409 protein-coding genes, 5 tRNA genes and 2 riboswitches (2 of these 416 running past the window's edge) are annotated in these 461,373 nt (G+C 38.5%); of the genes, 177 read left to right on the forward strand and 237 right to left on the reverse strand.

The window, feature by feature from the left end; translation table 11 throughout:
• From dnaG to OQ268_RS02125, 7 genes are all read right to left on the reverse strand, one after another.
• Window positions 1-1,152, reverse strand: partial view of a DNA primase gene (dnaG, locus tag OQ268_RS02095; protein ID WP_265854406.1) — the 5' portion only. 834 nt of this gene lie to the left of the window's left edge; only the first 1,152 of its 1,986 coding nucleotides appear in the window; it begins with the start codon at window positions 1,150-1,152; its stop codon lies beyond the left edge, outside the window.
• Window positions 1,153-1,264: 112 nt separating this feature from the next.
• Window positions 1,265-1,924, reverse strand: coding sequence for an SGNH/GDSL hydrolase family protein (locus OQ268_RS02100; RefSeq protein WP_265854407.1), 660 nt, complete (start codon window positions 1,922-1,924; stop codon window positions 1,265-1,267).
• A 4-nt stretch (window positions 1,925-1,928) separates the two neighbouring features.
• A complete protein-coding gene (locus OQ268_RS02105; RefSeq protein ID WP_265854408.1) occupies window positions 1,929-3,506 on the reverse strand; it encodes a serine hydrolase in 1,578 nt (525 codons plus the stop codon).
• 56 nt (window positions 3,507-3,562) lie between these two features.
• Window positions 3,563-4,504, reverse strand: a complete 942-nt coding sequence (locus OQ268_RS02110; protein WP_265854409.1) for a hypothetical protein — start codon at window positions 4,502-4,504, stop codon at window positions 3,563-3,565.
• A 78-nt stretch (window positions 4,505-4,582) separates the two neighbouring features.
• The gene (locus tag OQ268_RS02115; RefSeq protein WP_265854410.1) at window positions 4,583-5,767 is read right to left on the reverse strand and encodes a M20 metallopeptidase family protein; all 1,185 of its coding nucleotides are present in this window, start codon (window positions 5,765-5,767) and stop codon (window positions 4,583-4,585) included.
• A complete protein-coding gene (locus tag OQ268_RS02120) occupies window positions 5,754-6,191 on the reverse strand; it encodes an SPOR domain-containing protein (protein ID WP_265854411.1) in 438 nt (145 codons plus the stop codon). Before OQ268_RS02120 ends, OQ268_RS02115 begins: the two co-directional genes overlap by 14 nt.
• Before the next feature lie 190 nt (window positions 6,192-6,381).
• Window positions 6,382-9,855 (reverse strand): preprotein translocase subunit SecA, encoded by a 3,474-nt coding sequence (locus OQ268_RS02125; RefSeq protein WP_265854412.1) that lies wholly within the window; start codon window positions 9,853-9,855, stop codon window positions 6,382-6,384.
• 552 nt (window positions 9,856-10,407) lie between these two features.
• Here OQ268_RS02125 and OQ268_RS02130 point away from each other — a divergent pair.
• The 6 genes from OQ268_RS02130 to OQ268_RS02155 all read left to right on the forward strand — a co-directional run bounded on the left by OQ268_RS02130 (window position 10,408) and on the right by OQ268_RS02155 (window position 16,312).
• Window positions 10,408-10,911, forward strand: coding sequence for an RNA polymerase sigma factor (locus tag OQ268_RS02130; protein WP_265854413.1), 504 nt, complete (start codon window positions 10,408-10,410; stop codon window positions 10,909-10,911).
• Window positions 10,912-10,923: 12 nt separating this feature from the next.
• Window positions 10,924-11,127, forward strand: coding sequence for a hypothetical protein (locus OQ268_RS02135; RefSeq protein ID WP_265854414.1), 204 nt, complete (start codon window positions 10,924-10,926; stop codon window positions 11,125-11,127).
• A gap of 244 nt (window positions 11,128-11,371) precedes the next feature.
• A complete protein-coding gene (locus OQ268_RS02140) occupies window positions 11,372-12,061 on the forward strand; it encodes a pirin family protein (protein WP_265854415.1) in 690 nt (229 codons plus the stop codon).
• A 253-nt stretch (window positions 12,062-12,314) separates the two neighbouring features.
• Window positions 12,315-13,412 carry a vWA domain-containing protein gene (locus tag OQ268_RS02145; protein WP_265854416.1) on the forward strand — a complete coding sequence of 366 codons (1,098 nt, stop codon included), beginning with the start codon at window positions 12,315-12,317 and terminating at the stop codon, window positions 13,410-13,412.
• A 77-nt stretch (window positions 13,413-13,489) separates the two neighbouring features.
• Window positions 13,490-14,977, forward strand: coding sequence for a sigma 54-interacting transcriptional regulator (locus tag OQ268_RS02150; RefSeq protein ID WP_265854417.1), 1,488 nt, complete (start codon window positions 13,490-13,492; stop codon window positions 14,975-14,977).
• A gap of 90 nt (window positions 14,978-15,067) precedes the next feature.
• Window positions 15,068-16,312 carry a metallophosphoesterase gene (locus OQ268_RS02155; RefSeq protein ID WP_265854418.1) on the forward strand — a complete coding sequence of 415 codons (1,245 nt, stop codon included), beginning with the start codon at window positions 15,068-15,070 and terminating at the stop codon, window positions 16,310-16,312.
• Between the two features lie 80 nt (window positions 16,313-16,392).
• On the opposite strand, the gene OQ268_RS02160 is transcribed toward OQ268_RS02155, so the two are convergent.
• From OQ268_RS02160 to OQ268_RS02170, 3 genes are all read right to left on the reverse strand, one after another.
• A complete protein-coding gene (locus OQ268_RS02160; protein WP_265854419.1) occupies window positions 16,393-17,082 on the reverse strand; it encodes a response regulator transcription factor in 690 nt (229 codons plus the stop codon).
• A gap of 82 nt (window positions 17,083-17,164) precedes the next feature.
• A complete protein-coding gene (locus tag OQ268_RS02165; RefSeq protein ID WP_265854420.1) occupies window positions 17,165-18,832 on the reverse strand; it encodes a sensor histidine kinase in 1,668 nt (555 codons plus the stop codon).
• A gap of 3 nt (window positions 18,833-18,835) precedes the next feature.
• The gene (locus OQ268_RS02170; protein WP_265854421.1) at window positions 18,836-20,722 is read right to left on the reverse strand and encodes a S9 family peptidase; all 1,887 of its coding nucleotides are present in this window, start codon (window positions 20,720-20,722) and stop codon (window positions 18,836-18,838) included.
• Window positions 20,723-20,992: 270 nt separating this feature from the next.
• On the opposite strand from OQ268_RS02170, the gene OQ268_RS02175 reads away from it, so the two are divergent.
• Complete coding sequence (locus tag OQ268_RS02175; RefSeq protein WP_265854422.1) at window positions 20,993-22,819, forward strand: tetratricopeptide repeat protein; 1,827 nt, start codon at window positions 20,993-20,995, stop codon at window positions 22,817-22,819.
• 60 nt (window positions 22,820-22,879) lie between these two features.
• Complete coding sequence (locus OQ268_RS02180) at window positions 22,880-23,179, forward strand: DUF4286 family protein (RefSeq protein WP_265854423.1); 300 nt, start codon at window positions 22,880-22,882, stop codon at window positions 23,177-23,179.
• Between the two features lie 15 nt (window positions 23,180-23,194).
• Here OQ268_RS02180 and OQ268_RS02185 read toward each other — a convergent pair whose 3' ends face one another.
• Genes OQ268_RS02185 through OQ268_RS02195 form a run of 3 tightly spaced genes read right to left on the reverse strand, consistent with a single transcriptional unit; the run spans window position 23,195 to window position 25,058 of the window.
• Window positions 23,195-23,524 carry a nucleotide pyrophosphohydrolase gene (locus OQ268_RS02185; RefSeq protein WP_265854424.1) on the reverse strand — a complete coding sequence of 110 codons (330 nt, stop codon included), beginning with the start codon at window positions 23,522-23,524 and terminating at the stop codon, window positions 23,195-23,197.
• Complete coding sequence (dtd, locus tag OQ268_RS02190; RefSeq protein ID WP_265854425.1) at window positions 23,524-23,976, reverse strand: D-aminoacyl-tRNA deacylase; 453 nt, start codon at window positions 23,974-23,976, stop codon at window positions 23,524-23,526. Before dtd ends, OQ268_RS02185 begins: the two co-directional genes overlap by 1 nt.
• Before the next feature lie 35 nt (window positions 23,977-24,011).
• Window positions 24,012-25,058, reverse strand: a complete 1,047-nt coding sequence (locus tag OQ268_RS02195; protein WP_265854426.1) for a 3-oxoacyl-ACP synthase III family protein — start codon at window positions 25,056-25,058, stop codon at window positions 24,012-24,014.
• Window positions 25,059-25,228: 170 nt separating this feature from the next.
• Here OQ268_RS02195 and OQ268_RS02200 point away from each other — a divergent pair, with 170 nt between their 5' ends.
• Window positions 25,229-25,510 (forward strand): ATP-dependent Clp protease adaptor ClpS, encoded by a 282-nt coding sequence (locus tag OQ268_RS02200; protein ID WP_265854427.1) that lies wholly within the window; start codon window positions 25,229-25,231, stop codon window positions 25,508-25,510.
• A 60-nt stretch (window positions 25,511-25,570) separates the two neighbouring features.
• Here OQ268_RS02200 and OQ268_RS02205 read toward each other — a convergent pair whose 3' ends face one another.
• Window positions 25,571-26,179 carry a thioredoxin family protein gene (locus tag OQ268_RS02205; RefSeq protein ID WP_265854428.1) on the reverse strand — a complete coding sequence of 203 codons (609 nt, stop codon included), beginning with the start codon at window positions 26,177-26,179 and terminating at the stop codon, window positions 25,571-25,573.
• 63 nt (window positions 26,180-26,242) lie between these two features.
• Here OQ268_RS02205 and OQ268_RS02210 point away from each other — a divergent pair, with 63 nt between their 5' ends.
• The gene (locus OQ268_RS02210) at window positions 26,243-26,443 is read left to right on the forward strand and encodes a MerR family transcriptional regulator (protein ID WP_265854429.1); all 201 of its coding nucleotides are present in this window, start codon (window positions 26,243-26,245) and stop codon (window positions 26,441-26,443) included.
• A gap of 579 nt (window positions 26,444-27,022) precedes the next feature.
• Here the strand turns inward: OQ268_RS02210 and OQ268_RS02215 are convergent.
• The 8 genes from OQ268_RS02215 to OQ268_RS02250 all read right to left on the reverse strand — a co-directional run bounded on the left by OQ268_RS02215 (window position 27,023) and on the right by OQ268_RS02250 (window position 33,310).
• Window positions 27,023-28,090 carry a DNA adenine methylase gene (locus OQ268_RS02215; protein WP_265854430.1) on the reverse strand — a complete coding sequence of 356 codons (1,068 nt, stop codon included), beginning with the start codon at window positions 28,088-28,090 and terminating at the stop codon, window positions 27,023-27,025.
• Entirely contained in the window at window positions 28,078-29,763 is a 1,686-nt protein-coding gene (locus tag OQ268_RS02220; RefSeq protein ID WP_265854431.1) for a hypothetical protein, read from the reverse strand. Before OQ268_RS02220 ends, OQ268_RS02215 begins: the two co-directional genes overlap by 13 nt.
• A 53-nt stretch (window positions 29,764-29,816) precedes the next feature.
• Window positions 29,817-31,331, reverse strand: a complete 1,515-nt coding sequence (locus tag OQ268_RS02225; protein ID WP_265854432.1) for a BREX system ATP-binding domain-containing protein — start codon at window positions 31,329-31,331, stop codon at window positions 29,817-29,819.
• Complete coding sequence (locus OQ268_RS02230) at window positions 31,325-32,278, reverse strand: hypothetical protein (protein ID WP_265854433.1); 954 nt, start codon at window positions 32,276-32,278, stop codon at window positions 31,325-31,327. Before OQ268_RS02230 ends, OQ268_RS02225 begins: the two co-directional genes overlap by 7 nt.
• 514 nt (window positions 32,279-32,792) lie before the next feature.
• Window positions 32,793-32,864, reverse strand: a tRNA-Glu gene (locus OQ268_RS02235).
• A gap of 83 nt (window positions 32,865-32,947) precedes the next feature.
• Window positions 32,948-33,020: transfer RNA gene (locus tag OQ268_RS02240), tRNA-Met, on the reverse strand.
• Window positions 33,021-33,083: 63 nt separating this feature from the next.
• Window positions 33,084-33,155 (reverse strand) — tRNA-Glu (locus tag OQ268_RS02245).
• An 82-nt stretch (window positions 33,156-33,237) separates the two neighbouring features.
• Window positions 33,238-33,310: transfer RNA gene (locus OQ268_RS02250), tRNA-Met, on the reverse strand.
• A 114-nt stretch (window positions 33,311-33,424) separates the two neighbouring features.
• Here OQ268_RS02250 and era point away from each other — a divergent pair.
• The 3 genes from era (at window position 33,425) to OQ268_RS02265 (ending at window position 36,552) form a co-directional block, all read left to right on the forward strand.
• Window positions 33,425-34,318, forward strand: a complete 894-nt coding sequence (gene era / locus OQ268_RS02255) for a GTPase Era (RefSeq protein WP_265854434.1) — start codon at window positions 33,425-33,427, stop codon at window positions 34,316-34,318.
• A gap of 131 nt (window positions 34,319-34,449) precedes the next feature.
• Window positions 34,450-35,751 (forward strand): ribosome biogenesis GTPase Der, encoded by a 1,302-nt coding sequence (gene der / locus OQ268_RS02260; RefSeq protein WP_265854435.1) that lies wholly within the window; start codon window positions 34,450-34,452, stop codon window positions 35,749-35,751.
• A 291-nt stretch (window positions 35,752-36,042) separates the two neighbouring features.
• Window positions 36,043-36,552, forward strand: coding sequence for a GNAT family N-acetyltransferase (locus OQ268_RS02265; protein WP_265854436.1), 510 nt, complete (start codon window positions 36,043-36,045; stop codon window positions 36,550-36,552).
• A gap of 82 nt (window positions 36,553-36,634) precedes the next feature.
• Here OQ268_RS02265 and OQ268_RS02270 read toward each other — a convergent pair whose 3' ends face one another.
• The 4 genes from OQ268_RS02270 to OQ268_RS02285 form a co-directional block, all read right to left on the reverse strand.
• Complete coding sequence (locus tag OQ268_RS02270; RefSeq protein ID WP_265854437.1) at window positions 36,635-37,051, reverse strand: hypothetical protein; 417 nt, start codon at window positions 37,049-37,051, stop codon at window positions 36,635-36,637.
• A gap of 385 nt (window positions 37,052-37,436) precedes the next feature.
• Window positions 37,437-38,150, reverse strand: coding sequence for a BlaB/IND/MUS family subclass B1 metallo-beta-lactamase (gene bla, locus OQ268_RS02275; RefSeq protein ID WP_265854438.1), 714 nt, complete (start codon window positions 38,148-38,150; stop codon window positions 37,437-37,439).
• Between the two features lie 48 nt (window positions 38,151-38,198).
• Complete coding sequence (locus tag OQ268_RS02280) at window positions 38,199-38,705, reverse strand: GNAT family N-acetyltransferase (protein ID WP_265854439.1); 507 nt, start codon at window positions 38,703-38,705, stop codon at window positions 38,199-38,201.
• A gap of 157 nt (window positions 38,706-38,862) precedes the next feature.
• The gene (locus tag OQ268_RS02285; RefSeq protein WP_265854440.1) at window positions 38,863-40,470 is read right to left on the reverse strand and encodes a S41 family peptidase; all 1,608 of its coding nucleotides are present in this window, start codon (window positions 40,468-40,470) and stop codon (window positions 38,863-38,865) included.
• 190 nt (window positions 40,471-40,660) lie between these two features.
• On the opposite strand from OQ268_RS02285, the gene murQ reads away from it, so the two are divergent.
• The 7 genes from murQ (at window position 40,661) to OQ268_RS02320 (ending at window position 48,971) form a co-directional block, all read left to right on the forward strand.
• Window positions 40,661-41,476, forward strand: coding sequence for an N-acetylmuramic acid 6-phosphate etherase (murQ, locus tag OQ268_RS02290; RefSeq protein ID WP_265854441.1), 816 nt, complete (start codon window positions 40,661-40,663; stop codon window positions 41,474-41,476).
• 83 nt (window positions 41,477-41,559) lie between these two features.
• The gene (locus OQ268_RS02295) at window positions 41,560-42,126 is read left to right on the forward strand and encodes a hypothetical protein (protein WP_265854442.1); all 567 of its coding nucleotides are present in this window, start codon (window positions 41,560-41,562) and stop codon (window positions 42,124-42,126) included.
• Window positions 42,127-42,163: 37 nt separating this feature from the next.
• Window positions 42,164-42,901, forward strand: coding sequence for a Bax inhibitor-1/YccA family protein (locus OQ268_RS02300; protein ID WP_265854443.1), 738 nt, complete (start codon window positions 42,164-42,166; stop codon window positions 42,899-42,901).
• Between the two features lie 155 nt (window positions 42,902-43,056).
• A riboswitch (SAM riboswitch) is annotated at window positions 43,057-43,160 on the forward strand.
• Window positions 43,161-43,333: 173 nt separating this feature from the next.
• Window positions 43,334-47,020 carry a methionine synthase gene (gene metH / locus OQ268_RS02305; protein ID WP_265854444.1) on the forward strand — a complete coding sequence of 1,229 codons (3,687 nt, stop codon included), beginning with the start codon at window positions 43,334-43,336 and terminating at the stop codon, window positions 47,018-47,020.
• A 73-nt stretch (window positions 47,021-47,093) separates the two neighbouring features.
• Window positions 47,094-48,047, forward strand: a complete 954-nt coding sequence (gene metF / locus OQ268_RS02310) for a methylenetetrahydrofolate reductase [NAD(P)H] (protein ID WP_265854445.1) — start codon at window positions 47,094-47,096, stop codon at window positions 48,045-48,047.
• Window positions 48,048-48,168: 121 nt separating this feature from the next.
• Window positions 48,169-48,471, forward strand: a complete 303-nt coding sequence (locus OQ268_RS02315) for a hypothetical protein (protein WP_265854446.1) — start codon at window positions 48,169-48,171, stop codon at window positions 48,469-48,471.
• An 80-nt stretch (window positions 48,472-48,551) separates the two neighbouring features.
• Window positions 48,552-48,971: a tail fiber domain-containing protein gene (locus tag OQ268_RS02320; RefSeq protein ID WP_265854447.1), complete on the forward strand. Its 420-nt coding sequence runs from the start codon at window positions 48,552-48,554 to the stop codon at window positions 48,969-48,971.
• Between the two features lie 43 nt (window positions 48,972-49,014).
• On the opposite strand, the gene thrC is transcribed toward OQ268_RS02320, so the two are convergent.
• From thrC to OQ268_RS02340, 4 genes are all read right to left on the reverse strand, one after another.
• Window positions 49,015-50,322 (reverse strand): threonine synthase, encoded by a 1,308-nt coding sequence (gene thrC, locus OQ268_RS02325; protein ID WP_265854448.1) that lies wholly within the window; start codon window positions 50,320-50,322, stop codon window positions 49,015-49,017.
• Between the two features lie 94 nt (window positions 50,323-50,416).
• Window positions 50,417-51,427: a homoserine kinase gene (locus OQ268_RS02330; RefSeq protein WP_265854449.1), complete on the reverse strand. Its 1,011-nt coding sequence runs from the start codon at window positions 51,425-51,427 to the stop codon at window positions 50,417-50,419.
• A gap of 127 nt (window positions 51,428-51,554) precedes the next feature.
• Window positions 51,555-54,005, reverse strand: a complete 2,451-nt coding sequence (thrA, locus tag OQ268_RS02335) for a bifunctional aspartate kinase/homoserine dehydrogenase I (RefSeq protein ID WP_265854450.1) — start codon at window positions 54,003-54,005, stop codon at window positions 51,555-51,557.
• A gap of 636 nt (window positions 54,006-54,641) precedes the next feature.
• Window positions 54,642-55,091, reverse strand: coding sequence for a GyrI-like domain-containing protein (locus OQ268_RS02340; protein ID WP_265854451.1), 450 nt, complete (start codon window positions 55,089-55,091; stop codon window positions 54,642-54,644).
• A 458-nt stretch (window positions 55,092-55,549) separates the two neighbouring features.
• Here OQ268_RS02340 and OQ268_RS02345 point away from each other — a divergent pair, with 458 nt between their 5' ends.
• The 3 genes from OQ268_RS02345 (at window position 55,550) to OQ268_RS02355 (ending at window position 60,634) form a co-directional block, all read left to right on the forward strand.
• Window positions 55,550-57,820 carry a helix-turn-helix domain-containing protein gene (locus OQ268_RS02345; protein WP_265854452.1) on the forward strand — a complete coding sequence of 757 codons (2,271 nt, stop codon included), beginning with the start codon at window positions 55,550-55,552 and terminating at the stop codon, window positions 57,818-57,820.
• 1,102 nt (window positions 57,821-58,922) lie between these two features.
• Window positions 58,923-59,336 (forward strand): GxxExxY protein, encoded by a 414-nt coding sequence (locus tag OQ268_RS02350; protein WP_265854453.1) that lies wholly within the window; start codon window positions 58,923-58,925, stop codon window positions 59,334-59,336.
• Window positions 59,337-60,025: 689 nt separating this feature from the next.
• Window positions 60,026-60,634 carry a SprT-like domain-containing protein gene (locus tag OQ268_RS02355; RefSeq protein ID WP_265854454.1) on the forward strand — a complete coding sequence of 203 codons (609 nt, stop codon included), beginning with the start codon at window positions 60,026-60,028 and terminating at the stop codon, window positions 60,632-60,634.
• A gap of 64 nt (window positions 60,635-60,698) precedes the next feature.
• Here the strand turns inward: OQ268_RS02355 and ade are convergent, their stop codons facing one another.
• From ade to OQ268_RS02430, 15 genes are all read right to left on the reverse strand, one after another.
• On the reverse strand, window positions 60,699-62,339 hold the full coding sequence (gene ade, locus OQ268_RS02360) for an adenine deaminase (protein WP_265854455.1): 1,641 nt from the start codon (window positions 62,337-62,339) through the stop codon (window positions 60,699-60,701).
• 106 nt (window positions 62,340-62,445) lie between these two features.
• Window positions 62,446-64,422 (reverse strand): alpha-ketoacid dehydrogenase subunit alpha/beta, encoded by a 1,977-nt coding sequence (locus OQ268_RS02365; RefSeq protein WP_265854456.1) that lies wholly within the window; start codon window positions 64,420-64,422, stop codon window positions 62,446-62,448.
• Between the two features lie 137 nt (window positions 64,423-64,559).
• On the reverse strand, window positions 64,560-65,948 hold the full coding sequence (locus OQ268_RS02370) for a LutB/LldF family L-lactate oxidation iron-sulfur protein (protein WP_265854457.1): 1,389 nt from the start codon (window positions 65,946-65,948) through the stop codon (window positions 64,560-64,562).
• Window positions 65,949-66,040: 92 nt separating this feature from the next.
• Window positions 66,041-67,678, reverse strand: a complete 1,638-nt coding sequence (locus OQ268_RS02375; RefSeq protein ID WP_265854458.1) for a M28 family peptidase — start codon at window positions 67,676-67,678, stop codon at window positions 66,041-66,043.
• Between the two features lie 31 nt (window positions 67,679-67,709).
• Entirely contained in the window at window positions 67,710-68,147 is a 438-nt protein-coding gene (gene rpiB, locus OQ268_RS02380) for a ribose 5-phosphate isomerase B (RefSeq protein WP_265854459.1), read from the reverse strand.
• 45 nt (window positions 68,148-68,192) lie between these two features.
• Window positions 68,193-69,074 (reverse strand): twin-arginine translocase subunit TatC, encoded by an 882-nt coding sequence (tatC, locus tag OQ268_RS02385; protein ID WP_265854460.1) that lies wholly within the window; start codon window positions 69,072-69,074, stop codon window positions 68,193-68,195.
• Window positions 69,075-69,178: 104 nt separating this feature from the next.
• On the reverse strand, window positions 69,179-70,390 hold the full coding sequence (locus OQ268_RS02390) for an LVIVD repeat-containing protein (RefSeq protein ID WP_265854461.1): 1,212 nt from the start codon (window positions 70,388-70,390) through the stop codon (window positions 69,179-69,181).
• Window positions 70,391-70,564: 174 nt separating this feature from the next.
• Entirely contained in the window at window positions 70,565-71,908 is a 1,344-nt protein-coding gene (gene accC, locus OQ268_RS02395; protein ID WP_265854462.1) for an acetyl-CoA carboxylase biotin carboxylase subunit, read from the reverse strand.
• A gap of 108 nt (window positions 71,909-72,016) precedes the next feature.
• Window positions 72,017-72,493 (reverse strand): acetyl-CoA carboxylase biotin carboxyl carrier protein, encoded by a 477-nt coding sequence (accB, locus tag OQ268_RS02400; RefSeq protein ID WP_265854463.1) that lies wholly within the window; start codon window positions 72,491-72,493, stop codon window positions 72,017-72,019.
• A gap of 142 nt (window positions 72,494-72,635) precedes the next feature.
• Entirely contained in the window at window positions 72,636-73,637 is a 1,002-nt protein-coding gene (locus tag OQ268_RS02405; RefSeq protein ID WP_265854464.1) for a beta-ketoacyl-ACP synthase III, read from the reverse strand.
• A gap of 7 nt (window positions 73,638-73,644) precedes the next feature.
• Window positions 73,645-74,583 (reverse strand): phosphate acyltransferase PlsX, encoded by a 939-nt coding sequence (gene plsX, locus OQ268_RS02410; protein WP_265854465.1) that lies wholly within the window; start codon window positions 74,581-74,583, stop codon window positions 73,645-73,647.
• A 102-nt stretch (window positions 74,584-74,685) separates the two neighbouring features.
• Window positions 74,686-74,877, reverse strand: a complete 192-nt coding sequence (rpmF, locus tag OQ268_RS02415) for a 50S ribosomal protein L32 (RefSeq protein WP_025143959.1) — start codon at window positions 74,875-74,877, stop codon at window positions 74,686-74,688.
• 15 nt (window positions 74,878-74,892) lie between these two features.
• Window positions 74,893-75,423, reverse strand: coding sequence for a YceD family protein (locus OQ268_RS02420; protein ID WP_265854466.1), 531 nt, complete (start codon window positions 75,421-75,423; stop codon window positions 74,893-74,895).
• Window positions 75,424-75,535: 112 nt separating this feature from the next.
• Window positions 75,536-76,378, reverse strand: coding sequence for a sulfurtransferase (locus OQ268_RS02425; protein WP_265854467.1), 843 nt, complete (start codon window positions 76,376-76,378; stop codon window positions 75,536-75,538).
• A 188-nt stretch (window positions 76,379-76,566) separates the two neighbouring features.
• Window positions 76,567-77,751, reverse strand: coding sequence for an MFS transporter (locus OQ268_RS02430; protein ID WP_265854468.1), 1,185 nt, complete (start codon window positions 77,749-77,751; stop codon window positions 76,567-76,569).
• 43 nt (window positions 77,752-77,794) lie between these two features.
• Here OQ268_RS02430 and OQ268_RS02435 point away from each other — a divergent pair, with 43 nt between their 5' ends.
• Window positions 77,795-77,932: a hypothetical protein gene (locus OQ268_RS02435; protein WP_265854469.1), complete on the forward strand. Its 138-nt coding sequence runs from the start codon at window positions 77,795-77,797 to the stop codon at window positions 77,930-77,932.
• A 129-nt stretch (window positions 77,933-78,061) separates the two neighbouring features.
• Here OQ268_RS02435 and OQ268_RS02440 read toward each other — a convergent pair whose 3' ends face one another.
• Both OQ268_RS02440 and pdxA read right to left on the reverse strand, forming a co-directional pair.
• A complete protein-coding gene (locus tag OQ268_RS02440) occupies window positions 78,062-80,368 on the reverse strand; it encodes a T9SS type B sorting domain-containing protein (protein ID WP_265854470.1) in 2,307 nt (768 codons plus the stop codon).
• A 134-nt stretch (window positions 80,369-80,502) separates the two neighbouring features.
• Window positions 80,503-81,582 carry a 4-hydroxythreonine-4-phosphate dehydrogenase PdxA gene (pdxA, locus tag OQ268_RS02445; protein WP_265854471.1) on the reverse strand — a complete coding sequence of 360 codons (1,080 nt, stop codon included), beginning with the start codon at window positions 81,580-81,582 and terminating at the stop codon, window positions 80,503-80,505.
• 173 nt (window positions 81,583-81,755) lie between these two features.
• Between pdxA and rsmA the strand changes: the two genes are divergently transcribed.
• The 3 genes from rsmA to OQ268_RS02460 all read left to right on the forward strand — a co-directional run bounded on the left by rsmA (window position 81,756) and on the right by OQ268_RS02460 (window position 83,417).
• Window positions 81,756-82,541 (forward strand): 16S rRNA (adenine(1518)-N(6)/adenine(1519)-N(6))-dimethyltransferase RsmA, encoded by a 786-nt coding sequence (rsmA, locus tag OQ268_RS02450; RefSeq protein ID WP_265854472.1) that lies wholly within the window; start codon window positions 81,756-81,758, stop codon window positions 82,539-82,541.
• A gap of 75 nt (window positions 82,542-82,616) precedes the next feature.
• Window positions 82,617-82,826 carry a hypothetical protein gene (locus OQ268_RS02455; protein WP_265854473.1) on the forward strand — a complete coding sequence of 70 codons (210 nt, stop codon included), beginning with the start codon at window positions 82,617-82,619 and terminating at the stop codon, window positions 82,824-82,826.
• A 75-nt stretch (window positions 82,827-82,901) separates the two neighbouring features.
• Window positions 82,902-83,417, forward strand: a complete 516-nt coding sequence (locus tag OQ268_RS02460) for a hypothetical protein (RefSeq protein WP_265854474.1) — start codon at window positions 82,902-82,904, stop codon at window positions 83,415-83,417.
• Window positions 83,418-83,613: 196 nt separating this feature from the next.
• On the opposite strand, the gene OQ268_RS02465 is transcribed toward OQ268_RS02460, so the two are convergent.
• The 6 genes from OQ268_RS02465 to OQ268_RS02490 form a co-directional block, all read right to left on the reverse strand.
• A complete protein-coding gene (locus OQ268_RS02465) occupies window positions 83,614-84,498 on the reverse strand; it encodes a glycoside hydrolase family 16 protein (RefSeq protein ID WP_265854475.1) in 885 nt (294 codons plus the stop codon).
• Between the two features lie 60 nt (window positions 84,499-84,558).
• Window positions 84,559-85,962, reverse strand: coding sequence for a PKD domain-containing protein (locus tag OQ268_RS02470; protein ID WP_265854476.1), 1,404 nt, complete (start codon window positions 85,960-85,962; stop codon window positions 84,559-84,561).
• Window positions 85,963-85,975: 13 nt separating this feature from the next.
• The gene (locus OQ268_RS02475; RefSeq protein WP_265854477.1) at window positions 85,976-87,484 is read right to left on the reverse strand and encodes a RagB/SusD family nutrient uptake outer membrane protein; all 1,509 of its coding nucleotides are present in this window, start codon (window positions 87,482-87,484) and stop codon (window positions 85,976-85,978) included.
• A gap of 10 nt (window positions 87,485-87,494) precedes the next feature.
• A complete protein-coding gene (locus tag OQ268_RS02480; RefSeq protein ID WP_265854478.1) occupies window positions 87,495-90,851 on the reverse strand; it encodes a TonB-dependent receptor in 3,357 nt (1,118 codons plus the stop codon).
• A 207-nt stretch (window positions 90,852-91,058) separates the two neighbouring features.
• Window positions 91,059-92,234, reverse strand: a complete 1,176-nt coding sequence (locus OQ268_RS02485; RefSeq protein WP_265854479.1) for a FecR family protein — start codon at window positions 92,232-92,234, stop codon at window positions 91,059-91,061.
• 173 nt (window positions 92,235-92,407) lie between these two features.
• Window positions 92,408-92,992, reverse strand: a complete 585-nt coding sequence (locus OQ268_RS02490; RefSeq protein WP_265854480.1) for an RNA polymerase sigma factor — start codon at window positions 92,990-92,992, stop codon at window positions 92,408-92,410.
• Window positions 92,993-93,165: 173 nt separating this feature from the next.
• Here OQ268_RS02490 and OQ268_RS02495 point away from each other — a divergent pair, with 173 nt between their 5' ends.
• From OQ268_RS02495 to OQ268_RS02505, 3 genes are all read left to right on the forward strand, one after another.
• Window positions 93,166-93,468, forward strand: coding sequence for an ArsR/SmtB family transcription factor (locus OQ268_RS02495; protein ID WP_265854482.1), 303 nt, complete (start codon window positions 93,166-93,168; stop codon window positions 93,466-93,468).
• A 12-nt stretch (window positions 93,469-93,480) separates the two neighbouring features.
• Window positions 93,481-94,581 (forward strand): NADH:flavin oxidoreductase, encoded by a 1,101-nt coding sequence (locus OQ268_RS02500; RefSeq protein WP_265854483.1) that lies wholly within the window; start codon window positions 93,481-93,483, stop codon window positions 94,579-94,581.
• A gap of 235 nt (window positions 94,582-94,816) precedes the next feature.
• A complete protein-coding gene (locus tag OQ268_RS02505; RefSeq protein ID WP_265854484.1) occupies window positions 94,817-95,707 on the forward strand; it encodes a pirin family protein in 891 nt (296 codons plus the stop codon).
• A 31-nt stretch (window positions 95,708-95,738) separates the two neighbouring features.
• On the opposite strand, the gene OQ268_RS02510 is transcribed toward OQ268_RS02505, so the two are convergent.
• Together OQ268_RS02510 and OQ268_RS02515 are read right to left on the reverse strand one after the other, a co-directional pair.
• Complete coding sequence (locus tag OQ268_RS02510; protein WP_265854485.1) at window positions 95,739-96,899, reverse strand: hypothetical protein; 1,161 nt, start codon at window positions 96,897-96,899, stop codon at window positions 95,739-95,741.
• Window positions 96,896-97,531, reverse strand: a complete 636-nt coding sequence (locus OQ268_RS02515; protein ID WP_265854486.1) for an RNA polymerase sigma factor — start codon at window positions 97,529-97,531, stop codon at window positions 96,896-96,898. Before OQ268_RS02515 ends, OQ268_RS02510 begins: the two co-directional genes overlap by 4 nt.
• A gap of 146 nt (window positions 97,532-97,677) precedes the next feature.
• Between OQ268_RS02515 and OQ268_RS02520 the strand changes: the two genes are divergently transcribed.
• Window positions 97,678-98,523, forward strand: coding sequence for a hypothetical protein (locus OQ268_RS02520; RefSeq protein ID WP_265854487.1), 846 nt, complete (start codon window positions 97,678-97,680; stop codon window positions 98,521-98,523).
• Window positions 98,524-98,577: 54 nt separating this feature from the next.
• Here the strand turns inward: OQ268_RS02520 and OQ268_RS02525 are convergent, their stop codons facing one another.
• Together OQ268_RS02525 and greA are read right to left on the reverse strand one after the other, a co-directional pair.
• On the reverse strand, window positions 98,578-98,979 hold the full coding sequence (locus OQ268_RS02525; protein WP_265855155.1) for an HIT family protein: 402 nt from the start codon (window positions 98,977-98,979) through the stop codon (window positions 98,578-98,580).
• Window positions 98,980-99,042: 63 nt separating this feature from the next.
• Window positions 99,043-99,516: a transcription elongation factor GreA gene (gene greA / locus OQ268_RS02530; RefSeq protein ID WP_010603520.1), complete on the reverse strand. Its 474-nt coding sequence runs from the start codon at window positions 99,514-99,516 to the stop codon at window positions 99,043-99,045.
• A gap of 279 nt (window positions 99,517-99,795) precedes the next feature.
• Between greA and OQ268_RS02535 the strand changes: the two genes are divergently transcribed.
• The gene (locus OQ268_RS02535; RefSeq protein ID WP_265854488.1) at window positions 99,796-101,676 is read left to right on the forward strand and encodes a M1 family metallopeptidase; all 1,881 of its coding nucleotides are present in this window, start codon (window positions 99,796-99,798) and stop codon (window positions 101,674-101,676) included.
• A gap of 50 nt (window positions 101,677-101,726) precedes the next feature.
• Here the strand turns inward: OQ268_RS02535 and OQ268_RS02540 are convergent, their stop codons facing one another.
• Complete coding sequence (locus tag OQ268_RS02540; protein WP_265854489.1) at window positions 101,727-102,203, reverse strand: OsmC family protein; 477 nt, start codon at window positions 102,201-102,203, stop codon at window positions 101,727-101,729.
• A 212-nt stretch (window positions 102,204-102,415) separates the two neighbouring features.
• On the opposite strand from OQ268_RS02540, the gene OQ268_RS02545 reads away from it, so the two are divergent.
• Complete coding sequence (locus OQ268_RS02545; RefSeq protein WP_265854490.1) at window positions 102,416-102,877, forward strand: GNAT family N-acetyltransferase; 462 nt, start codon at window positions 102,416-102,418, stop codon at window positions 102,875-102,877.
• A gap of 3 nt (window positions 102,878-102,880) precedes the next feature.
• On the opposite strand, the gene OQ268_RS02550 is transcribed toward OQ268_RS02545, so the two are convergent.
• The gene (locus tag OQ268_RS02550) at window positions 102,881-103,801 is read right to left on the reverse strand and encodes an NAD(P)-dependent oxidoreductase (RefSeq protein ID WP_265854491.1); all 921 of its coding nucleotides are present in this window, start codon (window positions 103,799-103,801) and stop codon (window positions 102,881-102,883) included.
• A gap of 225 nt (window positions 103,802-104,026) precedes the next feature.
• Between OQ268_RS02550 and OQ268_RS02555 the strand changes: the two genes are divergently transcribed.
• The 4 genes from OQ268_RS02555 (at window position 104,027) to OQ268_RS02570 (ending at window position 110,488) form a co-directional block, all read left to right on the forward strand.
• The gene (locus OQ268_RS02555; protein ID WP_265854492.1) at window positions 104,027-106,519 is read left to right on the forward strand and encodes a TonB-dependent receptor domain-containing protein; all 2,493 of its coding nucleotides are present in this window, start codon (window positions 104,027-104,029) and stop codon (window positions 106,517-106,519) included.
• A 66-nt stretch (window positions 106,520-106,585) separates the two neighbouring features.
• Window positions 106,586-109,000 carry an outer membrane beta-barrel protein gene (locus OQ268_RS02560; protein ID WP_265854493.1) on the forward strand — a complete coding sequence of 805 codons (2,415 nt, stop codon included), beginning with the start codon at window positions 106,586-106,588 and terminating at the stop codon, window positions 108,998-109,000.
• A 34-nt stretch (window positions 109,001-109,034) separates the two neighbouring features.
• Window positions 109,035-109,589, forward strand: a complete 555-nt coding sequence (locus tag OQ268_RS02565) for an NUDIX domain-containing protein (RefSeq protein ID WP_265854494.1) — start codon at window positions 109,035-109,037, stop codon at window positions 109,587-109,589.
• A gap of 164 nt (window positions 109,590-109,753) precedes the next feature.
• Complete coding sequence (locus OQ268_RS02570; protein ID WP_265854495.1) at window positions 109,754-110,488, forward strand: lysophospholipid acyltransferase family protein; 735 nt, start codon at window positions 109,754-109,756, stop codon at window positions 110,486-110,488.
• A 46-nt stretch (window positions 110,489-110,534) separates the two neighbouring features.
• Here OQ268_RS02570 and OQ268_RS02575 read toward each other — a convergent pair whose 3' ends face one another.
• Both OQ268_RS02575 and OQ268_RS02580 read right to left on the reverse strand, forming a co-directional pair.
• Complete coding sequence (locus OQ268_RS02575) at window positions 110,535-111,284, reverse strand: LytR/AlgR family response regulator transcription factor (RefSeq protein ID WP_265854496.1); 750 nt, start codon at window positions 111,282-111,284, stop codon at window positions 110,535-110,537.
• A 47-nt stretch (window positions 111,285-111,331) separates the two neighbouring features.
• Window positions 111,332-112,363: a sensor histidine kinase gene (locus OQ268_RS02580; protein ID WP_265854497.1), complete on the reverse strand. Its 1,032-nt coding sequence runs from the start codon at window positions 112,361-112,363 to the stop codon at window positions 111,332-111,334.
• Between the two features lie 275 nt (window positions 112,364-112,638).
• Here OQ268_RS02580 and OQ268_RS02585 point away from each other — a divergent pair, with 275 nt between their 5' ends.
• Genes OQ268_RS02585 through OQ268_RS02595 form a run of 3 tightly spaced genes read left to right on the forward strand, consistent with a single transcriptional unit; the run spans window position 112,639 to window position 114,528 of the window.
• Entirely contained in the window at window positions 112,639-112,812 is a 174-nt protein-coding gene (locus tag OQ268_RS02585; protein ID WP_265854498.1) for a hypothetical protein, read from the forward strand.
• A gap of 5 nt (window positions 112,813-112,817) precedes the next feature.
• Window positions 112,818-113,726 (forward strand): ABC transporter ATP-binding protein, encoded by a 909-nt coding sequence (locus OQ268_RS02590; RefSeq protein ID WP_265854499.1) that lies wholly within the window; start codon window positions 112,818-112,820, stop codon window positions 113,724-113,726.
• 1 nt (window position 113,727) lies between these two features.
• Complete coding sequence (locus tag OQ268_RS02595) at window positions 113,728-114,528, forward strand: ABC transporter permease (RefSeq protein WP_265854500.1); 801 nt, start codon at window positions 113,728-113,730, stop codon at window positions 114,526-114,528.
• 97 nt (window positions 114,529-114,625) lie between these two features.
• Here OQ268_RS02595 and OQ268_RS02600 read toward each other — a convergent pair whose 3' ends face one another.
• On the reverse strand, window positions 114,626-114,844 hold the full coding sequence (locus OQ268_RS02600; protein ID WP_265854501.1) for a response regulator transcription factor: 219 nt from the start codon (window positions 114,842-114,844) through the stop codon (window positions 114,626-114,628).
• A gap of 311 nt (window positions 114,845-115,155) precedes the next feature.
• Here OQ268_RS02600 and OQ268_RS02605 point away from each other — a divergent pair, with 311 nt between their 5' ends.
• The 8 genes from OQ268_RS02605 (at window position 115,156) to OQ268_RS02640 (ending at window position 121,124) form a co-directional block, all read left to right on the forward strand.
• Entirely contained in the window at window positions 115,156-115,542 is a 387-nt protein-coding gene (locus OQ268_RS02605; RefSeq protein ID WP_265854502.1) for a hypothetical protein, read from the forward strand.
• Between the two features lie 3 nt (window positions 115,543-115,545).
• Window positions 115,546-116,193 carry a hypothetical protein gene (locus tag OQ268_RS02610; RefSeq protein WP_265854503.1) on the forward strand — a complete coding sequence of 216 codons (648 nt, stop codon included), beginning with the start codon at window positions 115,546-115,548 and terminating at the stop codon, window positions 116,191-116,193.
• Between the two features lie 29 nt (window positions 116,194-116,222).
• Window positions 116,223-116,951: a sensor histidine kinase gene (locus OQ268_RS02615; RefSeq protein ID WP_265854504.1), complete on the forward strand. Its 729-nt coding sequence runs from the start codon at window positions 116,223-116,225 to the stop codon at window positions 116,949-116,951.
• Between the two features lie 3 nt (window positions 116,952-116,954).
• Window positions 116,955-117,596 carry a response regulator transcription factor gene (locus OQ268_RS02620; RefSeq protein WP_265854505.1) on the forward strand — a complete coding sequence of 214 codons (642 nt, stop codon included), beginning with the start codon at window positions 116,955-116,957 and terminating at the stop codon, window positions 117,594-117,596.
• A gap of 113 nt (window positions 117,597-117,709) precedes the next feature.
• Window positions 117,710-118,087 (forward strand): BlaI/MecI/CopY family transcriptional regulator, encoded by a 378-nt coding sequence (locus OQ268_RS02625; protein WP_265854506.1) that lies wholly within the window; start codon window positions 117,710-117,712, stop codon window positions 118,085-118,087.
• A complete protein-coding gene (locus OQ268_RS02630; protein WP_265854507.1) occupies window positions 118,084-120,069 on the forward strand; it encodes a M56 family metallopeptidase protein in 1,986 nt (661 codons plus the stop codon). Before OQ268_RS02625 ends, OQ268_RS02630 begins: the two co-directional genes overlap by 4 nt.
• Window positions 120,070-120,081: 12 nt before the next feature.
• Window positions 120,082-120,705, forward strand: coding sequence for a TonB-dependent receptor (locus OQ268_RS02635; RefSeq protein WP_265854508.1), 624 nt, complete (start codon window positions 120,082-120,084; stop codon window positions 120,703-120,705).
• A 35-nt stretch (window positions 120,706-120,740) separates the two neighbouring features.
• Window positions 120,741-121,124: an energy transducer TonB gene (locus OQ268_RS02640; protein WP_265854509.1), complete on the forward strand. Its 384-nt coding sequence runs from the start codon at window positions 120,741-120,743 to the stop codon at window positions 121,122-121,124.
• Between the two features lie 409 nt (window positions 121,125-121,533).
• Here the strand turns inward: OQ268_RS02640 and OQ268_RS02645 are convergent, their stop codons facing one another.
• From OQ268_RS02645 to meaB, 6 genes are all read right to left on the reverse strand, one after another.
• On the reverse strand, window positions 121,534-122,304 hold the full coding sequence (locus OQ268_RS02645; RefSeq protein ID WP_265854510.1) for a succinate dehydrogenase/fumarate reductase iron-sulfur subunit: 771 nt from the start codon (window positions 122,302-122,304) through the stop codon (window positions 121,534-121,536).
• Window positions 122,305-122,388: 84 nt separating this feature from the next.
• Window positions 122,389-124,368: a fumarate reductase/succinate dehydrogenase flavoprotein subunit gene (locus tag OQ268_RS02650; RefSeq protein ID WP_265854511.1), complete on the reverse strand. Its 1,980-nt coding sequence runs from the start codon at window positions 124,366-124,368 to the stop codon at window positions 122,389-122,391.
• Between the two features lie 19 nt (window positions 124,369-124,387).
• A complete protein-coding gene (locus OQ268_RS02655; RefSeq protein WP_265854512.1) occupies window positions 124,388-125,068 on the reverse strand; it encodes a succinate dehydrogenase cytochrome b subunit in 681 nt (226 codons plus the stop codon).
• Between the two features lie 351 nt (window positions 125,069-125,419).
• The gene (locus OQ268_RS02660; protein ID WP_010599638.1) at window positions 125,420-125,611 is read right to left on the reverse strand and encodes a cold-shock protein; all 192 of its coding nucleotides are present in this window, start codon (window positions 125,609-125,611) and stop codon (window positions 125,420-125,422) included.
• 348 nt (window positions 125,612-125,959) lie between these two features.
• A complete protein-coding gene (locus OQ268_RS02665; protein WP_265854513.1) occupies window positions 125,960-126,466 on the reverse strand; it encodes a hypothetical protein in 507 nt (168 codons plus the stop codon).
• A gap of 220 nt (window positions 126,467-126,686) precedes the next feature.
• Window positions 126,687-127,583: a methylmalonyl Co-A mutase-associated GTPase MeaB gene (meaB, locus tag OQ268_RS02670; RefSeq protein ID WP_265854514.1), complete on the reverse strand. Its 897-nt coding sequence runs from the start codon at window positions 127,581-127,583 to the stop codon at window positions 126,687-126,689.
• Window positions 127,584-127,650: 67 nt separating this feature from the next.
• On the opposite strand from meaB, the gene OQ268_RS02675 reads away from it, so the two are divergent.
• The 7 genes from OQ268_RS02675 (at window position 127,651) to OQ268_RS02705 (ending at window position 135,122) form a co-directional block, all read left to right on the forward strand.
• Window positions 127,651-128,526, forward strand: coding sequence for a glycosyltransferase family 2 protein (locus tag OQ268_RS02675; RefSeq protein ID WP_265854515.1), 876 nt, complete (start codon window positions 127,651-127,653; stop codon window positions 128,524-128,526).
• A 74-nt stretch (window positions 128,527-128,600) separates the two neighbouring features.
• Window positions 128,601-129,656, forward strand: coding sequence for a glycosyltransferase family 4 protein (locus OQ268_RS02680; protein WP_265854516.1), 1,056 nt, complete (start codon window positions 128,601-128,603; stop codon window positions 129,654-129,656).
• 42 nt (window positions 129,657-129,698) lie between these two features.
• Window positions 129,699-130,499, forward strand: coding sequence for a DUF5672 family protein (locus OQ268_RS02685; RefSeq protein ID WP_265854517.1), 801 nt, complete (start codon window positions 129,699-129,701; stop codon window positions 130,497-130,499).
• 168 nt (window positions 130,500-130,667) lie between these two features.
• Window positions 130,668-132,485, forward strand: a complete 1,818-nt coding sequence (locus OQ268_RS02690) for an ABC transporter ATP-binding protein (protein WP_265854518.1) — start codon at window positions 130,668-130,670, stop codon at window positions 132,483-132,485.
• A 2-nt stretch (window positions 132,486-132,487) separates the two neighbouring features.
• Entirely contained in the window at window positions 132,488-133,417 is a 930-nt protein-coding gene (locus tag OQ268_RS02695) for a glycosyltransferase (protein WP_265854519.1), read from the forward strand.
• Between the two features lie 24 nt (window positions 133,418-133,441).
• Window positions 133,442-134,350: a glycosyltransferase gene (locus OQ268_RS02700; RefSeq protein WP_265854520.1), complete on the forward strand. Its 909-nt coding sequence runs from the start codon at window positions 133,442-133,444 to the stop codon at window positions 134,348-134,350.
• 4 nt (window positions 134,351-134,354) lie between these two features.
• Window positions 134,355-135,122, forward strand: a complete 768-nt coding sequence (locus tag OQ268_RS02705; RefSeq protein WP_265854521.1) for a glycosyltransferase family 2 protein — start codon at window positions 134,355-134,357, stop codon at window positions 135,120-135,122.
• Here the strand turns inward: OQ268_RS02705 and OQ268_RS02710 are convergent.
• Entirely contained in the window at window positions 135,119-136,009 is an 891-nt protein-coding gene (locus OQ268_RS02710; protein WP_265854522.1) for a glycosyltransferase, read from the reverse strand. The genes OQ268_RS02705 and OQ268_RS02710 overlap by 4 nt on opposite strands.
• 77 nt (window positions 136,010-136,086) lie before the next feature.
• Between OQ268_RS02710 and OQ268_RS02715 the strand changes: the two genes are divergently transcribed.
• A complete protein-coding gene (locus OQ268_RS02715) occupies window positions 136,087-137,157 on the forward strand; it encodes an acyltransferase family protein (RefSeq protein WP_265854523.1) in 1,071 nt (356 codons plus the stop codon).
• Window positions 137,158-137,349: 192 nt separating this feature from the next.
• Here OQ268_RS02715 and infB read toward each other — a convergent pair whose 3' ends face one another.
• From infB to OQ268_RS02735, 4 genes are all read right to left on the reverse strand, one after another.
• Window positions 137,350-140,400 (reverse strand): translation initiation factor IF-2, encoded by a 3,051-nt coding sequence (gene infB / locus OQ268_RS02720; protein WP_265854524.1) that lies wholly within the window; start codon window positions 140,398-140,400, stop codon window positions 137,350-137,352.
• A gap of 60 nt (window positions 140,401-140,460) precedes the next feature.
• Window positions 140,461-141,705, reverse strand: a complete 1,245-nt coding sequence (gene nusA, locus OQ268_RS02725; protein WP_265854525.1) for a transcription termination factor NusA — start codon at window positions 141,703-141,705, stop codon at window positions 140,461-140,463.
• Window positions 141,706-141,708: 3 nt separating this feature from the next.
• Window positions 141,709-142,173 (reverse strand): ribosome assembly cofactor RimP, encoded by a 465-nt coding sequence (gene rimP / locus OQ268_RS02730; protein WP_265854526.1) that lies wholly within the window; start codon window positions 142,171-142,173, stop codon window positions 141,709-141,711.
• 120 nt (window positions 142,174-142,293) lie between these two features.
• Complete coding sequence (locus tag OQ268_RS02735; protein ID WP_265854527.1) at window positions 142,294-142,722, reverse strand: hypothetical protein; 429 nt, start codon at window positions 142,720-142,722, stop codon at window positions 142,294-142,296.
• A gap of 18 nt (window positions 142,723-142,740) precedes the next feature.
• Here OQ268_RS02735 and OQ268_RS02740 point away from each other — a divergent pair, with 18 nt between their 5' ends.
• Window positions 142,741-143,085 carry a phage holin family protein gene (locus tag OQ268_RS02740; protein WP_265854528.1) on the forward strand — a complete coding sequence of 115 codons (345 nt, stop codon included), beginning with the start codon at window positions 142,741-142,743 and terminating at the stop codon, window positions 143,083-143,085.
• A 38-nt stretch (window positions 143,086-143,123) separates the two neighbouring features.
• Here OQ268_RS02740 and OQ268_RS02745 read toward each other — a convergent pair whose 3' ends face one another.
• From OQ268_RS02745 to panC, 4 genes are all read right to left on the reverse strand, one after another.
• Window positions 143,124-144,263 carry an acyl-CoA dehydrogenase gene (locus tag OQ268_RS02745; protein WP_265854529.1) on the reverse strand — a complete coding sequence of 380 codons (1,140 nt, stop codon included), beginning with the start codon at window positions 144,261-144,263 and terminating at the stop codon, window positions 143,124-143,126.
• A 146-nt stretch (window positions 144,264-144,409) separates the two neighbouring features.
• The gene (locus tag OQ268_RS02750) at window positions 144,410-145,390 is read right to left on the reverse strand and encodes a lysylphosphatidylglycerol synthase transmembrane domain-containing protein (RefSeq protein WP_265854530.1); all 981 of its coding nucleotides are present in this window, start codon (window positions 145,388-145,390) and stop codon (window positions 144,410-144,412) included.
• A 4-nt stretch (window positions 145,391-145,394) separates the two neighbouring features.
• Entirely contained in the window at window positions 145,395-145,745 is a 351-nt protein-coding gene (panD, locus tag OQ268_RS02755) for an aspartate 1-decarboxylase (RefSeq protein WP_265854531.1), read from the reverse strand.
• A gap of 83 nt (window positions 145,746-145,828) precedes the next feature.
• Window positions 145,829-146,674 (reverse strand): pantoate--beta-alanine ligase, encoded by an 846-nt coding sequence (gene panC / locus OQ268_RS02760; RefSeq protein WP_265854532.1) that lies wholly within the window; start codon window positions 146,672-146,674, stop codon window positions 145,829-145,831.
• A 149-nt stretch (window positions 146,675-146,823) separates the two neighbouring features.
• Between panC and OQ268_RS02765 the strand changes: the two genes are divergently transcribed.
• Window positions 146,824-147,648 carry a glycogen/starch synthase gene (locus tag OQ268_RS02765; protein ID WP_265854533.1) on the forward strand — a complete coding sequence of 275 codons (825 nt, stop codon included), beginning with the start codon at window positions 146,824-146,826 and terminating at the stop codon, window positions 147,646-147,648.
• Between the two features lie 21 nt (window positions 147,649-147,669).
• Window positions 147,670-149,046, forward strand: a complete 1,377-nt coding sequence (locus OQ268_RS02770) for a DUF4270 domain-containing protein (protein ID WP_265854534.1) — start codon at window positions 147,670-147,672, stop codon at window positions 149,044-149,046.
• Between the two features lie 67 nt (window positions 149,047-149,113).
• Here the strand turns inward: OQ268_RS02770 and OQ268_RS02775 are convergent, their stop codons facing one another.
• Window positions 149,114-149,554: a single-stranded DNA-binding protein gene (locus OQ268_RS02775; protein WP_265854535.1), complete on the reverse strand. Its 441-nt coding sequence runs from the start codon at window positions 149,552-149,554 to the stop codon at window positions 149,114-149,116.
• 68 nt (window positions 149,555-149,622) lie between these two features.
• Window positions 149,623-150,669, reverse strand: coding sequence for an A/G-specific adenine glycosylase (gene mutY, locus OQ268_RS02780; protein ID WP_265854536.1), 1,047 nt, complete (start codon window positions 150,667-150,669; stop codon window positions 149,623-149,625).
• A gap of 168 nt (window positions 150,670-150,837) precedes the next feature.
• Between mutY and OQ268_RS02785 the strand changes: the two genes are divergently transcribed.
• The 5 genes from OQ268_RS02785 (at window position 150,838) to OQ268_RS02810 (ending at window position 156,184) form a co-directional block, all read left to right on the forward strand.
• Complete coding sequence (locus OQ268_RS02785) at window positions 150,838-151,140, forward strand: HU family DNA-binding protein (RefSeq protein WP_055909222.1); 303 nt, start codon at window positions 150,838-150,840, stop codon at window positions 151,138-151,140.
• 9 nt (window positions 151,141-151,149) lie between these two features.
• A complete protein-coding gene (locus OQ268_RS02790; RefSeq protein WP_265854537.1) occupies window positions 151,150-152,028 on the forward strand; it encodes a tetratricopeptide repeat protein in 879 nt (292 codons plus the stop codon).
• A 286-nt stretch (window positions 152,029-152,314) separates the two neighbouring features.
• Window positions 152,315-153,865: an Rne/Rng family ribonuclease gene (locus OQ268_RS02800; RefSeq protein ID WP_265854538.1), complete on the forward strand. Its 1,551-nt coding sequence runs from the start codon at window positions 152,315-152,317 to the stop codon at window positions 153,863-153,865.
• 150 nt (window positions 153,866-154,015) lie between these two features.
• Window positions 154,016-155,392, forward strand: coding sequence for a DNA repair protein RadA (radA, locus tag OQ268_RS02805; protein WP_265854539.1), 1,377 nt, complete (start codon window positions 154,016-154,018; stop codon window positions 155,390-155,392).
• 396 nt (window positions 155,393-155,788) lie between these two features.
• A complete protein-coding gene (locus OQ268_RS02810) occupies window positions 155,789-156,184 on the forward strand; it encodes a DUF4920 domain-containing protein (RefSeq protein ID WP_265854540.1) in 396 nt (131 codons plus the stop codon).
• Between the two features lie 94 nt (window positions 156,185-156,278).
• Here the strand turns inward: OQ268_RS02810 and OQ268_RS02815 are convergent, their stop codons facing one another.
• A complete protein-coding gene (locus OQ268_RS02815) occupies window positions 156,279-157,343 on the reverse strand; it encodes a branched-chain amino acid aminotransferase (protein WP_265854541.1) in 1,065 nt (354 codons plus the stop codon).
• A gap of 143 nt (window positions 157,344-157,486) precedes the next feature.
• Window positions 157,487-158,452: a tryptophan 2,3-dioxygenase family protein gene (locus OQ268_RS02820; RefSeq protein ID WP_265854542.1), complete on the reverse strand. Its 966-nt coding sequence runs from the start codon at window positions 158,450-158,452 to the stop codon at window positions 157,487-157,489.
• 65 nt (window positions 158,453-158,517) lie between these two features.
• Window positions 158,518-158,580: riboswitch (Fluoride riboswitch) on the forward strand.
• Window positions 158,581-158,598: 18 nt separating this feature from the next.
• Between OQ268_RS02820 and OQ268_RS02825 the strand changes: the two genes are divergently transcribed.
• Window positions 158,599-159,882: a voltage-gated chloride channel family protein gene (locus OQ268_RS02825; RefSeq protein ID WP_265854543.1), complete on the forward strand. Its 1,284-nt coding sequence runs from the start codon at window positions 158,599-158,601 to the stop codon at window positions 159,880-159,882.
• Between the two features lie 74 nt (window positions 159,883-159,956).
• Here OQ268_RS02825 and OQ268_RS02830 read toward each other — a convergent pair whose 3' ends face one another.
• Both OQ268_RS02830 and OQ268_RS02835 read right to left on the reverse strand, forming a co-directional pair.
• Window positions 159,957-161,258, reverse strand: a complete 1,302-nt coding sequence (locus OQ268_RS02830) for an HAD-IB family phosphatase (protein WP_265854544.1) — start codon at window positions 161,256-161,258, stop codon at window positions 159,957-159,959.
• Window positions 161,258-162,223 carry an NAD-dependent epimerase/dehydratase family protein gene (locus OQ268_RS02835; protein ID WP_265854545.1) on the reverse strand — a complete coding sequence of 322 codons (966 nt, stop codon included), beginning with the start codon at window positions 162,221-162,223 and terminating at the stop codon, window positions 161,258-161,260. The genes OQ268_RS02830 and OQ268_RS02835 overlap by 1 nt, the downstream gene beginning before the upstream one ends.
• Window positions 162,224-162,294: 71 nt before the next feature.
• Between OQ268_RS02835 and OQ268_RS02840 the strand changes: the two genes are divergently transcribed.
• Together OQ268_RS02840 and OQ268_RS02845 are read left to right on the forward strand one after the other, a co-directional pair.
• Window positions 162,295-163,476, forward strand: coding sequence for a formimidoylglutamase (locus OQ268_RS02840; protein ID WP_265854546.1), 1,182 nt, complete (start codon window positions 162,295-162,297; stop codon window positions 163,474-163,476).
• Between the two features lie 136 nt (window positions 163,477-163,612).
• On the forward strand, window positions 163,613-164,767 hold the full coding sequence (locus OQ268_RS02845; protein ID WP_265854547.1) for a TlpA disulfide reductase family protein: 1,155 nt from the start codon (window positions 163,613-163,615) through the stop codon (window positions 164,765-164,767).
• Between the two features lie 85 nt (window positions 164,768-164,852).
• On the opposite strand, the gene purD is transcribed toward OQ268_RS02845, so the two are convergent.
• The 5 genes from purD to dcd form a co-directional block, all read right to left on the reverse strand.
• Window positions 164,853-166,124 carry a phosphoribosylamine--glycine ligase gene (purD, locus tag OQ268_RS02850; RefSeq protein ID WP_265854548.1) on the reverse strand — a complete coding sequence of 424 codons (1,272 nt, stop codon included), beginning with the start codon at window positions 166,122-166,124 and terminating at the stop codon, window positions 164,853-164,855.
• A 116-nt stretch (window positions 166,125-166,240) separates the two neighbouring features.
• Window positions 166,241-167,116, reverse strand: coding sequence for an SDR family oxidoreductase (locus OQ268_RS02855; RefSeq protein ID WP_265854550.1), 876 nt, complete (start codon window positions 167,114-167,116; stop codon window positions 166,241-166,243).
• Window positions 167,117-167,152: 36 nt separating this feature from the next.
• Entirely contained in the window at window positions 167,153-167,914 is a 762-nt protein-coding gene (locus OQ268_RS02860) for an enoyl-CoA hydratase/isomerase family protein (RefSeq protein WP_265854551.1), read from the reverse strand.
• A 65-nt stretch (window positions 167,915-167,979) separates the two neighbouring features.
• A complete protein-coding gene (locus OQ268_RS02865; protein ID WP_265854552.1) occupies window positions 167,980-170,682 on the reverse strand; it encodes a TonB-dependent receptor plug domain-containing protein in 2,703 nt (900 codons plus the stop codon).
• Window positions 170,683-170,763: 81 nt separating this feature from the next.
• Window positions 170,764-171,300 (reverse strand): dCTP deaminase, encoded by a 537-nt coding sequence (gene dcd / locus OQ268_RS02870; protein ID WP_265854553.1) that lies wholly within the window; start codon window positions 171,298-171,300, stop codon window positions 170,764-170,766.
• A gap of 72 nt (window positions 171,301-171,372) precedes the next feature.
• Here dcd and OQ268_RS02875 point away from each other — a divergent pair, with 72 nt between their 5' ends.
• From OQ268_RS02875 to OQ268_RS02885, 3 genes are all read left to right on the forward strand, one after another.
• Window positions 171,373-172,014, forward strand: a complete 642-nt coding sequence (locus OQ268_RS02875; RefSeq protein WP_265854554.1) for a 4'-phosphopantetheinyl transferase family protein — start codon at window positions 171,373-171,375, stop codon at window positions 172,012-172,014.
• Between the two features lie 9 nt (window positions 172,015-172,023).
• Window positions 172,024-172,743, forward strand: a complete 720-nt coding sequence (lipB, locus tag OQ268_RS02880) for a lipoyl(octanoyl) transferase LipB (RefSeq protein WP_265854556.1) — start codon at window positions 172,024-172,026, stop codon at window positions 172,741-172,743.
• Window positions 172,744-172,842: 99 nt separating this feature from the next.
• A complete protein-coding gene (locus tag OQ268_RS02885; protein ID WP_265854557.1) occupies window positions 172,843-173,502 on the forward strand; it encodes an SGNH/GDSL hydrolase family protein in 660 nt (219 codons plus the stop codon).
• An 81-nt stretch (window positions 173,503-173,583) separates the two neighbouring features.
• Here OQ268_RS02885 and OQ268_RS02890 read toward each other — a convergent pair whose 3' ends face one another.
• Window positions 173,584-174,321, reverse strand: coding sequence for an RDD family protein (locus tag OQ268_RS02890; RefSeq protein ID WP_265854558.1), 738 nt, complete (start codon window positions 174,319-174,321; stop codon window positions 173,584-173,586).
• A gap of 141 nt (window positions 174,322-174,462) precedes the next feature.
• Here OQ268_RS02890 and OQ268_RS02895 point away from each other — a divergent pair, with 141 nt between their 5' ends.
• Genes OQ268_RS02895 through OQ268_RS02920 form a run of 6 tightly spaced genes read left to right on the forward strand, consistent with a single transcriptional unit; the run spans window position 174,463 to window position 180,559 of the window.
• On the forward strand, window positions 174,463-175,407 hold the full coding sequence (locus OQ268_RS02895) for a stage II sporulation protein M (protein WP_265854559.1): 945 nt from the start codon (window positions 174,463-174,465) through the stop codon (window positions 175,405-175,407).
• A gap of 10 nt (window positions 175,408-175,417) precedes the next feature.
• Window positions 175,418-176,299, forward strand: coding sequence for a hypothetical protein (locus tag OQ268_RS02900; protein WP_265854560.1), 882 nt, complete (start codon window positions 175,418-175,420; stop codon window positions 176,297-176,299).
• Between the two features lies 1 nt (window position 176,300).
• A complete protein-coding gene (locus tag OQ268_RS02905) occupies window positions 176,301-177,044 on the forward strand; it encodes a DUF4129 domain-containing protein (protein ID WP_265854561.1) in 744 nt (247 codons plus the stop codon).
• The gene (locus OQ268_RS02910) at window positions 177,031-178,218 is read left to right on the forward strand and encodes a DUF4350 domain-containing protein (protein ID WP_265854563.1); all 1,188 of its coding nucleotides are present in this window, start codon (window positions 177,031-177,033) and stop codon (window positions 178,216-178,218) included. Before OQ268_RS02905 ends, OQ268_RS02910 begins: the two co-directional genes overlap by 14 nt.
• On the forward strand, window positions 178,199-179,176 hold the full coding sequence (locus tag OQ268_RS02915; RefSeq protein WP_265854564.1) for an AAA family ATPase: 978 nt from the start codon (window positions 178,199-178,201) through the stop codon (window positions 179,174-179,176). The genes OQ268_RS02910 and OQ268_RS02915 overlap by 20 nt, the downstream gene beginning before the upstream one ends.
• Before the next feature lie 36 nt (window positions 179,177-179,212).
• Window positions 179,213-180,559, forward strand: coding sequence for a DUF58 domain-containing protein (locus OQ268_RS02920; protein WP_265854565.1), 1,347 nt, complete (start codon window positions 179,213-179,215; stop codon window positions 180,557-180,559).
• A gap of 19 nt (window positions 180,560-180,578) precedes the next feature.
• Here OQ268_RS02920 and OQ268_RS02925 read toward each other — a convergent pair whose 3' ends face one another.
• Complete coding sequence (locus OQ268_RS02925) at window positions 180,579-181,637, reverse strand: nucleoid-associated protein (protein WP_265854566.1); 1,059 nt, start codon at window positions 181,635-181,637, stop codon at window positions 180,579-180,581.
• 199 nt (window positions 181,638-181,836) lie between these two features.
• The gene (locus OQ268_RS02930; protein WP_265854567.1) at window positions 181,837-182,409 is read right to left on the reverse strand and encodes a TlpA family protein disulfide reductase; all 573 of its coding nucleotides are present in this window, start codon (window positions 182,407-182,409) and stop codon (window positions 181,837-181,839) included.
• Window positions 182,410-182,478: 69 nt separating this feature from the next.
• Here OQ268_RS02930 and OQ268_RS02935 point away from each other — a divergent pair, with 69 nt between their 5' ends.
• Both OQ268_RS02935 and OQ268_RS02940 read left to right on the forward strand, forming a co-directional pair.
• Window positions 182,479-182,811, forward strand: a complete 333-nt coding sequence (locus tag OQ268_RS02935; RefSeq protein WP_265854568.1) for a hypothetical protein — start codon at window positions 182,479-182,481, stop codon at window positions 182,809-182,811.
• Between the two features lie 102 nt (window positions 182,812-182,913).
• Window positions 182,914-185,232 carry a TonB-dependent receptor gene (locus OQ268_RS02940; RefSeq protein WP_265854569.1) on the forward strand — a complete coding sequence of 773 codons (2,319 nt, stop codon included), beginning with the start codon at window positions 182,914-182,916 and terminating at the stop codon, window positions 185,230-185,232.
• A gap of 88 nt (window positions 185,233-185,320) precedes the next feature.
• Here the strand turns inward: OQ268_RS02940 and namA are convergent, their stop codons facing one another.
• Entirely contained in the window at window positions 185,321-186,391 is a 1,071-nt protein-coding gene (namA, locus tag OQ268_RS02945; protein WP_265854571.1) for an NADPH dehydrogenase NamA, read from the reverse strand.
• 84 nt (window positions 186,392-186,475) lie between these two features.
• Window positions 186,476-187,465, reverse strand: a complete 990-nt coding sequence (locus OQ268_RS02950) for an aldo/keto reductase (protein WP_265854572.1) — start codon at window positions 187,463-187,465, stop codon at window positions 186,476-186,478.
• Window positions 187,466-187,753: 288 nt separating this feature from the next.
• Here OQ268_RS02950 and OQ268_RS02955 point away from each other — a divergent pair, with 288 nt between their 5' ends.
• The 5 genes from OQ268_RS02955 (at window position 187,754) to OQ268_RS02975 (ending at window position 191,832) form a co-directional block, all read left to right on the forward strand.
• Window positions 187,754-188,581: an ABC transporter ATP-binding protein gene (locus OQ268_RS02955; protein ID WP_265854573.1), complete on the forward strand. Its 828-nt coding sequence runs from the start codon at window positions 187,754-187,756 to the stop codon at window positions 188,579-188,581.
• Between the two features lie 3 nt (window positions 188,582-188,584).
• A complete protein-coding gene (locus tag OQ268_RS02960) occupies window positions 188,585-189,400 on the forward strand; it encodes a hypothetical protein (RefSeq protein WP_265854574.1) in 816 nt (271 codons plus the stop codon).
• Window positions 189,401-189,418: 18 nt separating this feature from the next.
• Window positions 189,419-189,793, forward strand: a complete 375-nt coding sequence (locus OQ268_RS02965; protein ID WP_265854575.1) for a GntR family transcriptional regulator — start codon at window positions 189,419-189,421, stop codon at window positions 189,791-189,793.
• Window positions 189,794-189,797: 4 nt separating this feature from the next.
• Window positions 189,798-190,649: a hypothetical protein gene (locus OQ268_RS02970; RefSeq protein ID WP_265854576.1), complete on the forward strand. Its 852-nt coding sequence runs from the start codon at window positions 189,798-189,800 to the stop codon at window positions 190,647-190,649.
• Between the two features lie 196 nt (window positions 190,650-190,845).
• Window positions 190,846-191,832 (forward strand): alpha/beta fold hydrolase, encoded by a 987-nt coding sequence (locus OQ268_RS02975; protein WP_265854577.1) that lies wholly within the window; start codon window positions 190,846-190,848, stop codon window positions 191,830-191,832.
• Between the two features lie 22 nt (window positions 191,833-191,854).
• Here OQ268_RS02975 and OQ268_RS02980 read toward each other — a convergent pair whose 3' ends face one another.
• The 3 genes from OQ268_RS02980 to OQ268_RS02990 are packed head-to-tail and all read right to left on the reverse strand — an operon-like array spanning window position 191,855 to window position 194,628.
• The gene (locus tag OQ268_RS02980) at window positions 191,855-192,775 is read right to left on the reverse strand and encodes a DUF6263 family protein (RefSeq protein WP_265854578.1); all 921 of its coding nucleotides are present in this window, start codon (window positions 192,773-192,775) and stop codon (window positions 191,855-191,857) included.
• 1 nt (window position 192,776) lies between these two features.
• On the reverse strand, window positions 192,777-193,553 hold the full coding sequence (locus OQ268_RS02985; protein ID WP_265854579.1) for a M90 family metallopeptidase: 777 nt from the start codon (window positions 193,551-193,553) through the stop codon (window positions 192,777-192,779).
• A 49-nt stretch (window positions 193,554-193,602) separates the two neighbouring features.
• Window positions 193,603-194,628 (reverse strand): Gfo/Idh/MocA family oxidoreductase, encoded by a 1,026-nt coding sequence (locus tag OQ268_RS02990; RefSeq protein ID WP_265854580.1) that lies wholly within the window; start codon window positions 194,626-194,628, stop codon window positions 193,603-193,605.
• 135 nt (window positions 194,629-194,763) lie between these two features.
• Between OQ268_RS02990 and OQ268_RS02995 the strand changes: the two genes are divergently transcribed.
• Window positions 194,764-195,108 (forward strand): hypothetical protein, encoded by a 345-nt coding sequence (locus OQ268_RS02995; RefSeq protein ID WP_265854581.1) that lies wholly within the window; start codon window positions 194,764-194,766, stop codon window positions 195,106-195,108.
• A gap of 24 nt (window positions 195,109-195,132) precedes the next feature.
• Here OQ268_RS02995 and OQ268_RS03000 read toward each other — a convergent pair whose 3' ends face one another.
• The 9 genes from OQ268_RS03000 to amaB all read right to left on the reverse strand — a co-directional run bounded on the left by OQ268_RS03000 (window position 195,133) and on the right by amaB (window position 209,059).
• The gene (locus tag OQ268_RS03000; RefSeq protein ID WP_265854582.1) at window positions 195,133-196,317 is read right to left on the reverse strand and encodes a class I SAM-dependent rRNA methyltransferase; all 1,185 of its coding nucleotides are present in this window, start codon (window positions 196,315-196,317) and stop codon (window positions 195,133-195,135) included.
• A 134-nt stretch (window positions 196,318-196,451) separates the two neighbouring features.
• On the reverse strand, window positions 196,452-197,891 hold the full coding sequence (locus OQ268_RS03005) for an MFS transporter (RefSeq protein WP_265854583.1): 1,440 nt from the start codon (window positions 197,889-197,891) through the stop codon (window positions 196,452-196,454).
• 21 nt (window positions 197,892-197,912) lie between these two features.
• A complete protein-coding gene (locus OQ268_RS03010) occupies window positions 197,913-198,575 on the reverse strand; it encodes a bifunctional 4-hydroxy-2-oxoglutarate aldolase/2-dehydro-3-deoxy-phosphogluconate aldolase (protein WP_265854584.1) in 663 nt (220 codons plus the stop codon).
• Window positions 198,568-199,623 (reverse strand): sugar kinase, encoded by a 1,056-nt coding sequence (locus OQ268_RS03015; protein WP_265854585.1) that lies wholly within the window; start codon window positions 199,621-199,623, stop codon window positions 198,568-198,570. The genes OQ268_RS03010 and OQ268_RS03015 overlap by 8 nt, the downstream gene beginning before the upstream one ends.
• 72 nt (window positions 199,624-199,695) lie before the next feature.
• Entirely contained in the window at window positions 199,696-201,096 is a 1,401-nt protein-coding gene (uxaC, locus tag OQ268_RS03020; RefSeq protein WP_265854586.1) for a glucuronate isomerase, read from the reverse strand.
• 42 nt (window positions 201,097-201,138) lie between these two features.
• Window positions 201,139-203,058, reverse strand: coding sequence for a glycoside hydrolase family 88 protein (locus OQ268_RS03025; RefSeq protein ID WP_265854587.1), 1,920 nt, complete (start codon window positions 203,056-203,058; stop codon window positions 201,139-201,141).
• Between the two features lie 656 nt (window positions 203,059-203,714).
• Window positions 203,715-204,494 (reverse strand): GLPGLI family protein, encoded by a 780-nt coding sequence (locus OQ268_RS03030; protein ID WP_265854588.1) that lies wholly within the window; start codon window positions 204,492-204,494, stop codon window positions 203,715-203,717.
• 6 nt (window positions 204,495-204,500) lie between these two features.
• Complete coding sequence (locus OQ268_RS03035) at window positions 204,501-207,296, reverse strand: outer membrane beta-barrel family protein (protein ID WP_265854589.1); 2,796 nt, start codon at window positions 207,294-207,296, stop codon at window positions 204,501-204,503.
• A 221-nt stretch (window positions 207,297-207,517) separates the two neighbouring features.
• Window positions 207,518-209,059 (reverse strand): L-piperidine-6-carboxylate dehydrogenase, encoded by a 1,542-nt coding sequence (gene amaB, locus OQ268_RS03040; protein WP_265854590.1) that lies wholly within the window; start codon window positions 209,057-209,059, stop codon window positions 207,518-207,520.
• A 124-nt stretch (window positions 209,060-209,183) separates the two neighbouring features.
• Between amaB and OQ268_RS03045 the strand changes: the two genes are divergently transcribed.
• Window positions 209,184-211,694, forward strand: coding sequence for a M1 family metallopeptidase (locus OQ268_RS03045; RefSeq protein ID WP_265854591.1), 2,511 nt, complete (start codon window positions 209,184-209,186; stop codon window positions 211,692-211,694).
• A gap of 72 nt (window positions 211,695-211,766) precedes the next feature.
• On the opposite strand, the gene OQ268_RS03050 is transcribed toward OQ268_RS03045, so the two are convergent.
• Window positions 211,767-212,222, reverse strand: a complete 456-nt coding sequence (locus tag OQ268_RS03050) for a nuclear transport factor 2 family protein (RefSeq protein WP_265854592.1) — start codon at window positions 212,220-212,222, stop codon at window positions 211,767-211,769.
• Window positions 212,223-212,471: 249 nt separating this feature from the next.
• Between OQ268_RS03050 and OQ268_RS03055 the strand changes: the two genes are divergently transcribed.
• From OQ268_RS03055 to OQ268_RS03085, 7 genes are all read left to right on the forward strand, one after another.
• The gene (locus OQ268_RS03055) at window positions 212,472-213,875 is read left to right on the forward strand and encodes a tetratricopeptide repeat protein (protein WP_265854593.1); all 1,404 of its coding nucleotides are present in this window, start codon (window positions 212,472-212,474) and stop codon (window positions 213,873-213,875) included.
• Window positions 213,876-213,935: 60 nt separating this feature from the next.
• Window positions 213,936-214,703 (forward strand): phosphosulfolactate synthase, encoded by a 768-nt coding sequence (locus OQ268_RS03060; RefSeq protein WP_265854594.1) that lies wholly within the window; start codon window positions 213,936-213,938, stop codon window positions 214,701-214,703.
• A gap of 77 nt (window positions 214,704-214,780) precedes the next feature.
• Complete coding sequence (locus tag OQ268_RS03065; protein WP_265854595.1) at window positions 214,781-215,524, forward strand: shikimate dehydrogenase family protein; 744 nt, start codon at window positions 214,781-214,783, stop codon at window positions 215,522-215,524.
• Between the two features lie 61 nt (window positions 215,525-215,585).
• Window positions 215,586-216,173 (forward strand): gliding motility lipoprotein GldD, encoded by a 588-nt coding sequence (gene gldD / locus OQ268_RS03070; RefSeq protein WP_265854596.1) that lies wholly within the window; start codon window positions 215,586-215,588, stop codon window positions 216,171-216,173.
• A 6-nt stretch (window positions 216,174-216,179) separates the two neighbouring features.
• On the forward strand, window positions 216,180-216,818 hold the full coding sequence (locus OQ268_RS03075) for an MBL fold metallo-hydrolase (protein WP_265854597.1): 639 nt from the start codon (window positions 216,180-216,182) through the stop codon (window positions 216,816-216,818).
• A 94-nt stretch (window positions 216,819-216,912) separates the two neighbouring features.
• Window positions 216,913-218,139, forward strand: coding sequence for an ABC transporter permease (locus tag OQ268_RS03080; RefSeq protein WP_265854598.1), 1,227 nt, complete (start codon window positions 216,913-216,915; stop codon window positions 218,137-218,139).
• Between the two features lie 4 nt (window positions 218,140-218,143).
• Complete coding sequence (locus OQ268_RS03085) at window positions 218,144-218,527, forward strand: hypothetical protein (RefSeq protein WP_265854599.1); 384 nt, start codon at window positions 218,144-218,146, stop codon at window positions 218,525-218,527.
• Window positions 218,528-218,681: 154 nt separating this feature from the next.
• On the opposite strand, the gene OQ268_RS03090 is transcribed toward OQ268_RS03085, so the two are convergent.
• Window positions 218,682-220,349 (reverse strand): sodium/sugar symporter, encoded by a 1,668-nt coding sequence (locus OQ268_RS03090; RefSeq protein ID WP_265854600.1) that lies wholly within the window; start codon window positions 220,347-220,349, stop codon window positions 218,682-218,684.
• A gap of 238 nt (window positions 220,350-220,587) precedes the next feature.
• Between OQ268_RS03090 and OQ268_RS03095 the strand changes: the two genes are divergently transcribed.
• From OQ268_RS03095 to OQ268_RS03115, 5 genes are all read left to right on the forward strand, one after another.
• Window positions 220,588-220,923 carry a tRNA-binding protein gene (locus OQ268_RS03095; protein WP_265854601.1) on the forward strand — a complete coding sequence of 112 codons (336 nt, stop codon included), beginning with the start codon at window positions 220,588-220,590 and terminating at the stop codon, window positions 220,921-220,923.
• A gap of 186 nt (window positions 220,924-221,109) precedes the next feature.
• Entirely contained in the window at window positions 221,110-221,577 is a 468-nt protein-coding gene (locus OQ268_RS03100) for a nucleoside deaminase (protein WP_265854602.1), read from the forward strand.
• Window positions 221,578-221,683: 106 nt separating this feature from the next.
• Entirely contained in the window at window positions 221,684-222,292 is a 609-nt protein-coding gene (locus OQ268_RS03105; protein ID WP_265854603.1) for a superoxide dismutase, read from the forward strand.
• Window positions 222,293-222,391: 99 nt separating this feature from the next.
• The gene (locus tag OQ268_RS03110) at window positions 222,392-222,853 is read left to right on the forward strand and encodes a hypothetical protein (RefSeq protein ID WP_265854604.1); all 462 of its coding nucleotides are present in this window, start codon (window positions 222,392-222,394) and stop codon (window positions 222,851-222,853) included.
• A gap of 10 nt (window positions 222,854-222,863) precedes the next feature.
• Window positions 222,864-223,088 (forward strand): hypothetical protein, encoded by a 225-nt coding sequence (locus tag OQ268_RS03115; RefSeq protein WP_265854605.1) that lies wholly within the window; start codon window positions 222,864-222,866, stop codon window positions 223,086-223,088.
• Here the strand turns inward: OQ268_RS03115 and OQ268_RS03120 are convergent.
• Complete coding sequence (locus tag OQ268_RS03120) at window positions 223,085-224,017, reverse strand: hydrogen peroxide-inducible genes activator (protein ID WP_265854606.1); 933 nt, start codon at window positions 224,015-224,017, stop codon at window positions 223,085-223,087. The two genes, OQ268_RS03115 and OQ268_RS03120, sit on opposite strands and share 4 nt — an antisense overlap.
• A gap of 216 nt (window positions 224,018-224,233) precedes the next feature.
• On the opposite strand from OQ268_RS03120, the gene trmB reads away from it, so the two are divergent.
• Complete coding sequence (gene trmB / locus OQ268_RS03125) at window positions 224,234-224,884, forward strand: tRNA (guanosine(46)-N7)-methyltransferase TrmB (RefSeq protein ID WP_265854607.1); 651 nt, start codon at window positions 224,234-224,236, stop codon at window positions 224,882-224,884.
• Window positions 224,884-225,216 carry an MGMT family protein gene (locus tag OQ268_RS03130; protein WP_265854608.1) on the forward strand — a complete coding sequence of 111 codons (333 nt, stop codon included), beginning with the start codon at window positions 224,884-224,886 and terminating at the stop codon, window positions 225,214-225,216. Before trmB ends, OQ268_RS03130 begins: the two co-directional genes overlap by 1 nt.
• On the opposite strand, the gene OQ268_RS03135 is transcribed toward OQ268_RS03130, so the two are convergent.
• The gene (locus tag OQ268_RS03135) at window positions 225,206-225,565 is read right to left on the reverse strand and encodes a hypothetical protein (RefSeq protein ID WP_265854609.1); all 360 of its coding nucleotides are present in this window, start codon (window positions 225,563-225,565) and stop codon (window positions 225,206-225,208) included. The two genes, OQ268_RS03130 and OQ268_RS03135, sit on opposite strands and share 11 nt — an antisense overlap.
• Before the next feature lie 49 nt (window positions 225,566-225,614).
• On the opposite strand from OQ268_RS03135, the gene OQ268_RS03140 reads away from it, so the two are divergent.
• The 3 genes from OQ268_RS03140 to OQ268_RS03150 all read left to right on the forward strand — a co-directional run bounded on the left by OQ268_RS03140 (window position 225,615) and on the right by OQ268_RS03150 (window position 227,524).
• Window positions 225,615-225,959 (forward strand): carboxymuconolactone decarboxylase family protein, encoded by a 345-nt coding sequence (locus OQ268_RS03140; RefSeq protein ID WP_265854610.1) that lies wholly within the window; start codon window positions 225,615-225,617, stop codon window positions 225,957-225,959.
• An 87-nt stretch (window positions 225,960-226,046) separates the two neighbouring features.
• On the forward strand, window positions 226,047-226,883 hold the full coding sequence (locus OQ268_RS03145) for a YwqG family protein (protein ID WP_265854611.1): 837 nt from the start codon (window positions 226,047-226,049) through the stop codon (window positions 226,881-226,883).
• A 62-nt stretch (window positions 226,884-226,945) separates the two neighbouring features.
• Window positions 226,946-227,524 (forward strand): DNA-3-methyladenine glycosylase I, encoded by a 579-nt coding sequence (locus OQ268_RS03150; protein WP_265854612.1) that lies wholly within the window; start codon window positions 226,946-226,948, stop codon window positions 227,522-227,524.
• Window positions 227,525-227,533: 9 nt separating this feature from the next.
• On the opposite strand, the gene OQ268_RS03155 is transcribed toward OQ268_RS03150, so the two are convergent.
• Both OQ268_RS03155 and OQ268_RS03160 read right to left on the reverse strand, forming a co-directional pair.
• Window positions 227,534-228,214, reverse strand: a complete 681-nt coding sequence (locus OQ268_RS03155) for a hypothetical protein (RefSeq protein WP_265854613.1) — start codon at window positions 228,212-228,214, stop codon at window positions 227,534-227,536.
• 47 nt (window positions 228,215-228,261) lie between these two features.
• Entirely contained in the window at window positions 228,262-229,032 is a 771-nt protein-coding gene (locus OQ268_RS03160; RefSeq protein ID WP_265854614.1) for a hypothetical protein, read from the reverse strand.
• A 154-nt stretch (window positions 229,033-229,186) separates the two neighbouring features.
• Here OQ268_RS03160 and polA point away from each other — a divergent pair, with 154 nt between their 5' ends.
• Window positions 229,187-231,994, forward strand: a complete 2,808-nt coding sequence (polA, locus tag OQ268_RS03165) for a DNA polymerase I (RefSeq protein ID WP_265854615.1) — start codon at window positions 229,187-229,189, stop codon at window positions 231,992-231,994.
• Between the two features lie 88 nt (window positions 231,995-232,082).
• A complete protein-coding gene (locus OQ268_RS03170) occupies window positions 232,083-232,418 on the forward strand; it encodes a hypothetical protein (protein WP_265854616.1) in 336 nt (111 codons plus the stop codon).
• Between the two features lie 55 nt (window positions 232,419-232,473).
• On the opposite strand, the gene OQ268_RS03175 is transcribed toward OQ268_RS03170, so the two are convergent.
• From OQ268_RS03175 to OQ268_RS03190, 4 genes are all read right to left on the reverse strand, one after another.
• The gene (locus OQ268_RS03175; RefSeq protein ID WP_265854617.1) at window positions 232,474-233,151 is read right to left on the reverse strand and encodes a metal-dependent hydrolase; all 678 of its coding nucleotides are present in this window, start codon (window positions 233,149-233,151) and stop codon (window positions 232,474-232,476) included.
• Window positions 233,152-233,192: 41 nt separating this feature from the next.
• Complete coding sequence (locus tag OQ268_RS03180; RefSeq protein WP_265854618.1) at window positions 233,193-233,498, reverse strand: YbaB/EbfC family nucleoid-associated protein; 306 nt, start codon at window positions 233,496-233,498, stop codon at window positions 233,193-233,195.
• 66 nt (window positions 233,499-233,564) lie between these two features.
• Window positions 233,565-234,794, reverse strand: coding sequence for a serine hydrolase domain-containing protein (locus OQ268_RS03185; RefSeq protein WP_265854619.1), 1,230 nt, complete (start codon window positions 234,792-234,794; stop codon window positions 233,565-233,567).
• Between the two features lie 68 nt (window positions 234,795-234,862).
• Window positions 234,863-235,414: a cupin domain-containing protein gene (locus OQ268_RS03190; RefSeq protein WP_265854620.1), complete on the reverse strand. Its 552-nt coding sequence runs from the start codon at window positions 235,412-235,414 to the stop codon at window positions 234,863-234,865.
• Window positions 235,415-236,567: 1,153 nt separating this feature from the next.
• Between OQ268_RS03190 and OQ268_RS03195 the strand changes: the two genes are divergently transcribed.
• Window positions 236,568-236,945 carry a GxxExxY protein gene (locus OQ268_RS03195; RefSeq protein WP_265854621.1) on the forward strand — a complete coding sequence of 126 codons (378 nt, stop codon included), beginning with the start codon at window positions 236,568-236,570 and terminating at the stop codon, window positions 236,943-236,945.
• A gap of 132 nt (window positions 236,946-237,077) precedes the next feature.
• On the opposite strand, the gene OQ268_RS03200 is transcribed toward OQ268_RS03195, so the two are convergent.
• Entirely contained in the window at window positions 237,078-238,742 is a 1,665-nt protein-coding gene (locus OQ268_RS03200; RefSeq protein ID WP_265854622.1) for a pyruvate dehydrogenase complex dihydrolipoamide acetyltransferase, read from the reverse strand.
• A 31-nt stretch (window positions 238,743-238,773) separates the two neighbouring features.
• Entirely contained in the window at window positions 238,774-239,769 is a 996-nt protein-coding gene (pdhA, locus tag OQ268_RS03205; protein ID WP_265854623.1) for a pyruvate dehydrogenase (acetyl-transferring) E1 component subunit alpha, read from the reverse strand.
• A 763-nt stretch (window positions 239,770-240,532) separates the two neighbouring features.
• On the opposite strand from pdhA, the gene OQ268_RS03210 reads away from it, so the two are divergent.
• From OQ268_RS03210 to OQ268_RS03220, 3 genes are all read left to right on the forward strand, one after another.
• Window positions 240,533-241,090, forward strand: coding sequence for a C40 family peptidase (locus OQ268_RS03210; protein WP_265854624.1), 558 nt, complete (start codon window positions 240,533-240,535; stop codon window positions 241,088-241,090).
• An 81-nt stretch (window positions 241,091-241,171) separates the two neighbouring features.
• Complete coding sequence (locus tag OQ268_RS03215; protein ID WP_265854625.1) at window positions 241,172-242,269, forward strand: CapA family protein; 1,098 nt, start codon at window positions 241,172-241,174, stop codon at window positions 242,267-242,269.
• 56 nt (window positions 242,270-242,325) lie between these two features.
• Window positions 242,326-242,508 carry a hypothetical protein gene (locus OQ268_RS03220; protein ID WP_265854626.1) on the forward strand — a complete coding sequence of 61 codons (183 nt, stop codon included), beginning with the start codon at window positions 242,326-242,328 and terminating at the stop codon, window positions 242,506-242,508.
• 11 nt (window positions 242,509-242,519) lie between these two features.
• Here the strand turns inward: OQ268_RS03220 and OQ268_RS03225 are convergent, their stop codons facing one another.
• Window positions 242,520-242,705 (reverse strand): hypothetical protein, encoded by a 186-nt coding sequence (locus OQ268_RS03225; RefSeq protein ID WP_265854627.1) that lies wholly within the window; start codon window positions 242,703-242,705, stop codon window positions 242,520-242,522.
• Window positions 242,706-242,821: 116 nt separating this feature from the next.
• Between OQ268_RS03225 and OQ268_RS03230 the strand changes: the two genes are divergently transcribed.
• On the forward strand, window positions 242,822-243,757 hold the full coding sequence (locus tag OQ268_RS03230) for an SPFH domain-containing protein (RefSeq protein WP_265854629.1): 936 nt from the start codon (window positions 242,822-242,824) through the stop codon (window positions 243,755-243,757).
• Between the two features lie 270 nt (window positions 243,758-244,027).
• Here the strand turns inward: OQ268_RS03230 and OQ268_RS03235 are convergent, their stop codons facing one another.
• The 4 genes from OQ268_RS03235 to OQ268_RS03250 form a co-directional block, all read right to left on the reverse strand.
• The gene (locus tag OQ268_RS03235) at window positions 244,028-246,193 is read right to left on the reverse strand and encodes a carboxy terminal-processing peptidase (RefSeq protein ID WP_322973927.1); all 2,166 of its coding nucleotides are present in this window, start codon (window positions 246,191-246,193) and stop codon (window positions 244,028-244,030) included.
• A gap of 221 nt (window positions 246,194-246,414) precedes the next feature.
• Window positions 246,415-247,101, reverse strand: coding sequence for a hypothetical protein (locus OQ268_RS03240; RefSeq protein WP_265854631.1), 687 nt, complete (start codon window positions 247,099-247,101; stop codon window positions 246,415-246,417).
• Between the two features lie 29 nt (window positions 247,102-247,130).
• Window positions 247,131-247,973 carry an isoaspartyl peptidase/L-asparaginase gene (locus OQ268_RS03245; RefSeq protein ID WP_265854633.1) on the reverse strand — a complete coding sequence of 281 codons (843 nt, stop codon included), beginning with the start codon at window positions 247,971-247,973 and terminating at the stop codon, window positions 247,131-247,133.
• Between the two features lie 20 nt (window positions 247,974-247,993).
• The gene (locus tag OQ268_RS03250) at window positions 247,994-248,869 is read right to left on the reverse strand and encodes a cyanophycinase (RefSeq protein WP_265854635.1); all 876 of its coding nucleotides are present in this window, start codon (window positions 248,867-248,869) and stop codon (window positions 247,994-247,996) included.
• A 285-nt stretch (window positions 248,870-249,154) separates the two neighbouring features.
• Between OQ268_RS03250 and cphA the strand changes: the two genes are divergently transcribed.
• Complete coding sequence (gene cphA, locus OQ268_RS03255; protein ID WP_265854636.1) at window positions 249,155-251,770, forward strand: cyanophycin synthetase; 2,616 nt, start codon at window positions 249,155-249,157, stop codon at window positions 251,768-251,770.
• Window positions 251,771-251,824: 54 nt separating this feature from the next.
• On the opposite strand, the gene OQ268_RS03260 is transcribed toward cphA, so the two are convergent.
• Entirely contained in the window at window positions 251,825-252,280 is a 456-nt protein-coding gene (locus tag OQ268_RS03260; RefSeq protein ID WP_265854637.1) for a PA2169 family four-helix-bundle protein, read from the reverse strand.
• Between the two features lie 273 nt (window positions 252,281-252,553).
• On the opposite strand from OQ268_RS03260, the gene OQ268_RS03265 reads away from it, so the two are divergent.
• The gene (locus OQ268_RS03265) at window positions 252,554-253,237 is read left to right on the forward strand and encodes a hypothetical protein (RefSeq protein ID WP_265854639.1); all 684 of its coding nucleotides are present in this window, start codon (window positions 252,554-252,556) and stop codon (window positions 253,235-253,237) included.
• Window positions 253,238-253,256: 19 nt separating this feature from the next.
• Here OQ268_RS03265 and OQ268_RS03270 read toward each other — a convergent pair whose 3' ends face one another.
• From OQ268_RS03270 to OQ268_RS03300, 7 genes are all read right to left on the reverse strand, one after another.
• On the reverse strand, window positions 253,257-253,991 hold the full coding sequence (locus OQ268_RS03270) for a ThuA domain-containing protein (protein WP_265854641.1): 735 nt from the start codon (window positions 253,989-253,991) through the stop codon (window positions 253,257-253,259).
• Window positions 253,992-254,026: 35 nt separating this feature from the next.
• On the reverse strand, window positions 254,027-254,461 hold the full coding sequence (locus tag OQ268_RS03275; protein WP_265854643.1) for a low molecular weight protein-tyrosine-phosphatase: 435 nt from the start codon (window positions 254,459-254,461) through the stop codon (window positions 254,027-254,029).
• Window positions 254,462-254,887 (reverse strand): hypothetical protein, encoded by a 426-nt coding sequence (locus OQ268_RS03280; RefSeq protein WP_265854644.1) that lies wholly within the window; start codon window positions 254,885-254,887, stop codon window positions 254,462-254,464. It lies immediately after the preceding gene.
• Between the two features lie 53 nt (window positions 254,888-254,940).
• Complete coding sequence (locus OQ268_RS03285; RefSeq protein WP_265854645.1) at window positions 254,941-255,747, reverse strand: S1/P1 nuclease; 807 nt, start codon at window positions 255,745-255,747, stop codon at window positions 254,941-254,943.
• 1 nt (window position 255,748) lies between these two features.
• The gene (locus OQ268_RS03290; RefSeq protein WP_265854646.1) at window positions 255,749-256,255 is read right to left on the reverse strand and encodes a fumarate hydratase; all 507 of its coding nucleotides are present in this window, start codon (window positions 256,253-256,255) and stop codon (window positions 255,749-255,751) included.
• Between the two features lie 246 nt (window positions 256,256-256,501).
• Window positions 256,502-257,899, reverse strand: a complete 1,398-nt coding sequence (fumC, locus tag OQ268_RS03295; RefSeq protein ID WP_265854648.1) for a class II fumarate hydratase — start codon at window positions 257,897-257,899, stop codon at window positions 256,502-256,504.
• A 422-nt stretch (window positions 257,900-258,321) separates the two neighbouring features.
• Entirely contained in the window at window positions 258,322-259,068 is a 747-nt protein-coding gene (locus tag OQ268_RS03300) for a UDP-2,3-diacylglucosamine diphosphatase (protein WP_265854649.1), read from the reverse strand.
• A gap of 158 nt (window positions 259,069-259,226) precedes the next feature.
• On the opposite strand from OQ268_RS03300, the gene OQ268_RS03305 reads away from it, so the two are divergent.
• From OQ268_RS03305 to OQ268_RS03320, 4 genes are all read left to right on the forward strand, one after another.
• A complete protein-coding gene (locus tag OQ268_RS03305) occupies window positions 259,227-261,353 on the forward strand; it encodes a prolyl oligopeptidase family serine peptidase (protein WP_265854651.1) in 2,127 nt (708 codons plus the stop codon).
• Between the two features lie 206 nt (window positions 261,354-261,559).
• Window positions 261,560-262,024 (forward strand): hypothetical protein, encoded by a 465-nt coding sequence (locus OQ268_RS03310; protein WP_265854652.1) that lies wholly within the window; start codon window positions 261,560-261,562, stop codon window positions 262,022-262,024.
• Window positions 262,025-262,181: 157 nt separating this feature from the next.
• Window positions 262,182-263,192 carry an NAD(P)/FAD-dependent oxidoreductase gene (locus OQ268_RS03315; protein WP_265854654.1) on the forward strand — a complete coding sequence of 337 codons (1,011 nt, stop codon included), beginning with the start codon at window positions 262,182-262,184 and terminating at the stop codon, window positions 263,190-263,192.
• Between the two features lie 42 nt (window positions 263,193-263,234).
• Window positions 263,235-263,561: a 2Fe-2S iron-sulfur cluster-binding protein gene (locus OQ268_RS03320; protein ID WP_265854656.1), complete on the forward strand. Its 327-nt coding sequence runs from the start codon at window positions 263,235-263,237 to the stop codon at window positions 263,559-263,561.
• A 125-nt stretch (window positions 263,562-263,686) separates the two neighbouring features.
• On the opposite strand, the gene OQ268_RS03325 is transcribed toward OQ268_RS03320, so the two are convergent.
• The 5 genes from OQ268_RS03325 to OQ268_RS03345 all read right to left on the reverse strand — a co-directional run bounded on the left by OQ268_RS03325 (window position 263,687) and on the right by OQ268_RS03345 (window position 272,289).
• Window positions 263,687-266,293 carry a glycoside hydrolase family 2 protein gene (locus tag OQ268_RS03325; protein ID WP_265854658.1) on the reverse strand — a complete coding sequence of 869 codons (2,607 nt, stop codon included), beginning with the start codon at window positions 266,291-266,293 and terminating at the stop codon, window positions 263,687-263,689.
• 198 nt (window positions 266,294-266,491) lie between these two features.
• Window positions 266,492-268,750 (reverse strand): GH92 family glycosyl hydrolase, encoded by a 2,259-nt coding sequence (locus tag OQ268_RS03330; protein ID WP_265854659.1) that lies wholly within the window; start codon window positions 268,748-268,750, stop codon window positions 266,492-266,494.
• A 68-nt stretch (window positions 268,751-268,818) separates the two neighbouring features.
• Window positions 268,819-270,144 carry an alpha-L-fucosidase gene (locus tag OQ268_RS03335; RefSeq protein WP_265854660.1) on the reverse strand — a complete coding sequence of 442 codons (1,326 nt, stop codon included), beginning with the start codon at window positions 270,142-270,144 and terminating at the stop codon, window positions 268,819-268,821.
• Window positions 270,145-270,166: 22 nt separating this feature from the next.
• Window positions 270,167-271,858: a S41 family peptidase gene (locus tag OQ268_RS03340; RefSeq protein ID WP_265854662.1), complete on the reverse strand. Its 1,692-nt coding sequence runs from the start codon at window positions 271,856-271,858 to the stop codon at window positions 270,167-270,169.
• A 215-nt stretch (window positions 271,859-272,073) separates the two neighbouring features.
• Window positions 272,074-272,289, reverse strand: a complete 216-nt coding sequence (locus OQ268_RS03345; RefSeq protein WP_265854663.1) for a hypothetical protein — start codon at window positions 272,287-272,289, stop codon at window positions 272,074-272,076.
• A gap of 157 nt (window positions 272,290-272,446) precedes the next feature.
• Between OQ268_RS03345 and OQ268_RS03350 the strand changes: the two genes are divergently transcribed.
• The gene (locus OQ268_RS03350; RefSeq protein WP_265854664.1) at window positions 272,447-273,049 is read left to right on the forward strand and encodes a porin family protein; all 603 of its coding nucleotides are present in this window, start codon (window positions 272,447-272,449) and stop codon (window positions 273,047-273,049) included.
• A gap of 72 nt (window positions 273,050-273,121) precedes the next feature.
• On the opposite strand, the gene OQ268_RS03355 is transcribed toward OQ268_RS03350, so the two are convergent.
• The 4 genes from OQ268_RS03355 to OQ268_RS03370 all read right to left on the reverse strand — a co-directional run bounded on the left by OQ268_RS03355 (window position 273,122) and on the right by OQ268_RS03370 (window position 281,252).
• Entirely contained in the window at window positions 273,122-275,743 is a 2,622-nt protein-coding gene (locus OQ268_RS03355) for a gliding motility-associated C-terminal domain-containing protein (protein ID WP_265854666.1), read from the reverse strand.
• 66 nt (window positions 275,744-275,809) lie between these two features.
• Window positions 275,810-276,598 carry a DUF4397 domain-containing protein gene (locus OQ268_RS03360; RefSeq protein WP_265854668.1) on the reverse strand — a complete coding sequence of 263 codons (789 nt, stop codon included), beginning with the start codon at window positions 276,596-276,598 and terminating at the stop codon, window positions 275,810-275,812.
• Window positions 276,599-276,609: 11 nt separating this feature from the next.
• Complete coding sequence (locus OQ268_RS03365; RefSeq protein ID WP_265854670.1) at window positions 276,610-278,160, reverse strand: SusD/RagB family nutrient-binding outer membrane lipoprotein; 1,551 nt, start codon at window positions 278,158-278,160, stop codon at window positions 276,610-276,612.
• A gap of 11 nt (window positions 278,161-278,171) precedes the next feature.
• Window positions 278,172-281,252 (reverse strand): SusC/RagA family TonB-linked outer membrane protein, encoded by a 3,081-nt coding sequence (locus tag OQ268_RS03370; RefSeq protein ID WP_265854672.1) that lies wholly within the window; start codon window positions 281,250-281,252, stop codon window positions 278,172-278,174.
• Window positions 281,253-281,486: 234 nt separating this feature from the next.
• Between OQ268_RS03370 and OQ268_RS03375 the strand changes: the two genes are divergently transcribed.
• A complete protein-coding gene (locus tag OQ268_RS03375) occupies window positions 281,487-282,233 on the forward strand; it encodes a DeoR/GlpR family DNA-binding transcription regulator (RefSeq protein WP_265854674.1) in 747 nt (248 codons plus the stop codon).
• Between the two features lie 44 nt (window positions 282,234-282,277).
• On the opposite strand, the gene OQ268_RS03380 is transcribed toward OQ268_RS03375, so the two are convergent.
• The 3 genes from OQ268_RS03380 to OQ268_RS03390 form a co-directional block, all read right to left on the reverse strand.
• Window positions 282,278-283,573, reverse strand: coding sequence for a RagB/SusD family nutrient uptake outer membrane protein (locus tag OQ268_RS03380; RefSeq protein ID WP_265854676.1), 1,296 nt, complete (start codon window positions 283,571-283,573; stop codon window positions 282,278-282,280).
• Window positions 283,574-283,628: 55 nt separating this feature from the next.
• A complete protein-coding gene (locus OQ268_RS03385; protein ID WP_265854678.1) occupies window positions 283,629-286,757 on the reverse strand; it encodes a SusC/RagA family TonB-linked outer membrane protein in 3,129 nt (1,042 codons plus the stop codon).
• A gap of 111 nt (window positions 286,758-286,868) precedes the next feature.
• Window positions 286,869-288,062: an anhydro-N-acetylmuramic acid kinase gene (locus OQ268_RS03390; protein WP_265854679.1), complete on the reverse strand. Its 1,194-nt coding sequence runs from the start codon at window positions 288,060-288,062 to the stop codon at window positions 286,869-286,871.
• 149 nt (window positions 288,063-288,211) lie between these two features.
• Between OQ268_RS03390 and nagB the strand changes: the two genes are divergently transcribed.
• Window positions 288,212-290,137 (forward strand): glucosamine-6-phosphate deaminase, encoded by a 1,926-nt coding sequence (nagB, locus tag OQ268_RS03395; protein ID WP_265854680.1) that lies wholly within the window; start codon window positions 288,212-288,214, stop codon window positions 290,135-290,137.
• A gap of 79 nt (window positions 290,138-290,216) precedes the next feature.
• Here the strand turns inward: nagB and OQ268_RS03400 are convergent, their stop codons facing one another.
• The 3 genes from OQ268_RS03400 to OQ268_RS03410 form a co-directional block, all read right to left on the reverse strand.
• Window positions 290,217-291,245: a LacI family DNA-binding transcriptional regulator gene (locus OQ268_RS03400; RefSeq protein WP_265854681.1), complete on the reverse strand. Its 1,029-nt coding sequence runs from the start codon at window positions 291,243-291,245 to the stop codon at window positions 290,217-290,219.
• A 62-nt stretch (window positions 291,246-291,307) separates the two neighbouring features.
• Window positions 291,308-292,468, reverse strand: coding sequence for an acyltransferase family protein (locus OQ268_RS03405; protein WP_265854682.1), 1,161 nt, complete (start codon window positions 292,466-292,468; stop codon window positions 291,308-291,310).
• 103 nt (window positions 292,469-292,571) lie between these two features.
• Complete coding sequence (locus tag OQ268_RS03410; protein WP_265854683.1) at window positions 292,572-294,116, reverse strand: glycoside hydrolase family 10 protein; 1,545 nt, start codon at window positions 294,114-294,116, stop codon at window positions 292,572-292,574.
• 211 nt (window positions 294,117-294,327) lie between these two features.
• Between OQ268_RS03410 and OQ268_RS03415 the strand changes: the two genes are divergently transcribed.
• Window positions 294,328-295,230, forward strand: a complete 903-nt coding sequence (locus tag OQ268_RS03415; protein ID WP_265854684.1) for a coiled-coil domain-containing protein — start codon at window positions 294,328-294,330, stop codon at window positions 295,228-295,230.
• 15 nt (window positions 295,231-295,245) lie between these two features.
• Here OQ268_RS03415 and OQ268_RS03420 read toward each other — a convergent pair whose 3' ends face one another.
• From OQ268_RS03420 to OQ268_RS03435, 4 genes are all read right to left on the reverse strand, one after another.
• A complete protein-coding gene (locus OQ268_RS03420; RefSeq protein WP_265854685.1) occupies window positions 295,246-298,974 on the reverse strand; it encodes a sensor histidine kinase in 3,729 nt (1,242 codons plus the stop codon).
• Between the two features lie 89 nt (window positions 298,975-299,063).
• Window positions 299,064-299,945: an ACP S-malonyltransferase gene (gene fabD, locus OQ268_RS03425; RefSeq protein ID WP_265854687.1), complete on the reverse strand. Its 882-nt coding sequence runs from the start codon at window positions 299,943-299,945 to the stop codon at window positions 299,064-299,066.
• A gap of 54 nt (window positions 299,946-299,999) precedes the next feature.
• Entirely contained in the window at window positions 300,000-300,635 is a 636-nt protein-coding gene (folE, locus tag OQ268_RS03430) for a GTP cyclohydrolase I FolE (RefSeq protein WP_265854688.1), read from the reverse strand.
• A 10-nt stretch (window positions 300,636-300,645) separates the two neighbouring features.
• Complete coding sequence (locus OQ268_RS03435; protein WP_265854689.1) at window positions 300,646-301,056, reverse strand: 6-pyruvoyl trahydropterin synthase family protein; 411 nt, start codon at window positions 301,054-301,056, stop codon at window positions 300,646-300,648.
• Window positions 301,057-301,157: 101 nt separating this feature from the next.
• Here OQ268_RS03435 and mqnB point away from each other — a divergent pair, with 101 nt between their 5' ends.
• The gene (mqnB, locus tag OQ268_RS03440; RefSeq protein ID WP_265854690.1) at window positions 301,158-301,781 is read left to right on the forward strand and encodes a futalosine hydrolase; all 624 of its coding nucleotides are present in this window, start codon (window positions 301,158-301,160) and stop codon (window positions 301,779-301,781) included.
• A gap of 40 nt (window positions 301,782-301,821) precedes the next feature.
• A complete protein-coding gene (locus OQ268_RS03445; protein ID WP_265854692.1) occupies window positions 301,822-302,670 on the forward strand; it encodes a menaquinone biosynthesis family protein in 849 nt (282 codons plus the stop codon).
• 66 nt (window positions 302,671-302,736) lie between these two features.
• Here OQ268_RS03445 and OQ268_RS03450 read toward each other — a convergent pair whose 3' ends face one another.
• The 18 genes from OQ268_RS03450 to OQ268_RS03535 form a co-directional block, all read right to left on the reverse strand.
• Entirely contained in the window at window positions 302,737-303,432 is a 696-nt protein-coding gene (locus tag OQ268_RS03450) for a response regulator transcription factor (RefSeq protein ID WP_265854694.1), read from the reverse strand.
• Between the two features lie 175 nt (window positions 303,433-303,607).
• Window positions 303,608-305,440 (reverse strand): sensor histidine kinase, encoded by a 1,833-nt coding sequence (locus OQ268_RS03455; protein WP_265854695.1) that lies wholly within the window; start codon window positions 305,438-305,440, stop codon window positions 303,608-303,610.
• Between the two features lie 220 nt (window positions 305,441-305,660).
• Window positions 305,661-305,921 (reverse strand): hypothetical protein, encoded by a 261-nt coding sequence (locus OQ268_RS03460; RefSeq protein WP_265854696.1) that lies wholly within the window; start codon window positions 305,919-305,921, stop codon window positions 305,661-305,663.
• Between the two features lie 59 nt (window positions 305,922-305,980).
• Window positions 305,981-306,283, reverse strand: a complete 303-nt coding sequence (locus OQ268_RS03465) for a hypothetical protein (protein ID WP_265854697.1) — start codon at window positions 306,281-306,283, stop codon at window positions 305,981-305,983.
• Window positions 306,284-306,292: 9 nt separating this feature from the next.
• Window positions 306,293-306,850, reverse strand: coding sequence for a hypothetical protein (locus OQ268_RS03470; RefSeq protein ID WP_265854699.1), 558 nt, complete (start codon window positions 306,848-306,850; stop codon window positions 306,293-306,295).
• A 21-nt stretch (window positions 306,851-306,871) separates the two neighbouring features.
• On the reverse strand, window positions 306,872-308,125 hold the full coding sequence (locus OQ268_RS03475; protein WP_265854701.1) for a hypothetical protein: 1,254 nt from the start codon (window positions 308,123-308,125) through the stop codon (window positions 306,872-306,874).
• A 161-nt stretch (window positions 308,126-308,286) separates the two neighbouring features.
• Complete coding sequence (locus OQ268_RS03480; RefSeq protein WP_265854703.1) at window positions 308,287-308,757, reverse strand: leucine-rich repeat domain-containing protein; 471 nt, start codon at window positions 308,755-308,757, stop codon at window positions 308,287-308,289.
• A 53-nt stretch (window positions 308,758-308,810) separates the two neighbouring features.
• Window positions 308,811-309,080 (reverse strand): hypothetical protein, encoded by a 270-nt coding sequence (locus OQ268_RS03485; protein ID WP_265854704.1) that lies wholly within the window; start codon window positions 309,078-309,080, stop codon window positions 308,811-308,813.
• A gap of 6 nt (window positions 309,081-309,086) precedes the next feature.
• Window positions 309,087-309,854 (reverse strand): hypothetical protein, encoded by a 768-nt coding sequence (locus OQ268_RS03490; protein ID WP_265854705.1) that lies wholly within the window; start codon window positions 309,852-309,854, stop codon window positions 309,087-309,089.
• A gap of 4 nt (window positions 309,855-309,858) precedes the next feature.
• The gene (locus tag OQ268_RS03495) at window positions 309,859-310,566 is read right to left on the reverse strand and encodes a hypothetical protein (RefSeq protein WP_265854706.1); all 708 of its coding nucleotides are present in this window, start codon (window positions 310,564-310,566) and stop codon (window positions 309,859-309,861) included.
• A gap of 28 nt (window positions 310,567-310,594) precedes the next feature.
• On the reverse strand, window positions 310,595-311,050 hold the full coding sequence (locus OQ268_RS03500; protein ID WP_265854707.1) for a hypothetical protein: 456 nt from the start codon (window positions 311,048-311,050) through the stop codon (window positions 310,595-310,597).
• A gap of 8 nt (window positions 311,051-311,058) precedes the next feature.
• Entirely contained in the window at window positions 311,059-311,802 is a 744-nt protein-coding gene (locus OQ268_RS03505) for a hypothetical protein (protein WP_265854708.1), read from the reverse strand.
• A 276-nt stretch (window positions 311,803-312,078) separates the two neighbouring features.
• Window positions 312,079-312,453, reverse strand: a complete 375-nt coding sequence (locus OQ268_RS03510) for an AHH domain-containing protein (RefSeq protein WP_265854709.1) — start codon at window positions 312,451-312,453, stop codon at window positions 312,079-312,081.
• A 6-nt stretch (window positions 312,454-312,459) separates the two neighbouring features.
• Window positions 312,460-313,089, reverse strand: a complete 630-nt coding sequence (locus OQ268_RS03515; protein ID WP_265854710.1) for a hypothetical protein — start codon at window positions 313,087-313,089, stop codon at window positions 312,460-312,462.
• Window positions 313,090-314,898: an AHH domain-containing protein gene (locus OQ268_RS03520; protein ID WP_265854711.1), complete on the reverse strand. Its 1,809-nt coding sequence runs from the start codon at window positions 314,896-314,898 to the stop codon at window positions 313,090-313,092.
• Between the two features lie 13 nt (window positions 314,899-314,911).
• Window positions 314,912-315,166 (reverse strand): hypothetical protein, encoded by a 255-nt coding sequence (locus OQ268_RS03525; RefSeq protein WP_265854712.1) that lies wholly within the window; start codon window positions 315,164-315,166, stop codon window positions 314,912-314,914.
• A gap of 158 nt (window positions 315,167-315,324) precedes the next feature.
• Window positions 315,325-316,545, reverse strand: coding sequence for a carboxypeptidase-like regulatory domain-containing protein (locus OQ268_RS03530; protein WP_265854713.1), 1,221 nt, complete (start codon window positions 316,543-316,545; stop codon window positions 315,325-315,327).
• A 150-nt stretch (window positions 316,546-316,695) separates the two neighbouring features.
• Complete coding sequence (locus tag OQ268_RS03535) at window positions 316,696-317,064, reverse strand: DUF3127 domain-containing protein (RefSeq protein WP_265854714.1); 369 nt, start codon at window positions 317,062-317,064, stop codon at window positions 316,696-316,698.
• A 70-nt stretch (window positions 317,065-317,134) separates the two neighbouring features.
• Here OQ268_RS03535 and OQ268_RS03540 point away from each other — a divergent pair, with 70 nt between their 5' ends.
• Window positions 317,135-318,322 carry a THUMP domain-containing class I SAM-dependent RNA methyltransferase gene (locus tag OQ268_RS03540; protein WP_265855156.1) on the forward strand — a complete coding sequence of 396 codons (1,188 nt, stop codon included), beginning with the start codon at window positions 317,135-317,137 and terminating at the stop codon, window positions 318,320-318,322.
• Window positions 318,323-318,441: 119 nt separating this feature from the next.
• On the opposite strand, the gene OQ268_RS03545 is transcribed toward OQ268_RS03540, so the two are convergent.
• From OQ268_RS03545 to OQ268_RS03560, 4 genes are all read right to left on the reverse strand, one after another.
• Window positions 318,442-320,694, reverse strand: coding sequence for a peptidase domain-containing ABC transporter (locus OQ268_RS03545; protein ID WP_265854715.1), 2,253 nt, complete (start codon window positions 320,692-320,694; stop codon window positions 318,442-318,444).
• Window positions 320,691-321,896 (reverse strand): HlyD family secretion protein, encoded by a 1,206-nt coding sequence (locus OQ268_RS03550; RefSeq protein ID WP_265854716.1) that lies wholly within the window; start codon window positions 321,894-321,896, stop codon window positions 320,691-320,693. Before OQ268_RS03550 ends, OQ268_RS03545 begins: the two co-directional genes overlap by 4 nt.
• Before the next feature lie 91 nt (window positions 321,897-321,987).
• Entirely contained in the window at window positions 321,988-322,200 is a 213-nt protein-coding gene (locus tag OQ268_RS03555) for a hypothetical protein (protein WP_265854717.1), read from the reverse strand.
• Window positions 322,201-322,337: 137 nt separating this feature from the next.
• On the reverse strand, window positions 322,338-322,571 hold the full coding sequence (locus OQ268_RS03560; protein ID WP_265854718.1) for a hypothetical protein: 234 nt from the start codon (window positions 322,569-322,571) through the stop codon (window positions 322,338-322,340).
• A gap of 313 nt (window positions 322,572-322,884) precedes the next feature.
• Between OQ268_RS03560 and OQ268_RS03565 the strand changes: the two genes are divergently transcribed.
• The 17 genes from OQ268_RS03565 to OQ268_RS03645 all read left to right on the forward strand — a co-directional run bounded on the left by OQ268_RS03565 (window position 322,885) and on the right by OQ268_RS03645 (window position 338,408).
• Window positions 322,885-323,166 (forward strand): helix-turn-helix domain-containing protein, encoded by a 282-nt coding sequence (locus OQ268_RS03565; RefSeq protein WP_265854719.1) that lies wholly within the window; start codon window positions 322,885-322,887, stop codon window positions 323,164-323,166.
• A 66-nt stretch (window positions 323,167-323,232) separates the two neighbouring features.
• Complete coding sequence (locus OQ268_RS03570; RefSeq protein ID WP_265854720.1) at window positions 323,233-323,877, forward strand: HD domain-containing protein; 645 nt, start codon at window positions 323,233-323,235, stop codon at window positions 323,875-323,877.
• A 117-nt stretch (window positions 323,878-323,994) separates the two neighbouring features.
• A complete protein-coding gene (locus OQ268_RS03575) occupies window positions 323,995-325,251 on the forward strand; it encodes a putative DNA modification/repair radical SAM protein (protein ID WP_265854721.1) in 1,257 nt (418 codons plus the stop codon).
• 12 nt (window positions 325,252-325,263) lie between these two features.
• Window positions 325,264-326,025: a TIGR03915 family putative DNA repair protein gene (locus OQ268_RS03580; protein WP_265854722.1), complete on the forward strand. Its 762-nt coding sequence runs from the start codon at window positions 325,264-325,266 to the stop codon at window positions 326,023-326,025.
• A 126-nt stretch (window positions 326,026-326,151) separates the two neighbouring features.
• On the forward strand, window positions 326,152-327,177 hold the full coding sequence (locus OQ268_RS03585; RefSeq protein WP_265854723.1) for a sensor histidine kinase: 1,026 nt from the start codon (window positions 326,152-326,154) through the stop codon (window positions 327,175-327,177).
• Between the two features lie 140 nt (window positions 327,178-327,317).
• The gene (gene miaB / locus OQ268_RS03590) at window positions 327,318-328,733 is read left to right on the forward strand and encodes a tRNA (N6-isopentenyl adenosine(37)-C2)-methylthiotransferase MiaB (RefSeq protein ID WP_265854725.1); all 1,416 of its coding nucleotides are present in this window, start codon (window positions 327,318-327,320) and stop codon (window positions 328,731-328,733) included.
• Window positions 328,734-328,792: 59 nt separating this feature from the next.
• Window positions 328,793-330,034: a sigma-54 interaction domain-containing protein gene (locus OQ268_RS03595; RefSeq protein WP_265854726.1), complete on the forward strand. Its 1,242-nt coding sequence runs from the start codon at window positions 328,793-328,795 to the stop codon at window positions 330,032-330,034.
• A gap of 62 nt (window positions 330,035-330,096) precedes the next feature.
• Entirely contained in the window at window positions 330,097-330,603 is a 507-nt protein-coding gene (locus OQ268_RS03600) for an LptE family protein (RefSeq protein WP_265854727.1), read from the forward strand.
• Between the two features lie 78 nt (window positions 330,604-330,681).
• Window positions 330,682-331,704, forward strand: a complete 1,023-nt coding sequence (locus OQ268_RS03605; protein ID WP_265854728.1) for a hypothetical protein — start codon at window positions 330,682-330,684, stop codon at window positions 331,702-331,704.
• Window positions 331,705-331,718: 14 nt separating this feature from the next.
• Window positions 331,719-332,075, forward strand: coding sequence for a preprotein translocase subunit SecG (secG, locus tag OQ268_RS03610; protein ID WP_265854729.1), 357 nt, complete (start codon window positions 331,719-331,721; stop codon window positions 332,073-332,075).
• 177 nt (window positions 332,076-332,252) lie between these two features.
• Window positions 332,253-332,816 (forward strand): RNA polymerase sigma factor, encoded by a 564-nt coding sequence (locus OQ268_RS03615; protein ID WP_265854730.1) that lies wholly within the window; start codon window positions 332,253-332,255, stop codon window positions 332,814-332,816.
• 11 nt (window positions 332,817-332,827) lie between these two features.
• Window positions 332,828-333,166, forward strand: coding sequence for a hypothetical protein (locus OQ268_RS03620; protein ID WP_265854731.1), 339 nt, complete (start codon window positions 332,828-332,830; stop codon window positions 333,164-333,166).
• 97 nt (window positions 333,167-333,263) lie between these two features.
• Window positions 333,264-333,650, forward strand: a complete 387-nt coding sequence (locus OQ268_RS03625; RefSeq protein WP_265854732.1) for a glycosyltransferase — start codon at window positions 333,264-333,266, stop codon at window positions 333,648-333,650.
• Window positions 333,651-334,130: 480 nt separating this feature from the next.
• Window positions 334,131-336,512 carry a TonB-dependent receptor gene (locus tag OQ268_RS03630; protein ID WP_322973930.1) on the forward strand — a complete coding sequence of 794 codons (2,382 nt, stop codon included), beginning with the start codon at window positions 334,131-334,133 and terminating at the stop codon, window positions 336,510-336,512.
• Window positions 336,513-336,647: 135 nt separating this feature from the next.
• Window positions 336,648-337,280 carry a thiamine phosphate synthase gene (locus OQ268_RS03635; RefSeq protein WP_265854733.1) on the forward strand — a complete coding sequence of 211 codons (633 nt, stop codon included), beginning with the start codon at window positions 336,648-336,650 and terminating at the stop codon, window positions 337,278-337,280.
• Window positions 337,281-337,356: 76 nt separating this feature from the next.
• Complete coding sequence (locus tag OQ268_RS03640; RefSeq protein ID WP_265854734.1) at window positions 337,357-337,917, forward strand: thiamine pyrophosphokinase; 561 nt, start codon at window positions 337,357-337,359, stop codon at window positions 337,915-337,917.
• Window positions 337,914-338,408, forward strand: coding sequence for a GNAT family N-acetyltransferase (locus OQ268_RS03645; protein WP_265854735.1), 495 nt, complete (start codon window positions 337,914-337,916; stop codon window positions 338,406-338,408). The genes OQ268_RS03640 and OQ268_RS03645 overlap by 4 nt, the downstream gene beginning before the upstream one ends.
• A gap of 64 nt (window positions 338,409-338,472) precedes the next feature.
• Here OQ268_RS03645 and OQ268_RS03650 read toward each other — a convergent pair whose 3' ends face one another.
• On the reverse strand, window positions 338,473-339,777 hold the full coding sequence (locus tag OQ268_RS03650; protein WP_265854736.1) for a M20/M25/M40 family metallo-hydrolase: 1,305 nt from the start codon (window positions 339,775-339,777) through the stop codon (window positions 338,473-338,475).
• 143 nt (window positions 339,778-339,920) lie between these two features.
• Window positions 339,921-341,048, reverse strand: a complete 1,128-nt coding sequence (locus OQ268_RS03655) for a DUF4407 domain-containing protein (protein WP_265854737.1) — start codon at window positions 341,046-341,048, stop codon at window positions 339,921-339,923.
• Between the two features lie 126 nt (window positions 341,049-341,174).
• Here OQ268_RS03655 and OQ268_RS03660 point away from each other — a divergent pair, with 126 nt between their 5' ends.
• Window positions 341,175-341,492, forward strand: coding sequence for a rhodanese-like domain-containing protein (locus tag OQ268_RS03660; protein WP_265854738.1), 318 nt, complete (start codon window positions 341,175-341,177; stop codon window positions 341,490-341,492).
• Between the two features lie 83 nt (window positions 341,493-341,575).
• Window positions 341,576-341,773 carry a DUF6358 family protein gene (locus OQ268_RS17865; RefSeq protein ID WP_265854739.1) on the forward strand — a complete coding sequence of 66 codons (198 nt, stop codon included), beginning with the start codon at window positions 341,576-341,578 and terminating at the stop codon, window positions 341,771-341,773.
• Here the strand turns inward: OQ268_RS17865 and OQ268_RS03670 are convergent.
• A complete protein-coding gene (locus OQ268_RS03670; protein ID WP_265854740.1) occupies window positions 341,751-342,782 on the reverse strand; it encodes a dipeptide epimerase in 1,032 nt (343 codons plus the stop codon). The two genes, OQ268_RS17865 and OQ268_RS03670, sit on opposite strands and share 23 nt — an antisense overlap.
• Before the next feature lie 81 nt (window positions 342,783-342,863).
• On the opposite strand from OQ268_RS03670, the gene OQ268_RS03675 reads away from it, so the two are divergent.
• The gene (locus OQ268_RS03675) at window positions 342,864-344,000 is read left to right on the forward strand and encodes a hypothetical protein (RefSeq protein ID WP_265854741.1); all 1,137 of its coding nucleotides are present in this window, start codon (window positions 342,864-342,866) and stop codon (window positions 343,998-344,000) included.
• A 130-nt stretch (window positions 344,001-344,130) separates the two neighbouring features.
• Window positions 344,131-345,096 carry a hypothetical protein gene (locus tag OQ268_RS03680; RefSeq protein ID WP_265854742.1) on the forward strand — a complete coding sequence of 322 codons (966 nt, stop codon included), beginning with the start codon at window positions 344,131-344,133 and terminating at the stop codon, window positions 345,094-345,096.
• On the opposite strand, the gene OQ268_RS03685 is transcribed toward OQ268_RS03680, so the two are convergent.
• Genes OQ268_RS03685 through OQ268_RS03695 form a run of 3 tightly spaced genes read right to left on the reverse strand, consistent with a single transcriptional unit; the run spans window position 345,079 to window position 348,192 of the window.
• Window positions 345,079-345,693: a rhomboid family intramembrane serine protease gene (locus OQ268_RS03685; protein WP_265854743.1), complete on the reverse strand. Its 615-nt coding sequence runs from the start codon at window positions 345,691-345,693 to the stop codon at window positions 345,079-345,081. The genes OQ268_RS03680 and OQ268_RS03685 overlap by 18 nt on opposite strands.
• A 4-nt stretch (window positions 345,694-345,697) precedes the next feature.
• On the reverse strand, window positions 345,698-347,437 hold the full coding sequence (locus tag OQ268_RS03690; protein ID WP_265854744.1) for a M14 family metallopeptidase: 1,740 nt from the start codon (window positions 347,435-347,437) through the stop codon (window positions 345,698-345,700).
• 23 nt (window positions 347,438-347,460) lie between these two features.
• Window positions 347,461-348,192, reverse strand: a complete 732-nt coding sequence (locus OQ268_RS03695) for a hypothetical protein (RefSeq protein WP_265854745.1) — start codon at window positions 348,190-348,192, stop codon at window positions 347,461-347,463.
• A 60-nt stretch (window positions 348,193-348,252) separates the two neighbouring features.
• Here OQ268_RS03695 and pepT point away from each other — a divergent pair, with 60 nt between their 5' ends.
• The 3 genes from pepT (at window position 348,253) to OQ268_RS03710 (ending at window position 351,022) form a co-directional block, all read left to right on the forward strand.
• Window positions 348,253-349,506 (forward strand): peptidase T, encoded by a 1,254-nt coding sequence (gene pepT, locus OQ268_RS03700; RefSeq protein WP_265854746.1) that lies wholly within the window; start codon window positions 348,253-348,255, stop codon window positions 349,504-349,506.
• A gap of 78 nt (window positions 349,507-349,584) precedes the next feature.
• A complete protein-coding gene (locus OQ268_RS03705) occupies window positions 349,585-350,451 on the forward strand; it encodes an aldose 1-epimerase family protein (RefSeq protein ID WP_265854747.1) in 867 nt (288 codons plus the stop codon).
• 148 nt (window positions 350,452-350,599) lie between these two features.
• On the forward strand, window positions 350,600-351,022 hold the full coding sequence (locus OQ268_RS03710; protein ID WP_265854748.1) for an ester cyclase: 423 nt from the start codon (window positions 350,600-350,602) through the stop codon (window positions 351,020-351,022).
• 94 nt (window positions 351,023-351,116) lie between these two features.
• Here the strand turns inward: OQ268_RS03710 and cysM are convergent, their stop codons facing one another.
• Entirely contained in the window at window positions 351,117-351,989 is an 873-nt protein-coding gene (gene cysM / locus OQ268_RS03715) for a cysteine synthase CysM (protein ID WP_265854749.1), read from the reverse strand.
• Window positions 351,990-351,995: 6 nt separating this feature from the next.
• Window positions 351,996-352,808, reverse strand: coding sequence for a serine O-acetyltransferase (locus OQ268_RS03720; RefSeq protein ID WP_265854750.1), 813 nt, complete (start codon window positions 352,806-352,808; stop codon window positions 351,996-351,998).
• A gap of 245 nt (window positions 352,809-353,053) precedes the next feature.
• On the opposite strand from OQ268_RS03720, the gene OQ268_RS03725 reads away from it, so the two are divergent.
• Together OQ268_RS03725 and OQ268_RS03730 are read left to right on the forward strand one after the other, a co-directional pair.
• Window positions 353,054-353,797: an SDR family NAD(P)-dependent oxidoreductase gene (locus OQ268_RS03725; protein WP_265854751.1), complete on the forward strand. Its 744-nt coding sequence runs from the start codon at window positions 353,054-353,056 to the stop codon at window positions 353,795-353,797.
• Between the two features lie 356 nt (window positions 353,798-354,153).
• Window positions 354,154-354,804, forward strand: a complete 651-nt coding sequence (locus tag OQ268_RS03730) for a hypothetical protein (protein ID WP_265854752.1) — start codon at window positions 354,154-354,156, stop codon at window positions 354,802-354,804.
• Window positions 354,805-355,247: 443 nt separating this feature from the next.
• Here OQ268_RS03730 and OQ268_RS03735 read toward each other — a convergent pair whose 3' ends face one another.
• The gene (locus tag OQ268_RS03735; protein WP_265854753.1) at window positions 355,248-356,579 is read right to left on the reverse strand and encodes a paraquat-inducible protein A; all 1,332 of its coding nucleotides are present in this window, start codon (window positions 356,577-356,579) and stop codon (window positions 355,248-355,250) included.
• Window positions 356,580-356,606: 27 nt separating this feature from the next.
• Window positions 356,607-357,932 carry a paraquat-inducible protein A gene (locus OQ268_RS03740; RefSeq protein ID WP_265854754.1) on the reverse strand — a complete coding sequence of 442 codons (1,326 nt, stop codon included), beginning with the start codon at window positions 357,930-357,932 and terminating at the stop codon, window positions 356,607-356,609.
• 273 nt (window positions 357,933-358,205) lie between these two features.
• On the opposite strand from OQ268_RS03740, the gene OQ268_RS03745 reads away from it, so the two are divergent.
• On the forward strand, window positions 358,206-358,466 hold the full coding sequence (locus OQ268_RS03745) for a hypothetical protein (RefSeq protein WP_265854755.1): 261 nt from the start codon (window positions 358,206-358,208) through the stop codon (window positions 358,464-358,466).
• Window positions 358,467-358,529: 63 nt separating this feature from the next.
• On the opposite strand, the gene OQ268_RS03750 is transcribed toward OQ268_RS03745, so the two are convergent.
• Window positions 358,530-359,141, reverse strand: a complete 612-nt coding sequence (locus tag OQ268_RS03750) for a GIN domain-containing protein (RefSeq protein ID WP_265854756.1) — start codon at window positions 359,139-359,141, stop codon at window positions 358,530-358,532.
• Between the two features lie 360 nt (window positions 359,142-359,501).
• Here OQ268_RS03750 and OQ268_RS03755 point away from each other — a divergent pair, with 360 nt between their 5' ends.
• The gene (locus OQ268_RS03755) at window positions 359,502-360,473 is read left to right on the forward strand and encodes an aldo/keto reductase (RefSeq protein ID WP_265854757.1); all 972 of its coding nucleotides are present in this window, start codon (window positions 359,502-359,504) and stop codon (window positions 360,471-360,473) included.
• Complete coding sequence (locus OQ268_RS03760; RefSeq protein WP_265854758.1) at window positions 360,474-361,295, forward strand: helix-turn-helix domain-containing protein; 822 nt, start codon at window positions 360,474-360,476, stop codon at window positions 361,293-361,295.
• 245 nt (window positions 361,296-361,540) lie between these two features.
• Here the strand turns inward: OQ268_RS03760 and OQ268_RS03765 are convergent, their stop codons facing one another.
• The 3 genes from OQ268_RS03765 to OQ268_RS03775 form a co-directional block, all read right to left on the reverse strand.
• The gene (locus OQ268_RS03765; RefSeq protein ID WP_265854759.1) at window positions 361,541-362,152 is read right to left on the reverse strand and encodes a GIN domain-containing protein; all 612 of its coding nucleotides are present in this window, start codon (window positions 362,150-362,152) and stop codon (window positions 361,541-361,543) included.
• 249 nt (window positions 362,153-362,401) lie between these two features.
• Window positions 362,402-363,337, reverse strand: coding sequence for a hypothetical protein (locus OQ268_RS03770; RefSeq protein ID WP_265854760.1), 936 nt, complete (start codon window positions 363,335-363,337; stop codon window positions 362,402-362,404).
• Window positions 363,338-363,617: 280 nt separating this feature from the next.
• Complete coding sequence (locus tag OQ268_RS03775; RefSeq protein WP_265854761.1) at window positions 363,618-364,091, reverse strand: HNH endonuclease; 474 nt, start codon at window positions 364,089-364,091, stop codon at window positions 363,618-363,620.
• Window positions 364,092-364,338: 247 nt separating this feature from the next.
• Here OQ268_RS03775 and OQ268_RS03780 point away from each other — a divergent pair, with 247 nt between their 5' ends.
• Window positions 364,339-365,454 (forward strand): tyrosine-type recombinase/integrase, encoded by a 1,116-nt coding sequence (locus tag OQ268_RS03780; RefSeq protein ID WP_265854762.1) that lies wholly within the window; start codon window positions 364,339-364,341, stop codon window positions 365,452-365,454.
• A 56-nt stretch (window positions 365,455-365,510) separates the two neighbouring features.
• Here OQ268_RS03780 and OQ268_RS03785 read toward each other — a convergent pair whose 3' ends face one another.
• The 23 genes from OQ268_RS03785 to metG form a co-directional block, all read right to left on the reverse strand.
• Entirely contained in the window at window positions 365,511-365,936 is a 426-nt protein-coding gene (locus tag OQ268_RS03785; protein WP_322973931.1) for a JAB domain-containing protein, read from the reverse strand.
• Window positions 365,937-366,349: 413 nt separating this feature from the next.
• Entirely contained in the window at window positions 366,350-367,423 is a 1,074-nt protein-coding gene (locus OQ268_RS03790; protein ID WP_265854764.1) for a DUF4268 domain-containing protein, read from the reverse strand.
• Between the two features lie 107 nt (window positions 367,424-367,530).
• The gene (locus OQ268_RS03795; RefSeq protein WP_265854765.1) at window positions 367,531-368,511 is read right to left on the reverse strand and encodes a PD-(D/E)XK motif protein; all 981 of its coding nucleotides are present in this window, start codon (window positions 368,509-368,511) and stop codon (window positions 367,531-367,533) included.
• Window positions 368,508-370,820 (reverse strand): Z1 domain-containing protein, encoded by a 2,313-nt coding sequence (locus OQ268_RS03800; RefSeq protein ID WP_265854766.1) that lies wholly within the window; start codon window positions 370,818-370,820, stop codon window positions 368,508-368,510. Before OQ268_RS03800 ends, OQ268_RS03795 begins: the two co-directional genes overlap by 4 nt.
• Before the next feature lie 2 nt (window positions 370,821-370,822).
• On the reverse strand, window positions 370,823-372,361 hold the full coding sequence (locus tag OQ268_RS03805; RefSeq protein ID WP_265854767.1) for an ATP-binding protein: 1,539 nt from the start codon (window positions 372,359-372,361) through the stop codon (window positions 370,823-370,825).
• On the reverse strand, window positions 372,354-373,703 hold the full coding sequence (locus OQ268_RS03810; RefSeq protein ID WP_265854768.1) for a DNA cytosine methyltransferase: 1,350 nt from the start codon (window positions 373,701-373,703) through the stop codon (window positions 372,354-372,356). The genes OQ268_RS03805 and OQ268_RS03810 overlap by 8 nt, the downstream gene beginning before the upstream one ends.
• Window positions 373,704-373,771: 68 nt before the next feature.
• Window positions 373,772-373,975, reverse strand: a complete 204-nt coding sequence (locus OQ268_RS03815; RefSeq protein ID WP_265854769.1) for a hypothetical protein — start codon at window positions 373,973-373,975, stop codon at window positions 373,772-373,774.
• Complete coding sequence (locus OQ268_RS03820) at window positions 373,972-374,496, reverse strand: hypothetical protein (RefSeq protein ID WP_265854770.1); 525 nt, start codon at window positions 374,494-374,496, stop codon at window positions 373,972-373,974. The genes OQ268_RS03815 and OQ268_RS03820 overlap by 4 nt, the downstream gene beginning before the upstream one ends.
• 296 nt (window positions 374,497-374,792) lie before the next feature.
• On the reverse strand, window positions 374,793-375,281 hold the full coding sequence (locus tag OQ268_RS03825; protein WP_265854771.1) for a hypothetical protein: 489 nt from the start codon (window positions 375,279-375,281) through the stop codon (window positions 374,793-374,795).
• 3 nt (window positions 375,282-375,284) lie between these two features.
• Entirely contained in the window at window positions 375,285-375,650 is a 366-nt protein-coding gene (locus OQ268_RS03830) for a hypothetical protein (protein ID WP_265854772.1), read from the reverse strand.
• A 559-nt stretch (window positions 375,651-376,209) separates the two neighbouring features.
• On the reverse strand, window positions 376,210-377,253 hold the full coding sequence (locus OQ268_RS03835; RefSeq protein ID WP_265854773.1) for a serine/threonine-protein kinase: 1,044 nt from the start codon (window positions 377,251-377,253) through the stop codon (window positions 376,210-376,212).
• A 3-nt stretch (window positions 377,254-377,256) separates the two neighbouring features.
• A complete protein-coding gene (locus tag OQ268_RS03840; protein WP_265854774.1) occupies window positions 377,257-377,742 on the reverse strand; it encodes a hypothetical protein in 486 nt (161 codons plus the stop codon).
• Window positions 377,743-378,872: 1,130 nt separating this feature from the next.
• Window positions 378,873-379,352, reverse strand: a complete 480-nt coding sequence (locus tag OQ268_RS03845; RefSeq protein ID WP_265854775.1) for a hypothetical protein — start codon at window positions 379,350-379,352, stop codon at window positions 378,873-378,875.
• 362 nt (window positions 379,353-379,714) lie between these two features.
• Entirely contained in the window at window positions 379,715-380,137 is a 423-nt protein-coding gene (locus OQ268_RS03850) for a hypothetical protein (RefSeq protein WP_265854776.1), read from the reverse strand.
• 76 nt (window positions 380,138-380,213) lie between these two features.
• Window positions 380,214-380,711 (reverse strand): hypothetical protein, encoded by a 498-nt coding sequence (locus OQ268_RS03855; protein ID WP_265854777.1) that lies wholly within the window; start codon window positions 380,709-380,711, stop codon window positions 380,214-380,216.
• A 4-nt stretch (window positions 380,712-380,715) separates the two neighbouring features.
• The gene (locus OQ268_RS03860) at window positions 380,716-381,093 is read right to left on the reverse strand and encodes a hypothetical protein (protein ID WP_265854778.1); all 378 of its coding nucleotides are present in this window, start codon (window positions 381,091-381,093) and stop codon (window positions 380,716-380,718) included.
• A gap of 309 nt (window positions 381,094-381,402) precedes the next feature.
• A complete protein-coding gene (locus OQ268_RS03865) occupies window positions 381,403-381,915 on the reverse strand; it encodes a hypothetical protein (RefSeq protein ID WP_265854779.1) in 513 nt (170 codons plus the stop codon).
• A 110-nt stretch (window positions 381,916-382,025) separates the two neighbouring features.
• Window positions 382,026-382,520, reverse strand: a complete 495-nt coding sequence (locus OQ268_RS03870) for a hypothetical protein (RefSeq protein ID WP_265854780.1) — start codon at window positions 382,518-382,520, stop codon at window positions 382,026-382,028.
• A gap of 516 nt (window positions 382,521-383,036) precedes the next feature.
• On the reverse strand, window positions 383,037-384,848 hold the full coding sequence (locus tag OQ268_RS03875; protein WP_265854781.1) for a hypothetical protein: 1,812 nt from the start codon (window positions 384,846-384,848) through the stop codon (window positions 383,037-383,039).
• 46 nt (window positions 384,849-384,894) lie between these two features.
• Window positions 384,895-385,314, reverse strand: a complete 420-nt coding sequence (locus tag OQ268_RS03880) for a hypothetical protein (protein ID WP_265854782.1) — start codon at window positions 385,312-385,314, stop codon at window positions 384,895-384,897.
• A gap of 186 nt (window positions 385,315-385,500) precedes the next feature.
• Window positions 385,501-386,568, reverse strand: a complete 1,068-nt coding sequence (locus OQ268_RS03885) for a hypothetical protein (RefSeq protein ID WP_265854783.1) — start codon at window positions 386,566-386,568, stop codon at window positions 385,501-385,503.
• A 389-nt stretch (window positions 386,569-386,957) separates the two neighbouring features.
• Window positions 386,958-387,032: transfer RNA gene (locus OQ268_RS03890), tRNA-Arg, on the reverse strand.
• Between the two features lie 152 nt (window positions 387,033-387,184).
• Window positions 387,185-389,293: a methionine--tRNA ligase gene (metG, locus tag OQ268_RS03895; RefSeq protein WP_265854784.1), complete on the reverse strand. Its 2,109-nt coding sequence runs from the start codon at window positions 389,291-389,293 to the stop codon at window positions 387,185-387,187.
• Window positions 389,294-389,333: 40 nt separating this feature from the next.
• On the opposite strand from metG, the gene OQ268_RS03900 reads away from it, so the two are divergent.
• Both OQ268_RS03900 and OQ268_RS03905 read left to right on the forward strand, forming a co-directional pair.
• Entirely contained in the window at window positions 389,334-390,233 is a 900-nt protein-coding gene (locus OQ268_RS03900) for a S66 peptidase family protein (protein WP_265854785.1), read from the forward strand.
• A gap of 1 nt (window position 390,234) precedes the next feature.
• Window positions 390,235-390,642 (forward strand): DoxX family protein, encoded by a 408-nt coding sequence (locus OQ268_RS03905; RefSeq protein WP_265854786.1) that lies wholly within the window; start codon window positions 390,235-390,237, stop codon window positions 390,640-390,642.
• A 65-nt stretch (window positions 390,643-390,707) separates the two neighbouring features.
• On the opposite strand, the gene OQ268_RS03910 is transcribed toward OQ268_RS03905, so the two are convergent.
• The 11 genes from OQ268_RS03910 to OQ268_RS03960 form a co-directional block, all read right to left on the reverse strand.
• Window positions 390,708-392,177 carry a RagB/SusD family nutrient uptake outer membrane protein gene (locus OQ268_RS03910; RefSeq protein WP_265854787.1) on the reverse strand — a complete coding sequence of 490 codons (1,470 nt, stop codon included), beginning with the start codon at window positions 392,175-392,177 and terminating at the stop codon, window positions 390,708-390,710.
• A gap of 11 nt (window positions 392,178-392,188) precedes the next feature.
• Window positions 392,189-395,332 carry a SusC/RagA family TonB-linked outer membrane protein gene (locus OQ268_RS03915; RefSeq protein ID WP_265854788.1) on the reverse strand — a complete coding sequence of 1,048 codons (3,144 nt, stop codon included), beginning with the start codon at window positions 395,330-395,332 and terminating at the stop codon, window positions 392,189-392,191.
• A 344-nt stretch (window positions 395,333-395,676) separates the two neighbouring features.
• Window positions 395,677-397,182, reverse strand: coding sequence for a RagB/SusD family nutrient uptake outer membrane protein (locus tag OQ268_RS03920; protein ID WP_265854789.1), 1,506 nt, complete (start codon window positions 397,180-397,182; stop codon window positions 395,677-395,679).
• A gap of 25 nt (window positions 397,183-397,207) precedes the next feature.
• Window positions 397,208-400,366 (reverse strand): SusC/RagA family TonB-linked outer membrane protein, encoded by a 3,159-nt coding sequence (locus OQ268_RS03925; protein ID WP_265854790.1) that lies wholly within the window; start codon window positions 400,364-400,366, stop codon window positions 397,208-397,210.
• 814 nt (window positions 400,367-401,180) lie between these two features.
• Window positions 401,181-401,858 carry a hypothetical protein gene (locus OQ268_RS03930; RefSeq protein ID WP_265854791.1) on the reverse strand — a complete coding sequence of 226 codons (678 nt, stop codon included), beginning with the start codon at window positions 401,856-401,858 and terminating at the stop codon, window positions 401,181-401,183.
• Between the two features lie 92 nt (window positions 401,859-401,950).
• Window positions 401,951-402,916, reverse strand: coding sequence for a DUF1735 domain-containing protein (locus OQ268_RS03935; protein WP_265854792.1), 966 nt, complete (start codon window positions 402,914-402,916; stop codon window positions 401,951-401,953).
• Window positions 402,917-402,923: 7 nt separating this feature from the next.
• Window positions 402,924-404,501 (reverse strand): SusD/RagB family nutrient-binding outer membrane lipoprotein, encoded by a 1,578-nt coding sequence (locus OQ268_RS03940; RefSeq protein WP_265854793.1) that lies wholly within the window; start codon window positions 404,499-404,501, stop codon window positions 402,924-402,926.
• A 10-nt stretch (window positions 404,502-404,511) separates the two neighbouring features.
• A complete protein-coding gene (locus OQ268_RS03945) occupies window positions 404,512-407,631 on the reverse strand; it encodes a SusC/RagA family TonB-linked outer membrane protein (RefSeq protein WP_265854794.1) in 3,120 nt (1,039 codons plus the stop codon).
• Between the two features lie 759 nt (window positions 407,632-408,390).
• Window positions 408,391-409,881: a SusD/RagB family nutrient-binding outer membrane lipoprotein gene (locus tag OQ268_RS03950; RefSeq protein ID WP_265854795.1), complete on the reverse strand. Its 1,491-nt coding sequence runs from the start codon at window positions 409,879-409,881 to the stop codon at window positions 408,391-408,393.
• A gap of 11 nt (window positions 409,882-409,892) precedes the next feature.
• Window positions 409,893-413,063, reverse strand: a complete 3,171-nt coding sequence (locus tag OQ268_RS03955; RefSeq protein WP_265854796.1) for a SusC/RagA family TonB-linked outer membrane protein — start codon at window positions 413,061-413,063, stop codon at window positions 409,893-409,895.
• 175 nt (window positions 413,064-413,238) lie between these two features.
• Window positions 413,239-415,734, reverse strand: a complete 2,496-nt coding sequence (locus tag OQ268_RS03960) for a M14 family metallopeptidase (protein ID WP_265854797.1) — start codon at window positions 415,732-415,734, stop codon at window positions 413,239-413,241.
• A gap of 85 nt (window positions 415,735-415,819) precedes the next feature.
• Between OQ268_RS03960 and OQ268_RS03965 the strand changes: the two genes are divergently transcribed.
• On the forward strand, window positions 415,820-417,118 hold the full coding sequence (locus OQ268_RS03965) for a UDP-N-acetylmuramoyl-tripeptide--D-alanyl-D-alanine ligase (RefSeq protein ID WP_265854798.1): 1,299 nt from the start codon (window positions 415,820-415,822) through the stop codon (window positions 417,116-417,118).
• A gap of 71 nt (window positions 417,119-417,189) precedes the next feature.
• On the opposite strand, the gene OQ268_RS03970 is transcribed toward OQ268_RS03965, so the two are convergent.
• The 5 genes from OQ268_RS03970 to OQ268_RS03990 form a co-directional block, all read right to left on the reverse strand.
• Window positions 417,190-420,024 (reverse strand): TonB-dependent receptor, encoded by a 2,835-nt coding sequence (locus OQ268_RS03970; protein WP_265854799.1) that lies wholly within the window; start codon window positions 420,022-420,024, stop codon window positions 417,190-417,192.
• Between the two features lie 141 nt (window positions 420,025-420,165).
• A complete protein-coding gene (locus tag OQ268_RS03975) occupies window positions 420,166-420,609 on the reverse strand; it encodes a gliding motility lipoprotein GldH (RefSeq protein WP_265854800.1) in 444 nt (147 codons plus the stop codon).
• Between the two features lie 13 nt (window positions 420,610-420,622).
• Window positions 420,623-422,155: a PSP1 domain-containing protein gene (locus OQ268_RS03980; protein WP_265854801.1), complete on the reverse strand. Its 1,533-nt coding sequence runs from the start codon at window positions 422,153-422,155 to the stop codon at window positions 420,623-420,625.
• Window positions 422,156-422,157: 2 nt separating this feature from the next.
• Complete coding sequence (locus OQ268_RS03985) at window positions 422,158-423,306, reverse strand: DNA polymerase III subunit (protein WP_265854802.1); 1,149 nt, start codon at window positions 423,304-423,306, stop codon at window positions 422,158-422,160.
• Between the two features lie 157 nt (window positions 423,307-423,463).
• Complete coding sequence (locus tag OQ268_RS03990; RefSeq protein ID WP_265855158.1) at window positions 423,464-424,195, reverse strand: DUF3575 domain-containing protein; 732 nt, start codon at window positions 424,193-424,195, stop codon at window positions 423,464-423,466.
• 195 nt (window positions 424,196-424,390) lie between these two features.
• Here OQ268_RS03990 and ruvX point away from each other — a divergent pair, with 195 nt between their 5' ends.
• From ruvX to OQ268_RS04025, 7 genes are all read left to right on the forward strand, one after another.
• On the forward strand, window positions 424,391-424,807 hold the full coding sequence (gene ruvX, locus OQ268_RS03995; protein WP_265854803.1) for a Holliday junction resolvase RuvX: 417 nt from the start codon (window positions 424,391-424,393) through the stop codon (window positions 424,805-424,807).
• Between the two features lie 9 nt (window positions 424,808-424,816).
• Window positions 424,817-425,452 (forward strand): O-methyltransferase, encoded by a 636-nt coding sequence (locus OQ268_RS04000; RefSeq protein ID WP_265854804.1) that lies wholly within the window; start codon window positions 424,817-424,819, stop codon window positions 425,450-425,452.
• 28 nt (window positions 425,453-425,480) lie between these two features.
• Window positions 425,481-426,149 carry a glucosaminidase domain-containing protein gene (locus tag OQ268_RS04005; RefSeq protein WP_265854805.1) on the forward strand — a complete coding sequence of 223 codons (669 nt, stop codon included), beginning with the start codon at window positions 425,481-425,483 and terminating at the stop codon, window positions 426,147-426,149.
• A 30-nt stretch (window positions 426,150-426,179) separates the two neighbouring features.
• Entirely contained in the window at window positions 426,180-427,016 is an 837-nt protein-coding gene (locus tag OQ268_RS04010; RefSeq protein ID WP_265854806.1) for a glucosaminidase domain-containing protein, read from the forward strand.
• Between the two features lie 93 nt (window positions 427,017-427,109).
• Window positions 427,110-427,820, forward strand: a complete 711-nt coding sequence (locus OQ268_RS04015) for a hypothetical protein (RefSeq protein WP_265854808.1) — start codon at window positions 427,110-427,112, stop codon at window positions 427,818-427,820.
• Complete coding sequence (locus tag OQ268_RS04020) at window positions 427,817-428,140, forward strand: hypothetical protein (protein WP_265854809.1); 324 nt, start codon at window positions 427,817-427,819, stop codon at window positions 428,138-428,140. The genes OQ268_RS04015 and OQ268_RS04020 overlap by 4 nt, the downstream gene beginning before the upstream one ends.
• A 92-nt stretch (window positions 428,141-428,232) precedes the next feature.
• Window positions 428,233-429,234 carry a DUF3078 domain-containing protein gene (locus OQ268_RS04025; protein WP_265854810.1) on the forward strand — a complete coding sequence of 334 codons (1,002 nt, stop codon included), beginning with the start codon at window positions 428,233-428,235 and terminating at the stop codon, window positions 429,232-429,234.
• A gap of 19 nt (window positions 429,235-429,253) precedes the next feature.
• Here the strand turns inward: OQ268_RS04025 and OQ268_RS04030 are convergent, their stop codons facing one another.
• The gene (locus OQ268_RS04030; protein WP_265854811.1) at window positions 429,254-431,674 is read right to left on the reverse strand and encodes a DUF5916 domain-containing protein; all 2,421 of its coding nucleotides are present in this window, start codon (window positions 431,672-431,674) and stop codon (window positions 429,254-429,256) included.
• Between the two features lie 428 nt (window positions 431,675-432,102).
• Between OQ268_RS04030 and ffh the strand changes: the two genes are divergently transcribed.
• The 3 genes from ffh to OQ268_RS04045 all read left to right on the forward strand — a co-directional run bounded on the left by ffh (window position 432,103) and on the right by OQ268_RS04045 (window position 435,849).
• Window positions 432,103-433,443, forward strand: coding sequence for a signal recognition particle protein (ffh, locus tag OQ268_RS04035; protein WP_265854812.1), 1,341 nt, complete (start codon window positions 432,103-432,105; stop codon window positions 433,441-433,443).
• A gap of 207 nt (window positions 433,444-433,650) precedes the next feature.
• Window positions 433,651-435,189 (forward strand): YifB family Mg chelatase-like AAA ATPase, encoded by a 1,539-nt coding sequence (locus tag OQ268_RS04040; protein WP_265854813.1) that lies wholly within the window; start codon window positions 433,651-433,653, stop codon window positions 435,187-435,189.
• Between the two features lie 285 nt (window positions 435,190-435,474).
• On the forward strand, window positions 435,475-435,849 hold the full coding sequence (locus OQ268_RS04045; protein ID WP_265854814.1) for a hypothetical protein: 375 nt from the start codon (window positions 435,475-435,477) through the stop codon (window positions 435,847-435,849).
• 71 nt (window positions 435,850-435,920) lie between these two features.
• On the opposite strand, the gene OQ268_RS04050 is transcribed toward OQ268_RS04045, so the two are convergent.
• A complete protein-coding gene (locus OQ268_RS04050; RefSeq protein WP_265854815.1) occupies window positions 435,921-436,169 on the reverse strand; it encodes a hypothetical protein in 249 nt (82 codons plus the stop codon).
• A gap of 671 nt (window positions 436,170-436,840) precedes the next feature.
• On the opposite strand from OQ268_RS04050, the gene OQ268_RS04055 reads away from it, so the two are divergent.
• Window positions 436,841-438,223: an MBL fold metallo-hydrolase RNA specificity domain-containing protein gene (locus OQ268_RS04055; RefSeq protein WP_265854816.1), complete on the forward strand. Its 1,383-nt coding sequence runs from the start codon at window positions 436,841-436,843 to the stop codon at window positions 438,221-438,223.
• Between the two features lie 51 nt (window positions 438,224-438,274).
• Here the strand turns inward: OQ268_RS04055 and OQ268_RS04060 are convergent, their stop codons facing one another.
• Together OQ268_RS04060 and proB are read right to left on the reverse strand one after the other, a co-directional pair.
• Window positions 438,275-439,522, reverse strand: coding sequence for a glutamate-5-semialdehyde dehydrogenase (locus tag OQ268_RS04060; RefSeq protein WP_265854817.1), 1,248 nt, complete (start codon window positions 439,520-439,522; stop codon window positions 438,275-438,277).
• A 48-nt stretch (window positions 439,523-439,570) separates the two neighbouring features.
• Window positions 439,571-440,647, reverse strand: a complete 1,077-nt coding sequence (proB, locus tag OQ268_RS04065) for a glutamate 5-kinase (protein WP_265854818.1) — start codon at window positions 440,645-440,647, stop codon at window positions 439,571-439,573.
• Window positions 440,648-440,981: 334 nt separating this feature from the next.
• On the opposite strand from proB, the gene OQ268_RS04070 reads away from it, so the two are divergent.
• The 4 genes from OQ268_RS04070 to def all read left to right on the forward strand — a co-directional run bounded on the left by OQ268_RS04070 (window position 440,982) and on the right by def (window position 445,628).
• Window positions 440,982-443,135, forward strand: a complete 2,154-nt coding sequence (locus tag OQ268_RS04070) for a S9 family peptidase (protein ID WP_265854819.1) — start codon at window positions 440,982-440,984, stop codon at window positions 443,133-443,135.
• Window positions 443,136-443,219: 84 nt separating this feature from the next.
• Window positions 443,220-443,672, forward strand: a complete 453-nt coding sequence (locus OQ268_RS04075; protein ID WP_265854820.1) for a hypothetical protein — start codon at window positions 443,220-443,222, stop codon at window positions 443,670-443,672.
• A 25-nt stretch (window positions 443,673-443,697) separates the two neighbouring features.
• The gene (locus OQ268_RS04080; protein WP_265854821.1) at window positions 443,698-444,930 is read left to right on the forward strand and encodes a M16 family metallopeptidase; all 1,233 of its coding nucleotides are present in this window, start codon (window positions 443,698-443,700) and stop codon (window positions 444,928-444,930) included.
• A gap of 137 nt (window positions 444,931-445,067) precedes the next feature.
• Window positions 445,068-445,628 (forward strand): peptide deformylase, encoded by a 561-nt coding sequence (gene def / locus OQ268_RS04085; RefSeq protein WP_265854822.1) that lies wholly within the window; start codon window positions 445,068-445,070, stop codon window positions 445,626-445,628.
• A gap of 1,311 nt (window positions 445,629-446,939) precedes the next feature.
• Here def and OQ268_RS04090 read toward each other — a convergent pair.
• From OQ268_RS04090 to OQ268_RS04100, 3 genes are read right to left on the reverse strand one after another with little or no spacing between them, the layout of a single operon-like run.
• Window positions 446,940-447,578: a peptidase associated/transthyretin-like domain-containing protein gene (locus OQ268_RS04090; protein WP_265854823.1), complete on the reverse strand. Its 639-nt coding sequence runs from the start codon at window positions 447,576-447,578 to the stop codon at window positions 446,940-446,942.
• 52 nt (window positions 447,579-447,630) lie between these two features.
• Entirely contained in the window at window positions 447,631-447,876 is a 246-nt protein-coding gene (locus OQ268_RS04095; protein WP_265854824.1) for a NifU family protein, read from the reverse strand.
• 35 nt (window positions 447,877-447,911) lie between these two features.
• Window positions 447,912-448,988 carry an Mrp/NBP35 family ATP-binding protein gene (locus OQ268_RS04100; protein WP_265854825.1) on the reverse strand — a complete coding sequence of 359 codons (1,077 nt, stop codon included), beginning with the start codon at window positions 448,986-448,988 and terminating at the stop codon, window positions 447,912-447,914.
• A 130-nt stretch (window positions 448,989-449,118) separates the two neighbouring features.
• Between OQ268_RS04100 and OQ268_RS04105 the strand changes: the two genes are divergently transcribed.
• From OQ268_RS04105 to OQ268_RS04115, 3 genes are read left to right on the forward strand one after another with little or no spacing between them, the layout of a single operon-like run.
• Complete coding sequence (locus tag OQ268_RS04105; RefSeq protein ID WP_265854826.1) at window positions 449,119-451,263, forward strand: transglycosylase domain-containing protein; 2,145 nt, start codon at window positions 449,119-449,121, stop codon at window positions 451,261-451,263.
• A gap of 33 nt (window positions 451,264-451,296) precedes the next feature.
• Window positions 451,297-451,839: a hypoxanthine phosphoribosyltransferase gene (gene hpt, locus OQ268_RS04110; protein ID WP_265854827.1), complete on the forward strand. Its 543-nt coding sequence runs from the start codon at window positions 451,297-451,299 to the stop codon at window positions 451,837-451,839.
• 54 nt (window positions 451,840-451,893) lie between these two features.
• A complete protein-coding gene (locus OQ268_RS04115) occupies window positions 451,894-452,553 on the forward strand; it encodes a phosphatidylserine decarboxylase family protein (protein WP_265854828.1) in 660 nt (219 codons plus the stop codon).
• A 263-nt stretch (window positions 452,554-452,816) separates the two neighbouring features.
• Here OQ268_RS04115 and OQ268_RS04120 read toward each other — a convergent pair whose 3' ends face one another.
• The 6 genes from OQ268_RS04120 to OQ268_RS04145 all read right to left on the reverse strand — a co-directional run bounded on the left by OQ268_RS04120 (window position 452,817) and on the right by OQ268_RS04145 (window position 457,075).
• On the reverse strand, window positions 452,817-453,992 hold the full coding sequence (locus OQ268_RS04120) for a mechanosensitive ion channel family protein (protein WP_265854829.1): 1,176 nt from the start codon (window positions 453,990-453,992) through the stop codon (window positions 452,817-452,819).
• 111 nt (window positions 453,993-454,103) lie between these two features.
• Window positions 454,104-454,451 carry a 50S ribosomal protein L19 gene (gene rplS, locus OQ268_RS04125; RefSeq protein ID WP_322973933.1) on the reverse strand — a complete coding sequence of 116 codons (348 nt, stop codon included), beginning with the start codon at window positions 454,449-454,451 and terminating at the stop codon, window positions 454,104-454,106.
• Between the two features lie 137 nt (window positions 454,452-454,588).
• On the reverse strand, window positions 454,589-455,263 hold the full coding sequence (gene trmD, locus OQ268_RS04130; protein ID WP_265854830.1) for a tRNA (guanosine(37)-N1)-methyltransferase TrmD: 675 nt from the start codon (window positions 455,261-455,263) through the stop codon (window positions 454,589-454,591).
• An 81-nt stretch (window positions 455,264-455,344) separates the two neighbouring features.
• The gene (locus OQ268_RS04135) at window positions 455,345-455,776 is read right to left on the reverse strand and encodes a hypothetical protein (protein ID WP_265854831.1); all 432 of its coding nucleotides are present in this window, start codon (window positions 455,774-455,776) and stop codon (window positions 455,345-455,347) included.
• 51 nt (window positions 455,777-455,827) lie between these two features.
• Window positions 455,828-456,355, reverse strand: coding sequence for a ribosome maturation factor RimM (rimM, locus tag OQ268_RS04140; RefSeq protein ID WP_265854832.1), 528 nt, complete (start codon window positions 456,353-456,355; stop codon window positions 455,828-455,830).
• A 159-nt stretch (window positions 456,356-456,514) separates the two neighbouring features.
• Window positions 456,515-457,075, reverse strand: a complete 561-nt coding sequence (locus OQ268_RS04145; RefSeq protein ID WP_265854833.1) for a 30S ribosomal protein S16 — start codon at window positions 457,073-457,075, stop codon at window positions 456,515-456,517.
• A gap of 143 nt (window positions 457,076-457,218) precedes the next feature.
• On the opposite strand from OQ268_RS04145, the gene OQ268_RS04150 reads away from it, so the two are divergent.
• The 4 genes from OQ268_RS04150 to OQ268_RS04165 form a co-directional block, all read left to right on the forward strand.
• Window positions 457,219-457,740: a 5' nucleotidase, NT5C type gene (locus OQ268_RS04150; RefSeq protein ID WP_265854834.1), complete on the forward strand. Its 522-nt coding sequence runs from the start codon at window positions 457,219-457,221 to the stop codon at window positions 457,738-457,740.
• 194 nt (window positions 457,741-457,934) lie between these two features.
• Window positions 457,935-459,032: a Nif3-like dinuclear metal center hexameric protein gene (locus OQ268_RS04155; RefSeq protein ID WP_265854835.1), complete on the forward strand. Its 1,098-nt coding sequence runs from the start codon at window positions 457,935-457,937 to the stop codon at window positions 459,030-459,032.
• On the forward strand, window positions 459,032-459,775 hold the full coding sequence (locus OQ268_RS04160; protein ID WP_265854836.1) for a zinc ribbon domain-containing protein: 744 nt from the start codon (window positions 459,032-459,034) through the stop codon (window positions 459,773-459,775). Before OQ268_RS04155 ends, OQ268_RS04160 begins: the two co-directional genes overlap by 1 nt.
• Before the next feature lie 147 nt (window positions 459,776-459,922).
• A protein-coding gene (locus OQ268_RS04165; RefSeq protein ID WP_265854837.1) for a tetratricopeptide repeat protein crosses the window boundary here: on the forward strand, window positions 459,923-461,373 show its 5' portion. It continues 37 nt past the right edge of the window; 1,451 of the gene's 1,488 nt are visible here — the first part of the coding sequence; the start codon lies at window positions 459,923-459,925; its stop codon lies beyond the right edge, outside the window.

The following is a 461,373-nucleotide window of genomic DNA, read 5'->3' on the forward strand; positions in this document are numbered from 1 at the left end:
TATGGGATCATCTCCGGCATCTTTTAAAAGAACATTGGCTTTATAGAGAATAAAATCCTTGCGATTGTTTTCAAGGTAGGTTTTAAAAGCCCCTGCACCAACGTGATGCATGTATGAATCCGGATCATGCCCATCTGGAAAAGATACGATCTTTACGTTCAAACCTTCTTCCAGAATCATATCTAATCCTCTTAACGAAGCTTTAATACCCGCTGCATCTCCATCAAACAGAATGGTAATGTTTTGTGTAAAACGACTGATGAGTTTAATTTGCTCTACCGTTAATGAAGTGCCCGATGATGCTACGACATTCTCTATCCCCGCCTGGTGCACGGACAATACATCGGCATAACCCTCTGCCAGATAGCAATTATCCAAATCTCTAATGGCTTTCTTCGCATGGAATAAGCCATAAAGTACATTTGATTTATGGTAAATATCACTCTCCGGAGAGTTTACATATTTCGGTACATTTTTATCTGTTTTTAAAGTTCTTCCTCCAAAACCAATAACCCTGCCGGTAAAGTTATGGATCGGGAACATCACCCTACCCCGGAAGCGATCGTAAATTTTGCCATTTTCGTTCTTAATGGACAAACCTGTAGCTTCTAAAAATTCTAATTTATGTCCGCCGCCGGTGGCGCTCTGTGTTAAAGCATCCCACACATCGGGCGAGTAGCCAACCTCGAACTTCTTTAAAATGTCTTCCCTAAAACCGCGTTCTTTAAAATAGCTTAAACCTATTCCTCGTCCTTCCTCGGTATCCCAAAGTTGTTTTACAAAAAAGGCAACTGCATATTGCGAAACGATGTACAAACTCTCTTTAGCACTTTGCGCTTCAGCAGCTTCGGCAGAAATTTCAGTTTCCTCTACTTCTATATTGTACTTATTAGCTAAGAACTTGAGTGCTTCGGGATAAGAATATTTCTCGTGGTCCATAACGAACCGCACCGAATCTCCGCCTTTACCACAACCGAAGCATTTATAAATTCCTTTAGTAACCGAAACATGAAATGATGGTGTTTTTTCTCCATGGAATGGGCAATTTCCAATTAAACTGGTACCGCGTTTTTTAAGATGTACGAAATCCCCAACAACCTCCTCAATACGGGCGGTATCCATTATCTTATCTATCGTTTCACGGTTGATCATATTTCAAACCCCTAAAGATTGCTTGCTTGCTATCGTTAACCTTAATATTTTGGTAAATATGCTTCTATCGGCTATTGCATCTAATTTTCCACTTAAGCCAAATAGTTATCTTCTATTTTACCAACGGCAATAACTGGTCGGCAACTAATTTATTGCCTGTTTCATTTAAGTGAACCCGGTCTACTGTTAAAACGCCTTTCTCACTATCATCAGTATTGTGTACAGCTTCATATTCAGTAAAAGTTTTCCTTAAATCACAAAGTGGAAGATTATTTTTCTGAGCCAATTCTCTAATTCCGGCAGCGTATTTGTTTAGGTCGGCATCTAGCTCATTAGTGCCATCTTTCTTTTCGCCTACAACTGATGGTGTACACAATACCACTTTGCTACCTACACCTTGTATTTTATTAATCAATGCCTGATAGAATTTTAGGTACTTGTCGTAATCTGTTCCGGTATGCGATGATTGTTTATGCCATACATCATTTATGCCTACATAGATCACTACTAGATCTGGTTTTTTATTGAGCACATCGTCTTCTAAACGCAAGTATAAATCGTAGACTTTGTTACCGCCAATGCCTGCACCAATAATGTCATATTTGGTAGAGTCTAATGATTTCCTGATTAGGGAAACGTACCCATTTTTAGACACACCCTGTTGTGTAATGGAATCTCCAAAGAAAATAATGCGTTTAGGTTTAATTGTCATTGATGTAAAAATGATAAGGCAAACACCTAAGAATAAGCTGATTCTGATTAATTTTTTCATGTTTTTATTTGGTTGATTGTTTTTCACTTTTATTAAAATTAAGATCCTGGAAGTCGAAGCTAAAATCTGTTAACGGAGATATGGCTTGCATTTTAAAACCGTTGGCGTTACCCTCATGATTTAAACTAAAATTGACAAATGCATCAGCATCCAAACTTCTATCGTACCATTTCACAATGAAGGTATTACCCTTATAAAATGTAAGGTCGCCTTTCAGTTTTGGTGAGTTCTTGGCTTGGAAATGCATTCTGCCATTATTAGCGGTAATGTTTACCTCGCCAAACCATTGATCTTGATAAGTACCAACGTAATTTTTGGCATCAGGTTGTGCAGTGCTTAACTTTTGTTGCGCCGTGATATCTGCCCAAACTTTCGCAACCATTTCATCGGCATCACGCTCATTTTTCAATCGGTTATCATTATACAATTTAATTCTATCTACACCTTTTATCCCTAGATAGCCATCTTTGATACTGTTAGTAATAGAATTAAATGCGGCACCAGACTGCTGGTTGGTTAGTACGATGATTCCCAGTTTCAGTTCTGGTAAGACGGTTACCTGGGTAACAATGCCCGATAAACCACCGGTATGTGTAGCCTGGAATTTACCATTTACATTACTTAAGAACCATCCCAGTCCGTAACTGCTAAAACTTACAGGATTTCCTCCGGCAATGATGGTTTGTGGTGTCCACAATTCCTTTGCAACAGCAGCACTAAAAAGTTTTTTCTCCAGATTTTCACCGTATTTGCCACCATTAATCATGGCTAACACCCATTTGCTCATATCGGTCACACTCGAGTAAATACCTCCGGCTGCATTGGCCACTTCGCCAAAACTCAACCCCACAGGTAGCAGCTTGCCTTGGTAAGGCGCATGTCCGTCTATTACATTTGATTTATCTTTCAAGCGATACCAGGATGCTGCTGTTGTAGACATCGCTAATGGCTTAAAAAACCTGCTTTCAATAAAATCTTCATATGGCATTTTCGAGACCCTGGAAATCACATCGCCCGCAACAATGTAAAGCAGGTTATCGTAATCGTACTTGGTACGGAAAGACGACACAGGCTTTAAATAGCGTAAATTGTGGATTAACTGGTTTTTGGTAACAGTTGATGAATCTGGCCAGATCATTAAATCTCCCGCCCCAAGGCCTAACCCACTGCGGTGTGTTAATAAATCGCGGATGGTAAATTCGTTGGTTACAAATGGATCGTACATCTTAAATTCGGGGATAATATCAGTAACCTTCGTATCCCAGGTAATTTTATTTTCATCCACTAACATTCCCAATGCCGCTGCTGTAAATGCTTTCGTATTGGAAGCTACACCAAAAAGCGTGTTTTCATCCACCTTTTGGTTTGTCTTTATCGAACGTACCCCATACCCTTTTGCATGGATTACTTTTCCATCTTTAATTACAGCGACAGCAATACCGGGTACATTAAACGTTTGGAGTGTTTTCGCTGCTACACTATCAATCTGCTGACTGGTAAGCACTTGCGCCTGGGTGTTTATGCTGGTAAAAAACAGCACAGCGCAAATTGTTTTTATCGTGAAACGAATTAAAAGATGCATGGATTAGTTTTTAAAAGATCGTTTAAAGATAACAATTCTTTCAAAACCATACAGGCTTATTTGCCCTTTTCGAGCTTGTAATCTTTGTGTACAATCAGGAAACTGGCACGTTCTTCCTTTTTAAACGGATAATCCCAATTACCCTGATAGGTTATTTTTGTAGGAAGTTTATCTTCACCAAAATACCCCATTTCAATATTCATCTGCACATCAAAATCGAATAGCAAATTGCCATATTTCATATCGATGTAACGACCTAGAATATTGAAATTGCGTTTATCAAAAATGGTTACCAATTCCTTGATCATAATTCCATCCTTTGTATAACTACTTAAATCTGGCTTTACTGAAACTTTAAAACGGTATACGGGGATAGAATCCAGATAAGTGCCGCTGGTGAAGCCATAGTCGTAATATTGACGCATGTTTGCGGTAAAAATCTCTGTCTTGCTACCAATAAATGGAACCTTAATTGGCCTTCCGGGGTTAAAAATTAAAGTTTTCAGCTTATCTTTATAACTTTCGTTGGTACCTCCCTTGCCATCGCCAGCCGATGCATTTGGCACAAAATCGGTATTATAGGCGTTCATAAAAATGTAGTCGAACATTTCTACCGTATAAAGCTGATACTTGCCATTTTTCTTATAGATCTTTCCTGTATCCTGCTTTACCAGGTATTCCATTTTATACGGACCGCTGTTATTGTGCCTTATTTTACGATAGACCTTTCCATCAACTTTATTGTTTTTATCATAGCTAAAAATGCGGTTCTCAGCAATAAAGCTATATCGTTTCATATCTCTGAACGATTGATAAAACGAAGTATCGTTGATAACCTTATTGATGAAAGTTTCTATGTTTAGCTTTTCCGCTTTAATATTGACCGTAGAATCAAGGGTAATGGTTTTGATTGTATCTGGATTAAAACGCGGTATTTCCTGGGCAAAACCATTATAAAAGAACGTTATAAGGGTACAAACAAATAGGATTTTTTTCATGCTCTGAATAATTGGCAAAAACAATGCCGTTATAACCCGATGTGGATCAATTAGATGTTTGCGAAACAATGTCGAGGATTAATTACCCAATTGTTTCAAGGCAATATAAGCCATTAGGCCGGTGGATAGTTTCAGCGCATCTTCGTCGATATCAAACCTTGGCGTGTGTACCGAGTGTCTGGTGTCTTTTTCCGCATTTCCTGTGCCTAAGCGATAAAAACAGGCATCAGTAACCTGAGAATAGAAGGAGAAATCTTCAGCAGCCATCCAAATATCTAAATCTACCACATTCTCTTTGCCTAAAAAGTCTTCAGCAAAAGATCTTGCATTCGTGGTTAGCTTTTCCTCATTAATTAGAAATGGATAACCTCTATGAATATCAAAGTTGCAGCTACCCCCCATGCTTTCTGCAATCCCTTCAGCCATTTTTTTCATGCGCTTATGAGCTTCTGCCCGCCACTCTTCATCAAGAGTTCTAAAGGTGCCTTCAATTTTTACTTCATTAGGAATTACGTTGGTAGCACCGTTGGCAGTTACCTTGCCGAAAGATAGTACAGAAGGGGTGCGTGGATCGGCATTGCGACTTACAATTTGTTGTAAAGCAATTATAATATGCGATGCAATAACCACTGGATCGATGTTTTGATGAGGCTGTGCACCATGGCCACCCTTCCCGGTAACAGTAACATATAACTCATCTGTTGAAGCCATGTATATGCCCGACCTGAAACCTACTTTACCTGCATCTATCAATGGCATAACATGCTGCCCAACGATATAATCGGGCTTAGGGTTTTCCAGTACACCTTCTTTAATCATGATACTGGCTCCTCCAGGAAGTAGTTCTTCAGCAGGCTGAAAAATAAGCTTAATGGTTCCACCAAAATCATCTTTCATTTGATTTAAAATATATGCAGAACCCAATAGTGATGAAGTATGTACGTCGTGTCCGCATGCATGCATCACACCATTATTGTTAGAACGGTAAGGCTTATCGTTTTCTTCTTGAATAGGCAATGCATCCATATCGCCACGCAGCGCAATAACCTGGTTCGATGGCAATTTGCCTTTGATTATACCTACCACACCTGTGTTAGCGCAGCTTGTAAACTCAATTCCCCATTTGGTAAGTTTATCTTTAACGAATTTTGAAGTTTCAAATTCATGGTAAGATAATTCCGGGTTGGCGTGTAAATGCTGGCGGAAGGCTACAACATCGTTAAAAATATCTTCGGCTAGTGCTTTTACTCTATCTTTGATCATCGGTGATATCTAATTGCGGTGCATTAATTTTTTCTCTAAAAATAAACAAAGTTGGGAATGTAGGCCTGATTTCGCTCATCAATCGTTGTGCCTCAAGCCGTGTTCTAAAATCGCCTACCCGAACATAGTAATTCGGTTCTTTGTAAACCAGGTAAGTATTTAGTCGTGGATACAAGGTTTTAAAGCGTGCTTGCTGGTTAAAAACCTCCCGCCTGTCTGATCCATAAAAAATTTGTACGCGGTAACCATAGGCAGATACAATCGGCTTCCCTGGCTTAACCTCACCTGTTGTTTTATACACAGCTGCTCGTTTGGCAATCAGACTATCTATTAACGGGTCTTTGATAACCGTTACTTCACCCCGTTGTGCTAAAGAAATTTTAAATAGCAATATAAAGAATACGAATGCGTAAAGTTTTCTCATGGTGGTATTACATTGGCGAGCTAAAATTGTTTAGGCAAGCAGCACAAAGATTTTTGCAAAAATCGGTATTCTTTATGGGTTAAGCAAATGGTAGTTTCTCTCGCTCTAGAATATGACCAACTGCGTTGGTGCACTGCATAAAAAAGGCCGCATCATCGATGCAGCCTGTATTATTATTTATTGGCACAATTTAGTTAGCGCCGTGGCAATTCTTATATTTTTTGCCACTTCCACATGGGCAAGGTTCGTTACGCCCAACAGTTGCCTCTTTACGTATAGGCTGCTGTGGAACGGCTTCCCGGGTGTCGCCAAAATCAAATCCTGGCTCTTCTCCACCAAATTCCTGCTTTGTGGTTTGTAATTTTGGCTGCCTAACAGGAGCTGGCGCTTCTCTTAAGTCTTCGGCCTCTTGTTGTACCGGAATACCACCTTTGTACAAGAAACTTACCACTTCTTTATTAACAGCGTTGAGCATATTCTTAAACAAGTTAAAAGCTTCCATTTTATAAATTACCAATGGATCCTTCTGCTCGTAAACTGCGTTTTGAACAGATTGTTTCAGATCATCCATTTCACGTAAATGCTCTTTCCAGCTATCATCGATCAAGGCCAATACAATGGTTTTTTCGAATGCACGAACAACCTCCTTACCTTTATTATCGATCGCTTTTTTCAAATCTACCGCTACTTGAATGCCACGGATCCCATCAGTAAATGGCACCACAATTTGCTCAATATGCTGACCGCGTTCTTCGTAAACCTGGGTTAAAACAGGCAGTGATTGCTGTATAATTGCATCTGATTTGCGGGCATAGAAAGTTTCAGCTTCATCAAATAATCGCTCTGTTAATCCGGCAATATTAGTAGATGCAAACTCTTTCTCGGTGATGGCGGTATCAAAAGAGAAATTTTTAATTACTTCTAACTTAAAGCCATCAAAATTTGCCTCTTCTTTATATTCTGTTACAATGTCTTCAGCAACATCGTAAACCATGTTGTTCATATCTACGTCTAAACGTTCGCCGAACAAGGCATTTTTACGTTTAGCATAAATTACGGTACGCTGAGAGTTCATTACATCATCATACTCTAGCAAACGTTTACGAATACCGAAGTTATTTTCTTCTACTTTCTTTTGTGCACGTTCAATGGATTTGGTAATCATTGAATGTTGAATTACCTCACCATCCTCAATACCCATCCGCACCATGATACCAGAAATTCTTTCTGAACCGAACAAACGCATCAGGTTATCTTCTAACGATACAAAGAACTGCGATGAACCCGGGTCGCCCTGACGACCTGCACGACCACGCAACTGCCTGTCAACACGACGAGATTCGTGACGCTCGGTACCCACAATGGCTAAACCACCCGCCTCTTTAACACCTGCGCCCAACTTAATATCCGTACCACGACCGGCCATGTTGGTTGCAATGGTAACCGTACCTGGTTGACCAGCTTCGGCAACGATATCAGCCTCTCTCTGGTGCATTTTAGCATTCAATACGTTGTGTTTAATTCCACGAAGCTTAAGCATACGGCTTAACAATTCGGAAATTTCAACAGATGTAGTTCCCACCAATACCGGTCTTCCCGCCTTTGGCTCTAGCTGCCCTGTTTGTGGATTAACTGCCGGAATTAAAGCACCTTTAGCATCTAGCTTAGGAACCATTCTACCGGTGGCATCATATTTTGGAATGGGCTTGCCATCCTTCTGTTTAACATTACCTTCTTTATCAAGCTCATATTCTGCCTCATAGTGTGAGTAAGGAAAAACTAAAAATTGAATTTCAGCTGCTACCGCATTGTATTTCTCGCGAACGGTGCGGTACACATAGTCCTGATGATCCAACCTAGAAATATTTCTATTGGTTGGTATTTCCACCACATCGAGTTTATAAATAGACCAGAATTCACCAGCTTCAGTAGTTGCAGTACCCGTCATACCACATAATTTGTGGTACATACGGAAATAGTTTTGCAAAGTTACCGTAGCATAGGTTTGGGTGGCATCTTCAACCTTTACATTTTCTTTAGCCTCAATTGCCTGGTGTAAGCCATCAGAGTAACGGCGACCATCCATAATACGGCCTGTTTGCTCATCAACAATTTTAATCTTTCCTTCATCGATGATGTATTCAACATCAATTTCGAACAAAGTGTAGGCTTTTAACAATTGGTTAACTGAGTGGATACGTTCTGCTTTTACAGAATAATCTCTCATTAAAGCATCTTTCGTGGCCACCTTTTCTTCCAGGGGAAGATCAGATTTTTCAAGCTCTGCTACTTCGGTTCCTACATCTGGTAAAACGAAGAAGTGCGGATCTTCTCCAGACTGGGTAATTAACTCAATACCTTTTTCGGTAAGCTCTACCTGATTATTTTTTTCATCAATATAGAAGAACAATTCAGAATCTACCTTTGGCATATTCTTAGATTGATCTGCCATGTAGTAGTTTTCAGTTTTTAACAGCAAACCCCGTACACCACTCTCACTTAAAAATTTAATTAAAGCTTTGTTTTTTGGCAAACCACGGAAAGCTCTCAATAAAGCCAAACCACCTTCACCTTCTTCGGTTCCAGAGTTGCCTGCATTAATTAACTTCTTGGCTTCGTTCAAAGCCTGTGTTACATAGGCTTTTTGTGCATTAACCAAGCGCTCAATGCGGGGTTTAAGCTCGTAAAATTCATGTTGATCGCCATGCGGAATAGGGCCTGAAATAATTAATGGGGTACGAGCATCATCAATTAAAACCGAATCGACCTCATCTACCATTGCAAAGTGTAACTTACGCTGCACCAGTTGGTCGGGCGTTTGCGACATATTGTCACGCAGGTAATCGAAACCGAATTCGTTATTGGTTCCATAAGTTATATCTGCGGCATAGGCTTTTCTTCTTTCTTCAGAGTTCGGCTCGTGCTTATCAATACAATCTACACTTAAGCCATGGAACTCGAACAAAGGTCCATTCCATTCACTATCACGTCTGGCCAAATAATCGTTCACGGTAACAATGTGCACCCCTTGGCCTGCAAGTGCATTTAAATAAGCTGGCAATGTAGATACCAAGGTTTTACCCTCACCCGTTGCCATCTCTGCAATTTTACCATTGTGCAATACCATACCGCCAATCAACTGAACATCGTAATGAACCATGTTCCATTTCACTTCGGTACCGGCCGCATCCCAGGTATTGGCCCATTGGGCTTTATCGCCAACAATTTTTACATTGCTTTTGCGGGCAGCGTAGTCGCGATCAAATGGTGTGGCGGTAACCTCTAAATAATCGTTTTCGCTTAATCTTCTCGAAGTTTCTTTCACTACTGCGAAGGCTTCGGGTAGTATCTCCAAAAGCACTTTTTCCAATTCAGCATCACGCTCTTTTCCAAGGGCATCAACCTGATCATAAAGCGCAGTTTTCTGGTGCAGATCTAATTCTTCACCCTCGGCTTCAGTCTTTAAAGCAGCAATTTTCCCATCAATCTCAGTTAAAAAAGCCGAAATCCGACCTTTAAACTCGATTGTCTTCGCCCTCAACTCGTCATGATTTAATGCCGATAGCTTGGCATATTCTTCATTTATTTTTACAACCAAAGGCTGTATACTTTTTATATCTCTTTCTGATTTACTTCCGAAAATCTTCGCTAAAAATCCTAACATTATATTTTAAATCGTATTTAGTATTAAAAAACTGCATTATTACAACAACCAAGCCATTGTATTGGTTAAGTCAGTTTGGCAGTTATAAGGGGCTAAAATTAAGTATATATTCTAAATTATCTGTTATTTACCTCGCGATTATTTCTTTGCTAACACAATTGTTAGCATTTAATAGCAGCTATTTAGAAAAGCAAATGCAGTTTAAGGATTAAATGTTAGTCGGGCTGTTTGCTAAATCTTTTTGTTTTGTTGGCAAAGAAGCAAAACACCAGGCATAGCAAACAAAAAGGATATCGCTGCCATCCCGTTTAATAACAAAATACTGTGCGGCTATCTCAAGCAAAATAAGCGATTACCAAATGGACATTTCGCAGCAGTAACCAACGCATCTTTAATTTTAGCAAGCATTTATTAAAAGCATCTGTTCCGTACTTTTTATGTTAGTTATACGCAATTAGGTAATTCACAAAAACCATTTCCCTATTCTCGTGTTGTTTTTAAACATATTAAGAATAATTCCTTAAATTCTCACCTAACCATAATCATTCAGTTATGAATTACAACGAATTCACATCCGCCATTAATGAACACACCACACAGTTAATGAACCATGCCTTAAAATTTACTAAAGACGAGGATGACGCGAAAGATTTGCTTCAGGAGACGCTAATTAAAGGCGTAAGATTTAAAGATAAATTTGACGATGGGACAAACTTGAAAGGCTGGCTTTATGTGATCATGAAAAACACCTACATAAATGATTTTAACCGAAATGCAAGGCGAAATCAGGTAATTAGTGTGCAGGAAGATCTTAACAGTTCGCACCTACTTAAGAGTGCTACGAGAAATAACGGCGAGTCTACATTCGCGTTAGAAGATATTAGAAAGGCTATGTCATCCATTAAAGACGATTATAGAGTTCCTTTTCAAAGGTATTTCGAGGGGTATAAATATGAGGAAATTGCAGTGGAACTGAATATCCCAATTGGCACGGTAAAAACCTATATTCACCAGGCCAGACTGGGACTAAAAAAATATTTGAAAATGTATAGATAAATCTAAAAACCTATGAAAAGTAAATTATTAATATTAAGTGTTGCCTTGGGTCTGGGCTTAGCATCTTGCTCTGGCAACAAGGCAGATAGCGAGAACGCAGACAGTATGAACAACTATACTGATACCAATGCGGTGGTAGATACAAACGTAACCGATACCAGCCAAACTTTAATGGCAGACTCAACCACTAACGCCCCTGCAGATACAAGAAATTAATTTAAAAACCAACTTTTATAGAAACGCGTTGCCAAATGGTAGCGCGTTCTTTTTTTGTCCGTTAATTTGGAAAGTATACAGTAGATTTCTTTCCACTTGCTGTATGAGCTATGCTGGGATTATTTATTTGCGCTGATAGGTTAGATCAGGTACTTTTGGATGCATAAACTTGATATGCGTTACAGGCTGCTTGTTGGGAGCCACATCAATTCAAGCGCATTTAGGTAATAAAGACCATTCGCAAATGACATTTAATACGGGAAAAATATACCTGGCCGACCAAAGGGGTATTGCTGAAACAAGCGTTTCTAAAAGGTTGAGTACACTTAGCTTTGAAAAGTACCAAAGCGAAGATAAAACCCCGATAGGCGATCTATTTTTATGCAATGATGAATTTATTGCGGGTGGAAAAATGTGCTTCTTTCTATCAAAGGTAGATTCTTACCAGATTTTTATACCAATCAATGGTAAAATAAATTTAGTGCAAGACAGTAAACTTTTTGAGGTGGAAGCAGGACAGGTACAGGTGCTGAACCTAAGTAGAGGCGAAGTACTCGAAGTTAGCAATCCTTATGCGAATGAGTATGTAAATTACCTTCAACTTGGGCTCAACACAGATTTGTTCTTAGTTAAGGCCAGTGAAATGTGTTACGACATTGATTATGATGACGCACCAAACCAGCTTTTAGAAATCATTGCGAATGTAAAACTCCCTTTCCTGCTCCATGCAGGTAGATTCGACGGCGAGAACGAAATGGCCTGCAATATTAAAGAGCGTACAAATAACTGTTTTTGTTTTATTGTTAATGGTAATTTTGAGTATCTGGGCAAGCCATTGCGGAGGGGAGATGCAATTTCATTAAAGGGCGTAAATACAGTAGAATTGAAGAGTTCACAGGATGGAGGAACCATTGTAGTTCTGGAGCACCAGTAAGCAAGTAAGGTTAGCTATTTGGTTTTTAAATTTTGGGTTTTGCGTTAGGGATTGGAAGGGTTTAGTACCGATTTTTCATCGGTACCGGAGCGAAGCGGAGCCCTGCAAAGCCCGACCCTTGCGCAGCTTGGGAAACGTCCAAATTATTATGGGGCACAAGCTGTTCTGCTCGGCCTGTTAACAAATTATGACATCCTGCTTAAATTAATGCAAATCGAAACTTTTACCTTCGATAAATCGTTAATACAAGCACATGAGAGGTTTTCGTTTTTCTGATTATAAGCCTGGCGATGCGCCAAAAGGTGGGTTTGATGAGTTGCTGAAATTATTTAGCGAGTTGCTGAACTATACAGCTGGAGATGCAGCAGAGGCATTAAGTTGGCTAAATGAGCTAGACAAGCAATATAAGCTGACAAATAACGAGTATGGGATTGGCAATTTCATAGACGATTTAAAAGATAAGGGTTACCTAACCGAAGATAACCAATCTGGAGAATTTAAGATTACGGCCAAAACGGAGCAAACGATTCGTAAATCTGCTTTGGATGAGATTTTCGGCAAGCTTAAGAAATCTGGTCGCGGTAACCACAACAGCAACCAATCTGGCATAGGTGAAGAAAAGAATGCCGATAGACGAGAGTATAATTTTGGCGATAGCCTGGATCAAATTGACATGACGGCCTCGATACAAAACGCCCAGATAAACCATGGAATTAGTGATTTTACATTAACCGACAGGGATTTGGAGGTGGAAGAGAAAGATTTTAAGACGCTTACTTCTACCGTGTTGATGATTGATATTTCGCACTCTATGATTCTATATGGCGAAGACAGAATTACGCCAGCTAAAAAAGTTGCAATGGCATTGGCCGAATTGATTAAAACAAAATACCCCAAAGATACCTTGGACATTGTGGTGTTTGGTAACGATGCGTGGCCCATTACCGTAAAAGATTTACCTTATTTGCAGGTTGGCCCCTACCATACCAATACTTTTGCGGGCTTGGAATTGGCCACCGACTTGCTACGTCGCCGTAAAACGCACAACAAGCAAATTTTTATGATTACAGACGGCAAGCCAACCTGCCTGAAAGAAAATGGTAAGTATTACAAAAACAGTATGGGCCTGGATAGAAAGGTGATTAATAAAACCTTAAACATGGCCGCCCAATGCAAGCGCCTGAAAATACCTATTACCACTTTTATGATTGCTAAAGACCCTTATTTACAACAGTTTGTACGCCAATTTACCGAAATTAATGGAGGTAGGGCATTTTACAGTTCATTAAATGGCTTAGGCGAATACATTTTTGAAGATTATATAAAAAACAGGCGTAAAACAGTTAAATAAGGTAGCGGGCCGAACGTAAAAGCCGCAAGGCTTTAAACCATACACCCTATACCCTAACCTTATACCATATAACATATATGCAAAACACAACTTTAGGCGAACTAAAAACCAAAGGATACGAACCAAGATCAGTTAAAGAGGAACTTAGAGAGAACCTAATTAAAGTTTTTAGCGGTAAAAAAACAGAATTTGAAGGCATTATAGGTTACGACGAAACCGTAATACCGGAGTTGCAAACGGCAATTCTTTCTCGCCATAATATTTTATTGTTAGGCTTACGCGGACAGGCAAAAACCCGAATTGCCCGTTTGATGGTAAACTTACTAGATGAATATGTACCTTATGTTGCTGGCAGTGAAATTTTCGACGACCCGATGAATCCTATTTCGTGGTACGCTAAAAACGAAATTGCTACTAAAGGCGATGCGACCGAAATTGCCTGGCTACACCGCAGCGAACGCTATACAGAAAAATTAGCAACGCCAGATGTTACTGTTGCCGATTTAATTGGCGATGTTGACCCAATTAAAGCCGCAACTTTAAAACTAACCTATAATGATGAAAGAGTTATTCATTTTGGGTTAATTCCAAGAGCCCATAGAAGCATTTTTGTAATTAACGAATTGCCTGATTTACAGGCTCGGATTCAGGTAGCGTTATTTAATATGCTGCAAGAAAAAGATATTCAAATCCGTGGTTTTAAATTGCGTTTACCGCTTGATGTTCAATTTGTGTTTACTGCAAACCCTGAAGATTATACCAACCGTGGAAGTATTGTAACACCGCTGAAAGATCGGATTGAGAGTCAGATTTTGACGCACTACCCAAAAAGCATTGAAATTTCCCGGAAAATTACTTTCCAGGAAGCAAAACTGACAAATGCCCAAAGAGAGCGAATTGAGGCAGATGGCTTAGTAAAAGATTTGGTGGAGCAGATTGCTTTCGAGGCTCGTAAAAGCGAATATATCGATCAGAAATCTGGTGTTTCTGCCAGGCTGACCATTTCGGCATACGAAAATTTAATTAGCACGGCAGAGCGTAGGATGTTAATTGCTGGTGAAAAAAATACCTTCGTTCGCTTATCAGACCTAGCAGGAATTATTCCGGCAATAACAGGTAAGATCGAATTGGTTTACGAAGGGGAACTGGAAGGGCCTGCCCATGTGGCAACAACCTTGATCGGTAAAGCGGTAAAGACCTTGTTTGCCCGCTACTTCCCAGATCCCGAAAAGGCTAAGAAAACTAAAACAGCCAATCCGTACGCCGAAATTACTGAATGGTTTACAGAAGGTAATAATGTTGACGTGACCGATGTATTAACCAATGCACAATATAAAAAAGCACTAATGCTGGTGCCTAGCTTATTCGATACGGTTAAAAAGTTTCATCCTAAGTTAAGTGAAAACCAAACCTTGTTATTGATGGAGTTTGTATTGCATGGTCTGGCAGAATACTCTCAGCTAAGCAAAAATTACCTTAACGGCGGATTTGGATTTTCGGATATGTTTGGCAGTTTGTTTAATGCCGAGTTTGATGAGGAAGAAGATGAAGACGATTTCAGGTAAAAATTAAAAATTCATTTTATTAGCTTTGATGCTTCTATTCATTTTTGAAAGGAATATCAAAGCTTTTTTTTTAACATATAACCCTTAAATATGGGCAGACTACCCTTTATTATTGCCGCTTGTGTTTTTATTGTTGCTTTCGATATCTACTGTTTTAAAGCCCTTATCGCAGTATTTAAGAGCTGGAAACCCCGCACCAGGAAAATCTTCAGCGTTTTATACTGGAGTTACAGCTTCCTTTTAATCATTGGTGTTTTCGCCGGGATTTACCTCAATCTCTTCCTTACTTTACGTGCAATTATTTTAGTTGCATTTTTCTTAACTGTTGCCTGCAAAATGGCTATGTTGCCTTTTTTGGTTCTTGATGACTTAAGAAGGCTATTTATCAAAATATTCCGTAAGAAAGAAGTAATAAAAGATCAACCGATTGCAGAGGCTGAAACGATTTCGCGTTCAGAATTTCTAGTAAAGGCCGGTTTGGTTGCGGCAGCAGTTCCCTTAACTTCTTTAAGCTGGGGCATTATTTCCGGCGCTTACGATTACCAGGTTAGAAGGGTAAATTTAATCCTCCCCAATCTTCCGAAAGCTTTCGATGGCATAACAATGGGTCAAATTTCTGATATCCATTCTGGTAGTTTCTATAATAAAACGGCAGTAAAAGGTGGTGTAGAATTGCTGCTGGGCGAAAAACCAGATTTCGTGTTTTTTACCGGAGATTTGGTTAATAACCTTACCAATGAAGTGAAAGATTATCAAGATATTTTTGCGAAAGTAAAAGCGCCGCTTGGGGTGTATTCTACCTTGGGAAACCATGATTATGGCGACTACTACTTTGGTAAAACATCATCGCCAGCGAAGGTAAAAAACCTTAAAGACATGGTAGATGTGCACAAGGTGATGGGCTATGATTTACTGATGAACGAGAATCGGCGTTTAAAAGTAGATGGTGAAGAAATCGGCATCTTAGGTATAGAAAACTGGGGCATGGGTCGCTTTCCGAAATATGGAAAAATGGAACTGGCCGTACAAAATACTGATGACTTGCCTGTGAAGCTACTCTTAAGCCACGATCCGTCGCATTGGCGTGGTGAGATATTGGAAAAATATCCGCAGATTGACGCCATGTTTAGCGGACATACGCACGGAATGCAATTTGGTGTCAGGCTAAAAGAATATCAGTGGAGCCCTGTGCAATACATTTACAAGGAGTGGGCTGGCCTTTATCAGGAACAGAAACAACAACTTTACGTTAATGTGGGTTATGGTTTCTTAGGCTACCCTGGCAGGGTTGGTGTGTTACCTGAAATAACCATTTTTACACTAAAAAGGGCATAGCGATAAAATTAAAGGATTGAACCTGTTATGCTATAGGGCCTAACGGGTTCGATCCTTTTTATTTTGTTAAAGCTTAGTACCTAACCCGCATTAAAGCGATAACCTACGCCTCTAACCGTCTGCAGCAATTGCGGATTATCTGGATTTAACTCTATCTTCTTTCTTAAGCGCACAATGTGCATGTCTAAAGTCCGGGTGTTTACATCAGAATTGTAACCCCAAACCACTAACATCAGCTCATCGCGGTTTATTACTTTACCTGGGTTGCGTAAGAAATAAAGCAAAATGCGGTTTTCTAAAATGGTAAGCTCAATCTTTTTTCCCTCTCTAAATAACGTGTGGATATTGGGGTGATGCTCCATGTTGCCGAAACGGTGAATTTCCGCGGTATCTTTATTTACGATGAACTTTACCTTACTCTCTAACATGGCTACCAGTACATCCATGTTAAATGGTTTAGTAATATAATCTGATGCGCCAAAGTTATATGCATCAATTTTATCTACATCCTGCGCCTTGGCGGTCATCATAATTACCAGGTTCTCGAACCCTTGCTTACGCACTTCTTCGCAAACTTCGGCACCTTGCTTTCCAGGCATCATCCAGTCTAAAAGCACTATATCCGGTTGGTCTGCCATAATCATTCGCTCACCAGATTCTCCATCATTTGCCTCTAGTACATTATAACCTTCTGTTTTTAAGCGGTGGGCTACTAAAAAGCGAAGATTTTCATCATCCTCTACAATTAATATTTTTACTTCTTTAGACATTATTGGTGTGTTTTATATCGCTTTGTGTGATTATTGGTTTGTGTAGTATTAGACTACTAACAACGCCATCACCCTAAATTAATTAACTATTGTAAGGAAGCACTATTTTAAAGGCTGTGCCACTACCCACTTTGCTTTTTACAGAGATTTCTCCCTGCATAAAGTTAACCAGTTCTTTGCAGAAAGCCAAACCCAGCCCAACACTGCCCATTTGGTTGTATTCATTTTGGATCCTGAAGAACTTTTTAAAAATATTATTCAGCTCACTTGCGGCAATACCAATTCCTTTATCGGTAAAACGGAACACAAGCACTCCTTTTATCAGCTTTGCGCTAATGTGCAGGTTTTTATTTTCTGGCTTAGAATATTTATACGCATTCTCGGCCAAATTATCGAACAAGCTACCCAATAACACCGGATCGGTGATGAAAGTTTTAAAACCGACTACCTCATAGGTCATTTTAAAATCGGGATGTTTGAGGGTATGGGATTCGATGGTGCTTTCAATAAAATCGCGGATATTTACTTCTTCCTGGTTAAGCTTGATGCTTTTGTTTTCGATCTGGGTAAATGCCAGGAGTTTGTTCATCAAACCATTAAGCTTATCGGCTTCCTCATCTAAAATTTTTCCGTAGAGTTGCTGTTCTTTCTGGCTTAGCGAAGTAGCACTTTTAATGTTATTTCCGGCAATCTTAATTACGCTAACAGGTGTTTTAAACTCGTGTGTAAGATTGTTTACAAAATCGTATTGCAGTTTGAACATCTTACTGTTGATGTTAAGATTTCGGTAAATAAGGAAAGCAACCAGGAGCAAGACCCCATAAACCAATAACAACACCAGTGCAATAGGCATAAAATAGATAAAAGTCTCTTTCTTAATATATGATTTTGAACTGGTGAAGTAGAGTTTAAAATCAGAAAAGGCCCCCGGCAATGCAATCTCGGTGGTCATGTTTTCTTCAGAAGTATCAATCGGATCGTAAGTTAAAGGCTCTACCTGGATTTTTTGGTACAACAATGGTCTGGTGTTAACCACTTTGATTTTATTCGGATCAAGTTGAAACACCAGCATATCTTGCTGGTAAACTGGTAATGGGCTTAACTTACGCCGCATCATATTTCGGTAAATCTTAAGGTCTTCCCTTCTGGGAATATTGAGGTAAGTAATTTTATTAGACTTTACCACCGAGAAATTGGTGAAAAGATCTTCCTGAGTGGGTACCGCGGCCGTATCCAACTGATCGACAAAAGTAACCAATTTGTATGCCATGGCATTGAAATCATCGCCGACTTTAAAAGATTGCCTGTTGGATTCGGAAAATAGTCTGATGGAATCCCGAGCCACGTTTTTGCCGAATTGAAAAATTGATTTTGGTCCGATGGATAGGTTGCCAACGTTCATTCCATCTTTAACGGGAACATTTTTAACTTCGGTATCGTAGAAAGTAACTTTAGCAACGAAAGGATATTTGAGGTTGATGGTATCGACAAATTTAGATGCAGTAGCGGAATCCAAAAAACCATTGTAATAGGATATTTCGGGCATCTTGTTCTGAAAAAAATCATTGTACGGCTTAAGGCTTTGTTCCAAAACATTTACCTTCTCTGATACGAACTCATTTTCGATAGACTTTTTACTGAAATTAAAAGCCAGGAAAAGTGAGAGCACGAACAGAATTGAAATGAGGGTGATGAACGTTACACCAAGTGAGAAATTTTTACGGTAGCCACTTTTTTTATCTAAGGCCATAACCTATTTTTTGCTGATATTGGTTTGCAAAAACTCTTCTAAAGCTTTGTAAAGCGCTGTTCTGCCTTGTTGCCGCATTACCGGATTTGGGCCTTCTTCTTTTTCGATATAAGTTACCGGTACATCTCTTTTCTTCAACTCTTTAATGAACTGAACACCTTCGGCCACGTTAACCCTGGGATCTTTAGGGTTTTGCGCAATAAAAACTGGTGATTTAAACCGATCTGCATGGAACACCGGCGATGCAAAGCGCAAATAATCTGTATCCGTTACCGGGTCGCCAATAATTTCGTAATACATCTGTAGGTTAGATTTTAAAAACGGCGGAATGGTTTTCAAATAACTAAATAAATTAATTACGCCAGAATTTGATCCGCCACAACTGTAAAGATCGGAATTTTTATACAAACAATTCAACGCAATATAACCGCCAAATCCATTTCCATAGATGGCAATTTTTTTGGGGTTAGCAATTTTCTGTGCAATTAGCCAACGCACGCCATCATTTACATCTTCCTGTATTTTATCGCTCCACTGTTTAAAACCTGCGGCATAAAAAGATTTCCCATAACCAGAAGAACCACGATAATTTACTTGCAACACCGCATACCCCCTATTTGCCAGAAATTGAACTTCGGCATTATAACCCCAAACATTTCTACCACCAGGACCATTATGCGGCAACACCACAACAGGTAAGTTTGTGGCTTTTTTGCCTATTGGCAGGGTTAAGTATCCATTAATGGTTAAACTATCTCTACTTTTAAAGCTAATGGGTTTCATATCACTCATCAGCTCCTCTTTAATGCTCGAATTGATATCAGTTAACTTTTTTAACTTGTTATCGCTGGCGGTATATAGGTAATAAGAACCGGGATTTTTGTCAGTAAAAGTCCTCACTACAAAAACATTGTCCATTTTATCTTTATCCATAATGCGCCACTCCGTACCAGGCAATAACCTATCAATTTTGCTGTAGGTAGACCTGGTGCTGTCATCGAGGTAGTATTTTTGTTTCTTCCAGGTTTCGCAGGTTACAAACATAATGCGGTTCTGGGTACGCGAATACCTGGCATCTACCACATTTAACGTATCGTTGGCAAAAAGTACCCGTTTTTCTTTACCTGTTTTTAAGTCGAGCGCCACCAGTGCATTTTTATCGCGATTTACGTTAGAAATGGCGTATAATACATTTGGCTCATTCTCTGGGAAAGCTACAGGCTGAAGGGTTGTTTCAAAGTTGTTTGTAATTACGGGCGTAAAGGGTTTGCTTTCACTTTCACGATAGAGCAAGGTCTCATTTACTCCATCGCTGGCTACAGCAATCTTCAACACACCTTTATTATCAGTAACCCAATCGGTAATGTTTCCCGGATTTTTGGCTGCAATTTCCATTTTGCCATCCCTTACGTTCAAACGGTATACATCAAAAACCGTCGAATCGCGTTTGTTGGAAGCCACAATGATGTATTTATCATCAATCAGCTGATCTTCAATAACCCGAAGTTTCGTTTTCTCATTGGCGCTAAGTTGTACCTGCTTACTTCCATCTTTATTAATGACGAAAATATCTGACTTACTGTCTTTTGAATCTTCTTCCGTATAGTAGATTAATTCGTTATTACTTGTCCAAAAATAAAAGCTAATGGTTTTTTCGGTTAAGCGTGTAAGCTGAACACTTTTTCCTGAGGCCAGGTCTTCGACAAATAAATCGAGTTTTTTATCTTGTAATTTTAGGTAAGAAAGGCTCTTGCCATCTGGCGATAAACGGTAGTACGCCTTATCCTGGGTTTTAAAGAAATCATCCACAGGTATAACCTGCCCATTATTGGCACCCTTACAGGACCAAAGCGCAGCAATTATTACCAGCAAGACAATTCGCTTCAACATATATATCAATCTCAAAATGGGATTACAAAAATAACCATCACAAACCCTTAACTACGCTTTACACCAACAATGTTACTTGTGTAAAACACCTTTCAGATTGGGCTCAATTTAGTATTTATAAGATTTAGTCAAAATAAAAGGGAGGTAACATTCTTATTAGGTTTTAAGCCTGTGTTGATCTGGCACCAACTAAAACAATTTAGTGAACTGTTGTGGCATAATGCTTTTAGCTTTCAAGCGTTTTTATTACATTTAAACCTTAAAAAAAGGATGATGAATAGGATATTTGTTTTGCTCTTTCTACTTTTTGCAAGTGGTGCTGCAGCACAGATCTCACTTCAGCGCAGCGCCATAGATGTGGATGATACTGCGCTCATTATCCAATATTACCGCGATGGCGAATATGAGAAGGCAGCTGTTTTGCTCGAAAAGCTTGTTGATGGTTCTACCGGGGAAAATTATTTCGACCTATACTTTAATACCCTACTAAAACTTAAACGCTATGATGTTGCCGAAAAACTGGTAAAGAAACAAATCAAGAAAAATCCACAAGGTGATGCTTATCTAATTGCGCTGGGAAAATTATACCAGGAAAAAGGCGATGCCAATGCCGCAAATAAGGTTTTTAATGATGTGATTGCGAAACTGCCGAAAGATGAATTTAGGATTAGGGATTTGGCAAACAATTTTTACCGCTTTGAAAATTACGAATTAACCATACAAACTTTTAAGCAGGGCAGAAAACTTTTAAACAACGATCAGCTTTTCACCTACGAATTACTTAACATTTACCGGTTTAAAAAAGATAAACCAATGTTGATGCAGGAATACCTGGATGCCTTGCCGACTAATCCGCAGCTGCTTCCCCAGGCGCAAGCTGTGCTATCTATGGTTTTTGATGATAAAAATGATTACCTAACTTTTCAGGCTGCCATCTTAAAGAAAATCCAACAAGAACCAGATGCAGCTGTCTACGTTCAGTTGCTCACGTGGAATTATATTCAGCAACAGGAATTTGATATGGCCCTACGCCAGTTAATTGCTTATGATAAAAGAACAAAAGGCGATGGCGGAACGCTTTATAGTGCAGTTAATATTTTCGCCGACAATAACGCTTACGAAACAGCCATCAAGGCCTACGAGTATTTGCTCACGAAAGGGAAAGATAATCCCTATTATTTATCATCGAAGATTGAGTTATTAAACACCAAGTATAATCTGCAAACCACAGGAAAGTTTTCTGTAGCTAATCTTGATCTCCTTGCCAAAGATTACCAGTCCTTAATCGATGAGAATGGCAAAAATAAAAACACCCTTTTTGCCATTAAAAAGTTAGCCAATTTGCAAGCATATTACCTTAACCAGGCATCGAAAGCAGAAAAAGGTTTAGAAGAGGCGATACAAATGCCGGGCTTAGCTGCACAGGAACTTAGCATAATCAAATTAGATTTAGGCGATGTATATATTCTTACCAACCAACCATGGGAAGCTTTCTTGGTATACGAGCAGGTAAGTAAGCAATTTGAAGGGCAACCTATTGGCAACGAGGCCAGGTTCAGGAGTGCAAAGCTTTCTTTTTACCAGGGAAATTTCGACTATAGCAACGGACAATGCATGGTTTTGAAAACGGCAACATCGCAGCTTATTGCCAATGATGCCCTGAACTTAAGCTTGCTTATTTCTGATAACATCCAAACGCCTACAGACAGCAATGCATTAAAAATGTATGCCGATGCAGAGATGCTTATTTTTAGAAATCTTACTGAACAAGCTATTAAAAAATTAGATAGCATTTCGGTTGTGTATCCAGATAATGGATTGAAAGATGCTGTATTAATGACAAAAGCCAGAATCCTGATCAAAGCAAATGAGCACATGCAAGCAGTGGCAATACTCAAAACCGTAACAGAAAATTTTAAAGACGGCATTTGGACAGACGATGCATTATTTATGTTAGGCGATTTGTATGAAAAGAAGCTGAACGATATTGAGCAGGCGAAAATCTATTTTCAGAAACTGATTACCGATTACCCGGGCAGCATGTTTAGCGCCGAGGCAAGGAAAAGATTTAGAACCTTGCGAGGCGATGGCGTTTAATATTACCCTTTTAGAAAAACTTCAAATCATTTAATACGGCACAATGCTTATCTTTGTGCCATGTATTTATATAATGTTACCCTAATTTTAGAGGATGCAGCTGCTGCAGAATGGTTACAATGGATGCAGGAAGTACATTTGCCTGAGGTAATGGCAACGGGGCTTTTCGTATCAAACCGTTTATTAAAGGTAGTAGATTCGCCAAATGAAGGCACCACTTATTGTGCGCAATACGTGGCCGAAAGCCTCGAAAATTATAATACTTATAAGGAGGTACATGCACCTGCACTTCAGGAAAAACTAAACGCAAAGTTTCAGAATCGCTTTGTTGCGTACCGAACTCTAATGGAATTTATATAAGCAGGTTATAAACCATTAAGGTTTCAATTTCTCGTTATTTTGGTGTCTGTCTGCATCGCGAATGGATTTTTTCTCCAGATTTTTTGCTAAAGCATCTGTTAGATCAATACCCGTTTGGTTGGCCAGGCAAATAAGTACGAAAAGCACATCGGCCATTTCATCTGCCAGGTTTACAGCCTCATCGCTCTTTTTAAACGATTGTTCACCATATTGGCGGGCCATAATCCGGGCTACTTCGCCAACTTCTTCCATTAACATGGCAGTGTTGGTAAGCTCATTAAAATAACGAACGCCTGTAGTTTTAATCCACTTATCTACGGTTTCCTGTGCTTCGCTTATCGTCATTATTCTTTATTTTTTGTATCGATGATGATGGTAACCGGTCCGTCGTTGAGCAGGTTTATTTTCATGTCGGCCCCAAAAATACCCGTTGCAATTTTTTTTCCCAGCAAAGCTGATAACTTGTCTATCATCTTTTCATAAAGCGGAATGGCTACATCAGGCCTGGCTGCTCGGGTAAAACCCGGCCTGTTTCCTTTTTTGGTTGTTGCAAATAATGTAAATTGGCTAATCAGCAAAATTTCTCCATTTACATCAGCAAGCGCTTTATTCATCAAATCGTTTTCATCGGCAAAAACCCGCATACCTACAATTTTCTGAGCCAGCCAATCTAAATCTTCCATCGTATCTGCATCTTCTATCCCTAAAAGCACCAAAAAACCGGTAGCTATTTTCCCTGTTACTTGTCCATCAACCTGGCAACTGGCTTCGGTAACGCGTTGTAAAACTGCTCGCATTGCTTAATCTGTATAAACTGAAATACAATTATAATTTACCACCTGATTAGTGCACTAGCCCAGGTAAAACCCGAACCAAAGGCTGCTAAACAAACCAAATCGCCATCTTTTATTTTTCCAGCTTCCCAAGCCTCGCATAATGCAATGGGCACAGATGCAGCAGTGGTATTCCCATATTTTTGAATGTTATTAAAAACCTGGTCATCGCGTAAGCCCAGTAGTTGTTGCACATACTGGCTAATGCGCAAATTGGCCTGGTGCGGAACCAATAGATCAATATCTTTTTCGGTAAGGTGATTTGCTGCCAAAGCTTCTTTTATCACTTCTGGAAACTTCACTACTGCCTTTTTAAACACCGCCGGGCCATCCATATAAGGGAGCGCAGCACCACTTTCTAAAATTTCGGGCGTCATGAATAAGCCACCCAACTCCTGCTCGGGAAATGCAGGCTTATCTTTCATCCATTTATTGGCATGCGAACCCGGGTAATACATGGCCAGAATTTCTGCATCGGCACCATCGCTGTGCAAGTGCGTACTCAAAATACCCTTGCCCTGTTCGTTAGTGGGCTGCAAAACTACCGCACCAGCGCCATCACCAAAAATAACCGATACATTCCTGCTTCGGGTTTCAAAATCCATGGCAAAGGAATGTTTTTCACTTCCCACTACCAACACATTCTTGTACATGCCTGTTTTCACAAACTGATCGGCAACCGAGAGCGCATAAACAAAACCCGAACATTGATTGCGGATATCTAAAGCACCAATCTCACCCATCCCCATTTCGCGTTGCAGTAACACACCGCAGCCCGGAAAGTAATAATCTGGACTTAAAGTGGCGAAAACAATAAAGTCTACATCATTGGCGGTAATTCCCGCACGTTCGATTGCGATTTTGGCCGCCTCAATTCCCATGGTGGTGGTGGTTTCTTCGTTTCTGTCGGCAAAACGACGCTCTTTAATTCCCGTGCGTTCCTGGATCCACTCATCGTTGGTATCCATAAACTTACTTAAATCGGTGTTGGTGTACACATTCTTTGGAACGTAGTAACCTATTCCTGCTATTTTAGATTGATGCATGCTCGAATTAAAATTGGATTAACAAATGTATTAAAAGAGATGGAAGAACAAGCAATATGCAATCGCTTAGGTTGTAAGGTTGATATCTTTCTTCCAGCGAATGATTTTGAGAATTTCCAGATGCGATTTTCCGTATCACATCTTCCATAAAAATAGTTATTTTTGCAGGCATGTCTACAGAAACTAAAGAAGAGACCTTTACGCTCGAAGAAATTCTAACTTCTCTTAAAACCGTACACCGCCTCATTCTGTGGAATGATGATGTAAATACTTTCGATCATGTGATTTATTGCATGATGAAGTACCTGGATTATAACGAATCGCAAGCTGAGAAAATTGCCCTTAAAGTGCATAATGAAGGCAAATGCCCAGTTCTCGAAGGTTCGTTTACTGAAATGGAAGTTTACCGTAAAATTTTACAGCAAGAAGGCTTAACCGTTTCTGTTGATTAAAATTCACAATCATCAGGCACAGCCGATACCAAATGGGCTACAGTTGTTAAATCAATAAAACTATTTATTCGCTAGACTTTTTAATAATTCATCCAGCTCTGCTTGTGTGCTTTGGGTTTTATCTTTTGCATACCAACCATGTAATTTCTCGGCGATTACAAGCATTTCGGTAGTTTCTTTCTTCCACTCAGCCAAAAGTTTTTGCAACACTTGCGGACGAGGAGCCCAGGTGGCCAGCACTTGGTCGGCCGTTTCATTTAGAATAATAAGCACCGGGATGGCTCTTCCTCCATTGGTAAGGTGAGCATCAATAAGCGGCAAGTTTTGATCTCGCAATACCAGTTTCAATTCGATTTTGCCTAAAGAGGCTGAAGCAATTTTTTGAATCACAGGAACAATCTGCGCCGCATCACCACACCAACCTTCGGTAATTACTAAGAACTTATATTTTGCTGGCAATGCAGAAATGGTTGCACTTAGCGCTTCAGTTAAATTCGCCGTTTTATCTACGCGACTCATGCGTTGCACATTCATCTTGCTATAGTGCAACATGTCTGCCGAATGATCAGGCCCGGTGGTTTTACCTTCTAAAAGTAACTGATCTACCAAGGCACGGTAGCTTAAATAATCCATGCCTTCTTTGCTGAAAATCTCGCTGTAGTTAAACATGTGTTTAAAGTTATGGCGCAAAGGAAAGCAGAAATTCGAAAAAAATAATCATGGTTTTGCAAGATGTTAGGGTGGAGGGAGATGGTGTTGGGGATTAAGGATAAAAATGGATTTAAGTTGGTTTGGGAGGCTTTTGGAACTTTGAAAATAAGTAAAATGGCCTTAAGGAGAAGAATGGCGGAAGGGATGCCTTTCGTTAAGTTTGGTAGTCAGCTTAGATTTTTCCCGAAAGCCGTCGATGAGTGGTTGATCGCTCAGAATTAATTCGTTCTCGGCAATTTTATTGTCGCGAGCGGGAAGATTTAAGGGAGAGATGGGTAAATGCCTATTTCTCCTTTTTTATTTAGCTCGCTAAAGACTTTTGCATTAGAGTAATTAACACATAAGATTATGAAACAAACATGTCCGATATGCAAACGATATGTTAAATCCTAGAACAGATATCCAAACTACTTATGCAATAGATGTGTATTGCTAGTAAAAGACAAGGATGGAGTAGATGTCGAATTCTGCAATACAGACTTTTCAGGTCATGGTTGCGTTGGTAGATACAAAAAAGGTAAAAAGAAATACCCATTTGATATTTGTTATATTAGAAATAAAGCATGCAGAGCTGAAGGAGGATATTTTGGAGGAATAGTAATTTTATTAGCTAAAAATTGATAATAGTAGTGACGAATTGTAAGTTTCATCGAACCTTCATCATTCTTCTGCATAAGGAAATTTTTAGATGATATTTTCACATTTTTTGCTAAACCGACTAAAATTCAGTCACAGATTTGCTTGCGCATAAGATATTGGACGCTTCTCTTTGCGATCAATTTTAATCACCTTAATTGTTTCCTATTCTTTCAAATGATTAGTTCCAATAACCAAAAATTCACTGTTTGTTAAATTACTCTTACTTAATGCATATCCATACATCCCTAAATTAATAGTATAAACTTCATAATTCGGCTTGCATTTAACCATGAGATATTCTATATCCTTAATTGACGGCTTGCCATTATTTCGGTATGAAATCACGATATGTGAATGTTGGTGCATTAAAATTAGTTTCTCGAGTTGTGGAAGAAATGTCGCCCCCTTTTCGAATTCATCACTATTATTAATTTCTATCTGCTTATTTTTCTTTTGACTATTTATATGGGCTTCAATATCTTCATAATGAGCTAATCCTTCTAAAAAATGATATTTAGAATGATAAGTGGTATGACTACCATTTAAGCTAAAATAGGGTGGATCAATATAAACCAAATCTGCAACCTCAGTACAATTCAATGCAGAATCATTAGTTACGAGATTGTTGCGGCCGTTATCAAATGTAAACTCGTCTAATTCTTCAATAAATCTTAAGAAAAGATCTTCAAAACTCCGTTCCCAAGTCGTTTTATTACCAAAACCTCCACCCGTGTAACCAGTACGCATGTTCAGGTTGTTCCTATGGAAAAGATTGTAAGGCCGCTTAATTATGCATGATTGGAAAAGTATATAGTACGCACTTAGTTTTTTATTCGGATCAATTAGCCTGTTGGTATTCTGGATAAAAATATCAATTTGTTGATTTTCGGAGTCAGTAAAATATATACCTGAGAAGTTTCTTTGAATTACATTGTCGTAAATAATACCAGGCTGTGGCAAAAGAAGCTCAACAGCTTCATTGTAAGTTAAATTATTTGTAACATTCTCAATGAGTTTTTTGCCAATTAGCGAATTAAAAAGAAAGATGTCATTATATATCACCCTCTTGCCCTTGATTTTTGAATAATATGAAAATATCCCTGTTCCGCCAAAAACATCTAGAACAGAATCAAATTCTAGCCCTAACCTTTCTATCTCATTCCATATTCTATCTACTAATTTTCTTTTTGATCCATAGTATCTAGTAATGGGTAAGTTTATTTCAGGCATATTTTCTTTATTATGTTCTTCAAGTTAGTATAATTCGGCTCCGCAATACAAGAAATCTGTCTACTGCTGTTTTCTATAGGTACATTAAATAAATATGGACGTACCGCTAAATCTGGGTTATCGCTATTATACCTTTTCATCCCTTTATGCGAGTTATCTATGTAAACACGTAAATCCTCGACCGTAGTATTACTATAAGCCCCAACGATAAGAAATTCAAGCTCGACATCTATGTCTGAAAATGCTCTGATAATTTTCTGACATTTTTTTTGATAGTCTTTTATATAGAATTTCGTAAGTGTAGTTTTGGCTTCAACAAAAAAGAATTTATTTTTATGTTTAATTAAAAAGTCAAATTCTCCTAAATCCGTAGAACCTTGGCGAAGATGAAAATTACTAATGAATTGAAAATCCATTTCTGTAAAAAGAGTATCTAAGAAATCCTCAAAGTATTTTGTGATAAAATAAAAAGACAATTCTGGCTGTAAAGCACTTACTGAAAGAGCGTCATTTTTTTCAACCCTACCTGGACCAGAATTATCTCTATAACGCTTTTGTTGGCCAGCTGTCTTATCGTACCAGTGCAAAAGGTTAAAATGAGTTGCGTCCTCGCCAATTTTCTCAAAAGAATATATCCCTAAAGCCGCAGAGTCTTCCGAATCTGAGATAAAAAAATTGTACTGTTTCAAGTATTTTATTTGACTAATTTTAAGGGTATTAGTGAAATATTTTTTGTAGGATGGCTTTCCTGTTAGCAAAGATGTTTCAAGGTATAAATTCTCTTTCAGATTGGACAATAAGGCCGTAAAATCTTTGCGCTTGATCTTAGTTTTGAACTCATTAATCAATGAGGATTGGTAATGGTTCTTATTAATGTCATTAAGCTTAAATACCTCTTTTACTTGTATCCAATGAAATTCTATCTTAGAAGGTGTATCAATGTAAAGATCAAGTTTCTGTAATATTGGGAAAAAGTAATCATTATATTTAATTCCAATCTCAGAACTATCTGCAACCAAATTAACCGCGGAGATATTTTGTTCTTCACCTATTTCAATTCCAAACGCACTTTTAAATCTATCCTTATTAACCCATATATCTGTAATATCAATAATATCCTCCTTTATCAAATGTGGGTCAAGGTAAGAGAACGACAAGTAAGGAACTTGTAGAGGTACTGCGTCATTAATTATCACACAGTTTTGATAAATTTCTTCAAATTCAATCGAAATAGATTTCAGAATACACTCTCTAATTGTTACATTCTGAATTCGATCTATTATTTGGCGGACAATTCTTTGATCTTTTATCGCTGAAATTAATGCATTTTTGGTGTTTGTTTTTTTATTCTCCTCTTCGCTTCTTTCTTTTGCGGAAATAACTCTCTTGCTTTTATTCAGGACATAAATTAATCTTGAAGGTTGATGTAACAAAAGAATTTGGCTTCTTGATAAATCAAGCCTTGTTATAATTCCACGATTGTGAAATGTAGCGATTTCATTAGCAATCCATGCAATCTTATCTTGTTCGCCAATGTTTTCTGAAAGTAAACTAAAGTCGATATTAATTTCATCTACAAAGGCTGGATCAAATAGTGTTACTAAATCAAATGTAGAATCGCTAATTCTAGAGATATCAAAAGCCAATTGACAGACAAATTGAACAGGCTTCAATAGGTTTATGTCATATCTGAAATATTCAATAATACTATTATTATTCAGCATACCTAAAGATTGTCATTTGTATATGCAGCAATTACTTTTGACAAGCCCGTTTGGTGTTCGAAGTTATCACGGTACATATTCAATAGGATGAAAAGTTCCTGTGGTTCAATATCAACAATCTCAATATTGCAATTTTCTACTACTACCATTCCATTTTTTAGCTCCAATTTAACTGGAGCATAAATAATGATATCTCGTTGAAAAGCTTCGAAGATGTCCTCAACTTTATATTGAATAACGTCGATAGCGGTGTTTTCATTTAATATAAAATAATGAACTTTGTTGCCAACATTGTCAATAAATGATTGGTAATCGCGGCTTTTTATTTCGCTCCCGTTTTCAAGAAGTGAACTTCCCTCTAAATAAGTTTCAAGTGGGTCGAAAAACTTAGTGCTTAAAGATCTTAAAAGTCCTTCAAATTCCAGTTCATTTTTAGTGTTCTCATATAAATTTCTTAGATTGAACTGGTCTAACAAATAATTCCAAGAGGGTTTATCAATAGCATTTAGTAAATGAGTGGCTTCTCTTATAAGATCTCGATTTTGACCAATCTTTTGTTTTACCAGATTTTTAACGATTGCTTCCTCCTCAGAAGTAGACTTGTTCAAGCCAAATAGTTTTTTCAAGTTTGATACCAATACTGAAATTTGCTCCTTGCCGCTTATATTGGGCAACATTAAAATATGAGGCTCTATCCTTGTGTAAAATGCCTCATTAAGTTGACGGATAAAATCTGGGTCTGAATTTGCATCAGTTTGGCTACACATTAAATAATGACCCTTTACAAAACTAAATAAATCAAATATTTCTCGGTATGAAGTAAAGAATGCATTTAGTCTCAGCTTAGATTTCTCATAGATTTTTTCCAGCTCGTCTATCTGGAAAATTAAAAAAATATTACTTAGCGCAAGTATATTTAAAAAAATTACTAATATCTCTTTACGTTCAAAGTTGGATAATTGTTCGAGTTCAAATCTCCCAAACTCCGCCTTGGTGTATAATCTACCTGTACCCAAATAAATGAGGCGTTTTATGTCTTCTTCCGAAGTTGTTGGAGCAAACAATTTATTAACATACTCTTCAACAGACCTAAAACTTTCTGGAAAACCATTTGTTAATACTTCAAAATTATATGTTGATCTAAGAGCAATGACTTGGTTTACAAGAGTTTCGGTGAAATGATCCTGTATCTCCTTTAGTAGAAATAAACCAATATCTGGCTGATCAATATTTGCTCGTTTATATAGAACCCTAACTTGTGTATGGTTTTCAAAAAATAACTCCAAATATTTAAGAAGATTTGTTTTGCCGTTCCCGTATCGAGCAATAATAAAATTGCTTACCATCCTACCTCCATCAATTGCTTCAATCTTTTCTTGAACTTGAGATTTAATATCATCTAAGCCTACTACAAAATACGGTAATTGAGGTACTTTTCCCTCGGACAAGTCTTTAATTAAATTTGCTTTCGTTTCGTCCTTAATTGCAAGGTTTTGCCAAAGATTTGATATTACCATTTATATTTTATTTTTAAGACAGACACACCCCTCACTCTAAACCGCTTTCTCCTGTCAATTGAAGAAACAATATTACTAAAAAATATATGACTCTTGGCTTTTTCAAGTTCATAAAACGTATTTAAGAAGAGCTCATAATTGGCATGTGAAATCTTCAGATTATCTTTTATGTCATAAAGATTAACAAATCCCAAAACATCTTTTTTTTGTGTAATACAAAGCTTGTAGCTACTAGTAAATCGTTCTTTTAATGATTCATAGTCCCTTTTGCTTTTAAAACTTTCTGTCTCATAAAGTTTCAGATTATTGGTAATTTCATTGAACCATGTGTCTAATCGCATGTCAGATTGAATGATTCTCATGAATCTATTCCTGATGATATTCCTTGCATTTAGAATATCCATGGATTCAATCCAAGAGCTTCTTACTTTATTATAATTTGAAAGGCTTTGGTTGTTGTAAATGAAATGCTTAATCCGATACATTTTTTTTATAAAATCAAAATAGCGGTTATCAGAGTCAGTAAATTTATATTTAAATTCAAGCCTCTTAAATAAGCATAAAGCGATCAGTAAGAGAAAATCGTTTTCAAGAAGCCGTTTAAAAAAGAATTCACTTTCTTTTTTAGTGAGATGAGCAGGATGGGCTTTTGATTTTATGGAAAGTAGTTGTTTGCCAAAATCTGTTAAGCAATTTTGATCGTCAATAAGTTTTAACTTATCTTTAGAAAGATTAACGTAATAGGACGCAGCCTTATAAGTCGAATAAATTTGTTTGTCAACATCTTCATAGCGTTCCATTCTCATAATATTCATAATCAGCTCCTTTTTCTTTGTTTTAGGCAAGCCATTTAAGCGTGAAGTTACACTACTAACAGCATGCCTACTTACCAAGCCTGGATACTCCAAATAGGGACTCTTTGCATATATTTTGTGAAGTTTATTCATTAGATGTAGATAAAATTCTATATTTAATGAGGAACTCGCCATTTTTAACTTGGTATTTTGAATGAACTCGCATACCCATCTCGTTGTCTTCAGCGGTTGATGAAATGGTCGGTGGAGGCTTTCAAAAAAAGGGGGTAATTCGGTATTCATTAAATTGATGAGTAAATTGAACTTTAAAGTTAAAAATATTATCCAATTGCTTGTTCTCTTTACTCAGATTACTATTATTACACGCTTTGGTACACAAAATAGTATTTGGTAATAAATCGCCACTTGATTCTGAGCTATCTTAACCACCCTCAGATAGTTAGAAATTGAACTCGAATTATGTAGTTTAACATGACTTTCCTAAATTTTTAGGTGCTGAAGCACTCTAGAAACTGTGTCTTTTATTGGGAAAAATCAAAAGACATAGCTGTAATATTATGTAAAAGTACAAAGAGTTGGGAAAAGTATCCAGGCATAAAAAAAGCGCTGACTCAGTTGTAATTAACTGTTGTTCAGCGCTTTCCAGTAGCCCGTAGGGGAATCGAACCCCTGTTTCCAGAATGAAAATCTGGCGTCCTAACCCCTAGACGAACGGGCCATATTGGTTTACGCTTTAAGATTTTTGATTTACACTTTGGATAAAATCTAAATTCGTCAATCTACAATCGTAACTCAATTTTGTAGCGGGGACACGACTCGAACGTGCGACCTTCGGGTTATGAGCCCGACGAGCTACCAACTGCTCCACCCCGCATTATGTAACGAATTAAGGCTCGTTAACCTTTGATAAAAAAACCGCTCTATAATTAAGCGGTCGTAGCCCGTAGGGGAATCGAACCCCTGTTTCCAGAATGAAAATCTGGCGTCCTCACCCCTAGACGAACGGGCCATATTGGTTTACGCTTTAAGATTCTTAATTTACATTTTAATAAAATCTAAATTCGTCGATCTACAATCGTAACTCAATTTTGTAGCGGGGACACGACTCGAACGTGCGACCTTCGGGTTATGAGCCCGACGAGCTACCAACTGCTCCACCCCGCATTATATACAACTCGTTTTTTGTCCAGAATTAAATCCTTAACACTGTTTCCGAATTGGAATGCAAAGATATAATTCGTTTCTTTGTACTGCAAATTTATTTTAAAAAATATTTTAATGGCGCATAAAGCAGGTTTTGTTAGTATAATAGGTAAACCAAACGTAGGAAAATCAACCCTCATGAATGTGCTTGTAGGCGAGCGACTTAGCATTATTACGCCTAAGGCACAAACCACCAGGCACCGTATTTTAGGCATTGTAAACGAAGAAGATTATCAGATCGTTTTCTCCGATACCCCAGGTATTATTAAGCCAAAATATAGCCTACAAGAGAGTATGATGAGTTTTGTAAACGGATCTTTAACCGATGCAGACGTACTTTTATTTGTTACCGACATCAACGAGGAGCACGATGAAGATGATGTTTTAAATAAGATTTTAGATCGTAATATTCCCACCATCGTACTCATCAATAAAATAGATAAAGCCCTGCAAGAACAGGTTGATGAAAAAATTGCTTACTGGCAGGAAAAACTAAATCCGGTAGCCATTTATGCCATATCGGCTTTACATAACCACAATGTTGATGGTTTATTAGACCGCGTTTTAGAAATGTTGCCAGAACATCCGGCTTATTACGATAAAGAAGAACTCACCGATCGCTCGGAACGTTTCTTCGTCTCAGAAATCGTACGCGAGAAGATTTTCCTCAATTACCAGAAAGAAATTCCATACAGTACCGAGGTGGTTGTAAAAAGTTTTAAGCATGAAGAACTGAAAACAAAAGGACAAATGATCAGGATTAGTGCCGAGATTGTGGTAGAACGCGATTCGCAAAAAAACATCCTTATTGGTACCGGCGGCAGCATGCTTAAGAAAGTGGGCACAGAAGCACGAATCGAAATTGAAAAGTTTCTAGACTCGAAAGTGTTTCTCGAACTGTTTGTAAAAGTAATTCCAGACTGGAGAAGTAAAAAGAACTACCTAAAAAGTTTCGGTTACGATAATTAACCGTACCTTTGCAGCCCGAAATAGATCGGTTAGTAGTTGATAGTCAATGGCTGATAGCCAGATCGTTTAAGCAGCTTGCTTAAGCACTTACGACCATTAACTATAAGCATTAACTATCAAAAGAACACCCAATGAGTAATATTATCGCCATCGTAGGCAGGCCAAACGTAGGCAAAAGCACCCTTTTTAATAGATTAACCGAAAGTCGCAAAGCCATTGTAGATGATATGAGCGGCGTAACCCGCGATAGGCACTACGGCGTTGGCGAATGGACCGACAGGCAGTTTACCGTAATTGATACCGGAGGTTATGTAGCCAATTCGGAGGATGTTTACGAAGCTGCCATCCGCGAACAAGTGATGATTGCCATTGAAGAGGCAAGCGTACTCATCTTTATGGTCGATGTAACTACAGGTATTACCGATTTAGACGATGACATTGCACAGGTTCTTCGCCGCAGTAAAAAACCAGTTTATGTGTGTGCCAACAAGGTAGACAATACGGCCCTTTACAGCGAAATCAGTACTTTCTATGGTTTCGGCCTTGGCGAGGTTTATCCCCTATCTTCTATGACAGGCTCTGGAACCGGCGAACTGTTGGATGAAGTAGTAAAAAACTTCGAAGATATTCCTGAAGAAGAAAACCAGTTGCCTAAAATCACCATTGCAGGCCGACCCAACGTTGGCAAATCATCATTAGTTAATGCCCTAATTGGTAAAGAAAGAAATATTGTTACCGCCAATGCCGGCACCACCCGCGATTCGATTAAAATTCATTACAACCAATTCGGCCATGAATTTATGCTTATCGATACCGCAGGTTTGCGTAAAAAAACCAAGGTTAAAGAAAACCTCGAGTTTTATTCGGTAATGCGTACCATCAAGGCTTTAGAAGAAGCCGATGTGGTGGTGCTTATGATCGATGCGCAAGAAGGCATCGAAAGCCAAGACATCAACATCTTCCACCTGGCCGAGAAAAATAAAAAAGGCATTGTTATCCTGGTAAACAAGTGGGATTTGATCGAAAAAAATACCCAAACCATGAAAGCGTTTGAAGAGCAAATTCAAGAACGCATTCGCCCATTTACCGATGTGCCAATTATTTTCACCTCGGTTTTAAACAAGCAACGTATTTTTAAAGCCATTGAGGCGGCCTTAGAGGTCTACCAAAATCGCGGTAAGAAAATCCCGACTTCTAAATTAAACGATGTAATGTTGCCATTAATCGAGAAGTTTCCACCGCCGGCACTTAAGGGCAAGCACATTAAAATTAAGTACATCACGCAAATTAACGGTAGCTCGCCCATGTTCGCGTTCTTCTGTAATTTGCCGCAGTACATTAAAGATCCATACAAACGTTTTATAGAAAACAAACTGAGAGAAAACTTTAACTTTTCGGGTTCGCCGATTCAAATTTTCTTCAGGCAGAAGTAAAAACGGCATTTTTTTAAATTAAGAAATTATAAAAATAAGTAAAGCAGGGCTTGCATTTCATCGCGAAAAGCAGCCCTGCTTTTCGTTGCAACCTTTTTTGCAGATGGGTATCACAAAGTAATCAAGCCAGCGGTTATTTGTCTTACAACGCATCTATCCAAATCTGTTTAACAAAAAAGGGTTTCCACTACAATCACGTTTATTACAGTAAATGCATTACTCGTCGCAAAATACAGCCTCTCTAGTGCCTATTTTTTCTCTACTGTAATTCCATTCTGCTATCTTTGGCGCATGCAAATCGAAGTGCTCAATAGCTTACCAACCGATCTCCAGACCATTTTCGAGTTTTACGAAATGGCTGTAGCACACCAGAAAAAAGTTTTCCATAAACACTGGCAGGGTTTCGATCAACATTTAATCGAAAACGAAATAGCCGAAAATCGTCAGTACAAAATTCTCGTCGGTGGAGAAGTGGCTTGCATTTTTGCCGTTACCTTTTCCGATCAACTCATCTGGGGCGATCGCGACTACGATTCTATTTACATACACCGCATTGTTACCCATCCTAATTTTCGGGGCTATGCTTTTGTTAAAGAAATTATCACCTGGGCAAAAGCGTATGCATCCAAAAACCACCTTCAATTTATACGCATGGATACCTGGGCCGATAACGAAAAATTGTTAGCCTATTACACCAGCTGTGGTTTCAATTACGTGGGTATAGCCAATATGGACAAAACCGAAGGCCTGCCCAAACATTACGAAGGTATAAGCCTTAGCCTTTTCGAAATTAAAGTTTAGCGGAAATAATATCCATAACTTAACATTGATGCCTTAAGCTCATGGTAGGTTAGCGATCTTTTTAAAGGATTGGTTACTAAAACTATTTTGTTGTTAGTACCACCAGGCCAGTTGGATATTGAATGGCCGCACTATTTTCTGCAGTAATAAATACGTACTCCGGTTTAAATGGGGTTACTGTTGATAACGAACCTTCAAGCGAACTGCTAAAATATCCGCTACTGCTGTTTAGCCTGCCCAAATTTTTGGTAACATTACCTGCTGTAACCATCCAAACCACATACATTGTTTTTTTAGGTGTCAACCGTGAAGGCTCAGCAAGATTGTCCACTTTCAGCGCAAGTTTAAAATTACCATTATTATCCTTACTTACATTCACCGATCCTTTAGCTGCCGGAACAACAGTAGAATTTAAAAACTTTAGATTAGTGGAACAAGATGATAGACACAGTAAAATTAATAAAGCAATTGATGTGAAAGAATATAGCTGATTTTTCAAAATGTATAGGGTTTTAATGATTTATTGTTGGCTTGGGTACGCTTTGTACACTTGTAGATGTTATTAAAGTAACAGCAATATCTCGATTTGGTTTCGGCTTTCTTTTAAGGAGGCCATTCGGGAAACAGCAAATGGCCAACATTAGGCGCTAAACAATGATACGTAAACAAGTGGTGAAATTGCTATCCAAATTTAATCTGCAAATTCTATCCGTTTCGTTTTAGTCTCCTTTAACAATCATTCTACCGCTTGAAACGAAAAAATAGAAAATAGCAATTGAGCGATGAACGTAAATAAGCAACAGTTAAAAGAGATTAATAATGTTATGTTATCCTAAAAAGAGCTAAACTGCCTTAAGATAACATGGTAGCTAATTGAATGTCGATTAATCTTTATTCTCTAACAACGTTAAGGTATGATATAAACTTTCTTTACCACCCCAAGCCTGATGACCAGTTACCAAAGCTTTAATCACTGGATATTTGATATCAAGTTGCTTAAGCGTTTTCGGCCATTCTGCCAAGTTAGCTTCTGCAATATTGCCCAAATCTGAAGCTTGAACACTCTTAATTAAACACCCGCCAAACAGCACTTTCTGCTTTTCAAACCAAATAACGATATTATCACTCGTATGGCCGCTGCCTGCATAATAGGTGCTTATTTTTCTACCGCCTATACTAAATGTAGTGTCATTACTAAATGTAAACTGTGCTCGTGGTTTGTGGTTGGCTTTTAGAATGGCATCGGTTTTTTTACTAGTATACGTTTTAATCCCATTGGCTTTGAAGAAAGCAATACCCCCGGCCCGGTCTTCGTGAGCATGTGTGGCAATGTTAAGCATAATCTTTTCTTGATGTTTGGCACTCAAGCTATCCATAAAAGGTTGCAGATCTTCTTTCTCCCAAGGAGCATCTATAACCACAATCCCCTTTTGGGTTACCAAGTACATGCCGTTCGCATCAGTAACATTCCCATCGTAGGTGCTGTATGTTGTAAATACATAGAGGTTTTCGGTTATGGGTTTAATTTTTATTCGAGGTGTTTGTGCCGAGGCCAAAAAACCACTTAAAATAATGCAAACAATAAAAATGTGGCGCATGGTAATAAATTAACTGAATTTGGGTTTCATTTAATAACGATCAGCTAGTTATTTTAGTTTAATTTTCCAGCTTAGCATGTCGCCAACCTCGCCTACCTGCTCAAATCGATTTTTTCTTAGAATAGCATACGATGAGATATTTGCTTTGGAAGTGGTAGCAAAAATAGACTTTACACCGGGTTGCATCTTTGCCCAGTCTATTACACCTGCAATGGCTTCCGTCATTATTCCCCGCCCACGAAAAGACTCATACGTTCCATAACCAATTTCGATTTCACCACATGCATCAGGCTCATCTACAAAGGTAATATCACCTACAATACTGTTATCAGGTTTTGAAATAATAATCCACAAGGTGTGGTACTTGTAATTTTTGTCATCATCCAAAACCGTGGGCAGTACCGAATTTTCTAACGCTTTACCCAAAGCTGGCGAAATATCTTTCTTGGTAGGCAACACATTCAATTCTTTAGGAAGCGAATCGTCATCCTGGATGTACTTTACCAGCTGGCCATGGGTTAGTGGCATCAGAATAAGGCTGTCGGTTTCTATCATTGTTTATATTTTTGTTTGCGCTTTGCAACCTGCCTATGGTGCAGTTTAGTAATGTATAAACCTGATGGTAGTGGCAGCGGGAGCCGAAGGCGGGAGCTATAACGTACAGCAGGAACAAACCTTAACATGAAATGCTGCCAGTGCTTTCCTAAAAAAATTATTGCAGGTTAATTAAGGCTTGTTTAACAGCATTGTCGTTTTGGTTAGCAGATTTATAGTAACCCACATCGCCAAGGTAGTAACGGCAAAGCAATGCTTTTAAATCGTTTAAAATAACTGTTTTGGAATTGTAAAGTTGCGTGCGGTCTATAGTGATATTTTTCCGTTGAATGTAACCGATAAAATCTTTAAAATCGTTATCGCTAAGGGCGAAATTATTTATATTCTGTTCGATAAAGCTTGCGTTGTAACGGGTGGTTAGCGCATTGAAGACATAATCTGAAAGCACTTTTTTGCTCACAAGATTGGCGTAAAAGCGATTGTATCCAGCTGTATCTAATTTCACAAATACATCTGGCTGTATGCCACCTAAACCTTTTGGTTTCCGGTTGGGCGCTGGAGTTACACCCTCCCCTTTTTCAATAGAATCTTGAAAAGATGTGCGATCGCCTGTGAGTTCGCCATCCATCATACGTTCATCTAATTCATGTTTATATGCATCGTAACCTTTTTTGTAAGATTTCTGGATGCTGCGTCCAGATGGCGTGTAGTAACGGGCAATGGTTAAGTTCAGTGCAGATCCATCGCCAAAGGCAAATTGCTCCTGTACCAGGCCTTTGCCAAAAGAGCGTCGCCCAACAATGATGCCCCTACCCAAATCTTGGATGGCGCCAGCAACAATTTCGCTCGCAGAAGCCGTGTTTTCGTTAATAAGAATGGCCAGCTTACCATTTTGAAACGCACCTGTTCCGGTAGAAAAGTAATCGGTACGGGGTTCGTGCTTGCCCTGGGTGTAAACAATTAATTTATTTTCTGGTAAAAACTGGTCGGCTAAACCCGTTGCGGCAGAGAAGTAGCCCCCTCCGTTATCTCGTAGATCTAACACCAGCTTTTTCATTCCTTTAGCCTTTAAACTTGCTGCAGCCGCAGCAAAATCGTTATCGGTATGGGCGCCAAACTTGCTTATTCTAACGTAACCGGTTTCGGCGTTCATCATATAAGCAGCATCTATACTGCTAATATTTACCTTGCCCCGGGTAACCATTAACCTACTCTGAACATTGGTGCCGTTACGCATTAAAACAACGCTAACCCCGCTTCCCGCCTTCCCTCTAAACCTACCTGTAAGTTGTTCTTTAGGCAAGTTTCTGCCACTAACCATTGTAGAATCTATTGTGAGAATTTTATCACCAAGTTTAATGCCCGCCTGAGATGCTGGTCCGTCCTTTACAACGCCAGTAACCATCATGGTATCATTTAGCATATAGTACTCAATACCAACCCCTTCGAAATTACCTTCCAGGTTTTCGCTCATGTCTTGCGCATCAGTTGGTGGTAAATAAACACTATGCGGATCCAGCTGATGTAAAACACTGTCTATCGGTAAATTCTGGAGTGAATCGGTATTAATTTCGTCAACATAATTGCGGTTGATGATATGGAGAATTTCATCAAGCTTTTCGTTACTATTTGTGGCAAGTTGACTACTTTTTTTCACGCCATAGCCTTGTTCTTTGATAAACTTAATACCCAAAACCATACCGACTATTAAAATTACAGAATAGCTGATGGCAATTAGTAAATTATTACGGGTATTCTTTTTCATTAGCGTTGATGCAAATTTATGAAAATTAGCGGGTTGATATATTTTTTAACTTCATTTTCGTGTCTTTTGTTTCTAATATTTGATATAATATCATGAGCCAAAATGATGATAAGGTTTAGTTTGCTACATTTTTTCGATTTTTTGGACAGATTTTAAAAAGAATTTACCGATTTTTATCAAAATTAAATTTATGAATAGAGTTACCGAGCAGGAATCAAACTACAACGACATCGATAAGATGTCGGTATTGGAAGTTTTGCAGGGGATTAATAACGAAGATAAAACCGTTGCCTTTGCTGTAGAAAAATGTTTGCCTCAAATAGAAAAATTGACCTCTGCAGTGGCAGAGCGGATGAAAAAAGGTGGTCGCTTATTTTACATTGGTGCAGGCACCAGTGGCCGCTTAGGTGTGGTAGATGCCTCTGAATGCCCACCTACCTATGGTGTACCATTTGATTGGGTTGTTGGAATTATTGCCGGTGGCGATACGGCCATTAGAAAAGCTGTAGAGTTCGCCGAAGATGATGCAGAACAGGCTTGGAAAGATTTGCAGGAATTTAACATTAACGAGAAAGATTGCTTAGTAGGTTTAGCGGCATCAGGCACCACGCCATATGTTATTGGCGGATTAAATACTGCCAGAAAACTTGGCATTTTAACAGGATGTATTGTTTGTAATACTGGAGGACCCATTGCTGCAGAATCTGATTTCCCCGTTGAGGTTGTAGTAGGGCCAGAATTTATCACGGGTTCCACCAGGATGAAATCGGGAACAGCGCAAAAGCTCGTTTTAAATATGCTAAGTACCACGGTAATGGTGCAACTTGGACGTGTAGTTGGAAATAAAATGGTAGACATGCAGCTTACTAACCATAAACTGGTCGATCGTGGCACACAAATGGTAGCCGACGAGTTAAATATTGGTTATGATGAAGCTGCAAATTTACTCACCCAGTACGGAAGTGTAAGAAAAGCGGTTGAGGCCGGACACCTAAACCTTGGTTAATATTAGGTTTACCTTGCTACTTAGCTGGATATAATTTGTTGACGATGAAGATGGAAGCGGCACAAGAAAAATTTTAAGAGAACATGCACGAGATAGAGCCGTATTACCAGTGGAGAGATGATTATATCTCGGCAGAAGATGAACGTTCGCCGTTTTACAATACCGAATATTCTGAGTTATATTTTGATAAGCAAATTTATAACTTTCTGCTCCACCCGCAGTGGGATGAATTTGGATCGAATACTTTGTATTTGAAAGTACTATACGCCGATTACGACAGAAGCTATGCAATTATAGAGTTTATCGGAGAATGGAACGATGCTATCAATAACGACATTATGCTCTTAAAACGCGATATTTTAGAGCTTATGATGGATGAAGGCATCAATAAATTTATACTCATTGGCGAGAATGTATTAAACTTCCACGCATCAGACGATAGCTACTATGAAGAGTGGTTTCAGGAAGTTGATGATGGCTGGATTGTTGGTGTAAACTTTCAAAATCACGTAGTTACGGAGTTCAGAGATAACAATATAGATTATTACATCAATTTTGGTGGTGCATTTGATGAACTGCCCTGGCGTACCTTGAAACCTTTGCAGCTCTTTAAAAAAGTTGAAGAATTGCTGACAAAAAGATTGAACTAAATTATTATTTTTAAGATTATTAAATTCACACATAACAATGGAACAACAAAATTATCAATATCAGGAAAATAGTGTTTTCGTACAAGAAAACTCGGTTTCCAAAAAATTCTTTGCAAACGTTTTTTTATGGATGTTTGTTGCATTATTAGTATCAAGCGTTTCTGCGTTTGTATTAGCCAACTCACCAGGAATTTTATCTTATCTGGTAGCCGAAAAAGGATTTACCATTTTTGGATACATCGCTATTTTTGCACCACTCGGCTTAGTAATGCTTATGGGTGCGGCAATGCAGAGATTATCTTTCTCGGCATTGGTGGGTATTTTTCTTCTTTATTCCGTTCTAACAGGAGTTATGTTAGGGTTTATCCTTTTAATTTACACATCTGCATCTATTGCAATCTGTTTTGTTGCTGCAGCAGTTATTTTTGCTGTTATGGCAATAATGGGATACACAACAGATGTTGATTTAAGTAAATTCGGGCCAATCCTTATGGCTGGTGTTATTGGGTTGGTTATAGTAAGTTTAATCAACTTTTTCATCGGCAGCGAAACTTTAAACTATATTTTAGGCTTTGTTGGTGTGGCTATCTTTACTGCACTTACTGCTTACAAGGTCCAAGAAATCAAAAGAATTGGCGAAGGTTTGGATGAAAGTGGAAATGAAATTGCATTGGCCGACAGCAAAAAGTTAGCAATAATGGCTGCATTATCACTTTATGTAACATTCATTAACTTATTTGTTTCTTTACTTCGCCTATTTGGCAACAGGAGATAAAAATTTGTAAAATCTGAATCAATCACATTTACAATTTTACCCACAAATACAAAACAATATTCTTAAGGCCGTGCAGTTTTGCACGGCCTTTGTAATTTTATTTGGGCACCACGCGATAATTTTTGGAAATGATGTTGCTTTGTTGCATTTTTGTGTGCTTATTAAGAAAGACGGAGGGATTAGACCCAACGATGTCTTAGCAACCTGTGCCAACAAGGTGCTAAATTCTAATCTCAGCAGTGGCGAGAGAAGATAAGTTTAGGAAGTACAATCATGTGCCAACTTTTTAAATAAGCTATTTAAGTATCAACATTAAGTATTGGGTTTTAAACACCTGGGTTGCGTATACTCAGTTCCATTTTTACATTTCCTATTAAACTAGGGAAGTCTTAATAATGGATTCTTGCTACTTGATACTAACCATCAACGACAATGAGTATTAGAGAAGAACTAGAAAAACGTATTTTGGTAATCGATGGTGCAATGGGCACCATGATTCAGCGATATACTTTAACGGAAGAAGATTTTAGGGGCGAACGATTTAAGGATCATCCTTGCGATGTAAAAGGAAATAATGATTTGCTTAACATCACCCGTCCTGACATTATAAAAGCCATCCATTTAGAATACTTAAAATGCGGTGCTGATATTATAGAAACAAATACCTTCAGTACACAGCGGATTTCCATGGCCGATTATCAAATGGAAGATCTTTCTTATGAACTTAGCTTTGAAGGGGCACGTATAGCCAAAGCTGCTGCTAGCGAGTTTATGGCAGCCAACCCAGATCGCAAATGCTTTGTAGCGGGTGCTGTTGGCCCAACCAATCGTACGCTTTCCATGTCGCCAAACGTAAACGATCCAGGTTACCGGGCAGTTTATTTTGATGAATTAGAAGCAGCTTACTACGAACAGGTTAGGGGTTTGGTAGATGGCGGGTCAGACGTGTTGCTTATAGAAACCATTTTCGATACTTTAAACGCAAAAGTGGCTATTGTTGCCATTAAAAAATACGAAGAAGTTATTGGTCGGAAACTGGAAATTATGATTTCCGGAACCATAACTGACGCATCTGGCAGAACCTTATCTGGCCAAACCGCCGAGGCCTTTTTGAACTCGGTAATACATGCCAAACCCCTAAGTATCGGGTTTAATTGCGCTTTGGGTGCTAAGGAAATGCGCCCACATATTGAAGAACTGGCTGCAAAAGCAGGTTGTTACATTTCAGCTTACCCTAATGCAGGTTTACCTAACGAATTTGGCGCATACGATGAGCAACCCCATGAAACTGCACATTTAGTCGATGATTTTATCGCATCAGGTTTCGTTAATATTGTTGGGGGTTGTTGTGGTACTACACCAGAACACATTGGTTGCATTGCTGCAAATGCCCGCAAAGCTGTCCCAAGGAAGATTCCCAGCATTGCACCACATATGCGCTTGAGTGGTCTGGAGCCCGTTACCATTACACCCGAAAGCATCTTTGTAAATGTTGGTGAAAGAACCAACATTACCGGTTCACCAAAATTTTCGAAACTTATTTTAGGTGGCGATTACGAGGCTGCCTTAGCCGTTGCGTTGCAACAGGTAGAAGGTGGAGCACAGATAATCGATGTAAATATGGATGAAGGTATGCTTGATTCGGAGGCGGCAATGACCAAATTCTTAAACCTTATTGCATCCGAACCTGACATTGCAAAGCTACCTATCATGGTCGATTCTTCGAAATGGTCGGTGATAGAATGTGGCTTGAAATGTTTGCAAGGAAAGGGAATTGTAAATTCTATTTCCCTTAAAGAAGGTGAAGATAAATTTCGCGAAAGCGCCCGGAAAATTATGCAATATGGTGCTGCAGTTGTGGTAATGGCTTTTGATGAACAGGGCCAGGCAGATAACTATGAGCGAAGAATAGAAATTTGCAAAAGGAGCTATGATATTCTTGTAAACGAAATCGGCTTCCCGGCGCAAGACATTATTTTTGACCCAAATATTTTAACCGTGGCAACCGGTTTAGAAGAGCATAACAATTATGCTGTAGATTTTATAAATGCCACAAGGTGGATTAAACAAAACCTTCCACATGCCAAGGTAAGCGGTGGGGTATCTAACATTTCCTTCTCATTTAGGGGAAACAACGTAGTTCGCGAAGCCATGCACTCGGCATTTCTCTACCATGCTATCCAGGCAGGTTTAGATATGGGAATCGTAAATGCCGGTATGCTCGAGGTGTACCAGGAAATTCCACCTGAACTTTTAGAACGTGTAGAAGATGTATTACTAAACCGTAGAGATGACGCAACCGAGCGATTGGTAGAATATGCCGAAACCGTAAAATCAAAAGGCAAGGAAATTGTGAAAGATGAGGAATGGAGAAAAGGTACGGTTGAAGAAAGGCTTTCTCATTCTTTAGTTAAAGGAATAGTAGAGTATTTAGATGATGATGTTGAAGAAGCCCGACAAAGATACACACGACCTATCCAGGTGATAGAAGGCCCGTTAATGGATGGTATGAACATCGTAGGCGATTTATTTGGAGCCGGAAAAATGTTCCTGCCCCAGGTAGTTAAATCGGCACGGGTAATGAAAAAAGCGGTAGCTTACCTCCTGCCTTTTATTGAGCAGGAAAAATTAGACAATCCTGATCAGGACCAGAATTCTTCAGCTGGAAAAGTATTGATGGCTACTGTTAAAGGCGATGTACATGATATTGGGAAGAATATTGTTGGTGTAGTTTTGGCTTGCAATAACTTCGAAGTGGTAGACATGGGGGTAATGGTTCCTGCACAGGATATCATTAAAAAAGCAAAAGAAATTAATGCTGATATTATTGGATTAAGTGGTCTGATTACTCCTTCGCTGGATGAAATGGTTCACTTTGCGAAGGAAATGGAGCGTGAGGGTTTTACCATCCCATTAATTTTAGGTGGTGCTACTACTTCCAGAATTCATGCTGCAGTAAAAGTTGCACCAAATTATTCTGGCCCGGCCATCCATGTTTTAGATGCATCGCGAAGCGTAACCGTTTGCAGCACGCTGATGAATTCGGAAACGAAAGGCGCATACATTGATGGCATTCGGGAAGAATACGATAAAGCACGGGAAGCGCACCTGAATAAACGTTCAGATAAGCGTTTCAAATCTTTGGAGGAAGCCAGGGCAAATCAATTTAAAATAGACTTTAAAAGCGACCTTCCGATACCAGCGTTTACTGGCACACGCGTATTCGACAATTACCCGCTTGAAGAACTGGTACCTTACATTGACTGGACACCATTTTTTCATACATGGGAACTTCGAGGCAGCTACCCCAAAATATTCGACGATAAAGTTGTTGGCACCGAAGCAAAAAAACTTTTCGATGATGCACAGACGCTATTGAAAAGAATTTTAGATGAAAAATTGCTTACCGCAAAAGGAGTCATCGGTTTTTGGCCGGCAAATGCTGTGGGAGACGATATTGTGTTGAGCTCAACTGACGCTAACACTCCTCTGTTTAAAGAAAACGAAACAGTTACCATTCATACCTTACGCCAACAAGCCGAGAAGGTAGATGGGCAACCGTATTATGCATTGTCAGATTTTATCGCACCGAAAGAAACAGGCATTCAGGACTATTTCGGGGGTTTCGCCGTAACCACAGGTATCGGCATCGACGAGCTAGTGGCTGAATTCGAATCTAACCATGACGACTACAATAGCATTATGGCTAAAGCACTTGCCGATCGTTTGGCAGAGGCTTTTGCAGAACGCATGCACGAGCGTGTTCGCAAAGAGTACTGGGGATACGCGAAAGATGAAAATTTAAGTAATCAGGAATTAATTAAGGAAGAGTATGCAGGTATTCGTCCGGCACCTGGCTACCCTGCCTGCCCCGAACATACAGAAAAAGGCACCCTATTTGCACTCTTAGATGCCGAAAAAGAAATTGGATTACGGCTAACCGAGAGCTATGCCATGTACCCGACAGCTGCTGTTAGTGGGTTTTACTTTGCTCATCCAGAGTCGAGGTATTTTGGATTGGGAAAAATTACAAAAGATCAAATTGAAGATTATGCGCAGCGCAAAAACATGTCGATTGATGAGGTGGAACGTTGGCTGAGCCCGAATTTGGCTTACTAAACCCGCTTGAGAATTCTAGTGGATAAAATTTATTACCAGATTAACTTTAAAAGCCCCTTTGAGGGTTTAGAATATGAAGATTACAGAACACATTAACAATGCCAAGGGCAAAACCTTGTTTTCTTTCGAGTTACTACCACCAATTAAAGGACAAAGCATTCAATGGATTTACGATGCGATAGATCCGCTTTTAGAATTTAATCCACCATTTATAGATGTGACATCGCTCCGTGAAGATTATATTTACAAAGAGCAGGAAAACGGGCTGTTACAGAAAGTATCTTACCGTAAGCGCCCGGGAACCATTGCCATATGTGCGGCAATCATCCACAAGTATAAGATTGACGCTGTTCCGCATTTAATTTGTGGTGGTTTTACCAAAGAAGAAACCGAAAATGCACTGATTGACCTGCAATTCTTAGGCATTGATAATGTATTGGCCCTACGCGGAGACGCCCGTGCAGCTGATAATGCTTTTGTGCCTACCAAAGGTGGCCATGCTTATGCAACTGATCTTATTGAGCATATTAAAAATCATAATGAAGGAAAATTTCTCCATGAAGATGTTGAGACCTTCAAAAGCGATTTTTGCATCGGCGTGGCCGGATATCCGGAAAAACATTTTGAAGCACCAAACTTAAACGCCGACTTCAAGTTCTTAAAGAAAAAGGTAGATATGGGTGCCGAGTTTATCGTAACGCAAATGTTTTTCGATAACCAGAGGTATTTTGATTTTGTAAACAAATGCAGGGAGAATGATATCAATGTGCCAATAATACCTGGCTTAAAGCCAATTAGCACATTAACGCAATTAAACATTCTCCCTAAAATATTCCATATTGATTTGCCCGAAGATTTGACAGACGCGTTATCGCATGCAAAAAATAATGCAGAAGCTAAAGAAATCGGCACCGATGCGATGATTAAACAATGTAAAGAACTGATAGATTTTGGCGTACCAGTTTTACATTTTTACACCATGGGCCGGCCGGAACAAACTAAGCAAATTGCAAGGGCTATCTTTTAATTTCCCTTATTGATATTATCCCTTGGAAAAATTCTTCCCATATTTTTTACTAAGATTTAATTTTCTAAGAACATTACGTTTCAATTACCTATTTTAACTGGTACAACTTATATTTGTACCAATGAAGTTTGAGCCACTTAAATATGTGCTGCTGTTTTTCCTAACTTTTGCAATTTTGTTCAAGGTAGGCCAGGCTATGTCGTATTTAAAATCTTCAACCGAAATAGTCGCGAATAACGCTGCTGGAGATGATGCTCCAGAAAAAGAGGAGAAAAAGGCTGAAACAGAATTCCTATTTGCAGCTTATTTACCCACTACAGTTGCTGGCATTTATAAATCTTTAGCACAGAAGATAATCACACCTGATCAATCTTACCTGATGCGCCATTTCCTTGAGGTTCTAACCCCTCCTCCATCCGTTTAAATGCTCTAATAAACATTTTATGCTTCGCCAATTCATGGTGATGGCACTTAATTTTCTTAACATTTTAGATCAAAATAACTATGAAACGAGCAATTTCATTCTCATTTGCGGCAATTTTAATGACCGTATCATCGCAGATTCATGCGCAAGAAGTAGCGCAAAAAAACATTAAACCCGTTAGCAATGCTTTGCAAATGCTAGCCAAATTAGAACCTGTTACCTTTAGTTACGATGAAGCCTGGGCACAAAAACTTAGACTGCCCTTAACAACCCAATATGGCTTTGTGGGTGTTGACGCTAAATCAGCCCTACCTGATTTAGTAACTGTCAGGGCTAAAAATTATGGTGTCGGTAAAAACGCCTCTCGCTCGGCTACATTAACAAAAGTAGATTACGAAAGTCTAATCCCGTTGTTAGTGGGAAGTATCAAAGAGCAGCAACAACAGATTGATGCACTAAAGCGGGAATTGAATATGCTAAAAGGGCAAAACGCGAAATAACACAATAAAGGCTGCTTCTAAAATATAGAAACAGCCTTTCATTTTATTTACTCAATAGATATTGCTTAAATCCTTCGAAATCGGTACCTAACACATCTGCGTATTTAACCTTGGTTTCTAGCTGCATAACCTGATATGGGACTTCAATTTTTGCTGCAATTTCTGCGGGAAAAATATCTGGAAACTTGCAAGCATGTGCGGTTGATAAGAACACAGCAGTGCTGTGATCTGCGGGATTTTCTTTCCTAAACTGTGCAATGGCCAGGTAGGCAATTGCGGTATGCGGACAAGCCACATAACCGAATGCACTATATATGTTCTTGATTCCCTCGAGCGTTTCTTCATCGTCAAAACGGTAAGCGGTTACCATTTCCTTTACCATGGTTACATCGTTTTCAAACAAATCCATGATACGTACCCAATTGCTGGGAGCACCTACATCCATGGCGTTGGCGTAAGTTTGTGTAGAGGGTCGGGTTTCGTAAACACCGCTGTTTAAAAAACGTGGCACAGTATCGTTGATATTGGTTGCAGCAATGAACTGTTTTACTGGGAGGCCCATCTTATAAGCAAGTAATCCTGCACCTATGTTACCAAAATTACCACTTGGCACTGAGAAAATTACCTCGTTATTGCCCTGTCTTTTTAATTGTGCGTAAGTATTGAAGTAGTAGAATGTTTGGGGAATTAACCGGGAGATATTGATTGAATTGGCTGAAGTGAGGCGAAACTTACTATTCAGTTCTTCATCGGCAAATGCCTGTTTCACCAAAGCCTGGCAATCGTCGAAAGTTCCATCTACCTCTATTGCTCTAATGTTCTCGCCATTGGTGGTTAGCTGCAGCTCTTGGATTAAACTAACTTTTCCCTTTGGATAAAGGATAGTTACCCGCGTGTTGGGCACCCCTAGGAAACCCAAGGCAACTGCGCCACCGGTATCGCCAGAGGTTGCAACCAACACATCTAACAACTGCTCTCCATCTTGAAGGAAATAGGCCATTACCCGGCTCATAAAGCGAGCACCAAAATCTTTGAAAGCCAGGGAAGGACCATGAAAAAGCTCTAGAACGAAGGTTGCTTTATCAATTTTTACCACAGGCGCTTCGAAATTAATCGCATCATCGATAATCGCTTTCAAATCCTTTGCCGGAATTTCATCTTTTAACAAAGTGGCTGCCACTTTGTAAGCTATTTCCGGCAAGCTGTATTGCTCAATATTTGCTATAAAATCGTTATCTAACTTTGGAATGTCTACGGGCATATACAAGCCTTTATCTTGCGGCATGCTATTAAATACGGCATCTTTGAAAGAAACCTGTAAGTTTTTATTGTTAGTAGAATATAGTTTCATTATGAGGTTCGTGGTTCTGTGCAGTCAAGCGAAATTTCTTGCATGACTTGCATTTTTAGCTTAAATATTTAGTGATATGTGTTGATCAAAAAAATTAAATCACTCGTGGTCCTTCGGCATTAACAGCAGAAACGTAAGACTTACTATTGATATTAATCTTGTGCAAATGCTGTTGCTGGGATTTCGTTATTTTCCTGGCGGTTTCCTCGTCTTTAGCCAATGCAAAAACAGAGGGGCCAGACCCGGAAATACCAAAACCGATGGCACCGTTTTCCATGGCAATGTTTCTCATTTCTTCAAACCCGGGAATTAAAATAGAGCGGGTCGGCTCTACCAAAACATCTTGCATGCTGCGGCCTATCAAATCAAAATCATTCATAAAAAGCCCACTTACTAAACCGCCTACATTTCCCCATTGGGTTACGGCATCTTTCAACAATACCTTACTTCTAATCATTTGCCGGGCATCTTTTGTGGGCACATCTACCTCCGGGTAAACAATTGCTGCATACATACCCGAAGGGGTAGGCAGAGAAATTACATCCAACGGATCGTAGCTTCTAACTAAAACAAATCCCCCTAAAATTGCTGGCGCTACATTATCAGCATGGCCATAACCACAGGCCAGTTCTTCGCCTTTCATGGCAAAAGGCACCAATTCTTTAGGGCTTAATAAATCGCCCATTAATTTATTAATAGCAAATAAGCCGGCAACTGTACTTGCAGCGCTAGAGCCTAGACCGCTACCAATAGGCATTTTTTTATGTAAGGTAATCTCAACGCCAATATCGGTTCTGTTAATGTGCTGCAAGTAATGCTGCACGCTTGCACTTACTGTATTTTTTCCTGCGTCTAAAGGTAGTTTGCCACCATCGCCTGTAATGTTCTTTACCACCACGCCCGGCGTTTTAGTGATACGCATCTCTACTTCATCTCCTGGTTCGTTAACGGCAAAGCCCAAAACATCAAACCCACAAACTACATTGGCAACGGTTGCCGGGGCAAAAACACGAATAAAATCTTTGTCACTAACGGCGTTCGTGACACTTTTGGCGGGTGCAGCTAGATCATCAAGTTCCGCACCACTATTTGAAATGTTTGACATGCTTTATATCTTTTTATTTCCAAGGTTAGCGCCTTGGGTCTAGGTATTGTTTTTATTCAAAACTGAACTTAAACAGCCCATACAAAGGCTGCATTTTCCAAGTACAGTGTTTAGTAATTTTACTTAGTTACGGATGCTGACCTACATTGATGATATCTGCAAAAACCCCTGCCGCAGTAACTTCGGCGCCGGCACCTGGCCCCTTCACTACCAGTGGCCGCGATTTGTAACGATCTGTTGTAAACGAGATAATGTTATCACTACCTGAAAGCATGTAGAACGGATGACTATCATCAACCATCTGCAAGCTAATTTCCACATTGCCGTCTTCGAGTTTACCGATGTAGCGCAACACCTTACCATCATTTGCGGCCTTGTTTTTCAGGTCTTCGAAGTAAGCTGCATTTTTTTGCAACTCAGCGTAGAAGTCATCTACAGAAGTAGCATTTAAACATGCTTCCGGTAAGATATTATCAATTTTCACATCTTCTGCTTCCAGCGGATAACCCGCATCTCTCGCAAGAATCAACATCTTACGCATAAAATCTTTTCCATTCAAATCATCGCGTGGGTCTGGCTCTGTATAACCAAGTTCCTGGGCCTCCTTCACTGTTTCATAGAAACCGGCATCTCCTTTGAAATTGTTAAAAATATAGGAAATGGTTCCAGATAATATCGCTTCGATCCGAGCTACTTTATCTCCGCTCATCATCAATTCCCTAAGCGTACGTATAATAGGCAAACCCGCACCCACGTTGGTTTCGTAATAAAAATCTACGCCAAATTTCCGGGCGGTATCCTTGAAAGATTTGTATTGGGCAAAATCGGCAGAATTTCCTTTTTTATTACAGGTAACAACCGAAATGCTACTCTCGAAAATTCCCTGGTAAAATGCAATAGGCGTTTCGGCAGCTGTGTTATCTACGAATACACAGTTTGGTAAGTTTAGCGATTTCATACGGGCAACAAAACCAGCTAAATTTGCCGTTTCGCCATTGGCATCTAAAGTATGTCCCCAATCTTCAAGCGATAAGCCATCAACATCGAAAACCATTTTACGGGTATTGCTAATGCCCGCAACCTTCACTTGCAAATCGTTATTGGCTGCCAAAAAAGGCATTTGTTCTTTAAGCTGGTTAAACAACGTTTTGCCAATATTACCAGTGCCCAGGCAAAAGATATTTAGCGTACGCTTTAGATCCGTGAAAAAAGCATCGTGTACAGCATTTACTGCCTTCGATAAATCTAGTGCACTAATAATCACCGAGATATTGTACTCTGATGAACCTTGTGCAATAGCCCTTACATTTATGCCATTTCTACCCAAGGCATTAAATAACCTTCCGCTCATTCCGGGTGTGCGTTTCATGTTTTCGCCAACAATGGCCAACACTGCCAAATTGTTTTCAACCTCTGGTAGGGCCAATTTGTTGGCATCAAGTTCAAGCTCGAATTCTTTTTTGATAAGGGCAATGGCCTGACCGGCATCAGTAGGTTTAACCGCAAAGGTAATGCTATGCTCTGACGATGATTGGGTAATAAGTACCACATTGATTTGTTCGCGGGAAAGTAATGAGAACAACCTACCACTGAACCCAGCTTTACCCACCATCCCGCTGCCAGTTAGGTTGATAATACTAATCTGGTCGATAGAGGAAATCCCCTTAATCGGCAGCGTAGATGTTTTCACATCGCTTTTTATGTATGTGCCTGCAAAGTCTGGCTGGAAAGTATTTTTAATTACGATAGGAATTTTCTTCATAAAAGCCGGAATCATTGTTGGCGGGTAAATTACCTTTGCACCAAAATAACTCAATTCCATAGCTTCGGTGTAGCTTAATTCCGGGAGCGAAAACGCTTTCTTAACTATCCGGGGGTCGGCGGTCATCATTCCGTTTACATCCGTCCAGATTTCTATCTCCTCGGCATGTAAGGCCGCCCCCCAAACTGCTGCCGTATAATCTGAACCACCTCTACCTAAAGTAGTTACCCTGCCCGCCGCATTGCTTGCAATAAAACCAGTAACAAATAACACTTTATCTTTATTGGCACCGTAAAATTCGTTAATCAACATTTCTGTTAATTCGGTATCAACCTTGGCCTGCCCAAAATTACTGTCTGTCTTTATAAATTCTGAGCCGTTTACATACATCGCATCAGCAAACTGCTGGGCGGCGATGTGTGCAATCATGAATGTAGAACAGCGTTCGCCATAGCTTAAAATCTGATCTTTAGTTTGCAGGCTTAGCTCCTTTAGGTTCGAGACTGCTTGTAACAAGTCTTCGAGCTCATTAAAGAAAATTTTCAACCTTGTAAACACTGGGTTTTGCGCTGCCGCCGGCAATAGCGAACGGATAACTGCAAAGTGCTTGGCCTCAATTTCTTTAAGGCCGGTGTCGAAATCTTGACCCCTTTCGGCCTTCTCGGCCATCTCAGTAAGCAAGTTGGTTACACCACTCATTGCCGATAATACAACTACCGGCTTATTCTGTTGTTTTTCTTGGGCTACAATGCTCAGTAGCGTTTTAATGTTCTCGGCCGAACCTACGGATGTGCCGCCGAATTTAAGTACTTTCATCAGTTTATTGGTTTTAACTAAGTTTTCAAGGCTATTTGCACCTTGGTGGTTCCTTTTAGTTTGGTTTAAAAAAAAAGCGCCCCGATTTGTGTCGGGACGCTTTCTATGTTTTTATGTAATTCAATTTACAACAAATTAGCCCCGCTGGTTTATACCGGTGGTAATAATAATCGTTGTAATAATTGAGGTATTAAAAATCATTTCTCTTGGTGTATTTTGTACACCGTAAAGTAGCAGATAATTTTTCATAATTGCAAACATTATTTATTTTTTCTTATAAATATTTTAATAAAACATTTAAACAGATGAAATGAAGACATTTTCTGAACTGAAAACCCATACGGATAATATTATTTTATTGAAGGAAAAAAGATAGATGATACCATCATTCCCATTTATAGAAAAGGTACTTTAGTAATGCTTCGCCTACCGCAGCCCCGCCATCTACTACAATCTTTTTGTGTTCTTATGCCAGGTAAACAGTGGCAATGTAGTAGGCAAGCAAATGCTTTTTCTCTTGGTCGTTGCAACAAAAAGTATTTTCGTGCCTGTCTGGTTTAATTTAATTTAGGCAGTTATACTATTGGCGTAGCAAACTCGCTTGGCAACGTAAATGTCTGCGAAGATGTGCAGGTGCTATCGCCTCACGCCAATATAAATTTCAACTTCAGCATCTGCGCCCATTTGCGATTGGCGTCCGTATACCTCAAAATCTGCCTGGTAGGTGCGGTAAAGTGCAATATCATTTCTCCAAATTTCTTGCCATGTAGCAACCACAGCACCAGGAATTTCGCCCTTAGCAGTAAACCTGATCAACTTTTCGTTTACGATTACTCTACCCACAAACCCTTCAGGAATTTCGCTTAGTGTACTTACTGAATGCCCGATAATGGCTGTATAGCTACCGTTATAATCGCTTTCGTAATCGGTATAAATGGCATAAATATCGTTGCTTAACCTGTTCGGTATCTGGCTAGAGATGCCCTCATTCAAAAACCGTTCCCATAACAAGCTTAAATCTGTAGCGGCTTGGTTGTTTTGATTGGTGGTTTCTATGGCAATACCAATTACCTTAAAGTGTTCCATTGAGATCGTTTTCTCGAAGATATTGTTTTCCCGCCAATTTTGAGGGATATTTCGTTACAGACTTCCTTTAGTAGCGAATAAGAAAATATATTTAACATTTCTAGATGGACAAGGCAGCAACTAAGCAAAATTTGCATTTTTAATATTAGCAGTTTTGCCACCATGTAGGCACCAGGCATTTCTAAACAACTGAACGGCAATGGAAGTGAAACGTTACCAGCGCAAGTTTATAAACCTGATTGCCGCAGCATCCTTTTGGTGTGATAGAGGAAAGAGCCGCGGGAGCCAAAAGATAGCGCAAAAAGCAGGGCTGGTGTTACCAATTGTTCAGTAACTTGGTTTTTCAAATTCAAGGGATAACTAAATCGCTATTTCTTATAAATGATAGTTACTTTTGTGCTAAAATTGTTAGCTTTAAATTATCCCTCCAAAAGAAAAGCAAAAAAATTTTATTACCAATGCCACAACAAGAAGAAACTTCAAGGGCTGCAGAAATTGCGGCTAAGTTTGTTAATTATACCTCGAAACATGTTTTCTTAACGGGAAAAGCCGGAACAGGTAAAACCACCTTTTTGCGAAAGCTGATTCATCTTACACATAAAAAAGCTATCATTTGCGCACCTACCGGCATTGCCGCCATTAACGCTGCAGGGGTTACCATTCATTCGCTTTTTCAGCTTCCTTTTGGTGCCTTTTTTCCGGATATGGCTGCCAGCATGGGTCAACAGAATATTAATTTTAATTTCAATACGCCCAGAACGATTGTAAAACACCTAAACATGCAAAGCAACAAGCGGCGATTGTTACAGGAGTTGGAACTACTGGTAATTGATGAGGTGAGTATGCTTCGAGCCGACATGCTCGATGCCATTGACTTTTCGCTGCGTTACATTCGCAGAAATAGAAATGTGCCTTTCGGTGGGGTTCAACTCTTATTTATAGGCGATTTACACCAGTTGCCGCCAGTAGTTAAAAATGATGAGTGGCGAGTGATGGCTGGATTTTACAAGAGTATTTATTTTTTTGATGCCTTGGCGCTTAGGCTAAACCCACCGATCTATATCGAACTTGATAAAATTTACCGCCAGGATGATGCGACTTTTATTAATTTATTAAACAACCTACGTAACAATCAAATTAATGCGGATGATACGACACTTTTAAGATCGCATTATCAACAGGATTTTAAGCCCACGGCCGACGAAAATTACATTACGCTTACTACGCACAACAACAAGGCTGATACCATAAACCGAGAACGATTAACCCAGTTAAATGGCAAATCGTACTTTTTCGAGGCTAAAACCACGGGAGAGTTTAATGAATATGCTTACCCAAACGATAAGCGTTTGGAGCTTAAAGTTGGGGCGCAAATTATGTTTATAAAAAACGATATGAGCGCCGAAAAACGGTATTATAATGGTAAAATAGGAGTAATACATCATATTGAGAAAGATACCATTGAAGTTGAATTACCAGAAGAAAAGAAGGTAATTGAGCTTTCGCCGTATACGTGGGAAAATGTGAAATACAAGCTTAACGAGGCCACAAACGAAATTGATGAAACCGTAGCCGGATCTTTTATACAGTATCCGATTAAACTGGCCTGGGCGATTACTGTACATAAAAGTCAGGGTTTAACTTTTGATAAGGCCATTATCGATATCGGCGATGCTTTTGCCCCAGGGCAGGCTTATGTGGCACTATCGCGACTCCGCTCGCTAAATGGCTTGGTTCTGACTTCGCACTTACGGGAAAGTGGGCTGCAGCTCGATCAGAATATCCATTATTTTGCTAAAACAAAACAGTCTGCTGAGGTTTTACATGACCAAATTAGTGTGGAGAGCTACGATTTTATAAAGACATATTTAATCGCTGCTTTCGATTTGAACCTAACACGATATTATCTTAAAGAGCATGTAGAAACGTTCGACAAAAGCGAGGCGAAATCTACCAAACAACGTTATGACGGATGGACAATGCAGCTGTATAAAGACTTTCAGCAAATTGCTGCTACGGCAGATACTTTTGTAAATCAGCTTAAGAACATGTTTGCTGATAGAAACGAACACACGCTGTCTAATATTTCTAAGCGGGTTGGCGCAGCGCTGAAATATTTTAATCCATTAATTAAAGAAATTTCTGACAGGCTGCTGGCTCAAATCGAAGCTATAAAAGAGGAGAAAGGTGTAAAGACTTACCTCACCGAATTGCTCGAGCTGGAGATACTGGTTTATGAGCAGTTAAAGAAAATACACAAAAGCAAAGCACTTTTGCTGGCCATAATAGATGGCAAGGAGTTTAGTAAAGCAGATACCGAAGCGTTGTTGAATACTGCCGAAAGGAATGAGCAGCTACAAAAAGCGCTACAATTGAAAGGTGCTACCTTGAAGGTAAAAAGTGCAACGGAGAAAAAGAAAAAAGAGCCGAAAGTTGATACAAAGCTGGTAAGTTTTGAGCTGTACGAACAGGGAAAAACAGTCGCTGAAATAGCGAAAGAACGTGGTTTTTCAGTGGCTACAATTGAAGGTCATTTGGCTTATTATGTTGCAAACCAGCAGTTGGATGTTAGCAAACTGGTTAAACCAAATAAGATTAGAAACATTAGCGATGCTATTGAAAGCTTAAAGACAAAATCAATGTCGAACATTAGAGATTTTTTGGGTAAGGATTATTCTTTCGGTGAGATTAAACTGGTGCTGGCATCGTTGTTTCCGTCTGAAGAATAGGGCTTTAGATTAATTTCATTAACTTTTAGGAAGTGAGAGCTTGGTGTCGATGAAGACTCTTTCGATCTAATTATGTTGCGTTAATTAGGTTTTGTGGCTATTGTTATATACAATATTTTTCAACCATATACGACATGTAAGAACATATGAGCTTAGTGTCGATGAAAGCTCTGTCGATGTCATTATGTTGCGTTGATTGGGATTTGTATATTGTTATGTGCAATATTTTTGAATCATATAAGACATGCAAGAACATATATGAGCTTAGTGTCGATGAATGCTCTGTCGATATCATTATGTTGCGTTGATTGGGATTTGTGGATTGTTATGCGCAATATTTTTGAACCATATAAGACATATAAGAACATATGAGCTTGGTGTCGATGAAAGCTCTGTCGATCTAATTATGTTGCGTTGATTGGGATTTGTGTATTGTTATGTGCAATATTTTTGAACCATATACGACATGTAAGAACATATGAGCTTAGTGTCGATGAAAGCTCTTTCGATCTAATCATGTTGCGTTAATAAGGATTTGTGGCTATTGTTATGTACAATATTTTTGAACCATATAAGACATATAAGGACATATGAGCTTAGTGTCGATGAATGGCGTTGATTGGGATTTGTGGATTGTTATGCGCAATATTTTTGAACCATATACGACATGTAAGAACATATGAGCTTGGTGTCGATGAAAGCTCTGTCGATATAATTATGTTGCGTTGATTGGGATTTGTGGATTGTTATGTGCAATATTTTTGAACCATATACGACATGTAAGAACATATGAGCTTAGTGTCGATGAAAGCTCTGTCGATCTAATCATGTTGCGTTGATTGGGATTTGTGGATTGTTATGCGCAATATTTTTGAACCATATAAGACATATAAGAACATATGAGCTTGGTGTCGATGAAAGCTCTGTCGATACAATTATGTTGCGTTGATTGGGATTTGTGGATTGTTATGTGCAATATTTTTGAACCATATACGACATGTAAGAACATATGAGCTTAGTGTCGATGAAGACTTTGATGGCCTATTGTGTCAATAAAGTATGCTTTTAAAAATAGATCTTTTAATTATAAATATAATATTGTATGAGCTTGATGAATAAGGAGGCACTGAAAAATCTAGTGTATAAAATCAATGGGGCCGCAATTGAAGTTCATAAAGCCCTCGGTCCTGGGCTTTTGGAAAGCGTTTATCAGAAATGCTTGAATCATGAATTAACATTAATAGGATTGAACTATAAATCTGAAATGTTATTAACTATTGAGTACAAAGGCATGGAGGTCCACACGGAATTGCGTTGCGATCTATTTGTAGAGGACAGCATCGTTGTCGAACTAAAATCGGTGGAAAAAGTATTGCCGATACATGAGGCCCAAATTCTTACTTATATGAAAATGCTTGAGGTACCTATGGGACTGATTATTAACTTTAATTGTATAAATATATTTTCGGGAGGACAAAAAACTTATGTCAATGACTTATATAGATTGCTTCCATAAAATATTTCGATTTAGACTTATATGTTCTTATATGTCTTACATGGTGAAAATAGAAAACATATCCATGAGCCATAGCCTTATATGTACTATACTGTAAAAAAATAAACTTATCCACCAGCGATAGACTTATATGTTCTTATATGTCTTACATGGTGAAAATAGAAAACTTATCCGTGAGCCCTAGACTGATAAGTCTTACACGATAAAATAAAAAACTTATCCATGAGCCCTAGACTGATAAGTCTTACACGGTAAAATGAAAAACTTATCAATGAGCCATAGACTGATAAGTCTTACACGATAAAATAAAAAACTTATCAAAGAGCCATAGACTTATATTTACTATACTGTAAAAAAATAAACTTATCCATGAGCGATAGACTTATATGTTCTTATATGTCTTACATGGTGAAAGTAAAAAACTTGTCAATGAGCCCTAGACTTATATGTACTATACAGTTAAAAAAAATAAACTTATCCACGAGCGATAGATTTATATGTTCTTACATGGTGAAAGAAGAAGCTTATTAACTATGTAACTAGGCAAATCTGATTTTTAGAGTCTGAACTAAATACATTCCAAAGGGGATAGAAACTTCGACTTGAGGAAGTCATATACAAAAACCATATGATCGAGTGAGTGAGACTTATCTGTTTGATATCTTCAAAATACTTACCTTTGAGGTTGAATGGAAAAAGTTGATGTTTTAGCGCAATACCTGCCCACGAAAGCCGCTCCATTGATTGCAAGGTGGATAGACTATTTTCAGTGCGAATTTAAAATTTCCAAAACACGCACGACCAAATTGGGCGATTACCGCCATCCCTATGGTGGTAAAGGACATCGCATCTCGGTAAATTTCAATCTGAATCAATTTGCATTCTTAGTTACAACCGTGCACGAATTTGCACACTTACTGACTTGGAACGACTTTAAAAACAAAGTTAAACCGCATGGTGCAGAGTGGAAAAAGAACTTCCAACGGATGATGATACCTTTTTTTGAAATGAATATCTTCCCAGATGATATCCATCGGGCGATAGACAACTATATGGCCAACCCGGCAGCTTCCAGTTGCGCTGATTTAGGTTTATCAAGAGCATTAAAAAAATACGACAGCAACCGGGCAGAAACGCTACACCTGGAGCAGTTGCCACTAAATACCAAGTTTAAAATACCAGATGGACGCCAGTTTACCAAAGGCGAACGTATAAGAAAACGCTACCGTTGTGTATGTTTAAACGATAAGCGAATCTATCTGTTCAACCCGCTTGCTACTGTTTTCCCTGTCGACTGATTAACCCCAAACTGAGCTCTTTAACCACCCTGACTCCTGCAAAAACTAGACACAAAAATTTTTGCTAAATAAACGCAAACTCTTCCCCATCAAACAAACCTTTATCGCTCAGCTTTAATTTTGGGATAACCAGTAAAGCCATGAAAGAGAGGGTCATAAAAGGGGCAACAAGCGTTGAGCCTAAGGTTTTGGCAAAACGATCTATCGAAGTATAGCTTTCGGCCACTTTATATCCATCTTTATTGCTCATAAGGCCTGCAACGGGCAAAGGCAAAACTTCAGTGTACCCCTTACCAACTCCAGCAACACCACCACGTTCTATAATAACCGCATTTACTGCCGCACAGATGTTTTCATCATCAACACCGACAGCAATGATATTATGGCTATCGTGTGCAACACTCGATGCTATTGCACCAGCTTTTAGTCCGAAGTTTTTAACAAAAGAAGTGGCAATAGGCGCATCATGGTAACGGTTAACGACCACTATCTTCAGGATATCATTCTCGACATCACTTATTACGTTACCTTCCACGACCTTTGGATGTGCACTTATCTTATTAGTAATTAATTGTCCGTCCAAAGCTTCTATAACGGGTATTTGCTGCTGGTTTTGAAATGGAAAAATAAAATCCTCAACCTGTTTTAAACTGCAATTAAATTGGTTGACCAGATCGTCATCATCTGTAGTTGGGTTAGTCCATTCACCGACTGCTTTCCCTTCATTAGCTACCAATAAGCCATTTATGTAAGTTTGCCGAACCTTAAAATCCTTTAAATTATCAATGATGATAAAATCGGCAAAATCGCCCACGGTTAATCGACCTACATCTAATTTGTAATGGTTAATGGGATTGAGACATGCTGCTTGTAATACTTTAAAAATATCAATCCCTTTAGCTACTGCCCTAGCGCAAATGTGGTTTATATGGTTTTCTACCAAGCTATCGGGATGCTTATCATCGCTACAAAACATCATCATATGAGGCCAGTCATGTAAAAGATCAATCAGCGCTTCAAAGTTTTTAGCAGCACTGCCCTCGCGAATAAGGATTTTCATTCCCTTTTGGAGCTTATCAAGTGCTTCATCAGCAGTAAAACATTCATGATCGGTTGAAATTCCGGCGTCGATATATTGTTGGGCAATATCTCCACGCAAACCTGGCGCATGCCCATCTACTGGCTTACCTAAACGGTGTGCAGCAGCAATCTTTTTCATTACTTCCTCATCCTGTTGCAATACACCGGGGAAGTTCATCATCTCGCTAAGGTATTTTATTTCAGGACGTTCCAATAGGAAGGTTACCTCTTGGTGGTTGAGTTCGGCGCCTGCAGTTTCAAAAGTTGTGGCAGGAACACAACTTGGCGCCCCAAAATTAAATTTGAAGGGAACTGAATTGCCATTGTTAATCATGAACAATACTCCCTCCATACCACATACATTGGCAATCTCATGTGGGTCGCTAACGGTAGCAACCGTTCCATGAACCACCGCTAGTTTCGCAAACTCGCTCGGAATGAGCATGCTACTCTCGATATGCACATGGCTATCAATAAATCCTGGAAGGATAAAACCGAGCGTTCCTTTAGCGTCTGAGATCCTATTAATGGACTTTATCCGCTTTGCTTCAACCTCCAGTTCTCCGTAAAAAATTTGCTTATTAATGATATCAACAATGTTTCCTTCGATCTTAAAACTACTCATGCCTGGTCGTATTTTGGTTGGACGCTTATTTCTTTTGAATTGATACCCTTAACTAACACAATACTTTAATAATTTCACCTAATTACGGCGATGTTGGGCTAATTAATTAATATTCTAATAACTTATTAATGGAGGTGGCCAATCTTGATTTAGCCAGGAAATCATCTTCCAGTGCCTTATTCATGGGGATGGCGGTATCTAAACTGGCGCAACGCATTATCGGCGCATCCAGGTATTGGAAACAGTGCTCGGCAATCCAGGCGGCTATTTCAGCGCCAAAACCGCTAGTCAAAGTATCCTCATGCAAGATCAATACACGCCCTGTCTTTTTAACTATCGTGGCCACAGTTTCTTTATCCCAGGGCTGTAGTGTTCTTAAATCTATCAATGTAGCTCCGCATTCGGGATGGGTATTAATATAATCCAATGCCCAATGTACCCCTAAGCCATAAGTAACGATAGCAAAAGTGCCCCCCTTGGCCAATACTCCCGCCTTTCCTATATCTGTAGTATAACAGCCCTCTGGAACCGGAGCCGTTAAACTTCGATATAGATATTTGTGTTCGAAATAAAGGACGGGGTTTGGATCTTCTATAGCAGCAAGCAATAAACCCTTAGCATCTTGGGGAAAAGCAGGGTAAACTATTTTCAATCCTGGCGTTTTGGTGAACCAGGCTTCGTTACTCTGAGAATGAAAGGGTCCTGCACCCGTACCTGCCCCAGTAGGCATGCGCACAACAACATCTGCTTTTTCGCCCCAGCGATAATATGTTTTAGCTAGATTATTTACAATTTGATTGAAACCAACCGTTACAAAATCTGCAAATTGCATTTCTACAACTGCTTTATAGCCATTGATGGATAAACCCAAACCAGCACCAACTATAGCCGATTCGCAAATAGGTGTGTTCCTTACCCTACCTTTACCATATTTTGCTGTAAAGCCATCAGTAATTTTAAAAGCACCCCCATAATCTGCAATGTCTTGCCCCATTAATACGAGGTTAGGGTATTTTTGCATGGCTACATCAAGTCCATCACTGATAGCGTCTATGAATCTTTTTTCGGTATTCGATGATTGAGGATGGATAACCTCTTGCTGGTAAGGAAAATACATATCTGCCTCTTCCTGGATTGCATTTGGTATGGGTTCTGCCTCATTAAAGGCTTCTTCAATTTCCAAACCAATATCTTTTTTGGTTTGCGTTTTAATGTCGACAATCAGTTCCGGTGTTAAAACATTCTCTTCAATCAGGTATCTTTCAAAGTTATCTAACGGATCTTTTTGCGCCCATTCATCCAATAATTCTTGTGAAACGTATTTTGTACCCGAAGCTTCTTCATGTCCACGCATTCTAAAGGTGATGCATTCTACTAGCACCGGACGAGGGTTTTGTCGAATATCTTTAGCGATTCTATTGATGGTATCGTAAACTTCCAGCACATTATTACCATCAACTTGTACCCCTTCTATGCCATATCCAATCGCCTTATCTACCAGGTTACGGCATTTAAATTGTTCGGAAATAGGTGTAGAAAGGCCATAACCATTGTTTTCGATGAGAAAAATAACAGGAAGATTCCAAACAGCGGCTACGTTAATGGCTTCATGGAAATCGCCTTCACTTGTAGCTCCTTCTCCGGTATATACCAGCGTGGCATGCCGACGTTGAGCTAGTGTATCGGCCAATGCTATCCCATCGGCCAGCGCCATTTGCGGACCAAGATGGGAAATCATGCCAATAATTTTAAACTCTTGAGTACCGAAGTGAAAAGAGCGGTCTCTCCCCTTCGTAAACCCAGAAAGCTTACCCTGCCATTGCGCCATGAGTTTTTTCAAAGGAATATCTCGCGTGGTAAACACACCTAAATTGCGGTGCATTGGTAAGATATATTCTTCTTGTAGCATGGCTAGCGTAGAACCAACAGCAATGGCTTCTTGCCCTATTCCAGAAAACCATTTGCCAATTCTACCCTGACGTAAAAGTTTGAGCATTTTCTCTTCAACCAAGCGTGGGTAAAGCAAGCGCTTGTAGAGCTTAAGCAGAAAATTGTCGTCTTTGTTACCGCGATTAAATTGCATAAAATTGGCTCAAAATTGATTTATTTTCTTTTGGATAAAACCTGAAAAGGTATGACTTTGTAAACCCTTAATTACCTAACAGCACGTTTAAAGAAATGAATTACCAAAAGAAAATTGAGAGTGATGAAGATACTGCGTTATTCAATTTTTTTCTTCTGCAGCTCTTCCCATTGTTTGGCGAAAGATTTATCCGCAACCTTTGGCATTTCGCGGTACTTTCCCCAACTTTTCTTGAAGAATGTTTTGAGCATGAAATTCTTAAATTTCCCGCCGAAAAAGTCCATCCATTTCCGCCTTTGCATCATGCTGTTAAACATACCCCAGCCTATTTCCTCTACCTTGCCATTTTCATGTGCTGCAGCCGCATCTCGGCGGTTAAGCAATAACATTTTATGAATATCAATCTTCACCGGACAAACTTCAGAACACTTTCCACAAAGACTCGATGCATAGCTTAAGTGCTTAAATTCTTCCATTCCTTTCAAGTGCGGTGTAATTACTGAGCCAATTGGTCCGCTGTAAGTGGTATTATAAGTATGTCCTCCAATATTTTTATAAACAGGACAGGCATTTAAACAAGCACCACAACGAATGCAATAAAGGCCCTGGCGCTGTTCTTTTTGCGCCAAGAGATTAGTGCGACCGTTATCTAGAAGGATTACGTACATTTCTTCTGGTCCGTCAGTTTCATTTGCCTGGCGTGGCCCGCTTAAAATACTGTTGTAAACGGTTAGGTTTTGGCCGGTTCCATGAGAGGCCAGCAAGGGCCAGAACAAATCTAAATCTGCCATAGATGGAATAACTTTCTCGATTCCAACAATGGCGATATGTATTTTTGGAAATGTAGTACTTAACCGAGCATTTCCTTCATTTTCTGTTAGTGCAATGCTCCCTGTATCAGCAATTAGAAAATTTCCTCCGCTAATGCCTACATCGGCTTTAAGGTATTTATCGCGAAGAAGTTCTCTTGCTTTTTGAACCAACTGCGGAGGAGTTGCATCCACTGGTGTTCCAAATTTTTCGTGGAAGAGTTTAGCAATATCCGTTGCACTTAAATGCATGGCCGGGGTAACAATGTGGTAAGGCGCCTGACCAAGCAACTGAACTATGTATTCGCCCAAGTCGCTTTCCAAAGACTCAATTTGATTTTGTTCAAGAAACTCATTCAAATGAATTTCTTCGGTCGTCATTGATTTAGATTTGATGACCGTTTTGGCATTGTTACGTTTGATGATGTTGAGGATTTCTTGCTGTGCCTCCTCGGCGTCGTTTGCCCAAATTACTTTTCCGCCCCTGCGTTGAAAATTTGCCTCAAATTCAGGAAGAAATTTATCTAAATTTTCCATCACACGCCACTTAACAACATGTGCCTTTTTTTTAGATGCCTCGAGGTTTTCGAACTTAGATAATCCTCTTGCTACAGCAACATCATATTTACCAATATTGTAATTTATGGTTTTACGATGCGGTAAATCGAAAGCTCTTTCATCAGATTTTTCTAAAAATTCCTCGGCAGTCTTCATCATATTTCAAAGATATGAATTTCTATTGCCGACAAAAGTAATGTGCATAAAAAAGCCTCCCATATTAATTTGGGAGGCTTGAAATTTTTACTTTGTTATTTCTTTGGATTGCCTTTACCATCACGATCTATAGCCGGACGTTTTGCCCGATTGGCTAATTCCCATGCGGTGAAGTAGGTTAGCTTTGCTCTTTTGGTTAGCAGTGGGAAGTTGATTTTGCTTACTTCGTCTCCTGGCCTGTGGTAATCTTGCTCTAACATTCCATCATAATAGAAAATAATTGGAATGCCTAATTTTGCAAAATTATAATGATCTGAACGGTAATAAATGCGATTTGTATCGTTCGGATCATCGTATTTATAATCTAGTTTCATTTTAGTATAAGTAGCGTTCACCTGTTCGCTTAGCATCCCTAGGTCACCACTTAGCATATTAGAACCTATCGAATAAATATAATTAGCCGAATCTGGTGTATTCAGGTACTCTTCTCCTGTACGGCCGATCATATCAGTATTTAAATCTGCTATTGTATTTTCCACAGGAAAAACCGGATGTTGTGAGTACCAATCAGAACCCCATAAACCTTTTTCTTCCCCAACAACTGTCATGAAAAGAATGCTGCGTTTAGGGCCTTTACCCGCCTTTTTAGCATCAGTAAATGCTTTAGCCATTAGCAATACACCTGTTGTACCCGAGCCATCATCATCAGCACCATTGTTAATCTTGTCCGGTCCTTCAACGTCTGGAGTAATACCAATATGGTCGTAGTGTCCTGTAAGGATCAATACTTCTTTTTTCAAAACAGGGTCGCTACCTTCTAAATAACCTAAAACATTCTCACCACGTACAGCCGTACCTTTTTTCATGGCACTTGCCGAGATGGCAACGTTAAGCATTTGCGAAGCTGGTTTCATGGTTTGCGTAACTTTCTGCTGGAAAGCTTCAACGGAAGTATTTGCACTTTTCAAAATTTCGTTTGCTGTAGCAGTCGAAATACTGATCAGCGTAAACGGCGTTTGTTTCTCCATACGCTCTACAACCTCCGCAGTTCTCATCACTACCTGTCCAGCTTCATAGCTAGCCTTACGCTCAGGAGATATATTATCAACTGTAGGATCTATTAAGATGACAGCCTTGGCTTTATTTTGTGTTAAATAACCGATCTTCTTTGCTCGGGCCATCATAGCAGCACGCCTGTCGGTTTTGTCTGTTGCTTTTGCAGTAGGATCCCCTAAAGCAAAAATCATCACTACTTTTCCTTCAACATTTAACCCATCATACTCATTGAAGCCATCTTTATTCATGCCATAACCAGCAAATACGATATCATCAGCGCTGAATGTAAAACCTTGCAACCCTACTGCACTACTGGTAACTAAATAGTCTTTATAAGCCTGTTTCGGCTGACCATTAATTGTTAACATGCTCTCACTAATAGCGTAATTTGCCAAATCAATTTTCTGGAAGTATCCGCCATCTACAGGGCCTTTCAATCCTAAAGATTTAAAATAATCTCTGATATAATCTGCTGCCATCCATGCGCCCTTTTTTCCTGTTTCTCGACCTTCGTATGCATCAGATGCAAGTATCGAAAGGTGTTTGTAAGCATTATCTGGGTTAATGGCTTTACTAAATTTAACCGCATCTGGATTAGATTTAAGCGGTTTAACTTGAGCCCAGCAACTTGCGGTGAGCAGGGATGCTAAACTAATGGATAAAAATTTTCTGTTCATTGTATGGATAATAGTTAGTTTAAGTCTGCTTTTAACACGAAATTTTATCCACCCGGCTTTGGTGGCGACCGCCTTCAAACTCGGTATTTAAAAAGGTGGTTACGATTTCTTTAGCTTGCTCTTCTGAAACAAATCTGGCCGGGATACATAAAACATTAGCATTGTTATGTTTTCTTACCAACGATGCAACTTCATTCTCCCAACATAAACCTGCCCTGATACCAGCATGCTTGTTAGCAGTTATGGCTACACCATTTGCAGACCCACAAAGGAGGATTCCAAATGTGCAGGTGCCATTTTCTACAGCGGCAGCCAATGGATGCGCAAAATCGGGATAGTCGACAGAGTCTAGCGAATGTGTACCGAAGTCTTTCACCGTGTATTCAGATAAAAAATCTTTTAGTAATTCTTTATATGCATATCCAGCATGGTCGGCGCCAATAGCGATGGTGATCGTGTTCTCAGACATGTTCAAATTTATATAGAATTCTAAACTCTGTGCGTAATGTTTTTGTTAGTTAGCATAGAAAGCCTTTTCTGCTTTCTTTTTCTTTTTCTCAATATATGCAGAAACGAAAATACTTAACTCATATAGTAAGAAAAGTGGTGTAGCCACAATTAGCATGGTCATGATATCTGGCGTTGGAGTAACTATGGCAGCAATAATTAAGATAATAACTGCCGCATACCTTCTACTCGATCGCATCAATTTAGGTGTCATTAAGCCTAATTTAGATAAGATAAAAATGATGATAGGTAATTCGAAAATGATACCTGTTCCAAGTGTTAATGTTGCTACAGAAGATAAGTAAGAATCTACCGTGAAAGTATTTTTTATCTCTTCACTCACCGTATAACCTGTTAAAAAGTTAACAGATAGCGGACAAACTACAAAATAACCAAAAAGGATTCCGATGATAAAAAGTACTGATGCAAAAAATACGAAGCCACTTGCAGATTTGCGTTCATTTTCATGTAAGGCTGGCTTAATAAAGCGCCAAATCTCCCATAATAAATATGGAAAGCCTACCACAATACCACACATCACACAAACATTTAACTGTAGGTTAAACTGTCCGGCCATCTCGGTATTAATAATTTCACCATTAATCTTGGTGATACACATATCTTTTCCTAGAGATGGAAACTGTTCTACCAATTTACACATCATCCTGTAGGTCCAGAAATCAGGCTTTTTTGGTCCGAATATTATTTTATCTAAAATTTCTTCATTGAAATAAAAGGCAATGCCCGTAAAAACGGCAATGGCAATTACAGCTCTGATTAAATGTTTACGCAGTACATCAAGGTGATCAAAGAAAGACATTTCTGCCTCTAAGGTTGTACTTTTTTGTCCGATTGCTGTGGTAAGGGAAGTCTTTTTAGTGTCGCTCATGTTGAAAACAAAAATACCATTCTAAATGAATAGAATGGTATCTACGTGTTAAATATAGAAATAGTTTATGTTATTATCAGAAAACAGACAAAAATCAATGTTGCCTATTTTGCAACTTTAATGAAACTTAACTGTGTTAAGCTTGCAGCATTATTGTAGCTATATTGATAAACGCCATCTTCCCCAGTGACAATGAGCGATTTAGGACCAGCGATAACATCAAAACTTTTTACATTGCTGATATGCTGAAGCATGTTATTGCCAATTTTATTTTTATCTGCGATGGAAAAACTTTTCAAACCGAAACTGCCCTCACATAAGAAAAGGTGATCGCCGCTAATACTTAAACCATGTGGATTTTGCATGGCAAACACAGCTACTTGCTTTGGTTTGGCAGGATCTTCAATATCCAAGACTTCCAATTGGTTAACCGCCTGTCTGCAAAAGTTACCTGTTCGCAGGGTTACATAAGCATAGCGCCCTTCTACTACCACCGGGTCGCAAGCGAAAACATGGCTATAGGTGGATAGCTTTACCGGATTAGCAGGATCTGCAGCATTAAAAATGTGCATTCCGTTATTGGTTCCAATAAACAACTTATTCTCATAAGGAAAAATGGTTTCCACACCCCAACCTAAATTAATGGTTTTAATAAATGATGGATTGGCAGCTGACTTTACATCAAACAAGCTTAAATCTGACATGCCAACGGTATAGAGATAGTCGTTAAGCAATGTAAACCGGGCCATCGAACCACCTTGACCAGAAGAACCGCCTTGAGATGAAGAACTGTAACTACTTACTGATGCATCCTCATACATGACTCCTTTTCTATATTGTTGCTTTTTAACGATTGTATCTTTCTTTATGTACAGATACTTTTCCATACTGGGCAGGTACATTTGCCTGAAAACATCCTTTACTCGTTTAACCTGTACAATATTCTGCATGTTTGATAAATCGAAGGCTAAAAGATCTACAAAGCTATCGGCATATAAGATATTGTTTCTGATAGCCAAATCTACATTGCCCGGAACTTGCAGGAATGCAGCATTTACCGGCGCACTCGGGTTACCATTATTGTAGATATGGATTCCTTCTCCAGGCTCATTGATAAATAGGTAATTATTATAAATGTAGATTTTCCCCGATGCTTTTGCTGCAATAGGCTTTGTTACACCAACTGGCAAAGCACGCATCTGTTCAAGCGTGATCGGTTTGTAAATGGTTATTTTCTCATAGTCATCTTTCTCACAGCTGGTAAAAAAGGTAATTGACAACAAAAGTAAAAGTACGTTAAATAGATTTTTATTCATGGTTAGGTTTTTTGCTTTCAAAACGATCGTTACAAGCAAAACGCTACAAGATAGTGAATTATATTTTCCAGGGGGAAAACATCGATGAATGATCGCTGCGGAATTTTAAATCAAAATTTGCCAAAAAAAAAGCTACCCAAAATGTGGATAGCTTTTAATTATGAGCATAAGAGATTACCCTTCGGCAAACTCGAATGTTTCCATAAATTTCGTGGTGAAGTTCCCAGCCCTAAAGTTCGGATCTTTCATCAACTGTAAATGGAAAGGAATAGTTGTTTTCACGCCTTCTATTACAAATTCTCCCAAAGCACGCTCCATGGTGCAAATGGCCTCTTCGCGGGTTTGCGCAACACAAATTAGCTTTGCAATCATCGAATCGTAGTTTGAAGGAATCGAATATCCTGCGTAAACATGCGTATCTACACGTACACCATGACCACCCGGAGAATGGAAATTGGTAATTTTACCTGGCGATGGACGGAAATTATTTGCTGGATCTTCTGCATTGATACGGCACTCAATCGCGTGCATGTCTGGGAAATAATTTTTTCCTGATATCGGAATTCCTGCAGCAACTTTAATTTGTTCTTTGATTAAATCGAAATTAATTACCTCTTCCGTTACCGGGTGCTCTACCTGAATTCTGGTGTTCATTTCCATGAAATAAAAGTTGCGGTGTTTATCAACCAAGAATTCGATAGTACCAGCACCTTCATAATTTACAGCTTGCGCACCTTTAATTGCGGCCTCGCCCATTCTAACACGAAGTTCCTCAGTCATAAATGGCGACGGAGATTCCTCTACCAATTTCTGGTGGCGACGTTGAATAGAACAATCACGCTCTGATAGATGGCAAGCTTTGCCAAACTGATCGCCAATAATTTGAATTTCAATGTGGCGAGGATCTTCGATATATTTTTCTAAATATAAACCATCGTTACCGAAAGCGGCACCAGATTCCTGGCGGGCACTGTCCCATGCGTTTTCAAAATCTTCATCTTTCCAAACTACACGCATACCACGGCCACCACCGCCAGCAGTAGCTTTCAAGATTACCGGATACCCCATTTCATTGGCAATACCAATACCTTCCTTAACGCTGGTAAGTAAGCCCTCTGAACCCGGAATAGTAGGTACACCTGCTATTTTCATGGTTTCTTTTGCTGAGGCTTTATCGCCCATTCCATTGATTTGCTCTGGTGTAGCGCCGATAAACTTGATGTTATATTCGCGGCAAATATTAGAAAACTTGGCATTTTCAGACAAGAAACCATATCCCGGGTGTATCGCATCGGCATTCGTTAATTCTGCAGCCGATATAATATTAGGGATATTTAAATAAGAGTCTTTACTTGGAGGAGGGCCAATACAAACAGCCTCATCAGCAAAACGTACGTGCAAACTTTCGCGATCTGCGGTAGAATAAACTGCAACAGTTTTGATGCCCATTTCCTTACAGGTACGTATAATTCGCAAAGCGATTTCGCCCCTGTTGGCAATTAGTATTTTTTTAAACATAATTTTTCCTTTTCGTCTCTATTTCAAAATAGTATTATGCAACCTTTGCTGCATTATTTAAAAAAGAAGACCCTGAGGCTAATTCAGGGCGACGGACATGTTTTATAATTAAATTGGTTCTACTAAAAATAACGGTTGATCGTACTCTACCGGAGATGCATTATCTACCAAAATTTTAACGATGCGACCAGATACTTCACTTTCGATTTCGTTAAAAAGTTTCATCGCTTCGATGATACATACCACTTTACCTGTGCTAATTTCATCGCCAACGTTTACAAATACTGGCTTATCAGGACTTGATGAACGGTAGAAAGTACCAATCATTGGAGACTTAACAGTAATGTATTTAGAAGTATCTTCTGCGGCAGGTACAGCTGGTGTAGCGGCAACTGGTGCAGTAGGAGCCGTGGCCACTGGTGCTGCTGCCTGCACAAGAGGTGCTTGTGGTACGGTGGCATGCACAACGGTTGGTGCCTGGTTTGTTTTAATCGTAATCTTGAAGTTTTCTTGCTCTATAGCAACTTCGTTTACTCCAGAACGAGAAACAAATTTAATCAGTTCCTGTATTTGTTTGATATCCATTTTTTAATCCTTGTTATGTAAAAAATAGTGTATAATGAATTAACTAAGTTATACTTTTTTTGTTTTAAATGATAAAGTAAATAGTGGCGTTGAAACGGGTGTATCCAAATCGTTAAGTGCGGATTTTCACTCGACTACCATATTACTCTTGAGTATCGTAAGCCCATTTCAGGTATATCGAACCCCAGGTAAAGCCTCCACCAAAAGCAGCAAGCACAATATTGTCTCCTTTTTTCAATTTGCCTTCCCATTCCCATAAACACAGTGGAATAGTTCCGTTGGTTGTATTTCCGTAGCGCTCAATGTTGATCATTACCTTATCGGTTGTAACACCCATCCGGTTCGCCGTAGCATCAATGATACGCTTATTGGCCTGGTGTGGCACTAACCATGCAACATCATCGGCAGTTAAGCCATTACGTTCCATAATTTCTGCAGCTACATCTGCCATATTAGTAACTGCAAATTTAAACACCGTGGGCCCTTCTTGATGAGCAAAATGTTCCCTGGCGTCGATGGTTTCATGCGTTGCAGGCTTAACAGAACCACCTGCCTTCATACCCAAGAAATCTCTTCCAGAGCCATCAGTTCTTAAAATAGAATCTTGAATTCCAAAACCTTCTTCATTTGGCTCTAACAATGCGCATCCGCAACCATCGCCAAAAATAATACAAGTTGTACGGTCTTCATAATTGATAATAGATGACATTTTATCGCCACCAACTACCAACACTTTTTTATGTCTGCCAGATTCGATGAAAGATGCACCGGTAGAAAGGCCAAAAATAAAACCTGAACATGCCGCCTGCAAATCCCAACCCCAGGCATTTGTTGCGCCAATTTTATCAGCTAAAACATTAGCTGTGGCCGGAAAGGTAAAATCTGGTGTGGTGGTACAAAAAATGATAAGTTCGATTTCTTTAGCATCGATACCTCTTTTTTTAAGGAGACCATTTACAGCATGCACCGCCATATCTGATGTACCTAAACCCTCGCCTTTTAAAACTCTACGCTCTTTAATTCCTGTTCTGCTTGTAATCCACTCATCAGAAGTATCTACAATGGTTTCTAACTCTGCATTAGTTAGCACATAGTCGGGAACGTAACCATTTACTGCTGTAATAGCAGCGTGAATTTTACTCATTTTAAAATTATTTAAATGCCATTCTAATTTTCTCTACTAACCCAGTGGTGATCATCTCTCTTGATTGAAGAACCATATTTTTAACGGCTAAAGGACTGGAAATTCCATGTCCGATAACCACAGGAGCATTCACGCCAAGCACCGGGCTACCGCCATACTGCTCGTAATTGAAACGGTCGAAAAATTCATCCTTAAATCCCTTTTTAATTGTTAATACGTAAAACGACTCTGCCAGTTTAAGCATTACGTTTCCAGTAAAACCATCACAAACAATTACATCGGCCTTGTCGTTAAATAAATCTCTACCTTCTACATTTCCAACGAAGTTAAAGAGCGCTGTTTCTTTCATTAAAGGGAACGTAGCCATACTAAGCATATTGCCTTTTTCATCTTCTTCACCAATATTCATTAAAGCCACTTTAGGGCTATTTACATGCAGTAAATTTTCTGCATACAAACTGCCCAGTACGCCAAATTGCAATAAAATATCGGGTTTGCAGTCGGCATTGGCGCCAACATCTAAGAGAAGGCCAGTACCGCCTTTAATTTTTGGAAGAATTGTACACAAACAAGGGCGGATAATGCCCGGAATGGTTTTAACGCTAAAAACAGCGCCAACCAACATAGCGCCAGAATTACCTGCACTCGCAAAGGCATCAATTTTACCTTCTTTTAAAAGGTTAAATCCAACGGCTATGCTCGAATTTGGTTTCTGAACTATTGCTTTTGTGGGATGTTCGCCCATACCAATAACTTCATCAGTATGAACGTATTCAAAATGATCCGGATTAAAGCCTTCTTCTGCAAGAATGGGTTTAATCTGTTCGGTATCGCCGATAAGCACCAAGTGCTCTCCGGGGTTTAGCGATTGATGAGCAGCTATTGCTCCCAAAACAATTGCTTTGGGAGCATAGTCTCCGCCCATTATGTCGAGGCCTATTTTCATAGAAAAAATCTGTTTGTGTTAAGATTAGGTTCAATCCTAAAATTTTCAGTTGACTAAGGTATGACTAAAGCCGCTGAAAACACAAACAATTTTTTAAGAAAATTACCCAATCTGAGTATTTTCGATAACCAGTTTGCCGTTGTAGTATAAGTTACCATCAACGTTGTAAGCACGGTGAGGTACGTGGATAGCACCTGTTGCCGAGCATGTTGCTAAAGAAGGCGTCACTGCTTTATAGTGTGTTCTTCTTTTATTTTTTCTCTGTTTCGAGATTTTCCGTTTTGGATGTGCCATTGGTGTATAATCTAATTATTTTTTTAACTTATTTAGTGCTTCCCAACGCGGGTCGCTTGTTTGTTCGTTTTCTTCTGCCTGCTTGTTGATAGAGAGTTGCGCTAACCTTTCAATCATTTCCTGATTGCAATCTTTATCTGCCTGCTCGCAGTTTTTGATATAGGGTACCGCTACATTAATCATTTCGTACAAAGGTGCAGAGATATCAATCTCGCTATCTTTGCGACTTAACGTAATGATTTCATCATCATCGCTCTCCAGTTCATCTTCCGCAAATTTTACAATTTGTCTTTCGTAGAGGTTTACCGGGTATGCAAATTCCGACAAGCATTTATCACAATCTAAATTTACAGTGCCTATTACCTTGAATTTTAAAAGTAACATGGTCTCTTGTTTATCAAGCTCCAGGCCTACCTTTAAATTTCCGCTTTTTATTAATGAGTACTCAAACGCATTAAAAAACCGGTCATCAAGCTCATAATCAAAGTGATGAACTCCCAATTTTAATCCGGTAAACGGTATAGAAAATTGTTTTAATGGCTTCAAAGTACTGTAAAATTTTAGCCTGCAAATGTAGGGATAATTAATTAGATAAAAAATGTTTTTTAAAATTTGTTAAGTGTCAAAAAAGAAATGGCAACTTGAAATGAGGTATGTTTTAGCTTTTTAAAATCATTTCTTTGTTGTTGCGGCTCCACTCGCTCCAAGAACCAACATAAAGTTTAGGAATGGGCAAGCCAGCGTAATCCATCGCTAATAGTGTGTGGCAGGCCGTAATGCCAGAACCGCAATGTACAATCACATTTTGGGGCGCAACGTTATCTAAGATTGCTTGATATTTTTCTTTAAGTACCTCAGGTGATAAAAACCGGCCCTTAGCATCAAGATTATCGGTAAATGGAACATTAATAGCACCAGGAATATGCCCTGCAATGGTGTCTATCGGCTCTGTTAACCCAGCAAAACGATTAGCATCACGCACATCGATAACCAGATAATTTTCAGTTTTAGCTACCTGTTCTACTTCTTCAATACTTGATAAGGGCAAGTTCCAAGCTGTCACTTCATACCGATTAACCGTTTTGGGAATTTCCACTTTGTTGGTTGTTGGAAAGCCAGCTTCAATAGCTGCTTGGAAACCGCCATCGATCACCTGAACCTTCTGATGACCGATAGATTTAAGCATCCACCATAAACGGGCGGCTGCATTTCCCCCGTTCTTATCATCGTAAACAATTACATGACTTTCTTTGGTAATGCCAAGCATTTGTAATACAGATGAAAATTGTTCGAAACTAGGGAGTGGATGGCGCCCACCCTTTGCAAAATCGCCAACATTGGCCAAGTCTTGGTTTACATCGGCAAACAAGGCTCCTGCAAGGTGTTGCTCATCGTAGCGGGCTTTAGCACCTGCGCTGGCATCAATAATTACGATTTCCTCATCTTGATTTAACCAGGTTAATTCTTCAGGTTTTATAATGGATGATAATTTGTTTTTCATAACTGTTTCTTTGGTGCTAAAAGTGTTAATATTATGCCTGCAACCAATGTCGGAAAATAAGGCGTAAAAGCATATTCTCCAAGTTTGATTGTTGTAGGATTAAGTTTGCCCTGGTACGAAAATAGTGAAGCACCGTAAAAAGCCATTACTATGCTTAAATAAGCAATACATTTTTGATATGGCGCATTTCAATTGGACTTCCTGGTTAAGTTGTAAATACCAAGCACAGGCCCAACGGCCAAAACTAAATAAAGATACTGGGAATTTATCTCTTTTGATAATATGTTTACAACCTGGATACTTACAATTGTTACGGCAAAGCCGATGCAGTTGACGAGTGTAAGTGAAGTTCCCCGTAATGCTTCGGGTGCATTTTTAGCAATTAAAGATGAAAATAAAGGCGAATCTGCCGTGCTGGATAAACCCCAGGTAAAAAGAAAAATAACTAAGGCATACACCGAATTGCTAAACAAAAAAACAGGTGAGAACAGACAGCATAACCCCGATATAGCAAGGGCAACCATAGCAATTGGCTTGGCGCCGATTTTTTGAGATAACAAGCCACCCAACATGCAAGATATCCCGCCCGAACCTATCACTAGGAAAGAGAATAATGGAATATTTAATGATGCTGATGGATGCATCTGGTTATAATGTAAGAGCATAGCCGGCAAGAAAGCCCAAAAGGTATACAATTCCCACATGTGACCGAAATAGCCAATTGCGGCCGACCTAAAACCTATATTTTCGAAGCCACTTAAACAAGATTTGAAATTAAATTTTTGCCCTGGCTTCCTAAATGGTCCATCTGGCACAAAAAGAAAAATGCTACACGCACCTATTACCGACAAAGCGGAAGTACTGAAAATAACAAATCTCCATGGTATGTTGGTGGTAAAGGTTTTTAGAAGGTGCGGAAATGCGGTACCCAACACCAAAGCACCCACCAAAAATCCAAGTGATTTACCTAACCCATCTTTAAAATAATCGGATGCGATTTTCATCCCGACAGGATAAATCCCGGCAAGCATTAGGCCGGTTAAGAACCGAAAAAGTAATACTAACCGCACATCTTGTAATGCATAGCAAAGGGCCAGGTTGAATAGCGCCGCAGCCAAACCACAAACGAAAAAAACTTTCGATGGCGAAAAAAAATCGGAAATGGTAAAGATGGCGAACACAAGTGTGCCGGTGATAAAACCAAATTGAACCATACTGGTTAAATTGGCCAAAAGATTGATTTCGGAGGGAAAATTTTTTAAGATATCGGGTAAAACTGCGTTGCCTGCAAACCATAATGAGGTGCATAAAAATTGCGACAGTACGATTACTGGGAGGATTTTGCTGTTACCGTTCATTTTTTCTTGATGCACAAGTTTAACCAAAATAAACCTGATAGCAGTAGAAATATTTTTGATGTTTCTAGCGCTAAAAAACGAACTGCCATTTCCTGGTGGCCATTACGAAAATGGTAAGGATGGCCAAGCTAAAAATATTGGAACGCATAGCAGGACTTTCGGAACCGATGGAATGCAGGCCTTGCTTTTCAAATAATTTAATTAAAAAAACATTCACAATGGAGTTTAGTGTTTTGGCCGCTCTGCAAAACTCGTGTTAGCCGCGACTATTATTCGAAAAAAAATTCATGCAGGGTAACCTATTGGTTGGAATTTTAGATTGTGATTACTTGATTATGGTAATGCTTCCAGAAATTATTTGAGCCTGATCTAGCCTTATTGTATAGTAATAAACACCTGGTGGACAATGAACGCCATTATACGCTCCACCCCATGCTACTTGATAGCCTACAGATTGAAAAACTTTTAAGCCATATCGATTAAAAACCGACACATTGCAACCTGGAAAAGATTTAAGATCGTCGATTTCCCAGAAATCATTTATTCCATCTCCATTTGGAGTAAAGCTGCTGGGTGGTTTAACGGTTATTACCACTATGACATCTGCTATAATAACGTTTGAAGTTACCATATTGGTTGTAAGGCATGCTTGGGTGGATGTAAGTTGGCAATAAATTTCGTCGCCTTGTTTTAAATTTGATGTTTTAAAGACATTGCTATTTTCTCCAGATCTAACTCCATTAATGTACCACTGATATGATGGTGTTGTACCTCCGTTAACTGCTGAGGCAATAAATTCGACTGTGGAAGTACTGTATATTTTGGTTTGGCCAGTGGAAATTACAACTGCTGGAGTTAAAATGGGATTAATTTCGACCTTAATTTCATTACTGGATGCAGTTGTTGAGGCTTGGCAATACTGTGCATTGCTTATTACTGTACAACTTATTAAATCGCCGTTTTGTAGCCTTTCTGTCTCGTAAAAAGCATCAGATCCTGGTTGAACAACGTTGTTTACTTTCCACGAAAATGTAGGGCTATCTCCGGCATTGCTAACCATTGCATCGAACCTTACTTTTGAACCAGAACAGGTACTACCCTCAGCAGTTTTGATAACTATCGTTGGAACTTCAGTTACCGGCATGTTTAATATAATTCTGTTGCTGAAAACCTCCCTATTGGTTGCGCATAACTCGGAACTGGTTAGTGTGCAGCTTACCACATCCTGTGCAGTGAGTGCTTTTGGCATATAGGTGCTTGCATGCTCGCCGATAACATCGATATTGTTAACTTTCCATTGTAAACCAGGCATCGAACCGCCATTTTCTATTGTGGCAGTAAAAGTTGGCTGATAGGCAGCACAAACTACCGACTTGTTAGCTGCGATGGATATTTTCGGAATAACATTATCTTTTATTTCGATGGCGTTCGATATGGCTACACAGCCATCTGTGGTGGTAACTTTTGCTGTGTAAGTACCGGCTTTTAAAGTGGTGTAGGTACCGGTATAAATATTTGAAAATTTTATCACTCTTCCGTTAAGAAAATCTGTTACGTATAGGTTGTTATAGCCATCCATGTAAATTCCCGCAGGCTGAATCTGGTTTGGACTGTTTCCGGGACCGTTTCCGCCGGCTATTGTTACTCCTGAAGTTGAGCCGTTGGTAAATTTTTGTACAGCATAGCCTGTGTAGTCTGAGACATAGATGTTTTTACTGCCATCTACGTACACGCCAAGGGGGTTACCGCTTGTTCTGGCGACGGTGATGCCTGTAGATGCGCCTGGGGCCCATTTCTGAACACGATAGTTATCGGTATCGCAGATGTATAGATTATTATCTTCATCAACAAAGAGACCAGTGGGCGCAGCCAACTGATTGGCACTGCCACCGTATCCATTCCCTCCAGCAACCACGATTCCTGGAGCTAAAGCGTTAACAAACTTTACCACTCTTTGGCCATTTTGCTCTGAAACGTATAGGTTCCCTTGTTTATCGAAACATATTCCCGTAGGTGTAGATAATGAAGTAGCGATAGTGATGCCCGCCGTTGCACCGGGGGCCCATTTCTGTACACGAGCGTTATTCTGATCTACTACATACAGATTTCCGGCACCATCAACAGTAACTGCTGTAGGTCTATTAAATTGGTTTTGCCCACTTCCTGTGCCATTTCCCCCTGCAATGGTAATCCCACTCGTGGCACCAGGCGCCCATTTCTGCACCCTATTATTTGCCATATCAGGAATATAGAGATTACCCTCCCGATCTACAAACAGCCTATTCGGGTTATACAATTGGTTTGCCGCATTTCCAGTACCATTGCCCCCGGCAACGATTTGCCCGTTATTTTGTTTGGCATTTGTTTGATCGAAAACAGAAACTCCATTTAGAAGCCATGAAATAGAGGCAACAGGACTGCTACTTACTATGGAAAGCTCACTGCCTACGCAGGTACCCCCAGTCATGGTCACATCGCAACTTCTTTTTCCGAAATCGGAGCCATAAAGCCCGGCAACATGCACCTTAGGATGAGCAGGCAAAACCGCTGCGGTTTTTGCCGTAACTACATTTAGCAAGGATACAACTAATGCAAAAAATAAAAAGTAGCTGTTGCGTAAGTTATTTTTCAATGGAGAGCGATGTTTAACTGCAAAATTAAACTGGATGTAAATGGATTTAATTCAGATATCTAATATAAATTTTTATTTTTTTAAAATAGCAGGGATCTTTTGTTTCGCAGCGTTGAAGTGTTTAATTCACCCCCTTAAGAAGCATCGTCTTTAATATCAAATTGCGTTTCTACAACCTTGCCGCCACTGCGAAGTTGGTTGCTAAGCATTTCTTCCTGCTCACGACGATTTTTTACAATATGAATGGCAGAAAATAACGCTTCGGTAAAGGATGTAGAATCGGCTAGATCTTTACCGGCAATGTCGTAACCAGTGCCATGGTCTGGAGAGGTACGTACAAAGTTTAAGCCTGCAGTGTAATTTACACCATTATGGAAAGCTAAGGTTTTGAAAGGGATTAAACCCTGGTCGTGGTACATTGCCAACACGGCATCAAACTGTTTGTAGCTACCATTTCCAAAAAAACCATCTGCCGGATAAGGACCGAAAACCATCAAACCTTTATCATAAGCTTCTTTAATGGCAGGTATAATAATTTCTGCTTCTTCATTGCCTAATAAACCATTGTCACTGGCATGGGGATTTAATCCTAAAACGGCAATTTTTGGTTTTTCGATCCAGAAATCTTTCTTAAGGCTTTCATTTATTAGCTTCAATTTACCAAGGATTTTATCTTTGGTGATTGAGGCAGGAACATCTTTAACAGGAATATGGCCGGTAACTACACCTACCCGTAAATTCTCGCTAATCAAAAACATCAATACATCTTTGCTGCCACTTTGTTCTTGCAGATACTCGGTATGTCCAGGAAAGGCAAACGTTTCTGACTGGATGTTGTGCTTATTAATTGGAGCAGTAACCAGTGCATCAATATCGCCTGCAACTAAATCAGCAGTTGCTTTCTCTAATGATAGAAGGGCATATTTACCACCGGTGGCGGTAACTTGACCCAATTCAATTTTCACATCCTCCTCCCAGCAATTAATCATATTTGCCCGTTTCAGCTGCGCTTGGTTTGCGTGGGTAATTACATTGAAACTAAAATCGCCCAAATTATTGGCTTTTCGATGAAAGGAAGAAACTTTTGTATGACCATAAACAATTGGCGTACAGTAATTTAAGATAGCTGGATTGGATAATGTTTTGATGATTACTTCTAAACCTATGCCGTTTACGTCGCCTATACTGATGCCAATTTTAAGTTTATTGCTCATAATTACTGAAAAATTTTAGCGCAAATTACTGATTTTAGCTTAAACCCCTTTAAAAAAAATGAAACCACAGGGAAGGCTAAGTTATTTGCAAAGAAATATTAAGCCTATCTTTGCGATCAAATCGCCAAAATGTTAACACGGTTTGCAGTTAACGTTTGGTAAAATTTTAAGGTATGAGTTTAGTAAAAGCGAAGAAACATTTAGGCCAGCATTTTTTAACCGATAAAGGCATTGCTAACCGGATTGTAGAAAGTTTGGTTAATACCGACAAATACAATCAGGTTTTGGAAGTGGGCCCCGGCATGGGAATACTTTCTGATTTTTTGCTACAACGCGAAGATTTACAAACTTACCTGATTGATATTGATACTGAATCTTTCCATTTTCTACATGAGAAATACCCGCAACTTGGCGAAAGGTTGATTAATGGCGATTTTTTGAAACTGGATTTTGATGCGATTTTCCCCAATCAGTTCGCCATTATTGGCAATTTCCCTTACAACATTTCCTCACAGATCTTATTTAAGATTTTAGATAACAGACAAAAAGTAGTAGAAATGGTGGGCATGTTCCAGAAAGAAGTTGCGCAACGCTGTGCTGCGCCTGCGGGAAACAAAGAGTATGGAATTTTAAGCGTCTTTTTGCAGGCCTATTACAAGATAGAATACCTGTTTACCGTAAAACCGGGAACATTTAATCCACCACCAAAAGTAAATTCGGCTGTTATTCGTTTAACCAGGAATGATACCGATACACTTAATTGCGACGAAAAATTGTTCTGGCGGGTGGTTAAGGCAGGTTTTAATCAAAGGAGAAAAACACTACGTAATGCAGTTTCTGCCGTAATGCCTAAAGATAAAATGGACAACCATATCTTTTTTGAAAACCGAGCTGAACAACTTACGGTTGAAGATTTTGTAGCCTTAACCCAACATGTTACTAAATTGATGGCTGGTTAGCTTTCTACGAACTGCGCTTAACTTTTATGAACCTTTAACGACCATAATTGTTGTTACTTCGAAAAGCAAGAAATTATGGCAAAAGGAAAAAAAGAAAAACAGAAAAAGAGCGGCAAAAAGAAATCAGGCAAAAAGAAAGGCGGCAAAAAAAATAAACTTGGGGTTAAAAACTCGCTGGTAAATAATATCAATGCCCGAAAAAAGAAGGGGAAATCCCGTTCCAAGAAAAAGTCTAAAATCAGTAAAAAGGCTTACAAGAAAATGAAAAAAGGGTGGAAGAAATAATCCTCCAAGCTAAGTTAAATTTTCTGTTTGGCTATATGTCTAGAATTAGGGCTATCTTTACAGAAATTATAATCCATGGCAGTTTTACATAAAAAGGAAGAAAAAATTCAGGCAGTACTTGGAAGGCTGTCTACAAAATATACTGATGAGCAGTTTGTAGAAATGTTTATCAAGCTGTATTCCAAAGATTGGGGTAAAATTAAATCAGCATACATTAAACAATCTCAAGATAAAGAGCCAGGCACCTTAATTAATATGCCAAAACCAGAAATTTATTTGAAACAGGTTTTAGCAAATTACTTAAATAGTGCTGCATCTACGCCATCGACAGCGGTATCGGCCGAAAAACAACCAGCGCAGCCTGAAATTGAGGTGAAAGCCGCCAAGGCGCCAAAAAAAGAAAAAGCAACTGTTGTCGCGGCACCCAAGAAAACTAAAACCACCATCACGGAAACTGCTACCGAAGCACCAGCCAAGACGCCTACTAGAGCAAAGGCACCAGCAAAAAAGAAAGTTGCTGATTTTACCGCAGCGGTAGACGAACCTACAAAGGTCAAAGCTGTTGCAAAGAAAACCACAGAAAAAAAATAATTATTTTTAGTGCTACATAATAAAACACCTTTTTGGTTGTTTATATATATGAGAGCGTTAATTTAGATGACGGGGATAGGTCGGTATGATTTATCCCCGTTCTTTTTTAAAGCATACCCGACTTTAATTTCCAGGAGTAATCAAACAAAAAAAGTCGCCAATTAGTTAGCGACTTTAACAATTAAACTTAAATATTTTATTTATCGATCATTTTGTAATAGCGAACATAATCTATGTCCATTGTTTGCGGCCAAATGCTATCGTCTACACCTTGAGCCCCTCCCCAGTCGCCTCCAACGGCTATATTAAGTAGTAAGTGAAAGCGTTTATCAAATGGCCAAACTTTATAACCCGTACCTTCGTTTGCAAATTCGAAAACCTTTACGTCGTCAAAATACCCTCTAATGGCATATGGCGTCCAGTCTACACGATATAAGTGAAATGCCGTACTTACACCATCAATTTTCTTTGTGCTTGATTTCTGTGTGTTAATTTTAAAATAGTATGCCTCACTATGTGTAGTGAAATGCACCATGTCCTGATCGTAACCAACATGCTCCATAATATCGATCTCTCCTGATTTAGGCCAGTCTCCATAAACCCGGTCTGTTGGCAACATCCAAATCGCTGGCCAGGTTCCTCTACCAGAAGGTAACTTAGCTTTAATCTCAAAACGGCCATACAAAGCATCGAGTTTATTTCGTGTAACCATTCTTGCTGATGTATAATTCCTTCCACCCATCGCCTCTTTCTTAGCCGTGATGGTTAAGATTCCGTTTGCTACATTAGCATTGCCAGTGGTGTTGGTATAGAACTGAAGTTCGTTATTGCCCCAACCGCTTCCTCCGGTATCGTAATCCCAATTGGCAGCACTCGGCGCACCAGCGGTAGAAAATTCATCTGCCCAGGTTGGCGTAGTCTCAAACGCCCATCCCTTATCAACCGGCGGCCCAGCTGGGGTTGGCGGAACATAAACCGGACCATCTTCAGTTGCTTTTTTCGAGCACGCACTCAAAGCAATTAAGGCTATTGATAGTGCAACAAAACCCTTGTTCTTTAAATAATTAATTGATGTTTTCATTGTGTAAATGTTAAAAAAGTCAGTCTGCCCTATGGGCAGACTGACTTAAAATTAGGCATTCTATTTAAATTCGAAATCGTCTAGATAAAATATACCTGGGTTCGGATGTCCTTCGCCACCTAATTGAACCACAATTTTATCGTATAATGTTTGGCCACTTATACCAGAAAAATCAAATTCTAACTGCGTCCATGTATTGTACTGCACAGCTGTAATGGTTTTTACAATTTCTGTTTGGGTCTGCCAAGCGTTGCCACCTAATAACGAGTTTTGTAATTTTACGGAAACCGTTGCAGGTATTTTTGTAAAGTCGTTACCACTTGGGAAAAACACTTTTAAACGAATTTTATTTTTCGTTGACAGATCAAAACGATATGGCAAGGTTACATTTAAGTTACCGTATTGACCATCGTTACCAGTAAGTTTCTCGTAATAACCCACTTTTGCAGAAGTATTAACGGGGAATTTAGCAGGGTTATCATACGGTCTGGTGAAGCCGATGTTTTCATTTGTCCAGCTAAAGTTAGCTGTTGTTTGAAAATCATCACTCAGGTTAGCGGCTTGTAATGGCTTTTGCACTACAGGCCTTACATATCCTTTTTTAACCAATTTCAAATACCAAGCATTACCTGCGTTAGATTTATCTAAACAACGTAACCACATTTCATTTTCGTTTAATGAAAGTATTTGGTATTGAGAAACGCCCAGATAGTAGCCGATGAAACCGCCTCCGGAAATAGTAAGGTATTTAACGCCATTGGTTACCGTAATTAACCACGTTAAGTTAGTAGGTGGCGTGTAGTTTACTGTTGGGTCGTTCGATCCTGTTGGGCCACCAATGCCAGGTGCATTTGACGCGTTTGCGAAAGTAGTCCCCTTATTATCATATGTATATTTTAAACCGTTCATGTTAAAGGTCATCTCATCATCATAGAAACCTGTTCCGGTTTTTTCGTCTGGAGCAGCCTGATACCAGTCTGGACCTTGTGAAGTGATTGGCCCCACGCCTAGGTGTCCTGCAGATTTTTGATCGATTACCCAGGTAAACCCTGTAGCATTTGATAAACCGCCTGATAGTGTAGTAAAAGCAGGATCGGTAAGCATTGCCGGGTTTGTATTGGATATTACAACTGTTTTTGTACTTGAAACCGAGCCTCCCGCTGTTGCGATGGTTAATTTAACCGTATAAGTTCCGGCCAAGGGATATGCGGCTGTAACTGTGTTTCCATCACCAGTTGCACCATTTCCAAAATCCCATAGGGCCTTAAAGCCTGGAGACTGATTAACCAAAGTTACCACATTGGCATTGGTTGCGCTTGGGGTAACCGTAAACTTAACCTGATCTGCAGTTGGTGCAGTTGCAAGCTCTCCATCTTTTTTATCTTTTTTACAAGCACTAAAGCTTAGTAAAACCAGCATGGCTAAAAACCCCACCGATTGTTTTATGATATAATTTAATTTCATGATCATATATGGATTAATTATAACCTGGATTTTGTTTGATAACACCTTTCGTTAGGTCAATTTCTTGTTGTGGTACTGGTAACAATTCACTTTTACCAGCTTTATAACCCACCGGTCCTAAAACTGAAACTGCTCTGCCTGTACGTACTAAATCAAAGAAACGATGACCTTCGAAAGCTAGTTCTAACCGGCGTTCGTTATAGATGTTATCTAAGGTTGCCGGAACAGGTGCTAAACCTACCCTGGTTCTAACAGCCGTTAACAATTCTAAAGCACGGGTTGCATTACCGCCAGATCTTAACAAAGCTTCCGCTTCCATCAAATAGGTGTCTGCTAAGCGCATTTCGATTTCATCAATTGGCCAGTTAAGCTCTGCAGTTCCGCTATTTGATCTGTAAGCTTTTAATGGTGCATATTTTTTGATGAAATAATCGGTGTTTTGATAGCGGGCGTTGTAGGTAGCCCCTGCAGCCTTCAATGCAGCACCATCAATTATTGAAGAAGCAAATCTTGGATCCGTTTTCATCGCGTTAACCAAATCTAGCGTTACCGGGCAAAAGCCCCAGCCTGCAGAATAAGTATCGCCGTTGTAGCTATCCATGCCAACAAACTGTGTACCTACGTTACCTTCGCCACCATTTACCCAGCCCCAATCGCCCCATGCAGCTAGAGTAGAGTGTGGAATCTCCAAAATAACTTCAGTGTTGAACTTATTGTCTGGCCTAAAGATATCAGCATAGTTGGCAAGTAAAGCATAACCATACTCATTACCTACTTTATTTACATCATTAAACAACGTTGCCGCCTCTGCAAGTTTGGTATTGTCATTCTGGAAAAGTAATACTTTACCTAGCAAGGCTTTAGCTGTACCTCTGGAAATACGACCTTTTTCGTTTGAAGCAACTGTTGCTGGCAAATTTGGAAACGCTTCTCGCAAATCTTTCTCAATTTGTGCATATATTGCTGCAGGCGCAGATTGCGTTTGCGTGTATAAATCTGCAGTTGGAAGAACTTTAGTAATTAACGGCACGTTTCCGAAAAATCTTACCAAATCGAAATAGAAGTAAGCACGTAAAAATTTTGCCTCGGCTGTTACCCGAGTTTTAAAAGCAGCGCTAAGCGTGGTTGCCTTATCAATTTTTTCTAAAATAATATTGGCCCGGTTAACGCCTGTAAAGTTTTTAGACCATAACCCTACCTGAGGACCTAATCTAGAATCCATATTAAAGTTATCGTATGCCACCCAGCTTGGTTGATCGGACGCATTACCGCCACCAGCCCAACAATCATCTGATGCAGCACTTAGTAAAGGTTGCTTCATGGTGTAACCACCACTTGTGCCCCATTGCATTACATCGTAAACTGCAATTAGGCCTTGGTAAACTTCTGTTTCGTTACGATAGAAATTTTCTTCTGTAGCCGTTCCTTTTGGGGTAAGGTCTAAGAAATCTCTCTTACATGAAACTGTTAACTGTGCTATCGCCAGGATGGCAATAGTATATTTAATGTGTTTAATTTTCATCTCTATATTATTAAAATCCAACATTAACACCTGCAAAAAATGTTCTTGCTTGTGGGTAAAAACCACGATCTACGCCCAAACTACCGCCACCGATTTCTGGATCGTAACCCGAGTATTTAGTAAGGGTAAATAAGTTATTTGCCATTACATAAAACTTCAGTTTATCTAAACCAATTTTATTGATTAAGGCTTTTGGCAATGTGTAGCCTAGCTGAACATTTTTCATTCTGAAATAAGCACCGTTTTCTAAGAAAAGGCTCGATACCCGACTATAATTTTTGTTATCGTCTTGTAAGGTTACGCGTGGTACCGAATTACTTGTACCTTCTCCCGTCCATCTGTTTAAGATGTTGGTGGTATAATTTGAAGTGGTTAAATCAAATCTTCTCAATCCGTTGAAGATCATATTACCCGAAACACCTTGCCCGAAAAGCGAGATATCGAAACCTTTGTATTTTGCAGAAAAGGTTAAACCGTAAGTAAAGTTAGGATTCGATCTTCCTAAGAATGTTCTATCAGCATCGCTAATCACGCCATCGTTATTTAAGTCGATAAACTTAATATCGCCTGGTTTTGCGTTTGGTTGAATCAATGCGCCAGAACCACTTTTATAGTTGTTAATTTCTGTCTGATTTTGGAACAAACCTGCAGTTTGATAGCCGAAGAAAGAATCTACAGGCTGACCTACAGCAACACGTGTAACCTCCAAACCTTGTGGCGTAATGGTTTGTCTGTTAGGGATATAATCTTTATCAGCACCTAGCAACGTAACCTGATTTTTGATAAATGATGCATTACCCGCTACGTGGAAGCTTACTTCGCCTATTGTTTTATTCCATCCCAATTCGATTTCGAAACCTTTGTTATATAAATCGGCAGTATTTGCGAATGGTCCGCTATTCCCTACGTAAGATGGAACTACTTGTTGTAGCAACATGCCATAGGTTTTTTTATTGAAATAGCTGGTTGCCAAAGTAATACCTTCAAACAATGTTGCATCGAAGCCTAAATCAAATGATGATGTTTCTTCCCATTTCAAATCTGGATTTGAAAGCGCATTCGGACTAACACCATTTGTAAGTGCCTGGCCAGATGCGGTACCTAAAGAGTAATTTCTTCCTCCACTAACTGTTGCCAAATAGCTAAAATCAGGAATTCCATCATTACCATTAATCCCGTAAGAACCTCTAAATTTTAAGAATTTAACAACATTGTTTTGTGGCCAGAAATCTTCGCGAGAAGCAACCCATCCTGCTGAAGCAGACGGGAAATAACCATATTTATTATTCGGACCGAAACGTGATGAACCATCTCTACGTACAATACCTGTAAATAGATATTTTTCGTCATAGTTATAAATTACCCTTCCGAATATAGAGTTTAAGGTATTTTGATATTCTCCGCCATAAAAATCAGAGTTTGTTCTGGCCACAGGAAATTGTAAAGATGCATCTCTGATGTTATCTACCGGAATACCTTCCTTAATTCCCCCTTGCGTTTCGCCCTTATTTTTTTGTGCTGAGTAACCTACTAAGGCAGTTAATACATGTTTGCCAATGGTTTTATCATAGCTTAAGGTATTTTCCAACGACCAAAATAATCCCCTGTTGCTATCTCTGGTGTAAGCCGTTAACGTAGACTGGTTAATCGAGTTCAGATAGTAAATCGGCCGGAATGATTGTCCGCCCCAGAATGCTAAATCGACACCGCCCGTACTTCTTAATTTCAACCCTTTGATAAATTCTACTTCTGCAAACACATTACCCACCACCTTATCACTCCATGCATTGCCTTGTGCTACTTTTAACGCAGCAAGAGGGTTTAGTACTTCAGATTGTGCGTAATCAGAAATCCCATAAGGAAATCCTGCTTCGTTTCTCACTACAGGATTATTTAAGTATTTAGGAAGACCATATTTTGCCGGATCTGTTTCTACAACTGGCGTAAGTGGGTCCATGTTAATAGCTCTACTTAGCGGCGACCCGTACTCTGAGTTCGTGCTTACACCAATTGAATTAATTCGTGTATAACCTACCGAATTTCCAAATTTGATGTGATCGGTAATTTTATGTTCGAAATTAAATCTTGCTGTAAACCTTTTAAAATTTGAATTGTCGGTTGCAACAATACCGTCTTGATCTAAATAACTGAAGGAACCATAATAAATCGATTTGTCGCTTCCTCCACTAATACTTAAATCGTGGTTCTGAATGATGGCTTTGTTGTTAAAAACAGCATCTTGCCAGTTCGTGCCAACCCCATACTGCGCTGGGTTTGGAAATCTAACCGAGGTAATACCATCTGCAAGCTGAGCTTCGTTGTAAATGGTGGCATACTGCGTTGCATTTAATAAATTTAACCGTGTAGACGGTGCTTGTGTTCCCAGGTAGTTATTGTATTCTACTCTTACACGACCAGTATTAGCGCCTTTCTTTGTTGTTACGATAATAACCCCATTGGCAGCACGTGTACCGTAAATTGCCGCAGAAGCTGCATCTTTTAACACCTCGATAGATTCGATATCAGACTGATTCAAATATTCGATACCACCATAAATAACTACACCATCTACTACGTATAATGGGTTAGCGTTATTAATGTTCGCTGTACCACGAATTCTAATTGTTCCACCATCGCCCGGCTGACCAGAACTGGTAGTAACGGTAACACCAGAAGCCCTGCCTTGTAACGATTGTTCAATTCGTGTAACGGGCGCATTTTCTAAATCAGATGCTTTAACAGAAGCAATAGCTCCCGTTACCACACTTTTCTTTTGTGTACCATAACCAATAACCACGGCATCAGCCAGTAAACCGGCCTGTGGTGATAAGGTAATGGTAATTCCATTTGCTGCTGTAACTTCCTTGTTTTCGTAACCGATATAAGAAACCACTAGCGTAGCACCTTCGCTTACATCTTTTAGGCTAAATGTACCTGTTGCATCGGTAACTGCGCCTAGTGTGCTGCCTTTTACCTTTACACTTGCACCAGCCATGGGCATACCATTCTCATCAACTACTTTTCCCCTGATATCTACAAAGGATTTCATTATGATAGGTAAACCATCAATTTCTTTACGATGAATAATAATGGTATTATTTTTAATAGTGTAGCCTAATGGCTGAGCACTAAAAATACGTTTCAGTGCTTCTTTAATATCAGTATTTTTCAGCTCAATTGTTACCGGTTTAGATTCTTTCAATAAATCTAAATCATATAGAAAATTATAACCTGCACTTTTATTTAACTTGCGAAAAACATTTAGAAGCGTAGTATTTTTTTCGGATAATGTTACGTTTTGAGCGCTCACAGCTCCGTAACTGAGCTGAAGAAAAGTAGTGATTAGCAAGACAAAAGTCAATTTCATAATCAACAGAAATTTAAACAGGCGCCCCTTTGGTTTGGGCAACCATTCAGTATAAAAATTCATATATTTGGTTATTAGGTTTAAAATAATTGTATCTCTCAAGTTTACGATGAATAAGAGCCTTAAATATCTCCGGGAGCGTTGCCGCGCTCTCGGTTCTTTTTTTTAGGCATTATCCACGTATTCGCATTGCAAAAAAGGTATAGGTTACGGCATAACTAAAATCCTCCTTTCATCTATCTTGAAATGTACGGCACCTGTAGTTTGCAACATATCTAACACCTCGTTTACACTATTAAATCTGGAAATTCTTCCTCCAAAGGTTTTATTTACTTTTTTACCTCTGTAATCTACATCTACATTGTACCAGCGGGCGATTTTATTCATAATCGCTTCTAAATTCTCATCGTTGAAACTAAAGTAACCATCTTTCCAAGCTATCGTTTCGGCAGCATCTACCTCATGCACCAGCGCGGTTGATGTGTTATTATCAATAATTGATTGTTGCCCAGGTTTTAGTAAACTGGCGTAACTGGATTTCAAATTTTTAATTTTCACGCTGCCTTCCAGCAAGGTGGTTTTATTTGTTTGTTCGTTTTGGTATGCATTGATGTTAAAATGCGTACCTAATACTTCTACTTCCTGGGTGCGGCTATTTAATACCGATTTAACTTTGAAAGGGATCCGATTGCCAAGTTTGTTATAAGCCTTAGCCACCTCGAAATAGGCTTCACCCTGGAGTTCTACGTTTCGTTCTTTCAAACTAAATACTGCAGGATATTTAAGTTTAGATGCTGCATTAAGCCAAACCCTTGTTCCATCTGGAAGATTAATCTGGTATTGACCACCCCTAGGTGTTTCTATTGTATTATAAATATCTTGGGCAGAGCTATTAGCAGCGATCTTATTTATAGCGTAAATAATTTCTCCATTTTTAGTTTTAGTAATACTGATTCCAGCTTGCTTGGCAATAATGCCGTTGCTTGCATCAGTTAAAGAAATTTTTCTACCGTCATTTAGTGTGAGTGTAGCCCTGTTTCCACCTGGTAAAATAGGCGCCTGCGATCTTTTGGCAAGTACATAAATATCCTTTGTAGCTTTATTTAGCTGATTTTTAACTACAATACCTAAGACAATTACCACAACAGCAGCTGCAGCTATTTTAATCCAATTACCAAGAATGCGCTTTGGTTTAATCTCTGTTTCTTCTTCGATGGCATTCCAAATCTGCGTTTTTGCTTCATTTAGTTCGTCATGATTAATGTTTGATTTTGTTTTGGATAACTCAGCCAAATGCCAAGACTCGAGCATTGACTTTTCTTGCTCTGTACAAAGACCATCCCGGTATTTTTCTAAAAGTTTTTCAACTTCTTCTTTTCTCATTACTTCAGAATATTTGGCTAATTATAAACATGTAGGTTAACTATGCCCTAGGTAGTAGATTTTTTTAAAAAAAAATAAAAATTAACAGTATGTTCGAGAGAAATTACACCTAGAAAGACACTATTTAATTGATTTAGAGCAGATTATTATTTACCCTTGAAACGTAGTATTGTTTAAAAAAGATTTAGGAAAACGATTCCAGCGAGCAAAAGAAAGGATGTTAGTTTTAATCTAAGAACTTTCAGCGCATTACTCATCTGTTTTTTCACCGTCTTATCAGATAAATGGAGAATCTCTCCGATTTGCTTTTGAGTGAGATGTTGGGTACGACTCATTTCGAAAATAACCCGCATTTTAGGAGGCAATAATGCCACTTCTTTTTCAATCAATGATGAAAACTCACGCTCGCGGATGTAGTTATCAGTAACGAATTCTCCCATATCGGCAAAATCTGCCAGAGACTGTAAATAATTTGTCCTTGATTTATTTTTATCCAACCAATCAAAAATTTTATAACGAACGGCAGTGTATAAATACGCAGATAATTGCGTTTTAATTTTAATGTTTGGATTGCCCCATAAATAGACAAAAATCTCTTGAACTATATCTTTGGCCTCTTCCTTATCTGCCACCATTTTACACGCGTAAATGTAAAGCAGCCCATTGAAACGATCATAAATTTCCTCAAAGGCAAATTTATCCCCTTCCTGCATGAATTCAAAAAGTTGCTGATCAGTTAGCGCTTTATAAGTAGACATTTGGTTAGAATGAGTGAACGAATGTAAGCATTAGTTTAATTTAAATCACAAGAAATATTAATAATTACATTGCATCAATAAGGCCGCTTATATATTACTTTACAGTTTTCCATAGAATTGTAAACTTAAGTTTAAAATTGGTATATCGGGAAAAGTCGATATATATTTGCTGCATGGATCACGTCGAAGTTTTCAAAGCATTATCAAATAAATCGCGGTTACAAATTCTAGATTGGTTAAAAGATCCCGCAACCAATTTCCCAGATCAGCTTAACCCCGATTTCGAAAACGTTGGCGTATGCGTTGGTCAGATTCAAATAAAGGCGGGCTTATCGCAAAGTACCATATCCGAATACCTATCCATATTACAGCGTGCCAACCTGGTATGTGCCACCCGTGTAGGGCAATGGACCTATTACAAACGGAATGCCGCGGGATTACAAATGCTAAGTGAAATCATCAATACAGAAATATAAAAATTAAAAATCATGAATACAGATAGTTTATACAAGCCTTTCAGCTTAAAAACACTTCATACAAAAAACCGGATTGTAATGGCTCCGATGACGAGGTCTTTTTCTCCCAACGGGGTGCCAACAGATGAGGTAGCAGCTTACTACACTAAGCGGGCCATAGGAGAAGTTGGCCTAATCTTATCAGAGGGTACAGTTATTAATCGTCCATCTTCATCTGCAGACCCTAATATTCCCCATTTTTATGGCGAACAAGCATTAGCGGGTTGGCAGAAAGTAATTAATGATGTTCACAAAGCTGGCGGCCAAATGGGCCCTCAAATTTGGCATCAAGGGGTAATGGAGAACCACGCATCTGGTTGGTTACCTAGCGCTCCGTTCGAAGGACCTTCATCTTTGAATAAACCGGGCTTTGAAAATGGAGTACCTATGACAGATGCAGCCATTGCCGATACCATTGCGGCCTTTGGGCAAGCTGCAGCAGACGCCAAAGCCCTTGGTTTCGATACCGTAGAAATCCACGGTGCGCATCAGTATTTAATAGATCAGTTTTTTTGGGATGCAACCAATAATCGTAAAGATATTTATGGCGGAAAAACCCTTGCCGAACGTACACGTTTTGCTGTTGAAGTAATTAAAGAAGTCCGCCACCGTGTTGGAGAAGATTTCGCTTTGATTATCCGTCTCTCTCAATTTAAACCAGCAGCATACGATTTTAAACTTGCGAAAAATGAGCAGGAAATGGAGCATTGGTTAACACCTTTGGCAGATGCAGGAATAGACATCTTCCATTGCTCACAACGGAGGTTCTGGGAGCCAGAATTTGATGGATCTGACTTAAATTTTGCTGGTTGGGCAAAAAAACTTACTGGCAAAGCAACCATTAGCGTTGGTTCTGTTGGTTTAGATGGCGATTTCTTTGGCGCATTTGCCGGACAAAGTTCGCAGCCTAGTTCGCTCGATGAGTTGGTACGCAGGATGGATCGTGGAGATTTTGACCTGGTTGCTGTTGGCAGACCACTTCTTGCCGACCCAAATTGGGTAGAAAAAATTAAGAACAACCGAAATGACGAACTGAAAGGCTTCACAAAAGACGCTTTGATGGAACTGGTATAATTCCATACTTCAAAAGCTCCAAGAGGTTATATCCTGTTAGAAAATCATCTAAAAAAACTAACCATGATTGGTAAATTTAAAAGCTGATAAAACATGTTTTAAATTTACCTGGCTTAGTTGGCTGTTGATTAAACTAGTGTGATATAACCTCTTTTTTCTTGTTAGCGAAGTAAACCCCAGCCCGTGAATGTTGGGATTGCAAAAAAATCGTTAATTTCACATTAAAAGCGAATATATGTCGAACATTTCACTAATAATAGAAGAGAGGCCAGCCAATATTGGCAACTTCATGGTTGGAAGATTATTGCCTTTTAGAGAGAAAAGGATGGTTGGCCCCTTTGCATTTATTGACCATATGGGACCTTCGGCAATGAGCAATCATGAGAACCTGGATGTTCCACCCCATCCACATATTGGCCTATCAACATTAACTTTTTTATTTGAAGGAGAAGTAGCGCATAAGGATAGTTTGGGTACATCAATTATTATTAAACCCGGGCAAGTAAATTGGATGACTGCAGGAAAAGGAATTGTGCACTCGGAAAGGACCCCTAACTATCTTCGCGATACGGATAAAATGCTGCACGGGTTACAAATTTGGGTTGCGCTACCCAAGGCCTTGGAATTAATGTCTCCAGAATTTTGCCACATCGAAGCGCAAGACATACCCACTTGGAGCGAGAACAATGTACAATTCAAGCTAATAGCAGGCGAAGCACTGGAAAGAAAATCTCCCGTACCTGTTTTCTCCCCATTATATTTTATAGAAATTAAAAGTACTTCACGGCAAACGCTAAATTTAGGCGATAAACTTTTTGGTGAAAGTGCATTATATATATTAGAGGGAGGGGTAGAAAGCGATGGACACTTATTCGAATCTAAACTGATATTGATTGCTAACGATGCCAAGTTATGTTCATTTACAATTTTGGAAAACACAACCATATATATCTTCGGTGGCGAACCGTTCCCTGAAGAAAGGTTTATATACTGGAACTTTGTTGCATCAGATAAGGCACTTATAGACAAGGCTAAACAAGACTGGCTAGATCAAACATTCGATCCTGTTCCAGGGGAAATTGAATTTGTTCCCCTACCGAACCAAAATCCTTATCTTAAAAAATAAGTGGATACTGCCCATTTTTTTTGAGAACAACTTATTTTTTGAAGAGATTCATGTTTAAGGAGATGGCTACGCCTGTTGATGATAGTTTAGCGTTACCATAACCAATGCCAGTTAGCGGAATCTTCATAAATGGTGTTGCACTAATGCTGAAATCATTATTTATTTTATGCTGAAATTCTAGGCCAACGTTAGCAACTCCAAGATAATGTTGATTGCGGTTTTTGACATCGTAATATTGCGGACCCGTGGCGTTGTTATCATAAGTGTAATTGTAGTCTTCCTCTAACATGAGATAGCTCGATAAACCACCACTCAACATAATCGCATTTTGTTTACGTTGCCATACCTTAAAATTGAGGTTAAGGGGAATATCAATTACATCACAATTGGCGTGTATGTTTGATGGTTTATTTTTGAAAACATAGTTTGTATTGGGGCGATACAGACTGAAGTCAGAATCGTAAACTTTTTTAGCATACAAAACTCCTGTGCTTATGCTCAGTTTTTGATTTAAAACTACAGTTGCTGTTAAACCAAAACCCCCACTTAAACTATTTTTCCCAGATTTTTGTACTGTTGTTAAATCTGGCGCTGCCAAAATACTCATTACCAATCGGGGTTTAGATTTAACGACAGTACTTGGCACATCCTTTTCCATTACGCCATCAGGTATTGTTGCATGTTCAGCCTGCAAACCAATGTGGCTGTAAGGTGTACTCGAAATATTTGTAGTAAGACTTAAAGGTGATAATTGTTTAAGGTACAAGGCACTATCCGAATATTGAAACGAGACATTGGTCTCATTGGAGGCATAACCAATTTTGCGCTCTGGCTTGGTGAGCTCAACATTACGATCAACATTTACACTTTTTGGTATGTTTTCTTCTATTAATTTTTCTGAGGATGAATAAGGATTTTCTGGCTTATTCGAGATAGTTTGCTTAGCCGGAGTGCGGCGGGCATTCTTTTGTGTTCTTACCTGTTGTGAAGAATAATCTCCAACAAAGAAAATAACAATCAAAGTAGCAGCAATGCCAACAAGTGCACTTATCCAAATTGCAGGAATAAGATTATTCTTCCGCCTCGGATGTAATCTGTTTTCCAGTTTTTCCCAGTCTAAATCATTAAATGGCGTATCTGGTTGTAATAATTTATCTTTGAATAATTTATCTATATCTCTGCTCTCTCTCATTGCAAATTTGTATTTAATTTAACCTGTAAAAGGCCTGTGTCTAAATTCGATGCATTTACTTCATAAGTTTTAGAATCGATATTTTTTAGCATTTCCTGCAGTTTTTGTCTGGCTTTGAATAGGTTTGATTTTGATGTGCCCACCGATATATTAAGTTGCGTTGCTATTTCTTCGTGGCTAAAGCCATCAATAGCAAAAAGGTTAAAAACAGTTCTGTAAGCAGGAGTTAGGTTCTGGATCATCCGTACTAAATCATCGTAGGCGAGTTTATCGTAGATGGAACTAAGCTCAAAGAATTGCTCCTGCTCGGTTATTTCCAAATGATTGGCAAATTTTAAATTCACTCTATAGAAATCAATGGCTGTATTAGTTACTATTCTCCCAAGCCATGGCATAAATGACTTGCCAGATTCGTACTTATCAATATTTTTAAATGCTTTAAAGAAAGCATCATTCAGAATACCCGCAGCATCTAAACGGTTACTTGCGTAGCGGAGACAAATGCCCATAGCAAAGCCATAGAAATGCTTATAGAGTGCTTTTTGGCAATTTCTATCATTTCTAGCACAGCCCTCTACCAGCTTCGATATGTTGCTACCTTCACTATGGTTGGTCACTCGATCTCCTTTCAAACTACATTACGGCTAAGAGTTTATAATAGTTGCTTGGTAAATCATTTATTTATGAATTTTATTTCGGAGCATTCGTAAACCATTCAGGCAACCTTTAGACAGCTTGAACCGTACCGATTCATATAAAAACCTAAACACTAAACCTTATGCTAATTTACTTAAAAAAAGGCTTAATAGCCACACTGAGTTTAGCTGCTATGCTTGGCTCAGGATGCAAAAAAAAAGGAGTTGATCCGATAATTGAGAAACAAGGTATACAAACAGCTACAGATGCTAAGTTTGGCGCAATTTTAACTGATAAGGGAGGCAAAACGCTATATATGTTCGCCACAGATGTTACCGGAACAGCGAATTGTAGCGGAACATGCGAAACCCTTTGGCCGCCATTTTATGCTGGCGAGGAAAGTAACGACCAGAATTTAGACAAGGCGCAAGTTGGTGAAATAACGAGGGCCGATGGTAGGAAACAGAGTACTTACAAGGGATACCCACTATATTACTATGCAAGTGATGTTGTGGCAGGGGATATAAAGGGAGATGCGTTTGGTGGAAATTGGTTTGTAGCCAAGCCTGATTATTCATTGATGATAGCCAATACACAGCTTGTGGGATTAAACGGAAAGTCTTACACCAGCACATACACGGAAGGCACTGGCATAACAAAATATTTTACTGATGCTACGGGTAGAACAATCTATTCTTTTTCTCCGGATAAGAATGGAAAGAATAATTTCACCAAAGCCGATTTAACAAACAACACTGTTTGGCCGGTAGTTGAAAATGAGATTAAGAGCTTACCTTCTGTAATTACAAGGGACTTAATTGGTGTAATTGATGTTTTTGGAAAAAAACAGATGACATATAAAGGATGGCCATTATATTACTTCGGCCAGGATGCAAAACGGGGAGAAACCAAAGGTGTAAGTGTTGGCGCTGCGCCAGGTTTTTGGCCGCTATTAAATACTGGTACTGCGTTAGCGCCAGCTCCATAAAAATATTGGTTAGGAGGAGAGGGAGGCTAGCCGGAGGATTCTGGCTGGCCATTTTTAAGCTTCCAGCAATGCATTCTTAATTCTTTCCGCAGCATCTGCAAGTTCTTCTTGCGTTGGATTTAGTTTAGGTTTGCTGAAGTTCATATCACTTACATTATTCATCGGTATCAAATGAATGTGGGCATGCGGAACTTCGAGACCAATAACAGAAACACCGACCTTTTTGCAGGGATATGCCGCCTTTACCCCTTTGGCAACGATTTTGGCAAACATCCAAAGACCAACAAACAAATCTTCTTCCATATCGAAAATATAATCTACTTCGATTTTAGGAATCACAAGCACATGCCCTGCAGTAAGTGGTTGCACATCCAAAAAGGCAAGGTATTCTACCGTTTCTGCAACAACATGGGCATTAATTTCTCCGGCAACAATTTTAGAAAAGATAGTCATAATTAAGTTGTAAGTTAAGGGCTATCAGTTGTAAGTGTTGACTCGAAACCGCTAACCCGTAAAACATTATCTAGAAATTTCTAGCACCTCAAACTGCATTTTACCTGCAGGCACTTCAATTTCTGCAAACTCGCCCACAGATTTACCTAGTAACCCTTGTGCAATTGGCGATTTAACAGAGATTTTACCTGTTTTCAAGTCTGCCTCGCTTTCTGCTACAAGCTGATAGGTCATTGTAGCACCGTTTTTAACATTTTTAATTTTCACAATGGATAAAGCCAAAACTTTTGATAAGTCTAATTTCGATTCATCAATTAAACGGGCATTAGCCAATGTATTTTTTAGTTTAGCAATCTTTGCTTCGTGCAAACCCTGCGCTTCTTTAGCAGCATCATACTCTGCGTTTTCTGATAAATCTCCTTTATCCCGTGCTTCAGCAATTGCCTTAGATATTAGCTGACGCCCTGTGGTTGTTAGATAATGAACTTCCTCTTTTAATTTATCTAACCCCTCTTGTGTGTAGTACGTTACCTCTGTCATTGCGCTATTAATTTTATTCGAATACTATAAAAAACAAACAAGACTATATAGTTGGTTTGCTACATAGTCTTGCTTCAATTATAACGAAGATAAAATGTGGAAATTACAAAAGCAAATTATTGTCCACGATTTTTGTGATGGTTATTGGAATTACAACTATTTCATCGCTAATTTGCCCCACATTTAATTATACAATTAAATTGCTGTCGGTAACATTACCTGATACATTTTCTCAAATTCATTCAATAACTTTATTTTAGCTGAAATAATTAAGAGAAAATGAAAAAGATCCTTTCCCTAGCCCTACTTATTGGCTTAGGTACATCCTATTTATCAGCACAAGAGCTTTACATGCCCCGAAACATTAAAGCGGCTTATGCCAATGGTACCCGATCCATTACGGGGAAACCAGGGCCAAACTACTGGCAAAATCATGGTCGATATAATATGGAGATAAAAGTCGATGCTGAGACTAAAATAGTGAGTGGCCAGGAAGAAGTTCTATACAGCAATAATAGCAACGACACTTTAAAAACATTGGCCATTCGATTTGTGAATAACCTCCACAAACCAACATCTCCGCGTGGGGGTGCCGTTAGCGAAGATTTTTTAAGCACAGGTTTAAATATTTCTGCCTTTTCTGTTGATGGAACAAGTTACAAGGTAGATAGCAAAAACTGGGGAACGGTTGGAAATGTACGTTTGCAGAAACCACTGCCACCAAAATCAAAAATTACGGTGAAAATAGAATGGGATTATCCGCTATCAAAAGAAAGCGGCCGTGAAGGCCAAATAGACCCGAATTCTTTCTTTGTGGCCTATAGCTATCCAAGAATTTCTGTTTACGATGATTACAATGGCTGGGATAGAATTCCACATACTGATAGAGCAGAATTTTACAATGACTTTAACGATTACGTTTTCTCGGTAAAGGCACCCAAAGATTATGTGGTTTATGCCACAGGTGATTTCTTAAATCCAGATGAGGTTCTTCAACCTGCCATTGCCGATCGTTTGAAGAAATCATACCAAACGGATGAAGTTATTCACATTGCCACAGCAGAAGAATTAAAAGAAGGCAAGGTTACCAAACAAAAAGACTGGAACACCTGGAAGTTTCAGGTAAACCACATTACAGACGTTACCTTCGCCTTAAGTAACCATTACGTTTGGGATGGCGGAAGTGTGATTGTAGACCCAAAAACCAGTCGTAGAGCAAGTGCGCAAGCTGCCTATAACCCAAATACAGGCAAAGATTTTATCAACTCTGTTAAATACAATATTAATGCTTTGGCTTGGTTCTCTAACAATTGGCCGGGCATTCCCTATCCATTTATAAAAACCATCGCTTTCCAGGGCTTTGCAGATATGGAATACCCGATGATGGTAAATGACTCGAATTTTGGCGATCCGGTATTTGCACAGTTGGTTCAAGACCATGAAGTGGCTCATACCTATTTTCCTTTTTACATGGGAATAAACGAAACGCGTTATGCATATATGGATGAGGGATGGGCAACCACTTTTGAATATTTAATTGGAATAGCCGAGCATGGTAAGCAGGCCGCAGATGATTTCTACAAGAAATTTAGGGTAAACAGTTACATCAACGATAAATCTACAGAAGAGGATCAACCTATCATTACCATGTCTGATCAAGTTTCGGGCGCCGGTTATGGTAATAATTCTTACGGTAAAGCATCACTCTCTTACCTGGCCTTAAAAGATATGCTGGGCGATGATTTGTTTAAAAAAGCTTTGCACTTTTATATGAATAACTGGAATGGAAAGCATCCTATTCCGTGGGATTACTTTAATGCCATGAATGCCGGATCTGGCCAAAACCTAAACTGGTTTTTTCAAAACTGGTTTTTTACAAATAACTACATCGATTTAGCCCTTACCAAACCACAGATTACCAGTGGAAAAGCAACTTTTGTGGTAAAAAATGAGGGAGGTTTTGCTATTCCCTTTGATATTGTAGTAACTGACACCGAAGGGAAAGCAGAGCTAATTCACAAAACGCCTGCGGTATGGAAAGTGAACCAAAAGGAAATGACGATGACAATTAACACCAACCGAAAAATTAAATCGATTAAATTAGACGGTGGCATTTTTATGGATGCAACACCGGCAAACAACATCTACGAAGTAAAATAGTATAAGGTACAGTTGGTGATTTCTAAGAATCGCCAACTGTACATTTTAAGTTAGCTGTTCTCTGCCTTGCAGCTTGCGTCATGCTTAACCGGAAAGTTGAGGGAATTTGCAATGAAACACATCTTATTAGCTTCTAAATGTAACGATTCTGCCAGGTCGAAATGCGCCTTATCGGCTATTAATACCTGCGGGTGTAAGGTTACTTCTCTAAACTTGCCACTTCCATCTGCCGACTCTTCCATAGTACCCACCGCCTCGTCTTTATAATCTATAACAACGATTTCGTGTTTCGAGCATAGGTGCAAATACCAGAGCATGTGGCAGCTCGAAATGGAAGCTAATAATAGGTCTTCAGGATTGTACTTGGATTTATCGCCAAGAAAAGCAGAATCCGAAGATCCGGAAATATCGGCTTTGCCATTTACAGAAATTAAATAATCGCGATCATAAGAGCGGTAATCCATTGTACCAGAACCCTTATTGCCAGTCCAGGTTACCGTGGTTTTGTATAGGTGATCTTTCGGCATGATATACTTGAGTTAGAATTTATATCCTAATTTAAGGAAATAAGATTGATTTGATATAGTTTTATAGGTAAAGATTGGTAAAACAGGCAAACCGCAATCGAATGTGGCAGGTTGGCTTACATACATTGGAAAGTACAAATTTCCGCTACGAAAATGTTGCCAGTTGAAGCTTATCTAATTAACTGAAAGCATCTTTTATAAAAACCATAATCATGCGCTCGCAAAAGAACCCTTTAAGCACAAGCCAAAAAGCACAAATTGTAAAAATATGGAATCTAGAATATCCAGAATCGCTAAACTTTTCTAACGCAGAAGGTTTCGATCAATATCTGATGGATCTATCAGACCCAACCCATTATATTTATGAAAGTGAAAGTGGAGAACCAATGGCATGGGCCTGCAAGTTTATAAGAGACAATGATAGATGGTTTGCCATTATACTAGATAAAAAAATACAAGGCAAAGGTATAGGAACCCGTTTATTAAATAAACTTAAGGAAAATGAATGTATACTAAATGCTTGGGTTATCGATAAGAAAGGGCTCAAAAAGCTAGATGGTAAACATTACAAATCGCCACTAAAGTTTTATTTAAAAAATGGCTTTGTAGTTGATCATGATACAAGATTAGAAAACGAAAAACTTTCGGCAGTTAAGATTACCTGGAAACCATAGCTTTTACAACATACTTAGCTTAGCAGCCAAAACTTCAGATATTTTCCGATAAGAATCGAACGTCCATCCGGCCACATGCGGAGTTAATATTATTTTTTCACTTGCACTTAAATTCTGGTACCAGTCCTGCTCGGCCAACGGCGGGAATTTTTCCGTTTGTAATACATCTAAACCCGCTCCAAGAATTTTACCAGATGCTATTGCTTTCAGAACAGATGTTGTATTTACAATCTCACCCCTTGCGGTATTGATAAAAAAGATCGGTTTTTTAAAGTGGAAAAAGTATTCATCATTAACCATTTGTTTGGTTTCTGTAGTAAGCGGAATGTGGAGACTAAGCACATCACTATATTTAACAATCTCTTCCATGCTTACTTCGCGGGCAAAGGCATCACTAAAGCCAGTTTTATACTTATCGTAAGCCATAACATCAACATCAAAGCCCGATAGTTTTTTCGCAAAACTTTGGCCCATAAATCCATAGCCTACGATCCCAACCTTTTTACCTTTCAGTTCGTATCCTCTGTTGCCTTCTCTATCCCATATTCCGTTGCGGATCTCTATATCAGCTTTGCGAAGATTATTCATTAATGAAAGTAACAATCCCATCGCGTGCTCCCCAACCGCATCGCAATTCCCTTCAGGTGCGTTAAGCAAGGTAACATTTTTTGCTGATGCCACCTTATCATCAATATTATCTAATCCGGCACCGGCACGGGCAACAAATTTCAGATTTGAAGCTGCGGCAAACATTTCAGCATCTATTCTGAACTTTGTTCTAACAGCTATGCCATCATAATCCTTAATTCTGGCCAAAGTTTGTTCGCGTGTAATTTGAGGTTCATCATCAACATGGTAACCGAGTGCTACCGCTTGCGCTTTAAATGCTGGATGTAAATCATCAACAATAAGAATTTTCTTCATGGTAATGCAAAAGTAACATTTTAGCTAGCCCAATTGTTGTTAACTAACCTAAATCTTCATGCAAAAGCTACCTACATGGACCGTTATCAAACGAAAAACTGCTTTAGTGCTCACGAAAATTTTACTATAAAATGGCTGTAATAAAATAGTTACGCCTCCTTATTTAAACTTAGTTGCCGTTACTTTGTCTCCCTTTACAAAAACACACAACAAATAATATCTTTAATGAAAATTTTTAAATCGAAGACGATACAGGTTACCCTTTTTTTACTAAGTTTATCTCTAAGCGTTTTAGCCCAAACTGGAGGCAAAGCGAAAATTACAGGCGTACTAAAAGATGCCAAAACACAAGAAACAATTCCTTTTGCAACTGCTGTTTTAATTGATAAAACAACTGCTAAAAATGCTAAAATAGCGCAAACTGATGTAAATGGTGCCTTTGTAATGGCCGATTTACCTGTCGGAAAGTTTACCTTTAAAATTAGCTTTGTTGGTTACCAAACTATGGTTAGAGATAATGTGATTATTACAGCATCTACTGGCACCTTAAATTTTGGCGATATAAAAATGAATACGGCTAAGGGCAATGTGCTGAGTGAAGTAACTGTAACCGGACAAAAACAAGCCATGCAAATGGGTATCGACAAAAAGATATTCCAGGTAGACCAAAGCGTAATTAGCGAAGGTGGCTCGGCAACCGACCTACTGCAAAATGTACCTTCGGTTTCTACTGATATAGATGGCAACGTAAGTTTGCGTGGTTCTAGTGGGGTTAGGGTGTTAATAGATGGCAAACCATCGCTAATTGCTGGTGGTAATGTTGCACAAATTCTACAATCGATTCCTGCAAGTTCTATTGAGAGCGTTGAGGTAATTACCAATCCATCATCTAAGTACGATGCAGAAGGGCAATCGGGAATTATCAATATTGTTTTAAAGAAAAACACCAAACTAGGATTTAATGGCTCTGTGGCATTAACTGCCGGCAACAGAGATAATTATAATGCAAACACCAACTTAAGTTTCCAAAACAGTAAGATTAACCTATATGGAAATTATAGCTACAGGTATGGCAATAGATTTGGTGGCGGTTTTCAAGACATTACCTATAAGAACCCAATGACTTCTACAGCTTTCGCTAATCAGAATACCTCGTCAACATCATTAGATAAAGGACATAATGCCAAAGCTGGTTTAGATTATTACATTACTCCAAAAAGCATTGTAAGTTTATCTGGCGGATTTAATTCAAGAGAAAACGATAGAAACGAACTGGTAGATATTAGACAGCTTGCTGCAAATTTAAGTCCGGTGCTCTTGAGCAATAGAAATAATAGCAATGTTGGAAGTGGAAATAGCTACGATCTAAATCTAGATTTTGTACAAAAATTTGCCAAGCCAAAAGAGGAATTAACATTCAACTTTGGTTACTCGGAAGGTACCAACGATAACGACCAGGAGTACTTTACGACAATTACCAATAGAAATGGCAATAACTTAAATTTAAACCCAAGTTTACAGCACATTTACAATACTGGTAATAACGCTAACTACAACATCCAGGCAGATTATGCACTGCCGATTGGCGAAAACGGAAAAATTGAGGCTGGATATAGGAGTCAAATTCGTTTGGGCGATAATGATCAATATGCCGACTCTTTGCTTACCAATACAGATATTACCATCCGCAACAATAAATTGATTAATAATTTTAGCAGTAAGGATCAGGTGCATGCGCTCTACTTGAATTATCAAAACCAGATCAAAAACTTTGGTTATCAGGTTGGTTTAAGAGCAGAAGATGCCAGGTTAGACACCTACCTGGAAGGCTATAATGGAAATATATTAACAAGCAGCGAAGGCAATATTAAGTACAGGAGACTTTATCCGAGTATATTTTTAACACAAAAATTTAAGGGCGACCAGCAATTGCAATTGAGCTATACCCGCAGGGTAAACCGTCCGCGTCCGTGGGATACCAATCCATTTCTGGATGTTTCTGACCCTTTAAACTATAGGGCCGGTAACCCAAACTTATATCCTGAGGATGTGCATTCATTCGAATTGGGCTACAGCAAATATTTCAAAAAGGTAACCTTAACCTCTAGCTTATATTTCCGCCAAACCAACGATGTAATTCAACGGGTAAGAAGTGTGCCAGATGCCAACGGTATCATTACCACAACTCCACAAAACTTAACACGCCAGTTAAATAGCGGTTTAGAATTAATAGGCCGTTTCGATTTAATTAAGGCATTGAATTTCACTACCAACGTAAACCTTTATCAACAAAAGTTTGAAGGAGATGCCAGGTTTAACATTGCAAGCAGAAGCGGGTTTAGCTGGAATGCTAATATTACCGGAAACTTAACTGTTGCTAAAAACATATCTATACAGGTACGAACAGACTACCGCGGACCGGAAGTAATGGCCCAGGGAAAACGTAATGCAATGTATGGTATTGATGCTGGAGCTAAGTATGATTTCCCGAATAAAAAAGCCTCACTTAGCTTTAATGTTAGAGATGTTTTCAATACGCGTAGATGGAGTATGACAACCGATGATAATTTTACATTCATCGATTTTTCGAGGAGAATGCAAGGAACAATGGGTAATCTTACCTTCTCTTACCGTTTCGGAAAAACTACATTTAATTTAAATAAAACCAAGAAAAAAGAAGAACAACAAGATACTCGCCCAGACGAGGGTTCTTTTTAATTTATTCTAAGCGTTTGAAGTAATATTCAAACGCTTTTTTATTAACCTCTTCAACCTAAATTAACATTGAAAAACCAATTACTTACTTTTGGTATAGTGCTCTTACTCCTATTTTTCAAAACCGAAGCATTTGCGGCTGAAAAAGGTACAATCTCTGGACGTGTAGTAGAAGAAGTTGGCGGGCTTTCCATCCCTTCAGTAGTGATATCGCTCTATAGCAACGGCAGTGAACAACCGCTTATTACTGCAGTAACAGATGAAGACGGGTATTTCACCATCAAAAACATTAAGCTTGGCACCTACAATTTAAAGGTGAGCTACGTAGGGTATACGGCGCTAAATATTAATGGTATTATCGTAACCGAAAAAGATTTCGACAAAAACCTGGGTTCACTTAAACTTAGTGCAGAACAAAACTCGTTACAAGAAGTAACCATAACAGTTCAAAAACCGGCAATTGAATTTGGAGCGGATGGTGTAACCTATAATGTAGGCTCATCTTTACTTGCAGAAGGGAGTACGGCAACCGACATCTTGAAAAATGTACCAATGGTTCAGGTAGATATTGATGGAAATGCCTCCATTGCGGGTAAAAGAAGTACCAGAATATTTATCGATGGAAAACCTTCTGATTACATGACCTCGAACATCTCGGATCTATTGAACGTTTTGCCTGCCGATGCCATTGAAAAAATTGAGGTGCTTACTAACCCGCCATCTAAGTACAGCGGAGATGGTGAGGGCGTGATCAATATTGTGATGAAGAAAGGCTTTGCCGTAGGTTTCAATGGTAACGTAGGTGTTTCTGGAGGCTTACAGGGAAACACTAATGCCAATACCAATGCATCTTACCGGGGTAAATCTTATGCCATAAACGGTGGCGCTTCTTACCGCTATAATGTTGGGCGTGGCGAAAGCCATAACTATCGCGAAAACTTCTTTCCAGATACGACTTTCTATTACGATCAATTTGGGGCAAACAAAAATATTAACAAGGGTGGTAATATCAGGTTAGGCTTTGACTGGGATATTACATCCAAACAAAGTATAAGGATAAATACCAATTATAATAGTAACCGATCTAGTAGCAATTCGAGTACCGATTTGCATTACCTGAGTGAAGAATTAGTCGAAAAAAGATTTCGTAACCAATTAAACACTGGCAATGGAAGCAGCAGCAACTATGTCATCAATCTCGATTATAACTTGCAAACTGATACCAGCGGTGGAAGATTATCGTTGGGGTTAACCTATAATACCAACACTAATATCGATTTTAGAGACTACAATACTACTTATCGCCTTACATCATCTACACCAACTTATCAACAAAATAATAACGATGTAGGCAACAATGGGTTAAATGTAAATCTTGATTATGATAAACCTGTTTTCAAAAAACGAGACCGGGTAGAGCTAGGTGCAGCCTTAAATTACCGCAAAAACGACAATGACTTGCTTATTCGAAACTTAAATTTTGCCACTCAGGAGTTAATTGCCAATAATCGCCTCAGCAACCAGTTTCTATACAATGAAAACATTATGGCAATTTATGCAGCGTATAATTACCGCAATGTGGGTTGGGCTGTTAAAACCGGAATCCGGGCTGAACTTACTGATGTTGCTTTCGATCTATCAACGGGCGAAAACTATAATGTTAAGCCATACCTCAGCCTTTTTCCAAATGTATCGGTAAATCGTTCTTTCCGTAAACGCTATAATTTTGGAGCCACCTATAGCATCAGGGTAAACAGACCGAGGGAAAACACCTTAAATCCGCAAGTGAATAATGTAGATACGTTGAACATTTTTTACGGGAATCCTAACCTTTCCCCTTCCTATACCCACCAGATGGACTTAAGTTTTGCAGCATTTGGGCAAAAGTGGTCGTTTACACCCCGCCTTTCTTACTCCACCAGCCGCGGCGTGATAGAGCGCTACAGAACCGTTACCCTATTGCCAGGCAGTAATGCAGCTCGTGCCGAAAGCACTTATGATAACGTTGGCACGAATAATTCGCTATCGCTAACATTAATCGGGAACTACCGGCCAACCAATAAGATATCTACAAATGGTAACTTTAGCATCATTCAAAATAACTACACTTCTGCACTAAATAGTTCATTAAATAGAAAGGGTTTAAGCCTTAGGGGAAGTTTTGGTCTGTCCATGCAACTGCCCTACAAAACCGCTTTTGAATCGAACTTAAATTATTCCAATAATGCGAACGCACAAGGGCGAAATAAAGGATCAGTCACGTCGAATTTCTCTGCCAGAAAACTTCTTTTTAACAATAAACTTAGTATGCGGGCTACGTTAAATGATATTTTTGGAAATAGAAGCAACACTTTTTTTAACGAAGGTGAAAATTTCAGGCTACAGAACTTTTCGACTAACAACACCCAAAATTTTACGCTTAGTGTAAGTTACCGCTTCACAAAAATTGCTAAAAAAATTCCGCCACCACCTGTAAAATCGTAGCTTATTTTTGTACGTAAAAGAATTATCTTGCACTATGGAAGATCAAAACCCCTGGAAGACCTTATCCAGTGATTTAAAGTACAACAATAATTGGATCAGTGTAACAGAACACCAGGTAATTAACCCATCTGGTGGCGAAGGAATTTATGGTGAGGTACACTTCAAAAATTTAGCAATTGGGATTTTACCTCTTGATGAAGAAAACCACACCTGGCTTGTAGGCCAATACCGCTACCCACTTAAAGCCTACAGTTGGGAAATTCCAGAAGGCGGCGGGCCCTTTAATGAAGAAGCACTGGAAAGCGCTAAGAGGGAACTACTTGAAGAGACTGGAATGACTGCTACAAACTGGCGAGAGATTCAGCGATTGCACCTTTCTAACTCTGTGAGTGATGAGCTTAGTATTATATATTTAGCAACAGGGCTGATAGAAGGGATTGCCATGCCTGAAGAAACAGAACAATTGGTGGTAAAAAAACTGCATTTTGATGAAGCTTACCAAATGGTTATTGATGGTATCATAACCGATTCTGTTAGTGTAGCCGCAATTTTGAAAGTTAAATTGCTGATGATCGAAAACCAGTTATAACTTTGTACACGTGGAAAAAATTATTCGCATGAAGCGATAGTTTATACTCATCAGGATTTAATCAAGACAGGCTTTTGGACTTAGAAAGAGGGGCAGGGTAATGGCGTTGGAAGCAAAGTAAATCTTAGAATATTCATTATCTTTGCCAGAGTAATTATTCATCAATGAGCAAGCTTCTAGGTTATTTCTTAAGTCCTATTTTTTATTTCGTTTTTGGCCTAATGTTGTGCATTTTTCATCCCATACAATGGGTTTGCCATAAATTTTTTGGTTACAAGGCACACAAAACGTCAGTAGATATTTTAAATTTCTTCTTAACCTATTCGCAATTATTCTTGCTTAATTCAATTGCTTTCAAGAACGAACACCGTTTACCCACAAACCGCCCAATTATTTTTGCAGCTAACCACCAAAGTATGTATGATATACCTACATTAATTTGGTTTCTGCGCAAGTATAGTGCAAAGTTTATATCCAAAATTGAACTCACAAAAGGTATCCCCTCGATATCAATTAACCTCCGATTAGGCGGTGGTGCAAACATCAATAGAAAAGATAATAAACAAGCGATATCGGAAATTATTAAGCTCGGTCGAAGAATGAAAGAAAACAACTGGAGCACGGTAATTTTTCCGGAAGGTACCAGAGCTAAAGATGGCCAGTTGAAACAATTTAATTTTGGCGGAATAGCTACCATTCTAAAAGTTGCCCCCAATGCTTTGGTGGTGCCCATTGCTATTGAAAATTCATGGAAGATTGTGCGGTTTGGTACCTTCCCACTAACGGTAGGAAATGCGCTGAAATGGACAGTACTTGCCCCCATTGAGCCCGGCGACAGAACAGCTAACGAAATAACCCTTGCTGCAGAGACTGCCATCAGGCAGAAATTGGGGCAATAACAGATTTAAAAGGAATTATTGATTGCCTTGAAATAAAATCTGTTATCTAGATATTTTTATTGCCGATTACCCTAAAAAACTCATCTCTGTAAGTATCTCCAACCGGAATAATTTTGTCATTGATCGAGATTCTGCTCCGTTCGATACTTTCAATTTTATCTACCGCAACAATGTAAGATTTATGCACCCTTATAAACTGACTTTGCGGAAGCGCCTCTTCCATCTTCTTCATGCTTTGCAAGGTTATAATACGCTCATCCTTGGTGTAGATAGAAATATAATCTTTTAAACCTTCGATGTATAGAATATCGTGGAGGTATATTTTCTGAATTTTATGTTCAGTTTTTACAAAAATGTAATCTTGTACCGGATTTGGTGCATTAGAAAATGCAGCCGGGGTAATAATTGGTTGTGCCACACTGGCCGGTACATCTGCAGGCTTAACCTGATTGTGCACTTTTTCAACAGCCTTGTAGAAACGATCAAATGCAATGGGTTTCAACAAATAATCAGATACATTTAAATCGTAACTTTCTAATGCATATTGAGGATAGGCGGTAGTTAGAATGTAATGGCATTTATTACCTGCTATTTTCAAAAACTGAATTCCGGTAAGTTCCGGCATTTGGATATCCAGAAAGACCAGGTCTATTCCACCTGCCTGCACAATCTGCAAGGCCTCGATCGGATTCTCACACCTTTTTACAAAATTTAGAAAAGGCACTTTGGAAATATAATCCTGCAAGATATCTAGCGCCAGAGGCTCGTCGTCTACAACAATACAATTTAAGTTCATTTAATTTTATGTTTTTCGATGATGGTTTTAAAGCTTTTTGCGGCTATTTAGATGTCAATCATCAGTTCACAGGTATAATGCGTAGCCGAATTTACAACATTTAATTTATATCTATCAGGATAAACCAATTGCAGCCTACGTTCTACATTGGGTAAACCAACACCGCCTTGTGCATCTTTATTCTGGGCATTTTTTTTATTGATAACGCTAAAATGCAAAATTTTCTGGTTGGCAATAATGTTAATTTTTACTGGATTTTCAGGATCATTGACCACGCCGTGCTTAAATGCATTTTCAACAAAAGAGATTAACATGAGGGGAACAATTTTCTGGTTATCGATCTCGCCATTTAGGGTTAATTCTATAAATGCACCATCTTTAAATCTAATTTTTTGCAATTCGATGTAATTGATCAGGTAATCTACTTCCTTGTTAAGCGCTACAGTGGGCGTGTTACTTTCGTAAATCATGTAGCGCATAATTTCCGAAAGTTTCATAATCGCATCCGCTGTTTTATCAGATTTCTGATAGGCTAACGAGTAGATATTGTTGAGCGAATTGAATAAGAAATGTGGGTTTAATTGCGATTTAAGGAACTGTAACTCCATTTCTCTCCGTTCGCTTTCCAGGTTACGCTGAATGCGTTCGTTAGAAAACCAATCGATGGTAAATTTTATCAGGCAACTTGCAACAAGGAAAAAACCCGCCGAAAAAGCGCTGTTGAGTACAAAAGTATTTACAGGGGTTTCTTTTGTCTTTCCATCCATTGTATAGTGTAGTAGCTCTGTTGGGTTGAGCACTGCAATGGTGGTTTTTAACAATGCAGCTATCGCTATCAACGCAAAAAAAGAAAGCATATACAGCCAATATTTCTTTCTTTTTTTGATTAGACTAGGAATGAGAAAAATATAATTGATGTAAAATATCGATACGTTAATGATGCCGAATACACCGAAAGAAAGCACATAATCTTTCAATGTAACAACTCCATTCTGGAGCATTACAATGATGATGATAAACATCAAAATCAACCCCCAAAAGATAGAATGTAGAATTAATGGACCCTTGCTTTTCTTCATTATTGTAATGTTATTTGAGACAACCAATCACCAGATAGGAAATGTTGTTTTGCTGCATCCAAAGTAAATAAACTTTCAATTTAAAAATAAAACAATCTACCAACAGGCATTTTTTTTCTACCAACGGGCATAACATTCCAAATCATCGACAAACAGATCAATTTATCGACCAACGCCAAAAATGCCTGTTTATCTAGAATCTTTAACACTTGGTATAATACATTTTTGCAGGCAGTTTCCATTGTGTTTCTTTGAATCATCAAAACAAAACAACCATGAAAAAATTAGCCAACACCTCGCCATTTTTACTTCTTTTAGTTCCTGTATTTATGATGATTATTTTAACGCTAACCGTTAACACTAATCAGAACGATGCGGAAGTTGTAGTAAAATCTACTAAAGGTTCTACCACTACAATTGTGAAACAGGCTACGGCCATTTTCAAATAAAGATAATGAGTAGTTATGCCATTGAAACAGTGGGGCTTAACTTCAAGTTTGGCAATCAACCTGTTGTTAGAAACCTAACACTACAAGTACCAAAGGGCAGTATTTATGGTTTTTTAGGGCCAAACGGCGCCGGGAAAACCACCACGATAAAAATCCTGCTGAATCTCCTAAAATCGCCAAAAGATCAGGTATTTATTTTTGATCAAGAGATTAATAGCAACCGCATTGCTATTTTAAAACGAATTGGTGCACTCGTAGAGCAACCTGCCATATACGGGCATTTGTCTGGCAAAGAAAATCTCATTAATCGATGTTTGCTTTTGGGTATAAAAAAAAGCAAAGCTGATGAACTGCTTGCAACTGTAGGCTTAACAGATGCCGCAAATAAAAAAGCCAACAAATATTCTTTGGGGATGAAACAACGTTTAGGTATTGCGTTAGCTTTACTTCCCGACCCGGAATTACTTCTTTTGGATGAACCCACCAATGGTTTAGATCCAAATGGGATTATCGAAATTAGAAATCTGATGATTGATCTCACTACTAAGCAGCATAAAACCATCCTGGTATCAAGCCATCTGCTTTCGGAAATCGAAAGAATAGCAACCCATGTGGGTATCATCAATAAAGGTCAATTGCTTTTCCAGGGAACTACCGAAGCACTTCAGCTGCTAAATAAACCAATGTTAGAAATAGAAGTTGACCGCACTGATGCAGCTGCGGCATGTATGGCAACTGCTGGGTTCGAGGTTATTTGCAGAAATACGTCCACCATCACAACATCTTTCATCTCTGCCCAACAAAGTGGCGCAATAAATAGCCTGCTTGTTGAGAAAGGATTTATCGTTACCCGGCTGCAAAGCCAACGAAAAGATTTAGAAAACTTATTCTTAGACATTACTAAAAACAACTAAGATGCGCTCGTTATGTATCTCTCTTAAATCCGAATTTTATAAGTCAAGAAAAACACTTGCCTTTTGGGCAGCCATTCTGTTGCCCCTAATCGTATGCGGGCTCATTAGCGTTGGATTTTTTGTCAACGCAGAAAAGATTTTGCAAATGCATTATACACCTATGGTGCTTTGGTTTAAATACATCGGCGCTGCTTTAGGCGTGATGGGTGTGTTGATTTTACCATTCTATGTGATATTTATGGCATTCTCTGTTAACAACATGGAGCATAAAAACGATACCTGGAAAAGCCTATTTGCACAGCCGCTTCACAAATTCTCCATATATGCAGCAAAATACCTGTACGCTGTTGGTTTAATATTTACTTGCCTATTTCTTTTCGGCACACTTACCTTATTCTTTGGGAATGTATTGCAGTTGATGGTTCCGAAGTATAATTTTTCTGGTTACGACCCTTCCTCCCTATTGCTAAAGTTCTACGCAAAATTGTTTCTTTCAGCGTTGGGAATTCTTTCCATACAATTCATACTTAGTTTACTTTGGGGCGATTTCTTAAAGCCAATGGGTATAGGCTTTGTTGGTACCGTTATGGGAATCATTGCTGGTAACGTAGGATGGAAATATGCTTACCTGATACCTTATAGCCACCCCTCTATGGTTTTGAATAGCAGTGTTGTCGCTCAGAAAGCCTCAAACCCTACAAGTTTTTCAATACTAACGCAGGAAATTTATTCGAGCTTAATTTATGCCGCAATTCTATTTATTGCAGGATATTTTATTGTAACCAAAAAAAGCATAAAGTAGTAGTAATACAAAAGCCCGCATTTATGATTGTGTAATCAAAATGCAGGCTTTGTTGTTTGAGAGAGAGAGCAGCGTTAATGGTTGTATCGTTTCCTTACTAACAGGTTATAATTCTTTCCTTAAATGCCCAAACAATAAGCTGGTAAGAATTTCGTAAATCGAGTTTTCTTACCATATTTCGGCGATGTGTATTTACCGTATGCTCGCTTATAAAAAGCATATCACCAATTTCTTTACTGTTATAACCCTTAGATAAGAGTTGAACAATTTCCACTTCGCGTTCAGTTATCGAAGAACTATTCGCTTGCGTTTGCATACTGTTAATCATTTTATCGCAGTAATAATTAATTTAAATCTGCCCGCTTAGCACATTTTACCTGTGCCTTATTCCTACCCGTGCACCAAGCTAAACTTGTATCCGGTTCGCTAGAAACAAAAAACCTTATCTGCTAGTATGAATTGTAATGCGCTAGTTTCTACAATCCAAAAGTATAGGCTACTACTCAAATATGAGTAGTGTAAAATGCCCTAAATAAAAAGGTGTTTTTACGGTATTCAAAGTAAATGCTAGCTATTGCCTATAAGCATCTAAATACCGATTTTTAGAAAAATCAAACCTAACAAATTATGAGTACAACAAACAGTTTGCAATCTGTAGATAAAAAGATTGCTCAAGAGATGGTTAATGCCTATTGTAAGGAAGCATCGAAAGATCCAAATTCTTTTACCAAAGCGGTATGGTTTCCGGCAGAGCAAATCTTAGCATTGGCTAACATTATAAATGACGGAAAGCACAATGGGTTAAGAATATACTTTGCGCAATATACCGAGGCAACTGTAGATGGATTACCCAAAGATGATATTGGCAGAAATACCGTATTATTGGTTCCTACTTTTTCAGAAGGACAAACCAATGCACTTGGACTAACTGCTGTAGAATCTGAAGATGATACGGACAATATTGAAAACCGAGGTAAAAAATGCCCCGATATGTGTGAGGGGGTTACACTTTAAAGAATGGAACTGATTTCAGCAATAGTTATAGCAGAAGTAATATGCTTGGTATGTGCATTTTTATTGCTCAAAGGCGATCGTGTTGCCTTCTGGAAGCTAAACATACTTTACCTACTGATTGCCCTATTGTCTGAAACATTTGGTAACTATCTTTTCTCGTTGAAAAAAAATAACCTTTGGCTATATAATATATTTATACTCTTCGAGATCAGCTTTATCTTTACCGGATTATATCACGGTTTTAAAAAATACATAAATCCTAAACCAGTTATTTTCTCTGGTTTAGGATTTATTTACCTGATTTACCTTTTTTTCTTTTTTAAAGCGGGTATTATGGAATTTAATTCGGTAACGGTAACGGTGATGTCTGTTGTATTTACCTTTTATGGCTTGTATTATTACTACTTGTTGCTTAAGGATGAAAACTTTGTTGAAATTAACGGTCACCCTGAATTTTGGTGGGTTACAGGAGTAGTTTTTTATTACTTTGGCAGCACTGTAATCAACCTGCTTTACCATGTGTTCGACTTTAAACTATTTAAAGGCTTTACGCTTAGTTATCTTATCATTATCATTTTAAATATAATTCTATACAGCATTTGGACATACTCTTACTTATGCAGGGCGAGACAACGGAAATCGCAATATTAGTTGCATGTGCAACCCTGATCTTCTTACTTATGCCATTTTTTCTAATCATGTACATTAGGTCTTATAATAGGCATAAGCAAGATCATATTTTAGAGAAAGCAGCCATGCAGCAAAAATTTGAATCGGAAATGCTGCAAACCCGAATAGAAGTTCAAGACCAAACCATGCAAACCATTGCTACAGAGCTTCATGATAATGTAGGACAGTTATTAAGTCTTACAACCTTAACATTAAATTCAGTTAATTTACAGGATAGCGAAAAGGCAACTAAGAAAATAGAAAACTCGCTCTCATTAGTGAATAAATCTATTAAAGAACTAAGAGAATTGGCCAAACTTTTACATGGAGAGCAGGTTGTAGAAAACGGTCTTAAACACGCTATTGATCAAGAAATAAATTGGCTAACTAAAACGGGTGCGTATGAAATAGAGGTGGTAAATAACCTGGTCGACTTGCAGCAAACATCGCCCGATAAAGACCTCATCATTCTCCGTTTATTGCAAGAAATTATTAGCAACATCATCAAACATGCTAATGCCACGAAGATTAGTTTCAATGCTTTTTTCACCAATAACATCCTTTATCTTCAAGTAAAGGAAGATGGTGTAGGTTTTAATTATGAAGAAATCAAGGAAAAAAAATCGGGTATGGGATTAAAATCTATCTTAAAAAGAATTGAGATGATCAATGGAAAATTAACATTAAATTCGGAGCAAAATAGTGGCACTCATATCAATATTGAAATTCCATATCCCTAAATCATGTCTAACCAAATTATTTCTATTGCAATTGTTGATGACCATACTTTATTCCGCTCTGGTCTGGCAAGCTTACTTGATGAATTTGATGAGATAGAAATCGCTTTCGAGAGCCTTAACGGACAGGATTTGCAGCGCAAAATGAAGCTACATCCAAATGTGCAACTCATCTTAATGGATATCAATATGCCCGTAATGGATGGTTTCACAGCCACAAAGTGGATGAAAGAAAACCACCCGGATGTAAACATATTAGCGCTGTCTATGCTCGAAGATGAGAAAGCCATTATTGGAATGCTAAAGGCCGGTGCAAATGGTTACATGCTTAAAGAATCTACCCCTAACGAATTATTAAAGGCGATTAAAGCCATTATGGATAAAGGTTTCTACGTAAATGAGCTTGTTTCGGGAAGGCTTTTGGTTGCCCTGAAAGATGGCGATTCGAAGCCGATGTTTAGCGCCAGGGAACTGGCATTTTTGCAACATTGTAGCAGCGAGCTTACTTACAAAGAAATTGCCGATCTGATGAATGTAAGTCCTAGAACAGTAGATAATTATAGAGAATCCCTTTTTGCAAAACTGAGCATTCGTTCCAGAACTGGGTTAGTTGTATACGCAATCAAAAATAGCCTGATTACAATCTAGAGGTACCCAAGAAATATTTCTAATAATCATTACAAAATTTGGATAACTAATAAATTAGTTTTAACTTTAGTTAAGACAATATATTTTGTCGTTATCCTTATTATAAAATTGTTATGGAAATTAAAGATTTAACCAAAGCCGAAGAGCAGATAATGCAGGTTTTGTGGCAGTTAGAAAAAGCATTTGTTAAAGATGTGATTGATGAATTACCAATCCCTAAACCAGCCTATAATACCGTTTCCACCATTATTAGAATTCTTGAAACCAAAGGCTTTATAGGCCACGAAGCCTTCGGAAAAGCGCATAAATACTACCCTTTAATCAGTAAAGAGGAATACAAACGCCATGCTACCGAAAAACTACTTGGTAATTACTTCGAAAACTCGGTAGAAAGCATGTTTTCATTTTTCGTTAAGGAAGAAAAATTAGCCCTTAACGATGTTGATGAAATTCTTAAAATGATTAACAACATCAAACATAGACCAAGATGAGTTTTGCACACTACCTATTACAAGTAAACATCTATTTGATTGTTTTTTACTGTTTTTACAAATTGCTACTGGATAAGGAAACCTATTTCCTGCTCAATCGAATTTATTTGGTGGCAGGAGGCATACTATCGCTAGGTATCCCGTTTATTCGCCTGGAGTGGCTTACCGAACAAAAGGCGGCACAACAAGTTTATACTACTGTTAATTGGGATGCTGTGTTGCAACAAACAACTATAATTTCTGAAAGCAGCGATAGCTTTAACTGGGGGAATGTTTTCGTTATGGTATATTGTGTGGGTATCATATTTTTTGTGTCAAGATTGATTTTCAATTTGATGGCCGTAAAACATTTAATTAACCATGCAAGAGCCGGATCGGCCTTTTCCTTTTTTGGAATAAAGATCATCGACCAAGGTCTTCCCCACATTATAGATATTCACGAAGAAGTTCATATTAAACAGTTGCATAGCTTGGATGTACTTTTTTTCGAACTCATAGGAATTGTGGCGTGGTTTAATCCCATCGTATATTTTTATAAGAAATCTATCAAAAACATTCACGAATTTTTGGCTGATGAGCATGCTGCCGCGTATCAGGGAGACAAGGCCGAATATGCTATGCTGATTCTTAGTCAGTCCTTTGGTGTATCACCTCATCAGCTAACAAATGGATTTTTCGATAAGTCTTTGATCAAAAAAAGGATTTTTATGTTGCAAAAAGAACGTTCTAAAAAAATAGCTGTAATGAAATATGGCATTTTCATTCCGCTATTTGCCATACTGATCGTATTCTCTTCCGCAACTGTTCGCAAAAACAAAAACCTGATATCAATAACCGATCAAATTGAAATAGCAGAGCCCATAGCGCTTGTTAAAGAAATCATTTTACCAGAACGAATGCCCAAAATAGTCGCTAGGGCAGATAGCGCTTTTCTAAAGGATGATAGTAATTGGCAAACCTTTTACCGTTTTATTTCACAACACATAAAATATCCCGAAAGTGCGGTGAAAAAGTACATTCAGGGAAAGGCACAAGTTAAATTCACACTAAAAAATAGTAAAATCACAGATCTTTCAACTGTTTTAAGTTTAGGTGAAGGTTGCGATGAAGAAGTAATGACAAGGGTACTGGCTTTTCAAAACTATAAAGAACTACCCGATGGCAAATACACTTTGGCCGTCGATTTTAAATTGAATGGGCATGATGGACCTGTTAAGAACGAAAAAGTTCTTGCTGTGCAGGGCTATCAAAAACTATCAACCATCACGGTCATTGCATATGCTGGTTCGCCATTTACAAAGGAAACTGATAACGATGATGATAAGGTCTTTGACTTCGTATCCATCGAGAAACAGCCAGAGTTTCCTGGAGGAATTGCAAAGTTTTATGATTATTTAGGAAAAAGTATCAGGTATCCAAGTCTCGCTGTTCAAAACAATGTTCAGGGAAAGGTATTTTTATCTTTCATTGTAGAGAAAAATGGTACCCTTAATGATGTCCAAATTACCAGAGGGTTGGGCAGCGGAACCGATGAAGAGGCTGTTCGGGTGTTAAAGGAATCTCCTAAATGGAATCCAGGTATTGCTTCGGGCAAGCCTGTTCGTGTTAAATATAACATTAACGTTAATTTTAACTTGTCTAAACCGCAGGAAAAACCCGTTGAACAGCCAGTAAAGCCTGCTATACAGATTAATAAGTCGAACACATCAAAACTAGATTTGCAGCATTTTGACGGTGTTGTAGTAATTGATGGAACAAGACAAGTAGATAATTCCATTCTGAATGGCATCGATCCTGGTAGTATCGCTTCAATATCAATTCTTAAAGATCAGGTTGCAATAAATTCTTATGGTTTAAAGGCTAAAGTTGGAGCGATATTAATTACCACAAAGGCGCATAAGGAAAGTATTTTTGAAAAAACAGACCTTATCGATAATTTGAATAAGTTCCCAATGGTTGACAATGTAAAATCTAGATTCTAAAAACAAGCAACAATGAAAAAGTTACTATTAACCGTGTTTGTTATCGGTTTTTCTATTACGAGCTTTGCACAAGTTATCGATACCTTAAAGAGACCAACTATAACCTTACGGAGCCAAACCAATGGTTTCATGGAGCCATTAATTGTCATTGATGGTAAAAAACAGCCTCTAAATGGTACAATTACAATCGCAAGTTTAAACGCCGACTCTATCTCGTCTATCAATGTTCACAAAGGGCCTTCTGCAATAACGCTATATGGAGAAGATGGCAGAAATGGGGTAATTGAAGTCACGAGTAAAAAAAGTAATCTGGGTGGGTTATCGAGCAAACTCACACCTTTGGATACATCCTCGCTAAATCTCTCTGGGAGAGTATCAGGCTTGAGGCTAAGTCCAACCCAGCCTAATCATATTGGCCAATACACTAAAAAGAATCTTTTGTTTAAAGATACTGATCCGAAGGCCAAACTGATTTATGTTGTCGATGGAGTCCAAATCGAGGATATTAAATCACTAAATGCTGATGATATCGATTCGGTTTCTGTTATCAAAGGAGAAAACCTAACTGGGAAGCATCAACAAGATGCAGATGGTGTAGTCATCATTACTACTAAAAAAATAAAACGTAAGCTGTAGCACACGTCCAAATCTAAAAACTTCATACAAGGAAAATGAGAAAGCTAATATTTGTTGCCTTTATGGGCATAACTTTGCTGAATAAATCAGCTGTAGCACAAAAAGTGTACGATTTTGTATCGGTACAAGTCCAACCATCCTATCCTGGTGGGATCGCAAAGTTTTACGAATACATACATAAGAATATTAAGTACCCGCCTCAAGCTAAGAAAGATATAGTGAAAGGGAAAGTATTTGCTTCATTCATAGTGGAGACGGATGGCAAGCTTACCGATGTGAGAATAGTAAGAGGGTTGACAAAAGAAACTGATGAAGAGGCTAAACGAGTGCTGATGAATTCGCCGAAGTGGAATCCGGCGATGTTAGAAGGCAAGCCTGTAAGGGTTAGATACAACATTAACGTAAACTTTCAGCCGTAGAATTGGTAGTAACCCTTTTTTACCACAAAACCCCTGCTAAAAACTAGCCGGGGTTTTATGTTTTCTCTCCTGTCTCGGAAGACTAAATTTATGAAATTATTGAAGTAAATGCAAATTAAACGGAATATAATTTTAAATCGACTAAATTTTTAGTATGCCAACATAAGAAAATTGCCAGTTTCGCAAACTTATATTTTGTTCTCATTTCATCTTAAATGCTTTCGTATAGAAGTTTTTACCTTTCAAATGATTTCGCATACACGAGCGAACAACAACAATCTCTCAAAAACTAAGCTTTACGAACTTAAAATTGCCATGAAAGAAATGGCAATCTTCTCTACAAAAAAAAGCCCCAAACTAGTTTGAGGCTTAACAATCCGGATATTAGGCCGAACGCACAGTATATTTTTTAAAGTGATTCTTCAGACGCAAATTTTGCAGAGGCGAAATCACGGTTCATGCGTGCAATATTTTCTAAAGAAATTCCTTTAGGACATTCTGCTTCGCAAGCACCTGTATTTGTACAGTTACCAAAACCTTCGGCATCCATTTGTGCCACCATACTCTGAACCCGACGATAACGTTCTGGCTGCCCTTGAGGTAACAATGCTAGCTGGGATATTTTTGCAGATACAAACAGCATTGCCGAAGCATTTTTGCATGTTGCCACGCAGGCGCCACAGCCAATACATGCTGCTGCCTCAAAGGCAGCGTCTGCCTGTAATTTCGGAATTGGAAGGCTATTTGCATCTTGCGCATTACCTGTATTAACAGAAATAAAGCCACCAGATGCTATTACACGATCGAAAGCCGATCGATCTACTGCCAAATCCTTAACCACAGGAAATGCAGCGGCTCTCCATGGCTCTACAACGATTGTGTCGCCATCTTTGAAAGAACGCATGTGTAACTGGCAGGTGGTAACCAAATCTTTCGGACCATGCGGACGGCCATTGATAAACATAGAACACATACCGCAAATACCTTCACGACAATCATGATCGAACACCACAGGCTCTTCGCCCTTATTAATTAAATCTTCGTTCAATACATCGAACATCTCCAAAAAAGACATATCTGGCGAGATACCCGAAAGTTTATAATCTACCAAAGCACCTTTGGTTTTGCTATTTTTTTGACGCCAAACTTTTAGCGTTAAATTCATATTTCCTGTACTCATTTCTGTTGAGATTGGAGTATCATTTAACAAGTATCGAGTAGCAAGAACTTATGGGTCTTGATACTTGATCCTCACATCTTGATACTATTTATAACTTCTTTGTGCTACTTTAATATTTTCAAACTTCAAATCTTCTTTGTGGAGTTCGAAGTTTACGCCTTCTTTAAACTCCCAAGCGGCAACGTAAGCAAAATTCTCGTCATCACGCAATGCTTCACCTTCTTCTGTTTGATACTCTTCGCGGAAATGGCCACCACAACTTTCGTTACGGTTTAATGCATCTATACACATTAACTCTCCAAGTTCAATGAAATCTGCTACTCTTCCAGCCTTTTCAAGCTCGGTATTCAATTCATCTGCAGAACCCGGAATGCGAACATTACTCCAAAATTCAGCTCTCAAAGCCCTGATCTCTTCTATAGCCTCCTTCAATCCTTCCTCACTACGAGACATACCACATTTATCCCACATAATTAAACCCAGGCGTTTATGGAAATGATCCACAGACTTGGTGCCTTTGATATTAATTAATTTATTAAGGATACCTTTTGCCCTTTCTTCTGCTTCTATAAAAGCTGGGTGATCAGTAGGTATGGCTTTTACTGAAATTTCTTTCGATAAATAAGCTCCAATGGTATAAGGAAGAACAAAGTAACCATCGGCCAAACCCTGCATAAGCGCTGAAGCGCCCAAACGGTTTGCTCCATGGTCTGAAAAATTAGCCTCTCCAGTACAATACAAGCCAGGAACAGAAGTCATTAGGTTATAATCAACCCATAAACCACCCATTGTATAATGCACTGCCGGATAGATCCGCATTGGGGTTTCGTAAGGATTCTCGCCCGTAATTTGCGCATACATATCGAACAAATTGCCGTATTTTGCTTTAACTACTTCAGTTCCCAAGCGCATACAAGTTTCTTGATCTGGATTATGAATACCCGACTTAGACGCCTCTATTCTCCCATAACGCTCAGTATTCGCTTTGAAATCTAAATATACTGCCAATTTAGATGAACCCACCCCGTAACCTGCGTCGCAACGCTCTTTGGCGGCACGAGAGGCAACATCTCGTGGAACTAAGTTACCAAACGCTGGATAACGACGCTCCAAATAATAATCTCTTTCATCCTCTGGGATATCAGTAGGCTTGCGATTATCATCTTTCTTTTTAGGAACCCAAATCCTACCATCGTTACGTAACGATTCAGACATCAAGGTTAGTTTAGATTGATGATCGCCAGAAACCGGGATACAAGTTGGGTGAATTTGTGTATAGCATGGGTTTGCAAAATAAGCTCCCTGTTTATGTGCTTTCCATGCTGCAGTAACGTTGCTACCCATCGCATTGGTAGATAAGTAGAACACGTTTCCATAACCACCGGTACCCAGCACCACTGCATGACCAAAGTGGCGTTCGATTTCGCCGGTTATTAAATTGCGGGCAATAATACCACGTGCTTTTCCATCAATTTTAACAACCTCTAGCATCTCGTGGCGAGTGTACATCTCTACCTTACCCATCCCAATTTGGCGTTCTAAAGCAGAATAAGCACCTAACAATAACTGCTGACCAGTTTGTCCTGCTGCGTAGAAAGTACGCTGAACCTGCGTACCACCAAAAGAACGGTTATCTAATAAACCGCCATATTCGCGGGCCAAAGGAACCCCTTGGGCCACACACTGATCTATAATATTTGTACTAACTTCTGCCAAGCGGTGCACGTTCGCCTCGCGGGCACGGTAATCACCACCCTTAATGGTATCATAAAATAGTCTATAAGTGCTATCACCGTCATTTTGATAGTTTTTTGCTGCATTAATTCCACCTTGAGCAGCAATAGAATGCGCTCTACGCGGCGAATCTTGAAAACAAAAACACTTTACTTTATAACCCATCTCGGCTAAGGTAGCGGCTGCAGAAGCGCCCGCCAAACCCGAACCAACAATAATTACTTCAATACTTCTTTTGTTCGATGGATTAACCAAAGGCACAGAAGATTTGTATTTGGTCCATTTGGTGGCTAAATCGCCTTCTGGAATATTTGAATTAATATCTGACATATCTCTGGTGTGCTAAAAATTATTGAATAAGACCAAAATGAACCGCAACTGGCATCGCTGCAAAAAGGATCGATATAATTACCGAATACCAAACACTTGCGCCCTTTATAATGCCGTTGTACTTAGAGTGGTTCCAGCCCATAGTTTGAAACGCCGAAGCAAAACCATGTAGTAAGTGATAGCAAAGAGAAATCATTGATAACACATACAAAGCTACAATTAGCGGGTTTTGAAAAGATAGTTTCATCACGGCATACAAATCTTCATGTCCGTTTGCATCTACCGTAGGTATCCCGGTGAAACGAGAAACAACCCAAAAGTTAGATAGGTGAACAATTAAAAAAATAAGTAATAGTGTACCTAGCAAACCCATTGATCGGCTATACCATTTACTATTGGCTTTTCCATCATTCACGGCATATTTTACCGGTCTGGCTTTTTGATTTTCTAAAGTTAAGCGCAACGCTTGCACAATATGCGCAATTAAGCCTATAAATAACACAATTTCGCCAGCCCTGATAATCCAGTTTGTAGCCATAAAATGTGCGCCGACATTGAATGTTAAACCACCATCGTTAATAAAAATTAACGCATTGATGCCGCAGTGTACAATTAAAAAGAGTATCAGGAACAGACCTGTAACACCCATAATGAATTTCTTTCCTATTGATGAAGAAAGAGCATTTCCGAAACCACTCATTTGATTAGGATTTATATCTATAATTCTTGCAAAAGTATTTAATTATGGCTTTAATTTATAAAGCATTAGCAGAAAACAAGCATAAAACATTTATTTAGAAACATTCTAAGTGACTCCGTAGATTTTAACCAATTTTCTGATTTTACTATTGATCTAACCTAGAGAAGGTATGTTTTTTTCCAGAAAAATGGGTATTCAAAATTATAGGTTCACTGTTAAATAAATCGATTGTAAGAACGCAGCTCATAGAAACGCCATACTTAGCTTAAGCCACTACTTCATTAGCTATAGACCAAAAAAAAAGTCTCAACTTGCGTTGAGACTTTTTACGATTTATGTGTTCGAGTTTTCTTAAGCTACCTTTACATTTACCGCGTTTAGGCCTTTTCTACCTTCTTCTACATCGTAGTTTACGGTATCATTCTCGCGAATGTTGTCGATTAAGCCTGAAGCATGAACAAAAATTTCGGCATCGCCATTAGATGGAGTGATAAATCCGAAACCTTTAGTTTCATTGAAAAATTTTACTGTTCCTTGTTGCATTATATTGTATTTTAATTTGCATCAAAGATATGCTTAAATACCTATAAATCAATTTTTTATTTTTTATTATTTAAATATTTTATAAATATGTTGATTGATTGGCCGTTATGCCACGTTTTAAAGATGTTTTTTTAGCCAAATTATCGAAGTCTTCCCAACTTTTATCAATAAAGCCTATTTAAAACTCCAGATTAATCTCATCATTATTTGCTTAGTAAGCTGGTATAATCGAGAAATATCATCTAGATTAAATTAATGAACAAATGCACAAAAACAAAAAATTAAACCATCTATAACGTGGAAAGTACCTTAAGTCAGTAAAATTTATCTATTCTGTTAGTTAATCTATTAATAGGTTAAGCTTAAATTTCTGTAACGTTTAATTTTCAATTCCTGATTGAAGTTAACCATAAATGTATGATCGATGGTATTTTCAGCTTGATAACTCAAAACAAGACAATCGCCTACGATATCGTGGAGTACCAATATAGGGGTGGTATAAGTTATTGCAACAACATGTGCAGCTTTATTTAATAAGTCTGAACTATGAATTTCAAAGTCCGCCACATCGAAAAAAAGGGGTTCGTTGTCTGTATTGCATATTATTGGCGCTTTATTTTTTAGTCCATTGATGGTATTGGCTACTGCAGTATTAAGTTGTTGATGTAAACTAGCTGCACCTGGGTTCGTGGTGAGCATATGCTCAAAAGTATGTGTTGATGGTGTTTTTACATAACGTTGCGCTTGCAGTTGGAATGCGCTATAACTATCGTGAAATATCCGGCGTTCGAATGCCGTAGTACACATAAAATTAAAATATTGTTTAGCGCTGAGATTAATGTAAGCTAAAGCCATATAAAATTATTTTTTTACTTTAAGACAAATATGGTACCAGTAAACAAAGTGCTGTATCAGATCGGCAAGACTTGTTATCTACGCTAACGAAACTAAAGTGGGCACATGAATTTATCATGAATAATTATTTCTAATTAAACGTGATAAAAGCCCTTAACGTTTCATTGCAAGAAATTATTTCCATCGGTTTATAGTGGAGAGAAGTTTTTCAGGTTTATACCTATTTATCTATAAATGCATCAGCAAAGCGATAAATATTAAAGCCAGGTTCTGTCAATGCGATCTCCAAATCTTTCCGCAATTGGATTTTATCAACGGAAAGCATTTTTTGATTTTGAATAATTCTCCAGGTTTTCTCTGCAAAGAGCAGCAGCTTTCTTTCATTGAGATTTTCGATGGGGGCTACAATCCAGTGGCATAAATCGGTTATCCCACCATTTTTATCAGCAATGGTTTTTAACACCGGGATAGTCTTAATGCCTTGATGAACCATTTTTTGCAAATTATTAGCAAAAGTTTCAGAACCATCTCTATCGGCTTTATTCACTACGAAGCAGTCGGCAATTTCCATCAAACCAGATTTGATATTCTGTATCTCATCACCAGATTCCGGCACCAAAGTTACAATCGTTTTATCGGCCAAACCTGCAATTTCTACTTCAGACTGACCAACGCCAACCGTTTCTATCAAAATCAAATCGAAATTAGCTGCTTTCAAAACATCAACCATTTCTATAGTTTTTGCAGAGATGCCACCCAATGCGCCACGTGTGGCCAGCGACCGTATGAAAACATTGGGATTATTAAACTGCCCCGCCATTCTAATTCTGTCTCCTAATAATGACCCAAAGTTAAAAGGCGAAGTTGGATCTATCGCCAAAATAGCGATCCGTTTACCTTGGCTTGCAAAATAATTGGTAATAGCACTAACCAGCGTACTTTTACCAGCTCCTGGCGGACCAGTGATACCCACTACCGGCGTATGAGCAAGATTATCTAGGCTTTTAAGCAGTAAGTTGGCAGGCGCTATATCATTCTCAACCAAGGTTAGTGCCCTGGCCAAAACTCTAAAATTGCCTTGTTTAACTTCGCTTAAAATGGATAGATGGGTATTCATCAATAAAACTATCTTTGTACAAATAAACAAAATTATAAGCCACAAAGCGTAAAAACATCAAATCTGCATGAAAGTTACCGGGTTTACTTTTTTAAGAAATGCAATTGCAAATGATTATCCTGCGAGAGAGGCAATTCTTTCTGTTTTGCCCTTGTGTGATGATTTTGTTGTTGCGCTTGGCAACTCTACAGATGGAACGTCTGAAATGGTAAAAAGTATCGATCCGAAGATCAGAACCATCGATACCATTTGGGATGAGCACATTCGCGAAGGTGGAAAAGTTTTTGCCGACGAAACCAACAAGGCATTAGCTAAGATAGGCACTGATACCGATTGGATGATTTACATTCAGGGAGACGAAGCAATACATGAAGAATATCTACCACTGATTAAACGGGAGATGGAGCATGAACTTCAAAATGGTAGCGTTGAGGCACTTCTTCTAAAATACAAACATTTCTATGCTTCGTATGATTACCTTGCCGAATCAAGGCGTTGGTACCGCAGGGAAGTTCGGATTATCAAAAATCTTCCAGGCGTTTCTTCCTATCGCGATGCACAAGGATTTAGAATTAACGGTAGAAAATTAAGGGTAAAATTAATTGATGCCTTTATTTATCATTATGGCTGGGTAAAACCACCTAAAGGGCTGCAAGGAAAGGTTCGGAATTTCAACCAATTTTACCAAACCGAGGCGTGGATTGAGGAGAATTACCCGGTGCAGGATACTTACGATATGCACAATGCCGATCGTTTAATCCATTTCGCAGGCACACATCCAAAGGTGATGATGGAGCGCATTGCAGCCGCCAATTGGAAGTTCGAAAAGGACCTCACTAAAGAAACCCCGAAAATGAATTTTCGAAGAAAGCTATTGCAAAAAATTGAGGATTTAACCGGGATTAGGCTGTTTGAATACCGTAATTATAAAATTGTGAAATAATCATTGCGGCATTTTGTTGCCTTTAAATATATTACCTTTGCCTCAGCATAACTCAAAATAAAGGAATTTTCAGCATGTCGAAACCATCTGTTTTAGTAACTTTTGATTCTATGAAAGATGCCAATTGCGGGTATTTTTCGTTTGGAAAAGGACTTGGTGATGCCATTATAAAGCAGAATAATGGTAGGTTTAGCATTAAATTCTATTTATTCAAAAAAACGGCATACCTTTTTAATGGGCTTGTAGATATACTTTATCTCTCCAAACTAGATCGACTCTTTTTTAGGCATAAGAATAACTTTGATGTGGTTCACCTTTCAGACCAGACCTGCAGGTTGAGGCCAAGCAAGGTGAATGCTAAAAAAATAATGACCATTCATGATATGAATAAGGTGCATTTAAAATTTAGTCGGCCACACCGAATACAAGTTTACCTTAAGAAGCTCGGTAAATTAATTTCGCAGTGCGATGAAATTGTTTGCATTTCTAAATTTGTTGCGAATGATGTTAAACATTATTTTCCGGAAGCTGCCACAAAAATCAATGTAATTTACAACGGTGCAGATAAATTATTGGCTAAAGAAAACCATCAACCGGCCTTCATTCCAAATAAGCAATTTATTTTCACCATTGGTTTACTTTCTGTACAAAAAGGTTTCCATTTGCTGCCAGCGTTATTGAAGGATAATGATTACGAACTGGTGATCTCTGGTAGGGAAACAACACACAAACAGAAGATTTTAGCCGAAGCAGAAAAATACAATTGTTTAGATCGAGTACATATTACTGGCCAAATTAGCGATGATGATAAAGCTTGGTATTATCAGCATTGTAGCGCATTCGTATTCCCTTCGGTGGCAGAAGGCTTCGGTTTACCCATCATTGAAGCGATGCATTTTGGCAAACCAGTTTTCTTATCAAAATTTACTTCCTTACCCGAGGTTGGTGGAGACGCTGCTTATTACTTCGATAATTTCGAACCTGAGCATATGCAAGAAGTATTTACCAAGGGGATGGAGGATTTTGTAGCCAGAAACAGGAGTGTTGAGATGATTAACCAAGCCGAAAGATTCTCTTGGGATATTTCGGCACGACAATACCTAAGCTTGTATGAAAAATGTCTGGTATAGAGATGCCTGTTGCATAATTAAAAATAATCTAAAATAAATCGATTGAAAAAGGTTGCCATTGTTATACCATTTTATAAACAAAATCTCTCAGCATACGAAAAGATTTCTTTACAACAATGTCAAAAAACTTTATCTAGGCACGATATTGTTGCGATAAAGCCAGACCAACTTTTACTTCCATCACTTTCGAATTTAATTGAATTCGACAACGTTATCAATTTTAGCAACCATTATTTCCAAGATATTGCGGGCTATAATCGTTTAATGCTATCGGCCGAATTTTACAAAGCATTTTTAAATTACGAGTATATTTTAGTGTACCAGATGGATTGTTTTGTTTTTTACGATGGCTTATCTGATTGGTGCAACCAAAATTGGGATTACATTGGAGCTCCATGGATAAAAAAAACATATCACAAAGATCCAATATCGCTCTTATTCTCTAAGTTAAAACGGCGAATTGTTTCGCAATTCAACTTTGGGGATAACAGTTCACCCAATCAAAGACAGTTAGATAATCAAGTTGGTAATGGTGGTTTCTCTTTGAGACGGGTAGCTAAGTTTCATGATTTGTGCTTGTTGCTAAAACCTATAGTTGATGATTATTTATCTGCCAATGATCATTTACATAATGAAGATGTGTTTTGGAGCATAGAGGTGAACCGAGAACAGCGTATACTCCATATTCCAAGTTGCACAACTGCTTTAAAATTTGCCGTTGAAGTGCCGCCCATTAGAATAAAAAATTTAACTCCTAAAGATTTCCCCTTTGGTTGCCATGATTGGGATAAATATGCAGACTACTGGCGCCCTGTATTTAAGACTTTGGGTTACAACATATAACACTAAAAACCTCTTAGCTTGGCACATTTCAACCAAATTGTAATTTTCAAACAGAGGGGTTTCTATTACCAAATAGGTTTGCATATAAACCGTACCTTTGCTTAGTTTTATTTAAAATTTTCGAACATGTTTAATCAACCTTGTTCCACAAAATAGCTTAATCTTATAATGAAAATATATTTTCGTTTACTATCCTTTGCCAAACCGATTGAAAAATTTGCAATACCCTATGTTATTGCTACGCTTTTCGCCATTACGTTTAACACTTTCCTATTTACACTTCTTGGGCCATTGCTAGAGACACTCTTTGTTAGTGATGCACCCACTACATTGAGCAAGGCAAGTTCTTCACTAGATTTTATGGCCAAATTTAGCCAACAGATTAACTTCTGGATCGATCAATACGGCAAAACGGAAACCTTGAAATTGGTTTGTGTGGTTATTGTAGTAACTGTTGTTTTAGCCAACTTGTTCCGTTATTTATCCCAGCGGTATATGGAAGATTTGCGTGTGCATACTTTGCTTAATTTAAGACGAACTGTTTTTAATAATGTAATGAATTTGCACATCGGATATTTTAATAATGAGCGGAAAGGAGATATTATTTCTAAAGTTGCATCAGATGTACAGGTAGTACAATTTACAGTAACAAATACACTTCAAGTTGTTTTTAAAGAACCTGTTCAGTTGTTATTTTATATTGGCGTGCTTATTTCAATTTCATTAAAACTAACCTTATTTTCGTTACTCGTAATTCCAGTTTCAGGTTTTATCATAAGTAAAATTGTTAAACGCCTAAAGCAACAAGCAAAAGAATCACATGAATCTTTCGCTAAAATGATTGGTTTTCTTGATGAGTCTTTAAGCGGAATTAAAATTGTTAAGGCATTCAATTCTACCCAAAGAGTTAAACAAAAATTTGATGATGAAAATAAATTTTATTCGTTTCTAAATAGAAAAATGGTGAGAAGGCAACAACTTGCTTCACCTGTTTCGCAAACTTTGGGTGTTCTGGTGGTGGTTTTTATCGTGCTATATGGTGGCACCATGATTTTAACCGGACAGGGAGATCTAACACCTTCAAAATTTCTCGTTTACATAGCTACCTTCTCTCAAGTTATGCAACCCGTAAAAGCATTAACAGACTCGTTTAGTGGCATCCATTCTGGCATTGCTGCCGGCGAGCGTGTTTTAGATCTTATTGATACCAAACCAGAGCTGGTAGATAGACCGGATGCCAAAGCGGTTCCTGATTTTAAAAGCGAACTTACCTTAGAAAACATTTCGTTTTATTATGGTGATAAACAGATCCTGAATAACATCAACATCGATATTGAGAAAGGTAAAACTGTAGCACTAGTTGGACCATCTGGCGGTGGAAAAAGTACCCTGATGGATTTAATCCCTCGTTTTCATGATCCAAAATCAGGCTCCATAAAAATTGATGGTTTAGATTACAGAGACGTGAAAATTGAGGATCTTCGTTCACAAATGGGAACGGTAAATCAAGAATCTTTTTTATTTAACGATACTATTTTTAATAATATTGCTTTCGCAAAGCCAGATGCAACTGAAGAGGAAGTTGTAGCGGCAGCTAAAATTGCCAATGCTCACGAATTCATTTTAAATACCGAAAACGGCTATCAATCTTCTGTGGGCGATAGGGGCAATAAATTATCTGGCGGACAAAGACAGCGGGTTTGTATTGCACGAGCGGTCCTGGCAAACCCACCAATTATGTTGTTAGATGAGGCTACCTCGGCTTTAGATACAGAATCTGAGAAGCTAGTGCAGGAAGCTTTAAACAACCTGATGAAAAACCGAACATCAATTGTTATTGCACACCGTTTGAGTACGATACAGCATGCTGATAAAATTGTGGTGATTGATAAAGGTGAAGTGGTTGAAAGTGGTAGCCATTCGGAATTAATGGCATCCAATGGCTTATATAGGAGGTTAATTGATATGCAGGCTTTTAACGATTAAGTATGGATAAGCCGTTAGTTTCAATAGCCTTATGTACCTATAACGGAGAAAAATACCTGGTTGAACAGTTAGATTCTATCATTAACCAAACTTACCCCAACTTGGAGATTATTGTTGTGGACGACCATTCATCTGATCTTACACCATCAATACTAAGATCTTATGAAAACCAACTTGCCAACTTCAAAGTTTATGAAAACGAAAAGAATTTGGGTTATATCAAAAATTTCGAGCGGGCTGTGTCACTTTGTACCGGAGATTTCATCGCACTGTGCGATCAGGATGATGTTTGGGACTTGAATAAAATAAATATCTTAGTTACAGTTATCGGATACAACGATCTAATTTACCACGACTCAGCATTTATTTCGAGTGATGGCACTCCACTTCATAAAAACCTATCTGATATTATTAATATGTATGAAGGTGATAGTGTTAGGCCATTCCTTCTATCAAATAGTGTCTCAGGCCATGCTTGCCTTTTTAAAAAAGATTTGGTTAATTACATAGTGCCTTTTCCATCAGAAATCTTCCATGATCGTTGGATCAGTTTTGTAGCTACCAATCATGGTTCCATCAAATACTTAAATCAGCCATTGGCAAAATATCGCCAACATGAAAAATCTGACACCAACATTTTAAAACTGAAAAGAGAAAAACCAGAAACCATTCTTTATGGCCGAGTTAAAATTCAGAAAACTTTAAATGAATTACAGATTTTCGCCAGTTACCAATACAATAAAGATCAAAAGTTTATCGAAATATTATTGAAGCACTACCGTAGCAGATTAAATTCTTATTTATGCTTTGGTCTGATCTTTTTCATGTACGCTCACTACAAATCGTTATTATTTATCTCCAAAAAAAGCACTATAAGCAAGTTGAATTTCATCTTTAAACATATTTGGGGATCTAAATTTAAAGCGGATTAAGAAATTTTCTAGCAATGCATTTATATGGATACACCACTCATATCAATAATAATTCCATCTTATAATTATGGTCATTTCATTGCTGAAACTTTAAATTCAATTGTTTCTCAAACCTATTCAAATTGGGAAGTAATTATCGTTGATGATGGCTCTGTGGACAATAGTCAAGAAATTGTACAAAACTTTTGTACAGCAGATAAAAGATTTATATGGATTTTAAAGAAAAATGGTGGAGTTTCTACCGCCCGCAATGTTGGCATAAAAGCAGCATCTGGCAAATTCATTCAATTTCTTGATGCAGATGATCTAATCAGTCCTGATAAACTTCAAATACAAGTTGATTACCTTATAAAGCATGAAAAAATAGATATTATCTTTAGTGATGGTTTATTTTTTGATGAGTTAGGATATATGAAGCCGGCTCCAGCTCCATATCTAAATTCGAGCGCATTTAACAATATATGCGAACTTTCTCATCAGAATCTATTAATAAGTGCTCCAATTTTCAGAAAAAGAATTTTACTAACAGATACCCCTTTCCCCCAAAACATACGATATAATGAAGACTGGGAATTCTGGCTTGAGCTTGCTCTAAAGAATAATGTTTTTCACTACCTTAAAGATGAGCGTTGCTTTACTTCTATACGTGTTCATTCAATGAATTCCAGTATAAACCGGAATACGATGTTAGTTGCTGAGCTAGAAATGAAAAAAAGGTTATTGACAAATATTAAATTACAGCAACTGTTTTCGATATTAGAAATAAAAAAAATTGAAAGGTTATTAAGGAAGAGGATTTCAAATATTTACAAAGAATTAATGTTTGGAGGCTCACTACTAAATCTCTCATGGATAAAAAAGAACTATAGTACATTTGGAATTTTAAATTTTTTGAAATATTATCTAAAGGCTATAAATAACAAAAGAAAGTAAACTAATGGAGAGTCCGATCAAGGTGGATGTAATAATCTTAAGTTTTGCAAAAACGGAGGTGCTTAAAGATATGACAGCACAAACTGTTAAATCATTGATAGATTCTGAAGATCACAAGAAAATTAAGTTCAATATCATCGTGATCGAATCTAATCACAGCATAAAACCTTTTGAATATTTTGGCACTGAAACTATCTATTCTAACCAAAAATTCGGCTATCATAGGTATATGAATATCGGAATTAATCGATCAAACAACTCATATATATGTATTTGCAACAATGATTTGCTATTTCACAAGAATTGGTGTTCAGAAATTTTAAAAGTACTTTTCGCAGATGAAACAATTGATAGTGCTAGTCCATTCTGTTCAATTCACCACCCTAAAATTGGTCTTTTGCCATATACGGGCATTTACAGCGGCTATACGGTTAGGAAAGAGATCACTGGATGGTGTTTATTCTTCAAAAGAAATATCCTAAAAAAAACAGGCAAACTAGATGAAAAGTTTACATTTTGGTATGCGGACAATGATTATGCAAATACTTTGCAAAAACACAAAATTAGGCATTGTTTGGTTTCCTCATCAATTGTCGATCATTTAGAAAGTAAAACACTGGAAACTTTTAACCACGAACAACAATTGAAAATGACGACAAGAGAACGGTTTTATTACGAATATAAGTGGGAAGGCAGAAATTTTTTTTCTTATTTGAATCGATTACTTAAATCCAAAAAAGAAATCAATCGCCAGTTAAAAGGAAAAAATTAGTTTCTTTTACTTACTATCTTAAAACATGCGAAGTACAACTTAAATAATAAAGTAAGATTCATTACTCGCGATTTTCTGCTATTAAATATTGCTAAAAACATTTCTTTCGGTAAAAAATTCTCTTCGTGCATTCTCTTCAGCAAGCTCTTAAAAGCCTGTTTTTCCTCTATTAGCATTTTTTCCTTCTGCAATCCTACTAGGTTCACAGGAAGTTTATGGCTCCATTTCTTATGCACCTTAAGAATTTCATCTAACCAAAATTTATTAAAATTTCCTTCAGAAAAATGTTCAATCAAAATTTCGAATGTAACACCAACACTGAACTTTTCTCCTACTCCCAGGCAAAAATCAATATCATAACCATGAAAAGAAGTTAATTTTTTTTCATCAAATTGATAAAAATCAAACGCAGCTTTAGTACAACAAAACCATACCCCATCTATACACGCAACACTTTGAAATTTTGCATTTTGAGGATTTGAGCATTCTATCGATTTTTCTTTATCGGAATATTTATAATTTTGAATGACGTTATAATTTAATGAGGCTTGATCTTCTATCCCATAACAATGCCAACTCGATGGCGTCAATGCTTTATACTTGCTTCCTGCAATGCCTAATACTCCTAGATTTATTTCTTCTTTAAAAGTCTTAATTACGGATTCGCCCCAATGATCTGTGTGGTAAAATATATCTTCATGCATGAAGCATAGAACATCGTATTTTGCTTGCAAAGCCCCTTCGTTATAAACCTGGCATATTCCCCTCGGATTGACACTATTATCAATCGCTACTATTTCATGTTCTATACCAATTGTTGATCTGATATTATCTTTTACGAGCTCCAGTTGCTTTGGATCCACTGAACAAATTATTACACTGATCATAAATTAACATTGATTAACAAAAATGAAACAAGAAAAATATACAAATTAATATGCCGAATTTCGTAAAATTGCAGCAAATGACAACGAAAAATATTGCCAAGAATTACGACTTCATTGATACTATGAGGTTTATTGCTATGATAGGGATTGTAATGGAACATAGCTCACCCTTCTTAGGCCTTAAACTAACTACTCTTCATGATCAGATTATACAAACGGTAGCACTACAATTTATCAAGTTTGGTACCATTGTATTTTTCATTTTGGCTGGTTTTCTAATTGGCGATAAATTTAACGAATATACAACCAAGCAATATCTAGGGAGAAGGTTACATACTACCTTTAGGCCATGGCTTTTTTGGGTAACGGTTTTTATCATACTATTTTATATTGATGAAAGTGTCAAGTTCTTTAAAGGTTCAGATTCATTAGGCTATTCAGACCCATTAAGCTACCTTTTTGATAGGTTTCACTTCATTGTGGTGCAAACCAGTTTCTGGTTTATCATTAACTTTATGTTGTGTATAACCATCTTGTTAGTTTTTAGAAGATATATGTACAGCATTGTCTTCGGACTCATTTTGGGCTTGTTATCATTGTTTTATTCAGTGAATCTTTACTTCGATTGGATTCCCACAGGCCATACAACAGCTTTATTGGGCTTTGTATTCTATCTATGGCTAGGAGTCATCTTACACAAATATTTTAAAGAATTCATCAGTTGGATTAACAATCGCTCTTTTGTTTCGATTTCTATTGCGCTTTTAATAACCTTTATCATTTCTTGCTACGAAACCATCAATCTAATTCACTTGGGTTCTGCCGATTCTGGAAACACATTGAGGTTTTCAAACATTATCTTTTCTTTGGTATCTTTCCTTTTTCTTTACAAGTACTGTAATTTCGCGGTGATAGAGAAGCTAAAACCTAGGTCGATGACATTTGGTATTCACCTGCTTCATCATATTCTAATTATTATTTTCTTGCCGATGATTTTGAGGCCGTTGAGGATTGTTTATATTGAACAAACGGCTTGGCAGCTTTTCTTCTTACAATTTGCTATTTTTATCTTAATATATGCAGCTACTTATGCCATTGTTTATTACATAGGCAAATCTCCAAAATGGAAGTGGACAGTTGGGCAATAGAATAAGCAAGTGCTTTTCTTAATAACTTATATGCCTCAAATGGGCTTATATCTAATTATGTCATAGGATAGCACAGGTAGGTTTTTAGCTGGTTACTTATTGATGATTTAGCATTTCAAAAGCCTATTAACATCCAACAAAAAAAGTGACCCTTTTGAGGTCACTTCAATTTGTTTATTAAAAAGGAATCCTTTACAATTTCCTTGCTACTTCAACTTGTTCGTAAGCTTCTACAATATCGCCCACTTCAATGTTATTAAAGTTTTGAATGTTTAATCCACATTCGTAACCTTTACTAACTTCTTTAACATCATCTTTAAAGCGTTTTAATGATGCCAATTCACCTGTGTAAACTACAACACCGTCTCTAACGATACGGATCTTGCTGTTACGGGTAATTTTACCATCAAGTACCATACAACCTGCAATGGTACCTACTTTAGTAATTTTGAATGTTTCACGAATCTCTACATTAGCCACAATTTTCTCTTCAAACTCTGGATCCAACATACCTTCCATTGCCGACTTAATCTCGTTGATTGCATCGTAAATGATAGAATACAAACGAATATCAATTTGCTCTGCTTCTGCCAATTTACGTGCACCTGTAGACGGCCGAACCTGGAAACCAATGATGATCGCATCAGATGCAGAAGCTAACAATACATCAGACTCTGAAATCTGACCAACACCCTTACTGATGATGTTGATTTGGATTTGCTCGGTAGATAGTTTCAACAATGAATCTGCCAAAGCCTCAATTGATCCATCCACATCACCTTTAACAATGATGTTAAGCTCTTTAAAGTTACCAATAGCCAAACGACGACCAATCTCATCCAGTGTAATGTGTTTTTGTGTACGTAAACCTTGCTCACGCTGTAACTGCATACGTTTGTTTGCAATGTCACGTGCTTCAGTTTCGCTTTCAAGTGCGTTAAAGCGATCGCCTGCTGTTGGAGCGCCTTGCATACCCAATACCTGTACTGGTTGCGATGGCCCTGCAGAATCTACTTTAGCGCCACGTTCATTGGTCAATGCTTTCACACGTCCGCTGTAACTACCCGCTAAAATTGGATCTCCAACTCTTAAGGTACCTGCTTGAACCAAAACAGTAGTTACAATACCACGTCCTTTATCTAAAGCAGACTCAATTACAGTACCGGTAGCTCTCTTATTCGGATTTGCTTTAAGTTCTAATAATTCAGCTTCTAACAATACTTTATCTAAAAGCAAATCTACATTTAACCCGCTTTTACTAGAGATCTCTTGTGATTGATATTTACCACCCCAATCTTCGACCAAAATGTTCATTACTGACAATTGCTCACGTACTTTGTCGGCATTTGCACCAGGTTTATCTACTTTCGTAAAAGCAAACACCAATGGAACGCCAGCTGCTTGGGCATGGTTAATGGCCTCTTTTGTTTGAGGCATCACCGCATCGTCTGCAGCAATTACAATGATGGCAATATCCGCTGCCTTAGCACCACGTGCACGCATCGCTGTAAAAGCTTCGTGACCCGGAGTATCTAAGAAAGTTACCTTTTTACCTGATGGTGTGGTTACCATGTATGCACCAATGTGCTGCGTAATACCACCTGCCTCACCGGCAACTACGTTCGCCTTGCGGATATAATCTAGCAGGGATGTTTTACCGTGATCGACGTGACCCATGATCGTTACAACCGGAGCTCTTTCGATTAAATCATCGTCATTATCCTCTTCCTCTATTACATTATCCTCTTCTTCATCTGGCTTAACGAATTGTATTTCGTAGCCAAACTCATCAGCAACAATAGTTAATGTTTCAGCATCTAAACGTTGGTTAATGGAAACAAACATGCCTAAACTCATGCAGGTACCAATAATTTTGGTTACTGGAACGTCCATCATGTTTGCCAACTCATTGGCTGTAACAAACTCTGTTACTTTTAATATTTTTGATTGAGATTCAAGCTCATTTGCTGCTTCCTCAGCGTTGAAGGCTACATCATCGCGTTTCTGACGGCGTAATTTAGCCCGCTGAGCAAACTTTCCAGACTTACCTGCTCCGCTTAAACGAGCAAGTGTTGCTTTAATTTGATCTTGAATTTCTTTCTCTGTAGGTTCTTCTTTTGGTCCGCTAGGTGTAGCGTTCCTATTTTGGAAACCTGGTCTGTTATTATTTCTATTGCCCTGGTAAGGCGTACCACCTTGTCCGGCAGGTCTGTTACCTTGGTAGGGTGTACCGCCTGGTCTGTTACCCTGGTAAGGTTGACGTGGTTGACCTGGTGCCCCACCTTGTCCCGCAGGATTTTGGCTTTGTCCGCCATGCTGACCAGGTTGACCTGGTGCACCTGGTGTTTTTTTGCGTTTACGCTTACGTTTCGCCGCCTCACTATCACTAGATGATGCAACTGGGCCATTTCTTCTATCTGGCGTTGTAGGCAAAACAATTTTACCAATAATATTTGGTCCGGTTAACTTAACCGTACGTGCCTTAATTACTTCAGGCTCATTATTAGCAGGTTTAGCTTCAGCTGGTTTTTCTTCAGCTTTTGGTGCCTCAACCGGTTTAACTGCTTCTGGGGCCTTTGCAACTGGTGCAGTATCGGCCTGAGCAGGCGTTTCAACTTTTTTCACCTCAACAGGTGTTTCTTCTGCTTTAGGTTGCTCTACAGGTTTAGCTGGTTCTGGTGCTTTCGCAACAGCTGCTGGTGCCTGCGTTGGTGCAGGGCTCGACTCTTCTTTTTTAACCGGGCGATTTTTAGCGTTAAGATCGTTTAAATCAATTTTGCCAACAACTTTAACACCAGGTAATGCACCCTCATCTGTTTTTTCTTCAGATTTGGCTTCTTTTGGCTGAGCTTGAGTCTCACTTACTGGTGCCGGAGCATCTGCTTTTGGTGTTTCTACAACTTTTGGCTTTTCTGCCGGCGGGGTAAACGTTTGTGCGTTCTTAATCAGAATTTCTTCGTTCTTCTCAAAATCGGTGTTCCTCTTTGGCGCTTCAGCTGGCTTTTCAGTCTCAGGCTCGTCGCGACGTATTTTACCAATCACTATTTGTTTGGCTTCTTCTCTTACGATCTTATCTCCCTGATACTCTTTTAACAAGGCACTGTACATATCGCCCGTAAGTTTAAACATCGGGCTTTTCTCAGCAGAGAAGCCTTTCTTGTTTAAAAACTCAACGGCCGTACCCATGCCTATATTAAGTTCTTTAATAGCTTTAATTAAAATGATTGGTTTGTCGTCTGACATTTAGCTCCTGTTATTTTTTAATATAATACAAAAGTAGTGTTTATTTGGCAATTACACCACTTATTCAAATTCTGACTGTAAAATCTGAACCACCTCTTTAATGGTTTCTTCTTCTAAGTCTGTGCGTTTTACCAAATCTTCTACTGTAAGTGCCAAAACACTCTTAGCAGTATCGCACCCGATAGCTTTTAATTCATCAATAATCCAGCTATCAATCTCATCTGAGAATTCTTCTAGATCCACATCCTCATCACTTTCTTCACCAGCTTCACGGTAAACATCAATTTCATAACCGGTTAATTTACCAGCCAATTTAATATTATGTCCGCCACGTCCAATAGCTAAAGAAACCTGATCCGGCTTTAAATAAACAGATGCGTGTTTAGTTTCATCATCTAATTTAATAGAAGTAATCTTCGCTGGGCTTAAAGCACGGGTAATGTATAATGAGATGTTGTTTGTAAAGTTAATTACATCGATATTTTCATTTTTCAATTCACGAACGATACCATGAATACGAGATCCTTTCATACCTACGCAAGCACCAACCGGATCAATACGATCATCGTAAGATTCAACAGCCACTTTAGCACGCTCTCCTGGTTCGCGAACAATTTTTTTAACGGTAATTAAACCATCAAAAATTTCCGGAACTTCTAGTTCGAACAGACGCTGTAAAAAATCTGGTGCTGTTCTGGAAATGATAATCTTTGGGTTAGCATTAATCATTTCAACTTTGGAGATTACCGCTCTAACAGAATCACCCTTTTTAAAATAATCTGCAGGAATTTGTTCTGTTTTAGGCATTAAGAGTTCGTTACCTTCATCATCCAAAACAAGTGTTTCCTTCTTCCAAACTTGATAAACCTCTCCGGTAATGATTTCACCAACGCGATCTTTATATTTCTTGAAAATTTCGTCTTTCTCTAATTCTAATACCTTAGAAACCAGTGTTTGGCGGGCAGCTAAAATGGCTCTCCTACCAAAACTCTCTAAAGTAATCTGCTCAATGTAATCATCACCAACCTCTAAGCTTGGATCCAGCTTGTGTACATCTGCAAGTTCAATTTCCAAATCATCATCTTCAGAAAATCCATCCTCCATCACCTTTCTCGTTCTCCAGATTTCCAAATCCCCGTTATCTGGATTTACAATTACATCACAGTTCTCATCTGTTCCGTATTTCTTACGCAACATACTACGAAAAACTTCTTCCAACACACTAATCACCGTTGGGCGATCTATATTTTTGAAATCTTTGAACTCTTGGAAAGAGTCGATCAAATTAATTGTTGTAGTACTCATTTTTTACTTAAATGAAATTAACACACTTGTTTCTAATATATCATTAAATGGCACGCTGGTTTCTACAGCCTTTGCTTTTTTTCCTTTTTCTTTAATCGATTCTTCAAGCAATAAATCAGCTGCATTAACTTCCAAAAGCTTACCCTCTTTTTTAAGGCCATCTTTAAGTTTAATACTCAAATTGCGCCCAATGTTTTTGGTGTACTGGCGGTTTAATTTTAGCGGCTCGCCTACACCAGGAGAAGAAACTTCTAAATTATAGGCTTGCTCAATCACATTCTCTTCCTCTAAATGAAAACCTACATGCCTGCTTATGGCAACACAATCCTGTATGCTAATACCTTCATCGCCATCAACATGAATAATCAACTTATTGTTTGGCAACATCTTCACTTCAACCAAAAACAGCTCTGGCCGATCTGCAATTTTCTCCTCAACGAGGGCTGCAACTTTCTTTTCTACCTGCATATTTTAACCTGATTTCATAGAAAAAGGGGACATTGTCCCCTTCTCTTTTCTTCGATTACGATGCAAATATAGTAATTTTTTACAAAAAATCAAACCCTTATCCCATTATTGTGCTGATAATTACCTTACAAGCACCTGCTTTTGTGGTTGTAAATTATGCTTTGCTGTACCGTTAAGGAGATTACCTACCGGTGCAAATTTAATTCCAACATAATTTTCTACCAGGTAAGTCTTACCCACTACAAAAGTCGAATGTGGAACAAAAACCACCGAATCGCCGGAAACTGTGGTTTTACCGGAAACGGGTATCTCGTCTTGCAAACTGTCTGAGTCATCAGGCCGGAGAAATACTGAAACCAAACCAGCAGAATCTGAATTTGCTAACGAGATATTTTTTGCTTGCAACAGGCTTCCTTCATCAATATTTTTAATTATTATTGATGAACAATCAGTAGAAAACTTAATTATTGGTTTGTTGTTATGCGAACATGCCAAAACAAAAGTGGCAATACAAAACATCCCCAAATATTTATAAACATATTTAAACATTTTACAAAATTAAGGATTATGAAACTAATTATCGAAGTACTCTTGATGGGACTAGCATTCTATCTTGGCGCAAAATTGGTACCAGGCGTATCTATTGATGGCTATGGTAACGCAATTATTGCGGCAATATTAATTGCCCTGGCAAATGCAACTATTGGCTTTGTGTTAAGGCTGCTTACTTTCCCAGTCAATTTTTTAACATTGGGTTTAGTATCGTTCATCATCACTGTATTGATGATTTTGTTAGTAGACAAAATGATGACCTCATTTAACACCTCTGGCTTTCTGGCTGCTGCTTTTCTTGCCATTATTGTAGCTTTAATTAAAGCTATTTTTGGCGCTCTTGCTGGTGATAAAGCTTAATAATTGAGCTGACAGTTTAAGGCTGTCAGCTCTGCACATTATCTTATCACTTCCCTGGAGATAACCATTTTTTGAATTTCTGAAGTTCCTTCATAAATCTGCGTAATCTTCGCATCACGCATGAGCCGCTCCACATGGTATTCCTTTACAAATCCATATCCTCCGTGTACCTGCACAGCCTCTACAGTAACATCCATTGCCACTTTGGATGCATATAGTTTAGCCATCGAACCTGCCTGAGTATACGGTAAACCCTGATCTTTTAACCAGGCGGCCTTGTAAACCAATAACCTGGCTGCCTCAATCTGCGTAGCCATATCGGCCAGCTTGAAAGCAATGGCCTGATGCTCTGCAATCGGTTTACCAAAAGATTTTCGCTCTTTTGCGTATTGGGTGGCCATTTCGAATGCGCCTTGCGCAATGCCCAATGCCTGTGCTGCAATGCCAATTCGTCCGCCCTCAAGCGTTTTCATCGCGAAAGAAAACCCAAAACCATCTTCACCAATTCTGTTTTCCTTAGGCACTCTTACATCATTAAACATTAAAGAATGCGTATCCGAGCCGCGGATGCCCAGCTTATTTTCTTTAGGGCCAATCGTAAAACCTTCCATGCCTTTTTCTACGATAAAGGCGTTAATACCTTTATGCCTAAGTTCTGGATGGGTTTGGGCTATAACCAGATAGGTAGATGCCGTACTCCCGTTGGTGATCCAATTTTTGGTGCCGTTTAGTAAGTAATAGTCGCCCATGTCATCCGCTGTGGTCCGCTGCGATGTAGCATCAGAACCAGCCTCAGGCTCCGACAAACAAAAGGCACCAATTTTTTCTCCCGAAGCAAGTGGCTTTAAATATTTTTCTTTTTGTGCTTCATTTCCATAAGCTTCGAGCCCATAACATACTAATGAGTTATTTACAGAAACTACTACCGATGCTGAAGCGTCTATTTTAGAAAGCTCTTCCATCACAAGCACATATGAAATGGCATCTAACCCGCTGCCATTGTATTTCGGGTCTACCATCATGCCTAAAAAACCCAATTCGCCAAGCTTGGTTACCTGCTCTGCCGGGAATTTTTGATGTTCGTCTCTTTCTATTACACCAGGTTTTAATTCTTGCTGCGCAAAATCTCTTGCAGCCTGCTGAATCATGATTTGCTCTTCTGTCAATTCAAAATGCATAACATTATGTATAAAGGTTAGTACTTCAAATGTAGCATTTCAAATTGAATTTACTATGCTGCCATAGCATTTATTTTGCCATTAGCGTTATATTTGATCAACGCTAAGGAAAGGGCTGCTAAGAATGTGAGTTATTCTGGCTCAAATTACCTTGATGCAACTTTTGAAATCACTTTAAAAGAACTTAAACTTCCCAAAATTAAAATTAGTAATACCTGTGAAGAATGGATGATAGTTGCATACGCTAACGCGTCTTTAAAAACCACTCCATAGAGAGCAAGGGCTTGCGCAACCATCCAATGGAACACACCAATACCTCCCTGAACTGGCGCCGCCATGGCAAAACCAGAAAAAACCAATGCTGTAAAAGCTGCAGCTAAGCCAAGGTTTTGGGTGGGCAAAATAGCTAAAAAGCAGAAATACATCGAAAGCAGGTAAGCAACCCATATGCCCAGCGTATAAGCGATAAATAATTGTTTTTGCTTAAGCTTATGGTACGAACCGAAGCCCTGTCTAAGTCCAACAAGAACCCTTAGTAGTTTTCTGCCGACCTTTTTTCGGACAATATATATTCCAAAAGCGATGGATAAAGCTACAATTGCGCCTATTGCCAACAACCACAAAAAGTTAAGATTAATAAGCTTCTGCCACAGCTTAACGTAAATGGATTGATATAAAAATTGATAAACGATATTATATTGGAAAACAACTACGGCAAGGCCGGTTGCCAGGAGCACCAGTACATCGAATAACCTTTCGGTAATCACTGTACCAATGGCGGCAAACATAGGTACGCGATCTGTTTTGTGTACTGATGTGCATCGACCAATTTCACCGAAGCGGGGTAGTGCCAAATTAGCCAGGTAACCGATAATTACGGCATGATAAACATTCCAAAATGAGACATCATAATGAATAGAGCGATACAGCATTTGCCACCTGAGTGCCCTAAGAACATGGGCCACCCAAACCATAAAGGCAGACACTATTATCCAGAAATAATTGGCAGATCTAATTTCTCGCCAAATCTTTGATAAATCCTGCCCCTTAAACGCAAGGTATAAAACACCTATCCCTATCAAAAAAAGGAGGATATATTTTAGCGCTGTTTTGAGGTCAAATTTCAAATGCCTATTTTAGCAGATGGTTATTATCATCTGGAAATACTAAGATAGGATTATATTGCTTAGCTTCATCTATGGGTAGCGAGCCATAAGACATTATAATTAACACATCTCCAAGTTGTGCTAAACGAGCCGTGGCGCCATTAAGGCAAATTGTTCCAGTACCACGTTCACCTTTAATAACATAGGTTTCGAAGCGTGCACCATTGTTGTTGTTTACAATCTGAACCTTCTCATTGGCAATAATATTGGCTGCATCCATCAAATCCTCATCTATCGTAATACTACCTACGTAGTTTAATTCAGCTTGTGTTACCCTAACACGGTGTATTTTCGATTTTAATATTGTAATAACCATTTGACAAAGTTAGTAATAAAGGTTGATGGAGGAAATATCAGGCTATAACCAAAAAGTAAAATCTCTTTGCTACAGACGGCATTTTATTTGATGATCATATTATCTATAAGGCGGGTTGTACCAACTTGTGCGGCAACGAGCGCTACCAAAGAAGGCTCGTCTTTAGCGCTTACCGGCATCAATGTATCTCCGTTTGCAATGGTAAAATAATCTAAATCAACGCCTTCAATACCCTTATAAAAAGATCTGGCCTTTTCTTCGAGTTCCTGGAGCGAAAATGCTTCGAAATGATCTACAACAAATTGTAAAGATTTGTTTAAGACCAATGAATTTTCTCTATCGGTGCGTGATAAATGAATGTTTCGACTACTCATCGCCAGACCGTCTTCCTCGCGAATAATGGGGCAGGTGATAATCTCAACAGCCAAATTAAAATACTTAACCATCTGCTTAATCATCAGCACTTGCTGATAGTCTTTTTGGCCAAACATGGCTATATCAGGTAAAACAGCGTCGAATAACTTCTTCACAATTTGTGTTACTCCTTGATAATGGCCTTTTCTAAACTCACCTTCCAATACAAACTCGGCCGCTCCCAAATCAATATGCCAGCCTTCATCTTCTCCGGCAGGATACATTTCAGCAACATTAGGCATAAAAACGCCACTACATCCAGCTTCGAGAAGCATAGCCAGATCATGTTCTATTGGCCTGGGATACTTCTCTAAGTCCTTTGGATCAGTAAATTGTGTCGGATTTACAAAGATGCTGCAGATAATAACATCGGCATGTTGCTGGGCTATTCTTATTAAAGAGATATGGCCGTTATGCAATGCCCCCATGGTAGGAACAAGTGCGATTTTTTTTCTTGCTAGTTTTAATGGTTTTAAGAAAGCCTCAAGCGCTGCCTTAGTTTTAAATATTTCCAATTTGGTCTATCTAAATTAAAGCCGTAAAGGTGTAAATTAATCTAAATGAAACCAAACAAATGCTTGTTATATTGATAAATAGTATTATTATGCTTATCTTTGCGGCTCATTATCTTTTATTTAACTTAATATTTTCTTAGAATATGGAGATGGCAAAAACGAAGCTGCTGATTGTTACACACGAGATGTCGCCTTTCCTCGAGCTTACTAAAATTTCTGAAATTACTCGCCAATTGCCACAGGCTATGCAAGAGAAAGGATTCGAAATCCGCATCTTAATGCCTAAGTTTGGTAACATCAACGAGAGAAGAAATCGTTTACACGAAGTAATTCGCTTATCGGGAATGAACATCATTATTGATGACAATGATAATCCCTTAATCATTAAAGTAGCATCCATCCCCGCTGCACGCATGCAGGTTTATTTCTTAGACAATGAAGAGTATTTCCAACGCAAGCAAGTGTTTAGAGATGCTAGTGGAAAGTTCTTCGATGATAACGATGAACGCACAATTTTCTTTTGTAAAGGTGCATTAGAAACTGTAAAAAAACTAGGTTGGGCACCCGATATTGTGCACTGCCATGGCTGGATGAGTTCCCTTGTACCAGCATACATTAAAACTACTTACAAAAACGATCCTACTTTCAAAAACGCTAAAGTGGTTTACTCTATCTATGAAGATGGATTTACTGAAAAGCTGAACGCTAACTTCGCAAGTAAAGCTGTAATGGCAAATATGTCTGAAGATGACACTAAAGCTTTTGCTCCCGCAGACTGCAATAGCATGCATGTTGGTGCCGTTACACACGCTGATGCAGTGGTTTTAGGAGATGAAAATCTCGATGCATCTTTGTTAAAATTTGTTAAAGATTCTAATAAGCCAACATTAGCTTTTAACTTAACCGATAATTTTGAAAACTTCTATTCCTTCTATGAAGAAATTTCAAATGATGAATTGGTTTCTGTTGCTTAATTAGGTATTATTAATTTATATATGAAATTTACAAAACAAGACTTATTAACCCTGTTGATAAGTCTTTTTCTTTTTGCCTCGTGTAAAAACCCAGATGGTGTTGGTTTAGATGTTGATCCCAATTCGGCTATTGTTGGCACATTGGTAAATACAGAGAGAATTACCTCGAGCACTGTAAGAGAAGGCGATATTACTACAAGTACGCTATCGCAGCACCCGCTTGGTTACATGGTGGACCCAACTTTTGGCAAAACTGAAGCGAGTTTAGCGATGACTGTTGTGCCATCTGCCTTAAGCTATGATTTCGGAACTTCCCCAATTTTAGATTCTGCCGTATTGGTGCTTAATCTTGGCACGCAGTTTTATGGCGATACTACCACATCAAAATACAGCATTGATGTTTATCAGCTTACAAATAAGATTACTACTTTTAAAAGTTCTGATGTACAGGCGCACAATAGTACCTTGGTGGGCAACTTCAACAATAAGATCTTCCCGAAGACCCCAATAAAAGTTACTGACATCGTAAAAGGTAAAGCTGATACTTTGAAAACCCTAAAGGCGCAAATAAGAATTCCATTAAATAAAGCCTTTATCCAGAGTACCATCTTAAGTTTACCGAGTACTGCTACATCATCCAATGCTAAGTTTATAGACTATTTTAAAGGCTTATACGCAGAGATCAACAAAACATCATCGACTATTGCTGGTGGGGGTATCGCATTTATCGACTTTGCTTCAACTAATTCTTATGTACAAATGGTTTATAAGACAACGAATAGTTCAAGCGTAATAGACACGGTATCAGTGAACTTCCCTATTACAAGCGCAAACACCGTTACAGCAAATATTAAGCACGATTATGTTGGTACAGAGGTGCAGACGCAGTTGAGTAATCCTGGCACGCAATACAACGTTACTTATTTACAGGCACTTGCAGGGGTGAAAACTAAGATATCATTTCCTACACTTGCAGATTTTACTAATACTTATGGTAAAGTGGTGGTAAACAAGGCAGAGTTGGTAGTTGATTTAAGCACAGGCACCTTTGCTAATCCATTTGCGCCAGCAGAGCGACTTTCTTTGTATAGATGGGATATTGCTGAGCAACCAACCAATTTAGATGATTACAGCGGCTATTTGAGCGCTGGTGCGGCTAACCTTTTTGGAGGCTTCTACGATTCGCTTAAAAACCGATATGTTTTCAATGTCACATCTTATGTGCAGAGCATCATTGATAAAAAGATTATTGACTACGGCACATTCATAGCACCAACGTCTGCTACAGAGTTTCAGATTACTCCGTCGGGAACTTCAGCAGCGAGATCGGTGATTGGTTCTTTCGGAAACCCAACCAATAAGATAAAACTTAATATTTATTACACTAAAATAAATTAAGAGCAATCGCTCAAAACGAAAACGGCAACCTGATTGGGTTGCCGTTTTCGTTTACACAAAATCTTTCTTAAAAAGGTAAGTCGCCATTTTCATCGGCAGGACTTATAGTAAATTCGTCTTGTATTTTAGGTTCTGTAAGTTGATGCCCGACAGCCGGTGTTGAATGTTGTTCGAAATCACTTTTTCTGCCCAACATGGTAAAGTTCTCGGCAACAATTTCTGTAACGTACTTCTTCACTTTTTCTTTGTCTTCGAAAGATCTTGTTCTAAGCTTGCCTTCGATGTAAACCAGTTTGCCTTTTTGTAAGTATTTAGAAGCAACTTCGGCTAAGCCCCTCCACAATACAATATTGTGCCACTCCGTTTGTTCTACCCTTTTTCCATCTTTGTTGTACGTTTCTGATGTAGCTAATGGAAAACTTGCCACCGTTACACCTCCATCCAAATGTCGTACTTCGGGGTCCTTACCTAAGTGCCCCACTAAAATAACTTTGTTAATCCCAGACATAAATATTTTTGGTTAGTTGTTTGTATTTAGATGCTTGCCGTTATTATGGTTAGTTATTCCATATCTGCTCATAACAAAAACTCGATTACAAAATCGTGTATAACTTTAGGTTGCGGCAACTCATCCAATTTATGCAAAGAAACCCAATTAAGTTTCTTTTGTTTACTAAAGTTAAATATATAATTTTTTAACTCAAAAAACTTGATATGGATAATTTGGTGCGTTAAAATGTGTTTTTTGCTACTCAAAAGTGTGTAACTAACATTTGCGCCGAAATTATCGGCAAGCGCTTCAACAAAAGCATCACCTTGCGGATCCAACATCTCAAGGGTTTCAATACAAGGAAAATCGTAAAGGTGTTGCCAAATGTCGCCTGCTTGCCTTTGTTGAAGCAAAATATTCTCATCATCTCTGCAAATGAAATAGTTAAAATAGCGATGCTTCTGGGGTGCCTTCTTTAGTTTTACGGGCAAAGTGCTTACCTCATTATGTTTGAAAGCATAACAATCTTGACTGAGTGGACAGGTAATGCAGAGCGGCGATTTTGGCTTGCATTGGATAGCGCCAAACTCCATAATTGCCTGGTTGTAGTCAGCAGAATTGTTCCGATGCAGCAATTCGTTTGCAAGAGAATAAAACTCCTTTTTACCTGCGGGGGAATTAATTGCAGTATACACGCCAAAATACCTAGCCAATACCCTGAATACATTGCCGTCTACAACCGCACGAGGCTCTCCGGTAGCGAATGAAGAAATGGCCGCAGCCGTGTATTCGCCAATACCTTTCAACTTTAGTAAAGCATCGTGACTATCAGGGAATACGCCGCCAAAGTCATTTACAACAACCTGTGCTGTTGCATGCATGTTTCTACACCTGGAATAATAGCCCAGGCCCTGCCAAAGCTTCAGCACCTGCTCTTCTGAAGCAGCAGCAAAAGCCCCTACAGTTGGGAAGTTCGCAAGAAATCTATGAAAATATGGTAGGCCTTGCTCTACCCTTGTTTGCTGCAGAATAATTTCCGATAGCCAAATGGTGTAGGCATCTTTAGTATGTCTCCATGGAAGATCCCTTTTGTTTTTATAATACCAATCAATTAGTTCTTGCTGAAATGTCATTAGCGCAAAATACAGGCTATTTTTGAGATAAAAAAAAATCTTGCATTTCACTGATAAGATCTGGAATAAAAAAATCATCTTTTATTTCCCTATCTCATTAAAAAGCAATACTTTTGCAACCCCAAAACAGTTATAATATTAAAACACAATATATATAAATAAGTAAATATGACTAAGGCAGATATTATTTCAGAAATATCAACAAAAACCGGAATTGAGAAGGTTGATGTACAGGAAACGGTTGAGGCATTTTTCAAGGTTATCAAAACGAGCATGATTGGCGGTGAAAATGTATATGTAAGAGGCTTCGGGAGCTTTGTTGTTAAAAAGAGAGCGCAGAAAACCGCTAGAAATATCTCGAAAAACACTGCAATAATTATCCCAGAGCACTTCGTACCAAGCTTTAAGCCAGCAAAAGTATTTGTTGATAAAGTGAAGAGCAATTCTAAAAAAATTAAAGTAGAAGCCTAAGTCGTAATTATGAATAGCACTATCAGGTCAAAACAAATCATCATTATTGGAGCGATTTTATTGCTGATTGCATTCTTATTTACACGAGACATAAAAGGTTTAGTAAAACCAACTGAGGAAAATGGAAAACTTCCTGCTGCAGGCCAAATGGCTGGGGTAGAAGGTAATTCATCTGCCACAGTTTTAAGCATCGAAACCTCTTCTACAGCTGCAAAAAATGTGCTAAACAAAAACTTAGCTACAGATATTACAGCCTTGGAGAATAGTTATAAAGGTGCTAAAGGTTCTGAGAAAATTGAGATTGCAAAACAATTGGCCCAAAAATGGGACGATGTAGAGCAGATCACACCATCAGCATTGTATTTGGAAGTGGTAGCCCAGGGCGAACCATCATCGAAATCGTGGTTGGCGGCGGGTAATCAGTTTATCAAGGCCTTTGAAAGTACACAGGATAGTTTGGCCCAACCAGCGTTATTGCAAAAAGCCAACACATCTTACAAAAATGTATTAGCGAAAGATTCTACAAACATTGAGGCTAAAACAGGCTTAGGTGTAACAATAGTAAATGGCTTAGGCGCACCCATGCAAGGTATTGCAATGTTGCTGGAAGTTGTTGCTAAAGACCCCAAAAATGTAAAGGCTAACATGAATTTAGGGTTGTTCTCTATCAAATCAGGTCAGTTCGATAAAGCTATCCCGCGTTTTAATACCGTTATAGCTGCTGCTCCAACACCTGAAGCGTATTTTTATTTAGGGACTGCTCTAGAAAATTTAGGCAGGAACAAAGAGGCTGTAGAGGCCTATTTATCAAGCAAAAAATTAGCGGCAAATCCGACTTTATCATCATTCATTGATAAGAAAGTAGCCGAACTAAAGAATAAAAATTAATTAACAGATTAATAAAAACATTTAAAACTTAAAATTATGCCAAGCGGTAAAAAAAGAAAAAGACATAAAATGGCTACCCACAAACGTAAAAAACGTTTAAGAAAAAACAGACATAAGAAAAAATAGATTCTTATTTTGATGTAAGCCAATTAAACCTCATAGTATAATGCTATGAGGTTTAAATTATTTGCCTGATTTTTAATCGTGTGGTTTTTTGGCATGCATCATATTTTTTTCTCGTTTACTATCCATTTGTTAATAGGCGAAAGCCTTAAATCTGTAGCTGTTGGTAAAAGAATTAATTATCAATTCGACTCCTGCCGGAGTTACCATAGCATTGATTGAAGACAAACAACTTGTTGAGCTTCACAAAGAACAAATCAATAATAACTACGCCGTAGGCGATATTTATTTAGGCCGCATTAAAAAAATTATGCCCGGCTTAAATGCTGCTTTCGTAGATGTTGGTTATGAAAAAGATGCGTTTCTGCATTATTTTGATTTGGGCCCTCAGGTGCAATCTTTAATTAAGCTAACTAAGATCAAGCGTAATGGCTCGGTTACAGGCACTTTATTAGATAATTTAAAGCTAGAAGCCGATATAAATAAGGCAGGCAAAATATCTGATGTGCTTAGTAAAAATATGCTCCTTCCTGTGCAAATTGCGAAAGAACCAATTTCCACAAAAGGTCCACGTTTAAGTTCCGACATTTCGATTGCCGGCAGGTATGTGGTACTGGTCCCATTCTCCAATACCATATCTGTATCAAAAAAAATTAAAAGCAATACTGAAAGAAATCGATTAAAGAAGATTATTGAAAGTATTAAGCCTCAAAATTTTGGGGTAATTATCAGAACTGTTTCTGAAGGGCGTGGAGTTGCCGAAATGCAAAAAGACCTGTTAGATCTGATTGCAAAGTGGGAAAACTTCATTAAAAAAGTGCCTTCAACCGAGCCTTCTAAAAGGGTTTGGGGAGAAATGGACAGATCATCTACGTTAATCCGTGATATTCTGAATCCTGATTTTACAAATGTTTACGTGAGTACACCTGAGTTGTACGATGATATTCGTTCTTATGTACATGATATTTCACCAGAAATGGAGAAAATTGTAAAGTTGTACAAACAGAAAGAACCAATCTTCGATAATTTTGGTATCGAAAAGCAAATTAAAAATGCTTTTGGAAAAACTGTAAACCTGCCTGGTGGCGCCTACCTGGTTGTAGAACATACAGAAGCACTTCACGTAATTGACGTGAACAGCGGAAACCGTACTGCAAGCAAAGAAAACCAAGAGGAAAATGCTTTGCAGGTAAACAAAGAAGCAGCAAAAGAAATTGCCCGTCAATTGCGTTTGCGCGACATGGGCGGAATTGTGGTAATCGATTTCATCGACATGCACAAGCCGACAAACCGTAAAATACTATTTGATTATCTGCGAGAGCTGATGTTATTGGATAGGGCTAAGCATACCATTTTGCCTCCAAGCAAATTTGGCCTGGTGCAAATTACACGCCAACGTGTTCGTCCTGAAATGAACATTGTTACCGTAGAGAAATGCCCGGCATGTGGTGGTACCGGAGAGATTAAGGCCAGTATTGTACTAATGGATGATATTGAAAATAACCTCAACTATATCTTACGAGAGCAAAATGAAAAAGGGATTACGCTTTGTGTCCATCCATATATAGAGGCATACATTACCAAAGGTATTTTTAACCTTCAACGCCGATGGTTTTTTAAATATGGCCAGTGGATTAAAGTTAAGGAACAATCGTCTTACCATTTAACAGAGTTTCACTTTATCTCATCAAAAGACGAGGAGATTAAATTGTAACACTGAAAAAATTAAAACAAAGCCTGGATTTTCATTAATCCAGGCTTTTTGCATTAAAGCAGCTCGCATCAATTTTTAGAGAAATATTACCAAAAATGACTAGTTTTTAGTGCCTTAAAGTCTAAATTCGTGAACTTAAAAAATTATAAATTGGCAAAATCGAAAACGGCATATTTTTGCCAGAGCTGCGGTTACGAATCGGCAAAATGGTTAGGCAAATGTCCATCTTGTGGGCAGTGGAATACCTTTGTAGAGGAGGTGGTAGAGAAAAGTTCTGCTGCCATACCCGCATGGAAAACAGAAACTACAGCCAGAAGGGTTAGCAAACCTAACAAAGTGGCCGATATTCAATCATCGATAGAAAGTAGAATTTTAACAGGTGATAAGGAGCTCGATCGCGTATTGGGAGGCGGCCTGGTAGAAGGATCTCTGGTTCTTATTGGCGGTGAGCCTGGAATTGGAAAATCGACCTTAATGCTGCAACTTGCATTAAACCTCAAGGGTAAAAAAGTACTTTACATTTCTGGGGAAGAAAGCGAACAGCAAATAAAAATGAGAGCAGAACGGATTCAAGATGATCCTTCTTCAGAATGCTATATCTTAACGGAAACCTCAACACAAAATATCTTCAAACAAGTTGAAATCCTTGAACCAGAGATTTTGATCGTTGATTCGATACAGACCTTGCACTCTTCTCATATTGACTCTACGCCCGGCAGCGTGTCGCAAGTACGCGAGTGCACCGCCGAATTGCTGCGCTTTGCAAAAGAAACCGGGGTACCTGTTTTTTTAATTGGTCATATTACTAAGGATGGCGCCATAGCAGGGCCGAAGATATTGGAACACATGGTAGATACTGTGTTACAGTTTGAGGGAGACAGGCACCATGTATACCGCATATTACGGGGTATAAAAAATCGCTTCGGTGCCGCCGCAGAACTTGGCATTTACGAAATGCAGGGGAGCGGTTTGAGAGAGGTATCGAACCCATCTGAAATCTTATTGTCTCAACGTGATGAAGCCCTAAGTGGTATTGCAATATCAGCTATGTTAGAAGGAGCCCGACCGATGTTAATCGAAACCCAGGCATTGGTTAGTGGGGCCGCCTACGGAACCCCCCAACGGTCTGCTACCGGTTTTGACACTAAGCGATTGAATATGCTGTTGGCCGTACTCGAAAAAAGATGTGGCTTTAGGTTGGGCACGCAAGACGTATTTTTAAATATTGCGGGAGGTATTCGGGTGGAAGATCCCGCTATAGATCTAGCCGTACTAATTGCCATTATCTCTTCCCAACAAGATATTCCGGTTTCTACCAAGAATTGTTTTGCGGCTGAAATTGGTTTATCCGGAGAAATAAGAGCTGTAAACCGCATCGAACAGCGAATTGCCGAGGCAGATAAGTTAGGCTTCGATGTTATCTATATTTCAAAGTATAATTTGAAGGGTATAGATCTTTCAAAATTTAACATCGAAATTAAAGCTGTATCTAAAATTGAAGAAGTATTTAGCTTAATTTTTGGATGATAGGCTTGCTATTTTTGGGGAAAATATTACACACGTTTCTACAAATAGGCGATCCGATTACCCATCTTCTCGATAAGCATTTTTTTGGCACGCATATCACATTTAACACAAAACACTATATATCAGTTATTTAACAGCATAATCAAAGGAGTTTGGAGTTTTGGTTTGAGTTTTGCCTAATGTATAATGTTGTACATCATGGGATGTGATCTATAACAATAGGGATGATTTTCCTCGTTAGCGATAGCTAGCGAGGATTTTTTTTTAACAATGTTTTTTTAAAGCTTAAATTACTGCTACATTAGAATAGTAACTATAAAAATATGATGAAAAAAATAATTTTAAGTTTGAGTTTATGCCTGTTGGCAGCATTGGGATTTTCACAGACAAGCCATAATGGCCAAAAATTTGGCGAAGATGTTAAGCCTGGTGATGTTAAACCAGTTGCAAAAAATGGAAACAGCCATGGGCGGAAAAAAAGCCGTTGACATGAAAATTGAGGGCAAGGTTTTGGAAGTCTGTAAGAAGAAAGGTTGCTGGATGACCTTAGAAATGCCGAACGGCGATCCATTAAGGGTAACTTTTAAAGATTATGCCTTTTTCATGCCAATGGATATTGTCGGAAAAAAAGTCGTTTTAGATGGCGTAGCCAAATCACAAACCATTTCCGCAGAAACATTGCGTCATTATGCAGAGGATGCAAAAAAACCAGCTGATGAGATAGCTAAAATAACCGATCCGAAAAAGGAGTTGGCTTTTGAGGCAAAGGGTGTTGTTATTCTTAACCCATAAAAAAAGCCCCTAATCTGCAATGCTATTCTCCTATAAAGTGTGTAACTTTCTGGGAGCATGGCAAAATAGGGGCTTTTACAAAAGTGCTATCAAATTAGAGCACCCAATTCCAGCCAAAATGATCTGGGGCTAATCCATAACGAATATCGTTCAGCTTTTTAGCAATACCATTTGAGATATTTCTTCCAGATGGATCTGATAATTGATAAATTTGACCTTGGTAACCAATTTGACCAATGTGCGTAACGGTTGCCGCTGTTCCTGCTGCAAATGCTTCGGTTAAGCTACCATTTTCAATTCCATCGATTACTTCTTTTACCGAAACCCTTCTCTCTTCAACCTCAATACCGGCATCTTTAGCAAGCTTAATGATGGTATCTCGTGTTACGCCATCCAAAACTGTACTTCGTACCGATGGCGTAATTAACTTATCATTAATCACGAAAATAAGGTTGGCCGTTCCAGCTTCTTCAATATATTCGTGGTTCACAGCATCCGTCCAAATTAATTGATCAAAACCTTCTTTTCGAGCTTGCTCAAAAGGATATAATGAACGGGCATAATTACCAGCAGTCTTTGCAAAACCAACACCACCTTCATCGGCACGTGTGTACTCTGTTTCTATTTTTACTTTTAAGGCATTGCTATAATAAGGCCCGGTAGGCGTGGTTAGTAAGGCGAACTTATAGGTATCAGAGGCTTTTACCCCTAAATAAGGATCTGTAGCAAACATTACCGGCCGAATATAAAGGGCGTAATCATCTTGGCTAGGCACCCATTTTTCATCGATGTTAATTAAAGCTGCCAATCCTTGCATAAAAATTTCTTCAGGAATGGTTGCCATAGACATTCTAGCTGCCGATTTGTTAAAGCGCTCAAAATTTTTGTCTGCTCTAAACACGCTTATTTTGCCATCAGGTTGGCGATAAGCTTTTAAACCTTCGAAAATTGCCTGTCCGTAGTGAAGGGCAGAAATAGCCGGACTCATAGGAATTGGACCATATGGAAGAATTTGTAGGTTCTTCCATTCTCCACCTTCGTAATCGGCAGTGAACATATGATCGGTAAAAACCTTACCAAATGGCAACTGCGAAAAATCTGTTACTGTCAGCCTTGTTTGATCCGCTTTAATTATTTTTATATCTAATGTTTCCGTCATTGCATTTTGATTTTTATAAGTGATTTCCAGCTTTTCATTCGCTAAACGCTAGTCGACTTGTTTTGAAAGAAATCACTATTTATCTTTATTTATATTCGGCAAAAATACGAAAAACGGCGTTTATTTTCGTAGAATTTCGAAGATTAATCTTTGGTTTGGAGTGTTTTAAGTACACTAAGCACCCATCCCTTTCCCCATTCTTCCATTTGCTCACCCGTCCATAGAAAGGGATAAAATATTCGCTTCTGAAACCTTGGTGGTAAATATTTTTGCCAGTTGGTGCCACCAGTTGCGGCAATATCCACCGGGTCTTTTTCCAGGTAACGCACTGCAGATTTATAATGCGCAAGCGGCCACTCCACATTAACATACAAATCCAGTTTCCTAAGTTCATCGGCAAGCGCTTTAACATCAGCTCCCCCATTAGCTAACTGCTGGTATAAAGCTGAGAAATTAGAAAACTTACGCTCCTTTGCCAATTGCAAAAATTGGGTAGCGTATTTCTGGATGAACTGTTTTAACGTAAGGGTTTGCTTCCCTGAAGCCAATTCTGTCGCCCCAAATTTCCAATAAATGAATTCGAATTGTTCTTCAATACTAGAAGTTTTTAGTTCATCACGTTTGCTCTTATCAATCAGCCTGATAAAATCCGTAGCATAAATCTCAATCATTCGATATTGGCCAGACTGAAAACCACTGGCAGGAAGCAGGGACATTCGAAATTTTAAGAACTGGTCCTTTTCCATTCCATCAACCATTACTTGAAATGAAGTAGTAAGCGCATTAAAATATGCATTTATCCTTTTCAACCGGTTAATAAAAAATTCAACAGTAAGGTTTTCTTTCTCGGCAATTTGCTTACATTCATGCAAAGTAAGCTTAAAATAGAGTTCCGTAATCTGATGATACATGATGAAAATTTGTTCATCAGGAAAAGGTGTTTTAGGATTCTGCAGGCTCAATAATGTATCGAGGTGAATATAATCCCAATAAGTTAAGAAATCTGCATACTGCAATCCATCAAGATATGCAGACATATCTTGCCCCATTGCTGTATATTTCTCTTGCAGCTGGCTGAGTTTTTGTAAAATTTCGGGAGTAAATTCCATTTTATCTGTTTAGCTTACCAAAGGTGATAAAGATTTTTGGTACAAATAACTAAATTTTCTATTTTTGGCATCATGGCGATGGGGTACCGCCAAAACCGCCCGGACAGGCTGATGACTCCTACGATTTTATTTAAAATTGAATTTCGATGCCTGTTAAAATTTTAACAGAAGGTTTTCTTCTGTCTATCAAAAGCTTTTTTAAGCAAGATTTTGCTTTAATTTTTACCGAAGTGCTTAAATGGCTGGCTATCTCCGGGTTGGTCGGTGCTACTGTTGGCTCTGCGTCTGCTCTATTTTTAGTGAGTTTAAATTGGGCAACAGAGTATCGGGAGAGCCATCGCTCAATCATTGCAATGCTTCCATTAGCGGGGCTGATGATCGGATTAGCTTATCATTACTGGGGAAAATCTGTTGTAAAAGGCAACAACCTATTGATTGAAGAATTGCAACGGCCCAAAAATGTAATTCCGCTGGTAATGGCACCACTCATCTTCGTCGGCACGGTAATTACTCACTTATTTGGCGGGTCTGCTGGTAGAGAGGGAACAGCGGTCCAAATAGGCGGTGCTTTTGCAGATCAGTTTACCAAAGTTTTTAAACTGAAGCCCCGCGATAGAAAAATTTTGCTCATTAGCGGAATTAGTGCAGGTTTCGCATCTGTATTTGGTACGCCTCTTGCCGGAGCCATTTTCGGACTAGAAGTGTTTGTTGTTGGAACACTCATGTACCAAGCCATTTTACCCTCCTTTGTTACCGCAATAATTGCCGACTATGTATGTAAAACCTGGGGCGTAGGCCATACACACTACCGTATTGGTGGTGTGCCCGACTTAGATGCCATAAACCTGTTGCTGGCACTTGCGGCAGGGATTATGTTTGGATTAGCTGCAAGAACATTCTCGGGCCTTAATCACTATCTATCAGCAATATTTAGCAAAATAAAATATCCGCCACTGCGGCCAGTAGTTGGAGGAATTTTGTTGGTAGGTATTATTTACTTCTCCGGAACAACGAGATACATCGGTTTAGGAATACCCGTTATTTCGCAATCTTTTATTGAGCAGCAAGCTTATTATGCCTTCCTGATAAAACTCTTTCTGACCGCATTAACCTTAAGTGCAGGTTTTAAAGGTGGGGAGGTAACGCCCCTCTTTTTTATCGGGGCTACTTTAGGTAGCTTTTTAAGTGTCTACATGCCTTTACCTGTTGGGCTGCTTGCCGGAATGGGTTTTGTGGCGGTATTTTCAGGCGCAGCAAATACCCCCTTAGCCTGCATCTTTATGGGAATCGAACTTTTTGGAATAGCCCCAGGAATATACATTGCTTTAGCATGCGTAACAGCCTATCTATTCTCTGGTCATACCGGCATTTACCGTTCTCAATCCATAGGTACGCCAAAGCATCTGCTCTTCAGAAGGTATCGGGTTTGACTAACGCTGAATCTCATTATGGGTACAATCTCGAATGCTAGAAGCCGGGCATTTAAGCAAGGCAACACTTCCGTTTAATAAAGCACCCTGAATTTAATCGTATGCTCAATCTTTTTGAGCGATTTAAAAAGTTGCTTATCATACTCAGCATTAATGTCGGTAATGGCATATCCTATTGCGGTATTCGTCATTAGAAACTGACTGACTATGTTGATATCATGCTTGGCGAAAACCGTATTTATTTTAGCCATGATGCCTGGGACATTTTGGTGTATATGAATTAACCGGTGCGACTTATCAATTTTCGGCAATTGCAGATTTGGGAAGTTAATGCTCAAATAGGTAGCGCCGGTATTCATAAAATCAGCTACCCGTTTTGGTATAAAATCGGCATTTCTAGGGTTATTTTTGGGGTCGTCGAAAACTACAATACCTTGTTTCGTGCATAGATCTAAATCGAGCTTTCCTTTTGAATTACCCAGGTAACCAATTGTTTTAAGTTTAGCTGCGCCCTTTAGCTGCTCCTTATCCATTTTTTCGCCATCTGCAAAAATGATTATTCCTACGTCTTTAACATATTTCTCTTCGAAAGTTGCTTTATGGCGAATGGATAAACCATCGTTTTTTAGAATTGAAATCGTAAGCGGATCAACATCGCCAATTACCAAGCAAAGAATCCGGTTTTTTGGGTAGGATATCGCTCGCGGAAGATCATTCACGTATAAAAACTCATCAAAGCTTGGCGTAATATGATCGGCCTTAGCTACAATACTTTCCCTGGCTATGTTTTCCGTAAAGGCAAAAAACTTATTGATTAAGCCACTCTCGCGAAGTTGAAAATCGGAATAACCATCACCAATTCCAAACAGCTCACCCTCTAATTTTAGATGCTTTAACAGCTTTACCTTCCCACCTTCTTCACTTAACGGGTTTGCATGGTCGTAGTCAATTATCTTTCCATCGCCGGTAGTTACAAAGGTGTTGGCATAAATATTTTCCTTTTTGATATGATATTGGCTAACTACAGGAGTGATAAACTCTTTAAATCCGCCAGATACGATCAATACATCATCAGCATGCTTTTTAAAGAATGCTGCATTTCTAGAGAAAGAAACAGAAACCTTTTTCTTAAGATGCTTAATAAGCTGTTTCAGATGCATCTCATTTGCCTCAAGAAGTTTAACGCGTTGTGCTAAACTTTCTGAAAAGGAAAGTTTGCCTTCCATTGCAAAATTTGTATAATCTTCAATTTTCTGGAAGATATCCTCTTTATTTGGGTGGTTCTTTAATGATATTCTGGCTAGCTCATCAAGCGCTTCAACTTGGGTAAAAGTGCTATCAAAATCGATAATGTAGTAGGCTTTTTGTTTGGGCATTATGTTAAATGTTGGGTTATTTCTTTTATACTTTGCGCTATCGGTTTAAATGCGATACCCGTTTGCGCAATTATTTTATCATTGCTGTAATAACTAAATGTGGTGCTGCTTTGTGCTGTTTCTTTCGTTATGGAAGGCTCACTTTGCGTAAATAATGATGCCAATTTTAAAGCACGCCAGGCAATACCCAGCATCCAGGGTTTTGCTTCCTTAACCGGGGGCGCAACGTTAAATCCCGCAGCAATCTGCTCGAACAAATCTTTATAATTTACATTTTCAGATGAGATAATAAACCGCTCTCCAGAAAACTTGGTATTCATGAGCATTACCATAGCCATAGCCACGTCTTCAACATCTACAAAGCCAGATGCACCTTGGGTGTAAAAAGGAAAACCTGTTTTTATTAACTTGAATATGGCACCACTACCTTCGAAACCTGCATTTTTACCAATGATAACCGAGGGATTAACAATCACGGCATCTAAACCCTCATTGATTCCTCTCCACACCTCCATTTCACCCTCGTATTTGGATAGTCCATAGGCGTGTGCTTTTGCATCGTATTCCCAAAAATCCTTTTCTGTGATTTCTTTCTGACCCTTTTTTGGATTGCCTAGGGCAGCAACTGAACTCACGTGTACAAGCCTACAGCTATATTCTGCGCAAAGATTTACAATATTCGAGGTACCGGAAATATTTACATGAAAAAGCTTTTTCTTGTGTTTAGCGCTTAGTGACACGAAAGCAGCGCAGTGATAAACCTGTGTAATCCCCTCAAAGGCATCTTCCAAGTCGCCTGGTTCATTAAGATCTGCAACTCTCCAATCAATTAATTTGTTGTTTGCGATGAGAAATGGAATGTTCGAAGTATTTCTTTTAAGTGCCCGAACAGCAAAACCCTTGTCAGTTAACTGCTTTATTAATTCAGATCCTAAAAATCCAGTTCCGCCGGTTACCAGTATCATTATATTTTTTTCGAGCTATATGTGAAAATACGCATTCAAAAATAGATATTTGAGGCGAGAGTTTTAAATATATGTCGTTAACGGATTTCTTTTCGCCGGTAAACCCCGATACTTTTACACCGAAGCAAGGTTTCTTTACCAGTCAACTTGGCCTTAAAGCCCAAATCTTTACAGATGTTTTTCCTGATTTCGAAGATAACACTTACGATATAGCCATTTTTGGTGTGCTAGATGGCCGAGGGGCAGTAAATAATGAGGGCACGGCCTTGGCACCTGATTATTTTAGAGAAAAATTTTACAAGTTAAATGAAGGCGCTTTTACCAGCAGGATAGTTGATTTGGGAAATATTAAGCATGGGGCAACTATTGGAGATACTTATATTGCTATAAAAATGGTCGTAGCCGAATTGGTAAAGAAAGATATTATCCCCATTATAATTGGTGGTGGCCAAGATCTAACTTACGGGCAGTATTTGGGCTACGAGGCTTTAGAACAAAAAGTAGATTTGGTAATTATTGATAACCAGTTTGATATTGGAGACGATGAAAGCGTTGGCATTGAAACACGGTCTGATTGTTATTTAAACAAGATTTTCTTGCACCAACCAAACTACCTTTTCAATTACAGCAATATTGGTTACCAAACTTATTTTGTAAACCAGGAAAGTTTAAGTGTGATGGATAAACTGTATTTTGATGTACATCGATTAGGAGAATTTGCGCAAGATATAACCCTTACAGAGCCTATTATTCGCAATGCGAACATGATTAGTTTTGATATGGGCGCAATTAGGTCGGCTGATGCCGCAGCAAATGCCAATGGTACACCAAACGGGTTCGACGGTGAAGAAGCCTGCAGAATTGCCCGCTATGCTGGTATGAACGATAAACTAACCTCTATCGGTTTTTACGAATTTAACCCCGCTTACGATAATAATGGCCAGACCGCATTTTTACTTGCGCAAATGATTTGGTACTTCGTTGATGGATTTTACGCCCGTAAAAAAGATTTCCCACTGACACCAAAATCTCAGTTTATGATTTACAGAACCAGCCTAAAAGATGGATCTGGAGAGATGATGTTCGTGAAAAGCAAAAAATCCGATCGATGGTGGATGCAGGTGCCCTATCCATCTGGCCAATCTAAAAACGAAAGGTATCATCTGGTGCCATGCCGATACGATGACTACCAAACAGCAGTTAATGGCGAAATGCCAGATCTTTGGTGGCGTACTTATCAAAAGCTATCATAATTTTACACAGCAGTTTACGTTTTAGAAATTCTATTAATTACCTTTGAAAATATCACAATTAACCAAAAATGGTTTAACCGAATTTGTAAGGAATGAACCAAAATCTCGACTAAATTTATTATAAAACATTAAATCGATGAAGAAAATATTAGTAGCTGCAATGGCATTTTTGCCATTAGCAACATTGGCGCAGAAACCATTTACCTTAAATGGAAAAGTAAAGGGATTAAAGACTGGAGATAAAGTATATCTTATTTATAAAACAGATGGTACAAATATAACAGACTCAACAACCGTAAAGGATGGTGCGTTTGCATTTAAGGGGGCTCTAACATCGCCTACTCAAGGCAGTTTGTACGTAAACCAAAACCCATTTGTTAACCGCCCCGCAGAAGGAACAAAATTAGATGGTTTGCCACTGTACGTAGAACCAGGAAACCTGGTGTTAGCCTCTGCAGACTCGTTAAAAAATGCCACCATTTCGGGTTCGATGGTAAATGACGATGCTAAAAAACTGAAAGCCTTAACCAAATCAATTAACGATCAGTTAATGGCGATTAATAAAGAGTATAGTGGGTATACTGCTGAGCAAAAGAAAGACCCAAAAACAATGGATGCTTTGAGGGCCCGTTATGAAACAGCGTCTGCAGATTTGCCATCGATCATGTTAAAATTCGCAACCGATAATCCAAAATCATATATTAGCTTAAATGCAATCGGCCAGGTAGCCAGCGACCCTGAGCAAGGTATGGCTGCAGAAAAGGCTTTCGCAACATTATCGCCAGACCTAAAGGAAACCGCTATTGGAAAGCAGCTTAACCAGATGTTTGAGGCTGGGAAGAAAACTGCGATTGGTGCAATGGCGATGGACTTTACTCAAACAGATACGGCAGGAAAGCCAGTAAAATTATCAGACTTTAAAGGAAAGTACGTATTGGTAGATTTTTGGGCCTCGTGGTGTGGTCCATGTCGCCAGGAGAATCCAAATGTAGTGGTAGCTTACAATAAGTTTAAAGATAAAGGCTTTACTGTTTTAGGCGTTTCTCTAGACGGTGGTAGTACCAGAACAACAAAAGATGCGTGGCAAAAAGCAATAGCTGCTGATCAGTTAACCTGGACACATGTATCTGACCTTAACGGATGGAGTAATGAAGTTGCCCAATTATATGGTATTCGTTCTATTCCCGCTAATCTTTTGATAGATCCAAATGGGAAAATTATTGCAAAAGGCTTAAGAGAGCAAGCCTTACAAGATAAACTGCAAGAGTTATTAGGCAGTAAATCTAAATAATACTGCCTTATTAACCAGAAAGCCGCAGGTTTGGAAGATCAAATTCTTCTAACCTGCGGCTTTTCTATTTTAGGGTATTTACTTTCTAGATCAAATCAAATCCGATATCCTCTCTAAAGTATTTGCCATCAAAGTAAATTCTTCCGGCATCTGCAGTTGCAGATTGTAATGCCGTAAACAAATCGTTTTGCAGACTGGTGATGGCGATCACACGGCCTCCATTGGTTTTAACTACATCGTTATCAAGCAATGTTCCGGCATGGAAGGCATCGGAGTGGCGTAAATTTTCAATTCCGGTAATTGTTTTGCCTTTAAGGTAGTCTCCCGGGTATCCTCCGGCCACAATCATAACCGTAGCAGCGGTTTTCTCAGATACTTTGAGTGTTACTTTATCGAGCTGTTTGTTGGCTGTTGCCGTAAAAAGTTCAACCAAATCATTTTCAATTCTAGGAATTACACTCTCCGTTTCGGGGTCGCCCATACGGGCATTGTATTCGATTACGTAAGGCTCTTCGCCCACTTTTATCAATCCAAAAAATATAAATCCTGTATAATCGATATTATCTTGTTTTAAACCATTAACAGTAGGCTTAATGATTCTTTCTTCTACTTTTTGTAGAAACTCTGGGGTAGCAAATGGTACCGGAGACACAGAGCCCATACCTCCTGTGTTTAAACCCGTATCACCTTGGCCTATCCGCTTGTAATCTTTCGCCGAAGGCAGCGTGATGTAATTTGATCCATCAGTTAAGATAAAAACAGAAAGTTCTATTCCACTTAAAAATTCTTCTATTACTACAGTGGCACCGGCAGCACCAAATTTGCCCCCAAGCATTAATTTCAATTCTTCCTGCGCTTCGATGGTTTCAGTACAAATCAGAACGCCTTTCCCTGCTGCTAAACCATCGGCCTTAAGCACTACTGGTAAAGCATGATTTTGGAGATAGGCTAAACCATCTTCTAAAGTTTCTGGTGTAAAAGATTTAGATGCTGCCGTTGGAATCCCGTGGCGATCCATAAACTGCTTTGAAAAATCTTTACTTCCTTCCAGAATGGCACCTTCCTTTTTTGGTCCTATTACCGGGATGTGCATTAAAGCCTGATCAGCCAAAAAATAATCGTGAATGCCATTAACTAAAGGTTCTTCGGGGCCAACAACTACAAGCTCGATATTTTCTTTTAAAACTACCTTTTTAATGGCGTCGAAATCGTTAACATTAATGTTGATGTTAGTGCCATAAACGCCTGTACCGCCATTTCCTGGTGCAATAATTAATTTATCGCAGTGCGAAGACTGGCTAATTTTCCAAGCGAATGCACTTTCTCTGCCGCCTGAACCTAAAAGTAAGATATTCATATTGGCAAAGATAATAAATGAGTGATGGAAAAGGGAACAAGGTTTCGGGAAATTATAAAAAGGCAAATAGCGGAAGCATCCGCTGGTGCGCCATAAGGCATAAAAGATGCTTTCTGTTATTTTGCGCTTCTTGTCATCTGCTCCAACATGTCCCACATCTCGTTTGGAATTGCCTCCAGGCCATTCATTTGTCCGGCACCTTGCAGCCACTCACCACCATCTATCGTGATGACTTCGCCATTAATATAACCAGAGAAATCGCTAACTAAAAACGCAGCTAGATTGGCCAATTCTTGGTGATCGCCGACTCTTTTAAGCGGTACACGGTTTTTGAAATCGAACTTTTTGGCTAGATCGCCTGGCAACAAGCGTTCCCACGCCCCTTTTGTTGGAAACGGCCCGGGCGCAATGGCATTGGTACGGATGCCGTACTTGCCCCACTCTACTGCCAGCGACCTGGTGAGTGCCAAAACGCCACCCTTAGCGCATGCTGATGGAACAACGTAGGCCGAACCCGTAAAAGCATATGTGGTGATAATGTTTAGTACCGTTGCCGTTTGTTTTTCTTTGATCCAATGTTTACCAAAAGTTAAAGTGCAATTAACGGTCCCTTTTAATACGATATCGATAATGGATGAAAATGCATTAGCTGATAAGCGTTCTGTGGGAGAGATGAAATTTCCTGCAGCGTTATTTACTAAAACATCAACCGAGCCAAATTTTTCAAGAGCCTTAGCTAGTACATGCTCTACCTCTTCAACTGCTCTAACATCACAAGCAATAGCCAACACTTTTCCACCAGTTTTCTCCTCCATTTCATCGGCAGTTTTTTGGAGCACATCCTGCTTGCGACTGGTAATTACCAAATTGGCACCAAGTTTAAGGAAATAAATACCCATTGCTTTGCCCAGACCCGTGCCACCGCCAGTAATTACAATTGTTTTGCCTTTAAGGGCATCTTCTTTTAACATTGGTGAATTGAAGTTGAACATAGTTAGTTTTTTGGTATAAAATATATGTTGCGAAAGTTACTTTCTTTGCAGGTTAGCGAGTATTGTTTTCAAGATGTGTCTGGTTGTTGGCGACCACCATTGGGCTAACATCTTTTCCAGGGTTTCAGTTTGATCGGCCTTCATAACAGCAATCAAATCTTGCCTAATATTAAGCTTACTCTGCGACCAGGTATTGCTTTCCAATTCCATAAATTTCTTAATTTTCCTTTCTGCAGCTGTCAAAAGACTTTCTGTCTTCACTAATTCATCAACCAAACCAACTTTTAACGCTTCTTCTGGGTTATAAAGCTTACCTGTTAGCAAACTTCTTGTTGCTTCGGCTTTACCCAACCAAAAAGCATATAATTGAAATATACTATTGGGAACGATGATTCCTACGGGCACTTCATTTAAACCTATAATGTATTGTCCTTCGGCCATTACCCTAGCATCACAAGCCAAAGCGATAACGCACCCACCGGCAGGGCTATGCCCGCTTATGGCTGCAACCATTGGCTTTTTAAAGGAAACAAGATTGGCTGTGAAGGCAAAAAAAGTTTCGAAAAATGACTTTGCTTCTTCTTCATTATAGTTGTAAAGCGCTACCAGATCTAAACCTGCAGAAAAGAAAGGAGCAGTTCCTGTTAATATTACACCGCCGATGTTTTCATCAGCGGCAATATTTTTAAGCATATCATCAAGCTCGGTAATAATATCCCGCCCGAGGGCGTTAGATTTACCTTTATCTAGCGTGATGGTTGCCAAGCGATCTTTAACGCTTACTCGTATTGTATTCATGTAACTGCTATTAAATTTAAATAATTAACTATGCTAGCATAATACTCAAATTTATTTATTTTTCCTTACTTCACATCATAAGTGTAAACTTTTCTTGCTAAGTGCCCAAGCGCATCCAAGCCTTCTATTACTACCCGGTATTGACCTGGCTCATCGGCATTATAAAATTCGAATTTAGCCTTGCCATCTGCCGGAGCTACTACCTGCGGGTTCCAATAAATAGTGGTTCTAAGATCTTGGCGGCTGCTGTTTGTACTTTCCATATCGTACTTAGGTGAGTAAAACTGCCTGATAGCAGAAAAACCTTTAGGGTTGATGGTTAAAATTCCAGGAGCATAGCGATTGTAACTTGTTGCGCCACCACCACGTTTAGTAGTAATAACCAATACACCACCACCACCTTGCGATCCATAGATTGCGGTATTGCCCGGACTTTTCAACAACTCTATCGACTCAACATCAGATGGGGTAATATTATCTAAAAAATCAGCCTCTACCCGCATACCATCTAAAACTATTCCCATCGGCGTATTCTGACTTCTCATTAAATAAGGAATGTTGCCTCTAAAAATAACACCGGGTAAGCGCCCCTGTAAACATTGCGACAATGTTACGCAGGTAGAAAGATCATCACCCGTTAAAACAAAATCGGCTCTGCCAGCGCCATTCAGATTGGCAGAGTTTTTTGCCGGGTTTTTCTTTTCGGTAATGGTAACTTCTTCAAGTTTGATGGTTTTTTCCAGCAAGCCTAGTCGTTGCATCTCATTAAAGTAACTGTCACTTTCTTTGATATATTTCATTAACGAATTATTTACGTTAATCTCCACGTCGCCAGCGTTTTTATTTTTTGTTACAACAAAGCCAGGAGCAACACTTTGAGGATCTACGCTGATATCAACAAACTTACGCTCTGTTTTTGTTCGCGCCTGCACTACAAATTTTGTGCTATCAGAAAATGTTAAGTTATCGAAAACAAATTTACCTTCTGCATTGGTTACGGTATCTAATATAAAGAATGAGCCTTTTGTGGCCATAAGCATTACCTTACCCCCTGCAACAGGTTTGCCGCCGCGTAATACCGTACCAGTAATAGATATGGAGTTTTCGACCTGATAAGTTATTGCAGGAGCCAGTCCATTGATAACGTTTTTCCACAAAAACCTTCTCCAACCATGCGTAAGCAATAAATTATCAAGCTGTTTCTGGGTGTCTAAATCATCATTTAAAAAATAATGATTTGGCTTTTCGATGTAACCAGTAAGATCGGAAGTGAGGAGCAATGTAGTAAAGATATTTGTTTCATTTTCTTCATCGGGCACTACCTTAGTGGCATTTGTAACTGCAACAGAAAAACTACCAAGCACAGGTTTATTTTGATTAGTAACATCGAAAGCAAAGCTTGCTTTTCCTTTCTTGCTGGTAGATACACCACTGGTATTTAAATTGATATCAAGGAAATCTGCAGGATGTTTTACGAAAATTAACCGCTCTGCAATTGGCTGGTTGGCGGCAGAAAAAAGTGTAAACTGTACAATGCCTGTAGGTAAATTTTTCTTTGGTACACTGGCACTTAAGACTTGTTTATCCATTTTGGCCTTAGAAACATAGAAAACATTTCCCGCTTGTTGAGCAACAACTTTCAATTCATCTCCGTTCACTAAATCTTCGGTAGCCATTATTTTCACGCTAACTTTAGCAGTGTCGGTGTTATTAATTGACAGGGCATAGCCACTTTTCTGAGCCAATGGCATCCTTATATCCTTAGAAGATCCGTCCTTAAACTTAACTTTGGCTGTGTAAGTTTTACCAGGCTGCGTATTTAATACAAAGTTCCCCATACCTAAGTAAGGGGTTTCGAAACTGGTTATTTCAGCACCTGTTTCATCTACAATAGCGCCCGAGATGTTTTCTCCCTTACCATTTGCATTAACTGCTTTAATTGCAATTTTTTGTGGCAGTCCTTCTACTAGCGCACCTCCCTCTGGCATAAACTGTACATCTATATCTGTAGAGGTAGATGTAATTGGAATAGATTTTACAACCTTTTCTTTATTGGGCAGTGTTAAAGTAGCAACGATTTTGCCCGACTTATTAGACAAGCCCTGGTTGTTGATAAAGTTAATTACGGCGTTGCCGGATAAATCCGTTTTGGTTTTTCCTTTGTCTACCGAACGAAAATCTAATTGAACATCATAGCTAACATCGCTTTCTTTATAAGCAACTCCATTCTTATCTTCGAAATGTATGGTTGCAGTAACCTTACTTGCGTTATTATCTTTTGTATAAGTGTAGCTTGTATTGGTAAAAACCTTATTGGCCCAGCTGTTACCTATTCTAATGGTTTTGTCAAAGAAAAACTCCGAGCCGAAATTTTTCATATAATTGGTATAAGCCCTAATTCTGTAATTTCCTTCCGCCAGGGAATCGGTGAGTTTAAAATCGCCCCAGGTAATGCCTGCCATTAAAGGTAACTTAAGCTGTTTTTTGATAGAATCTTTCTCATTAATAAGCTCTACGTATATAATCTTACTCATCATAGAAGGTGCAGCAGTTTTCGCATCGATTACGTAAGTTTTAAACCAGATATCATCGCCTATGGCATAGTAAGGTTTATCTAAATGAATGTGGACCTTTTCTTGTGGATATTTATTGGTATAATCTTCGAATTTTTTTAGGAGTTGTGCAAAAGGATCATCATCCATTTTAAAAGCAAAGAAACCGACAAGAAGAAATAAAAAACTGATGGTGAGCGTGATTTTGAGTTTCATGAGTAGCTAGATAAAATAAAAATATGCCTCAAGGTACAAAACCCGAGGCATATAATTGTGAAGGTAACGTGAATTTTAGTTTCAGAATTTGTTCTTCCACATCATGCTTTCTACGGGTCTTGTGGTTTTATTATTGTACTTGGCGTTGCCTTTAGAATTGTACATGGTTTCTATGTTACCCTCTACAAGAAAATAAATTAACTGACCAATGGGCATACCTGCATAAATCCTTACGGGTTGCGCTACAGAAATCTCCAATGTCCATGTATTACAAAACCCTACATCGCCTTTTCCTGCTGTTGCATGAATATCTATACCTAAACGCCCTGTACTACTTTTACCTTCTAAAAATGGCACATGGCTATGGGTTTCGGTGTACTCTAGTGTTACCCCTAAGTACAATGTGCCAGGATGAAGAACAAAACCATCTTTTGGAATTTCGAAATGTTCAATTTCGTTATGTGCTTTAGCATCTAGCACGCGGCTTTTGTAGGTAGCCAAATATTTTCCAAGATGAACATCATAAGAATTCGTACCTAAACACTCCCTTTTAAATGGCTCTATGATAATGCTACCTTTATCAATTTCCTCTAATATCCTTTTATCAGATAATATCATTTTAATGCGTATTTTTGGCCTAAATTATCAATAAATTAAGATAATTTTGCATGCTAATCGCCGATTTTATAAATGCCTATAGTTTATAATAAAAATATTGATGACCATACGCTTCTATCCATTTGGAAGATTGAAGAGAACGAAGCAGAACTATTATCTGGCCTGCAGCTAAAACAGCATGAACTAGATATTGTCTCGTCTTTAAATAATGGAAAAAGACTCTTACACTGGTTAAGTACCCGTCTTTTACTAAGGACTATGCTTAATACCGAAGAATATATCGACTGTCAGTTCGATGAAGATGGAAAGCCTTTCCTTGTTAATTTCGAATACCACATATCTTTAAGCCATTCTTACGATTACGCAGCTGTGATGATTAGCAAGAACTTTGCAGTAGGCGTAGATATTGAGCTGATCAAACATAAGATAAAGAGTATTAAGCATAAGTTTTTAAGCGATATAGAACTGGCTCAGAAACAAATTGGCGACAATACCGAAGGGCTTTATGTGGCCTGGTGTGCAAAAGAAGCTATATACAAATGGCATGGAAAAAAAGGGTTAGAATTTAAGAAACATATCCACATTAAGCCTTTTAAACTGCGTACAGAAGGCGCATTAAATGCTATTGTAGAATTACCTAATGGCAAAAAAGAGCTTACCGTAAACTACTTTAGAACAAAAGATGGTTATATGTTGGGCTACGTTGCAAACTAAAATTACAGTATGAGTGGGTTGGAAGAAAAGAAAAAAGTTGAGACACAGTTTATTGACTGGGGCTTAACCGATTATCAGGACGCCTGGGATAGACAGGAAGCGTTACTAAATAATACGGTAGCAATTAAAACGGCTAACAGGGTAAATGGTACGCAATTACCAACCCCTAATTATTTAATATTCAACGAACATCCACACGTGTATACCTTGGGTAAGAGTGGTCACCAGGAAAACCTTTTGTTAGATGAAGAAGGGTTAAAGCAGAAGCAGGCTACCTATTATAAAATTAACCGCGGCGGAGATATTACGTACCATGGGCCGGGGCAAATTGTAGGTTATCCCATTCTGGATTTAGATAATTTTTTTACTGATATACATTTATACCTACGCACCCTTGAAGAGGCTGTTATTCTCACCCTTAAAGATTATGGCATAGAGGCAGGAAGGTACCCGGGTTATACAGGTGTTTGGCTAGATCCAACTAATGACAAAGCCAGAAAGATTTGCGCCATGGGCGTAAGATGTAGTAGATGGGTAACTATGCATGGTTTTGCCTTCAATGTAAATGTAGACTTAGCGTACTTTAAAAACATTGTACCCTGTGGCATAGATGATAAAGCTGTTACCTCTTTAGAAAAAGAACTTGGTTTTCCATTAGATATGGAAGAAGTAAAAGGCAAACTAAAAAGGCATATCGCCACATTATTTAACATGAGTTTGAATGCATAAAACCCCTGTATGCCAATTTGCGTAAATATTGCTATGAGGTTTTTATATACAGGTATTTTGTTTTGTTTGCTAACTTCGGCTTGCACAAAAGGCGCAAATATGTCGACACCAAATCAGCCAGAGAATTTACAACAGCAGCCATTAGACTCAACTCAAATCAGTTATCTGGCGCTCGGCGACTCTTATACTATTGGCGAAGCAGTGCCGATTAATGAATCCTTTCCATTTCAACTTCAGCACCTACTGCAGGGCAAGCAGGTAAATGTGAATAAGCCAACCATTATTGCCAGAACCGGCTGGACAACCGATGAATTGCAAGGCGCTATTGTACAAGCTAACGTAAAGCAGAAATATGACATTGTAACGTTATTAATAGGTGTGAATAACCAATACCGGGGTTACCCTATAAGTACATATAAGGAAGAGTTTTCGGCCTTATTGGAAACTGCAATTGGTTTTGCCAATGGGAAAAAGGAACGCGTTTTCGTTGTATCTATTCCAGATTGGGGCGCAACACCGTTTGGCAAAAATGACGGAAGAGGCGCTCAAAGAATAGCCGCTGAAATCGACGCTTTCAACACCGCTAACCGTGAGATCACACTAGCGGCAGGAGTTAGTTATACCGATATTACGCCGACTTCGAGAAATGCAGCTCAGGATCTAGCGTTAGTAGCTTCAGATGGTTTACACCCCAGTGGTAAAATGTATGGTGAGTGGGCAAATGCATTATTACCAAAAATTTTGTTGGCTATTAAGTAAGCAATGCAGTATGATTTTGCTGCTAAGAAAAAACTCGAACCCATACCGCTTTCTTTAACAATTAGGTTGCTTTTATGAGATTTAAACGGACACCGAAGTTAGGTATTTATAATCTTTCATTACAGTTTCTAAAAATTGTAGCTCATTCATTTCTGATGGAAGTTTAATTGACAAATGCAGCTTAAGTTTTTCAGCCATCGCGTAAACGATTGTGGCATTTGCCGTTTGATAATATCCCGTTAACACCTCGTAAACCAATTCGATTTCGCGATCGCTCAAATGGATTACTTCATTAAAAACAGGTTGATAACTATCTGGCAGTTGGAAATTGAAGGCTAAATTATCAAAACGCGTTCTCTGGGTCGTCTTTATCAATGTGGTTTTTGCAAGAATATCGCCTACACGCTGATGCTTCTCGGTAACGGCGACCGAAATGATAGCTACAATTCCCCAACCAATGGGCGTAAAATCTACCAGTCTAAACACCCAGCGCAAGAGGTATTGACTAAAAGTCGGCTGGCCGCCGTCTATACTAATCACTTTAATTTTTAAGGCTTTCTTTCCGAAGGTTTGTCCGTCCATGGTCAGTTCGCATACCAAATCATAAAAAACAAAAACGACAGCGAAGATAATCGCTAAAATAGGAAAACCCCACACAAAGTTGCCAAATGCAGCGGCTGCGCCCAGAATTATGCTAATGATATAAAGTACAAAAAAGCCTCCGAAATCTATACAACTTGCGGCAATGCGCTCGCCCAGACCTGCAACTTCATATTCAATATCTATATTTTGAGTAGTGCTAATTCTGATGGTTTCCATTAATCAAACATAATTTTTTTTTGATAAAAATTAATTCTTGAAGACATTATTTTTTCGCAAAAAAACGCTGTTCAACTAAAAATGAATTTTTAATCCTTAGAAATTTAACTATTTTAACCCGAGATTTGTTAACGCCTTAGCATGAGAGAAGCACTGTTTGTAAAGCAAAATACCGAAAAGTGGAAGCGTTTCGAAACGGCGCAGTATGCTAATCCAGATCAAGTTGCAAATCACTTTATCGAGGTTACAAATGATTTAGCATATGCTAAAACTTTTTATCCCAATTCTAAAACAACGGCCTACCTTAATGGATTGGCTTCAAAACTTCATCAAGCAATTTATAAAAACAGGAAAGAGAAAACCAATCGTTTTATAACTTTCTGGAAAACCGAACTCCCTTTAACTTTTTATAAACACCGGCAAAAGGTTCTCTATAGTTTAGTTTTCTTTCTGATATCCTGCGCAATCGGCGCCCTTTCTGCAAAGTATGATGATACATTCGTGCGGCTAATAATGGGCGATGGATATGTAAATATGACGAATGAAAATATTGCGAAAGGCGATCCATTTGGGGTTTACAAGCAGCAAAATGAATTCTTAATGTTTATTCAGATTGGTGCAAATAACATATTTGTGTCTATCTATACCTTCGTTTTAGGGATTATTTTTTCAATTGGCACCATAGTATCACTTTTTAGAAATGGCATTATGTTAGGTTCATTTCAGTACTTCTTTTTTAGTAAAGGGCTGGGCATAAAATCCATTTTGGTCATTTGGATACATGGCACACTTGAGATTTCGGCTATTGTTTTAGCTGGTGCTGCCGGCTTGGTTTTAGGCAATAGCTTTTTGTTTCCAAAAACCTTCACCAGAAAACAATCGATAGTAAAGGGTGCAAAAGAAGGAATGAAGATGGTTTTAGGTCTTATTCCAATTTTTGTTGTAGCTGCGTTTCTCGAAAGCTTTATTACCCGACATACTGAAATGCCATGGCCCATCAGCGCCGCAATTTTACTATCATCAGCAGCATTTATAGTTTGGTATGTATTAATTTATCCATCAAAAATTAACAGCAAGCAAATATAAATTAGTGCACATGGTTAGAAGAATTGAATTTAAGCAACGTAGGGACTTTGGACAAGTAATTAATGATACCTTTACGTTTATACGCCAAAATTTAAAGCAACTCATAACCCTTTATTTTTTATTTTGCGGTTTATTTGTATTCTTAAGCATGGGAGCCATGTTAATTCAGCAATACAAATTAAGCGGTTTAATTACCAACTCAGGTTCAAGCATTAGATATTCTGGTTATCAGTTCGCCAATTATGGTATTGAATACTATTTTTCACTTCTCTTTTCGCTGCTCAGCTATTGCAGCATGACGGTTGTAATTTTATCTTATATTTCCATCTATGTGCAAAAAGGTAATGAAAAGCCAACTATTGATGAAATATGGGTAGCCTTTAAACGCTATTTCTTTAGAACTTTTTGGGCATCGATAGTACTGGGTATATTATTATTGATTGGCTTTGTTTTATGTATTTTGCCAGGTTTCTGGCTATTCCCATTTATTGGAATGGTATTTCCAATTATGGTGTTAGAGGATGAAAGAATAGGATTTGCCTTTAACAGAAGCTTTGTGCTTATCAAAAACAATTTCTGGATTACATTTGCCACCTTACTTCTAATTTGGATCATTGTATATGCATGCATGTCTATGATCATTTTACCTACGACTATACTGGGCATGGTGGGAATATTTTCTCAAAAAAGCACGCAGCTATCATTAACTTTCATGATGATTAGTACGGTTTTACAATCACTTTGCCAATCGTTTACTATTTTACCAGTTATTACACTTGCACTGCTATACTTCAATTTAACAGAGCAGAAAGAGCACCATGGATTATTAGAACGTATTTCAGATTTTGGAAATATCGTAAAACCAGTTGATAGCCGACCAGAGGAATACTAAAATGTACAAGACAATTTTAACCTATTTCTTATTCTTTGTTGTTTATTTAACACCCGCATATGTTCTTGCCCAGGTAAAGACTCCGAAACCTAAGCCTGAAACTACGCAAATGAAGTTAGACAGTACGCAACTAACACCCAAAACATTCGATAAGCAAGCCATCAGCGATTATAAAACCCAACCAGATTTTCAATATGATGAGGTTGGCGAAAGGCAATTATCACTTTGGGAAAGATTTTGGATAGGATTCTGGAATTGGGTTAGAAGAATCTTTAGCGGTGCTGCAACAAACTCAATATCAAGATATTTTTTTATCGGATTAGCGGTGGCAATTGTGCTTTTCCTGGTGATAAAAATCGTAGGAGCGCAAAATATATTTAGAAGAGACCCACCAGAGAGCGCTTTACCTTATGACGTTTTGAATGATAACATCCATGAAATAGATTACGAAACAGAGATACAGCGGCTTGTAAGTGAGGGGAAATATAGGCTTGCCGTAAGATTGCTTTACCTACGCACGCTTAAAAAACTTAGCGATGCGCAAATTATCGAATGGCAACCCGATAAAACCAATTATAATTATTTAATGGAGATTACCAGACCAGCATTAAAGGGAGACTTTGGCCAGCTTACCCTTCAATTCGATTATATTTGGTATGGCGATTTCCCTATAGACGAGCACAAATTCGAGCCCATTAAGCAATCCTTTAATCATTTTAACAAGCAGATAAATGAAAGGATATAAGCTTTACCTGGGCATTGGGTTTATACTCGTTGCCATTTATTTAGTTGCACAATTCAATAAACCTACGCCTACCAATTGGGCACCCACCTACCTCGCTGAAGATAAAATACCCTATGGCACCTACATTTTATCTAACAGAATAATCGACATTGTACCAAATGCCAGGGTCTCGCAATCTAGAAAATCGGTCTCTGATGCATTACAAAAACGATACCTACAAACCGCTTATCTGGTTGTGGCACAAAAGGTAGATGCAAGTAAGTATGAATTTTCCAAGATGAAGATTTTTATGGAGGCTGGAAACGACATATTCATTGCGGCATACGACTTCGGGAATATGGAGAAACAATTAAAATTACGCCCTGCCGTTAGCTTTAACTCCAACCAGAACACACTTAATTTCACCAATCCGAATTTAAAAACAGAGGCCAGTTATGGATTCGAGCGTGGCATTGGGAGCCAGTACTTTAGCCAAATCGATTATCAAAAGGCGATCGTTCTAGGGGTTAATGCAAGTAATCAACCCAATTTCTTAAAATATCAGTTTGGTAAAGGTGCGCTTTACCTGGTTGCAGAACCTGGCTTCTATACCAACTTTAATCTGCTAGATAAATATGGCGCCGAATACGCATCAAAAACACTTAGTTACCTGCAAAATAACAAAGCCATTATTTTAGATCAGTATTTCTCGGGACAGAAAAATGAGGCAACAGATGTACTTCGGGTTTTCTTTGCGCATCCGGAATTGAAATGGGCCTATTACCTCAGTATTTTTGGCTTGTTTATTTTTGTGATTTACGACATCAAGCGCCGCCAAAGAATAATTCCAATTCTCGATCCCATGACCAATTCTTCACTAGAGTTTGTAAATGTGGTAGGAAGCGTTTATTACCAGGAGCGAAACAACAAGGATATTGCGCTCAAGAAAGTAAATTACTTTTTAGAATACCTTAGAACGCGGTACTTTTTAAAAACCAACGAAATTGACCGAAATTTTGCACAGATCCTGATGGAAAAAACCGGGATAAATGAGGCATCGGCAAAAACGTTGACCCGTTATTTTATCGAAATACCACTCATGGAAAGTTTAGGCGATCACGAATTGATCAACTTAAATCAAAGTATAGAAAATTTTTATCAAACAACACAACCCAATGGAGCAAGAACAGTTTAACCAACGTACAGATTTAACCATGCTAAACCAGGCGGTTGATCAAATTAGAAATGTGCTTGGCAATATCATCGTAGGCCAGAAACAGGTTATTGACTTTTTAATTGTGGGGCTTTTGGCCGATGGACACATCCTTATAGAGGGCGTTCCGGGAGTGGCTAAAACTCTAAGTGCAAAACTCTTGGCAAAATCTATCGACGCCCAATTTTCGAGGGTACAGTTTACACCAGATTTAATGCCGTCTGATGTGCTGGGAACACCTATCTTTAACACAAAAACTGGCGACTTCGAATTTAGAAAAGGGCCGATCTTTGGCAACCTTATCCTGGTAGATGAGATTAACCGTGCGCCTGCTAAAACCCAGTCTGCGCTATTCGAAGTAATGGAAGAACGCCAGGTAACTATCGACGGTGAAAGCTACCTAATGGATGAACCATTTATGGTATTGGCTACTCAAAACCCTATTGAACAGGAAGGTACCTATCGACTGCCAGAAGCGCAATTGGATCGTTTTTTATTCAAGATTGAAGTAAAATATCCCACACTTGAAGAAGAAGCGGCTATTTTAACCGCACAACACACTTTGGTAAATAAATCATTAGCCAATGATGTAAAACCGGTACTATCTGTGGCGCAAATTAAAGAAGCCAGAATCATTATCCGCAACCTTTTTGTAGAACCGAAGCTCATCGAATTTATCGCCCAGATTGTACACGAAACCAGAAACAATCCATCGCTTTATTTAGGTGCATCGCCAAGGGCATCGTTGGCAATTATTCACAGTGCCAAGGCATTGGCTGCCATTCAAAACCGCGATTTTGTAACGCCCGATGATATTATTGCCGTAGCAGTTCCGGTTCTGGCGCATAGAATTTTGTTATCTCCAGAAAAAGAAATGGAGGGGCTTACTTCCAGCGATATCGTACAACAAATCATTAAGAAACTAGAAGTACCTAGATAATAGGTCAAAATTAGCTAAAACCTAAAATTATAACCTTTGAAAAAGTTATTTCAGCAGTATTACACCAACCTGTTTTTGAGTCCTCGGTTATTCATAAGCATGGGGTGCTGTATTTTGCTTTTTCTGCTTAAATTTTTCTTTCCCTGGCTAGGCGAAACGCCCTACATTGCGCTCGGAGCGCTGGTGCTCCTCGTGTTGCTAGACCTTATTATTCTTTATCGCCATAGTGCAGGAATCTTTGCGAAAAGATTAACTCCTAAACGATTAAGCAACGGCGATGAAAACCCTATTCAGGTTGAAATTAAAAATAGCTATGGCTTTGCGGTAAACTTAAGGGTGATAGATGAGGTTCCATTCCAGTTTCAAGTGAGAGATAAAGACTTTAAGCTGAGCTTAAAGCCCGGTGAAATAAAATCTATCCACTATCATTTACGGCCAACAAAGCGAGGGGAGTACGATTTCGGGAATATCAGGGTATATATTGCTTCGCCGATTGGATTGGTTAATCGACGATATAATTTCGAAGCAGCAAAAGTGCTGGCTGTTTATCCTTCATTTATTAGCCTTGGCCAATACGAATTAATGGCCGTTTCTAGGTACTTAACAGAGTTCGGCATTAAGAAAGTTAGAAAAATTGGGCAGAGTAGTGAGTTCGATCAAATAAAAAATTATGTCGGTGGCGACGATATCCGCACCATAAACTGGAAAGCAACCGCACGTAAAAATAGCTTAATGGTTAACAATTATACCGACGAACGTTCTCAAAATATGTATTGCATTATCGATAAATCGAGGGTAATGCGGATGCCTTTTGAACAACTTAGTTTGTTAGATTATGCCATTAATGCCAGTGTTGCACTAGCGAAAGTGGCCATGCTTAAGGAAGACAAAGCGGGGCTAATTACCATTTCAGAAACCCTTGGAACCGTTGTACCTGCTGATAGAAAAGCGGGGCAATTAGGCAACATTATGAATGTGCTTTACAAAGAGAAAACCCGCTATTTAGAAAGTAATTTAGAGGCATTATATAGCACCGTTCGTGCCGTGGTTAAACAACGTAGCTTGTTGGTATTCTTTACCAACTTCGAAAGTTTAGCAGCACTTCAAAGGCAATTGCCTTATTTAAAGAAGCTAGCTAAATACCACCTTTTGCTAGTGGTATTCTTCGAAAACACCGAGCTTAAAAACATGGTTAATGAGCCCGCTAAAGACCTAGAAGAAATTTACCATAAAACCATTGCAGAGAAATTTATTTACGAGAAAAAGTTAATGGCTAAAGAGCTTACCAAGCATGGCATTCTTTCGGTGCTTACACCGCCCCAAAAATTAACCGTAAGCGTCATCAATCAATATTTAGCGCTTAAGGCACAACAGCGTATTTAATCAACTCCCCTAAAAGCATTTATTCCTCTTCCCTAAAATAGACTTTGTAGAAGTTCATCGATTTATCATCGTCGTAACCTTTTTCAATCATATCTTTATTCCCGTGGATGTAGATGTGAAAATTTTTATCCAGCTTAAGAACACTTTTATAAGCCCGAGCTTGTTTTTTTACAGCCGAATCGGCAATTTCAAAAGTATTGGCTATAGGTGCATCAAACTCCTCCTCATAACTCTTTTTGTAGTTTTTAAATGATGCTATCCCCTCTGCATTGCCAATTACTTCATTCCCGAACTCTTCCATATCAAAGGTTTCTTTCTCCTTAAAATATTTCATCGATCGGTTTAGCAAGTCTATTTTATCAGCTTTGCTTATTTCATATTCATCATCCAGCTTCTGTGTTACAAAGTTTTTGTAAACACCCAACACGTTGTTCGTTTGATTGTAACTATCGTTTCTAACTTTCAATTTTAAAAACTCATCTCTCCAGTAAACGGCAGAGTCGTTACTGCTCTTAGATTGATCGATCACCACCACCTTAAACCCCTCTTGCTTATCAGTATTGAAAATTAAGCAGCCTTTATCTAGTTTGTTTATACTTATGGCATCTTGCTCATAGCTCATATTAAAACCATCATCTTTCGGAAAAACCTTCAGATAAGTATCCTTCGTTTCTGATTTGAAAATACCAATTACCTCGAGCTGCTCGCCTTCGATTTGCACACGCTCGAAATAGGCCACATACATTTCTCCAGATTTTATTTTAGGATGGTTGGCTACATCGTATAAATACTTAGCCAGTTGCTGCGAATGCTCGTGAAAGGTTGCGTTGTTCTCAAAAATCTCCTTTGCAAAATGATAAACCTCGTTCAAGTTTAAATCATCATTGGGATGATAGAAACGATACACTTCATTCACTTTTTCAAATGGCTTCAAAAAATACTGCATCAGCAGGTTGCTTAAAACTTCGTCGTCCATATTCAATGGCGCATCAGATAGTTTGTAATATTCTTCAACCAGTTTATTGCCGGTATGGTGTATAGAAAGTTGCTTTAGCGAGGCTTCAAAAAATGAAATCATAGCGGCAAAAGTAAGCAAATAATCAGCTTATCTTTTTGCTTTTCCGAAGTTTGCGAATTGTTTTGGAAAGCAAAAGCCCTGCTAATAGGATGCGAAAGCCCTGCTGTCTGCTTTATCCCGATGAAAAATCGGGATGCTCGCTGCCCATCAGGTTTAAAAAATTCTGGCTGTGCAAGAAACTTACAACCCAATAACCAGCCTATTTTGCAGATTTTAGTTGATTCAATAAACCAACGAACTTCTTATCATTATAATTTGCAATACCTTCATGCCTGAAAGATAGTCGCCCCTGTTTATCGAAAACAACAGTGGTAGGCAAAGCACTTTCAAATATTTGCTTCGGCATAGCGCTTTCTACCTGGTACACCGGAAAGTTGTATTCCCGATCGATCATAAACTTAGTTGCCTTGGGCAAATTCGCATCCGCATCGGCAAAAATGAATACAACCTGGTCATCGTCTTTAAATTGTGTAAATAGCTTCTTAATCGATGGCATTTCTGCCCGGCAAGGCGGGCACCATGTAGCCCAGAAATTTAAAAATATCACTTTCCCTTTTAAATCACCTAAGTCTACAACCTTACCCTTAACATCTTTAAACCTGATCCCACTTAAATCGCCCATAGCAGTTGCCGGTGTTTCTACACTTGGCGCATAAAAACCCAAACCTATTATTCCTCTAATTAAAAAGGCTTTAGCATCAGGAACAAATATTACCACTATTAAAAAAACAATGAATAGGGTATTTACAATATTTTTTTTGATGATCTTCATTTTGTTTAATAAAAGCAATGTTACGTGCCAAATATATAGAATTAGCCAATAATTGCTACTTTTGGCACATTGAAAAAACATAGGCAATATATTAAACGATATTTTTCGGCATTTATGCTGTTCGCTTTTGCTATTGCCTTAACGCCATGGAGTGTTTTACACCATCATCAGGAAATTCCAGTTTCCAAAAAAGAAATCAATTGCCATCACGTTAGTCATGTACAAGCGCAGGGCGATACCTGTTTAATTTGCAAGGCAAGTTTCGAAAAAAACTTCGTACAAATTCATCACATTTACCGAATTTTTCTTGCTGCTAAAATTTTTAATCCAAAGCAGCCGCTTCTAAAAAGCAACTACGTAAACTTACTTCGTACAAGCTTACGCGGGCCGCCTGCCGCATAATTACCACTATTTTGGCATTGCCATCTTCTTTAAGCTAAATCGAAACAACTATTGTTTTTTTGATTTGGCTATTCTTATCGTTTACAAATTTTACTATATATTATGAAACAATTACAGCTAATTGGCTTAGTAATTCTATATACATTATTAGGCAGTACAGCCTTCGCAAATACATTAAAAGAAATTAGCGGGAAAGTTATTGATGCAAGCAATAACCAAAGTTTGCCTGGTGCCACCATCTATATCCCCGATTTAAAAGTAACTTCTATAGCCAATAACGATGGAGAGTTTACCCTAAATAATCTGCCCACCAAGGGCAGTTATTTGGTTGAGGTACATTACGTTGGTTATAGAACAGCCACCCAAATTGTAAACCTCGCATCTTCAGGCAGTTTAACCTTTAGCCTAAAGCCCACTGCAATAGAAACCAAGGAAGTTGTAATTACAGGTAGCATAATCAGCAGCACCAGTAAACGCAATAGCACTTCATCTGCGGTGTTGGGAAAAGATCAGCTGCTTGCACCATCTGCAAACTTAATTGATGCTTTAACTAGGATTCCGGGCGTATCGCAAATTACTACCGGCCCCTCTATTTCCAAACCAGTAATAAGAGGTTTAGGCTATAACCGCATTGTAACTTTAGATGATGGTATTAAGCAACAAGGGCAGCAATGGGGCGATGAGCATGGCATTGAAATCGACCAATTTAAATCAGACAGGGTTGAAGTTTTACGGGGGGCAGCATCATTAATTTATGGCTCTGATGCACTTGGAGGTGTAATTAACTTGTTAGAGCCCAGCACTGCGCCAGATGGCCAGGTTAAAGGCGAATTGATTAGCAACTATTCAACCAATAACGGTCTAACCGCTAATTCATTAATGTTAACAGGTAACGAAAACGGCTTTGTATGGAGGGCCCGTGGAACCTATAAAAATGCTTATTCTTTTAAAACGCCAACTGGCTATTTCCCAAATTCTGGCTTTAACGAAACCGATTTAAGTGGTATGGTAGGCTTAAACAAAAGCTGGGGCTATTCGCATTTAAATGTTTCCAGTTTCCGCAATAATATTGGTTTCTATGATCCATCTTTAGACGGTAATGGAAATTTTGTTAAGGAAAGTGGCGACCCTTTTACAAACGATGACTTTACGAACCGCAGCTTAGATTTTCCGCGTCAAGATATCAGACATTTCAAAATTGCGCTTAACAATAACTTTATTTTAGGCAATGGCAACCTAAAAGCAGATTTTGGTTTCCAGCAAAACCAACGTCGCGAGTTAGAGGATGGTCCGGAACCTTCACTGTTTTTCGACTTAAAAACCTACAATGCCGATTTAAAATATTATCTACATGAAATGAATGGCTGGCAACCGGTTTTTGGCTTTAGTGCAGATGCCGGAAAGAGCCAAAACAAAGCTACAGAAGAGTTTCTTATTCCAGATTACAATACTTACGGCGTTGGCGTTTTTGCTTACGCTAAAAAGAATTGGGAGAACAATACCTTTAGCATTGGTGCCCGTTACGACTACCGCAAAAACAATGGCAAAGAACTATTTATAGATGGCGAGGAGCAGTTTGCGGATTTTGAAAACAAGTTTTCTAATGTAAGCGGTGCTTTGGGCTTTACGCATCAGTTTAACGAAGAGTGGAACTTTAAGGCCAACGCTGGCTCGGCATTTCGTGCACCAAACCCTGCAGAATTAGCTTCAAATGGTGTACATGAAGGTACTTTTCGCTATGAAATCGGGAATTCTAATTTAAGCCCGGAACGCAGTTACCAGGTTGATGCGGCCCTGGAATATGAAGGCAAAATTGTAAGTGCCAGTGCCAGCATCTACAACAATTACGTTCATAACTTCATATATGCATCTAATAATGGAGAAACCATAATGGCTGAAGGAGATGAGTACCCGGTTTACCGTTATGGGCAAGTTAATGCTAACCTTTACGGCGCAGAGGCCAGCTTAACCATTCACCCCGTGCCGTTTATACATTTCGAAAATACTTTTGGTTATGTGCATGCACAAAACCAAACTTTAGGCAGACCATTGGCATTTATCCCTGCCGGAACCTTGAGAAATGAATTACGCTTTGAGCCTAAAATTAAAGGAACAAACGACGCATATGTTTCTGTCGGGATTAATTCTGCCTTCAAGCAAACCAGGGTAGATGATGTTTTTGAAACACCAACCAGTGGTTATACGCTCTTGAATGCCGGAATTGGAGCCACTTTTAACTTGGGTAAACAACCTGTTAAGTTTTCTGTATCTGCAAATAACTTGTTAGATCAGAAGTATTATGATGCATTAAGCAGGTACAAACCAGGCCGCTTCGATTCGGAAAATCCAAATTTAGGGGTTTACAACCCGGGTAGAAATATCACTTTCGGCCTATATGTACCCTTTACATTGGCCAAGTAATGTTTGCTGATATTACAAAGATCATAACCGTCGATGGAAAGCATACATGTATGCATTCCATCGGCGGTTTCTTTTTATGATGTGTTTTCTACTTTTCTCTTTTCGCCCGCACGTACTGATTGGGCCAGACAATATCATCTCCTAAAACCTGTGCCGCATGCGTAGGAAAATAGGCATCACGTAAGGACTCTCGTGCAATGAAAATGAGATCTGCTTTGCCTTCCTGCAAAATTTCTTCTGCCTGGTGTGCATCAACAATTATTCCTACAGCACCAGTGTGTATACCGATTTCATTCCTAATTTTATCAGCAAATGGAACCTGGTAATTTGGTCCTGCCGGGATAAAAGCATCTGGGACATTGCCCCCTGAAGAGGTATCAATTAAATCTACTCCTTTATCCTTTAAAACGGCGCACAACTGCAACGAGTCATTTTCATTCCAACCGTTTTCTGTCCAATCTGTTGCCGAAATACGCACAAACAATGGGAGAGTTTCTGGCCAAACAGATTGTACCGCCTCAACCACATCAATTACCAAACGAATGCGGTTTTCGAAACTGCCGCCATAAACGTCGGTGCGCTTGTTGCTTATCGGACTAAAGAATTGGTGAAGCAAATAGCCGTGAGCAGCATGAATTTCCATTACTTTGTAACCTGCTTCTAACGCTCGCTTTGCCGCAGCACGAAAAGCGAAAACAACATCCTGAATTTCTTTGATACTTAACTCATGTGGTACTACCTGCCCGTTTTTGAAAGGGAGCGGCGACGGTGCTACTGGTGTCCAGCTGTCTTCCCCACTGGCAAGCTGCTCTCCACCATTCCAGGGCAAATCGCAACTGGCTTTTCTACCTGCGTGTGCCAATTGAATTCCTGCGACAGCGCCATTTGCATGGATAAATGAAACCATTTGCTGTAATTTTTCGATGTGTTCATCCTTCCAAATACCTAAATCGGCATGGGTTATTCTGCCATCTGGCGTTACTGCTGTAGCTTCCTGAATAATTAATCCGGCTCCGCCAACTGCTCTGCTACCCAAATGTACCAAATGCCAGTCGTTGGCAAAACCATCAACTGCAGAATATTGGCACATTGGCGAAATTACTATCCTATTTTTAAATGTAATATCCTTTAGGGTTAAAGGAGAAAATAATTTAGACATGATTATTAAATTTACCGCAAAGGACGCAAAGTTTTCGTAAAAGAAAAGATTGCACCAAACACTTTACTTATATATGTTAATGAATTAAAATCCGGCGCTATATAGTTGGTTGTTGATAAATTCTATTTCATCGCTTGAAAGTTTAACGTTTATAGCTTTCGCATTCTGCACCGCTTGTTTTTCATTTCTGGCACCAACTAAAGCAATTGTTATCCCTGGGCGCTCTACCGTCCATCGTAAAACCAACTGTGACAGAGTGGCGTTCTTTTCATCGGCTAGTGGTTTAATTTTGGTCAAAAAAGCATTTGTTTTTTCGATGCTTTCTGGCTTAAAAAATGGGTTACCCTGGCGATGATCGCCTTGCTCAAACTTATAGTCGGTTGCTATTTTCCCTGTTAATAATCCCCGCTCCATCGGGCTATAAGCCAGTACCGATTGATTGTTTTCGATGCAATAGGGAACCGTTTCATCCTCAACTCCACGGTTAACCATGCTAAACGGAATTTGATTAGAGATGATATTGATTGTTTCCGCAGCCTCTTTCAACTGGGCAGCATTGTAATTACATACGCCGGCATAACGTACCTTACCTTGTTCAATTAATTTATTTACCGCTTCGAAAGTTTCGCTAATTGGCGTGGTTACATCTGGCCAGTGGATCTGGTATAAATCTATATAATCGGTACCTAACCTTTTTAATGATTGTTCACACTCGTAAATAACACTTTCTTTACCAGCGTATTTGTACACATCAATATCTTTGCCGCTGTTATCTTTAGATTTCATGGCAAGTTTGCCTTTGTCTAAATCCCAACGCATCCCAAATTTGGTAACAATTTGCAATTTGTCTCTCGAGATACCCTTAATCGCATCTCCAACAATCTCTTCGCTATCGCCCTGCCCATAAATCGGAGCAGTGTCTATAGAAGTTACGCCCAAATCAAACCCTGCTTTAATGGCATTTATGGCGTCGTTTCTGTCTGTGCTTCCCCACATCCAGCCACCTGCAGCCCATGCGCCAAAAGTAATTACCGAAAGTTCTAAATCTGAATTTCCAATTTTTCTGTATTCCATCTTTATAAATTTTTTATTTTATCTAACCCACAAAAATTTTCTGAGGATTTTTATACTGCTTATTTAATCAAGAAACCAGAATAGTAATCGCTATTTCTCTTGATCAATTATTAACAAACATTTCTCTAAAACTACAATTCATAAATGCTGCTTGTTTTGCCCCGAACCTAATTCGATTTAAACTTTACAAAAGCGTTATAAAATCTTACAAGTTAAATAATGAAAAAATATTTGGAGATATGAAAATAACATAATACTTTAGTGTATTATTTAACTAATACAGTAAGTATGATAAAAATTAACAATCTAAATTTTGGTTACAGCAAGCATAAGCCACTATTTACAAATATGAGCATCCAATTAAGTGATGGTCATATATATGGCTTGCTCGGAAAGAATGGTGCAGGTAAGTCAACACTACTAAAGAATATTGCAGGCTTAGTTTATGCGCAGAGCGGTAGTTTAGAGGTTATGGGCTTTGACCCTGCCAAGCGAAAGCCTGCATTGCTAGAGCAAATTTGTTTCATCCCGGAAGAATTCTTCCTACCATCAGTTAAGATAGATGCCTATCTTAAGGCTAACGCACCATTTTACAAAAACTTCAACCATCCATATTTTGCCGAGTTATTAAAGGAGTTTGATATTCCTGCAAGCAACAAACTCATTAACATGAGCTATGGACAGAAAAAGAAGTTCATCATCGCATTCGGACTTGCTACGGAAGCAAAGCTGATTATCATGGATGAGCCCACCAATGGATTGGACATTCCTTCCAAAGCACAGTTTAGGAAAATTATGGCTTCGGCCATGACGGAAGATCGATGCATTATTATATCAACCCACCAGGTAAGAGATTTAGATAACCTGATTGATACGGTGATTATGCTCGATGAAAATGATGTGGCTTTGAAAGCATCAGTTGAGGAAATAACTCAGAAACTTACCTTCAAAAAGGTGAAAGAGATTGATGAAAGTATCATTTATGCAGAGGCATCTTTGGCAGGTTACAATGCCGTAATGCCCAATTATCATAATGAAGAAAGTAAGCTGGATATAGAGCTGTTATTTAACGGAATCCTAGCCGAGAAAACAAAATTTAAACCTCTTTTTAATTAAGCCATGAACAACACATTTAACATAAATAGATTTGGCCTGTTACTTAAAAGACAATGGTTAGACTTTGGAAAAATCTATTTAATTACCCTAGGGGTAGTTATCGGCATTATTGTGGGGTTTTATGCCTGGTATGCACCTAGCCCATCAAAATTCAACAACTTTGATAGTGACGGGAATTTAGACCTCCGTTTTAGATATGGCTTGTTTTTAATATTGGGCTTTATTTTTATCAGTGTGGTGGCTAGCAGCTATTTTGCCTTGTTTGGTCAGAAAGCAAGAGCCATTATGGAACTGATGAACCCGGCATCGATCTTTGAAAAGTTTCTGAGTGGCGTTCTCTACACCGCCGTGCTTAGTGTGCTGTCGTACTTAATTTTGTTCTATCTGGTAGACTTAGCTTTTGTGAAGTACCTCAATGGGTATCTATCCGAATTTACTATGTCGGGAAACAAAGGCCTCGTGGTGAAGCCCGCCGAAAGCATTGCAGCACAATTTATCGATGATGCAAACTACAGAAACAATCTTTGGTATTTTACCGCTATTCCTTTTTTTATAACCAGTATTTTTCTTCTTGGATCTATTTACTTCAACAGGTTTCATTATATTAAAACAGCTATCTCAGTTATGATCTTTTTCGGTGCAGCGAGTTATATTATCTACAATGTAATAAACCGTTTAACAAGAAACATGGTAAGCTTACATCATGGGGGCCAGAATAAAGAGGATATAGCACTAATACTGCTCTTCTCTATTACTGCGGGCTTAGCATTAATACTGTGGGCAATAACCTACATTCGACTAAAGGAAAAAGAGGTTTAAATTTTAACTGGTATAGATATGGAATTTAGAGATAATAAGGCGATATACCTTCAAATAGCAGATTATGTTTGCGAACATATTTTGTTGGGAAAATGGAAAGCCGATGAAAAAGTGCCTTCGGTGCGAGAGCTTGCAGTGGCAATGGAGGTAAATCCAAATACGGTGATGCGCACCTATGAGCTATTGCAAAGTAAAAACATTATCAACAACAAAAGGGGGATCGGATTCTTTGTTGATGAAAGCGCAACGGACAATGTGAAAAGCTACCGAAAATTGCAGTTTATAGAAGATGAACTACCTGTTGTATTCAGAAATATTTACTTGCTTAATATCAGTTTCGATGAGCTGAAGGCCAAATATGAATCATTTGTTAAAGAAAATTTTAACGCTTAAAAACATGAAAAAAAGTAACAAACTATTAATTGCGCTGGCAATTTCACTCATTATTATACCCATTATTGTTGTAGCTGTAAATGTAAAATTGAATTATAGAGACGAAAAAACATATAGAAGGGGAGAACAAATGCTCGATCACTTTGCAACAACTACTGAAGGATATGCGAGCATGGCCATAGCTGAGCCATTTAATAACGTAGAAATTGCCGATGCAAAAGGAAGGTTTTTAAACATCCAGATTATCAAAGATTCGCAATCAGGTATCAAAGTATCAGATTTGGATAAAGATGCTATAACATATAAAGTAGATGACCAAGGTACGTTGAGGCTGGATATTAAGGATGTACCTACAAGTGGTGGTTTCGGACTTTCGTTAATTATTTATGTGCATAACCTAAACCAGGTAAGCGTTGCAAAAGGATCGGGCTTGTCTTTAATTAGCACTGTAGACTCACTAACCTTAAATGCTAATGCACTCAATGTGGTAGAGGTTCAGTCGCCATCAAGAATGAATAAAATAACAATAATTGCTGATGGTGTTGCCAAATTACATTTTAGCAACAACTTTAACATTTCAGAGGCTAATTTAGGCCTTAACAACACTAATTTTGAAACCGAATGGACATCATACGAGCAACTTCAAATTAACGCCACGGGGAATTCTAACCTTAACATTGCAGGTGAAGAACAGGATCAAAAGAAATTTCAAATTGAAAACCTATACATCAAAACAGAAGGAAAATCTGATGTTCGGGTAGAGAACATTCAAGTAAATAAATCATCAGGCAACCTATCAGATTCTACAGCTGTTTCCATGTCTGCATCGATTTTGAAAACAATGTTTAATAAATAAAATTTAAATTCATAGTCTTCGTCATTGCGATGCACCTGGCAACTTCGCAATGACGATCTCTTCTACGCATCATAGGGGAAATCTCACTTGATTGTAAATCGTTACCTGAATAATTTAAAACAGGCATGATTTTTAAGCTAACTAATGGGTAAAAGTTTACCTTGCTCCCATTCGTTTTTCACCTTATTAACTTTTGATGAAGAGATATTTCCTATTGTTGGCACTTAGCCTGTTTATCGCTCAAAAAACTATTGCTCAAAAAATCGATACTTTATCCATCACCTTAGAAAATGTAAAGTATCCTGCTCCCATAAAGTTTTTCTCTATACATACTGAGGGGCAAGATCTAAGAATGGCATATATGGATGTTTCGCCAGTGGGTGCATACAATGGAAAAACGGCGATACTATTCCACGGTAAAAATTTCGGAGGCTATTATTGGGGAAATGTTATTACGGCACTTACTAAAATTGGCTACAGGGTTATTGTGCCCGATCAAATTGGTTTCGGTAAATCTTCAAAAGCTTATATTCATTACAGTTTCCATCAACTGGCCAATTGGAATAAACAACTATTAGATACTTTAGGTGTACAAAAGGCTGTGGTTTTAGGGCATAGCATGGGCGGGATGCTGGCTACACGTTTCGCTTTGATGTTTCCTAATCAAACTGAAAAATTGTTGCTTGAAAATCCGATAGGTTTAGAAGATTATAAAACATTTGTTCCCTATGTAACTACCGAGCAACAATATAAAACAGAATTGAAAACTACGGCAGAAAGTGTACGTAAATACTACCAGGGCTCTTACTTTACCTATTGGAAACCTGAATACGAGTACCTGGTTAACATTGCTGGCGGTGTTACCTATAGTGCAGATTACCCCAGGTGGGCAAAGGTTGCAGCAATGACTTTCACCATGATTTATGAACAACCAGTGGTTTACGAATTTCAAAACATTCGGGTACCAACGGTGCTCTTTATTGGCAAAGAGGATAAAACAATTGTGGGTAAAGCGCTGCTTACACCAGACCAACAGGCGATACACGGACAGTATCGACTGCTTGGAAAACAAACCGCTGCAAAAATACCCGGAGCAAAAATTATTGAATTTGAGGCCTGCGGACACATTCCGCACATTGAAATTCCGACAGAATTTTTAGTGGCATTAACAGGTAGCTTGTAATCCTGCTAAGCTTTTACAAAAGCTATTTAATGCCTTCTTGGGGAGTTTCCTGTGCGGTGATTTTATTGATTCCCTGAAGTTCGAAATCGATGTTCGTGCCCATGGTTTCTAACTTACCTACGAGCTCTATCCTTGAATGGCTTTTTGTAATTAACCCAGTTTTTAGGTCTAGTTCCGCATCGCCTGCGTTAGTTCCTGTAAGATTGGTTTGTATTTTATTGCCCATACTTGAAAATTCCCCTTTAGAAACCAACGTACCATTGATGTTAAGGTAGGCGGTATTTCCTTTTACGTCTTTAAGGGTATATTTTGTAATGGTCTCTACTGGCATGGTCAGCTGTATCTTTGTATCAACAGTCCAGGTATCGCCAACTTTTACAGGTTGCTCGGGATAAATCTTCAATGATGATTCCATGGTATGTTTCATCCCTTCGGCACTAAACTGTTGTTTAAGCATGGCTTTCATCTGGCTGGATTTAGCAGAATCGAGATTCATTTTTTTAACCATGTTGTCGACCATTTCTCCTATACCAGTTAGCGATTGAATACCGCCATCGGGGAGCATTACCATGTTAAACCTCGCACCCTTCAATCCCCTAAACGAGTTTAATTTTGTCGTGTCAGGATCATCAGAATCCATAGCCATAGTATTGCCCATTCCTAGCGATTTCATGAAAATGCGTTTGTAAACCACTTCAATGTTTTTTTCAGATTGATCGCCATTTCGGATATCAAAAGTGTAATCAGTGCCGATGGTTTGAGTCATGTTTATTTTTTGTCCGCCGATTTGCTGATTGATCACCTGGTCGGAAACTAGCGTGATATCATATTTCTTCCCAATGGGGAAATTTTGCTTAATCACATATTTCTTTTGCGCCCCTGCATTAAGGGTTAGAAAAGAGAAAAAAAAGAGCGACGATAGTTTAATGAACTTCAGTAGCATGTTATTCAGATATAGGATTTTGTGCGAAAATGCGACTAAGTGCATGGTACAAATCAGGGTGCTTGTCTTTTAAGATTTCTGGCTTTTCGAAAAAATACTCCGATACCACTGCAAAGAACTCGGCTTGGTTAGTAATTGCATAAGGATTAATGTCAGATTTATTATCTTCAATTTTCACCATTTCCTCATGCATCATCTTAATCCACGGCAAAGTATATTCGTGCGCCATTAAGTGTTCTGGCACACCGTCTGTTGCACCATCAGATTTATCTAGCAGGTGTACAAACTCATGAATGGCCGTGTTTTCCTTCCCGGCACTTTTAGAGAAGCCATGGCGCAATGCCGATCGAGAAAGAATCATTTGTCCGTTCATGAAGCCGCTGCCAACCATACCCATAATCTTCCGATCGCCGCCTTCAAACTGGAAATCCTTATCAAAAGTATCTGGATACAATAATACACTAGTTAAGTTTTTATACTGCCAATCTCCAAAACCGAAAATAGGGATGACAGCGCTTGAAGCAATCAGGAGCTCATCAAGTGTAGTCATTTCCAAGCCAACAGGTTCTATTTTTACTGTACTAAAAAACTCAGCTACTTTTTGCTCAAATCTCAATTTCTCAGTAGAATCCAAATTATGATAGAAGCCAACGTAATCATCTAAAATTTTTTTATCTGTATCCGTTAGCGGCGTAATGGCAGGTTTTTTCTTCCGCAGGATGAAATACAGGGTTAATAAAAAAATAGGAACTAAATAGGCTAGCGGCAATGCATTCATGGTACGGCGTTAAATAAACTTCTCTTAAACAATAGCTAAACGACTGGCATTAGGCTTCCAAAATCTCTAATTGAGCAATTACATCTTCACGAGAGATAGGATATTTTTCACCTGTTACAATCGCTTGATGAACGGCCTCAAAAAGCGGTAAATAATCTCCAATTTCTGAAGGAATAATTGTTTCAGTTTTATTTCCATCCCCATCAATGGTAGTAAGCAAACCTTCCTTACCAGCCGGCTCGATACCAAACTGCGGATCGCCAAGTTTCTTACCTGCTAAGAGTTGCTCCTCCTGCGTATCGGCTCTTTGCTTAATAAAACTTCCCTCGGTACCATGCAGTACAAAAGAGGCTTGCGGATTCACGACCAATAAACTGGCTGTTAAGAATACATTTATGTCGTTTGCGTAATTGAGTTGAATTGTAAAATAATCATCTACTGCCGTATTATTCCTGTTTTTACCAAGCACTTTGGTAAAGCTTAGTGGTTTTCCAAAAATGCTAATGGCTTGGTCTAACAGATGCGGACCTAAATCGTAAAGCAACCCGCTGGCCTCAACAGCCTGTTCTTTAAAAGCTTTCGGACCAATTGTGCTTCTATATCGATCGTAACGAATGTGCATCTCTACCAGTTTACCTAATTTTCCACTGGCTAAAACCTTTTTAACAGATACAAAATCGCTATCCCAACGGCGATTTTGATAAAAGAAAATTTGTTTACCTACCTGGTCTGCCAAATCGAAAAGCACTTTAGCCTGCGCAACTGTAGCCATAAAAGGCTTTTCGACCAAGATGTGTTTGTGATGCGATAAGGCTAACTTTGCATGTTCAAAATGCAAATTATTAGGTGTATTGATAATCACTAAATCAATCTGCTCATCGTTCACCAGTTCCGCCACACTTCTGTAACTCACAATTCCCGGATAATCTTTAACGGCATTTTGCTGCGTACGTTCAACAATAGCTTTTAAAAAGAACCCATCATGCGCAGTAACGAAAGGTGCGTGAAAAACCTTTCCAGACATGCCATAAGCCATTAAACCTACCGTAATTGTTGTATTCAGATCTGTATTCATATGTTATAAATGTAATTAAATTTAATTTTTATATGCGCTGAAAAATATAAATGCCCAAAGTTTTAACTTTAATGTGGCTATTTAACTGGAGGCTTACATGCAAAGCAAGCGTGATTTTTAACGTATCTTTGGGGCATGAAACCGTCGGAGATTAATACCAAGTGGAAAGCGTTGCAGACGAAAATCTCATCAGAATTTGATTCGGATACGCCAGACATTAAAGTTATGCTTTTTTTAATTGGGGTGCAGGAGCTGGGCAAGGGACCAAAAAAATACAGCAAACGGCAAAAGGAAGAGTTGATGCATATTGCTACCTGCAGGCTGCTAAGCGAAATGGGCTTTTATGAACTAGAAGGATTAGACCAGGATGGCTGGCCACACTGGAAACTGATTAAAGCCATACCACCATATACCATGTTAGAACAAGAGATGTTGATGAAATCGCTTATTGTAAGTTATTTCGAAGACATCTACTCTTAAAAATACGGATTACTGAAATGCTGTTTATAAAACCCGCAGCAGTAATCCTTTTAAATACTCTCCTTCTGGGAAAGAGATCCTAACGGGATGATCTTCGGGCTGACAAAACTGCTTAATAATTTGCACCTCTTTACCAGCATCTAATGCAGCCCAGGCAATAATCTGTTTAAAGGTTTCGATATCAACTGCTCCTGAACAAGAAAATGTTGCCAATAACCCGCCTTTTTCAAGGAGCAGCATGCCTAAGCGATTTAAGTCTTTGTATGCTCTGGCGGCACGGTCTAAAGCAGATCTCGAAGGCGCATATTTGGGAGGGTCGAGCACAATCACATCGAATATTTCGCCTGATTCTTTAAAGGCACGAAGCTGCTTATTTACATCAGACTGGATAGTGGCTACTTTTTTGTCATCGAAACCGTTTAGCAATACATTTTGCTTCAATGTCTCTACTGCCAAGCCAGAGCTATCTACACTAGTAACCTGGGCTGCGCCCGCCGCCAGACTATTTAAGCTGAAACCGCCACTGTAACTGAAGCAATCTAATACCTTTTTATTTTGAGTATAGGCGGCTAGAATCTTCCTATTATCTCGTTGATCGCAGTAAAAGCCAGATTTTTGTCCTTCGGCTATGTTGATGTTATAAGTAATTCCATTCTCTTTAACTGCTAAAAATTCTGGTGGGTTTTCTCCCCAAAGCAAACCATTTTCAACAGGCAAGCCTTCGTGCGTACGTGCTGTAGCATCACTTTTATCAAAAATACCTTTAACCTGTAATTCTGCTCTCAGAATAGCAACGATATCACTTTTAACTTTCTCTATGCCCGAACTTAAGATTTGCAATGATAAAAATTCTGCATATTGATCTACAATCAAACCAGGCAGAAAATCAGCTTCGCTAAAAACCAAACGGCAAGTGTTGGTTTCTGGCCCGAGAATAAATTTGCGAGATGCAATGGCTTGCTGTAATCTGTTTTGATACCATTGATAATCGATATTTTGAGCTTCATCCCACTCTAATAAACGAACGGCCACACGAGAGTTACTATTGTAATACCCATAGGCTAGAAATTCTTTATCAAAAGCGAAAACCTTTACCACATCTCCATCTTCGGGCTTGCCTTTTACTTTCTCTAAAGCACCAGAAAATACCCAGGGATGCCTTTGTAATGCAGCCCTTTCTTTTCCCTTTTTTAAAATGATTTCGATCATGCGGCAAAGGTAGCAATTTGTTGGCACTGTAAAGCCAGGTTTAGGCAATACCTATAATAGCCTATTAAGGTCGTAATTACCGCTACCACCACGAAAGAATACAATATTCGCTTGGAAAAACGATGGGAGTTTGGTTATGCCAGTTCGATAACTTTATATTTCGGCACAAGGGCTTTCATCACCACCCAACCAATTAGATAACAGACAGCACAAATCGAAAAGATGATGAAATATCCTGCTTCTTCCCCTTTGAAGCCCATAAACTCCACTTGACTTTTCCCGGTATAATCGAATAAAAGACCCGAACATTTGTTAATGATGAAAGCGCCAACGCCACCCGCCATCCCGCCAATTCCGGTGATTGTTGCAATTGCTTTTTTAGGAAACATATCGCCAACTGTAGAAAATATATTGGCCGACCAAGCCTGGTGTGCAGCACCGGCAATACCGATAATAATAACCGGGATCCAGTAAGAGATATAACCCAAAGGTTGTGCTGCCAATGTTAATAATGGGAAGAAGGCAAAAATTAACATCGCCCGCATGCGTCCCTCATAAGGATTCATCCCCTTTTTATCGACGAAATAAGTTGGTAACCAACCCCCAATAATAGAAAGTAAAGTAATGAGGTATAATACAAAAAGTGGTAAAGCGCTCTGGGTAGAATCCATTCCGTAAACAGACTTTAGGTAAGCAGGTGTCCAAAACAGAAAGAACCACCATACGCCATCCGTCATAAATTTACCGAAAGCAAATGCCCATGTCTGTCTGTATTTAAAGCAAGCAGCGAAAGAAACCTTTTCCTTGGTCTCTTCAACATAATCTGCCAATTTACGGTCATTAATCAGATCTTGCTGAATGTAGGCTAACTCCCCTGCACTAATTCTTTTATGGAGTTCTGGCTTGTTGTACACAAATACCCACAATCCCATCCACACAAATCCTAATGCGCCAATAATAATAAAAGACATTTCCCATCCATAAGCCTTTGCAATAAAAGGAATAGTAATAGGCGCCGCCAATGCACCAACAGTTGCGCCAGCGTTGAAAATACTCGTAGCAAAAGCCCTGTCTTTTTTTGGAAAGTACTCTGCTGTAGCCTTAATAGCAGCAGGGAAATTCCCCGCCTCGCCAATAGCTAAAACCAGTCTTGCAAAGATAAACAGCGTTACACTTACAGATACCACCATACCTGTATCATTTACCTGGGCAATGATTTCTTTGGCGCCGTCGAAGTCTACCAGCCAATTTCCATTGAGGATGCCCGCGGTAGCAATACCGCAAAAAGCATGTAAACATGCACCAACAGACCACACTCCAATTGCCCACAGAAAACCTTTTTTAGTATCCAGTTTATCTACCAAACGACCGGCAAAAAGCATCGATATTGCGTAAAATATAGAAAACAGCGCTGTTATGTTTCCATAATCATTGTTATCCCAATGAAATTCAGGTTTAATGAAATCTGTCCAGGTTAAAGAAAGTACCTGTCTATCTAAATAGTTAATAGTGGTGGCGAGGAACAGGAGTAAACAAATGGTCCATCTGTAATTGCCTATTTTTGATTGGTTCATTTTGGTTAGGTTGTATTGGTGCTACTTACTTTGCTGAATTAATCGAAGTGCTAGTCTGGTCTGATCTGCCAGCTCATCATAAAGCCCCTTATTCATAGTTTCTTTACTAATGAGTTTGCTGCCCATACCCACGGCACAAACGCCAGCCTTGAACCAGGTTCTCAGGTTATCGGCATCTAATTCTACGCCACCTGTAGGCATAAATAGTTGTCCGGCAAATAAGTCTTTTATGGAGGATATGAATTCTGGCCCCAGAATGTTGGCAGGAAAAATTTTAATTAACATGGCCTTATGTTCTTGTGCGATGCTAATTTCAGTTGGCGTCATACATCCTGGAACCCAAAGCATGCCTATTTTATTGGCAATTTCTGCTACCGCAGGATTAACAATTGGGGAAACAATAAAATCTGTTCCAGCATTGATAAAAGCATTGGCATCAGCAACTGTTTTAATGGTTCCAATTCCTAAATAAAGATCGGGCATTTCGGCATCGCGTATTTCTTTTAGCTTTTTAAAATTCGGCAGGGCAGATTTTCCGCGATTGGTATATTCAAAGATGCGAATGCCGGCGCTATATAAAGTACGTAATACCTCTACGCTCCCGCTTTCACTATCCTGATAGAAAAGTGGCAGCATGCCTTGCTCCAAAATGGCATCTAAAATTTTGTGTTTGTTGCTAATCATGTTTTATCGTTCGTTTTTGTATATCCGCAACGGTGCTGGTTGTTGCATCGCTGGGAATGTATAATTTATCGTAGGCAGCGGCAGTAGCAAAATTTAAAGTTGCCGAAACAGGTAGCTTACTATAAAAGCCGTAAATTAATCCAGCCATAAAACAATCTCCACTGCCAACTTTATCTAAAATTTCGTCAGATATATATTCCTCAGATTTGGTTAGTTTTTCATCGCAATAAATAGTGGTATAATAGCTGATTCCCTTTCCTTTATCGAAACGAAAAGTATTTGCAACAGCCTTACATGCTGGAAACAAACTTATTATTTCCTGAGAAGTATCTGCAGCTTGTTGCAGTAACGTTTCCTTTGCATAGCCGTGGTTGTGCGCTAAATCCTGGTGCAAGGATGTGCCGAGCATTTTATGAGCTGCCCAAACATTACCCATAATAAGTGTGCAATGTTGCGCCAATTCAGGCAACACATCAATAGGTTCTTTACCATATTTCCAAAGCTTTGCCCTATAGTTTAAGTCTAATGAAATTGTGAGGTTTAGCCGCGTAGCAACCCGCAATGCTTCTAAGCATACATCAGCTACAGCTTGGTTTATGGCCGGACAAATGGCGCTAAAGTGAAACCAGGTTACGCCTTCAAACACCTGATCCCAGTTAATTTCACCAACATTCAAATTGGCATAAGAAGAATTCGCCCTATCGTAAATTACGCCTGCATTTTTTAAATCTTTACCTTTTGGAAGATAATAAAGCCCCAACCTGTCGCCACCAAAAATCATCTGTGAAGTATCTATATTCTTGGTATTGAGGTATTTTTCGATGTCTCTTGTAACCGAATTATCTGGCATTGCAGAAACATAAGTTGATGGAATATTCCAAAGTGCTAAAGCTGTTGCCACATTAAGCTCGGCTCCGCCCACATAAAACGGCAACTGATTTTCTTTAAGCCATAAACCATCTACATCCGGACAAATGCGCAGGAGAATTTCTCCAAAAGTTAGAACCTTTTTGCCCTTTATAGTCTGTGCTGCTATTTCGTTGCTCATTATTTTTTTATGCTGCTGCGCCACCTTTATCTCGTAAAACAGTTATTTGCCACAGGTTGCTGATGCTATTGATTAAAATTTAAAGTAATGCTTTGCATTAAAATAAGAAATGTCCTGGACTATTTTTCCTACCCATTCTAAGTCGTTTGGCAATTCGCCATTCTCTATATCCTCGCCAAACAAATTGCAGACAATTCTTCTAAAATATTCATGTCGTGGAAACGACAAAAAACTACGCGAATCGGTAAGCATACCTACCATACGACTTAAGAGGCCCATATTAGACAAGGCATTCAATTGTTTAATCATGCCGTCTTTCTGATCTAGAAACCACCATGCAGAGCCAAACTGAACTTTTCCGGCAATAGAACCATCGTTAAAATTTCCAATCATAGTAGCAATGAGCTCGTTATCTGCAGGATTTAAATTATAGATAATGGTTTTTGTTAACTGGTTTTCATTATCTAAGCGATTTAAGAACTTAGATAACATTCTGGCCTGACTAAAATCGCCCATGGAATCCCAACCGGTATCTGGCCCAAGCTGACGGAGCATCCGTTGATTGTTATTGCGTAAGGCACCTAGGTGATATTGCTGTACCCAGCCTTTCTGGTGATCCCATTGTGCGAAAAAAACCAACATTGCCGATTTAAACTGGAGGTTTTCATGATGGGAAATATTTTGTTTGGCTCTTATCTTGGCAAAAATCGATGAAATCTCGTTTATCGTATAGTCTTCAGCATAGATTTGTTCTAAACCATGGTCGGAAACCGAGCAACCATTTTTAGCGAAGTAGTCGTGACGGTTTTTCAGGGCATCAATATAATCTGTGAAAGAAATAATGCTTTTGTCTACAACGGCCTCAAGCTTATCAATGTACTCATTCAAAGCTTGCACATCATCACTATGCATGGCTTTATCTGGCCGAAAGGCAGGAAGCATTTTCAGTTTAGTGCCCTCACTTGCAAACTGTTGATGAAAGTTTAAACTATCCAAGGGATCATCGGTAGTACAAACCACTTCGACATTCATTTTATCGAGTAAGCCTCTAACATTATAGGCTGGCGTTTGCAACTGTGCAGAACATTCATCGAAAATTTTCCTAGCAGTTTTTCCAGAAAGCAAGTCGGTTATACCGAAATAACGTTCCAATTCCAGGTGTGTCCAATGGTAGAGTGGATTTCGCAAGGTGTAAGGAACGGTTTCTGCCCACTTCTCGAATTTTTCGAAATCACTTGCATTACCTGTGATGTATTTTTCATCAACTCCATTAGCCCGCATGGCTCGCCATTTGTAATGATCGCCGGCAAGCCAAACTTGAGTAATATTTTCAAATTGGGTATTATTGGCAATTTGTGATGGAATAAGGTGATTGTGATAATCTATTATCGGTAAAGATTTTGAATAATTATGATAGAGTTTTTCTGCGGTTTCGCTTTGCAACAGAAAATTTTCGTCTAAAAAGGGTTTCATAGCTTAATTAATGGTTTCAGAATCGATAGGAGATCAACATGGTTAACGCTGTTTGTTAGTCGGCACTTGATGGATCAACCAATTCACCAGATCGTTAGTTGCTTTAAAATTTTCGATATCTGCAGGCAATCTTCTTCCATCGATGTATTCGTTGTAAAACCATGGGTCGCCAACAGCGAATACGGTTCCTTTGCCATATTTGGCTGTCGCAATGATCGTGTCTCCACCATCAGAAAGTGCTGATACTGCTGGCTTTTGAGCAACAATTGTAGAGATTTCCTTGATATAAACCTTTCTTGCGGTTTTAAAAATAAGATTTCCTGGCGGGATTTTAAGAGCACCTTGTTCAAAATTGGTGCCTTGAACTTTGTTTCGGCTATCCTCATTAAAATGGATGCCGAACATTTCTGGAAGCACATTAAACTTATTTATTTCACAGTTGCCCACGTCGTTAAGTAATAAAACCAGCACACCGCCAGCTTTTACCCAGTCGCTTATTTGTTTGGCATGTTCTGCATTCATAAAGTTGGGCTTTGCGGTTTCTTTCTCAGTATCAGGATCTACGATAATGTAGATATCAGAAGCAGATAGATTTGCAACTGTAGGTGCAGATTTTAAGGTGCTGGTAATTACACCGGCATCATTAAAAATTTTGCCGAACAGGGAAAAACCATTGTTGTCATCTTCATTCCATAAATAATGAAAAGGGATTTTTTCGCCGGTGGGGCCATTCGTAAATTCATTATTGAAAAAATTATCTACGGTAACCGTCAATCCTTTTCCAGGTTTTGGCAGCGCGGCAATTTCCATTTCTGCGGCGGCACAGATAATGGTACCCGCAGCTTGTGGATGGTTGCTATTTTTCTTTTGGTTTTCATCTCGGGCACTGTTATTACTATTTTCTGATTTAACACCGAGGCTAGAAGCTGGTCGATTTGGAGCTCGATCAGCAAGCGAATGCTGCACCACATATTCCTTTAAACCTGCGTAACCTTTAGTGGCAGCAAGCATAAACTTCTGAGGAAGCCATCCATCATTCACGCCCTTTGCTAGTCCATATACTAACATGCCAGCGGCAGCATGATCCAGGTAATTACCTTTTTTCTGTGGGAAGCTTAAGGCATTGTACCAACCGCCAGATTTAACATCTTGATATTTTACTGTTGCCGTTGCGGCACGATTTAAAATGGCCACTAGTTCCTTTTGTTGGGGATGATTCTTTGGAAAATAATCAAGTACATCGACCAGTGCGGTAAGATAAGTACCCATTGAGCCTGCCAAAAATTTTTGCGAGTCGCCAGTGGTTCCAGTTGAAGACAGCTCTTTGCTCACCGTGTTGCGGTAGTAAAGCAAACCTGTTTTTGTATCCCTGGCATCTCTTTCAATTTGTATGAATTGCTTAGCAACATCATCAAAAGCAGCATCTTTATTCATAAGTTGGGCATACGCTGTATAGAATGGTACATTGTTACCTAATCCATCTACCCATGCCTTGTCTGCAGAGTTGCTTTTACCTACAAAAAGACCATCACTTGTACGAGATTGCTTCTGAAGCTGATTATAAAAATTTGTGGCAGCCAATAGATATTTTTGCTGGCCTGTCACTTTGTATAGTAACAGAAGTGCCCTGCCGTACTGAATCTCTGCATGGAAGTCTGAATGTTGCTGAATGCTCCCTTTACTTTTGTCTTCCAAATAGGTATCTATAATGGACTGGATATTTCTGAAATACCTGCCCTCGCCAGTGTTTCTCCACACTGCGGCAGTGCCTGCTAACAGCAGGTCAATATTGTAATCTTGATTTGACCGTGTAGCGCCTTTTGTAACCGTGCTGTCTTGAAGTAAATTATCCATCGCGGCACGTGTCAATTGCTCAGAAAGCTTCATTTGTCCAAATGCAGGTATAAGGAATGATGGAAGAAGCAGAGCAACCATCAGCGTATAAAAAAAAGGTCTCTTCATCGTATACATTAAGTTTATAATAGTTTGCTATTATATCGCTACAACTGATAACCAACCCTTGGCTTAACCCATTTTCTTTAGGTCTGTTTATGGCTCGGGTTAACCTAATCGTAATTGCTTTAACGGATTTTCCATAAAACCTGCTGCTACAATTATGGCGATCAATCAGCTTATATTGACTTGCCACACGCCATAGGATGTTAGATGGTAGCCATTAATGCGATTTTGAAAAAGATCAAACCATTGACAATCAGTTTCATTTTGCGCCGGTACGTTATACTTGGTTGCTGTGTTAACAAGTGTACGTTATTTGCGGCTAAAACCGAAGAAAATCTGTTCTAAAATTGAAATAGCAAAACTGAAATGAATCGCATTAATAACGATTTATATTGTTGATTATTAGGTATTTGATTAATACACTTCAAACCGACTACTGATCAAGGAAAACGTTTTCCAAAATGCGATTTATAGCCAATACAGGTCGTAATAGGGCGGGATATAAGGTAAGCAGATTACTATTCATATTCCACAGGAAAGTACTAAAGCAGTAGCGGAATGAGTGGATGATGGATTAGAGAGAACTAACCTATCGCAGGTAAGAAAAAATGATTTGGACGATATGCAACATTCATTTGCACATCGCCCAAAAGTATTATCTAGAGGGAGAATGCTTTAAAGATTGGGTGGGCGTACTCGCCCCAATTCTTCATTGCAGACAGTAATATTGCTTTTAAGCCCTTATTATCTGTAGGTTTACCTTTTGTGGGGGGCAATAAATCTTTATCAGGTACGGCAGTTTCCGTAACTTTTGTAGCAAACCAGGTTACGTTTTCATGTGGCAAAGCCAGGCCTAAAATCATTCCAGGTAAACCAGTGAAAGATTCTGGTCCGCCAGAAACCGCAATCTGGTTAGAATAATACGCAACTACGTATACCGAATCCATAATGATGGCATTCGCTCTTCGGCATTCGTACCCGGCAATATCTCGGGTTTCGTCGGTAATCTTCCAGTTAATTTTACGTGTACTATCTTTTACCAAGTATACATCTTCATAAACGTTTTTTTGTGTGGTGCTTGTTTCGGTATTAAAATCTGTTGCGATGGTATTTTTGAGATTGGCAAGCGCATCATCACTAATCCAGTTATTGCTTACTGTTTCTTCAACCGCAGGCCACTTGTACAAACTTTTGCCTTTTGTAAAAGTTAAGGTACTTTTAGTGGCTTTAAATTGTGGATTATTCTTTTTGTACGCATCGAACGCCTGATTCATATAAGACTCATTGTCTTTATTGATCTTTTTCTTGATCAAGGCGTACATATTAGATCGTTTTTCGAACTCAATTACACCATTTTGTACGAAATGGACATTTTGAGCAAATGCTTTACTGGTTAGAGTAGCAATAAGGAGCGTAATGTATAAGAGGGTATTTTTCATGATTCTTTATTTTTGAGTTTTAAGCCCGCCGCCCATTTTATTAAAATCCCAGATCACCGAGAACATAAAATAGCGCATAATTGTGGTATAACTGCTTTGGGTAATGTTTCCATTATAGGCTGATCTATCGAAACCAACATTCTGATTTAAGATGTCATTTACCGATAAGGAGAACTTAAGGTTTTCTGATTTGAAGAACTTTTTCGTTAGCGATGCATTCCAGAGTAAACGTTCGAAATTCTCGTTAAAGGTTTGTGTTTTTCCCCTAAATTCATATTGTGCATCTGTAGATAATTCTAGCTTTGCCGGAAGCTTCACATTGCCAGAGGCGTAGCCTGACCATCCCCAACCATCGCTATTACCAAATTTACCTATGCTTGCTCTCGAAACATTATAAGTTGGCCCAAAACGTGAGTAGAAGCTATATTGTTTTTCTACATATTTATTTAGGTTGATACCAGCCTCGTATGTATAATTTTTGGTGTTATTTAGTTCATTGTTGATGTAATTGTAAGATGAGCTTCCATTGCTACTTAAACTTAGGCCAAGGTTCAGATCTATACCTTTTATTTTTCTACTTGCTTGTGAGTAAAAGTAGTAATTGCTAGACATTTTATCGGTAATATTAACCGATCTGTAAGTGCTTTTTGCGGTAGCGGCATCCGTAACCACATCACTCACAATCGGGTTTGCGGTAAAACTATAGGAACCATTTATCCAGATAGATTGATTGGTTAATACCTTATAAGAGTTATAGCTGGCACTAACATTACTTCTGAAAGATGGTTTCAAATCTGGATTTCCCAAAGAAATATTTAATGGATCGGTATTAACCCGAACTGGTTGGATCTGATCTAAGGAAGGTTGATTGGTATTGCCGTTATAGCTTAAACGAAATGACTTTTGTTGAGAGAAGCGGTATTGATAAGAGGCCTGCGGCATGTAATTAATAAAATTTCTGTTATAGGCTATATCATTAAACAAATCTTTTTGTTTGAAATTTACACCACTAAACTTCGATCCGAAGTTGACGATCGTTTTCCCTTTTTTGTAGTTGAAGATTGCACCTCCTTGGTTAATGATTTGGTTAAGTTCATAATCGTTACTAAAATCTTCGTCTAAAACATCATAATTTCCAGCTGCCGATTGGTTAAAAGATCTTCTGTCTGATCGTCCGTTCATCAGACTTAAACCATAATTAACAATAACCGTTAGCGTTTTAGATAAGGGTTCGGTATAAGCCAGATTTGTTCTGAAAGCGCTATTAGTAATGTCGTTAACCTTATATTGATTGATTAAACTGTCTCTTACACCTGTTGTTTCGTAAAAGGTATTGGTAGAATTTAAGTAACCATTGCTATTACTTTTTCTAATCTCCTGATTCAAATTAAGCGAAAGTGTACGCCCTTTCTTTTTTAATCGTTTCGAAAACAACGCATTCATATTAAACTGTTGATCATCTACCTCATTATTTAAAGTTCTGTCGGTTTTGTTGAGCAAATTTCCGTTGCCATCTGTGCTCGAAGTATTGTACGTGTTTAGTGTGTTACTATTCTTAAGCGTTCCATCTACATTAACTTTTAGGGTTAAAGTTGTGTCTAATTTTATCTCGTAAGTTGCATCTAGCTTCTGCCTGAACATATCATTATCATTGAATTGATCTGACCGATTATTGATTACGCCAGTGCTGAGGTTATTTTGGCTGATGGTATTCCGATCACCTTGAACCCTAATGGCACCGATTTTATAATTGGTATTTAACGATTCTTTGTCTTTGTTCCATTTACTATCGAAATGCAACCCACCGGTTCTGGCTACAGGCAACCCCTGACCATTGTATTGTCCATCATAGCTATCAAAATCATCCGATCCGCTGATGCTGAAATACATTCCGCCATCATCGCTCATGGTTAGTCCAGAAGAGCCGCTATATTTATCCCGGTCATCCCACCCAAGACCAACGGTTCCATTGTTTCCTAGAATTCCATAGGCAGAGAATTTTTTCTTGCCCCAGAATTTGTTAAACATTAATTGGCCGTTATAAAAATCATCCGTACCATAACCGCCCTGCACTTTACCGAAATATCCGTTCTTTTTATCTTCCTTCAGCTTAACATTTAACGTTGTCGACTTCTCGCCATCATCAATACCGGTAAAGCTTGCCTGGTCGCTTGCTTTATCGTAAAGCTGTACAGACTCTACCATATCTGCCCTTAGGTTTTTAGTAACCAGCGTGGGATCGTCGCCAAAAAACTCCTCACCATCAACCAACACCTTCTGTACAGCCTTACCCTGCGCTGTAATTTTACCGTCCTTATCAATTTGAACGCCTGGAAATTGTTTTATCAGGTCTTCTACCTTGGCATTGGGCTCTATATTGTATGCTTTGGGGTCGAACTCTGTAGTATCACCTTTGATTTTTATGGCAGATCTATTTCCTTTGATAATTACATCTGCCAGGATTTTAGCCATCCCTGTTAAGTTTATTTTACCATAATCTACATCTTGCCTGGTAGAATCTAATGTTATAAAGTCTACGAAATCAGCATATTTAGGATATGAAACCAAGAGGATAAATTTTCCATTTTTAATACCATTAATTTCAAATGATCCATTTTCGGCAGATCTTGTAAATTTTACTAAAGTAGAATCTTTCGCATTTAATACGGCGATTGAAGTTCCAGAAAGCAATGTGGTAGAAGCAGTGTCGATAGTGCGCCCTTTAATGGTATGGGTTGTTTGCGCCTTTGCAAAGCAAGAAATCATCACAAGGATGCAAAGTGAGAGTAGATGTCGTTTCATAGTAGACGATTAGTTAGACGACTAAAATAAAACTAATTTTTTAGTTAGGAGGTACTTTAACCTTTTTTAACAAAAATAATACGCTGGGCCACCCACCGTATTATTTTAGAACAAATGCCTATTGTTATCTCAAGGTTTATCGTGTCGAGAATGTCTTAAAGATCTTTTTTGTGCAAACCTGTTATTAACCCATTGCTGATGCAGTTTGCATTGAGAAATCATTATAGGTCGAACTTTATACCTTGTGCAAGCGGTAAGGTATCTGAATAATTGATGGTATTGGTTTGTCTACGCATGTAAGCTTGCCAGGCATCAGATCCACTTTCCCTGCCACCGCCAGTTTCTTTCTCACCCCCGAAGGCACCGCCAATTTCAGCACCCGAGGTGCCGATGTTTACGTTTGCTATGCCACAATCAGATCCTTTTACAGAGAGAAACAACTCTGCTTCCCTTAAGTTTAGTGTCATAATTGCAGACGACAAGCCTTGAGGGACACCATTCTGCAATGCAATCGCTTCCTCCAAGGTTTTATATTTAATCAGGTATAATATCGGGGCAAAGGTCTCATGTTGAACAATGTCAAAATGATTCTCTACTTCTGCAATACATGGTTTTACGTAACATCCGCTAGCATAATGGTCTCCCGTTAACACGCCACCTTCTACAACGAAATTACCGCCTGCTGCTTTACATTTTTTGATGGAATCCAAGTAAGCCGTTACTGCATGTTGGTCGATCAGCGGACCGACATGATTACTTTGATCCAATGGATTGCCAATTCGAAGTTGGTCGTATGCCCGCACTAACTTATCTTTAAAGGCTTCGTAAACATGCTCATGTATAATCAATCTCCTGGTCGAAGTACATCTCTGCCCGGCAGTACCAACTGCACCGAAAACGGCGCCAATTAAACTCATATCTAAATCTGCGTGCTCAGAGATAATAATGGCATTGTTACCACCTAGCTCTAACAATGTTTTGCCTAAACGGCTTGCCACAGTAGCTGCAACTTCTTTACCCATCCTGGTAGATCCGGTTGCAGAGATAAGCGAAACCCTTGTGTCTTTTGTCATTAACTCGCCGATAGTTCTATCGCCAATAATTAAGTTAGATACCCCTTCATCAATGCCATTATTTTTAAAAACTTCGCCAATAATATGTTGGCATGCAATAGCAGTTAGGGGTGTTTTTTCTGATGGCTTCCAAATGCATACGTTACCACAAACCAGCGCCAAGGCAGCATTCCAGCTCCAAACGGCAACAGGAAAGTTAAATGCAGAGATAATGCCGACAATCCCTAGCGGGTGCCATTGCTCGTACATGCGGTGGCTCGGGCGCTCACTGTGCATGGTAAGGCCATACAATTGTCTTGATAAGCCAACAGCAAAGTCGCAAATATCAATCATCTCCTGCACCTCACCGTAACCTTCCTGGAGACTTTTACCCATCTCGTAAGAAACCAAAGTACCCAATGCATCTTTGTTCTTTCTTAAAGCATCGCCAAACTGGCGAACGATATCTCCGCGTTTCGGTGCCGGAACCATGCGCCATGACACAAATGCTGATGCTGCTTTCGAAACTACCTGACCATAATCAGCATCGGTTGCCACTTTCGCTGTAGCAATATGCTTTCCATCAACAGGCGAAATACTTTCAAGCGTAGAATCATTCGAATCTCCTCCCCAATAATTTCCCGTACTGAATGCGGGGTTATTGGCTTTTATGCCCAATTGGTCTAAAACTGATTGAATATCTGTGTTCATATAGCTAACGATTTACACAAAAAAACAAAAAATTAAGTTAAAGGAGGTTAAATTTGATGGTTTACTTTAACATATTATTTGATACCTTGGTTTAAAGTGAATAGACTTACAAAATTTCATAAAGATGACTAAAACATTTCTTAGCGCCAGTGCACTAATGGCTGCTATATTTGTCTCGAGCATTAGCTTTGCTCAAGAAAAACCCGTAGAACAAGCCAGCAATTTGTTGGCATATAGGGTAACTGCACCAAAAATTAACGACCTTATTCATACAAAGCTTGATGTAGCTTTTGATTATGGCAAACGCCATCTAATTGGGAAAGCCTGGATTACCCTGAAACCACATTTTTACGCTACGGATTCATTAACACTTGATGCGCAAGGCATGGATATCAAAACCGTTGCACTCGTTGGCGCAAAGGGGAATACACCTTTAAAATATACCTACAACGAAAATAAATTGTTCATCACCCTAAATAAAAAATATTTAAACACCGAAAAATATACCGTCTACATTGCTTACACCGCTAAACCAGACGAGTTGAAGGTGAAAGGAAGTGCGGCAATTACAGATGCAAAAGGCTTATACTTCATCAATCCGGATGGTACTGATCGGGATAAGCCTGTTCAAATCTGGACACAAGGTGAAACCGAATCTTCTTCAGCATGGTTTCCAACGATAGATAAACCAGATCAGAAGACTACTCAGGAAATTTCGATGACGGTGCAAGCCAAGTATACAACCCTTTCTAATGGCAGATTGGTTAGTCAGAAGGCAAATGGAAATGGCACCCGAACCGATACCTGGAAAATGGATCTTCCACATTCGCCTTACCTTTTTATGATGGCTGTGGGTGATTTCAAAATCACTAAAGATGCATATAAAGGCAAGGAAGTCAACTATTACTTAGAGCCTAAATTCTCTCCTTACGCCAAGCAAATTTTCGGAAAGACGCCAGAAATGATGAAATTCTATAGCAATATTTTAGGCGTAGACTATCCTTGGAACAAATATGCCCAGGTAGTTGCAAGAGATTATGTTTCCGGAGCAATGGAAAATACTACCGCCACCCTCCACGGCGAACAGGTACAAAAAACCGACCGTGAATTACTGGATGGGAACGAAGAAGGCACCATTGCACACGAACTTTTTCACCAGTGGTTTGGCGATTACGTGACGGCAGAATCTTGGTCTAACCTCACCATGAATGAATCTTTTGCCACCTTTGGAGAAATCGTTTGGCACGGCCATGACGCGGGCAGAGATGCAGAAGACAAATCTCGATACGAAAAGCTACAATCTTACATCAGCTCTACCAAAAATGGCGAAAGCCCAACTCTTGCTCGTTTTTATTATGGTGATAAGGAAGATATGTTCGATAATGTTAGCTATGCCAAAGGATCAATCATTCTGTATGCCATGAAGAACCAAATGGGTGACGACGCTTTCTATAAAGGCTTAAATAAATACTTAACCACAAACGCTTTTAAGAATGGCGAGACCCATCAATTAAGGTTGGCGATGGAAGATGTTACCGGGAGAGACTGGAGTCCATATTTTAACCAATGGTATTATAGCGGCGGCCATCCAATCTTAGCTGTTGATTATGGCTATAGCGGGGGGAAGGCAACCATTAAAGTGAAACAAACGCAGGATACCGGCGTACAAACCTTTACTTTACCTGTTAAAGTTGATATCTATGTTGGCGGACAGAAGATCAGAAAAGAAATCATCATTAATAGCAGAACACAAGATTTTAGCTTCGACGTTGCCAGTAAACCAGACTTAATCGATTTCGATGCTGATAAAATTATCGTAGGTGAAATCAATGATAATAAGGTTGCAGAAGATTATTATTTCCAATATAAAAATGCACCAAGTTATGCCAACCGCATAGAGGCTTTACAATTTATTATGCAAAGTAAAGCTAAGAGCGGACAGCAGGTTCTATTGAGCGGTCTGAAAGATAAATCAGGAGATTTGCGTGCTTTAAGTATTGCTGGGTTAAACTTAGAAGATACTGAAATTAAAACACAGGCTTTGCCAATATTAATGCAGCTGGCTAGAATAGATAAAGATACTGAAGTAAGGGCTGCAGCATTAGCAAAGCTGGCCGAAACAGGAGATCAGGGCTACAAATCTTTGATGGTGGAGAGCATAAAAGACAGATCGTACCGAGTAATTGCTGCCGGTATTGGTGGATTAGCGAAATTGGCTCCACAAGAAAGTGCATCAGCACTGGAAGGCCTGGATGCTGACACTAAAGATCACATTGCTGCTTCGATAGCCGAAATTTATATCAGCGACCCTAAAGACGATCATCAGCCCTTTTATTCGAACATCATGGCCAATGGCGATCGCAATAAAATCTTTGGTACCATTGGCCAATATTTCCAGTACCTAAGAGCAAACACCAATCCAGTTACTACGCAAAAAGGCATTGACGATATTAACAATGCAATAAAACGATTGAAACTAGAAACCTATTTAAACAAGCAGCTATCTGGTGCTTATGCAAATACAGCTCAGGCGAAAACACAACAAGCTACATCTGCAAGCGGAACTAACAAAAGCAATCTAAATAAGCAGGCAGAAATATTTAAAAATGCTGCTGCAGTCTTAAGCAAAGAGTAGAAACATTTATCGTGCAAAAAAGGTTGGCACGTTACATCGTTGCCAACCTTTTTTTATATTTAAAATTTCTAACTAGAACTTGCAGTCGTCTTTCCTTCGGGTATCTATTAAATAAACGATTTGCCAACCACCTTCTCCCTTAACCAATTGGAAAGAGTTTACGCCGCAATGGCTAAATTTCTCATCCACATAAAACTTATAATCCGTCCATACGCTTGCCAACGGACCATCTACCAATATTTTCGTAAACACAATGCGTTCATCGAATTTTTGCGGGTGTGGCGAACCAATCAACTTGATAAACCCATCTAACGACTCGTTCCGTACTACTGTTTTTCCATCTTTGTTGCCAACAGTTTGAAAGATGCAGTCCTTTGCGAAAGCAGACCGGGCAAGTGTACTGTCACCGCTCTTCATACCGGCAAACAAGTTATTTACCACCATTTTTATCTCCTTTTCTTCATCCTGGGCAAATAAATTTACGCACATTCCTACCCAAAAAAGGACAAACAGTACTGGTTTTTTCATGACTTATACATTACCTTATTCGTATAAATTTATACTATTTTTGTCATAGAAGTGAACAGGAACCGCGAAATTGAAAAAATCATTCGATTATTCACATAGTAAAAACACCTCCAACAAGGTTAATTTTCAGGTATTTAGGTTGTATTTGCATGTCTATGTTAATAATTATTTCTAAACATGTCTGTTAAAATTGCTAAACTTAGGAAGTATAAAGTGAGGATTTGGCACGGTTCTTTAATTTAATAGTATATGGAAGAAGACTTCTTTTTTGAATCCAACGAAGATGCACAACGTTCAGTAGAACGTTACGAAGAGATGCTCCGCAATCAGGATCAATACTTTTTTGATGCTGGAGCCTTTGAATATATTGTAGATTTTTACATTGAAAAAAATGATCCTGTAAAGGCCTTGCAAGTGGTAGACTATGCCATTAATCAACATCCTTATGCAACAGTATTTTTAATTAAGCAGGCACATCTTTTCATTTTAACGAATAATCACGATCAAGCTTTTATTGCTTTGCAGAAAGCAGAGCTACTAGAACCATCTGAGGCAGATATTTACCTGCTTCGTGGTAATATATTTCAAAATACCGAACGTTTTAGCGAAGCCTTAGAAAATTATGAAAAAGCATTAGGACTTGCCGAAAGCACAGATGAAATTCTACTGCAAATGGCCTATGTTTACCAAAGCATGGGCGACTATGAAAGCGCAATTACCTATATTAAGCTTAGCTTGGAGCAAAACATGGAAAACCAGGATGGTTTATATGAATTGGCTTTCTGCTATGACGTGTTAGATAAACAGGAAGAAAGCATTAAGTTTTATCAACAATATATCGATACCGATCCGTATTCTTATGCTGCATGGTACAACTTAGGAAACAGCTACCATAAACTTAATCTCTTTGAAAAAGCTATCGACGCCTATGATTATGCCATCTTAATTAAGGAAGATTTTAGTTCGGCCTATTTTAACAAGGGAAATGCTTTAGTGCAGCTAGATAAGTATGATGAAGCTATCGATGTTTATAAGCAAACTTTTGAGTACGAACAGCCCAATGCAGATACCTATTGTGCCATTGGCGAGTGTTTCGAAAAGCTCGAAAAAATGGACGAGGCCCGTTCTTATTATAAAAAATCGGTAAAAATGGACCCTAAAATGGCCGATGCCTGGTTTGGAATTGGCGTAACCTTAAACCATGAAGAACGCTATTTCGAATCGCTCCACTTTTACAAGAAAGCAATCGATTTAGAAGCAGAAAATGGTGATTTCTGGTTTGCAATGGCAGATGCCTACTATAAATTAGGGCAAATAGAAGAATCAATTGCGGCATACGAAAAGGTTTTAGAATACAACCCAATGGATGTTGAGGCCTGGTTAGATTTTAGCACAGTACTTTATGAGCAGGGTAAGCTATTAGAAGCATCAGAAACCATGGCCGAAGCGATAAAGAACAACCCAGAAGCCGCAGAACTTTATTATAGAATGGTTGCCTACCTTTTTGCACTTGGAAGTTATGCCGATGCACTTGGCTACCTGGAAACTGCGTTAACTACCGATCCGGAGAAACATTATATACTGTTCGAATACTTGCCACAACTGCAAGACAACAGCGCAATTATAAACGTGATAAACCGTTATATTCGCTAAAACCGACGTGAAAAAAATTTAATAAATAAATCTCAAAATTTTTTTCACTTTTGTACACATATGAATTACCCATTATTAAACGTTCCCGAGCGTCCATCTAAACCACGCCAAAAAGGCTTAACAATGGTTATGGATAAGGGATTAAGCCTACGCCAGGTTGAAGATTTTATTGAAGTTGCCGGCGTTCATACAGATATTGTAAAGTTAGGTTGGGCTACATCGCATGTTACCCCTAATCTTAAAGAAAAATTGGCTTTGTATAAAAGCGCTGGCATTCCAACTTATTTTGGTGGAACATTATTCGAGGCATTCATTATTCGTAATCAGTTTTCAGATTATCAACGGGTTTTAGAACAATATGGGATGGAATATTGCGAGGTTTCTGATGGATCTATCGAAATTGAACACGACCTAAAATGCAACTACATTAGCGAGCTATCTAAACAAGTAACAGTAATTTCTGAAGTTGGAAGCAAGGATGCGGCGAAAATTTTTGCTCCATATAAGTGGATTAAATTGATGAAAGCAGAAATTGAGGCTGGTTCTTGGAAAGTGATTGCTGAAGCACGCGAAGGCGGAAATGTTGGTATTTATAGGGGTAGTGGCGAAGTGCGTGAGGGATTGGTGGACGAAATTCTAACCCAAATTCCAGAAGAAACAATTATTTGGGAAGCACCCCAGAAAGAGCAGCAGGTATGGTTTATTAAATTAATCGGCACCAACGTTAACCTTGGCAATATTGCTCCAGCTGAAGTTATTCCTTTAGAAACAATTCGTTTAGGTCTGAGGGGAGATACCTTTGATTATTTTCTCAACCAAGTAAAATAAATAAATTTGTTATTGCGGGTCGTGATTATTTTTAAACCAAGAAAATAATTGCGACTCGCATTCATGTTTATATGCATATGAAAACATACGGGTTAATCGGGTTTCCACTATCTCATTCATTCTCTAAAAAATATTTTAGCGAAAAATTCATCAATGAGGGCATTGCAAATCACCAGTACGAATTATTCCCTATTGAAGATATTAAGTCTTTGCCAGATTTATTAGAGAAAAACCCTTCACTTTGTGGCTTAAATGTAACCATACCACATAAAGTGAATGTGCTTTGTTATTTAAACGAAATTGAAGATGCCGCAGAGAAAATTGGAGCTGTAAATTGCATTTCCATTAAAAGTTTTGATGGTGAGAATTACTTGAAGGGGTATAATACTGATGCCTTTGGTTTTGAAGAATCTTTAAAACCCCTGTTACAACCTCAACACACCAAAGCGCTTATTTTCGGCGACGGCGGAGCAGCAAAGGCCGTTAAATATGTACTTGATAAACTTAAAATTAAATATTTGGTTGTAGTGCGTAAACCGCAACCCAATACAATTTTGTATGCTGAAATAACCGATGAAATTTTATCAACTCATCAATTACTAATTAATACCACCCCGCTGGGAATGTCTCCGAATATAGATAGCTATCCGGAAATCGACTACAACAGACTTGGACCTGCGTATTTGGCTTACGATTTAGTATACAACCCGCTAGAGACTATCTTTTTGCGCAAGGCAGCAGCTCGTGGTGCACAAGTAAAAGATGGCCTGGAAATGCTACATAAACAAGCTGAAAAAGCCTGGGCAATTTGGAATAAATAATCAGTCTTAATCTCTTTGATTAGGCAAGTTTGAAGTATTCATGCGTTATGGTTAACATATTATGAAAATAAAACAATTAGTTTTTCTTGCCTCGGTGTTTGTTTTATGTTTTGCTGCGTGTCAAAATAATGACTATAGCCCTAAGCCTAAAGCTTATTTTCGAATTGTTTACCCAGAAAAAGCTTATCAGATTTTTGATGATAAAGCCCCCTTCAGCTTCAGCTACCCAGTTTACGGGAGTGTTGAACCCTACAAGGGTAGAGATGCAGGACGCTATTGGTACAACCTTCATTTTAAACAGTTCAATGGATATCTTCATTTAACTTATTATGATGTTTCAGGAAAAGGCGCTTTCGATGAGATGGTGGAAGACGCCAGAAAACTTGCATTTAAACACACGATAAAGGCTAGTGCAATTGATCAGAAACTCATCAATTATCCAGATAAAAAAGTATATGGAATTTATTATGCGATAGAGGGAAACACAGCATCCTCCATCCAGTTCTTTTTAACTGATAGTGCCAAGCACTATTTTAGAGGTGCGCTGTACTTTAATGAGCGTCCGCAGTATGACTCAATCGCTCCGGTAATTAATTTCATCAAAACAGATATAGACACCCTTATTTCTACGTTCAAGTGGAAAAACTAATAAGATATGATTACGGTAAAAACCTTTACTTTTAATGCCTATAGCGAAAACACGTATCTTTTGTTCGATGAAACGAAAGCTTGTGTAATCATAGATCCCGGAATGTATGAGGGTTTTGAGGAAAATCAATTAGCATTTTTCATCAGGCAGGAAAGCCTTAACCCAGTTTTACTCTTAAATACACACTGCCATATCGACCATGTTTTCGGAAATAGTTTCGTGTTCGATACTTACGGGCTTAAACCTCAATTTCATGCAGGAGAGTTACCAATTTTAAATGCAGTTCCAGGTTATGCGCCTGCGATGGGTTTTACCCGCTACCAACGCTCACCACTTCCAAATACCTTTTTACCAGAAACAGGTGAGGTTAAATTTGGCAATAGCGTGCTTTCAATCATTTTTTCGCCAGGCCATTCCCCAGCACATTTATGCTTTTACAGCGAAACTGATCACCTTTTAATTGGAGGAGACGTTTTATTCCAGGGCAGTATTGGCCGTACAGATTTGCCCGGAGGAAACCATCAGCAACTTATTCAAAACATTTCAGACAAAATCTTCGTTTTACCTGACGAGACTGTTGTTTATCCCGGTCATGGTCCAACAACCACCATTGGGTTTGAGAAACAGCATAATCCGTTTTTTTAAGTGTAGCACACGCTGAGTTGTGAAGTGGTTTACATTTTAATTTTACCTTTTAAACATCAGCATTAGCAAACTACATTTTAATTATATTTACCTTGTGAATACGCCGCTATACATTGCAAAACGTTATCTATTTGCTAAAAAGTCTACCAATGCAATTAATTTGATATCAGGCATATCTATGGTTGGGGTAATGGTAGGCAGTGCGGCGTTAATTATTATATTATCGGTTTTTAATGGTTTAGAAAATACCGTTTTAGGTATGTTTGACACCATGACGCCCGAATTGGCTATCAGCCCGGTAAAAGGTAAGACGTTCGACCCAAATGTGGGATATTTTAGTGCGCTGAAGAAAAACAAAGACATACATTCTTATACCGAGGTATTGCAAGAAAATGCGTTACTTAAATATAATGAAAAGCAAGCCGTTGGGATGGTTAAAGGTGTAAGTTTAGATTATTTAAAGAACGCAAAGCTAGATAGCACGATTATAGAAGGACGTTTTGTATTAAACAACCGAAGCGGTTACGCTGCAGTCATTGGCTCCGCTCTCCAAAGTCAGTTAGCAGTAAATACGGTAGATCCTTTTACTGAGATGGAAATCTTTTCTCCAAAGAAGACAATAGCGGTTAATAGCCTAAACCCTACCGATGATTTTGTAAACAAAAGCATTAGGGTAAGTGGCGTTTTCGAAGTGCAGCAAGAATTTGATGGAGGTATAATTGTACCACTCGAATTTGCCAGAACATTACTTGGTGAAGAAAAAAATGTTTCCCTAATTGAAATTAACCTGAATAAGGGCGTTGATATTGATCGTTTTAAAGAGGAAGTTGCTGCGAAACTAGGAAGTGAATTCGAAGTACTTAACCGGGCAGAGCAGAACCGGGCGCTTTACCATATTCTTAATACCGAAAAGTGGGCAGTGTACATTATCCTCACCTTTATCTTGATCATTGCGATATTTAACATTATTGGCTCTCTTACCATGCTGGTAATTGATAAGGTAAAAGATATTGCCATATTGAGCAGCCTAGGCGCTAGTAAAACACTAATAAAACGGATATTTCTCTTCGAGGGCATGATGATAACGATGTCTGGATGTATTTTGGGGTTAATAATCGGGCTGGTTTTTTACTATATACAGCAAAATTATGGAATTATCAAAATGAGTGGAAATACCCTTTTAGATGCTTATCCAATTGGATTGAAATGGAAAGATTATGTATTGGTTTTTCTAACCGTCGGCATATTTTCATTTTTGGCATCCGCTTTGTCATCAAACTTAAGTGTTAAAAAAATAGACCAAATTAATCAAACAATATAAAGGGATGAAGTTAGTTAAACAAGGTTTTTTATTTGTTGTACTACTGGGTGTGGCTGTTACTGCATGTAATAGAAAAGATAATACCAGCGATAAAGAGAGTAACATCAAAACTGTTAAGGGTTTATATAGCTTTGGCCCTGAGATGAAATCTTTTACGCTATGCGATGATGGAAGAGAATTTTGGGTGGCCGATAGTGTAAAAAAGCTAGAATTGGCTTACAGTAACCTGAATTTCGAAAAGCCTTATGAGCCTGTTTATGTAGAATTACAAGGCTACTTTGCAAAATCTGACACCTCTGCAGTTTCTGCTGATTTCGACTCTACGCTTGTAGTAACTAAATTAATAAAAATAAGCAAAACTATACCTGACGGACCTTGTGCGCAATAACCTAAGCCACATTTTAGGGAGCTGAGTTAAAGTAAGAACCTGGATGTAGAGGTTCTGCTATCAGGCATTAATCAAACGATAGCCGATTGGCATATAAATAAAAGGCGCATATGGATTACCCATTATGCGCCTTTTATTTATTTTTTGTTTTAGCTTACCAGAAGATAGAATATAGTGCTACTAAAATTCCGGTAACTAATAAAGATCCTACAGCAAATGACGGATGTACTTTAAACATGCTACTGTCTACTTCTAATCCATTTGACTTATCGCCTTTGCTATTTTCGAACATGCTAATTGCGTACATTACAATAATACAAATGATAAATACAAAACCCATTCTATCGATAAAAGGGATTTCGTAAACACCCTCTGCATTGGCAACTGAAAAACCAAATTGGTGTAAGAAAGATAAATCTACCATTCCAGGTAAGAATTTGAGTAAAACAGATATGGCAAAGCCACCAATAGTAGCAAACAGTGCCGCGTTTGACGTTGTCTTTTTCCAGAAAAAGCCTAAAATGAACATGGCAAAAATCCCCGGACTTACAAAACCTGTATACTCCTGTATAAATTCGAACCCACCTTTTTTATCGATACCCAAGAATGGTGAAATAGCTACGGCAATTGCCATCGCCACGATAACAACTAACCTACCTGTTTTAACTAAATTTTTCTCGCTAGCCTCTTTATTAATGTGTTTTTTGAAAATATCTAAGGTGTAAATAGTAGAGATACTATTGATTTTACCTGCCAAAGATGCAACGATAGCAGCAGTTAAAGCAGCGAAAGACAAACCTTTTAGGCCTGTTGGCAAAATATTTAACAAAGTAGGGTACGCCCTATCTGGCCTTAATTCACCGCCAGGCATCATCGAGTTAACATCGATACCTGTTTTTTCTTGATACAACATGTAAACTGCAATACCTGGCAACACCACAATTAGTGGCATTAAAAGTTTTAAAAATGCTGCAAACAAGATCCCTGCTCTCGCAGTTTTTAGATCTGCCCCTAATGCACGCTGGGTTATGTACTGGTTACAACCCCAATAATTTAGGTTCACAATCCACATACCACCTAGTAAAACTGTCATACCCGGTAATGAAGCGTAGTTTGCGCTATCTTTCTTGAAGATCATATGGAAGTGATCGGGTGCTTTTTTTCTTAAAAATGCAAGACCATCCAATACACCATTACCACCGAAATGATCGCTAACCAAGTTGAGTGCCAGATAGGTGGTAGCTAAACCTCCAAAAATTAGAAACGCTACCTGAATTACATCTGTATAACCAATTACTTTCATTCCGCCCAATGCGATAATTACAGCAAAAACGGCTAATCCCATCATACAATACCAAAACCCAATACCTGATATACTGCTTACGGCCAAGGCACCCAGATACAAAATAGATGTTAAGTTTACTATAACATAAAGTAATAACCAGAACACTGCCATAATCATAGCAACGGTACCATTGTATCGCTGGCTTAAAAACTGCGGCATGGTGTATATTTTATTTTTTAAATACACCGGAATAAAAAATGTGGCAACAATAATTAAAGTTGCTGCAGCCATCCACTCGTAAGTTGAGATAGCCAATCCCATTTTAAATCCGTCGCCACTCATGGCTACAAATTGCTCTGCACTAATGTTAGATGCAATTAGCGATGTACCAATTGCCCACCATGTAAGCGACCCCTCGGCAAGGAAATAATCCTTACTACTCATTTGCGCCTGTTTCTTACGGTGATAGATCCAGAACCCATAGATTGCTACTACAGCAAAATAGGCTAGAAAAATAATGTAATCTGTAACTTTCATTTACAACGTGTTATTTGGTTTAGAAGGATAAATGTAATAAAATCAAAAATTAATTTTGCTTTTTTTTAAATTAAAAAATGTTAAAGTGACATTTATTATTTGTAAACGATTATTTAAAGTTGAAATTTGAGTACCTCTAACGATTAAAGCTTCTAAGCGTGACTAAATTTTCTTGTTTCTAGAAACGAATAGCCGATAGAGACTGATTTGGTATCTTTGCGATTTAAGTACATAAGCAATGCAAGAAATAACTTGGAACGATTTTGAAAAAGTAGATCTACGGGTAGGAACTATAATCGAGGTTTTCGAATTTCCGGAAGCGCGACGCCCGGCGTACAAAGTGAAGGTAGACTTTGGTGAATTTGGAATTAAAACCAGCAGTGCACAAATTACTACACACTATAGCTTAACAGAATTGGTTGGCAAGCAAATTATTGGCGTAATTAATTTTCCAAAAAAACAGATAGGAAAGTTTATGTCGGAATTTTTAGTTACTGGTTTTGCTGATGAGCAGGGCAGCATTGTATTAAGTACTGTTGAAAGGCCTGTACCAAACGGAAGTAAATTGATTTAATATTTCTATGCTTTTAGCGCCGAAATAGTAGCACCAGCCTAGCCATTTAGCCCTGATTGCAATGGCAGCCTCCAATTTTCGCGAAAATTGGAGCTAAAATGTAAAGCAGGAAGACATTTCCCTACTTGCAGCAAATTGCGCTTCTAAGAATAAATATACAGCTTAAAGTTTAGCTACCTTTGCGATATGAGTTTTTACAATTTTGAAGCTCCTAACCTGGAGGAAGAGGATATGCACTACATGAAGCTGGCGTTGATAGAAGCAAAAAAAGCTTTGGAGGAGGATGAAATTCCGATTGGTGCTATTGTCGTTTGCAAAAACAGGATTATTGGACGAGGGTATAATTTAACAGAGAGATTTAATGATGTAACTGCCCATGCCGAAATGCAGGCCTTTACATCGGCTGCACAAACCATTGGCGGAAAATACTTGAGAGATTGCACATTATACGTAACCATTGAGCCATGTGTAATGTGCGCTGGAGCAAGCTATTGGACACAAATCAGCCGGATTGTATATGGCGCAAGGGAAGAAAAAAGGGGATTTATTTCAAAGGAATCTAGTTTATTGCATCCTAAAACGGTATTAAAAGGTGGTGTATTGGCCGAGGAATGTGGCAAGCTTATGCAGGATTTTTTTGCCAAAAAAAGATAGCTTGCAGGCTAGGAAATCGATTTGATGATAATAACATGAACAAATCTTAACCTACGAATGTTATATTTGCTCTAGAAACATTTTAAAATTTTTAAAACAAAAAACTATGGCTTTTGAATTACCTGCGTTACATTACGCAACCGATGCATTAGAACCGCATATTGATAAAACTACCATGGAGATTCACCATGATAAACACCACCAAGCTTATGTTACTAACCTGAATAAGGCTGTTGAAGGTAAGCCTGAGGCAAGTTTGAGCATCGAAGAAATTGTTAAAAACATTTCTAAATATCCAGCAGCTGTAAGAAATAACGGCGGCGGACACTATAACCACTCTTTATTTTGGAATGTTTTAGGTCCTAATAAAGGGGGTGAACCAACTGGCGATTTGGCTAAAGCCATAAACGAAACTTTTGGCTCTTTTGCAGAATTAAAAACTAAAATGCAAGAAGCTGGCGCTACACGTTTTGGCTCTGGTTGGGCTTGGCTATCTGTTAGTGCAGATAAAAAACTTCAGGTTTCTTCTACTCCAAACCAAGATAATCCGTTAATGGATGTAGCCGAAGTAAAGGGTACACCAATTTTTGGTATTGATGTTTGGGAACATGCTTATTACTTAAAATACCAGAACAAACGCCCTGATTATTTAGCGGCAGTTTGGAATGTGGTAAATTGGGATGCTGTAGCTGAGCTTTATAAAAAAGCTTTATAATAGCCCTTTTCCAGACTATATTTATGGAAGTCTCGATTTAAAATCGGGACTTTCGTGTTTTAAACAAATTAAGTAACTTCGCTAACTAATCTATTTAAAATGAAGAGGGTTGTATTTTTGCTTTTAATTTTAGTTGGCATATGTGGCACAGTGAACGCACAGCAGAATAAAGTGCCTACGCCAGATGAAATAGCTAAAAAAAATGTGGATGATTTAGATAAGCGTTTGAAGCTAAATGACACACAGAAAAGTGTAATTTATCGGTTTACTTTTAACCAGGCTAAAGAACAAGCAGAGCTGATAAAAAGACAGCAAGCGGGCAACTCCAGAGAAGAAGACGTAGATAAATTTTACAAACTTCAGAATGAAACCAGTAGGAACATTCGCAACGTGTTAAAGGGCGAACAACAGACTGAATACGATAAAGTTATTGAAGAGCGTTTAAGTGGAAAGAGTGCTAAAACCAAAAACAAGAAAAAGAAAAAAGGCGAAGAAGAGGAGGTAGAAAGCGACATTAAAGGTTTATTATCTGCCCCACCGTTAGAACCACAAAAACAGTAATACGCTGCACATGCCCGAAATTATTATAGGCAGTATTGTTTTAGCGCTATTATTATCTCCGCAAATTTTAGCGGGTTTTTTAGCCAAAAGAACAGGTCGTAAATTTTGGTTTTGGTTTTTAATTTCTTTTTTAATTCCCGTTATTTCTTTAATTATCTTGGTATTGCTGGAGGATAAAAATCCATCTGTAGCAAGCTACGAAAGGGCGCCCCATGTTGGCAACCGCGAAAGTTAGATCCCCACAATATCTTTTTTCTTCTTCTGTTTCATTGCTTTCGGGATGATGGCTAAAATCTCTTCCTTTAATGCATTAAGCATTCTTTTTTTGATAAAGTTTTTGTGCGTAACCAGGCTAATTTCCCTAACAGGCTCTGGCGACTTAAACTGACGGATTTTTGCAGTCTGCTTGGTGCTCAAATCTACAATTGCCAATTCGGGCAAAAGGGTTGCGCCACCATTTAAATCTACCATTCGTACTAATGTTTCTACACAGCCAGTATTGTATTCTAAACCTTGTAAGCGGCTATTTTTTGTAGATCTACAAATGTTTAATACCTGATTGCGCATGCAATGACCTTCGTTAAGTAGCCAGATATTTTCGTCATTTAAGTCTGCAGCATCTACAGCTTTCTTTTTATAGAGTTTACTATTCTTGCTGATATAGCTTACAAAATTCTCGTAATACAGGGGTACTTCGGCAATATTAGAATCGGTAAGGGGTGTAGCTAAAATACCACAATCTAATACACCTGTTTTTAAGTGATGTATGATATCTTCTGTTGTGTATTCCCAGATTAAGAGTTTTAAATCGGGATACTTTGCGAGCATGGCAGAGATTACCTGAGGTAACAAATAGGGTGCAACAGTAGGAATTACCCCAATCTTTAGCTCACCTAACACATCTTGTTGCTGGCTGTTGATTAATTCCTTTACCTTGCCACTCTCTTGTAGGATGATTCGGGCCTGGGCAATAACTTGACTCCCAATTTCGGTTGGAGAGACTGGCTGCTTACTCCTATCAAATATCTTCACACTCAAAAGCTCTTCTAGCTTTTGCACCTGCATGCTTAAAGTTGGCTGGGTTACAAAACATTTATCTGCAGCAATTACAAAACTTCGGTAAGTATCTACAGCAACAATGTATTCTAGTTGAACTAAGGTCATATAGGTATAATTTATTTATGTTCACAAATATATCAATTATAACTATACCATAGGTTGTGGATGATAAAATTAGCCTGAATTTAACCCGATGAGTGAATTTATTGAGGTGATTTAAATCGTGCTAAAGAATTACAACAATTAGCCATGCAGCAACATAATGTTGATGCCAAAACGACTTACATATTGATTTAATTGTATTTTTGCACAAAAAAACTTTTGGGTAAAGATAAATTAAGACGATTTGCGGAGATTGAAACCTTTGCAAACGTATATCAACTAGATGAAGGAAAGGTACTAAAGGGAAATTGGGCGAAGAACCATTTCAAAAACAATAACCCTATTGTACTCGAATTGGCTTGTGGAAAGGGCGAATATGCTGTGAACCTTGCAAAATTATTTCCAGAAAAAAACTTTATAGGCGTAGATTATAAAGGGAACAGAATTTGGCGAGGGGCTAAAACCGCCATCGATGAACATATCGGAAATGTAGCTTTTTTGAGAATTCAAATTGAAAACATGCTCGATTATTTTTCTGACGGAGAAATTGATGAAATCTGGATCACATTTCCAGACCCCCAGCCCCAAGATAGCAGAGAGAAAAAGAGGTTAACCTTTCCCGCATTTTTGAACCGCTACAAAATCGTATTGAAAGCTGGTGGTTGTGTTAATTTGAAAACTGATAACGACCAGCTATATGCTTATACCGTAGAAAAAACTACGGAACTAGGTCTCACTGTTCATAAAAACACCAGTCATTTATACACATCTGGTTTAACTGATGCTGTTTTATCAATCAAAACTTATTACGAGAAGAAATATTTGCTTCACGCCAAAAATATCAACTATATTCAGTTTTCTTTTGAGTAATGGACAAAAACTTTTACGAACAGGTTTATGAGGTGGTTAGGCTTATCCCAAAGGGAAGAGTTTCCTCATATGGCGCCATCGCTAAAAGTTTAGGTGCAGCAAAATCATCTAGAATGGTGGGCCATGCCATGAGCTATGCTGGAGCGGCGCAACCTTACGTGCCTGCACACCGTGTTGTAAACAGTAGTGGTTTACTTACTGGTAAATTTCATTTTGATCCACCAGAAATGATGGAGAAATTATTGGCAAAAGAGGGTGTGCTGGTTAAAAATGACAAGGTACAAGATTTTAAGCATTTGTTCTGGAATCCATTAGAAGAAATTACAGAATAACAGGGAGTGTTCGGTTATAATCCGTTATCATAAAAACGATTAAGATGAGCAAACTCGCTGTAGCGTAAAAAATTTCGTCGACCAGGTTACCTTTGAAGATGGTGAAAGCAAGTATAAGTAGAACAATGCTTACAACAAGTTCAATCAAGCCGTGGAGCCTAAGGTTGATAATTTTGAAAATGCCGCCGCTAAAGTTAGTGGTAATGGTTAATAAAAAATGAACCACGCCAAGAATATAGGCTAACGTAGATGCAACTGGCGAAAGTCCGAATAGATCAGGGGAGATTAATAGCAGCATGACAATAATATAGTCGAGTACTGCATGAGATTTGGGGGAAAGAATTTTCATAAACTATGTATTTACAGTTTTAACAAATAAATTTAAAAAAAGATTTCAAATGGGAAAGTTAGTGGAAGAGTTTAATGGCTATCGCGAGAAAATGAACGATAGAATCATGGACACAGCAAATACGAATATCAAGCGATTCTTTGCACTAGATACCACTTCGTATGCTGATGGCGCATTGGATGTAAAAACTAAAGAAATGTTAGGTTTAGTGGCATCTATGGTACTCCGTTGTGATGACTGCATAAAATATCATTTAGGCAAATGCTATGATGCTGGCGTAAACAGTGATGAAATGAATGAGATTTTCATGATTGCGAATTTAGTAGGCGGAAGCATTGTAATTCCACATTACAGACGAGCTGTAGAATACTGGGATGAATTATCTTTAGGTTAACTTTAAGGTGATGTAACCTTGCTTTAACAGCATAAATTATCTTATCAGTAGCAATATCCCGCAGAAATTCCTCAAAATCTTAAATATATGAAATTGAATATCTTCGGAGGTAAAACCTTAAAAGACAAAGTTAGAGCGCAATTAAAAAAGTTAAATTGGGAAGTTGACTTTAATATAGTTCTAGGATTACTTAAACCTACTATTTCGATAAAAACAAAAAAAGCGACGGAAAAAATCAAAATTGGTGCATCCAAATTTGGCGGACTACCTGATTTGCCAAAAAAAACTCAATGGCCAAGATTAAATGGTGCTCCATTTGCATTCATTGGCCAAATCAATTTAGAAGAAATAAGGTTTGATATTGAGAATAAATTACCAAAAAGAGGAATTTTATACTTTTTCCTTTCAACAAATCAATTCGACTACCAAATGGAACCGTTTGATAAAATCCATAAGGTTTTGTTTTTTAATGAAAAACTCGAGAATTTAAAAACTCAAGACTATCCTGAAAATTTTAATGATTTAGCAAAGTTCAAAGAGTGTATAATTGAATATACCGAACATTACTCATTACCATCTTATCAAAACTATCAAATTGCTGAAAGTGGTTTTGGTGATGAAGATGAAAATCTACTTTTTGAAGCAAACGAATTAATTTGTGAAATAACTGGCGCTAATCAGGACGTTGGACATCAAATTTTAGGTAATGCCAATGCAGTTCAAGGTGATGTAAGTCGTTCGTGGGTAAACCAAAGTCATCTTAACAAAAAGGAAATTGTTCTTTTACTCCAAGTGGATATGTTAGATGAAAACCCAGAGTTCAATAGATTCGGGGCAACTGGCGGGATATATTTTGGAATAACGATGCAAGATTTAGAGAATGGAAACTTTGAAAATACAAAGTTTGAGATTCAGAATTCTTAATAGCCAATAATAGTAGATTTGAAAATACATTACACCCCAGATTTAAAAAGAGGCAAAACCAAATGGAAAATAAAGAAGCTGAAAACAAAACTATGAGATGCCATTGGGCTGGTTCCGACCCACTGTACATTCAATACCACGATGAAGAATGGGGAAAACCTGTTTACGATGATAAGACTTTATTTGAGTTTTTGATATTGGAAGGCGCTCAGGCGGGTTTAAGCTGGATTACCATTTTACGAAGACGGGAAAACTACCGCAAGGCATTTGCGGATTTTGATGTTGAAAAAGTAGCTGCTTTCGATGAGCGGGATATAGAGCGTTTGTTGAATGATGCGGGCATCATCAGAAATAAGCTGAAGATCAATGGTGCGATTACCAATGCAAAATTATTTATAGAGATACAGCAAGAGTATGGCTCTTTCTCTAAATTTATTTGGGGCTTTATGCCAGGTGGCAAACCACTTTTAAACCCGGTTAAAAGTATGGCTGATGTTCCGGCAAGGACTGAAATTTCTGATGAAATAAGTAAAGTAATGAAGAAAAAAGGCTTTAAATTTTTCGGCACTACAATTTGCTATGCCCACATGCAAGCTACCGGAATGGTTAACGATCATTTAATAAACTGCTGTGCAAGGTGAAGACTTAATTCACTTTTTCACTTCGTTGTATGCTTGCACTAGGGCAATAACATCTTTGGTATCGAAAGCCGTTGATGTTTCAAGTTTTGCCTTTATTGCAGGTTGATCATTCATTTTTTGCATCAAGATAGATTTAACCGTTTCTTTTTTATCTTCGGCCGTTATGGCTTTTATGGGAATTTCCTGTAAGGGTCCGGTACCTGGCTTTTCTATAAAGTACCTCACGGCAGGAGCGCCAACTGGCTGTTCAGCACCCGTATTTCGTCCGCCACCAATGCTAATTCCACCGCCCATGCCCATTCCTCCAAAGCCGCCGGTTCCGGTACCAATGCCTATAGATGGCCGAAACTTCACCTTTTTTTCTTTTACAGGCGGCATTAATGTGCCACCACCAAAAGCATATAAATTCACCGCACCCATTTCCAGCACTTTAACAAAGCGATATTCGAAATTCTTACCCTTCGCAAAGCCTTTACTTAAGTAACTGTTCCCATTCCAAAAGAAATTCTTTACATCTTTTGCTTGCAGTATTACATCGGTTTCGTCATTGGCACTGATAAATACAGAGAAGTAGTCTGTGCCCTTAATCGTTCCACGAATAACATCATCGTTGTTTTTAACAATAAAATCTTGTGCAACAATCAACTTGCTAGAGAATAGAAATAGAAAAATTAGAAGAGAAATTTTCATTATTATTTTTACTTACAACAAATAACGCAACAAAACCTTAGTTCTTGCTAGTTTAGGTTAATTTTAATATTCCCGGCGTTAACATCAGGATGATTTTTCTGAAATTTAGCAAAGTCGGCCTTCATCTTTAATAACGCATAGGCTTTACTATTAGAGATATTTTTTCCTAAAGCATAAAACCTGTGTACTACAAAAGAGGAAAGCAGATGGTTTTTCAAATCCTGATCAGCTTGGGTATCCGTCATTATTTTAATTAGTTTTTCTCGATCAATCAAGGCAGCAATACCCACCTTTAGTGATAAGTATTGAGTCAATGCATTCATTCTCGATGTTTCCGTGGTAGAAGGATCGTCTGCAGCATCGATTACATCAATATTTGCCAGATGCGGGGCGATCTCATTGGCATAAATCGCTTTCGTTACTAAAATTAATCCTTCAGGAATGTAAAAAACAGAATCGGTGTGGTATGGATCTACAAAAAGCTTTATTACTTGCTTTGTGTCGGGATTAGTCAGTGTGTAGCAGTCTACAATTCCATTCTTGCCTCCTGTGCTAACCCTGCTCGAAAAATCTATAGTAGCACCATTTGGCCACCGAAAACTGTTCTCAAATTTTGCTATTTTAGTTCTTACGTTGGCCATATCTGCGAGATTAGCAAAGGCGCCAGATCCGATAGGCTGATCTACAGCAGTTCCATAACCTTTTTTTATGCCTTTGATGTTCGATAAGGTAATTAAGGCCATTAAACTATCTGAAGGAAGTTGAGCTTTTACAATACTAATTGTAAGGCAAATGGCAAGTGTAAAAATAATTTTCATAAGCGTTTTTAGTAGATGATGCTAAAAATATGTTAAATCAATTACTAAATAAATTTTTTGTTGAAAAAGCCTTTTAACGTTATGGGTAACTTTGGTTACTTTTATCAGCTGGTAAATAATATCACCTCCATCATCAATAAATCTGTGTAATCACATGAATAAGAAACTCTTTCTTTTAGACGGAATGGCGCTAATGTATAGGGCACACTTCGCGTTAAGTAAAAATCCTCGTTTCACCTCAACCGGGATAAATACATCGGCAGTGATGGGTTTTACAAATACCTTATTAGATGTGATGAAGAAAGAAAAACCTACCCACATGGCTGTTGTTTTTGATACAGAAGCACCAACTGAACGGCATACCACTTTCGAGGCATACAAAGCGCAGCGACAAGCCATGCCCGAAGATTTGGCAGCTGCTATGCCGTACGTTATCAAACTCATCACCGGTTTCAATATTCCTGTAATTACATCTGATGGTTACGAAGCTGACGATATCATTGGTACATTGGCAAAAAAGGCCGAACAAAAAGGGTATCAGGTTTTTTGCATGACGCCCGACAAGGATTTTGCTCAATTGGTTTCAGAAAATATTTTCATTTATAAACCTGCACGAATGGGTAATGACATGGAAATCCTTGGGGTGAAAGAAGTTTTAACAAAGTGGGATATTGCGAATGTAAACCAGGTGATTGATATTTTAGGCCTATGGGGTGATGCAGTAGACAATATACCCGGTATCCCTGGAATTGGAGAGAAAACAGCTAAATCATTGATCAAACAATATGGGTCGATGGAAAACATCATCGCCAATGCGCATGAGCTAAAAGGAAAACAGCGTGAGAACGTAGAAAATTTCGCAGAACAGGGTTTGCTTTCGAAAAAGTTAGCAACAATTTTGCTTGATGTACCTGTAGAACTAGATGAGGAAACATTAGAGATTTGTGATCCTAGTCGCGATTTATTGGAGCCATTATTTACAGAATTAGAGTTTAGAACTTTAGGACGCAGGGTTTTCGGCGATGAGTTCTCGGTTACTACCGCAAAGTTTCAGGAAGGCACGCAAACAGATTTGTTTGGGAATCATCCGGGAGAGGCTATCCAGTATACCAATACGTTAGAAGAAGAACCAGCCGAAAAATTACCACCGAAAACTATAGAAAATACCGCTCACGACTATCAACTGATAGATACAGCAGAAAAGAGAGCGACACTCATTGCGCAATTATTGGCTGAGCCCAGAATTTCTTTCGATACTGAAACTACGGGTACCGATGCGAATGTGGCAGAATTGGTTGGACTCTCATTTTCAATTAAACCTGGTGTTGCTTTTTACATTCCGGTTCCGGCAGACCGGGAGGCCGCACAAGCCATTGTAGACGAGTTTCGTGTGGTATTAGAAAATGAGAAAATTGAGAAGATTGGACAAAATACAAAATATGATATCTTAGTGTTAAAATGGTATGATGTACAAGTGAAGGGCAAACTTTTCGATACCATGCTTGCACACTATTTAATCGATCCTGACACCCGCCACGGAATGGATGTACTAGCCGAAAACTATCTCGGATACTCGCCTATTTCAATTACCAAACTGATTGGCGCTAAAGGCAAAAATCAGGGCACTATGAGAGACGTTGCTGTTGAAGACGTTGTAGATTATGCTGCGGAAGATGCCGATGTAACGCTACAACTGGCGCACATTTTCGAACCAAAACTTAAGGAACTTAATGCAGCAAAACTTGCAGCTGAAATAGAAAATCCATTGGTTTATGTTTTGGCTGACATTGAGAAGGAGGGCGTTAGAATTGATATGGACACGCTAAAGACCTATTCTGCCGAGCTGGAAATCGAAATCAGGAAAGCAGAACAAAGCGTTTACGATAAGGCTGGGGTGACATTTAATCTTGCCTCGCCAAAACAGCTTGGAGAAGTACTTTTTGATAAGCTTCAATTAGATCCAAAAGCAAAAAAAACAAAAACCGGGCAATACCAAACAGGCGAAGATGTATTAACGGCTCTGGCAAGCAAAAGCGATATTGTACAAGATATACTAGATTTTAGGCAACTACAGAAATTGAAATCTACCTATGTAGATGCCTTGCCATTAATGGTTAATGCCAAAACCGGCAGGGTACATACGTCGTATAATCAGGCAGTTGCAGCCACGGGCAGACTTAGCTCTAACAATCCAAATCTGCAAAATATACCTATCCGCACGGAGCGTGGCCGCGAGGTAAGAAAGGCATTTATTCCTAGGGACGAAAACCATATTTTATTATCTGCCGATTACTCTCAAATTGAGCTACGCATTATTGCAGAAATAAGTAAAGAGGAAAACATGCTCGATGCTTTTAACAAAGGGATAGATATCCACACGGCAACAGCAGCTAAAGTTTATGGTGTAGGCATAGAGGAGGTAGATGGCACACAGAGGAGAAATGCGAAAGCCGTCAACTTTGGTATTATCTATGGTCAATCGGCTTTTGGCTTATCTCAAAACCTGGGCATTCCCCGGAAGGAAGCTGCCGACATCATTGAGCAGTACTTTACGCAATACCCTGGCATTAAGCGATATATGAGCGAAACAATGAACTTTGCCCGCGAAAATGGCTTTGTTGAGACGATTATGGGTAGAAGACGTTATTTGCGAGATATTAATTCTGCGAACCAAACCGTACGTGGCTTTGCCGAACGAAATGCCATAAACGCCCCTATCCAAGGATCTGCAGCAGATATGATTAAAATTGCTATGATTAACATTCATAAGGAGATGAAAGCCAACAAGCTTCAGTCTACCATGACCATGCAAGTGCATGATGAGTTGGTATTTGATGTTTTAATAAGTGAGAAAGAGATTATGAAAGCCATTATAAAAGATAAGATGACGAATGCCATTAAACTAACTGTTCCAATTATTGTAGAAATTGGTGAAGGAGAGAACTGGTTGGCGGCACATTAATTTTAAAATTTAATTATCTTCATAAAAACTTCATTTCGATTAACCAATTTTATATCAACAAATTAAACGAGTTAAAAATTAAATGAGTATGAAAAAGTTATTAAGTTTATTCGCAATCGCCGCATTAGGTTTAACCACTACATTTGCGCAAACTCCTGCTACATCTGGTACTGCAAAAAAAGTTACTAAAAAAGAAGTTAAAACAACCGTTGCTCCTGTTAAGGCAGGAATGAAAAAAGAAGCAAAGAAAGTTGACACAAAAACCACTACAACAGCTACCAAAGTTAAAGCTGATGGTACGCCAGATATGCGTTTTAAAGAGAACAAAACTAAAGCAGTAACAAAGGTTGCTGGCCCAACCAAAAAAGACGGAACAGCAGATATGAGGTACAAAGCCAACAAAACTGCTGCTAAAAAGAATTAGTTTTAGGTTTATAGTTGAAGGGTCTCGAATGAAATACTCGAGGCCCTTTTTTTATTTACAAGCTAATTGTCTCACCAATGGCAGGTAACAATAAGGTGCGGTTTTCGCGTTTAAATTTAGCTACGGCATCATCTTTATCGATGCTAATAGGCGGAAAGGTATCATAATGCACACCAATAACATGTTTACACTCAACGTATTTTGCAGCAATCACCGCATCGGTTACATCCATAGTATAATGCCCGCCGATTGGTAAAATGGCATAATCCAAATTATACAGTTCGGCTAGAAGCTTCATTTCTACAGTTAACGCAGTATCTCCAGCAATATAGACTTGTTTACCCGCTAATTCCATCACGAATCCAGCAGGATTGCCACCATAACTTCCATCAGGATTAGAACTGCTATGCACTGCCCAAACCGTACGCAGCTTCCCAAAAGACAGCTGCTGAACACCAAAGTTGATATCAGTAACCTTCTCAACACCTTGTTCCTTGATCCACTTTGCCACTTCGACCATGGCAATTACTTCTGCGCCAGTTTGTTTGGCAAGTTCTGCTAAGTCGGCAACGTGATCTCCGTGCCCATGACTAACCAAAATATAATCGGCCTCAATTTTCGTGGTGTCTATATCTTTAGCCAGCGGATTGGGTTTGATAAATGGATCAAAAAGAAACTTTTTTCCATCAGCCTCTATAAGAAAGCAAGATTGCCCGTAATATGTAAATTTCATCTTTATTGGATTGTAATTGATTAACAGTTAAGTTTAATATATTATTGACCGAACATTCCGCCTAAGCCACCTAACATATCTTTGGCAGATGCCTGCATTTCGCCAGCACTTACTTCTTCAGCATTAGCCAAGGCTTTATTTACTGCCGTAAGTAATAACTCTTCTAAAGCCTCCTTATCGGCATCTTGCAAAAACGCTTCATCAATAGAAATTGCGGTAATCGCTTTATTTGCGGTAGCTGTAACTTTAATAGCGCCGTTTTCAACCTCGCCATAAACAGAAATTGTATCTAAGCGCTTTTTAATTTCTTCGGCCTTTTGTTGTGCCGCGAATAATTTATCGAACATAAGTTGTGTTTTTATTATAAAACGAATTTACCACTAATTGTTTTTCGAAATCGTCATTTTTGACAATTAATCTTCATCACTTCCAGGCAGGCTACCATTGCCATGGTATGCGCCTTTACGAATAACTGGCATATTTAAATGTTTATAGAGCTCATCTAAATGCATTAAACTCCCATTGGTTAGGTTCCCTAAAAAAATAACAATGATATTTTTATCTAAATCCCTTACGTAGATATGGCGGAAACCGTGCCACCAACCAGTATGGTATACAACTTTATCCATCTTCTCACCATCGAACATACGCCAGCCATAACCATAATTAAAATGACCATTAACGGGCTTGTTTCTACCTACATAAGATGAGTCGCTACTTTTTTTGCTGATTAGCCTGCCATTTTTAAGGTATTTATCATACAAAACCAAATCGTGTATGGTACTGTAAATACCTTTATCGCCCACGGGTCCATCTAAAAAGTTTTGTGCAACGGAATAACGCCAGGTGCGGTCGTGTCCAACTACATCTACCGGCACTTTTTCGTATTCAGTGGTACTGTACACATGGGTGTTTTTCATGCCTGCAGGTTTAAAAATGTGTTCCATCATATACTGAGAATACCGCTGTCCGGTAACTTTTTCTATAATGGCTCCCAATACCATAAAATTAGAGTTGTTATAATGGAAACGATTATCTGGTTTTACGTATGGATTAGGTTTTCGTTCTGCAATGATATTCATCACCTCCTGGTTTGTAACGCCCTTCTTCATGCTTCGTTTCTCTTTACGCCAGATGTCGTCGATGAAATATACGTAGTTCATCATCCCACTTCTGTGGCTCAGCAATAATTTTATGGTGATGCCTTCGTAGGGAAAATTGGGGAAGAACTTCTTAACGTTATCATTAAGGGAGATTTTACCTGCTTCAACCAGTTGCATGATGGCTGTGCCTGTAAATGTCTTTGTGATGGATGCCAATTCAAATTCGGAACTAATTTTTAAGCTATCCTTATGCAAATAATCTGCCCATCCTATTGCCTTTTCATAGAGGATTTTCCCGTCTTTCGCAACCAACATGTTACCATTAAAACCATACTTTTTGTGCAAGTTCTGAACGAAATCAGCAATCCATTTATCGCCCTTAGCAGGGTTATAGGCAATTAGCAAGCTGTCTGCCTTGTCATCCTCTTTAACACGAATTTTCGCATCTGCTGCTTGTTTTTCTGGAGATTTTTTGCTGTTACAAGCAACAAAAAGGATGGTGGAGAGGGCTAATGTTGAACAGATAGATCTAAAATTCATTAATATTAAGGATAGTGTGTTTAAAACCCGAAAATTAAAGAATTTTAGATGGTTATTGGGAAAGAGTTTTAAACATTTGCGCAATTTTGCTTGAACCAACATTCAAACAGATGTCCTTTGCTTCCGTACACTGGGTCGTTATCAGGGTTGGCAACCGCTTGAATTTCTTCATCTACCTGTGGGCGCTCATCTGCCTTGCCATATCTAATGTTATATTCAATTCCATTCGGATATGCGCCTACAACAGTGAAGTCTTCAGAAGAATTTAATTGCATGTGTGCGACACCTGCAGGGATAACCACAACATCGCCCTTATCTAATGCTATGCATACGCCATGTTCGCCCCCGAACTGAACATCTGCCTTTCCGCAGAAGACCCCCATAACCTCATGCGTATTGCTATGGTAATGATGATAGTCAAAAATACCATCTTCCCAAGCATTGGTATATCCGTTTTGCGCAAATACTTTTTTGATCGCTTCTGAAGTATCATCAGGATGGATCAAAAAAGCACCTTTATAAATCATTAGTGGCAAATCTGGGTTGTTCGGAAAGTTCCCGTTTTCTTCAATTTTATGTGCAACAAGGTAAGCTTCTTGTATTAATTTGTCTTTATTCATGATATTATGGATTTAAGGAATAACAACTTAAAGGACTTTAGGTTTTTGATGAGATGTTTTGTGGGCCTGGCTGACAAAGAATGTCATGGATTTAATGTGATAAATACTAGAAACTATCAGCGAAATCAGCGCTCATCTGCTGAAGACAATTTTAATCGGACATTCTCCCGCTGATCTCATAGATTAACGCGGTAATAATGTTCCAATACCCAAGACCTTTATCTGTGAAATCAGTGCTCATCTATGGGGAAAATATTACTTAAGCATTCTCCCGCTGATCTCACAGATTAACGCAGAAACAATGCGACAAATAATAAATCCTATCAGCGAAATCAGCGCTCATCTGTGGGGGAAAATATTACTTAAGCGTTCTCCCGCTGATCTCATAGATTAACGCAGAAACAATGCGCAAATAATAAAACCTATCTGTGAAATCAGCGCTCATCTGTGGGGGAAAATATTACTTAAGCGTTCTCCCGCTGATCTCATAGATTAACGCAGAAACAATGCGCAAATAATAAAACCTATCTGCGAAATCAGCGATCATCTGCGGGAGAAAATATACCAATGTCATTCTTGAACAAATCTCATAGACTAACGCGGTAATAATGTTCCAATACCAAAGACCTTTATCTGTGAAATCAGCGCTCATCTATGGGGAAAATATTACTTAAGCATTCTCCCGCTGATCTCACAGATTAATGCAGAAACAATGCGCAAATAATAAAACCTATCTGTGAAATCAGCGCTCATCTATGGGGAAAATATTACTTAAGCATTCTCCCGCTGATCTCACAGATTAACGCAGAAACAATGCGCAAATAATAAAACCTATCTGCGAAATCAGCGATCATCTGCGGAAGAAAATATACCAATGTCATTCTTGAACAAATCTCATAGACTAACGCGGTAATAATGTTCCAATACCAAAGACCTTTATCTGTGAAATCAGCGCTCATCTGTGGGAGAAAATATAACAATATCATTCTTCAACAAACCTCATAGATTAACACAGAAACAATGCACCATTACCAATACCTTTATCTTTGAAATTACCCTTAAACTACAAAACACGCTCAGCTAGTCAATTATTTCGGATTAAAATTATTAGATTAGTGCTATCGTCCTTCTGTAAAATCAAAAAAAACTTGCGATGGATGAAAACGACATTTCTTACCGGATTAGGGGTGCAATCTTTACTGCCTACAATGCACTCGGCCCTGGGCTTTTAGAGTCTGCCTACGAAGCAGTATTAGCATACTTATTAACAGAGAGTGGTTTACAGGTAGAAAGACAGGTTACTTTACCAATATTTTTCGACGATGTAGAACTTGATGCAGGATATAAGCTCGACCTACTTATTAACAAATTGGTTATTGTAGAGATAAAATCTGTAGAAAACCTGGCTCCCGTGCACCATAAACAAGTCTTAACTTATCTAAAACTTTCCGGACTAAAATTAGGCTTACTTGTGAATTTCAATACCGTCGACATCAAAGCAAGTATTCATCGTAAGGTTAATAAAATTTAGCTACAACAAATAGTCAACATCAACCATCAGCTTCGCTAAGCTAATAAAAACCTAAACTGGCTTAAACCAAGAAAGCCACTCCCTTTTAAAGGAATGGCTTCTGTATTATAATCCTATTATACAGGAATGAGTTTATGCCAACAATCTTATTGGCTCTTCCAACAAGCCTTTAAGGGTTTGCAAGAACTGAGCACCAGTAGCGCCATCAACCACACGGTGATCGCAGCCTAGCGTTAGTTTCATAACGTTACCTGGAACAACTGCCCCGTTTTTAACCACCGGAACCTGTTGTATAGCACCGACAGATAGAATCGCACCGTCTGGAGAATTAATGATCGACGTGAACTCATCGATACCAAACATACCAAGGTTAGACACAGTAAAGGTAGAACCTTCCCAATCTGCAGGCTGTAATTTTTTAGCTTTTGCCTTACCACCGAAATCTTTTACCTCAGCAGAAATGTGCGATAAAGATTTGCCATCGGCGAAACGAACCACAGGAACCAATAAACCATCTTCAACAGCCATTGCCACACCAATGTTCGTATGTTCGTTGAAACGAATTTTATCGCCACCCCATGATGAGTTAACAGCAGGATGTTTTTTCAACGCTACGGCAACCGCTTTAATTACAATATCGTTGAAAGAAACCTTAACAGGAGCTACCGCATTAATTGCCGTACGGGCAGCCATTGCATTATCCATGTCGATGCTCACCGTTAAATAAAAGTGCGGTGCCGTAAATAAGCTTTCTGCCAAACGTTTAGCAATTACTTTACGCATTTGCGAAACTGGCTGTTCAGTATATTTTACTTCGCCAACAAATGTTGGAATAACCGGCGCTGCAGTAGTTTTCTCTATAGATGCACTTTCTGTTTGAGGTTTTCCGCCTTCTGCTTGTGCAGCTGGCTTAAAGTTTTCGATATCTTTCTTAATGATACGACCACCTTCAGCACTACCTGACACCTGAGATAAATCAATTCCTTTATCTTTCGCTATTTTCTTAGCCAAAGGCGAAGCTTTAACCCGACTATCAGACGAGCCTTCTGCAACAGGTGCAGTTGAACTTGCATCGGCACTTGTTTTAGGCGCATCTTCACTTTCAGCTTTAGGCTTCTCGCTTTCAGCTTTTGGTGCAGAACCACCTGCTAAAATACCACTAACATCTGTTCCTTCCGGACCAACAATAGCAATAATGCCATTAACTTTTGCGGCCTGCCCTTTCTCTACACCAATGTGCAATAACGTTCCGGTTGCGTAACCCATAACCTCCATAGTTGCCTTATCGGTTTCTACGTCAGCTAAAACATCATCGTCCTTAACTTTATCGCCTACTTTTTTATGCCATTCGGCAATTACGCCTTCGGTCATGGTATCGCTAAGCAATGGCATACGAATTACCGTAACACCTTTAGCAGCTAATTCCTCTTCGCTTAAGCCGCCACCTTGTGTAGGTGCAGCATCTTCCTTTTTATCTTCCGCTTTAGGGGCTTCAGTAGCTTCGGCTTTTGGTGCCTCACCGCCTTTTTCTGCCTCCAATGCTGCTTTGTAATCTTCACCTTCTTTACCAATAACAGCCATTACAGCGTCAACTGGTACAGCTTGTCCTTCTTCTACACCAATATATAAAATGGTACCATCCCAGTAAGATTCCATATCCATCGTTGCCTTGTCAGTTTCTACTTCTGCCAAAACATCGCCGCTTTTCACTTTATCGCCTACTTTTTTGTGCCACTTCGCCAAAACCCCTTCGGTCATGGTGTCGCTCATTTTAGGCATTTTAATTACATCAGCCATTATATCTAATTAATTGAAATCTTTTAAAATATTAGTCCATTACGTAAGGGTAGTTCTCTGTCATGTACACATCTTTGTACAGTTCAGATGCATCTGGCCATGGCGACTCTTCAGCAAACTTCACAGCCTGATCTACCGTAGCCTTAACTTTAGCCTCTACCTCTTCAATCCAAGCCTGGTCTGCATACTTCTCTTTCAAGATAGTTTCTTTTGCCAACTCAACCGGATCTTTCGCTTTATAATCTTCCAACTCTTCTTTAGTACGGTATTTTGCAGGGTCACTCATCGAGTGTCCACGGTAACGGTAAGTTCTCATTTCTAAGAACGTAGGTCCTTCACCTTTACGGGCACGTTGTATTGCTTCGTCCATGGCGTTATGTACCGCAACTGGGTCCATACCATCTACTGGCGCACAAGGCATATCGAAACCTAAACCAATTTTGTAAATATCTGTCATGTTAGTGGTACGTTGTACCGAAGTACCCATAGCATAACCATTGTTTTCGCAAACAAAAATTACAGGCAATTTCCACAACATAGCCATGTTAAATGTTTCGTTTAATGCACCCTGGCGTACAGCACCATCGCCCATGTAACAAATGTTAACGTTATCTGTTCCTTTGTATTTCTCTGCAAAAGCAACACCAGCACCTAGCGGAATCTGTCCGCCAACAATTGCATGGCCACCATAAAAGTTATGTTCTTTGCTAAACATGTGCATAGAACCACCTTTACCTTTAGAGCAACCCGTAGCCTTACCATACATTTCGGCCATAATGCTATCAGCACTAACACCTAAAGCCAAAGCATGCGCATGATCACGGTAAGTAGTAATCATCGAATCGCCTTTTTGCATAGCAGATATTGCGCCTGCAACTACAGCTTCTTGTCCAATGTATAAATGACAAAAGCCACGATTTTTTTGTTGTCCGTATAACTGGCCAGTTTTTTCTTCGAATTTGCGCATCAGCAACATCGACTCGAACCACTTTAACCAGGTATCTTTATTTATTTCTACTGCACTCATTTTATGGTATTTGTTTTTTTGCGACAGCAAATCTAATTTTTTTATTGTAATTTTTGGCACTTTTGAATGTAAAAACATCACGTAATTTGTCATGCAAGCATATTTAACAGTGCTTTTACATTTCATCTGCAAAGAATTGTCTGCCATCGTCTAAATCGGAGATTTTAGCATCCTTTAAAACTACAGCCCAGCAACCAATTGGTTTTATTTAATAGTAAAATTTAATTCTGCCAAATGCCTTAAAACCATAATTTTTATATTTTTATTTGAAAGGCAAAACCAATGGTTCTTAGGCTATGGTAGTCCCGCCATACGCATTATCTTTTTTATTATTTTTACTGCAAGCAAGAAAATATACAGCTTAACCAGCAGGTAACGATCTAATTTTCAACATTTCTGCTACAAAAAAGTATAATTGCTGCTGTCGGGCTTAACCTAGTAGGGTTAACCTAAGTAAGATAAACCTGGTAGCAATGAAAATATTTTTTTTGAGGGTTGGGAATAGCGAAAAGGCAAAAAAAAAGATTGTAATGGATGACAGGGCTTTCGGAACCGATAATGTACAGGTACTGCTTTTCTACATCATTTAAAAGAAAAAATTGCGTTTAACTCAAAGCCAGAAACGTTAAAATGTTAATAACTTAAACTTTTTAACCATTAACATTTGGATAACATTTGTATAATTAATACTTTTGGCAACCAACAATAAGCCCATGTGGTTTACGTTACTGTGTAAGTGAATACCCAAACATAACTGTATAACATGATTAAAAAATTTTTGTTTTCATCACTAATCGCTATTTGCACGCTCTCTGCCGCATTTGCGCAAACAAAAACAAAAGAATCTGGTAAAGAATTAAACGATCCCGACAACTTAGCTTCACAATATTTTTCGCAGGTTATGGGTGTTGCAGTAGATGCAACTTCTAACTTGAAGTTATACAAATTTGTTTACGAGTGGATTGGAACACCATATAGCTACGGTGGAAATACAAAAAGAGGCATCGATTGCTCTGCATTTACGAAAGCTATTTACGATAAAGTTTTTAATACCACCATTAGAAGAAATTCGAGAGATATCTTTAGCATGGTAGATCCTTTATCGAAAGACGATTTAAAAGAAGGCGATTTGGTTTTCTTTAAAATTAAGAGCAAAAGTATTTCGCATATTGGCATTTACCTAGGCGATAACAGGTTTGCACACGCATCTAGTTCTCGTGGGGTGGTTATTAGCAACCTAAACGAACCTTATTACAGCCGCTATTTTTACAAAGGCGGAAGAATTCTGGAGTCGTTTAAGAAAGAGTTTACAGTTGAATAGCACCTCGGCGTGAAAATAAAATGATACAATCCTCTTGAAGTAATTCAGGAGGATTTTTTTTATCCTAAGAAATCAAAATTAATGAAGTTAACCGGCGGCATATTTGTATCGTTACTCATCTTAATCATCACCATCAGTTGTACCGGAAATAACGCTCAAATGGTGGTATTGCACCCGAAGGCAGACACCGTTATAAAAAAAATTAGTGATACCATTTCAATAACAGCGGTTGGCGATATGATGCTGGGTTCGGCTTTTCCTTCAACTGTGAACCTACCACCAGACGATGCTGTAAATAGTTTTAAAGCGGTAGACAGTTTTTTAAAAGGCGATATCGTGTTCGGCAATTTAGAAGGGTGTTTTTTAGATTCGGGCAATTCAACAAAATGCAAAGGGATTAATCCAAACAATTGCTATGCTTTTCGAATGCCCAATCGTTATGCTGCCATCTATAAAAAAGCAGGATTTAATGTGCTAAGCATCGCTAACAACCACGTTGGCGACTTCGATTCGAAAGGAAGAAAAAATACAGCAAAGATTTTAGATTCTTTGCAAATTCATTATGCCGGCCAATTAAACAAGCCATTTGAAATCTTCGAAAAAGACGGTGTTAAATATGGCTTCTGTGCCTTTGCACCAAACGAAAATACGGTATCGATAAACAAGCTAGATAGTGCCAGGGCTTTAGTAGGAAGATTAAAGGCACAAGTAGACGTGGTAATTGTTTCTTTCCATGGCGGCGGCGAGGGTGCTAGGTTTGAGCACGTGCCCAGAAAGAACGAAATTTTTTACGATGAAAATCGTGGAAACGTTTACGCCTTTGCCCATAGCGTTATAGATGCAGGTGCAGATGTTGTTTTAGGCCACGGCCCACACGTTACGCGTGCTGTTGAGGTATATAAAAACAAGTTTATTGCTTATAGCCTGGGAAACTTCTGCACCTATGGTATGTTTAATTTAAAAGGAAATAATGGTATTGCACCCTTGCTGCAACTTAAGGTTAATAGCAAAGGCGATTTTATTTCTGCCAATGTGGTTTCTACACAGCAAGATAAAATCAAGGGGTTAAGCATAGACAGAAACCACCGTGCTTTCAACCGAATGAAAGAGTTAACCGATGCTGATTTTGCTGGCCATCTATTAACCTTTGCAGATAACAAAATTACCTTGAAAGATTAAACTTCACCGACACCAATTCAATTTAATTTCAGAATATTTGTGTCTTATATCAAGAAATGAAAAAAGGATTAATACTTCATTATATCATTGGCATTGCGGCAGTAATTTTAGTTCTGGCTGCGGCCTACTACATTAACCAAAATCCAAAAAATTTACTGTCAGCCGGGATTATTATCCTGGCCGGATGCCTGGTGGCTTTTAGTCAGTATCAGATTATAAAAGGTAAGCGCAGCAAGTAGATTTAGGCTATCTAACTCTCATCCTTAGTATTTTTTACCAAGCCAATTCCCGATACAAAAAAGATCAATCCGATTAAGCCATAAACCATTAAACCACGGGTGTTTTGGCTATGGTTAACAAATCCCCAACCGGCATAAATTAAACCAATAATTCCTAATATGGTTAATACAGTACCAAAAGTGCGCTTTACATTCATGTTTTTTAAAATTTAGTATCATATATACAATAGTTAGTTATTTTTGTTTTAGACATGTACATCAATTAGGTGAAGCATTTCGTTAGAAATTTTATAACTTCATAAAAAATCTAATTATGCAATATACCATTTACATTCTCCTGTTCATCCTCATCATCATCCTTCTTAGTTCATTCGTTACCGTAAAGCAAGGAACTATTGCCGTAGTAACTGTTTTCGGCAAATATCGAAGACAACTTCGTCCGGGCTTAAATTTTAAAATTCCGCTAATCGAGCAGATTTATTCAAGAATATCTATCCAGAACCGTTCTGTAGAGCTCTCTTTCCAGGCAGTTACCCAAGATCAGGCAAATGTATATTTTAAAGCCATGTTGCTCTATTCTGTTGTAAACCAAGATGAAGAAACCATCAAAAACGTTGCTTTTAAATTTGTTGATGCGACCAACCTGATGCAAGCGCTTATTAGAACCATAGAAGGCTCAATTCGTGCCTATGTGGCTACCCAAAAACAAGCAAACGTATTGGCCCAACGAAATGAAATAGTACTCCATGTTAAAGAACAAATCGACCAGGTGCTCGATAGTTGGGGTTATCATTTACAAGATCTCCAACTTAACGACATTACCTTCGATGAAGAGATTATGCGCTCTATGAGTCGTGTTGTAGCGTCAAATAACTTAAAGGCAGCGGCAGAAAACGAAGGTCAGGCTTTGCTTATTACCAAAACCAAGGGTGCTGAAGCAGACGGAAATGCCATTAAAATTGCAGCTACTGCAGAACGTGAAGCAGCACAACTCCGTGGCCAGGGGATTGCCTTGTTTAGAGAGGAAGTAGCAAAAGGGATGACCAATGCCGCCCATGAAATGCAACAAGCTAACTTAGATACTTCGGTAATTCTATTCACCATGTGGACTGAGGCCATTAAACAATTTGCCGAGTACGGTGAAGGAAATATTATCTTCCTAGATGGCAGCACCGAAGGAATGAACAAAACTATGAAAGAAATGATGGCCATGCAGTTGAGTCAGAACCCTATCAGCAAAGGTAATTAGAAAAGCCTGGCCTACCGCAATATTCAAGTTAGCCGGGCTTTTCGCTAAATCTTTTTTGGGTTAGTTCATTGCCGAAACTATCTTGCATAAAACAAAAAAGGATATCGCTGCAATCCCGTTTAAGTGGCCACGGTGTTGCAACTATAAACGGTTACAGAACTACAGCTTTGCCAGCAAGGTTTATATTGCCAAATACAAGGTTTACAGTTCGATCGAAAAAAAAGAGACAATCGGTTAACGATTGTCTCTTTTTTATCATGTTGACTGGTTTTAAAACTGTTTAACAGGCGTTCCTAAATTCATTACATAATTGCCAGATTGCTGCATAAAATCTGCCATTACCTTAAGGGATTCATCTTCAATAAAGTCGAACGTATCTTGCTTAGTAACCTTTTCGCCCTTTTTAATAGCAGGCAAACCCCTTAAAGCTCTCAGCTCATTTTGTCTGGCAAGCGATTTTGCTTCCTGCGCATCACGCTCAGCTTTTAGCTTTACTTCATTTAAAGGAACAGATACCTCGGCATCACGCTTCTTCAAATCTGCAATATCTTGCTTAAGGTATTTAAAATCTAAAGAATTGGCAATCCGTTGCTCGCTATTTTTAATCAAGCCAGCTTTAACAGGTGCTAAATTCGCTACCGCCTTAAAGTTCGAGCTTGGAATTACATCCCAAGGAAGTGCAGATGGTTCTGTGTCTTCACCAATTTTGTCCATAGGGTAAACCGATGGAAAAACAATGTCTGGCATAACGCCTTTATGTTGCGTACTACTGCCTGCCACACGGTAAAATTTGGCCATTGTTAAATTGATCTGACCAAGGTTGATATCAGCTGGGTTTGCACCACTAGGCGATGTACCCAACGTTTTATCTCTTGTTACCAAACCAGCAATCTTTTGCAGCATACTCGGATTAACGAGTTTGTTTAAATCTATAGAAGATTGAACAGTTCCTTTACCGTAAGTTTGGCTCCCCATGATGATGCCTCTACCATAATCTTGTATGGCGCCTGCAAAAATCTCTGATGCCGATGCACTTAAACGATCTACCATCACACCGAATGGTCCATTCCAGGCAACCCCGGCTGCTTCATCTTCATCAACCTCAATTTTACCCCTAGAATCTTTAACCTGAACAACCGGCCCTCTATCAATAAATAATCCTGTTAAGGAAATAGCTTCGACTAAAGAACCACCCCCGTTACCACGTAAATCCATTACAATGGCATCAACTTTATCAATGGTTTTTAAAGAGTCTACCAATTTTCTAACATCGCGGGTTGTGCTTTTATAGTTTTTATCTCCGGCGTTAGCAGCCTTAAAATCTGCATAGAAAGCTGGTAGTGATATGATTCCTATTTTGTAATCTTTACCATTTGAAGAGATGGTTTTAACTTTCTTCTTGGCAGATTGATCTTCCAAAATAATCTTCTCGCGAATGATATCTATGATAACCGGCTTAGAAGACATTTCTTTCCCTACAGGGATAACTTTCAAACGCACTTTAGTCCCCTTTGGGCCTTTAATCTTACTTACAGTGGCATCTAACCTCCAACCAACAATATCAACAAACTCGCCATCACCTTGTGCAACAGCCGTAATTCTATCACCAGCGGTTAGTTGCTTTCCTTTAAAAGCAGGGCCGCCGGGAATAATTTCTGAAATTTTTACAACCTCATTTTCAAGTTGTAAACGAGCGCCAATACCTTCAAATGAACGAGACATCTCTTCATTAAATTCTGTAGCCCTTGTTGGCACAAAGTAATTGGTATGTGGATCAATCGACTCGGTAAAAGCATCCATCAAAATCTGGAAAACATCTTGATTGTTGGTTTTATCTGTCTGCGATTTTAAATTCTGATAACGTTTTGTAAGTGTTTCAACGTTTTTATCTGTTGCAGATCCAGCCAGATTAAGATTTACCAACTCATACTTCACACGTTTTTTCCAGGTATCATTTAAGGCAGTTGTAGAGCTTGCCCAAGGCATTTTCTCCCTATCGTAAACGAAAGTGTCGTTCTGCGTAAAATCGAATTTGGTTTTAATCTGAGCAAGAGAATAAGTGAAATATTCGTTTAAACGTTTAGCATACACATTGTAGATATAAAAAGGTGCACTTAAATCACCATTTTTAAAATCATCATCAAGCGTAAACCTATATTTTTCAAAATCTTTAATATCAGAAGCTAAAAAATAATTGCGCCCCTGATCTAGCGACTTAATGTATTTATCTAAAATTAACGATGAAATGGAGTCATTCACCTGAACCTTTTTGTAGTTGTAACTTTCAATCAAGTTAACTACCTCTCTTATAACCAACTGCTGCTGCTGATCTGGCATAACGTTGGTAACACCATCAACCATAGGTTGGGGCTTCGGTGCGGCGTGACAAGCAATCACAGCGGCAGTAAAAATTACAAAAAATATTCTCTTCAACATCTCTTTAAACAATTTAAAATCCATTTCAAATTCTATATAGCCAATATGATACCATTTTAACGAAAAAACAAAAAAGAGACAGCAATATTACCGTCTCTTGTTAAAACTTACCAAATCTAACTAAAAGGTTGATATTTAACAATTCCTTAAGGTTAACTCAATTTAAATTTTTTTGTTTGAGATAAAATAGCTGGAAAGATGTAAGGCAGAAATCTGAATTTTTACATCGCTTTTTTCGCAGTCGTTTTGTTAGATATTACCGCTCTTGCTTCGTTGATTTGACCCTTGTACTGAGTAATTTTGGATGCGCTAGCCAACCATTCTGCCGTCTTGAGATCACGGAGTGCCAAGGTAAAATCCTTCTTTTTAATTTTTACTTGAACAATACCTAAGATAGATTCGATATAGATGCTATTACTTTTTAATTGCTTGGCTAGAATGCCCTGTTGTGTATAAAACCACATCGATTGTGTCGACTTATTGTTCGCTAAATATACCTTTCCTAGCAATCCATATGTATTCATTAAGCCCGTTTTACTGCCTAGTTTTGAATAATTTTTTAAGGCTACGTTGAGGAGTATCTGTTCTGCGTCAGTGTAGCGACCGAGTTGATAATGCATGCTACTCATTTTAATAATAGCTTGCCCGTACCTGATGAAGTTTTTTGCAGCGTTGTATTCGAATGCGGCCTTCCCGAATAAAGTTAGGGCTTCGTTAAAATCACCCTTTTTCTCAGAATCTTCTGCCTCTTCATAGAAAGAGTTACCATCTTCAAGTATAAACTTTGAAACTGAAATGGTAATTGCACTGCTACCATTTGGCTCCTGAGCATCAACTCTATCTATGTTTTGAGCGTAAAGTTGTAATGATGTAAATAAGCCCGCAAGAGCCAATACAAATTTGGTCATGCAACAAAAATAATACTTTATATTTAACTTTAGCTAAATACCTGTAAATTAACATCGAAAGATGCCCAAACCATGTATGGGTGGGAATCGAGATGATAAATTTCGCCATTATGCGCAATTCCGACTACCCCAGCAAAGCCATCAATTTTACTTAATTCCTTGAAGGATTTTTCACAAGCATCCTTTAAAGAAAATCCATCGCCAACACGTGTAACAATTTTTGCTGCTAAAGCGTTACTCACAATATCTTCGCCAACACCGGTGCAAGAAATACCAGCATAACCGTTAGCAAAATTGCCGGCAACGGTTGCAGAATCGCTTACGCGGCATGGAATTTCAAATCCCTTTCCACCTGTTGATGTGGCTGCAGCGATATTACCATCTGCGTCTAGTGCCACGCAACCAACCGTTCCTTTGTTATTTAACTGGTTTAATTTAGCCTCGTACTCGCTTTGTCTTTGTGAGGTGATTGGATTAAAATAGCCGAAACCATTTTTTCGGGCGAAATCTTGCGCACCGCCTCCACTGAGCACCCGGTCGTCGAAAGGCATCAGATGTTGGGCAACTTGGATAGGGTTTTTAACATCTTCTATGTTGATGACACCACTAAACTTCTCTGTTTTCCCATCCATCAGTGAAGCGCTCAGTCTTACTTTACCATCACTCTGGATTTGAGAACCAATGCCAGCATTAAACAATTCATCATCTTCTAACAAACTGACGGTATAGACCACCGTTTCTAGCGCTGTATGCGAGCGTAGGTACTGGTGCCCTAGCGTTACAATTCTGGCTAAAGCATCTTGCTTGGCTCTTTTGGTTTCCTGGTTAGTAGACGATTCGCTGAAGAACCCTCCATGGATGATCAATTTCATAAGTAGATAAGGGTATTTGGTTAGGCTATTGGTGCCACCTTTGGATGATGAATAATCAAGCTGTGATCATTCAAATCGTAAACATCACCATCGCACATAACATGTACAACCATGTTTTTTATAGATACTGGCTGGCCCATTTCTACATCGGTTAAATTGGTATCTGCCATTTGCCTGCCATCTACCAAGATCACCATTCCAGAACCAATTGCTTCCATATTATGTCCGTTAGAAATGAACAAGCCCGTATCTTCGCCTAAACCAATGCCTAAAATGCCAGGGTTACTTGCTGCAGCATACAATAACCTACCAATTCTTCCGCGTTGCACAAAATGCGTATCTACAATAACATCATCGATAAAACCTAGTCCGCCAGTAGTTTTAACTTCACCTTTAAGCAAAGCATCTTTACTGCTGCCCTGGTAAATCATGTTTTTAGAGCTTGCCGCTGCGCCTGCTGATGTACCTGCAATTACAACCGGCTCATTTTTATATTTATCTAAAAGTATTTGGTGGATTTTTGTACCTCCAAAAATAGAGGACAGCCTTAATTGATCGCCACCAGTAAAAATAATTACTTCAGCCGATTTAATGCGTTCGCAGTTTTCCTCTGCATTAGCTTCCTCTCTATTGGTGATATTAAGTACGCCTAAGTTATGCACATCCAATTGAGCATAAGCTTTAATGTATTCTTCACCAACCTTTTCTGGCATTAAAGATGCCGTTGTAATGATTTCGAAACGAGATTCGGTATCTTTTATCGATTCGGTGGTAATTCTTTTTAAGATTCCTCTTTCAAAAAAATTCATGTTTTCGGGCAATCCAAATTGCGTTTCTGCAAAGCTGCCTGTGTTTATTGCACCACCGATAATGATGAGTTTGCCTTTCGGAACCATTCTTTGTGTATTAGTTATCCTATCAAAAAACCCAAATATATCAGCTTATGATAAAAAACACGACTTTTTTTGTCAATAATTGTGCAATTACCAACAATTGTGGAGATAAATATAACGCCTATTTTTATCTAGAATGCCTGTAGATAAAACAAATAGCCATATAAATTGATTTAGGTATTTGGATTAACAACTTTCAAAATAAATGCATATTTTACAATCATCAATTTAGTTGATAGAAGAGCCATTCTGCTTAACTGCTACTCATCAAAAACGACAAATAATTTCATGAAAATATATAACATACAAGTATTAAGAGGGCCGAATATTTGGTCGATTAGCCGGAAGAAACTTATTCAAATGCGCTTGGATTTGGAAGACCTTGAGCAAAGGCCAACCAATGTGATAGAAGGTTTTAGCGAGCGGATAGAGAAGCTGTTGCCAAGTATGTTTACACATCGCTGTTCTAAAGGGGTAGAGGGCGGTTTTTTTACCCGTGTTAAGGAAGGCACCTGGATGGGGCATGTTATTGAGCACATTGCCTTAGAAATACAAACTATTGCAGGTATGGAAACTGGTTTTGGTCGTACACGCCAAACCAAAACTGAAGGAATTTATAATGTTGTATTTAGCTACCTGGAAGAAAAAGTTGGTGTTTATGCCGCAGAAGCTGCGGTAAGAATTGCGCAGGCGCTCATCGATGATGAAGAATATGACCTGGAGCATGACATTAGACGCATGAAGGAGATACGCGAACTTGAAGCATTAGGCCCAAGCACAGGCTCTATAGTTCAGGAGGCGGTAAGTAGAAACATTCCATGGATCAGGCTAAATAAAAGCTCTTTGGTACAATTGGGTTATGGAAAAAACCAAGTGCGGTTTCGTGCCACTATGACCGAGAAAACCAGCAGCATTGCTGTAGACATTGCCAGTAATAAGGAGGAAACAAAAAGACTACTTACTGAGGCGGCAATTCCTGTAGCATCTGGGGTAACTATTTCTAACGCCGACGATTTGGAAAGCTCGGTAAATAAAGTTGGCTTCCCTTTGGTTTTTAAGCCTCTCGACGGAAATCATGGTAAAGGCGCAACCATTAATGTTAAAACCATGGACGCTGCTAGAGCTGCGTTTGAATATGCGAAAACGTATTCACGCAGGGTGATTATAGAAAAATTTATTACCGGATTTGACTTTAGGGTTTTGGTGATAGACCATAAAGTAGTTGCCGCAGCACAACGCGATCCTGCGCATGTGAAAGGAAACGGCATCCATACCATTCAAGAATTAATAGACAAAGAAAACGAAGATCCTCGCCGGGGTTATGGACACGAAAATGTGCTTACCGAAATTGCAGTAGATAGAGATACTTTAGACTTACTTGCTAAAAAGGAATATACCCTGGAAACCATACCCGAAAAAGGAGAGGTAGTGTATTTAAAGTCTACGGCCAATTTAAGTACTGGCGGAACCTCTATTGACGTAACCGATATTGTACATCCGCAAAATATCTTTATCTGCGAGCGGATTTCGAGGGTTATAGGTTTGGATATTTGTGGAATTGATATTATGGCGCAAAATCTTACGCAGCCCCTTACCGAGAATGGCGGTGTGGTATTGGAAGTAAACGCGGCGCCAGGATTTAGGATGCATTTAGCTCCCAGCGAAGGCTTGCCGAGAAACGTAGCTGCTTCTGTTGTAGACATGCTATATCCACAAGGAAGATTATCTCAAATTCCAATTATTGCGGTAACCGGAACAAATGGAAAAACCACCACTACAAGACTCATTGCACATATTGTGAGGAGCAATGGTAAGCGTGTAGGTTTTACCACCAGCGATGGCGTTTACGTACACAATACAATGTTGATGAAAGGCGATACTACTGGTCCGGTAAGCGCTGAATTTATTTTAAAAGACCCCACTGTTGAGTTTGCGGTATTGGAAACTGCTCGTGGCGGCATTTTGAGGGCTGGGCTTGGCTTTAACGCCTGCGATATTGGCGTAATTACCAACATTCAAGAAGACCATTTAGGCATTTCAGACATCCATAATCTGGATGATCTAGCCCGTGTTAAAGCAGTAGTTATCGGCGCTGTAAGACGTAAAGGCTGGGCAGTACTTAATGCTGATAATGGATATTGCGTTAAAATTGCCAGAGATGCCCGTTGTAATGTGGCATACTTTAGCATGGATGAGAACAATCCGGTAATTAAAGATCATTGTAAAAAAGGTGGCATTGCCGCAATTTATGAGAATGGGTACATTACCATTAAAACTGGAGACTGGAAGTTGCGGGTAGATAAGGCTACACATATTCCACTAACCTTTGGCGGCTCGGTTAATTTTATGATCCAAAATGTGTTGGCAGCAACCTTAGCCGCTTATTTATGGGGATATAAACCCGAAGATATTCGCTTATCTTTAGAAACGTTTATCCCTTCTGCAGCACATACGCCAGGGCGAATGAATGTTTTCAGCTTCAAAGATTTTAAAGTGTTGGTAGATTTTGCACACAATCCTGATGGGTTTAATGGCGTAAAATCTTACTTGCAAAGCGTTGAAGCATCAGAACATGTTGGTATTATTTCCGGAACTGGTGATAGAAGAGATGAAGATATCATCGAAACGGCTAGAATAGCAGCGCAAATGTTCGATAAGATTTATATCTGCCAGGAGAAATACCTTCGCGGACGTGAGCAGCAAGAGTTAATAAACTTGCTATTACAAGGAATTAAGGAAGTAGATCCGAATAAGGAGATTATCATTAACAACACCAGCACAGCATGTTTGCAACAAGCCATCGATCATGCAACAAAGGGTTCGTACATCACGATATTAAGCAATACCATAGACAATACGATCCAACGGGTAACCGAGCATTTAGATCGCGAACTGGAATCTTAATATACAAAAAAGTCCTCCCAAACGGGAGGACTTTCCTATAATTGGTTGATTTTATTATGCTTGCGAATCACGAAGCCTTTTAATTTCATCGTGCGATGTTCTTAGCGCCGCTTTTTGTTCTGAGATGAGCGTTCTAATGTTGGCTGGCAAGTCTTCAACCTCTAAAGCCATTTTATACGCGTTTTGAGCCGCATCCTCACCAAACTCACAATTGTTTAAAACTGTTTTGCGGTCGTGACCTGTAAATAACGCTTTTACATCCATCCATGCACGGTAAATTTTGCCGGAATTTGTGGTACCTGAATCGATATCTTCGCCAAGAGCAGCGATTTCTGTCCCTAAGGCCATTTTATATTTTTGGCTTTCAGAAATCATATTTAAAAATAGTGTTTTCAAATCCGCATCTCCATCTTTTAATTCCTGACGTGCTTTTTCGTAACCCACTATACGATCGTTATTAATTTGAACTAAGTCGTTTAAAACTTCTGTTGTTAATGTTGTAGTTTTCATGTTTTTATAGATTTTGATATACTATTGCAACAGGAACCAGATAGAAAGGTTTGTAATTTTTTTAAAATAGACATTTTAGCTAAACCCTTAATATTGTTTGCAAATAGAAAGACTTCCTATTTGTGTCATGATAATTTCTTTAGGAGCTAGAAATCACCTGACCAATTAACGTCGCAAAGTTTTTACGCAAATTTTGAAGCAAATAGGACACGTTTGAGTTTATCAACTACACAATGGTTATGTTATTTTTAACTTTTATATTTAATATTGGATATGATACAAAACCCACCAGATGGCGGTACTGCGTACACTGAAACCGATTTGACACAATTTTTCCCCGAACCGTTAAATACCATAACAAGCTGCTTCTTTTTAGCCATTGCCATATATTGGACTTTTAGGGTATGGGGGAAATTTGGCACGCATACCTATTTAAGTATTGCACTCATTCTCCTATACATTGGCGGCATAGGTGGCACAACATACCATGGTTTAAGAAGATGGCCAATTTTTATAATGATGGATTGGATGCCGATTATGCTACTTTGCTTATCGGCAGGCATTTACTTTTTGGCGAAACTAACCAGGTGGTACTACGCATTGCTAATTATTGTGTTCTACGCAGCTTTCCAATTTTATGTTCGTCAGTTATTTACGGGAGGAGATTTCCAGATCTTCATCAACATTAATTATGCACTTATGGCAGCGATTGTATTGTTCCCTGTATTTGGCTATCTGCTGAAAACAAAATGGAAACACGGAAAATGGGTAGGCTTTGCCTTATTAGCATTTGTTTTTGCATTAACCTTTCGCATTGCCGATAAATGGGTACTACTATCAGTCGGGACACATTTCTTATGGCATACTTTCGGTGCCATTGCCAGTTTCTGTATGCTTCAATATATCTTCTTAGTGCATGAAAAAAACGATGCGGTTTTGGTAAGAAGAAGCATTTAATTGGAAGGTGAAAATTGACCTACTTTTCTTTCATTTTCTTACCTGTTGCGTATTCGATACCACCTGTTAGATGCTGTAAAAACTTTTGGTCTTTCCAGCACTCGCTAGTATGCCCCATTGAGGTATAGAAGGCTCGTCCACCCTCAAACTTATGGTACCAGCTAAATGGATGATATGCCCCATTTTTACCACCTTTGTAAGATGATTCATCGATGGTTAATAGCACCTTAATGTCTGGACTGATGTCTTTAAAATTATAGAGTTCATCGCGGTGTATCCAAACGGAATCTGTTAAAAATGCTGTAGCCGGATGATTTTTATCCCTAACGACGAACGTGGCTTGTTGCACAGCCGGGTGACTTGAGAAATAAGCACCTGCTAGCTTTCCATACCAGGGCCAATCATATTCGGTATCAGTTGCCGCATGGATGCCAACATAGCCGCCTCCGCTTTTAATATACTGCTCAAAAGCACTTTGTTGCTCACTATTTAGAACATCACCAGTAGTGCTCAAGAAAACTACAGCGGCATATTTTTTTAATTGCTTTTTAGTAAACATAGCGGCGTCTTCGGTAGTGTCAACCAAAAAACCTTGCTGTCTACCAAGTTCTAGAATTGCCCGTTTTCCATCAGAAATGGAACTGTGTCTAAAGCCTTTAGTTTTCGAAAACACCAGGATAGCTTTGTTTTTTTGAGCATAAACGGTACTGGCAAGCGCAATTAAAAATGCAAACAGAACAAGGTATTTTTTCATAGCAGGGATTTGGTTAACAATAGCGAAAGCCTAAATTACGAAAGTTGTTTGATAATTTCTTTACACCGATCTTCTACCTGTTTGCAAACAACGCTAAATAAGTCGTTATCCCAATAAGGATCAACTACTTCGTTATCATCAAGAAATAGTTTTACCTTTTGACGTTCGCCGTTGGTTCTGGCCATCCTCGCAACATCATTCAAGTTATTCCGATCCATTACTAAAATAAGATCATAATAGTCGAACATCTGCCGGTTAAACTGCTGTGCCCTCTGCATGCTGATATCGTAGCCAAGAACTTTTGCTGCTGCAATGCTTCTGTTATCTGGCGCCTTGCCAATGTGCCAGTCTCCTGTACCTGCAGAAGCAATTTCCCAATTTAGATTTTCGTCATTTGCCAACTGCTTCAAAATTCCTTCGGCCAAAGGAGAGCGACAAATATTGCCCAGGCAAACCATTAAAATTTTCATTTATTTAGATTTCGCTTTATAAACAGACACGAGCGTATAAACTGTGCCACCGGCTGCTGTGAATGTGGTGGTTTGTGTAAGCTTTTTACCATCTAACATTAGTGGTTCTGCAAATGCAGATAAAAATATCTTATTGCCATCTCTTCGCCAGGTTTTTATTCCGAAATTGTCGAACATGTCGCAAAGTGCGCCATTAGAACTCATAATGTAAGTACCGTTTGCATTAAATAAAATAGACATTCTCGCAATACAACTCTCCGCCCCCATTAATTCAATGTAATTGGTGCTGGTTTTGCCGCTGGTGGTTAAGGCAGGGGTTATGGTTGAAGATTGAATTTGCCAATTATTGTCGGCCAATTTCTGATCCGAGCCTTTTTTGCAAGCAAGCACGGTACAAAGCAAAGTGAAAAATATCAGTTTCTTCATCTGGTATCTATTTAATGCCTAAACGCAATTGGTTGGCAATGTGCTACATTATTTTAAGCATAGATATCATTAAGCATTTTTGCCAAGCGAACCCCACCTTTTAAAAGTTGTTCATTTAGGGTATTTACCCAGTCGAAATTATAACGATAACTCAATTTAGAATCTGGTTTTGTGCCTTCGTAAATTTTATCGCATATCTGGTAAGACTCGTAAATGCAATCTTTTAAACTGGTATTCTGCCAATTGTAAAGTTGAATTTTAGATGGATGGTTAATCGCTTTAGCAAATTCTGTATAGCTTAGTTGCTGGTATTCTATCAGTTGTTCATCCCACACACGGTGCAGGTTAGATTTTTCGTTGAACCACAATAACGAAACCTTATTTCCACCTAAATCGTCTTGATGGCCGGTGTGCATAGGCTGACATAAATCGCCAGCCATGTGTACCAACATACGTAGCGCAAGTTTCTTTTCCTCGGCACTGGTATTGGTTTTTTTTAGCGTGGCAATGAGCTCTTCTAATTTGTTATAAAGATTTGGAGCTTTTTGCGTTTCGAGAATATTAAAAACACCTTGCTTATCTAACCCAGCAGGAAAATTAACAAAATGCCAGTTATAAAGATAATCAAAAGCAGGATCTGATTTAATAAAGTCGCCCCAGTTTGCAGACATGGCCAAAGTCTCTGAACCCAGAATTGCCTGCACAGCTTTACGTGTTTTGGCTTTTAGGTAACTATCGGCAACTTCACCAACAACGCGGTGGCCAATCATGCCCCAGGCATTGGCTTGCATAGGTAGATAAGCCATAAGGCAAACCAATACAACAGTTGTAATTTTTCTTTTTGTTGAAATTAAATTCATTTTATAATTCTTTTTGTACGCAGTTAATTTTTTCCTTTAAAGATAATATAATTTCACGCTGGTCTGTTAAGCTTTGCAATACCAGGGTATCGGCAGATTTTTTCTTGATAAGGAAATTCTTATCGTAACGGCCAATTCGATAGCATCCAGAAATTTTCTGTTTATAGTTGGCATAGGTAAAAGTGGCGCCCACGAATAAAGTATCGCCCTTCACAGCATATACACCTTTGGCATATTCTTTCCAAAGCCCATTGTTATAACAGGAATCTTCGTAAAAATTGATTTTGCTATGCGTAACCATATCCAGGTAAATAGAATCGCAGGTAATTTTGATATGGTGCTGGGTATAGTTGCTTAACTTGTTGCTATAGGCTACCGAATCTTCGTTCCAAACGCCTTGCATAAAGGCTTCGCCCTTGCCCTGAATATTGGGGCGAGGAGAACAGGCACTATAGAAAGACAGGATGCCGAAACACAGGCACAAGAGCCACAAAAAATTAAATTTCATTGTACAATTGTGGGTTTTAAGCCAGGTGATTTATTTAATGATGTGTGAACAAGTTATTTGCTTTTACCCAGAAATGGTTTGCTTTTGGCGTTTGGAACACTGTTTTTATTGCTTTAAACCCGATTGAAGCGGAATACTTTTGATTAGACCCTGGAAGGTTTGAAAAACCTACCAGGGTTTGAAAAAGATTGAAGCAAAAAGCGGGACTAGCGGCACCGATGCACGCTTAGCTTTGCTTTTCAAAAACTATTTCAAGCTACCAACCATATCTTCTGGTCGAACCCACTCATCGAACTGTTCGTTAGTAAGCAAACCTAATTCTACAGCTGCTGCTTTTAATGTTTTATTTTCTTTATGTGCTTTTTTGGCAATTTTAGCGGCATTTTCGTAACCCACATGTGGGTTTAATGCCGTAACCAACATTAGCGAGTTTTGCAAATGTTTCTCTATCTCTGGCAAATTTGCGGTAATGCCTTCTGCACATTTATCGGTAAAAGAAACGCAGGCATCGCCAATTAAACGGGCAGATTGCAATACATTTGCGGCAATTAATGGTTTAAAAACATTCAGTTCGAAATGACCAGACATGCCACCCACAGAAACAGCAACATCGTTACCAATAACCTGTGCGCAAACCATTGTTAATGCTTCTGGCTGGGTTGGGTTTACTTTACCCGGCATAATTGAAGAACCTGGTTCGTTATCTGGAATTACAATTTCGCCAATACCACAACGCGGACCCGAACTTAACATCCGCACATCGTTTGCAACCTTCATTAATGCCACGGCAGTACGTTTTAGCGCACCAGAAAGTTCTACCATTGCATCATGTGCAGCTAACGCCTCAAATTTATTAGGCGCCGTAACAAAAGGTAAACCCGTTAATTCGGCAATTTTTTTAGCTACTAAAACATCGTAACCCTTTGGTGTATTTAGGCCAGTGCCAACAGCGGTACCGCCCAAAGCCAGCTCGGCAACCATAATTAGAGCATTTTTAATAGCCCTGATGCTGTTGTCTATTTGCTGAACGTAACCCGAAAATTCTTGACCTAAAGTTAAAGGCGTAGCATCCATAAAATGAGTGCGACCAGTTTTAGTGATCCCAGCAAACTCCTCTACCTTTTTAGCTAAAGCATTGCGCAATTTTTCTAATCCAGGGATGGTATTTTCTACAGTTAATTTGTAGGCCGCAATATGCATTGCCGTTGGATATGTATCGTTAGATGATTGCGATTTATTTACATCATCGTTAGGGTGAAGTACTTTTTGATCGTCGGCCAAAGCCCCGCCATTTATCACATGAGCACGATTTGCAATCACCTCGTTTCCGTTCATGTTGCTTTGTGTACCAGAACCGGTTTGCCAAATTACCAGCGGAAATTGGTCATCTAGTTGGCCGGCGATAATTTCATCGCAAGCTTTGGCAATTAGATCTGCCTTATCTGCTGAGAGCACGCCAAGCTCGGTATTTGCAAGTGCGGCAGCTTTTTTTAAATAGCCAAAAGCGTGTATAATTTCTTTAGGCATAGAACCTTCCGGTCCGATTTTGAAGTTATTGCGTGAGCGTTCGGTTTGCGCACCCCAGTATTTATCAGCAGGCACCTGCACCTCGCCCATGGTATCGTGTTCTATTCTAAAACTCATTGTATTTTGGTTTTTGTTGTGGCAAATTTAAGTTTTTTGCCTATAAAGCAAGGTATTATATTAGATATTTACGAAGCTTTTATTCGAAGATTCTTAGCTGCGGTCTCTTAGATTTAGAAAGGTGCTGCAGAATTTCTTGGCTCTGGTTCTGCCCTGCTGATTCGCTAAAATCTTTTTGTGGATGTTAAGGCGGAATATGTTAGGAACTGCAGCAAAAAGTATTCCGCTGCCATCAGGTTTATTTACAACAGCAAACCTCCGTTTGAACCACTTTATGTTAACATTGCAGGTGTGGTACAAATGCTTCCCGCACAGAGATTGGGCCGTTGCTGTGAAAGCTTCATTCCATTACACTGAGCATTTCTATCTTTTAAAGTACTGGTATTTATTCTTCGATGATCAAGCCCGGTTGCTTAAAGAAATTATGGTGTGGTATAGTACGCTAGCTTTAGCGTATCGCCGTCGAAAACACCATAAGAATAATAAGTAAGCCATTCACCAATATTTACGTATCGGCTCCCATTGCCCAAATCGAGATCTAATGGCAAATGTCTGTGGCCAAAAATGAAATAATCGAAATGTTGTTTCTGCAACTGTTCCTTCGCATAAATGGCTAACCATTCATTTTCCTGGCCCATGAAAACCTCTTTTTCGGTTTGTGCAGCTCTGCTACCCTTGCTCCATGCATTGGCAATACCAATACCAAAATTAGGATGCAGGCGTGCGAATAGCCATTGGCAAAGCTTGCTCCTGAAAATTTTCCTTAGAAACTTGTATTTATTATCGCCCGGACCTAAACCATCGCCATGGTGCAAATAAAATTTCTTACCGTTCCGTTCAATAATCCGCTCATCGCTGATAATTTCCATTCCAATTTCCTTGGCGAAATAATCTCTTACCCACATATCATGGTTGCCTTTGAAGAAATATATTTTTATTCCTGCATCGGCCATGGCAGCCAGCTTTCCCTGCAAACGAATGAAGCCTTTAGGAATTACTTTAGCGTATTCGAACCAAAAATCGAAGATATCGCCCATTAAAAAAAGTTCGCTGCAATTTGGCGCAATAAAATCGAGCCATTTAACAATTCGATCTTCGCGATTACGGCTTTCGGCATAATTTGGAGTGCCTAAATGAAAGTCGGACGCGAAATAGATGTTCTTAGCCATGTAGGTTTCAAAGGTAGTTGAAAAAGACTAAATGAGAAAGGTTTGAGAATAAAGACTAACGTTAAACAACTGATGAGCCAATTAATTATAAGGCAAATGAACCAACAAATGAATGTCTGTTGCGAAAAACATATATTAGTAAATAAATAACCGCAGGTATGAAAAAACAAATTTTATTAGGCTTTTTTGCATTTAGTCTGTTTGCTTGTAACGAAGCCAAAAACCCGGCAGAAAAAATTACGATAATGAAATATCCAGATACCAGAAAAGACAGCACAATAGATAATTATTTCGGCACCAACATTGCCGACCCTTACCGCTGGCTTGAAAATGATACCGCTGCAGAAACCAAGAAATGGGTAGATGCAGAAAATAAAGTAACCGAGAATTACCTTTCGCAAATCCCTTATCGAGATGACATTAAAAAACGTTTGACAGATATCTGGAACTACCCAAAAGAGGGTGCACCATTTAAGGTTGGTGATTTTTACTTCTTCACTAAGAACAATGGTCTGCAGAACCAAAGCGTCTGGTTTATTAAAAAGGGACTAGATGGGAAGGAAGAAGTTTTTCTAGATCCAAATACGCTTACCGCCGATGGCACTGCGGCCGTTTCATTACTCGGCTTCTCGCACGATAAAAAATACGTTGCCTACTCGGTGGCACAGGCAGGTTCTGACTGGAGCAATATCTATGTAATGGACATCGCAAAAAAAATGAAATTAGCAGACGAGTTAAAATGGACCAAGTTTTCTGGTGCGGCATGGAAAGGCAACGGTTTTTACTACAGCAGGTTTGATGCACCAGTTAAAGGAACAGACTTATCTGCAGCAAATAAATTCCAAAAAGTGTATTACCATAAGCTTGGCGAAAACCAGGCAGATGATCAGCTTATCTTTGAAGATAAAACAAATCCAAATTTATATTTCGGTGCCAGCGTTACGGAAGATGAACGTTTTTTGGTTGTTTATGCCAGTGCTGGAACGTCAGGAAATGCGCTGTTCTACCAGGATTTGAAATCAGGCAATGGCAAAATTAATTCATTGATACCAGGCTACGAAAATAACCACAGCGTTATTGATAACCTTGGCGACAAGCTGTTGGTGAATACAGATTATCACGCAGAAAACAAGGAAGTTGTACTGGTAGACCCGAAACAGGCCAATCCGGAAAACTGGCAAAAGATAATTCCCGAAAGTAAGTTGGCTTTGGAAGGTGTTAATACTGGTGGTGGCTATTTGTGGGCCTCGTACCTAAAAGACGCAAGCACCCAAATTGTTCAGTTCGATTTTACTGGAACCAAAATTAGAACAGTTAAGCTACCATCTATTGGCACCGCAAATGGTTTTGGAGGGTATAAAGAAGACATCGATTTCTTCTACACATTTACTAATTTTACTACCGCAGGAAACATTTACCGTTACCACATTGGCACCGCAACATCTGAAGTTTACAAAAAATCGGAATTGAAATTGAACACCGATGACTACGAAACAAAGCAGGTATTTTATTCTTCGAAAGATGGTACAAAGGTGCCAATGTTCATTGTTCATAAAAAAGGTATAAAGCTCGATGGTAACAATCCGGTTTACTTATATGCTTATGGTGGCTTTCAAATTAGTTTAACACCTGCTTTTAGTTTATCGCGATTGCTTTTTTTAGAAAAAGGCGGAATATATGTGCAACCAAGTTTACGTGGTGGGAGTGAATATGGCGAAGCCTGGCACAAGGCAGGTATGCTAGCCAAAAAACAAAATGTTTTCGACGATTTTATTGGTGCCGCCGAATACCTCATTAAGGAGAAATATACCAATCCCGCAAAAATTGCTATTGCCGGCGGATCAAATGGGGGCTTATTGGTGGGCGCCTGTATGACCCAAAGACCCGAGCTATTTAAGGTAGCCCTACCAGCGGTAGGCGTTTTGGATATGTTGCGCTACCATAAATTCACCGTGGGCTGGGGCTGGGCAGTAGAATACGGTAGTAGCGATAAAAAAGAAGATTTCGATTACTTGATTAAATATTCGCCGTTGCATAACATCAAAGCAGGTGTAAATTATCCTGCTACCCTGATCACAACCGCCGACCATGATGACCGTGTTGTGCCCGCCCATTCTTTCAAATTTGCAGCAACATTGCAAGAAAAATACAAAGGCGACAACCCGATGTTGATCAGAATAGAAACAAAGGCAGGTCATGGAGCCGGTAAACCCACAGGCAAGTTGATTGAAGAGGCTGCAGACGTCTGGAGTTTTGTATTTCAAAATTTAGGAATGAATTGGTAATTGGCAGAGGACGAGTACAAAAGCAACTGAACTTGTAAATGAACAATAAATCAATCTGGATTTTTGCAATTACCTTCTTTCTGATTGTCCAAACTACCTACTACTGGGAATCGGAACTGGGGCTGCTGGGAATGCCCGCTACTTTATTTTTAATACTCATTTACCTTGCTTTGCTATTAATTCTGTTTAGTCGGATAATTCAGGCATTGAAAAAAAGAAAACTAGGCCAAAATAATGCCTGGCTTATTGCGGCACTTGTCTTTATAATTTCTTCAACTGCGTATTCGCCTACTGGATTAGTTAACTTTGATGAATTTGAAGGAACAGATATTTTAGTTGCTGCAAAAGAAGGAGCTGCAAATTGTACAAGTACAGTTAAGCTGAAATCAAATGGCAAATTTTCTCATACGCAAATTTGTTTTGGTGTAGAAAGAACAAAAGGAAAATTCAGAACCGAAAACGATACAATATTTTTTGTAAACCATACAGATCAACATCATGACGAATATTACAGGTTTGCGATAATTGGCAAACGCAAAATTGCGCAGCACACGATGGATGTTTTACTATTATATCATAGCAAGGCTGATAAAATACCTCAAGAACTACTTATTGTACAAAACAATCTGTTTACAAAAACAAACTCCACTAAATCTATAGAACAATTATAATTTGTTTATATTGCCCGATAATAGATAACTTTTGCTTTTTATCGGTTTAGTTGGTATAAAATATTGGAAACAATCTGTTTACAGAATTATCTAGAATATTTCTAAATAGAGCGATTGATAATTGTTTATTTTGTAACTTTGCCTCAAATTTTTTTGAATGATCTCTACAGATATAGCCGTAATTGGCGCTGGTCCGGTTGGTTTATTTGCCATTTTTGAAGCCGGTTTATTGAAAATGCGTTGCCATTTAATCGATTACCTTCCTCAAGTAGGTGGTCAACTTTCTGAAATTTACCCCAAGAAACCGATTTATGATATTCCTGGTTATCCTTCGGTATTGGCGCAAGAGCTTGTCGATAATTTGATGGAACAGGCAAAACCTTTCCACCCTACTTTTACCTTAGGAGAGCGTATTGAGGGCTTAGAAAAACGCGGCGAGGCCGATTTCGTTCTAACAACTAATATGGGCACTGTTATCGAGGCGAAGGTTGTGGTAATTGCTGGCGGTTTAGGTTGTTTTGAACCCCGGAAACCTGCGGTTGAGAATTTAGAGCAGTTCGAAAATGGTAAAGGTGTGAATTACATGATCCTTGATCCAGAGAAATATCGCGATCAGAAAATGGTTATTGCCGGTGGCGGAGACTCTGCCTTAGACTGGACCATTTACCTTGCCGATGTTTGTTCTGAACTTACCTTAATACACCGCAGCGAAAGTTTCCGCGGTGCGCCAGATTCGGTTGCCAAGGTAATGGCACTTGCCGAAAGTGGAAAAATTAACTTGGTTCTGAATAGCAATTTGCAAGCCGTACATGGTACCGACAAACTGGAGAAAGTAGAAATTGTGCAAAACCGCACAATGGAAAAGACAGTTGTAGATGCCGATCACCTAATTCCATTGTTTGGTTTGAGTCCTAAGTTAGGACCAATTGAAGACTGGAACCTAAATATTAGCAAAAGTGCCATTGAGGTAAATACAGATGATTACTCGACCAACATACCGGGTATTTATGCCATTGGCGATATTAACACTTACACCAATAAGCTGAAACTGATTCTTTGCGGTTTCCATGAGGCAGCATTAATGAGCCATAGTGCTTATTCTTATATGAACCCAGGGGTTAAATATACCATGAAATACACCACAGTAAACGGTGTATCAGAATTTTAAATAGAAACTATTTTTGTAAGTTTGCGCTAATAAGCGAGCAAAATGGAAAACAACATTACAATATATATGCAAGAGCCGGATGGTTCTGTTACGCCACACGAAGCACCAACAGATATGGGCTTAAGTTTGATGGAATTTTTAAAAGCATCCGAATACGATATTTTGGCCACTTGTGGCGGGATGGCTTTATGTGCTACTTGTTGTGTAGATGTATTAGCAGGTGAGGAAAAGTTGAATGAAATGAGTGATGATGAATACGCAATGTTAGATACCTTGCCAGATTTATTGCCAAATTCCCGTTTATCTTGCCAACTGCAGTTAAATCAAAATATGGATGGCTTAAAAGTGAAACTTCACGGCGTAAGTTAATACTGTAAAATAATTTTGAAGGCGATATTTTAAACAATATCGCCTTTTTTTATGCTAATCCGAGAATTAGATCTAGCTGATAAACAAAATATAAGCCGCAGAATGCTTAGCGTAAGCGCCCACGGTTAATTAACAGCAATGCGCTTGCGTGTTACATTCCAACCATAAAGTTCTACTGCCATATTTTTTTGTTCATCAGTATATTCGGCAATAATGGTTTTGCTCTCACCTGGCAATACTGTTACATAATTGTCATCATAAAAAGATGGCAAGATTCTTTTGCTCGTACCAGCGTCAATAAGTGCTAAACGGTTAAAAAACGCCAATGGCCCACCTGCGGGGTTAGTGAGTTTAATCTCTACTTTTCCTTTTTGCTTTTTGGTCGCCGTGATATTTAGGTCTGCAGGTTTTAGATCTTGCAATCCTTTGTAGTTGCCATCCTTATCAGCAAGCCAATAGATATTTTCACTTAATATTTTCTGTTGTTGATCTAAAATCCTTAGGGATACGAAAATACCTTCCTTCTGATCTAATTTTTTAAGAAAATCGTTTAAGGGAAAAAATCGCCGCACCGATGAAGCACCTATTGAATTAAACACTTGCGAGTAAAAGTAATCTTTACCATTCATGTCGTAGGCTTTTGCCTGCACCATCAAGTTATTCTGACCAGCTAAACCATTATTTACAACAGTAACCATGCTATCAAGGGGATTCATCATTATATGCAGCGATTCACTCCCTTTGCGCAAACCGTATAAGCAGGCGTTTGGATCGAGGTAATAGTCATACATCTGCCCACGCATGGCGGTCCATGGGTTCTGTGTTTTCCAGATGATGGTGCCAGTGTACCAATCCCACATTTTATTGGAAAAACCTTCCATTAAAGCCCTGTATTGATTGTAATTTACCAGTTGCGCTGTCATGGCGAAATCTTTCGCATCTTTAGCCTTTCCGTAGGGATTAATGTATTGATCGTAGCCAATGTATTTATGGTATTCCCAAACCGAATCGGTTTTAGTTTTAAACTGTGGGGCAACCATATTCTCGGCAGGGATAAACCGCTCTAGCGATTCGTAATCACCAACACCCACTGAACCGACTTCAGAATTGTAAGGAAATGTTTTAACTGACCAAAAGCTTTTTGGATCTTGAATACTATAAGGCCCATCTCCATTACCACCAATTTCATTGTACGACATTTCATCACTGTTAGAAAAATCGAAGAAATACCTCGTTCCGTCTAACCGTGGCAAAATATCCGTTTTGATGGGATTTAAAATATCTTCTGGCGGCGTGATTTCGTTTCCACCGCACCAGAATGCGAGTGAAGCATGGTTACGAATCATTTTAACCTGATCTTCAATAGCGGTTAACACCAACGGATGGTTATCAGGATAGTTTCTTCGCGTCCATTGGTCTTCTTTCTTCATCGGATCAACCCACCGGCCGTTACAATCGCCACTAAACCAAAAATCCTGAAATACCAGAAGCCCGTATTTATCGCAAGCCTGGTAAAACTCTGGTCGTTCTAAAATAGCACCACCCCAAATTCTGATCAGGTTTAAGTTCATATCTTTGTGGTAGCGAACCTCAGCATCGTAGCGGGCATTAGTAAAACGAAGCATGGCATCAGAAATAATCCAGTTACCGCCTTTAATAAAAATACGCTGTCCGTTTACGTAAGCGCCCATGCTTTTAGTGTGCTCATCCCAAAGGTTGTCAATCTGCCGTACGCCAACTTTCATATTCTCATCATCATAAAGCTGGTTGTTTGCCACAAACTGAATGTTAAGATCATATAAATATTGCTCCCCATAGCCATTTGGCCACCAGAGTTTTGGATTTTCCAACGGTAAGTCGGCGAAAGTTACTTCTGTGCTTCTATTGCCAGCCAAGCTTATCGACTTGCTTACTGTTTTCCCCGCTATTTTATATTGCAACACTCCATTAACGAGCTTATTTGTTGGGTTTTCAATCTCGACAGAAACCTTTATCGTTGCTGGTCGTTGTACGCCTGTTGGCACTCTTTTACCGGGCACCAAGGTAACTACATGCGGGTTTTTTATATTTACGGCTTTTGTTTTTTCGATGGTTACCTTATCCCAAATACCGGTATTTCTATCGCGGATAGGCAGAATCCAATCCCAACCGGCTGTGTATTGCGTTGTGAGGCCTTTGGCTATGGTTCCATCGCCACCTTGGCCGCCATTAGGGTTGCCAGGAAAATCTGGCGGATAAACGACTACTGCTAACCTATTTTTCCCGTTTGATGAAAGGAGTTTTGTAATGTTATAGGTTGCCCTGATGTGCATGCCCTCATGGGTGCGGGCGTTAACCTTTTTACCATTTAGAAAAATCTCTGCTTTATAATTAATTCCACGAAACTGGAGCCATACCTGCTCATTGCCGATGGCTTTCTCTGTGAAATCTTTAGCAAACCAATAGGTGTAATAGTCGTTTCCGGTATTATAAATATCTGGAATACGCTCGTTATTCATCCCATAAAATGGATCGAGGATTTTTTTGTTTTGAAGCAAAGTGGTTAGCACGGTGCCTGGTACCGTAGCAGAGAGCCAATTGGTTAAGGCAAAATTTGGGGCAGATACTTGCTGACCGGTGCCGCTCACCTGTTTGATGTTCTGGCAAAGCCAACCTGAGTTTAATTCGTACCGTTTTTGTGCCCAGCCATTATAACTGAGAATGAGTAGAAAAGATAGAAACCAGTTTCTCATAAATATTATTGTTGCGATGGCTTGTTTTTCCTAAGGAAGAATGACCATCAATTATAAACCCGATAGGACGAAAGCCGAGTTGCCGCACTGCCATAGCTTTTTTGCCAAGCCCAAGGTAACGCTGTATTACCCCCTCGGCTGTAGGGATAGCGGGGCTTGCAGCCTCCATTGGCTCAGGGCTTTCATTTTCAAAAAAAATTAAGGTGTAGATATCGGTCGGTTACCCGCCGTTACACCCCACACTTTTGAAGCTGTGCTGCCCATGTAAATTTGCATAGTCCCTCCATTAACGATGGTTTTATGCGTGATAAAAGATTTTGAATAAGGTTTTCCATTGATGGTTATCTTTTGAATATACTTATTTTCATTACTATTATTTACAACTTTGATATCGAATTTTTTGCGATTAGGCAACTGGATGGTGGCAGCGTTTATTAACGGTGTACCAAATACGTAGGTTCCATTTGCCGGATTTACAGGGTAAAAGCCCATGGCCGAAAACACATACCATGCACTCATTTGACCCACATCTTCATTTCCGCACAAACCATCTGGCTTAGCACTAAAAAAATCCCGGTCTATTTTTCGTATTAAATCTGCCGTTTTCCACGGTTGGCCGGCATAGGCGTAAAGGTATGGAATGTGGTGCCCCGGTTCGTTGCCTTGAGCGTAGTTTCCAATGAGACCCGAAATATCTGGGGAGCTATTTTCCCCCAAATCTGCCGGTACGGTGAAAAGTGAATCGAGTTTATTCACAAAAGGCTTTTCGCCCCCAAAAAGCTTAATTAAACCCTCTACATCTTGCGGTACCAACCAAGTATACTGCCATGCATTACCCTCGGTATAATCGTCTTCGCGGTGTTTAGAAACCACCGGATTAAAAGGCGAACGCCACTTTCCATCGGCCATTTTACCACGCATAAACTGTACATCGGTATCGAAATACTGGCGATACAATTGCGCCCTTTTGCTAAAATATGAGTAGTCGTCGGGTTTGTTTAGTGCTCTGGCAAACATGGCAATACAATAATCGTCGATGGCGTATTCGAGCGCTTTTGCAACAGATTCATTCACTTTATCTGCCGGGATGTACGTCAATTTCTGAATATATTCGATTCCGTTCGTTTTCTGCATCGCCGACTGCTTAACTGCCTCATACGCTAAGTTTGCATCGAAACCGCGGTAACCCTTTAAGTATGCATCTACCACTACAGGAACGGCATGATAGCCAACCATGGTATTAGTTTCGTTACCCATTAAATGCCAAACAGGTAGCTTGCCCTGTTGCTTATATATGGCCAGCATGGTATTAACTACATCGTTCACCTTATCTTGATGAAGAATGGTATAAAGTGGATTCGCTGCACGGTAAGTATCCCAAAGCGAAAAGGTAGTAAGGTTATTGAAGTTTGCTTTGCGGTAAATTTTCTTGTCGGTACCCAGGTAATCCTTATTCACATCATTAAACAACGATGGCGCAATCATGGTATGGTATAGTGCGGTGTAGAAAATCTTTTTGGTATTTGTAGAAGCATCTATTTTAACTTTCGCCAGCTGCTGTTCCCACTTTGCATCTGCCTTGGCCACGGTTGCGGCGAAGTTCCAGTCGGGCAATTCTGTACCAAGGTTAAAAACTGCATTTTCTATACTTACAGGAGAGATGGCCACTTTTACCTGCAATTTATTATTATTTATGGAGGTAAAATCGACTACCGCTTTAAGTTTTTTGCCTTTAACATCTTTACTGCTTTTAAGTTGATCCTCTTCGTAAATACTAAAATTTGTGATGGGTTGGGAAAGCTTGATTACAAAAAACAGGCGTTGATCGTCTGCCCAGCCTTTAGAATTTCTGTTGCCCACAATTGTAGTAGCATCAAGCTGTTTAAAGGAAACGCTTGTAGGGGCATCCCAACCAATACCCTCAATTAGATCGATAACCAGGTGCGGCTGATTGGCATTTTTTGGGAAGCTATATTGATGAAAACCTACCCTTTCTGTGGCTGTTAGCTCGGCCTTAATCTGATATTTATCTAAAAGTACGCTATAATAACCTGCTTTTGCAACCTCATTTTGATGGGAGAAGGTTGAAAGGTAACCTAAATCCTCTGCTCCTTTTTTGCCTTTGTGTAATATGGTTTTACCTGTTGCTGGCATAATCGAGATATCACCCAAATCACCGATACCGGTACCACTTAAGTGGGTATGAGAGAAGCCAGTAATGGTGTTACTTACGTAATTATAACCACTACACCAATCCCAGCCTTCCATAATGTTGTTGGGCCCTAATTGCACTGCACCAAATGGCACATTTGCACCAACGAAAACATGTCCATGCTTTGCCGAACCAATAATTGGATCTACAAACTGGGTGAGTTTGGCAGATTTTTGAGCATGAATTACATTTGACAGGGAGATAGCGCTAATGAAAAGAATGGCTTTGATGTGCTTAAAATTCATTTAGTAGACGATTTTGTTAAAACGATTTACTAAAGTATGAACTATTTTAAACATCTAGGGATTTGAAACTACTTTGTTTCCAAAACCACAACATCATCAACTGTAGGATTACTATTTGGATTTACAAACTCGTATTTCCCATTCTTAAAATTAATTTTTACAGGGTCGCCACCATCTAATCGATAGGCTTTAATTATTTTTTTAAAACCAGTAGGTTCAAAAGTTACGGGATCATTCGTATTGTCTAGAAAATGGAGAAATATTTTATTGGCTTTCTGTGTCATACTCCAGGACTTGGTCGGTTTTAGAAATCCGGCCTTAGTACCATAAATACTTTCGCCATTAATTTTTAACCAGGCACCAATTTTTGCCAACCGGTCTTGAAATTCGGGCTGTATTTTTCCGCTAGGCATAGGGCCAATATTAAGCAAAAGGTTAGCGCCCAAGCTAGAAGCCTTTACCAGCATATGGATAAGTTCTTTATCTGATTTGTACCTTGTATCGCTTAGGTTATATCCCCAACTATCGGAAATGGTTTCGCAAGTTTCTAAGGGTAATTGATCTGAAGCCGTTTGAAAGCTTAGTCCAGATTTATTTTCACCTGGCAAATCGCGTTCGAACATCTGGAAATCTTCTCCGGAGAAAGGACTTAGGTGATGGTTATTCCCGATCATACACTGTGGTTGCAAGCGGTGAATTAATCCATACAATTCATCATATTTCCAGTCTATTCTCGACGACCTATCTTTTTCGCCTTCAGGTGCAGTTTGATCCCAATGTCCATCGAACCAAATGCCGCCAATTTCCCCGTAATTGGTTAGTAACTCTGTAAGTTGATTTTTCATAAACTGAAGGTAACTGGCATAATCGCCTTTCCCTTTACGACCCGTATTTTGACCTGTTTTGCCTGTTTCGTGAGGATAATCATCCCTTCTCCAATCCAGTAGCGAGTAGTATAGATACAGTTTGATGCCTTGCTTATGACATTCATCAGCTATCATTTTTACTATATCTTTTTTATAGGGCGTATTCATGATGTTGAAATCAGAATATTTCGTATCCCACATACTAAAACCATCGTGATGGCGGGTGATTAAAGTGATGTATTTCATGCCGGCATTTTTGGCGATGCTTACATACTCAGCAGCATTGAATGCGATGGGATTGAAAAAATCTTTTAAGTTAGTGTAGTTAGCAACTTTTAGCTTCCGATCATTCATTACCCATTCGCCACTCCCTGGAATACTAAATGGCCCCCAATGGATAAAAAGGCCAAATTTTGCATCTGCAAACCATTGCCTTTGTTGAAGATTTGCCGCACTGGGTTGATATTGTTGCGCCTTAAGGCTAGTGAAATATAATACAGCACAAAAAATTAGGGAGATCTTTTTCATAACGTTTATATAAGTGTAGCCTTTAATCTACCGATGAAGTTTCTTTAACGGGTTTGCCAATCACTTTATAATTACCATCGCCTTTTAAAATGGCTAACATTTGAGGTTGATTAACAAAAAGCGCTTTTGCAGCAGCCAATTCTTTATCGTACTGAAAGCTTTGCTCGATGCGTCCTTTCTCGTAAAAATACCTGCTTACGATTTGCGTTTCTAATATTTTTTTGATCTCATCTTTATGTGCGATAACATCTACTTTTTTAGCAACTGTAAGTTTGTATTTTAAATTTTCGAGGTCGGCCTTTACTTCTGCAGATTTATTTTCTTTTTCAGCTTCGCTCCTCAAATCGGCAAGTAAACGTTCTGTTCTGCTCTGGTAAGTGAGGTCTTTATCTGCCAGTGTATTTATAAAGGCGGTGTAATCTGCATCAGAAACCTGAAACGTTTTTGCAGAAGCCAGTTTGACATTATTCTTTCGGTATTGATTCGCAAAGTTAAAAAACAAGTTTTTATTTGCCATAGTGATGGTTATGGGACTAAGTTTTGCCGCAGGCACCACAACATCCGGATATACGCCATTGCCGCTGTAAACGTTTCGTTGCGCCTTGGTTTGGTACATCACCATTGAAGAATCTGCGAACCGCTCTGCTACACCGTTGGCATCTTTATGTGCATAATCTAACTTCTGAATACATCTTCCAGAGGGCGTATAATATTTGGCTACAGTTACTTTAACTAAGCTGTTGTAGGGAAGGTTAAATGTTTGCTGCACAAGGCCTTTTCCATAACTGCGTTGACCAACCACTACTGCCCGATCTAAATCTTGCAAAGCACCCGCCACAATTTCTGATGCTGATGCGGAGTTTGCATTAACCAATACGACCACCGGAAGAGAGGTGGAAACAGGTTCGAAAAGTGTTCTATATGCGATTGTCTTTTCTACATTCTTGCCTTTTTGTGTAACAATCAACTGATCTTTGGCAACGAATAGGTTTACGATTTTGACTGCTTCCTGCAAAATTCCTCCACCATTATTTCTCAAATCGAGCACAACCCCTTTTGGATTTTCTTTGTTGATGTTAAGTAATGCATCCTTCACCTCTTGTGCCGAGTTTTCGAGAAACTTATCTAATTTTATGTAACCCATCCCCCCATCCAACATGCCTGAGTAAGATACATTCGGCTGTCTTATCTCTTCGCGAACAATTTTTTTAGCGATTTCTTTGCTATCTCTTATTACAAGCAGATCTACTGGCGTACCTTTTGGGCCACGGAGTAGTTGGCTAATTTGGTTACGATCTTTTCCCTTTACCGCTACACCACTAATTACAATTACCTCATCGCCAGCTTTCAAATCGCCTTTATAAGCCGGATAGCCTTCACTAACTTCGTTGATATAAAGTTTCCCATCAATTAACACGGTAGCAGCACCTATGCCTCCATACTGCGTGCTTACATACTTGAGTTTATAATCTTCTATTTCCGATTCGGGAACGTATTCCGTGTAAGGATCTAAGCTTTCGAGCATCGCATCGATTCCAACCCTCATCAATTGCGGAGCATTGGTATCATCAACATAGTTGATGTTAATTTCCTTATAAAGCGTTGCGAAAATATCGAGGTTTTTAGAAACCAGGAATAAATCTTCTCTAAACGAGAAAGAGATGGCTGCAAGGCCCAGGCCAGTAGCTAAAATTCCGTATTTAAATTTCTTCATCGCTTCGCTTTCTTTAATTGCGGTAAACCCAATAGATTATTTTTCAGGCGCAAAAAAATGTATACGCCAATAGCTAAAAATGACACATCAGCGTTAAAATTATCTACTACCTGATTGTATTAGCGTAAATGTACAAAAAGAGATAAAAAAATCCTTTATGTAACAGGAAAGAAATGAAAGTTAGAGACAGCCCTTCGCTGAATGCGCTTTAGCAATTACAACCTGTTGCCTTTAGTATCGGCAAGGGCTTTCTGGATGGTAAATTCGATGTATGTACGATCGCGTTTTACCAAGCGCATTAAATCTTCAATAAGCTGGTCTTCTTTACCTGCTACAAACTCTAAGGGTTCATTGGCTAAATCACGATATTTTCTAAGGAACTTGGTTTTTACCTTAAATGCAGTTTCGGGAGTGAGTTGAAAATTAGCCATATTGGATTTTATTTGATGCAAAAGTAAAAAATATTTGCTCACATTTTTATGTTTTAAAACCAAGAATTAAAAAATAGCATCTAATGAAATACTTTGCACGATAATTGTGTTAAAAGTGCGTTATAGGTCACACATCCAATTAATCAAACTTATAGAAATGAAAAAAATCATTCTCTCTATTATTGCGTTAACTACTTTTTTGGTAAGTGCGCAAGCCCAAACTTTTAATCTAGGTTTAAAAGCGGGCGTAAATCTGGCAAAATTAGACGCCGACTTTGCCAGTGCAGAAAATCGGTTAGGTTACCAAATCGGAGCTTGGGCCAGAATAGGTGGTGCGAGTTTTTACGTACAGCCTGAGGCCTATATCGGGAGCAAGGGCAACAGGTTTGTCAGTTTCACCAATAACAGTAACAATGAGGTCGTAGCCGAAGGAAAAGTTAAATTTACTACGCTTGATGTTCCTGTATTATTAGGAACCAAATTTGGTGCGAAGAACTTAAATTTCAGGTTAATGGCTGGGCCCGTAATTTCGTTTGTTTTAGACGAGAACGCCACTTTCAATAGTGCTTACCAACAGGCAACAGATTTTGATAACTATAAAAACCAGGCACTTGGTCTACAAGCTGGCGCTGGGGTTGATGTGGGCGCAATTTCGGTGGATCTACGTTATGAAGCTGGCTTATCAAACATTAGCAAAAGTGAAAAATATACACAAAAACCTAATTTATTTCAATTGAGCTTAGGTTTTAAGATATTGTAGGGAACGAAGATAGAGCGGCGGCGAATGAGCTGTCGCTCCATTTACTAATCTTGGAATATGGGCTAGTTCAAATTAATTTAAGATGGTTAAACTACCAGATATTTTTCCGCAATCAGTTTTTAAATCAATAAGGTAATAATATACTCCTGTGCCAAGTGGCTTACCATTAAATTTTCCATCAAATTCTTTATTATAGCCCAGGGAGTAGAATAGTTGATCGCCATTTCTATTGAAAACATAAAATTCCGCATTGGGGTAATTTTCGATTCCTTTAATTCTCCAGGTATCGTTTACCCCGTCGCCGTTTGGCGTAATTGAATTTGGAACTTGAATTTTTTTATCGGCTAGCGCATTAAAATCTAAGAAATCCGTCCTCACCTCACAACCAAAGCTATCTTTGACTTTTAAATAATAGCGCCCAGGTTTGGCCATTAAATTTAGCGAGGTGGAGATGGTCTGCTCATTTGCATCGACCCATGCATAAACATAGGGCAAATTCGATCCTGTTACCTGAATTCCTGAAACACTTATGTTTGCGCCATCACACCCAATTCTGGCCTCTATCTGGTTGACATTGATTTCTGGCAATTGTGAAGCCTCTACCTTAAACGTTCCGGCAATGCTTTCACACTTTACACCATCAGATGCTAATAAAGTATAACTACCTGGGAGAACTTGCGAAAGATTCTCATTGTTGCCCACGACATTGCCCTGGGAATCTTTCCAAGTAAAAACGATGGGCCTTTCCCCTTGATAACTTTGAATAGTAATGCTTCCATTTTGCTTATCACAAGTTGCCGGTGCAATTAATACCGATCTCACGGAGAAGTCCTTATTCAAGTTTTTGATCTCGTAGATTGGCGAAGTAATTTCGCATGTGCCCGTACCCACTTTAAAGAAATAACCACCTGCGGGAACGTTTTCTAGATTAACACCACGACCTACGACTTGACCCTCCAGATTATACCATGTTCTGCTTAAATCATTTGCCACAGCAATGTTTTTAATACTACCGTTGGCACCACCGCAGCTTTCGTTTGTTACTATTCTATTTGCATCACTTATTCCATTGCCAATAGGGCCGATAGTAAATGTTGCAGAAGTAACATCGCACAACCCTCGCTGACCAGCTTTTAAATAATATGTGCCCGCAGACACGTTTTCCAGATCAATTTTATTCCCCACTATGGCGCCTGCTGCATTATACCATTGGTAAACAGAAGAATTGTAAACATGCAGGTTTTTAATACTACCTGTTGATTCTCCACAAAAAGGATCAATAATCTGTTTTTCAGTATCATTAATTAATGGCTTGGAAAAATTAGATGTTGCCCCGTTCTCATCGGTACCTAAGCTTGTTACTTTCCCCGTAACTGTACCGGTATACTTCCAGCTGCCATCTGCGTGTGTTCTTAAGGTAGCGAACCATGTCTTGCCTTGACAATCATTGCAATCATCAGTATAAAAAAGTTCGACGGTAGCATTTGGGATATATTTACCACTAACTTCGGTAGTTGTAATCACGTCAATCTTGGCTTGATTTAGACTTTGATTTTTAAAGGTCACGGCATCGAAGGTATTGCAGTAAATACTATTTTTATAGATTGAAATGGGATAGGAGTTTTCAATTAGTATTGCAGTTTTATTATAGCCGATAGTATTTTGATCATTGATATTCGATCCACCAATAAGTCCTTTAGTATTTGAAAAATTGATGTGAATACCCAATGTATTTGAAAAATTTTCGGTGCCAAGTTTGCCTGTGCCTATTTTATTACGGGCGATAATAAAGCCATCATTTACAAAATCTATATAGATGCCCTTTGCTTGCCCCGCTAAAAAATTGTCAGAGATGATTGGCATACTATTACCTCCGTTAACATAAATTCCATTTGCGGATGTAGTGGGCTTGGGCATAAAATTTTTATCAAGCCCTATAATATTATTTGAGATTTTGATGTTTGATTCTGCACCACCTAGCGCAATACCACTTCTGGTATTACCAGTAATTAAATTACCCTCATCTGCGCTGTCTCCACCAATAATGCTATTTTTTAGGAAACTTATATCAATACCCGATTCATTCGGAGACAGATTTAATCCATTCTCTGAAAGACCGAAGATATTGGAAGATATTTTTATATTTTCGATGAAGAATTTTGGGATAACAAATGGTGAAAGTATCCCGGCATAACAGCCGACAAAACAATTTGGCTTATTAGGTGCTCCAATTACAATATCTTTTGAATTATAAAGGTAAATGCCTGCCTTTTTATCATCCAGGGCACCAAGCGGGTCAGATTGGAAATTGCTAAATAACAGCCCATAAACAGCTACACGACTGGCATTGTCTAATCTGATACCGCTAAAATATGCTGCTACAACTCTTATTAAACTAACTTTTATATTTGGATTACCTAAAGCAGAGAATGGTTGAGTAGTGGCATCCAGAATGATATTGCTGCTTAGCACAGGCAATTCTGTTTCCAATGCTATGGTAACGTCGGCTAAGGATGAGCCTGGTAAATTAAAATAGATATAGTCTAGATCAGTGGTTCCATTGTTATTAGCTCTTTCTATGGCATCTCGTAGCGAACCTGCTCCAGCATCATTCTTTGAAATTACGAAGAATGTATCCGCTCGCAAAGCAGTATTCATTAGTAAAAAAGTCAGAATCAGAATTAAGTAACGCATAGTTTTCGGATCCAAAAAAAAAGACAAGGCTAAATAACCTTGTCTTTCCTAAAAATAGCAACATTTTTAATAAAATGAGGCATAAGTGCTTATGCCAAATGGGTAGGTTGCTGAACCCGCAACACCCCTTAGAATTAAAGTATATGCCTGACCTTTGGTAAGGGTAAGTGCAGTAAGGTTTGCTGTAGTTACCGAGGTTGTAGTACCAGTATAATTAAATTGGTAAACATTTGCCTGACCGGGTAAGGGTATTTCGACAAATCCTGAAGCTGTGTTGGAGGCAACATTAGGAACGATAACCTGCCCAGTAGTCTTCTGTACCATATCGATATTAGCTGTTCCTCCGCTGTACAAATTCACTACTCTAACATACACTTTTGTAGTGTCTAGTGCAGGTTTAGCTTCTTCTAACAGAAATGTCGAGGGAATTTTTTTATCGGTAGTATTATATGCGCCCGTTGTAAATAACGAATAATATTTACCGCCTGCAGTGTTTATTGTGGTATTTAATACGGCAACCCCTTTATCAACAGCGGCAGAAGAAACTATTTTTGCGTCTATTTTATTTGAACCAGGCGTAATTGGTAAGTATTGTCCGCCAGTGCTAGGGAAAATACTTATATAGCCGAAGCCAGTTTCTCCAGACAAGGCATTATAGGCTCCAGAAACCCTCGTATCATTTAGATAAAAGTTTATACTTGGGCTACCTGGAGTCATGTTGATAAACCTCAAAAAGGTATAAGCCGGATCGCCACCATTAATTTTAGTATAAGGTGTACTTTCTACAAGTTCCCCTTTTTTACAAGCTCCAAAAAGCGATGCTAGAGCAAGTGTTATATATAAAATCTTTTTCATGTAATGTTATATTAAGGTTGAGAAAACCACATTTTGTAGGTATGATAATCGGGTTGATCGGCGCCAATAGCCTTAAGTGCCGCAACGTTCCATAGGTACTCGGAGTTGTAACGAGGACGATAGCGTTGAGCAGGTTTACCACCATTATCAGCATAGAAACTAGATGGAAAAATAAAAACACCTCCATATGGATTATTCCCTTTTGCATCTCCTGTATTGTAGTTATACTTACGTAAATCACACCATGTTTCAACAAACCCATATCCATATAAGGCTAAATATTTTTGTAACATAATATCCTTAAGTGTTAATGCTGCCGCATTTTGCTTTACTGCCGCACTCGTTAGATAGGCTGTTTTTTGTGCTGTTGTAATGGCCGTTCCAAGCGAACTAACAAAATCAATACTTGCAGAAATACCATTTAAGTATGCAGTATATGCAACATTTGCATTCTCATTCCTAAATGCAGCTTCTGCCTTAATAAATTGCATTTCAGCATAAGTCATGATTGGGAACCCAGCGTTATCCTTAAATAAATACTTTCCTGCACCCGCACCAGGATTTAACGATGCCAAAACACCCCATGGATTTGGGATTTGATTTCTAAGTGCTGCGGTACCTGGATCTGAACTGCCAGGATTTGTTCCTCTATATACACCATCGGCAGAAGGTGTGATCATGTTCACAATTCTTGGGTCGATAACTGTTCCCTGTGTACCAGTAAGATACGTGCCGTCTAAAAGGCCAACAATCATCCTTGTTTGACGATATGATGCCAAATTGGCCCTCAAAGGACCGAAGAAATTACCATCAATTGAAGTAGTTCCCTTGTTTGGAACAATAAAATTATCTGCATTGCTTGCCAAAGCTTTATCAACGTACTCTATTACCTTAGCAGGATTATAATTTGCTTTATTAATTAAATTGTTAGCATTCCTAGCCAAAATACCGTAATTAAATTTAATCCATTTGGCATTGTCGCCTGCATAAACTAAATCTGCACCAGCCATTTTTGCCACGGTACCTGTTCCATCAGTACGTGAGAAGTTGGCAATAGATTCATTAGCCAATCTAACTACCTCAGCATAAACATCCTCTTGTTTGTCGTAATCGAAAACATAACGGTTTGGCTCATAAGCTTGTTTTAGAATGATCTCACCATGGTAATCTGTTGTAGTTTGCCAACTCCAAGCTTTTAAAGCCTGCGCCAAGCCAACATAATTATACTCTTGTTTCTGTTGTGAATCTTCTATTATGAGGTTTAGATTTGCGCCTAACCCATAGTAATTAGTCCTCCAGATTTCGCCCATCGCATCACTACCAGGCAACCAACCGTGGGTTTCACCTACGTTAACATTTCCACCAAAATATTGAATCAAACCACCAAGGTAGCGGGAGTCAAATTGAATACCACGTTCCATTTGTGCAAATAGAGGCGGCGTTAGCGTTTTGCTCTCTGGCACTTGAGGCGTAGCCGGATCTGTATTAATATCCAAGTATTTTTTACACCCCGCAGATATGAATACAGTTAATACTGTAATTGCTATAAAAATCTTTTTCATCTCTCTATTAATTAAAAACCTACTCTTAAACCAAAGTTATATCCTCTTGGCAAACCTACTGAACCAAAATCTATACCTGTACCTCCTAAACCACCAGATGCCGCACTTAATCCGTTAACTGCAGGGTCAACACCTTTGTAGTTAGTAATTAATAACAAATCTGTACCGGTGAAAAACACATTGGCACTCTTGAATACATTGCTTTTTGCAAACAAAGCCTTAGGCAAGTTGTACGATAGTGTTACGTCTTTTAACCTTACCCAGTTTACATCAGTTTGTAAGAAATCTCTAGTATTATAAAAAGTAGAATAGTAAGAAGTGGTAATGTATGGGGTTACTAAAATATTATTAACTGTTGGGTTTCCAGAATTTTCTAAGCCGTCTTTTAATACTCCAGCGATTACCCTTGGAATTTCACGGTCTAAAGTTAGCTTAGACATACCACGTGCATAAAGATAAAATTCTGTAGCGTTGTAGATATCGCCTCCCTTTCTCATATCCAACAAGAAAGAAAGATTGAAATTTTTGTAAGTAAAGCTGTTGGTTAAACCTACTGATATATCTGGTGCACGATCGCCGATGGGTGTAAAGTTAGTTCCTTTAATAGGCATACCGTTTTGAGGATTGATTAATACCTCTCCAGCGTTGTTTCGAAGATAATCAATACCTGCAAAAGCAGAGATAGACGAACCAACAGTATATTGTGCTCTAACATTATCAAACAACCATGAATCTGATACGTAAAATATATCTTGGTCAGCTGGTAAAGCCAATATTCTTCCCCGATCCCGAGAAAGGTTTGCCGATATATCCCAGGTAAAGTTAGTGGTTTTAATTGGGTTACCCTTTACCAGCAATTCGAAACCGCGTTTACGAATCTTTCCACTATTAATATAACCTAGAATAGCACCAGTTGCGTAACTTAATCTAGGTGCCGTAATTTGTTTGTTAGATAGTGTATTGTAATAAGAAAAATCGAAAGATAGACGGTTATTAAATAAACCCAGTTCCATACCAGCTTCGGCCATAGTACTAAATTCGGCCTCTAAGTTAGGGTTACCGGCAGTAACGTCTGTAGCGAAACCACCACCCGTGGTTGTCTGTGCCACTAATTTGGTTTTAGTAACATAAGCGTTTCTGGCATCTTTACCCGATTGTCCATAAGAAGCTCTTAATTTACCAAATGATAGCCATTCGAGTTTTTTAAGGGGCGCAAGATCCGAGAAAACAAAACTCAAAGAACTTGCCGGATAAAAGAAACTATAATTTTGAATAGGGAGCGTAGACGAAAAATCCTGTCTTCCTGTTAAAGTTAAATATAAAATATTATCGTACCCAAGTTCCGCAACAGCCAATGCACCAACCTTTCTCTTTAATTCGTCGGCGTAAGCAACTCGCTGTGTGGTTGGATCTGTATTGTTCATACTATAAAAATTCTGTTGATAGAACCTGGTGCCAAATTGTGCATTGGTTTGGTAAGATCCATCAGTCAAATCTCCGCCAATACGGAATACCGGCTTAAACTTCCCAAAGTCTTTCTTAAACGTTGCAATTAAGGTGGCATTATATAAGCGCTCGTTGGTGTTATAAGTATTTAAACCTCCTCCCAAGTTGCTAGTACCACTTCTATTGGCCTCGTACGACTGCGGATGATAAGCTGATAAACCCTGACCGGCATTGATATCTGCACCACCCCTGGCAGTAATACTTAACCATTTCGTAGGTACATAGTCAATTCCAAAATTCGCGAGCATACGGTTACTTTTTTCCCAGTTTGGATTTTTTTCTACAGCCCAATACGGATTATCTAACTCGCCACTTAAACTGCCCGTAATTGTTCTTCTATCCCCTGTACTGGTAAGGTAATTTCGCATATCATCAACCAATGGCCAAGTTAAAGAACTTAACATAGGGCTACTGGCACCTTTATATGTTTTGTTAGTTTTAGAATTGATGAAATTGATTGAACCATTCATTTTTATCTTTTCGCTAATAGTAGTGGTAACACTAACCTTCCCGTTTAAACTGTTAAAGTCGGTTCCAGGAATAATACCAGTTTGGTTGGTATAGCCTAAAGATGTTCTTACAGAAAGCTTTTCGCTTCCACCTTCTATCGATGCATTGTGTTTTTGGGTAAAACCTGTTTTGTAGAAGTTGCCCACGTTATCATAAATGGTTCTATTCCCTGGAATCTTGGCCCCAAAATAAGTTCTTGTTCTCACTTCCTCATCGAAGAATCCACCTGCGCCACCGCCGTAAACCGATTGTACATCTGGGAACCGATAAGCGTTTTCAACCCTAAAAGAGTTGTTATAAGTTACTCTTGCTGTACCCGATTTGGCTTTCTTGGTGGTAATAACAACCGCACCAGAGGCACCTTGTGTTCCATAAAGCGCCGAAGCTTCTGGCCCTTTTAAAATGGTGATGGTCTCGATCTCTTCTGGATTAATATCCATTGCACGGTTTCCATAGTCATTTTGTCTATTAAAAGTTCCTTGACCCACGAGGTTGTATTCGCTGAAGGTACGATTAGAAATAGGCAACCCATCGATAACAAATAATGGTTGGTTATCTCCGTCAAGAGAAACTCCGCCCCTAATAATCATTGTAGACGATGCTCCTGGCGTTCCATTTGTTGGAGTGATGGTTGCGCCAGCTACTCTTCCCTGTAATGCATTTAGAAAATTATCACGTTGTGTTTGAGCAACCTCTCCACCTTTAATCGTTTGCGTAGAATAACCCAGTGATCTGGTACTGCGCTCTATACCTTGTGCAGTAACAATTACTTCATCCAAATTACTTGCATCGCTAGCAAGAATTACATTTATGGTTGAGTTATTGCCAACAGGCTTATCCTGAGACCTAAATCCAATGTAGGTGAACTGAAGCACATCCGTTTTTAATGCTTTAATTGAGTAATCCCCGCTGCCATTGGTTTGGGCAACTACCGTGGTTCCTTTTACTCGAATAGAAACGCCAGGCACTGGTCCATCGCTAGATGTAACCTTACCGGTAACAGTTACCTGCTGCGCAAAAGCCTGCGCCAGCAACATAAATGTACCAAGAAAAATTAATAGTAGTTTTCTTTTCATAAACTGCCAATAGTGGTTAATAAAATGTTTAGTTGTTAGTTAGTTAAATAGTTTTCAAACACGCATAATCACGCATTTTTATCAATATTTAGCTAATATCTTAAATGTTTTTCATTTAAAAAACAAATAACATAGTTTTATTCACAACTGTTACAATACATTATTGCAAAAACCCGCAACAACCCGCAATTGATACGAAAAGTATTTTTATATTCGTGCCAGCCAAACTGTTATATGTTAAAAAAAGAACGACATGATTTCATTATGCGCCAGATTAATCTACACAATCGTGTGCTCACATCTGATATGGTGCAACTACTCAACGTATCAGAAGATACGATTAGACGAGACCTTCAGGAACTTGTGGATCTTGGTTTATTATTCAAGGTTCATGGCGGTGCGCTTTCTAAATCTTACCACAGTTCCTTTGATGATAGTACAGTTTATGCGAGGGATAGTAAAATAACCATTGCAAAGAAAGCAACGTCGTTAATTAAAGATGGGATGGTGGTATTAACTGGAGGTGGAACCACCATTCTGGAGTTGGTGAAGCAACTGCCACCTAGCATCGGCGCAACATTCTTCACCATTAGTCCATTGGTGGCGGTAGAACTGGCTAAATATGATAACATTGAAGTGATCTTGATTGGTGGCCTTTTCTCGAAAAATTCTCAGGTTACCTATGGCGGCCAGGTAATTACACAATTATCTGAGTTAAAAGCCGATTTATGTTTGATGGGAACAAGTGCAATACATCCATTGGAGGGCCTTACTGATACCTATTGGGAAATTAACCAATTAAAAAAAGCCATGCTTGCATCTGCAAAAAAAACAGCGGTACTATGTATTTCTGAAAAATTAGATATTACATTAAGGCTAAAAGTATGCTCCATCGAAAATATTAGTCATCTCATAACCGAGCTAAACCCAAGCCATAGTGCATTAGGTGGATACCAAAATAAAGGAATAGAAATTTTATAACCATCCATCTAATTATTTTCAGATGGATGGTTAAATTTATTGGGTTAGAACGATGGATCAGCCGGTGTGTTTGTATTGTTATCCCTTTCCTGAAATGGGTAAGGGAAAAAGTTGCGTTTACGATCTGTTAAAGGTTGATTAAATCTTCTCATATCTTCTAATTTCAAACCAGACATAAATAATTCTATGCTACGATGTTTGTAAATTAAATCCAATAACTGCTGTTGAGTATATGTACCTGTTAAAGCTGGTAGCCCTGCCCCAACGCCAAATGGATCTGCTGCCGCCGTTTTAGTTACAACTTTATTTAACTCATTTAATGCACTCGATAAATTTGGAGTCGACTGCCTGGCGTAAGATTCCGCTTTAATTAGTGTCATCTCTCCAGGTAGATAAACAGGATATGGGGCGAAAGCTGCGGCTCCAAACCCATTTATCCGCACTGTGGTATTCACAACGGTATAAAAAGGAATTCTGCCGTCACCAGCATCGGGAATGTTTGCATTTGTTTGACCCAAATTTAAGTTTTTAGGCTGAATTACGTTATTCGTCGAGGTAGCAATCTCAAAAATTGGATTGAGGTTTAATGCATCATAAGTAAATGTCGATTTTTTAGTCAGATCAACGGCATTTGCAGCAGATAAAGCCAAAGAATAGTTTCCTGCAAACAATGCATAACGGGCTTTAAGTGCATTGAGCGTATTTGGAATATCGATACCTGAAGGAATATTTCCTAAGAAAGAGGTGCTGATTGGATTTGCTGCGATTACAGCCTGAGCATTATCTAAAACGGCTACAGCCTTATTGTAACCTTCTACACGAGTAATGAAAGAGACATTTTGTCCATTTCCTGCTGGTACTTTTTCCCAATATTCTGATAAGGCTCCTAAAGCTAGCGCCTTGAAAATACTGGCATGTGCCACCAATCCGGCAGCATAATTCTTATCTGCAAGTGTTGCTGCATTATTGATTACGTTATCTGCATCAAAAATGATTTTATTAGCACCCGCCCAAACATTCAAAAGAATGGTGTTGGTTCCATCCACTTGGACCCCTCCTGCAACCAATCGTTCCTCGTTAGTGTTACCAGTATTAATAGATATAAGCTCGTTGGTAGTTAATCCGTTGAGCGTAATTCCCCCATAAAGTAATCCCGGACGCGTTGTGCTGTAAATTTTCTGGAGCCCGACCGTAACGCCTGTTAATCCCTTAGCCGATGTAAGTACATCGTTTGCAGTAGCAGCATTTGGGTTTAAATATTCTTTTTTACAGGCATTAAGCAAAAGTGCTGTAGAAAGCAGAAATGCATAGCCAATATGTTTTGATTTTAAATTTTTCATCTCAATATGTTTTTTTTGGTGATATTCTTTCTAGAAACTGATAGTTGATTTTGCATTAGAATCTTGCCTGCAAACCAAAAGAAAAAGTTCTAGGAATTGGAACAGAACCAAAGTCGATATTTCTTAAAATGGTCGATTGCCCTCCAGAGTTCAACTCTGGATCGTAGCCTTTGTAATTATCCCAAGAGAATAAATTTCTGCCACTAACATTAACCGTTAGGTTTTTTAAAAATTTAACCTGGCCTAGATTATAGCTCAGAGAGATCTCCCTTAGCTTAACGAAAGAACCATTGTCAATACGCCATTCTTCTACATTGTAAACGCCTGCAACGTAGCCTCTTGGTAACTGACCAAGCTGTTCTGCCTCTGCAACTTTTCCGTTTCCAACGCCTTGGCGAGTGCGCCAGTCTGCATTCCACACATCACCTCCTTGCACAGCATCTAGCTGAACATGAAGACTTACTTTTTTGTATGTAAAGTCGTTCACTAACGAGCCTGTATAATCTGGATTTGGGTCTCCAATTACTTTACGCAATACGCTTCCGCTTGGTTGGCCACCAGTACGCTGGCTTTGGAAAGTAGTAGCGGATGTTTGTATTCCACGTTCTGTTTGAGGGATGCCTTGTGCATTCAACAACAAACTTCCATCTTCATTTCTAGCGAAAAACGTTCCATAGAATACGCCCACGGGAAACCCGTCGGTAATTGAAACAGGTGCACCTGCATTTGTTGATAGTAATCGCTGTGCTCCAGATCCTATAATCTTATTTCTATTTCTATTGTAAATTAACGTGGCTGTCCAACTAAAATCGTCGGTTTTAACTGGTACACCAGTCAGCATCAATTCAATTCCTTTATTTTTTAATGTTCCACTTATATTATTTAGTAAGCTAGAAAATCCTGTTGTAGGCGCAATTACTACATTCAAAAGCAAATCGGTTACGCTTTTGTTATAGTAACTGAACGTTAATCCTAAACGGTTGCTGAAGAAAGACATATCTGTTCCAAGCTCGAGCTCCTCCTGGCGTTCTGGCTTAACACCAGTATTCGCAAGCGTACTTAGAGAGGTAAGCGAGGTTTTACTATTTAATGCGCTTGGAGCGTAAACGTTAAAGCGATCGTAAGCATTAATACCGGTTAAATTGCCTGATTGACCGTAAGCAGCACGTAACTTAAACGCATTCCACCACGATGATACACCCAGGTTTGACCAATAATCTGCAGAAGACAGAACATAACTTACATTTGCTTTGGGATAGAACTGCGTCCTATTATCTTCACCAAATACTGTTGATTGATCCACTCTGATTGCACCAGTAAAAAAGAGATGATCTTTATACTTGAAATTTTGCTGTAAGTAAGCTCCGCTAATAGAGAATTCCGATCTGCTATCTGCGTTAGGTAAAACAGTACTTGCACCATTCACAACCTGTACAAAGGGTGCCAATCCGCGTCCGTTAAGCAAGCTGTAAAGGTCTTTCTGGTATTGATAAGACCCGCCGAGTTGTGTTGTTGAGCTTAGTGACCCAGAAATTTTCGCGTCGTAAGTGAAATTTAATTCATTGTTAAAAAGTGTGGTGGTGGCATTTGCAGCACTTGCATAGCCATTTAAAGATGGATCTAGAGTTGGTCCCCCTCCATAAAACCCAGTACTTACATTGTATTCAAAAGGAGGGATGTAGGTAGTACCATTTTGAATGGCGTTATCTACCCCCATGGTATAGTCAATGGTAAGATTCTTTACTGGTGTAAGTTTTAAACCGGTATTTGCAATGATTCTATTGGTAAACTGGCGCTGTTTAATATCTTCAATAACAGAAACCGGGTTAACACGGCCACGTTCACCTATTGCTTTCAAATTGCCCAACGCATCTCTGGTAAATAAATCATGAAAGTTTCCAATAATCGTAACAGAATTCATCGGAGAGAAAAATGAGTTTCCATCTGGTTTTTCATTGGCATCGCTGTGTACAAAATTAAATCCAGCCGTTAGTTTTGCCCACTTATTAATGCTCTGATCAAGGTTTGCCCGGAAATTCATCCTCGTAAAATCGGTGTTCTTAATAATCCCCTGGTTAGAAAAATATCCAGCTGATGTATAAAATTTGGTATTATCATTTCCGCCCGAAACAGATACGGAATTATCAGTACCAATACCCGTTCTGAAGATATAATCTTGATAATTGTATCGTGTAACAGGGGTAGTATTTGTTAGCGCCGGTGTTAATATATCCTGTGTTTGTGCGGTCGGACCATCAGTAGGACCACCAAATTTTGTTGGCGACTGGTTTACTTCCACTTGCTTGCGCAATTCACTAATAGTTAAACTGGTATTGAAACTAACTTGTGGTTCACCGGTTTTACCACGCTTAGTAAATATTTGTATTACCCCAGCATTGGCTCTGGAACCATAAATTGCTGCAGCAGCGGCACCATTAAGCACTTCAATATGATCAATATCTGCAGGGCTAATGTCTACCATTCGATTTTGTCCTATGCTGCCCACGAAGTTTCCACCGTCATAATTGCCCGATGTATTTGTTACCCGCGTAGTTGAATTGTTGACGATTACGCCATCGATAATATATAAAGGTTCGGAAGATGAGTTTACAGAACTCACACCCCTTAAACGAACAGAAATTCCACCCGCCGGATCGCCAGAATTTTGACTGATTTGTGCACCTGGCGTTTTGCCCTGCAATGAAGCCAAGGCATTTCCACTTGGTGCTTTGTTTAAGTCGTCGCCTTTAACGGTGCTAACATAACTACCAAGTTGCTTTCTGGTTGTACCAGCAGAAGTACCAGTAACAATAACCTCATCTAAGCCTACAGCATCTGCGCTTAGTTTTGCGCTTGATTGAACCTGGGTATTTGTTCCCAGACTTACCGTGGTGGTAGTGCTCTTATAACCTATAAAGGAAAACTGAATTTTGTATTCTCCTGCAGTAAGATCTACGGCAAAAGAATAGGCACCGTTTCCGTTAGTGCTTGTGGCTAAATTGGTATTTAGTATTTTAACTACCGCACCAGGAATCGGGGCATTGTTGGTTGCATCCAATACATTTCCGGTAATGTTGTATCGTTTGGTTTGGCTCTGAGCAGTTTCGGTAAACCCCAATAATAGGAGAGGGATGATCAAAAAAGCAAAGTAATTTGACACCCGTTTTAGGTAACATTTTTTCATAAAATTGTGTTTAGTTTGAAATTTGGTTAACACAAATTTAATAAAATACCTAACATACCAAATTTTTAGACCTAGAAAATCGATTTTGATAAAATTTTATTCTGCCGGAGGCTATGGCAAACTAATTTTACCCATGCAAACTGCCGGTACGCCTTTTCTTTCTCCAAAATTTATGGGTTTACCACAAAGGGTTTCATTCGCCAGCACCGCAAATAAAACTGCTTCTTTGGCATCAGGATTAATTCCCAAATCGCTTGTGGTTAAAAAAGTAGCATCAGGCAACATTTGCTTTAAATTTTCTACCAATAAGGGGTTATGCATACCGCCGCCACTCATAAAAATTTTAACCCCCGCTCTAGATCCAAAGCATTTTATTATTGCACTTGCAATGGTTTCTGCAGAAAATTGACACAAGGTAGCCATAACATCAGCAGTACTTAAACCTTCAGTCTTCGACTGCACCTGGGCCTTTTGAAGATAATCCAGATTGAACAATTCCGGACCAGTTGTTTTGGGAAACTTAGCAGAGAAGAAATCACAAGCTAGCAACGCCGATAGCAAATCTAAATTGAGCGTGCCTGATAAGCCAATGGTACCATCATCATCATAAAAACGGTTGTAATGCTTCTGCATATACTGATCCATTAGTGTGTTTCCAGGACCTACATCGGTAGAAAATATTTCACTTGCATTTAAACTAGCAGGTAGATAGGTAAAATTTGCTATGCCCCCAATATTCAGCATCACCCGATCTTCTTTTGCTTTTGAGAAAATGAGGTAATCTCCATAAACAGCGAGAGGGGCTCCTTCGCCACCTGCAGCCAAATGTTTTTGCCGGAAATCAGAAAGTGTAATAATACCAGTCTTAACGGCAATATGATCAGCATCACCTATTTGTAGCGTCCCATTTGGAAAATGTTTAAGTTGATGCAAAGACTGTGGTGCATGAAAAATGGTTTGGCCATGACTTGCAATAAAGTCTATATCACCGTTTTTATAACCCCATTCTTGCAATGCTTCGTTAATCAACCTTGCATGGGTATTCGCAATATGCTCATTCATCAAACAAACCAATTGCAAATCGACTTCCTTTTTTGAAAAGATAGCTTTGATATCGGCTCGAAATTGATTAGTAAAGTTTGCGGTTTTAAATGCAACCACATCAATTGTAGTTTCCAAACCACTCCCCGATACCTTGCAAAGCGCAATATCTAAACCGTCCATAGATGTTCCACTCATTAAACCAATAATTAACCGGGTTTGCTTACTGGCCTTGTTATAAAGCTCTTGGATTTGCTGATTCATAAGTTTTTAAATTAAAGTTAAAAACACCCACTTCTTGTTTATCGACATCAGGTATTTTAAAAGCTTTTTGAGAATAAAAGTAAATAACCTTTGGCACAAATGCACACAACTCCCTATATTTACCGCTCCGTACATTAAAAACCATAAAAATGGCTAGATTAAATCTACTGGAGGAGACACGTTTCGAGAAACTACCTGTGAGCGTGTTCGCAAATCCAAAAATTGCTTCAATTAATGTTGCACATCGCATCGCCGATCTCATTAAAACAAAACAAGCAAACAACACACCTGCAGTACTGGGCTTAGCAACAGGTGTAACCCCAATTGCAGTATATGCCGAACTGGTAAGACTGCATAAAGAAGAGGGTTTAAGTTTTAAGAATGTAATAACGTTTAACCTGGATGAATACTATCCAATGGCGCCTACTGCCGCCCAGAGTTACGTTACATTTATGAATGAAAATCTTTTTGATCATATCGACATTGATAAGAACAATGTTCATATTCCTGATGGCACGTTAGCCTTGGAAGATATTCCTGCTTTCTGCTTAGACTACGAAAGGAAAATTGGAGATTTAGGTGGGCTTGATATTCAAATTTTAGGTATTGGCCGTACAGGGCACATTGGTTTTAACGAGCCTGGTTCTGCTCCAAACTCTGGAACTCGCTTGGTTACCTTAGATGATTTAACACGTAGAGATGCTGCAAGAGATTTTGGAGGAAAATCTTTTGTACCTACAAAAGCCATTACCATGGGTATTGGCACCATATTTAAAGCCAGAGAAATTATTCTGATGGCCTGGAGCCGCAAAAAAGCTTCTATCATTAAAAAAGCCGTTGAGGGAGAAATATCTGGCGATGTTCCGGCCACTTACCTGCAATTATCAGATCATGTAGAGTTTATTTTAGATGCCCCCGCTGCTTCAGAACTTACACGTTTTGATACGCCTTGGCTGGTTAAAGATTGCGTTTGGACAGATGCGCTAATTCGTAAAGCTGTAATTTGGCTGGCGAATACATTGAAGAAGCCGGTTTTAAAATTAACTGAAGACGACTACAACAATAACGGCATGGCGCAACTGGCAACAGAGAAAGGGCCAGTTTATAACATCAACATCCACATTTTTAATAAATTACAACATACCATTACTGGATGGCCGGGTGGAAAACCAAATGCCGACGACTCGCAACGCCCAGAAAGGGCAGAGCCTGCTAAGAAAAGGGTTATTATTTTCTCTCCCCATCCAGATGACGATGTAATTTCTATGGGCGGTACGTTTATAAGATTGGTAGATCAAAAGCATGACGTGCATGTAGCTTATCAAACATCAGGAAATACCGCAGTTTGGGATGATGATGCGCTTCGTTTTATCGAGTTTAACGTAGATTTTACAGAGAAAATGGGCATGGATAACAGCCATTTAAAAACGCTGTATCAAAACATGCGTACGTTTATCGATCAGAAGAAACCCAACGAGATAGATACCCCGGAGATTCAAAGTGTTAAGGGTTTAATACGAAAGGGAGAGGCAATAGCTGGCGCCCGTTATTGTGGCTTAGAAGACGATCATATCCATTTCCAGGCACTACCGTTTTACGAAAGCGGTAAGAGCAAAAAGAATCCGGTTACAGATGCAGACATCGAATTAACGATGGAATTGTTGCAGAAAGTTAAGCCGCACCAGGTTTACGCGGCAGGCGATTTTGAAGACCCACACGGCACCCACATTGTTTGCTTTAACATTATTATTGCAGCACTAAATCGCCTAAGAAAAACAGAAGATTGGGCTAAAGACTGCTGGCTATGGATGTATCGCGGAGCATGGCATGAATTCGAAACCCACGAAATTGAAATGGCGGTTCCAATTTCCCCGCAAGAACTAGAGCGCAAGAAATATGCAATCTTTAAACACCAAAGCCAAAAAGATCGGGCTGTTTTTCCTGGAGATGATGCACGAGAGTTCTGGCAACGGGCCGAAGATCGAAATCGCGAAACAGCAAAAGCATATGATGAGCTAGGTTTAGCGGAGTATGAAGCCATGGAAGCCTTTGTAAGATGGAAATTTGAAGACTAAAATAGATAGCCCGCCTTGGATACACCCAGGCGGGTTTTTTATGCTCGGTTAAATAGCTATTGAAACGGGAAGTTTAGCTTCACGCATTTGGCACCTCCGAGTTCCTGGAAGATGTTTGTCTTGCAATTAAGTTCGGACTTAGTACAACATGATCTATTTCCTCGTAAGGGTTTTTCCGCCTAACCATTTTTAAGAACATTTGTGCACAGGCCCGCCCAATTTGTGGCGCATGCTGATCGATCATAGTAAGTGTTGGTGTGATGTAAGACGAAAATGCTTCGTTAGCAAAGCCCACCACGCCAATTTCTGGTGGAGTAAGGTCTATCTCTTTAAGTTTTTTAATTACACCTAAGGCGGTAAAGTCATCACCGGCAATAATAGCATCTGGTTTATTTCTAGCCCTCATCAATTTTCCAGCACCAAACCGTCCGTCTTTGATAGATAATCCACCGAAAAGTATATGCTCTAATACAAGCGGAAAACCATTTTTTGTCAGGGCAGTTTTGTACCCCCTTAACCTTTCGCTAAAGATTTTTACTTGGTGACTGGTAGTTATAAAAGCAATCTTTTGGTATCCCTGCTCTATTAAATGTTGAGTAGCGCAGTAACCGGCTTCAAAATCATCAACAGTTACTGTTGGTACAGGCAAAGTTTCATCAACCCGATCGAAAAAGATAAGGGGTTTGTTCTGGTTTATAAGCCCAGAAAAGTGAGAGCCGCTTTGGGTTTCTAATGAAATTGACGCCATGATGCCATCTACATGTGCCTCAAGCAAAGTCTCTACCCCTTTTATTTCATTTTCTAGAGATTCGTTTGATTGATAAATGATGATCCGATATCCTTCATCCTTTAGGCCATCCTCTATACAATGAATAATGGTAGAGAAGAAGTTTGCCTGTACATTTGGTACAATTATACCAACCACATGTGATTTGCCAGATCTTACAGCAGTTACCACTCTACTAGGGAAATAATGATGTTTCCATGCCCTTCCCTTAGCAGTTGTCTGAGCAGAAACACTCGTAGCTGAGAAACCAGCTGAAGCATTAAAAACCATAGAGACATGACTATTTTGCGCTGTTGCAATATCATATGTGGTGGATTTCATCTCTAACTTGATAAGAATGATAAAGCGTAAAGGAAATGCAGGAAGCTATGGCAATTTAGCAATTAAACTTTTATAATGATATTCTTTTTATACATGATGTAAAGCAACACATAGAATCCTAAAACATAAGTAATTGCCCACACGAGAGAAGCATTAATGGGCGAGAAATACGGCAAGTAGCAGGTACTGTAAAATTTTTCCAATAAGCCAACATAAGTTCCATCGCCATTGTTAAGTTTTATTAGATTTAATACCCTTGGCATTAATCCGGCAAGGAAGAAAACTGTAATTGCATTAACACCGTAGACCACAAAAGGCGTTGTAATTCGCTTGAAACCCTGCACATCAATTATCCAATAGCAAAGTGCCAAGGCAATTGATGCCAGTCCGCCGGCATATAGTACATAAGAACTAGTCCACAGAGATTTATTTATTGGAAATTGCAGATCCCAAAGTAAGCCCAACACTACTGCAAGTATGCCGGCAGAAAATAGCCATGCTACCTTGGTTGCACTGTCTACATCTCTTCTTTTCATCCATACGCCAACTAAAACTCCAAACAGGCAGGTACCTACTGCCGGCAGCGTACTGAGTACGCCTTCCGGATCCCAGGTTTTTGCAGCTGCCCAAGTATGCGCCTCAGTTAAGATACCACGATCTATCCAAGCTGCTAAATTAGTCTCCTTCTCCAGGTTAGCATAACCCACGCCCGGCACTGGAACAAAAGTCATTAGCGCCCAATAAACCGCAAGAATTACAATAAAAACTTTAAAAATGGATCTGTTAGATACCTTTAAAAATATGATGCTACTAATGATGAATACGATACCGATCCTTTGCAGAACACCTAATAACCTAACGGTTTGAAAAGCTTCGATTAAGCTTTTTCCATCAATAATTACGGCCATTAGTTTACCAAAAATGGCAAGAAAAAAGCCTAACAGGTATAAGATTATGCCTCTCTTAACAGCCTTAAGGATAATTTTGCCGTGCAAAGATGGGTTTTCTTTGCTACTGCCCATCGCAAAGGCAATGGAAACTCCTACAATCCAGAGGAAAAACGGAAAAATTAGATCTGTTGGCGTGCAACCATGCCAGGTTGCATGTTCTAATGGTGCGTAAATATGCCCCCAACTTCCGGGATTATTCACCAAAATCATTGCGGCTACTGTTAATCCCCTAAAAAAATCTAGCGAAAGCAGGCGTTGTTTGGGTTCGGTCATGATCAATTACATTATCGAACCCAATTTAAAGCTTTGTTTTATCAATCAGAAATAAATTAATTTCAATATCCCTAACGGAAAAGCCACTTCTTTAAGCTAACGGCTATTCTTTTGCTAATGGAACTTCTACACCTACCGGACCACTAGGTTCGCTTTCATTTTTTAAACGATCTAAGGCCGTAACCAAATAACTGTAACGTTTACCGTTTTCAACACCGGTATCAATAAAAGTTACATACTCATCAAAGCTTATTTTAACAATGTTTTTAGGATCTAGGGTAGAAATTTTTTCGCCTTCCGCAAAGCGATAAATTACATAGCCTGATGCGGTTTCCCCGTCTTTAGCCTTTAATGGTTTGGCCCACTTTAAATGAACCCCCTCTTTTACGGCATCTGCAGTTAAGGATTGAGGTTGATTTGGTGCAATTTCATCCAGCCAAGGCATTTGTGGCGGTAATGCCGGGTACTTATAAAAACTGTTTCTCAAAGAATCGCCAACACTTCTTGCCACGGTACTAAGGGATTTGGAGCTAAAATACACGCTACCTTGAATCCGGTTGTTTTGTCTCATATACCTGATCTGATTAGGTACCTCATTGGGATTTCGCCAGGCCGCTTCTGCTTTAGAATTTACCAGATATGCCCCTTGGCCAATGTAAACGTGTCTACCAAAGCTATTATTGCCCCACCAATCTACAAGGGTTGCAAATGGTGCTACCCGCCGCGTAAAGGTGAAATAAATTTGCGGGTTAATATAATCTACCCATCCCTCTCTAACCCATTTGCGGCTATCGGCAAAAAGCTCTGCATAGTTAGATAATCCGCTAGTTGCAGAACCTTCAGGATCTTCGTTCTTGTTTCTCCAAATGCCAAAGGGGCTAATACCGAATTTAACCCATTTTTTATAGTGATGAATACTATCCGTTAATTCTTTAATTAGCAGGTCTACATTATTGCGGCGCCAGTCGCCTATATCTGTAAAATCAGCTTTATAAGTATTAAAGGTATTATTGTCATTAATGGTTTGCCCTTCAATTGTGTAAGGATAAAAATAATCATCAAAATGAACCCCGTCAATATCGTAACCCTTAACTACATCTAAAATGACCTGTACAATATAGTCTCTTACCTCTGGGATACCCGGATCGAATTGCTTCTTTCCGCCATAGGTAAAAAACCAGTCTGGATGTTTGCGATAGGCATGGTCTTCGCTAAGCACTGCCGAGGCACTCATACTTGCACGGTAAGGGTTAAACCATGCATGTAGTTCCATCCCCCTGAAATGGGCTTCTTTAATGGCAAAATCTAGCGGATCGTAACCAGGTGCAGGAGCCAGGCCTTGCTTTCCCATGAGCCATTGGCTCCAAGGTTCTCTAGATTTTGCATAAAATGCATCAGCGGCAGGTCTTACTTGCAAGATAATGGCATTCATCCCTTGCGCTTTATGCCTTTCTAATATCCCAATTAATTCTTGTTTTTGCTGATCAACACTTAATCCAGGACGAGATGGCCAATCGATATTGGTAACTGTAGCCACCCAAACCCCTCTAAACTCTCTTTTTGGTGCAATATTTGATAAAGCTTGGGCATTTAATATATAAGGAACGAGAATTAAATAAAGAAGTGCGTAGAACGAGTTTTTAAGCATTATTTGTGTATTATTTTGTATTCAGGGTGTGTGTTTGTATCTAAATTTAGATTAGACGAATGTTAGCAAGTAAACGATTTTTTTTAAAAAGTCATATAAGTTTATTAAAAATTTTAATTTGCGCCTTGCTTATAAAAGGATTTGAGTAATTCCATCTACCTATGGAAAAACAAGAATACATTAATTTGAGAAAGATACAGCATTGTAAAAAATGGAATCACAAGGCATAAACAAGGGCGATAGAAATAAGATTTACTTTTTAATTATTGTTATAACTGCGCTTATTGGTACAAACGCATACCTGTTTTTTAAAGACCGACAGCAAAGTCAAAAATTTGTTACGGTAAGTACAGAGAAAGATAAACTGCGCCTTGAAGTAGAAAAGATCGAAGTAGAGCTAGATAAGGTAAATGCGCTAAATTTAGATTTAAACGAAAAGCTCATCGGCCAGCAAAACCTGGCAAGAAAAAAGATTGAGGAGCTGAAAGTTGCGCTAGAAAAAGGTGAGATTACGCAAGGTGAACTTGATAAGGCTAATAACCAAATTAACGAACTTAAAACTTTTGTTAAGAATTACAATGATCAAATTATCCAGCTTCAAAAAGACAATATCTTTTTAAAAAATAGCAAAGATAGTTTAGAGAATACACTTAAAAACCTTAGCAACAGGGCTTCCAACTTGGAAAATCAAAATGCCAATTTAAGTTCGAAAGTTAAAACTGCCGCCGCGTTGAAACTTCAGGATGCGGAAATTATTGCTTTCAGAACCAAAACAAACGGCAAGAAAATTGAAGTAACCAAATCATCAAGCGCCCAAAAACTAAGTGTGCGGTTTAATATTATCCCGAATGCACTCGCAGAAAAGGGAAACCACAACATATTTCTAAGAGTATTTGATCCTGCAGGTAATCTACTGGCAGACGATGCTGATAGATTTGAGGCCGATGGCCAGGAGATGCAATATAGCCACTCTATTTACATCGATTACAATAATGATGATACTACCTTTGTGATTGATTGGGTTAATCCTAAACCCTTTATACGCGGCATTTACACCGTAATTCTTTATACTGATGGAAGTACATTGGGTAAAGCACAAGTAGAACTCAAATAAATTTTCGTAGAAAGATTAAGCTAAGGGGAACGTTAAATAAAACGTAGTACCTAAACCTGTTACCGAGGTAAAGCTTATGGTTCCACCTGCATTTTCTGTGGCTTGCTTTACAAAAGCCAATCCCAAACCAGTGCCCGATGTTTTTGTAGTGAAATTCGGCACGAATATCCTGTCGTGAAGTACGGCTGGGATACCTTTGCCATTATCCTTAATTTCTATATATGCATTTTCGCTGTCGTTGTAGAAAACAACATTGATACAGCAATGATTATTGTCCTCTATTGCCTCAATAGCATTTTTGAAAAGGTTATTAAACGTTCTGAGTAATTGGTCATGATCTGCAAGTATGCTAATTTCGCGATCGGTTTTATTTAAGATGTTAATCTCTACATCATCAGTATTTTTATATACCTCTCTTGCCCGCTCTAATAACGGAAGCACATTTAACTTCGTAAGATCAGTATCTGGCATTTTAGCAAAATTAGAAAACTCAGATGCTATTTTAGATAGGCTATCAATTTGCTCAATAAATGATTTGCTGAATTTATTGAATTTGATTTCGAAGTTCGGGTCGCCTTCTTTCCAAGACTTTTCTAACAATTGAACGCCAAGTTTTAGTGGCGTAAGGGGATTCTTAATTTCATGGGCAACTTGCTTAGCCATTTCCCTCCAGGCACTTTCACGTTCAGATCTTGCCAGTTTAACCGCACTATCTTCCAATGCAGCAATCATACTATTGTATTCCTTAATCAACGACCCAATTTCATCGTGCCTGCGCCATACAATGGGTTCATTACGCTGGCCAATTCTTGTCCGGCTAATGCTTTCCTGGATAAAGGTTAACGGACTGGTGATTTGATTGGCTAAGAACACGGCTAAAACACCAACCGCCACAAAAACTAAAGCATAGATATTAATAAGGTTACTAACAAATAGTGCAATCTTATCAGAATATTCTTCCTCATTAGAATAGTTTGGTAAACCAATGTAGGCTATGGTTCGGTTTTGTGCGTTACGTATGGGTGCATAAGCTGCCGCATAGGTTAAATTGCCCACTTTTTCTTCGGGATTAATAAATTCCGATCTTTTCAACTGGCTTAAGTATACATAAGCAAGAGGACCCATTTTCCGCCCCAATACCTTATAGTTATATAATTTAGGATAAGTTGTCATAATTAAATTACCCTGGGTATCATACAAGTTTAAGTCTGCATTATTGATATCGGCGAAATTGTTAAAATCTGCTATGCCACTTTCATCATCTTTAATTCCCTTATTAAAAAGCTGTTTTTCAAAGTTCTGTTGAACTTTCCTGATTTTATCTTTAATCAGGTTATTTTGCTGCCCCCGATATTCGTTATTCATATAGTAATAAGTAACCCAACCTACAATAACCAAAGTTGCAACTACAGAAAGCACTATAGATAGCTGTATGCGGGTCTTGTATAAGATTTTGTTGGCATTAATCATTAATGAGCGATTGATGCTGAACCAACCTACCCTTTCATCATCAAGATTCTTTATCAACCAAACCAAGCCATAAAGCACCAAGGAGAAGAAAATAAACACTAGAAAGAAGAAAGATAGTGCTGCCAGCCGTTCTACATAATTTACCTTTTCTTTACTGATGATAACCATTTTACTATCTGAAGGCTTATACACCAAATGACTATAGTGCAGTACGTCATCACTTTCAGTGATAAACTCATCTTTTTTACCTTTAAAATTACGTCCATCCAAAGGATAAGTATAATTTCCAGATTGGTTTATCAGTCGATTATTATTATAAAGTGCAATGGAGTATCCCCTAAAATCTTCGTCGTTGATTAGTTTTTGATCACCGAGTAAATCGGGCAAACGGTTATTGTAGTTATAGGGCTTAGAGCGCAACTCTATAACCAGGGTGCCCAGTACGTTACCATTATCTATAATTGATATAATTCCAAAATAATCTTGGTAGCCAAAAGTATTATTAACCTGATAAAAATAATTTGCTCCATTAATCTTTACTGAACCAGACTCTACCAGTTGTTTGTATTTACTAAAAGGTTGGCCATTAAGGGCAGAAGCGCCAATACCGTTTTTATCATAAGGATAAATCTGGTAGTCATATTTAGCCAAATAACCATCCAAATAATTTTTAATATGATTTTTTAGTGCCGGATAATTCGTTTGGCCATTACGTTCGAAATACTTAATCAGCAATTCATCTGCTATCAATTGCTCCTCTAAACCGCTAATAGCAATAATTGCGCTTGGATCTTCGGATGATTGGACTTTCCTGGCCAGTGGCTCTCTTAAACTGCGTTCGGTAATATCTTTATACTTGATGTACTTGATCGAGGTGTTAAAAGCCAGACAAAAGAAAACAATGGCAAACAATCCTACCGAAAAGCTTTTGTCTACAGTATAAATCTTCCTAATGGCGATGAATAACATTAAAGCAAAGACGATGAAGAATGCTGTAAAATCGAAAAAAAGCTTATATACAAACACCGTAGCAAAAACCGAAAGGAAAATTACTAGCCGTTCTTTATTGGTTACATTAAGCTGTTTAGTTATAGTGGCAGAAATGATTGCAATAAGGTAAATCTGGAACCAAACCAGACATAGAATTACGATACTGACCCAGCTGGATCCACTCAATTTCAAAATATTGATAATCTCAAAATTAATTTTCGAGTTGAAGATAAGTCCAAAAAATACTTCATCGCTTAGGTAAGCCATCCACCCTGTAAGCAATAATAAAACGATGTGAATAGCGACCCCAATAACCTTGTTTTTCTTTATCCAACTCGGAAACTGATATTGCTCCTTATGGTTGTAAACAAACAAGAGAAACCAGGTTAAAGCAAATACATTGAGGAGGAAATCGCCCAGCGAGGGCATAAAAAAACTTTCGGAGTAAATTCGGGGATCGAATAGCGCTAGGGGAAAGCGGTGATTGAACCACCCAAAATATAAATCTGAAAAGCGAAATGAGGCAAAAAAGAAGAGTAGAAATAAAGTTCCTAAAACGAGATGTCCTCTACGGGCAATTAGAGAACTCAGCGAATTGAAGAACATACAGATACTAAGCAGACCGCCAATAAATAACCAGAGTTGCGTTGTAGAATAATAGTTATCTGTGTACCCGGGTTTAATTTTAAGTCCAAATAAAAATTTATCATCGAGGCTTTTTATTGCATAAACATCTTTATCGGTAAATGATGCCAGGGTTAAAAGGTTATTTGATGATAAAAGCGGGTCTAAATCATTCTTGAAATACTGTGTTTCCTTAAAAGGATATTGCGATTGAATAGAAATAAGAAAAACTAAACTAAAATCTCCCTGTGTACTTTTAATTACCTCATACCAGCCATTGTAGAAAAATAACACGGAGTTGCCTTCTTTTATAGAAGATGGATCAATGTCGGTAACCTTGTAAGTACTCCAGAATTTAAGTTGATTTTTCTGAAAGGTAAGCAGGTTAATTCCATTTTTTTTTCGGTAAACCTCCAGATAGTCAATAGCAAGTTTTGGATCGAGGTGCAAACGTTTGGCATTGTTAACTTCCTGCTTATTGGCAAGGAACTTTGCAACGAGTTTCTCTTTTTGATTAAGGTTTTCCTGTACCTCTCTTGCATCTTTATCTAGCAATTCACTTTTCGTAGTAAACCTGCTTAACGAAATTGAAGTTACAATAAGGCAGCAGCCCAATATAAACAGTAAGAACCTAATTTTTACGCCAAAACTCAAAGCCATCAATTTTGATAAAGATATTAATTACAGACAAAAACAGCGCCACAAACAGTAGGTTTATGGCGCTGCGCAGTATTTATATGGTAACGAACTTACGCTACGGAGGCACTGCTGGTTTGCACCGTTCTATTTACCTTTTTAACCAAACCCTGAAGCACACTTCCTGGCCCAACTTCAACGAAATCCAGGGCACCATCTGTAAGCATATTTTCTACAGTTTGAGTCCACCGTACAGCTCCGGTAAGTTGTTTTATTAAATTCTCTTTAATTTGGGTTGGATCTGTGTAAGGTTTTGCATCGATATTCTGATAAACTGGGCAGATGGGTGTAGCAATGTTTGTTGCTTCTATAGCAGCCTGAAGCTCAATTTTAGCTGGTTCCATTAGTGGCGAGTGGAAAGCACCACCAACATTCAATTTCAATGCCCTTTTAGCTCCTGCTTCAGTAAGTTTTGCACATGCTAAATCGATGCCTGCTATGCTTCCGGAAATAACCAACTGGCCTGGGCAATTGTAATTTGCCGGTACAACTACCTCATCAACTTCAGCACAAATTTTTTCAACTACTGCATCGTCCAAGCCCAAAATTGCTGCCATGGTAGATGGTTGTGCTTCGCAGGCTTTCTGCATAGCATTAGCCCTGGCAATTACCAGTTTAAAACCATCTTCGAATGATAATGCATTTGCCGCTACCAATGCTGAAAACTCACCTAAGGAGTGTCCAGCGACCATATCTGGTTGAAAATCATCTCCTAGAACCTTGGCCAAAATCACCGAGTGTAAGAAAATTGCCGGTTGGGTTACGTTGGTCTGTTTAAGTCCTTCGTCAGTTCCGCCGAACATAATATCGCTAATGCGGAAGCCAATAATCTCGTTTGCTTTTTCGAATAACGCGGCTGCTTGCGGATGTTCGTATAAATCTTTACCCATGCCCACAAATTGTGCGCCCTGACCTGGAAAAATGTATGCTTTCATATTAATTAATCTCCAATTAAGAAGAGTATTTTTAGTAAATAATTTATAATTTGATTAATCTAGGCTAGCCGTAATTAACCTTAAAAACTCTGCCCTTGTTTTATCATTACTTAAAAAAGTACCGGTAAAAGCCGAAGTAGTAGTTACCGAATTCTGCTTCTGAACGCCACGCATCGCCATACACAAGTGTTTACATTCCATTACCACGGCGACACCCATAGGATTTAGGGTATTTTGTATACAATCTCTAATTTCGTTTGTTAAACGTTCCTGTACTTGCAAACGACGAGCAAAAGCATCTACCACACGCGGTATTTTACTTAAACCAACAATATGCCCGTTAGGAATGTATGCAATATGTGCCTTACCAAAAAATGGCAGCATGTGGTGTTCGCACATCGAATATACCTCAATATCTTTCACCACAACCATTTGGCTATACTCTTCCTCGAACATGGCCGACTTCAAAATCTCATTTGGTTTTAAATCATATCCATGGGTAAGATACTGCAATGCCTTTGCCACACGTTCCGGGGTTTTCAAAAGCCCTTCGCGTTCTGGGTCTTCACCCAACTTACTCAAGATATCTTTATAGTGGGTTGCTACAGCTTCAATTTTATCGTCGTTGTAGCGATCTATTTTTACATAACCACCTATAGATTCTTGCTTTAGTACATCTTTACTACTCATAAGTGGAATTTTAGCCAAAATATTCAACAAAGTTATTTTCCGTTTCGTAAAGCTTAACGCTATGCAAAACGGCGCCGCTTTCGGCAATTGGCGCAAACAGCTGATTCCAGATTTCTATTGCCAAATTTTCGGTAGATGCCAGCTTACCATTCATAAAATCTACGTCGATGTTCAAGTTTTTATGGTCAACCTTATCAACAACATAAGTGTTCATTACATCCTTAAGCCATTTTAGATCTACAAGAAAACCTGTTTCCGGGTCAACTTCGCCCTTTACGGTAACGTACAACCAGTAATTGTGCCCATGCCAATTCGGGTTGGCACATTTACCATAAACTTCGCTATTCTTCTCATCATCCCAATCTGGTCTGGCTAATTTATGTGCAGCATTAAACGATGCCTTTCTTGTTATATAAATCATTATTATAAAATAAATGGCAAATATACTGATAATGCTTAAAGCCTAAAGACCAAAGCTTAAAGAAAGCCATTTTAATCAAAACAATCTGTTAAATTTACTTTATGAAAACTTTAATTGTTGCTGCTACCAAGGCTGAACTCGCCTATTTTTATCAGCATTATCATCTTGCTGAAGATGATTTTATAGTAGATAAAAACTTCGACGTGGTAATTTCTGGCGTTGGTATGGTAGCAACAGCTTATGCTTTAGGTAAACATCTTTCGGGTAAATATCATTTGGTAATTAACGTAGGTATTGGCGGCACCTTTGATAAATCAATTGCGCTCGGCACACTTCTAAACATTACGCAAGATACCTTTGCAGAATTAGGCGCACAGAATGGAGATACTTTTTTAAGTATTGCAGAACTGGGTTTTGGAGAAGAGGTGTACCATAGCAACAACTCAATAGCCATCAACTTACCAACTGCAACAGCCATTACCGTGAATTGCGTAAGTGGTAAGGAGAGCCATATTAAAGCGCTAATAACACGCCTGAACCCACAGGTAGAGTCTATGGAAGGAGCAGCAGTTTTCTATGCCTGCAAAAAAGAAAATATCCCTTGCTTGCAAGTTAGAGGAATTTCTAACTACGTAGAGCCTAGAAATAAAGCCAATTGGGAAATTGGTTTAGCTATTAAAAACCTAAACAATTGGCTAATTTCTTTTATTTCAGAAATGAACTGACCATGACCCTTTAGTTGGGCACAAACTCTATTTTTGATTTATGAAACTTACCCTTGGCTTTTCACCTTGCCCTAACGATACCTTTATTTTCGATGCCCTCATTCATCAAAAGATTGATACCGAAGGTTTAACTTTCGAAGTGTGTTATGATGATGTGGAAACTTTGAACCAGAAGGCATTGAATGGCTTGTTGGATATTACCAAACTCAGCTTTCATGCATTTGCCTACGTAGCCAGTCAGTATGCGTTGCTCGATGCAGGTAGCGCTTTGGGTTTTGGCGTAGGTCCATTGTTAATTAGCCACAAATTTACTGCTGAAAGTCTTGCTGAAAAATTGCAAACCAACCCCGAAAGTTTGAAGGTAGGCATCCCTGGCAAATATACTACGGCTAACTTTTTGCTTGGCATTGCCTACCCAGATTTGCAGCGCAAACAGGAGATGGTTTTCTCTGAAATTGAAGACGCTTTACTGGCAGATGAAATTGATTTAGGATTAATTATTCATGAAAACCGGTTTACCTACCAGGATAAGGGATTGAACAAAATTGTGGATTTAGGTGATTATTGGGAAAAACTAACAGGTTGTGCAATTCCTTTAGGTGGAATTGTTGTTAACCGAAACTTGCCGCGAGAGGTTCAATTAAAGGTTAACCGACTCGTACAGCAATCTGTAGAATTTGCTTTTGCGCATCCAAAATCGGCAGTTGGATTCATTCGGGAGCATGCGCAAGCCATGGATGAAGCCGTAATGTATAAACACATCGAACTTTATGTAAACAAATATAGTATCAATCTAGGCATTGAAGGGCGCAAAGCAATTGATACGCTATTTAACATGGCACAAAAACGAGGCATTATTCCGGCTATAAAACAACAATTGTACTTATAACAGAAGTAGCATCAATTTTGGCACAGCATAAAACCAATAAGAACTGGGTATGATGTGCATTGGGTTCTAGCCTACCAAAAGCTTGTAGCCTTTGCCATGTACATTTATAATTTCTACGTTTGAATCACCTTTTAAATATTTACGAAGCTTGCTTAGAAAAACGTCCATGCTTCGTCCATTAAAATAGTTATCATCGTGCCAGATACTTAATAAAGCTTCTTCTCTGGTTAAAACAGTATTCTTCTTAAGGCATAGTAATCGCAATAGTTCGGCTTCTTTAGTCGATAACTTCTGATGTTGTGCTTTATGGGTGATGATTTGAGTAGTATAGTCAAAGTGATATTCTCCAATCGCAAATTGGGTCTTCACCACTTCATCTGCGCCATCAGCTTTGCTGGTAATGCGTTTAAACATAGCGTTTATCCGCAGCAGCAATTCCTCAATTCTAAAGGGCTTGGTAATATAATCGTCTCCACCTAAATCGTATGCTGCAGCTTTATCTTCTAGCATGGTTTTAGCCGTTGCAAAAATAATCGGCACTTGTGAATTTACCTTTCTAATGTCTTTTCCGAGGGTAAAACCATCTTTCTTCGGCATCATTACATCTAGAATACAAAGGTCGAAAGTTTGCTTGTTAAATGCCTTAAGGCCTTCTTCGCCATCCGTACACAAAACCACTTCAAATTTGCCTTTGAGTTGCAAATAATCTTGTAGCAGTAATCCTAAATTAGGATCATCTTCAACCAGGAGTATTTTTTTCATTTCTTTGATTTTATTTACATGTATCACGTCTAGTACACACGATGTTAGATACTGAAACTGTATAACGGTTTAATTTAACTCTTATAAAACACTTATCGCTCATGCACATTGGAGGCTATGCTAACCAGAATCCAACCACAGGGCTTAACAAGGCGCTCCTTTGGATGATTAGCAGTTATAAAGGTAGCGTTATTTCAAAGGTTGTTCCCTTATCTTTTTCGCTACTTACCCTAATCGTTCCGTTTAATTTTTTAATGATATCTTGTACGTAATTTAAGCCCAAACCAAAGCCTTTCACATCATGCAGGTTTCCTGTTGGCACACGGTAAAACTGATCAAAAATCCGACGGGATTGATCTCTGGTCATCCCGATCCCTTTGTCGGCTATCTGGATAATTAAATTTCCATTGGTATTTTTAGTAGAGATGGTAATTTCAGGCGTATCGGTACTATATTTATTGGCGTTATCTATCAGGTTATAAAGCACATTAGATAGATGCAACTCATCACCAAAAATGGTGGCATTTTCCGCATCGGTGTTTAGGTGAATTATTGCATTTTTCTTTTGTAGCTGTAGTTCCATACTGTCAAGTACGATGATGATCAAATCGTTCATATCAACTTCAGTATTTTCCAATTTCAACTCGCCTTTTTCTAGCCTGGCAATGCTGAGCACCCTTTCGATGTGACTACCTAAACGCACATTTTCATCATAAATAATATTAGCGAGCCGACTTAATCGTTTTCTATCTTCTACCACCTCCGGATCTTTTAGCGCCTCGCTGGCAATCATAATGGTGGCAACCGGTGTCTTAAACTCGTGCGTCATGTTATTGATGAAATCGGTTTTCATCTCAGACACTTTCTTCTGCTTTAGGATGGCATAGAGCGTATAAGAAAAAATAAAAACCAATACCAACAATAAACCAACGGATGAGGCGAGTGTGGCACTTAAGTTGGAAACAATTGCCGAGTTTTTATTAGGAAAGCTTACAATCAACGTTCCGGGATCGCGAAACAAATCATTACCGAATAGCGGAATTTTGTATGTGTTCTCTGGTAGAAATTCCTTTTTTAAATGCGTAGCTTCCATATAGAGTACCGAATCTTTTCTTGCTAAAGAGATTTTGTACGATGGTTTTTGAGTGATGTTATGGGTAAGCAATTCTTCTTTCAGCAAACTGCCCAACTGATTAAAATTGATCCGCTTGTAAATTGGAACATTTCGTTCTTGTAGCTCCTTAGAAACATCTTCAACCAAACTTAAACGGGTATAAGAAAAAGTATCTTTTCCGAGTGCAGCAATTTTAAGCTCCAGCTTTTTCTTTGCAATGGCATCCTCACGTTTAAACTGTTTCTCTAAGTCGTCTGAGATCTTTGGTAACGCTACCAATAACGGATTTCCCGTAAGCGGATCGGCCACCAAATAGCGAATAGTATCGGGGAGATTCTGTGGCGTTCTAAAATTGAAGGTTTTTGCACCTGGCGATACCAACTTGGTACGCATGCTGTAGCCTTTCAAATTTAGGCTGTTAAAATCGACCAGTGCATCCATCTCTACATCCAGGCGTGCACCAGTAATCGATGGTCGCGGAGAAGACAAAGATTTAAATTCGTTTTCTGAAATTAGTTTTGGCCCACGGTACGAAACCCGAATGATGCTATCTTGCTGGTTAAGGTAATTTTCAATCTGGTTCTCCCGCTCGGCTTGTTTAAGTTCGGTTTCCTGTGCAAACTGTTGTCTTAAATCTTTAATATCGAGTGCCCTTTGCCGGGCATCTTGTAAACTTTTAAGCTTGTTCTCAGCATCTTTTCTATTGATGTGATCGGCCACATTTAAACGCTCCACCTTCTTCACTACATTAGCCAAGGTCTGGTTTACCTGCTCGTCGAAAAGCTGAGATTTTAGATTATAGGCCTCCCTGATGTAATACAACTGCATTACAAATACACCAAGCAAAGCTACCGTCATTAAAACGGTTATTAACCAAAAACTTCTTTTCTTCATTAAGCAATTATGCTTAGAGGTTTAATTCATAGATATGGCTTGCGAAAAACCAACTAATATCAAAAATACGGTTTAGCTATTTGTTGTATTGGTTTTTAACAATTTTTAACATGGATTTGTCAGTTGAAAACTCTGACGAGTAAGCTTTTCTATAAAAAAAAATGCCGAGGCAAAAGCCTCGGCATGGTTCAAAATTGTTTGCTTAAAAAAAGATTCTTTATTACTCATTATTCTCTAGCGTACTGTCGTTGTCTAGTAAATAGTTTAGTAAAGCTTGGTAAACCTCATTGTTGTTTAATAGGTAGTTTTGTTTTGAATCATCGGTAATGCCCATAAAACTAATTATCGTATTTAGTTTTGGGTTTGTGCTTGGCGTGCCAGCCCCTCCGCCTGTACCTCCGCCATCGCAAGGGGTGGGCGGCGCAACCATTAACCTTGTTCCCCGCTCGTAGTTGATCTCGCCAACCCCCCTCTGGCGCAAGAGTCCGCTTGTGCCTAATTCAAATTAAACTCTAACTAACTTAAAAAGCACAAGCACCGTTACACTAATGCTTGCGCTAGAAGGGGCAATTCTATTTGGTAATACATCCCATCCAAAAAAATATATTGATCATCTTCCTGGTAATCAGAATCAAAAGTAATATCGTTTATTCTTAATTCAGCAACATCATAATTTAATAATAAGTTCATTATTTCATTAGGATTATTATTGTTTGCTTTTTTTTTGATTTCAAATTGTTTTATCCAATCTTCAATTAAATCAATTGAAAAATCTGTATTGCTAAAATCGCTATGAATAGGCCTTAATCCAAGTATTTTTTCGACAAATTCTTTTGCTTTCATAATGTTTATTTAATCATTATCTCTTTCCAATAATAATGCATCTAATTCACTTGTCCAGAACGAATTATATGCAAAACAAGTGTTATCAATATTTTCAAAATCATTTTTTAGCTCTTTGAAAGCTTGATCAGTAAACTTTTTCCTCTCATAATTAACTGCTGAGGAATCAATTAATGAGGAAGTAAATTGATCATAATGTATCAAACTTGTGGCAAATTTGTAAATATCTTTATTGATATAGATTCGCTCAAAATTATTATCATGGTTTAGATAAACGATCTCGTCATCTATATTAATATCAATGCAAATTGGATCGCCAGCACCATTTGTACCTAGAACTAGGAAAGAATCTAATAGATCATTATTAAGATCAAAAAATTCATTAGCTGATAAGAGTTTTCTATTATTGAGATCTTCAAAGTTTAAAAATGGTGCAACATTAGAGGGTAATCCCCAAAATGTCAAAAAATAATCTGTATCATGCTTAATTATACTATTTTGAAGATTTGTGACATGAAGTATTTCATTTTTCTCACCCCAATAGATCTTGTATGTTTCCAAATTCATATATTAATTTATTTTATTTTACTAAAGCATTTTCGGTTCCCATACAGATCCGATAGCATGTCTGTTATTCATATCGATATCTTCTGTAAAAGCACCCAATTTAAGTACGCCCATATATTTTTTTTCATCCGCATCCCAAATATAATCTGCATATACATCATAAGTAACTTTTGCACGAATTACTTCACCATTATTGTTTCTATATTTTATTTGTTTTGTAATAACAAAATAATCGCCAGTAAGCGGTTGCTTGTAAACTTTGCCTACTTCATCCACTGGCCCGTACCAATTTATCCAAGCATCAGGATTTCCAGTGTTGAAATCTGTTAGTAAAGAGAAAATTTGCATCCCTCCAGCTAGTGAGTTCATTGTGCCTCTTAGTCCAGGAAATTTACCAATTCTTATAGAATGTAAGATCCTATTCCATTTTAAATGAACTTTTTGGGGAATTGCATAAGCATATCTTCCTTGGCCATCATGATGATGTACTAACTGGTCGCCCATATATGCCTTATGCGTGGGATTATACTTTATCCATTGATCATTGATAATCGGAGATTTATTAGATATTATTAAATTTCTATTTGATTCGTTAAACATTTCTGGCCTTAATTTTATTAGTTGTTGCCAAAAGTAAACTGGATTTCTCGGAATGCCTAAAGCAGTTTTTCCATTGCGAAAAGGTGCACTCAACATATCTATTCTAGTACCATTTTTGTAATATGACTCTGGAATTGGGTCAGTATTTTGTAAGCCCTCATTAATAAGCTCTAAAGTCAGCGCATCATAGCTATCTTCCAAATCGAAGTACTCTTGTGGGTAAGCTATATCAAAATTATCAGGAAGATAAATGGGTGAAAATTCATTGTAAACTGGAGTGATAGGCTGACTCCCTCCGCCTGTACCTCCGCCATCGCAAGGAGTGGGCGGCGCAACCATTAATCTTGTTCCCCGCTCGTAATTGATTTCGCCAACCTCTTGTGGGCCGCTGCTGCATGGATTGTATTCTGTTGGCGGTGCTGGTGTGGTACTGCCGCCGCCACCGCCGCCGCTTGGTGCTGTAGGGATTTCTGGCGCCGCACAATTAACTTCAGTAGAGCGTTCTAAGGTGTAGTACGGAAGGTGCGCTCCAGAGCCATGTATATTCTGCACCTCGGCTAATGTTAAACCCTCTTTCTCCCATGGGCATGAGCCAGGCATATCACCAGTAGAGCATGCTCGTGCCACAACGGTATAAACATCAATAAACTCGCACTCTCCGGGAAGCAGGCTCATTTAGGACTAGACATGCTTTAAACAGAGTTTGGCTTTCTATCTCCAATCTAAGTACCCCTAAAATAGCCAACGCTTAAAACAAGGATGGGATTAGTTATTTTATATTGATGTTTAACAAAGTTACAAAATTAGCCAACAAACTAAATCAGTGTTAAATAACGTTAATCTTCTTTAGTTTTCATACTTCTAAGTGTATCCAAAACTTGAATATTGGGTAGCTCCTTTACAATCATACTGTAAGTTTCGTCTGAAATAATGGATCCAGTTAAACTAAGTATTTTTAAATTTTTTATCCGTTTTAGCAAAAAACAAATATCATGGATATCTGATTCGCCACACAAGGCAACACTTATATTTTCCAATTTACCTAAACATTGTAGATCTTTTGGCAAAGAGGTAATAAACGCACCCTGTATAATTAGTGTTTGAAGAGATTTAAAATTATTTATAAATACAGGTATTTTGTAATGAATAGCATCCTCTGGCGTTAAATTGTTGGGCGGATATAGTGTCCAGTTAGGATTTGAAATTATTAAACAATTCAAATCTAATATTTCAGGATGGTGTAATATATTGCTCTCTGTAAATTCACTTAGGTAAAATTCCTTAATTTTCGTTTCGTTATTAGACATATAAGGGAAGATAGAAGTTATAATATGTAAGATAGTCAAGATTATTTTCATGTTTATAAATTTTTTATCCTATCTCTTAATCCATAAAATGCTCTAATTGCATCTCGTGTTAGGTTTTTTTCAATTCTAAAATATATTTTTTGCTCTCGATCAGAATTTTTGACAGAAGACATACTATTAATTTCATTTATTGCTTGAGTCCCAAGAGAAGAAGATTTTAGTTTATTCCAAGCTTGTTCATCGAAAACAAGTATAGAAGCACTCATGTACGGAATACCTGCCCTATGTCGAGTTTGTTTTACCCCTTCTTTTAATGCTTTCAATATTGATTAAAGAATATTTGCTGCCGCATTAAGGGTTTTTACTTCATAGGAAATTGTTGTTTCTTTTATTGGACCCATGGTAAGCCCATCAGGGTGTTTCATTCTTTTCTGTTGATAATCACCGTTAAGATCTGTGTAGTTTATTGCGATTTCATATCCGCTACCATTGACAAATGGGATTTTGCGTACAACAAGCGCGTCAATATGTGTTGTGCCAAACATTTTTGCAATAAACAAACTTGCCGGGGGTGAAGTTGGCAAAGATGTTAGCCTCGAAACAAACAGACCTTCACCAATTGCACCTATTGCTTTTCGATAACCATCTCCAGCATCCATGCCTTTGGCTGTTAAATGAAAATGAGCTAAAGATGTGTTATTTGAACCTAAAAATGCATAATATATCCAAGGATTAAAATTTTTGATGGCTTGAGATACAAGGTGACTTGGTCCATAACCTGGCAGAATTGCGCTTGGAGTAAAAACATCAAATTCATTTGAATTGAATGATGCATTTCCAATATTATTTAAGTCCATTAATGTACAGTTATTATCAGCATCACTGTCATTGAATGATTGATCAGCCTCAATTACCAATACATTTCTTTTAAAGTCCTCAAAACTGTTTGGATTCTCCAACAGGTACCCAACCGCCCAATTTACAAACTCTTTATTCTCTAGCGTACTATCGTTGTCTAGTAAATAGTTTAGTAAAGCTTGGTAAACCTCATTGTTGTTTAATAGGTAGTTTTGTTTTGTAAGATCGGTAATGCCCATAAGACTAATTATTGATTGTATTTAGTTTTGGGTTTGTGCTTGGCGTGCCAGTCCCTCCGCCTGTACCTCCGCCATCGCAAGGAGTGGGCGGCGCAGCCATTAATCTTGTTCCCCGCTCGTAATTGATCTCGCCAACCTCTTGTGGGCCGCTGCTGCATGGATTGTATTCTGTTGGCGGCGCTGGTGTGGTACTGCCGCCGCCACCGCCGCCGCTTGGTGCTGTAGGGATTTCTGGCGCCGCACAATTAACTTCATTAGAGCGTTCTAAAGTGTAGTACGGAAGGTGCGCTCCAGAGCCATGTATCTTCTGCACCTCGGCTAATGTTAAACCCTCTTTCTCCCATGGGCATGAGCCAGGCATATCCCCAGTAGAGCATGCTCGTGCCACAACGGTATAAACATCAATAAACTCGCACTCTCCAGGAAGCAGGCTTATTACACCAGAAAAACCATCCCCATTGCCCACGGTTGCCAACATTTTTCCCTTTAGCCCATTCCCATCGGTGCTGAACTGCCCATTAGCTACACTGCCCATACTTAGGCCTTCATCGCTGAGGTTTATCCTGTTAAATACAATATTGCCCTTAAAGGCAGTTTTACGCTTTATCCTCCAATTATCTATCCATTCCTTATCTGGATAATAGGTGGTTAAAAAAGCAGTTGTTTTGCCCTTTACAACTTGTATAGTTTTGTTTTGAAAAGCCGTTGACATACCTCCGCCACAGGCGTTGGCTAGATCTTTACAATATATACGGTCTTTTCTCTATTTTAGCAATTATCCATTGTTCATTTCTATATTTGAGTTTATAATCATAAATAGAGAGTTCATGAAATTCAGATATAACTATAGTAACAGATGCAGCATTTTTACTCATGACAAATCGACCAAAATCTATCTTTGTTCTTTTATCATTCCAAGCTTGAGGACTTAGGTCAATCAAGTTTTCATCTTTTTTTTGCCGTTCGATGTAATTGAGTTTATATTTACTCGTATTAGAGGGCCAGTCTTTAGTTACATTGCTTGATTTAATTATAAATATTGTATCGGGCTTACTGACAAGCACGCTGCTTAAATGATTATCATCTAGTATCTTCTTCACCACTCCAGTAATGTCATTACTATTTGATTGATCCTTGCTACTATTATTACAGGTTGAAAAAGCAATAGCAGCTAAATAAATACAAAAAAATTTCATAGTCTTAATTATTGCCTATTAGTAATCTTATAATACCTTAACCATCCATCAGCCGTAGCGGGTTCTAATGGATAGGCGCCAGGTGGCATTATCATATCTTCAAAATAAACCCCTGCTTCTATAGAGCCCTTACCAGTTCTTAAACCAGCCATTCTCTTGGGTAAACCGTTAGCGTCTCTACCAAAATGAACAAACTCGTGTAAAGTAATTATGGATAAAATTAAGCCTATTCCCTGATATTTCGTAGGGGTATTAGCAATATCTAAATCGTTTATGAATCCATTATCAATTTCCAATATTTTCGTTTTATCATTAAAATGACCCAAAATATCATATCCGTCACTACTTTTTAAATTGTTAACAACTCTTACCTTTGGGCCTTTTCCAGGTTTCATTAACTCTCTGATTTTCTTTTCAGACAAACCTGTTGTTAAGCTAATAGCTTTTAAAATATTTGGATAATTATTTAGAAAAATAGGTAGATTTTCTACTAAAGCTTTAAATTTGGGATAACTAGCTAATTCAGAAACGTCTAAATTAGGTAAACTGATATCTGAATTTAGAATGTCATTACCCAATGCTAATTCATTAAATGAAGCATCAGGATTCTCCAACAAATACCCAACTGCCCAATTTACAAACTCTTTGTTCTCTAGCGTACTATCGTTATCTAGTAAATAGTTTAGTAAAGCTTGGTAAATCTCATTGTTGTTTAATAGGTAGTTTTGTTTTGTAACATCGGTAATGCCCATAAAACTAATTATTGTATTTAGTTTTGGGTTTGTGCTTGGCGTGCCAGTCCCTCCGCCATCGCAAGGAGTGGCCGGCGCAACCATTAACCTTGTTCCCCGCTCGTAGTTGATCTCGCCAACCCCCCTCTGGCGCAAGAGTCCGCTTGTGCCTAATTCAAATAAAACTCTAACTAACTTAAAAAGCACAAGCACCGTTACACTAATGCTTGCGCTAGAAGGGGGGAAATGTGGCGCCTACAATTAATCGGTCATATTGATGTTCGATTCGATAAAAGTTCATGACAATATTAGGTTATTGATATTCTGTCCTGAGTGTGTAACTATCCAATTGCGTATTTGTGATATCAGATTTTTTAATTCAGTTTCTGCTATATAGGTTGTTAAATTTGCACCATAATCAGTTACAATTTTATTCAATTTATTTACAACGGTAGTATTATAAACATTATGCACCATCCCCTCCACATGCACACTTTTACTTAAGGCTATTTCGTTCAAAGCCACGTTCATGCGGAAACCGTATTCAGCAGCCTTTTGCACCATGGTATTTGTGGTAAATTCCCAAGGGATAATATGATGAGCCTGTAGCGGGTTTCCCTTTGCTAATTTAAGTGTTTGCCGCAATTGGTATTCTGAACCAGATCTGATCATGTTAGCTCAAATACTCTCAAATTCAATCCCAGTACACCCCTGGGCTATTACTGCCTGCTTCAATCTGTCTGATAAAAAATATGCTCCGCCTCCGGGAATATTAGCTATGTAGAAGATGTCAATATTCTCTAAATTCTTTAACCTGTACTTACCTATTGATATTCTATTGGGATAGTTGAGTTCCTTTATCATATCCTCTAGCAGATTTTCATTCTTAATATCTAACACTTTTGAGTAGCTAGACCCATCAAAAAGCATTATCTCTGTTTGAGAAAGATCTAAAAATTCGAATCCTTTGGTTTTTCCCGAGATTAAAAAAACTTCTGTCCTAACGCCCCTGTTCAGTAGGCTAGTTTTACGGAACTCCATTGCTGTATGGCCAAACCCCATCATACAATCGTACAGTTTACGGCTTATCAAAGGATATTTATTGGTGTGCGAAATGAAATCGGTAAGTTTAGCCTTGTGATGCAAAAAAAAATCTGGCAGATATATATTTTTTGGCAATGGTATTTCATTATTCCATATAAATAAAGGGTCTTTAATACTTATATCCGTGTGAAATTTTTGCGACTGCGGAAATGTGTTCCCAATAACTTTCACATCTAACGAGTAGTCTATCTTAAAATAATTCATCTATAAAATAATATTATTTAAACTTTGATCAGGATGTGCCTGTATCCAGTCCCTTACATCGTTTATTATCTTTTTTAACTCTAGTTCTGCTTGGGCGGGGGTCAAATTAGTTGGTAAATAATCAAGTCTTTTGCGAATTTGATTGTTATAAACATTATGTACCATCCCTTCCACGTGTACACTCTTGGCCAATCCAATACCGTTCAAAGCCTCATTCATATGGAAACCGTGTTCAGCAGCCTTTTGCACAACAGTATTGGTGGTAAACTCCCAAGGAATAATATGATGGGCCTGTAGTAAGTTTCCCTTTGTTAATTTAAGCGTTTGCCGCAATTGGCCTCTTAATCCAAAATCTATAGCTCCATTGGCTTTCTTAATCCATTTTAAGGTTGTTTTAACTGTGCCCGTTGCGTCTACAGCCTTAATAGCAAACTTTGCGCCAGAAGCTGCCCAACCAGCAATGGGAATGGCAGACGCATAACTTAATGAGGCATTAATACCGTCGCCTTGAACAGTGTATATCACTCCGTTTGCTAAATCACAAACCTCTCCAATTACAGGAACCAACCCGCCAATGTCAAGTGCTAAGTGAATAATTTCTTTACTGGCTTCCCAATAAACGCGGAAAGATGACCAATTGGGATGTTGCCATTTGATAATTGCAACTTGTGTATTAAAATAGATCTCAAGAATGGGATTGATACCAACACCTTGTGCGCTACACGTATTTTGAACCGCAAAACTACTGCTAAAATTATTATTTTGATAGGCTAACAAGGTTATGCTTAATGCATTTTCAAAATCTTGTTGAATATTAAATTCATGTGATAGTTGACTTATTTCCGAAAACTGACTTATAAAAACCTGGGGGGATATATTTGGATTCTGCATCAAATACCCAACTGCCCAATTTACAAACTCTTTGTTCTCTAGCGTACTATCGTTGTCTAGTAAATAGTTTAGTAAAGCTTGGTAAACCTCATTGTTGTTTAATAGGTAGTTTTGTTTTGAATCATCGGTAATGCCCATAAAACTAATTATCGTATTTAGTTTTGGGTTTGTGCTTGGCGTGCCAGCCCCTCCGCCTGTACCTCCGCCATCGCAAGGAGTGGGCGGCGCAACCATTAATCTTGTTCCCCGCTCGTAATTGATTTCGCCAACCTCTTGTGGGCCGCTGCTGCATGGATTGTATTCTGTTGGCGGTGCTGGTGTGGTACTGCCGCCGCCACCGCCGCCGCTTGGTGCTGTAGGGATTTCTGGCGCCGCACAATTAACTTCAGTAGAGCGTTCTAAGGTGTAGTACGGAAGGTGCGCTCCAGAGCCATGTATATTCTGCACCTCGGCTAATGTTAAACCCTCTTTCTCCCATGGGCATGAGCCAGGCATATCCCCAGTAGAGCATGCTCGTGCCACAACGGTATAAACATCAATAAACTCGCACTCTCCAGGAAGCAGGCTTATTACACCAGAAAAACCATCCCCATTGCCCACGGTTGCCAACATTTTTCCCTTTAGCCCATTCCCATCGGTGCTGAACTGCCCATTAGCTACACTGCCCATACTTAGGCCTTCATCGCTGAGGTTTATCCTGTTAAATACAATATTGCCCTTAAAGGCAGTTTTACGCTTTATCCTCCAATTATCTATCCATTCCTTATCTGGATAATAGGTGGTTAAAAAAGCAGTTGTTTTGCCCTTTACAACTTGTATAGTTATGTTTTGAAAAGCCGTTGCCCGGGGTGTTTGTGGTTTAACACTGATAATATAGCTGGAGGTATCGCCCAAATGCAGGTACCTTACACTATCCATCTCCAGGTTTAAGTTATTGGAGGCAGGGCTCAGGCTCATTAAGCGCTCTTTCTTGCCTGTAAGTATGTTTTCTAAACTGCCGGTTGCCTTTGGTATCTATAGCACCAATAAAATTTTGGTACGATATTGTTTTTAGCTTGGAAGATACGGCCCCGTCTCCATTTTTAGGAAGTAAAATTTCCTTTTTGCAGGCTTGCACCAATAGTAAAAATAGTGCGGCTAGGCTAACCAAAAGGCTGCCTTTGTTGAGCGTTAATTTGTTCATCATTCAATAGTTTTTACGAATTTTGGATTATTGAACAGGGATGGATAGCATAAACATAGCATATCATATTGAAAGAAGCAATTCTGAAACCACAGAAAATAATATATTTTGCTACTTCTCTCATCTACCGTTTATCAATAGTATGTTGTTAAGGCATTAGGCTAATGGCTATAAATGAAATCAAAGGGTAAAAGTTGTGCCAAGCGTTTTTCGCCCATATAGCCAACCATCATTAAAGCATTGGTACTAACAAAACCTGCTGGATGTAAAATCAATGGATTGTCTTCCGTAAGAAACATGATTGTTTTCTTCGTAGACATAAATGTAGAAATCCCTTCAAAATCCGGCTGAACCTTACTGCCTCCAAAAGGGGTATACAATACCATAATACTATCTTTAGGAAAAAAAATAGTCTGCTTAGTTAAAGTGTCTATGTAAATGTATTTTTGAGCATCTATCCTGGTGGTATCCCATCGAATAAAATCTTCCTCTCTAAGAACTTTCGCATAATATTTAGATGAGTCTCTATTATCATCAAGAACAAATTCACTCACCTTTTTTTTGTAAGATAATCTCTTGGCTCTGTACTTTTGTACTTGTGCAAATACCCTGGCTTTATTTAAATTTTTTACCGCTGTATACTTGTAACACTTGAAACCTTCTTCCAGTAAATTATTACCAAACAAGCTGCGATAGAAATGCATTTTGGAGCCCAAGTAGGAATATTTTAAGGTAGACTCATGATGGTTGTCTTTTTGCGGTAAGGGTGTGTAGTAGATACTTGCATCCCAACGCACCTCATCAGTAATAAAATTATAGGTAAAAGTTTCTAAATCTAGTGTTTGATAGTAACCAAGAAACATATTACTTATCAAAATTGGCTTCTTTGATGACACCCTAAGCTCCATATTATCTTCATCAAAATAAAAGAGAATATCTTTCTTATTAAGAAATTCGCACCTTGATGAAATATGTCTATCGTTTCCCAATAATAACCGGGCAAATAAATCACCCCACCGCTGCCAATCATTTACACCAGATCTAATATTAACATCTTGTAATTCGATTACTTTCTCAGATAGTAAAATGGTATAATAATTCGCACTCTCATCTTTAATATCAACAGTAGCCTTTTCATAACCAATAGCAGATACGATAAGTTTTTGATAAATTTTATCAGCATATAATTTAAACAGACCCTGCTGAGTAGTTTTAGATTTGATTTGTGTGTTATCAAAATAAATGTTGGCATTATCTACAGGCTTTTTTGTATCGGCATTGAGTACCTTGCCCTGAACCATTTTTTGTGCACAAGAGATTGCAGGTACCAATGCTAGCAACGCACACAAAAAAGTGAGAAAAATTGCGTTAAATTTCTTCATAATAATACAATGTTCCTAATTTATCAATTTGTTCTGGAGTAAAAAAATTGTGTCGATTAACTATGTTGGCTTAATTTTTCTATTAAAAAAATGCCGAGGCAAAAGCCTCGGCATGGTTCAAAATTGTTTGCTTAAAAAAAGATTCTTTATTTAGAAAGGTAAGTCATCGTCTTCGCCAGATGTATTGCTAACATCTACCGGTGCGGCATATGCTGGAGCTGCTGCTGGCGGTGCACCTGCTGCAATTGCATTAATTCTCCAAACTACCAAGCTATTAAAATATGATGTTTTACCTGTTTTATCTGTCCAAGGGCGGCCACGTAAATTAAAGAAAACCTCAACCTCATCGCCCGCTTTAAATGTATCTAATAATGCAGTTTTATCTTGTAGCGCCTCAAAACGAATATATTCTGGGTACGTTGGGTTTTCTGCATATTCAACTATTAAATCACGTTTCTTAAACGTTTCACTCACTTGCTGGGTTGCGCCTACTTCGTGTACTTTTCCTTTAATTTCCATAACTCGTGCTAATATTGTACTCTAAACTTCAAATCTCAATAATTTTATTGATAACTTCGCATATATTATGATGCAAGTTTTCCACAATAAAAGTAAGGTAATTATTACCTGCAATAAGCGCCTTTCTCCATATTTACAAGATGAAGTTAAGGCCTTAGGTTACCATATAGAAAGATCTTTCCAAACTGGCGTAGAGCTTAATATTACCCTTACAGAGTGCATTAAGCTAAATTTGAACTTGCGTTGCGCCAGCCAGATTTTGTATGCCATTAAAAGTTTCAAGGCCATTACGCCCGATGACTTATACACACAGATTAAATTAATTGAGTGGGAAGAACTAATTGATTTTGCCGGTTATTTTTCAGTTACCTCTAATGTAGACAATCCAAATATTACCACGCCGCTTTTCGCCAACCTAAAAGTAAAAGATGCGATTGTAGACCGGATGAAAGAGCAGAAGGGTATTCGACCAAACTCTGGTTCTGATGCAAACAAGGCAGTAGTACATTTGTATTGGAAAGATGCAGATGCTGATGTATTTATAGACACTTCTGGAGAAACATTAGCCAAACATGGCTACCGTAAAATTCCAGGTAAGGCGCCCATGCTGGAAGCTTTGGCGGCTGGTGTTATTTATGCCACAAAGTGGGATCGCAAATCACCATTTATAAATCCAATGTGTGGTTCGGGTACGCTAGCAATAGAGGCTGCTTTAATTGCAACCAATCGTGCACCCGGTTTATACCGCATGAATTATGGTTTTATGCATATCTTAGGTTATGATGAACAGGCCTTTTTCGAAGAGCGAAGATTTCTGAAAGACCAGGTAGTTAAAAATACAGATTTGAGAATTATTGCTTCAGATCTTTCTGAAGATGCAGTAGAGGTTACCCGCCGAAATGCCAAAACCGCAGGTGTGGATACACTGATTGAATTTGAAACCTGCGATTTTGAGTTGACAAATGTACCCGAAGATGGCAAGGGCACGGTTGTCTTTAATCCTGAATACGGAGAACGATTAGGGGTGCACAGCAAGCTAGAGCTAACGTATAAACGTATGGGTGATTTTATGAAAACCAAATGTAAAGGATACTCGGGCTATATCTTTACCGGGAATCCAGATCTGGCGAAAAAAATTGGTTTAAAAGCTGCAAAGAAGGTAGAATTTTATAATGGAAAACTAGATTGCCGGTTACTGGAATACGAATTATACGATGGCTCTAGAAGGGTTCCAGCGAACGAAACTGAAAATATATAGTAAGGATATGAAAACAAATCCCTAAGCAAGAAAAGGGATTTGTTTTGTTGCTTTTTATGAGGTAGTGAGCTAACTTTTGACAGGACGGATGCATCGCTGTGGTACATTCCTACTAACAACTACTCCTTTTCAACCTTTTTAGCCCTCTTTTTGGCAGGTGCTACAGCTGGTGGAAATTGTTTGTTCCACATTGCAGTATACATCCCATTGCTTTTTACCAGTTCATCATGTGTGCCTTCTTCAATCAATTTTCCTTCTTTAAGCACTACAATTTTATCGGCATTAACAACGGTACTTAAACGGTGGGCAATTAAAATAATTGTTTTTCCGCTTTCGCGTAGATGGGATATGGCATGGTGAATGTGTTCTTCTGATGATGAATCCAGAGATGAAGTAGCCTCATCTAATATTAATATTTCTGGTTCCCGGTACAATGCCCTGGCAATAGCTAATCGCTGCCGCTGCCCACCAGAGAGGTTGGTGGCATTTTCACCTAAATAGGTATCAAATCCATTTGGCAAACGCTCAATAAAATCCATAATATTAATCTGAGCACAAATCCTGATGATCTTTTTCATATCAGGTTCCATTTCTCCAACAGCAATATTCTCAATTACATTTCCTGCAAATAAATGCACATCTTGCGGTACTACTGCAACAAATCTCCTTAGACTTTCATTTGTAAGATAATTGATATCAAACTCACCGATGAGGATATTACCTGATTGTAATGGATAAATATTCTGAAGCAAAGACAATAAAGTGGTTTTTCCTGATCCACTTTCCCCTACAACAGCCGTAATTTTTCCTTTTTCAATATAAAGGTTGAAACCGTCAAATACGGTAACTCTTGTGCCATACCTAAAGTTAACGTTTCTGAATTCGATATCACCAATCATATCTGGTGTTAAATCTGTGCGATTTTCAGTTTTCTCTCGCTCAAGATCCATAATCTCAAAAAGCCTGTCGGCGGCAATTCTTGCATCTTGAAATATTTTATTCATGCCAATTAAACTAATTACCGGCCCTGTAAAATAACCTATAATAGCGTAGAACGATAATAATTCTCCCGGCGTAATCATATTTTGCAGCACAAAACTTGCACCCGCCCAAAGTAATATAACGGCAAAAATACTCGAAATGAAACTACTGGCATTACCTACCAGAAGTGAATTAGTACCTGAAGTGTAAACCGTTTTGAGTAGATTAATAAACCGAATTTCAGTTTTTAAATTGGAGAAGTTTTCTAATCCGAAACGTTTAATAGTGCTTACCGAATTTACCGATTCTACCAGCTGATTCTCTAATTCGGCACTCTTTTCCATCAATTGCCGCTGGGTTGTTTTATTTAAGCGATTTGATACATAATAGATGATTGCGTATAATGGAACCACGGTTAGCATAATCAGCGCTAGCTTCCAATAATAGGTAAACATCAATGCAAAGGAAAAAATCAAAATAAAAACGTTTACCGCAAAGCCTACTAACACATCGTTAATAAAAGCCCTAATCTTTACGGCATCGTTCATCCGGGAAATGATTTCACCCACACGCATCGTATCAAAAAATTGCTGAGGTAGTTTTAATAGATGCTTATAGTACCCTAAAATAAGTCGTGCATCTATTTGCTGACCAGTTTTTATCGTTAGCAACGTTTTTGCATAGTTGATGAAAATCTGGAGTAAAATGATGATGATCATCACGGTACCCATCAAATTCAAAAGGTTTGTGTTACCTTCGGGTAGTACGTTATCAACAATTTTCTGCAAGAAAATTGAAGTGGAGAGGCCTAAAAGTGTGTAGAAAATGGCACCAATAAGTACCTGTATCAAAACTGATTTATGGGGCAGGAGAAGATAAATGAACCGTTTTTCTAAGGAGATTCTTTCTGTTCCGGCGGTAAAATCATCGCCAGGCAAAAGCATTATCAAAACGCCAGTCCATTTCTGCCGAAATTCATCGGCCGTTAAACGCTGCATCTCACCGTAGGCAGGATCCATCACTTCAACATATTCTTCATTTGCCGAATAAAGTACAATATAATGGGCTAAATTATTGTGATTTACGTGTGCAATCACAGGCAAGGGGATCGTAAAAAGATTATCGTAGCTAGCTTTAACGCCCTTTGCCGAAAAACCAAGTCGGGTAGAAGCCTCAATTAAACCCAACACATTAGTTCCTTTCTTATCGGTGCTAGCGTATTGGCGAATACGTGCTATTGGCAAATCTAATCCATAGTGAATACTTATGGAAGCCAAGCATGCTGCGCCGCAATCTGTTACATCATGTTGTTTAATGATGGTGCGTTCCGATTGCCTTTTTACTGCTAAATTGGCTATAAAACCGCGGAAAATCTGTAATACGTTTTTCATAGGTTGCTCACTTGGGCTTCTTTAGTTTCAGGAATAACATTAGGGTTTAGCCAATCATCAGCTTTATCATAAAGAAGTTGAAACAGGGTTCTTCTGGTTACAAAAAACCTTGCTTGCAGTGTCATCCCTTTTTTGATTTTGCCTTTGTAACCGTTGCGTAAGTTTAAACTATTCTGATCGAGCAGACAGCGCACCTTGAAAAAGGGCTGAGCGCCATTTTCCATAAAAACATCGTTTGAAATCGAAATAACCTTACCAGTAGCCATTCCCCATTCATTGTAATTATACGCATCGATTTGGAATCTGGCTTTTGTGCCTACCTTAAGCAACCCGATATCTTTAGGCTGCACATAGGTTTCCGCAATCAATCCCGAGTCTGGCGAAATTTCACCAAGAATCTCATTGGCAGATATCGAACTTCCCGGCTGAATACCTTTCAATTGCTGTACAGTTCCGGTTAAAGGTGCTTTTATTGTATAGAAAGCCTTCTCTTCTTCGTACTGTTTATCTCTGGTGCCTAACTGTTGGTTCTGTATCGTTAATTGATTCAATTCTGTTTGCCACTTGCTCCCTTGTTCTTCCCCAATCAAACTAAGTTCGTTAAATACATTATCTTTCTTGAGTTTTACCTCATCGTATTCCAACCCAGAAACAGCCTTTCTCTTATACAGGTAGCTATAGCGTTCGAAGTTTTTGTTCGCCAACTGGTACCTGGCCTTCGCCTCGGTAACCCTTTGCATAAATAAACTATACTGCTGCCCATAAACACCAGATTTTAGAGGGAGTTTTTTCGACCAATCGTTTCTTCGGTAAGCGTTTATAAGCAGGCCCAAATCGTAAAGCTGATCTTCAACGTCTGTTTGTTGAAATTGATTTAATTCATCCTGGCTTTCGATATTTTCCTTTTTTATGGTGAGCAAGATTTGCCCCTCCTTAACATGCATGTTCTCCTTTATAAAAAGTGAGTCTATTCTGCCGGCAACAAGAGGTTTAATCTCGTTACGTTCGGCAGTGGGTCTAAATAAACCTGCACTTTTCACGTTTACATCAACCTTGATAAGAAACATGGCCACAAAAGCAATGATGAGCACAGCCAAAATAACCTGGTAAATTACTTTGGTGTAAGAATTATGTGCATGAAAATGATATTCTGCTGTGTTCTCTATAACTTCTTTCGGAAATATGTATTTGTTGCTATCCATACCTAAAGATTATATACGCATTTTTACAATTTTAGTTTTCCACGTCAAAAAAAAAGACCAATTACTTGGCCTTTTATTATGTGTTTGTGTATCAATCAGATGCTCCAGACGATCTAGACCCCACGTCAATATCGTTACCTATAGAAAGGTTAGTAGTGCTTTCGCGATCGCCATATGTTCTGGTAAAGGTTAAGTTTAGTAAACTTTCTGCACTGGCAGTAAATGATATACCGAAGCCCCCTTGTTGGTTAAATGATCCACCACCATTTGTGGTTGTCATCTCGTCTTTCGTTAAATTTTTCATAATTGTATTTATAGAAAGTAATAACTTTTGTTCTCAAAACGTATTAAAAATTTCTCTAACAATTGTAACGGACTATCCCATTAGCAAAAAAAATCCCACTCGAGGTGGGATTTTTTCATTATAAATTGAGTTTATAATTAGCTAGTTAGGCTTTGGAATAAACCTTCCAAACTTCCACCAATGTTATTCCCTAAAGAGAACGAGGTCTTACTCGATTCATCTCCGTCTTGTGTTTCATTAGAGAACGACAATAAATTGCCAATTCCAATTGAACCTAGTAACCCACCTGAATTTGATGAATCGTTACCACCTAATAAACCACCACCGTTGATTTCTTTCATTTCGTTTAAATTTAACTCTTGAAGTTTCATAACGTTTTCTAATTTTAATAATGCCTACTCTGTTTGAGGTTTTCGGCTACTCCTTTATAAACCACCGCTTGGTTACTTGCGGTGTATATAAGAAACGAAACTAAACTGCTTTAAGTTTTTCATAACCCATTGATTTATAACAACAAGAAAGAATATGTTAAACTTTTGAGTTGTTGAGATTTGTACAATATATTTTTACTACTGCCGTTCGCGTGTTGCATATATTGCAAATGATTTGCTGCTTTAAAGCCCTAAAAACTAAAACATAAGAACCGTCGTATATACCGTTTAACACTTATTAAAATTATCCGTTATGGAAGATGTATTAGCTTTAAAGACGAAGAATGTTGCCGGGAATATTCGAAAGATTAGGGAATATAGAGACTATACTCAAGATTACTTAGCGGCCAAGCTTAAGATTTCGCAGAATGCGTATAGCAAGATCGAATTGGGTTACAGTAAACTTACCGTAGATAGACTTTTTCAAATTTCAGACATATTGGAAGTTGAAGTTGCCCACGTATTAACTTTAAATCATAATGATTTGATTAAAATCATTGCAGATGATGAAACTAAAACAGTAGCTGTAGGTTAATTTACCTACAGTTGCTTAAACATCCTCAATCCTCAACTTTTTTCTAATAACTTTGTGAGAAAAAAGATGCGGGAATTCCTACAAAAGACGATTGTTTTTGTTAAACAAACTTTAGAGCACGCAGAAGCTGGACACGATTGGTTCCATATCGAAAGGGTGTATAAGTCGGCAATGCTTATTAACCAAGAGGAGAAGGGAAATGAATTAGTTGTCGCATTTGCTGCGCTTCTTCATGATATCGCAGATCCAAAATTTAATAATGGTGATGAAGAAATAGGGCCTAATACAGCATCACGATTTCTAGAATCTCTGGCAATTGATGCTGAAATCATTACCCATGTAAAGTTGATTATTCAGCACATGTCTTTTAAAAATAGTTTTGATAGCACAAGCTTCACATCTAAAGAAATGCAAATTGTACAAGATGCAGATCGATTAGATGCCATCGGAGCTATTGGAATTGCCAGGGCTTTTACTTATGGTGGCTTTAAAAATAGGGTTCTATACGATCCTGCGATACCACCGCAACAGCATCTCGATAAAGAAACTTATAAAAATACAACAGCACCCACCATCAATCATTTCTATGAGAAATTGCTGTTATTAAAGGATATGATGAATACCGCGGCAGGCAAAGCCATCGCAATTAAACGCCATGATTTTATGTTAACCTATCTCGACAATTTCTACCAGGAATGGGAGGGAAAATAATCAACTGAATACAATATTTTAACCCTCATTTGTTATTCCCTGGGAGAGTAAGTTAACGCTTTTTATATACTAATTTTTTTAGTTTTTTAACTACATTTGTTAGTAAATAACTTGTGTATGTCTGACCGAATTAGAGAGAAACTTAATATCCTTGCCGATGCAGCAAAGTACGATGTATCATGTTCATCGAGTGGCGGTACCAGAAAAAATGATAATAAAGGAATTGGCAATAGCCATACGTCTGGCATCTGCCATACTTACACTGAAGATGGTAGATGCGTTTCTTTGTTGAAAATTTTATTAACTAACCATTGTATTTACGACTGTTTGTTTTGCGTATCCAGGAAGAGTAACGATATAAAACGTGCGGCATTTACGGTAGATGAAGTTGTTGATTTAACGATGAACTTTTACCGCAGAAACTACATCGAAGGTCTCTTCTTAAGTTCAGGCATTTTCAAAAATGCAGACTTTACCATGGAGCGCTTGCTTTTGGTTTGCAAAAAATTACGTTTAGAGCAAAATTACAACGGTTATATTCATCTGAAAACAATTCCTGGTGCTAGTGATGAGTTAATCAAGGAAGCAGGGCTTTATGCAGATAGAATGAGTATTAACCTGGAAATGCCAACCGAGGCAGGATTAAAGTTATTGGCTCCGGAAAAAAGCCATGCTGATGTAATTAAGCCACTTGGTTTTGTTCAACAAAATATTGCTCAATTTGCCGCTGATAAAAAGTTGATTAAACACATTCCAAAATTCGTTCCTGCAGGGCAAAGTACACAAATGGTAATAGGGGCAACGCCAGAAAGTGATAAAGATATTATGTACACTGCCAATGCCTATTATAAAAACTTCTCACTAAAAAGAGTATACTATTCTGGCTATGTACCCATCAGTAATGATAGCAGAATGCCCGTCCTTGGTACACAACCACCTTTACTTCGTGAAAACAGACTTTACCAAACCGATTGGCTGATGCGTTTTTATGGCTTTAAAGTTCAGGAAATTCTAAATGATGCTAATCCTAATCTAGATGTAGATATAGATCCCAAACTGAGTTGGGCGATTAGAAACATGCAGCATTTTCCAGTAGACATTAATAAAGCTGATTATAAAATGATATTGCGTATTCCTGGCATAGGCGTAATGTCGGCGAAAAAGATTGTTCAAGCACGCAAATTTGGTAAGTTGAGGATCGATCAACTAAAGAAAATTGGCGTGGCTTACAATAGAGCCAAGCATTTTATTACCTGCGCTGATAGCCCTTATCAAATCAAAGATTACCAGGGAACACAAATCAAGGCCTTTATACTTGCAGAAAGTCAAAGTAAATATTTAAAAACTGACAGCAGTCAATTGATTTTATTTTAAAAATCTGAAAAGATGATTTTCCTTTTTGATGGTACCCTTCCTGGTTTGCTTAGTGCGGTTTTCGAATGGTTCGAACGTAAACCTGGGTTTACTACCATACAATTGGCAAATACTTTCCAACCAGATGCATTCACCGAAAAGTTTGAAGTGTTAACCAATCACGAAAAAGCAGATCGAGTTTGGGAAGGCTTGCAGAAAAAACTCAAACGCGATTGGCTTCGCAAGTTCTATTGTAGTTATCTCTCCGAAATTCCTGATGCCTATCAGCATCTTTTCCAGTTTTCGATATACATATTTGCAAACGCACCGGGTGCAGAAAATAATTTTGGTAACGAGCATGTTATCGCTTTATCCAAATTTGCAAAAAGTGTAGAAAGGGAAAAGCATCGAATGGAAGCTTTTATCAGGTTTCAAAAAACGAGTGATGAGATGTTTTACACAAGTATAGATCCTGATTTCAATGTTTTGCCTTTAATATCGAATCATTTTAAAAACCGTTACGCCGACCAACAGTGGGTTATCTACGATCTAAAGCGTAAATATGGCTTACATTACAATTTAAATACCGTTGAAGAAATCACGGTTGATTTTACGGATGGCGTAAATAAGAAACAGCCGACTGCCGCATTAATGGATGAAAAGGAAGGCCTCTATACGCTGCTATGGAAAGACTATTTTAAAAGTGCTAACATTGTTTCCAGGAAGAATACAAAGTTGCACCTCCAGCATGTACCAAAACGATATTGGAAATATCTTACAGAAAAGCAATTATAGTATCTAAACATTCATAGTGGGAGGTTTACATTGATTAAGTTTGGAATAATAATGGTGCTTATGTTTTTGCATTAGGGATATCCATGGACTTAACAATCATTTAACATAAAACTACTAAATTGCAACATGAAATTAAGTGTGTTGGTGTTATTTACAGCCATTGCCGTTGCATTTTCCATCGGTATGGTAAATTTCTATTTTCAGCACAGCTGGTATTATTTAGCGATTTCATTTGGCGTATCCTTCTTAAGTAGTTTCCTCGTGTTTTATTACCTGTTGGAGAAATATATCTACAATAAAATTAAACTGATATATAAGCTTATCCACAACCTTAAATTAGGAAAAGACCTAAAAGATGCCTTAGGTGAGTATGTAAGTTCTGACCCAATAAACGATGTTGAGCAGGAAGTTAAAGAATGGGCGGGCGCAAAAAAGAAGGAAATTGACCTATTAAAAAAACAGGAGCAATTTCGTAGAGAGTTTTTATCAAACGTTTCCCACGAGTTTAAAACGCCTCTTTTTGCCATTCAGGGTTACATTGAAACTTTACAAGACTGCATTACCGACGATCCGGAGATGGCTTTAAAATTTCTTCAGAAGGCAGAAAACAACGTAGAGCGATTGAGCTATCTAATAAATGATTTAGATGCCATTGCTAAATTAGAAACAGGCGAATCGCCCATAAATTATCAGAAATTCGATTTTGTCTCGCTGGCTAAGGAGGTAATGGAAAATCTTGAAGACCGGGCTAAAATCAAACATATTAAACTTTTTTTCAAGGATAAGTATTCTACCATCACAAGTGTTAATGCCGACCGTGAAAAAATAAGGCAGGTATTAATTAACCTTATTGTAAACAGCATTAAATATGGCGTAGATCATGGGGAAACGGCAATTAAGATATTTGAACTTCACGATCAGTTTTTGATCGAGGTAACCGATAATGGCATAGGCATAGAGGAAAAACACCTCCTTCGTCTGTTCGAACGTTTCTATCGGATAGACACCCACCGGGCTCGGGAAGTTGGTGGAACGGGATTGGGGCTTGCAATTGTGAAACATATTTTAGAAGCACACCAACAAACAATTTCTGTACGGAGCACTCCCGGCATTGGCACCACATTCGCCTTTACCTTACAAAAAAGCAGTTAACGCAAAATGTAATCAACTGCATTTTATTCAATTAACACAATGCTTATAATGATACTGTAAACATTTAAAGTAAATGTGCCAATTTGTCACTTTTAATTTTATTTGTGTATTTTTGCAGTCCCAAAAATCTTTTTTTAAGCATGATTGACTTACAAATACAGGATAAAACACATGACGAAGCCAGGCAAGGTGAAGCGCTAATTTTATACGCCCCCGTTAAAGCCGATGCCCGTAAATTATATATAGAAAGTTATGGTTGTGCCATGAATTTTGCGGATAGTGAAATTGTAGCGTCCATTCTTTCCGAAACGGGATTTGAAACCACTGGCGATTATCATCAAGCAGATGTAATCTTCATTAATACCTGTTCCATCCGCGAAAACGCGGAGACAAGGGTTAGAAATCGCTTATCTCAGTTTGGAGTGGAAAAAAGACGCAACCCAAAATTAATTGTTGGTGTTTTGGGATGTATGGCTGAACGTTTGAAATCGAAATTTTTAGAGGAAGAGCGCTTAGTTGATGTAGTTGTTGGGCCTGATGCTTACCGGGATCTTCCTAATTTAATTGAGCAAGTTGAAAGCGGACACAAAGCAGTAAACGTATTGTTGTCTCGTGAAGAAACCTATGCAGATATAAGTCCGGTGAGGTTAAACAGCAACGGCATTACTGCTTTTATCTCCATTACCCGTGGATGCAATAATATGTGTTCGTTTTGCGTAGTGCCATTTACCCGTGGCCGAGAACGCAGTCGAGATGCACATTCCATAATCGAGGAAGCAAAAAACTTATTCGAGGCAGGCTACCGCGAAGTAACGCTTTTGGGGCAAAATGTAGATTCCTACACCTGGACTTCAGAAGATGGTTCAGAAACTGTAAATTTTGCACAGCTGTTGGCACAAACAGCAATGGTAAACCCGAATTTAAGGGTACGTTTTTCTACTTCACATCCTAAAGACATTACGGATGAAGTTTTAGAAACCATTGCTAAATACGATAACATCTGCAACTACATCCATCTTCCGGTCCAATCTGGCAATAGCCGCGTTTTAGAATTAATGAATCGCACCTACACCCGCGAATGGTACATTAACCGTATCGATGCGATTAGAAGAATCATACCTGGGTGCGCCATATCAACAGATATTATTGCTGGTTTTTGTACCGAAACGGAAGAAGAACATCAAGAAACTTTAAGCATGATGGATTATGTACAATACGACTTTGCTTACAACTTTACCTATTCTGAAAGACCAGGAACACTAGCAGCACGCAAACTCGAAGATGATATTCCTGAGGAAGTTAAAAAACGTCGTTTGGCAGAAATTTTAGCGAAACAACAAGCACACTCGCTGATGCGTCTGCAAGAATGGGTTGGTAAAACTGTTCGTGTATTAATTGAAGGCACTTCAAAAAAATCTGATCAAGATTATTGTGGACGAGGTGATAGCGGTGCGATGGCTATTTTCCCAGCACTAACAGGGGTAAAACCTGGCGATTATGCAAATGTTTATATCGAAAGATGCACATCAGCTACGTTAATCGGAAAAATAGTTTAATATGTTGCGAAGAGGTGTAAAGCGGTGACATGCCGATACCTCAATACTAAAACTAAAGAATGGATACACAAAATATTAAACAAAGGTTTGGCATTATTGGAAACTCGCCGCTGCTAAACCGGGCGATAGATATTGCTAGCCAGGTGGCTCCTACCGACATGTCGGTACTCATTACCGGAGAAAGTGGCAGTGGTAAAGAAGTTTTCTCTCAGATCATACATCAAATGAGCGCACGTAAACACGGCTCATTTATAGCAGTAAACTGTGGTGCTATACCAGAGGGTACTATCGATTCTGAACTTTTCGGGCACGAAAAAGGTTCGTTTACCGGTGCACACGAGGCAAGAAAAGGCTATTTTGAAGTTGCAAACGGTGGCACCATCTTTTTAGATGAAGTTGCAGAATTGCCTTTAGGCACACAAGCCAGGTTACTTCGTATTCTCGAAAGTGGCGAGTATTTACGTGTTGGATCATCAAAGGTGCAAAAAACCGATGTTCGGATTATTGCCGCTACGAACGTAGATGTTTATAACCGTGTTAAAAATGGAAAATTCCGAGAAGATTTATACTATAGGTTAAATACAGTGCCTTTGCGTATTCCTGCCTTGCAAGAGCGTAAAGAAGATATTTACTTATTATTCAGAAAATTTGCCGCAGACTTTAGCGATAAGTACCGTAGTCCGGCTTTGCATTTAGAACCAGATGCTGTACAGGTTTTAACCAATTACAGTTGGCCAGGAAATGTTCGCCAGTTAAAGAATATTGCCGAGCAAATTTGCGTGTTAGAAAAAGATAGAAACGTAACTGGGCAGGCACTCTTGAACTACATTCCTAATGAGGCAGGCAGCAACCTTCCTATGGCGATTAATTCGCAGTCGAAAGAAGATTTTACCGAGCGTGATATTTTGTATAAGGTGCTCTTCGATATGAAAAAAGACATGGTTGAGCTAAAAAAATTGGTTGCTGAAATTATTCAGCACGGCGGCAATACCGCAACCGTTTTGGCTGATAATCCTCAGTATATCAATCAGCTTTATCGTGATGTAGAACTGCCTGCCGGACAAGAGCATGCATTTACCATCCAGCATGCTAATGCAAACCAAGGCAACAACAATAATAGCAACGATTACTTCGCCGACGATGCAGAAGAGGTAGAAGAATCGTTATCGTTAATTGATAAAGAATCTGACCTCATAAAAAAAGCACTTAAGAAACACAAAGGCAAAAGAAAATTTGCTGCGCAAGAACTTGGCATTTCTGAGCGCACACTTTATAGAAAAATTAAAGAACTGAATTTATAAGCACTTATCGTTGAGTCCGCTTTGCTGTTCAAAAATCAATGCCTTAAATAGAATCTATCGTAATGAAAATTAAATTATTTGCCTTTTTACTTATTGCAATACTCAGCTCATGCTCATACAAATTTAATGGAGCATCTACGGTAGGTTTAAAAACTGTGGTGGTTAAGGTTTTTGAGAACAATGCCCCATTGGTTGTACCCACATTAAGCAATCAACTTACCGAAGCGCTTAAAACGAGGATCCGTAACCAAACCAATTTAAGTATATCTACTACGGAAGGCGATGCTGTTTTTGAAGGAAGGATAACAGGCTACGACATTAAACCAGTAGCCTTGCAATCGAGTACTACGCCAACTGCAGGTGCAAATAGATTAACCATCACCGTCTCGGTAAAATATACCAATAATATTGAAGGCAAAGAAAAAGAAAGTTTCGAAGAGAGTTTTACCAAATATTTCGATTTTCCTTTAAACGGGGCGCCGATTCAATCGGTGTTGCCTTCGGCGATAGAAAACATTAACAAACAGCTAACGGAAGATATTTTTAACCGTGCTTTTGCACAATGGTAAGGGTAACGATAGCGATATAGCGCCGATAAATTTTCAGAAACCCGCTTACATTTTTTAACTTAGCCTCAAACCGCTATAATGGATAACAAACAGCTATTGGTAAATTTACTCGCACAACCAGGCAAGGTTGGTCCGCAGCATGTAACCATGCTTAAAGATCTTGCGCAGCAATTTCCATATGCCCAGCCTATTCATTTACTATTGGCCAAGGCCGATTCCACTTACATTCCTAAAGCGGCATTATATAGCCATGGAAATGCGCTATTTAATGTCCTGAACATCGTTTCAGAAAATGATGAAAACTTTGAAGTAACAGAAGAAGTTGCTTCGCAGAGTTTAGTAGCTGATGATGTAGAAGAGACAAGAATTGAGGTAAACACAACTCCTGCTCCTGCTGAAATAGAAACGCCTAAAAATCTACCAGGCATAGACAGCCATTTAATGGATTTTATTGAGGATGAAGACCCTATAATAGAAAGTGTTGCCGCTACAGACTTTTTCGCCTTCGAAGAACGGCAAAGCACCGATGTTGTTCCAGCTGTACCAGAAATAGAGACTGTTGTTCCGGATGGCCATGATGTAAACTTTGTGTCGAAATATGATGATGACCAGCTTCCTTATACCTTTTTGTGGTGGCTAGCTAAAACACGTAAGGAACACGAGCAGATTTTCCAACCGTATGCCCAGCAAAAAGCCGGAGTTGTAAAAAAACAAAACCAGCCCCAGGCAAGAGAAGAGTTTCAACAGCAATATGTAGAGCATATTTTCCATATTCAAACGCCTTTTGAGGTTGCAGATCACCTGGCGGAATATCCCACTGCTGATGTTAAAGATCCTAAAGGTGCCGAGATTATTGAAAAGTTTTTAAAAGAAGACCCTACAATAAAGCCGCCCAAACCAGAACAAATTGATACAGAAAATAAGGCTAAGAAAAGCGCAGAAGACCGTTACGACCTGGTTTCAGAGACCTTAGCCAAAATTTACATCGAACAAATGCTTTACCACAAAGCCATAGACACTTATAAAAAATTAAGTTTGAAATATCCAGAAAAAAGTGGTTACTTTGCCGACCTTATCCAATCTATAGAAAAGAAATTTTAAAATATAATATTACCATGGTAACCTTTTTAATCATTTTATTAATTGTTGTGTGTATAGCTTTAGGTTTATTTGTGTTGATACAAAATCCTAAAGGTGGTGGTTTAGCTACAGGCGGTGGCACAAGCAACATGTTTGGTGTACAACGTACTGGCGATGTTTTAGAAAAAGGTTCGTGGGTATTGTTAGCGGCAATAGTGGTGTTAACTTTAGCAATTACAACTATTTCTAAAACAAGTGGTGGCTCTGCAGCGGTAGGCAACTCTGCTATTCAAGAGAGGTTAGATAAAACGCCTTCTCCATCTCCAATTGGTGGAAATTTAAATAATACTGCACCGGCAAAACCAGCTCCAGTAGATACAACTAAAAAATAAGCTAACTTTTATTAGTTCTAAAAGCTTTCCTCAAAAGGGAAAGCTTTTTTTTGTTTAAAAAATTTCTGATACGAACGTAATGAAAAAGCCCACTTATATTTGGGTTAGATAACGCGGCATAAAAAAAACACAAAATTTTAAAGTAATACAGTAGCACACCCGTTTACTGTTATAGAAATGCAAACTACTGTGTCAGAAAACCAACGCCTAGATATTATTGCCACGGTTGCCCATTATGGCAAGCGCTTGTTTGGTTTTATACGCGGGCGGGTAAGTACCGACGAGGATGCGGAAGATATTCTACAAGATGTTTGGTACCAGTTAAGCAATCAGCCAGAAGCCAATGCCATTGAACAAATTAGCGGTTGGCTATATCGTGTAGCCAGAAATAAGATTACAGATAGGTATCGTAAGCAAAAAGAAGCGCTGCTTGATGATTTCGCTTACGAGGATGAAGAAGGCGGAATTAATTTTAAGGAAATTCTTTTGGCTGAAACCTTTTCGCCGGAAGATGAAGGGCTAAAAAAGATATTCTGGGACCAATTGTTTTTGGCCCTTAACGAGTTGCCTGAAAACCAACGGTACGTTTTCATTCAAAACGAATTAGAAGAGCGCACTTTCCAAGAGTTGGCTAATGAAACCGGTGAGAACATTAAAACTTTAATATCTAGAAAAGGCTATGCAGTAAAACACCTGCGTAGCCGTTTGCAAAATTTATATCAAGAATTTATAAACTATTAACGATCAGGAAAATGAGAAATGGAAAATTTAATCGGGGATGGAAATTTATTTTCTTCCTACCAATTGCAGCCTTAGTTGTTGCGCTACTTGGTTATGTGGTTATGTTTTTATGGAATTACATTCTACCAGAGGTAGCCCATACTGGCAAACTAACGTTTTGGCAAGGACTAGGTTTGCTAGCGCTTTGCAGGTTACTATTTGGAAATTTTGGCAAAGGGGGCGGTGGTTTTAAAAATAGAGCCAGCGCTATGCGCAATAAATGGCAGAACATGAACGACGAAGAAAGGGCTCGTTTTAAAGAAGAATACAAACGCCGATGTGGTGGCTGGGGCCACAGAAACAAAGCATAATTTCTGTTTATGATTTAGAAAACAGGAAAATTTTAAAGTAAAAGCCTGTTATATCCGTCTTCTGCATTAATTCTATAAATAATTAACAATACACGTTATGCCTCGAGTACTTTTTTTATCTAATCCGCACGATGAATCTGCTAAGCCAATGCTTGGCATAGCTAATGAACTGTTACACAAAGGCGAAGAGGTTACTTTTTTTGGCGATGCAGTCTATAAGGAGCCGATAGAAGAAATTGGTGCGAGCTTTAAAAGTTATAGTCAAACGCTTACTACTTTTAATGTCATAGATGAAGATTCAAAAGGGCAGAAATCTGGATTAATTACGGCGTTACTAGAGCCTATGAAGTTTATCGATGACATATTGGGGCAGCTTAGGGGCATTAAGTTTGATTATGCCATTTTCTCTCCTGCTTACCCTTACGCCAATTTAATTACCCAGGCGCTGGGTATTTCCAAAAGCCAAATTGAGGTGGCAGTTTAGTCTATTGCTCGGTTTGCGCTTTGCAACCTTCAATAGCTGCACAGCTGAGCGTATATTAAACCTGATTGGAACGGAAAACATTTTTGTTGCAGTTAACAATAATATTGCAAGCATAACCACAAAAATTTTGGAGGGAAAGCAGGACTATCGGTACCTATAAGCATCTGAAACTGCTTTTCTAAAAAAAGAGTCATTTTTAATTTGAATTATCGTAACATATTTTTCTACATTTGCCCCATCATTAGGGGTGCCTTGTTTTAAATAACACAAAAACGGGCTGAGATCATACCCATTCTGAGGTTAAAGGTTGACGTTAAGCTTTGTGCATCTTGCGGTGCGCTAGATAGGCCAAAGCGATCCATCCCGCTACCTCGGATGCACCTGATCCGGGTAATGCCGGCGTAGGGATTGGAGTTATGGAAGTTTAACTGAAATCGGGAGTACCCCTATTTCCGATGGGTTTAACTAAAAACAGAAACATTGAAAAATTTACTTTTTGCAGCGCTTGTTGCAATGTTGCCTTCCTTGGCGTGGGCACAAAATTCGATTACAGGTAAGGTTACCGATGTAAAGCAGAATGCCCTGCCAGGGGCAACGGTTAAAATTAAAAATCGAAGAACAGCGGTATTAGCCGATGCCAATGGAAACTATACCTTGGGTAACTTAGCCGATGGAAACTACACTATTGTGGTAAGCTATGTCGGTTTTAGGTCGCAAGAAAAAGCTATAACCCTCGCACAGAACACCGTCATAGATTTTGCTTTATTGCAACAAAATTTCTTGGCAGATGAGGTGGTGGTGAGTGCCACACGAGCATCTAAAAACACCGCAACGACTTATAAAAACCTAGATAAGGCCGAGTTAGAGAAGAACAATTTAGGACATGATTTACCCTACTTGTTAAACCAAACGCCATCTGTTGTGGTAAGTTCTGATGCTGGTGCGGGCGTTGGCTATACGGGTTTGCGCATTCGCGGGAGCGATGCAACACGTATAAATGTTACGCTAAATGGCATCCCATTGAACGATGCAGAAAGCCAGGGCAGTTTCTTCATCAACCTGCCAGATTTGGCTTCTTCGGTAGATAACATCCAGATTCAACGCGGTGTAGGAACTTCTACCAATGGAGCTGGTGCTTTCGGGGGTAGCTTAAATATTCAAACCACTACCCGCAGAGATTCTGCATACGCCGAGCTGAACAATACTTATGGTTCTTACAATACGTTGAAAAACACGGTAAGCTTAGGTTCTGGCTTAATTGCAAATAAGTTTACTTTTGATGGTCGCTTATCGCGGATCAAATCTGATGGTTACGTGGACCGTGCATCTTCGAACTTAAAATCGTTTTTTGTATCTGGCGCCTACTACGGAAAAAAAGATATTCTTCGTGCAAACGTGTTTAGCGGTACCGAAAAAACCTACCAGGCCTGGAATGGCGTAAGCGAAGAGTTGTTGAAAACAGACCGTACGCACAATGATTTTACCTATGATAATCAAACCGATAACTATCAACAAGACCATTACCAATTATTCTACACCCGGAACCTGTCTTCGAAGCTAGTGGCAAATGCGGCCTTACATTATACTTATGGGAGGGGCTATTACGAAGAATACAAAGACGACCAGGATTTAGCAAATTATGGTATACCAGCAGTTGTGTTGGGTGGTGTAACACAAAACACATCAGACCTGGTACGTAGACTTTGGCTCGACAACGATTTTTATGGCATTACCTATTCATTAAATTATACCCCAAAAAATAATTTAAACTTTGTATTGGGAGGCGCCTACAATGAGTATAAGGGTAAACATTTTGATGAAGTGGTTTGGGCGCAATTTGCCAATTATGATGGAAGCGGTTCTACGCGTTACCGTTACGATGATAACGATGCGTTTAAAACGGATTTCAACATTTTTGGCAGAGCAAACTACCAAATTAACCAGTTTAATCTTTTTGCAGATTTGCAATACAGACGGGTGTATTATTCTTATTTCGGCATCAGCCCGGATGGTATGCCCGGGCAACAAAATGCAACATTAAATTTCTTTAACCCCAAAGCCGGTGTAACATATAACTTTAACGATAACAGTAACGTGTATGCCTCTGTTGCAGTTGGTAATAAAGAGCCGAATCGGAGAGATTTTACAGATTCGGATATTAATAGCAGACCCAAGCCAGAACATTTAACAGATTTTGAGGCCGGCTACCGCACCCAGTTTTCTAATGTGACTTTAGGTGCAAATGGTTTTGCAATGATATACAAAGACCAATTGATTAATACCGGAAAATTAAATGATGTAGGCGGACAAACGCGTCAGAATGTGGCAGATAGCTACCGTGCAGGTATCGAAGTAGATGGAAAATGGCAAGTTCTCAAAAACTTATCGTGGGCGGCAACGGCAACCTTAAGTAGAAATAAAATTAAAAATTTCGAGGAATATATTTATGATGAAGACCCAGCGGCATTAACGGCTACTGTAATTAACAATTATAGAAACACCGATATTGCCTTCTCACCATCAGTTATTTTATCGAGCGAGATTAATTACAATGTGTTGCCAAATGCAAGTATAGCGTTGTTAAGCAAATATGTTGGTGAACAATATCTTGATAATACATCTGCTGAAACACGCACCTTAAAAAGCTTTTTCGTAAACGACATCCGGTTGAATTACAACACTTCATTCGCCGGAATAAAAAACGTTGGCCTAACACTGTTGGTGAACAATGTTTTTAGTACACTTTACGAAAATAACGGAGGTACCTATCCGTATTTATTTGGCGGGACTTTAGATAGATTTAACTATTATTACCCCCAAGCGACCAGGAATTTCTTGCTGAGCTTAAATGTAAAGTTCTAATTTATTGACACAAATTATCGCCATTGCAAAGCGTTCCAACGCTTTAGCAATGGCGATTTTTATGATGGTCTTTTTTAAATTGAAATCCTAATTTTACATCTTTGCCTAAAAAGCTTATATCAATACATTATCTACATGAAATACATTGAGCAACTACAGTACATTACCCATGACTTACCTAACCTAAGTCATGTTGAGCAGGTGCAAAATGCTTGTGAAGCCGGCGCAAAATGGGTTCAATACCGTTGCTTAACCAAGGCCGATGATGCACTTTTAGCAGAGATAAATGCCATCGCCGAAATTTGCGATGATTGGGGCACAACTTTAATCGTTACCAACCACATCCATTTAAACGGGCAGGCCGATATTCAAGGGTTTCATATGGAGGAAATGGATGCAGATTTTATCGCTCTGCGTAGAAAAGTTGGGAACGATATTACACTTGGTGGATCAGCAAATACAGTTGATGAATTAATTAGGCTTGCTAACGAGGGTGTAGATTATGCTAGTTTCGGGCCATTTGCAATAACTGAAACGAAACCGAACAGCTTCCCGCTAATTTCTGCCCAAGATTACATGGCGGCTTTGAAAAAGCTAAAGAAACTCAACATCGATTTGCCGGTTCTGGCCGTTGGTGGAATAAAAATTTACGATGTTGCGGTTTTAATGGCAACTGGCCTTCACGGAATAGCAGTTTCTGCCGCCATTTACAATGCTGATGATTTCATTGAAGCTTATGAAAATTTTTACGATGCGATAAAAGCTTAATAAAACCCAGCCATCTAATTGGGTTTAAATTAAAAATCGTCATTCTAAAAACTTAAATTCCTTTATCTTCGCCTTCATGTCGTCACATCATATTGTAAAAGAAAAACAAGAACCAGCTCTATATATTGATGAGCTTGGAAATTTCAATGAAGAGTTGCTGGGGCAACTTTTAGAGTGGAGCCCAACCCTTTTGGTAAATGGGGAATGCTACGATAAAATCTATTCGCTGGGACTAAAGGTTGATGTTTTAATTAACGGTAATGGTGCAGAAGTGCAGGAGGATACCAAAATTATACAAGGGCCGGTTGATGCTTTAATGGTCTCCATCAATTACTTAGTTGGCGAAAAATATCCGGCGGTAAATGTCATCACCAGGAAGTTCGATCTGGAAAAATTCGCTGGATTTGATGATTTGATCAACCTGGTGGTATTCACTGAAAAGGCTAAACACTATCCTATCAAATCGGGCTTCTCTGTTTGGAAACCTGCGGGCAGTCAGTTTTTAATTCATGGAAACCGATACCTGGAAGTTACAAATCTTACGCAAAACGAAGATGAGGTCTTTGAAGTTGTTAATGATGGCTTTGTTGAATTCAATTTTAACGGACAGCCGATTTTTATAAGCGAACCGCTATGATTACACTGAGAAAAGCTAAAGAAGAAGATATCGAATTGATAAGGGATATTGCGGCTGAAACCTGGCCATCAACCTATCTCGATATTATTGGGCAAAAACAAATTGACTACATGCTCGGCAACATGTACTGCAAAGGCGAACTGCTTAAACAATTTATGGAAGGCCATACCTTTCTTGTTGCCGAAGATGGTGAAAAGCAATATGGCTTTGCTGGGTTTTCTATTGTAGACCACGAAAACCGAATTTACAAATTACACAAGCTTTACGTGTTACCGAGTGCGCATGGAAAAGGTATAGGTAAAATATTGATTAACGAGGTTTTTAATCAAGTTAAGGCAGCGGGTGCAAGTGCTTTACAATTGAATGTAAATAAAAACAATAATGCCAAATCCTTTTACCTGAAGGCAGGTTTCGAAGTAAAAGAATCGGTAAAAATCGACATTGGAGAAGGTTTCTTCATGGATGATTACATTATGGAGTACCAATTTTAACAAGCCCCAGTTTGCAATTTCTCATTTGCAAACCCGGGTCTTATTGGTATCAAGGAATAATTCCCTATTTTAATTTTGGTATTCTTGTTGGCGTATCGGTACCATTAACAATAGATGTGGCACTCTTAGCAATTGCCTTTATGGTTGATAAGATATTTTCTACATCTAAAGTACTGTACTCATCTTTCACGGTGTGATAAAATTTGTCTACATCAATTTGATCGGTACTGATGGTATGTGCAGGAACGCCTAGTGCTGCAAGCGTGGCATTATCACTGCGGTAAAACAAATTTTCTTTAATGTACGGATCTGGGTGGAAGGTAAATTCGGTACCAGTTAAATTTTTCTGCAGGATTTTTCCGAAGTCAGATTTATCGTAACCAGTAATAAATGCAGTGTTTTTGCCAAATTTAGAATCCTTGCCAATCATTTCGATGTTAAACATGGCTACCACTTCATCTGGGTTTAGCTTACTGGAAAAGTACTTGGCACCAAAACCACCCACTTCTTCTGCCGTAAAGGCCACGAAAATTAACGTTCGTTCATTATTTTTTTGCGCTTTATAATATTTAGCCAGTGCAATCATGGCAGTAGTTCCAGAGGCATCGTCATCTGCGCCATTGGCAATACTGTCACCATCTACTGTTTTAGTAATACCTAAGTGATCGTAATGACCAGAAAAAACCACCAATTCTTTGGCTTTAGATTTTCCCGGAATCATGCCAGCTACGTTGAATAGGGGCATCTTGGAAACCTTTGCTTTTAAATCTACCGTAAATTCATCAGCCTTTTCAGCGCCTAAAACAAAAACCTGTACCGCAGATTTTGCAGCGTCCATGTCTTTTTCGTCTAACGTAGCAGGTTTATCAAAAAAACCTTTATAACGTTTAAAAAGATCTGTAAATTTTGCATCAACCAATACAACCTGGTTTTTACCCGAAGCCATGGCAGCTCTAAATTGGTTTACAAACGGCTGTTCGGGGTCCATTTTTAGAACACTTGTATTTGATTGGTCGAGCTTGATGCTTTCGGCATTTATCCCAGAGATAAGTAAACGATCTATTCCGATCTCCTGTCCATCAATTTTTATTGCCCGATTAACAGAGGCAACCTGGTATTTGTAAAATGTTTGGCGGAAACTCTGCTCTCCTGAGAGTGGACGCAAACCAATTTTTTTAAATTCAGACTCTATAAAAGTGGCGGCTTTATCTATACCCGGAGAAAATGTAGCTCTTCCCTGCATTTCATCTCCACTAAGGGTTTTAATGAGGTGATCGGTATAAGCCCGTGTAATAATTTTATCAATATTTTGAGCGCTTACTTGCAAACAGGCCATACCTGCAATGGTAAAGAGCAATATTTTTTTCATTTTGAAGGGGTGTTTTTTTTTAATTTAAATTTCAGTGCGAGTTTAACTAATTATTCGTGCAATTTAAACCTTAATATTTAGTTTGTGCAAACAGATCGCAAAGTGTTAAAAACGTTATCCGTTTAGCAAAGTAGCGATAAGGCTTATTGTTCAGCATCCCAATCATAGCGTTCTAATTCTTTGTATGCCTTACCTTTTATAATTTCTTTCTGTTTAGAAACCTCTGTAGCCACCCTGGTGCTATGTACCTCATCGGCTACCTCAATATGGAAATCCTTATCCTTTCTAGAACGATGGATGGACACCTCATCAATGTCTGCAGTAGCATAATCATAAGGTCCTCTGGCGCTCATCAATTTTACAAAAACAGGTAAACACTCGAAAAAGATAAATAACAAACCGATAAAGGTTACAGCAATTGCAGTATTATTATCTTTTGTTCCATCTACGTTAAATTTCAGCTGGCCCAAAGCCCAGTTACGGTCTGCAAAACCTGCTATATTGGCCAAACTATCTAACTGAGTTTTAGTAAAAAGCTTCTCTGTAAAGAGGCCATCGAATTCTTTCCGCTTATCTACAAACCCCTCTGCTTTATTAATATTTGCTTTTAATGAATCGAGCTCAGCTGTACGTTGCTTAATTTCTGCTTCTTTGCGTTTCGCGTAGGGCCCGTATCCCATTACCCCAGAGGTTTCGGTGGTTTTATTGCCAAAAATTTCGAAGTTTAGCTTTTGCCGATCGGCTTTGATTCCTTTTTCTAACGAATCTCTGGTTGCTTTCTGTTGGTTTAAGCGCCCAAACTCTACCTGGTATTTCTTTTCGAATGCTTTATTAAGCGTATCTATCTTTGCACGCTGACCATTTAGGTAACTTACTTTTAGGCGCTCTTTAATCTCCTTATCAAAAATTTTTAATTCAATAGGTCTGGAAATTACCAACCCGATCATTATCGCTAAGAAAATTCGTGGGGTAGCTTGTAGCAATTGTTTATTGGTACTTGCACTTTTATTGATGCTGGCCACAATGTACCTGTCCATATTAAAAATGGCGGCACCCCATAAGAAGCCGAAAACCAAGGCAAATATTAACGCGAAGTCATCGCCCTTAAAAACAAAGTACATGGCATAGCCCCCAGACAAGGCAGCAAAGAGGCCGGTAAAGAAGATTGTAGCACCAATACCTGTATATTTATTTTGTTCTGTAGGGTACTTTTCCAGAGTGGGGAGGTGAGCGCCAGAGCAAAACCAAAAAAAACGGTTGATTTTATCCATTTCGAAACTTTATATTTAAACGCCTCAGGTATTGATATGTTACAGATTTTGGAGAAAATATGCGTGGCTATTTTCTTGTAGCTACTCAACCCGATTTTCGTATATTTGCATAAACACAGTTAAAACATGAAAGAGATATCGGTACAAGAACTAAAAGAGAAAATTGACAACAAAGAAGATTTTCAATTAATTGATGTTCGTGAAACATTTGAATATGAAGTTTCTAACCTCGATGGTGAAAATATCCCGCTAGGGGGCATTTTAATTGAGGCTGATAAAGTTGCGGAAGATAAACCTGTAATTATCCAATGTCGTAGTGGCAAAAGGAGTGCAGCAGCTGTAATGCAGTTAGAGGCGCAATATGGTTACGAAAACCTTTACAATCTAAAAGGTGGTATTTTGGCCTGGCAAGAAGCTTTTGATCCAAATATGCCTGTTTACTAAAAATATAATCAAATTTTGAATGTGTTGATTGGCGATTAGGAAAAATTGCTTTCAACCATTCAAATTTCATCATTTCATCCATAATGGGTAAAAAATTTGCACTAAATATTTTCTACAATCTTGCCATTATCCTTTCGGTACTTGGCTTGGTATGGTGCTATAATAACAGTAAATACCTGCCTGCAGGTTTTCTAGTTGGTGTAACGTGCTGTTTATTTTATTTTAAATATCAACTTACCAAAGACATTAGAAAATCTTTTAAAGAAAAAGATCGGGACTAATTCCTGTTAAGCCTAAGCCGGGCAATTCATTAAGTATATATTTTCCATGTTTAAAAACTGGTGCATCAAAGGGGTTATTAACCGTTAGAAATGGGCCATCTAAATCTGCCCAGTCGCAAAGTGGCGCCAACGCCGCTGCCGCTAGAGTGGCACAACTGGTTTCGCTCATGCAGCCAATTAGAACTTTCATGCCAAAAGATCGTGCTTTCTTGATCATTTCATGCCCTTCGTACATGCCACAGCTTTTCATAAGTTTAATATTGATACCATGATAGGCACCCTTGAGTTTGTCCATATCTGCCAGGCGCTGTACAGCTTCATCGGCTAGTAAAGGAATGGGACTGCGGGCCGTTAGCCAGGCATTTCCTTCTAAGTCATTTCTATCCATTGGTTGTTCTATTAAAACAACACCCTGGCTGTGCAACCAATAAATTAAATCTATGGCCTTAATTCGGTCGGTCCAGCCCTGGTTCGCGTCTACATATAATGGCACATCTGTAATGCTCCGTATGGTTTCAATAATCTCTTTATCATTATCTCGCCCTAGCTTAACTTTCACTACTTTAAAATCTGCTGCATCTTTTAACTTCTCGCGAATTACCTCGGCGGTATCAATACCAATAGTATAAGAAGTAACCGGCATTTTATCTGGATTTGCACCATAAATTTCGAAACAAGGTTTCTCCAAAAGTTTTCCGTTAATGTCGTTCAAGGCAATATCAATGGCTGCTTTAATGGCAGGCTGGCCGGGTGCCAGGCTATCTAAATAGGCAATGATTTCGCTAAAATTAAACGGATGCTGAAAACGGGTTAAATCTACCTTGCTCAAAAATGCATTGGCGGTTTCGTAGCTCTCGCCCATATAAGGTACCATTGAAGCTTCACCATACCCAAAAATACCTTGATATTCTATTCGTACAAGCATTAATGGCGTACTGGTTCGGGTAAATTTCGATATCGAGAAAGGATGTTTTAATGCTAACTCAAAAGGCTTGCAACTTATTTTCATTTTAGATCGTCTTCTTATTAAATAGGGAGAAACTATTTCCTTACAAAAGTAAATTGTTTATTAACGCAAACTGTTCCTGCCATGAAAAACATTTCAAGATTACGGTATTTTATTTATTTATCCTTAATAATTTTAGGAGGATGTACCACAGGAAAAAATGCCTTGCAAAAAGGGGATTATTATTCATCGGTAATTAAATCGGTAACGAGGCTTCAAAATTCGCCGAAAAATGCCGAGGCCATGCAAGTATTAAAAACCGCTTACGACTTAGCGCTGAAAGATCATTTACGGAGAATTGAAGAGGCTAAAATAAGCAACGACCTATTTCGATGGGAATCTATTTTATACAACTATCAGAAAATTAATCTATTGGCTGATGAGATTAGCAGCTGCCCGGCTTGTATGGTAGAAGTACCAAATCCTGCTCGGTATAACCAAGCGATTGCCGAGAGCAAGTTAAATGCGGCAGCAGCCAGATATGCTTCGGGTATTGATTATCTTTCAGAAAATAATCGCATTGCGGCCAAAAAAGCTTACTATGAATTTGAAAAAAGCCAAAGTTTACAACCAAACTATAAGGATGTAAAAGCGAAAATGGATGATGCTTATTGGGCAGCAGTTATTCGCGTAGTGGTGCAACCTATTTTGGTTAACCGAGGTCCTTATAAATTAAGTGCCGATTATTTTCAACAACAGATCGATCAGTTTATTAGCAGCTATGCCAGAAATAAGTTTGTAATTTTCTATTCAGAAGCACAGGCTGAAAAACAAAAAATTGTACCAGACCAGGTTTTAAGCCTAAATTTTGATGACTTTATTGTTGGCCAGACTTATGTTAAAGAACGCGTGGAAAAGCTAAAACGCGATAGTGTAATTATTGGCGAAACCCGTGAGCGCAAACCCATTTATGGAACTGTAAAAGCTACTCTGAGCATCTTTGAAAAGAATATCTTATCTTCGGGTTTGCTAGACATGACCATTACAGATTGGCAACACAAAAGCATTGTTCGGCAGAAAAAATTCCCTGGAACTTATGTTTGGAGAGATGCCTGGGCCAGTTATAAAGGCGATGACCGGGCACTAGATAAAAACCAACTGTTAATGACAAAAAAGAGAGAGGTTATGCCACCGCCACCAAATGCTTTATTTTTAGAGTTTACAAGGCCGATCTATAACCAATTGGCTGATGACATCAGCTATTTTTACAACACCTATTAACCAGAATCATACTTCGGATTGCAACAATCTTTCTGAAGTATGATTTTATCATTTGCCGATTGTATAATTTCAACGTTAAAATAATTCGTCGTCTATAATCGCTAAAAATATAATGGCTAATATTGCGACGATGAACACTGGTCTATACAATCCTTTCCAAAACTTCGATTTTATTTACAAGAAATGCTTTTTAAGCGGCAACACTTTTAATTCACCGGTAATTCAGGTTCCATTAATTCCAGAATGGCTGTTGCAGCAAGCAGGTTTAAATGGCGAAGAGCAAATCCAGTTTCTAGATGAAAGCATTAGGGCCTACAATGCTCTAGCAATTCCCGTGAATGCAGAGTTGAACGAACAGTTTCTACAGCCATTGGAAGAAAAGATGCAGCAGGCGTTTGCCTTAGGTTACGATGCTGTTACCGCCTTGCCGGAAATAGCGTTATTTAACTGGATAGGCAAGTTTTTGTATGGATTTATCTACATCGAAATGAATGCTGCATTGCGGAAAGAAATGACTGCCGATGGGTTGAATATGTCTCAATCTTTGATGATGAAATTCGCTAATTTAAATTTCATGATGCAAAACATTTACACAGGCATTGAATTTGAAGATTTCACACCATTTTCCATCACCATTGTAAAGCTCGAAAATGAGGAAACCCCTTTTAGCTTTCGCGATGAGATCAATACCCTTACTTTTTCCTTAAAGTTTAAGAATTTTGGCATTATCGCCTGCTTGCAAGACAATGGCACGAACAAGCGTTTTCATCAGGAAATTATTAATGAGATTAAAAATAAGGCACTCACTGCGCAACAATTTGAGGAGTTGACCGCTCGTTTTTATTACTCGGCGTACCTGTTTAACCGTTTGCCGGAATATACGTTTATGGCTGTAGAAGGCACTACTTATATCGAAGCTATGCCACTAAGGGGCAACATGAGCAAGCCATTGTTTGATGTTTGGCAGCATAAAATTTATGCTCAGGTACTCGAAAATTTCTGGAAACCCTGGGGATATGTTCAGTTCGAAATTATTAAAGACCCGAATAACCCCATGAGCTTCTTTGATCGGCCATGTTTACCTACCGCCAGTTAGGGCGGAAATAAAATGTTGTATAATTCCCGGAACAAAAATAACCGTAAAGATTAATCCGGTTAGGGCACCAAAAAAGTGGGCATCGTGGTTAATGTTATCTCTGGAATTTCTGGAAGCATACATGCAGTAAATTAGATAAAGCACCCCGAAAACCACAGCGGGTATGCCTATCGGGATAAACATAATGTAAATCTTTGAAAGTGGATTATACAAAATGTAACTAAAAAGGACGGCGCTAATCGCTCCGGAAGCACCTAAGCTATTATAATGAAAATCATCCTTATGTTTAAAAACCGTAGGTAAATCGCTTAGAATTAATCCTAAAAAATACATTAAGCCAAACTGCCAGCTGCCCATATACTGCTCTAGTGTAAATGCAAAAGCATAAAACGTGAACATGTTAAAGAACAGGTGCATCCAATCGGCATGAATTAAGCCACTTGTAAGTAATGTGAAAACCTTATGCCCTTTGGAAACACTGTAAGGATGGAGCATAAATTTTCCGAACAAGCTGTTGTCATAGAAGGCATACAAGCTAGTAACTAAGGTGAAAACAAAAATTATGGAGGCTACCGGAGCCACATTTAGATATTCCATGTAATTATTTTAAATCGAGTTTTGTATCGTTTACCAATCTGGCAATTGGGTATCGATTGTGTGTTTTCTCGTAATAATCAGAATTTTTATACACAAAGTCAAGCTGAGCAGCAGAATTTTTCGCAAATGCAGTATCTGTAGCTTTCTTCTCGGCTAACTTATTCCTTAATTGAGGGCTATTCTTAAGCAAGCCTTCGGCAGTATCTTCGAAAACATAGGCCGAATAATGTTCCTTCATATCTAGTATCGAATCGAAGAAATTCCAGTTAAAATAAGAATCTGTCGCTTGCGGTTCCAACGTTTCCACAACATATCGGTTGTTTGGCTGGTTTACGTAAACCACAAAATCACCGGTATAAAATTGTAGGTTCTGTTGCTGTGTTTTTACCTTAACGCCACTGTGTAAATAATGTCCTTCATAAGGTCTAGCTCCGGTTTTAAAATCTTCAATGTAATAATTGTCTACAGCAATTTTGGTATCGGCTTTTAATTGATATAACTTAACATGGTTTATCCGCAATAGCGAAATTACTTTATCCCAGGCCTTTGGAATAATATAGGCAATGGGCTTGGTTACCGAAACGTTGGGCTCATAATCGTTAAACTCTTTGATGGTTTTTGTGTATGGTTTGGTCCGATCATAGAACAACCTGTTTGCACCACTAACCACACTTGGTTTCTCGCCCGCCTCAAAACCATTGAAAGCTAAATCATTCGACTTGGCTTTATTCAATTGCCATGTAAGTGGAAATTCCTTTTGTTTCCTTACCGCATCATCTGCGTTTTGCTTATTCTGTAAGATGATTTGTGCATCGCGGTCTACAATCTCCACATATTTTTTTAGCAACTGGTAGGTAGCATCAACCCGTAAATCGAAAGATTTTAGCATGTGCGTTTCTGGCATGAAACCAATGGTATTGTGCAAAGCCGCATATCCGGTAGAATATCTTGGCGATTCTATAAATCCTGTAATTCCAGTTTCTGGAGTTTCCCCGATAGAATTTACATAAGGGATTAATGTATAGCCTTTCTTGGCCATTTCCGCATATAAATCCGGCACCAGTGTTTTTGTTAAATAATTTGACAAAACGCCATTTAACTTATCTTTCTGTGTTGGGATAAGTGTCATCACATATTGGTAATCAGCACCATTGCTGGTATGTGTATCTACGAAAATCTCTGGCTGCCAGGTATTAAATAGCTCCTGGAAGGAAGCTGAGTTTTTGGAGTCTGTTTTGATAAAGTCCCGATTTAAATCCAAATTTCTGGCATTTCCCCGAAAACCGTAACTAAGCGGTCCATTTTGGTTAGCTCTTGATGTAGAAGCTCTGTTGAAGCTTCCATCAATATTATAAATCGGGATAATACATATTACAACGTCTTTAGGGAGTTTATTGGAGCGGAGTAAATCTCTTGCAAGCATCATCGAAGCATCAATACCTTCGGGCTCTCCAGGGTGGATGCCATTGTTAATCAACAGAACCGTCTTTCTGCTCTTTTTTATGTTTACTGGATCGAAGATTTTATCGGCTGATAATACCAGCAGGTGCAATGGTTTGCCAAAGTCGGTGTTTCCGTAAGTAATTAGTTTAGCCTGCGGATTTTTACTGGCCAACTGCTGGTAGTAAGCAATGGCTTGATTGTAAGTTGCCGTTTCTTTCTTGCCGCTTAGTTCGTAAGGTGTTTGCTGTGCCTCTGAATTAGATATAAATAAGATAAAACACAAGGCAAAAAAATATCTCATGGCAAAAAATAGGGCTGATTAAACTAAAGAGACTTGCGGTAAGATCTAATAGTGCCGAAGAAGTATTTGAAACCTATGGTGTACGCATTAAAGGTATCGGGACCGTAATTTCTAAACTTGGTTGGAGAGTCATTATAACCATCCAAGCCTTCGCCAAATGTAAAGTTACTTTGCGCATTAAAATTAATTACATAACGGAGGTAACCATATCCATCGTATAAATAATAATTTAAACCTAAGTTAAAAGGGATCCAAAGGTTTACACTTTTATCTTCTCCGGGAAACGGACCATATCCAGGATCATACGCAGCCCAGGAGGGTTTGTATCGAACAATATCGGTAATGTTATTTTTAACGGCTCCCAAGCCGATACCGGCATACAAACCTTTTATGTTATCTAAAAATGAGCTTCGATCATAATTAATAAGTTCGCCAAGCATTACCTTAAAGTTGGCATTTATACCCGTGTATTTATTAATGAATTGTCTATTGTGCGGATCTGTAACAATATCACCACCTTGCACCATACCATAATGAGCCTCAAGCCCGGCGGTAACAAAAGGTGTAAAATGATGATTAATTTCGCCTTGTACTGTATAACCCCAATTACCGTTTACAACATCAGTTTTAGAGAAGTTTGGCCCCGCACTTAAACCAACTGACCATTTAAAATAATTGGACTGGGCAAAAATAGGGGAAACGAAAAACGAGAATAAAACAGTTATAAGTATAGTCTTCAAGACGTTAAAAATCATGTCGTTTTTTTTACAAAAATAATATGTTTATCCAATATCTATAACTTTTACCTTTGAAATATGGATACCTACAATAGTTTTGAAAATTCTCTTGCCTTGAGATTTATAAAATATGCGCAGATTGATACCCAATCTGACCCCAGTTCCGATACATGTCCTTCTACGTTAAAACAAAAAAATCTCGGAAAATTACTCGTAGAAGAATTGATTGAAATGGGCGTTTCTGATGCAGAAATGGACATTAACGGTTACGTTTACGGCACCATTCCTGCAAATACGCACAAACAAATACCAGTCATTTTCTTCTGCTCACACATGGATACTTCGCCAGATTGTAGTGGCGAAAATGTTAAGCCGATTATTCATGACAAATATCAAGGTGAGGACATTATTTTACCTGAAGATAACAATATCGTGCTAAAATTGTCTGATCACAAAGACTTAAAACACCAAATTGGTAACGATATTATCACCGCAAGTGGCACTACTTTATTGGGTGCAGATAACAAAGCTGGAGTGGCCGAAATTATGGAAGCGGCAAATTATTTCATGCGTAATCCTGAGGTTAAGCATGGCAAAATCAAGATCCTTTTTACCCCTGATGAGGAAATCGGTCGTGGAGTAGATAAAGTAGATCTGGAGAAGTTGGGCGCAGATTTTGGATATACTGTGGATGGGGAAACACTAGGGTCTATCGAAGATGAAACTTTCTCTGCCAACGGTGCAATATTGACAATAAATGGCGTAGGCACACATCCTGGTTTTGCCAAAGGGAAAATGGAAAGTGCTATTAAAATTCTTGCAGAAATTATAGATGCCTTGCCAAAGGAAAACTTAACACCAGAGACAACAGCCCATAAAGAAGGTTTTATCCACCCGGTGCGCATAAGTGGACAGGTTGAACAAGCTGAAGCCAGCTTCATTATAAGAGATTTTGACAATGAAAAGCTTGCTGCACATGGGGAGTTGCTGAGAACAACAGCCGAAAATATATTACAGAAATACCAAAACTCCACCTACCAATTAGCGATCGAGCCACAATACCGCAACATGAAACAAATTCTTGATCAGCATCCTGAGATTTTATCGTATGGGGTAGCGGCTATTGAGAGAGCAGGCCTAGTGGCAAAAAAACAAAGCATTCGTGGCGGTACAGATGGATCTCGTTTATCATTTATGGGCTTACCATGTCCTAATATTTTTGCTGGCGAACATGCTTTCCATAGCAAACAAGAGTGGGTAAGTGTACAAGACATGGAAAAGGCGGTGCAAACCATTATCAACATTGCCTGTATTTGGGAGGAGAATGGTTAGGTTCTAGATGTACATGTGGCAAAATTTAACAAAAAAGATGCGCTTTAAAATCGCCATATTTGTTACTTTTAACGCCGCATGATAACTCTTGAAAACACCTATCTAAACGTAACGCTGTCATCAAAAGGCGCCGAACTTCAACGCTTATACAGTAAAGAATCTGGGTTAGAATACCTGTGGAACGCTGATGCTAATTTCTGGGGAAAACATAGCCCTGTTTTATTTCCGATTGTTGGTTCGCTAAAAAACGATAGCTACACACATAATGGGAAAACTTATCAAATGCCACGACATGGCTTCGCCCGCGACCATGTATTTCAGATGGAGAAAATAAGCGAACAGGAAGCTGTCTTCACGCTTACCCAAACGGAAGAAACAATGGAAACCTATCCTTTTCCTTTCGAGCTTAAACTCAGTTACCAACTAATCGACCGAAAACTGAATTTAACCTATCAGGTAACCAATATCGGCGCTGATGAAATGCTTTTCTCTCTAGGCGCACATCCTGCCTTTGCTGTTCCAAATTCAGCTGAAACGAGTTTCGAAGACTATTTCATTGCTTTCAATGTTGATGAAAAATTAACCTACTGGAAACTAGACAATGGTTTGGTTTCAGAGGAAACGGAAAGCATCGATTTGAATGGACACAAACTCAAACTTGAACATGATTTGTTTTATAAAGATGCCCTGGTATTTAAAACCCTGCAAAGCAATTGCCTGAGTTTGCTAAATACGAAAAATGATTATGGATTGCATTTCCATTTCGAGGATTTTCCATTTTTCGGAATCTGGTCTGCAATGGATGCGCCATTTGTATGCCTGGAGCCGTGGTGTGGCGTTGCCGACAGTGTAAATCATGATGGCGAATTGTCGAAAAAAGAAGGTATTAACCGACTAGCGACGGGAGAAATTTGGCAGCGGTTTTGGGAAGTTGAATGTTTTTAGCGAAAATTTAGCACCTGATAAAAGTTAGTCATTGTTCTGCCTTTGGATCTAAATTTCTTTACACCTGGATTTTACCACGTTAAACTTTTAATAAACAACACGAGGCATAGCTTGTTGTAATAGTAAAAGTTTAAAGAAAGTAATTAGTATGGATACCAAAGTGGAAATGAATAAGGCGATTTGTAAAGTGTTTTTTGATGAATTATTGAATCAGGATAATTTAGCTGCAGTTGACAAATTTGTAGATAGTGGGGTAGAAATTGTTAACCCATTTTTAGGCCAAAGAAGTGGTTCAGATGGAATCAGAGATATTAATGAAATTTACAGGATTGCCTTTCCAGATTTAAAGGCCAACTGTACTGAGCTTATTGGCGAAGGAGATCAAGTGGTGGTAAAGCTTCAACTTTCTGGCACCCATGGCGATGTTTTTATGAACATCCCTGCCACTGGGAAAAAACTTAGCTGGGAGCACATTGCCATTGTAAAATTGGTTGGAGAAAAAATTGTTTCCTATTGGTCGATGATTGATCACCTGGCAATATTACAGCCAATGGGTGCTGTTGCAATATAAAAAGCTGAGCGAGGGCTCAACTTCGTGAAATGATATCGCAATGAAGCCTGTACAATAACAATGTTTGTACAGGCTTTATGCTGTTATATTGTTGCTATCCAAATAAATCGCTACTCAAATAGCGGTCGCCCCTATCGCAGGTAATAAAGACGATAACACCTGAATCTAGTTCTTTGGCTAACCTTAATGCCGCTACACATGCGCCACCTGAACTCATTCCGGCGAAAATGCCTTCTTCCTTTGCCAATCGCCTGGCCATGTCTACTGCTTCATCCTGGCTAATATCCATTACACGATCTACACGTTCAGGCTCAAAAATTTTGGGCAGATATTCTTTTGGCCAACGGCGAATACCCGGGATGGATGATCCCTCAGTTGGTTGACAACCCACAATTTGAACCGCCGCATTTTTTTCCTTGAAAAACCTAGAGCAACCCATAATGGTACCAGTAGTACCCATGGAACTCACGAAATGGGTTAATGTTCCTTCAGTATCTTTCCAAATCTCTGGCCCCGTAGACTTATAATGTGCTAAATAATTATCTTTATTGGCAAACTGGTTTAGTAAAAAATACCCGTCTGATACTCCTTTTTCTTCAGCATAGTCACGGCAAACTTCGATACTTTCGAGCAGGGTTACTTTTGCGCCGAAAGCTTCCATTGTCACTTTTCTTTCTCGGGTAGAATTTGCTGGCATAACCAGTTCGATATCCAGGTCGTAGAGTTTAGCAATCATGGCCAGCGCAATGCCCGTATTGCCGCTGGTTGCTTCTACTAATTTAGTTCCTGGTGTAATTTCGCCACGTTCAATAGCACTACGGATCATATTTAATGATGCCCGATCTTTAACACTACCCCCAGGATTATTCCCTTCTAGTTTCGCGAAAATTTTTACGTTAGGGTTTGGGCTTAGTTTGTTTAGCCGAGCCATTGGCGTATTTCCAATTAAATCAATAATTCCTGCCATTTCGTTTTAATTTTGCTGTTTAATATTTCTAATCGTGATGGTTGGCGAATGGTATACCATCGAAAACGGGGGCACACTTTCCGTAAGCCAAACATTACCACCAATTATACTGTCGTTTCCAATAATGGTTTCTCCGCCTAAAATGGTAGCGCCAGAATATATAACCACCCCATTTTCTACCGTTGGATGCCTTTTACTGCCCGCCAAAACTTTCTTTACACTTAGCGCACCAAGCGTAACGCCTTGATAGATTTTTACATATTCGCCAATAACAGTAGTTTCACCTATTACGACACCAGTACCATGATCGATATAAAAATAAGGGCCAATAACCGCTCCGGGATGAATGTCTATACCCGTTTTAGTATGTGCATGTTCTGTAAGGATTCGCGGAATTAGGGATAAGCCGAGCTGGTGCAATGCATGTGCAATGCGGTAAAAGCAAATCGCGTAAAATCCAGGGTAAGTTCGTATAACTTCAAACTTACTTACAGCTGCCGGATCCCCCTTGTATATGGCCTCGATATCGGTATTTAAAAGGCGATATAACTCTGGCAAATGATCAAAAAACTGTTCTGATAGCAACCGATAATCCTTTATATCTTCATTGCAACTAGCAGAAGAGATTGTATAAAGCGCCGCTTTTAAATCGTTGATGTAACTCAGTAAATCCTGTTGTACAGAAAGTTCGAACGTTTTGTGCTCCGGATAAAGTAGATCAACAATTTTAGTTGCCCATAGCGCTATCACATCATTAGATGGAATAGTGCTGTTGCTGGCTCGCTTGTTTAACAGGTAATTTAAAAAATCATCACTCATGCGATAAATGGTTGATTTGTTAAAGGAAAAATTAAAAACTCCAGCAAAAAACGTTGATAAATTTCTTACTCAAACCCTTTATTATTCCCATAATGTTGGTGGGGTAAATATAGTTCTATGTTTCCACATGCAAGAATTTGTAAGTCATTAGCTTATCAAAATCATTTGTTGTGGGTGAAAATAGAATACGATGAATAAGATGATAAACGTTTATCTAGCTTTGCTACTAGCTTAAATTATATCAAATGGAAAAGATTTTAATTATTACAGGAGGCAGTAAAGGCATTGGAAGTGGTGCGGTTGCAGCTTATTTAAAAAATGGATATCAAATATATTCGCTGGCCAGGCATGCGGAGCCGAATGGGGTTTCTGGGGTTAACCAAATAATTGTCGACCTTACTGAAGACGGAAAGGCAGAAGCCGCCATGGAGCTGATTTTCGAAAATTTGAATAAACATGATGTTGCTTTTATCAGTTTAATTAATAATGCTGGGATGTTAGGACAGATTGCGCACCTAGAAAACATTGAACCTGAAAGTATCTCTAAAACGGTTACTCTTAACACGCTTGTGCCATTACTTTTAACCCGGCTTTTTATTCAAAAAACCAAAGGGTGGAATGCTCAGAAAACAATTGTTAATGTATCATCCGGAGCGGCAACCAAACCCTACACTGGCTGGACGGTCTATTGTGCTACCAAAGCTGCATTAGATATGATGACACGCACAGTGGCAGCAGAACAGGAAGATGAGGTAAACGGTGTAAAAATTATTGCAATCTATCCGGGTGTAGTAGACACTCAAATGCAAGCCAACATTAGAATGAGCAATAAAGAAGATTTCAAAACTATTGACCGGTTTTTAGCGCTGAAAGAAACAGGGGGATTGGCCACCACGGAAACGGTTGGCAAACAAATCTATGCCATAGCCAATGATCCAAAAATTGCTAATGGTTCGCTTATACATGTAAATGATTTCTCCATTGAATAAGATACGGTTTAAGTTTATTACTGTAAGCATACACAGACATTTCTCGAGAGTCTGAATATTAAAAGTCACATTTTGTTACAATCAATCTACTAAAGAGGAATCAAAAAATAACATTTTTAAAAACCAAAAACATTTTAATAACGTAAGCAAGAATTTTAACTATTTAATTATTTGTTTTTCAGAGCTTTATATCCTAATGGAGGATCTTTGAGCTAAAATAAATCATCTACTGATGAAAGATATTTGATTTTTGTCAATAACAAAATTGCAAAAAAGACCGAAAACCTGTAATATTAAATAGACAAATCAGTTAGAATTGAAAAGTAATTGCATACATTTGTAACAAATTACCAGACATGAAACGCAGTTCTAACTTTCCGAAGCTTTTATCCATCACTTTTGCACTGGCATTAATCTGTTTTAATGCAGTCGCACAAACTGCGTCTGTTGTAACACCTGCAAAAGATAAGTTAATGTTAATGGAGAAAATTGATGGTAATGCACTTATTGAAAGTATGGTGAATGAAAAACGTGATTTCATCAAGAATAAGAACAGTTTCAATCCATTAAAAGCTGCTCATTTACCTAAGGCGAAGCACATATTATCGCGAACAAAGCCAACTGTTATCATTTTCGATGGTTTAGAGTATGTTGTAGAAAAAAATAATGTAATCGAAATTGTTGGTTTAAACCTCTCACAATCGGTATTGGCGCAGATCTCAGAAAAAATTGCTTTTTTGGATCAAGTGCAATACGACTACGCTGAAAAAGCCAACCAGGAAAATTTATATGCTAACGCAGATGTTGCCACCATTAGAAACCTCGATAAATGGTATCTGCAAACACTTAAAATATTAACAACAACAGTTAACGATATCGCATCAATTACGAAAAAACCAGATGCCAGTAATTCATTTGCATTTTACCTGGTGAGAATGCCGCAGCCAAATGTTGGTTTAATGACAGAAAGAAACAATACCGGATCTTTGGTGCAATTGGCAAAGTAAATTCAGGAAATCCTTATTATAAGCTGGCCCGATAATTTAATTTGTCGGGCTTTGCCTTTTATGATGAGCCAAGCCACCACCATTGATCCTATAAATTAAGACAAAACTCATCCTATTAAGTGGTGGGAATCATTTTACGGTCAGGTGATTACCTCAACATTTACATGAAGTTAATTAGCATGCATTAGTTAGGAAAACGCAATTCTTGGTGAAACTACATGGAGCTCATGGGCGGACCAAGGCAGCAGGGTATTTAAGTGATCATCCATTACATTATGCCGCTAAGCATATGCCTGCTAAAGGAGAACCCCATGAAATCACTAATCAAGACTACCAATCCAATACTGTTTACAAAATTGATTTAACTCATGCACGTGTTAAGTATGAAACACATGATGCGCTAGTACGATTACATTCGGATGTAGGCTAGATGAAAGCCTTAACTAAGTGCAAGGACCATTGCGTTCATCCATCCTTCTCAAGAGAAACGAAAGAATTTTTGCGTATACAACGTAAATCAAAAATACAAAGAATCCGAGTTGCAGGGCCGAATTGTTAACCGTTACCGTTTCTAATGTTTCATTCTTGATGTTGAGGCCCGAAAGCTGGCTTTTTAAAATGCCATTTAGCCCAATATAAGTCATGGCAATACCAACTACCATTACATCGGCCATGTCCCACTTGCCCAAGTCAAAAGCCAGGAAACGCAAAACTTTTTGACTGCCAAATAGCTGGGCGCACGAAACATGCAAGGCTCGGGCAATGATCCGCAACAGTGGGAGAATCACAACAAAAAGCAGGAGTAAAATACCTACCAATACCGCATCGAGCTTGGGTTGTTCAATTAGCGTAAATATAATTCCCAAGATGCTTTTACTTTGGAAAAAGAGCACCTGATTATTGAATACCAATTCATCGCCCATTAAAGCAAAATGAAGCGATTGGATGCGTGCATCTACCTCTATTATTGGTGCACTTACGCCAACAAGTAAAAGCACTGATGCAAATAGCAGCGACATCACGAAAAGCGGCGTATGCAGATGGGTTTTCTTCCTGATAAACAGCCATAGCAGTAATGCCACTGCCACGCAACCGAGCATGATCAAAACTGACTGGTAGCTGTTTTGTTTAATTTGTGCTAAACGTGTCTTTACCACTGCGTCTAACCCAGCTGCATTTTTGACCTGGTATTTCTTATATATATTGCTTTCTACAGTGGTGATGGTAGTATCAGTATGGTCGTACGTTTGTTCTTCTAGCTCATTAACTTTGGTAGTGGCAATGCCTTTTATTTTTGCCAAACTTGTAGGACTTGTAATTTTAACTACGATGGTTTTGGCAAACGATGGCACCTGGGCGTGGAGCTCATCTACATCAACAAAAGTATTAAAAGCCAATTTTTTAAGCTTTCCACCCAATCCCTTTTGCGGTTTCGTTATTTCCGATACCGCTTTATTAACCAACCCGTGCAGTTCGGCTTCTACTTGCTGCTTCATTTCTGCCTTTTGCTTGGCAGTAAGGTTAAAGCCCTTAACCCTCCGATCGACTACTGCAGATATCTTCTCGCCCCATCTATCAACCGAAAAAATACCAAAAGTAACATTGTTAGATAAGCTATAGTCTTCTTTAATCTGTTTCTGTTCAACAGATAACTTATAAAATTGGTGGCCAAAATAGGCGGCACCAATAAGCAAAACAGAAAGACATAATACCAGCGCTATGGCTGCGAAGTTGCGCTGCTTGGATGATGTATGAGGTGTAAGGTTACTTGCCATGGGAATTAAATAGCGATGAAGCCAAGGTTAATGGGTATCATGTGGAGTAATAAACTTTAAGATGGTAGAAAGAATAAGTCCGTACAATACAAAGCTGATGAATATAATATAGCCCGGCTGTAATGCAGTATTATTAGTAGTCAAGATGGTTAATGCATCATTTTTGATGTTTAAAGCTTGAAGCTGCCCTTCCAGCAATCCATTTAACCCAATATAAGCCATCAAGATGGCAATCACAATTACATCAGCCATGCTCCATTTGCCCGATTGAAAAGCAAAATACTTGATGATTTTATTTTCGGCTAACCGCTTTTTACCCAACAAATGTATGCCTGTTGAACTCAGTTTCACGATAGGAAACAAAATACTGAACACCAGGATGAGTGCACCCACCAATATGGAATCAATCCCCGGCTGACTGATGAGCACCATTACTACATCCAAAATGCTTTTACTTTGAAAAAACAGCACCTGGTCTTTGAATACGACATGCTCGCCAAGCAGTACAAAATCCAACGAACGGATGCGGGCATCTACCTCAATCATAGAAGCGGTAAGACCGACCGCAAGTAAAATGAAGGCAAATAACAGCGACATCACGAAGAGTGTTACATGCATTTCTCTGCGCTTGCGCAACATCCACCAGAAGGTTAGCACTATGGCTACACAACCCAACATTGCAAAAGAATAGCGATAAGTTTTTGTTTTAATATCAGCAAGTGATGACTGAAATTTTCTATTTAGTTCTTCGGTGGATTTAACCTCATACTTATCGTAAAGAGCCGCTACGATTTTACTGTTTGCTACAAAAGCACTGTCTTTCTTCTCCTCGTTAGCCAGCTGGTTAAATTCACCGATAGCCATTTTGCTCAATTGTTTTTTGTTTTTTGGATTATCAACATCGGCAATAATCTGCCTTGCAAAAACGGGTACTTGCGCCCTGATGCTATCAGAATTAACAAAATTTTTGATGGCAAATTTTTGAATTTTCCCACTGATGGTTTTTTTAGGCTTGTTTACCAACGCTTCAGCTTTATCAATTAAGGCAAGTAGCACCTGTTCTACCTCCCCCTGCAAAACCTTTTTTTGTTTTTTAGTCATTTTAAGGTTTCGCACCTGGTGATTAACGATCTTCGAGACGTTGTCTTTCCACTGCTGAACCGAAAAAAGCCCATAAGTGATGTTGTTGATATTCGAATAATCTTCTTTAATTCGCTCCTGCTGATCGGAAAGTTGGTGGAGGCGATACCCAAAATAGCCTTCTGCACCCAAAAGCAAAGCCAAGGCTAGAATGAGCAACAATTTAGGTCCTATGGATTTACCCGGCGCTTTGTTCGTGTGATGTGTTTCCAAGCCGTTCTATTGTTTAAAGCTTATAAAGCAAATTCCAGCATAAACAAATTGCATTGTTGGGCGCTGTATCTGGTCAGTTATCGGCATGTAAACCGCAGAGATTTGAAAATGTTTGGTTTTGGGGTAAAATTGTGTTCTCTAAAACACTTCCAGACATAACAATGCCACAAAATGTTATTTGGTTATAGAAATTCACCTTAGCAGGTTGACCTAACTGAGGTAAATGAATAACTTTGCAGCTGTTTAATTTTTTAGATTTTTTTAAGCATTCGCATGATAACTGATAAAGCCGATATGGTTTCTAACTGGATTGAAGAAAATGGTAATCCGGCCATCGAAAAATTAACTGCCACTAACTTGCATACCGCAGCAAATGCCAAAAGCACTTTACATCAAAAGAAAATACCAGTACGAACTTTCGCCCAACTGGTAGATATTAAATCTGAAGAGATTGAAAACTGGCTTAGTGGGAAACATAATTTTAGCCAGAAAACTTTAGATTATCTGATGGAAGTGTTAGCAAGCCACGCTTAATTTTTAAAACAAAAAAGCCGCCCTCGGGAAAAGGCAGCTCCATTTTGCTTAAGTGGCATAGTACTATTTTGCCAGGGCTAAGGCATTTTCTTCGGCATCCATCAAGGCTAGAGATGGATAAGTTGATGATTTTAATGCTGCAAAATCTGCAAGCTTAACGTTTTTCATATTGCTAGCCACCATTGTGCTGTTGTTGGCTGTACCATTCAATTTCAATACGGCGTTTTCGTTTACCACAGTATATAGGCTGCCTGCAGTAGTTTTAATTTTGGCGGTTGCGCTTTGGTTTAAGAATAGTTGCAGGTATTTTACATCGAAGTTGTTGCTGGTTAATACCACCGACTGGCCGTAAGCTTCAATCCTGGTTAAATCTTTCACCGTAACATTTAAAGTAACTTGTCCTGCTTCCATCGAATTGATGAATAAAGTTTTCCCGTCGCTGGTTACCGAAGTTTTAGCTGCATCGTAATTGCTGGTACCCTCTACTTTTTGATCATCGCCTTGCGTTAAGATGAGTTTTACGTTACCGCTTACCCAAATCTTATTAAAGCTGGCTACAGCCGCTGCTTTGTTTTCTTTTATTACTGGCACTTCTGTAGCATGTGCAAATGCCGATGAAGTGAATACTACTGCTGTTAATGTTACTGCGAATAATGTTTTTGTTAACGTTTTCATGTCTTTATGTTTTAGGTTTTTCTTAATGTTTTTTGATATTAAGACGCACCCAAGCTGAAAACGTTGCAGGCAAAATGGCCGTATTATACCAGCCAAGCCAACATCTAGACCAACGCCTGTAATTACTCGACGAAAAAGGGTTGGTATAAGGAAGGTGGTTGAAGGAGTGTGGAATAGCCAATCGGTTAGGCGGACATTCAAAAGAAATTTCGGAACAATATCGAGCGATCAATACCATATACAAATGATATAGAATCTTCTATTAGTCATACAATAGTGCTAAAATCAATGAGCTGTAGAGGCAAATTAATTGAGCTTTACAAGCAACTTTATTGTTTTACGAGCGTGCATATTTGTGTTATGAAAAACATCAAAAAAATTCAATTAGGGCACAATGGTCCTTTAGTATCTGGTCTTGGGCTAGGTTGCATGCGTATGTCTTCGATCTGGGGAGGATCAACTCCTAATGAATCAGAAAGTATTGCCACCATAAACGAGGCTTTGGATCTTGGCATAAATTTTTTGAACACCGGGGATTTTTACGGCGCTGGCCACAACGAGATACTGATTGGAAAAGCAATTAAAGGAAGGCGAGCGGATGCCTTTATAAGCGTAAAGTTTGGAGCCTTATTTCATAATGGTCAATGGCTTGGGCTGGACCTTAGGCCGAACTCGATTAAGAATTTTATCAACTACTCACTCACCCGTCTTGGCATTGAAACGATTGATCTCTATCAACCCAGCCGAATGGACGATAGCGTGCCAGTGGAAGATATTATTGGTACTGTAGCTGATTTGGTTAAAGAAGGCAAAGTCCGCCATATAGGTGTATCTGAAATTACTGCAGAACAACTTCGTTCAGCCAATGAGGTGTATCCGATAAGTGCCTTGGAAATCGGCTATTCACTTGCAGATCGGCAAATAGAAAATGAATTGCTGCCCACAGCTAAGGAGTTAGGTATTGCTGTTATAGCATTTGCAAATACCGCAGAGGGTTTATTGACCGGCGAAATGAGTGCACCACTTATAGAGAGCGATTACCGGAACCATTTCTCGCGTTTTCAAGGTGAAAATCTTATCCACAATCTCCAGAAAGTAGCGGTTTTGAAAGATTTAGCAAGCACAAAAGGCATTTCGCCTACGCAACTAGCTATTGCATGGGTGAAACAACAGGGTGAGCAAATCATGCCATTAGTAAGTATGAGCAAGAGATCGCGTTTGGCTCAAAATATATCAGCGATGGAAATCGAGTTTACCGAAGAAGAAATGACTACATTAAATACTACTTTTGCAATAGGCGCTATCAAAGGTGGTACGTACTTAGCACGATAAATGGAAAGTCCAGCAGAAATTCTTCCTGGTGTAATCTTTTATTCATACCTGTCTACCGAGAGGAGACAGAAAGCATGTTTTTGGAATCATCATACCTTGATTCTCCAGGTTTCAGGACAGTTCACACTAGAAACCTCTGCTCAAACTATATCGATGGGCGCAGGAGAAATGCTGCTGATTGGTAAGAATCAGCTAGGGACGCTAACCAAAACACCTGGTTACGAGGGATGCTATGAAACAATTGTAATTTCACTACAGGAAGACTTGATGCGCAAAATTGCATTGGAGGAAAAGCTTGAATCTGGAGATAAATACATCGGTTTGCCCAACCTACTGATTCCATCCAATGAATTTTTGCAAGGCTATTTTCATTCTATCGTTCCCTATGCGAGAAGCTCAGGGGCAACAATGACCGATGAATTGGGCATCTTAAAAGTAAAAGAGGGTGTTAAATTGTTGCTTCTGGCGCTTCCTGCATTACGAAGCTTTTTGTTCGATTATTCAGAACCTTATAAAATTGATCTTGAAAAGTTCATGGTCAACAACTTTCAATTTAACGTGCCCTTAGAAAAATTTGCGCAGCTAACTGGCCGAAGTCTGGCAGGATTCAAACGTGATTTTCAAAAGATTTTTAGTCTTCCACCTCGCCAATGGTTGCTATCCAAACGGTTAGATGCAGCAAAATTTTTAATTGAAAATAAACATCAAAAGCCTTCAGCCATATATTTGGATTTGGGCTTCGAAAGCCTTTCACACTTTTCTCATGCTTTTAAGAAGAAATTCGGATTAGTTCCAAGCGATCTGAATAAACATATAGTGTAGTGTCCATAGGCGTTGGGATCTAGCTTAAACCTTAATGCACTCATCATGAAAGCGTTACTACGCTCTACAAAAAATGAATTTAGTACTATTTCAATATTTCATTTCCTTTTAGAAGATATTTTTAGCTTGATCCCTTGTTTATAATTCAAAACCGTTAGACAGGCCATCCACTTCACGCTTAATTTTTAAAACAAAAAAGCCGCCCTCGGGAAAAGGCAGCTCCATTTTGTTTATGTGGCTTAGCACTATTTTGCCAGGGCTAAGGCATTTTCTTCGGCATCCATTAAGGCAAGAGATGGGTAGGTTGATGATTTTAATGCGGCGAAATCTGCAAGTTTAACGTTTTTCATGTTGCTAGCCACCATCGTACTCTGATCGGCTGTGCCATTTAATTTTAATACCGCATTTTCGTTTACCACGGTGTAAAGGCTGCCGGCAGTGGTTTTTATTTTAGCCGTTGCGCTTTGGTTTAAGAATAGTTGCAGGTATTTTACATCGAAGTTGTTGCTGGTTAATACCACCGACTGGCCGTAAGCTTCAATCCTGGTTAAATCTTTCACCGTAACATTTAAAGTAACTTGTCCTGCTTCCATCGAATTGATGAATAAAGTTTTCCCGTCGCTGGTTACCGAAGTTTTGGCTGCATCGTAATTGCTGGTACCTTCTACTTTTTGATCATCGCCTTGCGTTAAGATGAGTTTTACGTTACCGCTTACCCAAATCTTATTAAAGCTGGCTACAGCCGCTGCTTTGTTTTCTTTTACTACCGGCACTTCTATAGCATGTGCAAATGCCGATGAAGTGAATACTACTGCTGTTAATGCTACTGCGAATAATGTTTTTGTTAACGTTTTCATGTCTTTATGTTTTAGGTTTTTCTTAATGTTTTTTGATATTAAGACGCACCCAAGCTGAAAACGTTGCAGGCAAAATCGCCGTATTATACCAGCCAAGCTAACATCTAGACCAACGCCTGTAATTACTCGACGAAAAAAAGTTGGTATAAATGAAACGAGGTGAACGAGCGGGTCAAGGCTAAATAGTTGTGCTAAGCAAAGAAATTCTTATCCAATCGACGATTTAATCGCCAGCCGATTGTATGCAAATCAATTAGTTTTTGTCGTTCTGGATAAGGGTTGCAGCCCAATAATCATGTGGCTGCGATCGAAAAATACCCTGAAAATTTCGTTGGGTTCCCCCTCCACGTTGGCATACGCAAATTGGATCATCAAGTATTCCTCACCGTTGGCTTTCTGGATCTCTTTGGTATAAACCTTAAAATCTTCTGGCTTTATGCTTTCCTTAAGTTTATTTAAAATGTCTTCTGTAATTTGATTTCGAATTTGTGGCGAAAAATAGGCCTGAGCCGCCTTAAAATTACCATTTCTTATATATGCAATAAACCCGTCAAAATTATTTTTGGCCAACTGAACAGATTTATCGCCCAGCCTTGGATTGGTCTTGTTTACATAAATTCTGATCCGGTTGGTTGGTTTAATTTCTATTTCACCCTTTTTCTCTTCGTAATTGCTAAATACGCTATAGAGTTCAATTTCTAAGCTATCGTTGGGCTTCCAATAATTACGCTGACGCAGGCCGCCTTTTACATCGATCTGGTCAAGATCTTTCAGATCACCTTTCTGGGTGCTTTGCCCATATCTTTTTGTAAGCTCGTTTGCCAAAAGCCTATACTTTTCTATAAAAGCCTGCTGTACCGCTAAGGATTGTTTGCTGCCATTCTGGTCAAAGTTAATGGCATCCCATTCATACTCAATCATGTTGATTAAGGAATCTTTTTCGGTAAAGGTGTAAGTAACCAACAGATCAGGAATACCACGCTCTGCCCTTCGGTAAGTTAAGGGCACGGCCATCCCACCAGGTATGATGAGATCGCCATCAATTTGAAAAATTTTTCCACCCAGTTTGCTTTCCCCTGCCGCCAAACGTTTCATGGTCTTCCCGTAAATATCTGTAGTGATGGCTTGCCCAAAGGATAATTGGCAAAAAAACATAAAGAGAAAAATGCTTGCTGTTATTTTCATTGCTGAGGTATCGTTAATTTATATCTTGCTTGTTTTGTGCTTTTCAGCTAAAAATCCTTAATCCTATCACTATCAACAACATCTCGAAGGATGGCCTTTTTGCACATTAATCAGCTGGTATTACAATCTGCGATTAATGTTTTGTCCAACTGCAGCAATGCTGTCATTCATTTCGCAAACTTCACAAGATGGTACTTAAATTAAATTAGGTATAATGGATAGCCACAGCAATTTATATAAATTTCAATTAGTCCTATAATGTTGTAGTTTCGAAAATATTTTAAGTCGTCCTTTTTTGCACCCAGCGCTCCAAAAATTTAATCAAACCTTTATCAAAAACCTTATCATAATTAGGGAGCAATAAAAGGCCATTGTAAGGGTCGATACGCTCTTGATTTACACGCTTGCGCCAAGGTTGAATATGCGATGCCACCAATAATGATACATCAGGAAACTTTGAGATACTACATTCTCCCCATATTTTTATCAAGTCCTCTCGGTACTTACCCTGACCAATTCTCATCAACATCAAAGTCTGTTTTTCTGTAACCATAGCAGCACTCGCTAATATCTCTACAACATCTCCTTCTTCATTATTGAATAGTTGCGCCAAGTACTCAATGTATAAATCGAAAGAGCGGCTATACATATTATTGCCTTTTTTATTCTTAGCTGCTAATTCCTCATCGGCCATGTATGCAGCTTTTAAGGTTTTAGCTTCTTCTACATTTTTAATTTGAAAAAGATCTTCCACAGCATAGCCCTTATTCCTTAGCTCCTTTGCAATGGTATTAATTATTTTAGTGTATTTATCCGGACGCGATATAGACGATAACAGAAAAAGCCATCGATCGTACTAGACTGATGACTTTTTTGTAGCCCCGAGCAGAATCGAACTGCTATCTAAAGTTTAGGAAACTTCTATTCTATCCGTTGAACTAACTGTAAGATAGCTAATTACAAAATCTACAAAGCAGTTGCGCCACCAAATGCGCCAAATCATGTTTACGCAACCAAAATCTTTTCTATCTAAACAGATTGAAGATAGAGCTTACATTTCGTTTTATTACGATGGAAAGCGGTTTAGGGAATACAATGGAAACCGACTAAATCTAAACATAAACCCAAACCAATGTACGACATTAAAAGACAAGAAGCGTTTGCTTTCACATTTGCAATTTGAATTTACTAAAGCTCTCAATGCAGGTTGGAATCCTTTGCAGAAAGAGGTAGAATTACCTAGTTTCGAGTTTGCACTTGATGCCGTACTTGATGATAAACTAAGCTCCAACCTTTGTGATTTATATAAACGAAACTTAAAGGCAGTTGCAAAAATGTTTAAAGCTTCCCTTAGTAAAGCAGAATGCAAAGCCAATGCTGATCAACTTACTCTTGGAACTGTAGAAAGCTTCTTGAATAAGTTTCAATCCAGTGAAAGAAATTATATTAACAGGCGTAGGTGTCTGGGTACACTTATAAATGAAATGATTAGAAAAGGATATGCAACTAAGAACATCGTTAAGTCAACAAAGACTGCTAGAGCGAAAGCATCATTACATGTACCATATACAGAATCAGAGCTTCGTAATGTACTTGATTTTCTAAAGATCAACTATCCGAATTTACATCTATGTTGCTTGTTGACCTATGGGTGTTTACTACGCCCACACCATGAGGTAAGATTACTTAAAGTTAAGCATATCGTTAAAGACTTTAGTCAAATTCAATTATCCGGTAGCGAAAATAAAAGTAAACGGATTAGAACCGTTTATATTCCAGAATATGTAAAACCAATATTGAGAAAGCGTTTAGCTGAAATAACTGACAGCGAAACCAATATCTTTAGTCTTAAACATGAACCATTCAACGTAGGATACTTTAATTTAATGTGGGGTAAAGCGAGTATTAAAATGAAGAAGCTTGAGTTACTAAAAGTAAACCAAACGATTTACTCATTTAGACATACTGCTGCAATCAAAATTTATCAGAAAACAAAGGATATTCATATACTACAACAATTACTTCAGCATTCGGATATGATTGTAACCTTAAACTATCTAAGGGGTTTAGGAGAAGTAAGTGATGAAAAACTAAGGGATGTAATTCCAGAACTATAGATAAAAACTATAAGAATAAAAAAGTATAGCCTGGGCGATCAGCCCAAGCTATTTTTTCACATCATGCCTTCATCAGCAAAGCTGTAGTAGCTTTGCTCACTAATAATCATATGATCCAAGACTACAATATCAAGTAACTTCCCGCACTCAACTAACTTTTTGGTTAACTTAATATCTGATTCGCTTGGTCTGAGTGATCCACTCGGATGGTTATGAGAGAGTATCAAACTCGACGCATTACCTTTTAAAGCGATTGCAAACACTATCTTAGGATCAACATAAGTACCACTAACGCCACCCATTGAAATATCTACCACTCCTAAAACTCTGTTACTCCTGTTAAGCAGTACTACTTTGAACTCTTCAAGGAAGTTGATCCTACCCATATCCCATTGCTGCTTTATAAGGTTATACGTTTCCTCTGATGAGCTAATCCTTGGACGCTCGTTGATGTTATAATCTGGCTTGTAGCTTACTTGCACCTCAGCTACCTTAAATTGTTCTTGTACCATAGTTGTATCTATTTAAATATGGCACTTGTATCAAGCTTTCAACTCAACTAAATCAAGAAGCAACGGATATAAATAGCCTGTGTGATGGCTGCATGAGCGTTTATGCCGGAATTTCTTGAAATGTGTTGAGAGGATAAGCTTAAATTGGTGCTTATAATTAGATAGATACTTCTCCCTATTTTTACAGCAAGTCAAACTTTGAATTATCTATACACGGCTATTTCCTCAAGAGGCTTGAATTAGTATTGTTTACTAGGAGTACCATACATCAATTCTATTAAAACAAACACTAAATATCATTGAGAGGAAATTCTAAAAATAATAATTCAAACTTATCTTTTACTTTTAATAGTCTACTTTTTTAAAGGACTAACATTAAAGTGTTATTCAGACGATTTAATTATCGAAATTGGGCCTCTAAAAGCTTGTTCTAGCCTAATTATATTATTAGACAGAAAATTTGACATTGTATCCCAGTCTTTTTTATTAAAAATGTTCACACCTAATAAATGATAGCCAACCCTACTACTAATCTTAGCATCCATTCTTTCCCAAGTGAGTTCCTTTTCGAATGAAGTTTCAATATCAATTTTATATTTGTAGATTTCATCAAACATTTTTTTGTTCTCATCCTTATTGGGTTTAGCAAATTCAACTAGTACACTACAACTTGATTTAGTAATAACTGTAGTATATTTAACCCCAGCAACCGTTGAATTTAACCAATAGTCTTTTGTTGGACTTATGTTTTGAAATATTGTAGTTTTTCCCTTTAGCATTGGGAGTAATTTATTCCAAAACTCAAGTCTCAAATGATGTCTTCCTTGCAGTCCTTCCTGATTACTAATTTCTTCATGATTTTTATCTGCCATTTTAATAATGTAGTCCTCTGTATCTTTCTGGGGAATAATTTGCTCCATAGTTAGAAACATTTGTTCATCCAATGCAAATGGAGTGACCTTAAAACACTGAATTTTCAATTTATAGTTTAATAGCCAGATGATTGTTGATGTTACCTCCTTTCTGAATTCATTTGCTACAAATATTAATCTTTGTGTATTGCCTTGATTCAAGTGCAAAATATCATCATATTCAGTATCATAAAACTCGGCTAATAATTTACAGGCATCTTCATTATTTCCTTGCTTATCAAGGTAATCCTGAAAAATATTTTTGATGTTTTCCTTCTTTAAGGTAGCACAATACGAAGCATATTTTAAAGCTTGCCAAGTAACATTTTTACCTGTATCATCCAGTTTATTTTCAATCACAACTACATTGCCATATTTATCTAAAGCTAGTAAATCGAGTCTTTCGTGTGTATCATTAAAGCCGCTAAATTCTTTTTGGATGATCAGTAGATCTTCTCCACCGAAAACTTTTGGCTGATTTGCAAGCCACTCTTGTAGGTGTTGCCTTTCCTTTATCCCTTTATCAGAAAATTTTATTTTTTTCAATCCTTTCAATCTATTACAGGACAGATCAATTTGATACATAGTATTTAAATAAATGGGGTAAGTTTTTTAATTATATGAATTAAGAAGAACTACATATAAGTAGTAAATTATATGCTCTGAAATAAAGGACCTTTTTTAGTTAGATCTTGGATATTAATCGATTTCGTATCCGTCAAATCTGATTTAAACATAAGGTCTGTAACTTTTTCAGGAATATCAGCTCTTTCTACCTTAGAAATGTCTTGATGTCTGTAAAATCGCACAGACCTTTTAGCTAAATCATAGTCATACTTAATTTTTATTGTCTGCTCAAAAGTGTTTCCCAATGTTTTCGAAACAATTCTGTAAATTTTATCCTTTAGTTCATTCTCTGTAATTCGATTGTCGATTTTTTTTAATAAATCCAATACATTAAAACCAGTTGAAATTTGCTTAGTAAAAATTGAGGCAATGATTACTTGACTTTCATTAGTTGGGTTTAGTTGTACTGCGGTAAAAATGTGAACTCTCTCTAAATTGCTATTACTTTTAACTTCTATTTTTTCGCTGTCGGCATTGAAATCAAATCTTTCTTCTGGAATATTATGCCAATAATTAACTAATGTTTCAGGTTTTCTACTTTGTTCAATTAGTAATAATTCAGCCCAAAGTCCTTGAATAGTTTTTGTTGGTGTTTCTGTCAATGACCTAAAGACCTCAATAAAATTTTTAAATGTTTCAAAAACTTCTTTTTGCGATGGCTTTATTGACAGAGAATTTAAAAGTGATGTAACAATTCCAAGAAAATAATTTTGCAATGTTTTTTCATTGCTCTTAAAAATAATAATAGAATAATTATCAGTTTTTGAATTGCCATTTTCAAAAATTTTACATTCTAGATTGTTCGTAAGTTCAATATATTTTAGCTTGATGTTTTTTTGAGATAAATGCGTTCGATCAAATTTTGATGAAATTAAAATTACTGGAAACCCAATATTGTTTACTCCTATTCTTGCAAAAGGAAATTTATTCAATACTGTAGCATTAAATAAATTTGGATTTTCTGTTTGTGGAAAATCTAATTCTAAAAAAACATCTAACAAACTCATATATTATCTGGCTGTCTAATGATGTCTTTGCCAATTGCTTCAGGTATCCAAATTGCAAGACTTACCAAATCGTTATAAATTATATTTCCATTATCATCTAAAATTGGATTTCCACTTATGTCAGTAAGGTTTAATCTATGAACTTGTATTGTAACCTTATCCTGTTTTTTAATATTTCTATCACCAATGTAAACTTCGCCCTTTCTTAATCTACCGTTTGATGTCGGTTGTTCCCCTTGGAAAAGTTGTTGAATATTATCGTTTTGGTTTAATCTACGTTGTCTCGTAGTTTGTGAAATTGTATTATTTTCAATTTTTGAACTCATCAAATAAACCAAGCAAGTTTCATTTGGGTTTTCTTGTAGGTAAGAATTTAACAGCCCTCTTAAACTTGAATAAGTTTGACTATCCGTTTCCCTTGTAAATTTTAATCTGTTTAAAAGTTGTTTCAAACTTTCTTCGAGTGGCAATTCTGCTTCTAAATGTTTTTGTAAATCTGTTCTTTCTATATGACCTTGATTAATTGCAAAGCTGTTAATGTGATTGTTTGTAAATTCAGCCATAATACTTTTATTGAATGGTATCAAATTTTCTGTATCGTGTGGTGCGCCAACAATGAACCATTCTTGGCCAAAATAATCTCTATCAATATCATTGTATAAAATATTAGGCCTAGTTAGTCTTAACATTTGATCTAAAACAGCTTCCCTGTCCCATTCGTTTAAATGCTTATTATTTACATCAAACTCTTCTAAACGTTGCCTCACATCTTCTTCGTGTTCTATGATTGCTCTAAAGGCTTCAATGTTTGGGTTATCTAGCCAAACTCGGCAATAACCCAAATAAGATCCTTTGTAACCAAAAAATCTTGCTCGCTGTAAAGTTGTATCAACTTGACCAGTTGCTAATGGTCTCGGCATGTAAGAAACCGTTAAGCCTTCAACAGTAAACCCTCTATCCATTGCTTGGCCACCAACTAAAATGTGAGAATAAAAATCACTCCAACGAATTTCGGGTGTTCTTCCTCTACTTGCATTTATTTCCATAATTCTAGTATTTTTAATGGAATGTAACAGCCGTGTATTTGTTAGTTCTTCAAAAGCAGGCAAATCATTTACCGTTAAATGTAAATCGCTATATACCTCTTTAAATTCCCTCAATAATTCTTTTTTTTCATCTTCATCAGCAGCAGAATTACTTTGCAACAGTGTTTTCCAACTTTCACAAACATTTCTAATCCAAGTAAAGTATATATTCTGTGAGTTAGTTAATCGTGATGGGTGAACCATCATAGAGCGGTTACGTTGGTCTCGTTTTATTTCACCAGCTACAACACCCAAGAAGAATATTTTTAAAGAAAACAATAAACTTTCCGGCGGTTCATGAACTGGATTATGATTAGATGGAATTTCAAGATCAGGAATTCTTCTTATAAGATTTGGATTTTGAACAAAAAAAGCATTGCCTCCTGTATAACCATTTCCTGGCGTTAATAGTTTTATGAAGTTTGGTGAAAGCCGATCCATAATATTAATGAATAAATTAGCTTGTGGCGTAGCTGTGTATTGTAAAAAAGTATGATGTGGGAACACACTTCTTAATTCATTAATTCTTCTATAAATGGTTGAAGCATCTCCTTCGTTAACCGCTTCTCCTGCATTTGCGTTAGCTCGTGCTCTTGTATTCAAACTTGCTTGGTCACTTTCATCATCTATAATCAAAGTTGGAACTCCACTAAGATCTAAATCCCTTAAAAGATTAGTAAGGTTTCTTAATCGACTACCATTTTTCATTACTGTAATTAATAAGGTTGAGCAATTTTCTTTTGGGAAAGTTTCATCTGCCCATTGCTCCAATTTCATTTCAATTGTATCTCTATCTTCTTGTGTACCCGCATTTTTTATGATTGTCCATTTTCTGTCAAACCTCGTATCAACTCGCAAATCCTTTTTCATCCTTTCAAATGACTGCTCGGAAAGGGGAATTGACGTACCTGCAATGATTATTACAATTTGATATTGGTTATCATTTGCCAAGGCGGCAACAGAAGTAAAAGATAGTGTTTTACCACTTTGAACATACCCAATAACTAGTCCTGTCTCAATATTTCGCTGTTCATTTGGGTCACCACACATTTCCAAAATCTTGAATGTTTCATCAATAACTTGATCACCTGCTGTGTTTATATTACCAAGATTATCGGTAAATCCTTTGTGTTTTATTAATCCTTCAATTTCTTCTCCTTGATAGGGCTGCCATTTTGAATTATTTGAACTAGTATTTCCTGTTATTTCTATTATTTCTGCCATAATTAACTTTGAGAGATTTTTGTTATTAGTTGATTGAAATTCCTGCGAATTTCACCTTGTGTTTTAGCTCCACTTTCTTTTGCAATTATTTCCGCTAAACCCATTGCCGCAGCCATTTTTAAAATTGGTTCAATTTTATTATTTTCCGTTCCCGCATATTCAACCATGAAAGGATGTGTTAGGGAAAGACGAATTCCAATTTGTTTTACATTGGGTTCTGTAGAAGGTTCTTTGATCAAATGCGGGCCAACTTCTAATAAATCGTTTAGTGATGTATCGTATGAAAGTTCAATTGAAATAAGCCAGTTAATTTTGTTGAAATTTACCTTGAAAGATTTATAAATCCTTTTATCCGTTTTAGGCAATTCCGTTTCAACCTCATTTTCTAAAGTTGGGTTTTCAAAAGTCTCCTTTATTGCTTGAGGTACTTTTTGCTCAAAATCGGAAACCGTATGACTCAAGGCTTTTATACCAGAATTTCTATAGTCAGTATCATTTGCCCTAGCCCTAAATTTTTCGGCTTGAGTAAGAAGAGGAAAATTATCATGCGACAATTCATCTTTTAAGCATTGTAAAAATACATCAAGATTTTCATCCCATTGAATTCCTTTTTTTGTAAAGGAAACATCAAACCCTTCTAAGTGTAATTCGCCAAAAACTCTTTGAAATCGGTAGCTATTTGGTGCTCCAAAAATAAATTCGGGTCTAAATCCATTATCAAAACTACCTTCAATCACTCTACCTCGTCTAAATAATGCAAAGCCAGCCTCTGCAGTGGACCCTGTCTCTCTAATTCCAACAAAACCTTTTACTGATAACCCTTCTTCTAAACCAAAATCAATTTCCTTTTTCCATATTACTTTTTCTCCATTTGGGGTATCATATCTTGGTGCTTCAAGGATATTGGGTTCAGTAAAGCGTAATTCTGTATTGTCAACAATAAGTTTCAAGGTACCTTGACGAATAAACTCTCTATAAATACTTGCTAAATGTGATTTTACTTTACCAAGTCCTTTTCTTCTTGGCATTTTATTCACATTAGATAACTCTATAATTGTATAATGGTGATTTTTTTCCGTTGTTATCGAAGTGAATTCCAACTCCTCAAGTTTATCCTCGAAAATTTTATCCATATCAAAATTTATGGTTTTTTCTTCAGTTTCATTTAAGGCCTTAGTTCTAACAGACCAAAGATCAGAAAACCAACAAGAAGCAGATTTCATACCCATTCCAAATTCAGAAAGACCTGAAGTATCTGTTGGAATTTCAGCCGCTCTAAAAGCTCGGCTATAATTTGATTGTTCTATTCCTGCTGCATTATCACGAATTGTGATTTTGTTATCTGGGTCGTTAATTTCAATTATTACTTCTAATTGAAAATCATCCCCATGAAGTTCTTTTAATGCTTTCTCATTATTCAAATAGCTCGCAATGGAATTATCGACGAATTCGGCTAAGGCAAACCAAGTTTCGTATTCCAAAAATTTCAAAACGGAGAGCATCGAAACATTTGGCCTTATATTTATTTTATTTTCACTCATAATGATAGAACTTATTTACGTTATTCCTATTTTCTAAGTCTTCAACTGGCAAAATACTCTCTGGACTTATAATTAATTGTTTTGCTATTAATTCAACAATATGAGAGTTTACTGCATTTCCTAGAGCTTTGAAAGCAGCATTGTCATTTTCAGGCAGTTTTAAACCACTTAATGATTGCAGTTTCAAACCCTCGTTCCTGGTAATGTATCTTTTCTCCCAACCGATAATTGGAATTTGAGTATTCGTACAGACAAGGGAAGGGAAGAAGTCTGTTTTCTTTATCCTAATCCCAGAAGCTCTGAACTGCAAAATGTATTTATCGATTTTTCGTTGCCCATCGCCAACATTCCACTCCATCTTTTGCCAACTTTGAGAAGGAAGTTTTGCAATTTTGGTTACTATTTCAGTTATATATTTTTGATTGTCCTTATAGAATTGTCGATTATGACTTATATATCGTTGCTTCCACCCAGGAAATTCTTTTTCAACTCGTGCATAACTTGGTAAATTGGATAGTTGCTCTTGTCGTGTCATTCCTTTTAATGGAATACCAAAGTTTCCCCGATACTCACTTAACTCTTTCTGGGTAAGTAAATGTGGATATTTTTCTTCGTAAGGGTAGTCTGCCCCAAATTCCATCGCCCAAATTGGGAAACCTGGTATCTGTACTTCTTTGGGCACTGCGTCCAATAACTCTTGCCAAAGATTAATGCAGTCTTGATTTGCTTTTGGAAGTTTTCTCGAATTTACTGGATCGAGTTCGATAAAATTTTCCAACGGCACAACGCTTTTTTTTTGCATATCAACTTCGTCAAAGCTAAAATGTTCAAGGGCATTATTACCTAGTGCACCAACGATGAAAATTCTTTGCCTATGTTGTGGAATACCAAATTCGTGAGGTGAATAATCCCGATGTTCAACTTCGTATCCCAATCTATCGAAATCCTCTTTCATAGCTTTCCACGTTTCTTCATTGTTGTGTTTTGCTATAAATCGAACATTTTCTAAAATGAAAAATTTTGGTTTTTTTAACTCCAGAATTTTTACAATTTCATCAAACAAAGTTCCTCTTTCATCTTCACGTCCAAGTTGCTTTCCAGCCTTTGAAAATGGTTGACATGGAAAACCTGCACATAAAATATCGTGGTCTGGAATTAATTCTGGACTCTCATTGACGATTTTTCTTATATCTCCATTAATATTTATATCGTTACCCCAATTTAATTTGTATGTTTCTCTTAATACAGGGTTAAGTTCGCTTGCAAATACACACTGGTGCCCAAGTTGGTGTAATGCCTTATGAAAGCCTCCAATTCCTGCAAATAAGTCTATAAATCTCATTATCTTTCTATGTCCAATCTTCTATTATAAATCTTGCAATCTACATTTATTTGTAGCTTTTTATACTCTCATTTTTTATTGTTTTTTTCAAATGCATCAATTCGCCTGAATATTTTAAATAATATCAGTGCAGTTGTAATGAATCCTGATCCAAGCCCAATAATTAATCCAATGCAAGATCTGTCAACAATTCCACCAATACCTGTCCCGATTAAACTAAATCCTACTATTGTTAAAATAATTGCTAAATAAAATACTCTTATTTTTTTCATTTCTTAGCGACTGTTTGTTTGTGCCTTTCAACATATTTATTATAAAGTTCTTTTTTTTCAATTTCAGAAACTATCCCGATTTCTGATTCCATTTTTGCACCTTCCCATTCTAATTTCAATAAATATTGAGTTATCGTAATAAGTTCTTTGATGTTTTCTGTTGGGTCTTTGTCGGTCTTAAGCACAATCTGATCAATAAGATTTATTATTTTACTATCCCAATACTCATCTTCAGGATTCAAATAAAGTCGTATTTGAAATTTTAAAGTGTCCGCTTCTTTATGTAGTTCCCATAATTTATCATATGATAACTTTGAAATGCGGTTACTATAACTGTTGACAAGAGCGCAGAATCTTGATATACTATCGCGTAGATCTTGGATGTACTTTATTCTTGAGGCTGTTACCGAGTTAATAAAAGTAGTCTTTCGAACGTTTCGAAAAGTTATTATTAAATTAAAAACACCTACAGAGAAAGTTAGGCCAATACTAATCAATGTTACTGTTTCAGTTGTTGTCATACAAATAGCGTTTAGATAATTACTCACATTACAAGGTAGTTCGAGGCAATGATTCTTATTAAAAGTTGATTAAAGCGCTTTGCTTTAGAGAGTATAGCTTAAGAATCCATCCCAAACATTTGGAGTAAATTTTGCATTAATTGCTTATAAAAGATAGAAGAGAAGAGCATGTTAAATTTTGTTGTTTTTACTAAAGTAGTCACAAAACAATAATTATTCATACGGGAAACAGTAAATACACATTTCTAGTAGTAATAAATATAAAAGATATAAACTATTGTATCTGTTTTACTTTCTTACAAAAAATCAAGAATATTGAATAGTTCAAAGTGATCAGGGAATTCTTTTGCGGTTTCTATCAGGTTTATGCCTGAGGAAAGGGGATATTTTGACTTTATAACAGGATCAATTTCCTTATCGAATTTTTGTATTTCTATATTTCGATCATATTTCGGTTTTGATATAAGCTGATAAGTTTGATCTTCTACTTCATCAATAAAAACTTTATCATATGAGTAAAATCCTCTTTTAGCCATATAGCTGAAAAATGAAAAATAGCTTTTTGAGTCTGTGATATTTTCTTTTACCAAATTATCATTTTGGATAGTTGTGAAAATCCTCCTGTATTTATAAACAAATCTGATTTGTACTTTAAAATCAACGTTAAACTCATCCAATTTCGGTGGTAATAATCCGCCAGCTGTAGCGATGTGAATCAATTTAATACCATCAAATAATAAGATGTCAAAATCATTATTTAATTGTTCTTCTAAAGTGTAAGCCATAATCTAATAGAAAATATCCTTACAAATTTGACATTTATCTCTAACTTGCATTGTTTTTGGTCTATATGCTCTTGAAAGTACTATTTCATTTAGGTTGATAACATGTTTTATGTAGATGTCATTTGAAGCGTTGACTTCTGCACAACATCCGATCGAAGTTGTGTTTACTTTTTCGCCTAGTTTTCCGTATGAAAGCAATTTATCTTTCAATTTAACATAGAGTTCGTTTTCCAGTATAAGCAAGCCAGATTTATTACATTTTCTTGAGTTACTATATTCAGCACCACAAACCACGGAGACAAAATCTCTTCGCATATTGAATGATAAAGCGTAGTTTTGGATTTCATTTTCTAAATCTTCTGATGCCATTATTATAAGTTATATTTTAAACAAATTTAGCTAATTATAAAAAATCTATCTTTTAGAAAATACACAAACCTATCCAGCGAATAGAGCAAGGGGCATTGCAATAAACCTTTTTTAAAAGCGACACAATGATATGTTTACTCAATTAACATAAGGCTTGAAGATATTGTTAAGCAACAAGTGTATGCTTGGTTAATCATGCGATTGAATCCAATTTAACCATTTGTAAGGTTCTTAAAAATATCGATTCTAACGGTTAGCAGTTTGGCGAAGTAGGGAAAGTCGAAGCACAAAATGTTTATCGCATAACTAAATTTGAATTTAGCACTTAATGCGCCATTTGCCAAACTACTCTTATACAACTACTTTTATTTCTTCAACTCTTTTCTATGTGGAATTGGTTTAACAATTATTTTTTCATTTTGTAGTTTTTGAACCACAAAATCCCCATTAAAACATTTTATATTTGCTAATTCTAGAAGTGAACTATGCGAAATGTTATGGAAAGGACTTGAAATGTCTTTTCTTGTTTTAGAATTATATGTAGTTTTCTTCTGATTCATTACCAATCGGTATTTAAACAATCATATAATAAAGTGTTTTTTTCAACTTCATTTTGAACAACTTTACAAAAATTTCTATTTTGTCTACTATTTTTCAACGCTGAAATTGTAAAAGTGTTGTTTGTTGTTAAACAAGTTACTATGTAGTTATGTTTTACCCAAGTCTCATTTCCTAAATTATCTGTAGAATATGTCCAATCGTTTGCAGCATTAATTTTACTTAAATCATTAAGAATTTCAATAACACTTGAATACCTTTCATCTGGGTTTGGTTTAAGGGCAGTGCTTATGATTTTTCTAAGTTGTCTGGGTATATGAGGCAAAAAGAATTGTCTGTTAGGGAAATTTCCCGCTTGCAGTTTCTGGATAAAGTTACCATCATTCCTAATTCCCCTGCTAACAAACGCACCATCTAATTGACTTAGAAAAACACTTTCACCATTACAGATTCTATACATTGTTAACCCTGCTTGATAAATATCAAATTTATGATTATGGACAGGTTGATCAAAATACTCAGGTGGTGCTAAAACTTGTGTTGTACCAGAATTACTTGCAAAACCATAATGACCTGTATATTCAGCTAATCCAAAATCCGAAATTAGAGCTTGGTTAGAATTGTTTATTAAAATATTTTCAGGTTTAATGTCAAAATGAATCAACCCTTTTGAATGGATATTATTAAGTCCTGAAAGAAACTGTAATGAATACCTAACAATTTCTCTAGATGACAAAAACCTGTTATCAATTAAACCTTTAAGTGAGCCATTTTTATAGAACGGCATGGAAAGATAGATAAAATCATCATCTTTACATGCGTAAATTACCTTTACGATATTATGGTGATTTGTCAAATACAGTTTTCTTGATTCTTCAAAATATAAGTCTTGATGAGTAAAATTAGCTATTGGAACTTTTTTCACTGCAATGTTGGCATTCAATTGTGGGTCAAAAGCGTGATAAACTTCTCCTTCTCCACCATTTCCAATTTTAGCTCCTATTTCAAAATTTAATTTTGTTTCTGTAAGGTTTGTCGTAATCATCAATTATAAATTAAATGCTGTAAAACAAGCTAGTACACATTCTCTTTTTTCGATGCCCAACCTTTTCCAATCTAAATCTTCCGGAATAGACGGAAAAATAACTTCAGCATCAGCATACTTCTTAAAGTCAGTTTTAGGAATACCTGCAATTCGAGTTAATTCTGCGATTTGTCCTGCTAAAAAATTATCAACAGTTGAACTTGCTAAAGATTCTTGTATAACACCTTCTATGTAACACCTCTCTATTGCAGTTCCATTTATTGTTCTGCCAAATTCAGGAATTCTTATTACAGCACTTTTCACTTCGTAATCTTCCAGTATGTCTAACAAAGTATTTCTTGTGAAGTTTAAGGCTTCTGGTCTATTAATACTTAACGGTATATTTATTTGAGATATGTCTAAATAGTTTAGACTATCATCAGGCAGTTTTTCAATAATACAATAATGCACTACAGAATTAGAAAAAACTCTTAATCCAATTACCCTCATTTTTTGAATTGTTTCATATACATATGTCCTTCTAAGGCATCACACAACTTCTAAATACATTTTACTGTAAAAAAAACCTTGATTAAACCATTTTATGGATATTTCAATTGCGCAATTTGAATATTCTTAGGTATTTATTAAACTTTTACAAACGAATACACCGAAATTATCTTTTGTGAAGTTAAGAGAAGATGGAGCGTATAAAATTTATTAAGTTTTGTCTAAATTATAAATTTAATCTTAATCTCCAATACGGTAAACCGTAAACTGCATTAAAATCAATTTTAAATCTGCACAAATTAATTTTTACTGGGTCCAATATCGACTTACTGAAATAAAACCGTGCAGTATAACAAATTATGCGAACCGCTTGCGAATGTTTCGAAGGTCGTTGCAAAGAAGCTCGATTAGAGCGATGCAACGATATGTTTTATGCAATGAAACACAAGGCTTGGCGGTGTTGTTGATTGGTAATCCTTGACGGTATATCTGCTCAACAATAGTAACAAGCCGAAGCCAGAGAAACCACGCAGGTGAGCTGAAAAGTGGAGCCTGACTAGATTTATCTAGAATGAAGAGAAGCAAATCCTAGATAAAGATAGAGAGAAGGCTCATGAAGCCATCCGCTTTGGCAAAATTAAAACCATGACAGTGCAAAGCAATGGCGTGTGTTTTAAGTGGCATTAGATATGGCGGAATTCCGATCTACCTACCTACTAGCACTGTCCCATGCTACGAACCACAAGCTGAAAAGTGAACGCAGTACCTTATAAAGCAAGCACCATAACTGCCATCTTCCACAAAATCAACGACTAGACCGAGCCTTTCCTCTCCTAAGCCACCCCTTTTGAGGAAAGGCATTGGTTTAGGAGTGCTATTGAAAGGTATCAAACTCATATGAACAAGTAATGCATATGTAATGATAAGTCGGAGTACGGTTCAAAACGCTCTTATTGAAGCCTGGATAGCGGAAAGAATCTCTACTATTGCACATTGGACATATATTAGGTGGGTCTGGCACGAACGTGATACCGCTACCTCTAAAGACTAAATTCTCATTGATAGGCTCCTGTTTTGATATTGTCTCCAACTCACTTCTTGATGGCAAAGAATGTATTTGGATATTAGAGTTAGTCCTTTAAAGCGTCGCTAAGTTTATTAAAGCATTTTATATGTAACCCTTTATTAGCTGTTAACAGCTCCTTGTGTAACTGTGGATTGAGGTAGCAGCTATCGTTATACTGAGTGTAATAGTCGGTATCCCTTGTTATGATAATAAGCTCTACCACCGATGGCACCTTTGATAACAATATCTCCCACGATATTTGATCGCCCATATTGTCTTTAGGCTTCCCGTGTGGATTACCGAGCTGTTTCCTAACCAAAGCCTTATCGTACAATTCTTCATCGAAATGCAAGGCACTTGTAAACAGCTTTGTCAGCTCATTGCTCACCACATCTGAAGAGGAACTAATTGAACTAAACAAATCTGCATACATTAATCTAAGCTGTCTTAGGTTTTTATCTATCTGTAATTCTATCTTCTTTCGATCCTCATTCCACGACTTTATTAACGTAGAATCAACTTCATCTAAATGAGACGGTAACACAACAGACTTATAACTAGCATTTGCTAGAGTGTTTGAAACTGAGGTATTGAATACAACTAACTTATTCCTGTTAACTTCATCTACGATTTGTGAAGTAACAGTATCTCGTCTTTCAATTCTACTATACTGGTTAGAAGCTTTTTGAACTCAGGCCGATTGGAATTATAGAATTCTAAGTAAATGTTAGCGTCAATGAAAATCATAGTGAAGTCTGTAGCGTGTTCAAGTATAATAAAAAAGAGCCACATTGTAATGGCCCTTAGATGGTAAGCTTAGAATTCATTGCACGATATAAACCCTCCCTTTCACGCTGTAAACCACTAAATGAGAGAGTGAGGGATTTAGGATGCGCTATATAAATTCTAATGGTAACCAATCAATTGATCTTCCAAACTCTTTGGTAGATAATAGATTGCGTCATCGTTTGGTGATGGTGCTGCTAGTCTAGCCATAAAGAAATAATCAACTTCAAGTATAAGTTCCTTATATAGCTCTTCACTAATATCAAAGTCGCCGAGAGACTTACCGCTATCCAAATGTAATTGTAGATGCATTAAGTCCTTATAGTTGGTGCCCAAATGCTGATCAACTTGTTTTAACTGACTATAGGAGATTTCAATATCGTTCAAGATATCTGGATCGTAACCAAGGTTGTCTACATTTGAGATGTGTAATCGAATGTAAGGGTTGAGCACTGTATAGAGGGCGGTCGGATCAGTTACTACTTCTTTCTTCCTTTGCTTTACTAATTTATATACTAGGATTAAGCTAGCTAGTGCAGCCATTGTAATAATTACTATATCCATATGGTGTGCTGTTTAAATGTAATCTTGACTTTAACCGTTTCAGTAGAATTGGATATTATTTTGTTATTTGTATTGCCAGTCCCAAGCCCTCAAACCAGATGTTGTAATTCTTTGGTTTATCTTTGTATGGTGCAATGGTAACTGTGGCAGCAACATAGTGCTTCTCGGATTCATTTGAATAGCTAACTATAGGCCAATTAACAATTAAATCCTCAAAACGGTCAGACATATTAGCTGTGTAGTACTCAACCATAGCCGGATATTCGTACCACTTACCAGACTTAATTGCTTCTTTCCTTTTTTTCTTATCCATTTCCACAACCTGCCCGAACATAGTAACCTTGAATATGTATTTGGAAGGATGATCGTAGGCTTTGTAAATAATGAATTCATTGTAGGGATCTGTAGTTCCAATCAATTTATAAACAAACAAACCATATGGCGGATTTTCCCAATTTCCCCATAAATCGTTTATACGTTTGTTGTAGCCAAAGTTTTGCCCAAAGGCTGTTGTTGATAAGGCAATCAACCACAGTGTTACTAATCTTTTCATCACCTTAAAAGTAGATAGTTGTTAATAGTGGGGTTAGATAAACTTTGTACTCAAACTGATCTGCAAGAGCATCATACATTGAGATACGAGTTGCAGTTATTGGAAGTGTGAGATTAGACCAATATTCAGAGCTTATTGGTTTGTAACCCACGATCTTGGTTACTCGGTTCGATGTTACCAACTTAATTCTGTACTTTGAAATTGCCTGGGTTGTTGGATTTACTGAATAGGCTGTTATAACCTGCGATTCCTGATCTGATTGTTGTTGTTGATTGGGATAGCCGTTGCTTGATGGAATAGGGTTCGGCACATAGACCACTTGTGAATGAACAGCGTAACTAACTAGGAGTAGTCCGCAAATTGAGAGATACTTTTTTAGCATATTGATATAAGATAAATTCAAACTGTCCCATAGTTTGAAGTTAAATGCAATAAGCGTTGGGACTGAACTTATTCCGCTACTGGAAACCCCTAGGAAGGTCATCGTAAACAGAATAGCCAGCCCAACGCTTATGGCGTGGGCATTTGGCTAACTCTGTCCTTGTTACGATTGATTGATTTCCTAGGTCTTCCAATACAAGAACTGAAGCTAAACGCTTATATCTTAATATGTAAGTTGTTGCTTTTTTTATTTCATTCCTCAAATCTACCAAAGAGAAATGAATGTAGGTGCATTGCTGCACCTAATTTTTTACTCAGCTTCCTTTTCGACTGTTCCAATGCTCACATAACCAGTTTCTCCCTCTACAATCCTGCGATAGTAGAAGTTGTGTAGGTTATCAGCAGGCAGATAATTCACTCGTAGTGCGTATTCAATGCCAACAGTATTATCATTTGATTGCGTTAGTTGGTAGCATTCACGTAAAAGATTATTGGTAAGGATGCTTCCGAACTTTTGCAATGCTTCCTCACCAAGATCAACAAAAATGTATAGCTTCCCATCCTTTGGGCTCATGCTGAGAGTGATATTGTGGAAATAACTCAGATACTCTTTAACAAGATTGGTATTCTGTTCGTTCTTGGTATGATCCATTAAGGCATAAGTTCTAAACTTAGCGACATCAAATCGTTTTAACAGGTTGATGGCTTTTTCTACCATTAACGTGTACGCTTTCTCAACGGCATTGTTGGTAAGTTGAATGTCAGTTGTAATTGGTACGAACTGTGTTTTAGATTGCGCTTTTGCTTTGGTTTGTGTTTTCATTTTGTAAGAATTAAAAAGTGAGTAAAAAGAAAAGGCACTCTGTTTAGAGTGCCTATAAGTTGTTCTGGTAAGAATGGGTTTGAAGTGTCTGTTTTAAAAGGCATTGCGCTTTATGGTGCAACGTAGTCAAGTATAGAAATCCTCTCCTTTGGCTGGAAAGCTAGTACACCTTTGTAGAAACTCGAAAAATCTTTAATCCTGTCACTTTCAAATGCGTAGGTAGAATGCATTGCCCTTTTAAACCATGCACGTATCTCCAGCTCGAACGGACAGTTATGAAACTGGTAAAGGATTTCATATTTATCTGCATAGCTACATCGAAGATGGTAGCGGAAATGCGGTGTAATGAATGTATGCATTCCATCAGGATCAGTGGCATCTGACTTGTTATTAATCTCGACAACAGTCCGATCAAGAGGATTGGGAAGAGTCTGATAGAGCTTTTTAAATCTATTCAATAGATCATGGTAAATGTGTTCTACTCCATCATTTAGTGATCGCTGTAGCGGTAAAGCTTTTTTTGCTCGATGGAAATTCTTAGGCAGTTGACGTTGTGGCTCAACTGGCAAATCATTTTGTGGGTTTGCTGCTTCAAATCGTTTCATTTTCTCCGTTGTCAATTTAAAATTCTTGGTAACTACTTTTTGTAAATCGGTGCTTTTATGTGGCTATAGCTAGCTTGAAATCTTTTTCGCTTTACATCAAGAGCCATGAGGGGGATGTAACTCGGCACTACCTTCGGTCGAGTAAAATAGATTTGATTTAGATTTTTAGGCACTGTTCTTTAGGATAATAGATTTAACTTCCTACCTTTTAAAAGAATTAAGTTTTATGCTACCAAGAGCTACCCACTAGAGTGCAAAACATTTATTGCTTATGGGGGGGGGGCGGGAATAAGTGCATGCCGTTAGAAAAAATATATTTTGAAATCAGATAACCGTGATTTTTAGTGTGTTCTTTTATAAGGCAAAAAGAGTTGATGACTATCCTCAAAAAAGCACCATCGTTCAATGGTGCTTTTATGTATTAATTGTATAATCAGTCAATCTATTTATCTAATCCTAAATTTAGTCAGTTGGTCTATAATAATACATATTGGTCATTTTTTTGGATTGAAAAGATTAAATAAATTTGAAAGATTTAGGCGTTCTTATGTGTTCGCCATTTTTGGTGCTCCGGGTTGCTTCAAAGAACTTGTCAAAGTGGCTGGCTCTACCTTCCTCTGAATATCCATATTTCCTATAGATGGCTGTCAGCTTTTCTTTGATTGAATCCTCATTGACTGGAATTAATAAAGTAAATGCATTATGTACTTCCTGCCTAATTAGGGGATCTTGAAATTTAGACTTTTTACTTATCTTGACTAACTCACGATCCATCTTTCTTTTGTCAAAACCAAGCTTCTCCATTACTTCATAGGTAAGCTTGCTATAATAACTGGCTACGTCAGGGTTATCTTTCTCTAGCGTAGAAATGAAATCCCCTAATATAAATCTCATTTTTCCATCATTTCCAAATGGTCTTTTCCATGTATCTATCATCTTGGCAACATTCTCGCATCTGGTCTTAAAGTTTTCATTTTTATAGTCGGTTAGCATCTGCTTATGAGTAGCTTTATGAGAATCCGCTTGTGTCTTAACTTTAAAGTTCCCGATGCTTTCATATGCGGAAATTAATGTTTGTAGAGATTTATAGTGCCCTTTAATCTTATTGTCCAACATAAAGTTATCTATCATGCCATAGTTTAATGAGCCATCTTTCTTAATAATGTTTAAAATTTTGGGTGCACCTAAACATTGAGATAATGTCTCCTTACCTCCTGATGATTGTATATCATTACCCAACTGTTTTATTTCCTGAAATGCGCTATAGCTGTCGTGAAGGTATTGTCGGACTTCGTTCTCGTCAATAGTTTCTAGATTTGGGTTTGTTCCAGTTATATGATATATACTACTAACACCATTTCTCGCTCTACCAACAATCTGCACGTTATCGGTATAAGGGTCTAAAAGCGTTTTTTCATCGTGAACGTCGGTTAGCATGACCACTATTGGTTTTGTTTTTAGCAATATATCAACTGCACTGAAGTAACGAGATGTGAAAAATGTAAATCGCGGATAATCGGTTAACGTATCGCTAGCATTATTAAATCCTTCTTTGGAAAGCTTTCTAACGCATCTACCTGAACAGTAAACAATGCTTTCATCAGCAATGGCTAATGCTTTAATTATTGCATGAATATGAGTAGCTGAGTTGATGAAGATAAAAAACTGTTCATTTTGGTTATCGTTGATCACTTTCTCCAAAGAAGCGATGATGTTATTAGTAACAACTAAATCCAATGGTTGGAAATAGTCATAATCTGGGATAATCCTGTATATCTCGAAGCCATATTTTTCAAATCTTGGGTCGGTTGGCACTAAAGCCGTAGCAGATATCATACTCTTGTTGTCAAACATAAAAAAGTCATCCATAGGTGCTTCGATCATCGGTCTAAAACTCACATCCTTAATTAATTTGTCGCACTCATCCAACAGCATGTAAAAGTCTCTATAGAGATCAAAATCAGATTCTTCTATTGCAGGCTTTACCTTTTTATCATATGCCTCTGGTGTACAGAGTATTTTTTTCCACTTCACATTGCTTTTAAGATACTTAAGTACATCTGCCTGTGTTGCATTTCCATAAACCACGAGTATGCTTGGATATTTAAGTAAATCATCTTCTATTGCTTTTGATTTTCCTTCAATTACTGGAACATGAGGGTTGACACAGACAGAGTGACGTCGGAATATTTTAATTTCGCCATGTGTTGCTCCCCATCCGGTCAATGTTTTGATGTATATCTTGTTTGTTGGGAAGCCCATTTTAAACAGCTCGAAATCTGTTATATATTTGATAGCCTTCGACACTTTTATTTCTACTTCTTTCATAATGATTATAAGTAGGGGTGCATGTTACCGCACCCCATTTTTAATGTTAACGGTTGTAGATGAAGTCAACCAAATCTTCGGCTTTGAAATTGATTGCTACTTTGCCAGCTTGGTAGTCCCCAATTAAGTTATTTAATTTACCTAAAGGGAATACTTTACACTCAACTTCACCTTTAGGAGAGAAGAATTTAATGTAGGTGTAGGCATTGCCACCTTTATCAATTCCCTCATAGATGCGGCCAGTAAGTCTCAAGCCTGAACTGATGGCATTGAAAAGCTTTTTGAAGTCACTCACTTCCGATGGTCTCATTACCTTCACATACCTTTCGATTTGCGCTTTGCTTACACTTTTGAAGTACTTCATTGCTACCTCTTCCACTGTTAACAGATTCTCAACTGTCTTCTTTACAGTTGCACTCTTCTTAAACTTTGCAAGAAGAGGATTTAAAATTTTGGCTGTTGCCATAGTTTCAAGTTTATTTAATATTGCTCCACTTTATTGGCAGGAGTTTAACCGCCTTCCTTCAAGGAATTGGTACAAAGGAGCCTCGGGGATTAAGGTTAGTAAATTAGAATTAGTAAGAAAAAAAGAAAACCACATAATCAGCTGACTATGTGGTTATTAAATTTAAAATAAATTAACACGGTGAAGCTACATGTAAAACTGCTTTTCCCCGTAGGTTTTTGAACGTTTAGTTGGATTGCTGTCTCTTACTACAGTTCTGATATAGCTGTATTTATCTTCTCGGGTTGGATGATTGTATTGGATATATCGTAAAGCTTTAAGTATATCATAGATCAGAACATATCTGTGCTTCTTTACAACTTCAAAGCTGTTATATTGAGTGATATAGCTGTCCATCAGCAGTATTAGGTAGTTTAACAATTTAATGTTCTTTTTACTTCTTCTGAATGTACTTCTGCTTTCAAGTTCAATGTCGTTGACATCATCCTTGGTCAACCTCGTATAAAACTTAGTACCATTGCGCTCATGTTCTTCTATGATTTCTTTCAAGACGACGCTGTAAATCTTATTTGATAAGCCCTCTGGAATAACGATATCTTCGCCTCCATTTCTATCAACTATCACAATATCCATATCCGATGGAATGTAAATAAGCTTGTTTACCCCTAATCCCCCAACATGTCTAGGTTCTGCTTTGACATAACCATCGACGATAAGATGCTCCTTTGTGTCTGAAGAAAGCCTGTCAAACCCTTTGATTCTGTCTTCTTCATCCAATAATTGGCTGGCTTCCTTGCCGATCAGAACCTTTTTTTTCTTTATGTTCAGATACAAACCAATCAGCTCGTCTAAATAAGACAGTTTATTATCATTTCCGTGACGTTCTGAGAATTCTCCCCAACTGAACAATGTTGCAAATAACAAATTGTCTATGGTTTGTAGATTCAGTGATGGTATGTATTGTTTATGCTTTTCAACAACACCGTAAAGGTCATTATAGAGTTCTGTGATTTCTCCATCATAATGTAGCGACTTATCATTTCCACCCATAAATCTGAAAGGCAGATTGCTATTAGTTATTTTTACTTCCCTAATAATAAAACTACCCAGTTGATCAGATATGGTAGGATGTATTCTTTCGTATGTATTTCTTCTGGCCAGCTCATCTGATATAAGCTTGTTGCCATACTCAAGGTTAGGGGTGATTTCAATAATATTATCTTCTTCTTTAAGTACCATCCAAATTTCTGTCAAAGGGTCTATAATTAAGGGAAAGGTACAAATTTTTGGATTTTAGGTTGTCTACTATCTAAATGATATTTTACATTTCAATTCAGATGACCATGAGCAGAATCGAACTGCTATCTAGGAAAATGCGGACAAATCAGCATCGTTCTAGTCGATTTTTATAAATCAAGATGCTTACCCATAGAGCGAAATAGCGTGAAAATCTGCGCCAGTAAATGCGCCAAATGGTCGACAAAATTGCTAAAAATCGAGTAAAATTTGCTCTTATTTTGCTTATCTTTGAACAGAGATAATTAACAGAATTTTTAACTGCAACAGCATGCTTTTAAAAGGTAATTATCTATTTTACAAATAGTTAAAAACAACAAAAGAGAGCTATTATACTCTCTTTACAATGGTAGCCCCGAGCAGAATCGAACTGCTATCTAAAGTTTAGGAAACTTCTATTCTATCCGTTGAACTACGGGGCCTGGTTAATGAAGTGGCAAATATAATAAAAGTTTTATCGTCAGGCCGGCAATTTTCACATTGTTTTCAATTGTTCAAATTAGCCAAAACACTCTTCGAAACAGATGCCCCTGGCAAAAAAAATGGCCTGCAATTTTAGGGCAGGCCATGTAAATTATCTAATTACACTTCCTGGCTTAAACGGATCAATCGGCGATACAAATGTTAATTTGCCTCTTTCGTTTTCGGCCATCAAAATCATGCCCTGCGAAAGAATTCCTTTAATTTCGCGGGGTGCCAGGTTTACAATCATGCTTACCTGCTTACCAATAATATCTTCAGGTTTGTAATGTTCGGCAATGCCCGAAACTACCGTTCTTTGATCTATACCGGTATCAACAATCAGTTTCAGCAGTTTTTTTGTTTTATCTACTTTTTCCGCAGCGATAATGGTTGCTACACGGATATCCATGGCAGAGAAATCATCAAAATTGATATTTTCTTTAGCGGGCGCTGCAACTGCATTTTGTGAAGCATTGTCAGACTTACTCTGATTAAGTTTTTCGATCTGGAAGTCGATTGCTGCATCTTCAATCTTATCAAAAAGCAAAATGCCTTCGCCAATTTCGTGGCCACGCTTAACCAGGTTAATCCTTCCGGCATCTGCCCAGCTATGCCCGCCATTTTTAAGCATGTGCATTAATTTTTCAGCGGTAAAAGGTAAGAACGGTTCAATTAATATCTGGATGTTTGCCGCAATCTGTATGGCTATATGCAAAATCGTACGTACTCGGTCTTCATCCGTTTTAATCAGTTTCCACGGCTCCGTTTCAGCTAAGTATTTATTCCCCAAGCGGGCAACATTCATTACTTCTGCCAAAGCCTCTCTAAAACGATAATTTTCAATTGATGCGGCAATTTTCTCCGGATAACTTGCCAGTTCATCAATCACAGCCTGGTCTACCGATGTAATTTCCATACAGGTAGGCACCGTTCCATTAAAATACTTATGGGTAAGCACCACCACGCGGTTTACAAAATTCCCTAAAATGGCAACCAGCTCATTGTTGTTTCTTGCCTGGAAATCTTTCCATGTAAAATCGTTGTCTTTTGTTTCTGGAGCAGTAGCGGTAAGCACATAACGCAACACATCTTGCTTCCCCTCAAACTCTCGTAAATATTCGTTAAGCCAAACTGCCCAATTCTTTGAGGTCGATATTTTCTGCCCTTCAAGGTTTAAAAACTCGTTCGCAGGCACATTGTCGGCAAGGGTATAATCGCCATGCGCCATCAACATTGCTGGAAAAATAATGCAATGGAAAACAATGTTATCTTTCCCGATGAAGTGCACCAATTTGGTTTCATCGCTCTTCCAGTATTCTTCCCAACCACATTTATCGCTTTCGTAACTCCCAATATAATATTCCTCCGCTTTCGGGTTCCAAACATCCAATTTAGCGTAGTTACACAACTCTTTAGTGGCAGAGATATAGCCAATTGGCGCATCGAACCAAACGTAAAGCACCTTACCCTCTGCATCGCGAAGCGGAACACGCACACCCCAATCTAAATCGCGGGTCATTGCCCGTGGCTGCAAGCCTGCATTTAACCAACTTTGGCACTGTCCGTAAACATTTGGTCGCCATTCTTTATGACTCTCGATATAGGTCCGCAGTCTTTCTTCGTACTGATCTAAAGGCAAGAACCAATTTTTAGTTTCCTTTAAAACAGGTTTTTCTCCAGAGAGGGTAGATTTTGGATTGATAAGATCTGTCGCATTCAGGGTAGAACCACAATTTTCGCATTGATCGCCATAAGCATTTTCGTTACCACATTTAGGGCAGGTGCCTGTGATGTATCGATCGGCCAAAAATTGCTTTGCAGCAGGATCATAATACTGCTCGGTAACCTCTTCGGTGAAAACACCTTTATCGTACAAAGTTTTAAAAAAATCAGAAGCCGTTTGATGATGTGTGTGCGACGAGGTGCGGTGGTAAATATCAAAAGAAACGCCAAATTCTTTAAAAGAATCGCCAATAATCTTATGGTATTTGTCTACCACTTCCTGGGGCGTAATGCCTTCTCGTTTTGCCTTTAAGGTGATGGGCACACCATTTTCATCCGAACCGCAAATAAACTTCACGTCTCGCTTGTTCGACCTAAGGTAACGTGCGTAAATATCTGCAGGAATATAAACCCCGGCCAGATGGCCGATGTGTACGGGTCCGTTGGTATAAGGAAGTGCAGCGGTTACGGTATATCTTTTTATTTTACTATTATCCAAAACAATTTTTATTAATTTGGCAAAGATAAGTGTTTTAAAGATGATTAAGCAGCCCCCATATTTAAAAAAAGGAGATAAGATTGCGCTGGTATGTCCGGCGAAAAAATTACCCAAACCCATTGACGATGCAATTTTGGTATTAGAAAGCTGGGGACTGGAAGTGGTTTTGGGCAAGAGCATTACGGCAAGTCATCATCAGTTTGCCGGAACCGATCAATTAAGGGCGGATGATATTCAGCAGTTTTTAGACGACCCTTCGATTAGGGCAATCATTGCAGGCAGAGGTGGCTATGGCACCATTCGCATAATCGATGAGCTGGATTTTACAGCCTTCGACCTTAACCCGAAATGGATAGTTGGTTTTAGCGACATTACGGTGCTGCTATCGCATCTCATTTCGCAGAGCGAAGTACAATGTATTCATGGGCAGATGCCTTATACCTTTCACGAAAGTACAAGCGAAGCATTAGATTCTTTACAAAGGGCATTGTTTGGCGATAAACAGGCTTATGAATATCGTAGTGAATTTAATAACAAACCTGGAAGTGCGAATGGAATGCTGATTGGTGGCAACCTTACGCTCCTTACCATGTTACAAGGCTCGGTTTCTGAGATGAATTTTGACGGTAAGATTCTTTTTCTGGAGGATGTTGGCGAGCATGAGTACCGGATAGATAGCATGTTGAGGATGTTAAAAAGAGCCGGAAAGCTCGACCGTTTAAATGGTCTGATTATTGGAGCATTCAACGAGATTGAAGAAGAAAAGATTTCCTTTGGGCAAACGGCCGATGAGGTGATTTGGGATATTGTGAAAGAATTCGATTATCCGGTTTGCTTCAACTTCCCTACAGGGCATATAGAGAATAATTTAACTATGGTGTTAGGTGCACAAGTGGCGTTAAACATCACAAACAATCACATTCAATTTAAATATTTATAGTATGGCAATTTTTGATGGTTTAGGAAAGTACCGCAATACAGGATTATTATTACTAAGAGTGGGCCTCGGAATTATGTTCATCACACATGGTTTTCCAAAATTATCGGGTGGCCCGGAGGGTTGGGAAGGATTAGGCGGAAGCATGAAAGTGGTAGGCATTAATTTCTTGCCGGTAGCCTGGGGCTTTATGGCGGCAATTGCCGAAACGTTTGGCGGCTTCTTACTTCTGGTTGGCTTATTCTTTCGGCCTGCCTGTATGGCGCTTGTTTTCACCATGACTATAGCTGCATTGGTTCATTTTGCCAAAGGCGATGGATTACAAGGCGCTAGTCATGCCATTGAGTTAGGCGTTGTATTTATAAGTTTAATTTTTATTGGCCCAGGAAAGTACAGTGTGGATAAGAAGTAAGGGTGGAATATAAAAATGCCTCCAACAGTGTAATACTCGTTGGAGGCATTTTTGGTTTTTCTTAATTAATTTTGAACAATCAACTTATTATTCTGAACCTCATTGGCTGAAATAGGCCAAATGTAACCCGCTGTATTGAACGGAATGGCAGGAGCAGATCCTTGTGAACCACTTTTGGCTACAAACCCTAAACCCTGACGCATAATATCTGGCGAACGGAAACCTTCACCTAACAATTCTATTCTTCTTTCGGTAAGAATTGTATTCTTCAAATTTGCAGGTAACAAATCCGCTGCTGGAAAAACATAACCTGGATTTGATCTTTGTCTAACGGCGGTTAATAAAGCTATGGCCTTTGCCGGATCAGTTACCACGCTAGCCTCTGCTAAATTAAGCAGAACTTCAGCATAACGGATTACGGGAACATAGTCTGTATAAGGTGAAGGTCTTTTAAACTTCGTCAAGTAAGTATTTGATCCAGAGACCGTAGTCAACGATTTTCTAGCATCTATTGACCCCGCTGCAAACACTGGGTTGGCAAAAATACCCGTTGGATTTAAGAAAAATTCTTCGTTACCACCGGCTTGGTTTGGAGAAACATTGTAGTAATAAGCTAGCTGATTTTGTGTGCCAGGTGCATCCAAATCAGCCATAGGGAATGTCAAGGCAGCTTCTGTTCCTGATGCATTTCCAAGATAAGCACCACCGAAAACGGTTGCAATATTAGCTTCCAATTTTAATGGCGAACCAGTTGTAGCTGTAAATGGCGCTGTAGCACTCACAATTTTATTGGCTTCTGTAACTACGGCTGGTAAATTACCCATTGTTAAATAAACACGCGTTTTAAGTGCTATTGCGGTATTTCTTGAGGCACGGGTTGCAGTTAGCGTTAAGGCCAAATCTGGCTCTGCCTCGTTCAAATCCTTGATGATTTGTGTATAAACTTCGGCAACTGTACTTCTTTTTAAATCGTTTCCAGTTAAATCCTTTTCACCTTTCAGTCTTAATGGAACACCCAGACTAGCACCGTTATCTGTAACGTAAGGTTTAGCATATAGTTGCAACAAACTATAATATGATAAGGCCCGTAAAAATTTAGCCTCTGCAATGTATTGCTTGGCTAATGCTGGCGTTAGGATAGAAGCATTTGCATTTACACCTTCTATTACAAGATTTGCCCTGTTTATGGCCGCATAAACTGCACCCCATAAGTTAACAACTTCGTTTGTTCCAGAGGTAACATTAAACCTCCAAGTATCTAATCCAGTAACACCATTTGGTTTATTTACGATGAAATCCTCTCCACGTATATCGTTATATATTAAATACCTGCCGCCATAAAACTGACCATTTTTAACCCCGGCGTAAATTCCATTTACTTGCGACAGTATCCTATCTGGGTTGGCGAAGGCATCTTCAATAGGTAAGGAAGTATCTGGTGCGGTGTTTAAAAAATCTTTCTTGCAAGATGTAGCCAACAAAATTGGTACCGCCACAAAAAGATATTTTACCTTATTAATTATTTTAATTTTCATAATCTCTAATTTTAAAATCCAACATTAATACCAAAAGTGAATGTTCTTCCAGATGGAACGGAGTTTCGATCTACGCCTGGCGCAAGATTACCACTGTTACCTGATCCGGTTGAATTTCCATTTACAGAAACTTCTGGGTCAGGCCCTGGGTAGTTAGATATGATCAAAAGATTGCTAGATTGTGCATACAATCTCACATTTGATAAACCATATTTACCAAGCATGGCTTTAGGTAATGTGTAGCCTAAGGCAAGATTACGAACTTTTAAGAAGTTACCAGAAAATACATTCTGTGATTGCGCAAATGCAGATCCATTGGAAGTATTGTCTCCATAAACTACGCGAGGTATATCAGTAATCTGACCTGGCGTTGTCCATCTATTTAATAAGCCAACCTCGTTATTCCAAAAACGCTGATCTCTTAAGCCTGCCAATGAACCATAATAGATCTTGTTGCCTCCTGAGAATGTCAATCCTAAAGTCAAATCGAAAGCTTTGTAACGGAAATTATTATCCAATCCGCCAAACCATTTAGGTATAGCTTGTCCAGTAATTGTTGCATCGAGGGCAGCATCAATGGCAGGTGCATTTTGTCCCGCATTTGCTCCCTCAAGATACTGATATCTGGCAGCGGTTGCACGAGCAAAACTGAATCTTAACTTTTGTCCGAATCTGTTGATAAAAATTCTTTCGCCAGTTGCAGGATCTACACCCGCAGTAGGCACTGTGTATATCGAGCCAATTGGGTAACCTACTCTCGTGATATTAGCTGTTTCTAAAGAAGTTACTCCAAAAACATCTGCATTATTGTTACCTAAAGCTGTTACTTCATTCTTAAGTGTACTAAAGGTTAGGCTTGTTGTCCAACTGAAATCATCTTTCTCAATGTTTTTCGAATTAACTGTAAATTCAAAACCCTTATTGTACATTTTACCAACGTTGGTTGTAATTGTATTCCCTGGTATGCCTTTAGAAGGTGATTGAGGAGCATTTTGAACTAAGTTATCGATATTATTATGATAATAGTCTACGTCTAAAGAGAAGCGTCCGCCTAAGAACTCTAAGTTAACCCCAATATCTGCTTTCTTACTGGTTTCCCATTTAAGATCTGGATTTCCAGCCTGAGAAAAAGATAATGCAGAAGCAGATCCATAGAGGCCCGGATTATACAGGAACAATGCTGGATAATTACCAATATTGATATTACCCACCTCGCCATAGCTTCCATGGAATTTAATTCTTGTTAAAACCTTACTTATTCCTGATTCTTTATAGAAATTCTCTTCAGAAAGTGCCCATCCTGCAGATGCACCTCCGAAGTTACCATATTTATTTCCTGCTGATAATCCAGAGTAACCATCTCTTCTAAATGATCCAGTTATGTAATATTTCTTTTTGTAATCGTAATTTACACTACCGAAATAAGAACGAAATGCGTTATCTCCCTGTACTAAACCCGCTGGAGTAATTGTACCAAACGAGCCTTGAAAAACTTCAATAAATGGGTCAATCACACCTTGTCTTGTTGCACCATATCCGTTAGACTTTGTATATTGATCTTCTGCTCCCACAAATGCGCCTACGGTATGATCTCCGAAAACTCCATTATAAGCTAATGTGTTCGACCAATTCCATCGGCTATTTTTAACAAAATTGCTGGTTGCACCACCATTATATGCAAATCCATCACCTTGTAAACGGTTTACGAAAGAATTATTGTCAATTTTTAAATTATCTAAGCCATAAGTTGTTTTAAAAGTTAACCCCTTAACTAATTGTATAGATGCATAAGCATTGGCAATAATCCTGTCGCTTTCTGAGGTATTTCTATCTTCATTTACTAAAACTGCTGCGTTAGGGAAGTTGGAAGCTATCGTATTGGCACCTAAACCTATGGCTCCAGATGCATTCATATTATATGAGCCATCTTCGTTGTAAGCAGATACGTTTGGAGGTAATACAATTGCCAACCTGCCTAAACCAACAGTAGAGAAAGCCTGGCCTGGCAGCGAGCCTGTATTTGGGGCTCTATTTAGAGTATTACTATATGAGAAATTTGTACCTATGGTAACGTTTTTAAAAAGTTTATGATCTAAATTAACACGGCCATTTTTACGCTCAAAAGAGTTTCCTACAATAAAGCCCTCTTGGTTACTATAGCCAACCGAGACATAATACGAGGTTTTGTCATTTGCACCAGAAAAGTTTAGCGCATGATTTTGTGCTGTAGCTGTTCTGTAAGCATAGTCGTACCAATTTGTCTCGACCTGAGAACCATCAGATCTTGTTTGTAAAAAAAAGGCAGGGGCAAGGCCGATATTGGTTCTGGCTTCATTTTTAATGAGGACATATTCTGCCGCATTTAATAGAGGAGTTACATTTTGTGCCTTTGTACTTCCTACCCAACCCTCATAATTAATTTTTGTAGTTCCTTGTTTACCTTTTTTAGTGGTGATCACTACCACCCCATTTGCTGCCCGAGAACCGTAAATAGCTGATGATGCAGCATCTTTTAAAATATCAATAGATTCGATGTCTGCTGGATTAATATCACCTAATGCATTCCCCGCGGCACTATTTGCTGATTGGTCTCCCGTAAATACAGGAATCCCGTCTACAATAATTAAAGGGTATGAACTCAAGGAAATAGAGTTGAATCCCCTAACGCGAAACACCGGAGGATTATTTAATACCCCATTTGGCTGTATAATGTTAACGCCAGCCGCTTTACCAGCTAGCGCTTGCTCAAAACTTTGCACCGGTAGATTCTTAAGTTTTTCGCCACTTACGCTAGCGATTGAGCCCGTAACATCTTTTTTAGATTGAGTAGTATACCCTGTGACAACAACATCAGAAAGTGTTTTCGAATCGTTTGAAAGGGTTACATTTAACACATTACTTGACCCGACTGTTTTAACCTGCGAAGCGAAGCCTATGTAAGAGAATTCTACTACTGCCCCGGTTTTTGCTCTTATTGAGTATTTACCATCAGCTGCTGTTGTGGTTCCGCCAGCACCCCTGATTTTTACACTTACGCCAGGAAGAGGAAGACCGTCCTCCTTACCTGTAACTGTTCCAGTGATTGTCCTATCCTGAGCCATAGCGCTTCCGGCCATTAGCAAGAATATGAACAAACTTTGTAGAAGTTTTTTCATAAAATTTAGTTTAGTTAGGTTAATTATAGCGCTAATATAATATTTGGCATTCGTAATGCAAATTTTACAAAACAAATTTTCTAAATTATCTTCCTTACTCTCAATAAGATGTAGTTTTTTAGATTTGTTAAAATGGTATAAGATGGTTCATGAAAGTCTCGAAACACATTTAATGTAAGAATGTTACATAAAGAAAATAAAAACATTGATGTAGAATTAAGAATCCGGTATCGTGCCATGTTAATACTGATCTCGGTTAATTTAATATTGGCGGTAAAATAAAACATTATAAATAAAAAAAGGAGGCTAATTGCCTCCTTTATATTTAAGATTACTATATGCTATTAAGGATTTTGAGGTCCAATGTTTGGATTTGCGTTAATCTCAGATCGTGGAATTAGGAATAAGAATCTTGGGTCCCCCGCAGGTATGTCTAAAACATTATTTACGGATGTTGCTACGTAATTAGGAACTGCTGATCGAACTAATGGAAGATTTAAACGCTTTAGGTCTAAATATCTAAACCCCTCTCCCCATAATTCTACTCTACGATTGATCATTATTTCATCAACCAGCGCTGCTCCAGTATTGGTTGATTTTATAGCGCTTAAGTCTCTTTTTGAAACAAGGGTGAACAATGCTGTTTGAGCTAGCCCATCTTGACCGCTTCTGGCATAAGCCTCTGCTAGAATGAGATGCATTTCTGCACTTCTCATCCATGGCACATCTCCTAAAGATGGATCGCCGATTGCCTTAACGGAAAATTTTCTGGTCATAAAATTTCTTCTAACAAAAGTAGTCAAAGGCAAGGGAAAGTTCGCAGCAGTGGGTGCTGGCTCCCACATTTTCTTTCTTACATCTGTTGCAGAAATTAAATTGTATAATGCAGAATTTATCATTTTAGGTGTTCCCCGTTGATAAGTAGTATTCGCGTTATATGCAATTTGAGCATAAAAAGAACCAAAAGTATCTCCCTGCTCCGTTGTAGGATTTGCTCCCCACATATATTCTGATAAGTTGATGTTGTTAAATCCAGTTTGGTAATCAGCCTGACTCATTAAAGGATATAAATTACCATCGATAACTTCCTTTGCATATTTTATTGCGTTAGGATAATCTTGCATAGTTAAAGCAACTCTGGCCCGTAATCCTTTCGATACCCAAATACCAGCATGGGTTTTATTTGGAACACTGGTTGCATTCAACGCTATTGCGGCATCCAAATCAGCCACTATCGCAGAATACACAGTTTCAACACTCACTCTAGGCATTCTAGAATCGGTAGATTTTAAAGGAAGCGGTACTGCTAGCTGATTATTTGGCTTAGCAGCTGCATTGTATCTAGTTCCATAAAATTGAACAAGATAAGAATAGGAATAAGCCCTCAAAGTTAGTGCCTCTGCTTTTATTCTTGCTTTCTCCGCTGCAGTTCCTTCCGCGGCGTCGATATTGTCGATGATATAATTAGCATTACCAATCATTCTGAAGAATGTTCGGTAGTAATATTCGTTACTACCTGCATTATCAGTCCGTGGAGCAATATAATTACCTTCTCCTGTAGACGTAAACCATGTAGCGTTAGCTTGATGCAAGTCTTCTCCCATGAAATCAATCCCTAGAAGGATACCGCCAACTCCAGGCTTACCTTGCACATTGCTAGTTGTTGCCGTTGTTCTTTCGAACATGTATCTATATATCCCATTCAACGCAACGCTTGCATTAGCAGTCGATAAAAATATAGATGTATTATCTACCCTATCTGTAGGTGTTGTTTGAAGATATTCCTTTTTGCAGCCAGATCCACCCAAAATCATGGTGGCTAAAACTGCGGAGTAAATTATTTTTTTCATATCTTATGATATTAATATTTAATTATTAAAACGAAGCATTTAAGCCTATACTCAAAATTCTTGCTTGAGGATATACAGTAGAATTGGTACCATCAAAGGATTCTGAAGGATTTAACCCTTTTCTTTTTGAAAATAGCTGCAGGTTTTCGCCTGTTACAAATAATTTCGCATTATTTACATCAATCTTTTTTAACCAATTTTGAGGCAAACTGTAAGACAAATTAATGTTGCGCAAAGCCAGATATGATGCATCAATCAGCCATCTCGTTGACGTTGCATTAATATTATTTGAGTTACCAAAATCAGCCCTAGGGATGTTGCTAGATGTATTCGTTTGTGTCCAGGCTCCTAGCAAATCTTTGTGAAGCGCTCCGCCATATGACGCTGTAGACATTAATCCCTGATAGTTGCCATCGTAAAATTTGCCACCGATTTGATAATTTACTAAAACAGAAAGAGATAAGTCTTTATAAGTAAATGTATTGGTAAACGAGCCCATTAAGTCTGGAATGGCCGACCCAGACCGATCAAATAGAGCGTTCGATTGATTTATGGTATATTCAACGCCATTAACAGTTCTTTTATTTGCAGCTGCGATTGTTTGAGCCGGATCTGGAACATACAGTGCTGCGCCATCTGTTGGATCTACCCCGGCAAACTGTCTTAACCAAAATTGGTAATAATCATAACCCACTTCTCTTCTTTTTGTGCCACTGATAATAGTTGGAGACTCATCAGGTAGTCTTGTTACTTTGTTCTTAAGAAAAGTCCAATTGGTAACCAAATTCCATCTAAAGTCTTTCATTCTTAAAATATCAGCACCTAATAGAATCTCTACACCAGCATTATACATCGAGCCTACATTTCTATTTATTGAAGTTACAGGATCTGAAATAGGCTGTGGTACACTAAACAAAAGATCACTAACAGATTTTTTAAAGTATTCAACTTCTCCATATACCCTTCTCTTAAATAGCGAGAAACTTACACCTGTATTGAATGTATTCTGTGATTCCCACTTAAGCTCTGGATTTGCAACTGATGCTAGAAGCGCCCCTGGCTCAGCACCGTTATTCCAACCTAGATCATAAAACGCCCTATCTAGATAGTAGCCATCTAATAGGTTGTTACCAACCTCTCCGTAAGATGTTTTCAATCGCAAATCGTCAATCCAGTTAACATCAGTTAAGAAATCTTTGTTAACAGACCAAGAAGCTCCTAATGAATAAAAGGTACCCCATCTTACATCTCGAGAGAATCTCGAGGAACCATCACGTCTGAGCGAAGCATCAAAAAAGTATTTCTCTTTATAATTATAGCTTGCTTTAGAGAAGTAGGACTCTATTTTATCGTTATCTTCTTGCCCTCCAGAACTATTTGCTGTTACAAAATTTGCAAACTGTGTATTGCCTTGTAAGATCAAGCCAGTACGGCTAGCGTTGAATGTCCGAAAGTTGTAATCATAATTTTCATGACCAACTAGCGCAGATATAGTGTGATCTCCAATTTTCTTATTGTAATTCAAAATTTGGTTAAATGTATATGACCTTATGGTATTGTTACTTTGCGATTTAAAGCCATTTTGAGTTACACCATCACCAACAGTTGGATTCTGATAAGTATTACCATTATTATTTCTCAGATCAATGCTAAAGGTTGGAACAAATGTAAAATCTTTCAAGAACTTAATTTCAAAATAACTTCTTGCGCTTATTTGATTTCTTCTTGTTAAGTAGTCATTCAATAGTGTTTCATAAACAACATGTCTACCTGGAGAAGCGCCTTGAGGGCGAACCAATGCACCTGGATGGAACCCATAATCATACCATTGTTCTCCAGTTAAACTATTCATGATAGGTTGGCCAGCAGCATTGTACGCACGCACTGGATATATTGGACCAATACCTCTGGTAAAAGAGAACGCATTGATAAAGCTGGCAGCACTACCTGTGGCTGCATCGTTGGCGGTGTTTGCAGTAGTCATTGATCCTGAAACATTCAAACCAGTTCTCAACCAAGGTTTAATTTGAGAGTTCACATTAATACGAGCATTAAAACGTTGAAAATCTGATTTAATATTAAAGCCTTTATCATTCAAATATCCCATCGAAACGAAAAAATCAGACTTATCACTTTTACCAGAAAAGCTTAAGTTCGCATCTGTTCTTTTTCCTTGCCTTGATATTGCATCATACCAATCAAAATCATCATATAATAATGATGCATTTGGATTGATTTTACCGTCTGTACCTACAATCTGACCACCAGGAACATTAAATGGATTATAAACTAAATTCGTAAAGACATCTGCTGAGGCTCTTAAAGAGGCTGCAGCCTCTGATAGCGCTGGAGATGCGTTGTACATTAGGTTATTTTTAATCCCTTGCCAAACTAATGGATAGTATTCAAATGCATTAACACGATCATATTCTGGAATACCTCTTTCTGAGAATCCCTGGACAATGCTTGCATTCACCGTAGGCTGAGAGGCTTTTCCTCTTTTTGTTGTAATAATTACAACACCATTTGCTCCCCTTGAACCGTACAATGCAGATGATGATGCATCTTTCAATACAGAGATACTTTCAATATCATTCTGATTAATATCTCCAATACTACCATCATAAACAGATCCATCAACAACATAAAGAGGAGTGTTTGACGCAGAAAATGAACCAAATCCTCTAATCCTGATGCCCGCAGAAGATCCCGGTTGACCATTTGAGGCGGCGACATTTATACCTGGAGCAGATCCTTGCAATGCCGCTGTAACATTCGTAACAGTTCGTGTTTCTAAATCTTTAGCACTAAGTGAAGCAACCGAACCAGTAATAGATTCTTTCTTTTGCGTTCCATAAGCTACAACAACTACATCAGTTAGTGTTTTAGAATCACCAACTAAACCAACGTTAATTACATTTGATGAAGTAATGTTTATAGACTTTGAAGCAAAACCTAGATAGGAAAACTGTAATGCTTGCACGGATGGAGATATTCGAATAGAATATTTCCCATCGCTCCCAGTAATTGCGACATTCTGTGCGCCTACTGCTTTAACACTAACGCCCGGGAGAGGAATGTTGTCTTCCGATGACGTTACTGTTCCACTAATTGTTCGATCTTGAGCCATTGCACTTACCGCAAAAAACAAGAACACGAACAAACTTTGTAAAAGTTTTTTCATGAAATTTAAGTTAGTTTGATTAAATATATTGCGAATATAATACTTGGAACTTGTAATGCAAATTTTACAAATAAATATTATATAATTTCCACAGGCACAGAGATTTGACCCATTATTAGTAAAACCCCTTTAAAGCATTCCATAACAATCAAAGACATACTAAATTTAGATTTGGAGACTTTATTTCGGAACATCAATGTTACATCTTTATTAAAATAAGATTAGTAATCTATTATCGCAAAATGGGGGCTGGATGGATTACAATAAGGAGTCTAAACTTAAATGTATTGCTATCGTTAACATGGTGTTCCGTCTGAAAAATGCAATAGAACGGTTCGAAACCACATAATCTGGTTGATATACCCCATAATACCAACAATAAAACCAAATAGCACTTATGGTATGTACGCATGCCAAGGGGTGAGTAGATTCTATCAAAGCCAAGAAACCTTAACCGCGGCAACACTAATCATACCCAGTGCAACTTGCTAGTCAGCTCAAATAACTTGTAAATAACCCAATCATAAATACTTACTGTAAGTATTTGACTGCCAAATTGTTTTAATTAGAATTTTACGATTGGAATATCGAAAGTGTTACAACTTAGAATAATTTATTGACTACTATAGCGCAAATAGCCAATCATAAAGATATGTTATTAAATCAATTTGGTTATTTAGTATATAATCCTTAATTCAACTTCCAAAATCTATAGATTAGGTTCGACGAATAAATTATAAAGATCAACTTTCGATTTTAATGAACATTACCAACAATAGAAAAACTTATACTTTTAATCAGCAGCCAGTTCTCGTTAGAAATTCCAAATAAATCTGCGTTGCTGTGATGGATCGATATTAAAATTGATATCAAACCTCACCTCGGACTTAAATGTTTTATCAGCGAGAGTAGCTGGAATCCAATCAATTTGAAATGCCTTACTATCAAGATCAACTGTGGCTTTGTAGCCTACACCTTCAATACCGTATTCGACGACATATTTTGGGCTTCCATTCGCATCAAGCATAACCAGTACAGATCCAGATACGGCTGCTTTATTCGCTTTAAGTTTTATAGGCATCTGATTTACAAGCTGGCTTGCTACATAGGATTTCAATAAATCTGCGCTACAGATTGCAACTGGGATACGAGCATTTTTCGAAATATCTTCATTCTTATCCAAAATCTTATAACTAAAATCACCAACTTGTTTGTCACTTAATGTAACGAGTTTTTTAAGAGAGTAATTATACCTTAAAAGCACTTTCCCTTCTCGATCAAAGGCATACCAATCACCGCTACGTAACCCGCCCTTATAAGAACCTCTTAAAACGGTATTGTTGGCTCTATCGTTTACCAGATAACTACCTTCCTTTTTACCACTTTCGTCAACATTATAGGTGACAACGCAATCATTTGATAGTTTTTCTGTTTTTTGAGCAAGTACAAAAAACGATGAGAGCGCAAGAGTGGTGATTGCGAAATTTTTCATAATGTTAATATTAGATACTAAAGATAATAAAAAAAGGACAATCATTCAAAATGGTTGTCCTTTTTTTATTAAATTTTTTTATTATAAATATACTACCTAGCAGACTTAAATTTCATCTTCGCAACAATTTTCAAAGGTGAAAATCCTGGCTGATTCATGAAAAATGTAACATACACAGTTTTAGTAGCTGGATCATAAAAATTCGAACCAGTTGCTGTTGTGTCAAGCGTCATTGTTCTGCCATTTGCTGGGTTAGTAATTGCATTAGCAACAGAAATAACCTTATTTGTTGCAGCATCGAAGTTGATTGTTAAGTTAGTAGAACCAAAACCGCTTGTTCCGCCTGTACTTGTAACCAATGGGATTAAAAAATCGCCAAATGCAGTATTAAATAAATTATTGGAAGCAGCTCCAGAAGATCTTAGTTGAACATCGTAAGCGTAGGTAAACTCTGTTCCTATTTGGAAAGTAGGCCTGTCTGGGGCAGTCATTGTTGCTGTGTAAGTGTAAACACCATCATATTTGTTTTTAGCAGAAACTACTAACAAGATAGTGTTAAAATTTCCACTAATTACTCCCATAGAGGCCGATGTAATCTTTAATGGCAAAGCATAAGTGCTTGCTAAATTAAATGTGTTAGGCTTTACTTTCACATTCACGGTTGCTCTACGTTGTCCTTTTGGGATAACTACACTTGTAGACGAAAGTGTGTATGATGCTGCTGGTAAAAGTGTATAACTCTTAGATTGCTCAGAGTTATAAGCGGTGACGTTTGTATTATCACCAATAGCAAGATTTACTGTGATATCTTGTGGCGCTACCGGTTCAGGACCTGAATAACTTACTGATACAGGAATTGTTTCCTCTGGAGTTACCTCATAGCTAAATAAATATGCAGGAACCGAACTTCCGTGAACATCAATATCCGTTGGATTTGCGAATTCAATTACGTTAACACCTTTTTCAGGATCCAAAACATTCGAATCATCTTTCAAACAAGATGATAGAAATATAGCAGTAGTTAACAATACCGCAGAGAGTTTAAAAATCTTTTTCATGATATAATTAATTTAAGTCCCAAAATATTAAAGAAGAAAACTTATTAATATTAGTAGGAACATTTGGTGTATTCAAACTAAATTCCGTAGCAGGATATAAAACTCGTGTAGGCAATTTGTCAACATGGGTAGATACTGACTGTCTAGAAGCGAATGTTTGAAGCGGATCTAATGAGCCGTTAACAATCTTTGGGAACATTGTTCTTCTAAACTCATTGAATGCCTCATCATTAGAAATCATGTTTAACGCTATGTATTTCTGAGTAATAATCGCTTCAATTTTCTGATCCAAAGTTGTTGCTAAAGCATAATTTGCAAGTGGACTTGCCGCATTCGTTGTAAGGTATGTAGTAACATCAGCGGAAACGTTTTTAGACGGGTCTACTACATTTGAAACATTCTTATATAGATAGGTGAATGATAGCGTAATTCCGTCATTGAACGCAGTTGCAGCATTTCCACTTAAGTACCCTCTAACAAATGCTTCAGCCTGAAGAAACTTACTTTCAGCGGCTAGTAGGATAGGCTGACCCTGAGTTGGCCCTTTCACTACACCAAGGTAATTTCCAGAATTATCACCAGTAATCCAAGATGAACCTGCAGATGGAGCAGATGGCACACCTGACGATTCATCGCCAAGTTGATTAATTATCGATGATGGGAAAGCCCTGTATATAACAGAACCACGACCTGGATCACTAAGTTTCGCACCGGTATAAAAACTGTATATCCAGCGGCTTGGAATTCTACTAGTTGTTGTATTTGTACCAGTAGTTGTAAAACCTATCGAGTTATAAACGGGATTTGGTCTAACTGTTTTCTCGTAACCTGGATTAACAATAGCATCGGTAGTCAGAAATCCCACCGTTGTGTTCATCGCACCAAATGCCGTAGCAGTATATGATTGCAAAGCAGGAACACCAGCCATTTTAATCAGCATTCTCAGCTTTATAGTATTGGCAAATTTTTTCCACAAGTCCATATCACCTTTGAATAACGGGTCGGTATTTGCTACAATCTTTGCTGTTGTAGCCTGCGCCTGCCCTGCAGCAATATCGGCAATAGCCTTGTCTAGATCACTAATTGATGCCTTGTAGACATCCTCTGCCTTATCATATTTAGGCTGAAGGATAGCTGTACCTTTTAAAGCTTCTGAATAAGGAACATCATTGAACTGGTTTACCAGACGCTCAAAAGTAAGCGCCTTCATAATCCGGGCAATCGATGTTGAGAAAACCAACGAAGATGTAGAACCAGTGTTATCTATAATATACTGAAAATCGTTCGCATTGTCGTAGCTACTTGTCCATAGACCCTGATAGTCTAAGTTAGTGAAATCATAGGTAACTACAGATCCAAATCCACCGAATCCACCAGCATTTGCGCGTGCTCCAGAAAAATCAGCGAAACTGATATTAAAATTGTTACCAATTGCCGCTGAACCAACTATAGCTTGAGGTAGAACCAGGGCCGGCGTTGCTTCCGTTAAGCTGTTAGGGTTTTTATTGATATCCAAGAACTTTTTACAAGAACTTGCTCCGATTACCAACAAACCTAACATTATATATTTAAAATGTTTTTTCATGTTCTTTTTATTATAAAGTTACAGTTAGACTTAAGCCATAGAATCTTCCAGGAGGCGTTTGACTGATTGAAGTAAAACCAATAGCGTTACTTGATGAATTAAATGCACTATATTCTGGGTCTGTGTAAACGTTGGTTTTAGGTGCCCATAGAAATAAATTTCTTCCTTGCACGCTCACTGTTGCACCTTTGATGAACCTAACATTTTTTATTACAGAAGCTGGTAAATCATAGCTTAGAGAAGCTTCACGAAGTTTCCAAAATGCTGCCGAATAAGTATAGTTTGAGTTAACATCAGTATTAGTAGGTCCATTAGTCCAGAAATCTGCTCCACCTGTTCTGGTAGTAATATTGGTATTAGCAACATAAGTATTAGTTGTTGGATCCAAATATGATGAATTAGGAACTACAAAACGCTCTCTGTTGAAATATGTTGTTCTGATACCAGCGCCTGAGAAATCAAATGCTGTAGAAACACCACTATATATTACATTTCCTGCACGGTATTCGAATACGGTTGCGAAACGGAAGCCTTTATACGATACCGATGCATCTAGACCTAAACGATATTTTGGCTCTGTATAGCCCAAAGTTGAGATACCATTCGTAGCGCTAGGAAAACCGGTAATTCGATCAACAATGATTCTGCCTTGAGGATCTTTGTTATAGGTACTTCCTTTTAAAAGCGGGAAAGGACTTCCAACCTCAGCAACTAAATTAGATCGGCCAAAAGTAGCTAAACTCAAGTTATCACTTCCTGTGCTGATTGATAATACTTTATTTGCGTTTAATGTAAAATTACCACCAACTGTAACCGTCCAGTCATTTGTTTGCACCGGAACAAGCCTCAATGAAGTCTCTATACCTCTATTTTCAACCTCGCCAGTATTAGTTAAGAAAGATGTAAAACCTGTTGTTTGTGCAATTTGAACTGGTAAAGTTTGATCGACAGTGTTTGATTTGTATAAAGTTAAACTTAAGCTAACTCTTGATTTATACATTTCCAAATCGAAGCCGCCTTCAATAGATGTCGTTAATTCTGGTTTAATATTTGACGAAACTACTGTGTTTCCAACACCGAAACCTGGAACACCAGCATACGGGTATCCAAACTGTTGTCCGAACGTAGGTGCTAAAGCGTAGGCATTTAAATTAACTTGTCCTACTCTAGAAATGCCACCTCTAATTTTCAAACTCGTTACCACCTTAGATTCTTTCAAGAATGGAATTGCATCAGAGGCAATAAATGAAATATCTGCAGCTGGATAGAATAACGAATTATTTTCTCTGGCCAAAACCGATCTCCAGTCATTCCTTCCTGTTACGTGCAGGTATAGATAGTTTCTAAAGCCTAAACGGGCGTCAGCATATACCCCTAATTGTCTTACACGGTTATTATTTTCAAAACCAAAAACGTTTCCTGTTGTATTGCTAACATTGTATAAGCCCGGAGTAACAAAAACTGATGAGTTAGCTCCTACGTTTTTACCAATATTATCTCTTAAACTTCCACCTAAGATAGCATTAATTGAAAAGTCCTTGTTTATTTGTTTGATATATTGTGCCTGAAATTCAGGATTTAGTTGAGTAGTGTAAGAAGCACCATCGTTTATACTACCTACCCTGTCTGTCGCAATTGCAGTTCCACTTATACTTTTTCTGTAGTCAGAAAAGGTGAACTTATCACTATAAGATTTTGTTGAAATATTCCTTGTTGCGATACTCACGCGGAACAATACTGATAGTTCTTTAATTGGGTTATACTTTAATTGCACGTTCCCTGTCAAATAATCATTTCTTGTTAATGTTCTTGCGTTACCTAAAGTAAAATATGGGTTGTCAAAATATTCATTGTAGAAACCATTTGGTGAGGCATATGGATCATTTTTCCAGTCTGAATATCGTGTTAGTGGAATCTGACCTGGCGACATCAACACATTTGTAAAAGCATTTCCTGAATCTCCTTGATCATATCTATTTTGAACGTAGTTTGCATTGAAGTCGAAATTGAATTTATCACTCAAATCTCTACTGCCATTTATGCGCAGCGAAAAACGGTTGTACTTATCCCCAGGTACTGTACTAGTCTGATCAAAGTATTGAGAAGAAAGAAAATACTTACTCTTCTCATCACCTGCAGAAAGGCTAAAATCAGTTTGATTATTTATGCCTGTATCCCAGAAATTATTTTTTCCTTCTTTCTCATTCCAAGAATAAGGAACAGTTTGAATAGAACCATCAACAAGTGGCTTGCCTATAACTCTCATAGAACCGTCGAACGCAGGACCATATTGCTGATTCTCAAAAGGAGTATAAGTTGGAACATCATCTGGAGTAGTACCCGATCCATACTCCTTTTGTAACTTAGGCAAGTAAGCAATAGTCTCAAAACTAGTGGTTTGGCCTACTTTAATAGTAGTAACACCTGTTTTACCCTTCTTTGTTGTTACGATCACTGCACCATTAGATGCATCTGAGCCATAAAGGGCAGCAGCTCCCGCACCATTGAGTACATCGATACTTTCGATATCCTCAGGATTTAAGTTACCCAATACGCTACTTGGCACAATCACATTATCCACCACAACTAAAGCTTGGTTATTTCCAAGAAGCGAACGATTCCCGCGAAGAACTAAACGTACGTCAGGGTTAACTCCAGAGCTAACTGCATTTACTTGTAGACCAGCAACCTTACCTGTGAGCGCACTTGCTACGTTAAAAGCTTTACCTTGAGTTAACTCCTGAGACTTTAACGTAGTAGACTGGTTACCTTGCTGACGACGTTGGATTGAAACACCTCCAGCAGTAACAACAACCTCATTCAAAGCTTGGGCGTCAGAATTCAAAACAATATTGATTGAGTTACTTGCTGGTATGGTTACTTCTTTTGAAGAATAACCTAGAAAGCTAACAACCAATGTATTTGCGTTGACAGGAACTTTAATTGAATATTTTCCATTTGCGGTTGTTAGGGTACCAATGCCAGGATTATCTTTCACCCTGACAGTGGCTCCTGGAACAGGTAATCCATCTTCTTGAGATGTAACCGTACCAGTAACTGTTCTATCTTGTGCAACTGCGTTAAACGCAACAAACAAAAGAATGAACAAACTTTGTAGAAGTTTTTTCATGAATTTTAAGTTAGTTTAATTGTTTGATTAATTAAGAGCCAAATTATATCTAAAATTGACCAAATGCAATTGCCAAAGACACAATTGCTAAACAAAACAATGCTAAAGACATATTTATGACACAATAATGACAGGATGTTGTCTTATAGCTAATACTAAATAATTAGTTTAGGAGTGTGCGATTCAATTCAATAAGGCTAAACAGTTGAATGAGGTGCAGATAGTTTTTCCACATTTAAATAAGATTAAATTGTGGTTATATGCAATAAGCTTAGAGATAGCACCTTATTATACCAGATACAATTTTAGCAGCTGGATTTAACATACTATTATGGAAGAATTTACTGGATAGAATGTGTTGTTAATTTGATATAATATCTTAACCAAAATTACATGATATCTTTCGATTAGAAATAGCACATGCTGAAAGAGTATTTCATAATGTAGAAGATGATTTAAACTTTAGTACTACCTTGTAGACGGAGTCTGCAAATACAAATCTGACTTATTTGATGAAAATTATACATAGAATAGGCTTTTAAAAATTGGATTTGTTATCTGATTGTCAAGATCTAATCGAAAAAGGTAATCTAAAGAATAGGTTTTTGCTCAAACCTGTCAAATTCTAGTGTTTCAGGCAAATAGGTTGATGGTGGCAAGCAATCTTACGTGAGAATATTATAAGATTTACAAGTGACATCAGACACCGATGACAGACAAAAAAAGGGAGCCTTTGGCTCCCTTTTTTTGTAAATATGATTATGGCTTATCCCACCACATTCTGTTATTAATGCTGTTATTTGTCCAACCTTGTTGAGCCAATGCTGCATTGTAATTATCTCTATTGGTTGTTTGGTCAGCTGTTGGATAACCAACGCGTCTTGGGATATTGGTTCCATTTTGAGAATTTGGACCTGGAACCAAAGCAGGAAAGCCAGTTCTTCTAAATTCGGTCCATGCTTCCCAACCATCTAAGTATAGTGCAATCCATCTCTGGGTTCCAATTTGTTGTAAAGCGGTGGCTGGACTATAAACAACTCCAGTAGCCGTCTTGAAATTTGGATCTGCTACACCATATTGTGTTAGAGACGCATCGATACCTGCATTGTAATAAGTTGCTGCAGATGCATCGCCTCCAGCGATCCAACCTCTTTTTGCCCCCTCTGCCAGTGCAAACTGTACTTGTGCACCGGTGAAGATATAAGCAGGCGACCCAGCTCCACGTAGTGAAGCTCCTATTCTGCTATATGAGTTAGGAATGTTAACCTGAGTTTGTACGCCGAATTGCAGACCAATTACTTGGTTACCAGCCAAAACTTCTCCGTAAACAGGTAATCTTGGATCAGTACCAGTTCCATTGTTCTTCATAATATCAACTATAGTTTTGCTAATTGCAAAATCGTTACGATTTGATATACTATAATTGTTATACCATGGATTGTAGTTATTTGGATCTCCAGATATGAACTTATAAGTCAAAGTTTCTCCTGCTGTAAGCGGGTTAGCTGCAAGGGCAGCTGCGAATTCTGTTGCTGCAAACTCTCCAGCATTAGGATATACCTTTGAAAGTCTTAAGGCCATCAAAAGACGTTGTGTAGCAGCGAATTTCTTCCAAGAGGCCATATCACCATTAAACATAATATCTCCCGTCGGACCTGCACCACCATCAATTTGCGCTACCGCCTCTTTCAATTCTTTAAAAAGATCCTTATAGATATCTTCTTGTTTCGTAAACTTCGGAGTAATGTTTGCGCTATTAAGTGCCTCGGTATAAGGAACATCACCCCATCTATCGGTTACCTTCCAAAAGACATACGCTTTCATTATTCTCGCAACTGCAATCTGGTTATTGATAGATCCATTAGCTGCTGCATCGGCTTCTGGTGCGCCAGCTCTGGCAAAAGTGATAACCTGATTTAAATTCTTTAATACTTCAGAGTAAAAAGAATAGTAACTGGGGTTTAATGTGCTTCCAGCATCGTTAAAAGGAGATACCGTTAAATAAGGCCCTTCGGAAATATGCTGTGCGAAAATCGCACCAGTGGAAGATAAGATAGTTGTTGGGTTCGTATTTGTTGCACCATTAACCTGACTTTTTTGAATAGCATAGGTTAATAAAGCTTTTGTAGCTGCTTTTGAAACTCTTGTTTGATCGACGTTAGTATCGCCGAAATCTCCAAATTTTTTACATCCAGTAGCTAGCACACTAATTCCAACTGCTAAAAATATATACTTTCTAATATTTTTCATTTTCCTAAAAATTAAAGTCCAACTCTTAAATTAAGACCAAACGTACGTGATGAAGGTAGTTGACCACCTTCTTGCCAAAAATTCTCAATTTCCGATGGATCTACTCCATATTTCTTACCTGGAGCTGAAATTAACCATGCATTGCCCATCACAAAACCTAGATTAGCAGATTTTAAGAAACCAGTCCTAGCTAATATCTTGCTTGGTAAATTGTAGCCTAATCTTACTTCTCTTAATTTTAAATATGATGCGCTGATCATGAAAAGTTCGCCAGATCCGGTTTGCATACCATTATAGAATGCGGTACTAGCATCAACATATCTAGTATTAGGTTGTCCGTTCGCTAAAACACCTGCAAACTTATAACCACCACCTTGCGATACTGGTAATCTCCAATCGATACCTTTATCATTCACCCCAACTGTTTCTTGCGACAGACCACTACCCATATTAAATGCACGGGTGGTTGAATTAAATAGTCCACCCTTTTGGAAGTCTAAAGAAAATCCTAAGTCAAAATCAAACACCCTTAGTGATGAATATGCACCACCATTGAATTTAGGACGAGCATATCCAACAAATTGATTTGTGGTAGAGGTGGGTAATCCGCTTGAAGCAATAATCACATTACCATTTGCATCTCTGTTCCAGGTACGACCTAAAATATATCCCCATTCTTCGCCTTCACGTAAATTTAATGTGTTGTTAAAGAATGTACTTGTTTCATAAATTACGTTTGTCTGTTTATCAGTAATTTTGTTAACAATTGTTTTTGACTTACTAAAGTTCAAAGTTAAATCCCAACTTACATTTTTCGATTGGATAGGTGTACCAGTTAAGCTAAACTCAAAACCTCGGTTCGTTAAATCACCAGCGTTTATTAAGTTACTAGTATATCCAGTTGCTCCATTCAATGTTACTCCTAAGATTTGGTTCTTATTCTGATTTACATAGTATGCAAAATCTAAACCAATCCTGTTTTTGAGAAACTTGATTTCAGACCCGATCTCAAAAGAGTTTGTTTTAGCGGGAATGATTCTACCATCTCTAAATTCATTACCTATTGCTAAAGAAGGATTAGAACCGTATGCTGGAGCCGTGTTATACTGAAGGTTAACTCTATATGGATCTACGTCAGAACCAACTTGTGCATAAGCTAACCTTAATTTACCAAACGAAACTATATCTTTAACACCGGAAGGCAGGAATTCTGAAAACACAAAAGATGTCGAAACTGATGGGTAGAAATAAGAATTTAAATCAGGGGCAAAAACAGAAGACCAATCGTTTCTAGCAGTTACATCCAAATAAATAAAATTTTTGTATGCTAATGAAGCTTTACCAAAAACACTCCTCACTTCTTTTTCGTAGTATGTATTAGTAGTAATTGGACGAGCTAAAGATGCGGCTATATTAAAATAGTTTGGAAAGCTTAAACCACCTGCAGTTTCCATATTGATTCTTTCTCTCTTTTCGTGACGAATATTACCAGCTGCCAATGCGTTCAAAGTGAAATCGCCAAAAGTTTTATTATAAGTTAAATTTAACTCATAGTTAAACTCAGTATCTGTCCAATTTCTAGTTTTGAAATAGTCTTGTTGTAAACCTCCGGTTGCCATTCGTTCATCACCAGCTTCGTTATTGATATTACCTCTCAAGAAACCAGCAAGTGCTAAGCCACTTCCCAAATCATATTTCAGACCTAAATTTCCAACTAAACGGTTGTTCCTTTGCGTTCTATAGTTGTTATTCACTACCCAGAAAGGATTATCCCAATACTGTGGAGTAGTAATTGAAGCCAGATCTCCGGTACCATTTGGGTTACCAATATTCCACGAGGTAACTGTTCCATCAGCCAAAACCTGATTATCTCTTAGATAATTCATATCTAACTGACGTTGAAACCATTGGTTAAATCCTTGAACAACATTTAATCCATCGTTACGGTAAGTTTCATAAGGCTGACCAATCCTATTTTCTTTCGCAAACTGGAAATCAGTTGAAACTGTAAGCCTTTTAGATACATCGTAAGAGCCATTTACGTTTAAAATATTCATTGAACGGTTTGCGTTATCCTGAACCAAGGATCTTGTTTGGTTTGTATATCCCACACGAAGGTTATAACCTTCACCGCCTGTCGTAAATGCAATACTATTATTATATGAACCGCCAGTCCTCAAATAATCTTGAATATTATTAGGCTGAGCAGTTAAAGGCACTAGTTTACCGAAGTCAGCACCAGGATACCAGCTGTAGTAAGGACGGTAAAGGGTTGTGCCATCTATTTTCGGACCAAAACTTGCGTCTGCTCCATAATCTAACATATTTTGACCATTAAAAGAAGCCCAGGCCGCTGGGTGAATTGCTGGGTTATAAACAAATTTTTCGAATTGACCTGTATAACCGCCAGCGTATTCATTCTGATAGTCAGGAAGCAGTGAAGTTTTTTCAATGGCAACACCTGAATTTACTTCAATTGATGTACCGCCTTTTCTGCTACCTTTCTTACTTGTGATGATTACCACACCATTATAAGCACGTTGACCATATAGGGCAGTAGCTGCTGCACCCTTTAGAACAGTGATACTCTCGATGTTGTCCATGTTAACATTTGCTTGATCTGCAGGCGTTCCATCTACAACAAAAAGAGGTTGCCCAACAGTAAAGCCATTAATACCACGAACAATAACTGAAGCGTTATCAAACGATGAACTTGGAGAACCGTTTAATTGCACACCAGCTACCTTACCAGCTAAGGCTGTACTGATATCGGTATTTTTTGCAATAGTTAATTTTTCACCTTTAATTTCTGTAGCGGCATAACCTAAAGCTCTTGCCTCTCTCTTTTCTCCCAAAGCAGTAACTACCACTTCTGATAGAGAAGTTGCATCAGCATTAAGAACAACATTAATTACGGTTGCAGATCCGATTGTTCTTGTTTGCGATGTAAAACCAATTGAGCTAAAAATTAAAGAAGTGGCCGAAGATGGTGCTCTTAAGGAGAATTTTCCATCTGCACCAGTAACGGAGCCTCCAGAGGCACCCGAGATTTTCACACTCACTCCCGGGATCGGCAATTTGTCGTCCGCAGATGTGACTGTACCTGTGATTGTTCTATCTTGAGCCATCGCAGAAATTGCAATAAACGTCAAAATGAACAAACTCTGTAAAAGTTTTTTCATGTTTTAAAATAGGTTAGGTAATGATTTCAATAATTTGCTAAAGTATAGCTACTGGCCTATAAATTCAAATTTATTTTAACAAATTTTAACTTTCTATTTAAAACATTACACAACATATTGTTATTAGGACTGAAAAGCCAGACTTTGCGGTTATTCAAATTGACCATTTACGATATTAATACCTGCAGAAAACAATATTTCCGAATAGCGTTTTCCCAGATTCCCAGAAATTTCTAAATAATGGGTCGTTAGCTAGATAAACCACCTGTCCACGGCCGAATTCCTGAACGCCGATAACTAAGCCCGTTTTTAATTCTTCCCTCACTTTTTTTCCTACAATACCGGCAACAAAGCTTTTTTCATTTAAAGCACCTACATTCCAGCCATTTACAAAGGGTTCGTAAATTTTGCGATCTGTTTTAAGAGTATAATATGTATTTCCCAAACCATACGCGAAGGGATGGGTGACATCTAGGTTGACTTTATAGATGGCTCCAGGAATGGCAAACTCGTAATCATCTTTATCCTTATCCTTGAAAAGCAATTTACTAGGTTCTGGCTTCGCATCCTTTTTTACTGCCAACTCTTTCTTTTTAATATCGAACCCCTTTTTATCAATAACGCTTTCTATAGCGTCTTCCATAAGTACCAGTTTGCCACCCTTGTTTAACCAAGCAGTTAAACCATCTCCAATAAAAGTACTATAATCTCCATCTGGCAAAATGAGCGTATTCACTTTACTTATGTCTAAATTGTTGATATCCCTTGCGTTAATAATGCTTGGTGTAAGATTTAAATCGTGTTCTAAATAAAACCAAACCTCGCCAAAGGCCAGCGATGAAACCTCGTTTCCAGAAACAATAGCAACTTTAGGCTGCTTCAATATCGGATAAACATTAGATCCAAAATCTTTTCCTTTCTCTACAAAACCACTAGTAATGCCTAGTACAGGCTGACGAAATTTGTTGGCTACTGCAACTACCTTAGTTCTTAAATCTTTAACTGATCTTTCGTTTTCTACTCTTAATACAATCAATGTTCCCGCAGGATAATCTTTCCCGGAAACGGTAAAGGGTTGGTCGGCCTGACGAACTTTTATATTCGCTTTCTGTAGTTGGTTTAACACTTGTGCATTTTCTGCAGCACCCCACGCAAATAGCCATGCCAATGGTTTTTCTATATCATTTGAAGATTCTTCAGCGATAGCTAACGTCGGAAATTTTCCTTTGAAACTTTCTTTACTGGCGTAACTCTTTAAGCCGTACACATAGGGTAATGCCCAGGCTGTTATATCATAAGTGTTGGAGTCGGTAACATAAGTTTTCGGCTCTAAAAGCACATTTGCGAGTACCGCTCTAGGCTGTTGCAGGTTTACAATAAGATCATTTCTGCCAACACTAAAGCTTTCGTCTTTCTGGGTGTCGTAATCGTAGCCTCTGCCGGTTTTATCTCCACCGTAGGCAAACTCAATCTTGTTTTTCTGTAATAATTCGGCAAGTTTTTGTTGTCTTGATGGATTATTAGCCTTAATAACATAGGTTTTATAGATGCCTGGCGGGTTACTTAGCTCTTGCTGAAAATACTTTTTATATTCCGCTAATAACTTATCATGATTCAATGAAGATACCTCAACTGTCGACATTCCGGTTGTGAAATGATGCGCAATTCGGTCTTTTAATGTTAGCGTATCACCATCATTTGTCACAATAGACAATCCAGCTCTAATTCCTCCTTGTTCATAAGTCATCCCAATAGATCCATTATAAAGAGGATAGGTATCGCCATAAGATGGATATAGTAAATCGAACCTTTCTTTGGTAAAATATTGCCACCCTTGCTCATCAAAATACTTTGCATTATTTTTTCCAACCACTACCTGAAAACTTTTTTGCCACGGGGTAATGTCTTGATGAACTGGTTCTGCTGCTGGTGCAAAATAATAGGGTTCATTATAGCTTTGCTCATGAAAATCTACATGAATTTGTGGCATCCAACCGTTATACAATGCTAGTCTTTGCTGACTTTCTATCTGGGTTTGCCAAGCCCAATCGCGATTTAAATCAAAGTAATAGTGGTTAGGCCTTCCCCCCGGCCAAGGTTCTATATGCTCTCTTGCAGAAGGATCTGAGTTAGGTGTTTTGCCCACTACGCTATTGAAATAATTTACGTAGCGATCTCTGCCATCAGGATTTAAGCAAGGATCGATTACTACGATTGTATTCTTCAACCATGCGGTTGCCTGTGCGTTTTTACCAGATACTAAGGTGTACAACATCTTCATAGCAGTTTCTGTAGAGTTCGCCTCGTTACCGTGTACATTATAACTAAGCCAGGTGATTACAGGTTGGTTGCTAAGGTCGATACTAGCGCTTGTACCGCTAGCCAACATTAAATTGTTGGCTTTAATTTGTTCCAACCTGGTCATATTCTCCGCAGATGATATTATTGCTACCATCAATGGTCTGCCTTCATTGGTTTTGCCGTACTCAATTAATTTTACCAGATTAGGTGCTGTGGAAGCTGTTTGCCTAAAATAATCTGCTACCTTATAATGAGGTGTAAAATGCGCCCCAAGCTCATAACCTAAAAACTCATCAGGAGATTTAACTTGTGCTTTGATGGAAAATACCGAGAGTAAAAGGAGTAGGCAGAACGCTAAGCTTTGCTTCATAGAAGTTTAAAATTTATCTAATGTACAAATTTTGTTTTTTGTTGTGATGAAAGCTTAATTTTACCGAACAATTTTTTTGATAAGCATGACTACAATTGATAAGCTATACGCTTACTACCTCCAGAAACCTATTATTTCTACAGATACTAGAAGCATTACTCCTGGATGTATCTTTTTTGCGCTGAAGGGAGAAAATTTTAACGCCAATACCTTTGCTCAACAAGCTATTGAACTTGGGGCGGCTTTTGCAGTTGTGGATGAGGAAGAATACGCTGATGCTAAATGTTTATTCGTTGAAAATGTTTTAAATGCGCTTCAAGAATTGGCTCGCCATCATCGCAATCAATTAAATATTCCAGTTATTGGCTTAACAGGGAGCAATGGCAAAACCACTAGCAAAGAGTTAATTAATGCTGTTTTAGCATCACGATACAAGACTTTTGCTACAAAAGGAAACCTGAATAACCATATTGGTGTGCCGCTTTCTATTTTATCGATTACAAATGATATAGAAATCGCCGTAATTGAGATGGGGGCGAATCATCAAAAGGAAATAGAATTGCTTTGCAGCATTGCCCAGCCCACACATGGAATTATTACTAATGTTGGAATGGCTCATTTAGATGGGTTTGGTGGATTTGAAGGTGTGAAAAAAGGAAAAGCCGAACTGTACGCTTATCTCAAAGATACAAATGGTTATACCTTTATTAATAACGATAATGAGCATTTGCTGGAAATGAGTCGCACTGCTGCTTTAACCAAAATAATCTATTATGGAACCGGAAGAGGTAACACAATTAAGGGAGCGCTAAAAACCAGCGATCCTTTCATAGCAGTAGATTGGACTAACCACGATGTTGAAAGCAGCGTGCTAACCCAATTAACAGGTAGCTACAATTTCGAAAATATTTTAGCCGCCATCTGCATCGGCGATTTTTTCGATCTTAGTGCAGCAGAAATAAATGCTGGTTTAGGTAACTATCAACCAAAAAATAACCGTTCTCAACTTACTAAAACTGACAGAAATACCGTAATCTGCGATTTTTACAATGCTAACCCAAGTAGTATGAGCGCTGCATTAGATAATATTTCAGTGTTAACTGCGCAGAAAAAGATAGCCATTCTAGGCGATATGTTTGAACTTGGCCCTGAATCTGTTGCGCAACATCAAATTATAGCTAAACAAGCCATTAACAGCGGTTTAAGTGAAATTATTTTTATTGGGAAATCCTTTTTCGAATTCAAAGACCAATTTAGCGCTCAATTTTTTGAGAACCCTAGTGAAGCAGCAGATTACCTTAACAAAAATAAAATTAAAGATAGTCTTATTCTACTAAAGGGTTCTAGGGGCATGAAGCTTGAAATCCTATTGCAGTATTTATAATCAAAACGGTATCTCTATGAACAATAAATGCCAATGCGGTTAAGCACTGGCATTTATTATATTCTTTTCTTTTAGAATGTACAAGAAACTTTACCAAAGATATAGCGTCCATTAAATCCGAATTGGCTAACGGCTCTTGAGTATAGAAATCTTCCATTTGAGGTATTATCTAAATTACCTGTGTAATTACTACCAGCCACTCCACTTAAGTTGTTTTCGCTATTCCGGGGATTGATATATAGTTGATCTGGATAAACATCAAAAATGTTGTTAGCCCCTACCGTAACCGCCCATACTTTACTTACCTGGTAATTTACAGAAAAATCGCTAACCCACTTAGCTGAGAAGGTTTGGTCTAGCTGAACGGGCAAACCATTTGCCGGAATATTTGGATCGATAGCGTTCAAATAGGTAACCTCCCCAAAACGAACAGCCCTTGCAATAATGCTTAATTTATCAATATTTAAAGTTCCGGTGATGTTTAATTTATTTTTTGGAACTGAACTTTCAAATCGCGAACGCTCTAATCGGTCGAACAGTCTTGCCTTAAGCGTAGCATCATTTTCGATCTTGTCAGAACCTTGGATACTCCTTACAACTGTTTTATTCACATTACCAGCAACACTTAAAATAAAATTGCTTTTAGCACCTAAGTTAAATTTATTCGTTAACACCACATCTAAACCGGCGGTATTGGTGGATATTGCATTCGTAAAGAACTGAACACTATTTATTTGAGCCGTGGGATCAACAGTATTTAAGATCGCTGCAACTGCGGGCGTCGATCTGGTGTATTGTGATGAGAAAACAATACGATCTTGAATATCAATATTGTAGGCATCAATTGTAAAGGTGAAAGTTTTAGCAATTTTTCCAGCCAATCCTATGCTCCCTGATTTTGAAATCTCTGGCTTTAAAGAACCAATACCAAACTGACTAACAATTGGATTATCATTGTTTACCGTTAGCACTTGGGTAGCATTAACCCCCACAAACTGTGTGCTCTCATTATTAAAATACCGCTGGTGTAAAGATGGTGCTCTAAATCCCGTTGCATAAGCTCCGCGAACAGAAACATCGCCAATAAGCTTAACTTTTCCTGTAAACTTATATGAAAAATTCGACCCGAAATCGCTGTAATTTTCATAACGCCCTGCAGCGCCCAACAAAACACTTGGTCCAAATTCTGCTTCAAAATCGGCATAAGCACTGGTGTTATGTCTAGATTTATCTAGTGCATTAGATGGCTTAAAACCGGGAAATACCTGAGCGCCCGATGCGGTGGGAGATGTTCCAATTAAACGACCACCATTTGCGTACGACCATAATTCTCCTTCTTTTATTTGATAATTATCTATTCTAAACTCTGCACCAAAAGCTGTATTTAATGAGGTGATAAATGTGCTCTCGAATTTATGCTTCTTGCTGAGATCAAGATTAGATGTATTTTGCCTGAACAGTAATTTTCCTGCATAAAAAGAAGTGGGGCTTGTACCGGTTGGCAATGAAGCATTTACCGTGTTATTAATATCAAATTGGATGGTATTTTCTCCACTGGTATTACTTAAATCATAATCCCAAGTTCCAATTTTCCCTTTAATACCTGCCGAGAATGAATAATCATTTATTTTGGTATCAATAAAAGGAAGGAAGCCATTTGGGTACAAAGATAAATCTACCTGTGTAGTTTGTGTTGGCAAGCGATAGAAGCCAGCAGCACTACCTGTTTTATGCGTAAGCCCTGCAGCGAAATAGACTTTGGAATTTTCACCCACGTTAAATTCGCCGTTCAGAAAACCGCCTCCATTTTGCGAATCAGAGTTTCCAACACGCATGTTGTTTCTGTCTAAACCGTTAGCGGCTGCCCGGGCGTTATCAATCGCCTTTAGGTTGGCAAAACGAGTTTGAAAATCAGCTTCAGTTTCTGTTGCACCCTTTGTAGGGCTTGCTGAATACAATAGCGGACGTGTATCTAGTCCTCCACGGTTAGTATAATCACGCTTTAAATATTGAGCAGAAAGATTGATAAAACCTTTATTGTTATTGAAAGCCCAACCTTTGCTAAAATCTGCCTGAAAAGTACGACCATCACTAAAATCGCGACCAATGGCGCTTGAACTTGATTGTCCGAATGAGGTTGAAATGCTATATGGGGTTGCTGCTTTAAGTACAATATTAATCACTCCGGCAATCGCATCAGACCCATATTGCGCTGCTGCACCATCTCTTAAAACTTCAATTCTTTGAATTGCCGATACTGGTATAGAATTCATATCTGTACCTACCGTACCGCGGCCAAATGTACCATTGATGTTCACTAAAGCGGTGGTGTGTCTACGTTTTCCGTTTACCAAAACCAATACCTGATCTGGCCCAAGCCCACGTAGAGATGCCGGATCAATATGATCTGTACCATCTGCAACAGTTTGTCTGTTGGAACTAAAAGATGGCGCAACGAAGTTTAAAATTTGAGTGATGTCTGTTTGAGCAAAAGCCTTGACGTCTTTAGTTGAAATTAAATCTACTGGAACAACGCTTTCAATATTTGTTCTTGGTGATGACCTTGAACCGATTACAACTACATCTCCAAGGTTCGATTTGGTTTCTAATAATATAAAATCCAACGTTTTGTTGGCATTACCGATAGCTACATCCTGGTCAACATTAATATATCCGGTAAAACTAACCCTAACCTTGTAGTTTCCCGCAGCCGGAAACTTAAGGGAATACATACCATTTGCATCGGTGGATGTGCCGATTTTCTGGCCAAGAACCTGCACGCTTGCGCCGGGTATCACCGTTCCTGTAGAATCAGCAACTTTACCTTGCAAACTTTGAGAAAATGCCTGACTAGAAATTATTAGAAAAAATAGAGGGAGGGAGATTTTAAGTAGTTTTTTTATCATACGTTATTGTTTAGTTAACAACAAGTATAACAATTTTATTACAAAAACAAAGCCTGGCCAAAAAGATAGCAATTTCTACCCGAATTTTTCTTGGCAAAAGACAAATTAGGATTGAAATAAGCTGTTATTAAGGCAGTTTCATCATTTCACCTCTTCAACAAGAATACCTGTATCACTTATTTCCACTAACGGGTTATCTCGCATATTTTGCTCGATGTCTATTTCAAATTTCCCGCTTTGCGGAAACCTAAAATTGGTTTGAAGTGGAAGGAGGTAGCTGAATACGTTGCCAGAACCACTACCAAGCCATTCTCCATCATTTTTTGCTAGCTTGTATTGGTAGCGCTTGGTAATTATTTGTTCGCCTAACTTTAAATGGACAAGAAGATAAATGTTAGCATACTTGTAATCAGCGGTATGCCTTAGTTTAAAATAAATGTTATACGGTTTCGAATGATCTTTAATCTCGAATTCGGTTTTTATATGGTTTCGATATGTCCACTTCCGTTCTGGAATTTCAATATTACTATCTACTACGCTAGTTGTACAGGCAACCAAGGTAGATACAAATAGAAAAAACACCATAAGGTTTAAGAATCTACGATTCTGAGGTAGGTTTATTTTCTGAACCATTGTTGTTATTTCGGCGATTATTGTTCTTTCTCCGGTTGTTTCTATTTTTATTTTTGCTTTGCTCTGGCCTCAAATTATCTGAAGCAAGACCATCCGTTGTACCTGCAGGCTTTTCTGTTGGCTGCTGTGGCTTCGGCCCATTATTTTGAGGTTTTGGCTGCTGCTGCTTCTGAGCAGATTGTTGTGATCTCGGCCCGGCTTGCTGTGCCCTATTGCTATTGCTTTGACCCTTTGAATTCGCCTGCTGAGGTTTTCCGCTTTGAGCCTGTTTGGCGCCCTGTTGAGGTTTGTTAGTATTAGATGGGCTGTTTTTTTCCCCTTGTGGAACGCGCTCCCTTCTATTTTGATTATTTCCTCTATTTTTTTGGTTTCTATTTTGATTATTCTTGCCCCTAGAACGTTCGTCCAAGCGAGTCAAACTATCTTGTCCCACTACATTTTCGTAATCGAAAGATTTTTCGATCACCGCAGGAGCAGCGATTTGAACCGCCTCTTCTTTCAGGTTCGGCGCTTTCTTACCTGCTTTATTCATAGCCATGATTTCTTTCACCCGGGTTGCTTTAACCGGAATCCAGTTTTCATCACCTTGGTAACTAAACCACATTATTTTTTTAAAGATATCGGTTTTTTGATGACGGGCATATCCAGCTTCCGTATCTAAATTTTCAATACGATCAGGAATATCTTTTAAAGCATCGAGATAAGTATCAAGCTCGTAATTTAAACAACATTTAAGCTTACCACATTGGCCAGCTAGCTTTAAGGTGTTTAAAGATAGATTTTGATAACGAGCAGCAGCCGTAGATACTGTTTTAAAGTTGGTTAACCAGGTAGAGCAGCATAGCTCACGCCCGCAAGAACCAATTCCCCCTAATCTCCCAGCTTCCTGGCGCATACCAATTTGACGCATTTCGATTCGGATTCGGAAACTTTCGGCCATCTTTTTGATTAACTCTCGAAAATCTACGCGACCATCAGCAGTATAAAAAAAAGTAGCTTTAGTTTTATCTGCCTGATAATCTACATCGCTAATCTTCATCGATAAACGAAGGTCAAGTGCAAGTTTTCGGGCTTTATGCATGGTTTCCCATTCCATATCCTTGGCTGCATTCCATTTTTCTACGTCGGCCTCTGTTGCCTTACGATAAATTTTCTTGGTAACCTGATCGACTGTTGTTTTGCGTCTTTTCATTTGTATGCGCACCAGTTCGCCAGTAAGCGATACATGCCCTACATCGAAGCCTCCTGTTGGGCCTTCTACAGCAACCAACTCGCCAATTTCCAAATAAATATTATCGCTATTTAAGAAAAACTCTTTTCGCGAGCCCTTAAATTTAATTTCTGTAACCTGAAAAGGCTTATAATTTGAAGGCATATCTAAATTAGATAGCCAGTCGTGTACTTCCATGGTTTGGCACCCAGTGGTACCACATGAGCCATTACTTTTGCATCCATTAGGGGTGCAACCACCACCTGTTGAACAACTTCCACATCCCATAACTAATTGTATATATATTGAGTCCCCGTAGGGAGCGTTTTAAACTTGATAATTTTTACCAATTGTAAAGATACATCTAAAAACAGAATTTTCGGGTTTGCATTCCTTTCAATGTGGTAATGTGCCTTTTCCAATTCGGCAATTATAGCCTCTGCCATAGGAAGTGTTAGCACATGTGTACTTAGTTTTTTTGCCGTTTCTAAGGTTAAGGGAGGCAATTTTACCATTTCTTCGGCACCACTAAGAATTAGGCAACATTCGCGTAAATAATTTACACCGTACTTTAAAAAGTTTTTTTGGTTTTCTCTTCCCCATTTGGCGGCGTCATCAGTAAAATCGATTAAATCGGGTACTTTATTGCCAAAACCCATGCGCAGCCAAGCGGTAAACGTACCTGAACTATCAGCTTGCGTATCTGCAGCAAGTGCTTTAGCTTCAATTAAGTTTCCATCGGCCAAGAAAGCATAATCTACAGCCTGGTGTGTGGTTAAACCATTGCGGCTAACCAGGTAATTTGAAACTTCATCACCAGATAATTTCGGAATTTTAATAATCTGGGTACGGGAAAGGATAGTTGTTAAAATTTGATCCTGGCTTTGTGCAATTAAAATGAATAATGTATTTGCAGGTGGTTCTTCAATTAACTTCAGTAATGCATTACCAGATTTATCGAGGTACTCTGGCAGCCACATAATTAAAACTTTGGTATCGGCTTCAAATGCTTTATAGCTTAGTTTCTTAATAATATCGTGGCATTCTGCAATTGGAATATTCGCTTGTTTGTTTGCGGCTTCCAGTTTCGAGCGCCAAATATCCATGTCAAAATATGGATCTTGCAATACCATATTGCGCCATTCATCAAGCACATCTGTAGCAACTTTTGTACTCGCAGAAGCGAAAAAAGGGTATGAGAAATGTAAATCGGGATGGATGAGACGTTCATATTTTCTGCAACTGGCACATTGCCCGCAGCTATCGCTATCGAGCTTATCTAAGCAGTTAACATACTGCGCATATGCAATTGCCAGCGGTAATGCTCCAGATCCGGCAGGAGACAAGAACAACTGCGCATGGCTTACCCGGTTTTCTTTAACCGTTTGCACCAATTGTTGCTTAACTCTGCCTTGCCCTGTTATTTCTTTAAATTGCATTTGGTGCAAAATAAGAAATAGATATGAGAATAGCACATTTGGCTATGCGAAGTTTAGCAGAGGAATACATTTTTAAACTTAGAAGACAATGCTGTTATTGAATTGGCCGAGGTTAATTAGCCGCACCCGCTATGGAATTAGGGTGCGGCCAATTAATTTAAAATCTATATCCAATACCAATATTAGCACGTATACCTGCCCATGGCTCCTTTAGATCTACAACAGCACCATTCGCATTAACGGTAGTGGTAATGGTTCCTACTGGCAAATCTATCCCCGCTAACTCATCTCTCAAGGCTTGTTGCTCATTAGCATCTAAGTTTTTAGTGCCTTTTAAATTTCCATTTGAAAATCCATATTGTGGCCCAAAGATCGACCAATCTAAATATACCTTTTTAGCAACAGCCCATTGCGCACCAAATAGCACACCAGCGGTGAAGGTATTAAGCTTGCCACTTAGGGGGATTATTTCTGCCACGTTGTTTGAAGTAAATTCATAATTAATAGAAGCATTGTAGTTTGCATACCTTAAGAAAGGTGCGATATAAAAACCGTTAAAAACACCTTTACCTAAGTAGAATTTTATTTCTGGTGTGATGGCAATATTACCCATTTCTAAACTTCCGAGCTGATCATCGATACTATCGAATGAAGAGCTAAAGGGTAATGAGCCTTTAGGCATAACCCGTAGACCCAAGCCAACGCTTGTTTTTCCCCAAACTGCTCTTTCATACTGCACATTTATTGTCTTCATAAAAAGAGATGGGAGATTTATTTTAACAAGGTTCTTTTCGGCGTCTGAACCTGGTGCTGTGTTCTTAGTTTGAGCTAAATATTCTGTAGTGAGAAAAGACCAACTAGAGCGGTCGCAATTAAGATTTTTGAAAATTTCATGTCATTTAATTTAGTTTAAAACCTTGAAACAAATTCAAGACCCTAAATTACGCGACTCATTATCAGCTCATTAAATTAATCAATGTCACCATCTACGTAGCGTTTATTCCCCTGGTGTATAACATATTTCTCAAAATCAGGGCTATAGTGATAAAATCAAAAAACCTTACCTTTGGAGCTTTTAATTTCTATGGCTCGAATTTTAGCTTTTGATTATGGCACAAAACGTATCGGTATTGCGGTAACAGATCCATTGCAAATCATTGCAACTGGATTAACAACGGTGCACCCAAAAGATGCAATCGAATATATCACAAAATACCTTGGTACAGAAGCTGTTGAGGCATTTGTTCTCGGCGACCCCAAACAAATGGATGGGTCTCCATCGGAAAATAAGCAGCATGTAAAAGGATTTTCTACCCTACTAAAAAAGGCTTTTCCTACTGTGCCACAACACTGGGTAGATGAACGCTTTACCTCCAAGATAGCTCAGCAAGCCATTATGCAAAGCGGATTAAAAAAAATGGATAGGAGAGATAAAGACCGTGTCGACACCATTGCAGCCACTATTATTTTACAATATTTCATGGAAACCAACCGTTTATAAACCCAACACATGAGCCTGATAAACGACGATTTGCAACTTTTACTGCTTAACTACTGTGAGCCAGAGAGCGAACTGCTACAACATGTAGATCGAGAAACGAATCTTAAGGTGCTCATGCCCAGAATGATTTCTGGACACTACCAGGGTCGTGTGCTTAGCATGCTTAGTAAAATGATCGCCCCCAGGCGAATCCTGGAAATTGGGACATTTACCGGTTATGCAACTTTATGTTTAGCTGAAGGTTTAACAGCAGATGGTTTGCTTTACACTTTAGATATTAATGTAGAGCTAGAGGATATGGTGAGAAATCATTTCTCTAAATCTAAATTCGATCCCCAAATTAAATACATCCTCGGTGACGCTACGAAAACAGTTAATGAGTTAGATGAAATATTCGATATTGTATTTATTGATGCCGATAAAAAAAACAATGGCACCTATTACGATTTAATTTTCGACCGCGTGCGGCCAGGCGGAATTATCATTGTAGATAATGTACTTTGGAGTGGAAAAGTGCTGCACGAAAAACAAGATAAAGACACCAAGAATATTAGTGGCTTCAACGATAAGATAGCAAACGACCAGCGAGTGGAAAAATTAATACTTCCTGTTAGAGATGGTTTGTTCATCATCAGAAAAAAATAACCGCCAGCTATTAACCTAACTTAAAGGGATGAAATTAGTAACGTTATGTCTGTTAGTTTTTAGTGTCGCTTTTGCGAAAGCACAGGCTACAAACGAATACATTGAAACGCATTTAGCGTACGCTCAAGAACTAATGCACGAACATAAGATACCTGCCAGCATTATCTTAGCAGTGGCAATTCATGAATCTGCTGCTGGCAACAGCAATATTGCGCAACACTTCAACAATCATTTCGGGGTTAAAGGCCCAAACAACTCTACGATGCGTTCCGCGTACCGAAATTATGAATCTGTAGAGGAATCTTATCATCACTTTGTGGAAATAATGGAATCCAGAGCTCCGTTTAACGCACTTTTTGAAAAATACGATCAATACGATTACAAAGGCTGGGCTAGGGGAATTCAACGTTCCGGATATGCCAGCAGTCGCACCTGGGCTTATCAAATTATTGCCTTAGTAAAAAAGTATGCCCTTTACCAATATGATGAAAGACCAGACGATTATATAGAGCCGGTTTATGCCCCACCTGTTTATCGGCGTAAAAAAACAGCGAAGACTGTTACAAAATATACGGTAAGGCCTGGCGATAACTTAAGTGTTATTGCGAAAAAGAAGGGTGTTACCATAAAATCTATCATGCAAAAAAACGGATTAAAATCCTCAAAACTGAAACCGGGTCAGAAAATTAAACTGTAATTTACGCCTATAAATATTCCAGCAATACCAATGAAATTTAATTTATCATATTTAGCCTTAGTTGTTATTTTTTTAAGCTCTTGTGGCACTAGAAAATACACGCAAAATAATAAGCAAATAGAAAAAGCTGCTAACAAAGCCAACAACAATAGTTACAAAAGCTACAATACGCTAAGTTATATCGAAGAGTTTAAAGGCGTTGCTATAGCAGAAATGAATTCGGATGGTATTCCTGCTAGCATTACCCTTGCGCAGGGCATTTTAGAATCGGGTAGTGGAAACAGCGACCTGGCCAAGTATGCGAACAACCACTTTGGTATTAAATGTACATCAGACTGGAAGGGCAAAAATTACTTTCGGGATGACGATCAGAAAAACGATTGCTTCAGGGTATATCAGGATGCTAAAGAGTCTTTCAGAGACCATTCTGAGTTTTTAAAACGCAAACGATACAGCTTTTTGTTTCAATTGGATAAAAACGACTATAAGAGCTGGGCACAAGGGTTAAAAACGGCTGGTTACGCCACTAATCCTAAATATCCAGATTTAATTATTGGAGTGATTGAGAAATACCAGCTTTATCAATATGATCAGCCTGAGAGCGAAAAACAAAAAATTGCTCGTGAAGACCGGGTTTTCACACAAATAAATCAGAACATCCCAAAAGAAAAAGAAAAATTTTCTCCTGTTGATACACCGCCGCCAGGGGCTAAACCTATTGTAGCCGATGGCACATATACCGTTGTTAAAGGAGATACTTTATATAACATTGCAAAACGCTTCAATTTAACCGTTGATGAGCTCAAAATGCTGAACCAGTTAACCGCAGATGCAATTAAATTAGGCCAGGTGCTTAAGGTTAAATAATGTTAACATCAACACTTAGCGGTAGGATATTTGTAGTTTTGTAGATAGATGAAACTTTTTGCGGCCTTCTTCTTTCCTTTTTGCTTCATAACGATGCTCGCTTCTGCTCAAACAAAACCTGTGCAGGGCATTGTAATTGATAGAGAAACTAAGCAAAGATTGGCGAAGGTTTATATCTACAATTTGCGCACTGGCGACGGACTTTATAATAATACTAAAGGCGAGTTTAATACCATTGCTCTTGCGGGCGATACTCTTGTTGCTGCTCTATCTGGTTATGGTGTAGATACGATTGTATTTCGCGGTCAGTCTGCTGCTTATTTCCAGTTAAAATCTTTGGGCATACGGCTTAGAGATGTCGTTATTCAACAAAAGCGGCTAACCCCGCAGCAGCAGTATGAGAAATCTGTTCAGGAATACCGCTATCAAACCATGAAGGGAAGTTCTAAGGATCTGCTAAACCTTGGCACTGGTGGTGTCGGTTTAGGAATAGACGCCATTTATAACCTACTTAGCCGACAAGGTAGAAATGCCCGCCATTTACAGAAAATTCTCGAAAAAGACTATCGTGAGGATTTAATCGACTACCGTTTCAACGTCACGTTAGTGCAACAGGTTTTAAGTATTAAAGATGATGAGCTAACGGATTTCATGCAGCAGTATCGCCCAACGTATCAGTTTGTGCTCGATGCAGACGATTATTCTTTCAATGTGTTCATTAAAAATGCCTATAAAAGCTACAGACTTAACCCTAAGGCACTTCAACTGCCAAAACTTCCTAAGTTAACCATAGAAAAACTTTGAGGACGCCAATTTTAATCATAAAAAGTTTGCCTGTAACTGGGATGGCTATTTTTCCTTTTATCTTGCTAAAAGGTGAAATATTAAAAAAGGATTTGGTAATTATTAATCACGAAAAAATTCACCTCCGCCAGCAATTAGAACTTCTCATTTTACCCTTCTACATTTTATACCTGGGAAATTACCTGTATAATTTAATTCGGTTTAAAAAGCATCATAGCGCATACCTCAACATTGTTTTTGAGCGAGAGGCTTATCATCATGAAGGCAACCTTAGGTATTTAAAGCAGGGCAATTGGTTTGGTTGGTATAAGTTTATTTAGCCTTCTACCCTTTGGATGAAATCGTCTAAAAACGCATAATCATTTCACTAAAACCTTTTTATGTATCAATATTTTCTTTTTCTTTGTAACCAATGAAGAATCGTTTAGCTGCCCTATTCCTTATTCTAAGTTTCTGCTCGTTAGGTTTACATGCACAGGAAATTGATACTATTCCCATCAATACCAAAGACCTTAACATCAAATTAAAAAGAAGCCCGCTACCTAGCAGGCAAGGCCCATTAAATTTCGAACCGGTAAAAATTCCACCTTATATTGTTGATGCAAAGGTAAATTACTGGAAAACGAAAACAGCTATTGGGCTTAACATTAACCAGGCACAATTTAGCGACAACTGGAAAGGTGGCGGTGTTAACTCTATTGCGGTAGGCGGTTTGCTTAACTGGAAAGCCGAGTATAACAAAAATAGCTACAGCTATGTGAGCGAAGTTATTTTACAATACGGTAAAATCAAGAATAAAGACCAATTGCAGAAGAAAACCAACGACCGTATTTTCTGGGATAACAAAGCATCTTTTCAACTTTCTAAGAACTGGTTTTTTTTCGGTTCCCTCAACTTCGAATCTCAGTTTGATAGTGGTTACAGGTATTTTAAAGATGGTAACGGGGAAGAGCAGCAAGTACTAATTTCCAAATTCATGTCGCCAGGATATTTAACAGAGTCTATCGGTTTCGAATATAAACCAAATAAATATTTTTCTACTAGGATTGGTACCGGTACTGCAAGGCAAACTTTTGTTTTGGATACTGCTGTTTACGATAATAAGAAAAATGTTTTTGGTGTAGATAAAGGCAAACATTTTAGAAACGAACTTGCTTTTCAAATAGTAAGTGCCTTTGATAAAGAAATTTTTAAGAACACTAACCTTAAAGCCCGTTACGCAATGTTTATTCCTTATGAAGACATTGCCGTTAAACGCGTAGACCATCGCCTTGATGTTGCCCTAACAGCAAAAATCAATCGCTTTATGAATACCAGTTTAACAGGTGTTATTTTATACGATACAGACACAGACAAAAAAGTACAAGCTAGCCAGACTTTGGCATTGGGCTTTGCCTTCGTTTTCCCGAGATAGTACTTTGCAAAGGGCTATACTAACTTTTCTTGTGTTTCTTTTTTAAATCCAGATAGTCGATAAAGTACAATACCTTAACAGATAAGCTGTTATTTTGCGGCGCATTTAAGATACCGTTTAGATTTTTATTGTAACGCTGGGTATAAAAGGTATCGTAGGTTTCGGCGGAATCTTTGTAGGAAAGAGAAAGCGTGCTGCCGGGTGCAAACTGCCAGGTATAAATTAAATCAACATTAAATACGTTATAGTTCCTATCCATTCCTGCTGGTGGCATACCATTGAGGTCTGTTAAGTTTCCATCAGGTTTGAGCAAGTAGAAAGCATTATTTCTTCTATCGCTCCAATAATGGCGTAACACTACAGTAACACCCATTAAATTGGTGAAGGTATATTTGGCATCAAAAGAATTTTCTACTGTTCGCCTGTCGTATTTAGAAAAGATCGATTGGCCACCTTGTAGAGCTACCCAGTTTACATAGTTATAGCTTGGGTTAAAGCCCAAGTCTAAACCAAAGGCCACTTTATCATTCAATCTTAAGTTCTGGAAAAAATAGAAATTATAACTTCTCCCCTGGAAAAGTGCTTGTGCAGTATATCTTGCATTGCCGCCGAAATTATACGCTTTGGCTCTATTTGTATTAAAATAAAGCCCAACGCCGGCACTTGCTGGGGCTTTGTAAACCGCTCCGTTTCTGGCCTCATAAAAATCATTTTGTTTATCATCTGCATTTATATCCAATTCTGCAGACCATAAATTTTTAAACCTAACATACGAGCCGGTTTCTATGCCAAAACTTTGATAATCGCCGGGCATAGCCCTTCTTGAGTACCTAATATTTAACCAGTTTTGCCATTCATTGTACCATTTGCCAGGCTTAAAAATATTATAACCGAAACCTAACCGTTGATCTAGAAAGTTGTTGTTAGTGAAAAAACCCATATCCGAGGGGTCGAATTTATTATCGGCATAAACCTGGTTATAGTTCCAGGTAAAGTTGCCACTTTGCTTGCCAAATCTAAGTGTGTAGCTAAAACCTGTGCTGCTTTCCTGCCCCCGCAAATAGCTCATTTTGCCATTGGCATTTAGAAAGTACTTATTATTCTTATTATTAAGATTTACAATAAAAGCACTCACATTGGCATCGTAAGCCGATCCCTGGCGAAGTACATTGGTGTTGATGAATGTTGCAGAGCTGTTGTTTTTCAATGATTGATCGAAAACAAGGATGTTATAATTAGTAAGCGGTTGGGTTTCAACTTTCCGTAGGTTTCCTTGCTGGTCTTCTACTTCAGTTTGCATGCTGTTTGTAATGGCATTGAAAATACCAATTCCTAAGCCCTTTGCCGTTCTTCCTGATATCTTGGTAGCGTTTAAAACTTTGGCTTCGGTTTGGTCTTTCACAATTTTATCGCTACTGCCAATAGCCGAATAATTATAGTAAGAGGGGATCGACCCAATGCGTTTCGAATAAAACAAATCGCCTTTGTTAAAGAGCTCCGTTCCTTCAGTAAAAAATTGGCGATTCTCATTAAACTTTACCTCGAATGGCGTCAGGTTGAGAATTCGGTTATCAGACTGCACCTGACCAAAATCGGGAACGAGGGTCATATCTAATGTGAAACTGTTATTGATGCCATATTTAACATCCATACCGCCATTAAAACGCGAAGTGGTATTTTTTACGCCTGGTAAGTTCAGGGGGTAGTGATTAACATAACCAGAAATATATGGCGAGAAAGACAACCTAAGTGGTGGCTTAATATCTTTAATGCCCACCCATAGTCCCTCCTGGTTGATAAAACCATTCATTTTGGGGTCTACAAAATTCCAGAAAGTTTGTACGTTGTTGCGTTGGGTTCGCCGACTAAAATTTAGGCCCCAATTTTGCACATCCTTGCTCGAAAAACGCAACGCGGAATAAGGAATTTTCATCTCGCAGGTCCAACCTTTATCATCTAGTTTAACTGCGCTTTCCCAAACCGCATTCCAATTGGGGTCTTCATCACCAACCTGCGAATATTTAGCATCGAATTGTACTCCTGCAGCGGTAACAAAAAAGCCATTGCCATTCATTTTGTCGTAAAAAGGATCTACAATGATTGAGATAAAATCTGCATTACCAATGTTATCCCTTGACACCAGCTCGTGTGATACACTATCGGGATGGTCGTACATACGGGCATAAACATAAATGGCAAAGTCATCATAAATTACCTTCATTTCTGTACGCCTGTCTTTTGGCTCTACCCTCCCCGGGTTAGGACGAAGCTCTATAAAATCTGTAGCCAATGGCACATCTACCCAACAAGCATCATCTAATATACCGTCTATTTTAGGATTAACCGTTGCCCTAACAGCCTTGAGTTCTCTTTGTACAACTTGCTGGGCCTTGGAATAACCAAAAATTAATAAAAAAAATAGTGGTAAAAAGCGTTTCATTCGTTTGGTTTTAACAGGCATAAGACGCACAAGCAAAGCAAATGTTGCAACAGCAAAGAGAAAAAGATGATTTACGGTTGCAAGAGAGTAAGGATCAACCGCTTTGGTTTGGTTTAGACTTGCAAGGTTACCAACAAAAATTGCTAGCTTTTTATATGCTAGGGCCAGGCGGCAAGTATTGGAGGCATTCTTGATTTTGATCTTGTACCGCTGTACCTAAACCCGACCTTAACGAGATGCCCCGATTTTTCTTCGGGGCAGAAGTGGGGGCGGGGCTTAAAGCCGCCAAATGCCCGAAACGTACATTTCCAAAAAAACATTTTTGGGTTTGAGTTGCAAAGATTTACGGTCAAAAATTGATACATTTGCCTTTTATTAAAAACAAGTAGCCTATACTTTACAGTAGCAGGCTTTTAGCTTAAAAAAAGATGTTTGATAATTTACAGGACAAGCTAGACAGAGCATTTAAAGTATTAAAAGGACAAGGCAGCATTACCGAAATCAACGTGGCAGAAACCATGAAAGAGATTCGTAAAGCACTATTAGACGCCGATGTTAACTATAAAACGGCCAAAGCATTTACAGATGATGTTAGGCAGAAAGCACTGGGGCAAAACGTATTAACTGCGGTTTCGCCGGGCCAGTTGCTTACCAAAATTATGAACGATGAGCTTGCTGCCCTAATGGGTGGTGAGGTTACCGAACTTGAAACGAAGGCTAACCCAACAGTTATTTTAATTGCGGGTTTAAATGGTGCGGGTAAAACCACCTTTGCCGGTAAATTGGCTTTGCACTTAAAAGGGAAAGGTAAAAAACCTTTATTGGTTGCTGGCGATATGTATAGGCCTGCGGCGGTAGATCAGCTAGAGGTTTTGGGTACATCTGTTGGCGTATCAGTTTATGCAAACCGCGAATCTAACGACCCGGTTGGTATTGCATTAGAAGGTATTGCACACGGTAAACAAAACGGAAATAATGTCATCATTATCGATACTGCCGGGCGTTTGGCAATCGATGAATCGTTGATGAATGAGATTTCTGAGGTGAAGGCTAAAACCCAGCCTCATGAAATTCTGTTTGTGGTAGATTCGATGACCGGGCAAGATGCTGTTAACACTGCAAAAGTGTTTAACGATAGGCTAGACTTTACCGGTGTGGTTTTAACCAAGTTAGATGGCGATACCCGTGGCGGTGCTGCACTCTCTATCAAATCAGTGGTAAATAAGCCGATTAAATTTATTGGTACAGGCGAAAAGATGGAAGCATTAGATGTTTTCTATCCAGACCGTATGGCATCGAGAATTTTGGGTATGGGTGATGTAGTTTCACTTGTTGAACGTGCCCAGATGCAGTTTGATGAGAAGGAAGCTGCAGAATTGCAGAAGAAAATCCGCAAAAACAAGTTCGATTTCAACGATTTCTACAGCCAGATTCAGCAAATTAAGAAAATGGGTAACATGAAAGATTTGATGGGCATGATTCCGGGTGTAGGCAAAATGATGAAGAATGTAGACATCCAGGATGATGCATTTAAATCTATTGAAGCGATTATTAATTCGATGACGCCATTTGAAAAAGAAAACCCTGATGCCATACAGCAAAGCCGTAGACTTCGTATTGCCAAAGGTTCTGGAAGCAAAGTTGAGGAGGTTACCAAATTGATTAAACAGTTTGAAGATATGCGCAAAATGATGAAGCAGTTTTCTAACCCGGCAGCGGCAGCAGCCATGATGAAGGGAATGCCTAAAATGCCTTTTGGTAAAAGATAATTTAATGCTTAACAAAAGCAAGAAAATCCTAACCCGCAACGGTTAGGATTTTTTTTTGCAGGTAGTGTGATAGCACTAACCCCTAGCTGCAATAAATGATTCCGCCGTTGAGATCAGCAGTAAATTAAATAAATGTTTATATCTTAGTAAGACCCATTACCCATCCCCGAATAACATAACATCCCGTTTTTATTTCAGGAAAATTTAATGCTTGTAAAAACGTACGGAAGTGCTGTATTTGGTGTAAATGCTTTAACCATAACCATTGAGGTGAGCATTAGCGCTGGCAACAAATATTATATGGTGGGCTTGCCAGACAACGCAGTAAAGGAAAGCCTGCAACGGGTAGAAAGCGCTATCCACGTTGCGGGCTTTAGAATGCCAAGGCAAAAGATTGTAGTTAATTTAGCTCCTGCTGATATCAGGAAAGAGGGTTCTGCTTACGATTTGCCAATCGCCATTGGAATTCTTGCCGCCTCGGGGCAAATTCCTGCAACAGCATTAGATCACTACTTTATTATGGGCGAGCTCTCTTTAGATGGCGCAATCCAACCCATTAAAGGTGCTTTGCCTATTGCTATCCAAGCAAAACAAGAGGGTTTCAAGGGTTTCATTCTGCCGCTGCAGAACGTTAGGGAAGCTGCTATTGTAGATGGTTTAGTAGCTTATGGTGTGGAAACATTGGCCCAGGTAATTGCTTTCTTTAATAAAGGCGAACCCTTAAAACAAGTAAAAATTAATACTAGAGAGGAGTTCCTTAAAAATATTGGCAATTATGAACACGACTTTGCAGATGTAAAAGGACAGGAGAATATTAAGCGGGCTTTAGAGATAGCAGCTGCAGGTGGGCACAATGTAATATTAATTGGTCCGCCGGGGGCAGGTAAAACCATGCTGGCTAAGCGGTTACCCACTATTCTACCCCCGTTGAACCTGTATGAAGCATTAGAAACTACGAAAATTCATTCTGTAGCTGGCAAACTATCTGCAGCCGATGCACTGATGACAGTTCGGCCGTATCGCTCTCCACACCATACCATTTCTGATGTTGCCCTGGTTGGCGGTGGCATGAACCCCGCACCAGGCGAAATCTCGCTGGCCCACAATGGTGTGTTGTTTCTAGATGAATTGCCAGAGTTTAAACGAACGGTTTTAGAAGTAATGCGGCAACCACTAGAGGACCGGAAAGTAGCCATTTCAAGAGCACGTTTCTCGGTTGAATATCCTGCCAGCTTTATGTTAGTAGCCTCTATGAACCCATGCCCATGCGGTTTCTACAACCACCCCGAAAAGGAGTGCGTATGTGCGCCTGGCGTAGTACAAAAGTACCTCAGCAAAATCTCTGGCCCACTGTTAGATCGTATCGATTTACATGTGGAGGTTACACCTGTTAATTTTTCGGAGCTGGCCTCCACCCGCGAATCTGAAAAAAGTGAGCTCATAAGGGCTCGTGTAATTAAGGCTAGAGAAATTCAAGATCATCGCTTTGCAGATAAGGAAGACTTACATTACAATGCACAAATGAGCCCGAAAATGGTACGCAAAGTTTGCCAGATAAGCGAGGCAGGTACTACGCTGCTAAAATCTGCCATGGAAAGATTAGGCTTGTCTGCACGTGCTTACGATAGAATTTTAAAAGTAGCCAGAACAATAGCCGATTTAGACGGAAGCGAAACAGTAGAATTAGAACACTTGGCAGAATCTATCAATTACCGCAGCTTAGATAGAGATGGCTGGGCGGGGTAGCTTACACCTTCCTTAAGCATTTCCACTATAGTAAACAGTATTGCCGCCACCGTTAAAAGTGGACCTTAAAAAAATTGGCTAGAATTGCCAACAGTTCGGTCGCGAAACAAATTGCTGTAGGCCAACTCATTACGCTGCATATTTTTCGAGTAAAATAGGCCCACAACCTGCGGGAGTTATAAAAGCCATGGCTGCTTTGGCATGGTGGTTGCAAACAGCATGGTTCATATTTATTAAACAATCGGTACTACCTACCGAAATATTTTAAATGAAAAACATCATCCTATGAAAAAGACAATTCAAGTTTTTAGCATGCTTTTAATAGCATTAACCGTTTTAGTTTCTTGTAAAAAAGATACAGACCCAGCAGATAAAGATTTCTTTGTGGGCACCTACAACGGAAACGTATCGTACAGAAACGGTGAAACTACCATTACCAGCAGTGATGGTAAAGTAACGGTTAGCAAAGTTGGCGATACCTACAATTTCTACTTCGGCAGCAACATTCCAGACATTAAGGGGGTTACGTTCGAGAAAAGAGACGACAACACTTACGTAAGTGTGGGCTCTGGCCTAACCGGCATCACGATTGATAATAATTCCTTAGATATGCTGGTAATCAAAGATGGCCAAACATGGACAGCAGATTGTTCCAGGTAATTAAAAGGTAATTTAACCCGGGCAAGCAGCTGAAAAACGGCAGCCTGCCCGGGTTTTTTATTTACGAACAATTACAGTTCTTCTTCCTCATCTTCTTCGGGCACATAGTTTTCTATCGCCTGCCCAATAGCGTTCACCTCCTCATCTTCCTCGAAAATCGGCAACTCGGTCTTATAATCCATCTTTAACCAAATAGAAGAAGTGTCTTTTTGAATTTGGATATATTCCTTACCGTCTTTAAAAATGGTGTATTGATCGTTTCCTTCTGGGAAAACCGAATAATTTACAGCACCAATTTCAACATCAAATGGTTCTTGCATAGCATTTTTTTAGCAAAGATAAGGGTTTAAACGGGCAGTTTTTAGCGAAATCTTGATTTGGAAAACAAGCGCATGCAAGCCTTGGCGGCCAATAGCCCTGCTAACCGCTTTACTCCGCCAAAAAAACACTGCTTTATTTACAATTACAGCAAAAAGCTATTTTTAGTACAGCCAAGGGGCGTCGTGTTCGCTAATATCAGGTTTAAGTGGCAAGGCAATATGCCTTTATACAACAGGGCCTGTGCATTTGGATGGGTTCCCAAAAATAGCCTTACAACATAAAGTATATTAAACCCGATAGCAGTGTAAATCCCCCGATTTTTCATCGGGGATTGAAACGAATAGCGGGACTGAAGTAACCGAAAACCCACTGTAAGTGCTTTACAAAAACCTAAATAAGCAATTTATACGCCTAACACAGAAAATTTATAGCCTGTTGGAGTCTCGTTAAAGCTGGTAGAAATGAGGTAATTAAAATAGTCTGAGATTTTGGATGGCCAAATATCCAAAAAAAATTACCTCACCTTGTTTAAAAATTACGCCAATTGTACTACTTTACACAGATAAAATTAACCATTTGGGCTCTGTAAATAACACATTCGGTTAAAATAGACCGTTTAATTGTTTCAACAAAAACAGGGGCCCGAACAATTTACCCTATACTAAGAAAAATGAAGTTAACGTTTTGGGGCGCTGCGCAACAGGTAACAGGCAGTATGCACTTGCTAGAGGTTGGCCATTATAAAATATTAATAGATTGTGGTTTAGACTACGAAAAAGACACTTACCAGGAAGAGAACCAACAATTTCCATTCGACCCGGAAAGTATTAATTTGGTTATTTTAACCCACGCACACATCGATCATTCGGGTAATTTGCCTACGCTAGTGCGCATGGGCTTTAGTGGGCAAGTGCTTTGTACCTCTCCCACGGCAGATTTAACTTCGATTTTATTATTCGATTCGGTGGAGCTTTTTTTAAGAAAACAAAGCAGAAAACCACGAACAAAACGGGGCAATTTTAGCGGTCCGAAACCGCTGTATTTGCACAAGCATGTAATGGATACGATAGATCGTTTTGTAACCATTGCCTTTAACAAACCATTTAAAATTAATGGCGACATTTCATTAACCTTTATACCTGTGGGGCATTTATTAGGTGCCGCAGCAGCCGTTTTAACCATTAATGATAATGGAGCAGAAAAGAAAATCGCATTTTCTGGCGACATCGGCAGGGAGCACTACCCAGTTTTAGTTAAGCCAGAGCCCATACCGCCTGTAGATTATTTTGTTTGCGAAGCCACTTATGGCGGAAGGTACCATAGCAAAGAAATGACGCTTGAAGACCGATTGGTTAAGGAAATTGAAGAGGCTTGTATTAAAACCCCAGGCCGTCTAATTATTCCCGCATTTAGTATTGGAAGAACGCAATCGCTGGTTTTTGCGCTTAACCAAATCTTTACCAAAAAACGCTTGCCACCAGTGCAAATTTTCGTTGATAGCCCGATGGCCATACAAGCTACAGATGTGTACCGAAAGCATCATAATCTGGTTAATCAGGAAGCTAAGGATTTCTACAAAACCATGGGCGATGAGTTTGAATTTGAACACCTGGCCTACGTACAAACAATGAAAGAAAGTAAAGACGTTTCTAACTACTTCGACCCTTGTATTATTATTTCTTCGGCGGGTATGTTAGAAGGCGGCCGAATTCAAGATCATTTATACTACAACATTCAAAACTACTATTGCACTATCCTTTTTATTGGCTATTGCGCAAAAGGAACTCTTGGCTATAAACTATTAAGTGGTGCACCAATCGTTCGGATTAAAGATCGGGAAATGATGGTTTATGCAACCATTAGGCAAACCGATTTGTTAAGCGGACACGGAGACCACGACGATCTGGTTAGAACAGTTAAGCAGACCGGGCAACCCAAACAAGTTTTCCTGGTTCATGGTGAAGATAAAAGCTTAACAAGTTTGGCATCGGCGTTGGAAAATGACGGCTTCAATGTGGTTGCGCCACAAAGAGGCGAAGTTTTCGAGCTATAAATCACAGTATATAACACCGGCTTTGGCTTAGGTGTGCTTATGCAAAACTGCTTATTTCCTGACCTGTCCGTTACCCCGCACAACCCATTTATAGCTGGTAAGTTCCTCCAATCCCATTGGTCCGCGGGCATGAAGTTTTTGGGTGCTAATTCCAATTTCTGCACCAAGCCCAAATTGCGCACCATCGGTAAAACCTGTAGATGCATTGGCATAGACCGCTGCTGCATCTACCTCATTCAAAAATCTGGCGATGGTATCGGCATCTTCAGCAATCACAGCTTCGCTGTGCTTCGAGCTATAAGCTGCAATGTGGTTTAATGCCGTATCTAAACTGTCTACCACTTTAACAGATAGCTTAAGCGCTAAGAACTCGGTTCCAAAATGTTCTGTTTGGGCCGGCTTTAGTAGTTCAGTGGGGTAGCTATTACTTAATACTTCGAAACTTGCTGCGTCTGCAAAAATTTCTACTGCCGCAGCTGCCAAAGGAGATAAGAGTTGAGGCAAATCTACCATTCTATTGCGATGTACAAGTACACAATCTAAGGCATTGCAAACACTCACCCGCCTGGTTTTTGCATTCAAAATAATGGCTTTGCCTTTTTCTAAATCGCCAGAAACATCAAAATAAGTGTGTACAATACCAGCTCCAGTCTCAATCACCGGGATTTTGCTGTTTTCGCGAACATAATTAATTAACGACTGACTCCCACGGGGGATCAATACATCAACAAACCCCCTTGCATTTAATAAGGCTTCAGTCGCGGCCCGTTCTGCTGGCAACAGGGTTAGCACCTCCGGGTTGATATTGTGATTTTCTAAAACCTGGTGTATCAGTTTCGTTATCGCCAGATTGGAAAATTCCGCATCGCTGCCGCCTTTTAAAACAGCTACATTGCCGGTTTTAAAACACAAAGAAAATACATCTGCAGTAACATTAGGACGTGCTTCATAAATAACGCCGATTACGCCAAGCGGCACCCGTAGTTTTTGGATGTGTAATTGGTTATCCAGCACTCTGTCGCTTAAAACCATCCCCAAAGGACTATCTAGTTCTGCCACATTGCCCACATCAGCAGCAATATCCGTAATACGTTGGCTTGTGAGTTTAAGCCGATCGTATTTCGGGTCTTCAACAGGCATTTTCGCCAAGTCCTTTTCATTTTCAACAAGAATGGTTGCGGCGTTTTGCACCAAAGCTTCGGCAAGGTCTGCCAATACGTTATCAATAGTTGCTTTACTTAACCCAACTAGAGTTCTGCTGGCCTGTGCTGCCTTTTCGAAATATATCTTGTAATCCATTTTGTGTGTGTCGAGATGCGGATAATGCAAAAATTAGCCCTTATGTCTTTAGCTTAAATACAAATAATCGTAGTGAACCAATGCTTTCTGCTTCTTTTGACCCATTCGATCTTTGGCTTTATCAGCACCATATTCGGCAATCCCCAGGCCAATCAACCGGTTTTCTTCATCTATAATTTTAATAATATCGCCCTTTAAAAAATCTGATTGAACTTCGATAATCCCGATGGGCAGTAAACTAGTTGCCTTCCCTGAGGTAAGCACGGCTTTGGCTCCGTCATTCAATTTCACGATACCTGTAGCGGCGGTTTCAGAATGTGCAATCCATTTTTTCTTGCCCGATTTAATTTTATCAGGTATGAAGCGGGTATGCACAACCTTGTTTTCAAGTAGATCTGCCAATACATTGTTGGTGGTTCCATTTGCAATGTGTACGGCAATTCCCAACCTGGCTACTTTCTGGGCAATAGTAGATTTGGTAACCATGCCGCCACGGCCAAATTGCGATTTTCCAGTTTGAATGAATGCGGCCAAGTTATTAACTGAACCCGAAATTTCTTCTATTACATGCGATCCCTCAACTTGTGGATCGCCATTGTAAATGCCATTTACATTAGATAGGATGATTAACGCATCGGCATTTAGCATCGATGCAATCAGGCCAGCCAGCTCATCATTATCGGTAAACATCAATTCGGTAACTGAAACCACATCATTTTCATTAACCACCGGTATCACATTATTCTGCAACAAAATCTGCAAACAGTTTTTCATGTTCAGGTAATGTGCCCGGTCTCTGAAATCTTCCTTGGTAACCAGCACCTGTGCGCATTTAAGCTGATGGGCATCAAAAAAGGTTGCGTAAGTATTAATGAGTTTCACCTGGCCTATAGCCGCAAGCAATTGGCGAGTAGTTACAGCATCTTGCTTTTCGGTTACTTTAATTAAGCTTCTTCCGGATGCTACTGCCCCAGAAGATACCAAAATAACTTCTATACCTAAAGCTTTTATCTCCGCAATTTGATCTACAAGATGCCTAATCCGCGTTTCATCTGGCAAGCCATTAGCTTGTGTAATTACATTAGATCCAACTTTTACAACAATTTTTTTGTACCCTAATTTCATCTGCTTCTTCAATGGTTTGGGCATTGGCCCATGGCTATCGCTGCTTTAAAAATGCTGTGGCAATTTAGCATCTATTTTTTTGAATTTAAATGATACTGCACATTGATGTTTCACTTTTACCAAAATGGCAATTTTTTAAATGTGCAAAGGTTTTTTGTTGCCAAAAGCGTTAAGCTTTGGTTCATAAACCCGACAGAAACGAAAATCGCCCGATTTTTCATCGGGAATTGTAGTGCATGGCGGGGCTGAAAACCGCCATGAAAGGTTACCGCTGATTTCCAAATTAAAATCTGACACAAAATGCATAAATTGCGTTAACCTGAACCAAACCCTCATGAAGAAACGCATTTTACCCGCACTGCTTTTACTCAATGCAATGGCAGCCTGCAATAACCCACAGAAGAAAGAAATGGAACCCATAAAATGGCCAGATGCTAAAGCGCCCGTTGCCGAAGTTATCCCCTTTAAAAGAATTTTGCATGGAGATACTGTTGTAGACAACTACTACTGGATGATCGACTACTTTAAGAAAGGGCCCGATAGCACTAAGGTGGTGAATTATCTTAAAGCCGAAAATGCTTACCTGGATACGATGATGAAGAGCACTGATGCTTTCCAGGCAGATTTGTTTAAGGAAATGAAAGCCAGAATTAAGGAAAAAGACGAATCTGTTCCTGTTTTCAGGAATGGCTACTTTTATTATTCGAGAACCGAAGATGGCAAGCAATATTTTAAATACTGCCGTAAAAAAGGAAACTTGAGTGCCAAAGAGGAAGTGTTGTTAGATGTAGATGAAATGGCAAAAGGGCATTCATACTATAGTGCAACCAGTTTCAGTGTAAGTCCGGATAATAAGTTGCTGGCTTACGGCGTAGACCAGGTTTCGCGCAGGCAGTATACCATTTACATCAAAAATTTAGAGACTGGCGAAACGTATAAAGACGCCATCACCAATACTCAAGGTCCGGTAGCATGGGCAAACGACAACAAGACTTTCTTTTATACGGCAAAAAATCCGATAACCTTGCTTAGTGAGAAAATCAAAAAGCATATCCTTGGCGCCGATGCTAAAACTGATGCGGTAGTTTACAATGAGAAAGATAATACCAACTATATTGGCGTAGGCAAATCTAAAAACGGGAAGTTCATTTTTATTGCGTCTCAAGGTACCCTTACATCAGAATATAAAATGATAAATGCCGACCAGCCAGAAAGTGCATTTAAAGTATTCGCTGCCAGAACCAAAGATATGCTTTATGAAGTTATGCCTGTCGACGGAAAATTCTTGATCTTGACCAACTGGAAAGCCAAAAATTTTAGGTTAATGGAGTGCCCACTAGATAAAACAGAGAAAGAAAACTGGAAAGAAGTGATTGAACACCGTTCTGATGTTTTGCTGGAAAGTGTAGAAGAGTTTAAAGATTACACTGTGCTATCTGAGCGTAAAAATGGCTTAACTGAGCTCAGGGTATTGAAAAAAGATGGTAGCGATTACTACATTAAATTTGATGAACCCGCTTACAATGCCGGGCTTAGCAACAACCCAGAATATAACAGCCAGACTTTACGCTATAATTATACTTCGCTAACTACACCTAGCACGGTTTATGATTATAACATGCAGAACAAGGAACAGCACTTGATGAAGCAGCAAGAGATATTGGGTGGCTATAATGCAAAAGATTATGTTACCGAACGGGTTTTCGCCACGGCCAAAGATGGAACCAAAGTGCCTGTTGCGCTGGTTTATAAAAAAGGTTTCGAGAAAAACGGAAAATCTCCGCTATTACTGTATGGCTATGGATCTTACGGATCGAACGCTGATGTTTACTTTACTTCCGTTCGTTTAAGCTTACTGGATCGTGGTTTTGTTTTCGCGATTGCAAATGTACGTGGCGGGCAAGAGTTAGGGCGGCAATGGTACGAAGATGGTAAGTTAATGAAGAAGAAAAATACTTTTACTGATTTTATTGCCGCCGGCGAATACCTCATCGAGCAGAAATATACCTCTAAAGGTCATTTATATGCCAATGGAGGAAGTGCCGGAGGTTTGCTGATGGGTGCTGTAGTAAACCTGGCGCCAGATTTATGGAATGGTGTAATTGCCGATGTGCCTTTTGTAGATGTGGTGAATACGATGTTAGATGAAAGCATTCCGCTTACCACCAATGAATTTGATGAGTGGGGAAATCCGAAGTTTAAGGATGCCTATATGTATATGAAAAGTTACTCACCTTACGAAAATGTAGAACAAAAGGCTTATCCAAACATGCTTGTTACCACCGGCTTGCACGATAGCCAGGTGCAGTATTTCGAGCCCGCTAAGTGGGTGGCAAAACTTAGGGCAACCAAAACAGACAACAATGTACTCTTGTTAAAAACCAATATGGAGTTCGGGCATGGTGGCGCATCGGGTCGGTTCGATTACCTAAAAGAGGAGGCGCTGGCTTATGCTTTCCTCTTCAAGCTAGAAGGCATCACTAAATAGTTCAACGGGCTTGTTTTACACGATGACATTCTTCAATAAAACGAGCCTCTCCAATAACCTAAAACCAATGTTACCTTTAACGCTATGAACGCTAAAGTAAAAATTCTTCAAACCATCCACATGGCATTATGTGCTGGTGTTTTCCTGTTTGCAGCCGTAACTACCTTCATCACAGGAGAACAATTGTTTTTTGATGCCAATCCGGCACGAACAGCCCCGTTTAACCCCATATTTCCAATTGTGGGGCTTATCAGTATTTCAGTAAGTATTATTGCGTTTAAAAATGTAATTGCTAAGATCGACCAAACTGCGAATAGCGAAATTAAAATTGCCCAGTACCAAACTGCCTTTATGGTTAGCGCTGCGCTATTAGAAGGAGGTGCATTGTTTAATATTGTGGGTTCATTTATTTCACACAATGCGTTTTTCTTATTGTTTGCCGCCGCGAATCTCATCTTCTTAATTCGCCTTCGGCCAACTAAAGATAAATTGATATCTGCCTTACAATTGCAATATCCAGATACAGAAGCTTTATAACAATAAGCCGTATCTTTGTGTACCAATGGAATACAATGTACATACTTTACCGAATGGCATCCGCTTGTTGCATGTGCCTTCGGCCTCAACTATATCGCATGCCTGCATCATCGTTAATACTGGTGCCAGGGATGAACCTGAAGGAAAAGCTGGTTTAGCACATTTTATAGAACACCTGATTTTCAAGCGTACTGAAAAACGCAGTACCAACCAAATTTTAAACCGTTTAGAAAGTGTAGGTGCCGATCTAAATGCTTATACTACTAAAGAATATACCTGTGTTCATGCATCGTTTTTAAACCCATATTTAGACCGAACGCTTGAGTTATTCAATGATATTATCTTCCATTCTACTTTTCCGGAAGAAGAGATGGATAAGGAAAAAGGTGTAATTTTAGATGAAATAGCATCTTATTTAGATCAACCTGAAGAAGCGATAAATGATGATTTTGAAGACATGCTCTTTGCTGGAAATCCACTGGGAAACAATATTTTAGGCACAACAGATTCGGTAAAAAACTTTACCCGACAGGATGTAATCGATTTTAGAGACGCAAATTACCGTACCAACCAAATTGTTGTTGCAGTATTAGGCAATTACCCTTTTAAAAGTCTGGTAAATAAAGGCAGCAGGCATTTTGGTAGCGTAGCCGAAAATACACCAATGCAATACCGCGTTAAGCCCGAAATTTTAGGTCAGAAAAATACAACCGTATATAAACCTATTATGCAAACACATTGCATGTTAGGAGCACAAAGCTTTTCTACCCATCATGCGAGCAAGGCTGGGTTAATGCTTTTAAATAATTATTTTGGCGGTAATGGCATGAGCTCGGTTCTTAACCTTCAAATTAGAGAGAAATATGGCATTGCCTATACTATAGAATCAAATTTTTCGCCGTTAAGTGATACAGGAATATTCTCTATTTATTTTGGAACCGATCAGGAAAAATACAATAAGGCCCTATCCCTCATCTTTAAAGAAATTAAAAAGTTAAAGGAAAACCCACTCAACGAAGTACAACTTCAAAAGGCAAAGAATAAGTTTATTGGCCAAATTGCACTCGGTGAAGAAAATAGAATTGGCTTAATTATTTCAATGGCGAAAAGCCTGATAGACCACAACCAAATCGACTCGTTAGAAACGGTTTTCAGAAAAATTACCGCCGTAACTACGCATCAGATTGCAGATATTGCTCATCAGGTTTTGGATATAGATCAACTGAACGTTTTTACATTCTCGCCCATAACAGAATAATTCTTATTTTTGCAGGGTCGGGTTCAGTTGAATGATTTACTGTTTTATTAGTTGCAAACAAGATATTATTATTGGAATCCCGACAAACAAAATAAATCAAAAATTTGGATGCGTGCATCTAGAGAATATATAAAAAAATGAAATTACCTATTGTAGCATACGGAGATCCTGTTTTAAAGAAAGTTGGCAGTGAAATCGATAAAGATTACCCGGAACTAAAGCAGCTCATCAGCAACATGTTCGATACCATGTATCACGCCAGCGGAGTTGGTTTGGCGGCACCGCAAATAGGCTTACCTATCCGCTTATTTATTGTAGATACAGGCGAAGATGAAGAAGGCAACCCAGGCTATAAGAAAGTATTCATTAATGCAGAAATTTTAGAAGAAACCGGCGAACCTTGGTTTTTCAACGAAGGATGTCTGAGCATTCCAGATATTCGCGAGAATATCTCCAGAAAGCCGAATGTTAAAATTAAATATCTCGACGAGAATTTTGTATCGCACACAGAAGATGTAGACGGAATGCCTGCCCGGGTAATACAACACGAATACGACCATATAGAAGGAAAGCTTTTTACCGATAAAGTGAGTATTTTGCGTAAAACCATGCTCAAAAGCAAGCTAGATGCTATTGCGAAAGGCAATGTAAAAACAGATTACAAAATGAAATTTGCGAATAAGAGCAAGAAAAGGTAACAAATTATAGTATAAATTTTTTTTTGGAGCGCAGGGCTTTTGCTAAGATGTTAGCGCTGTCCTGCTTTCCATTTTAGCTCCAATTTTTGCAAAATTGGAGGCTGCCATTTCAATCAGGGCTAAAACCATGCTGTCCTGCCCTTCGATTTGCGCCGTTGCATAAATCTCATATTTCCACCCAGCAAGCCCAAGTACAAAACCTTCGTTAACCGCAACCCCGGCCTAACAAATTTTTGGACAAGCAATGAAAAAGCCAACCCACTGCCTTCAAAACAAAAATTTTCAGCCGGCAATTTTTGGTACTTTTTGTTGTCAAAAAGGACGAAGCCCGTCTGGCCAAGACAATACAACAACTAAGAAAACCGAAAGGAACAGAAGAAAGGTTTGATGAGAATTAAAATCCCACCCAGCAAGGCCCAAGTACAAAAACTCCGTTAACCGCAACACCGGCCTAACAAATTTTTGGGCAAGCAATGAAAAAGCCAACCCACTGCCTTGAAAACAAAAATTTTCAGCCGGCAATTTTTGGTACTTTTTTGTTGTCAAAAATGACGAAGCCCGTCTGGCCAAGACAATACAACAACTAATAAAACCGAAAGGAACAAAAGAATGGTTTGATGAGAATTAAAATCCCACCCAGCAAGGCCTAAGTACAAAACCTCCGTTAACGGCAACCCCGGCCTAACAAATTTTTGGCCAAGCATTGAATAAGCCAACCCACCGCCTTGAAAACAAAAATTTTCAGCCGGCAATTTTTGGTACTTTTTGTTGTCAAAAAGGACGAAGCCCGTCTGGCCAAGACAATACAGCAACTAAGAAAACCGAAAGGAACAGAAGAAAGGTTTGATGAGAATTAAAATCCCACCCAGCAAGGCCCAAGTACAAGACCTCCGTTAACCGCAACCCCGGCCTAACAAATTTTTTGGGCAAGCAATGAACAAGCCAATCCACTGCCTTTAAAACAAAAATTTTCAGCCGGCAATTGTTGGTACTTTTTGTTGTCAAAAAGGACGAAGCCCGTCTGGCCAAGACAATACAACAACTAAGAAAACCGAAAGAAAACAAAGACTGGTTTGATGAGAATTTAAATGCACCCAGCAAGGCCCCAGTACAAGACCTCCGTTAACCGCAACCCCGGCCTAACAAATGTTTGGGCAAGCACTGAACAAGCCAACCCACTGCCTTTAAAACAAAAATTTTCAGCCGGCAATTTTTGGTACTTTTTGTTGTCAAAAAGGACGAAGCCCGTCTGGCCAAGACAATACAACAGTTAAGAAAACCGAAAGAAAAAAAACTAACGTTAGAAGCACATCAATTCTCGCTTCGCTTCTTATCACCATCAAAAATCTGCTGCATTAGTTTACCCCAGGCGAAGGGGTTTAAAAGCGGATTAGTTTGGACCATATTTTTGTTGATCATCCTATCGAAGTTGTACCGATAATTCTGACTTCCAATTTCCTGTCCATCGCGAGGTAAAGTCTGTATTAAACCATTAATAGATGCCCGGGAAAGGTTCTTCTTGGCGATAGCCAAATCATCATCAGCCAACTTCATGGATAAAAACTCCCTTGTAAACTCTTCAGTTGTTGCCCAAGGAAAAACCCTAACGGAGGGTAAATCAATCACATTTGATTTGAGTTTAACCATGATGGTATATTTATAATCTGGCGTACTTTCTGGAATAACCGTTGAGAATTTTTTGTAGCCGATTGCGGTAAATAGAATAGTATCTCCAGGGTTTACGATGAAAGTAAAATAGCCCCGATAATCTGCGGCAACGCGTTTGCTATAGGCAGATAGATTGGTAATCGTAACATAAGGAATTACATTCGAGCTATCGATATCTGTTATTATTCCAGAAAACTGGATAAGCTTTTCTTGAGCCGGCTTCTGTTGGGCAGAAGCGGTTATCGAAAACAATAAACAAATAAAAGCTACGCAGTATCTCATCAAAACAAAAATAACTTTAAAAATAACACATCGTTGTTAAATAGTGTTAAAGCTAAACTTGCTCTGCCATGTTCACAGCAACGACGGATGTTATCTCAGGAACAGCTTTCATAATGGCCTGTTCTATACCAGATTTCATCGTCATGAAGCTCATTGGACAAGAACCACAGTTACCTAGAAGTTTCAGTTTAACTATTCCCTCAGATGTAATTTCTTCAACAGAAACATCACCTCCATCCGCTTTTAAATAGGGCCTAATGGTTTCCAATGCTTGTTCTACTCGTTCTGTTAAATTCATTATTTGTTATTTAAAAATATAAAAATAGTAATTTTTTAGGACATAGCTGCCTGCGCATTATTGATGGAGATTTGTTGCGCAATTTTACTTGCAATATCTCCAAAGATAACATCTAACAAAGGATTTTGGTTTAAAGCTGCCGGTTTGCCCAGGTCTCCGGCTTCAGCAATACTTTGTATAATGGGAATTTCGCCCAAGAAGGGTACGCTAAACCTTGATGCCAACTCGGTTCCACCACCTTTGCCGAAAATGTAATACTTGTTTTCTGGTAATTCTGCCGGTGTAAAGTAAGACATGTTTTCGATAACACCTAAAATCGGAATATCGATGCCCGGCATGCGGAACATAGCCAAACCTTTGTGTGTATCTGCAAGAGCGACCTGTTGTGGAGTAGTTACCACTACAGCACCGGAAATAGGAAAACTTTGGGTAATGGTAATATGGATATCGCCTGTGCCAGGAGGAAGATCTACAACTAAGTAATCCAATTCTCCCCAGTTTGTGTCGTTAAACAATTGCTTTACCGCATTTGAGGCCATTGGTCCACGCCATGGCACAGGCTGACCAGGATCTGCAAAAAAACCCAGCGATAATAACTTAATTCCATATTTCTCGATAGGCAAAATTTTAGTCTTGCCATCAGCAGTTTCTTCCGCAGCTGGTTTTGCATCAACCAAATCAAACATTGTTGGAACCGAAGGACCGTAAATATCGGCATCAATTAAACCCACTTTTGCACCATCTTTGGCAAGCACTACTGCTAAATTACTCGACACAGTTGATTTACCTACACCACCTTTTCCGGATGAAACTAAAATGATATTTTTAATGTTATCTAGTGAGGATGAACGCAAAGGCTGAGTAACCCGGGATGTTACATTAATCGAGACTTCGGCCTCGGCAGATACGAAATGTTTTACTGCATTTGTACAGGCATTTTTCAGCATCTCCTTCATCGGGCATGCCGGGGTAGTGAGCTCGAGGGTAAAACTGACCTGATTATCGGTAATTTTTAAATCTTTAATCATGTTTAGGGTTACCAGGTCTTTCTTGAGATCCGGATCTTCCACATTTTTTAAAGCATCTAAAACATGTTGTGGGCTTATCTGCATCGTATTGATTTAAATTCAAAATTAACAAAACATAGCCACAAAAACTTTATTTAGGCTTTTAAACTGTAATTTTAACACGAAATAAACATTTAATTGTTACGTTTAAGCAATTAACCTTTTTTAGAAGCAAATGCTAATACCTAAAATTAAGATCCCTAAAAAATATCTAAAAATCGGAGCCTGGGTTTTGGGCGTTCTTTTAATTGTTTGTATCGCATTGGGTGCTGTTGCCTATAGCAAGAGAGAAGCTCTTTTGCACAAAATGATTACCAAGGCGATTGTAAAAGCAGACAAAGATTATGGCTTGGAGCTGAAAATAGGATCTGCTGGTTTTACCGGATTAAGCACGGTCAAAATGACGGGTGTTTCTGTAGTACCAAATCAACGCGATACACTTTCAAGCATTGGCGAACTCAGTGTAGGCGTAAAATTACTTCCGTTGATTTTTGGTAACGTAAAGCTTTCTGAAGTAAAACTTAACAATGGTTTTGTTAGCGTGGTGGTTAAAGATTCGACCACCAACATCGATTTTATCCTGAAAAGAAAGAAAAAAGATAGCACCGAAAATAATGGCAAATCAAACCTGGCAGAGATAGCGAGCAACATTCTAAACCAGGTATTATACAAGATTCCTGATGATATGGATGTCAAAAACATGGTCTTCAAATTTAACGATCACGACACCGCCAAACTTAGCTTTGCTACGGCGGCTACAATAGATGGCGGAGATTTAAAATCGACTATCAACGTTAATGATGGTGAATCTACCTGGCACGTAGACGGCTATGTGAATCCAGGCAGCAAGCAATTAAGTTTTACCGCATACGCCGATGGGAAAAAACTGGAACTCCCATACCTCAACAACAAACTGCACGCAAAAATTAGTTTTGATACCTTACAAACCGAACTAAAAAATGCAAAATACAGCGGAGACGACTACAAAATTTCAGGATCATGGTCGGTAAAGAACATGCTGATTAATCAGCCTAGAATTGCATCAAATGATATTATTGTGCAAAGTGCGAAGTTGGATGCCGATGTTCTGGTAGGTCCTAATTACATCTCTTTAGACAGCACATCTACCGCATTTTTAAAAAATGCCGAAATCCATCCTTATATCAAATACACTTTAGGTAAAAATAAAATCTATGAGTTAAAATTAAATGCCGATGAGCAAGATGCACAAGCCATCTTGGATGCTTTTCCACAGGGATTGTTCGAATCGTTAGAGGGACTGAAAGTACAGGGCAAAATTAAATATAACCTTAATTTTTATCTAGATACCAAAATTCCAGACAGTGTACGTTTTAGTTCAACGCTCACGCCAGTTGGTTTTAAAATTATCCAATGGGGAAAAACAAATCTGCAGAAGATTAATTCGCCTTTTGTATATACGCCGTACGAGTATGGTAAGCCCATGAGAGACATCAATATAGGCCCTGATAATCCAAATTTTACGCCACTCAATGCAATATCAAAAAATTTCGTAAATGCTGTTTTAACGGCAGAAGATCCATCATTTTTCACCCACAATGGATTCGTTGAAGAATCCATCAGAAAGTCGATTGCTGTAAATTTTAAGGAAAAGAAATTTAAACGTGGCGGTAGCACCATTAGCATGCAACTGGTTAAAAATGTATACCTCAGCAGGCAGAAAACCTTGGCCCGCAAAGCCGAAGAAATCTTAATTGTGTGGTTAATTGAGCACAACCATTTAGTAAGCAAACAGAGAATGCTGGAAGTCTATTTCAACATTATGGAATTGGGACAAAATATTTACGGTATTGGCGAAGCTTCGAGGTACTATTTTGGTAAGCAACCTGCAGATTTAACCATTGGCGATGGATTATTTTTAGCAAGCATTGTTCCCAAGCCAAAAGCATCGATGTACAAATTTATGGCAGATGGTAGTTTGAAACCTTACATGTTCAATTACTTTCGCTTTATGGGAAATATAATGGCCAGACGGGGTCTTACGCCTGCAGATACATCTGGTTACGGCTTTTATAATGTCCGCTTAAGAGAAGGTTTGCGCCAGTATTTGGCACCAGATACAGCCGTAGTTGACACCACGGTTTTTGATGATGAGGAAGACGGCATGCCACCTGTGATGATGCAAGACAAAAACAAAAATCTTTTCGATCGGATTTTTGGGGGAGGAAATAGGAAAGACACGACCACAGTGCAGCAGGCAGATACAACAAAATCGAAAAAACAACTCAGACAGGAGCGGAGGGAATTACGCAGAAGAGAAAGGGAGCAAGGCGGTGATTAAAACGCCATCTATTAAAGCTTAGATATTATTATAATGCAGAAAATAAAGATAGCGGAAAAGCAATTCGAAATATTCTTAGAGAACGAAACTATAAATAAGCGTATTAGACTAATTGGTGTACAGCTTAACCTTGCTTACGAGGATAAGTGCCCATTATTTATTGGAATACTGAATGGTAGTTTTTTATTTATGGCCGATTTGATAAAAGAAATAACAATACCATGTGAAGTAGCATTCATGAGAGTAGCCTCGTACGATGGTGCGTCAAGTTCTGGACAAGTAAAAGAGCTAATTGGCCTGCCCCCAAATATTTCCGGTAGAGATATTATTGTTATTGAAGATATTGTAGATACAGGACTAACCTTAACACACATTTTAAAAACAATCAAAGCGCTAAAGCCGGCATCTGTAAAGGTAGCATCACTGTTATTGAAACCCAGCGCCTTAAAGTACCAGATTGAAGATTTAGAGTACGTAGGCTTTGAAATTCCAAATGAGTTTGTTGTTGGCTACGGACTAGACTATAACGGCCTTGGCAGAAATCTAATCGACATTTATAGTGCAACGGAAGGATAATTTAAAGTAGGATTAAATTATTTTTCGCACCTTTGCCCTATAATTTTTTACAAAATGACCATACATAAAGAAGGTTATACCACCATAGCCGTAACCATATTATTGATTTTCGTAATCAACGCTTTTGTTGATTACAAATACTATGACATAACCTGGTTGCGGTGGTTTGTCTATATTTTTTCGGCAGCGCTATTTTTAATTGTGCTGCAGTTTTTTCGCAACCCCAGTCGTAGCTTTTCTTCAGGTGAAGATTTTGTGGTGTGCCCTGCAGACGGGAAAGTGGTTGTAATTGAAGAAACGGAAGAAGGGGAGTATTTCAAAGATAAGCGGTTGCAGGTGTCTATCTTCATGTCTCCAGTCAATGTACACATTAACCGTAATCCCATATCAGGTGTTGTAAAATTCTTCAAATATCACCCCGGAAAATACTTAGCCGCCTGGAATCCAAAATCTTCTACAGAAAACGAAAGAACAACAACCGTTGTTGAGCATAAAAATGGTACGCCTGTCTTGTTCCGTCAAATTGCAGGTGCATTGGCACGCAGAATTGTTTGGTACGTAAAGGAAGGCGATCAGGTGGTTCAATCAGAACAATTTGGTTTTATAAAATTCGGCTCCAGGGTTGATGTTTTCTTACCAGTTGGCACTAAAGTTAATGTTTCATTAAACGAAGTGGTAAAAGGTGGAATCACTACCTTGGCTACCTTAAGTTAGAGAAGATATAAATCTATTTGAACCCCAATTTGGAAGCAATTCTAATTTGGGGTTTTTTGTTAATAGCAAGATTACAATAGGCCTGATTATGATACTTACCAAGAACCATAATTGGTATTGGCAACCTTTGATGTATTTGCGTTACATTGTAAATATGCTCAACCGAGGGCATCTGCTAAATAAAGCGAATGGACACGATAATTCTCGCTGCTAAATAGCATTCAGAAGCTTGAATAATTATCAATGTCAAGCTACGAGATTAATTAGTCTGTAGCATCATTCCCTACCTCTTTTGGCTGTTCTACTGCAGTGGTTTTATCGCTAATCAACCTTTGTGTAGGATAGGCAAAGTCAGATTGGTTGCGCATTACAATATCCATAATTTCTAGGTTTATTTCCTGCCTGATTTTAAGGAACTGCGCAAAATCTAAAACAGTTACAAAATAAGTTACCTCTACATTTAACCCTGAATCGCCAAAGCTTTTGAAAGATGCATTCCCATCGGTATTTGTTCCCTGATGGTTGTGGATATAATTTTCTATGTCGGAAACGATTTCCCGTAACGATGCTGCATTGGTTTCATAGGTAAGGCCAATGGTAAAGTTCACCTTTCTCGAATTTCTAAGGGAGAGGTTCTCCAAAACCCCATCAATCATTCCGCGGTTAGGGATAGTAGCAAGCGTTTTCTCTGATGTTCTTATGCGGGTGCTTCTAAAGCCTACTTTCTCTATTGTTCCTTCTACACCATCAACCCGAACCAGGTCTCCCACAACAAATGGCTTATCTAGAAAGATCGTAAATGAACCAATTAGATTTTCCAAGCTCTCTTTAGCAGCCAGTGCAATAGCAATACCACCAATCCCTAAACCGGTAATAAGTGTTAATACATTTACTTCGAAAACAAAACCGAGAAGCGTAAAGAAACCAATAAATATGACCAATGTTTTGAAAAGCTCTTTCAAGAAAGGCACCAGTTGGTCATCAGATTTGTTATCTGTTAAAGATGCCCGGAAAAGCAGTACGTGGCTGATGAAATCTATAATTCTTAGGATAATCCAAAACGCAGAAAGGATGATCATAAATAAAAAAATCCGGTCAATGCAATCGCCTATGCTAACCGGAACGGCTACCTTAACCTTATCAATAAGTTTGCTGTAATGAAACACTGCCACTTCCAAAGGATGTTTCAGTTGGTTTATAGACAGGTAGAGCGTAGTCAAGAGGATTAGCGTTTCTATTGGCTTAACGAGCAGAGACACAAAAGCGCCATCGTGCGATTGTTGAGAAAAGCGGCTGAATAGCTTAAATAAAAGCTTACTCAGGATTCGGGAAAATATGCGTTTAAAGATTAATCCGAACAGCAATATACCGCCAAAAAGGCAATAAGCTTTCACAGAATTCCCCCAGAAAACTTGTTCGAAAAATACCGAATCTAACATCTTGCTATATATTATGCCCCTGCGGGTGATGAATTACCCAAACTAAGGCTACCTAAACAAAAAAACCTCCACGAAGTTAATCGTGAAGGCTATATCTTATAATAAAGAATATTATTTTCTCAAAGATTTGATACGAGCAGCTTTACCAGTTAAAGCACGTAAGTAGAATAATTTTGCTCTACGAACTTTACCATAGCTATTCACTTCTACTTTCTCGATGTTTGGAGAACTAAAAGGGAAAATACGCTCAACACCAATACCGTTGCTGATTTTGCGAACTGTGAAAGTTTCGTTAGCACCAGCACTGTTACGTTGGATAACAACACCTTGGTAAATTTGAACACGTTCTTTATTACCTTCGCGAATTTTATAGTGTACGCTCACTGTATCGCCAGACTTGAACGCAGGAAAATCTTTTTTCGCGATGGCCTGCTCTTCAACAAATTTTACTAAATCCATGATTTTAAGCTATTAAATCGATATTTCAACCCGTGAAATTCGGATTGCAATATTAGGGTTTTTTTTTCAATTATAAAAACTAATTTTATTTTTTCCACAATCTTTTAGAAATCAACATTCCTTATTGATAAACCGTTCTATTCCAAAAGATCAGGTCGGCGTTGCTTTGTCCTTTCCACGGCCTGTTCATGCCGCCATTCATTCACTTTTGCTTCGTGTCCACTTAGCAAAACATCGGGCACTTTATGCCCACGCCAATCAGCCGGACGGGTATATACAGGCGCATCCAGAAGCTCTCCCTGGAAACTATCAGACAGGGCAGAAGTCTCATCGTTTAATACGCCAGGTATTAACCGAACAACCGCATCAACTACTATAGCTGCAGGCAATTCGCCGCCGCTCAACACGTAATCGCCCACAGAAATTTCCCTTGTTACAAAAACATCGCGAATCCGCTGATCGATGCCCTTGTAATGTCCACACAAAATAATGATATTCTTTTTAATAGACAGTTCGTTGGCTGTGCTTTGGTTAAGCGTAACACCATCAGGGCTCATAAAAATGACTTCATCATATTCCCTTTCTGCCTGCAACTTTTCTATACAGGCTGCAAATGGCTCAATACTCATCACCATGCCGCTTCCTCCGCCATATTGATAATCGTCTACACTCTTTTGTTTGTTGGTAGCATAATCGCGAAGGTTGTGCACCACAATTTCTGCAATCCCTTTCTTTTGTGCCCTTTGTAAAATAGAATGTGCAAAAGGGCTTTCAAGCAATGCAGGCAAAACAGTTATGATATCGAAACGCATAGCGCAAAGGTAGCAATTGAAATTAGAGAAGGCAATCAAATACCACAGCAATAGTTATCTCCTAGAAAAATAGTAAAAAAACTAGTCGAGTGAAGTTACCCTCGCCAATTCATCAACCCATTGAAGTGAGCGGCCGCCATTTTTTCCGTCTACCACTCCTGTCATTCTCATTCTGTTCTCACTGGCAAAAGTAAATTTATTAACGTATTGCTTGCCGGCAAGTTGGTATAACGCATCTGTGCGGGCATAAGTTATATCCAACACATAAGTCTGTCCATCTAAAATCTTAAATGTTCCGCTATGCGTAACAATATGGTTGTTTTGCTCTTTAGAGATATTGTAGAAGCTACCATCTTGCTTAAAAATAACATAGCTTCCTTCATGGTTGGTCATTTTCCAAATACCTATAAAAGGTTTAATTTCTTTAGAACTGGCTTGCTGCACCGTTTTACAGCCATTCAGAATTAGTAATACGGAGAGAATAGCGGTGAGAGAAAATAGTTTTTTGAGCATAATAATTTGATTAGAAATTTCAAATTAATATTTTTTCGTTAAAAATTAAAATTACCTTTCTAAATATACGTCCAATAACCCTTCTGGAAGATTTAAGGTTAAGATTTTTTCCTCGTCGTCAATCTCTACGATGAAGTCTTCATTTAAAGGGAACAAAATCTCCGTCTCACGGTATAAAACGGTTGCGATAAATTGTTGTGGGTATTCATTAACGGCCAAAATCTCACCCAATTCACCAAGTTGTTCATCAATGGCAACGAAACCCTTTAAGTCGGTGTAGAAAAATTCATCTTCATCGCGTTCGGGCATTTTTTCTAAAGGCAGGTAAAGTTTCTTTTTCAAAAGGGGTTGTGCCTTGTCAATATGGTCAACATCATCGAAATTAAAATAACCAGTCTTGTTGGCTTGCAGCTTGCTCTCAGCAACAAAATAAGGAACTAACTTACCGTTCATATCTGCAAAAACCACATCGAAATCGAGCTGTTCATAAGCATCAAATTCAAAAAAAACCTGAACCTCTCCTTTTAAACCCCTCGTTTTGGTCACATAACCAACATAAAATGCTTCTTCGTGTTTCATAGATCAAATGTATTTTATCAGCTAAAGCCAGCTTACCTCATGTATCTAGCCCAACAGCTACTTATCTTTCAATATTGGGCAACTTTTAAATTTTCGTTTAAATAAAAATAGCGTTCCGAAATTCGAAACGCTATCTTTTGTGCATCAAAATAAATGTTATTATTCTGCGCCTTCTTCTTTAGTAGCCTCTGCTGCAGGTGTTTCTTCAGTTGCCTCAGCCTCAACAGCTGGTGCTTCTTCTTCAACAACCTCTTCTGCAACTGGTGCATTTTTAGCTGCAATTGCTGCTGCTCTGTCTTCTTTTTTCTTAGCCTCTGCCGCCAATGCTGCTTTACGCAAATCTGCTTTAGAAGTAGCTAAACCTTCTGTTTTACCAGAAATTTTTCCTGCTTTTGCATCTAACCAAGCTGTGAATTTTTCATCGGCTTGTTCTTGTGTTAAAGCACCTTTTTTAACTCCACCTTCTAAGTGTTTTTTATACAAAATACCTTTGTAAGATAGAATTGCACGAGCTGTATCAGTTGGCTGTGCACCACTGTTTACCCACGCTAAAGTTTTTTCGAAATTAATTTCGATGGTTGCAGGATTGGTGTTAGGGTTATAAGAACCTAAACGCTCAATAAATTTACCATCACGTGGAGAGCGAGAATCTGCTACCACAACGTGGAAAAAAGGCTTACCTTTTTTACCGAATCTTTGCAATCTGATTTTAGTTGCCATTGTTTTTCGTATTTATGTATTCAACATAGTTCCCGGAGCTACATGCTGCGGGGCTGCAAAGATAACTAAAATACTGTAAATTAAAAACATAGTTTAATTTCTTTATTTTCTACAATTTTGGCCTAAACACTTGCAGGCACCATATGTACAAAATTGCTATCGACATGGATGAGGTTATTGCCGATCCGCTAAAGAAATTTATACAACTTTATAACCGAGATTACAATGTCCCGCTCGATCTCAAAATCGATGCTGGTAACGAAATTTATCACCATGTGCCCAAACATGCGAAAGAAAAATGGTTCGAATATATTAACGAACCAGGCTTTTTTAGAGATCTAGAAGTAATCGCCGATAGCCAGTCTGTAATTTCGGCGCTTCAAGAAAAATATGAGGTTTACATTGTTTCTGCAGCTATGGAGTTCCCAAACTGTTTAAAAGATAAATACGATTGGCTGGGCGAACATTTCCCCTTTATCGAATGGAAAAACATCATTTTCTGCGGTACCAAAATTGTAAATACCGATATCATGATAGACGATCGAACTAAAAATTTTATCGATTTCCCCGGTCGGCCGTTATTATTTACCTCCCCGCACAACCTCCTGGTTACAGCTTATGAGCGGGTAAACTCTTGGCAGGAGGTTGCCAAACTGTTGCTTTAAGATAGGTAAGTGAACGTTTGCCTACTATGTCTACTGTAGCCGGGCTTTCCGCTAAATTTTTTTGCTTGCCCTAGTTGGGCCGTCTCCGCAAAAAAGATACCGCTGCAATCCCGCTTATTTAACTAAGGCAGGTACAAGAGAATCAAATTGCCTAAACATCAATCACGAAATTCAAAATAATATATCTTTATACAATGAAACTCGCTGAAATAACCAATTACCTCGAGAGCATTGCTCCCCTAAACTACCAGGAAGATTATGATAATTCTGGCTTAGTTGTTGGCGATCCGAATATGGAGGTACGTGCTGCCCTGGTCGCATTAGATTGTATAGAAAGCGTGGTAGATGAAGCCATCTCCACTGGCTGCAACCTCATCATTACCCATCATCCAATCGTATTTAAGGGCTTAAAAAAACTCAATGGCAAAAACTATGTAGAACGTGTAGTGCTTAAAGCTGTTAAAAACAATATCGCCTTGTACGCCATACATACCAATTTAGACGCCATTCACACTGGCGTTAATGCCAGGATTTGCGAAAGACTGGGCCTTAGTGGAACCAAAGTATTATCCCCAAAAACAGGTTTGCTTAAAAAATTGGTAACCTATTGTCCACATGCCCAGGCAGAACAGTTGCGCTCTGCCTTATTTTATGCTGGCGCCGGTAATATCGGCAATTATAGCGAATGCAGTTTTAACGCCGATGGTGTAGGTACATTCAAGGGAAATGAAAACACCAACCCGTTCGTTGGCGAAAAAGGTGTACGCCACCGAGAGCAGGAGGTAAGGATAGAAATGGTATATCCTATGCAAGCCGAAAGAAAAATTCTTGTTGCACTTTTCGAAAACCACCCATATGAGGAGGTTGCTTATGATATTTATAAACTCGAAAATACACATCAACTGGTAGGCTCTGGCATGGTGGGTTGGCTGGAGTACGATTTAGACGGGCATGACTTTCTCCACCTGGTAAAAGATAGCATGCAGGCCAAAGTAATTCGACACACCAGTATTATTGCAAAACGGATTAAAAAAGTTGCGGTTTGTGGAGGCTCTGGCAGTTTCCTTTTAAAAGATGCCATTGCGGCCGGTGCCGATGCTTTCATCACTGCAGATTTCAAATACCACGAGTTTTTCGATGCAGAAGAAAAAATCATCATTGCAGACATCGGACACTTTGAAACTGAACAATTTACATCAAATTTATTGCTTGAAATTATTCAAAAAAAATTTACTAACTTTGCAATCCGTTTAACGGAGCAAAATACAAACCCCATAAATTACTTGTTTTAATGGAACAAACCGTAGAACAAAAGCTAAAGGCTTTATACGAATTACAAAATATCCACACAAAAATTGATAAAATTCGCCAGGTGCGTGGTGAATTGCCAATGGAAGTTGCCGATTTAGAAGATGATGTTTTAGGATTAGAAACTAGAATTTCGAAAATTAAAGGTGAGCTTGATGATCTTGAGGATGCAATTGTAACCCGTAAAAACACCATCAAAGATGCTCAGGCAGCAATTAAAAGATACGATACTCAGTTAAAAGAAGTTAAGAATAACCGTGAGTACGATGCCTTAACCAAAGAAATCGAAATCCAAGGATTAGATATTCAGGTATCTGAGAAAAAAATTAAAGAGCACGGTTTCGAAATTACTTCAAAAACTGAAATTTACGAGGCTACAAAAGCCGAATTAGAAGGCAGACAGAAAGACCTAGAAATTAAGAAAGCTGAGCTCGACGTTATTACTGCAGAAACAGAGAAAGACGAACATGATTTGCAAAAGAAAGCAGATAATTCTGAGCCGCAAATAGAAGAGCGTTTATTAGTTGCTTACAAGAGGTTACGCAAAAATGCGGTTAACGGCTTAGCAGTTGTGACGATAGATCGTGATTCTTGTTCTGGTTGTTTTAACCAAATTCCTCCTCAACGCCAATTAGATATTCGTCAGCGTAAAAAAATTATTGTTTGCGAGCATTGTGGCCGTATCTTGGTAGATGAAGCACTTACCCACGAAGTGGCTGAAGCTTAATTGCCAACTTTAAAATATTCAAAACGTCTTGACTAAAATCGAGGCGTTTTTTTTTTTTTACACAAAACAAGAATAAGTTTTTTACGTTAAATTAGGTATTTCCCCAAGTCCATAAGGATAGCCGAAATCAACCATAATTGTTTACGAATGAGTATCAGTATCCGCTTCATTTTTATTGCACTGCTTTTAATTTTCCCTACTACACTATTTGCCAATTTCGATTTCAATGCCAATTGTTTAAATGCTTATAAAAGTATCTTTGAACTTAAAATGGGAAATGCCAAGGCGTATATTTCAACCGAGAAGAAGCAGCACCCTAACAATGCTATTATTCCTTTACTAGAAAATTATGTTGATTATTTAACCATTCTTACCTCAGAGAGCAAAGCAGATTTCGATCGGTTGAAAGGCAATAAATCAATCCGTTTAGATAAGATCAGCGATGACGACAAAGCATCGCCCTATTACCTTTATGCGCAAGCAGAGATTAACCTGCAATGGGCCTTATTATACGGTCGTTTTGGCGAATATGTAAACGCAGCATTAGCCATTAAGAGAGCAAACGGAATGCTTCAAGACAATGCTAAGAAGTTTCCCAGCTTTCACCTGAATTTAAAGGGGTTAGGGTTGATAAATGTAGTTTTAGGCAATCTGCCTGATGGCGCACTAAAGTCTACCCTGGCTACTTTCGGCGTTAAGGGAAACCAACAAAGCGGGATTAACATGTTTGAAAAATTAGCAGACAATCTTCCTAAATCTTCTTATGAACCATTTTACGAAGAAGTGATTTTTTGCTATGCCTATGTGCTTAACGATGTGCTTCATAGTCCTGCTGCATACGCTAAAACTATAAAATACACTGAACGGATGCCAGATTCGAGCTTGCTGAAATGCTACCTACGGAGCTATGTTTGTGTAAAAACCGGACGCAGCGATGAGGCGATCCAGATTTTAGCCAAAAAGCCCGAAGGTGGCGTATTTCAACCCTTTCCATATCTCGATTACCTGGAGGGTGTTGCACATCTAAATAAGTTAGACCTCAATGCAGGCGCCTATTTCAATCGCTTTTTGCAAGCCAATAAAGGCGTAAGTTATATTAAAGATGCAAATCTTCATCTGGCTTGGATCTCGCTATTAAAAGGGGATAGGTCTGGCTATTCTACTTTCGCCAACAAGGCCTTAAACAGCGGTTACTTATACAACGAGAAAGACAAGCAGGCTAAGAACGAAGCAGCAGCCCCAGTGCCTTTACCCGAACTATTGAAAGCAAGGCTTTTGTTTGATGGAGGCTACTACACCCGGGCACTTTCTATTTTAGCTGATAAATCTATAAGTGATTTTACCACAGAAAAAGACAAAACAGAATTCAACTATCGTTTGGGGCGAATTTATGATGAGTTGGGTAAAGAAGATCAGGCTGTGGCGGCTTATCAGGCTGCAATAAATTCTGGCAGCAACCTGAAATACTATTACGCCGCCAATGCTGCCCTGCAGTTGGGGAAAATTTTCGAGAAAAAAAGGAATAACCCAAAAGCCAAAGAAGCCTTCAATACGGCCATTTCCATGAAAAATCACGAGTACGAAAGCAGTATTGAAAG

Source organism: Pedobacter sandarakinus (assembly GCF_026240095.1).
GTDB classification, from domain to species: domain Bacteria; phylum Bacteroidota; class Bacteroidia; order Sphingobacteriales; family Sphingobacteriaceae; genus Pedobacter; species Pedobacter sandarakinus.

Bases quoted from the DNA above. Each gene is read 5' to 3' on its own strand.
- OQ268_RS02100 (WP_265854407.1), bottom strand. From the start codon at position 1,924: ATGAAAAAATTAATCAGAATCAGCTTATTCTTAGGTGTTTGCCTTATC.
- OQ268_RS02105 (WP_265854408.1), bottom strand. From the start codon at position 3,506: ATGCATCTTTTAATTCGTTTCACGATAAAAACAATTTGCGCTGTGCTG.
- OQ268_RS02110 (WP_265854409.1), bottom strand. From the start codon at position 4,504: ATGAAAAAAATCCTATTTGTTTGTACCCTTATAACGTTCTTTTATAAT.
- OQ268_RS02115 (WP_265854410.1), bottom strand. From the start codon at position 5,767: ATGATCAAAGATAGAGTAAAAGCACTAGCCGAAGATATTTTTAACGAT.
- OQ268_RS02120 (WP_265854411.1), bottom strand. From the start codon at position 6,191: ATGAGAAAACTTTACGCATTCGTATTCTTTATATTGCTATTTAAAATT.
- OQ268_RS02125 (WP_265854412.1), bottom strand. From the start codon at position 9,855: ATGTTAGGATTTTTAGCGAAGATTTTCGGAAGTAAATCAGAAAGAGAT.
- OQ268_RS02130 (WP_265854413.1), top strand. From the start codon at position 10,408: ATGAATTACAACGAATTCACATCCGCCATTAATGAACACACCACACAG.
- OQ268_RS02135 (WP_265854414.1), top strand. From the start codon at position 10,924: ATGAAAAGTAAATTATTAATATTAAGTGTTGCCTTGGGTCTGGGCTTA.
- OQ268_RS02140 (WP_265854415.1), top strand. From the start codon at position 11,372: ATGACATTTAATACGGGAAAAATATACCTGGCCGACCAAAGGGGTATT.
- OQ268_RS02145 (WP_265854416.1), top strand. From the start codon at position 12,315: ATGAGAGGTTTTCGTTTTTCTGATTATAAGCCTGGCGATGCGCCAAAA.
- OQ268_RS02150 (WP_265854417.1), top strand. From the start codon at position 13,490: ATGCAAAACACAACTTTAGGCGAACTAAAAACCAAAGGATACGAACCA.
- OQ268_RS02155 (WP_265854418.1), top strand. From the start codon at position 15,068: ATGGGCAGACTACCCTTTATTATTGCCGCTTGTGTTTTTATTGTTGCT.
- OQ268_RS02160 (WP_265854419.1), bottom strand. From the start codon at position 17,082: ATGTCTAAAGAAGTAAAAATATTAATTGTAGAGGATGATGAAAATCTT.
- OQ268_RS02165 (WP_265854420.1), bottom strand. From the start codon at position 18,832: ATGGCCTTAGATAAAAAAAGTGGCTACCGTAAAAATTTCTCACTTGGT.
- OQ268_RS02170 (WP_265854421.1), bottom strand. From the start codon at position 20,722: ATGTTGAAGCGAATTGTCTTGCTGGTAATAATTGCTGCGCTTTGGTCC.
- OQ268_RS02175 (WP_265854422.1), top strand. From the start codon at position 20,993: ATGATGAATAGGATATTTGTTTTGCTCTTTCTACTTTTTGCAAGTGGT.
- OQ268_RS02180 (WP_265854423.1), top strand. From the start codon at position 22,880: ATGTATTTATATAATGTTACCCTAATTTTAGAGGATGCAGCTGCTGCA.
- OQ268_RS02185 (WP_265854424.1), bottom strand. From the start codon at position 23,524: ATGACGATAAGCGAAGCACAGGAAACCGTAGATAAGTGGATTAAAACT.
- dtd (WP_265854425.1), bottom strand. From the start codon at position 23,976: ATGCGAGCAGTTTTACAACGCGTTACCGAAGCCAGTTGCCAGGTTGAT.
- OQ268_RS02195 (WP_265854426.1), bottom strand. From the start codon at position 25,058: ATGCATCAATCTAAAATAGCAGGAATAGGTTACTACGTTCCAAAGAAT.
- OQ268_RS02200 (WP_265854427.1), top strand. From the start codon at position 25,229: ATGTCTACAGAAACTAAAGAAGAGACCTTTACGCTCGAAGAAATTCTA.
- OQ268_RS02205 (WP_265854428.1), bottom strand. From the start codon at position 26,179: ATGTTTAACTACAGCGAGATTTTCAGCAAAGAAGGCATGGATTATTTA.
- OQ268_RS02210 (WP_265854429.1), top strand. From the start codon at position 26,243: ATGTTAGGGTGGAGGGAGATGGTGTTGGGGATTAAGGATAAAAATGGA.
- OQ268_RS02215 (WP_265854430.1), bottom strand. From the start codon at position 28,090: ATGCCTGAAATAAACTTACCCATTACTAGATACTATGGATCAAAAAGA.
- OQ268_RS02225 (WP_265854432.1), bottom strand. From the start codon at position 31,331: ATGGTAATATCAAATCTTTGGCAAAACCTTGCAATTAAGGACGAAACG.
- OQ268_RS02230 (WP_265854433.1), bottom strand. From the start codon at position 32,278: ATGAATAAACTTCACAAAATATATGCAAAGAGTCCCTATTTGGAGTAT.
- era (WP_265854434.1), top strand. From the start codon at position 33,425: ATGGCGCATAAAGCAGGTTTTGTTAGTATAATAGGTAAACCAAACGTA.
- der (WP_265854435.1), top strand. From the start codon at position 34,450: ATGAGTAATATTATCGCCATCGTAGGCAGGCCAAACGTAGGCAAAAGC.
- OQ268_RS02265 (WP_265854436.1), top strand. From the start codon at position 36,043: ATGCAAATCGAAGTGCTCAATAGCTTACCAACCGATCTCCAGACCATT.
- bla (WP_265854438.1), bottom strand. From the start codon at position 38,150: ATGCGCCACATTTTTATTGTTTGCATTATTTTAAGTGGTTTTTTGGCC.
- OQ268_RS02280 (WP_265854439.1), bottom strand. From the start codon at position 38,705: ATGATAGAAACCGACAGCCTTATTCTGATGCCACTAACCCATGGCCAG.
- OQ268_RS02285 (WP_265854440.1), bottom strand. From the start codon at position 40,470: ATGAAAAAGAATACCCGTAATAATTTACTAATTGCCATCAGCTATTCT.
- murQ (WP_265854441.1), top strand. From the start codon at position 40,661: ATGAATAGAGTTACCGAGCAGGAATCAAACTACAACGACATCGATAAG.
- OQ268_RS02295 (WP_265854442.1), top strand. From the start codon at position 41,560: ATGCACGAGATAGAGCCGTATTACCAGTGGAGAGATGATTATATCTCG.
- OQ268_RS02300 (WP_265854443.1), top strand. From the start codon at position 42,164: ATGGAACAACAAAATTATCAATATCAGGAAAATAGTGTTTTCGTACAA.
- metH (WP_265854444.1), top strand. From the start codon at position 43,334: ATGAGTATTAGAGAAGAACTAGAAAAACGTATTTTGGTAATCGATGGT.
- metF (WP_265854445.1), top strand. From the start codon at position 47,094: ATGAAGATTACAGAACACATTAACAATGCCAAGGGCAAAACCTTGTTT.
- OQ268_RS02315 (WP_265854446.1), top strand. From the start codon at position 48,169: ATGAAGTTTGAGCCACTTAAATATGTGCTGCTGTTTTTCCTAACTTTT.
- OQ268_RS02320 (WP_265854447.1), top strand. From the start codon at position 48,552: ATGAAACGAGCAATTTCATTCTCATTTGCGGCAATTTTAATGACCGTA.
- thrC (WP_265854448.1), bottom strand. From the start codon at position 50,322: ATGAAACTATATTCTACTAACAATAAAAACTTACAGGTTTCTTTCAAA.
- OQ268_RS02330 (WP_265854449.1), bottom strand. From the start codon at position 51,427: ATGTCAAACATTTCAAATAGTGGTGCGGAACTTGATGATCTAGCTGCA.
- thrA (WP_265854450.1), bottom strand. From the start codon at position 54,005: ATGAAAGTACTTAAATTCGGCGGCACATCCGTAGGTTCGGCCGAGAAC.
- OQ268_RS02340 (WP_265854451.1), bottom strand. From the start codon at position 55,091: ATGGAACACTTTAAGGTAATTGGTATTGCCATAGAAACCACCAATCAA.
- OQ268_RS02345 (WP_265854452.1), top strand. From the start codon at position 55,550: ATGCCACAACAAGAAGAAACTTCAAGGGCTGCAGAAATTGCGGCTAAG.
- OQ268_RS02350 (WP_265854453.1), top strand. From the start codon at position 58,923: ATGAGCTTGATGAATAAGGAGGCACTGAAAAATCTAGTGTATAAAATC.
- OQ268_RS02355 (WP_265854454.1), top strand. From the start codon at position 60,026: ATGGAAAAAGTTGATGTTTTAGCGCAATACCTGCCCACGAAAGCCGCT.
- ade (WP_265854455.1), bottom strand. From the start codon at position 62,339: ATGAGTAGTTTTAAGATCGAAGGAAACATTGTTGATATCATTAATAAG.
- OQ268_RS02365 (WP_265854456.1), bottom strand. From the start codon at position 64,422: ATGCAATTTAATCGCGGTAACAAAGACGACAATTTTCTGCTTAAGCTC.
- OQ268_RS02370 (WP_265854457.1), bottom strand. From the start codon at position 65,948: ATGATGAAGACTGCCGAGGAATTTTTAGAAAAATCTGATGAAAGAGCT.
- OQ268_RS02375 (WP_265854458.1), bottom strand. From the start codon at position 67,678: ATGAACAGAAAATTTTTATCCATTAGTTTAGCATCCCTGCTCACCGCA.
- rpiB (WP_265854459.1), bottom strand. From the start codon at position 68,147: ATGTCTGAGAACACGATCACCATCGCTATTGGCGCCGACCATGCTGGA.
- tatC (WP_265854460.1), bottom strand. From the start codon at position 69,074: ATGAGCGACACTAAAAAGACTTCCCTTACCACAGCAATCGGACAAAAA.
- OQ268_RS02390 (WP_265854461.1), bottom strand. From the start codon at position 70,390: ATGAATAAAAATCTATTTAACGTACTTTTACTTTTGTTGTCAATTACC.
- accC (WP_265854462.1), bottom strand. From the start codon at position 71,908: ATGTTTAAAAAAATACTAATTGCCAACAGGGGCGAAATCGCTTTGCGA.
- accB (WP_265854463.1), bottom strand. From the start codon at position 72,493: ATGGATATCAAACAAATACAGGAACTGATTAAATTTGTTTCTCGTTCT.
- OQ268_RS02405 (WP_265854464.1), bottom strand. From the start codon at position 73,637: ATGAGTAAAATTCACGCTGCTATTACAGCAGTAAATGGTTACGTTCCC.
- plsX (WP_265854465.1), bottom strand. From the start codon at position 74,583: ATGAAAATAGGCCTCGACATAATGGGCGGAGACTATGCTCCCAAAGCA.
- rpmF (WP_025143959.1), bottom strand. From the start codon at position 74,877: ATGGCACATCCAAAACGGAAAATCTCGAAACAGAGAAAAAATAAAAGA.
- OQ268_RS02425 (WP_265854467.1), bottom strand. From the start codon at position 76,378: ATGAAAAACAAATTATCATCCATTATAAAACCTGAAGAATTAACCTGG.
- OQ268_RS02435 (WP_265854469.1), top strand. From the start codon at position 77,795: ATGTTTCTAGCGCTAAAAAACGAACTGCCATTTCCTGGTGGCCATTAC.
- pdxA (WP_265854471.1), bottom strand. From the start codon at position 81,582: ATGAGCAATAAACTTAAAATTGGCATCAGTATAGGCGACGTAAACGGC.
- rsmA (WP_265854472.1), top strand. From the start codon at position 81,756: ATGAGTTTAGTAAAAGCGAAGAAACATTTAGGCCAGCATTTTTTAACC.
- OQ268_RS02455 (WP_265854473.1), top strand. From the start codon at position 82,617: ATGGCAAAAGGAAAAAAAGAAAAACAGAAAAAGAGCGGCAAAAAGAAA.
- OQ268_RS02460 (WP_265854474.1), top strand. From the start codon at position 82,902: ATGGCAGTTTTACATAAAAAGGAAGAAAAAATTCAGGCAGTACTTGGA.
- OQ268_RS02465 (WP_265854475.1), bottom strand. From the start codon at position 84,498: ATGAAAACATCAATTAATTATTTAAAGAACAAGGGTTTTGTTGCACTA.
- OQ268_RS02470 (WP_265854476.1), bottom strand. From the start codon at position 85,962: ATGAAATTAAATTATATCATAAAACAATCGGTGGGGTTTTTAGCCATG.
- OQ268_RS02475 (WP_265854477.1), bottom strand. From the start codon at position 87,484: ATGAAAATTAAACACATTAAATATACTATTGCCATCCTGGCGATAGCA.
- OQ268_RS02480 (WP_265854478.1), bottom strand. From the start codon at position 90,851: ATGAAATTGACTTTTGTCTTGCTAATCACTACTTTTCTTCAGCTCAGT.
- OQ268_RS02485 (WP_265854479.1), bottom strand. From the start codon at position 92,234: ATGAGAAAAGAAGAAGTTGAAAAACTTTTAGAAAAATACCGGGATGGT.
- OQ268_RS02490 (WP_265854480.1), bottom strand. From the start codon at position 92,992: ATGTCTACTTATAAAGCGCTAACTGATCAGCAACTTTTTGAATTCATG.
- OQ268_RS02495 (WP_265854482.1), top strand. From the start codon at position 93,166: ATGGATCACGTCGAAGTTTTCAAAGCATTATCAAATAAATCGCGGTTA.
- OQ268_RS02500 (WP_265854483.1), top strand. From the start codon at position 93,481: ATGAATACAGATAGTTTATACAAGCCTTTCAGCTTAAAAACACTTCAT.
- OQ268_RS02505 (WP_265854484.1), top strand. From the start codon at position 94,817: ATGTCGAACATTTCACTAATAATAGAAGAGAGGCCAGCCAATATTGGC.
- OQ268_RS02510 (WP_265854485.1), bottom strand. From the start codon at position 96,899: ATGAGAGAGAGCAGAGATATAGATAAATTATTCAAAGATAAATTATTA.
- OQ268_RS02520 (WP_265854487.1), top strand. From the start codon at position 97,678: ATGCTAATTTACTTAAAAAAAGGCTTAATAGCCACACTGAGTTTAGCT.
- greA (WP_010603520.1), bottom strand. From the start codon at position 99,516: ATGACAGAGGTAACGTACTACACACAAGAGGGGTTAGATAAATTAAAA.
- OQ268_RS02535 (WP_265854488.1), top strand. From the start codon at position 99,796: ATGAAAAAGATCCTTTCCCTAGCCCTACTTATTGGCTTAGGTACATCC.
- OQ268_RS02540 (WP_265854489.1), bottom strand. From the start codon at position 102,203: ATGCCGAAAGATCACCTATACAAAACCACGGTAACCTGGACTGGCAAT.
- OQ268_RS02545 (WP_265854490.1), top strand. From the start codon at position 102,416: ATGCGCTCGCAAAAGAACCCTTTAAGCACAAGCCAAAAAGCACAAATT.
- OQ268_RS02550 (WP_265854491.1), bottom strand. From the start codon at position 103,801: ATGAAGAAAATTCTTATTGTTGATGATTTACATCCAGCATTTAAAGCG.
- OQ268_RS02555 (WP_265854492.1), top strand. From the start codon at position 104,027: ATGAAAATTTTTAAATCGAAGACGATACAGGTTACCCTTTTTTTACTA.
- OQ268_RS02565 (WP_265854494.1), top strand. From the start codon at position 109,035: ATGGAAGATCAAAACCCCTGGAAGACCTTATCCAGTGATTTAAAGTAC.
- OQ268_RS02570 (WP_265854495.1), top strand. From the start codon at position 109,754: ATGAGCAAGCTTCTAGGTTATTTCTTAAGTCCTATTTTTTATTTCGTT.
- OQ268_RS02575 (WP_265854496.1), bottom strand. From the start codon at position 111,284: ATGAACTTAAATTGTATTGTTGTAGACGACGAGCCTCTGGCGCTAGAT.
- OQ268_RS02580 (WP_265854497.1), bottom strand. From the start codon at position 112,363: ATGAAGAAAAGCAAGGGTCCATTAATTCTACATTCTATCTTTTGGGGG.
- OQ268_RS02585 (WP_265854498.1), top strand. From the start codon at position 112,639: ATGAAAAAATTAGCCAACACCTCGCCATTTTTACTTCTTTTAGTTCCT.
- OQ268_RS02590 (WP_265854499.1), top strand. From the start codon at position 112,818: ATGAGTAGTTATGCCATTGAAACAGTGGGGCTTAACTTCAAGTTTGGC.
- OQ268_RS02595 (WP_265854500.1), top strand. From the start codon at position 113,728: ATGCGCTCGTTATGTATCTCTCTTAAATCCGAATTTTATAAGTCAAGA.
- OQ268_RS02600 (WP_265854501.1), bottom strand. From the start codon at position 114,844: ATGCAAACGCAAGCGAATAGTTCTTCGATAACTGAACGCGAAGTGGAA.
- OQ268_RS02605 (WP_265854502.1), top strand. From the start codon at position 115,156: ATGAGTACAACAAACAGTTTGCAATCTGTAGATAAAAAGATTGCTCAA.
- OQ268_RS02610 (WP_265854503.1), top strand. From the start codon at position 115,546: ATGGAACTGATTTCAGCAATAGTTATAGCAGAAGTAATATGCTTGGTA.
- OQ268_RS02615 (WP_265854504.1), top strand. From the start codon at position 116,223: ATGCCATTTTTTCTAATCATGTACATTAGGTCTTATAATAGGCATAAG.
- OQ268_RS02620 (WP_265854505.1), top strand. From the start codon at position 116,955: ATGTCTAACCAAATTATTTCTATTGCAATTGTTGATGACCATACTTTA.
- OQ268_RS02625 (WP_265854506.1), top strand. From the start codon at position 117,710: ATGGAAATTAAAGATTTAACCAAAGCCGAAGAGCAGATAATGCAGGTT.
- OQ268_RS02630 (WP_265854507.1), top strand. From the start codon at position 118,084: ATGAGTTTTGCACACTACCTATTACAAGTAAACATCTATTTGATTGTT.
- OQ268_RS02635 (WP_265854508.1), top strand. From the start codon at position 120,082: ATGAAAAAGTTACTATTAACCGTGTTTGTTATCGGTTTTTCTATTACG.
- OQ268_RS02640 (WP_265854509.1), top strand. From the start codon at position 120,741: ATGAGAAAGCTAATATTTGTTGCCTTTATGGGCATAACTTTGCTGAAT.
- OQ268_RS02645 (WP_265854510.1), bottom strand. From the start codon at position 122,304: ATGAGTACAGGAAATATGAATTTAACGCTAAAAGTTTGGCGTCAAAAA.
- OQ268_RS02650 (WP_265854511.1), bottom strand. From the start codon at position 124,368: ATGTCAGATATTAATTCAAATATTCCAGAAGGCGATTTAGCCACCAAA.
- OQ268_RS02655 (WP_265854512.1), bottom strand. From the start codon at position 125,068: ATGAGTGGTTTCGGAAATGCTCTTTCTTCATCAATAGGAAAGAAATTC.
- OQ268_RS02660 (WP_010599638.1), bottom strand. From the start codon at position 125,611: ATGCAACAAGGAACAGTAAAATTTTTCAATGAAACTAAAGGTTTCGGA.
- OQ268_RS02665 (WP_265854513.1), bottom strand. From the start codon at position 126,466: ATGGCTTTAGCTTACATTAATCTCAGCGCTAAACAATATTTTAATTTT.
- meaB (WP_265854514.1), bottom strand. From the start codon at position 127,583: ATGAATACCCATCTATCCATTTTAAGCGAAGTTAAACAAGGCAATTTT.
- OQ268_RS02675 (WP_265854515.1), top strand. From the start codon at position 127,651: ATGAAAGTTACCGGGTTTACTTTTTTAAGAAATGCAATTGCAAATGAT.
- OQ268_RS02680 (WP_265854516.1), top strand. From the start codon at position 128,601: ATGTCGAAACCATCTGTTTTAGTAACTTTTGATTCTATGAAAGATGCC.
- OQ268_RS02690 (WP_265854518.1), top strand. From the start codon at position 130,668: ATGAAAATATATTTTCGTTTACTATCCTTTGCCAAACCGATTGAAAAA.
- OQ268_RS02695 (WP_265854519.1), top strand. From the start codon at position 132,488: ATGGATAAGCCGTTAGTTTCAATAGCCTTATGTACCTATAACGGAGAA.
- OQ268_RS02700 (WP_265854520.1), top strand. From the start codon at position 133,442: ATGGATACACCACTCATATCAATAATAATTCCATCTTATAATTATGGT.
- OQ268_RS02705 (WP_265854521.1), top strand. From the start codon at position 134,355: ATGGAGAGTCCGATCAAGGTGGATGTAATAATCTTAAGTTTTGCAAAA.
- OQ268_RS02710 (WP_265854522.1), bottom strand. From the start codon at position 136,009: ATGATCAGTGTAATAATTTGTTCAGTGGATCCAAAGCAACTGGAGCTC.
- OQ268_RS02715 (WP_265854523.1), top strand. From the start codon at position 136,087: ATGACAACGAAAAATATTGCCAAGAATTACGACTTCATTGATACTATG.
- infB (WP_265854524.1), bottom strand. From the start codon at position 140,400: ATGTCAGACGACAAACCAATCATTTTAATTAAAGCTATTAAAGAACTT.
- nusA (WP_265854525.1), bottom strand. From the start codon at position 141,705: ATGAGTACTACAACAATTAATTTGATCGACTCTTTCCAAGAGTTCAAA.
- rimP (WP_265854526.1), bottom strand. From the start codon at position 142,173: ATGCAGGTAGAAAAGAAAGTTGCAGCCCTCGTTGAGGAGAAAATTGCA.
- OQ268_RS02735 (WP_265854527.1), bottom strand. From the start codon at position 142,722: ATGTTTAAATATGTTTATAAATATTTGGGGATGTTTTGTATTGCCACT.
- OQ268_RS02740 (WP_265854528.1), top strand. From the start codon at position 142,741: ATGAAACTAATTATCGAAGTACTCTTGATGGGACTAGCATTCTATCTT.
- OQ268_RS02745 (WP_265854529.1), bottom strand. From the start codon at position 144,263: ATGCATTTTGAATTGACAGAAGAGCAAATCATGATTCAGCAGGCTGCA.
- panD (WP_265854531.1), bottom strand. From the start codon at position 145,745: ATGGTTATTACAATATTAAAATCGAAAATACACCGTGTTAGGGTAACA.
- OQ268_RS02765 (WP_265854533.1), top strand. From the start codon at position 146,824: ATGGCAAAAACGAAGCTGCTGATTGTTACACACGAGATGTCGCCTTTC.
- OQ268_RS02770 (WP_265854534.1), top strand. From the start codon at position 147,670: ATGAAATTTACAAAACAAGACTTATTAACCCTGTTGATAAGTCTTTTT.
- OQ268_RS02775 (WP_265854535.1), bottom strand. From the start codon at position 149,554: ATGTCTGGGATTAACAAAGTTATTTTAGTGGGGCACTTAGGTAAGGAC.
- mutY (WP_265854536.1), bottom strand. From the start codon at position 150,669: ATGACATTTCAGCAAGAACTAATTGATTGGTATTATAAAAACAAAAGG.
- OQ268_RS02785 (WP_055909222.1), top strand. From the start codon at position 150,838: ATGACTAAGGCAGATATTATTTCAGAAATATCAACAAAAACCGGAATT.
- OQ268_RS02790 (WP_265854537.1), top strand. From the start codon at position 151,150: ATGAATAGCACTATCAGGTCAAAACAAATCATCATTATTGGAGCGATT.
- OQ268_RS02810 (WP_265854540.1), top strand. From the start codon at position 155,789: ATGGCCAAAAATTTGGCGAAGATGTTAAGCCTGGTGATGTTAAACCAG.
- OQ268_RS02815 (WP_265854541.1), bottom strand. From the start codon at position 157,343: ATGACGGAAACATTAGATATAAAAATAATTAAAGCGGATCAAACAAGG.
- OQ268_RS02820 (WP_265854542.1), bottom strand. From the start codon at position 158,452: ATGGAATTTACTCCCGAAATTTTACAAAAACTCAGCCAGCTGCAAGAG.
- OQ268_RS02825 (WP_265854543.1), top strand. From the start codon at position 158,599: ATGCCTGTTAAAATTTTAACAGAAGGTTTTCTTCTGTCTATCAAAAGC.
- OQ268_RS02830 (WP_265854544.1), bottom strand. From the start codon at position 161,258: ATGCCCAAACAAAAAGCCTACTACATTATCGATTTTGATAGCACTTTT.
- OQ268_RS02835 (WP_265854545.1), bottom strand. From the start codon at position 162,223: ATGATACTGGTAACCGGCGGAACTGGATTTTTAGGATCTGAATTAATA.
- OQ268_RS02840 (WP_265854546.1), top strand. From the start codon at position 162,295: ATGTCGTTAACGGATTTCTTTTCGCCGGTAAACCCCGATACTTTTACA.
- OQ268_RS02845 (WP_265854547.1), top strand. From the start codon at position 163,613: ATGAAGAAAATATTAGTAGCTGCAATGGCATTTTTGCCATTAGCAACA.
- purD (WP_265854548.1), bottom strand. From the start codon at position 166,124: ATGAATATCTTACTTTTAGGTTCAGGCGGCAGAGAAAGTGCATTCGCT.
- OQ268_RS02855 (WP_265854550.1), bottom strand. From the start codon at position 167,116: ATGTTCAACTTCAATTCACCAATGTTAAAAGAAGATGCCCTTAAAGGC.
- OQ268_RS02860 (WP_265854551.1), bottom strand. From the start codon at position 167,914: ATGAATACAATACGAGTAAGCGTTAAAGATCGCTTGGCAACCATCACG.
- OQ268_RS02865 (WP_265854552.1), bottom strand. From the start codon at position 170,682: ATGAAACTCAAAATCACGCTCACCATCAGTTTTTTATTTCTTCTTGTC.
- dcd (WP_265854553.1), bottom strand. From the start codon at position 171,300: ATGATATTATCTGATAAAAGGATATTAGAGGAAATTGATAAAGGTAGC.
- OQ268_RS02875 (WP_265854554.1), top strand. From the start codon at position 171,373: ATGCCTATAGTTTATAATAAAAATATTGATGACCATACGCTTCTATCC.
- lipB (WP_265854556.1), top strand. From the start codon at position 172,024: ATGAGTGGGTTGGAAGAAAAGAAAAAAGTTGAGACACAGTTTATTGAC.
- OQ268_RS02885 (WP_265854557.1), top strand. From the start codon at position 172,843: ATGTCGACACCAAATCAGCCAGAGAATTTACAACAGCAGCCATTAGAC.
- OQ268_RS02890 (WP_265854558.1), bottom strand. From the start codon at position 174,321: ATGGAAACCATCAGAATTAGCACTACTCAAAATATAGATATTGAATAT.
- OQ268_RS02895 (WP_265854559.1), top strand. From the start codon at position 174,463: ATGAGAGAAGCACTGTTTGTAAAGCAAAATACCGAAAAGTGGAAGCGT.
- OQ268_RS02900 (WP_265854560.1), top strand. From the start codon at position 175,418: ATGGTTAGAAGAATTGAATTTAAGCAACGTAGGGACTTTGGACAAGTA.
- OQ268_RS02905 (WP_265854561.1), top strand. From the start codon at position 176,301: ATGTACAAGACAATTTTAACCTATTTCTTATTCTTTGTTGTTTATTTA.
- OQ268_RS02910 (WP_265854563.1), top strand. From the start codon at position 177,031: ATGAAAGGATATAAGCTTTACCTGGGCATTGGGTTTATACTCGTTGCC.
- OQ268_RS02915 (WP_265854564.1), top strand. From the start codon at position 178,199: ATGGAGCAAGAACAGTTTAACCAACGTACAGATTTAACCATGCTAAAC.
- OQ268_RS02925 (WP_265854566.1), bottom strand. From the start codon at position 181,637: ATGATTTCATTTTTTGAAGCCTCGCTAAAGCAACTTTCTATACACCAT.
- OQ268_RS02930 (WP_265854567.1), bottom strand. From the start codon at position 182,409: ATGAAGATCATCAAAAAAAATATTGTAAATACCCTATTCATTGTTTTT.
- OQ268_RS02940 (WP_265854569.1), top strand. From the start codon at position 182,914: ATGAAACAATTACAGCTAATTGGCTTAGTAATTCTATATACATTATTA.
- namA (WP_265854571.1), bottom strand. From the start codon at position 186,391: ATGTCTAAATTATTTTCTCCTTTAACCCTAAAGGATATTACATTTAAA.
- OQ268_RS02950 (WP_265854572.1), bottom strand. From the start codon at position 187,465: ATGGAATACAGAAAAATTGGAAATTCAGATTTAGAACTTTCGGTAATT.
- OQ268_RS02955 (WP_265854573.1), top strand. From the start codon at position 187,754: ATGATAAAAATTAACAATCTAAATTTTGGTTACAGCAAGCATAAGCCA.
- OQ268_RS02960 (WP_265854574.1), top strand. From the start codon at position 188,585: ATGAACAACACATTTAACATAAATAGATTTGGCCTGTTACTTAAAAGA.
- OQ268_RS02965 (WP_265854575.1), top strand. From the start codon at position 189,419: ATGGAATTTAGAGATAATAAGGCGATATACCTTCAAATAGCAGATTAT.
- OQ268_RS02970 (WP_265854576.1), top strand. From the start codon at position 189,798: ATGAAAAAAAGTAACAAACTATTAATTGCGCTGGCAATTTCACTCATT.
- OQ268_RS02975 (WP_265854577.1), top strand. From the start codon at position 190,846: ATGAAGAGATATTTCCTATTGTTGGCACTTAGCCTGTTTATCGCTCAA.
- OQ268_RS02980 (WP_265854578.1), bottom strand. From the start codon at position 192,775: ATGCTACTGAAGTTCATTAAACTATCGTCGCTCTTTTTTTTCTCTTTT.
- OQ268_RS02985 (WP_265854579.1), bottom strand. From the start codon at position 193,553: ATGAATGCATTGCCGCTAGCCTATTTAGTTCCTATTTTTTTATTAACC.
- OQ268_RS02990 (WP_265854580.1), bottom strand. From the start codon at position 194,628: ATGAATACAGATCTGAATACAACAATTACGGTAGGTTTAATGGCTTAT.
- OQ268_RS02995 (WP_265854581.1), top strand. From the start codon at position 194,764: ATGAAACCGTCGGAGATTAATACCAAGTGGAAAGCGTTGCAGACGAAA.
- OQ268_RS03000 (WP_265854582.1), bottom strand. From the start codon at position 196,317: ATGATCGAAATCATTTTAAAAAAGGGAAAAGAAAGGGCTGCATTACAA.
- OQ268_RS03005 (WP_265854583.1), bottom strand. From the start codon at position 197,891: ATGAACCAATCAAAAATAGGCAATTACAGATGGACCATTTGTTTACTC.
- OQ268_RS03010 (WP_265854584.1), bottom strand. From the start codon at position 198,575: ATGATTAGCAACAAACACAAAATTTTAGATGCCATTTTGGAGCAAGGC.
- OQ268_RS03015 (WP_265854585.1), bottom strand. From the start codon at position 199,623: ATGAGCAACGAAATAGCAGCACAGACTATAAAGGGCAAAAAGGTTCTA.
- uxaC (WP_265854586.1), bottom strand. From the start codon at position 201,096: ATGAAACCCTTTTTAGACGAAAATTTTCTGTTGCAAAGCGAAACCGCA.
- OQ268_RS03025 (WP_265854587.1), bottom strand. From the start codon at position 203,058: ATGAAGAGACCTTTTTTTTATACGCTGATGGTTGCTCTGCTTCTTCCA.
- OQ268_RS03030 (WP_265854588.1), bottom strand. From the start codon at position 204,494: ATGAAAAATACCCTCTTATACATTACGCTCCTTATTGCTACTCTAACC.
- OQ268_RS03035 (WP_265854589.1), bottom strand. From the start codon at position 207,296: ATGAAACGACATCTACTCTCACTTTGCATCCTTGTGATGATTTCTTGC.
- amaB (WP_265854590.1), bottom strand. From the start codon at position 209,059: ATGAACACAGATATTCAATCAGTTTTAGACCAATTGGGCATAAAAGCC.
- OQ268_RS03045 (WP_265854591.1), top strand. From the start codon at position 209,184: ATGACTAAAACATTTCTTAGCGCCAGTGCACTAATGGCTGCTATATTT.
- OQ268_RS03050 (WP_265854592.1), bottom strand. From the start codon at position 212,222: ATGAAAAAACCAGTACTGTTTGTCCTTTTTTGGGTAGGAATGTGCGTA.
- OQ268_RS03055 (WP_265854593.1), top strand. From the start codon at position 212,472: ATGGAAGAAGACTTCTTTTTTGAATCCAACGAAGATGCACAACGTTCA.
- OQ268_RS03060 (WP_265854594.1), top strand. From the start codon at position 213,936: ATGAATTACCCATTATTAAACGTTCCCGAGCGTCCATCTAAACCACGC.
- OQ268_RS03065 (WP_265854595.1), top strand. From the start codon at position 214,781: ATGAAAACATACGGGTTAATCGGGTTTCCACTATCTCATTCATTCTCT.
- gldD (WP_265854596.1), top strand. From the start codon at position 215,586: ATGAAAATAAAACAATTAGTTTTTCTTGCCTCGGTGTTTGTTTTATGT.
- OQ268_RS03075 (WP_265854597.1), top strand. From the start codon at position 216,180: ATGATTACGGTAAAAACCTTTACTTTTAATGCCTATAGCGAAAACACG.
- OQ268_RS03085 (WP_265854599.1), top strand. From the start codon at position 218,144: ATGAAGTTAGTTAAACAAGGTTTTTTATTTGTTGTACTACTGGGTGTG.
- OQ268_RS03090 (WP_265854600.1), bottom strand. From the start codon at position 220,349: ATGAAAGTTACAGATTACATTATTTTTCTAGCCTATTTTGCTGTAGTA.
- OQ268_RS03095 (WP_265854601.1), top strand. From the start codon at position 220,588: ATGCAAGAAATAACTTGGAACGATTTTGAAAAAGTAGATCTACGGGTA.
- OQ268_RS03100 (WP_265854602.1), top strand. From the start codon at position 221,110: ATGAGTTTTTACAATTTTGAAGCTCCTAACCTGGAGGAAGAGGATATG.
- OQ268_RS03105 (WP_265854603.1), top strand. From the start codon at position 221,684: ATGGCTTTTGAATTACCTGCGTTACATTACGCAACCGATGCATTAGAA.
- OQ268_RS03110 (WP_265854604.1), top strand. From the start codon at position 222,392: ATGAAGAGGGTTGTATTTTTGCTTTTAATTTTAGTTGGCATATGTGGC.
- OQ268_RS03115 (WP_265854605.1), top strand. From the start codon at position 222,864: ATGCCCGAAATTATTATAGGCAGTATTGTTTTAGCGCTATTATTATCT.
- OQ268_RS03120 (WP_265854606.1), bottom strand. From the start codon at position 224,017: ATGACCTTAGTTCAACTAGAATACATTGTTGCTGTAGATACTTACCGA.
- OQ268_RS03130 (WP_265854608.1), top strand. From the start codon at position 224,884: ATGGACAAAAACTTTTACGAACAGGTTTATGAGGTGGTTAGGCTTATC.
- OQ268_RS03135 (WP_265854609.1), bottom strand. From the start codon at position 225,565: ATGAAAATTCTTTCCCCCAAATCTCATGCAGTACTCGACTATATTATT.
- OQ268_RS03140 (WP_265854610.1), top strand. From the start codon at position 225,615: ATGGGAAAGTTAGTGGAAGAGTTTAATGGCTATCGCGAGAAAATGAAC.
- OQ268_RS03145 (WP_265854611.1), top strand. From the start codon at position 226,047: ATGAAATTGAATATCTTCGGAGGTAAAACCTTAAAAGACAAAGTTAGA.
- OQ268_RS03150 (WP_265854612.1), top strand. From the start codon at position 226,946: ATGGAAAATAAAGAAGCTGAAAACAAAACTATGAGATGCCATTGGGCT.
- OQ268_RS03155 (WP_265854613.1), bottom strand. From the start codon at position 228,214: ATGAAAATTTCTCTTCTAATTTTTCTATTTCTATTCTCTAGCAAGTTG.
- OQ268_RS03160 (WP_265854614.1), bottom strand. From the start codon at position 229,032: ATGAAAATTATTTTTACACTTGCCATTTGCCTTACAATTAGTATTGTA.
- polA (WP_265854615.1), top strand. From the start codon at position 229,187: ATGAATAAGAAACTCTTTCTTTTAGACGGAATGGCGCTAATGTATAGG.
- OQ268_RS03170 (WP_265854616.1), top strand. From the start codon at position 232,083: ATGAAAAAGTTATTAAGTTTATTCGCAATCGCCGCATTAGGTTTAACC.
- OQ268_RS03175 (WP_265854617.1), bottom strand. From the start codon at position 233,151: ATGAAATTTACATATTACGGGCAATCTTGCTTTCTTATAGAGGCTGAT.
- OQ268_RS03180 (WP_265854618.1), bottom strand. From the start codon at position 233,498: ATGTTCGATAAATTATTCGCGGCACAACAAAAGGCCGAAGAAATTAAA.
- OQ268_RS03185 (WP_265854619.1), bottom strand. From the start codon at position 234,794: ATGAATTTTAGATCTATCTGTTCAACATTAGCCCTCTCCACCATCCTT.
- OQ268_RS03190 (WP_265854620.1), bottom strand. From the start codon at position 235,414: ATGAATAAAGACAAATTAATACAAGAAGCTTACCTTGTTGCACATAAA.
- OQ268_RS03195 (WP_265854621.1), top strand. From the start codon at position 236,568: ATGGATGAAAACGACATTTCTTACCGGATTAGGGGTGCAATCTTTACT.
- OQ268_RS03200 (WP_265854622.1), bottom strand. From the start codon at position 238,742: ATGGCTGATGTAATTAAAATGCCTAAAATGAGCGACACCATGACCGAA.
- pdhA (WP_265854623.1), bottom strand. From the start codon at position 239,769: ATGAGTGCAGTAGAAATAAATAAAGATACCTGGTTAAAGTGGTTCGAG.
- OQ268_RS03210 (WP_265854624.1), top strand. From the start codon at position 240,533: ATGATTAAAAAATTTTTGTTTTCATCACTAATCGCTATTTGCACGCTC.
- OQ268_RS03215 (WP_265854625.1), top strand. From the start codon at position 241,172: ATGAAGTTAACCGGCGGCATATTTGTATCGTTACTCATCTTAATCATC.
- OQ268_RS03220 (WP_265854626.1), top strand. From the start codon at position 242,326: ATGAAAAAAGGATTAATACTTCATTATATCATTGGCATTGCGGCAGTA.
- OQ268_RS03225 (WP_265854627.1), bottom strand. From the start codon at position 242,705: ATGAATGTAAAGCGCACTTTTGGTACTGTATTAACCATATTAGGAATT.
- OQ268_RS03230 (WP_265854629.1), top strand. From the start codon at position 242,822: ATGCAATATACCATTTACATTCTCCTGTTCATCCTCATCATCATCCTT.
- OQ268_RS03235 (WP_322973927.1), bottom strand. From the start codon at position 246,193: ATGTTGAAGAGAATATTTTTTGTAATTTTTACTGCCGCTGTGATTGCT.
- OQ268_RS03240 (WP_265854631.1), bottom strand. From the start codon at position 247,101: ATGACCAAATTTGTATTGGCTCTTGCGGGCTTATTTACATCATTACAA.
- OQ268_RS03245 (WP_265854633.1), bottom strand. From the start codon at position 247,973: ATGAAATTGATCATCCATGGAGGGTTCTTCAGCGAATCGTCTACTAAC.
- OQ268_RS03250 (WP_265854635.1), bottom strand. From the start codon at position 248,869: ATGGTTCCGAAAGGCAAACTCATCATTATCGGTGGTGCAATAAACACA.
- cphA (WP_265854636.1), top strand. From the start codon at position 249,155: ATGAAAATATATAACATACAAGTATTAAGAGGGCCGAATATTTGGTCG.
- OQ268_RS03260 (WP_265854637.1), bottom strand. From the start codon at position 252,280: ATGAAAACTACAACATTAACAACAGAAGTTTTAAACGACTTAGTTCAA.
- OQ268_RS03265 (WP_265854639.1), top strand. From the start codon at position 252,554: ATGATACAAAACCCACCAGATGGCGGTACTGCGTACACTGAAACCGAT.
- OQ268_RS03270 (WP_265854641.1), bottom strand. From the start codon at position 253,991: ATGAAAAAATACCTTGTTCTGTTTGCATTTTTAATTGCGCTTGCCAGT.
- OQ268_RS03275 (WP_265854643.1), bottom strand. From the start codon at position 254,461: ATGAAAATTTTAATGGTTTGCCTGGGCAATATTTGTCGCTCTCCTTTG.
- OQ268_RS03280 (WP_265854644.1), bottom strand. From the start codon at position 254,887: ATGAAGAAACTGATATTTTTCACTTTGCTTTGTACCGTGCTTGCTTGC.
- OQ268_RS03285 (WP_265854645.1), bottom strand. From the start codon at position 255,747: ATGAATTTAATTTCAACAAAAAGAAAAATTACAACTGTTGTATTGGTT.
- OQ268_RS03290 (WP_265854646.1), bottom strand. From the start codon at position 256,255: ATGAAATTTAATTTTTTGTGGCTCTTGTGCCTGTGTTTCGGCATCCTG.
- fumC (WP_265854648.1), bottom strand. From the start codon at position 257,899: ATGAGTTTTAGAATAGAACACGATACCATGGGCGAGGTGCAGGTGCCT.
- OQ268_RS03300 (WP_265854649.1), bottom strand. From the start codon at position 259,068: ATGGCTAAGAACATCTATTTCGCGTCCGACTTTCATTTAGGCACTCCA.
- OQ268_RS03305 (WP_265854651.1), top strand. From the start codon at position 259,227: ATGAAAAAACAAATTTTATTAGGCTTTTTTGCATTTAGTCTGTTTGCT.
- OQ268_RS03315 (WP_265854654.1), top strand. From the start codon at position 262,182: ATGATCTCTACAGATATAGCCGTAATTGGCGCTGGTCCGGTTGGTTTA.
- OQ268_RS03320 (WP_265854656.1), top strand. From the start codon at position 263,235: ATGGAAAACAACATTACAATATATATGCAAGAGCCGGATGGTTCTGTT.
- OQ268_RS03325 (WP_265854658.1), bottom strand. From the start codon at position 266,293: ATGAGAAACTGGTTTCTATCTTTTCTACTCATTCTCAGTTATAATGGC.
- OQ268_RS03330 (WP_265854659.1), bottom strand. From the start codon at position 268,750: ATGAATTTTAAGCACATCAAAGCCATTCTTTTCATTAGCGCTATCTCC.
- OQ268_RS03335 (WP_265854660.1), bottom strand. From the start codon at position 270,144: ATGAAAAAGATCTCCCTAATTTTTTGTGCTGTATTATATTTCACTAGC.
- OQ268_RS03340 (WP_265854662.1), bottom strand. From the start codon at position 271,858: ATGAAGAAATTTAAATACGGAATTTTAGCTACTGGCCTGGGCCTTGCA.
- OQ268_RS03345 (WP_265854663.1), bottom strand. From the start codon at position 272,289: ATGGCTAATTTTCAACTCACTCCCGAAACTGCATTTAAGGTAAAAACC.
- OQ268_RS03350 (WP_265854664.1), top strand. From the start codon at position 272,447: ATGAAAAAAATCATTCTCTCTATTATTGCGTTAACTACTTTTTTGGTA.
- OQ268_RS03355 (WP_265854666.1), bottom strand. From the start codon at position 275,743: ATGCGTTACTTAATTCTGATTCTGACTTTTTTACTAATGAATACTGCT.
- OQ268_RS03360 (WP_265854668.1), bottom strand. From the start codon at position 276,598: ATGAAAAAGATTTTATATATAACACTTGCTCTAGCATCGCTTTTTGGA.
- OQ268_RS03365 (WP_265854670.1), bottom strand. From the start codon at position 278,160: ATGAAAAAGATTTTTATAGCAATTACAGTATTAACTGTATTCATATCT.
- OQ268_RS03370 (WP_265854672.1), bottom strand. From the start codon at position 281,252: ATGAAAAGAAAACTACTATTAATTTTTCTTGGTACATTTATGTTGCTG.
- OQ268_RS03375 (WP_265854674.1), top strand. From the start codon at position 281,487: ATGTTAAAAAAAGAACGACATGATTTCATTATGCGCCAGATTAATCTA.
- OQ268_RS03380 (WP_265854676.1), bottom strand. From the start codon at position 283,573: ATGAAAAATTTAAAATCAAAACATATTGGCTATGCATTTCTGCTTTCT.
- OQ268_RS03385 (WP_265854678.1), bottom strand. From the start codon at position 286,757: ATGAAAAAATGTTACCTAAAACGGGTGTCAAATTACTTTGCTTTTTTG.
- OQ268_RS03390 (WP_265854679.1), bottom strand. From the start codon at position 288,062: ATGAATCAGCAAATCCAAGAGCTTTATAACAAGGCCAGTAAGCAAACC.
- nagB (WP_265854680.1), top strand. From the start codon at position 288,212: ATGGCTAGATTAAATCTACTGGAGGAGACACGTTTCGAGAAACTACCT.
- OQ268_RS03400 (WP_265854681.1), bottom strand. From the start codon at position 291,245: ATGAAATCCACCACATATGATATTGCAACAGCGCAAAATAGTCATGTC.
- OQ268_RS03405 (WP_265854682.1), bottom strand. From the start codon at position 292,468: ATGACCGAACCCAAACAACGCCTGCTTTCGCTAGATTTTTTTAGGGGA.
- OQ268_RS03410 (WP_265854683.1), bottom strand. From the start codon at position 294,116: ATGCTTAAAAACTCGTTCTACGCACTTCTTTATTTAATTCTCGTTCCT.
- OQ268_RS03415 (WP_265854684.1), top strand. From the start codon at position 294,328: ATGGAATCACAAGGCATAAACAAGGGCGATAGAAATAAGATTTACTTT.
- OQ268_RS03420 (WP_265854685.1), bottom strand. From the start codon at position 298,974: ATGGCTTTGAGTTTTGGCGTAAAAATTAGGTTCTTACTGTTTATATTG.
- fabD (WP_265854687.1), bottom strand. From the start codon at position 299,945: ATGAAAGCATACATTTTTCCAGGTCAGGGCGCACAATTTGTGGGCATG.
- folE (WP_265854688.1), bottom strand. From the start codon at position 300,635: ATGAGTAGTAAAGATGTACTAAAGCAAGAATCTATAGGTGGTTATGTA.
- OQ268_RS03435 (WP_265854689.1), bottom strand. From the start codon at position 301,056: ATGATTTATATAACAAGAAAGGCATCGTTTAATGCTGCACATAAATTA.
- mqnB (WP_265854690.1), top strand. From the start codon at position 301,158: ATGAAAACTTTAATTGTTGCTGCTACCAAGGCTGAACTCGCCTATTTT.
- OQ268_RS03445 (WP_265854692.1), top strand. From the start codon at position 301,822: ATGAAACTTACCCTTGGCTTTTCACCTTGCCCTAACGATACCTTTATT.
- OQ268_RS03450 (WP_265854694.1), bottom strand. From the start codon at position 303,432: ATGAAAAAAATACTCCTGGTTGAAGATGATCCTAATTTAGGATTACTG.
- OQ268_RS03455 (WP_265854695.1), bottom strand. From the start codon at position 305,440: ATGAAGAAAAGAAGTTTTTGGTTAATAACCGTTTTAATGACGGTAGCT.
- OQ268_RS03465 (WP_265854697.1), bottom strand. From the start codon at position 306,283: ATGAAAGCAAAAGAATTTGTCGAAAAAATACTTGGATTAAGGCCTATT.
- OQ268_RS03470 (WP_265854699.1), bottom strand. From the start codon at position 306,850: ATGAATTTGGAAACATACAAGATCTATTGGGGTGAGAAAAATGAAATA.
- OQ268_RS03475 (WP_265854701.1), bottom strand. From the start codon at position 308,125: ATGAGCCTGCTTCCCGGAGAGTGCGAGTTTATTGATGTTTATACCGTT.
- OQ268_RS03480 (WP_265854703.1), bottom strand. From the start codon at position 308,757: ATGTCTAATAACGAAACGAAAATTAAGGAATTTTACCTAAGTGAATTT.
- OQ268_RS03490 (WP_265854705.1), bottom strand. From the start codon at position 309,854: ATGGGCATTACCGATCTTACAAAACAAAACTACCTATTAAACAACAAT.
- OQ268_RS03495 (WP_265854706.1), bottom strand. From the start codon at position 310,566: ATGTCAACGGCTTTTCAAAACAAAACTATACAAGTTGTAAAGGGCAAA.
- OQ268_RS03500 (WP_265854707.1), bottom strand. From the start codon at position 311,050: ATGAAATTTTTTTGTATTTATTTAGCTGCTATTGCTTTTTCAACCTGT.
- OQ268_RS03505 (WP_265854708.1), bottom strand. From the start codon at position 311,802: ATGGGCATTACCGATGTTACAAAACAAAACTACCTATTAAACAACAAT.
- OQ268_RS03510 (WP_265854709.1), bottom strand. From the start codon at position 312,453: ATGATCAGATCTGGTTCAGAATACCAATTGCGGCAAACACTTAAATTA.
- OQ268_RS03515 (WP_265854710.1), bottom strand. From the start codon at position 313,089: ATGAATTATTTTAAGATAGACTACTCGTTAGATGTGAAAGTTATTGGG.
- OQ268_RS03520 (WP_265854711.1), bottom strand. From the start codon at position 314,898: ATGGATAGTGTAAGGTACCTGCATTTGGGCGATACCTCCAGCTATATT.
- OQ268_RS03525 (WP_265854712.1), bottom strand. From the start codon at position 315,166: ATGATGAACAAATTAACGCTCAACAAAGGCAGCCTTTTGGTTAGCCTA.
- OQ268_RS03530 (WP_265854713.1), bottom strand. From the start codon at position 316,545: ATGAAGAAATTTAACGCAATTTTTCTCACTTTTTTGTGTGCGTTGCTA.
- OQ268_RS03535 (WP_265854714.1), bottom strand. From the start codon at position 317,064: ATGGAAATTAAAGGAAAAGTACACGAAGTAGGCGCAACCCAGCAAGTG.
- OQ268_RS03540 (WP_265855156.1), top strand. From the start codon at position 317,135: ATGCAAGTTTTCCACAATAAAAGTAAGGTAATTATTACCTGCAATAAG.
- OQ268_RS03545 (WP_265854715.1), bottom strand. From the start codon at position 320,694: ATGAAAAACGTATTACAGATTTTCCGCGGTTTTATAGCCAATTTAGCA.
- OQ268_RS03550 (WP_265854716.1), bottom strand. From the start codon at position 321,896: ATGGATAGCAACAAATACATATTTCCGAAAGAAGTTATAGAGAACACA.
- OQ268_RS03555 (WP_265854717.1), bottom strand. From the start codon at position 322,200: ATGAAAAATTTAACGAAAGACGAGATGACAACCACAAATGGTGGTGGA.
- OQ268_RS03560 (WP_265854718.1), bottom strand. From the start codon at position 322,571: ATGAAACTTCAAGAGTTAAATTTAAACGAAATGAAAGAAATCAACGGT.
- OQ268_RS03565 (WP_265854719.1), top strand. From the start codon at position 322,885: ATGGAAGATGTATTAGCTTTAAAGACGAAGAATGTTGCCGGGAATATT.
- OQ268_RS03570 (WP_265854720.1), top strand. From the start codon at position 323,233: ATGCGGGAATTCCTACAAAAGACGATTGTTTTTGTTAAACAAACTTTA.
- OQ268_RS03575 (WP_265854721.1), top strand. From the start codon at position 323,995: ATGTCTGACCGAATTAGAGAGAAACTTAATATCCTTGCCGATGCAGCA.
- OQ268_RS03580 (WP_265854722.1), top strand. From the start codon at position 325,264: ATGATTTTCCTTTTTGATGGTACCCTTCCTGGTTTGCTTAGTGCGGTT.
- OQ268_RS03585 (WP_265854723.1), top strand. From the start codon at position 326,152: ATGAAATTAAGTGTGTTGGTGTTATTTACAGCCATTGCCGTTGCATTT.
- miaB (WP_265854725.1), top strand. From the start codon at position 327,318: ATGATTGACTTACAAATACAGGATAAAACACATGACGAAGCCAGGCAA.
- OQ268_RS03595 (WP_265854726.1), top strand. From the start codon at position 328,793: ATGGATACACAAAATATTAAACAAAGGTTTGGCATTATTGGAAACTCG.
- OQ268_RS03600 (WP_265854727.1), top strand. From the start codon at position 330,097: ATGAAAATTAAATTATTTGCCTTTTTACTTATTGCAATACTCAGCTCA.
- OQ268_RS03605 (WP_265854728.1), top strand. From the start codon at position 330,682: ATGGATAACAAACAGCTATTGGTAAATTTACTCGCACAACCAGGCAAG.
- secG (WP_265854729.1), top strand. From the start codon at position 331,719: ATGGTAACCTTTTTAATCATTTTATTAATTGTTGTGTGTATAGCTTTA.
- OQ268_RS03615 (WP_265854730.1), top strand. From the start codon at position 332,253: ATGCAAACTACTGTGTCAGAAAACCAACGCCTAGATATTATTGCCACG.
- OQ268_RS03620 (WP_265854731.1), top strand. From the start codon at position 332,828: ATGAGAAATGGAAAATTTAATCGGGGATGGAAATTTATTTTCTTCCTA.
- OQ268_RS03625 (WP_265854732.1), top strand. From the start codon at position 333,264: ATGCCTCGAGTACTTTTTTTATCTAATCCGCACGATGAATCTGCTAAG.
- OQ268_RS03635 (WP_265854733.1), top strand. From the start codon at position 336,648: ATGAAATACATTGAGCAACTACAGTACATTACCCATGACTTACCTAAC.
- OQ268_RS03640 (WP_265854734.1), top strand. From the start codon at position 337,357: ATGTCGTCACATCATATTGTAAAAGAAAAACAAGAACCAGCTCTATAT.
- OQ268_RS03645 (WP_265854735.1), top strand. From the start codon at position 337,914: ATGATTACACTGAGAAAAGCTAAAGAAGAAGATATCGAATTGATAAGG.
- OQ268_RS03650 (WP_265854736.1), bottom strand. From the start codon at position 339,777: ATGAAAAAAATATTGCTCTTTACCATTGCAGGTATGGCCTGTTTGCAA.
- OQ268_RS03655 (WP_265854737.1), bottom strand. From the start codon at position 341,048: ATGGATAAAATCAACCGTTTTTTTTGGTTTTGCTCTGGCGCTCACCTC.
- OQ268_RS03660 (WP_265854738.1), top strand. From the start codon at position 341,175: ATGAAAGAGATATCGGTACAAGAACTAAAAGAGAAAATTGACAACAAA.
- OQ268_RS17865 (WP_265854739.1), top strand. From the start codon at position 341,576: ATGGGTAAAAAATTTGCACTAAATATTTTCTACAATCTTGCCATTATC.
- OQ268_RS03670 (WP_265854740.1), bottom strand. From the start codon at position 342,782: ATGAAAATAAGTTGCAAGCCTTTTGAGTTAGCATTAAAACATCCTTTC.
- OQ268_RS03675 (WP_265854741.1), top strand. From the start codon at position 342,864: ATGAAAAACATTTCAAGATTACGGTATTTTATTTATTTATCCTTAATA.
- OQ268_RS03680 (WP_265854742.1), top strand. From the start codon at position 344,131: ATGAACACTGGTCTATACAATCCTTTCCAAAACTTCGATTTTATTTAC.
- OQ268_RS03685 (WP_265854743.1), bottom strand. From the start codon at position 345,693: ATGGAATATCTAAATGTGGCTCCGGTAGCCTCCATAATTTTTGTTTTC.
- OQ268_RS03690 (WP_265854744.1), bottom strand. From the start codon at position 347,437: ATGAGATATTTTTTTGCCTTGTGTTTTATCTTATTTATATCTAATTCA.
- OQ268_RS03695 (WP_265854745.1), bottom strand. From the start codon at position 348,192: ATGATTTTTAACGTCTTGAAGACTATACTTATAACTGTTTTATTCTCG.
- pepT (WP_265854746.1), top strand. From the start codon at position 348,253: ATGGATACCTACAATAGTTTTGAAAATTCTCTTGCCTTGAGATTTATA.
- OQ268_RS03705 (WP_265854747.1), top strand. From the start codon at position 349,585: ATGATAACTCTTGAAAACACCTATCTAAACGTAACGCTGTCATCAAAA.
- OQ268_RS03710 (WP_265854748.1), top strand. From the start codon at position 350,600: ATGGATACCAAAGTGGAAATGAATAAGGCGATTTGTAAAGTGTTTTTT.
- cysM (WP_265854749.1), bottom strand. From the start codon at position 351,989: ATGGCAGGAATTATTGATTTAATTGGAAATACGCCAATGGCTCGGCTA.
- OQ268_RS03720 (WP_265854750.1), bottom strand. From the start codon at position 352,808: ATGAGTGATGATTTTTTAAATTACCTGTTAAACAAGCGAGCCAGCAAC.
- OQ268_RS03725 (WP_265854751.1), top strand. From the start codon at position 353,054: ATGGAAAAGATTTTAATTATTACAGGAGGCAGTAAAGGCATTGGAAGT.
- OQ268_RS03730 (WP_265854752.1), top strand. From the start codon at position 354,154: ATGAAACGCAGTTCTAACTTTCCGAAGCTTTTATCCATCACTTTTGCA.
- OQ268_RS03735 (WP_265854753.1), bottom strand. From the start codon at position 356,579: ATGGCAAGTAACCTTACACCTCATACATCATCCAAGCAGCGCAACTTC.
- OQ268_RS03745 (WP_265854755.1), top strand. From the start codon at position 358,206: ATGATAACTGATAAAGCCGATATGGTTTCTAACTGGATTGAAGAAAAT.
- OQ268_RS03750 (WP_265854756.1), bottom strand. From the start codon at position 359,141: ATGAAAACGTTAACAAAAACATTATTCGCAGTAACATTAACAGCAGTA.
- OQ268_RS03755 (WP_265854757.1), top strand. From the start codon at position 359,502: ATGAAAAACATCAAAAAAATTCAATTAGGGCACAATGGTCCTTTAGTA.
- OQ268_RS03760 (WP_265854758.1), top strand. From the start codon at position 360,474: ATGGAAAGTCCAGCAGAAATTCTTCCTGGTGTAATCTTTTATTCATAC.
- OQ268_RS03765 (WP_265854759.1), bottom strand. From the start codon at position 362,152: ATGAAAACGTTAACAAAAACATTATTCGCAGTAGCATTAACAGCAGTA.
- OQ268_RS03770 (WP_265854760.1), bottom strand. From the start codon at position 363,337: ATGAAAATAACAGCAAGCATTTTTCTCTTTATGTTTTTTTGCCAATTA.
- OQ268_RS03780 (WP_265854762.1), top strand. From the start codon at position 364,339: ATGTTTACGCAACCAAAATCTTTTCTATCTAAACAGATTGAAGATAGA.
- OQ268_RS03795 (WP_265854765.1), bottom strand. From the start codon at position 368,511: ATGAGTTTGTTAGATGTTTTTTTAGAATTAGATTTTCCACAAACAGAA.
- OQ268_RS03800 (WP_265854766.1), bottom strand. From the start codon at position 370,820: ATGGCAGAAATAATAGAAATAACAGGAAATACTAGTTCAAATAATTCA.
- OQ268_RS03805 (WP_265854767.1), bottom strand. From the start codon at position 372,361: ATGAGTGAAAATAAAATAAATATAAGGCCAAATGTTTCGATGCTCTCC.
- OQ268_RS03810 (WP_265854768.1), bottom strand. From the start codon at position 373,703: ATGAGATTTATAGACTTATTTGCAGGAATTGGAGGCTTTCATAAGGCA.
- OQ268_RS03815 (WP_265854769.1), bottom strand. From the start codon at position 373,975: ATGAAAAAAATAAGAGTATTTTATTTAGCAATTATTTTAACAATAGTA.
- OQ268_RS03820 (WP_265854770.1), bottom strand. From the start codon at position 374,496: ATGACAACAACTGAAACAGTAACATTGATTAGTATTGGCCTAACTTTC.
- OQ268_RS03825 (WP_265854771.1), bottom strand. From the start codon at position 375,281: ATGGCTTACACTTTAGAAGAACAATTAAATAATGATTTTGACATCTTA.
- OQ268_RS03830 (WP_265854772.1), bottom strand. From the start codon at position 375,650: ATGGCATCAGAAGATTTAGAAAATGAAATCCAAAACTACGCTTTATCA.
- OQ268_RS03835 (WP_265854773.1), bottom strand. From the start codon at position 377,253: ATGATTACGACAAACCTTACAGAAACAAAATTAAATTTTGAAATAGGA.
- OQ268_RS03840 (WP_265854774.1), bottom strand. From the start codon at position 377,742: ATGAGGGTAATTGGATTAAGAGTTTTTTCTAATTCTGTAGTGCATTAT.
- OQ268_RS03850 (WP_265854776.1), bottom strand. From the start codon at position 380,137: ATGGCTGCACTAGCTAGCTTAATCCTAGTATATAAATTAGTAAAGCAA.
- OQ268_RS03855 (WP_265854777.1), bottom strand. From the start codon at position 380,711: ATGAAAAGATTAGTAACACTGTGGTTGATTGCCTTATCAACAACAGCC.
- OQ268_RS03860 (WP_265854778.1), bottom strand. From the start codon at position 381,093: ATGCTAAAAAAGTATCTCTCAATTTGCGGACTACTCCTAGTTAGTTAC.
- OQ268_RS03865 (WP_265854779.1), bottom strand. From the start codon at position 381,915: ATGAAAACACAAACCAAAGCAAAAGCGCAATCTAAAACACAGTTCGTA.
- OQ268_RS03870 (WP_265854780.1), bottom strand. From the start codon at position 382,520: ATGAAACGATTTGAAGCAGCAAACCCACAAAATGATTTGCCAGTTGAG.
- OQ268_RS03875 (WP_265854781.1), bottom strand. From the start codon at position 384,848: ATGAAAGAAGTAGAAATAAAAGTGTCGAAGGCTATCAAATATATAACA.
- OQ268_RS03880 (WP_265854782.1), bottom strand. From the start codon at position 385,314: ATGGCAACAGCCAAAATTTTAAATCCTCTTCTTGCAAAGTTTAAGAAG.
- OQ268_RS03900 (WP_265854785.1), top strand. From the start codon at position 389,334: ATGATTAAGCAGCCCCCATATTTAAAAAAAGGAGATAAGATTGCGCTG.
- OQ268_RS03905 (WP_265854786.1), top strand. From the start codon at position 390,235: ATGGCAATTTTTGATGGTTTAGGAAAGTACCGCAATACAGGATTATTA.
- OQ268_RS03910 (WP_265854787.1), bottom strand. From the start codon at position 392,177: ATGAAAATTAAAATAATTAATAAGGTAAAATATCTTTTTGTGGCGGTA.
- OQ268_RS03915 (WP_265854788.1), bottom strand. From the start codon at position 395,332: ATGAAAAAACTTCTACAAAGTTTGTTCATATTCTTGCTAATGGCCGGA.
- OQ268_RS03920 (WP_265854789.1), bottom strand. From the start codon at position 397,182: ATGAAAAAAATAATTTACTCCGCAGTTTTAGCCACCATGATTTTGGGT.
- OQ268_RS03925 (WP_265854790.1), bottom strand. From the start codon at position 400,366: ATGAAAAAACTTTTACAAAGTTTGTTCGTGTTCTTGTTTTTTGCGGTA.
- OQ268_RS03930 (WP_265854791.1), bottom strand. From the start codon at position 401,858: ATGAAAAATTTCGCAATCACCACTCTTGCGCTCTCATCGTTTTTTGTA.
- OQ268_RS03935 (WP_265854792.1), bottom strand. From the start codon at position 402,916: ATGAAAAAGATTTTTAAACTCTCTGCGGTATTGTTAACTACTGCTATA.
- OQ268_RS03940 (WP_265854793.1), bottom strand. From the start codon at position 404,501: ATGAAAAAACATTTTAAATATATAATGTTAGGTTTGTTGGTAATCGGA.
- OQ268_RS03945 (WP_265854794.1), bottom strand. From the start codon at position 407,631: ATGAAAAAACTTCTACAAAGTTTGTTCATTCTTTTGTTTGTTGCGTTT.
- OQ268_RS03950 (WP_265854795.1), bottom strand. From the start codon at position 409,881: ATGAAAAATATTAGAAAGTATATATTTTTAGCAGTTGGAATTAGTGTG.
- OQ268_RS03955 (WP_265854796.1), bottom strand. From the start codon at position 413,063: ATGAAAAAACTTTTACAGAGTTTGTTCATTTTGACGTTTATTGCAATT.
- OQ268_RS03960 (WP_265854797.1), bottom strand. From the start codon at position 415,734: ATGAAGCAAAGCTTAGCGTTCTGCCTACTCCTTTTACTCTCGGTATTT.
- OQ268_RS03965 (WP_265854798.1), top strand. From the start codon at position 415,820: ATGACTACAATTGATAAGCTATACGCTTACTACCTCCAGAAACCTATT.
- OQ268_RS03970 (WP_265854799.1), bottom strand. From the start codon at position 420,024: ATGATAAAAAAACTACTTAAAATCTCCCTCCCTCTATTTTTTCTAATA.
- OQ268_RS03975 (WP_265854800.1), bottom strand. From the start codon at position 420,609: ATGGTGTTTTTTCTATTTGTATCTACCTTGGTTGCCTGTACAACTAGC.
- OQ268_RS03980 (WP_265854801.1), bottom strand. From the start codon at position 422,155: ATGGGATGTGGAAGTTGTTCAACAGGTGGTGGTTGCACCCCTAATGGA.
- OQ268_RS03985 (WP_265854802.1), bottom strand. From the start codon at position 423,306: ATGCAATTTAAAGAAATAACAGGGCAAGGCAGAGTTAAGCAACAATTG.
- ruvX (WP_265854803.1), top strand. From the start codon at position 424,391: ATGGCTCGAATTTTAGCTTTTGATTATGGCACAAAACGTATCGGTATT.
- OQ268_RS04000 (WP_265854804.1), top strand. From the start codon at position 424,817: ATGAGCCTGATAAACGACGATTTGCAACTTTTACTGCTTAACTACTGT.
- OQ268_RS04005 (WP_265854805.1), top strand. From the start codon at position 425,481: ATGAAATTAGTAACGTTATGTCTGTTAGTTTTTAGTGTCGCTTTTGCG.
- OQ268_RS04010 (WP_265854806.1), top strand. From the start codon at position 426,180: ATGAAATTTAATTTATCATATTTAGCCTTAGTTGTTATTTTTTTAAGC.
- OQ268_RS04015 (WP_265854808.1), top strand. From the start codon at position 427,110: ATGCTCGCTTCTGCTCAAACAAAACCTGTGCAGGGCATTGTAATTGAT.
- OQ268_RS04025 (WP_265854810.1), top strand. From the start codon at position 428,233: ATGAAGAATCGTTTAGCTGCCCTATTCCTTATTCTAAGTTTCTGCTCG.
- OQ268_RS04030 (WP_265854811.1), bottom strand. From the start codon at position 431,674: ATGAAACGCTTTTTACCACTATTTTTTTTATTAATTTTTGGTTATTCC.
- ffh (WP_265854812.1), top strand. From the start codon at position 432,103: ATGTTTGATAATTTACAGGACAAGCTAGACAGAGCATTTAAAGTATTA.
- OQ268_RS04040 (WP_265854813.1), top strand. From the start codon at position 433,651: ATGCTTGTAAAAACGTACGGAAGTGCTGTATTTGGTGTAAATGCTTTA.
- OQ268_RS04045 (WP_265854814.1), top strand. From the start codon at position 435,475: ATGAAAAAGACAATTCAAGTTTTTAGCATGCTTTTAATAGCATTAACC.
- OQ268_RS04050 (WP_265854815.1), bottom strand. From the start codon at position 436,169: ATGCAAGAACCATTTGATGTTGAAATTGGTGCTGTAAATTATTCGGTT.
- OQ268_RS04055 (WP_265854816.1), top strand. From the start codon at position 436,841: ATGAAGTTAACGTTTTGGGGCGCTGCGCAACAGGTAACAGGCAGTATG.
- OQ268_RS04060 (WP_265854817.1), bottom strand. From the start codon at position 439,522: ATGGATTACAAGATATATTTCGAAAAGGCAGCACAGGCCAGCAGAACT.
- proB (WP_265854818.1), bottom strand. From the start codon at position 440,647: ATGAAATTAGGGTACAAAAAAATTGTTGTAAAAGTTGGATCTAATGTA.
- OQ268_RS04070 (WP_265854819.1), top strand. From the start codon at position 440,982: ATGAAGAAACGCATTTTACCCGCACTGCTTTTACTCAATGCAATGGCA.
- OQ268_RS04075 (WP_265854820.1), top strand. From the start codon at position 443,220: ATGAACGCTAAAGTAAAAATTCTTCAAACCATCCACATGGCATTATGT.
- OQ268_RS04080 (WP_265854821.1), top strand. From the start codon at position 443,698: ATGGAATACAATGTACATACTTTACCGAATGGCATCCGCTTGTTGCAT.
- def (WP_265854822.1), top strand. From the start codon at position 445,068: ATGAAATTACCTATTGTAGCATACGGAGATCCTGTTTTAAAGAAAGTT.
- OQ268_RS04090 (WP_265854823.1), bottom strand. From the start codon at position 447,578: ATGAGATACTGCGTAGCTTTTATTTGTTTATTGTTTTCGATAACCGCT.
- OQ268_RS04095 (WP_265854824.1), bottom strand. From the start codon at position 447,876: ATGAATTTAACAGAACGAGTAGAACAAGCATTGGAAACCATTAGGCCC.
- OQ268_RS04100 (WP_265854825.1), bottom strand. From the start codon at position 448,988: ATGCAGATAAGCCCACAACATGTTTTAGATGCTTTAAAAAATGTGGAA.
- OQ268_RS04105 (WP_265854826.1), top strand. From the start codon at position 449,119: ATGCTAATACCTAAAATTAAGATCCCTAAAAAATATCTAAAAATCGGA.
- hpt (WP_265854827.1), top strand. From the start codon at position 451,297: ATGCAGAAAATAAAGATAGCGGAAAAGCAATTCGAAATATTCTTAGAG.
- OQ268_RS04115 (WP_265854828.1), top strand. From the start codon at position 451,894: ATGACCATACATAAAGAAGGTTATACCACCATAGCCGTAACCATATTA.
- OQ268_RS04120 (WP_265854829.1), bottom strand. From the start codon at position 453,992: ATGTTAGATTCGGTATTTTTCGAACAAGTTTTCTGGGGGAATTCTGTG.
- rplS (WP_322973933.1), bottom strand. From the start codon at position 454,451: ATGGATTTAGTAAAATTTGTTGAAGAGCAGGCCATCGCGAAAAAAGAT.
- trmD (WP_265854830.1), bottom strand. From the start codon at position 455,263: ATGCGTTTCGATATCATAACTGTTTTGCCTGCATTGCTTGAAAGCCCT.
- OQ268_RS04135 (WP_265854831.1), bottom strand. From the start codon at position 455,776: ATGCTCAAAAAACTATTTTCTCTCACCGCTATTCTCTCCGTATTACTA.
- rimM (WP_265854832.1), bottom strand. From the start codon at position 456,355: ATGAAACACGAAGAAGCATTTTATGTTGGTTATGTGACCAAAACGAGG.
- OQ268_RS04145 (WP_265854833.1), bottom strand. From the start codon at position 457,075: ATGGCAACTAAAATCAGATTGCAAAGATTCGGTAAAAAAGGTAAGCCT.
- OQ268_RS04150 (WP_265854834.1), top strand. From the start codon at position 457,219: ATGTACAAAATTGCTATCGACATGGATGAGGTTATTGCCGATCCGCTA.
- OQ268_RS04155 (WP_265854835.1), top strand. From the start codon at position 457,935: ATGAAACTCGCTGAAATAACCAATTACCTCGAGAGCATTGCTCCCCTA.
- OQ268_RS04160 (WP_265854836.1), top strand. From the start codon at position 459,032: ATGGAACAAACCGTAGAACAAAAGCTAAAGGCTTTATACGAATTACAA.